Origin of the sequence: Longivirga aurantiaca, assembly GCF_042660085.1 — a bacterium.
GTDB classification, from domain to species: Bacteria; Actinomycetota; Actinomycetes; order S36-B12; family CAIYMF01; genus Longivirga; species Longivirga aurantiaca.
Map to the genome: position 1 here is coordinate 2,025,604 of NZ_JBHSTI010000008.1, position 338,939 is coordinate 2,364,542.

General features: G+C 72.3%; 312 protein-coding genes, 10 tRNA genes, 1 other RNA gene and 3 pseudogenes. 131 read left to right on the forward strand and 195 right to left on the reverse strand.

The window, feature by feature from the left end:
* Positions 1-23 precede the first annotated feature (23 nt).
* Positions 24-737: a hypothetical protein gene (locus ACFQGU_RS13650; RefSeq protein WP_386767557.1), complete on the reverse strand. Its 714-nt coding sequence runs from the start codon at positions 735-737 to the stop codon at positions 24-26.
* 491 nt (positions 738-1,228) lie between these two features.
* Positions 1,229-1,858 carry an LPXTG cell wall anchor domain-containing protein gene (locus ACFQGU_RS13655; protein WP_386767559.1) on the reverse strand — a complete coding sequence of 210 codons (630 nt, stop codon included), beginning with the start codon at positions 1,856-1,858 and terminating at the stop codon, positions 1,229-1,231.
* 392 nt (positions 1,859-2,250) lie between these two features.
* Between ACFQGU_RS13655 and ACFQGU_RS13660 the strand changes: the two genes are divergently transcribed.
* Entirely contained in the window at positions 2,251-2,451 is a 201-nt protein-coding gene (locus ACFQGU_RS13660) for a hypothetical protein (protein ID WP_386767561.1), read from the forward strand.
* Positions 2,452-2,533: 82 nt separating this feature from the next.
* Here the strand turns inward: ACFQGU_RS13660 and ACFQGU_RS13665 are convergent, their stop codons facing one another.
* The 3 genes from ACFQGU_RS13665 to ACFQGU_RS13675 all read right to left on the reverse strand — a co-directional run bounded on the left by ACFQGU_RS13665 (position 2,534) and on the right by ACFQGU_RS13675 (position 4,678).
* The gene (locus ACFQGU_RS13665) at positions 2,534-2,704 is read right to left on the reverse strand and encodes a hypothetical protein (RefSeq protein ID WP_386767563.1); all 171 of its coding nucleotides are present in this window, start codon (positions 2,702-2,704) and stop codon (positions 2,534-2,536) included.
* 97 nt (positions 2,705-2,801) lie between these two features.
* Positions 2,802-3,187, reverse strand: an RNA gene (gene rnpB / locus ACFQGU_RS13670) — RNase P RNA component class A.
* A gap of 15 nt (positions 3,188-3,202) precedes the next feature.
* A complete protein-coding gene (locus ACFQGU_RS13675; protein ID WP_386767565.1) occupies positions 3,203-4,678 on the reverse strand; it encodes a ribonuclease catalytic domain-containing protein in 1,476 nt (491 codons plus the stop codon).
* A 135-nt stretch (positions 4,679-4,813) separates the two neighbouring features.
* Here ACFQGU_RS13675 and yaaA point away from each other — a divergent pair, with 135 nt between their 5' ends.
* From yaaA to ACFQGU_RS13690, 3 genes and pseudogenes are all read left to right on the forward strand, one after another.
* A complete protein-coding gene (gene yaaA / locus ACFQGU_RS13680; protein WP_386767567.1) occupies positions 4,814-5,602 on the forward strand; it encodes a peroxide stress protein YaaA in 789 nt (262 codons plus the stop codon).
* A gap of 71 nt (positions 5,603-5,673) precedes the next feature.
* Positions 5,674-5,898: pseudogene (locus ACFQGU_RS13685) on the forward strand (SAM-dependent methyltransferase); the annotation flags it as partial.
* Between the two features lie 129 nt (positions 5,899-6,027).
* Positions 6,028-6,786, forward strand: a complete 759-nt coding sequence (locus tag ACFQGU_RS13690) for an SIR2 family NAD-dependent protein deacylase (RefSeq protein ID WP_386767569.1) — start codon at positions 6,028-6,030, stop codon at positions 6,784-6,786.
* Positions 6,787-6,839: 53 nt separating this feature from the next.
* Here ACFQGU_RS13690 and ACFQGU_RS13695 read toward each other — a convergent pair whose 3' ends face one another.
* The 3 genes from ACFQGU_RS13695 to ACFQGU_RS13705 are packed head-to-tail and all read right to left on the reverse strand — an operon-like array spanning position 6,840 to position 9,623.
* A complete protein-coding gene (locus ACFQGU_RS13695; protein ID WP_386767571.1) occupies positions 6,840-8,012 on the reverse strand; it encodes a bifunctional RNase H/acid phosphatase in 1,173 nt (390 codons plus the stop codon).
* Complete coding sequence (locus ACFQGU_RS13700; RefSeq protein ID WP_386767573.1) at positions 8,009-8,752, reverse strand: zinc ribbon domain-containing protein; 744 nt, start codon at positions 8,750-8,752, stop codon at positions 8,009-8,011. Before ACFQGU_RS13700 ends, ACFQGU_RS13695 begins: the two co-directional genes overlap by 4 nt.
* Before the next feature lie 55 nt (positions 8,753-8,807).
* Positions 8,808-9,623, reverse strand: coding sequence for a Nif3-like dinuclear metal center hexameric protein (locus tag ACFQGU_RS13705; RefSeq protein WP_386767575.1), 816 nt, complete (start codon positions 9,621-9,623; stop codon positions 8,808-8,810).
* Positions 9,624-9,761: 138 nt separating this feature from the next.
* Between ACFQGU_RS13705 and trxA the strand changes: the two genes are divergently transcribed.
* Positions 9,762-10,139, forward strand: a complete 378-nt coding sequence (gene trxA / locus ACFQGU_RS13710; RefSeq protein ID WP_386767577.1) for a thioredoxin — start codon at positions 9,762-9,764, stop codon at positions 10,137-10,139.
* 60 nt (positions 10,140-10,199) lie between these two features.
* Here the strand turns inward: trxA and ACFQGU_RS13715 are convergent, their stop codons facing one another.
* Positions 10,200-11,768 (reverse strand): DEAD/DEAH box helicase, encoded by a 1,569-nt coding sequence (locus ACFQGU_RS13715; RefSeq protein WP_386767579.1) that lies wholly within the window; start codon positions 11,766-11,768, stop codon positions 10,200-10,202.
* A 357-nt stretch (positions 11,769-12,125) separates the two neighbouring features.
* Here ACFQGU_RS13715 and ACFQGU_RS13720 point away from each other — a divergent pair, with 357 nt between their 5' ends.
* On the forward strand, positions 12,126-12,965 hold the full coding sequence (locus tag ACFQGU_RS13720) for an HD-GYP domain-containing protein (protein WP_386767581.1): 840 nt from the start codon (positions 12,126-12,128) through the stop codon (positions 12,963-12,965).
* Positions 12,966-13,306: 341 nt separating this feature from the next.
* Here the strand turns inward: ACFQGU_RS13720 and ACFQGU_RS13725 are convergent.
* Positions 13,307-13,380, reverse strand: a tRNA-Val gene (locus tag ACFQGU_RS13725).
* Between the two features lie 454 nt (positions 13,381-13,834).
* On the opposite strand from ACFQGU_RS13725, the gene ACFQGU_RS13730 reads away from it, so the two are divergent.
* Positions 13,835-16,366: a PxKF domain-containing protein gene (locus ACFQGU_RS13730; protein WP_386767582.1), complete on the forward strand. Its 2,532-nt coding sequence runs from the start codon at positions 13,835-13,837 to the stop codon at positions 16,364-16,366.
* Positions 16,367-16,595: 229 nt separating this feature from the next.
* Here the strand turns inward: ACFQGU_RS13730 and ACFQGU_RS13735 are convergent, their stop codons facing one another.
* Entirely contained in the window at positions 16,596-16,928 is a 333-nt protein-coding gene (locus ACFQGU_RS13735) for a hypothetical protein (protein WP_386767584.1), read from the reverse strand.
* 37 nt (positions 16,929-16,965) lie between these two features.
* On the reverse strand, positions 16,966-17,430 hold the full coding sequence (locus ACFQGU_RS13740; protein WP_386767586.1) for a peroxiredoxin: 465 nt from the start codon (positions 17,428-17,430) through the stop codon (positions 16,966-16,968).
* Positions 17,431-17,489: 59 nt separating this feature from the next.
* On the opposite strand from ACFQGU_RS13740, the gene ACFQGU_RS13745 reads away from it, so the two are divergent.
* A complete protein-coding gene (locus ACFQGU_RS13745; RefSeq protein ID WP_386767588.1) occupies positions 17,490-18,419 on the forward strand; it encodes a hypothetical protein in 930 nt (309 codons plus the stop codon).
* A gap of 7 nt (positions 18,420-18,426) precedes the next feature.
* Here the strand turns inward: ACFQGU_RS13745 and ACFQGU_RS13750 are convergent, their stop codons facing one another.
* Positions 18,427-18,858: a DUF3052 domain-containing protein gene (locus ACFQGU_RS13750; RefSeq protein ID WP_386767589.1), complete on the reverse strand. Its 432-nt coding sequence runs from the start codon at positions 18,856-18,858 to the stop codon at positions 18,427-18,429.
* Positions 18,859-19,162: 304 nt separating this feature from the next.
* Here ACFQGU_RS13750 and aceE point away from each other — a divergent pair, with 304 nt between their 5' ends.
* Positions 19,163-21,910, forward strand: coding sequence for a pyruvate dehydrogenase (acetyl-transferring), homodimeric type (gene aceE / locus ACFQGU_RS13755; protein WP_386767591.1), 2,748 nt, complete (start codon positions 19,163-19,165; stop codon positions 21,908-21,910).
* A gap of 62 nt (positions 21,911-21,972) precedes the next feature.
* Here the strand turns inward: aceE and ACFQGU_RS13760 are convergent, their stop codons facing one another.
* Positions 21,973-22,752 carry a pirin family protein gene (locus ACFQGU_RS13760; protein ID WP_386767593.1) on the reverse strand — a complete coding sequence of 260 codons (780 nt, stop codon included), beginning with the start codon at positions 22,750-22,752 and terminating at the stop codon, positions 21,973-21,975.
* Between the two features lie 103 nt (positions 22,753-22,855).
* On the opposite strand from ACFQGU_RS13760, the gene ACFQGU_RS13765 reads away from it, so the two are divergent.
* From ACFQGU_RS13765 to ACFQGU_RS13790, 6 genes are all read left to right on the forward strand, one after another.
* Complete coding sequence (locus tag ACFQGU_RS13765; protein WP_386767595.1) at positions 22,856-24,031, forward strand: PucR family transcriptional regulator; 1,176 nt, start codon at positions 22,856-22,858, stop codon at positions 24,029-24,031.
* Between the two features lie 88 nt (positions 24,032-24,119).
* The gene (locus ACFQGU_RS13770; RefSeq protein WP_386767597.1) at positions 24,120-25,307 is read left to right on the forward strand and encodes an acyltransferase domain-containing protein; all 1,188 of its coding nucleotides are present in this window, start codon (positions 24,120-24,122) and stop codon (positions 25,305-25,307) included.
* Positions 25,304-26,308: a beta-ketoacyl-ACP synthase III gene (locus ACFQGU_RS13775; RefSeq protein WP_386767599.1), complete on the forward strand. Its 1,005-nt coding sequence runs from the start codon at positions 25,304-25,306 to the stop codon at positions 26,306-26,308. The genes ACFQGU_RS13770 and ACFQGU_RS13775 overlap by 4 nt, the downstream gene beginning before the upstream one ends.
* Before the next feature lie 101 nt (positions 26,309-26,409).
* Entirely contained in the window at positions 26,410-26,646 is a 237-nt protein-coding gene (locus tag ACFQGU_RS13780; protein WP_386767601.1) for an acyl carrier protein, read from the forward strand.
* A gap of 96 nt (positions 26,647-26,742) precedes the next feature.
* Positions 26,743-27,984, forward strand: a complete 1,242-nt coding sequence (gene fabF / locus ACFQGU_RS13785; protein WP_386767603.1) for a beta-ketoacyl-ACP synthase II — start codon at positions 26,743-26,745, stop codon at positions 27,982-27,984.
* Positions 27,984-29,411, forward strand: a complete 1,428-nt coding sequence (locus ACFQGU_RS13790) for an acyl-CoA carboxylase subunit beta (protein WP_386767605.1) — start codon at positions 27,984-27,986, stop codon at positions 29,409-29,411. Before fabF ends, ACFQGU_RS13790 begins: the two co-directional genes overlap by 1 nt.
* 139 nt (positions 29,412-29,550) lie before the next feature.
* Here ACFQGU_RS13790 and ACFQGU_RS13795 read toward each other — a convergent pair whose 3' ends face one another.
* Positions 29,551-30,093: a DUF3145 domain-containing protein gene (locus tag ACFQGU_RS13795; protein ID WP_386767607.1), complete on the reverse strand. Its 543-nt coding sequence runs from the start codon at positions 30,091-30,093 to the stop codon at positions 29,551-29,553.
* A gap of 328 nt (positions 30,094-30,421) precedes the next feature.
* On the opposite strand from ACFQGU_RS13795, the gene ACFQGU_RS13800 reads away from it, so the two are divergent.
* From ACFQGU_RS13800 to ACFQGU_RS13830, 7 genes are all read left to right on the forward strand, one after another.
* On the forward strand, positions 30,422-30,850 hold the full coding sequence (locus ACFQGU_RS13800) for a hypothetical protein (protein ID WP_386767608.1): 429 nt from the start codon (positions 30,422-30,424) through the stop codon (positions 30,848-30,850).
* A gap of 234 nt (positions 30,851-31,084) precedes the next feature.
* Positions 31,085-32,506, forward strand: a complete 1,422-nt coding sequence (locus tag ACFQGU_RS13805) for a ferredoxin reductase family protein (RefSeq protein ID WP_386767610.1) — start codon at positions 31,085-31,087, stop codon at positions 32,504-32,506.
* Positions 32,503-33,006, forward strand: coding sequence for an FMN-binding protein (locus tag ACFQGU_RS13810; protein ID WP_386767612.1), 504 nt, complete (start codon positions 32,503-32,505; stop codon positions 33,004-33,006). Before ACFQGU_RS13805 ends, ACFQGU_RS13810 begins: the two co-directional genes overlap by 4 nt.
* Positions 33,003-33,809, forward strand: a complete 807-nt coding sequence (locus ACFQGU_RS13815; RefSeq protein ID WP_386767613.1) for an FAD:protein FMN transferase — start codon at positions 33,003-33,005, stop codon at positions 33,807-33,809. The genes ACFQGU_RS13810 and ACFQGU_RS13815 overlap by 4 nt, the downstream gene beginning before the upstream one ends.
* Positions 33,810-33,811: 2 nt before the next feature.
* Positions 33,812-34,573 (forward strand): response regulator transcription factor, encoded by a 762-nt coding sequence (locus ACFQGU_RS13820; protein ID WP_386767615.1) that lies wholly within the window; start codon positions 33,812-33,814, stop codon positions 34,571-34,573.
* A gap of 110 nt (positions 34,574-34,683) precedes the next feature.
* On the forward strand, positions 34,684-36,174 hold the full coding sequence (locus tag ACFQGU_RS13825) for a sensor histidine kinase (protein WP_386767617.1): 1,491 nt from the start codon (positions 34,684-34,686) through the stop codon (positions 36,172-36,174).
* A 220-nt stretch (positions 36,175-36,394) separates the two neighbouring features.
* Positions 36,395-36,826 carry a hypothetical protein gene (locus ACFQGU_RS13830; RefSeq protein ID WP_386767619.1) on the forward strand — a complete coding sequence of 144 codons (432 nt, stop codon included), beginning with the start codon at positions 36,395-36,397 and terminating at the stop codon, positions 36,824-36,826.
* 52 nt (positions 36,827-36,878) lie between these two features.
* Here the strand turns inward: ACFQGU_RS13830 and ACFQGU_RS13835 are convergent, their stop codons facing one another.
* Positions 36,879-37,526: a fasciclin domain-containing protein gene (locus ACFQGU_RS13835; RefSeq protein WP_386767621.1), complete on the reverse strand. Its 648-nt coding sequence runs from the start codon at positions 37,524-37,526 to the stop codon at positions 36,879-36,881.
* 161 nt (positions 37,527-37,687) lie between these two features.
* On the opposite strand from ACFQGU_RS13835, the gene ACFQGU_RS13840 reads away from it, so the two are divergent.
* Together ACFQGU_RS13840 and ACFQGU_RS13845 are read left to right on the forward strand one after the other, a co-directional pair.
* Complete coding sequence (locus ACFQGU_RS13840; RefSeq protein ID WP_386767623.1) at positions 37,688-38,206, forward strand: DinB family protein; 519 nt, start codon at positions 37,688-37,690, stop codon at positions 38,204-38,206.
* Between the two features lie 21 nt (positions 38,207-38,227).
* The gene (locus ACFQGU_RS13845) at positions 38,228-39,199 is read left to right on the forward strand and encodes an enoyl-CoA hydratase/isomerase family protein (RefSeq protein WP_386767624.1); all 972 of its coding nucleotides are present in this window, start codon (positions 38,228-38,230) and stop codon (positions 39,197-39,199) included.
* Positions 39,200-39,204: 5 nt separating this feature from the next.
* Here ACFQGU_RS13845 and ACFQGU_RS13850 read toward each other — a convergent pair whose 3' ends face one another.
* Both ACFQGU_RS13850 and ACFQGU_RS13855 read right to left on the reverse strand, forming a co-directional pair.
* On the reverse strand, positions 39,205-40,734 hold the full coding sequence (locus ACFQGU_RS13850) for a GMC family oxidoreductase N-terminal domain-containing protein (protein WP_386767626.1): 1,530 nt from the start codon (positions 40,732-40,734) through the stop codon (positions 39,205-39,207).
* Positions 40,735-40,738: 4 nt separating this feature from the next.
* The gene (locus tag ACFQGU_RS13855; RefSeq protein ID WP_386767628.1) at positions 40,739-41,185 is read right to left on the reverse strand and encodes a PPOX class F420-dependent oxidoreductase; all 447 of its coding nucleotides are present in this window, start codon (positions 41,183-41,185) and stop codon (positions 40,739-40,741) included.
* Positions 41,186-41,290: 105 nt separating this feature from the next.
* Here ACFQGU_RS13855 and ACFQGU_RS13860 point away from each other — a divergent pair, with 105 nt between their 5' ends.
* Complete coding sequence (locus ACFQGU_RS13860) at positions 41,291-42,406, forward strand: lysylphosphatidylglycerol synthase transmembrane domain-containing protein (RefSeq protein ID WP_386767630.1); 1,116 nt, start codon at positions 41,291-41,293, stop codon at positions 42,404-42,406.
* Between the two features lie 21 nt (positions 42,407-42,427).
* Positions 42,428-43,156: a Pr6Pr family membrane protein gene (locus ACFQGU_RS13865; RefSeq protein WP_386767632.1), complete on the forward strand. Its 729-nt coding sequence runs from the start codon at positions 42,428-42,430 to the stop codon at positions 43,154-43,156.
* Positions 43,157-43,454: 298 nt separating this feature from the next.
* Here the strand turns inward: ACFQGU_RS13865 and metX are convergent, their stop codons facing one another.
* The 13 genes from metX to ACFQGU_RS13930 form a co-directional block, all read right to left on the reverse strand.
* Positions 43,455-44,609 carry a homoserine O-acetyltransferase MetX gene (gene metX / locus ACFQGU_RS13870; protein ID WP_386767634.1) on the reverse strand — a complete coding sequence of 385 codons (1,155 nt, stop codon included), beginning with the start codon at positions 44,607-44,609 and terminating at the stop codon, positions 43,455-43,457.
* A gap of 5 nt (positions 44,610-44,614) precedes the next feature.
* Positions 44,615-45,931: a bifunctional o-acetylhomoserine/o-acetylserine sulfhydrylase gene (locus ACFQGU_RS13875; RefSeq protein WP_386767636.1), complete on the reverse strand. Its 1,317-nt coding sequence runs from the start codon at positions 45,929-45,931 to the stop codon at positions 44,615-44,617.
* Positions 45,932-46,330: 399 nt separating this feature from the next.
* The gene (locus ACFQGU_RS13880; RefSeq protein ID WP_386767638.1) at positions 46,331-47,992 is read right to left on the reverse strand and encodes a sugar transferase; all 1,662 of its coding nucleotides are present in this window, start codon (positions 47,990-47,992) and stop codon (positions 46,331-46,333) included.
* 259 nt (positions 47,993-48,251) lie between these two features.
* Positions 48,252-49,760, reverse strand: coding sequence for a hypothetical protein (locus ACFQGU_RS13885; protein ID WP_386767639.1), 1,509 nt, complete (start codon positions 49,758-49,760; stop codon positions 48,252-48,254).
* Complete coding sequence (locus ACFQGU_RS13890) at positions 49,757-50,905, reverse strand: hypothetical protein (RefSeq protein WP_386767641.1); 1,149 nt, start codon at positions 50,903-50,905, stop codon at positions 49,757-49,759. Before ACFQGU_RS13890 ends, ACFQGU_RS13885 begins: the two co-directional genes overlap by 4 nt.
* On the reverse strand, positions 50,902-51,963 hold the full coding sequence (locus tag ACFQGU_RS13895) for a glycosyltransferase (protein WP_386767643.1): 1,062 nt from the start codon (positions 51,961-51,963) through the stop codon (positions 50,902-50,904). The genes ACFQGU_RS13890 and ACFQGU_RS13895 overlap by 4 nt, the downstream gene beginning before the upstream one ends.
* On the reverse strand, positions 51,960-52,916 hold the full coding sequence (locus tag ACFQGU_RS13900; RefSeq protein WP_386767645.1) for a glycosyltransferase: 957 nt from the start codon (positions 52,914-52,916) through the stop codon (positions 51,960-51,962). Before ACFQGU_RS13900 ends, ACFQGU_RS13895 begins: the two co-directional genes overlap by 4 nt.
* Entirely contained in the window at positions 52,913-53,941 is a 1,029-nt protein-coding gene (locus ACFQGU_RS13905; protein WP_386767647.1) for a hypothetical protein, read from the reverse strand. The genes ACFQGU_RS13900 and ACFQGU_RS13905 overlap by 4 nt, the downstream gene beginning before the upstream one ends.
* Before the next feature lie 210 nt (positions 53,942-54,151).
* Positions 54,152-55,759 carry a malectin domain-containing carbohydrate-binding protein gene (locus ACFQGU_RS13910; RefSeq protein ID WP_386767649.1) on the reverse strand — a complete coding sequence of 536 codons (1,608 nt, stop codon included), beginning with the start codon at positions 55,757-55,759 and terminating at the stop codon, positions 54,152-54,154.
* A gap of 427 nt (positions 55,760-56,186) precedes the next feature.
* Complete coding sequence (locus tag ACFQGU_RS13915) at positions 56,187-57,233, reverse strand: phosphotransferase (protein ID WP_386767650.1); 1,047 nt, start codon at positions 57,231-57,233, stop codon at positions 56,187-56,189.
* A complete protein-coding gene (locus ACFQGU_RS13920) occupies positions 57,230-59,344 on the reverse strand; it encodes an oligosaccharide flippase family protein (protein ID WP_386767652.1) in 2,115 nt (704 codons plus the stop codon). The genes ACFQGU_RS13915 and ACFQGU_RS13920 overlap by 4 nt, the downstream gene beginning before the upstream one ends.
* Entirely contained in the window at positions 59,341-60,597 is a 1,257-nt protein-coding gene (locus ACFQGU_RS13925; protein WP_386767654.1) for a hypothetical protein, read from the reverse strand. The genes ACFQGU_RS13920 and ACFQGU_RS13925 overlap by 4 nt, the downstream gene beginning before the upstream one ends.
* Positions 60,597-63,197, reverse strand: coding sequence for a PKD domain-containing protein (locus tag ACFQGU_RS13930; protein ID WP_386767656.1), 2,601 nt, complete (start codon positions 63,195-63,197; stop codon positions 60,597-60,599). The genes ACFQGU_RS13925 and ACFQGU_RS13930 overlap by 1 nt, the downstream gene beginning before the upstream one ends.
* Before the next feature lie 143 nt (positions 63,198-63,340).
* Here ACFQGU_RS13930 and ACFQGU_RS13935 point away from each other — a divergent pair, with 143 nt between their 5' ends.
* Entirely contained in the window at positions 63,341-64,294 is a 954-nt protein-coding gene (locus ACFQGU_RS13935; protein WP_386767657.1) for a glycosyltransferase family 2 protein, read from the forward strand.
* A 4-nt stretch (positions 64,295-64,298) separates the two neighbouring features.
* On the opposite strand, the gene ACFQGU_RS13940 is transcribed toward ACFQGU_RS13935, so the two are convergent.
* The 5 genes from ACFQGU_RS13940 to ACFQGU_RS13960 form a co-directional block, all read right to left on the reverse strand.
* Positions 64,299-66,485, reverse strand: a complete 2,187-nt coding sequence (locus tag ACFQGU_RS13940; RefSeq protein WP_386767659.1) for a PKD domain-containing protein — start codon at positions 66,483-66,485, stop codon at positions 64,299-64,301.
* 102 nt (positions 66,486-66,587) lie between these two features.
* Positions 66,588-68,936, reverse strand: a complete 2,349-nt coding sequence (locus ACFQGU_RS13945; RefSeq protein WP_386767661.1) for a PKD domain-containing protein — start codon at positions 68,934-68,936, stop codon at positions 66,588-66,590.
* A gap of 204 nt (positions 68,937-69,140) precedes the next feature.
* Positions 69,141-70,088: a hypothetical protein gene (locus tag ACFQGU_RS13950; protein ID WP_386767663.1), complete on the reverse strand. Its 948-nt coding sequence runs from the start codon at positions 70,086-70,088 to the stop codon at positions 69,141-69,143.
* A 264-nt stretch (positions 70,089-70,352) separates the two neighbouring features.
* Positions 70,353-70,562 carry a hypothetical protein gene (locus ACFQGU_RS13955; RefSeq protein ID WP_386767665.1) on the reverse strand — a complete coding sequence of 70 codons (210 nt, stop codon included), beginning with the start codon at positions 70,560-70,562 and terminating at the stop codon, positions 70,353-70,355.
* Between the two features lie 341 nt (positions 70,563-70,903).
* Positions 70,904-72,286, reverse strand: a complete 1,383-nt coding sequence (locus tag ACFQGU_RS13960; protein WP_386767667.1) for a helix-turn-helix domain-containing protein — start codon at positions 72,284-72,286, stop codon at positions 70,904-70,906.
* Between the two features lie 182 nt (positions 72,287-72,468).
* On the opposite strand from ACFQGU_RS13960, the gene ACFQGU_RS13965 reads away from it, so the two are divergent.
* A complete protein-coding gene (locus tag ACFQGU_RS13965; protein ID WP_386768319.1) occupies positions 72,469-72,606 on the forward strand; it encodes a hypothetical protein in 138 nt (45 codons plus the stop codon).
* A 39-nt stretch (positions 72,607-72,645) separates the two neighbouring features.
* Here ACFQGU_RS13965 and ACFQGU_RS13970 read toward each other — a convergent pair whose 3' ends face one another.
* From ACFQGU_RS13970 to ACFQGU_RS13980, 3 genes and pseudogenes are all read right to left on the reverse strand, one after another.
* Entirely contained in the window at positions 72,646-72,894 is a 249-nt protein-coding gene (locus ACFQGU_RS13970; protein WP_386768321.1) for a hypothetical protein, read from the reverse strand.
* Positions 72,895-72,932: 38 nt separating this feature from the next.
* Positions 72,933-73,181, reverse strand: a pseudogene (locus ACFQGU_RS13975) (PAS domain S-box protein); the annotation flags it as partial.
* 108 nt (positions 73,182-73,289) lie between these two features.
* Positions 73,290-73,535 (reverse strand): hypothetical protein, encoded by a 246-nt coding sequence (locus ACFQGU_RS13980; protein ID WP_386767669.1) that lies wholly within the window; start codon positions 73,533-73,535, stop codon positions 73,290-73,292.
* 177 nt (positions 73,536-73,712) lie between these two features.
* On the opposite strand from ACFQGU_RS13980, the gene ACFQGU_RS13985 reads away from it, so the two are divergent.
* Together ACFQGU_RS13985 and ACFQGU_RS13990 are read left to right on the forward strand one after the other, a co-directional pair.
* Complete coding sequence (locus ACFQGU_RS13985; RefSeq protein ID WP_386767671.1) at positions 73,713-75,167, forward strand: sugar porter family MFS transporter; 1,455 nt, start codon at positions 73,713-73,715, stop codon at positions 75,165-75,167.
* 102 nt (positions 75,168-75,269) lie between these two features.
* Positions 75,270-75,578 carry a hypothetical protein gene (locus tag ACFQGU_RS13990; protein WP_386767673.1) on the forward strand — a complete coding sequence of 103 codons (309 nt, stop codon included), beginning with the start codon at positions 75,270-75,272 and terminating at the stop codon, positions 75,576-75,578.
* Position 75,579: 1 nt separating this feature from the next.
* On the opposite strand, the gene ACFQGU_RS13995 is transcribed toward ACFQGU_RS13990, so the two are convergent.
* Positions 75,580-76,797, reverse strand: a complete 1,218-nt coding sequence (locus ACFQGU_RS13995; protein ID WP_386767675.1) for a phosphodiester glycosidase family protein — start codon at positions 76,795-76,797, stop codon at positions 75,580-75,582.
* 193 nt (positions 76,798-76,990) lie between these two features.
* On the opposite strand from ACFQGU_RS13995, the gene ACFQGU_RS14000 reads away from it, so the two are divergent.
* The 4 genes from ACFQGU_RS14000 (at position 76,991) to ACFQGU_RS14015 (ending at position 79,390) form a co-directional block, all read left to right on the forward strand.
* The gene (locus ACFQGU_RS14000) at positions 76,991-77,431 is read left to right on the forward strand and encodes a hypothetical protein (protein ID WP_386767677.1); all 441 of its coding nucleotides are present in this window, start codon (positions 76,991-76,993) and stop codon (positions 77,429-77,431) included.
* Positions 77,425-77,658 carry a helix-turn-helix transcriptional regulator gene (locus tag ACFQGU_RS14005; RefSeq protein ID WP_386767679.1) on the forward strand — a complete coding sequence of 78 codons (234 nt, stop codon included), beginning with the start codon at positions 77,425-77,427 and terminating at the stop codon, positions 77,656-77,658. Before ACFQGU_RS14000 ends, ACFQGU_RS14005 begins: the two co-directional genes overlap by 7 nt.
* Positions 77,655-78,695, forward strand: a complete 1,041-nt coding sequence (locus ACFQGU_RS14010; RefSeq protein ID WP_386767681.1) for an NAD(P)-dependent alcohol dehydrogenase — start codon at positions 77,655-77,657, stop codon at positions 78,693-78,695. The genes ACFQGU_RS14005 and ACFQGU_RS14010 overlap by 4 nt, the downstream gene beginning before the upstream one ends.
* 248 nt (positions 78,696-78,943) lie before the next feature.
* Entirely contained in the window at positions 78,944-79,390 is a 447-nt protein-coding gene (locus tag ACFQGU_RS14015) for a hypothetical protein (RefSeq protein WP_386767683.1), read from the forward strand.
* 264 nt (positions 79,391-79,654) lie between these two features.
* Here ACFQGU_RS14015 and ACFQGU_RS14020 read toward each other — a convergent pair whose 3' ends face one another.
* Both ACFQGU_RS14020 and ACFQGU_RS14025 read right to left on the reverse strand, forming a co-directional pair.
* A complete protein-coding gene (locus ACFQGU_RS14020; protein ID WP_386768299.1) occupies positions 79,655-81,013 on the reverse strand; it encodes an HNH endonuclease signature motif containing protein in 1,359 nt (452 codons plus the stop codon).
* Entirely contained in the window at positions 81,010-81,150 is a 141-nt protein-coding gene (locus ACFQGU_RS14025; RefSeq protein WP_386767685.1) for a hypothetical protein, read from the reverse strand. The genes ACFQGU_RS14020 and ACFQGU_RS14025 overlap by 4 nt, the downstream gene beginning before the upstream one ends.
* 257 nt (positions 81,151-81,407) lie before the next feature.
* Here ACFQGU_RS14025 and ACFQGU_RS14030 point away from each other — a divergent pair, with 257 nt between their 5' ends.
* The 4 genes from ACFQGU_RS14030 to ACFQGU_RS14045 all read left to right on the forward strand — a co-directional run bounded on the left by ACFQGU_RS14030 (position 81,408) and on the right by ACFQGU_RS14045 (position 85,053).
* Complete coding sequence (locus ACFQGU_RS14030; protein ID WP_386767687.1) at positions 81,408-81,836, forward strand: VOC family protein; 429 nt, start codon at positions 81,408-81,410, stop codon at positions 81,834-81,836.
* Between the two features lie 114 nt (positions 81,837-81,950).
* On the forward strand, positions 81,951-83,285 hold the full coding sequence (locus ACFQGU_RS14035; RefSeq protein WP_386767689.1) for a DUF6421 family protein: 1,335 nt from the start codon (positions 81,951-81,953) through the stop codon (positions 83,283-83,285).
* Positions 83,282-84,016, forward strand: coding sequence for an SDR family NAD(P)-dependent oxidoreductase (locus ACFQGU_RS14040; RefSeq protein ID WP_386767691.1), 735 nt, complete (start codon positions 83,282-83,284; stop codon positions 84,014-84,016). Before ACFQGU_RS14035 ends, ACFQGU_RS14040 begins: the two co-directional genes overlap by 4 nt.
* Positions 84,013-85,053, forward strand: coding sequence for a threonine aldolase family protein (locus ACFQGU_RS14045; protein WP_386767693.1), 1,041 nt, complete (start codon positions 84,013-84,015; stop codon positions 85,051-85,053). The genes ACFQGU_RS14040 and ACFQGU_RS14045 overlap by 4 nt, the downstream gene beginning before the upstream one ends.
* Before the next feature lie 4 nt (positions 85,054-85,057).
* Here ACFQGU_RS14045 and ACFQGU_RS14050 read toward each other — a convergent pair whose 3' ends face one another.
* Entirely contained in the window at positions 85,058-85,561 is a 504-nt protein-coding gene (locus tag ACFQGU_RS14050) for a MarR family winged helix-turn-helix transcriptional regulator (protein WP_386767695.1), read from the reverse strand.
* A gap of 97 nt (positions 85,562-85,658) precedes the next feature.
* Here ACFQGU_RS14050 and ACFQGU_RS14055 point away from each other — a divergent pair, with 97 nt between their 5' ends.
* A complete protein-coding gene (locus ACFQGU_RS14055; RefSeq protein WP_386767697.1) occupies positions 85,659-86,234 on the forward strand; it encodes an NADPH-dependent F420 reductase in 576 nt (191 codons plus the stop codon).
* An 83-nt stretch (positions 86,235-86,317) separates the two neighbouring features.
* Here the strand turns inward: ACFQGU_RS14055 and ACFQGU_RS14060 are convergent, their stop codons facing one another.
* Positions 86,318-88,723 carry an immune inhibitor A domain-containing protein gene (locus ACFQGU_RS14060; RefSeq protein ID WP_386767699.1) on the reverse strand — a complete coding sequence of 802 codons (2,406 nt, stop codon included), beginning with the start codon at positions 88,721-88,723 and terminating at the stop codon, positions 86,318-86,320.
* Positions 88,724-89,020: 297 nt separating this feature from the next.
* Here ACFQGU_RS14060 and ACFQGU_RS14065 point away from each other — a divergent pair, with 297 nt between their 5' ends.
* Complete coding sequence (locus ACFQGU_RS14065) at positions 89,021-89,218, forward strand: hypothetical protein (protein WP_386767701.1); 198 nt, start codon at positions 89,021-89,023, stop codon at positions 89,216-89,218.
* A 100-nt stretch (positions 89,219-89,318) separates the two neighbouring features.
* Here ACFQGU_RS14065 and ACFQGU_RS14070 read toward each other — a convergent pair.
* Positions 89,319-89,393 (reverse strand) — tRNA-Ile (locus tag ACFQGU_RS14070).
* Positions 89,394-89,485: 92 nt separating this feature from the next.
* Here ACFQGU_RS14070 and ACFQGU_RS14075 point away from each other — a divergent pair.
* Both ACFQGU_RS14075 and ACFQGU_RS14080 read left to right on the forward strand, forming a co-directional pair.
* Entirely contained in the window at positions 89,486-90,478 is a 993-nt protein-coding gene (locus tag ACFQGU_RS14075; protein WP_386767703.1) for a diguanylate cyclase domain-containing protein, read from the forward strand.
* Positions 90,376-90,606, forward strand: a complete 231-nt coding sequence (locus ACFQGU_RS14080) for an EAL domain-containing protein (RefSeq protein ID WP_386767705.1) — start codon at positions 90,376-90,378, stop codon at positions 90,604-90,606. Before ACFQGU_RS14075 ends, ACFQGU_RS14080 begins: the two co-directional genes overlap by 103 nt.
* Before the next feature lie 51 nt (positions 90,607-90,657).
* Here ACFQGU_RS14080 and ACFQGU_RS14085 read toward each other — a convergent pair.
* From ACFQGU_RS14085 to dnaG, 3 genes are all read right to left on the reverse strand, one after another.
* Positions 90,658-90,729, reverse strand: a tRNA-Asn gene (locus tag ACFQGU_RS14085).
* A gap of 92 nt (positions 90,730-90,821) precedes the next feature.
* Entirely contained in the window at positions 90,822-91,307 is a 486-nt protein-coding gene (locus ACFQGU_RS14090; RefSeq protein WP_386767707.1) for a hypothetical protein, read from the reverse strand.
* Positions 91,304-93,193, reverse strand: a complete 1,890-nt coding sequence (gene dnaG / locus ACFQGU_RS14095; RefSeq protein WP_386767709.1) for a DNA primase — start codon at positions 93,191-93,193, stop codon at positions 91,304-91,306. Before dnaG ends, ACFQGU_RS14090 begins: the two co-directional genes overlap by 4 nt.
* A 139-nt stretch (positions 93,194-93,332) precedes the next feature.
* Here dnaG and ACFQGU_RS14100 point away from each other — a divergent pair, with 139 nt between their 5' ends.
* Positions 93,333-94,526, forward strand: a complete 1,194-nt coding sequence (locus tag ACFQGU_RS14100; RefSeq protein WP_386767711.1) for an aminotransferase class V-fold PLP-dependent enzyme — start codon at positions 93,333-93,335, stop codon at positions 94,524-94,526.
* Positions 94,527-94,663: 137 nt separating this feature from the next.
* Positions 94,664-96,253: a peptide ligase PGM1-related protein gene (locus tag ACFQGU_RS14105; protein WP_386767713.1), complete on the forward strand. Its 1,590-nt coding sequence runs from the start codon at positions 94,664-94,666 to the stop codon at positions 96,251-96,253.
* A 58-nt stretch (positions 96,254-96,311) separates the two neighbouring features.
* Here the strand turns inward: ACFQGU_RS14105 and ACFQGU_RS14110 are convergent, their stop codons facing one another.
* The 6 genes from ACFQGU_RS14110 to ACFQGU_RS14135 all read right to left on the reverse strand — a co-directional run bounded on the left by ACFQGU_RS14110 (position 96,312) and on the right by ACFQGU_RS14135 (position 103,943).
* Entirely contained in the window at positions 96,312-97,571 is a 1,260-nt protein-coding gene (locus ACFQGU_RS14110; protein WP_386767715.1) for a deoxyguanosinetriphosphate triphosphohydrolase, read from the reverse strand.
* A gap of 31 nt (positions 97,572-97,602) precedes the next feature.
* The gene (locus tag ACFQGU_RS14115) at positions 97,603-98,265 is read right to left on the reverse strand and encodes a YdcF family protein (RefSeq protein ID WP_386767717.1); all 663 of its coding nucleotides are present in this window, start codon (positions 98,263-98,265) and stop codon (positions 97,603-97,605) included.
* Between the two features lie 48 nt (positions 98,266-98,313).
* Complete coding sequence (gene ppdK / locus ACFQGU_RS14120; protein WP_386767719.1) at positions 98,314-101,025, reverse strand: pyruvate, phosphate dikinase; 2,712 nt, start codon at positions 101,023-101,025, stop codon at positions 98,314-98,316.
* A 142-nt stretch (positions 101,026-101,167) separates the two neighbouring features.
* A complete protein-coding gene (gene dmpG / locus ACFQGU_RS14125) occupies positions 101,168-102,190 on the reverse strand; it encodes a 4-hydroxy-2-oxovalerate aldolase (RefSeq protein WP_386767720.1) in 1,023 nt (340 codons plus the stop codon).
* Positions 102,187-103,143, reverse strand: a complete 957-nt coding sequence (locus ACFQGU_RS14130) for an acetaldehyde dehydrogenase (acetylating) (protein WP_386767722.1) — start codon at positions 103,141-103,143, stop codon at positions 102,187-102,189. Before ACFQGU_RS14130 ends, dmpG begins: the two co-directional genes overlap by 4 nt.
* Positions 103,140-103,943 (reverse strand): 2-keto-4-pentenoate hydratase, encoded by an 804-nt coding sequence (locus tag ACFQGU_RS14135; RefSeq protein WP_386767724.1) that lies wholly within the window; start codon positions 103,941-103,943, stop codon positions 103,140-103,142. The genes ACFQGU_RS14130 and ACFQGU_RS14135 overlap by 4 nt, the downstream gene beginning before the upstream one ends.
* A gap of 133 nt (positions 103,944-104,076) precedes the next feature.
* Between ACFQGU_RS14135 and ACFQGU_RS14140 the strand changes: the two genes are divergently transcribed.
* From ACFQGU_RS14140 to ACFQGU_RS14160, 5 genes are all read left to right on the forward strand, one after another.
* Positions 104,077-104,793, forward strand: coding sequence for an IclR family transcriptional regulator (locus ACFQGU_RS14140; protein WP_386767726.1), 717 nt, complete (start codon positions 104,077-104,079; stop codon positions 104,791-104,793).
* 130 nt (positions 104,794-104,923) lie between these two features.
* On the forward strand, positions 104,924-105,331 hold the full coding sequence (locus ACFQGU_RS14145; RefSeq protein ID WP_386767728.1) for a GlcG/HbpS family heme-binding protein: 408 nt from the start codon (positions 104,924-104,926) through the stop codon (positions 105,329-105,331).
* Between the two features lie 48 nt (positions 105,332-105,379).
* Positions 105,380-106,714, forward strand: a complete 1,335-nt coding sequence (locus tag ACFQGU_RS14150; protein WP_386767730.1) for a TetR/AcrR family transcriptional regulator — start codon at positions 105,380-105,382, stop codon at positions 106,712-106,714.
* A gap of 97 nt (positions 106,715-106,811) precedes the next feature.
* Positions 106,812-107,465, forward strand: coding sequence for a DsbA family oxidoreductase (locus ACFQGU_RS14155; protein WP_386767732.1), 654 nt, complete (start codon positions 106,812-106,814; stop codon positions 107,463-107,465).
* On the forward strand, positions 107,462-107,605 hold the full coding sequence (locus ACFQGU_RS14160; RefSeq protein WP_386767734.1) for a hypothetical protein: 144 nt from the start codon (positions 107,462-107,464) through the stop codon (positions 107,603-107,605). Before ACFQGU_RS14155 ends, ACFQGU_RS14160 begins: the two co-directional genes overlap by 4 nt.
* Here ACFQGU_RS14160 and dusB read toward each other — a convergent pair.
* A complete protein-coding gene (gene dusB / locus ACFQGU_RS14165; protein WP_386767736.1) occupies positions 107,602-108,792 on the reverse strand; it encodes a tRNA dihydrouridine synthase DusB in 1,191 nt (396 codons plus the stop codon). The genes ACFQGU_RS14160 and dusB overlap by 4 nt on opposite strands.
* A gap of 96 nt (positions 108,793-108,888) precedes the next feature.
* On the opposite strand from dusB, the gene ACFQGU_RS14170 reads away from it, so the two are divergent.
* From ACFQGU_RS14170 to ACFQGU_RS14180, 3 genes are read left to right on the forward strand one after another with little or no spacing between them, the layout of a single operon-like run.
* Positions 108,889-109,854 carry an alpha/beta hydrolase gene (locus ACFQGU_RS14170; RefSeq protein ID WP_386767738.1) on the forward strand — a complete coding sequence of 322 codons (966 nt, stop codon included), beginning with the start codon at positions 108,889-108,891 and terminating at the stop codon, positions 109,852-109,854.
* Positions 109,855-109,878: 24 nt separating this feature from the next.
* Entirely contained in the window at positions 109,879-110,526 is a 648-nt protein-coding gene (locus ACFQGU_RS14175) for a VOC family protein (protein ID WP_386767740.1), read from the forward strand.
* On the forward strand, positions 110,523-111,290 hold the full coding sequence (locus ACFQGU_RS14180; protein ID WP_386767742.1) for a GNAT family N-acetyltransferase: 768 nt from the start codon (positions 110,523-110,525) through the stop codon (positions 111,288-111,290). Before ACFQGU_RS14175 ends, ACFQGU_RS14180 begins: the two co-directional genes overlap by 4 nt.
* On the opposite strand, the gene ACFQGU_RS14185 is transcribed toward ACFQGU_RS14180, so the two are convergent.
* The 3 genes from ACFQGU_RS14185 to ACFQGU_RS14195 all read right to left on the reverse strand — a co-directional run bounded on the left by ACFQGU_RS14185 (position 111,287) and on the right by ACFQGU_RS14195 (position 113,752).
* The gene (locus ACFQGU_RS14185) at positions 111,287-111,739 is read right to left on the reverse strand and encodes a GNAT family N-acetyltransferase (protein WP_386767744.1); all 453 of its coding nucleotides are present in this window, start codon (positions 111,737-111,739) and stop codon (positions 111,287-111,289) included. The two genes, ACFQGU_RS14180 and ACFQGU_RS14185, sit on opposite strands and share 4 nt — an antisense overlap.
* A gap of 117 nt (positions 111,740-111,856) precedes the next feature.
* Entirely contained in the window at positions 111,857-113,239 is a 1,383-nt protein-coding gene (locus ACFQGU_RS14190; RefSeq protein WP_386767746.1) for a glycine--tRNA ligase, read from the reverse strand.
* A 117-nt stretch (positions 113,240-113,356) separates the two neighbouring features.
* Entirely contained in the window at positions 113,357-113,752 is a 396-nt protein-coding gene (locus tag ACFQGU_RS14195; RefSeq protein ID WP_386767748.1) for an antibiotic biosynthesis monooxygenase family protein, read from the reverse strand.
* Positions 113,753-113,821: 69 nt separating this feature from the next.
* Here ACFQGU_RS14195 and ACFQGU_RS14200 point away from each other — a divergent pair, with 69 nt between their 5' ends.
* Genes ACFQGU_RS14200 through ACFQGU_RS14220 form a run of 5 tightly spaced genes read left to right on the forward strand, consistent with a single transcriptional unit; the run spans position 113,822 to position 117,279 of the window.
* A complete protein-coding gene (locus ACFQGU_RS14200) occupies positions 113,822-114,220 on the forward strand; it encodes a DUF6703 family protein (RefSeq protein WP_386767750.1) in 399 nt (132 codons plus the stop codon).
* Between the two features lie 52 nt (positions 114,221-114,272).
* A complete protein-coding gene (locus ACFQGU_RS14205) occupies positions 114,273-115,196 on the forward strand; it encodes a metal ABC transporter substrate-binding protein (protein WP_386767752.1) in 924 nt (307 codons plus the stop codon).
* The gene (locus ACFQGU_RS14210) at positions 115,193-115,996 is read left to right on the forward strand and encodes a metal ABC transporter ATP-binding protein (protein WP_386767754.1); all 804 of its coding nucleotides are present in this window, start codon (positions 115,193-115,195) and stop codon (positions 115,994-115,996) included. Before ACFQGU_RS14205 ends, ACFQGU_RS14210 begins: the two co-directional genes overlap by 4 nt.
* Positions 115,997-115,999: 3 nt before the next feature.
* Positions 116,000-116,869: a metal ABC transporter permease gene (locus tag ACFQGU_RS14215; protein ID WP_386767756.1), complete on the forward strand. Its 870-nt coding sequence runs from the start codon at positions 116,000-116,002 to the stop codon at positions 116,867-116,869.
* Complete coding sequence (locus tag ACFQGU_RS14220; RefSeq protein ID WP_386767758.1) at positions 116,866-117,279, forward strand: Fur family transcriptional regulator; 414 nt, start codon at positions 116,866-116,868, stop codon at positions 117,277-117,279. The genes ACFQGU_RS14215 and ACFQGU_RS14220 overlap by 4 nt, the downstream gene beginning before the upstream one ends.
* A 313-nt stretch (positions 117,280-117,592) precedes the next feature.
* Here the strand turns inward: ACFQGU_RS14220 and ACFQGU_RS14225 are convergent, their stop codons facing one another.
* The 3 genes from ACFQGU_RS14225 to recO form a co-directional block, all read right to left on the reverse strand.
* A complete protein-coding gene (locus tag ACFQGU_RS14225; RefSeq protein WP_386768301.1) occupies positions 117,593-118,408 on the reverse strand; it encodes an isoprenyl transferase in 816 nt (271 codons plus the stop codon).
* 87 nt (positions 118,409-118,495) lie between these two features.
* Positions 118,496-119,362: an alpha/beta fold hydrolase gene (locus ACFQGU_RS14230; RefSeq protein ID WP_386767760.1), complete on the reverse strand. Its 867-nt coding sequence runs from the start codon at positions 119,360-119,362 to the stop codon at positions 118,496-118,498.
* 113 nt (positions 119,363-119,475) lie between these two features.
* Positions 119,476-120,207 (reverse strand): DNA repair protein RecO, encoded by a 732-nt coding sequence (gene recO / locus ACFQGU_RS14235; protein ID WP_386767762.1) that lies wholly within the window; start codon positions 120,205-120,207, stop codon positions 119,476-119,478.
* Positions 120,208-120,321: 114 nt separating this feature from the next.
* On the opposite strand from recO, the gene ACFQGU_RS14240 reads away from it, so the two are divergent.
* Positions 120,322-121,569 carry an AI-2E family transporter gene (locus tag ACFQGU_RS14240; RefSeq protein WP_386767764.1) on the forward strand — a complete coding sequence of 416 codons (1,248 nt, stop codon included), beginning with the start codon at positions 120,322-120,324 and terminating at the stop codon, positions 121,567-121,569.
* A 139-nt stretch (positions 121,570-121,708) separates the two neighbouring features.
* Entirely contained in the window at positions 121,709-122,485 is a 777-nt protein-coding gene (locus ACFQGU_RS14245; protein ID WP_386767766.1) for a helix-turn-helix transcriptional regulator, read from the forward strand.
* On the opposite strand, the gene era is transcribed toward ACFQGU_RS14245, so the two are convergent.
* From era to ACFQGU_RS14290, 9 genes are all read right to left on the reverse strand, one after another.
* The gene (gene era / locus ACFQGU_RS14250; protein WP_386767768.1) at positions 122,486-123,412 is read right to left on the reverse strand and encodes a GTPase Era; all 927 of its coding nucleotides are present in this window, start codon (positions 123,410-123,412) and stop codon (positions 122,486-122,488) included.
* Positions 123,409-124,329: a DMT family transporter gene (locus ACFQGU_RS14255; RefSeq protein WP_386767770.1), complete on the reverse strand. Its 921-nt coding sequence runs from the start codon at positions 124,327-124,329 to the stop codon at positions 123,409-123,411. Before ACFQGU_RS14255 ends, era begins: the two co-directional genes overlap by 4 nt.
* 5 nt (positions 124,330-124,334) lie before the next feature.
* Positions 124,335-124,706 (reverse strand): cytidine deaminase, encoded by a 372-nt coding sequence (locus ACFQGU_RS14260; protein ID WP_386767772.1) that lies wholly within the window; start codon positions 124,704-124,706, stop codon positions 124,335-124,337.
* Positions 124,699-126,009 (reverse strand): hemolysin family protein, encoded by a 1,311-nt coding sequence (locus tag ACFQGU_RS14265; protein ID WP_386767774.1) that lies wholly within the window; start codon positions 126,007-126,009, stop codon positions 124,699-124,701. The genes ACFQGU_RS14260 and ACFQGU_RS14265 overlap by 8 nt, the downstream gene beginning before the upstream one ends.
* Positions 126,006-126,470, reverse strand: coding sequence for an rRNA maturation RNase YbeY (gene ybeY / locus ACFQGU_RS14270; RefSeq protein WP_386767776.1), 465 nt, complete (start codon positions 126,468-126,470; stop codon positions 126,006-126,008). The genes ACFQGU_RS14265 and ybeY overlap by 4 nt, the downstream gene beginning before the upstream one ends.
* Positions 126,471-126,479: 9 nt before the next feature.
* A complete protein-coding gene (locus tag ACFQGU_RS14275; protein WP_386767778.1) occupies positions 126,480-127,511 on the reverse strand; it encodes a PhoH family protein in 1,032 nt (343 codons plus the stop codon).
* 101 nt (positions 127,512-127,612) lie between these two features.
* Positions 127,613-127,954: a histidine triad nucleotide-binding protein gene (locus tag ACFQGU_RS14280; RefSeq protein WP_386767780.1), complete on the reverse strand. Its 342-nt coding sequence runs from the start codon at positions 127,952-127,954 to the stop codon at positions 127,613-127,615.
* A 27-nt stretch (positions 127,955-127,981) separates the two neighbouring features.
* Complete coding sequence (locus ACFQGU_RS14285) at positions 127,982-128,455, reverse strand: PaaI family thioesterase (RefSeq protein ID WP_386767782.1); 474 nt, start codon at positions 128,453-128,455, stop codon at positions 127,982-127,984.
* 65 nt (positions 128,456-128,520) lie between these two features.
* On the reverse strand, positions 128,521-129,735 hold the full coding sequence (locus ACFQGU_RS14290) for a calcium-binding protein (RefSeq protein ID WP_386767784.1): 1,215 nt from the start codon (positions 129,733-129,735) through the stop codon (positions 128,521-128,523).
* Positions 129,736-129,925: 190 nt separating this feature from the next.
* On the opposite strand from ACFQGU_RS14290, the gene ACFQGU_RS14295 reads away from it, so the two are divergent.
* Positions 129,926-130,102: a DUF1059 domain-containing protein gene (locus ACFQGU_RS14295; protein WP_386767786.1), complete on the forward strand. Its 177-nt coding sequence runs from the start codon at positions 129,926-129,928 to the stop codon at positions 130,100-130,102.
* Between the two features lie 124 nt (positions 130,103-130,226).
* Here the strand turns inward: ACFQGU_RS14295 and ACFQGU_RS14300 are convergent, their stop codons facing one another.
* The 5 genes from ACFQGU_RS14300 to hrcA form a co-directional block, all read right to left on the reverse strand.
* Positions 130,227-130,832 carry a nitroreductase family protein gene (locus ACFQGU_RS14300; protein ID WP_386767787.1) on the reverse strand — a complete coding sequence of 202 codons (606 nt, stop codon included), beginning with the start codon at positions 130,830-130,832 and terminating at the stop codon, positions 130,227-130,229.
* Positions 130,833-130,888: 56 nt separating this feature from the next.
* Positions 130,889-131,044, reverse strand: a complete 156-nt coding sequence (locus ACFQGU_RS14305; RefSeq protein WP_386767789.1) for a hypothetical protein — start codon at positions 131,042-131,044, stop codon at positions 130,889-130,891.
* A 150-nt stretch (positions 131,045-131,194) separates the two neighbouring features.
* Entirely contained in the window at positions 131,195-131,950 is a 756-nt protein-coding gene (locus tag ACFQGU_RS14310) for a 16S rRNA (uracil(1498)-N(3))-methyltransferase (RefSeq protein WP_386767791.1), read from the reverse strand.
* Positions 131,951-131,957: 7 nt separating this feature from the next.
* The gene (gene dnaJ / locus ACFQGU_RS14315; protein WP_386767793.1) at positions 131,958-133,085 is read right to left on the reverse strand and encodes a molecular chaperone DnaJ; all 1,128 of its coding nucleotides are present in this window, start codon (positions 133,083-133,085) and stop codon (positions 131,958-131,960) included.
* A 43-nt stretch (positions 133,086-133,128) separates the two neighbouring features.
* Positions 133,129-134,151 (reverse strand): heat-inducible transcriptional repressor HrcA, encoded by a 1,023-nt coding sequence (gene hrcA, locus ACFQGU_RS14320; RefSeq protein ID WP_386767795.1) that lies wholly within the window; start codon positions 134,149-134,151, stop codon positions 133,129-133,131.
* A gap of 226 nt (positions 134,152-134,377) precedes the next feature.
* Here hrcA and ACFQGU_RS14325 point away from each other — a divergent pair, with 226 nt between their 5' ends.
* From ACFQGU_RS14325 to ACFQGU_RS14340, 4 genes are all read left to right on the forward strand, one after another.
* On the forward strand, positions 134,378-135,280 hold the full coding sequence (locus tag ACFQGU_RS14325) for a PrsW family intramembrane metalloprotease (protein WP_386767797.1): 903 nt from the start codon (positions 134,378-134,380) through the stop codon (positions 135,278-135,280).
* Complete coding sequence (locus ACFQGU_RS14330; protein WP_386767799.1) at positions 135,277-136,134, forward strand: DUF3097 domain-containing protein; 858 nt, start codon at positions 135,277-135,279, stop codon at positions 136,132-136,134. The genes ACFQGU_RS14325 and ACFQGU_RS14330 overlap by 4 nt, the downstream gene beginning before the upstream one ends.
* A gap of 153 nt (positions 136,135-136,287) precedes the next feature.
* Positions 136,288-137,088, forward strand: a complete 801-nt coding sequence (locus tag ACFQGU_RS14335; RefSeq protein WP_386767801.1) for a hypothetical protein — start codon at positions 136,288-136,290, stop codon at positions 137,086-137,088.
* A gap of 34 nt (positions 137,089-137,122) precedes the next feature.
* A complete protein-coding gene (locus ACFQGU_RS14340; protein ID WP_386767803.1) occupies positions 137,123-137,536 on the forward strand; it encodes a DUF4870 domain-containing protein in 414 nt (137 codons plus the stop codon).
* A gap of 64 nt (positions 137,537-137,600) precedes the next feature.
* On the opposite strand, the gene hemW is transcribed toward ACFQGU_RS14340, so the two are convergent.
* From hemW to lepA, 3 genes are all read right to left on the reverse strand, one after another.
* Complete coding sequence (gene hemW, locus ACFQGU_RS14345; RefSeq protein ID WP_386767805.1) at positions 137,601-138,818, reverse strand: radical SAM family heme chaperone HemW; 1,218 nt, start codon at positions 138,816-138,818, stop codon at positions 137,601-137,603.
* Positions 138,819-138,899: 81 nt separating this feature from the next.
* The gene (locus ACFQGU_RS14350) at positions 138,900-140,714 is read right to left on the reverse strand and encodes an AMP-dependent synthetase/ligase (RefSeq protein ID WP_386768303.1); all 1,815 of its coding nucleotides are present in this window, start codon (positions 140,712-140,714) and stop codon (positions 138,900-138,902) included.
* 212 nt (positions 140,715-140,926) lie between these two features.
* Entirely contained in the window at positions 140,927-142,774 is a 1,848-nt protein-coding gene (gene lepA, locus ACFQGU_RS14355) for a translation elongation factor 4 (RefSeq protein ID WP_386767807.1), read from the reverse strand.
* Positions 142,775-143,148: 374 nt separating this feature from the next.
* Here lepA and rpsT point away from each other — a divergent pair, with 374 nt between their 5' ends.
* Positions 143,149-143,418, forward strand: a complete 270-nt coding sequence (gene rpsT / locus ACFQGU_RS14360) for a 30S ribosomal protein S20 (protein WP_386767809.1) — start codon at positions 143,149-143,151, stop codon at positions 143,416-143,418.
* An 82-nt stretch (positions 143,419-143,500) separates the two neighbouring features.
* On the opposite strand, the gene holA is transcribed toward rpsT, so the two are convergent.
* From holA to ACFQGU_RS14440, 16 genes are all read right to left on the reverse strand, one after another.
* Positions 143,501-144,559: a DNA polymerase III subunit delta gene (holA, locus tag ACFQGU_RS14365; protein ID WP_386767811.1), complete on the reverse strand. Its 1,059-nt coding sequence runs from the start codon at positions 144,557-144,559 to the stop codon at positions 143,501-143,503.
* Positions 144,560-144,605: 46 nt separating this feature from the next.
* Positions 144,606-146,990: a ComEC/Rec2 family competence protein gene (locus ACFQGU_RS14370; protein ID WP_386767813.1), complete on the reverse strand. Its 2,385-nt coding sequence runs from the start codon at positions 146,988-146,990 to the stop codon at positions 144,606-144,608.
* The gene (locus ACFQGU_RS14375; protein WP_386767815.1) at positions 146,987-147,574 is read right to left on the reverse strand and encodes a helix-hairpin-helix domain-containing protein; all 588 of its coding nucleotides are present in this window, start codon (positions 147,572-147,574) and stop codon (positions 146,987-146,989) included. The genes ACFQGU_RS14370 and ACFQGU_RS14375 overlap by 4 nt, the downstream gene beginning before the upstream one ends.
* Before the next feature lie 226 nt (positions 147,575-147,800).
* On the reverse strand, positions 147,801-149,990 hold the full coding sequence (locus ACFQGU_RS14380) for a hypothetical protein (RefSeq protein ID WP_386767817.1): 2,190 nt from the start codon (positions 149,988-149,990) through the stop codon (positions 147,801-147,803).
* A gap of 61 nt (positions 149,991-150,051) precedes the next feature.
* Positions 150,052-150,672, reverse strand: coding sequence for a glycerol-3-phosphate acyltransferase (locus ACFQGU_RS14385; RefSeq protein WP_386767819.1), 621 nt, complete (start codon positions 150,670-150,672; stop codon positions 150,052-150,054).
* On the reverse strand, positions 150,672-151,520 hold the full coding sequence (locus ACFQGU_RS14390) for a DegV family protein (RefSeq protein ID WP_386767821.1): 849 nt from the start codon (positions 151,518-151,520) through the stop codon (positions 150,672-150,674). Before ACFQGU_RS14390 ends, ACFQGU_RS14385 begins: the two co-directional genes overlap by 1 nt.
* A gap of 9 nt (positions 151,521-151,529) precedes the next feature.
* Positions 151,530-154,022, reverse strand: coding sequence for a leucine--tRNA ligase (leuS, locus tag ACFQGU_RS14395; protein WP_386767823.1), 2,493 nt, complete (start codon positions 154,020-154,022; stop codon positions 151,530-151,532).
* A 202-nt stretch (positions 154,023-154,224) separates the two neighbouring features.
* On the reverse strand, positions 154,225-154,833 hold the full coding sequence (locus tag ACFQGU_RS14400) for a class I SAM-dependent methyltransferase (RefSeq protein ID WP_386767825.1): 609 nt from the start codon (positions 154,831-154,833) through the stop codon (positions 154,225-154,227).
* 10 nt (positions 154,834-154,843) lie between these two features.
* Positions 154,844-156,112, reverse strand: coding sequence for an anaerobic sulfatase maturase (locus tag ACFQGU_RS14405; RefSeq protein ID WP_386767827.1), 1,269 nt, complete (start codon positions 156,110-156,112; stop codon positions 154,844-154,846).
* Positions 156,113-156,152: 40 nt separating this feature from the next.
* The gene (locus tag ACFQGU_RS14410) at positions 156,153-158,504 is read right to left on the reverse strand and encodes a sulfatase-like hydrolase/transferase (RefSeq protein WP_386767828.1); all 2,352 of its coding nucleotides are present in this window, start codon (positions 158,502-158,504) and stop codon (positions 156,153-156,155) included.
* A 133-nt stretch (positions 158,505-158,637) separates the two neighbouring features.
* Positions 158,638-159,369 (reverse strand): SGNH/GDSL hydrolase family protein, encoded by a 732-nt coding sequence (locus ACFQGU_RS14415; protein ID WP_386767830.1) that lies wholly within the window; start codon positions 159,367-159,369, stop codon positions 158,638-158,640.
* Between the two features lie 4 nt (positions 159,370-159,373).
* Entirely contained in the window at positions 159,374-160,732 is a 1,359-nt protein-coding gene (locus ACFQGU_RS14420) for an aspartate aminotransferase family protein (protein ID WP_386767832.1), read from the reverse strand.
* Complete coding sequence (locus ACFQGU_RS14425; RefSeq protein WP_386767834.1) at positions 160,729-161,775, reverse strand: phosphotransferase; 1,047 nt, start codon at positions 161,773-161,775, stop codon at positions 160,729-160,731. Before ACFQGU_RS14425 ends, ACFQGU_RS14420 begins: the two co-directional genes overlap by 4 nt.
* A 26-nt stretch (positions 161,776-161,801) precedes the next feature.
* The gene (locus ACFQGU_RS14430; protein WP_386767836.1) at positions 161,802-163,373 is read right to left on the reverse strand and encodes a potassium/proton antiporter; all 1,572 of its coding nucleotides are present in this window, start codon (positions 163,371-163,373) and stop codon (positions 161,802-161,804) included.
* 199 nt (positions 163,374-163,572) lie between these two features.
* Complete coding sequence (locus tag ACFQGU_RS14435) at positions 163,573-164,154, reverse strand: hypothetical protein (protein ID WP_386767838.1); 582 nt, start codon at positions 164,152-164,154, stop codon at positions 163,573-163,575.
* A 519-nt stretch (positions 164,155-164,673) separates the two neighbouring features.
* Positions 164,674-166,311 (reverse strand): SulP family inorganic anion transporter, encoded by a 1,638-nt coding sequence (locus ACFQGU_RS14440; protein ID WP_386767839.1) that lies wholly within the window; start codon positions 166,309-166,311, stop codon positions 164,674-164,676.
* A gap of 292 nt (positions 166,312-166,603) precedes the next feature.
* On the opposite strand from ACFQGU_RS14440, the gene ACFQGU_RS14445 reads away from it, so the two are divergent.
* The 6 genes from ACFQGU_RS14445 (at position 166,604) to ACFQGU_RS14470 (ending at position 173,023) form a co-directional block, all read left to right on the forward strand.
* Positions 166,604-167,158, forward strand: a complete 555-nt coding sequence (locus ACFQGU_RS14445; RefSeq protein WP_386767841.1) for a hypothetical protein — start codon at positions 166,604-166,606, stop codon at positions 167,156-167,158.
* Complete coding sequence (locus ACFQGU_RS14450) at positions 167,155-170,058, forward strand: arylsulfatase (protein ID WP_386767843.1); 2,904 nt, start codon at positions 167,155-167,157, stop codon at positions 170,056-170,058. The genes ACFQGU_RS14445 and ACFQGU_RS14450 overlap by 4 nt, the downstream gene beginning before the upstream one ends.
* Before the next feature lie 222 nt (positions 170,059-170,280).
* On the forward strand, positions 170,281-170,754 hold the full coding sequence (locus ACFQGU_RS14455) for a hypothetical protein (protein ID WP_386767845.1): 474 nt from the start codon (positions 170,281-170,283) through the stop codon (positions 170,752-170,754).
* Positions 170,755-170,814: 60 nt separating this feature from the next.
* Positions 170,815-171,009, forward strand: coding sequence for a DUF7144 family membrane protein (locus ACFQGU_RS14460; RefSeq protein ID WP_386767847.1), 195 nt, complete (start codon positions 170,815-170,817; stop codon positions 171,007-171,009).
* Positions 171,010-171,056: 47 nt separating this feature from the next.
* Positions 171,057-171,356 carry a hypothetical protein gene (locus ACFQGU_RS14465; protein ID WP_386767849.1) on the forward strand — a complete coding sequence of 100 codons (300 nt, stop codon included), beginning with the start codon at positions 171,057-171,059 and terminating at the stop codon, positions 171,354-171,356.
* Positions 171,353-173,023 (forward strand): SulP family inorganic anion transporter, encoded by a 1,671-nt coding sequence (locus ACFQGU_RS14470; protein ID WP_386767851.1) that lies wholly within the window; start codon positions 171,353-171,355, stop codon positions 173,021-173,023. Before ACFQGU_RS14465 ends, ACFQGU_RS14470 begins: the two co-directional genes overlap by 4 nt.
* A 181-nt stretch (positions 173,024-173,204) precedes the next feature.
* Here ACFQGU_RS14470 and ACFQGU_RS14475 read toward each other — a convergent pair.
* From ACFQGU_RS14475 to proB, 10 genes are all read right to left on the reverse strand, one after another.
* A tRNA-Ala gene (locus tag ACFQGU_RS14475) sits at positions 173,205-173,277 on the reverse strand.
* Between the two features lie 54 nt (positions 173,278-173,331).
* Complete coding sequence (locus ACFQGU_RS14480; protein WP_386767853.1) at positions 173,332-173,970, reverse strand: histidine phosphatase family protein; 639 nt, start codon at positions 173,968-173,970, stop codon at positions 173,332-173,334.
* On the reverse strand, positions 173,967-174,383 hold the full coding sequence (rsfS, locus tag ACFQGU_RS14485; RefSeq protein ID WP_386767854.1) for a ribosome silencing factor: 417 nt from the start codon (positions 174,381-174,383) through the stop codon (positions 173,967-173,969). Before rsfS ends, ACFQGU_RS14480 begins: the two co-directional genes overlap by 4 nt.
* 67 nt (positions 174,384-174,450) lie before the next feature.
* Positions 174,451-176,181, reverse strand: coding sequence for an LCP family protein (locus ACFQGU_RS14490; protein WP_386767856.1), 1,731 nt, complete (start codon positions 176,179-176,181; stop codon positions 174,451-174,453).
* Entirely contained in the window at positions 176,178-176,780 is a 603-nt protein-coding gene (gene nadD, locus ACFQGU_RS14495) for a nicotinate-nucleotide adenylyltransferase (RefSeq protein ID WP_386767858.1), read from the reverse strand. Before nadD ends, ACFQGU_RS14490 begins: the two co-directional genes overlap by 4 nt.
* 16 nt (positions 176,781-176,796) lie before the next feature.
* The gene (locus ACFQGU_RS14500) at positions 176,797-176,943 is read right to left on the reverse strand and encodes a hypothetical protein (RefSeq protein ID WP_386767860.1); all 147 of its coding nucleotides are present in this window, start codon (positions 176,941-176,943) and stop codon (positions 176,797-176,799) included.
* 133 nt (positions 176,944-177,076) lie between these two features.
* Positions 177,077-178,360: a glutamate-5-semialdehyde dehydrogenase gene (locus ACFQGU_RS14505; RefSeq protein WP_386767862.1), complete on the reverse strand. Its 1,284-nt coding sequence runs from the start codon at positions 178,358-178,360 to the stop codon at positions 177,077-177,079.
* Between the two features lie 36 nt (positions 178,361-178,396).
* Positions 178,397-179,689 carry a cation:proton antiporter gene (locus ACFQGU_RS14510; protein WP_386767864.1) on the reverse strand — a complete coding sequence of 431 codons (1,293 nt, stop codon included), beginning with the start codon at positions 179,687-179,689 and terminating at the stop codon, positions 178,397-178,399.
* A gap of 117 nt (positions 179,690-179,806) precedes the next feature.
* A complete protein-coding gene (locus tag ACFQGU_RS14515) occupies positions 179,807-180,142 on the reverse strand; it encodes a hypothetical protein (protein WP_386767866.1) in 336 nt (111 codons plus the stop codon).
* 28 nt (positions 180,143-180,170) lie between these two features.
* Positions 180,171-181,289, reverse strand: coding sequence for a glutamate 5-kinase (gene proB, locus ACFQGU_RS14520; protein ID WP_386767868.1), 1,119 nt, complete (start codon positions 181,287-181,289; stop codon positions 180,171-180,173).
* Positions 181,290-181,344: 55 nt separating this feature from the next.
* Here proB and ACFQGU_RS14525 point away from each other — a divergent pair, with 55 nt between their 5' ends.
* The gene (locus ACFQGU_RS14525; RefSeq protein ID WP_386767870.1) at positions 181,345-181,641 is read left to right on the forward strand and encodes a DUF1905 domain-containing protein; all 297 of its coding nucleotides are present in this window, start codon (positions 181,345-181,347) and stop codon (positions 181,639-181,641) included.
* 113 nt (positions 181,642-181,754) lie between these two features.
* Here the strand turns inward: ACFQGU_RS14525 and obgE are convergent, their stop codons facing one another.
* The 14 genes from obgE to ACFQGU_RS14595 all read right to left on the reverse strand — a co-directional run bounded on the left by obgE (position 181,755) and on the right by ACFQGU_RS14595 (position 198,805).
* Positions 181,755-183,131 carry a GTPase ObgE gene (obgE, locus tag ACFQGU_RS14530; RefSeq protein ID WP_386767871.1) on the reverse strand — a complete coding sequence of 459 codons (1,377 nt, stop codon included), beginning with the start codon at positions 183,129-183,131 and terminating at the stop codon, positions 181,755-181,757.
* Positions 183,132-183,267: 136 nt separating this feature from the next.
* Complete coding sequence (rpmA, locus tag ACFQGU_RS14535; protein ID WP_386767873.1) at positions 183,268-183,519, reverse strand: 50S ribosomal protein L27; 252 nt, start codon at positions 183,517-183,519, stop codon at positions 183,268-183,270.
* Between the two features lie 30 nt (positions 183,520-183,549).
* On the reverse strand, positions 183,550-183,861 hold the full coding sequence (gene rplU / locus ACFQGU_RS14540) for a 50S ribosomal protein L21 (protein WP_386767875.1): 312 nt from the start codon (positions 183,859-183,861) through the stop codon (positions 183,550-183,552).
* 195 nt (positions 183,862-184,056) lie between these two features.
* Positions 184,057-186,765, reverse strand: a complete 2,709-nt coding sequence (locus ACFQGU_RS14545; protein ID WP_386767877.1) for an Rne/Rng family ribonuclease — start codon at positions 186,763-186,765, stop codon at positions 184,057-184,059.
* 139 nt (positions 186,766-186,904) lie between these two features.
* Positions 186,905-187,681: a TIGR03936 family radical SAM-associated protein gene (locus tag ACFQGU_RS14550; protein WP_386767879.1), complete on the reverse strand. Its 777-nt coding sequence runs from the start codon at positions 187,679-187,681 to the stop codon at positions 186,905-186,907.
* A complete protein-coding gene (locus ACFQGU_RS14555; protein ID WP_386767881.1) occupies positions 187,682-189,643 on the reverse strand; it encodes a TIGR03960 family B12-binding radical SAM protein in 1,962 nt (653 codons plus the stop codon). It lies immediately after the preceding gene.
* 216 nt (positions 189,644-189,859) lie between these two features.
* On the reverse strand, positions 189,860-191,020 hold the full coding sequence (rodA, locus tag ACFQGU_RS14560; RefSeq protein ID WP_386767883.1) for a rod shape-determining protein RodA: 1,161 nt from the start codon (positions 191,018-191,020) through the stop codon (positions 189,860-189,862).
* The gene (gene mrdA / locus ACFQGU_RS14565; RefSeq protein WP_386767885.1) at positions 191,017-193,422 is read right to left on the reverse strand and encodes a penicillin-binding protein 2; all 2,406 of its coding nucleotides are present in this window, start codon (positions 193,420-193,422) and stop codon (positions 191,017-191,019) included. The genes rodA and mrdA overlap by 4 nt, the downstream gene beginning before the upstream one ends.
* 172 nt (positions 193,423-193,594) lie before the next feature.
* A complete protein-coding gene (gene mreD, locus ACFQGU_RS14570; RefSeq protein WP_386767887.1) occupies positions 193,595-194,119 on the reverse strand; it encodes a rod shape-determining protein MreD in 525 nt (174 codons plus the stop codon).
* A gap of 12 nt (positions 194,120-194,131) precedes the next feature.
* Positions 194,132-195,064, reverse strand: a complete 933-nt coding sequence (gene mreC, locus ACFQGU_RS14575; RefSeq protein ID WP_386767889.1) for a rod shape-determining protein MreC — start codon at positions 195,062-195,064, stop codon at positions 194,132-194,134.
* Positions 195,065-195,177: 113 nt separating this feature from the next.
* Positions 195,178-196,209, reverse strand: a complete 1,032-nt coding sequence (locus ACFQGU_RS14580; RefSeq protein WP_386767891.1) for a rod shape-determining protein — start codon at positions 196,207-196,209, stop codon at positions 195,178-195,180.
* A gap of 252 nt (positions 196,210-196,461) precedes the next feature.
* Positions 196,462-196,869, reverse strand: a complete 408-nt coding sequence (ndk, locus tag ACFQGU_RS14585) for a nucleoside-diphosphate kinase (protein WP_386767893.1) — start codon at positions 196,867-196,869, stop codon at positions 196,462-196,464.
* Between the two features lie 54 nt (positions 196,870-196,923).
* Complete coding sequence (locus tag ACFQGU_RS14590; RefSeq protein ID WP_386767895.1) at positions 196,924-197,355, reverse strand: DUF4233 domain-containing protein; 432 nt, start codon at positions 197,353-197,355, stop codon at positions 196,924-196,926.
* A gap of 10 nt (positions 197,356-197,365) precedes the next feature.
* Positions 197,366-198,805: a bifunctional folylpolyglutamate synthase/dihydrofolate synthase gene (locus tag ACFQGU_RS14595; protein WP_386768305.1), complete on the reverse strand. Its 1,440-nt coding sequence runs from the start codon at positions 198,803-198,805 to the stop codon at positions 197,366-197,368.
* A 268-nt stretch (positions 198,806-199,073) separates the two neighbouring features.
* Between ACFQGU_RS14595 and valS the strand changes: the two genes are divergently transcribed.
* Both valS and ACFQGU_RS14605 read left to right on the forward strand, forming a co-directional pair.
* Positions 199,074-201,641, forward strand: a complete 2,568-nt coding sequence (valS, locus tag ACFQGU_RS14600; protein WP_386767897.1) for a valine--tRNA ligase — start codon at positions 199,074-199,076, stop codon at positions 201,639-201,641.
* A 48-nt stretch (positions 201,642-201,689) separates the two neighbouring features.
* Positions 201,690-202,604, forward strand: a complete 915-nt coding sequence (locus ACFQGU_RS14605) for a hypothetical protein (RefSeq protein ID WP_386767899.1) — start codon at positions 201,690-201,692, stop codon at positions 202,602-202,604.
* A 5-nt stretch (positions 202,605-202,609) separates the two neighbouring features.
* On the opposite strand, the gene clpX is transcribed toward ACFQGU_RS14605, so the two are convergent.
* The 5 genes from clpX to ACFQGU_RS14630 all read right to left on the reverse strand — a co-directional run bounded on the left by clpX (position 202,610) and on the right by ACFQGU_RS14630 (position 207,064).
* Positions 202,610-203,896 (reverse strand): ATP-dependent Clp protease ATP-binding subunit ClpX, encoded by a 1,287-nt coding sequence (gene clpX, locus ACFQGU_RS14610; RefSeq protein WP_386767901.1) that lies wholly within the window; start codon positions 203,894-203,896, stop codon positions 202,610-202,612.
* A 209-nt stretch (positions 203,897-204,105) separates the two neighbouring features.
* The gene (locus tag ACFQGU_RS14615) at positions 204,106-204,753 is read right to left on the reverse strand and encodes an ATP-dependent Clp protease proteolytic subunit (RefSeq protein ID WP_386767903.1); all 648 of its coding nucleotides are present in this window, start codon (positions 204,751-204,753) and stop codon (positions 204,106-204,108) included.
* 31 nt (positions 204,754-204,784) lie between these two features.
* Complete coding sequence (locus ACFQGU_RS14620; protein ID WP_386767905.1) at positions 204,785-205,399, reverse strand: ATP-dependent Clp protease proteolytic subunit; 615 nt, start codon at positions 205,397-205,399, stop codon at positions 204,785-204,787.
* Positions 205,400-205,535: 136 nt separating this feature from the next.
* On the reverse strand, positions 205,536-206,855 hold the full coding sequence (tig, locus tag ACFQGU_RS14625) for a trigger factor (RefSeq protein ID WP_386767907.1): 1,320 nt from the start codon (positions 206,853-206,855) through the stop codon (positions 205,536-205,538).
* 133 nt (positions 206,856-206,988) lie between these two features.
* Positions 206,989-207,064, reverse strand: a tRNA-Pro gene (locus tag ACFQGU_RS14630).
* A gap of 134 nt (positions 207,065-207,198) precedes the next feature.
* On the opposite strand from ACFQGU_RS14630, the gene ACFQGU_RS14635 reads away from it, so the two are divergent.
* Together ACFQGU_RS14635 and ACFQGU_RS14640 are read left to right on the forward strand one after the other, a co-directional pair.
* Positions 207,199-207,269, forward strand: a tRNA-Gly gene (locus ACFQGU_RS14635).
* A gap of 324 nt (positions 207,270-207,593) precedes the next feature.
* Positions 207,594-208,202 carry a 4'-phosphopantetheinyl transferase family protein gene (locus ACFQGU_RS14640; RefSeq protein ID WP_386767909.1) on the forward strand — a complete coding sequence of 203 codons (609 nt, stop codon included), beginning with the start codon at positions 207,594-207,596 and terminating at the stop codon, positions 208,200-208,202.
* A gap of 2 nt (positions 208,203-208,204) precedes the next feature.
* Here ACFQGU_RS14640 and ACFQGU_RS14645 read toward each other — a convergent pair whose 3' ends face one another.
* Both ACFQGU_RS14645 and ACFQGU_RS14650 read right to left on the reverse strand, forming a co-directional pair.
* On the reverse strand, positions 208,205-209,506 hold the full coding sequence (locus tag ACFQGU_RS14645) for a M1 family metallopeptidase (RefSeq protein ID WP_386767911.1): 1,302 nt from the start codon (positions 209,504-209,506) through the stop codon (positions 208,205-208,207).
* Positions 209,503-213,357 (reverse strand): Pls/PosA family non-ribosomal peptide synthetase, encoded by a 3,855-nt coding sequence (locus ACFQGU_RS14650; protein ID WP_386767913.1) that lies wholly within the window; start codon positions 213,355-213,357, stop codon positions 209,503-209,505. Before ACFQGU_RS14650 ends, ACFQGU_RS14645 begins: the two co-directional genes overlap by 4 nt.
* A 112-nt stretch (positions 213,358-213,469) precedes the next feature.
* On the opposite strand from ACFQGU_RS14650, the gene ACFQGU_RS14655 reads away from it, so the two are divergent.
* The gene (locus tag ACFQGU_RS14655) at positions 213,470-214,840 is read left to right on the forward strand and encodes an ankyrin repeat domain-containing protein (RefSeq protein ID WP_386767915.1); all 1,371 of its coding nucleotides are present in this window, start codon (positions 213,470-213,472) and stop codon (positions 214,838-214,840) included.
* 316 nt (positions 214,841-215,156) lie between these two features.
* Complete coding sequence (locus ACFQGU_RS14660; protein WP_386767917.1) at positions 215,157-216,527, forward strand: hypothetical protein; 1,371 nt, start codon at positions 215,157-215,159, stop codon at positions 216,525-216,527.
* 93 nt (positions 216,528-216,620) lie between these two features.
* Here the strand turns inward: ACFQGU_RS14660 and ACFQGU_RS14665 are convergent, their stop codons facing one another.
* A complete protein-coding gene (locus ACFQGU_RS14665) occupies positions 216,621-220,379 on the reverse strand; it encodes an adenylate/guanylate cyclase domain-containing protein (protein ID WP_386767918.1) in 3,759 nt (1,252 codons plus the stop codon).
* Between the two features lie 105 nt (positions 220,380-220,484).
* On the reverse strand, positions 220,485-221,390 hold the full coding sequence (locus ACFQGU_RS14670; protein WP_386767920.1) for an Fpg/Nei family DNA glycosylase: 906 nt from the start codon (positions 221,388-221,390) through the stop codon (positions 220,485-220,487).
* Between the two features lie 35 nt (positions 221,391-221,425).
* Here ACFQGU_RS14670 and ACFQGU_RS14675 point away from each other — a divergent pair, with 35 nt between their 5' ends.
* Positions 221,426-221,626: a hypothetical protein gene (locus ACFQGU_RS14675; RefSeq protein WP_386767922.1), complete on the forward strand. Its 201-nt coding sequence runs from the start codon at positions 221,426-221,428 to the stop codon at positions 221,624-221,626.
* On the opposite strand, the gene ACFQGU_RS14680 is transcribed toward ACFQGU_RS14675, so the two are convergent.
* Positions 221,623-222,078: a ribose-5-phosphate isomerase gene (locus ACFQGU_RS14680; protein ID WP_386767924.1), complete on the reverse strand. Its 456-nt coding sequence runs from the start codon at positions 222,076-222,078 to the stop codon at positions 221,623-221,625. The genes ACFQGU_RS14675 and ACFQGU_RS14680 overlap by 4 nt on opposite strands.
* A 308-nt stretch (positions 222,079-222,386) precedes the next feature.
* Here ACFQGU_RS14680 and pepN point away from each other — a divergent pair, with 308 nt between their 5' ends.
* Positions 222,387-224,945 carry an aminopeptidase N gene (gene pepN, locus ACFQGU_RS14685; protein WP_386767926.1) on the forward strand — a complete coding sequence of 853 codons (2,559 nt, stop codon included), beginning with the start codon at positions 222,387-222,389 and terminating at the stop codon, positions 224,943-224,945.
* A 54-nt stretch (positions 224,946-224,999) separates the two neighbouring features.
* Here the strand turns inward: pepN and ACFQGU_RS14690 are convergent, their stop codons facing one another.
* From ACFQGU_RS14690 to ACFQGU_RS14715, 6 genes are all read right to left on the reverse strand, one after another.
* A complete protein-coding gene (locus tag ACFQGU_RS14690) occupies positions 225,000-225,479 on the reverse strand; it encodes a DUF5130 family protein (RefSeq protein ID WP_386767928.1) in 480 nt (159 codons plus the stop codon).
* Positions 225,376-225,753: a hypothetical protein gene (locus ACFQGU_RS14695; RefSeq protein WP_386767930.1), complete on the reverse strand. Its 378-nt coding sequence runs from the start codon at positions 225,751-225,753 to the stop codon at positions 225,376-225,378. Before ACFQGU_RS14695 ends, ACFQGU_RS14690 begins: the two co-directional genes overlap by 104 nt.
* Before the next feature lie 56 nt (positions 225,754-225,809).
* Positions 225,810-227,930, reverse strand: a complete 2,121-nt coding sequence (gene malQ / locus ACFQGU_RS14700) for a 4-alpha-glucanotransferase (RefSeq protein ID WP_386767931.1) — start codon at positions 227,928-227,930, stop codon at positions 225,810-225,812.
* A gap of 65 nt (positions 227,931-227,995) precedes the next feature.
* Positions 227,996-229,444, reverse strand: a complete 1,449-nt coding sequence (locus ACFQGU_RS14705; protein ID WP_386767933.1) for an amidase — start codon at positions 229,442-229,444, stop codon at positions 227,996-227,998.
* A 126-nt stretch (positions 229,445-229,570) separates the two neighbouring features.
* Entirely contained in the window at positions 229,571-229,888 is a 318-nt protein-coding gene (locus ACFQGU_RS14710; RefSeq protein ID WP_386767935.1) for a hypothetical protein, read from the reverse strand.
* Between the two features lie 60 nt (positions 229,889-229,948).
* Positions 229,949-230,107 carry a hypothetical protein gene (locus ACFQGU_RS14715; protein ID WP_386767937.1) on the reverse strand — a complete coding sequence of 53 codons (159 nt, stop codon included), beginning with the start codon at positions 230,105-230,107 and terminating at the stop codon, positions 229,949-229,951.
* A 179-nt stretch (positions 230,108-230,286) separates the two neighbouring features.
* Between ACFQGU_RS14715 and ACFQGU_RS14720 the strand changes: the two genes are divergently transcribed.
* The 6 genes from ACFQGU_RS14720 to ACFQGU_RS14745 all read left to right on the forward strand — a co-directional run bounded on the left by ACFQGU_RS14720 (position 230,287) and on the right by ACFQGU_RS14745 (position 238,524).
* Positions 230,287-232,380, forward strand: coding sequence for a prolyl oligopeptidase family serine peptidase (locus ACFQGU_RS14720; RefSeq protein ID WP_386767939.1), 2,094 nt, complete (start codon positions 230,287-230,289; stop codon positions 232,378-232,380).
* A 10-nt stretch (positions 232,381-232,390) separates the two neighbouring features.
* Entirely contained in the window at positions 232,391-233,368 is a 978-nt protein-coding gene (locus ACFQGU_RS14725) for a mechanosensitive ion channel family protein (RefSeq protein ID WP_386767941.1), read from the forward strand.
* A gap of 153 nt (positions 233,369-233,521) precedes the next feature.
* Positions 233,522-235,033 carry an SDR family oxidoreductase gene (locus tag ACFQGU_RS14730; RefSeq protein WP_386767943.1) on the forward strand — a complete coding sequence of 504 codons (1,512 nt, stop codon included), beginning with the start codon at positions 233,522-233,524 and terminating at the stop codon, positions 235,031-235,033.
* A gap of 85 nt (positions 235,034-235,118) precedes the next feature.
* Positions 235,119-235,535 carry a globin domain-containing protein gene (locus ACFQGU_RS14735; RefSeq protein ID WP_386768307.1) on the forward strand — a complete coding sequence of 139 codons (417 nt, stop codon included), beginning with the start codon at positions 235,119-235,121 and terminating at the stop codon, positions 235,533-235,535.
* The gene (locus ACFQGU_RS14740; RefSeq protein ID WP_386767945.1) at positions 235,532-237,205 is read left to right on the forward strand and encodes a glycoside hydrolase family 13 protein; all 1,674 of its coding nucleotides are present in this window, start codon (positions 235,532-235,534) and stop codon (positions 237,203-237,205) included. Before ACFQGU_RS14735 ends, ACFQGU_RS14740 begins: the two co-directional genes overlap by 4 nt.
* Before the next feature lie 5 nt (positions 237,206-237,210).
* On the forward strand, positions 237,211-238,524 hold the full coding sequence (locus tag ACFQGU_RS14745) for an MFS transporter (RefSeq protein ID WP_386767947.1): 1,314 nt from the start codon (positions 237,211-237,213) through the stop codon (positions 238,522-238,524).
* A 1-nt stretch (position 238,525) separates the two neighbouring features.
* Here ACFQGU_RS14745 and ACFQGU_RS14750 read toward each other — a convergent pair whose 3' ends face one another.
* The gene (locus ACFQGU_RS14750) at positions 238,526-239,173 is read right to left on the reverse strand and encodes a PQ-loop domain-containing transporter (RefSeq protein ID WP_386767949.1); all 648 of its coding nucleotides are present in this window, start codon (positions 239,171-239,173) and stop codon (positions 238,526-238,528) included.
* Positions 239,174-239,271: 98 nt separating this feature from the next.
* On the opposite strand from ACFQGU_RS14750, the gene ACFQGU_RS14755 reads away from it, so the two are divergent.
* Entirely contained in the window at positions 239,272-240,321 is a 1,050-nt protein-coding gene (locus ACFQGU_RS14755) for a LacI family DNA-binding transcriptional regulator (protein ID WP_386767951.1), read from the forward strand.
* Here the strand turns inward: ACFQGU_RS14755 and ACFQGU_RS14760 are convergent, their stop codons facing one another.
* The 5 genes from ACFQGU_RS14760 to ssb form a co-directional block, all read right to left on the reverse strand.
* Complete coding sequence (locus tag ACFQGU_RS14760; protein ID WP_386767953.1) at positions 240,322-240,672, reverse strand: hypothetical protein; 351 nt, start codon at positions 240,670-240,672, stop codon at positions 240,322-240,324. It abuts the gene before it with no gap.
* Positions 240,673-240,753: 81 nt separating this feature from the next.
* A complete protein-coding gene (locus tag ACFQGU_RS14765; RefSeq protein WP_386767955.1) occupies positions 240,754-241,410 on the reverse strand; it encodes a hypothetical protein in 657 nt (218 codons plus the stop codon).
* Positions 241,411-241,423: 13 nt separating this feature from the next.
* Entirely contained in the window at positions 241,424-241,840 is a 417-nt protein-coding gene (locus ACFQGU_RS14770; RefSeq protein WP_386767957.1) for an acyl-CoA thioesterase, read from the reverse strand.
* Between the two features lie 7 nt (positions 241,841-241,847).
* A complete protein-coding gene (ettA, locus tag ACFQGU_RS14775; RefSeq protein ID WP_386767958.1) occupies positions 241,848-243,545 on the reverse strand; it encodes an energy-dependent translational throttle protein EttA in 1,698 nt (565 codons plus the stop codon).
* A gap of 99 nt (positions 243,546-243,644) precedes the next feature.
* Positions 243,645-244,082, reverse strand: coding sequence for a single-stranded DNA-binding protein (gene ssb, locus ACFQGU_RS14780; protein ID WP_386767960.1), 438 nt, complete (start codon positions 244,080-244,082; stop codon positions 243,645-243,647).
* 180 nt (positions 244,083-244,262) lie between these two features.
* Between ssb and ACFQGU_RS14785 the strand changes: the two genes are divergently transcribed.
* A tRNA-Arg gene (locus ACFQGU_RS14785) sits at positions 244,263-244,335 on the forward strand.
* 62 nt (positions 244,336-244,397) lie between these two features.
* Here the strand turns inward: ACFQGU_RS14785 and ACFQGU_RS14790 are convergent.
* The 5 genes from ACFQGU_RS14790 to ACFQGU_RS14810 all read right to left on the reverse strand — a co-directional run bounded on the left by ACFQGU_RS14790 (position 244,398) and on the right by ACFQGU_RS14810 (position 250,500).
* Positions 244,398-245,363 carry an alpha/beta fold hydrolase gene (locus tag ACFQGU_RS14790; RefSeq protein ID WP_386767962.1) on the reverse strand — a complete coding sequence of 322 codons (966 nt, stop codon included), beginning with the start codon at positions 245,361-245,363 and terminating at the stop codon, positions 244,398-244,400.
* Positions 245,364-245,407: 44 nt separating this feature from the next.
* On the reverse strand, positions 245,408-247,468 hold the full coding sequence (locus ACFQGU_RS14795; RefSeq protein ID WP_386767964.1) for a dehydrogenase: 2,061 nt from the start codon (positions 247,466-247,468) through the stop codon (positions 245,408-245,410).
* A gap of 61 nt (positions 247,469-247,529) precedes the next feature.
* Entirely contained in the window at positions 247,530-248,621 is a 1,092-nt protein-coding gene (locus tag ACFQGU_RS14800; protein ID WP_386767966.1) for an SDR family oxidoreductase, read from the reverse strand.
* Between the two features lie 450 nt (positions 248,622-249,071).
* Positions 249,072-250,298, reverse strand: a complete 1,227-nt coding sequence (locus ACFQGU_RS14805) for an AGE family epimerase/isomerase (protein WP_386767968.1) — start codon at positions 250,296-250,298, stop codon at positions 249,072-249,074.
* Between the two features lie 67 nt (positions 250,299-250,365).
* Positions 250,366-250,500: a hypothetical protein gene (locus ACFQGU_RS14810; RefSeq protein ID WP_386767970.1), complete on the reverse strand. Its 135-nt coding sequence runs from the start codon at positions 250,498-250,500 to the stop codon at positions 250,366-250,368.
* 222 nt (positions 250,501-250,722) lie between these two features.
* On the opposite strand from ACFQGU_RS14810, the gene ACFQGU_RS14815 reads away from it, so the two are divergent.
* Complete coding sequence (locus ACFQGU_RS14815; RefSeq protein WP_386767972.1) at positions 250,723-251,883, forward strand: hypothetical protein; 1,161 nt, start codon at positions 250,723-250,725, stop codon at positions 251,881-251,883.
* Positions 251,884-251,904: 21 nt separating this feature from the next.
* Here the strand turns inward: ACFQGU_RS14815 and ACFQGU_RS14820 are convergent, their stop codons facing one another.
* Positions 251,905-252,672, reverse strand: coding sequence for a tyrosine-protein phosphatase (locus tag ACFQGU_RS14820; RefSeq protein WP_386767974.1), 768 nt, complete (start codon positions 252,670-252,672; stop codon positions 251,905-251,907).
* A 144-nt stretch (positions 252,673-252,816) separates the two neighbouring features.
* Complete coding sequence (locus ACFQGU_RS14825) at positions 252,817-255,045, reverse strand: S8 family serine peptidase (RefSeq protein ID WP_386767976.1); 2,229 nt, start codon at positions 255,043-255,045, stop codon at positions 252,817-252,819.
* 426 nt (positions 255,046-255,471) lie between these two features.
* Between ACFQGU_RS14825 and ACFQGU_RS14830 the strand changes: the two genes are divergently transcribed.
* The 3 genes from ACFQGU_RS14830 to ACFQGU_RS14840 are packed head-to-tail and all read left to right on the forward strand — an operon-like array spanning position 255,472 to position 259,174.
* Complete coding sequence (locus ACFQGU_RS14830) at positions 255,472-255,948, forward strand: (2Fe-2S)-binding protein (RefSeq protein WP_386767978.1); 477 nt, start codon at positions 255,472-255,474, stop codon at positions 255,946-255,948.
* A complete protein-coding gene (locus ACFQGU_RS14835) occupies positions 255,945-258,323 on the forward strand; it encodes a xanthine dehydrogenase family protein molybdopterin-binding subunit (RefSeq protein ID WP_386767980.1) in 2,379 nt (792 codons plus the stop codon). Before ACFQGU_RS14830 ends, ACFQGU_RS14835 begins: the two co-directional genes overlap by 4 nt.
* Complete coding sequence (locus ACFQGU_RS14840; protein ID WP_386767982.1) at positions 258,320-259,174, forward strand: FAD binding domain-containing protein; 855 nt, start codon at positions 258,320-258,322, stop codon at positions 259,172-259,174. Before ACFQGU_RS14835 ends, ACFQGU_RS14840 begins: the two co-directional genes overlap by 4 nt.
* A gap of 71 nt (positions 259,175-259,245) precedes the next feature.
* On the opposite strand, the gene ACFQGU_RS14845 is transcribed toward ACFQGU_RS14840, so the two are convergent.
* The 6 genes from ACFQGU_RS14845 to ACFQGU_RS14870 all read right to left on the reverse strand — a co-directional run bounded on the left by ACFQGU_RS14845 (position 259,246) and on the right by ACFQGU_RS14870 (position 264,059).
* Positions 259,246-260,307, reverse strand: a complete 1,062-nt coding sequence (locus tag ACFQGU_RS14845) for an ABC transporter ATP-binding protein (RefSeq protein WP_386767984.1) — start codon at positions 260,305-260,307, stop codon at positions 259,246-259,248.
* A complete protein-coding gene (locus ACFQGU_RS14850; RefSeq protein ID WP_386768309.1) occupies positions 260,304-261,173 on the reverse strand; it encodes an ABC transporter permease in 870 nt (289 codons plus the stop codon). The genes ACFQGU_RS14845 and ACFQGU_RS14850 overlap by 4 nt, the downstream gene beginning before the upstream one ends.
* Positions 261,113-261,889, reverse strand: a complete 777-nt coding sequence (gene modA / locus ACFQGU_RS14855) for a molybdate ABC transporter substrate-binding protein (RefSeq protein WP_386767986.1) — start codon at positions 261,887-261,889, stop codon at positions 261,113-261,115. The genes ACFQGU_RS14850 and modA overlap by 61 nt, the downstream gene beginning before the upstream one ends.
* A gap of 31 nt (positions 261,890-261,920) precedes the next feature.
* On the reverse strand, positions 261,921-262,328 hold the full coding sequence (locus ACFQGU_RS14860; RefSeq protein WP_386767988.1) for a TOBE domain-containing protein: 408 nt from the start codon (positions 262,326-262,328) through the stop codon (positions 261,921-261,923).
* A gap of 85 nt (positions 262,329-262,413) precedes the next feature.
* Positions 262,414-262,956: a nucleotidyltransferase family protein gene (locus ACFQGU_RS14865; protein WP_386767990.1), complete on the reverse strand. Its 543-nt coding sequence runs from the start codon at positions 262,954-262,956 to the stop codon at positions 262,414-262,416.
* Positions 262,953-264,059 (reverse strand): XdhC family protein, encoded by a 1,107-nt coding sequence (locus ACFQGU_RS14870; protein ID WP_386767992.1) that lies wholly within the window; start codon positions 264,057-264,059, stop codon positions 262,953-262,955. The genes ACFQGU_RS14865 and ACFQGU_RS14870 overlap by 4 nt, the downstream gene beginning before the upstream one ends.
* A gap of 91 nt (positions 264,060-264,150) precedes the next feature.
* On the opposite strand from ACFQGU_RS14870, the gene ACFQGU_RS14875 reads away from it, so the two are divergent.
* The 9 genes from ACFQGU_RS14875 to ACFQGU_RS14915 all read left to right on the forward strand — a co-directional run bounded on the left by ACFQGU_RS14875 (position 264,151) and on the right by ACFQGU_RS14915 (position 273,666).
* Positions 264,151-264,573, forward strand: a complete 423-nt coding sequence (locus ACFQGU_RS14875) for a molybdenum cofactor biosynthesis protein MoaE (protein WP_386767994.1) — start codon at positions 264,151-264,153, stop codon at positions 264,571-264,573.
* Positions 264,574-264,775: 202 nt separating this feature from the next.
* Positions 264,776-265,732, forward strand: a complete 957-nt coding sequence (locus ACFQGU_RS14880; RefSeq protein ID WP_386767996.1) for a patatin-like phospholipase family protein — start codon at positions 264,776-264,778, stop codon at positions 265,730-265,732.
* Positions 265,733-265,920: 188 nt separating this feature from the next.
* The gene (locus ACFQGU_RS14885) at positions 265,921-266,586 is read left to right on the forward strand and encodes an SRPBCC family protein (RefSeq protein ID WP_386767998.1); all 666 of its coding nucleotides are present in this window, start codon (positions 265,921-265,923) and stop codon (positions 266,584-266,586) included.
* Between the two features lie 122 nt (positions 266,587-266,708).
* Positions 266,709-267,578: an FAD binding domain-containing protein gene (locus tag ACFQGU_RS14890; RefSeq protein WP_386768000.1), complete on the forward strand. Its 870-nt coding sequence runs from the start codon at positions 266,709-266,711 to the stop codon at positions 267,576-267,578.
* Positions 267,579-267,580: 2 nt separating this feature from the next.
* On the forward strand, positions 267,581-268,066 hold the full coding sequence (locus tag ACFQGU_RS14895; protein ID WP_386768311.1) for a (2Fe-2S)-binding protein: 486 nt from the start codon (positions 267,581-267,583) through the stop codon (positions 268,064-268,066).
* The gene (locus tag ACFQGU_RS14900) at positions 268,063-270,462 is read left to right on the forward strand and encodes an aerobic carbon-monoxide dehydrogenase large subunit (protein ID WP_386768002.1); all 2,400 of its coding nucleotides are present in this window, start codon (positions 268,063-268,065) and stop codon (positions 270,460-270,462) included. Before ACFQGU_RS14895 ends, ACFQGU_RS14900 begins: the two co-directional genes overlap by 4 nt.
* A gap of 12 nt (positions 270,463-270,474) precedes the next feature.
* The gene (locus ACFQGU_RS14905; RefSeq protein WP_386768313.1) at positions 270,475-271,410 is read left to right on the forward strand and encodes an XdhC family protein; all 936 of its coding nucleotides are present in this window, start codon (positions 270,475-270,477) and stop codon (positions 271,408-271,410) included.
* Positions 271,407-272,342: an AAA family ATPase gene (locus ACFQGU_RS14910; RefSeq protein ID WP_386768004.1), complete on the forward strand. Its 936-nt coding sequence runs from the start codon at positions 271,407-271,409 to the stop codon at positions 272,340-272,342. Before ACFQGU_RS14905 ends, ACFQGU_RS14910 begins: the two co-directional genes overlap by 4 nt.
* 1 nt (position 272,343) lies before the next feature.
* Complete coding sequence (locus ACFQGU_RS14915; protein ID WP_386768006.1) at positions 272,344-273,666, forward strand: vWA domain-containing protein; 1,323 nt, start codon at positions 272,344-272,346, stop codon at positions 273,664-273,666.
* A 3-nt stretch (positions 273,667-273,669) separates the two neighbouring features.
* Here ACFQGU_RS14915 and ACFQGU_RS14920 read toward each other — a convergent pair whose 3' ends face one another.
* Both ACFQGU_RS14920 and ACFQGU_RS14925 read right to left on the reverse strand, forming a co-directional pair.
* Entirely contained in the window at positions 273,670-274,701 is a 1,032-nt protein-coding gene (locus tag ACFQGU_RS14920) for a threonine aldolase family protein (protein WP_386768008.1), read from the reverse strand.
* 63 nt (positions 274,702-274,764) lie between these two features.
* Positions 274,765-276,975 (reverse strand): zinc-dependent metalloprotease family protein, encoded by a 2,211-nt coding sequence (locus tag ACFQGU_RS14925; protein WP_386768010.1) that lies wholly within the window; start codon positions 276,973-276,975, stop codon positions 274,765-274,767.
* Positions 276,976-277,035: 60 nt separating this feature from the next.
* Here ACFQGU_RS14925 and orn point away from each other — a divergent pair, with 60 nt between their 5' ends.
* Entirely contained in the window at positions 277,036-277,695 is a 660-nt protein-coding gene (gene orn / locus ACFQGU_RS14930) for an oligoribonuclease (RefSeq protein WP_386768011.1), read from the forward strand.
* Positions 277,696-277,829: 134 nt separating this feature from the next.
* Positions 277,830-277,905: transfer RNA gene (locus tag ACFQGU_RS14935), tRNA-His, on the forward strand.
* Positions 277,906-278,357: 452 nt separating this feature from the next.
* Here the strand turns inward: ACFQGU_RS14935 and ACFQGU_RS14940 are convergent.
* Complete coding sequence (locus tag ACFQGU_RS14940) at positions 278,358-280,451, reverse strand: zinc-dependent metalloprotease family protein (protein ID WP_386768013.1); 2,094 nt, start codon at positions 280,449-280,451, stop codon at positions 278,358-278,360.
* Positions 280,452-280,673: 222 nt separating this feature from the next.
* Between ACFQGU_RS14940 and ACFQGU_RS14945 the strand changes: the two genes are divergently transcribed.
* Positions 280,674-281,222 (forward strand): hypothetical protein, encoded by a 549-nt coding sequence (locus tag ACFQGU_RS14945; RefSeq protein ID WP_386768015.1) that lies wholly within the window; start codon positions 280,674-280,676, stop codon positions 281,220-281,222.
* 63 nt (positions 281,223-281,285) lie between these two features.
* On the opposite strand, the gene ACFQGU_RS14950 is transcribed toward ACFQGU_RS14945, so the two are convergent.
* Positions 281,286-281,669: an SHOCT domain-containing protein gene (locus tag ACFQGU_RS14950; protein ID WP_386768017.1), complete on the reverse strand. Its 384-nt coding sequence runs from the start codon at positions 281,667-281,669 to the stop codon at positions 281,286-281,288.
* A 344-nt stretch (positions 281,670-282,013) separates the two neighbouring features.
* On the opposite strand from ACFQGU_RS14950, the gene ACFQGU_RS14955 reads away from it, so the two are divergent.
* The 5 genes from ACFQGU_RS14955 to ACFQGU_RS14975 all read left to right on the forward strand — a co-directional run bounded on the left by ACFQGU_RS14955 (position 282,014) and on the right by ACFQGU_RS14975 (position 288,331).
* Positions 282,014-283,504, forward strand: coding sequence for an APC family permease (locus tag ACFQGU_RS14955; protein WP_386768019.1), 1,491 nt, complete (start codon positions 282,014-282,016; stop codon positions 283,502-283,504).
* A complete protein-coding gene (locus ACFQGU_RS14960; protein ID WP_386768021.1) occupies positions 283,501-284,727 on the forward strand; it encodes an arginine deiminase in 1,227 nt (408 codons plus the stop codon). The genes ACFQGU_RS14955 and ACFQGU_RS14960 overlap by 4 nt, the downstream gene beginning before the upstream one ends.
* A gap of 46 nt (positions 284,728-284,773) precedes the next feature.
* Positions 284,774-285,781 (forward strand): ornithine carbamoyltransferase, encoded by a 1,008-nt coding sequence (gene argF / locus ACFQGU_RS14965; protein ID WP_386768023.1) that lies wholly within the window; start codon positions 284,774-284,776, stop codon positions 285,779-285,781.
* Positions 285,782-285,858: 77 nt separating this feature from the next.
* Positions 285,859-286,287 (forward strand): DUF1761 domain-containing protein, encoded by a 429-nt coding sequence (locus tag ACFQGU_RS14970; RefSeq protein WP_386768025.1) that lies wholly within the window; start codon positions 285,859-285,861, stop codon positions 286,285-286,287.
* A 244-nt stretch (positions 286,288-286,531) separates the two neighbouring features.
* Entirely contained in the window at positions 286,532-288,331 is a 1,800-nt protein-coding gene (locus ACFQGU_RS14975; protein WP_386768027.1) for an SLC13 family permease, read from the forward strand.
* A 126-nt stretch (positions 288,332-288,457) separates the two neighbouring features.
* On the opposite strand, the gene ACFQGU_RS14980 is transcribed toward ACFQGU_RS14975, so the two are convergent.
* Positions 288,458-288,994 carry a GreA/GreB family elongation factor gene (locus ACFQGU_RS14980; protein WP_386768029.1) on the reverse strand — a complete coding sequence of 179 codons (537 nt, stop codon included), beginning with the start codon at positions 288,992-288,994 and terminating at the stop codon, positions 288,458-288,460.
* 241 nt (positions 288,995-289,235) lie between these two features.
* Here ACFQGU_RS14980 and ACFQGU_RS14985 point away from each other — a divergent pair, with 241 nt between their 5' ends.
* The 6 genes from ACFQGU_RS14985 to ACFQGU_RS15010 all read left to right on the forward strand — a co-directional run bounded on the left by ACFQGU_RS14985 (position 289,236) and on the right by ACFQGU_RS15010 (position 292,585).
* The gene (locus ACFQGU_RS14985; RefSeq protein ID WP_386768031.1) at positions 289,236-289,781 is read left to right on the forward strand and encodes a cysteine hydrolase family protein; all 546 of its coding nucleotides are present in this window, start codon (positions 289,236-289,238) and stop codon (positions 289,779-289,781) included.
* Positions 289,778-290,584, forward strand: a complete 807-nt coding sequence (locus ACFQGU_RS14990; protein WP_386768033.1) for a LamB/YcsF family protein — start codon at positions 289,778-289,780, stop codon at positions 290,582-290,584. The genes ACFQGU_RS14985 and ACFQGU_RS14990 overlap by 4 nt, the downstream gene beginning before the upstream one ends.
* Entirely contained in the window at positions 290,581-291,195 is a 615-nt protein-coding gene (locus tag ACFQGU_RS14995) for a 5-oxoprolinase subunit B family protein (protein WP_386768035.1), read from the forward strand. The genes ACFQGU_RS14990 and ACFQGU_RS14995 overlap by 4 nt, the downstream gene beginning before the upstream one ends.
* A complete protein-coding gene (locus ACFQGU_RS15000) occupies positions 291,192-292,052 on the forward strand; it encodes a 5-oxoprolinase subunit C family protein (protein WP_386768037.1) in 861 nt (286 codons plus the stop codon). The genes ACFQGU_RS14995 and ACFQGU_RS15000 overlap by 4 nt, the downstream gene beginning before the upstream one ends.
* Positions 292,053-292,194: 142 nt before the next feature.
* Positions 292,195-292,362, forward strand: a complete 168-nt coding sequence (locus tag ACFQGU_RS15005; protein ID WP_386768039.1) for a hypothetical protein — start codon at positions 292,195-292,197, stop codon at positions 292,360-292,362.
* 150 nt (positions 292,363-292,512) lie between these two features.
* A tRNA-Lys gene (locus tag ACFQGU_RS15010) sits at positions 292,513-292,585 on the forward strand.
* 199 nt (positions 292,586-292,784) lie between these two features.
* Here ACFQGU_RS15010 and ACFQGU_RS15015 read toward each other — a convergent pair.
* Complete coding sequence (locus ACFQGU_RS15015; protein ID WP_386768041.1) at positions 292,785-293,210, reverse strand: PPOX class F420-dependent oxidoreductase; 426 nt, start codon at positions 293,208-293,210, stop codon at positions 292,785-292,787.
* Between the two features lie 222 nt (positions 293,211-293,432).
* Between ACFQGU_RS15015 and ACFQGU_RS15020 the strand changes: the two genes are divergently transcribed.
* Entirely contained in the window at positions 293,433-294,149 is a 717-nt protein-coding gene (locus tag ACFQGU_RS15020; protein ID WP_386768043.1) for a hypothetical protein, read from the forward strand.
* 60 nt (positions 294,150-294,209) lie between these two features.
* Here ACFQGU_RS15020 and ACFQGU_RS15025 read toward each other — a convergent pair whose 3' ends face one another.
* The 7 genes from ACFQGU_RS15025 to ACFQGU_RS15055 are packed head-to-tail and all read right to left on the reverse strand — an operon-like array spanning position 294,210 to position 299,007.
* The gene (locus ACFQGU_RS15025) at positions 294,210-294,614 is read right to left on the reverse strand and encodes a DoxX family protein (RefSeq protein WP_386768045.1); all 405 of its coding nucleotides are present in this window, start codon (positions 294,612-294,614) and stop codon (positions 294,210-294,212) included.
* Positions 294,599-295,369, reverse strand: a complete 771-nt coding sequence (locus ACFQGU_RS15030) for an SDR family NAD(P)-dependent oxidoreductase (RefSeq protein WP_386768047.1) — start codon at positions 295,367-295,369, stop codon at positions 294,599-294,601. Before ACFQGU_RS15030 ends, ACFQGU_RS15025 begins: the two co-directional genes overlap by 16 nt.
* A gap of 13 nt (positions 295,370-295,382) precedes the next feature.
* Positions 295,383-295,730 carry a GroES family chaperonin gene (locus ACFQGU_RS15035; protein WP_386768049.1) on the reverse strand — a complete coding sequence of 116 codons (348 nt, stop codon included), beginning with the start codon at positions 295,728-295,730 and terminating at the stop codon, positions 295,383-295,385.
* A 52-nt stretch (positions 295,731-295,782) separates the two neighbouring features.
* Positions 295,783-296,253 (reverse strand): DUF3618 domain-containing protein, encoded by a 471-nt coding sequence (locus ACFQGU_RS15040; protein WP_386768051.1) that lies wholly within the window; start codon positions 296,251-296,253, stop codon positions 295,783-295,785.
* A gap of 50 nt (positions 296,254-296,303) precedes the next feature.
* Positions 296,304-297,206 (reverse strand): metal ABC transporter permease, encoded by a 903-nt coding sequence (locus tag ACFQGU_RS15045; RefSeq protein ID WP_386768053.1) that lies wholly within the window; start codon positions 297,204-297,206, stop codon positions 296,304-296,306.
* Complete coding sequence (locus ACFQGU_RS15050; protein ID WP_386768055.1) at positions 297,203-297,994, reverse strand: metal ABC transporter ATP-binding protein; 792 nt, start codon at positions 297,992-297,994, stop codon at positions 297,203-297,205. Before ACFQGU_RS15050 ends, ACFQGU_RS15045 begins: the two co-directional genes overlap by 4 nt.
* Positions 297,991-299,007 carry a metal ABC transporter substrate-binding protein gene (locus ACFQGU_RS15055; protein ID WP_386768057.1) on the reverse strand — a complete coding sequence of 339 codons (1,017 nt, stop codon included), beginning with the start codon at positions 299,005-299,007 and terminating at the stop codon, positions 297,991-297,993. The genes ACFQGU_RS15050 and ACFQGU_RS15055 overlap by 4 nt, the downstream gene beginning before the upstream one ends.
* Before the next feature lie 192 nt (positions 299,008-299,199).
* Between ACFQGU_RS15055 and bcp the strand changes: the two genes are divergently transcribed.
* Positions 299,200-299,679 carry a thioredoxin-dependent thiol peroxidase gene (gene bcp, locus ACFQGU_RS15060; RefSeq protein WP_386768059.1) on the forward strand — a complete coding sequence of 160 codons (480 nt, stop codon included), beginning with the start codon at positions 299,200-299,202 and terminating at the stop codon, positions 299,677-299,679.
* Between the two features lie 12 nt (positions 299,680-299,691).
* Here bcp and ACFQGU_RS15065 read toward each other — a convergent pair whose 3' ends face one another.
* From ACFQGU_RS15065 to ACFQGU_RS15075, 3 genes are all read right to left on the reverse strand, one after another.
* Complete coding sequence (locus tag ACFQGU_RS15065) at positions 299,692-300,003, reverse strand: rhodanese-like domain-containing protein (RefSeq protein ID WP_386768061.1); 312 nt, start codon at positions 300,001-300,003, stop codon at positions 299,692-299,694.
* A gap of 74 nt (positions 300,004-300,077) precedes the next feature.
* The gene (locus tag ACFQGU_RS15070; RefSeq protein ID WP_386768063.1) at positions 300,078-300,374 is read right to left on the reverse strand and encodes a metal-sensitive transcriptional regulator; all 297 of its coding nucleotides are present in this window, start codon (positions 300,372-300,374) and stop codon (positions 300,078-300,080) included.
* A gap of 5 nt (positions 300,375-300,379) precedes the next feature.
* The gene (locus tag ACFQGU_RS15075) at positions 300,380-302,095 is read right to left on the reverse strand and encodes an FAD-dependent oxidoreductase (RefSeq protein WP_386768065.1); all 1,716 of its coding nucleotides are present in this window, start codon (positions 302,093-302,095) and stop codon (positions 300,380-300,382) included.
* 121 nt (positions 302,096-302,216) lie between these two features.
* Here ACFQGU_RS15075 and ACFQGU_RS15080 point away from each other — a divergent pair, with 121 nt between their 5' ends.
* Both ACFQGU_RS15080 and ACFQGU_RS15085 read left to right on the forward strand, forming a co-directional pair.
* A complete protein-coding gene (locus tag ACFQGU_RS15080) occupies positions 302,217-303,440 on the forward strand; it encodes an MFS transporter (protein WP_386768067.1) in 1,224 nt (407 codons plus the stop codon).
* Between the two features lie 12 nt (positions 303,441-303,452).
* Positions 303,453-303,537: transfer RNA gene (locus ACFQGU_RS15085), tRNA-Leu, on the forward strand.
* A gap of 60 nt (positions 303,538-303,597) precedes the next feature.
* On the opposite strand, the gene rdgB is transcribed toward ACFQGU_RS15085, so the two are convergent.
* The 4 genes from rdgB to murI form a co-directional block, all read right to left on the reverse strand.
* Positions 303,598-304,233, reverse strand: coding sequence for an RdgB/HAM1 family non-canonical purine NTP pyrophosphatase (gene rdgB, locus ACFQGU_RS15090; RefSeq protein ID WP_386768069.1), 636 nt, complete (start codon positions 304,231-304,233; stop codon positions 303,598-303,600).
* Positions 304,230-304,955, reverse strand: a complete 726-nt coding sequence (gene rph, locus ACFQGU_RS15095) for a ribonuclease PH (protein WP_386768070.1) — start codon at positions 304,953-304,955, stop codon at positions 304,230-304,232. Before rph ends, rdgB begins: the two co-directional genes overlap by 4 nt.
* Positions 304,956-305,036: 81 nt before the next feature.
* Complete coding sequence (locus tag ACFQGU_RS15100) at positions 305,037-305,783, reverse strand: MBL fold metallo-hydrolase (protein WP_386768072.1); 747 nt, start codon at positions 305,781-305,783, stop codon at positions 305,037-305,039.
* Entirely contained in the window at positions 305,783-306,589 is an 807-nt protein-coding gene (murI, locus tag ACFQGU_RS15105; RefSeq protein ID WP_386768074.1) for a glutamate racemase, read from the reverse strand. Before murI ends, ACFQGU_RS15100 begins: the two co-directional genes overlap by 1 nt.
* A 131-nt stretch (positions 306,590-306,720) precedes the next feature.
* On the opposite strand from murI, the gene ACFQGU_RS15110 reads away from it, so the two are divergent.
* Entirely contained in the window at positions 306,721-307,134 is a 414-nt protein-coding gene (locus ACFQGU_RS15110; RefSeq protein WP_386768076.1) for a hypothetical protein, read from the forward strand.
* A 31-nt stretch (positions 307,135-307,165) separates the two neighbouring features.
* On the opposite strand, the gene ACFQGU_RS15115 is transcribed toward ACFQGU_RS15110, so the two are convergent.
* From ACFQGU_RS15115 to ACFQGU_RS15125, 3 genes are all read right to left on the reverse strand, one after another.
* The gene (locus tag ACFQGU_RS15115) at positions 307,166-308,113 is read right to left on the reverse strand and encodes a PLP-dependent cysteine synthase family protein (RefSeq protein ID WP_386768077.1); all 948 of its coding nucleotides are present in this window, start codon (positions 308,111-308,113) and stop codon (positions 307,166-307,168) included.
* Positions 308,114-308,120: 7 nt separating this feature from the next.
* A complete protein-coding gene (locus ACFQGU_RS15120) occupies positions 308,121-308,393 on the reverse strand; it encodes a MoaD/ThiS family protein (protein ID WP_386768079.1) in 273 nt (90 codons plus the stop codon).
* 161 nt (positions 308,394-308,554) lie between these two features.
* Positions 308,555-308,971 (reverse strand): Mov34/MPN/PAD-1 family protein, encoded by a 417-nt coding sequence (locus ACFQGU_RS15125; protein WP_386768081.1) that lies wholly within the window; start codon positions 308,969-308,971, stop codon positions 308,555-308,557.
* 193 nt (positions 308,972-309,164) lie between these two features.
* On the opposite strand from ACFQGU_RS15125, the gene ACFQGU_RS15130 reads away from it, so the two are divergent.
* The 3 genes and pseudogenes from ACFQGU_RS15130 to ACFQGU_RS15140 all read left to right on the forward strand — a co-directional run.
* A complete protein-coding gene (locus tag ACFQGU_RS15130) occupies positions 309,165-309,992 on the forward strand; it encodes a bacteriorhodopsin-like (RefSeq protein ID WP_386768083.1) in 828 nt (275 codons plus the stop codon).
* A gap of 138 nt (positions 309,993-310,130) precedes the next feature.
* Complete coding sequence (locus ACFQGU_RS15135) at positions 310,131-310,394, forward strand: hypothetical protein (protein WP_386768085.1); 264 nt, start codon at positions 310,131-310,133, stop codon at positions 310,392-310,394.
* A gap of 12 nt (positions 310,395-310,406) precedes the next feature.
* A pseudogene (locus tag ACFQGU_RS15140) lies at positions 310,407-311,126 on the forward strand (beta-carotene 15,15'-dioxygenase, Brp/Blh family); the annotation flags it as partial.
* Here the strand turns inward: ACFQGU_RS15140 and ACFQGU_RS15145 are convergent.
* Together ACFQGU_RS15145 and clpS are read right to left on the reverse strand one after the other, a co-directional pair.
* Positions 311,086-311,679, reverse strand: coding sequence for a DUF2017 domain-containing protein (locus ACFQGU_RS15145; RefSeq protein WP_386768087.1), 594 nt, complete (start codon positions 311,677-311,679; stop codon positions 311,086-311,088). The pseudogene ACFQGU_RS15140 and the gene ACFQGU_RS15145 sit on opposite strands and share 41 nt — an antisense overlap.
* Position 311,680: 1 nt before the next feature.
* A complete protein-coding gene (gene clpS, locus ACFQGU_RS15150) occupies positions 311,681-311,971 on the reverse strand; it encodes an ATP-dependent Clp protease adapter ClpS (RefSeq protein WP_386768089.1) in 291 nt (96 codons plus the stop codon).
* A 167-nt stretch (positions 311,972-312,138) separates the two neighbouring features.
* On the opposite strand from clpS, the gene ACFQGU_RS15155 reads away from it, so the two are divergent.
* On the forward strand, positions 312,139-313,761 hold the full coding sequence (locus ACFQGU_RS15155; protein WP_386768315.1) for an aminotransferase class V-fold PLP-dependent enzyme: 1,623 nt from the start codon (positions 312,139-312,141) through the stop codon (positions 313,759-313,761).
* 18 nt (positions 313,762-313,779) lie between these two features.
* On the opposite strand, the gene ACFQGU_RS15160 is transcribed toward ACFQGU_RS15155, so the two are convergent.
* Positions 313,780-315,633 carry a glycosyl hydrolase family 18 protein gene (locus ACFQGU_RS15160; protein ID WP_386768091.1) on the reverse strand — a complete coding sequence of 618 codons (1,854 nt, stop codon included), beginning with the start codon at positions 315,631-315,633 and terminating at the stop codon, positions 313,780-313,782.
* 306 nt (positions 315,634-315,939) lie between these two features.
* Between ACFQGU_RS15160 and ACFQGU_RS15165 the strand changes: the two genes are divergently transcribed.
* Both ACFQGU_RS15165 and ACFQGU_RS15170 read left to right on the forward strand, forming a co-directional pair.
* Positions 315,940-316,743, forward strand: coding sequence for a hypothetical protein (locus tag ACFQGU_RS15165; protein WP_386768093.1), 804 nt, complete (start codon positions 315,940-315,942; stop codon positions 316,741-316,743).
* Between the two features lies 1 nt (position 316,744).
* On the forward strand, positions 316,745-317,332 hold the full coding sequence (locus ACFQGU_RS15170) for a GNAT family N-acetyltransferase (protein WP_386768095.1): 588 nt from the start codon (positions 316,745-316,747) through the stop codon (positions 317,330-317,332).
* Positions 317,333-317,335: 3 nt separating this feature from the next.
* Here the strand turns inward: ACFQGU_RS15170 and ACFQGU_RS15175 are convergent, their stop codons facing one another.
* From ACFQGU_RS15175 to ACFQGU_RS15185, 3 genes are all read right to left on the reverse strand, one after another.
* The gene (locus ACFQGU_RS15175) at positions 317,336-318,589 is read right to left on the reverse strand and encodes an MFS transporter (protein ID WP_386768097.1); all 1,254 of its coding nucleotides are present in this window, start codon (positions 318,587-318,589) and stop codon (positions 317,336-317,338) included.
* A complete protein-coding gene (locus ACFQGU_RS15180) occupies positions 318,586-319,980 on the reverse strand; it encodes a GH1 family beta-glucosidase (RefSeq protein ID WP_386768099.1) in 1,395 nt (464 codons plus the stop codon). Before ACFQGU_RS15180 ends, ACFQGU_RS15175 begins: the two co-directional genes overlap by 4 nt.
* 65 nt (positions 319,981-320,045) lie before the next feature.
* Positions 320,046-320,861 carry an RDD family protein gene (locus ACFQGU_RS15185; RefSeq protein ID WP_386768101.1) on the reverse strand — a complete coding sequence of 272 codons (816 nt, stop codon included), beginning with the start codon at positions 320,859-320,861 and terminating at the stop codon, positions 320,046-320,048.
* Between the two features lie 196 nt (positions 320,862-321,057).
* Between ACFQGU_RS15185 and ACFQGU_RS15190 the strand changes: the two genes are divergently transcribed.
* Together ACFQGU_RS15190 and ACFQGU_RS15195 are read left to right on the forward strand one after the other, a co-directional pair.
* The gene (locus ACFQGU_RS15190; RefSeq protein ID WP_386768103.1) at positions 321,058-321,558 is read left to right on the forward strand and encodes an Lrp/AsnC family transcriptional regulator; all 501 of its coding nucleotides are present in this window, start codon (positions 321,058-321,060) and stop codon (positions 321,556-321,558) included.
* 149 nt (positions 321,559-321,707) lie between these two features.
* A complete protein-coding gene (locus ACFQGU_RS15195) occupies positions 321,708-323,072 on the forward strand; it encodes a D-alanyl-D-alanine carboxypeptidase/D-alanyl-D-alanine-endopeptidase (protein WP_386768105.1) in 1,365 nt (454 codons plus the stop codon).
* Between the two features lie 57 nt (positions 323,073-323,129).
* Here the strand turns inward: ACFQGU_RS15195 and ACFQGU_RS15200 are convergent, their stop codons facing one another.
* The 9 genes from ACFQGU_RS15200 to ACFQGU_RS15240 all read right to left on the reverse strand — a co-directional run bounded on the left by ACFQGU_RS15200 (position 323,130) and on the right by ACFQGU_RS15240 (position 331,943).
* Positions 323,130-323,777, reverse strand: coding sequence for an IclR family transcriptional regulator (locus ACFQGU_RS15200; protein ID WP_386768107.1), 648 nt, complete (start codon positions 323,775-323,777; stop codon positions 323,130-323,132).
* Between the two features lie 294 nt (positions 323,778-324,071).
* The gene (locus tag ACFQGU_RS15205) at positions 324,072-324,632 is read right to left on the reverse strand and encodes an HdeD family acid-resistance protein (RefSeq protein WP_386768109.1); all 561 of its coding nucleotides are present in this window, start codon (positions 324,630-324,632) and stop codon (positions 324,072-324,074) included.
* Positions 324,633-324,793: 161 nt separating this feature from the next.
* Positions 324,794-325,555, reverse strand: coding sequence for an amino acid ABC transporter ATP-binding protein (locus tag ACFQGU_RS15210; RefSeq protein ID WP_386768111.1), 762 nt, complete (start codon positions 325,553-325,555; stop codon positions 324,794-324,796).
* Entirely contained in the window at positions 325,552-326,442 is an 891-nt protein-coding gene (locus ACFQGU_RS15215) for an amino acid ABC transporter permease (RefSeq protein WP_386768113.1), read from the reverse strand. Before ACFQGU_RS15215 ends, ACFQGU_RS15210 begins: the two co-directional genes overlap by 4 nt.
* Entirely contained in the window at positions 326,439-327,338 is a 900-nt protein-coding gene (locus tag ACFQGU_RS15220; RefSeq protein ID WP_386768115.1) for an ABC transporter substrate-binding protein, read from the reverse strand. The genes ACFQGU_RS15215 and ACFQGU_RS15220 overlap by 4 nt, the downstream gene beginning before the upstream one ends.
* A gap of 132 nt (positions 327,339-327,470) precedes the next feature.
* Positions 327,471-329,201 (reverse strand): DEAD/DEAH box helicase, encoded by a 1,731-nt coding sequence (locus tag ACFQGU_RS15225; protein ID WP_386768117.1) that lies wholly within the window; start codon positions 329,199-329,201, stop codon positions 327,471-327,473.
* Positions 329,202-329,301: 100 nt separating this feature from the next.
* A complete protein-coding gene (locus ACFQGU_RS15230; RefSeq protein WP_386768119.1) occupies positions 329,302-330,609 on the reverse strand; it encodes an MFS transporter in 1,308 nt (435 codons plus the stop codon).
* A 230-nt stretch (positions 330,610-330,839) separates the two neighbouring features.
* Positions 330,840-331,151 carry a DUF3039 domain-containing protein gene (locus ACFQGU_RS15235; RefSeq protein ID WP_386768121.1) on the reverse strand — a complete coding sequence of 104 codons (312 nt, stop codon included), beginning with the start codon at positions 331,149-331,151 and terminating at the stop codon, positions 330,840-330,842.
* Positions 331,152-331,352: 201 nt separating this feature from the next.
* Entirely contained in the window at positions 331,353-331,943 is a 591-nt protein-coding gene (locus tag ACFQGU_RS15240; protein WP_386768123.1) for a YqgE/AlgH family protein, read from the reverse strand.
* Positions 331,944-332,140: 197 nt separating this feature from the next.
* On the opposite strand from ACFQGU_RS15240, the gene ACFQGU_RS15245 reads away from it, so the two are divergent.
* Complete coding sequence (locus ACFQGU_RS15245; RefSeq protein WP_386768125.1) at positions 332,141-332,476, forward strand: WhiB family transcriptional regulator; 336 nt, start codon at positions 332,141-332,143, stop codon at positions 332,474-332,476.
* A 92-nt stretch (positions 332,477-332,568) separates the two neighbouring features.
* Here the strand turns inward: ACFQGU_RS15245 and ACFQGU_RS15250 are convergent, their stop codons facing one another.
* The 3 genes from ACFQGU_RS15250 to ACFQGU_RS15260 all read right to left on the reverse strand — a co-directional run bounded on the left by ACFQGU_RS15250 (position 332,569) and on the right by ACFQGU_RS15260 (position 337,158).
* On the reverse strand, positions 332,569-333,192 hold the full coding sequence (locus tag ACFQGU_RS15250) for a DUF559 domain-containing protein (protein ID WP_386768127.1): 624 nt from the start codon (positions 333,190-333,192) through the stop codon (positions 332,569-332,571).
* 234 nt (positions 333,193-333,426) lie between these two features.
* Entirely contained in the window at positions 333,427-335,241 is a 1,815-nt protein-coding gene (locus tag ACFQGU_RS15255; RefSeq protein ID WP_386768129.1) for a phosphoenolpyruvate carboxykinase (GTP), read from the reverse strand.
* A gap of 249 nt (positions 335,242-335,490) precedes the next feature.
* Complete coding sequence (locus ACFQGU_RS15260) at positions 335,491-337,158, reverse strand: alpha/beta hydrolase (RefSeq protein WP_386768131.1); 1,668 nt, start codon at positions 337,156-337,158, stop codon at positions 335,491-335,493.
* Positions 337,159-337,221: 63 nt separating this feature from the next.
* On the opposite strand from ACFQGU_RS15260, the gene ACFQGU_RS15265 reads away from it, so the two are divergent.
* Entirely contained in the window at positions 337,222-337,806 is a 585-nt protein-coding gene (locus ACFQGU_RS15265) for a hypothetical protein (protein WP_386768133.1), read from the forward strand.
* A gap of 95 nt (positions 337,807-337,901) precedes the next feature.
* Here ACFQGU_RS15265 and ACFQGU_RS15270 read toward each other — a convergent pair whose 3' ends face one another.
* Positions 337,902-338,105 (reverse strand): cold-shock protein, encoded by a 204-nt coding sequence (locus ACFQGU_RS15270; RefSeq protein ID WP_386768135.1) that lies wholly within the window; start codon positions 338,103-338,105, stop codon positions 337,902-337,904.
* Between the two features lie 364 nt (positions 338,106-338,469).
* Between ACFQGU_RS15270 and ACFQGU_RS15275 the strand changes: the two genes are divergently transcribed.
* Positions 338,470-338,796 (forward strand): DUF3467 domain-containing protein, encoded by a 327-nt coding sequence (locus ACFQGU_RS15275; protein WP_386768137.1) that lies wholly within the window; start codon positions 338,470-338,472, stop codon positions 338,794-338,796.
* The last annotated feature ends 143 nt before the right edge of the window (positions 338,797-338,939 follow it).

A 338,939-nucleotide genomic window follows, 5' to 3' on the forward strand; every position in this document is an offset into this window, starting at 1 on the left:
ACGTTGCGATCAGGTCCGGTCGGTCAGGAGTGCCTCCCCCGCGGCCGCGACAGCCCGTACGTCGCGATACCGAGGGCGATGAGCACGAGCCCGGTGAGGGTGAGCAGGCCTGACGGGGCGCCGGTGTCGGCCAGGGGCGGCCGAGTCGGGCCCGGCGTCGTGGACCGGGCCGGCGTGGTGCCGGGCTCGGTCGTGGTCGGCGGCACCGTGCCGGGCTCGGTCTCCGGCGGCGCGCTCGTGGTCGTGGCCGGCGGCGCGCTCGTGGTCGTGGCCGGCGGCGCGCTCGTGGTCGTGGCCGGCGGCGCGCTCGTGGTCGTGGCCGGCGGCGCGCTCGTGGTCGTGGCCGGCGGCGCGCTCGTGGTCGTGGGCGGCGGCGTCGACGGCGAGACACGGGCCTCGCACCACGCCTCGGTGACGCCGGCGTCCAGGCCCTCGATGTAGTCGCGCTTCAGGTCGCCGGCCGCGTGCGTGATGCCGTTCCACGTGCCGGCCGACTTCCAGTGCTTGTTGGGCTCGTCGCGGTGCATGAGATGACCGCGATAGCGCGTGGAATCGGCGTCGACGACGATCCACTCGTAGGGGTTCGAGTCGGACGACGTGGCGTGGCAGATACCGACGGCAGTGTGCCCGGGCTTGGCCGCGGCCGTGGAGGCCAGCGGGGCCAGGACGAGACCGGTGCCGAGGACGGTGAGCGCCCCGGCTACGACGACCCCGACACGTGCGCGCATCGTGTTCATGGCGAGTCCTCTTGTCACGTGGTGGTTCCCGGGCTCGCGCGCTGCAAGGCCGGTCTCACCAGTGGCTCGCCGTGACCGCTCCCTCGAGGGGATCGGTGACCGTCCGTCGGTCACGGGTCAACGCTTCCTCGCTGGTCCTCCGCGAGAGGCCCCAGGGCCGGGCCCGCTCGCGCGACCCCGACATCGCTGACGGTACTTCAGACTGCGCCATTCGAGGACCGGCGCGCCGTGTGCGCGGCACGGACGGACGATCTGTTCACCCGCCCGTCACTCGGAGTGGCCTGGAGTTCACCCGAACGTGCGGAGCCCTCCCTCCGAGCAGCTGCTCGGAGGGAGGGCCACGTGCCTCGCGTCGTCCCGATCGGTCGACTGCGACGGCGTCCGCTCTCCCATCCACCGTTGATGGAGAACGGAGGTCGGGCGGTCTGGCTGCGATCCGTCCGATCGGGAGCGACGGCTCGCGGTGGGTTCCTCCGCCAGGAGGGTCTGGCTCAGGCGTTCTCGGACTTGCGGCCGGCGACCAGGAACACCGCGCCGGTGGCGAGCAGGACACCACCGAGACCGAGCAGGACGCCCGTGCTCGACCCGGTGTGCGCGAGCTGAGGCTGGCCGCCGGTCGAGGGGATGGTGCCGGGAGCGTCGGTGCTTGTGCCGACCGCGTCGGTCGGGGTGGCGGTGGGCTCGTCCGTCGGGTCGATCACAGGCTCGTCGGTCGGGGTGCCGGTCGGCTCGTCGGTCGGGGTGTCGGTCGGGGTGCCGGTCGGCTCGTCGACCGGGACGACGTCGGCCTCGCACCACGCCTCGGAGATGCCGAGGTCGAGGCCCTCGATGAAGTCGGGCTTCTCGTCGCCGGCGGCGTGCTCGACACCGTTCCACGAGCCCGCTGACCTCCAGGTCTTGTTCGGCTCGGTCGTGTGCATGAGGTGGCCGCGGTACGTGGCCGAGTCCTGGTCGACCACGATCCACACGTAGGGGTTCGTGTCGGACGACGTGGCGTGGCAGATGCCGACGGGGGTGTGGCCCGGGGCGGCCGTGGCGCCGGCCGCGAACGGCAGGGCGATGAGGCCGAGGCCGAGGGTGGCGGCTGCGATGCCGGCGATGCGCGTCGTGGTGCTCGTCATGATGTGACCTCGCTGATCGGGGAACGGGTGGATGGTGCGTTCCTCGAGGCCGGTCTCACCACTGGCTCTCCGCGACGCCTCCCCGTGAGGGGATCGGTGACCGTCTGGACGGTCGCGGGTCACTGCCTCCTCGATCACGGATCCGGTGGAGATCCGCTGCGGTGCCGGTGGAGCGCCGCAGGAGGAGAGTGACCGATCCCAGGACCTGTCGGTCATGCTCAGTAACGCCCGATACGCCAGACGGGGCAACGGATCCCGGGATCTAGACCGCGGCGACACCAGCCCTTGAGCGCGACTTGAGACTGGACGTCACCGTGCGTGCCCTGTGGCACGGCACACACGTGAGACCCCGCCGTCACCGGCCCGAAACCGGGGCGGGGGACGATGGCCGCATGCTCACGATCTGCACCCGGTGCCGCACCCCGTACGACCGCCGTCAGGCCGACCCGGCGGCGCCGGCCGTCCTCTCGGCCCTCTGCAGCGCCTGCGCCACCGGCGCGGTGCGCGAGGCCGAGCCCGTCCTGGCCGCCGTGGCCTGGATCGACACCGAGCGCACGGTGCTGCCGCGCAGCGTCCTTCCCGTCGCCTCCTGAGTCGATCCGCGGCGTGCACGCCGCCACAGGCGCGAGGAGCCGCACCCACTGGGGGGTGCGGCTCCTCGTCGTTCGTGCAGCGTCAGGCGTGCGTGCCCCGCGGCCGTCCGAGCACCATCGCGCCGATGCCGACCAGCACGAGCAGGATGCCCCCGACCATCGGGAGCAGCGGCTTCGAGCCGGTCTGGGCGGGGCGGGCGACCGTCGTACGGCCGCGGGTCGGCATCTCCTCGCGCACGGCGTCGCCCTGCATCCTCGAGGGTGCGGCGGGTCCCCACCCCACGCAAGCACGGACGACCACGGGGTAGACCGGTGCGCCCCTCACGGGTGAGCCCCGGGACCGGTGGGTGCAGACGAGCCGGTCTGTAAGCCGGATTCTGTCCCGGTCGCACGCGACCGGGGGCGACCATCCATCTGGGGCCGTCGTCTCCGACGACCTCGGTGCGGTCTACCCGCAGGCTCGGGCGGGCAGCCCTCGAACGCCTGCGCAGGAGGCCGGAGCCTCCCTTGTGACCTTGCTCCGGGTGGGGTTTGCCGAGCCACGACCGTCACCGGCCGTGCTGGTGGTCTCTTACACCACCGTTTCACCCTTGCCGGTGCCGAAGCACCGGCGGTCTGTTCTCTGTGGCACTGTCCCGCGGGTCACCCCGGGTGGCCGTTAGCCACCACCCTGCCCTTCGGAGTCCGGACTTTCCTCGGCCCCCTTGCGGGGCACCGCGGCCGCCCGACCGACTCGTCTGCGTCGCTCAGGCTACCCCGTCGCGGCGTCGGGCTCCGCCGGGACGAAGCGGACCTGACGACGGGAGGTGTCGACGGAGGCCAGCCGCAGGCGTACCCGGCGCCCGAGCCCGAGCCCGCCGCCGGCCACGTGCGTGCGGACGGCGGGCCAGTGCAGCTGCACGACGTCGTACTCCCTGCGCTCGTCGACGACGACGGCCTGGTACTCCTCGCCCACGTGCTGCTCGAGGATCACGGCCTCGACGAGGTCGACGCAGGCGCGGTCGAGGGCGCGGGCGCGCTGGTCGGCCAGGCGCATCTCGTCCGGCAGCGCCGGCAGGCCGTCGAGCACCCACTGCGGAACCTCGCGGCCGGCTGCGACGGCCAGGCAGCACTCGGCGCCGTAGCGGTCGACGAGGCGGCGCAGCGGTGCCGTCACGTGGGCGTACGGCGCGGCCACGGCGGCGTGCCGCAGCACGTCGGGCGCGTCGTCGTCGGCCTCGCGGTCGACCACCGTGTACCCGGCCGAGCGCAGCAGGATCGTGACGAGGTTGAGGAACGCCGCGTGCGCGGGCGGGCGCGGGTCGAGGTGGCGGACGAGCTCGGCGTACGACACGTCGCGCGGCCAGTCGATGCCGAGGCCCTCCGCCGTACGTCGCAGGCGCTCGTAGTCGTCGGGCGGGGGCGGAGGCATCGTGCGGACGATGCCGACACCGGCGTCGAGCATGATGCGGGCGGCGCTCATCCCGGTGAGCAGCGAGATCTGCGCGTTCCACCCCTCGACAGGGTGGGGGGCGCGCATCGCTAGGCGGAAGCCCGGGCCGTCGGCCTCGATCTCCTGGTCGGGCACGCGCACGTCGATGCCGCCGCGCTCGACCTCGAGCCCCTGCCGGAGCCTGCCCACCTCGCGCAGCAGCACGAGCGACTCGTCCGCCTCGCCCGTGTCGAGGCCCTTCTGCACCTCGGCGTAGGCGAGCTTCGCGCGGCTGCGCACCAGGGCGCGCTCGACGTCGACCTCGACGGGCAGCCCGGCCGAGTCGAGGTCGATGCGCCACAGGACCGCTGCGCGGTCGACTCCGGGCAGCAGGCTCGCCGCCCCCTCGGACAGCACGGGCGGGTGCAGCGACGTACGCAGGTCGGGGCTGTAGAAGGTGACGCCGCGGGCATGCGCCTCGCGATCGATCGCGCCGCCCGGCCGCACGAACGACGCGACGTCGGCGATCGCGTAGTGCACCCGGTAGCCGCTCCCCCGTCGTTCGATCCACACGGCCTGGTCGAGGTCGGTGGAGCCGGCGGGGTCGATGGTGACGAACGGGATCCCGGTGGCGTCACGGCGCTGATCACCCTCGGGCGGCTGCGGTGGCTGGGGCGCGGCGGCCACCGCCTGCGCCTCGGCGAGCACGTCGTCCGGGAAGGAGGCGGGCACGCCCTGCTCCTCGCGGACTGCGGCGAAGCCGGCGCGCAGCACGTCACCCTGCCGGGTCTGCGCGCGCAGCCAGCGTCGGGTCACCAGAGCACCGTACGTGCCGCACGCCCACCCGGCACCCGGGTTCGCCCTCAGCTCGCACTGATCAATCCGTTGCCTCCCGGCCCCCCTGAGGCGACGGGTTGATCAGTCTCACGGATGGGGTGGAAGGATCGGCGGGTGCTCGTGCTGCTGCCGCCCTCGGAGGGCAAGTCCCCCGCGCGGCGCGGTGCCGCCCTCGACCTCGAGGGCCTGTCGTTCCCCGGGCTCACCGCCACCCGCGAGCGGGTGCTCGACGCCCTCGTCGATCTCGCCCGCACGCGCCCGGACCGGGCCCGCGAGGTGCTGGGCCTTTCCGAGCGCCAGATGGACGAGGTGGTGCGCGACGCCGGGCTCCTCACCGAGCCGACCGCGCCCGCCGGCCGCGTCTACACCGGCGTGGTCTACGAGTCGCTCGACCTCGCCTCGCTCGACGCCGCGGCCAAGCGACGCGCGACGCGCAGCATCGTGGTCCAGAGCGCGCTGTTCGGCGCCGTGCGGCTGACCGACCGCATCCCGGCGTACCGGCTGTCGGGCGACTCGGTGATCCCGTCGCTCGGATCGCTCGCCGCGGTGTGGCGCGACCCGCTGGCGACGGCGATGACCGAGGCCGCCGGTCGCGGCCTCGTCATCGACCTCCGCTCGGGCGTGTACGCCAACCTGTGGAAGCCGACCGGGGCCGTCGCCGACCGCACGGTGGCCGTGCGGGTGCTGCAGGAGATGCCGGACGGCAGCCGCAAGGTGGTGAGCCACTTCAACAAGGCGACCAAGGGCCGGCTGCTGCGGCAGTGGCTGGTCGACGGTGCCGACCCGCGCAGCCTCGACGAGCTCGCCGACGCATGCGAGAAGGCCGGTGTCGTCGCCGAGCCGGGGCCGCGGCCGAAGCCCGGCAGGCCCATGACGCTCGACGTCGTCGTCTCGGACCTCTAGCGGCAGGCCCGAATCCGCTCGCCGCACGGCTCGTCATCGGCGACATGGCCGGCACGCGCGTGCCCGGAGAGTTCGACCTCGTGACTCAGCAGAGCCAGTCGCACCACTGCACGCGGACGGCCGACGGCACGGCGCGCTACGACGTCGGCAGCTTCCGCTACGTGTGGCCGGCGGAGCTCGACCTCATGGCGCAGCTCGCCGGCCTGGAGCTCGAACGCCGCACCGAGGACTGGGCAGGGACGCCGTTCACGTCCGAGAGCGAGAAGCACGTGTCGGTGTGGCGCAAGCCGGCCTAGCGGCCGCCTCACGTACCGATGTGCCAGAAACCGGCGCGGTTCTCTGGCACATCGGTGCGTGAGGCCGGTCAGGAGGCGACGGCGGGTGCACCGCGCCTACGCTCGGGTGCCAGCCGACGGAGGGAAGGCATGAGCGGGACGAGGCTCTACCGCGACGACGCCGACATCGCGTGGCTGCGCGAGCACCTGCGCAGCGCGCAGCGGGTGCTGATCCTCACCGGGGCCGGCGTCAGCCGCGGGTCCGGGCTCCCCACGTACCGCGGCAAGGGCGGCATCTACGAGGACTCCGAGATCGAGGCCCTGCACCATGCCGACGGGCTTCCGGGGTCGCTGCCCGAGCTCTGGTCGTTCTGGGGCCCAAAGCGCCGGTCGATCCTGGACGCCCAGCCCAACGACGCGCATCGCGCGATCGCCGAGTACCAGTGGGACGCGCGCACCGGCACCCGCTCGGTAACCCTCGCGACGCAGAACATCGACGACCTGCACGAGCGCGGCGGCAGCCCGCAGGTCGCGCACCTGCACGGCACGCTCTTCGCGACGCACTGCTACGCGCGCTGCGGGTACGCCGTGCCGCACGACATCACTCCGTACGGCGACACCCCCGTGTGCCCGCGGTGCGGCGGCTGGCTCCGGCCGTCCGTGGTGCTGTTCGGCGAGCAGCTCGACGTCGACGCCCAGATGGCTGCGCGCCACGCGGTGCGCGAGTGCGACCTGCTCCTCGCGGTCGGCACGTCCGGCGAGGTGAGCACCGCCGCAAACCTGATCCGTTACGCCTCCGACGTCGGGGCGCTGCTCGTCTCGGTCGACCCGGCACCGAGCGTGCCGCCGATCTTCGACGTGCAGGTGCAGCTGCCCGCCGAGGACGCGCTCCCCCGCATCCTGCTGTAGCCGCCGTACGCCGTGAGCAGGTGGCGAGCACCTGGCCCGGGGCCGACGCTTCCCTACGGGGTCCAGCCGGACACGAGGCCCTCGAGGTGGCTCGACTCGGCGAACGACCGCATCGAGGCGTTGCCGTCGGCGTACCACGTGAGCGTGGTGATCGAGGCGGGTGCGAGCTCCATGCGGTTCATCGACTGCAGGGGCGCACCGAGGGCCCGCGCGGTGAGCGCGCGGATCGACCCGACGTGCGCCGCCGCCACGATGCGCGCGCCGCGGTACTCCTCGAGCACGCCCGCGAGCGCCGCACCCACGCGGTCGTAGACCTGCTGCAGGGACTCTCCCCCGGGCGGCGCGACCTGCGGCGACTCGAGCCATGCCGTCATCTCCGACGGCCACCGCGCCATCACCTCGGCGAAGGTGAGGCCGTCCCACTCGCCGAAGCGCGCCTCCTCGAGACCGGGTACGGCGACGGCCTCGGCACCGATGCGCCGGCCGATCACCGCCGCGGTCTGCCGGGTGCGCTGCATCGGCGAGCACAGCAGCACATCGGCGCCGCCGCGACGCTCGACCTCGAGGGCGGCAGCCTCGGCCTGCGCCACGCCCTGGTCGACCAGCGCCGGGTCGAACGGGCCGCCGCTGCCGGAGAAGCGGCGCTCGACCGAGTGCTGGGTGACGCCGTGCCGCACGATCAGCGTGACGGTCGGGGCACCGATGTCCGGTCCCCAGCCGACGATCGCGGGGCGCGGACCCGGCGGCACCGGATCGGCCTCGGCCTCGGTCTCGTACGCGTCCGCGACCAGGCGTCGGATCGTGCCGCTGCGCCCGCGCTCGACGGCGTCCATGGACTCGTTCGCGAGGGCGTCCGCGGCCTTGTTCTTCTCGCGCGGGACCCAGGTGAAGGTGACGCGGTCGCGCGGCATGACATCGCGCGCCTCGAGGGCGATGCGGCGCAGGGTCTCGTTCTTGATCGCCCAGCGGCCGCTCATCTGCTCGACGACGAGCTTGGAGTCCAGGCGCGCCTCGACGTGCGCCTCCGGGTCGACCTCCATCGCCGCGCGCAGGCCCTCGAGCAGCCCGGTGTACTCCGCGACGTTGTTGGTGGTGTGCCCGAGGTGGTCGGCCAGCTCGACCAGCACCTCGCCCGTGGCCGCCTCGCGCACCACGGCGCCGTACGCCGCGGGCCCGGGGTTGCCGCGCGACCCGCCGTCGGCCTCGACGACGAGACGGCGGTTCACAGACCGGACTCCGGCGTGCGCACGAGGATCCGGCGGCACTCCTCGCAGCGCAGCACCTCGTCGGGCGCCGCCTCGCGGATGCGGCCGATGTCGGTCGGCGTGAGCTCCATCCGGCAGCCCTCGCACCGGCGCTGGTGCAGCGCAGCAGCACCGACGCCGTTGTGGTCGGCGCGCAGCTTGTCGTAGAGGGCCAGCAGGTCGGCGGGGATATCGAGCAGCACCTTCGTGCGCTCGGAGCCGACCCACTCCTTGTCCCGGTCGCCCTCGGCCCACGCGGCGTCGCGCTCGGCCTTCAGCCGGTCGATCTCGGCCGTGATGCCGTCCCGCTCGGCGGTGACGGTGGCGAGGGCCGAACGGGCGTCCTCGAGCTTCTCCATCACCTCGAGCTCGGCGTCCTCGAGGTCGGACTGCCGACGGGAGAGCGACTCGACCTCGCGCTGAAGGTTCTCGAGCTCCTTCGCCGACCCCACGCGGCCCGAGAGCAGCAGCTCCTGGTCCTTGGCGGCGCGCTGGCGCACCTGCTCGACATCGGTCTCGGCCTTGGCCATCGCGCGCTCGAGGTCGCTGACCTCGGTCTCGCCCGCGACCACGCGGTCGCGGACACCGGCGTACCGCGCCTCGAGCTCCGCGATCCGGGCGAGCTGCGGGAGCGTGCGGCGACGGTGCTCGATCTGGTCCAGACGGGCGTCGAGCGCCTGCAGGTCGAGCAGGCGGAGCTGGACGGCGGGCTCGGCGTTCACCGGTCTCCTCGATGTTCTGGTGTCAGTGGTGCGGTCGCGCTGAAGCGGTGCGGTCCTACAGGCGTGCGGTCCACGGGTCGGTGACGATCTCCGACACGTGGGTGTCCACCGTAACGCCGACGGCCGCGAGGTCCGACACGAGCAGGGCGGCAGCGCGCGCCAGCCAGGGCCACTCCGAGGCCCAGTGGGCGACGTCGAGCAGCGCCGGACCTCCCGCGGCCAGGTGGTCGAGCGCCACGTGGTGCTTGAGGTCGGCGGTCAGGTACACATCGACGCCGGCTGCGGCGGCCGCCGCGAGGGCGTCGGAGCCCGAGCCGCCGCAGACGGCGACGCGGTGGACCGGCTGCGCCGGGTCTCCCGCCACACGGACGCCGTGCACGGTCGAGGGCAGCGCACCGAGCACGGTCGAGGCGAGACCGCCCAGCGTGGTGCCGCCGGGCACCGCGCCGATGCGGCCGAGCCCCGTCCGGCCGTCGGCCGCTGGCACCAGCGGCACGAGGTCGACGAGCCCGATGGTCACGGCGAGGGCGTCCGAGACGCCGTCGAGCGCGACGTCGGCGTTGGTGTGCGCCGCCAGGAGGGCGCAGCCCCCGCTGATCAGCCGGTGGACGACGCGGCCGGCGGGGTCGGTCGCCGCGACCGACGACACGGGGCGCAGCAGGAGCGGGTGGTGCGTGACGAGCAGGTCGGCGCCCGCAGCGAGTGCCTCGTGCACGACCGCCTCGGTGGGGTCCACCGCGAAGTGGACGCGACGCACGGGCGCTGCCGGGTCGCCGCACACGAGCCCGACCGCGTCCCACGCCTCGGCGCCGGCCGGGTCGTACCGCCGGTGCACGGCTGCGACGACGTCGGCGACGGTTGCGTGGTCCATGCCCGGAGCCTACGAGGCGCCGGAGCCTCGTGACGCGACCCACGTGCCTCCCAGGATCCGGCGTGGGAATGCGGACGCCGGGTGCTCGCGTTCTGGCAGGTGCGGCACCACCGCCGACACGGACCGAGGAGCAGTGCAGTGGCATCGATCGAGCTGACGGGTGAGGTCTTCGACGACACCGTCACGGGCAACGACATCGTGTTCGTCGACTTCTGGGCCGAGTGGTGCGGCCCGTGCCGCAACTTCGCCCCGGTCTTCGAGAAGGCCTCCGAGGCCCACCCCGACATCGTGTTCGGCAAGGTCGACACCGAGGCCGAGCAGGCGCTCGCAGGCGCCGCCGGCATCTCCTCGATCCCCACGCTCATGGCCTTCCGCGAGGGCGTGATGCTCTACTCGCAGCCCGGCGCCCTGCGCGACGAGCAGCTCGAGCAGCTGATCAGCGCCGTCAAGAACGTGGACATGACCGAGGTGCACGCGCAGATCGCAGCGCAGAAGGCCGCCGCCACCGAGGCCTGAGCAGCACGACGAAGGCCCCGGACGTCCTCGCGGACGTCCGGGGCCTTCGTGCTGATCAGGTCAGCGGCTGCGACGACCGGCGCCGGCCGAGAACTCCGAGACCGAGCGGCGGGGAGCCGCGCCGGCCGAGGAGCCGCCGCGCGAGCTGCGCTGGCCGCCCTGCCCCGACGACGACTTCGGCGCCGACGACGACCGCTGGCTGCGCTGCCCGCCGCCGTTGCCGCCGCCGTTGCGCGAGCGACCGCCCCCGCCGGTGCCGCCGCCGCTGCGCGAGCGGCCGCCGGACGACGGCTCCTCACGACGGGCGACGGGCTGGACGAACGCGGCACGCGGGCCGGTCAGCTCGAGCAGCTCGGGCGAGCCGGGCTGCACCGAGGACAGGTTCGGCCGGATGCCCGCCTTGCGCGTCATCTGCGTGACGTCGCCGCGCTGCGCCGAGGTCTGCAGGGTGACGACGACGCCGGAGGCGCCCGCGCGGGCGGTGCGGCCCGAGCGGTGGAGGTACGCCTTGTGCTCGGTCGGCGGGTCGACGTGCACCACGAGCGCGATGTCGTCGACGTGGATGCCGCGAGCGGCGACGTCGGTCGCGACGAGCACCTTGACCTCGCCGCTGCGGAACGCCTCGAGGTTCCGGGTGCGTGCGTTCTGCGCGAGGTTGCCGTGCAGGTCGACCGCAGGGACACCGGCGAGGGTGAGGTCGCGGGCGAGCTTCTTGGCGCCGTGCTTGGTGCGCATGAAGAGCACCGACCGGCTCTCGCCGGACGCGAGCTCGTGCACGACCGCGGGCTTGTCCCCGGCGGTCACGGTGAGCACGTGGTGCTCCATGTCGGGCTCGGTGCGCGCGTCGTCGTCGACCGAGTGCGTGACCGGGTTCGACAGGTAGCGGCGCACCAGCACGTCGACGCCGTTGTCGAGCGTGGCGGAGAACAGCAGCCGCTGGCCGTCGGACGGCGTGGTGTCCATGATCCGGCGTACGCCGGGGAGGAAGCCGAGGTCGGCCATGTGGTCGGCCTCGTCGAGCACGGTGACCGAGACGTCGTCGAGGGTGACGTGGCCCTGACGCATGAGGTCCTCGAGCCGGCCGGGGCACGCGACGACGATGTCGGCGCCGCGCTGCAGCGCCTTCACCTGGCCGCCCTGGCCCACGCCGCCGTAGATGGTCATGGTCGAGAGCCCAGCCGCCTCGGCCAGGGGCACGAGCGTGTCGTGGACCTGCGTGGCGAGCTCGCGGGTGGGGAGCAGGACGAGGGCGCGCGGGCGCCCACGGGTGGCGCGGCGACGCTCGGTCACGAGGCGCGCCACGAGCGGCAGCGCGAACGCGATGGTCTTGCCGCTGCCCGTACGGCCGCGGCCGAGGACGTCGCGGCCCGACAGCGAGTCGGGCAGCGTCGCGGACTGGATCGGGAACGCCGACTCGATGCCCTGCTTGGCGAGGACGTCGACGAGGTTCTGCGGCACGCCGAGCACGGCGAAGTCGGTGCTGGCGGCCGCGTGGGCGGCGGTCGGCTCGACGACGGGCGCTGCCTTGTTGGGCAGGCCGGTGCTCGGGTTGGTGCCCTTGGTGCCGTTGGTGCGGCGGCGCGGCCTGTCGCGGCGCGCGTCGTCGCGGGTGTTCGTGGTGATGGTCATGGGACCTTCCGGATCGTGGTGGTCACCCGCAAGACAGCGCGCAGCACGCTCGGGAGGAGCGAGGGCGCAAAGGGTTGCGTCGTCGGTGACCGTGGTGCGTTCCCGTGCGGGTGCACCGCAACCGGTCACTGGGCCGGAGGCTCGGGGCGCTGCGCTGTTGGAGCGCGTCCCCGTCGTGAGAAGGAATTCGCCGCGGGGTCAGTGCCACCCGGAGCTCGGCGAGATGTGACCAGGGTACCGGAGTTCCGAGGCGACCCCGACCACCGACGCGCGGCGAGGGTGACGTGATCGTCATGACCGCCCCATGACGGCACGGAGGGTTCATGATGTCCGCGGGGGACGAGGATGGGTGTGCCGATGAGGCCCAACCGGCCGACGCGGGCCGCCCTGCGGCTCGCCGCGGGCTACTTCGCGGTGTCCGTGGCGTGGATCCTGCTCTCCGACCGCTTCGCGCGCAGGCTCGCGTTCGGCAACGAGGACGCCGAGCGCTACCTGCAGTCGCTCAAGGGCCTCGGCTTCGTCGCGATCACGTCGATCGGGCTGTTCCTCGTCGCGCTCCGCTACCTGCGCCGGGTCGAGGACTCGACCGATCGCCTGCGATCGGCGTACGACGAGACCCTCGCCGGCTGGGCGTCCGCGCTCGACATCCGCGACCGCTCGACGGCGCAGCACACCGAGCGCGTCACGCGCCGCACGGTGGCGCTGGCACGGCAGTTCGGGTTCGAGGGCAGGGCGCTCGACGACGTGCGTCGAGGAGCGACGCTGCACGACATCGGGAAGATGGGCGTGCCCGACGACGTCCTCGGCAAGAAGGGCCCGCTCACCGACGACGAGTGGGTGCAGATGCGACGGCATCCCGAGCTCGCCGTCCAGATGCTCCAGGGCATCGAGTACCTCCGCCCTGCGCTGACGATCCCCCTGTGCCATCACGAGAAGTGGGACGGCAGCGGATACCCGGCGGGCCTCGTGCGCGAGCAGATCCCGCTCGAGGCGCGGCTGTTCGCCGTGGTCGACGTGTACGACGCCATCACCTCGGTGCGGCCGTACCGCCAGCCGATGCAGGCCGACGAGGCGCGGGCCACCATCGAGGCCGGCTCGGGCACCCACTTCGATCCGGACGTGGTCGTGGCCTTGCTCGCACTCGTCGACGCCGAGAACCGCGCGGAGGCAGGGCGAGGGCCCGCCACCCCCCAGTAGGTGACGGGCCCTCGAGCGGGTGACGAGCACCGCTCCGAGGAGCAGTCCGGCTCGCAGGTCACCCGAGCCTTGACCCGGCCTGCGATCGGCCGGGCAGAAGAACCATCTCCCGGCGATGTGAACAGTCCGTTTCGTCCCTGATGCGTCGAGGTCAACCTTTTCCGCCCCTGCGCGAAGGAGGGCGGACGAACCACGACGAGGTGGGCGCACAGGTCCCTGCTGCGCATCGCAGGCTCGTCCAGCCGAGCCAGCCCTGCGCTCAGATGCGCACCGGGGGCCCACAGCCCGTCTGCGCCAGACGTGCGTGGCCCGGACCCTGCGGGCCCGGGCCACGATCGACGTGGGCGCAAAGGGACTCGAACCCCTGACCCCCTCCTTGTAAGGGAGGTGCTCTAACCAGCTGAGCTATGCGCCCGGATGCCGGCGACGTGCGCCGATCCGACGGGCGAGGGTACCGAAACGGGCGGTCGGCCACGAAACCTGCGCACCTGGTCCGGACGTGGGACAACCGCGTCGGGGGGTTCTCGGGCCACCTCCGACGCGGCTGCCGGGACGATCCTGCGACCGATCGGGCCGACCCGCATCTCGAGCCCTCAGGCCTTGCCTCGCCGATGGGGGAGACGGACTTTCGTGCGGTTTCGGGCTGTTGGCCATACCGTGCTGGCTGCGCTGGGCGCGCGCGGTCCTGCACTCGGCATCACGCTCGCGCGCCTCACCGCGTTCGAGACCGGTGCCGCGCCCCCGGCTCACGGAGATCATCAAGCTCGCCGCGAGCGGGCTGTGGTGTCCAACAAGCGGATCGGCGATTCCGGCACCGGGCAACGGTCCAGGGCCTAACCTCCCCACGGGGGCTCGTCCGGGGAGGGACCATGCGCTGGACCACTGTGGTGGTGCGGGGGGCTGTCGCGGCGGTGGTTCTGGCCGCGGCCTGGCAGCCAGTCGCCGCACAGGCCGCGACGTTCACCATCAGTTGCCTGAGCAACCCGGTGCTGAGGAACATCGCGCTCATCGACGCGTTGGAGAAGGCCAACGACGAGGTGTCCTACCCCGGTGCGGACACTGTCGTGCTGCCCGCCGGCTGCCACTACCTGTTCGACCAGGATTACGGCGACTCCGGCGGCATCCTGCCGCCGATCACCGCGGCAGTGACCATCGACGGGAACGGGTCCACGATCGAGAGGCAGGATCCGGACACCGGCACCGGTGATGGGGGCCGGTTCCTCACGATCAAGTCGACCGGCGACCTGGTGGTCGGCGATCTGACGCTGCTCAACGGGGCAGGTAGCGACGGCGGGTTCATCGGCAACAGCGGACAGCTGATCGCCAGCGACCTTGTCCTTGAGGACTCGGCGTACGGGAACAACGACTCGGCGCTGCACAACTGGGGCACCGCCTACGTGCAGCGAACCACGTTCACCAACACCGACTTGTTCGGGATCGCCGCCCTCGGAGGCGGCGTCTACAACGAGGGTGGGGCGCACCTGACCGTCGTGGACTCCTTGTTCCAGTTCAACACCGCGGACGCCCCGACCGGCGTGCCGCAAGTGGGCGGGGCGCTGTTCAACGAGCCGCTCGGCTACGTGGAGATCTACGGCACGACGTTCGACCGCAACTACGCCGGAGGTACCGGCGGTGCGATCTACAACGCCGGGGACCTGCGCATCCACGGGAGCACGTTCACCGGGAACGGTTCCAACTTCGGCGCCGCGATCGACAACTCCGCGGATCTGACCGTCGATACCAGCTACTTCGGGCAGAACGCTGCAGGCATCCAGGGCGGTGCCATCAACAGCACCGGGCTGGGCACGCTGATGAACGTCACCAACAGCACCTTCTACCGGAACAGCGCGAACAGCGGGAACGGCAAGGGCGGCGCGATCGCGAACGGGTTCTCCTTCGTTGGCGAGGCGCTCACCTTCGACGGGAACAAGGGCGTCGGTGCGTCGGTGTGGACAGGGGAGAACGCCGTCTCGAGGCTGGAGTCCTCCATCTTGGGCGGGACCGTCACGCAGTGCGCCGGTGACGGCACGACCAACGACTTCGGGGGGAACCTGGTCCAGAGCAGCGCCTACGGCTGCCCGGACACGTTCCTGGTCGGCGACCCTGTGCTGAGCTCGCCGGCGGCGCATGGCAGCACCGCGCCGCTGACCGTGGCGCTGGGTGCCGGCAGCGCCGCCGTGGACCGCATCTCTAGCGGCTGCACGAGCACCGACCAGCGGGGCAAGCCACGCCCAGCCGACGCGTGCGACATCGGCGCCTACGAGAACCAGGCTCCGTCCGCGCCGGGCACGCCGCTCGTCACGCCGTCCACCAACCCGACCCGGACCGGCGCGTTCCAGCTGTCCTGGTCGGCCGCCAGCGACCCGGACGGCACGGCTCCGTGCTACAGCGTGCAGCGCAAGGACACCGACGACTCCGCCTTCACGCAGATCGCCTCGACCTGCGCGCTGTCGACCGGGTTCAGCGCCATCACCGCGCAAGCTGAGGGCCGGGTGCAGTACCGGATCAGCGCCACCGACGGCCTGACCACCGCGACGGGGTCCACCTCCAGCGTCCTCGTCATCGACCGCACCGCGCCGTCCGACCCGACACTGACGCCCGACAGGGTTGCCGAGTACTCGCCGGCAGCCGGTGACGCGTGGTGGGCTGACACGCTGACCGTGACCGCGGCAGGCTCGTCCGACCCGGCCCTGGCCGACGGCAGCGCCGGCACCGGCATCGCCGGTTACACCGACCCCCAGACGCTCACCGCGACCGGCGCCACCGTGGTGTCCGGCACGGCCACCGACGGCGCCGGCAACACCAGCACCAGCCAGGCCGCGTTCCGCGTCGACGCGTCTGCGCCGGTTGTCGCCTACGGCGCGTGCCCCGCGACCCGGCTGAAGGGCCAGGCTCTGACCCTGGCGTGGTCCGCAACCGACGCCGGCGCGGGGCTCGCCACGTCGAGCACCGGCACGCAGGTCGTGGACGTCGATGTCGTCGGTGAGAAGACCTACCAGGCCAGCGCCACCGACCTGGTAGGGCACACAACCGTCGCCACCTGCACCGTCCGCGTCGTCTACGACTACAAGGGCCCGTTCTCCCCGCTGTCGGCCACCGGGTACGCCACGGTCACGGCCGGACGAGTCGTCCCGGTGCAGTTCAGCCTCGCCGGCAACCAGGGCCTCGGCGTGCTCACCGGCGGCAACGCGCAGTCCGCGCCCGTCACGTGCGGCACGACTCCAGCTCTGACCAGCGGCACGGCAACGTCTCCCACCAAGGCCGGGCTCACGTACGACACCAAGACGGGGCTGTACACGTACAGCTGGAAGACCGCCAGCGCCTGGGCCGGGAGCTGCCGCGTGCTGATCCTGCCGCTCAACGACGGCACGATGCACCGCTCCTACGTCCAGTTCAAGTGAGGCGGACGGCGGGGGCAAGCGGGGACCCCTGCTGACAGGCCGGCTGCGGCGGCTGGCTCAGCCGCGCGCTCGAGTATCGCGCGGCACCGGAATAGGCACACCCCCCTCCGCGTCGGCTGGGCGTCCGGAGGCCAGCGTCAGGACCGCGCGCGCCCAGCGCAGCCAGCACGGTATGGCCGACAGCCCGAAACCGCATGAAAGTCCGTCTCCCCCATCGGCGAGGCAAGCCTCAGGCGGTGGGGTCCGCCCGCAGCACGCGGTCGAGGGCGGCTGCGACGTCGGCCGCGAGGGCCTCCCGGGGCGACCCCTCCCGCTCGACGTTCGCGCCGGGAGCGGCCACCGAGGCTCCGACGTGACCGCAGCCCCGGCACACGACCTCGCCGAGCCGCTTCACGAGCACGGTCGACCCGCACTGCGCGCACCGGTCGAGCCCGTCGGTCCAGCCGTCGGTCTGGCAGTCGGGGCAGACGAGCACCTGCTCGCCCACCACGACGGCACGACGCCAGGTCGACGGACCGGAGTCCGGGTCGACCTGGCGTCGACCGCACACGACGCACCCCATGGCACCGATGGTGCCAGCAGGACGCCGGGATGCGGGATCAGGCAGTGATCGCGAGCAGGGCGTCGCGGTAGTCCTGGGTGCGCCGGGCGTCGCCCGGGCCGTTCACGACCGACCAGCGCACGACGCCGTCCTTGTCGATGATGAACGTCGCACGGAGCGGGAAGCCGCCGGGCTCGAAGAAGACGCCGTACTCCTGGGTCACGGCGCCGTGCGGCCAGAAGTCGCTGAGGAGCTGGAACTCGTAGCCCTCCTGCTCGGCGAACACCTTGAGCGTGGCCGTCGTGTCGCACGAGATGCCGAGGACGACGGTGTCGTCGTTCTCGAACACCGACCGCTCGTCGCGGATCTCGCACAGCTCGCCGGTGCAGGTGGCCGTGAACGCCTTCGGGTAGAAGACGACCACGACCGTCTTCTCGCCGCGGAACGACGAGAGACGCACCGGGGTGCCGAACTGGTTCCTGAGCTCGAAGTCGGGGGCTTCCTGGCCCACCTCGACCGGCATGCGCGTGCCCTTCCTGGCCCTGGGCCGCGGAAGCGTCCCCACCACGGCAGGATTCGATCGTGGCACAGCTTCCCTCCGTCCTCCTCCCGAGCCCTGGCGACCGCGGGCTCGCGACGACCGACCGCGACCGGCTCGCGGCGTCGGTCGACCGGGCGTGGGCGCTGTTCGCCGAGATGGTCGAGCCGCTCGACCTCGCAGCCGTCACGCGCGCCAAGGGTCTGACGGTGCGCGAGGTGGTGACGCCGCTGGGTGCCTGGCCGGACAACCGGCCGCTGGCGCAGCTGCTCGAGGAGGCGCGCAGCGGAGTGGTCGGCGACCACGACCAGGGAGCCCTCGTGGACGCCGTGCGCGCCGCGCACGCCGACGAGCCGCGCGACGCCGTGCTGGCCGCGGTCCGGGCGCAGGGCGGCCAGATGGCGGCGTGGCTTGCGTCGGAGGAGTCCGACGTCGACGGTCTGCTGCCCGTGGCGTCGATGCTCGGCACGATCCCGCTGCTCACGTTCCTGCACGCCTCGACGTACCCGCTGGCGACCTCGGCGCTGGACCTCGAGCAGGCCGGCGCCGTCGTGCCGGACGAGCTGCTCGCGCTCGGGCTCGTCGGGGTGCTCGACACCATCGGCGCCCTGGCCGCCCGGCAGGGGCTCACCGCATCGCTCGTCGCCGTGACGCCGACGCTGTGCGCCGGGGTCGCGTCGGTGCCCGGGGCATGGCGCACGGCCGACCTCGACGGGCTCGACGCCGCCGACCTCGGGCCGCGTGTGGAGGGCACCGTGCGGATGCTTCTCGACGTGACGGCGAGCCGGGCCGACGTGCCGCGGGCCATGGCAGCGAAGACCCTGGCGCTGCACGACGTCCCGGGGCTGCTCGCGCTGGCGCCGCTCGTCGATCAGGTGCCGGGGATCCCAGGCGGCGCGGCGCTGTCCGCGAGCATGCGCGCGGTGTCCGCCGTGGGGTCGCTGCTGCGCCGCCTGCCGTTCACGCGAGGCTGAGCCAGGGTCAGCGGCGGGAGGCCTTGGGGGCGACGAGGCGGGTGCCCTGCCACTCGCGGGAGGCCGACAGGGTGCTCGTGGCCTGCAGGCCCGCGGTGGGGGCGGCGTCGGCGATGTCGCTGGCCTCGACGTGGCCGTCGCGGCCGGGCTTGGGCGTGAGCAGCCAGACGACGCCCTGGTCGGCGAGGATCGCGATGGCGTCCATGAGGGCGTCGACGAGGTCGCCGTCGTCCTCGCGCCACCACAGCAGCACGACGTCCACGACGTCGTCGTAGTCCTCGTCCACGAGCTCGGCGCCCGTGGCTGCGGCGATCGCGGAGCGGAGCTCTGCGTCGACGTCGTCGTCGTAGCCGATCTCCTGCACGACCTGCCCGGAGACGATCCCGAACCGAGCCGCCAGGCTCTTCTGGGCCTCCGCGCCGTCCGCCGTCGCGGTCACGACGTCCTCCGCTTCCTCACGCCGACGGCACTGCGCCACCGGGTGGGGCTAGTCCACCGGACCGCGAGCCGCGCACGCAAGCACCACGGCCTCGTTGCTGCGCGCGTCGCCCCAGGTGGGAACCCTCCGAACGCACCCTGACCCGGTTCGCGGCCGCCACGATGCGGTGACCCGCGAGTAACCGGCAGGATGGTCCCTGCGTCTCCCCGCGACCCGGGGACCCCGGCGCGGACCGGCACACGCACCAGCCTGGCAACCCGAGGGCAACGGCGCCCCCGCACGCACTTCCTTGCGACCCGAGGAGATGGACAGACCCGTGGCACCTGGACGCGACCGCGAGCCCCTGCTCGCCGGAGGGCTCCCCACCCAGTACGTCGACGTCGACCCCGACGAGACCGGCGAGTGGATCGACTCGTTCGACTCCCTCGTCGCGAACGCCGGCCCCTACCGCGCGCGCTACATCATGCTGTCGCTGCTGCGCCGGGCGGCCGAGCAGAACGTCGGGGTCCCGAGCCTGCGCTCGACCGACTACATCAACACCATCCCGCCGGAGCGCGAGCCGTGGTTCCCCGGCGACGAGGAGATCGAGCACCGCGTCCGCCAGTACGCGCGCTGGAACGCCGCGATCATGGTGCACCGCGCCCAGCGCCCCGGTGTCGGCGTCGGCGGCCACATCTCGACGTACGCCTCGACCGCGTCGATGTACGAGGTGGGCTTCAACCACTTCTTCCGCGGCAAGGACCACCCCGGCGGCGGCGACCAGATCTTCTTCCAGGGCCACGGCTCGCCGGGCATGTACGCACGCGCGTTCCTCGAGGGGCGCCTGTCGACCGACCAGCTCGACGGCTTCCGCCAGGAGCTCTCGCACCCGTCGGGCTCGCTGTCGTCGTACCCGCACCCGCGCCTCATGCCGCAGTTCTGGGAGTTCCCGACCGTGTCGATGGGTCTCGGCCCGCTCAACGCGATCTACCAGGCGCGCTTCAACAAGTACCTCCACGGCCGCGGCATCAAGGACACCAGCGACCAGCGCGTGTGGGCGTTCCTCGGCGACGGCGAGATGGACGAGCCCGAGAGCCGCGGCGCCCTGCAGATCGCGGCGCAGGAGGAGCTCGACAACCTGACCTTCGTCGTGAACTGCAACCTGCAGCGCCTCGACGGCCCGGTGCGCGGCAACGGGAAGATCATCCAGGAGCTCGAGTCGTTCTTCCGGGGTGCTGGCTGGAACGTCATCAAGGTCATCTGGGGCCGGCGCTGGGACGAGCTGCTCGCCGCCGACCGCGACGGCGCGCTCGTCAACCTGATGAACCGCACGCCCGACGGCGACTTCCAGACCTACAAGGCCGAGAACGGCGCGTTCGTGCGCGAGAACTTCTTCGGCCGCGACCCGCGCACCCGCAAGCTGGTCGAGGACTGGACCGACGAGGAGATCTGGTCGCTGCGCCGCGGCGGCCACGACTACCGCAAGATGTACGCCGCCTACCGTGCCGCGACCGAGCACAAGGGCCAGCCGACCGTCATCCTCGCCAAGACCATCAAGGGCTGGACCCTCGGCAACCATTTCGAGGGGCGCAACGCGACCCACCAGATGAAGAAGCTGACCCTCGAGGACCTCAAGGGCTTCCGCGACACGCTGCAGATCCCCATCGCGGACGACCAGCTCGACGCCTACCTGCCGCCGTACTACCACCCGGGCCAGGACCACGAGCACATCCAGTACATGCTCGAGCGCCGTCGTGCGCTCGGCGGCGGCGTGCCCGAGCGCCGTGTCGTCAGCAAGCCGCTCGTGCTCCCGGGCGACAAGGTCTACGACGCCGTCAACCGCGGCTCTGGCAAGCAGGCCATCGCCACGACGATGGCGTTCGTCCGCCTGCTCAAGGACCTCATGCGCGACCCGGAGATCGGGCACCGCATCGTGCCGATCATCCCGGACGAGGCGCGCACGTTCGGCATGGACTCGATGTTCCCGACGGCGAAGATCTACTCCCCGCACGGCCAGACCTACACCTCGGTCGACCGAGACCTGGTGCTGGCGTACAAGGAGTCGACGTCCGGCCAGATTCTGCACGAGGGGATCAACGAGGCCGGCTCGGTCGCGTCCTTCACCGCCGCGGGGTCGTCGTACAGCACGCACGGCGAGCCGATGATCCCGATCTACATCTTCTACTCGATGTTCGGCTTCCAGCGCACGGGCGACGCCTTCTGGGCCGCGATGGACCAGATGGCTCGCGGCTTCGTGCTCGGCGCGACGGCGGGCCGCACCACGCTGAACGGCGAGGGCCTCCAGCACGAGGACGGCCATTCGCACGTGCTCGCGGCCACCAACCCGGCGGTCGTCGCGTACGACCCGGCGTACGGCTACGAGCTCGGCCACATCGTCAAGGACGGCCTGCGCCGGATGTACGGCGAGAGCCCGGAGGACGTCTTCTACTACCTCACGGTCTACAACGAGCCCTACGTGCAGCCGGCCGAGCCCGAGGCGGTCGACGCCGAGGGGATCGTGCGCGGCCTGCACCTGCTCTCTCCTGCCGGCGACGGCGACGGCCCGCGCGCGCAGGTGCTCGCGTCCGGCGTCGCGGTTCCGTGGGCGCTCGAGGCGCAGCGCATGCTGCACGACGACTGGGGCGTGCACGCCGACGTCTGGTCGGTCACGTCGTGGACCGAGCTGCGCCGCGACGGCCTCGCCGTCGACCGGCACAACTTCCTCAACCCGACCGGCGAGCGGCGCACGCCGTACGTCACCCAGCGGCTCGCCGGCCGTCCGGGCCCGGTCGTCGGCGTCTCGGACTACATGCGCGAGCTGCAGGACATGATCCGCAGCTGGGTGCCGTCCGACTACGCCACGCTCGGCACCGACGGCTGGGGCATGTCCGACACCCGCGGTGCGCTGCGTCGCCACTTCCTCGTGGACGCCGAGAGCATCACGGTGCGCACCCTCGCGTCCCTCGCCGAGCGCGGCGAGTTCTCGCACGAGGGCGTAGCGCACGCGATCGAGCGCTACAACCTGACCGACCCGAGCAAGGCCGACGCCGGCAACACCGAGGGCGCCGGCTAGCCAATCCCGCGATTTGGTAGTGGAAAGTCGCGCTCTGCTGCGACTTTCCACTACCGAATCGGTCAGCCCAGGGTGGCATGCATCTCCCAGACCAGGACCTCGGCGTCGCCGCCGACGGCGGTAACCCTCTGGCCCTCGGACACCGTGATGCGGGCGGCGTCGCCAGTCTCCAGAGTCCCTGCGCCCTCGAGCTCGACCGCGCCGCGCGCGACGAACAGGTGGACGAACGGCGCCGCGGGAAGCTCGACGCTGCCGCCGTCGGCAAGCCGCGCGGCGAGCAGGCCGGCGTACTGGTTCTGGATGCGGATCGCGCGGTCGTCGGCGTGCTTGGCCATGCCGGACGCAACGGTGACGAGCCCGCCCGCCTGCAGCTCGGCGGTGATGTCGAGCTGCTCGTAGCCGGGCGCGAGGCGCTGCGTGTCGGGCACGACCCACATCTGGATGAAGTGCACCGGGTCGGTGTGGGTGTCGCCGCCGGTGAGGCGCCAGGAGTCGTTCTTCTCCGAGTGCAGGATCCCGGTGCCGGCGCTCATGCGCTGGGCGAGCCCCGGCTGGATGACGCCGCTGTGCCCCTCGGAGTCCTGGTGGACGAGGCCGCCGTCGAGCACCCAGGTGACGATCTCCATGTCGCGGTGCGGGTGCGTCTCGAAGCCGGTGCCGGGCGCGACGACGTCGTCGTTGGAGACCAGCAGCAGGCCGAAGTGGGTGTTGGCCGGGTCGCGGTGGTGCCCGAACGAGAACGAGTGCGAGCTGTCGAGCCAGCCGAGGTCGGTCGCGAACCGGTCGGCGGAGCGGCGCAGGTCGACCGAGGGCGTGAGCGAGGCGGTCGATGAGGTGGTCACGGGTCCTCCAGCGGTTGTGGTTGATCGTTCAACCACATGACCTGTTGTCGTATTCCGACAGTCGCGGGGCCTGGCAGGCCTCGCTGAACCCTAGGCTTCGCCCGTGCCCACCGCGAGCGAGCGCCACCGCGCCACCACCGTGCGCCGCCTCGAGCGCGCGACCGGCAGCCTCGCCACCGCCGCCTCGGCCCGGATGGAGTCCGAGCTCCCCTGGTACGCCGCGATGTCCGCCGAGGACCGCTCCTGGGTCAACCTCGTGGCGCAGGCCGGCATCGCGGCCTTCGTCCGCTGGTTCCGCGACCCGGAGGGCGCCTCGGCCATCACCGCCGACGTCTTCGGCACCGCGCCGCAGGAGCTCGTGCGCGCGGTCTCCCTGCAGCAGACGGTCGACCTCGTCCGCACGACGATCGCCGTGGTCGAGGAGCACGTCCAGGAGCTGGCCAGCCCCGAGGACCTCCCCTGGGTGCGCGAGGGCATGCTCCTCTACTCCCGCGAGATCGCCTTCGCCGCGGCGCAGGTCTACGCGCGTGCGGCCGAGGCCCGCGGCGCGTGGGACGCCCGGCTCGAGTCGCTCGTGCTCGACGCCCTGCTGCGTGACGACCTCGCCGACGACGTCGTCTCCCGCGGCGCCGCGCTCGGGTGGGGCGCGGTCACGGGAGTGTGCGTGGTCACAGGCCATGCGCCGGACGGCGACCCCGAGACCGTCGCCGAGGGCGTGAAGCGGGCGGCGCGCCACCACCGGTACGACGCGCTCACCGGCGTCCAGTCCCAGCGCCTCGTCGTGGTGCTCGGCAACGTCACCGACGCCGCGACCGCGGCCCGGGCCGTCCTCGCCCACTTCGCACCCGGCCCGGTCGTGGTCGGGCCCGTCGTCCCCCGCCTCGCCGACGCCGGCCGCAGCGCCAAGGAGTCGCTCACCGCCCTCCGGGCGGCGGTGGCCTGGCCGGACGCGCCGAGGCCCGTGCTCGCCGAGGACCTGCTGCCCGAGCGCGCCCTCGACGGCGACGACGACGCCGTCGCGCGGCTCGTGACCGAGGTGTACGACCGGCTGCTGGCGGAGGACCCGGCGCTGGTCGAGACGCTGTCGGCGTACCTCGAGCGGACGGGCAGCCTCGAGGGCACCGCGCGCGAGCTGTTCGTCCACCCCAACACCGTGCGCTACCGTCTGCGGCGCGTCGCCGACGTCACCGGCCTCACGCCCACGATGCCCCGCGACGCCTGGTCGCTGCGGATGGCGCTGGCCCTCGGGCGCCTCGGCGAGGACCGAACCTCCACCTGATACGTTGTAGGAAACCTACAAAGTTCGCGGGTCGGGTTTGGCCGGGCCGTGATCTCCGCGTGACCTTCTCTCCCGGAAGGCTGAACCCGTGCTCGTCGTCGTCGCGCCCGGACAGGGCTCTCAGACCCCCGGTTTCCTCACGCCCTGGCTGGAGGTGCCCGGCTTCGCGGACCGCCTCCGCTGGCTCTCCACCGTCGCCGGGATCGACCTCGTGCAGCACGGCACCGAGAGCGACGCCGACACCATCCGCGACACCGCCGTGGCGCAGCCGCTGCTGGTGGGGGCGGGCCTGGTCACGCTGGTGAGCCTGTTCCCGCACCCGGCCGAGGCGTACGGCAAGGTCGGCGCGGGGGCCGGGCACAGCGTCGGCGAGATCACCGCCGCCGTCGGCGCCGGTGTCATGACGGCCGAGCAGGCCATGGTGTTCGTGCGCGAGCGCGGCCGCGCGATGGCCGCCGCCGCAGCCGTCACCCCCACCGGGATGACGGCGGTGCTCGGCGGCGACCGCGACGAGGTCGTCGCCGCCGCCGAGAAGCACGGACTCACCGCCGCCAACGAGAACGGCGCCGGGCAGATCGTGGTGGCCGGCACCCTCGAGCAGCTCGAGGCGTTCGCCGCCGAGCCGCCGGCCAGGGCCCGGCTGCGCCCCCTGCAGGTGGCAGGCGCGTTCCACACCCGCCACATGGGCCCCGCCGTCGCCGAGCTCGCGGCCCTGGCCCGCAGCATCTACGTGCACGACACGCGCCTGCGCCTCATCAGCAACGCCGACGGCCAGGTCGTGCACAGCGGCCGCGACGTCCTTACGCGTCTCGTCACCCAGGTGAGCAACCCCGTCCGCTGGGACCTCTGCATGCAGACGATGGGCGAGATCGGCGTCACGGCGCTGCTCGAGCTCACGCCGGGCGGCACGCTCACCGGCCTCGCCAAGCGCGGGCTCCCCGGCGTCGAGGCCCTGGCCCTCAACACCCCCGACGACCTGCCGGCCGCCTGGGACCTCATCGAGCGTCACGCCACGGTCGCACCGACCTCGCAGTCGCCCACCTGGCGCCTGCTCGTCGCCCCTGCCAAGGGCACCTTCCGCCTCGGCGTCACCTCCGAGAGCGGCGACAGCCTCGTGGCCGGCGCCGCGATCGGATCGATCGTCAACCTGCGCGACGAGCAGCCCGTGCTCGCACCGCACGGCGGCACCGTCGTCGAGTGGCTCGTCGAGGACGGCGACCCCGTGAGCCCCGGCCAGCCGCTCGTGCGCCTGCACCCCGAGGCCGGTCGCGCGTGACCGCCCGCATCGCGACGACGCCCGTCCGCGCCGGCAGTCGCATCGTCTCCACCGGCTCCTACCGGCCGGCGCGCGTGATCGACAACGCCGAGGTCTGCACGTGGATCGAGTCCTCGGACGAGTGGATCCGCGAGCGGTCGGGCATCGTCGAGCGGCGCTGGGCGGCACCGGACGAGAGCGTGACCGACATGGGCCTCGCCGCGGCCGAGAAGGCGCTGGCGGCGTCCGGGCTGTCAGCCACCGATCTGTCGATGGTGCTCGTCGCCACCGTGTCGCACCCGTACCAGACGCCCTCGGCCGCAGCCGAGATCGCCGACCGCATCGGCGCCCCGCAGGCCGCGGCGCTCGACGTCGCCGCCGCGTGCGCCGGCTTCTGCTACGCCCTCGGCCTCGCCGACAACCTCATCCGGTCCGGCCAGTCCGAGCACATCCTCGTGATCGGCGTCGAGAAGCTCTCGGACTTCGTGCGCCAGGACGACCGCGGCTCGTCGTTCATCTTCGCCGACGGCGCGGGCGCGGTCGTGGTGAGCCCGAGCGACCACGCCGGCATCGGACCGACCGTCTGGGGCGCCGACGGCGCGCAGAAGGACGCCATCACGATGACGCAGTCGTGGACCGAGTTCCGCGACGACCCGAGCCACGGCTTCCCGGCGCTCGTCATGCAGGGCCAGCAGGTGTTCCGCTGGGCCGTGGGCGAGATGGCCAAGGTCTCGCAGGAGGCCCTCGCTGCCGCCGGCGTCACCGTGGACGACCTCGCCGCGTTCGTGCCGCACCAGGCGAACAACCGGATCACCGACGCCATCGTGCGCCAGCTCGCCCTGCCCGACCACGTGGTCGTCGCCCGCGACATCATCACCACGGGCAACACCTCGGCCGCCTCGGTGCCGCTCGCGCTCGACCGCATGCTCGAGAGCGGCGAGGTGGGCCACGGCGGCCTCGCCCTGCTCGTCGGGTTCGGCGCGGGCCTCGCCTACGCCGCCCAGGTGGTGGAGATCCCCTAGTCCCCCGCTGCCCTCGGCACCGGGAGCACGACCCGCACGACCGCTCGTCGCACCACCAGGAAGCACCACACCGTCCAGCACCGATCTGCAGGAGAAGCAACGTGTCTCAGACCCTCGAGGGCCTCGCCGCCATCGTCAACGAGGTCGCCGGTACCCCCATCGCCGACATCACCCCCGAGAAGTCCTTCGTGGACGACCTGGACATCGACTCGCTGTCGATGGTCGAGGTCGTCATGGCCTGCGAGGACAAGTTCGGCGTCAGCATCCCCGACGGCGAGGTCAAGAACCTCAAGACCGTCGGCGACGCCGTCGCCTTCATCGACGCCAACGCCGGCTGACCAAGCCGCACCGCCGTCGTCGCGGCGGCGCCCCCACCGGGGCGCCGCCCGCACGACCTCTCGTCCCTCCCCGCTACGAGCCCAGGAGCTTCGTCCATGACCACGGAACCCCGCCGCGTCGTCGTCACCGGTCTCGGTGCCACGACTCCCGTCGGCGGCGACGTCCCCTCCACCTGGGAGGGCCTGCTCGCCGGCCGCTCGGGCGTCCGCACCCTCGAGGACGACCGGTTCGCCGACCTCCCGGTGCGCTTCGCGGGGCAGGTCGCCGTCGATCCCAGCGAGGTCATGGAGCGCCCCGAGGCGCGCAAGCTCGACCGTTCGCAGCAGCTCGCCCTCATCGCCTCGCGCGAGGCCTGGAAGGACGCCGGCTCCCCGGAGATCGACCCGCTGCGCCTCGGCGTCGCGGTCGCCACGGGCATCGGCGGCATCGTGAGCCTGCTCGACAACTACGACATCCTCAACACCCGCGGCTGGACGCGCGTCTCGCCGATGTCGGTGCCGCAGCTGATGCCGAACGGCTCGGCCGCCTGGATCGGCCTCGACCTCGGCGCGCAGGCCGGCATCCACACCCCGGTCTCCGCCTGCGCGTCCGGCGCCGAGGCTGTCGGCACGGGGCTGGAGATGATCCGCAGCGGCCGTGCCGACATCGTGATGACGGGCGGCACCGAGGCGTGCATCCACCCGATCACGATCGCCGCGTTCGCCGCGATGCGTGCGCTGTCGACCCGCAACGACGACCCCGCCGGTGCGAGCCGGCCGTACGACCTCAACCGCGACGGCTTCGTCATGGGCGAGGGCGCCGGCATGCTCGTGCTCGAGGACTACGACCACGCGGTCGCGCGCGGCGCCACCATCTACGCCGAGGTCGCGGGCGTGGGCCTGTCGGCCGACGGCCACCACATCGCGCAGCCCGAGCCCGAGGGCCGCGGGGCAACCCGCGCGATCCGCTCGGCGCTCGAGGCGTCCGGGCTCGCGGCGTCGGACATCATCCACGTGAACGCGCACGCCACCTCGACCCCGCAGGGCGACGGCGCCGAGGCGCTCGCCATCCGGGCTGCGCTCGGCAGCGCGGCCGACGGCATCGCCGTCAGCGGCACCAAGTCGATGACGGGCCACCTGCTCGGCGGCGCCGGCGCGGTCGAGTCGGTCGCCGCGATCCTCGCGCTGCGCAACCGCGTCGCCCCGGTCACCGCCAACCTCGAGGACCGCGACGACTCGATCGACCTCGACGTCGTCTTCGGCAGCCCGCGCGCCCTGCGCGCAGGGGACGCCGCGGTGCTCAACAACTCGTTCGGGTTCGGCGGCCACAACGTCGCCCTCATCTTCCGGAGCATCTGATGACCGCAGTGGCCGGCTCCGACATCCAGGTCACCGACCTCGACCCGCGGCACCCCCTGGTGCGCCTCGATGCGTTCCTCGACGACGGCACGATGGAGCTCATCTCCGCCGTCGACGACTGCGGCGTCATCGCCGCCACCGGCGTCGCGCACGGCACCCCTGTCGTCGTCTTCTGCACAGACCCCACGGTGCAGGGCGGCGCGATGGGCATCGGCGGCTGCAAGGTCATCGTCGAGGCGTACGAGCGCGCGAGCGCGGACGGCGTCCCGATCGTGGGCCTGTGGCACTCCGGCGGCGCACGCCTGCGCGAGGGCGTCGAGAGCCTGCAGGCCGTCGGCCTCGTCTTCGCGATCATGACGCGGGTCTCCGGCCGCATCCCGCAGATCTCGGTCGTGCTCGGCCCGGCTGCCGGCGGTGCGGCGTACGGCCCGGCGCTGACCGACGTCGTCGTGCTCGGCCCCGAGGGCCGCGTGTTCGTCACCGGCCCCGACGTCGTCCGCTCGGTCACCGGCGAGGACGTCGACATGCTGCGCCTCGGCGGCCCCGAGCCGCACGGCCGCCGGTCCGGTGTCGTGCACGTGGTGTCGGCGACCGAGCGCCAGGCGCTCGACGACGGCGCCCGCCTCGCCTCGCTGCTCGGCACCCACGGCACGCTCAACGTCACCGCCGTGGCCGACGTCGACCTCGCCGCGCTCATGCCCGAGAACATCAAGCGCGCGTACGACGTCCACCCCGTCGTCGATGCTCTGCTCGACGAGGGAAGCTCGCTCGAGCTCCACCCCCGCTGGGCGCCGAACATCGTGACGACGCTCGGCCGCATGGGCGGTCGCGCCGTCGGCGTCATCGCCAACAACCCGCTGCGCCTCGGCGGCTGCCTCGACGCCACCAGCGCCGAGAAGGCCGCGCGGTTCGTGCGCATGTGCGACGCGTTCGGCCTGCCGCTCGTCGTCGTCGTCGACGTGCCCGGCTACCTCCCCGGCGTCGGGCAGGAGTGGGACGGCGTCGTGCGCCGCGGCGCGAAGCTGCTGCACGCGTTCGCGGAGGCCGAGGTGCCGCGCGTGACCGTCGTGACGCGCAAGGCCTTCGGCGGCGCCTACATCGCGATGAACGCCCGTGCCCTCGGTGCCACCAAGGTGTTCGCGTGGCCCGACGCGCAGGTGGCCGTCATGGGCGCCGTCGCAGCCGTGCGGATCCTGCACCGCCGCAAGCTGGCCGAGGTGCCCGCCGACGCCCGCACCCAGGTCGAGAACGAGCTGGCCGAGGAGCACACCCGCATCGCGGGCGGCGTCGAGAAGGCCGTGGCGATCGGCGTCGTCGACGAGGTCGTCACGCCGCAGACCACGCGCAGCGCCCTCGCCCGCGCGCTGGCCGACGCGCTCGCCGCCGATCCGGACATCCGCGGGCACCACGGCAACATCCCGCTGTAGCCCCGCAGCCCCGGCTCCGGGGGCGCGACGCTTCGGTGCTGGACCGTCGCGCCCCCGGCCAGCACGGCAGAGACCCCCCGACCGCGAGGTCCGGGGGGTCTCCGCTTCTTCCCTCAGGGAGGAGGGATGTCGGGGGCGGTCACACCACCTGGTGCAGCCAGCGGACGGGCGTGCCCTCCCCGGCGGTGCGGAAGGGCTCGAGCTCGGTGTCCCACGGACCGCCGAGCAGGATCTCGATCTCGTCCTGCACCGGCTCGCCGATCTCGAGGGCGCGCGCGATGGCGGCGCGGACGCGATTCTCGCTCAGCATCACGTCGCCCGTCGGGCCGATGGCCGAGCGGTGGACGCCGAGCACAGGGGTTCCGGAGTACCGCTCGCCCTCGGAGGTCGCGGTCGGCTCCTCGGTGACCTCGAAGCGCAGCTTGCGCCAGCCCTGCAGCACCGATGCGATACGGGCGGCCGTGCCCACGGGACCGGTCCAGCTGATGTCGGCGCGGACGGTGCCCGCCTGCACGGGCTGCGCCGACCAGTCGAGGTCGACCCGGGATCCCAGGATGTCCGCGAGGGCCCACTCGACATGGGTCGCCACGGCGCGGGGGCAGGAATGCACGAAGACGACGCCACGGGTGACCCGTGCGCCGCGGGGCTCGCGGGAGCCCGAGGTGCCACTGCGTTCGGTCATCGCCAGCTCTCTCTCGTGTCAGGGACGCCTTCCCCAGCGGCCTCACGAGAACCACGAGCACGATCACGAACGCAGGATCACGATAGCCGCTCGCGCCACGCCCGCACCACCCGCATCGCCGGTACTTCGCAGAACGTGACCGAGCGGGTACATTCGGTGAAGACCGGGTGACCCCCGAACGGGTGTCACCCGTATGGCGCAACTCGGCACGACGGCTTGAGTCCACCTCCCTGCCGTGCCGAGACCATGAATGGACGGCACCGCTCCCGCGGGGCCGCGGGAGAGTGCCGGCGCACGCCGGGACCGTGCACGAGGGGAGGACGTCGTCATGTCGGAGGACAGCGAGATCTTCATGACCGAGATGTACGACGAGGGCGTCGTCACCGAGGTGATCCGCCCGGCCGCGATCGTGCCCGAGGAGTCGGCGCGGGCCATCCTCGTGGAGCTCGCGCTCCAGGACGTGCAGTACGGCGGCCTCTGGCTGTCGGACCCGTCGCGCTGGGCGCTCTACGACACCCCCTGGGCTGCGGCCGGCCAGCCCGGCGCCTCGCAGCTCATCGGGTCGATCCAGGTCGCCTACGGCACCCCGACCCGGTACGAGATCACCATCTACCGGGCCACGGTCACGCGCCGCGGCACCGAGCTGGGCTGGTCGGTCTCCTCGCTCTGCGACAAGGCCCTCGGCTACGGCTCGCTCGACCTCGCCACCTGCCCCCGGGCCTCGCTCACCGCTCCCCCGAAGCCGTTCCACTTCTAGGCGTCAGAACCAGGTCGCCCCGAGGAAGACGGCACCGAGCATCGAGCCGACGACCAGCACGGACACGCCCACGACGACCCACCGGGCTCCCACGCGACTGATCACGCCACGACCCTAGGCGACCGGTCGGCCCGCGCCACCCGGGGCACCCTGCGGGCCCTTCGCCGCCCCTCATACGCGCGGCAGCGGGCGGCTCACACGTTCTTCACAGGATCGGGCACGAGAGTTCCTGTCATGAGCAGCGCCACGGTCTCCCGCCCGAAGGCCCCGGCACCCCAGCCCGGGGCGCGCCGGACCCGCCGCACCCGCCGCGCCGGCGACGTCTTCGTCGCCCTCGCGGGCGTCGGCCTCGGGCTCGTGGTCGGCATCCAGGTCGCGACCAGCACCGGCGTGGGCGGCCCCGGCGGCCTGCTCATCGAGCTCTCCCGCTGGGCCGGCCTCGTCGGCACCTACCTCGCCCTGCTCGTCATCTTCCTCGTCGCCCGCGTGCCCGTCGTCGAGCGGGCCGTGGGCCTCGACCGGATGATCTCCTGGCACCGCAAGCTGGGGCCGCTGTCGCTGGTGCTGATCGCCGCTCACGTCGTGCTCGTCACCGCGGGCTACGGCGCCTCCGCCGCGACGTCGTACCTCGGGCAGACCTGGATCTTCCTGTCGGAGTACCCGTGGGTGCTCCCGGCCCTCGCCGGCTTCGTGCTCATGCTCGTCGCCGGCATCACCTCGTGGCGCGTGGCGCGTCGTCGGATGAAGTACGAGACCTGGTGGGTCACCCATCTGTACTTCTACCTCGCGATCGCGCTCGCCTACCTGCACCAGATCACCCTCGGCCAGCCGTTCGCCACGCACACCTGGGCGCGGTGGGCCTGGATCGCCCTCTACCTGGTCACGTTCGTGCCGCTCGTGGTCTTCCGCGTCGCGCTGCCCGTCTGGAGCTCGCTGCGGCACAACCTGAAGGTGCACGCGGTCGTCCGCGAGAGCGCCGACACGATCAGCGTCTGGGTGAGCGGCCGCAACCTCGCGGCGCTGGACGTGAAGGGCGGCCAGTTCTTCGGCTGGCGCTTCCTCACCCGCGACCGCTGGTGGCAGTCGCACCCCTACTCGATCTCGATCGGTCCCGACGCCCGCTACCTGCGCATCACGGTGAAGGACCTCGGCGACCACAGCCGTGGCCTCGCGACCGTGAAGCCCGGCACCCGTGTGGTGGCGGAGGGCCCGTACGGACTGTTCACCGCCGACGAGCGCCGTACAGACCGCGTGCTGCTCATCGCCGGCGGCGTGGGCATCGCACCGGTCCGGTCGATCCTCGACGACCTGCCCCCGCACGTGCCGGTCGACATCCTGTTCCGCGCCCGCCGTCCCGAGGGCCTCGTCCTGCGCGACGAGCTCGAGTCGATCGCGCGGTCGCGCCCCGGCGTCCGGCTGCGCTACCTCGTCGGCAGCCGCCGCGAGTACCCCGTCAACGCCCGCACGCTGCTGCACCTCGTCCCCGACGTCCGCAGCCGTGACATCTACACCTGCGGCCCCGACGCGCTCGTCGAGTCGGTGCGCCACGCCGCCGAGGTGCTGACGATGCCGTCCGACCAGGTCCACGACGACTCGTTCTCGTTCCACTCCCCCGACCACTACTCGTTCACCACCGCGAAGGAGTCCGTGCGATGAAGCGCGCGATGCTCGTCGGCGGAGGCACCCTCGCAGGTGTCGCGGCCGTCCTCGCCCTCAACCCCGACGCCACCGGCACCGCGACGGCGTCCTCGGCCCACTCCTCGGTCTCGGCGGGCACGACGTCCGGCTCCACCGGCACCGGCACCTCGGGCTCGTCGTCGTCGCGCTCGTCGTCCTCGGGCTCGTCGTCGTCGGGTTCCACGACGGCCGCCGACGGCACCTACACCGGCGACGTCGTCGACGTCGGGCAGGGCTACGGCAACGTGCAGGTCGAGATCACCGTCGCCGGCGGCCGCATCGTCGACGTGACGGCGCTCGAGACGCCGCAGAACGACCGGCGCAGCTCCCAGATCAGCAGCGTCGCGATCCCCTACCTCGTCGACCAGGCCCTCACCGCCCAGAGCGCGGACGTGGCCGGCGTGAGCGGCGCGACGTACACCTCCGGGGGCTTCGCGTCGTCGTTGAAGTCGGCCCTCGTCGCGGCAGGCCTCGCATGACCACGGCACTGATCCCCGGCACGGTGCGCACGCGCCTCGAGCACGTGTGGAGCACGGTCGTCACGCTCGACGTCCGCGACGAGCACGCGACCGACACCGGCGTCGACGCGGCGTGGCGGTCCGTCGTCGCCGAGCTGCACCGGATCGACCGTGTGTTCTCGACCTTCCGCGACGACAGCGTCATCTCGCGGCTGCGCCGCGGCGGCAAGCAGGTCGTGGCCGACGACGTCGCCGAGGTGATCGACCGCTGCCTCGAGGCCCGCCGTCTCACCGACGGCGCCTTCGACCCGTGGGCCGCACCCGGCGGCTTCGACCCGAGCGGCCTCGTCAAGGGCTGGGCCGCCGACCGCTGCGCCGACATCGTGCGCCAGCACGGCTTCCCCTCGTTCACCCTCGATGCCGCAGGCGACCTCGCCTGCCGCGGCAGCATCCCCGGCTCGACCGAGCACCTCGGGTGGCCGATCGGGATCACGCATCCGGACGACCCGCTGGCCGTCGCGGCCGTGGTCGACGTGCGCGACTCCGCGATCGCGACCTCGGGCGTGAGCCAGCGCGGCGAGCACGTGCTCGACCCGCGCACCGGCGAGGCCGCACGCGGCGCCCGGCAGGCGACCGTGGTCGGCACCGACGCCGCCCTCGCCGATGCGCTCGCCACCGCGCTGCTCGTCGAGGGCCGGGATGGCGCGCGCTGGTTCTCCGCACTGCCAGGATGGTCCGCGTACGTCGTCGACGGCGGCACCACGACCGCGTGGGGACCTGCCTTCACGACGTCCATCCCCAGCCCGGGGGGCGAGGAGCGATGACGATGACCGGCACGATCCGCAGCGACGACGCCGACCTGCCGCAGAGCTATCTGCGCGCGGCCGACGGCGTGCCGCCCGTGCGCGTGCTCGTGGTGGACGACGAGCCCGATCTCGCCGACCTCGTCTCGACCGCGCTGCGCTTCGACGGCTGCCGCACCGCGACCGCGGGCGACGCCGACGAGGCGATGCGCGTGGCGCGCGACCTGCGCCCGGACATCGCCGTCCTCGACATGATGCTTCCCGGTGACGACGGCGTGACCCTGCTGGGCCGCCTGCGCGCAGAGCACCCCGATCTGCCCGCGGTGTTCCTGACCGCACGCGGCGACACCCGCGACCGCATCGCCGGCCTCCGCGCCGGCGCCGACGACTACATCGCCAAGCCGTTCAGCCTCGAGGAGCTCCTCGCACGGCTGCAGGCCGTGCTCCGACGCACCGGCCGGCTCGACGAGCGCGGCGCGGTCCTCACCGTCGCCGACCTCACCCTGGACGAGCTGACCCGCGAGGTCCGTCGGGCAGGCGAGCTGGTCGACCTGACGCCGACCGAGTTCGACCTGCTGCGCTTCCTCATGCAGAACGCGCGCACCGTCGTCAGCAAGTCGCAGATCCTCGACCGCGTGTGGCACTACGACTTCGCCGGTCGCAGCAACATCGTCGAGCAGTACGTCGGCTACCTGCGCAAGAAGGTCGACTCCGACCGCGAGCCGCTGATCCACACCGTGCGCGGCGTCGGCTACGTCCTGCGCGCACCACGGGCGGGCGACTGACCATGTCCCCCACGCCCGACGTCGACCTGCCCGGCACCGAGGTGCCAGCCGCTCAGGCGGAGCCGGCGTCCGCCGTGCCCACACGGGCACGGCCGACCCGATGGGCATCCATGACGCTGTCACGGCGCCTCGTGATCGGCCTCGTGGCGGTGACCGCGGTGACGCTCGTGGTCGTGGCGGCTGCGACCTTCCTCGCCCTGCGGTCGTGGACCGTGCAGCAGCTCGACAACGCGCTCATGCAGCCCAAGCTCGCCGCCACGGTCGACGGCGACCGCGACGGACGCGGAGGGAACGCACGAGACCTCATCCGCGCATGGGACATCAACGGCGCCACCGTCGTGCTCCTCGCCGGGGGCACCGCCACCCCGCTGCAGGGTGGGATCCCCGGCGGCGCGCAGCCCGAGCCGTGGTCGGCGGCCGACGCCGCCGTGCTCGCCACCGTGCCCACCGACCTCGGCGCCACTCCCGTCACCGTCGACCTCGAGGCGCTCGGCGACAGCCGGGCCGTCGCGGTCCCGGGCACCATCAACGGCACAGCCGTCACCTTCGTGGCCGTCACGCCGCTGTCGCGGGCGCAGGGCGTGGCCAACCGCCTCCTGCTCGTCGAGGTCATCGCCGTGACGTTCGCCGTCCTCCTCGTCGCCTTCGCCGGCACGTGGTTCGTGCGCCGCGAGCTGCGGCCGCTGCGTCGCGTGGCCGAGACGGCGAGCGAGGTCGCCTCCCTCCCCCTCGGCCGCGGCGACGTCGTGATCCCGGGGCGTGTCGAGGACGCCACGTCCACGACCGAGGTCGGCCAGGTCGGCCTGGCGGTCAACGCGATGCTCGACCACGTCGAGACCTCGCTGCGCACGCGCGCCGAGACCGAGGACCGTCTGCGCCGCTTCGTCTCCGATGCCGGTCACGAGCTGCGCACGCCGCTCGCGTCGGTCCGCGGGTACGCCGAGCTCATGCGCCGCGGCGCGGCCACCGACCCCGAGGCGGCGGCCCAGGCCGCGGCGCGCATCGAGGCCGCCGCGTCCCGCATGGGCCTGCTCGTCGAGGACCTGCTGCTGCTCGCGTCGCTGGACGAGGAGCGCCCGCTCTCGCAGGACCGCCTCGAGCTCGGGCCGCTCGTGGCCGACGCCGTCGCCGAGGTCAGCGCCACCGCGCTCGACCACGTGTGGGCCGCCGACGTCCCCGAGGAGCTCGTGCCGGTCGCGGTCATCGGGGACGCCTCTCGCCTGCACCAGGCCGTCGCGAACCTGCTCGCCAACGCCCGCGCACACACACCGGCCGGCACGCACGTGACCGCGGTGGTCGGCCGCGACAGCGCGACCGCCTGGGTCGAGGTCCGCGACGACGGCCCCGGCTTCCCGGAGGACCTCATCCCGCGGGCCACCGAGCGGTTCGCGCGCGGCGACTACAGCCGCTCACGCGCCACCGGCGGAAGCGGACTCGGCCTCGCGATCGTCAAGGCCGTCGCGGAGGCCCACGGCGGCACGCTCACGGTCGGCAACGCGGCCGAGGGCTCAGGGGCCGTCGTACGGCTCACCCTGCCGCTGGCGCCGGGCGGCACCATCGAGGTCGTGCCGCCGCTCACCGACACCCCCGCCACCGTCTGACCCGTCCTGCGAAGGGTTCGCAGCGGCGGTCTCGGAGTGCGGACCGGGGTGGCACGGGTGGCCGCGACCTCCGTACCCTCGGCGCGTGATCTCCTCGGCGACCTCCACCGCGCACGCGCTGCGCGGCGTCGCCTGTTGTCGCTGTCTCGGCTGACGCCGCCCGGCCTCGGGTACGGCGTCCCCTCGACGCCCTGACCGCCCGACACCGGAAGACACGACCATGACCACGCTGCAGCACCACATCCTCGACCACCTCCGCGGCACCGACGACGCCCGCACCGTCGTCCGGGTGGTCGCCGACCACCGCGACCTCTGGGCCGCCCACGTCCGCTTCGACCCGGCGGCGCCGCACCACGCGACCGTCTGGGCCGACGACCGCTGGGAGGTGAGCGTCGGCGCCTGGCTGCCCGGCCAGCGCAGCGGGAGCCACCACCACGTCGGACGCCCGGGCGCGCTGCTGGTGCTGCAGGGCGCCCTGCGCGAGACCACCTGGCACGTGGCCACCGACGGGCCGGCCCCCGGACGTCGGACCGCCGTCGCCCGCGTGCACAGCACCGGTGGTCTGCGCACCCACGGCACCGTGCACGTGCACGACGTCGCCGCAGAGGGCTCGGACCCCGTCGTCGCGCTGCAGGTCCACGCGCGCCCCTGACACGCGACGACGCCCCCGGCCGAGGGCCGGGGGCGTCGTGGTGCGGGCGCGGTCAGTGCGCCAGCGGCGGGAGGTCGATCGGACGCAGCACGCGGTCGATGCCGTGCGCGACCTGCTTGTTGAACTTGTTGATGTCGACCTGCGACAGGATCACGCGGGCGTTGCGCGAGTTCTTGTCCTTGTCCCAGAGCGAGATCTCGGGGCCGGCGTACACCGCGACGGCGAGCGTGCCGCCCTGCGCGGTCTTCAGCACGGCGCCGTTGGCCTTCACCGCGGCCGACGAGTAGATCGTGGCGCCGGGGACGACGTGGTACAGCAGCACGGCCTCGACGGTGGGGATGCCCAGCTTCGCGACCGCGTTGAAGATCTGCTTCTCCGAGATCGGCGCGATACCGGTGAGGTCCTTCACCAGCAGACGGAACGCCTGGTCGTTCGGGATGAACGCGGTGAGGGCGACCGTGCCGTCGGTGAGGACCTTGACCTTGCTGTTCGGCTTCGCCGCGAGCACCGCGAGGACCGCCTGGGTGACGATGTCGTAGTCCTTGGCGTTGGAGTCGAACGTGCCGCCACCGTTGGCGGTGAGCACCGCGGCGAGCGAGCGCTGGCCCTGGGCCTGCGCCGCGGGGGCGGTGAGCGCGATGCCGGAGACGCCGAGGGCGGCGGCCGCGGCAACAGCCGCGACGCGGGTACGGAGCTTCATGTCTCTCCCGGATGTGAGGTCCGGCGATCCGGACGACTGCCCCTACTTCCGCCCGCGGCCCCCGCCTGGATGCAGCCCCGGCGAGGAATCTTGCGACGGGTGTCGGAGGGGGCGGCCAGGATGGCCGGAGCACCGCCCTCCCCGCACTGTCAGGAGCAGCCATGAGCTGGACCGCGCCGCAGATCGAGCGCACCGAGCCGCCGTACGTCTGCGACGAGCGCACCGCGCTCGAAGCCTGGTTGCGGTTCCACCGCGAGACGCTGCTCTGGAAGTGCCAGGGCCTCAGCCACGAGCAGCTCTCGACGCGCGCCGTGCCGCCGTCGGGCATGTCCCTGCTCGGCCTCGTCCGGCACATGACCGACGTCGAACGGTGGTGGTTCCGCACCCACCTGCGCGGCGAGCAGGTCGAAGGGCCGTTCGGTCCGACGGCCAACCCCAGCGGCGACTTCGACGACCTCGACTCGATGCCGGCCGAGGAGGTGTGGCAGGCGTACCAGGCCGAGTGCGCCGCAGCCGACGCTGCCACGGCCGGCCTGTCGCTCGACACGACCTTCACGCACCGGCGCCACGGCGCCATCGACCTGCGCTGGCTCTACGTCCACATGATCGAGGAGTACGCCCGGCACAACGGGCACGCCGACCTCCTGCGCGAACTCGTGGACGGCGCCACGGGCGACTGACGGGCAGGGCAGGATCGGGTCGTGACCCCCCACGACGCAGAGCCGATCTGGACCGACCTCGCCACGCTGCGCTGCACGCTGGCGCCCGACCCCGTGCCCACGGACGGTGGCGGCAGCACCCGGATCCTGGTGGTCCGCCTCGACAACCCGGCGGGCGACCTCGTCGACACCGCGGTCTTCGCCGAGCTCGACGTGCTCGGACGCCGCCTCGCCACGTCCACGGCCATCGGCGGTGTCGTCATCACCGGTCGGGAGCCCGGGATCTTCGCGCCGCACTTCCGGCTCGGCGAGATCGCCGAGGGGGCCGAGGCGCTGGGCCGCCCGGTGCCGTACGGCCTCGCGCGCCTGGCGTTCACCGGCGTCGCGGCGCTCAGCCGCAGCCGGCGCGTGCGCGACGCCCTCCTGGCCTCGCCCGCCGCCGGGATCGCCGAGCTCGCCCGCACGCACGCGGCGCTCGACCGGCTCGGCACCCTCCCCCAGGTGGTCGTCGCGGCCATCGACGGCGACGCGCTCGCCGGCGGCTGCGAGCTCGCCCTCGCCTGCGACCTGCGCGTGATGGCCCGAGGCGAGGGCCGCATCGGTCTCGTCGAGATCACCGCCGCGATCCCCCCGGGGGCCGGCGGCACCCAGCGCCTCGCCCGCGCTGTCGGCCACGCGCAGGCCCGCTCGATGATGCTGCGCGCAACCACCTACGACGCGGACGAGGCCAGGGCCGCGGGCCTGGTCGACGAGGTGACGGCGCCGGACGACGTCCTTGCCACCGCGATCGCCGTGGCGACCGAGGTCGCCCGGCGCAGCCCGGATGCCGTCGCCGCGGTGAAGCGGTCGCTCGCGGGCGGCCGGGCGTGGCGGTCCGGCGTCGCGGACGAGGCCGCATCCTTCGTGAGCACGGCGTCGCGCACCCGCGCCATCGCGAGGCTCAAGGACTTCGCCGCGCTGTCCGACCAGCGGGGCACGCGCACCCCGTGGCGCAACCGCACCTGGATCTCCTGACCCTGTCAGCGCAGGGACATCGCGCGTTCGGCCAGAGCTGTGATCGTCAGCGACGGGTTCACGCCGATGTTGGCGGGCACGGCGCTGCCGTCGAGCACGCGCAGGTCCTCGTGCACGTCGCCGTCGGCCGTCGCGAACACGCGGTGGTGCGGGTCGATCACGCCGTCGGCAGGCGAGCTCGCGATCACGGCGCCCCCGAGGATGTGCGCCGTCGCCCCGATGCCCAGCACCGGATCGAGCAGCGTGCCGTACGCCGTTCCCCCGCTCGCGGCGGCCACCGCGCGGGCCGACGCGTTCGCCTGCGGGAGGTACGTCGGGATCGGTGCCGCGCCGGGCGCCAGCCGGGACCTCAGCCCCCAGCCGAGCGGGCCGCGGCGGAGCTCGAGCGCGATCTCGTTGTCGTCGTGCTGCATCACGGTCAGCACCGTGACGCGCCGGTTCCAGTCGCGGGCACGGAGGTTGGCCGTCGCGGCGCGCGGGTCCCGGATCATCGCGGTCAGGATCCCGCGCGCGCGGGCGCCGCGGCTCTCGGCGTCGACGAGCGGCGCGAGGTACCAGCGCATGAAGCCGTACGACGCCGGGAAGCGGTTGTTCGTGACGTGCGTCGAGGCGTCGGGGTGGAAGTCGCTGCTGATCGTCGCGCCGTCGGTGCTGACGTCCGTGGAGCCGTCGGGCTGCAGCACCGCCGTGAACGCCTCGGAGTTGGTGCGCACGTGCCGCCCGAGCGCCGGCGAAGCCCACGGCAGCGAGAGCCACCGGTCGCGCGAGGCGAGCAGCAGCTCGGTCGTGCCGAGCACCCCCGCGGCCAGCACCACCTCGCGCGCGTCGAGCGTGCGCACCGGCGAGCGACGGTCGAGCGGGTCCACCACGTCGAGCCGCCAGCCCCCGCCCCGCAGGCGCTCGAGACGGCGCACCCTCGACCTCGGTGTGACGGTCGCGCCGAGCGCCTCCGCCTGCGCGAGATAGGTGCGGTCCACGCTGTTCTTCGCGCCGTGCACGCACCCGGTGAGGCACGCCCCGCACCGGACGCAGTCGGCGAACGAGATGCCCTGCGGAGTCGGCGCGTACGTCGACCCCGCGCCGAGCGAGTTCGCGGCGGTGGACAACCAGCGGTCCTGGGCGCCGACGTACGGATTGGTCTCGACGCCGAGCATCGACGCCGCGGTCGCGTAGTGCCGGTCGAGCTCGGAGGCCCAGTCGAGGCCGGTGGCGGTCCAGCCCGCGGCCTCCCAGGCGTGCGGCGTGGGACGCAGCAGGACCGCGGCGTACACGACCGACCCGCCGCCCACCCCCACGCCGTGCACCACGACGACGTGCCGCAGGAGCGTCTGGCGGAAGTACCCCGAGAGCCCTGCCTCGGGCGCCCAGAGCAGCGCGCGCGTGCTGCGCGCACCCGCCTCGAGGTCGTCGCGGGTGAGCCTGCGGCCCTGCTCGAGCACCGCCACCGAGCGACCCGCCTGGGCATGGCGCAGCGCCGCGACGCCACCGCCGAAGCCGGACCCGACCACGGCGACGTCCACGTCGAAGCTGCTCACACCGTCATCCTGGCGGCACGTCCACCACGGGCGGGTCGATGTGCACGAGATCGACCTCGGGCGTCAACTGCACCACGACCCATACGCGCTTCTTGCCGACGAGACGCAAGGGCCACCGGGCCGGCCACATGAGCGAGAAGTGCCGTCCGTACTTCGCGCGGTGCGCGCGCACGCCGTCCCTGAACTCGCTGCGGTCGAGCACCTCCGCCCGGCCGGCGACGTACGACGCATCGGGCAGCAGCCGGCCGTAGCCGTCGCAGGCGGCGACAGCCACGAGCGGCTCGCGGCGGGCCCGCGCCACCTTGTACGAGTCGCCGAACGTCGAGACGAACAGCCGCGAGCCGTCTCCGCTCACCCACACGGGCGTGTGCGCCGGCGACCCGTCCGCACGGAAGGTCACGAGGTCGACGAACCGCTCGTCGCCGAGCGTGCGCGCGAGATCGTCGGCCATGGCACGACTGTGCCATGGCCGCCCGGGATTCCGATGAAACCGTGACGCCGCGGCAGAACCGCGAGCCGAGACGCCGACTGGCGTGCACTCCCCTACGCTCACCGCATGAGCGACGACGCGACCATCCCCGCCGCCGACGATGCAGCCGTGCAGGCCGCCGGCCCGCGGCCCGCGCTCGACAAGAAGAAGTCGATCATCTTCGGCCTCATCGGCCTCGCGGTCCTCGTGATCATCTTCGTCAAGGTGATCCCGCAGATCGGCAGCTACTCCGACGCGGTCGAGTCCCTGAAGCGCATGAACGTGAGCGACATCGTCCTCATCGCGCTCATGGTGCTCATCTACCTCGCGTTCTACCCGCTGCCGTTCATGGCCGCGACCCCCGGCCTGCCCTACGGCCGCGCCTTCCAGATCAACCAGGGCGCGTTCGCGATCAGCAACGGCATCCCCGCCGGAGGCGCCTTCGGGCTCGGCGTGCAGTACGCGATGCTCGCGTCCTGGCGGGTGCCGCCCACGGTCGCGACGGCGGCGATCGGAGCGGTCGGCGTGTGGAGCGTCTTCGTCACGCTCGGCCTGCCCGTGTTCGGCGTGTTCGCCCTGTGGGCCTCCGGACTCGTCGACGTGAGCTCGTACGTGAAGTACGCACTGATCGGGCTCGGCGTCCTCACCGCGATGATCGTCGTCTTCGCGCTCATCATGCGCAGCGAGGCGCTCGCCGTGAAGATCGGCGAGCTCGGCAACAAGCTGGTCAACCCGGTCCTCACGAGGTTCAAGCGCGACGCCATCGACCTCGTCGGCTCGGTGCTCAGCTTCCGCAACGACACGGTGGACCTCGTCAAGAAGCGCTGGCACGTGATCACGGGCGCGCAGCTCGGCGTCTCGATCACCCAGGGCCTGATCCTGCTGGCCGCGCTCTGGGGCGTGCAGGGCGACGGCAACCACACGCCCGCCCTCGCCGTGCTCGGGGCCTACGCCGTGGCCCAGATCGGCATCATGATCCCGCTGACGCCCGGCGGTCTCGGCACGGTCGACGCCCTGATGCTCGGCATCCTGACCGCCGCCGGCGTCAGCACCGGCGACGCCACCGCCGCCACTCTCGTGTGGCGGGCGGCAAGCTTCGTGCCCCAGATCATCGTCGGGATCCTCAGCCTCGTGGTCTGGAGCCGCACGGCCGCCAAGGCGCTCGCCGCAGCCACGGACAGCACGGAGTCGCAGCCGGCCTGACCCGGGGCTACGGTCCTCCGCATGACCTCGGCGACGACTGACCGGACCGCACCTCCCCGCACCGCCCGCGCTCAGCGGTGGTTCCTCGCCAACGCCGCCACGGCGTGGGTCGGCCTCGCGATCCAGCTGACCATCAGCGCCACCGGCATGTACCCGAGCACGGCGACGAAGGCGAGCCAGTACGGCTACGGCAACGCCCCCGGCATCGAGGGGCTCGTCGGCCGGCTCGTGGACCTCTTCTCGTACTTCACCATCTGGAGCAACATCACGGTCGCCGTGGTGATGACGCTGCTGGCCCTCGACGCCCGACGCGACTCCCCGGTCCTGCGCGCGGTCCGGCTCTCGGGCCTGCTGATGATCTCGATCACCGGGCTCGTGTACGGCGTGATCCTCTCGGGCGTCTCCACCCTGCGCGGGTGGGAGGTGCTCGCGAACCTCTTCATCCACCAGCTCGTGCCGCTGCTCACCCTGGTGGTGTTCGTCGTCGCCGGACCGCGCGGCTGGATCGACCTTCGCGTGCTGCTCGGCTCGTTCGTGCTCCCTATCGTGTGGCTGGTCTACGTGCTCGTCCGCGGAGCCGTGATCGGGGCCTACCCCTACTTCTTCATGGACGTCGTCACGCTCGGGTACGGCACGGTGCTCCTCAACCTCGGAGGCGTGCTGCTCCTCGGGCTCGTCATCGCCCTCGTGCTCTGGGCCCTCGACCGCTGGCTCGCCCGACGCGCGGGCACCGGATCACCGACCAGGTAGCCCTGGACCCGGTCGACCGCAAGCGCGCCGAGCCGCTCGAAGACCAGCGAGGTCTCGACCCCTTCGGCCGTCACGGCCGGGACCGAGCTGGTGCCCGAGCGAGACGGCGTTCTCGACGATGATCGCGTCGTCGAGGTTGTGCATCGGGTCGGCCGAGACGGGCTCGCGGTCGATCGTCACCGTGGTGAACCGGTACCAGAGCACTGGGTGCGCGCCTCGGTGACCGACACCGCGAGCGGCACCGTGGTGGTGCGCTCCCCTGTGGTGGCGGCCGCTGCCTGCACCTCGCTCCAGCGGCTCACGCGTTCGCTAGCGCGAGGTCGAGCGTCTCGGCGACGAGCGCGAACACCCGCTCGCGCTCGACGAGGAAGCCGTCGTGCCCGTACGGCGACGGGATCACCCGCAGACCGCCCACGGCGCTCGGAACGCCGTCGGCGACGAACGCCTGCGTGTGCAGCGGGTAGAGCCGGTCGCTGTCGATGCCCGCCACCACCAGCGGGACACCGACGCGCGCCAGCGCCGCCTCGGCGCCCCCGCGGCCGCGTCCGACGTCCCAGGTGTTCATCGCGTCGGTCAGCGCCACGTAGGTGCCCGCGTCGAAGCGGTGGACCAGCTTGGTCGCCTGGTGGTCGAGGTACGACTGCACGGCGTACCGCCCGCCCGCGAGCGGGTCCTCACCGTCCTGCGGCGCGCTCGCGAACCGGGTCTGCAGCTCGAGCTCGCTGCGGTACGTCAGGTGCGCGATCCTGCGGGCGATGCCGAGGCCCGCCGACGGGCCGTCCCCCGGGACGGCGTCGTGGTAGTCGCCGCCGCGCCAGCGCGGGTCCGAGGTGATCGCCAGGATCTGCGCGGTCTGCGTCCCGATCTGGTCCGCGGTGGCGACCGCGCCGGAGGCCAGGAAGAGGGCGGACGCGATCCGGTCGCCGTGCCCGACCGCCCACTCCAGCGCGCGCATCCCGCCCATCGAGCCGCCGATCACCGACGCCCAGCGGGTGATCCCGAGGACGTCGGAGAGCGCCGCCTCGACGCGCACCTGGTCGCGCACGGTGATCCGCGGGAAGCGGGAGCCGTACGGGCGGCCGTCGGGGGCGAGCGACGCGGGGCCCGTGCTGCCCTGGCACCCGCCGAGGATGTTCGGTGCGACGACGAACCAGCGGTCCGTGTCGAGCGGCGCGCCGGGGCCGACGAGACCGTCCCACCAGCCGGGCGTGGGGTGCCCCGGCCCGGCCGCTCCCGCGACGTGCGAGTCGCCGGTGAGCGCGTGCAGGACGAGCACGGCGTTGGACCCGTCGGCGTCGAGCTCGCCCCAGGTCTCGTAGGCGACCGTCACCGACGGCAGGCTGCCGCCCAGCTCGAGGTCGACCCCGCCCAGGTGCGCGAAGAGGCGGTCGCCCACGTGCTCACCCTCCCGCCAGGCACCGCTGGCGGGAGGGAGGGCCGGGGCGTCGCTCATTCCGGTCAGGCGCCCTTCGCGGCGCGGAACCCGGCATCGAGGTCGGCCAGGATGTCCTCGATGTTCTCGAGGCCGACCGACAGCCGCACGAGGCCCGGGGTCACGCCGGTGGTGGCCTGCTCCTCGGCCGTGAGCTGCGAGTGGGTCGTGGACGCCGGGTGGATCACGAGCGAGCGCACGTCGCCGATGTTGGCCACGTGGCTGTGCAGCTCGAGGCCCTCGACGAAGCGCTTGCCCGCCTCGACACCGCCCTCGATCTCGAAGGCGAGGACGCCGCCGGTCCCCTTCGGCGCGTACTTCTGGCCGCGCTCGTGCCACGGCGAGCTGGGCAGCCCGGCGTAGTTCACCGCGAGCACCTCGTCGCGCGCCTCGAGCCACTCGGCCACGCGCTGGGCGTTCTGCACGTGCCGCTCCACGCGGAGCGACAGCGTCTCGATGCCCTGGGCGATGAGGAAGGCGTTGAACGGCGAGACCGCCGAGCCGAGGTCGCGCAGCAGCTGCACCCGCGCCTTGAGGATGAACGCGAGGTTCGCGCCGAGCGCCGACCCCACGCCGAGGTCCCGCGCGTACACGAGGCCGTGGTAGCTCGGGTCGGGCTGGTTGTAGTTCGGGTAGCGCTCCGGGTCGGCGGCGAAGTCGAAGCGGCCGCTGTCGACGATGACGCCCGCGATCGACGACCCGTGCCCGCCGAGGTACTTCGTGGCCGAGTGCACGACGATGTCGGCGCCCCACTCGAACGGACGGATGAGGTAGGGCGTGGCGACCGTGTTGTCGACGATCAGCGGCACGCCGACCTCGTGCGCGACCGTGGCCACGCCCTCGATGTCGAGGATGTCGTTCTTGGGGTTGGAGATGGTCTCGCCGAAGAACGCCTTGGTGTTCGGTCGCGCCGCGGACCTCCACTGCTCGAGGTCGTCGGGGTCCTCGACGAACGAGACCTCGATGCCGAGCTTCGGGAAGGTGTAGTGCAGGAGGTTGTACGTGCCGCCGTAGAGCGACGGGCTGGCCACGATGTGGTCGCCGGCCTCGGCGACGTTGAGCAGGGCGATCGTCTCGGCCGCCTGACCGCTCGACACGAGGAGGGCCGCGAGGCCGCCCTCGAGCGCGGCGACGCGATCCTCGACCGCCGCCTGGGTCGGGTTCATGATGCGGGTGTAGATGTTGCCGAACTCCTTGAGCCCGAACAGGTTGGCCGCGTGCTCGGTGGAGTCGAACGTGAACGACGTGGTCTGGTAGATCGGGAGGGCGCGGGCGTTCGTCTGGCTGTCGGGCGTCTGGCCCGCGTGGATCTGCTTGGTCTCGAAGCTCCAGTCGGCGCTCATGGCGTGAGATCTCTCTTCTGTGCGTCCCGTGTCGGGGGGGTGGGTGAGGGTCGTGCGCCGCGTCAGGCGGCTGAGTGCGGGGGCGGCCACGAGGGCCGGGACGCGCGCCCGGGGAGGGCGGTGGGTGCGACCGCGGGACGACGAAGGCCGGAGAGTCTCTCTCCGGCCTCGGGCGCGAGTCTGTCGGGTCCCGCTAGGGACGGTCGCACGGCCGCATGCCGGGCATTCGACACATCTGCGACGACACGCGACCGAGGTCCACGTGACGGCGTGAGGTGAGGGCCGGGCGGCGATGCATGGACAGGACCGTAGCAACGGGCACGGAGGTGCGACAACGCGGGGTCGCGGAACACCCCTTGTTGCAAGGACTTTGCAGGACTCGGCGGAGCCCCGGCAGGCTCAGTAGGCGCCGCGGGACGCGAGCACTGCGCGCACCGTGCGCACAAGGATCGCGATGTCGAGCAGGAAGCTCCAGTTCTCGACGTAGTACAGGTCGAGGCGGACCGAGTCCTCCCAGCTGAGGTCGGCGCGGCCGCTGACCTGCCAGAGACCGGTCAGGCCCGGCTTGACGAGCAGGCGTCGCTGCACGTGGTTCTCGTACTGCGCGACCTCGCGCGGCAGCGGCGGGCGCGGGCCGACGAGCGACATCTGGCCGAGCAGCACGTTGACCAGCTGCGGAAGCTCGTCGAGCGAGGTGCGGCGGAGGAACCTGCCGACGCGGGTGACGCGCGGGTCGTTGACGACCTTGAGCATCGGGCCGTCGTCCCCGTGCACGTTGTCGGCCTTGATGTCCTCGAGCCGGTCCTCGGCGTCGACCGACATCGATCGGAACTTCAGCATCGTGAACGTGCGGCCGGCACGGCCCACCCGCTCCTGGCGGAAGAAGGCCGGGCCCTTGGAGTCGGCGCGCACCGCGATCGCGAGCATGAGGAACAGCGGCGACAGCAGCACGAGGGAGACGAAGGCGACTCCGCGGTCGAACAGGCCCTTGAACATGCGGCGGAAACCGGTGAACTCCGGCTTCTCGACGTGCAGCAGCGGGAGGCCGGCCACCGGCCGCACCGAGATGCGCGGGCCGGAGACGTCGGTGAGGTTCGGCGTCACGAGGATGTCGACGTGGGTGCCCTCGAGCTCCCACGACAGGCGGCGGAGCTCGGCCTGCGAGAGCGTCGACCACGCGCCGAAGGCGATGGTGTCGGCGCCGCACCGGATGAGCGCATCCGCGGCGTCTCGGGACGTGCCCACGACCTGCACACCCTCGACGGTGTCGCCCTGCGCGGAGTCGACGAGCGCACCCACGACCAGGAACGGGTGGTCGTCGTGGCGACGGAGCCGGCGGATGAGCTCGGCGGTCGAGCGCTCGGTGCCGATGACGAGCACGCGGCGCGAGGCCGTGCCCTCCTTCTCGGCGTTGCGCTCCACGCGGCGCCCGATCGCGCGGACGATGAGGCTGAGCACCGTGGCGAGCGGGATCGCGACGATGGCGTAGCCGCGCGCGAAGTCCCAGTTGAGCAGGTACGACGACAGCGCGAGCAGCGCCAGGAAGCGCACCGCGGAGTCGAGCACCCGCCGGAACTCGTCGGTGCCGTCGCCGATGAAGCGCGCCTCGTAGGCGCGACCCAGGGCGAGCACCCCCGTCCATGCGAGCGGGAAGAGCAGCGTGATGGGGAGGTACAGCGCGTTCGGCCCGTAGCCGACGTCGACGCCGAAGCGGATGACGAGGGCGATGGAGGCTGCGAAGAACGCGGCGAGGGCGTCGGCGAGGATCAGGCCCCGGATGTACCGCTGGACCCAGCGCACCCTGCGCAGCGAGATCGCCTCCAGGTCGGGTCGCCGGTCCTCCGGCGTGAGGTCGGCCTTGAAGACCCGACGTGCGGCCTGGTCCGGAACGGCGGACAGGCGGGGCGCATCGCCCTGCCGGGGCTCCGCCACGGGGGCGAGCAGCACGGCATCCGTGTCGAGGGCAGGAGCTGCGGTCCGAAGGGCGTCGTCGGCGTCGCGCGCGACGCCCGCACCACTGGCCCGCTGCCGCTCCACCGCCACCGCTTCCTCGTCGAGCACCGTTCCCCCTGACTGACCTGCCGTCCACCGGGTACGCCCGGCGGGACCTGACTCCTAGTGTCCTGCACTCCTCCGACTGAATCGGTGGCTCATGAACGCACCTTGAGAATCAGGCGGTTCTTCGGCCCCCGAACGGGTGGAGCATCCGTCACTGCATGGATACTCCAGCACCGTTTCCATCACGTTGCTTCCACCGAACGGCTGAACGTCGGACGCCACGCGGTGAGACGTCACCCGTATGGGTGAACGACGGCGACGGTCAGTGAGTTACAGGCGCCGGGGCGTACCGACGGTCGCCCGCGCTGCGGGCTCCGACCGCCGCCGCGAGCAGGCCCCAGACCACCCACATCGGCTGCGGCATCCCGCTGGCGGTGAAGTAGGGGAAGAAGAAGTTGATCACCGGGGCGATGGCCGCGATACCCATCACCGAGGCTGCCAGCGCGATCTCCGCAGCCGAGTCGGCGGTGCGCAGGAACGCCTTGGCCGCGCGCCAGGACAGGTAGACGACGGCGGCCCCGGCCACGAGCAGCGGGATCCCGCCGCGCAGCAGAAGGGTGATGTAGCCGGACTCGGTGTGGTCCCAGCTGATCCCCGGCGGGTCGGCCGGGCCGTAGCCCGTGACCCACATGCCCTGGAGCGCCGGGAGGTACTGGTCGCTCCAGACGATCCATCGGTAGAGGATCGTCTGCGGCACGAGAGAGTCGCCGGCGGTCGGCGTCGCCCTGGTCGCCTGCCCCTGCTCCGCCAGCCGCTCGCCGATGATCGGGAAGAACACGATCAGACCCACCGCTCCCCCGACCACGAGCCAGGCGAGGACGAGCCTCAGGCGCTTGATGGCCCAGCCGACGACGAGCACGCCGAGGACGAGGCCTCCGAGGATCGTGAAGGTCAGTGTGAACACCAGCGAGACGCAGGCGATCCCCAGCGTGCCCACGAGCCACCACGTGCCGAGCACCGTCGTGTCGCGCTTGAGCAGGAGGGCGACCATGAGCAGCGACACGACCACGAGGTAGCCGCCGAGCGGGTGCCACATCGGGAACACGCTCGTCGCGCGCATGACGGGGTCGTAGCCGGGCGTGATGAAGATGCCCGTGCCGGACAGGCTCACGGCGAGGTTCTGGAAGAACGCCGGGCCCACCATCTGCGCGATCGCGAGGAGGCTCACCGGGATGCTGGCGAGGATGAGCGCCCGCATCGCCAGCACGCGCAGGGCCGTGGTCGGGAAGGCGGCGGCCACGGTGCGGTAGAGCAGCAGGAACTGGATCGGACCGAGCATCGTGTTGATGTCGTCGCCGGTGATCATGGTCTGCTGCAGCGCCGAGTTGAGGATGCCGAAGGCCGCGGTGCCGAGGCAGTAGACGAGGGCCGCCCAGTCCCAGGCGCGCCACCGTGGTCCGGGCAGGGCCTTGGCCGCGAAGCCGAGCACCACGAGGGCACCGAAGACGACCAGCACCTCGGAGACCTTGAGACCCGGGATGCCGAGGCCGCGGCGCAGCCCCGACGTGATGGGCACCAGGGCGACGACCACGAGCGCGAGCAGCACGGGGCGCTGCGCCAGCGCGAGGCCGAGCGCGACCGCCACGATCACGGCCACCCCGAGCACCGGCGACTGCACGGCCAGTGCTCCGGCGACCGCGGTGGCGCCGAGAGCGCCCAGGATGATCGCCCACGCGGGCAGGGGGACGACGTCCAGAACCCGCAGCTCGCGGGCCGCTGCCCGGGCCACAGGGGCCCGGGGCGCGGACGGCAGCTGCGGGGCGAGGGTCACGCGCGCGGCTCGAGCCGGTCGGAGAGGTTGACGGTGCTCGCGCCGGCGGCGGAGGCGAGGTGCTTCGGGGCGAGCAGGCCCCAGACCACGGCCACGCCGTACTCCCCGAGCCGGACGAGGTTGTCGCGGACGACGGCGACACGGGTGCCCTCGCGGACGACCATGACCACCAGGTCGCTCATCTGGGCGCGCAGCTCGGCGCCCTCGCCGCTTCCCGGTGCTCCGACCGCGACGACTCCGATGTCGCCGGAGTCCTCCGCGGCGCGGCCGCGGACGAGGTCCTGGCCCGTCGAGGTCGAGGACGACGTCGCGGCGACGGCCGGCACGGGGGTGTCGCCCGGGGAGTCGGGGCCGAGGCTCGCCAGCAGCGCCTTGACGTCGTCGCGCGACATCGGCGCGGTGGCCACGACCGCGACCTCCGGTGCGGGGACGCCGGAGAGCGCCCGCCACCGGTAGGCGAGGGCGCGGGCCTCGGCCGGCGTGACCGTGGCCCAGGCAGTGGCCGGGGTGCCGAGGAGGTCGGCGAGGTCGTCCACCGAGTCGATCCGGCGGTCCGAGCGCTCGAGCGCGAAGGCCGCCAGCAGGCCCACGAGGAGGCCGAGAAGCCCGCCGATGAGCAGGGAGGACGAGCTGGACTCGCCCATCCGCGCGGCCTCGGAGGGGACGGTCACGAGCTTCAGGCTGCCGCGGGCGATCTGCCCCGGCGGGATCGCGCGCGTCACCGTGGCCGCGACGGCGGTGGCCGAGTCGACCGCCACGATCGCCTGCCGGGACACCACGTCGATCCGGATGAGCGCGGTGCCGGGGTCGCTGGCGACGGTGAGGCTGTCGCGCAGGTCCTCGGTGCTGACGTCCGCCACGGTCGCGGCGGCCGACATGACGGCGTCGTCGAGCGGGATCAGCGTGGCGTAGTTGGTCGCGAGCTTCGCCGCGGCATCCGGCGACCCGGGGGGCGTCTGTCCTGCACCGACGGCGGGCACGATGACCACGGCCTCCGCGAGGTACTGCGGCGGCGTGCGCGAGGACACGAGGAAGGACACGAGGATCCCGAGCAGGAAGCAGGTGAGCACGATGTACCACCGCCGCTGGACGGGCTTCTTCCATCGGCGGAGCGACCGGCGGATGCTGCCGGCGGGCTTGGTCATGGGAGTCGTGCCTCCGTTGCTGGCTCGGCGTCGGACGCCGGGTCGTCGTGCAGGTCGGTGGAGCCGCTGGGGTCCGGGAGGGCCAGCATCTCCAGCAGCTCCTGCCGCTGAGTGTCCCAGCGTCGCTGCTGGCGTGCGCGCACGGTGTCGAGGTCGCGCACGAGGCGGTCGTGGTCGCGCACCGCGAGGGCGAGCCCCGCGGCGATGCTGTCGCGGTCGTCCCCGCAGGTGACGGCCTCGGGGAAGAGCTCGCGCATGGTGCGAGTGTCGCTCATGACCAGCACCCGACGCGCGTAGCCCGCCTCGTACGCGGCACGCATCACCGAGGTCGGCTCGGTCGTGAGCGCGAGCAGGATGTCGCAGCCGTCCACCTCGGCGGCGTACGCAGCCTGGTCGAGCCAGCCGGTCAGCCGGACGTTGGCGGGCAGGTCGTCGAGGATCCCGGCAGGGGCTCGACGCGGGTCGCCGGTGACGAGCACGTCGAGCTCGGGCAGCGAGCGGGCCGCGGCGACGACCTCGGCCACCGGCTCGTCGGAGGCGAAGACGCAGGAGAACAGCACCTGCGGCCGACGGCCGTCGAGCGGCCGGGCGGGCGAGGTGGTCCAGTGCGGCGGCGCTTCGTGCAGCACCAGCGGGCGACCGCCCCACGACCGCACGACCTGCGCCCACGACTCGGTGGTGACGAGCACGCCGTCGGCCTTGCGCGCGAGCCTCGCCGTGATGCGCAGCATCTTCTGCGCCTGCGCGTTGTCCTTGGCACCGAACGACGCCGGGTGGCTGTCGAGAACGAACCGCGCCCGGGCGAGGCGGGCGTACGCGAGCGCGATGACTCCGGGGTAGACGGGCGGGTTCTGCACGACGACCGCGCGGGGACGCGACCGGGCGAGCCGTCCGACGGTGACCAGCGAGCTGACGGCGTAGCGCAGCGGCGTGGCCTTCCGGGCGGTGAGCCGCTTCGGGTAGATCGTGACGGCCTCGCCGTCGAGATCGGCGGCCAGGTCGCGGGCGCGGCCGGCGGTCGGAGCCCAGGCGAGGAACTGCACGCGCGCGCGGCTCATGACCCGCCGTCCCGCAGGAGCTGGAAGACGGGCGGGTCCGGCACGACCTCGACCGTGCGCGCCATGGCGCGGCGGAGGACCTCGGCGTCGAGCGCGTCCACCTCGCACGCGATCGCCACGCCGCGACGGTCGAGCTCGGCCGCGATCTGGACCTGGTGGTCGTCGACGTGCTCGCCGTGCACGAGCCGGCGCGGCAGCAGCACCGCGCACTTGCCCTCAGCCATCGCGAGCAGGCCGGAGCCGGTGCCCGAGTGCCCGACCACGAGGTCGGCCTCGCGCGCCGCGGCCGACAGGTCGGCGGACGGGATGCTGTGCTTGCCGTCGACGGGCAGGCCGGAGAGGTCGGTCTCGCCGGTCTGCCACAGGACCTCGGCGTCCGCCGGGAGCACCTCGAGCAGCTTCTCGACGGCGCGGCGGAATCCGTACGGCGCGATGGTGCCGAGCGTCACGACGACCTTCCTCGGGACGGCTGGTGCGTCGGGCAGGTCGGGGCCCGGACGGAAGCCGTCGAGGATCGACCCCGAGTAGTGCCAGCGGCCGCCGGCCCAGGCCGGGTACTGGCTGTAGGTGTTGACGCCGGGGATGCGCGACACCAGCTTCCCCGACAGCGACGGGCCGTCGGCGCGCGCGGCGCTCTCGACGTAGTGGCAGGTGATGCCGCGCGCCCGGGCCGGGACCATGAACGACACTGCGACGCTCGCGCCGGTCGAGACGACGCGGTCGTACTTCCCCGTGCGCAGCAGGTCGTTGGCGGTGCGGCCGATCCTGACCGCGACGGCGAGGTCGCGCGGTGCGGCGTACGGGACGTAGACGACGTCCTCGCCCGCGAGCAGCGAGCGCGACTGCGGGGTGTCGAAGGTGACGAAGGTGACGTCGCCGATCGGCAGACGCGGACGCAGGGTCCACATCTGCTGGAGGTGGCCGCCTCCCGAGCAGACGAGCAGGGTGGTCACGACGTGCCTTCCTGGTAGCCGGGCGAGACGTACGAGGCGCCCGGCGTCCCCGCGGGGAGCGCGGCCCCGGCCGCCGTCGTGCGCAGCTCGACGGCGTCGGCCCAGACCGACGGCGGGCGGAGCATCCCCTCGAGGTCGCTGCGCTGGTCGACGAGCACGATGTCCCGTGCGCTGAGCCACGGGACGACGTCGTCGGTCCAGAGCAGGTACGCCGCACCGCCGTTCGCGCCGTCGGGCTCGCCGGTGATCACGATGCGCCGCAGGTCGAACTCCTCCGGCGGGGTGTCGACGAACTGCTGCGGCAGCAGGAAGAGGCCCTGGTACTCGGTGGATCCCGTGAGGCCGTCGACGCGCAGGCGCGCCGGACCGGCCCAGGTCTGCAGGACGTCGGCGTGGTGGCCGTCGCGCGACCCGTGGACGGTCTCGACGTGGATGTTCTGCAGGACCACGGTGGCGCCCTCGGACTGGTCGAGGTTGATCCCCTCGGCGAGGTCCTGGCCGCTGATGCGCAGGCCCTCGACGTGGATCGTGCCCGTCTGGTTCTTCAGCAGCAGGCCGGTGCGCTTGCGCGAGTCCGACGCCTCGGACTTCGGCGGCACCACGATCTCGCCGCCGAGCAGGACGACGTTGCGGCCGCCCTCGATGCGCAGGCCGCCGCTGAGCAGGAGCGGCGTCGCCGGCAGCTTGACGATGTAGTCGCGGTCGGACCGGAGCTCGATCTTGGGGGTGGTGGCGGTGACCGTGACGAGGGTGGGGCTCGTGAGCTTCGGGGGTGCCCACGAGAGCCGGTCGGCCGTCTCGGCCGCCACCGACGGAGCGGGGAGGGTGGGCTCGGGCCCGGCCGCCGACTCCCCCCGCTGGGTCAGGGCGAGCGCCACCACCAGGGCGGCGAGGGCCAGCACGCAGATGCCCACGAGGAGGAGCAGACGGTTCGAGCGCGGGGGTGCGGAGTCGTCGGACGGCCGGGGACGCTCGTGCACGGACGTCGTGCGCACCGTCACCCCCTGGTCGTCGAGCATGAGCATGGTCGGGAGAAGCCTAGGCGAGCGGTGACGGATAGTCGCGATCGCGCGGCCGGATCTACCTGTTCGGCCTACCCCGGACGCACGCGCGTCGAGCGGGGTGAGCGCGCCCGGTCACGCAGAGCGACGAACGGTGGTGTCCCGAGGTTCCCGGAACGACACGGCCCCTCCTGCGGAGCAGGAGGGGCCGGTGCGAGGAGCACGGTGCGAGGGTCAGCCCGCGTATCCCGGGCTGGTGTAGCCGGCACCCGCGGAGGCCGCGAAGTCGACCGGTGCGCGGCCCTTGGTGACGTTCGGCCAGTCGCTGGAGGAGTTCCAGTTGCCGAGCCCGCCGGAGGTGAAGACGTTGTAGGTCGCGATGCCCTGCGGAGGACGGACGCGCCAGAGGATGTACTTCGCCTGGGCGTTGCCCACGATCTCGACGTTCTTCAGGACCCAGTTCTCGGTGACCGCGGAGGCCGTCGAGGTGTCGTGCGGGTTGAGGAACATGCCCTGGTAGCCGGTGGTGGCGGTGAAGCCGTCGACCAGGAGGGTGGTCGGGCCGTTCCAGCACTGGAGCGCGTCGGCGTGGTTGGTGGCCTGGGTCCCGGTGAGGACGGTGTCGATGGACACGTTCTGGACCTGCACCTTGGCCAGCGGGGCGCTGATGTTGATGCCCTCCGACAGGTTGCCCGACGAGGAGATGAACCTGACGCCCTCGAGGTGGATCGTGCCGGTCTGGCTGAGGAAGTACGCGGCCCGCTTGACCATGCCGTCGGCGGGGACGCCGGGGCCGGTGCCGGAGCTGTACCAGCCGCCCGCCACGTCGACGGTTCCGCCGATGATGACGATGTTGCGGCCGCCCACGATCTCGAGGCCATGGGTGTTCCTGTACACCGCGTCGGTCGGGAGCCTGAGGATGTAGTCGGTGCCGGCCGAGAGGTTGATCCTGCCGTCGGGCTTGCTGGCGAGATCGATCGTCACCGGGTTGGTGAGCGCCGGCGGGGCCCAGGAGAGCTCGGTGCCGCTCGGAGCCGGCATGGTGGCCACGGGCGCGGGGCTCGTGGTGACCGGCGCGGGAGAGCTGGTCACGGGCGCGGGGCTCGTGGTGACCGGCGCGGGCGAGGTGGTCACGGGCGCGGGGCTCGTGGTGACCGGCGCGGGCGAGCTGGTCGCGGGCGCGGGCGAGCTGGTCACGGGCGCGGGGGTCGTGCTCTCGGGTGCCGCAGCGACGTCGACGGGGTCGACGCGCAGGCCGGACACGATGGCGTAGTCCCTGCGCGCCTTGAACGCCAGCGACAGTGCGCCGTCCTTGACCGTCACCGTCGCGGAGCGGGTGAGCTCGACGTCGTGGCCGACGACCTTGTAGACGTCCAGGTTGGAGAAGACGGTGACGCCCTCGGCAGTCGCGCTGAAGACGCGCTTGCCCGAGGCCTTCCAGTACGGCTCGGCCATCACCAGCGTGACCTTGTAGGTGCCGTTCGCGACGGGGACCTTGTAGGCGCTCATCCCGAAGCGGTAGTTGCGCAGGACGCTGCCGTCCTCGGTGCCGGTGATCGGATCGGCGGTCTTGCCGAGCTTGCCACCGGTGAAGCCCGAGTCCGCGGTCCACACGGTGCCGTCGCTCGCGGTGAGGCCGGGGCCGCCCGCGTCGATGTTCAGGGACGGGATCGCTGCGTCTCCGGCGGAGGCGCCGAAGACCGAGGTGAGGCCGGCGACCACGAGGGCGGAGGCGACCCCGACGGCGGTGGCCGAGCGGCGGGACGAGGCGGCGGTGCGACCGGTGCCGGCGACGGTGCGTCGCGGCATCTCCGTGTGGCGCCCGGATGACGTGGTAGCCATGATGTTGTGCTCCTCAGTCGGCACTGACGGCTGTGAAGGGCCGCCTTGCGGAAGTGCGCGAACACATGGGGTTTCGGGACAGCGAGGGGCTGGCTTGACCCCTCTGGGCGCGGATGGGCCATGTGGGTTACGTGCCCAAAGACACATCTGCGACGGTCCCCGTCACGCGTCAGGAGGGCCGTCCCTGGCCCGTCCGGAGGAGGTGCTCCTCACCCCGCTGCGGTGCCGCCAGCGGTCCGTCCGTGTCGACTCCGTCACGCGGGGCGACGCCACTCACCCGATCGGCTCAGGGAGCGACGACCCGAGGGGGTCGGGTCGCCGATATCCGGCCAGTGGCGTGATGTGACGTCGCCGACGTCGCTCTCCAGCCGCTCTCGCTCCGGCCGTGGTGCCGCGCCCGTCGCCGCGGATCGCGGCGTGGTCGGGTTCACCCGCGAGGAGCAGCCGCCTCTTGCCAGAGCGCCACGTTCCGGCTCACCTCGACCTCGGCCATGAGCGCATCGGTCCCCTCGTCGGCCGACAGCACGATCCGGTCGAGGATCCGAAGGCCCGCGCGGGCCCAGGCGAGGACGAACAGCGCGGGCTCGAGGTCGGCGTCCGCCCTCCGCGCGACGTGCTCGGCGAACACCCGCCGCGCGCCACCGTCCGGGCGCACGAGGTCGCGCACGAACACGTCCCGCTCGGCCGCCACGCCGTGCACGGCGGCGTCGGAGAAGGCCAGGAACGCGAGCAGCTGGGCGAGGTCGTGACCGACCACGCCGCGCTCGAGCCCGAGCTCCCAGTCGACGAGCCCGACCCTCGTGGTGCTGCCGCCGTCGAGGACGAGGATGTTGGGGTGCGCGGGGTCGCCGTGCTCGAAGACCGTCGGCAGCGTGCGTCCGCGGAGGGGCGACACGGCGTCGCGGGTGGCTGCGATCGTGCCGTGCAGCGCGTGACCGTCGGGCAGCAGCGCGGCGAGCCGCTCGAGCCGCGGCTCGAGCAGGGTGTCGAGCAGGTCCGTGCCGGAGCGCTCCCCCGTCACGGGCAGCCCGTCGATCCAGGCGAGGGCGCTGGCCCGGGCACCGGCGTCGGACCGCGCACGGGCGTGGGTCAGCGGCTGGCCCACGAGGGGCGTCTCGAGGAGCACGCGCCGCGACCCCACCATCGCGCAGGCCACGACCGACGGCGTGGCCCCGAGCAGGCCGGGGGCGGCCTCGGACAACCGGCGCAGGACCGTCGCCTCGTGCACCACCGCGTGGTCGTCACGGACCGAGCGGGGCACCTTGAGGACGCTGCGGAGCCGGCCCTTGCGGTCCAGGACGAGGCCGACGACGTGCCGGGACTCCACGAAACCCGGTGTCACGAGAAGGATCCGGGCCCCCTCCGGCAGCGCGTCGGACACTGCGGCCGAGGGCGCCGACCAGTCCAGGGGGTCGTCCGTCGCCGGCATGCCTGCCCGGAGGGCGTCCGCCACCACGTCGAGGTAGGTGCTCACGGCTCGTCCGTCCGTCCTGTCGCGATACGGTCGCGCGCCACCCACGCCACGAGCCCCACCGAGACCAGCACGCGCGCCGCGAAGGAGAGCACCCTGCCCCGTCGGCTGCCCTCGTGCCGGTGGAGCGCGGCGAGCACCACCGGCCGGGCGTCGAGGGGGACGAGCATCGTGCGGGCGCTGCGGCGCGGCGCCTCCCAGTGGAGCGACACGTCGCGCAGGCCGGCTGCCTCGAGGGCGCGCGTGGTCGAGCGCAGCGAGCGCCGGGTGGCCGCCACCTCGATCACGACCCAGGTGCCCGACGGGACGTCGCGCAGGGCGTCGGAGAACTCCGAGGGGTGGAGGCGCCCGAGACGGACGCCCGCGCCGACCTCGGGCAGCAGGAACAGCGGGTCGTCGACACGGGGGTCGAGCGCCGCGAGCGCACGCGCCGTGGCGCCCTGCTCCCCCTCCGCTGCCGGAGCGCTGCCCGAGCCGCCGGCGCTGGAGGCCACGCGGTAGGGGTTGCGGGTGCTCCGGGCCCCGCGGGACGAACCCCTGCGGAGCAGCGGACCCGCGACCGGGATCTTCAGCAGCTCGGGGAACGTGTGCGCGACGTCGAGGTACGGCAGCGTCACGAACAGGACTCCGAGGGTGGCCGCACCCGTCAGGAGCACGGACAGGATGAACCCGGCCCCGACCCAGTACTGCAGCAGCGACGTCAGCACGACGCCGAGGAGCATGGCGGTGTACGGCGCCGCCATCCACGGCTCGACGACACCGGACGGGAGCCCGCGCAGGCCGAGCTGGCGCACCACGTTCCCGAGGACGAGCGACAGCGCCATGCCGACAGCGGCGCCCCACGCGCCGAGCGGCGGGATGAGGGCGAAGGCGAGCACCGTGCCCAGCACGAGCACCGCCATGTTGGAGAAGAAGATGAAGCGCAGCCGACCGGCGGTGGCCATGAGGATCGCGCTGAAGCCCGACGCCGCCTGGAACCAGAAGCCGAACCCGAGGATCGCGAGCAGCGGGGCGCTGTCGGCGTACTGCGAGCCGAGCAGCGTCACCGTGACGGGCTCGGCGAACGAGACGCTGAGGACCAGCGCCGGGTACGACACGAGGGCGACCCACAGCGCGGTGCGCCAGTAGGTGAGGCGCACCCCCTCCATGTCGCCGCGCTGCCAGAGCCGCGTCACCATCGGCGGGAACAGCACCCAGAAGGCGCCCGCGGCGGCCATCGAGAGCTGCGCGATGGGCATGACCGCCCGCAGCGACGCGACGTCGGCCGCGGTGCCGACCGCGCCGAGGACGAACGTCGGCAGCGCCATGACCACGACGTAGACCAGCGAGGAGGTCAGGAGGGGGAAGCCCTCGCGGAGCATGGGGCGCACCGGCATCGTCACGCGGCCGTGCAGCTCGGCGAAGAAGCCGAGCCGCGAGAGCAGACGCAGCACCATGACGACGTAGATCGACACGCCGAGGAGCGAGGCGAGGACGTACCCGACGGTCAGGCCGTAGACGCCGGCGCCGAGGAAGAACACCGTGACGATCGCGGTGAGGCGAAGGCCCGGCTCGAGCAGGTAGCGCCGTACGAAGACGGCACGCGCGCTCGCGAACGTCGCGAACGTGTTGACCACCATCGCGTCGAGCGCGGCGAGAGGCGCGAGCAGCACCATGAGCACCAGCAGGTTCGCCGCCGTCTCGGACGGCGCGATGCCCGGCGACAGGCGTCCGTGCCAGAGCAGCACGAGCAGGAAGACGATCGAGCCGAGGGAGATCACCACGAGCGCCTCGGTCACGAGGACGCCGACGACCTTGCGGTCGTCCCCCTCCTCGTCGTACTTCGCGAGGAAGCGGGAGTCGACCCGGTCGAGACCGAGAGGGATCAACGACTGCACGAGCGTGACGATCGAGAGCGCCCAGGCGAACGCGCCGTAGTCGTCCTTGGTGAGCACGCGGACGAGCAGCAGCTGGATGACCAGCCCGAGACCCATGCCGAGCAGGCGACCGACGAGCAGCAGCGCGGAGCCGCGCATCTGCGACTTCGACGACGCCTTGCCCCGCGGGGCGCGCACCGGAGCAGCCTCGCCGTCCCCGGGCACCGCGTTGCTGTCGAGCGCCTCCTCGGCGCTCACCGCACGCCCGACCACGTGCGCCAGACGAGTGACTCGACCTCGCGGCGCACGGTCTCGGCATCGTTCGTCGCATCCACGACGACGACATTGTCATACCGGTCGCGCAGGTCGAGGTAGCGCTGGCGCCGCTCCTCGAGGATCTCCGGCGTGTGCTCACCCTTCCGGTCGAACATGAGCTGCCCCGGGGCGTCGAGCACGACGAAGACGTCGGGTGCCGGGCAGCTGTGCAGGAGCAGCGAGTAGCTGACGCGGGCGCGGAAGGTCGGCTTGCCCGGGCGCAGCAGGGCGTCGACGACGTGCCGGTCGTAGAGCACGACCCGGCCGCGGCGCTGGTCGACCGCGGCCTTGGTCGAGCGCCAGCGCAGCTTCGCGAGCTTGAGGCCGAGACCCACCCCCGGGACGCGCTGCCAGGCGGGCTCGTGCGGGTCCACTCGGAAGACCCCGAGGTAGCGCACCGAGACGGCGAGCGGGATCGCGTCGCGCAGACCCTCGACGAGGGTCGTCTTGCCGGCGCCGTCGGGGCCGAGCACCGCGAGGGCGACACCGGGGCTGCCCGGCGACCTCCAGGAGAGCGCGTCGCGCAGCCGCCGGGCCTGGCGGGCGGCACGACCGGGTCGACGCTTGAGCACCGGCTCCCACCGGGCGATCAGCTCACGGAGCTGGGAGTCGTCGCCGCCCAGCGCGGCGGCCGCGGCGGCAGCCCCGGCTGCGGCCTGGCCGGCACCGAGCAGGGCGTCCACCGCACCGGGCAACGGGCCGCCCGGGTGCGGTACGCCGGTGAGCGAGGCAGTCCCGCGGTGCACGGCGCGTACGAGGGCGAGCCAGTCGCGGTCCTCGGCGGCGACCCGGCGCACGCCGTCGTCACCGAGCTCGGCGCGCGCGAGCAGGTCGTCGAGCACCGGCAGCACGGCGCTCCTCGGCCCGGCCGCCTCGACGACGGGGAGGAGGTCGAGCACGAGCCAGCCGTCGTCGGTGGAGGACCGGCGCACGAGCAGCCGGTGCGGCAGGTGCTCGGGCGCACGCCGGAGCACGAAGCCGGTGGCGACGAGCGCGGGCAGCACCCGCGGCAGGTCTGCCTCGCGCACCAGGACGTCGACGTCGCCGCCGGGACGGTCGAGCGCGCCGCGCAGCACGGCCCAGGCGGCGCCGGTGGAGTCGAGCGCGCTGAACGCGGCCACGAGGTCGGGGTGGACGTCGGCAGCACGGTCGGGGCTGGCGACGGGGCCCGCCTCGTCCGACGGCGGAGTGAGCACTACGACAGGACCTCGATCGCGTTGACCTGAGGGTTGTCGAGCCCGGGGACGCGACCGAACGAGATCACGACGGGGCCGGACGTGGTCACCGTGAACTCGCGGACGACGCCGCGCCTGGCACCGCCGGCCGCCGCGAAGATGTCGAACCGCGTCAGCACCTTCGTGCCGTTGATGCTCACGTCGAACGCGCGCTTGCCCGCAGCAGTCCAGTAGTTCTCCGAGAAGTAGAGGCGCACCGTGTAGGTGCCGGCCTGCGGCACGGGCATGGTCCACACCATGTCCTTGCCGCCCGACACGTCGTACCGGTACGTCTGGAAGAGCGCGGCCGGCGTGCCCGCGGGCACGGACGGGTCGGAGACGTTGATGGCCGACGTCGTCGACCCCGTCTTGAGCTTGGCCGCGGCGGTGTTCGCCCAGGACGAGGGCGACGACGAGGTGTCGGCCAGCCAGCCGCCGGACAGCGCCGCGCCACCGGCGTTCACGCGGTCGATGGGCGTGCCGCTCGTGAGCGGCGGGCTCACGACGACCGTGCGCGAGGCGGAGGTCGAGCCTCCGGAGTTGGTCGCCGTGAGCGTGACCACGTACGAACCGGCCGCGGTGAAGGTGTACGAGGGGTTGCGGCTCGTGCTGGTGCCGCCGTCGCCGAAGTCCCATGCCCACGAGGTCGGGGCGCCCGTGGACGTGTCGGTGAACGAGACCGTCACCGGAGCAGTGCCCGACGTGGTCGAGGCCGTGAACGACGCGGTCGGCGGCGTCACGACGGGCTCGGACACCACGATGGTCGCGGACGCCGACGTCGAGCCGCCCGCGTTGGTCGCTGTGAGCGTGACGGTGTACGTGCCCGGCGTGGAGTAGGTGTGCGCCGGGCTTGCGACGGTGCTGGTGCCGCCGTCGCCGAAGTCCCACGCCCACGACGTGGGCGCACCGGCGGAGGTGTCGGTGAAGGACACCGTGACCGGCGCGGTGCCCGAGGTGGTGGACGACGTGAACGACGCCGTGGGCGCGGTGACCGAGGCGGTCGTGACGACGACGGTCGTGGACGCCGACGTGGAGCCGCCGTCGTTGGTCGCGGTCAGCGTGACGGTGTACGTGCCGGGATCGGCGAAGAGGTGCGACGGGTTCTGCGCGGTGCTGGTGCCGCCGTCCCCGAACGACCACGACCACGACGTGGGACCGCCCGTGGACGTGTCGGTGAACGAGACACCGAGCGGCGCCGCACCCGTGGTGGCCGACGGCGTGAACGACGCGGTCGGAGCGGTCGGGGCGGCGGAGCCGGAGTCGGCGTACCAGTAGCGCGGCGAGATCTCCGTCGCAGCGAGCACAACGACCCCCGAGGTCGCCGTCGCCGGCTGCTTGCTCGAGGTCGCGTTGTTCATCGTCGCGTTCGCGACGTCGCGCAGCACCGGCGTGCCCGCCGACGGGAAGGTGAGCGTGGAGAGCGACGCCGTCTTCTCGTAGACCGTGCCCTCGTACGCCACGACGCCTGCGGTCGAGGGGGCGGTGTAGAAGACGTGCACGAGGTCGGTGCCAGGCTCGACGACCACCATCGGCCGGGTCGCGGACTCGGCGACCGTGGCCACCGTCGCGGTCGCCCAGGTGCCGGTGGCCGGCGTGTAGACCGCAGCGAGCAGGAGCGGGTCGGTCTGGATCGGCACGGACGAGTCGTTGCGACTGGTCTTCAGCACCACGACCACGCGCCCTGCGGCGTCGCCCGGGAGCGCCCGCAGGCTGAGGTGGTCGTCGGACATGAGCGGGCCGGAGGCGACGAGCGCCGCGGTCCACGTGCTGCCGGCGTCGGTGCGGCGGGCCGACCACGTCTGCCCCGTGACCTGGTTGCTCCACGCCAGGGTCGTGACGCCGTCCGCCGACACGATGGTCGAGATGTCGTCCGAGCTGAGGGTGGTCGCGGCCGTGGACTCGGTGGCCGTCAGGTTGCTCATCGCGGGGATGAAGCTGGTGTTGAACGCGACCGACGGCGCGTCGGCCGAGCCGGAGGTCTGCGCGAGGTAGACGCGCTTGTTGAGCGTCCACGTGGCCCAGATGCGGCCGGAGTCGGTCTGCGCGATCGTCAGCGACTCCGACGAGCGCCCTGAGATGACCACCGGGAAGCCGGCGTCAGGGGTCCACGCCGTGCCGTCCCACGAGTACCGGAACAGCCGCGCGGGCTCGAGGGCGGACGTCGTGGTCGAGCTGGACGAGACCGGGTGCGAGGCCACGAACAGGTGGGTGCCGTTCCACAGCACGTCGGACTGGGTCGCACCGCGGGGATCGAGGTCGACGCCGGTGTCGACCCAGGTGCGCGACGCCCGGTCGAGCCGGTGGATGCGGTAGCCGCCGGTGGCGGTGGACGCCATCGACGCCCACCACGAGCCGTGGGCGAACCACAGCTTGCTCTCGGGCTTGGTGGCGGTCGGGGTGGACGACGCGAAGCCGACGAAGGACTGCGCCGCCGTGCCGTAGTCGCCGGGTGCGGCGCTCGCGGGGGCGGGGAGCGCGACCGAGACCACGACGAGGAGCGTCGTGGTCAGCGAGCCGACGACGAGTCCCACGGTCGCGCGCAGACGCGCCGCGGTCCTGGTGGTCGTCCGTCTCCCGTTCATGCCGATGACAGACTACGGGGGAAGCCGACCGATTCCTGTGGTCCGAAGGGACGATAAGCACGGTGAGTCATGACGATGTCAGCCATTCGGACTACTCGACGGACCCGGTCGAATCCGATCGTGTGACGCCTGGGTTGCGCTCTGTGAGCGTGGTGATTCCGACCCGCAACCGACGCGCCCGGATCTCCGCGCTGCTCGACCGCCTCCTCGCCGACCCGGGCGACCACGAGATCGTCGTGGTAGACGACGGCAGCGCCGACGGCACGCCCGAGATGCTGGCCGAGTACGCGCGCCGCACCGGTCGCGTCGTGCCCGTCGTCGGCCCGTCCGCGGGCAGCTCCGGCGCGCGTCGCGCCGGTGTCGAGCGCGCCTCGGGCGAGATCCTCGTGCTGCTCGACGACGACGTCATGCCCGAGCCGGGCCTCGTGGCCGCGCACGCCGCGCACCACGTCGGCACCGACGACCTGCTGGTGCTCGGCTACATGCCGACCACCGTGCCCGACCCCCTCCCCCGCGGTGCCTTCGCGACCCTGCTGTACGCCCAGGAGTACGAGAAGAGCTGCCTCGGCTACGCCAGCGACCCCGACCTCGTGCTGACCGCGCTCTGGATGGGCAACGTGTCGATGTCGCGCCGTCGCTTCCTCGAGGCCTTCGAGTCCGGCCGCATGCCGAGGTTCACCTTCCGGCACGAGGACCGGATCTTCGGACTGGTGCTGCGCGACCTCGGCGTCGGCGGCATCTTCGACCGGTCGATCGTCGCCCGGCACGTGCACAGCCGGCCGCTCGAGGCCTTCCTGCGCGACTGCTACGAGAACGGCCGCGGGCGCGAGGCGATCCACCGGCTGTACCCCGAGGTGCTCCCTCAGAGCTCCGAGGACGCCTACCTCGACGGTCTTCCCGGCCCGGCCCGCTCGCTCGTCGCGACGACCCGGCGCGAGCCGGTGCGCCGCGCAGTCGTCGGAGCCCTCAAGGGCGGCATCGTGGCCGCAGGAGCCGTGGGCTCGCGAGCCGGCGAGATCCAGCTCGCGCGGATCGTGCGCAAGGTCGAGCAGCTCCACGGCGCGCGCGACCTCGACGCCGCGGGGTTCGAGGCCTGAGGCCTCAGGCGCGCGCGGTGAAGGCCGCGCTCGCCGGTGACGCGACGCTCCAGCCCGCCCCGTTGTGCGCACGGACCACGCAGCTGTAGCGCGCGCCGGCGACGAGGGAGCCCACCGTCCGCGTGCGGGGCTGCCCGAAGCCGAGAGTCGGGTCCGAGACGGCGACGTACGCCGTGCGCGTGCTGCCCGGTGCCCTGCAGACCACCTGGTAGGTGTTGATCGGGAGCCCGCGCGGGTCCGGGACCATCCAGGTGAGCAGCACCTTCCGCCCGGACGGCACGCTGCGCGTGGGCCGGGCGATGCGCACGGGCGTCGCGGTCACCACGGCGTCGTACGGGCCGGCGGCCGTCGACGGATGGTCCACGACGTCCGTGCCCGCGCCGTTGCTGGCGGTCAGCGTCACGCGGTACGTGCCGGCCACGGCGTACTCGTGCACGACCGCCCCTCCCGGCGCGGCGCCCTCGAGCGTCGTGCCGTCGCCGAAGTCCCACGTGATCGAGTCCGGCTCCCCCGTCGAGGTGTCGGTGAGCTCGAGGGCGAGCACGGACCTGCTCGGCTGCGTCATGGTGAAGCTGGCCACGGGCGGCACGCCCACCGCGATGCTGCGCGTGACGGTGGACGCCGGGCCGTTGGCGTTGTCGACCGTGAGGCGCACGACCACCGTGCCCGCCCGCGCGTAGGTGTGCGTGGGGTTGCGCTGGGTCGACGTCGTACCGTCGCCGAAGTCCCAGCGCCACGACGTCGGGCTGCCCGCGGACCGGTCGGTGAAGGCGAGCTGCCGCGTGCTGCCGCCCAGGACGGTCGCGCTGGTGAACGCGGCGAGCGCCGGTGCAGCGCTCGAACCGCCGAAGACCCTGTGCCAGTAGCGCGCAGACACCTCGGTGGCCGCGAGGATCACGACGCCCGACGTCGACGTCGCGGTCTGCCGCGTCGAGGTCACGTTGTTCATCGTCGCGTTCGTGACGTCGCGCAGCACCGGCGTGCCGGCAGCCGGGAAGACCAGGCCGGAGATCGTGGAGTCCTTCTCGTAGATCGTCCCCTCGAACCCGGCCCCACCAGCGGTGGACGGCGCGGAGTAGAACACCCGCAGCTCGTCGCTGCCGGGGCCGATCTCGACGATGGGCCGCGTCGCGGCCTCCGCCACGGTGGCGATGGTCGATGTCGTCCACGCGCCGTCGGCCGGCGTGTAGACCGCCGCCACCAGCAGCGGACCGTCCGGGAGCGGGAGCGGGGAGTCGTTCAGGCTCGTCTTCACGACCGCCACGACGCGCCGCGCCGGGTCGCCGGGGATCGCCCTCAGGTTGAGGTGGTCGTCGGACAGGAGCGGCCCCGAGATCACGGGCGTGGCCGTCCAGGTGGCGGCCGCGTCGTCGCGCCGCGCCGACCACGTGGTGCCGGTGACCTGGTTGCTCCACAGCAGCGTCGTCACGCCGTCGGCCGAGACCACGGTCGAGATGTCGTCGCCGTGCAGGGTCGTGGCTGAGGCCGACTCCGTCGCCGTGAGGTTGGCCATCGTGGGGATGAACGGCGCACCGAACGAGACCGCGCCCGCGTCGGCCGACCCGGTGGTCTGGGCGAGGAAGAGGCGGCGGCCCTGCGTCCAGGTGGCCCACATGCGCCCGGCACTCGTCTGCGCGATGGTGAGCGACTCTGCGGACGACGGCGTGATCGTGACGGGGAAGCCCTCATCGGGGGTCCAGGTGGCGCCGTCCCACGAGTAGCGGAACAGCCGGGCCGGCTGGGCGGTCGAGGTGGCCGTCGAGCTCGACGCGACGGCGTGCGAGGCGACGAACAGGTGCGAGCCGTTCCACAGGACGTCGGCCCGCGTCGCACCACGGGGGTCGAGGTCGACGCCGGTGTCGACCCACGTGCCCGACGCCCGGTCGAGCCGGTTGATGCGGTAGCCGCCGGTGGTCGCGGACGCCATCGACGCCCACCACCAGCCGGCCGCGAACCACAGCTTGCTCTGCGGCTTGGCGGCGGTCGGGATCGTGTTGGCGAAGCCCGCCACCGACGCCCCGCGGGTGCCCAGGTCGCCGGTCGCGGCCCGAGCCGACGACGGGGCGGCGACGAGCGCCGCGGCGGCCAGGGTGACTGCGAGGAGCGCAGCCATCACCCCGCGCGCACGGGCGTGGATAGAGGTCGGACGATCCGCCAGCACCCACGGCACGGTGGGCGATCCGCCGTCCATAGAGGAGACGGTACGTCAGCGACGCCTCGGCGGGGTGGCATCGCCCGACACAGCGACGGGCGCCCTCCCGCAGGAGGACGCCCGTCGTGCTGGTGCGTTCGGTCAGGCGCGGGCGGTGAACGCCGTCGACGGGGCCGACGGGATGTTCCAGCCCTTGGCGTTGTACGCCTTCACGGTGCAGGTGTACGACTTGCCGGCCGTGAGCGACACGACCGTGGCCGTACGGACCCGGCCGATCTGGGCAATGCCGTCCTTGGCCGTGACCACGGTCGACTTGATGCTCGAGCCCGAGCGGCAGAGCGCCTGGTACTTGGTGATGACCAGGCCGCGCGGGTTCGGCGCCTTCCACGCCACGACGACCTTCTTGCCGGCGAGGGCCGTGCGGGTCGGCTTGGCGATCTTGGCCGCGGTCGCGTTCACGGTGAAGTAGTAGACCGAGACGGGCTTGGTCGTCGGGTGGGCCACCCAGTTCGAGCCCACCCCGTTGGTCACCGTGAGCTTGATGCGGTACTTGCCGGCCTTGGCGTAGGCGTGCCGGACCACCGTGGACCCGACCGGGTAGGTCACCGTGCGGCTCGTGCCGTCGCCGAAGTCCCAGACCGCGGTCTGCGGGGCGCCGGTGGAGACGTCGGTGAGCTCGAGGAGCAGCCGATGCCGGTCCGGGAACCTGTACGTGAAGCGTGCTGCCGGAGCCTGGCCGACGACGACCGTCTTGGTGACCGAGTCGGTCGCGAAGCCGTTGTCGACCTCGAGGGTGATCGTCTTGGTGCCCGCCGTGGCGAACGTGTGCGACGGGTTCTCCGCGGTGCTCGTGCCCTCACCGGGACCGAAGTTCCAGGTCCAGCTGGTCGGCTTGCCGAGCGAGGTGTCGGTGAAGTCGACCGTGAGGCCGTCCGCGTTGCCGACCTCGTCCGGGATGGTCGAGGTGAACGCCGCCACCGGGGCGCGGAACAGATCGTTGAACCAGTAGCGGCGGGTGATGCTCAGCGGGTTCGCGTTGAGGTTGGCCACCGTGGTGTCGGTCGCCAGCACCATCGTGCCGTAGGTCCGGTTCACGATCTGCGCCGAGACGGTCGGGTCGGACAGGCCGTCCGGCTTGCTCGTCGTGGCGCCGGCGGTGTTGGCCGAGTTGGCCATCACGACGTCGGCGGCCGAGGCCTCGAACGCGCCGGAGAGCGGCACGCTCACGTGCTCGATCACGCCGATCACGTTGGTGTTGAGCGACGGGTCGTCCGGCACCGAGTAGAAGACGTCGACCTTGCGACGGCTGTTGTCGAGCGAGATGACCGGGCGGGTGCCCGCCTGGCCGACGGTGGTGACCGTGGTGTCGGCTGCGAGGTCGACGTAGCCGGCGTTCTGGTCGGTGAGCGCGGTGCCGCCCGAGCGCGGCTGCAGCTTGAAGACCTGCAACAGCGGGTCGTTGGGGTCCACCACCCGCGGCGTCACGCCGTCCGGCTCGACGGTGTCGTCGAGCGAGGTCTTCACGACCGCGTACACCGGCGAGGTCAGGCCCGAGGTCGGGTCGGTGACCAGCGCGAGGTGGTTGTCGGCGCTGTCGGCGCCCGAGGTGAGCCGGGTGCCGAAGAAGTTGCCGGTGCCGAAGCTGTCGCCCACGCGGTGGCGCGCGACGTAGAAGCCCTCGTTGCCCACGCTCTGGTTGCTGAACATGATGGTGACGAAGCCGTCGGCGGCGGTGATGGCCGAGACGTCGTCGCTGGTCAGCGTGGTGGAGCCCAGGACGTCCGGCGCGAGCAGCGTGTTCTTGGTCCACTGCACGACGAACGGGGTGACGAAGGTCGGCGGGGTGACGCCGTTGGCCGTGCCCCTGGTGTTGGTGGCGTACGGGCGACGGTTGTAGGTGTAGGTCGCCATGACCTTGCCGTCGGTCAGCTGCGCGATGGCGAGCGCGGACAGCCCGCGGCCGACGATGGTGACGGGGAAGTTCTCGTCGAGCACCCAGGTGCCGTCGACGAGCGAGTAGCGCATGAGCTTGGCGTCGTTGTCGGCGCCGGCGGTGGTCGGGAGGCTCGTGGTGTTGCGCTCGGTCACGACGTGCGTCGCCACGAAGAGCTTGTTGACAGCCCCGTTGTAGAGCGAGTCGGACGACGTGCCGTTGCGGGAGTCGATGACGACGTTGGTGTCGGTCCACGTCGGCGTGCCGGTCTCGCGGCCGTCGAGCCGGTGGATGCTCGTGCCCGTGCTGCCCTGGTTCTGCATCGCGGCCCACCACGTGCCGCCGGCGTACCAGACCTTGTGCTGGTTCTTGGCCGCGGTGGGGGGGGTCGGCAGGGACGACAGCGTGCCGTTGACCTGCAGCTGCACCTGGCCGCTGTAGCCGACACTGGCGACCGCCTGCGCGACGGTGGGGACGGCGACGACGAGACTGACAGCAAGTGCGGCGGTGACGCCCAGTGCTGCCAGCGCGCGCCCGCGCCTCAGGACAGTCTTCATGCGGGGTTCCTCCGTGGTGTGACTCGCCCGCTCGACCACGGACGTCCCGACGATGGTAAGCGCCAGGTTCACCCGCTGTTTACCCCGTCACCCGTTCGACGCAGCACACCGGCCGAACGGACCTCACGCTCCGACAGGTGGGGGCGCAGGGCGAGGGCCCCGCTGCGCGACGTGAGCGGAGCGGGGCCCTGACGATGCCGGCGGCTACAGGTAGCCGGGCGAGGTGTAGGCGAAGCCGCCCGACGAGCCGTACTTCGTGGTCGGCTTGGTCGTCTTCACGTAGGGCCAGGCGGTGCGGCTGGGCCACAGGCCCGACGACTGCCGGGTCGAACCGGTCACGTGCACGAGGCTCGTGCGGATCGGCCAGTCGGCGCCGTCGCGCCAGAGCAGGTAGGCGGCGTCGCGCCCGTCGATCCAGACGCGGCGCAGGTCCCACGTGCCGAGGGTCACCGAGGCGTGCTGGGTCGGGGTGAGGAACAGGCCCTGGTACTGCGTCGAGGCGAAGAGGCCGTCGACCAGCAGGGAGCGCGGACCGCCCCAGGCCTGCACCACGTCGGCGTGGTTGGTGCTCTGCGACCCGGAGAGCAGCGAGCTCATCCAGACGTTGAACAGGCGCAGGTATCCGTCGGGCATCGAGACGTTGATGCCCTCGGTGAGCTTCTGGGTCGAGCTCGACATGAAGCGGACGCCCTCGACGTGCAGGATGCCGGTGGTGTCGCGGAAGTACGCCGCGCGCTTGACGACGTCGCCGCTGCTGTCGCGCCAGCCGTAGCCGACGTCGACGGTTCCGCCGATGACCACGACGTTGTGACCGCCGGTGATCCAGAGGCCGCGCGCGTTCTTCCAGGCGCGGGTCTTGGGCAGCACGATCCGGTAGTCGCGGGAGGTGCTCAGCTTGAGCTCGCCCATCTGGTCCTTCACCACGATGGTGATCGGGTTCGACAGGGTCGGGGGGCGGCGCGGCAGCTTGGGGCTGGTGATGGCGACCGGGGTCAGCGTGGTGGCAGTGGCGGTGGCGGTGGCAGTGGCCGTCGCGGTGGCTGCGGAGGCCGTCGGCGTGCCGGGCGTCCCGGGCCCGACGGCGACGGCGCCTGCGGCGAGCAGCGCGAGGGTCCCGGTGATCGCGCCGATGCGCGTGGTCGTCCTGGTCATGCTCCTCCTCCAACGGGGTGCTGCGCGTCGTGCGGGTCGCACCCTTCCTGGATCGGCACGACCGTCGTGCGGGCTGGTGTGCGGAGCCCGGGTCGTTACCGTTCCGTGATCGGGGGTGAGCCCATCACGGACCCCGGAAGCACGTCTACGACCCGTCCGGTGAGCGAGACGCAGGCCTCTGACCTGCGACGACCGGTCCGCCTCGGGCCCGGTGAACGGTCCGACGGTCACCGGGAGACCCCTCACCCGTTCGGCCCAGCCGTATCAGCCGTCCCACCGACCCCAGCGGCCCCGGCAGCCCTCGGCTCCCGACCGCCGTCGGAGGAGCGGGCGGATCAGGAGCACCCGCACGACGCCGAGCACGAGGATCGCGAGCGGCACGGCGACGAGCACGACACGCGTCGAGTCGGTCGCGGAGATGTCCGCCTCGGCCAGGAGCTCCTCGGCGCGGGTCGCGTCGCGGTCCGCCGCCACCTGCTCGGGAACGACGTACGACGGCAGGATGATCGCGGTCCACGGGCTCGGGCGCCTCGAGGTCTTCCCCCATGACCACGTCGACGACCTCGCCGAGGCCGTCGAGGATCCCGGAGTCCTCCTCGGAGGGTCCGGTTCTGCGCTGCCCGGGTTCTGCGCTGCCCGGGTTCTGCGCTGCACGGGTTCTGCGCTGCCCCGATCTGCGTCCCTCGGGCCTGCGCTGCCCGGGTTCTGCGTCCCTCGGGCCTGCGCTGCTCGTACCGCTCATCCCGCTCCGCGTCGCGTCGTTCGCCCGCGCGGCAGCGGGTCGCGCCCGGGGCCGGGGCGCGGTCGTTCTCGGGTCAGACGCGGGTACGGCGACGGGCAGCAGGTCTCGGCCCGTCGACCGCGACGGGCAGCACTCGCGGAGCGGCGAGCCCGACGAGGTCGAGCGCCCGCTGCATGGCCTCGAGCGCGCGCGCCGGGTCGCCGATCCGCTGGTAGACCTCGGCGAGCTGCCGCCACGCCTGTGCGGCGTACCGCGAGGCGTCGGACGACTCGAGCGAGGCCGCGGCGTCCTCGAGCATGCTGACTCCTGCCGCCTCCTCCCCCAGCGCCACCGACGCGGCTCCGAGGAGCACCAGCGAGTGCGCCCGCTCGAGCCGCTGGTCGACGTCGAGGCGCTCGAGCGAGGCGGCCGCGTGGCGGCGCGCCACCTCGGGCCGGCCGAGCAGCAGCTCGGCGCGGGCGAGCTCGGACAGCACGGGGCCGAGGAGCATCGACCCGGCGTGCTGGCGGACCTCGGGCAGCAGCGACCGCAGCTCGGCGCGCGCCTCGGTGGCGCGCGGCGGGTCCTGCTGCAGCAGGATCCAGGCCCTCGTGTAGCGCAGGCGCGTGCGGACCATGAGATCGCTGCCGACGGCCGCCAGGGCCGAGGCCTCCTCCACCAGCCGCATGCCCTCGCCGCCGAAGCCGCGCTCGGTGGCGTTGATCGCGGCGTTCCAGAGCGCCTTGGCGCGGTCGTCCGGGGATGAGTCGGCACCGAGCCGCTCGATCAGGTCGTCGAGGATCACCTGCGCGCGCACGAGGTCCCCCCGCTCGGCGTACACCCCTGCAACCGTCGAGACCAGTGCCGCGAACCCCGGTGCGTGGTCGATCCGGAGGTCGGCACCGCGACGAAGCGCCGCCTCGCCGAGGTCGACCGCGCGGGCCATGTCGCCCTGCTCGCGGTAGAGGCGCAGCAGCGAGACGCTCACGCCGACCCAGGGCAGTCGGGCGGGTGCGGACTCGGCGGCGGTACGCATCGTCTCGAGCAGCCGCAGCGCCTCGAGCAGGTGGCCCTGCCGCTCGAGCGCGGCTGCCCGCACCTCGGCGGCATGGAAGAGCTCGGGTTCGGCGACGAGGGCAGCGGCGTCGGAGAGCCGCGGCTCCCACGGCGCGAGCAGCGCCAGCGCCTCCGCCGGGTTGCCGAGCCCGAGCGCGGCCTGCGCGAGCAGGAGGTCGTGCCGAGGCCCTGCAGCGGCGTCCGGCGCGAGCGCGGTCGGGGCGACGCCGAGGCGCCCGGCGAGCAGGGCGACGACCGCGGGCGTCGGGTCGCGGCGCCCGGACTCGAGGTGGCTGACGTAGCTGGGCGAGAGGTCGTCGCCGGCGAGGGCCGTCTGCGAGAGACCTGCGGCGAGCCGGGCACGGCGCAGCCGGGAGCCGAAGGTCTCGACTCCCGCGTCGCGATCGGCTCCTCGAGCCACGTCGACCCCTCTCGCCCACTCGGTCGAGCGGCGGCGACATCCAACCACCGTCACGCGCGCCCACCCCCGTGGGGCGCGCGTGACGGTGGCCCTATCGAACTATGACCAGTTTATGACTCACTTGTCACGTTGTGTGTCATGACTCGCCCGGTCGGGCGAGTCCGTCCTTCGTGGAGGTCCTCATGAACGTCACCCGCCGCACGCACGTCCTGCTCGCCGCCGCGCTCGCGGTCGCGGCCGCCCTCGGCCTCGTGACCGCCGGCCCGCCGGCCGCCCCCGAGCCGACCCTCGTGGCCGGCGGGTCGGGGCACTGCTGCTGAGCGGCCCTCGCGGCACGGGCCTCGCGGCAGGCGGCGGGGTCACGGGATCGGGACGACCCGGCCCCGGCCCTGCTGCGTGCCGCCGTACAGCGCGGCGTCGGCCCGCGCGGTGCCGCCGCCCTGGCAGAGCATGCGCATGCGGACCGCCCTCGGCGAGCCGTCGTGCATCGCGGCGAGGTTCGACATCGCCCAGGCGAGGTCGCGGGGATCGATGAAGTCCGTGCCCGGCCGGTCGACGACCTCGGAGGCTCCCAGCCGAGGATGTCGAGCACCCCCGCGGACGTCCACAGGACCGTGCCGTCGGCGAACTGGGCGAAGGCCTCCTGCGCGGCCACGAGGTCGCGGGCGTCGGTGAAGCCGAAGCCGCTGCGCCCGATCACCTCGGCGGCGGTCCATCCGAGGAAGCGCTCGCTGCCGTCCGAGATCCAGTCGACGACGCCGTCCGGGGTGATGCGGAAGACGACGTCCGTCGCGTTCTCGGCCAGGACGCGGTACCGCTCCTCGCTGGCGAGAAGGCCGTCGGACCCGTCCGCGCAGGCCTCCGGCTGCCCGCCGCAGATCGGGCACACCTGCACGCCCGGCCTCCCGGAGGAGCTCCCACCTCGGAGTGGGGGCGGAGCCCATCACGCGCCGATTCTCGACCGGCCCGACCTCCGGATGCGTGCCGAGCCGGAGGCCGAAGCTCAGGCGGGGCTGCCGGGATCCGCGTCCGTCGCGGCGGCCTCGGCGGCACGCGGCAGCCCGTCCGTCAGGTCGATCACGGCCGGCTCGCGCAGGTCGACGACGTCGCGGTGGACCGGCACGGCCCGTCGGTAGATGTGGGCGTACTCGGCCGCGTGCGCATCGCACGCGGTGTCGACGCTGTTGTGGGAGTCGCGGTCCGAGAGCAGGTACGTCGTGGCCTCGGCACCGCACCAGCTGCAGTGCATGTCGCCTCCAGTCCGACCGGGGACGCGGGCACCCGACGAGCGGCGGGCGTCCTGATACCAGTGCAGCACCTCGCGGCCCTGGACGCACGCACCACGCGGGATCGTGCCGCGACCGAGGCCGGGCGAGTGCGCCGGTTTCCTGGGAACGGCGCGCCGCGCCGGTCCATGATCGTCGCCATGTCGAGCGCAGCCCCTGCTCAGTCCACCGCCGGCAGCAGCCACCGGGTCGTCTCGGTCGCAGCGGTCGCCGCGCTGGGTGGCTTCCTGTTCGGCTTCGACTCGTCGGTGATCAACGCCGCGGTGCCGGGGATCGTCGCGCAGTACGGCACGTCTCCGACGCAGACCGGCTTCGTCGTCTCGATCGCCCTCATCGGCTGCGCCGTGGGCGCCTGGTACGCGGGCCGCGTGGCCAACCGGCTGGGCCGGCCCCGCACGATGCAGGTCGCAGCGGTCGTGTTCATCGTCTCGGCCATCGGTTCGGCGTTCCCCGGAGGCGTGACCGGCCTCATGCTCTGGCGCTTCGTCGGCGGCCTCGCGATCGGCGCGGCGTCGGTGATCGCACCGGCGTACATCGCCGAGATCGCGCCGCCCGCGCTGCGTGGCCGCCTCGGCTCGCTGCAGCAGCTCGCGATCGTCACCGGCATCTTCGTGGCCCTGCTGTCCGGATGGGCGATCGCGACGGCCGCCGGTGGGGCGAGCCAGGACTGGCTCCTCGGGTTCGAGGCGTGGCGCTGGATGTTCCTCGTCGAGGTCGTCCCGGCCGTCGTCTACCTGCTCGCAGCACGCACCATCCCCGAGAGTCCGCGCTACCTGGTGGCCACCGGACGGTCGGACGAGGCGCGCGCGGTGATGGCGAGCATGGGGCAGGAGATCACCGACGACGACCTCGCGACGATGCAGCGCCAGCTCGAGGGTGAGTCGGCGCAGAAGCTGAGCGACCTGAAGGGGCCGAAGTTCGGCCTGCTGCCCGTGGTCTGGGTCGCGATCATCCTGTCGTCACTGCAGCAGCTCGTCGGGATCAACGTGATCTTCTACTACAGCAGCATGCTGTGGCAGGCCGTCGGCTTCGCCGAGGACGACTCGCTCAAGATCTCGGTGATCTCCGGCGGCATCAACATCGTCGCCACCCTCATCGCGATCGCGTGCATCGACCGGTTCGGACGCCGCCCGCTGCTGCTGCTCGGCTCGGCGGGCATGTCGGTGTCGCTGGTGCTGCTCGCCTACCTCTTCGGCACTGCGCCCGTCATCGAGGTGGCGGCGACGTCGACCTGCGCGGACCCCTGCATGCAGCCGACGCTCACCGGCGCGTCCGCCACCCTCGCGCTGATCGCTGCGAACGGCTTCGTCATCTTCTTCGGCTTCTCGTGGGGCCCGGTGGTGTGGGTGCTGCTGGGCGAGATGTTCCCCAACCGCATCCGCGCCGTGGCGCTGTCGGTGGCGGCCGCCGCCCAGTGGATGGCGAACTTCCTCGTCTCGACCACCTTCCCGCCGCTCGCGGCGACCGGGCTCGGGCTCGCGTACGGCATCTACGCCTTCTTCGCGGTCGTCTCGCTTCTGTTCGTCTGGCGGGTCGTGCACGAGACCAAGGGCCGGTCGCTGGAGTCGATGGACGCGGAGTACTCGTCCGCCTGACCGGTCAGACGTGCCGGAAGCGCTCAGTTCCTGGCCGGATGCGCATGCACCCGGCCCCTGCCCCCCTGCGACCGTGGCGGCGGGGAAAGGGAGGGGATCCAGATGCCCATGCCCCGTGTCATCGCCGACGAGCCGTTCACCGTCGAGCTGCCGGCCTCGACCGGGGGCGCCATCTACGTGCGGGCCTCGTTCGGCGAGATCGAGCACATCACCGCCGTCCACCCCCTGGTGGAGAAGACCGGTCGCACGCTGCTGCTCGTCTCGAACCACGCCGGGTTCAGCGAGCAGGTGGAGTTCTTCCGCGACACGCTCGGCGACTCCGCCGGCATCGACGGCGAGCTCGAGGCGGCGGTCACCGACGTGCTGTGCCGCGCCCTGCTCGACAGCACCGCTGCGATCGGCGAGGCCTGACTCAGATCGCGCGGAACGCGACCGCGTCGACGACCTCGCGCTCGTAGTCGTCACTGCGTCGGTCGAGCCGCACGAGCGGTCCGCCGATCGTCTTGCGCACCCACAGCGTCGTCGAGGTGCCGCTGTCGAGGCGGATCGCGGTGACGGCTCCGAGCTGCTTGAGGAGCCCGGCGAACTGGTGCACCGAGACGCCGCCCCACGAGCTGCCGAACTGCTTGCCCGCGATCGCGACGACGAGCATGTTGCCCTGCGCGTCCCAGGCGATCGCCGAGCGCGGGCGCGGCTGCTCGTCGCGCGAGCTGCACGGCGCGTCGACCGCGCCGTCGCGCACGATCGCACCGCCGCTGCCCGTCGCGCCGCTCGGCTTGCTGAACGCGGTGGCCGGGTAGCCGGCGTACCGCGTGGTGCCGTTCGCGCCGTACCAGAGCGTGGCCGGGTCGCCGACCTTGACCTTGGCGAGGAGCGAGGCGGCGCCGCTGCCGGTGCGCGCGGTGAGGAACTTCTCCCACGTCGCCGGGCGCCGAGATGCTGCCGTGCCCGTGAGGATCTTGGTGACCTTGGTGCCCGCGACGACCACGACGCGCGAGCCCGCCGGGTGGGCGCGGGTTCCCCAGGCGTTCGTGTAGACCGCGACGCCCTGGCTCGGCAGCATCTGCCAGTTCACCGAGCCCACCATCGCGCTGCCCGCGCGCGTGCTGAAGCTGCCGGCCAGGTCGAAGGCTCCACCGGTGATCGTCTTGTTGACCGAGTCGACCGCGATGCCGCCGTACAGGCCGCCGGAGTACGCCTGGCGCACCAGCTTGCGCAAGACGCCCTTCGAGATCTGCACGCGGTCCGGGATGCCGGGCACGCTCGGGTCGAACGTGCCGCCGTTGAGGACGACGACGGCGTTGGGGTCGCCCGCGACCATCGTGGAGACCCGGGCGGCGCGCGCGACGGTCGGCGAGGTCACGACCGTCGGGGTGAGCGACGCCTTCGGGATGCGCACGACGGCGAGGCGGCGGTCGCCCTCGGTGAACGAGCGCGTGTTGGTGTCCCAGATGCGCACGGTGGCGCCGCCGGGCAGGGAGTACGACGAGACCGGTGCCGAGGCGAGGATCGCCGGCGTCGGCTTGCAGACCACGGCGGCGGCCGGGTTGGCGGGCGTGGCCGACAGCAGCGTGACGGACAGCGCGGCGACGCCGAGGGCGGCAGCGGCGGTGCGGGTGCGCGAGCGCATCGAGGTCCTTCTCGTCGTGACGTGCGGCTGCCCCGGCAGGCGGCCCACCGGCGTTATCGACCCTGGGCGCGGAGGTCTGAAGCGACCGCCACCCGTTCGCCGACCACGCCCATGTCAAGAACCTTTGACATCACGTACAGCATGCTTTACCTTCTGCGTGTCAAGCATTCTTGACATCGACGAAGGAGGAGCCGTGGGCTTCGAGGAGCGGAACACCTGGTCGTTCCTGGTGATCAGCGTGGTGTCCTACGCGACGTACGTCGTGCTCGTGCTGCGGTCCGCCGCCGGCGGTCCGCTCGTGGACGCGCCGTACCAGCGCTACCTGCTCGGCACGATCGGCTTCGCGATCCTCGCGGCGATCATCTCCAGCATCGCCATCCGGATCGCCATGGCGGTGCGGACCGGCAAGGAGGACCAGGGCGCCGACCAGCGCGACCGAGAGATCTCGGCGTTCGGCTCGCGCATGGGCCAGTCGTTCATGGTGATCGGCGGCCTCGCCGCGATGCTCATGGCCCTCGCCGAGTGGGACTGGTTCTGGATCGCCAACGTGATCTACCTCTGCTTCGCGCTCTCGGGCCTCACCGAGTCCATCGCCCGCATCGCCGCCTACCGCGGAGGGCTCCCCCAGTGGTGAGGCCCACGCGGGTCACCAACCGCATCCGCGCGCTGCGCTTCGAGCACGGCGAGATGACCCAGGCCGAGCTCGCGAAGAGCATCGGTGCCACCCGCCAGACCGTCATCGCCATCGAGCAGGGCAAGTACTCCCCCACCCTGGAGATGGCCTTCCAGATCGCAGCCGTCTTCGGCGTACCTCTCGACGACGTGTTCCAGTACCCCACCAGCTTGGAGAGCACCCCATGAAGGCCTTGACCCAGTCCGCGTACGGCTCGCCCGACACCTTCGTCGTCCGCGAGCTCCCCGCCCCCAGCGCCGCCGCCGACGAGGTGGTCGTGCGCGTCGAGGCCGTCGGCCTCAACGCCGCCGACTGGCACCTGTTCCGCGGCAAGCCGTACGCCGCCCGCGCCGCCTTCGGCCTGCGCCGTCCGAAGAATCCCGTCATGGGCTCGGACGTCTCGGGCGTCGTCGTGCAGGTCGGGTCCGACGTCACGACGTTCGCCGTCGGCGACGAGGTGATGGTCGAGGCTCAGCGCGGCGGCCTCGCCGAGCTCGTCGCGGTGAAGGCGACGCACGTGGCGCGCAAGCCGGCGTCGTTCACCTTCCTCGAGGCGGCCACGCTGCCGCTCGCCGGCGGCACCGCGCTGCAGGCGCTGCGCGACCACGGCAAGGTCCGGGCCGGAGAGAGCGTTCTCGTGATCGGCGCGTCCGGCGGCGTCGGCACCTGGGCGGTGCAGATCGCGGTCGCGCTCGGCGCCGAGGTGACCGGTGTGTGCAGCACCCGCAACGTCGACCTCGTCCGCTCGCTCGGTGCCGCGCACGTCGTGGACTACACCGCGACCGACGTGCTCGCGGCGGGCACGACGTACGACGTGGTGATCGACATGATCGGCGACGTCCCCCTGCGCGAGTGCCGCCGCCTGCTCTCCCCCGGCGGCCGCTACGTGATGGTCGGCGGTGGCGAGGGCGGCCGGATCCTCGGCCCGGTGTTCGGTCCGATGGGCCGCACGTTCGGCACGTTCGTGCTCGGCCGGGGCGGCGAGAAGCGCTCGCTCAACGCGGCGATCGCCAAGCGCGACGGTGCCGACGTCGAGGTGCTGCGCGAGATGGCCGACGCCGGATCGCTGAAGCCCTCGATCGAGAAGGTGTACGCGTTCGACGACGCCCGCGAGGCGCTCGCGCAGATCGAGACCGGCCGCGTCGCCGGCAAGCTCGCGATCGCCGTGGGGTCGTACGCCGCCGAGCAGCACGCCACTGCCGGCGACGAGGCGTCCACCACCTGACCTCGTCGACCTGCCCGGCGCTCCAGGTCGCACATGCGCCACCGCGAGCAGGGCAGCCCCTCACTGCGGCGGGACACGCGGCAGGCAGAGGTGGACCATGGAACCGTGCGGGCCTCGACCCGTCGGGGCTGGCGTGTCTGCGCGCCGGACGGCCTTCCCACCGTCCACGACGGCAGGTGCGCCGTCGCACCGTCGACCGGACCGACGGCCGCAGGCACACGGCGGGCGAGGAGAGAGGTGGGTGCGCCATGACGACGATCTCCGAATCCACGCAGCTGCTTCCCACCGGGGAGACACGGCGGCAGGTCGCGCGCGAGTACGGGCTTCGCGTGCTGCTCCCCGGCCTCGGCGCCCTGCTGCTGGTCCCCATGTTCGGCCCGGTCAGCGTGGTGCTCGACTGGATCGTGTACTCGATCCTGTGGGACACCTACGGGCTGGCGAAGACGGTCTCGAACTGGGTCATGCTCGCCGACCTCGTCGTCGGCGGCGCCCTCGCGATATACGCGCTCGTCAGCACGGTCCGGCTCGGACGAGTGCATCGCGGCGACCGGCTTCATCACGCGGACAACCGCGCTGGCGCCTGGCACGTCGGATCCGTCGTGCTGCTCGTGGTGCTGATGCTTGTCCCGGTCGCGCTCGTGCTGCTCGCCTTCGCACTCGCGATGACGTTCAGCATGATGAACTCAGGCCTGTGAAGCCGCGGCTGCGAGCGCCGCGCGTCGGTTCCCGTCGGTCTTGCTGAAGGCGAGCGCGAACGGCACGTCAGAGCGCGATTTGGTAGTGGAAAGTCGGGGCAGAGCGCGAGATTCCACTACCAAATCGGCCATCCGCGGCGACGCCGACTGCCGGTTGCTTCTCGCGGTGTCGCCCGTGCCCGGACATGGCACAGGGACCGCTCCCTGTCGGGTGGTGCGGTCTGCCTGCGGTGCTGATCGATCCCGAGTGCGGCCTGCCCTTCCTCAGGGCCGGGTTCGGACGGGGACGGGGTCGGGTGGGTCGACGGTGAGCCAGGTCGGGCATCCCGGGTCGATGCCGGGGTTCTTCACGATGGTCCAGCCGCCCTCGTGCACCGCGTGGTGGTGCTTCGCGCACAGGAGCGTGAGGTTGTCGAGGTCGGTCGCGCCGCCGTGCTCCCACTCGGTGATGTGGTGGGCCTCGCACCACCCGACCGCGATCCGGCAGCCCGGGAACGCGCAGTGCCGGTCCCGCAGGTCCAGCGCCCGACGCAGGCGGGGTGGGACGGTGCGGTAGCGGCGGCCCTCGTCCCAGACGTGGTGCCGACGGCGCAGCAGCCGCGCCGAGCCGGGGTGCAGCTCGCAGCCGGCGATCGGGTGCAGCAGCCCGAGCCCGTGCTGGGCCTGGGTGTGCGCCGACCGATACGCAGCGCCGTGGCAGGGGATGCCGTCGTGGTGGTGGGCGTGCCGGTCGGGGACGGACCCGATGACGCCGATCTCGGTCACCGACGCGTCGCACAGCATCCGCTTCACCGTCTCGGCGTTGACCAGCACCGGGGACGACATCCCGGGGACGGTCATCTCGCCGGGGAACCCGGCGTCGAGGTCGTCGACCGTGGTCGCGATGGTGACGTGGGGTCGGACGCCGTGGGCGCGGCCGACCATGCCGTTGGTCAGCCACAGCTGCACGAGGTGGTTCAGCGACAGGGCGTCCTGGTGCGCGGCGGCGATCCGGCGCCGCCGCTCGTCGACCGCGGCGTCGCCGGTGGGCTGCTCGTCCGGGGTGAGGGATCCCGATCGGTACTTCGCGTCGCGCATCCGATCGAGCAGCACCTTGAGCGCCGCGCCGTCCTCCAGGGTGAGGGCGCCCTTGATCACGAACTGGTCCCCGACCTGGGTGACGGTGAGGAACTGGCCGGCCATGGCTTCTTCCTCGCGGCGGGCCGCGGCCTCCGGGTCCAGGATCTCCTTGAGCACGGCGGCGGCGCCCGCGACCTCCTCCACCGAGCCCTGCTCGGCGATGGGGAGGAGGTAGTCCTCGCAGAACGCCCGCCACTGCACCCGGTCGTCGGCGGTCCTGTCCGCGATCGCCGCCTCGCTGCCGCGCACCAGGGCAGCCGCCAGGTCGGGGGTGACCCGGCCCGCGACCAGCGCGACCCGGGTCGCGGCATAGGACCGCAGCGTGCGGGCGCCGGAGACCACGCTGCTGGCCCTGCCCGGGGCCATGCCGGTGCGCTGGGTCAGGAACGCCGTCGTCGACCCGAACCCCGCCGACGCCAGCACCCCCGACGCGTCCAGGCGATCGACCGCGACGGTCCCCAGGGCGTGGGCGGCGTCCCGGACCGCGAACAGCTCCGCCGTCAGCTGGGCAGACCCGCCAGCTGCACCTCAGACACGGCACCCGAACCGGCCAGCACCGACGCCTCGGCAAGCAGGCCCCGCGCACCCGCGACCAGGCGCGCGAACTCCACCGCCGGATCGACGAAGGTGGCCTGGGACATGACCCCATCATGCCGACCACCTCCGACAATGCACCGACCACCGACAGGCGATATCCACAGCAACCACAGGCGAATCCGGCCGCACCCCGACTTGGTAGTGGGAACTCGCGCCCTGCCGCGACTTCCCACTACCAAGTCGGCGGGGCCATGCCTCAGCACTCGCCCTTGATGACGAAGTAGCTGCCGCGGATCGTGCCGGCGAGCTTGGACTTCCGATCGGCACGAACGACGACGCCCTCGACGTCTAGCGTGGCGGGATGGCAGCCCGCACCCCGTCGCCCTCGCCCTCGCTCGATCTCGTGACCCTGCTCGTCGACGACTACGACCGGGCGATCGCATGGTTCACCGACGTCCTCGGCTTCGAGCTGGCGGAGGACTCGCCGTCGCTCACGAACGACGGCCGCCCCAAGCGTTGGGTGGTCGTCCGCCCCTCCCCGGAGGCCACCGGGTTCCTTCTCGCCGTCGCCGATACCGAGCAGAAGCGCACGGCGCTCGGAAACCAGACCGGCGGCCGCGTCGGCTTCTTCCTGCGCGTACCTGCCTTCGAGGCCTCCCTCGCGCGGCTGCGTGCGGCGGGTACGCCGGTCCTCGGCGAACCGCGCCGTGAGGAGTACGGCCAGGTGGTGGTCGTCGTCGACCCGTTCGGCAACCGGTGGGACCTCGTGGGGCCGCGCAGCAACCGCTGACCGGACAGCAGACGGCGGGTTTGGCGGAACAGGGTTGGCTAACCTATTCTTGCGGTCTGCTCGCGCTCAGACGGATGTTCTTCCTGTCTGAGCGCCTGATGACCGGAGGATCTGTTGACCACGACGTACGCCGCCCCCGCCTCGGCCCTGGCCACGAGCGCTGCCTGGCTCTCGCTGAAGGCTGCGGTGGAGGACCTCCGCGCGAAGCAGGCCGCCGACGGCTCGATCCCCGATGCCGGCGCGCACGCGTGCGCCGCGCACCTGGTCGAGGCGGTCGTGGCCGGCGTCGAGACGCTCTCCCCCGAGCTGCCGCACGACAAGGCGTACCACGTGGCGCTCGTCGACGACCTCCGTCGCTGGGCCGCCGAGGGCTTCGGCACGCCGGACTTCCTCGACTCGCTGGTCGCGTTCGACTCGATGGCCCAGCGCGCCGACGGCCTCGAGCACCTCGTGCTCTTCCCGATGCTCACCCAGAACGGCAGCACCGAGCGCAAGCTCGAGGCCGTGCTGCTCAGCGTCTTCTGGCCCGAGTGGGTCGCGCGCATCGAGGCCGAGCAGTACCGCAACGACAAGTTCGTCCCCGTGACGTTCACCGACTTCACGGCTGGCTACGACACCCACAGCGCCGTGCTCTTCCCCGAGACGGTCGCCGTCCGCGAGGTGCCGTCGTTCGAGTGGGGCGCGATCTTCTGCGACCGCGAGGCCGCCCGCTTCCGCCGCGTCATCGGTGCCGCCGTCGAGACGCTGCGTATCGAGCTGCCCGCCGACGCCGCTCCCCTGTTCACCGACCAGCGCGTCGCGCAGGAGACCTTCGTCCTCTGGGACCTCGTGCACGACCGCGCCCACATGCGCGGCGACCTGCCGTTCGACCCGTTCCTGGTCAAGCAGCGCCTCCCCTACTGGCTGTATGCGATCGAGGAGCTGCGCTGCGACCTCACCGCCTTCCGCGCTGCGGTCGCGCTCGAGAAGCAGGGCGTCGAGGGTGCGCGGCGCGTGCAGTACGCCGTGATCCTCGACCGCTGCCTGCGCTTCCCCGTGAGCGGCACGCGCAACCGCAACTACGACAGCGTCGGCGGCCAGCTGCTCTTCGCGGCACTGCGCCGCGAGGGTGCGCTCTCGTGGTCCGACGCCACGCTCACCATCGACTGGGACCGCGTCGCGGTCGTCGCCGAGGCGCTGCTCGCGCGCATCGAGGACCTCTACCGCACGAGCATCGACCGCAACAAGGCGAGCCACTGGCAGGCGACGTACGACCTCGTCAGCGAGTACGTCGAGCCGCACGTCGCCTCCACCTGGCAGCACGGGCTTGCCGCGATGGGCCCGCAGGCGACCACGAAGGAGTACAACGACTCCGTGCTCCCCGACGAGTTCCCCCTCAGCATGTTCTTCGAGATCCTCGCCAAGAAGGTCTCCCCCGTGGTCGAGTCCGCACGCGGGATCCGCGCATGAGCGCCCTGGGCGCGGGCTCGCTCGTCGTCGTCACCGGCGCGGGCGGCCCCGCGGGTACGGCGATGGTGCGGGCACTGATCGAGACCGGAGCCCACGTGGCAGCGGCCGACCGCACGCAGAGCAAGCTCGACGCCCTCGGTGCCTCGCTCGGCGACGGCGCCGCACGCTTCCGCGGCACGGCCGTCGACCTCCTCGACTCCGCTGCCGTGCGGGCCTGGGCCGACGCGGCAGCGGCCTCGCACCCGAGCGGCGCGCCGCGCGTCGACGGCGTCATCCACCTCGTGGGCGGATGGCGCGGCGGCAAGGGCTTCCTCGACAACACCGTCGCCGACTCCGAGCTCATGCTCGACCTGCTCGTGCGCACGCTGCAGCACGTGTCGCTGGCCTACCACGACCACCTCGTCGCCTCGCCCCGCAGCGAGTTCGTGATCGTGTCGGCCGCCGCAGCCGAGAAGCCCACCGCGGGCAACGCCGCCTACGCCGCCGCGAAGTCGGCAGCCGAGGCATGGACCGCCGCGCTCGCCGACTCGTTCGGGAAGCTCGCGCCCGAGAGCGCCGCCGCGACCACGCTGGTGGTCAAGGCCCTCGTGCACGACGAGATGCGTGCCGCCGACCCCAGCAAGACGTTCCCCGGCTACACCGACGTGGCCGACCTCGCCGCCGAGACGGTGGCGCTCTGGTCCCTGCCCGCGGCAGAGGCCAACGGACTCCGGAAGGTGCTCGTCCCGTGACCAGCTTCGCCAGCGACAACTACAGCGGCGTCCACCCCGCCGTCCTCGACGCGATCGCCGCGGCCAACGTCGGACGCGAGCCCGCCTACGGCCGCGATGCGAGCACCGTGCGCCTGCAGGAGACCTTCCGCCGCCACTTCGGCGAGCAGGCCGAGGCGTTCCCCGTCTTCAACGGCACCGGTGCCAACGTCGTCGCGCTCGCCGCGATGACCACGCGCTACGGCTCGGTCGTGTGCACGTCCACCGCGCACATCCATGTCGACGAGTGCGGCGCCCCGGAGAAGGTCGGCGGCGTCAAGCTGCTCACCATCCCGACGTACGACGGCAAGCTCACGCCCGAGCTCATCGACCTCGAGGCGCGCGGCATGGACGACGTGCACCGCGCGCAGCCGCAGGTCGTGAGCATCACGCAGACCACCGAGCTCGGCACGGCGTACACGGTCGAGGAGATCCGCACGATCTGCGACCACGCGCACTCGCTGGGCCTCTCCGTGCACCTCGACGGCGCGCGGATCGCGAACGCGGCTGCGCACCTCGGCGTGCCGCTGCGCGCGTTCACCACCGATGCCGGCGTCGACGTCGTGTCGTTCGGCGGCACGAAGAACGGCCTCATGCTCGGCGAGGCCGTCGTCGTCCTGAACCCCTCTGCCGCACCGAACCTCGACTACATCCGCAAGTCGAGCACGCAGCTCGCGTCGAAGATGCGCTTCGTCTCCGCGCAGCTCGACGCGCTGCTCGGCACCGACCTCTGGATCGAGAACGCCTCGCACGCCAACGCGATGGCGCAGCGCCTCGCCGCCGGCCTCGAGGGCCTCGTCGAGATGCCGCGGCCCGTGCAGGCCAATGCCGTGTTCGTGCGGCTGCCGCAGGCAGTCATCGACGACCTGCGCACGACGTACGAGTTCTACGACTGGGACGAGACGGTCGGCGAGGTGCGCTGGATGACCGCGTGGGACCACACGGCCGACGAGGTCGACGCCTTCGTGCGTGATGTGCGTGCCGCGCTCGCCCGGGCCGGGGCGCCCGTCCCCGCCTGACGGCTCAGGACCCGGCGGTCATCGGGCCGGTGATGCGCTGGCTCGGATCGACGTTCTCGAGGATCGAGTCCGCGATCGCGGCCAGCTGGGCCAGCTGCTCGCGGGTCAGCCCGTCGATCACGTAGTGCCGCACGGCGTCGAGGTGGCCCGGGGCGGTGTCGACGACCTTCTCCCAGCCGTCGGCCGTGAGACGCGCGTTGGTGGCCCGCTTGTCCTGCGGGCAGGGGAACCGCTCGACGAGGCCGCGCGCCTCGAGCCGCGACACGACGTGCGAGAGCCGCGAGAGCGACGCGTTGGTGCGCTCGGCCAGGGCCGTCATGCGCAGCGTGCGGTCCTGCGCCTCGGACAGCATCGACAGCACCCAGTACTCGAAGTGGGTCAGGTCGGCGTCGCGGCGCAGCTGCGCGTCGAGCGCCGCGGGCAGCAGCTCGACCACCGCCGCGGTGCGGATCCACGCCGCCATCTCCTCGCGGTCGAGCCATCGGGGCTGGGGCGCGCGGCTGCTCATGGGCACATCGTAGCCATTACTTGACGGAACAACCATTCCCCTCTACGGTGTTACTTGAAGCGACAAGCAAAGCCACTCACCTCTCAGGGAGCACCTCATGGCCAGCATCACCATCATCGGCAAGGGCAACATCGGCTCGGCCGTCGCCACGATCGCCGCCAAGGGCGGGCACGACGTCCAGGTCCTCGACACCGACACCCCCGACACCGCCATCACCGGCGATGTCGTCGTCCTCGCGGTCCCGCACCCGGCCGTCGCCGAGATCATCGGCGCGCGCGGCGAGCAGCTCGCCGGCAAGATCGTCGTCGACCCGACCAACCCCGTGAACTTCGAGACCTTCGACGGCCTCGTCGTGCCGGCCGACTCGTCCAAGGCCGCCGAGATCGCCGCCGCGCTGCCCGACTCGAAGGTCGTCAAGGCGTTCAACACCAACTTCGCGGCCACGCTCGTCTCCGGCACGGTCGGCACAGACCCCACCACCGTGCTGCTCGCTGGCGACGACGCCGACGCGAAGGCCGCGGTCGCGGCGATCGTCGCCGACGGCGGCCTCGCGGTCATCGACGCCGGGTCGCTCAAGCGCGCCCGTGAGCTCGAGGCCGTCGGCTTCCTGCAGATCACCCTGGCCGCAGCCGAGAAGACCAGCTGGGTCGGCGGCTTCGCCGTCGTCGCCTGACGCAGCACCGCACGCACGAAGGGCGGGCCAGGACCTCACGGTCCTGGCCCGCCCTTCGTGCTAGAGGCGTGCTCCCCTCGACGTCACTTCGTCGAGGTGAGCTTCACCCACATCGACGTCTTGTTCTGGTTGATCACACGGATCCTGACGCCGGCGTTGGGCACCTTCACGCCCGCACCCGGAGCCTCCGCGTACCAGTAGGTGCGGCTGTCGTCGAAGACTGGCTGCGCCTTCTGGCTCTTGATCTTGTTGAGCTCGCTGTTCAGGTGCAGGTAGAGCGCGTCCGTGCGCTGCACCGAGAACGGGGCGTCGTACACCTGCACGCGACCACGCCACGGCGTGCCGTCGTTGCGGAGCAGGGGCACGGGGTGCGAGTCGATCGGGAGGATCAGGCCCTCGCCGGGGTGCTCGCTCTTGTTGTTGTCGTTGAACGAGGTGTCCCAGTACGAGATGAGCAGGCCGTCCTGGTACGGGAAGTGCTCGACCTTGTTGGTGTTCACGTCGTTGAACCCGAAGTTGTACGGACCCGTCTTCAGGTAGACGTCGTACGACGTGTACGCGCGGTACGAGGCGATGTAGTAGTGGTTGTACGGCGCGGTCGAGGAGGCACCGACGGCCGCGAAGCCGTCCGAGGTCCAGCCGTTGTCGCCGCTCTCGGCACCGTCCGAGAACACCGTGTTCGCACCGGCGGTGACGGCGATGTCGTCGGCGAAGAAGCCGATCCCACCGACGGCGCCGTCGGTCGCGTAGCGGAAGCGCAGGTCGACCGTCTTGCCGGCGTACGCCGACAGGTCCACCGTCGCCGGCACCCAGGCTCCGTTCGAGGAGCCGTCGATGCCGTTGTTCTCCGCAGGCTGGGTGACGCCGGCAGCGGGCAGCGACTTGAAGCCGGTGCCGTCGTCGACCTCGATGTACGCGTAGTCGCACGGGGTGTCGCCGCAGTCCTCGACGTCCCAGTTGGCCTGGAACGTGAGGGTCGCCGCCGGGCTGGCGGGCACCGCGACCGAGCGGGTGAGCGTGTTGTTCAGGTCGTCACCCGATCCCGACCACCAGGAGCTCGCACCCGACTTCGGCGGCACGAGATCGATCGTGACGTCCTTCGGCGGGAGCACCACGATGAGCGACTGCGGCAGCGCGGTGTTGTACTCATGCGGGCCGAGCTTCAGGGTCGTGGTGTCGCCTGCGAAGGCGACCCGGTAGTCGAGCCACCCCAGCTGGAGCTTGTCCCAGGCCGAGAGGTCGGCAGAGCGGGTGCCGATGCCCTGGTCGCCCGGCTTCCACACACGGCTCTGGGCCATGAGGGTCCACCAGTCGACGCCGTTGTCGCCGCCGCCCGCCGTGTCGTAGTGGTCCGGCAGACCGAGGTCGTGGCCGTACTCGTGCGTGAAGACCGACAGGCCGCCGTTCTCGGGCTGGATGGTGTAGTCGCCGATCCAGACGCCGGTCTCGCCGATCTGGGTGCCGCCGAGCGGCGCGGCCGCGGGGCCGTCACCCTCGGAGCCGTCGAAGAAGGCGTACCAGCGGTGGCTCCAGATGGCGTCCTCACCCTGGTACGGGTCGCCATCGGCCTCGTCGCCACCGGCGTGCACGATCTGGAAGTGGTCGATGTAGCCGTCGGCCTCGTTGAAGTTGCCGTCGCCGTCCGCGTCGTAGCGGTCCCACTGGTCGAAGGTCGCGAGCTCGGCGGCGATGTCCGCGTCGCTGCGGCCGGCGGCCTTCTGGTCAGCGACCCACTGGTCGGCGGCGTCGCGGATGAGGGCCCAGGTGTTCGTGCAGACGATGTCGCCGCAGTCGTTGCGACCGTAGCGGGCCTCGTTGTACTTCACCTTCACCCAGTTGCTGACGGTGCCGTCGACGCTGTAGCGGCCCGAGCTCTGGCGCTGGTAGTAGGTCTTGAGCGACTCGACCCCGTACCCGGTGCCGAAGTACATCTTCTGGAAGAACGCCTGGTTGGAGTCCGCCTGCCAGACCGTGGAGTTGTCGGACGTCGCCGGCTTGGGGATCTGGTTGTGCAGCGGGCCGTCGAAGACGGTCGGCCCGGGGGTGTCGGGGTCGGAGTCGACGTCGGGGTACGCCGGGTCACGGTCGTTGCCGAACTCGGCGAGGATCACGAAGATCTTGTCCGTCGTCTCGCGCGCGAGCTCGACGTAGTTGTGGGTCCTGTTGACGCTGTACCCGGACGACGCGCGCCGCGACGACGCGTTCGCCGCGGTGGCCGACGCTCCTGGGCCGAGGTCGACGACGGTGCTGCCGCCCCGCTGCACCGGAGTCGCCGTGCCGTCCAGGACCGCCTGCAGAGCGGCCTGGCGCTCGGCGCGACGCTTGTCCTCGAGCGGGTTCGGCAGATCATGGTTCTGGCCCTTGGCCGTGGACACCGCGGACGGTGCCTTGGCCCCGTCGGTCGATACGGCACTCGCTGCTGCTCCACCGGTGGCGATGCTTCCGCACACCAGGGCGAGCCCCAGGAGCCCCACTACGGGTCGACGCACTCTTCCCTCCCCAATTTCGGCCGGGCCGCGATGCGCCCCGGCGCAAACATGGCCACGGAGATCGTCCGTGGTCCACGCGGCAACCTAGGTGCCGGTGATGACCGCTGCCAGCACTTCGGGTCACGTTTTCGCGGCGGTGGCCGCGTGTGACCGTAGATCCTCCGGCCAGGTGACCATGGACCACCGAGAATTGCGGAACTGCCCTTCGGGTCACGGACGGCGACCGTCCGGCCAGCGGTGATCGTCGCCCCGACAGGGCTGAGGACCGTGTTCATCTTCGGGGGCTAGCGTCGAGTCATGGCGAAGTTGAGCAAGTCCGAGGCACTGGCGGAGTGGCGTGAGGCCGAGGACCGGTACCGCGCCGTCCTCGAGGTCTACCTGACCGACGGCGGCGACAAGGCGCGCATCGACAAGGACGCGGCGGTCAGGATCGCGAAGGCCCGGGCGAAGGCCGACAAGCGGCTCGACGCCTGCCTGCACCGCCTCCTCGACTGAGCCCGCCGCATCGTCGACCGCGTCGGTGTCGGGTTGGTGCCAGGGTCGGGGTCGCGCCCGGACGAGTCGCAGCAGAAGTCGTGTGTCACAACGACTTCCGTGGGGCGGGTGGGGCTCGAACCCACGACCTGACGGATTATGAGTCCGCTGCTCTGACCAGCTGAGCTACCGCCCCGGCCGGAGCAGCCTAGTAAGGACCAGGCACCAGCTGGGTGACGTGCGCCGTTGACCTCGCAACCAGGCGCCCTCCGCACCTAGCCTCGGGGCGTGCACGAGGGGGATCGCCGCCGCGCCGGGCGCGCCGCACGCACGCCTGACGTGCGCGGCGAGCTCGTGCGCCGCTCCGCCCTCGCGTCCCGGTCGATCCTCCTCATCGGTCCGCCCGCTGCGCTCACGCTGGCGTTGCTCACACCGGACGTCGACCTCACCCGGGCCGTGCTGTTCGTGGTTCTGGAGACCGCCACGATCGCGCTCGCGATCCTCGCTCTCACGGCCCTGCTCCGCGCGCTCGTCCGCGAGCCCCGCAGCGCGACCACCGTGCCCTCCGTGGTGGCGCTGCTGCTGTCGGCGGCCATGTGGCCCGCGTCCTTCCTTCTCCTGCAGCCGTCGGACCCCCAGGGGGCCTACCTCGGCATCACCTTCTGCATCGCCGCGGCCGCGACGTCGTTGACCGCGACGTCGGCGTACCGGCCGTTCTTCCTCGCGCTCACCCTGGGCAACCTCGTCCCGATGACGACCATGGTGCTGATCGGCAAGGTGCCCGGTGTGTCCCCCGCGCTGGCCGTGATCGGGGTCATCTTCATCGGCGCGCTGTTCGTGAGCTTCGAGCAGTCGCACCGCACCATCCTCGAGGCCGTCGGCGCCCGCGTGGTCGAGGAGGGGCTGTCCGAGCAGCTGTACGAGGCCAACGCACGGCTCGTCCACCGCGCCACCCACGACGACCTCACCGGCCTCGCCAACCGGGCGCTGTTCCGCGACGTCCTCGAGCGCCGCATCCAGGCCGTGCACGTCGGATCCCGTGAGCTTGCGCTGCTCTATCTCGACCTCGACCGGTTCAAGGTCATCAACGACTCGCTCGGCCACGCCGAGGGCGACGCGCTCCTGCGCGCAGCCTCCGAGCGGCTGCGCAGCGTCGTACGCGGCGACGACTCGCAGTGGTGGCATCGGTCGCCGCGCTCGGCCGGCGCCTGGGGCTGCACGTCACCGCCGAGGGGGTCGAGACCCAGGCGGAGCTCGACGCCGTGGTCGCCGAGGGTGTGAGCACCATCCAGGGCTACCTGTTCTCCCCGCCGGTCAGCGGCGAGGTGCTGCTCGGCTGGCTGCGCGACGGGCCGCCCTGGCTCACCGTCGACCCCGTTGGGACCGCGCTCCGTCGCCGCCACGACTGACCCTGGGCAGCGCGAAGGCGCCACCCCGGAGGATGGCGCCTTCGTCGTCTGCTCCCGCGTCTGGATTCGAACCAGAAACCGCCCGATTAACAGTCGGGAGCTCTGCCGTTGAGCTACGCGGGATGGTGCACGGCTCGCCCGATCCCTCGGTGGAGCAGCCCGAGGAGGATAGCAAGACCGGAGGGCCCGACCGAAATCGAGTGCAGCCGGGCGGGTCACACGCCGAGCGAGGCCCGCAGCTCGGCCAGGGCGGCGTCCGCCCGGGCGCGGAGCTCGGGGTCGCGGCGGTCGAGGCCGGCGTCGAACACCACCGACCAGCGGAGGTCGGCGGAGCCGGGCACCCGGCGCGCGACGACCCGTGCGCCCTGCGTGCCCGACAGCGTCACGTGGTCCTGCACGACGATGCTGGCGTTGACCCGCTCGCGCACCACCCCGGCGAGCACGTCGGGAGCCCCGGTGAACGGCACCTGCACCAGCTTCGGTCGACCGCCCGGCCCGTCCTGCGCCGTGAGGTCGAGGACGCCCTCGGCCCACTGGGCGCGCAGCACGAGGTCCCACGGCACCCGCACCGGGTCGCTGCCCTCGGGCAGGACGAGCGCCAGCTCGGTGGCGACGACGCTGGAGGCCCCGCTCGGGAGCCACGCCAGCACGCGGTCTCCCCCGGCCCGGGCCTTCACCTCCGGCGGCGTACGGAACCTCACGAGCCGCCTCCGGCGACCTGCTCGCGGAGGCCGCGCCGGTACTGCTCGAGGGCGAGGACGTCGGCGAAGAGCGCCTGGTAGGTGTCGGGCTCGCTCGCCGGCTCGATCCGCTGCAGGCGGGCCTTGAGGTCGGTGATCCGGCGCGACGCGTCGATCTCGAGCAGGCGGGCCACCACCGACTGCGCGTAGCGCGTGTCCATCTCGTCGATCGGTGACGGCTCCACCGCGAGCTCGTGCACCACGGCGCGGACTGCGTCGTCGGGGCACGCGGCGAGCACGGCGTCGAGCCAGGCGCGGTCCTCGAGCCCGGCCGCCGCTCCCCCGGCCGCGACGATCGCACGGTGCACGGCGATGTACGCCGGCGAGCGGAAGCCCTCGGTCTCGAGCGCGTCGACCCACGTGCCGGCGAGCTGCGGGGCCTGCAGGGCAACCTTCAGCGCCTCCCGCTCGACCGATGCGACCTTGTCGCGCGGGTCCGGGCGCGGCAGCCTCGGGGGCCCGGCGGGCGCGTCCGGGGCCGTCGGCTGCTCGTACGTGCGGCGGCTGGCGGGCGGCTGGGCCTTGCCCGCGGCCTGCACCGCGCGACGCACCTCGTCGTCCGGGATGGCGAGCCAGCCCGACAGCAGCCGGATGTACTCCGGCCGCAGCGCCTCGTCGCGGATGCGGGCCACCACGGGCGCGGCCGCGCGCAGACCGGCCACGCGCCCTTCTGCGCGATCGAGGTCGTGGCCCTTCAGCTCGGTACGGATCGCGAACTCGAACAACGGCACCTTGCGCTCGACGAGCTCGCGCACGGCGTCCGGGCCCTGGGCGATGCGCAGGTCGCACGGGTCCATGCCGCTCGGCTCGACGGCGACGAAGGTCTGGGCGGTGAAGCGCTGGTCCTCGGAGAAGGCCCGCTGCGCGGCCTTCTGGCCCGCGGCGTCGCCGTCGAAGGTGAACACGACCTCGCCGGTGAAGACGCCGTCGTCCATCAGGAGACGGCGCAGCACGCTGATGTGGTCGGCGCCGAACGACGTGCCGCAGGTGGCGACGGCGGTCTCGACGCCGGACAGGTGCGCGGCCATGACGTCGGTGTAGCCCTCGACGATCACGGCCTGCTTGCGCTTGGCGATCTCCTTGCGCGCGAGGTCGATTCCGTAGAGCACCTGGCTCTTCTTGTAGAGCGGGGTCTCCGGGGTGTTGAGGTACTTCGGTCCCTCGTCGTCGTCGTACAGCTTGCGGGCGCCGAAGCCGACGACGTCGCCGGAGGTGTCGCGGATCGGCCACACCAGGCGGCCGCGGAACCGGTCGTAGATGCCGCGCTGGCCGCCGCGGGCGACGAGCCCCACCTCGACGAGCTGGTCGTCGGTGAACCCCTTGCTCCGCAGGTGGCCGAGCAGGACGTCCCAGCCCTTGGGCGCGTAGCCGACGCCGAAGGTCTTCGCGGCCTCGGAGTCGAACCCGCGCTCGGTGAGGAAGCGGCGCCCGGTCTCGGCCTCGGGGCTCGCGAGCCGCTCGACGAAGAAGGCTGCGGCGGTCTTGTTGGCCTCGACGAGGCGGCTGCGGTTGCCGGCCTGCCGCCCGGGCGCGGCCGAGCCCTCGGTGTAGCGGAGGGTGACGCCGTACCGCCCGGCGAGCTTCTCGACCGCCTCGGTGAACGAGAGGTGGTCGATCTTGCGGAGGAACCCGATGACGTCGCCGCCCTCGCCGCACCCGAAGCAGTACCAGGCGCCCTTGGCGGGGCTGATCGAGAAGGACGGGCTCCGCTCGTCGTGGAACGGGCAGAGGCCCTTGAGGCTGCCCCCGCCGGCTGACTTCAGGGTGACGTAGTCGCGCACGACCTCGTCGATCCGGGCCTTCTCGCGCACGAGGACGACGTCCTCGTCACGGATACGGCCAGCCACGTCGTGATCCTACGGACCCCGTCCAACTGGGGCGGCCGGCCCTTCCCCAGGTGTTCTCAGGTGGGCTGGGAGCGGAACCCTGCGCGAGGCGGCAGTTTCCCGGCGGCACGGCGTAGTCCGGCTGTGGTGGGATCGCCGCGTGACCGACTCAGCGCTCCTCGCCCGCCTCCGCGCCGACACCCCGGGGTGCCTCACCCAGGTGCACCTCAACAACGCGGGTGCCGCGCTCGCTCCGTCCGTGGTGCTGGACGCCGTCAGCGCGCACCTGCACCGCGAGGCGGAGATCGGCGGTTACGAGGCCGCGGCCGAGGCCGGCGACCGGCTGCAGGCGGTCTACGCCTCGCTCGGCCGGCTGGTGGGCGCTCCGGCGTCGTCCATCGCCCTCACCTCCAGCGCCACCGACTCGTTCCTGCGTGCGTTCCTCTCGATCCCGTTCGAGGCCGGCGACCGCGTGCTCGTGGCGCAGGCGGAGTACGCCAGCAACGTCATCCCGGTGCTCCAGGCGACGCGCCGACTCGGCATCACCGTCGAGGCGGTTCCCGACGGCGCCGACGGAGCGCTCGACCCCGAGGCCCTGCGCGCGATGCTCGACGAGCGCGTGAAGCTGGTCTCGATCGTGCACGCGCCGAGCCACAACGGCCTGCTCAACCCCGCCGAGGCCGTGGGCCAGGTGCTGCGCGAGAGCGGCAGCGAGGCCTGGTACCTGCTCGACGCCTGCCAGTCGGTCGGGCAGATGCCGCTCGACCTCGCCGCGATCGGCGCCGACTTCCTGAGCGCCACCGGCCGCAAGTTCCTGCGCGGCCCGCGCGGCACCGGGTTCCTCGCACTGTCGGACCGCGCGCTGTCGCTCGAGCCGGCGCTCCTCGACCTGCACTCGGCCGAATGGGTCGACGACGACGAGTTCACGGTGATCGACGGCGGCGGCCGCTACGAGCAGTGGGAGCGCAGCCCTGCCCTGCTCCTCGGCCTCGGTGCCGCCGCCGACTACGCGCTCGGGCTCGGCCTCGACACCACCCGGAGCCTGATCATGACCGCGGCCGATCGCATCCGTGCGGGCCTTGCGGAGATCCCGGGTGTCGTCGTGCGCGACCGTGGCAGCGTGCGAACCGGCATCGTGGTGTTCACGGTCGAGGGTCGGGCAGCTGCCGACGTGCACCGGGCCGTGAAGGCGTCCGGTGTCAACGTGAGCCTGTCGCCGCCCGACTACGCGCTGCGCGACTTCCGCGCGCAGGGCATCGAGGGCCAGGTGCGCGTGAGCCCGCACGTGTACACCGACGACGGCGACATCGAGGCACTTCTCCGCGCGGTGCGCGGGGCCGTCGTCGCCCCCTGAGGGCGGATAGGCAACCCTTACAACCCCGCGTGGCACAACACCTTTCGGGCGATAGTGGCTGCGAGCACCTGGTCCCGCGCCCCACACTGGGCGAGGGACGGGCCCGAGCCGGGCCCGGGTGACCGGTGGGAGCACCGATGCCCGACCAGGTGCGGATCGACCTGACCGTCGACGCCGGGGCACGTGCGCTCGACCGGCTGTCGGTGGAGGGCGCCGCGCCCTCGCTGCGCGCGACCGACGACCTCGAGGACTTCGACGACGCCGCCTTCCGCGCCCTGCAGATGCGCCTGGCGGACATGTGGCCCGGGATGACCCTCCGCACCGTCGAGTCGATGGACCGCGCGATCCTCGTCGTCTCCTCGATCACCGCCGACATCCCGGCCCTCGAGCAGGTGCTCGCGGCGTACGAGGAGCGCTACCTCTTCCTGGTGCTGGCACTGGCCCGCAGCCCCCGTACGCATGTCGTCTACGTGACGTCGGTGCCGATGCTGCGCAGGCTGGTGGACTACTACCTCTCCATGCAGCCGGGCGACCACAGCGACCTCTACAAGCGGCTCACCGTCATCAGCATCGGCGACCACTCGCACCTGCCGCTCACCAACAAGATCCTCGAGCGGCCGCGGGTGATGGCCCGCATGCGGCAGATCGCGCACGAGCACGAGCACGCGCTGCTGCTGCCGTTCATGACCACGCGCAACGAGGCCGAGCTCGCCCTGGCCCTCGACGTCCCCCTCTACGGCACCCACCCCGCTCTCGTGCACCTCGGCACCAAGACGGGCAGCCGGTCGGTGTTCGCCGCAGCGGGCGTGCCCTTCGCACCCGGGGTCGACGGCGTGCGCACGGCGCAGGAGGTCGCCGACGCGATCACCGCGCTCCGGCACGACCATCCCGGCACGCGCCGGTTCGTGGTCAAGATCGACGACGGTGTGGGCGGCCTCGGCAACGCGCTGGTCGAGCCCGGGCTCCTCTCGCCCATCACCGCGGACGACGTCGTACGGCTGCTGCACCCGGAGGACCAGGGCTTCTCCCCTGCCGACTTCCTCGCCTCGCTCGCCGTGACCGGCGGCGTGGTCGAGGTGTGGCTCGACGGTCTCGAGGTGCAGAGCCCGAGCGTGCAGCTGCGGGCGAGCCCGCTGCGCCAGGTCGAGGTGCTCTCGACGCACGACCAGCTGCTCGGCGGCCCGAACGGCCAGACCTTCCTCGGCTGCGAGTTCCCTGCTCGCGACGAGTTCATCGGCGTCCTCACCCGGCACGGCCGCGCGATCGGGCGCGAGCTCGCCCGGCGCGGCGTCGTCGGCCGCTTCGCCGTCGACTTCGTGATGGTGCGCCGCGACGACGGCTGGCACGCCTACGCGATCGAGATCAACCTCCGCAACGGCGGCACGACCCATCCCGCGCTCACGCTGCTCGGCCTCACCGACGGCAAGTACGACGAGGACTCGGGCCTCTTCCTCGCGGACGACGGCCCGCGCTACTACGTCGCGAGCGACCACGTCGAGCACCCGGAGTACCGCCAGCTCACGCCCGACGATGTCCTCGACCTGATCCGCGACTCGGACATCGCCTGGGACCCGGTCACGCAGGTCGGCGTCGCGCTGCACATGGTGTCGGCGGTCGCCGTCGCCGGCCGCGTGGGCGCGACCGCCATCGGGCGCACGCGCGAGGAGGCCCGCGACCTCTTCGACCGCACCGCCCACATGCTCGACACCGCCGTCGGCCTCGCCTGACCCGATGTGGTAGTGGTAAGTCGCGGTATACCGCGACTTACCACTACCAAATCGGGGGTTAGGAGCAGAGGTCGGCGTACCAGGCGAGCACGCTGCGGTCGGTGAGACTGGCGACCTGGTCGACCACCACACGCAGCCGCGCTGCGTCGTCGCCGGCCGCGTCCCAGGCTGCACGGAAGACGGGGTCGAGCACCTCGGGCGCGCGCAGCCGGATCGCGGCGACGAGCTCGTGGATCACCTCGCGCTGGCGCGAGTACACGTCCTCGGCGCCCTCGCGCTGCATCACCCAGAGGTTCGCGACCGCCTTCAGCACCGCCACCTCGAGCCGCTGCTCGCGCGGCACCTCCAGGGTCGCGGCGTAGCGGGTGAGGTGTCCGTCGCCCCACTGCGCGCGGGTCGCGCGCTCGGCGGCCGAGGCGAACCGCCCGATCAGCTGCGAGGTCAGGTTCTTCAGAGTCGCGAGATCGCGCAGCGATCCGTCGTACGCCGAGGGCCAGAACGACAGCGCCGTGAGCCGGTCCAGGGCCGCGCCGAGCTCCGCGACGTCGGAGTCGGGCGCGTACGCCGCAGCCACGGCGAGCAGCCCCGCGCGGTCGACCGAGCCGCCGATCGCGCGGATGTCGAGATGGCCGGCCACCACGGCGTCCTCCACGTCGTGCACGCAGTAGGCGACGTCGTCCGCCCAGTCCATCACCTGCGCCTCGAAGCAGGTACGGCCGTCGGGGGCGCCGTGGCGCAGCCAGGTGAAGACGTCGAGGTCGTCGTCGTACACGCCGAACTTGCGCCTGCCCTCCTCGCGCTGCCACGGGTACTTCGTGGCGGCGTCGAGCGCGGCCCGCGTGAGGTTGAGGCCCACCGGGAGGCCGGGACGCGGGCCGCCCTCGCTGCCGAACGTCTTGGCCTCGAGCCGGGTGAGGATGCGGAGCGACTGCGCGTTGCCCTCGAAGCCGCCGACGGCCGACGCCGCCTCGGCGAGCGCGTCCTCGCCGTTGTGGCCGAACGGCGGGTGGCCGAGGTCGTGCGACAGGCACGCGACCTCGACGAGGTCGGGGTCGCAGCCGAGCGCGAGGCCGAGCTCGCGGCCGACCTGCGCGCACTCGAGCGAGTGCGTGAGCCGCGTGCGCAGGAAGTCGCTCTCCCCGGCCGCGAGCACCTGGGTCTTGGCCGCCAGGCGACGCAGCGCGGCCGAGTGCAGCACGCGGGCGCGGTCGCGCGCGAACGCCGTACGACCGGCGCGCTTGGGCGGCTCGACCACCCAGCGGGCCTCGTCGTGGGACGCGTAGCCCTCGGAGAGGCGGTCGTCGTCGGGGTGAGTCATCACCCGCGACCCTAGCGACCCGCGGGCCGGCTCACAGTCCGACGACCTGCTCGACCGACCAGCGCTCGACCGTCCAGAACCGCAGCAGGCCGGCGGTCTCGCGGGCGATGTAGTCGAGCGTGAGGCTCGAGCCGGCTCCGCTCTGGGTCGGCGACCCGTGCGCGTCGATGCCGAGCGCCCTGGCCATCGCGAGGCTCCGGGCCTCGTGCGCCGGGTCGGTCACGATGGTGGCCGAGGTCCAGCCCTTCGCGGCCATCTTCTCCGCGACGGCGGTGAGGCTCGTGAGCGTGTCGCTCCCGGTCGGCACCGGGGTGATCCACGCGCGCGGCACACCCGCGTCCACGAGCCAGTCGCGACCGGCCTGCGCCTCGGTCGTGATGTCGCCGGGCTGCTTGCCGCCGACGGTGATGATGCGCGGGGCGACGTCGTCGGCGTGCAGGGCGGCGGCGTGCTCGAGCCTGGCCTCGAGCACCGGGCTGGGCTTCCCCCAGAACTGTGCAGCACCGAGCACGACGATGGCGTCCGTCGGGGTCCGGTCGTCGTTGCGGGCCGTCAGGACGACGACCGTGGCTCCGACCAGAGGCAGCAGCACACCGGCCACGAGCACCAGCGCCACGAGGAGGCCGAGGAAGGCATGCACGGGCGACCGTCGGCGCGCATGCACCACCGGGTCGGCCTGGGTCCGCACCGCCATGGGTCCAGTGTCACCGATGACGGCGCACCCGCAGAACCGGGCGGCCCGTCAGCGGGTGTCGGACCCAGCGCCGGCGATGGCGGCGCGTCCGGCCTCGAGGCGGGCGACGGGCACGCGGAACGGCGAGCACGACACGTAGTCGAGCCCGGCGGAGTGGAAGAAGTGGATCGACTCCGGGTCGCCGCCGTGCTCGCCGCAGACTCCGAGCTTGAGGTCGGGCCGGGTCTTGCGCCCCTCCTCGGCCGCGATCCGCACCAGGCGCCCGACGCCGTCGGCGTCGAGGGTCTCGAACGGCGACACCGTGAAGACGCCCTTGTCGAGATAGGTCGCGAAGAACTCGGCCTCGACGTCGTCGCGGCTGAAGCCCCACGTGGTCTGGGTCAGGTCGTTGGTGCCGAAGGAGAAGAACTCCGCGACGTCGGCGATGCGGTGCGCGGTGAGCGCCGCACGCGGCAGCTCGATCATCGTGCCGATCGGGATGTGCAGGTCGACACCCTCGCGGGCGGCGATCTCGTGCACGATGCCGTCGGTCTCGTCGGCCACCAGGTGCAGCTCCATCACCGACCCGACCAGCGGCACCATGATCTCGACCTTCGGGTCGCCGCCTGCCTTCTTGCGCGCGACCGCGGCCTCCGCGATGGCCCGCACCTGCAGACCGAACAGGCCCGGCACGACGAGCCCCAGACGTACGCCGCGCAGGCCGAGCATCGGGTTCGACTCGTGCAGGCGCTGCACCGCCGCGAGCAGCTTGAGGTCGGCGGCCTCGGAGTAGCCGTTGGCCTCCGCCACCGCGACCCGCACCGAGAGCTCGGTGAGGTTGGGCAGGAACTCGTGCAGCGGCGGGTCGAGCAGGCGGATCGTGACGGGAAGGCCGTCCATCTGCTCGAGCAGCTCGATGAAGTCCTGCCGCTGGAGCGGGAGCAGCGCGTCCAGAGCGGCCTGGCGGTCCTCGTCGTCGGAGAGGATCACGCGCTCGATGAGCACGCGCCGGTCGCCCAGGAACATGTGCTCGGTCCGTGTGAGGCCGATCCCCTCCGCACCCATGTAGCGGGCGCGGGCGGCATCCTCGGCGGTGTCCGCGTTGGCGCGGACGCGCAGGTGGCGGATCTCGTCGGCGTAGCCGAGCACGCGGTCGACGCTCGTCACGAGCGCAGCTGTGTCCTCGTCGGCGTCGACGAGCGCGGCTTCGAGGCCGTTCTCGAGGTACATCACCACGGGCGACGGACGCACGGGCACAGCGCCGATGAAGACCTCACCGGTGGAGCCGTCGATCGACAGGACGTCGCCCTCGACGATCGTGATGTCGCCGCACCGCGCGGTGCGCAGGTGCACGTCGATGTCGAGGTCCTCGGCGCCGGACACGCAGGTCTTGCCCATGCCACGGGCCACGACGGCCGCGTGCGAGGTCTTCCCGCCGCGCGCGGTGAGGATGCCGACGGCGGCGATCATGCCCTCGAGGTCGTCCGGGTTGGTCTCGCGGCGCAGCAGCAGCACGTCCTCGCCGCGCTCCTTCGCGGCGACCGCGGCTGCGGAGTCGAAGACGACCTTGCCGACCGCCGCACCCGGTGACGCTGCGCCGGCCTTGCACAGCAGCTGCCTCTCGGCGGACGAGTCGAACTGCGGGAACATCAGCTGCGCGAGCTGCGCGCCCGTGACCCGGTCGAGCGCTTCGTCCTCGTGGATGAGGTGCTCGTCGACGAGCTGGGTCGCGATGCGGAACGCCGCTGCCGCGGTGCGCTTGCCCACGCGGGTCTGCAGCATCCAGAGCTTGCCGCGCTCGATCGTGAACTCGATGTCGCACAGGTCGCGGTAGTGCGTCTCGAGGCGGCGCATCACGGTCATGAGCTCGGCGTGCGCCTCGGGCAGAAGGCCCTTGAGATCGTCGAGGGACAGGGTGTTGCGGATTCCGGCGACGACGTCCTCGCCCTGCGCGTTCTCGAGGTAGTCGCCGTACGAGCCGGGCGCACCCGTGGACGGGTCGCGGGTGAACGCGACGCCCGTGCCCGAGCCCTCGCCCAGGTTGCCGAACACCATCGTGCACACGTTGACCGCGGTGCCCAGGTCGTGCGGGATCCGCTCACGGCGGCGGTAGAGACGCGCGCGGTCGGTGTTCCACGAGTCGAACACCGCGCGGATCGCGAGGTCGAGCTGCTCGCGCGGGTGCTGCGGGAAGTCGCGGCCCGACTCCTCGCGCACGATGTCCTTGAACAGCTGCACGAGCGCCTGCAGGTCCTCGACGCCGAGCTCGGTGTCGAGCGCGACGCCCTTGGCCTTCTTCGCGTCGTCGAGCGCGTCGGCGAACCGGTCGCCCTCGATGCCGAGCACCGTCTTGCCGAACATCTGCACCAGGCGGCGGTAGGAGTCCCACGCGAACCGCTCGTTGCCGCTCGCCTCGGCCAGGCCGATGACGCTGGCGTCGTTCAGGCCGATGTTCAGGACCGTCTCCATCATGCCGGGCATGGAGAACTTCGCCCCCGACCGCACGCTGACCAGCAGCGGGTCGTGCCGGTCGCCCAGGCGCCGGTCGAGCGAGTCCTCGAGGTGCCGCAGCGCCATCGTGACCTGCACGCGCAGCTCGCCCGGCTCCTTGCCCTTGGCCAGGTAGGAGCGGCACGCCTCGGTCGTGATCGTGAACCCCGGCGGCACCGGCAGCCCGAGGTTCGTCATCTCGGCGAGGTTCGCACCCTTGCCGCCGAGCAGGTCCTTCTGGTCCTTCGACCCCTGCGTGAAGTCGAAGACGTACGCCGATGCTCCTGGCATGACCTGATCCCTCCGAGCCTGCTGACCCTCGGTCGCTCGATCCGTGCCGGATCTGCCGACCCCGTTGGCGACGCTATCCCCCGAGGTTCCGCGAGGGCTGGTCGAACCTTGTGTAAACGCAGTCACATCGACGAGGACTGCGTCACACCGCGACCCCGTCGCGCGCGGCGACGAGGTCGAGGGCGACGTCGACGATCATGTCCTCCTGGCCGCCGACGAGCTTGCGGCGCCCGACCTCGACGAGGATCGCGCGGGTGTCGAGGCCGTACGTGTCGGCCGCCCGCTCGGCGTGCCGCAGGAAGCTGCCGTAGACACCGGCGTACCCGAGGGTGAGGGTCTCCCGGTCGACGCGCACCGGGCGGTCCTGCGTCGGGCGCACGAGGTCGTCGGCGGCGTCCATGAGCGCCATCACGTCCGAGCCGTGCTGCCAGCCGGTGAGGTCGGCGACGGCGATGAACGCCTCGATAGGGCAGTTGCCCGCACCTGCACCCTGGCCCGCGAGCGAGGCGTCGACGCGGTACGCGCCCTCCTCCACCGCGACGACGCTGTTGGCGACCCCGAGGCCGAGGTTGTGGTGGGCGTGGATGCCGACCTGCGTCTCCGGCTCCAGGTTGTCGCGGAAGGCGCGGACGCGGTCGCGGACGCCGGTCATCGTGAGACGGCCGCCCGAGTCGACGACGTACAGGCACCCGGCCCCGGCGTCCTCCATGATCCTCGCCTGCTGCACGAGCACGTCGGGCTCGGCCATGTGGCTCATCATGAGGAAGCCCGACACGTCCATCCCGAGCTCGCACGCCTTGCCGATGTGCTGGATCGCGACGTCGGCCTCGGTGCAGTGCGTGGCGACGCGGACCGACTGCACGCCGAGGTCGTGCGCGTGCTCGAGGTCCTCGATCCGGCCGATGCCGGGAAGCAGCAGCGTGGTGAGCTTGGCCGTCTTCACGACCTCGGCTGCGGCGGCGATCCACTCCCAGTCGGTGTGGCGTCCGGGGCCGTAGTTGAGGCTCGATCCGCCGAGGCCGTCGCCGTGGGTCACCTCGATGGCGTCGACGCCGGCGGCGTCGAGGGCCGCGGCGATGTCGCGGACCTGGTCGAGCGTGTACTGGTGGCGGACGGAGTGCATGCCGTCCCGGAGGGTGACGTCCTGGATGTAGAGCTGCGTCATGACGGGACGACCTCCAGCGTGGGGTTGGCGTGCGTGGCGACGACGCGCTCGGCCACCTGCAGGGCTGCCGAGGTCATGATGTCGAGGTTGCCGGCGTACGCCGGGAGGTAGTGGCCGGCGCCCTCGACCTCGAGGAACACCGAGACCACGAGGCGGTCGGCCGGCTCGCGGTCGGGCACGAGCACCCGCTCGGGCGTGTCCTTCCCGACCTTGCGGAACTGCACCTTCTGCTTGAGGCGGTAGCCCGGCACGTACGACGAGACCCGCTCGACCATCCGCTCGACCGAGTCGACGACGGCCTGCTCGTCGCACTCGTCGACGATCGCGAGCACTGTGTCGCGCATGATCAGCGGCGGCTCGGCCGGGTTGAGGATGATGATCGCCTTGCCGCGCGCGGCACCCCCGACCTTCTCGATCGCGAGCGAGGTGGTCTCGGTGAACTCGTCGATGTTGGCGCGCGTGCCGGGGCCGGCCGACTTCGACGCGATCGACGCCACGATCTCGGCGTAGTGCACGGGCGCCACCTGCGAGATCGCCGCGACCATCGGGATGGTCGCCTGGCCGCCGCAGGTCACCATGTTCACGTTGCGCTGGGTGAGGTGCTCGTCGAGGTTCACCGCGGGCACGACGTAGGGGCCGATCGCGGCCGGCGTGAGGTCGACCATCGTGACGCCGGTGCCCGCGAGCCGGCTGTCGTTGTAGACGTGCGCACCTGCCGAGGTCGCGTCGAAGACGATGCCGATCTCGTCGAGGTGCGGCAGCTGGAGCAGCCCGTCGACACCGGTCGCGACCGTCGGCACACCCATGCGCGCCGCGCGGGCGAGGCCGTCCGACGCCGGGTCGATGCCGACCATCGCGCCCATCTCGAGCGTCTGCGACAGGCGCAGCACCTTGATCATGAGGTCGGTGCCGATGTTGCCGGATCCGATGATCGCGACCTTGTTGCGGGTCATGCCGTCTCCTCCTGCGCGAACGTGACCGAGATCTGGCCGAGGCCGGAGATGTCCGCCTCGACGACGTCGCCCGGGCGGACGACGGCCATGGGACCGAGCGCGCCCGACAGCACGACCTCGCCCGCGCGCAGCGGGTCGCCCAGGTCCCGGACCGTGCGGGCGAGCCAGAGCAGCGCGAGGAGCGGGTCGTCGAGGCAGGCCGAGCCCTGCCCCTCGGACGCCTTCTCGCCGTTGACCGTCATCGTCATCACGACGTCGACCGGCTCGACCTCGGTCAGCGGCACGACGGCGGCGGACACCACGTAGAGGGCGCTCGACGCGTTGTCGGCGACGGTGTCGGCGTACGAGATGTCCCAGTCGGCGATGCGGCTGTCGACGATCTCGATCGCTGCCATCGCGCCGGCGACGGCCGCGCGGACCTCCGCGACGTCCTCGAGCGCGCCGTCGAGGTCCGCGGCGAGCAGGAACGCGACCTCGGCCTCGACCTTCGGCTGCAGCAGGGCGCCAGCGGGCACGGTGCCCCCGGCGGGCACGGCCATGTCGTCGAGCAGCGAGCCGAAGTCGGGGGTTCCGACGCCGAGCTGCTTCTGCACCGCGGCCGAGGTGAGCCCGATCTTGCGGCCGACCCGCGTCGCACCGGCCTCGAGCCGGCGGGCGACGTTGACCGAGGCGACGGCGTACGCCGACTCGACGTCGTCCGCTGCCATGAGGTCGCGCACGGGAGGGCACGGCGTGCGCGTCTGGGCGGCCGCCCAGAGGCGGTCGGCCGCGGCCTGCCGCGGATCGGTGGAGGGGGTCATGGGCCCAGCATGGACGGGTGACGATCGGTACGTCACACTTCGTTCCATGTCACGGAACACTCAACCTGCTGCCGGATCGACGGTGTCAGAGCGGCCGGATCGCAGTGCAGCACTCGCTGAATCTCGCGACACGATGCTCGAGCGCGGTGTCCATATCCTGCAGTCGTTCCGTCCTACGGGACAGCCGCAATCGCTCTCGGCGATCGCGCGACGGACCGATCTCCCCAAGTCCACGACGCACCGCATCGTCGAGGTGCTGGCCGGTCAAGGGCTGCTCGAGCGCACGGGCGAGGGATGGGTCCTCGGCCGGGCGCTCTTCGAGCTCGGCGAGCTCGTGCCCATCAAGCGCCGCCTGCGCGAGACCGCGCTGCCGTTCATGGAGGACCTCTACGAGGCCACCCACGAGACCGTGCACCTCGCCGTCCGCGACGACCTCGACGTGCTGTACGCCGAGAAGATCCGGGGGCACTCCGGCGTCGACATGCCGTCACGCGTGGGCGGGCGTCTCCCGCTCTCGAGCACGGGGGTCGGCAAGACCCTGCTCGCCTTCTCCCCTGCGTCGCTCGTCGAGGAGGTCGTGTCGCGCCCGCTGCGCAGGCTCACCGAGCACTCCATCTCCGACCCCGCGGTGCTGCAGGACGAGCTGGCCACGATCCGGGCCGCGGGTGTCGGCTACGACCGGGAGGAGGCCGCGCTCGGAGTGAGCTGCGTCGCTGCGCCGGTGCTCGTGCGGGGCGAGCCGGTGGCTGCCCTCTCGGTGAGCGTGCCGTCCGGCCAGCTGCAGCCTGCCCGCCTCGCGCCGGCCGTGCGCACGGCCGCACTGGCCCTCAGCCGGGCGCTGTCGCGCTAGGGCGTCACGAAGGCGACTCGCCCGGACTCGGTTTCGTCCGTTCGCCCATCGCTCTAATGTTCGTGACTCATCGGGCCCTCGGACATCAAGATCTCGGTCCGTCGGGCCGTCAGCAACCAGGAGGCGTGCAGTGGATCTGCCCCAGGCTCAGGCCGCGCTCGCCGCGGTCGTGGCACATGCGACGACCATCGGCGCCTCGGTGTCGTGCAGCGTGGTGGACGGCGCGGGCAACGAGGTGCTGACCGCGCGCATGCCGGGTGCACCGTCGTTCACGCCGCACATCGCGCGCACCAAGGCGCGCACAGCCGTCGCCCTGAGGATGGACAGCGCCGATGTTGCCGGGCTGGCGCAGACCTACCCCGACCTGATCCCCGTCATCGACGAGCAGATGCCGTTCACCGTGACGACCCTCGCGGGCGGCGTGCTCGTCCGCGCGGGCAAAGCGGTCCTCGGAGCGGTCGGCGTCAGCGGGGCGACCCCGGACGAGGACGCCGAGTGCGCACGTGCCGGCGCGTCCGCGACCGGTCTGACGGAGTAGCCGCCGACCCGGCGCCCGCGCCGCACCGTCCGGCACAAGAATGTCCCCGTGCCGCCCCGGACAGCCCGACGCCACCGCCAGGGTGAGGAGTCGCGGGCGCTGATCCTCGACGCCGCGCTGGAGATCGCCGCGGAGCGCGGCTACTCCGGCACCACCATGTCGCTGGTCACCGAGCGCACCGGACTGCCGTCGTCGTCGATCTACTGGCACTTCCGCAACAAGGACCACCTTCTCGCCGAGGCGCTCGACCACAGCTGGTCCCGCTGGCTCGAGGCGGAGCCCCGGACCGACCCCGACGTCGGCGACGACCTCGAGTCGCGGGTGGCGCAGCGCATGGAGCGGCTGCGCACCACGATCGCCACGGCACCGGAGTTCTGGCGGCTCGGTCTCATGCTCGGACTGCTGCGCACCACGGACGAGATCGCGGCCCGGGACCGCTTCCTCGCCTTGCGGCGGGCGACGATCGAGTCGACGGAGCGCTGGTGGGCCGATGAGCTTCCCGTCGGCGCGGACGGTGGCGCCCCGCGTGTGCTCGCCCGCCTTCAGCTCGCGGCTGCGGACGGACTCCTCCTCGCCTCGGAGACCGACCGGGTGTGGAGCTATCCGCGCCTGACGCACGCGTTGGGGCGCGCGCTGCCACCGGTAGCGCTGCGGCTCGCCGGTTCGCCGACGCGCCCAACGGCATCCGCCGCTCGCCCGGGCCGGCCGGTGCCGCTGAGTGCCCTGCCGGAGGACTCGAGAACTCGCCTGCTGCGCGCCGCCGCTGAGGTGTCGGCCGAGCGCGGGTACGTCGGCACGAGCATCAGCCGCATCTGCGAACGGTCAGGGCTCCCTCCGAGCTCGCTGTACTGGTTCTTCGCCGACAAGGGCGCGCTCCTGGCCGAGGTGCTCGAGCGCAGCTTCGACGAATGGCTCGACCGCCAGCCCACCTGGACGCTCGCGACGACGCCTGAGCAACGGGTCGCGACCCTCAAGGTCGTCCTGCGCAGCACGATCGGCAGCTTCCACGAGGCGCCCGACTTCCTGCTGGTCGGGCACCTCATCGCCCTCGAGACTCGGGACGAGGGCACGACGGCTCGAGCCCGGTTCCTCGCCATCCGACGGCAGGCGGAGAAGACGCTGACCGCCTGGTTCGCCGGCACCTTGGCCCGAGGCCCGGCGGCGGCTGACCGCGACCTGCACCGCACCTTGGCACGCCTCACGATGGCGGTCACCGACGGGCTCTTCCTCGGCGAGCAGATGGACGAGTGGGAGACCGACCCGGACGACGTCGCCGACGCACTCGTGGCGCTGCTGGAGGAGATCGTCGGCCAGCGGGAGTCCGAGCTGGCCCCGGGCCCGTCAGCGCGACGGCGCGATCGGCGCGGTTCCGCGAGCGGGTGACGAGCGGCCGAGAGGCCGAGCGGCCGCGGAATGGCGCGGCCCGACATGGTGTTGGCCAGAAAGGTGCCCGCGCGTGCGGCACGACGAGAGGCTGGACATGACGGACGTGCTCAAGGTCGACGTGTGGTCCGACGTCGCCTGCCCCTGGTGCTACATCGGCAAGCGTCGCTTCGCCGAGGGCGTGCGCCGCTACACCGAGGCCGGTGGCGACCGCGTCGTCGAGGTTGAGTACCACTCGTTCGAGCTCTCCCCCGACACCCCCGTCGACTTCGAGGGCGACGAGATCGACTTCCTGGCCAAGCACAAGCGGATGCCGGTCGAGCAGGTCCGTCAGCTGATCGCATACGTGAAGCAGGTCGCGGCGGGCGAAGGCATCGACTACGACTTCGAGGCGCTGCACCACACCAAGACGCTCAAGGCGCACGAGCTGCTGCACCTCGCCAAGGCGCACGGCAAGCAGGAGGAGATGAAGGAGCGGCTGCTGGCCGCCTACTTCGTGGAGGGCCGCCACGTGGGACGGATCGAGGAGCTCGCCTCGCTCGCCGCCGACGTCGGCCTCGATCCCGTCGAGGTCACCACCGCTCTCGAGGCCGGGACCTACGCCGACGCCGTGGCCGCCGACATCGCCCAGGGTCTCGCCTACGGCATCAACGGCGTGCCGTTCTACGTGATCGACGGCCGGTACGGCGTGAGCGGCGCGCAGAGCCCCGAGATGTTCGCCGAGGCCCTTGCTCAGGCGGCGGCGGAGTGACCGGCCCGACGCCGTTCACCGTGCTGCCGGGCGCGGACGACGTGGCCTGCGTGGACGGCGTGTGCGCCGTGCCCGCGCCGTCCGACGTCGCCCCGCAGCCGGACTCGACCAACGCGACGGACGCGACAGACGCGGACTAGCCGCCCGAGACCGACAGCTCGGCCGCGCTGATGTCGGCGAGGAACCCGTCGAGGTCGTCGGGGTCGTCGAGCCAGCCGTCCGGCAGCGCGACCCGCTTACCGGGCTGCGTGCGTCCGCGGGGCCCTTCGCTGACCTCGCCCGGCCACGGCTGGTCGAGGTCCATCTGCGCGATGTAGCCGTCGATCTCCTCGAGCGTGTCCGCGAGCGCGAGCCCCTGGCGGAGCTCGCGGCGTACGACGAAACCCTTGAGGTACCAGGCGATGTGCTTGCGGAAGTCGCGCGGGCCCTTGTCCTCCCCGAGCACCTCGCTGAGCAGCTGCGCGTGGTGGCGCATCACCGCCGAGACCTCGCGCAGGCCCGGGTCGGCCGGCACGTCGCGGCCGGTGAAGCTCGCCGCGAGCTGCCCGAACAGCCACGGTCGGCCGAGGCACCCGCGTCCGACGACGATGCCGGCGGCGCCGGTCTGCTCGACCATCCGCTGCGCGTCGGCGTACGTCCAGATGTCGCCGTTGCCGAGCACGGGGATGCCGAAGGGCTCGAGCTCCTCGACGAGGCGCGCGATCGCCGACCAGTCCGCGGTGCCGCCGTACAGCTGGCTCGCGGTGCGGCCGTGCAGCGCCACCCAGGCGGCGCCCTCCTCGGCGGCGGCGCGGCCGGCCTCGAGGTAGGTGAGGTGGTCGTCGTCGACGCCCTTCCTCATCTTGACCGTGACGGGGACGGGCTCGCGGCCGACGGCGCGGGCGGCGTCGTCGGACGCTGCGACGGCCTCGCGCACGATCGCGCGGAAGAGCCCGCGCTTCCAGGGCAGCGCGCTGCCGCCACCCTTGCGGGTGACCTTGGGCACAGGGCACCCGAAGTTGAGGTCGACGTGGTCGGCGCGGTCCTCGGCCACGAGCATCCGGACGGCCGCCGCGACCGTGGCCGGGTCGACGCCGTACAGCTGCACGCTGCGCGGCTGCTCGTCGGCGTCGGTCGCGATCATCTTCATGGTCTCGTCGTTGCGCTCGACGAGCGCACGGCTCGTGATCATCTCGGTGACGTAGATGCCGGTCGCGGCGCCGTCGGTCGCCGCCCGGGCCTGCTCGCGGGCGAGGCGGCGGAACGCGCGGTTGGTGATGCCCGCCATCGGCGCGAGCACGACGGGCACGCCACCGCGCGCCAGCAGCTCGTACCCCGGATGCGTCACACCCCCATCATCACCGACGCACCGCGCCCCCCAGAAATCCGTGCGGAACGCGGCGTCCGGGAGCGGTGTTGGCGATGGCTGCGTACGGTGTGCGGTGTGACGGAGACGGCGAGCCGGGCCTGGACGCGCGATGTGCTCGACGGCTTCGAGCAGACCACCCTCGTGCTGCCCGACTCGTGGGACGGCCCGGTCGAGGCAGTCGTCGTACGGCGCGTCACCGGGCTCACGAGCGGGGGCGCCGTCCTCTACGTGCACGGCTTCGGCGACTACTTCTTCCAGAGCCACCTCGCCGACTACTTCGAGAAGCAGGGGCTGCGCTTCTACGCCGTCGACCTGCGCCGGCACGGCCGCGCCCTCCGCGAGCACCAGCGCCCCAACACCTGCCGGAGCATCGACGAGTACGTCGAGGACATCGACGCCGCGGTGCAGCTGCTCGTCCGCGAGGAGGGCGTCACCTGGCTCCTGCTCAACGGCCACTCCACCGGCGGTCTCGCGGGCGCGATCCAGGCGCACCGGGGCGAGCAGAGGCGCTCGATCGCGGCGGTCTACCTCAACAGCCCGTTCCTCGACATGAACCTCCCCGCCTGGCAGGAGGCGCTCGTCGAGCCCTTCCTGTCCGCAGTCGGCGGGGTGCTCCCGAACCTCGACATCCCCGGCCTGTCCGCCCTGTACGGCGACAGCATCCACGAGTCGCGCAACGGATCCTGGGCCTTCGATCTCACCTGGAAGCCGCTCGCGGGATTCCCCGCCAAGGCGGGCTGGATCCGCGCGATCCATCTCGCCCAGCGCGAGGTCGAGGACGGGCTCTCCATCCAGGCGCCCGTGCTCGTGCTGCACGCAGAGCGCAGCCTGCGCCCGAAGAAGTGGTCGGACGACCTGCTCCGTGCCGACATCGTGCTCGACGTCGACGACATCGCGCGCCTCGCCCCCATGCTCGGGCCGAACGTCGAGGTCGACGCCGTGCCCGACGGCATCCACGACCTCGCCCTCGCCGCCGACGGCCCGCGCGAGACCGCGTTCCGCATGGTCACCGACTGGCTCGCCCGCGTCCGCCAGGACTAGCTCCGCGGCTGCGATCCTGGGTCCATGACGCGCGCCCCCGAGGTCGATCACGTGGTGCTGGGCGTCGCCGACCTCGACGACGCCGCGGCCCGGCTCGCGGAGCAGGGGATCACGGCGCTCCCCGGCGGCACGCACCCGCACTGGGGCACGGCGAACCGCATCGTGCCGCTCGGGTCGGCGTACCTCGAGCTCGTCGCCGTCGTCGATGCCGACGTCGCGGCCACCAGCGCGTTCGGCTCGTGGGTCGCGGCCCAGGCGCGCGGCGACGCCGCCTGGGGCTGGGCCGTGCGCTCGCAGGACATCGCCGCCACCGCAGAGCGGCTCGGGCTCGACCTGGTGGCTGGCAGCAGGGTGCGGCCCGACGGCGTCACGCTGTCGTGGCAGCTCGCGGGCGTCCCCGACGAGGGCTCGGACCGGTCGCTGCCGTTCTTCATCGCGTGGGGCGACGGCGTGCCGATGCCCGGCGGGTCGGCCGTCACCCATGACGCCGGCACCGTGCTGCTGCGCGGGCTCACCGTCGGGGGCGACGACGATGCCCTCCGCGGATGGCTCGACGGCGAGGTCGACGGCGTCGTCGTCACGCCTGGCCGCCCCGGCGTGCTCGCCGTGGTGCTGACGACTCCGTCGGCCGAGATCACGCTGCGGCCGCCGCTCGTGGACCCTCGGCCATGACCGCCCTGACGTCGCAGCAGGCCGAGTGGCGTGCCCGCGCCTGGACGGCGTACCCGCCGATCCTCACGCTGTCCGGCGCCGGCAGGGACGCCGACGTCGTGTTCCGCTCGCCGACGGTCTGCGGTGCCGACATGGTCGTGCCGCATGCGTGGGGCATCCGGATCTGCGCCGGCGACTCGACGCCCGATCCGGCGGATGCCGCAGCCGCCATCGCCTGGTGCCGGCACCGGGACGCCGGCCACGGCTGGTTCGTCAGCGGACCGGCCGCACGCGCCGACGACTGGCCGGGCCTCGAGGTCGGCGACGGCAGCGGCGTGTTCGCCACCGACGCTACGGTCGCCGCAGCCTTCCCGCTGGTCGTGCCCGACGGCGTCACGCTCGAGCACGCACCCTCGCTGGGCGACGTCCGGGCCGCGTACGGCGGATGGATGGACGACCACCCGCTGGCAGACCTGCTCGTCACAGCCGACGACCTGGCGCATCCCGATCGCGCGTTCGTCGTGGCGCACGTCGACGGCGAGCCGGTCGGGTGCGCGTTCGTGTGGTGGGGCGAGGGCACGGCGTACCTCTCGGGGATCGGGGTCGTCGAGCGGCTGCGCGGACGCGGGATCGGCAACGCGCTCACGACTGCTGCGGCGCAGGTGGGTGCCACGAGGCCCGGCACGGATGTGGTGTGGATGTTCGCGACGCCCGAGGGCGCTGCGCTCTACGACCGCATGGGCTTCGTGCTCGTCGACCGCGAGGTGCTGCTGCGACCGCGCTAGGCGTCGAGGCGGAACAGCAAGTAGCCGTCGTCCGCGATCCCGTCAGGCACGAAGCCGGCCTTCGCCAGCACCCGCTGGGATGCGACGTTGTGAGGCACGACCCCCGCCTGCAGCGGGCGGATCGGGTCCTCGGCCACCAGCAGCTCGAGCGCTCGGGAGGCGATGCCGCGACCCCAGTGGGCACGGTCGATCCAGTAGCCCACCTCGCGCCCGCCGTGGGCGTAGAAGCTGCCGATGTTGCCGACGACGACGCCGTCAGCCTCGATCACGCGGTAGTGCACCTCGGGATCGGCGCGGATCCGACCCAGGTGCTCGAGGAAGGCCGTGCGGTCGCGCGACGGGAAGTCGGCCATCGCCGCAGCCTCGGCATCGGCCTGGTGCCAGAAGAGCTCGTCGACATCGCCGTCACGCACCTCGCGCAGCGTCACGGTCGCCGGGTGCGGCTGCATGCGCACATCCTGCCCGGCACCGCCGAGGGCGGCGCGGGGCTTTCCGTTGGGAGACCCCGGGCGCCTGGTAGGCACCCGGGGGCACCTTCATCCTGAAGAGTTCGGTGTGGTGGGTCCTCAGCAGCCGGGGAGGCGGGCGGCGAGCCAGCCGCCGATCGCGTCGAGGCCGATGCGCTCCTGCGTCATGGTGTCGCGGTCGCGCACCGTCACGGCCTGGTCCTCGAGGGTGTCGAAGTCGACCGTCACGCAGTACGGCGTGCCGATCTCGTCCTGGCGGCGGTAGCGGCGGCCGATGGCGCCGGCGTCGTCGAACTCGACGTTCCACGACGTCCGCAGCTCGGCCGCGAGGTCCTTCGCCTTGGGCGTGAGGTCGGCGTTGCGCGAGAGCGGGAGCACCGCGACCTTGACGGGCGCGAGGCGCTTGTCGAAGCGCATCACGGTGCGCTTGTCGACGCCGCCCTTGGCGTTGGGAGCCTCGTCCTCGTCGTACGCCTCGAGCATGAACGCCAGCATCGCGCGGGTGAGGCCGGCTGCCGGCTCGATGACGAACGGGAACCAGCGCTCGTCGGTCTCCTGGTCGAAGTACGACAGGTCGACGCCGGACGCCGCGGAGTGCGCCTTGAGGTCGAAGTCGGTGCGGTTGGCGATGCCCTCGAGCTCGGCGAAGTCGGAGCCGCCGAAGTTGAACTTGTACTCGATGTCGACCGTGCGCTTGGAGTAGTGCGACAGCTTGTCCTTCGGGTGCTCGAAGAGGCGGAGGTTGTCCGCCGAGAGCCCGAGGTCGAGGTACCACGCCCAGCGCGTGTCGATCCAGTACTGGTGCCACTCCTCGTCGGTGCCGGGCTTGACGAAGAACTCCATCTCCATCTGCTCGAACTCGCGGGTGCGGAAGATGAAGTTGCCGGGCGTGATCTCGTTGCGGAACGACTTGCCGACCTGGCCGATGCCGAACGGCGGCTTCTTGCGCGCGGTGCCGGCGACGTTGGCGTAGTTGACGAAGATGCCCTGCGCGGTCTCGGGGCGCAGGTAGTGGATCGACGACTCGTCCTGCACCGGGCCGAGCGAGGTCGACAGCATGCCGCTGAAGTTGCGGGGCTCGGTGAACTGGCCCTTGTTGCCGCAGTTCGGGCAGTTGATGCCGGCGAGGCCGCCCTCGGGCGCCTTGCCGTGCTTGTGCTCGTACGCCTCGACGAGCTGGTCCTCGCGGAACCGCTTGTGGCACGAGAGGCACTCGGTGAGCGGGTCGGTGAACGTGTCGAGATGGCCGGACGCGGCCCACACCTGCGGCGCGAGGATCACGGCCGAGTCGAGGCCGACGACGTCCTCGCGGCTCTGCACCATCGCGCGCCACCACTGGCGGCGGACGTTCTCCTTGAGCTCGACGCCCAGCGGGCCGTAGTCCCAGGCGGAGCGCGTACCGCCGTAGATCTCGCTGGAGGGGTACACGAACCCTCGGCGCTTGGAGAGGTTGACGACGGCGTCTACGCGATCGAGGGCCATGACTGGGTGGGCTCCATCCGGCTGGAATGTCGGCGAGGGTGTCCGCACGCGTTCGGTGCGGGGCTTCAGGCTACGCGAACGTGCCGTGGTGCTCGTGCGGGGTTCGGCACCGCGGGGTCAGCCGAACTCCCCGCGGCTCACGTGCGGTGCGGCAGCTTCGCCGAGGCCCACGACGTCGGCGTCCGCCCCGCGTGCTGACGGCTGCTCGACGACCGAGTCCGGCGTCCGCGCGACGAGCACCTCGAACGCCGTGGCCTCGTCCACCGCCGTCTGCAGGAACGGCCACCGCAGCTTCACCTCGTACGCCGACAGCGCGCGACGGTAGGAGCCGACGTCCTCCCACTCGGTCGCGAGCACCAGGAGGTCGGGCTCGTCGACGGCCCGGGCGATCCACCCGCGGACGTACCCCGGGAGGCCGGCGAGCACCGCGAGCAGGTCGCGGGCGGCGCCGAGGGCGTCGGTGGTCGACGCGAACCCCGCGAGCGGGAGGCGGTGGCGGGTGACGACGAGCACTCCCCCACCGTAGGCCGATCCCGGAGGATGCGACGATGGGGTCCTCCCCCGACCCGAGGACCACGAGCCGTGCCCCAGAGCAAGCGCCACCCCGCCCGGCGCCCCGAGAAGCGACCGGCCAAGCCGAAGCACTCGCCGCGCACGCAGACCCCGAGCCGCAGGCCTGCGCCCTCGTCCACCTCCTCGCCGGCGCGCCGCAGGCTCGAGATCGCCAGCGCTGGGCCGCTCATGCTGCTCAGCCGCCTGCCCAAGTGGGTCGTCCCCGCGCTCCTCGCGCTCCTGCTCGTCGGCGGGCTCGCGATCCCGAGCCCGTGGTCGGCGCTGTTCCTCGTCCCCGTCGCACTGTTCCTCGCCTGGCTGCTCGCCCTCGCCTGGCCCGTGCTCTCGACCCGCGGCCGGCTCATGCGCCTGGTCGTGGTGCTGCTGGTCGTCGCAGCGGCGATCGCCCGCTTCGTCTCGCTGATCTGACCCGATGAACATGGTTTTGACAATCATGTTCATTTAGCGCGAGACTGGACGCATGACGCGCCGCCCCCTCCGTGCCCTCGCGCTCCTGCCCGTCGTCGCCCTGCTCGCCGCCTGCGGCTCGTCGGGCGCTGCCTCGAACGGCGCAGCCGACCCGACGGTGTCGGTGGTCGCCGGCTTCTACCCCCTGCAGTGGGCGGCCGAGGTCGTCGGGGGCGACCGCGTCTCGGTCACGTCGCTCACCTCGCCCGGCGCGGAGCCGCACGACCTCGAGCTGACCCCGCAGCAGGTCGCGGCCGTCACCGACGCGGGCCTCGTGCTCTACGTGGCCGAGTTCCAGCCCGCCCTCGACGACGCGATCGCGCAGAGCCCGGAGGCGGCGGTCGACGTCGCAGCGGGCCTCGAGACGCTCGCGCCGGAGGAGCACGCCGGCGAGGACCACGAGGGCGAGAAGGAGGCGAGCTACGACCCGCACGTGTGGCTCGACCCCACGAACATGGCGGCGATCGTCGCGACGGTCGCCCAGCGGCTCTCGTCGCTCGACCCGGCCGGCGCCTCGACGTACGCCGCCAACGCCGCGGCCCTCGAGGACCGGCTCACCGCCCTCGACGAGCAGTGGCGCACCGGCACGGCGACGTGCACCAGCCGCGACCTCGTCGTCTCGCACGAGGCGTTCGGCTACCTCGCCAAGCGCTACGGCTTCGAGCAGGTCGGCATCTCGGGCCTCGCTCCGGACACCGAGCCCAGCCCTGCCAAGATCGCCGAGGTGGCCGACTTCGTGCGCGCCAACGAGGTGCGCACGGTCTACTACGAGACGCTGGTCGACCCGAAGGTCGCCCAGACCGTGGCCGACGAGACCGGCGCGAAGACCGCGGTGCTGGACCCGCTCGAGGGTCTCGCGGAAGGATCGACCGACGACTACATCAGCGTGATGGAGAAGAACCTCCAGACGGTGAAGGACGGACAGCCCTGCTCGTGACCCATGACCATGCGCACGCGCACACCGACCCCGGGGCGGTGTTCTCCGCCGCGCGCGCATGTGTGACCTTCGACGGCGACTGCGTCGTCGACGAGGTCGACCTCACGATCACCCATGGCGAGTTCGTCGCCGTCCTCGGAGAGAACGGCGCCGGCAAGACCACGCTCGTGCGCGCCCTGCTCGGGCTCACGCCCCTCTCGCACGGCTCGGTCCGCCTCTTCGGCACGCCGCTCGAGTCGTTCACGGACTGGGGCCGCATCGGCTACGTGCCCCAGCGCCTCCTGTCCGCCGGCGCCGTGCCGACGTCGGTGCGCGAGGTCGTGGCGTCCGCGCTGTGGGGCCCGAAGGGCCGCTTCCGCCGCTCGCTGCGCGCAGACTCCGTGGAGCAGGCGCTGCGCTCGGTCGATCTCTGGGACCGCCGCGACGACCGGCTCGACACGCTGTCCGGCGGGCAGCAGCGCCGGGTCCTCATCGCCCGCGCGCTCGCCGGCGGCGCCGACACGTTCGTCCTCGACGAGCCGACTGCGGGCATCGACAGCGTGAGCCAGGCTCGACTGGCGGAGACGCTGGGCTCGCTCAAGGATTCGGGCTCCACCGTCGTCGTGGTCACCCACGAGGTCGGGGCGCTCGCCGATCTCGTCACCCGGGCGCTCGTCCTCGGTCGCAGCAGCCACGGGTCGGTGCTGTACGACGGCCCGCCGCGGCGCGAGGAGCTCGCCCACCACCACGCGTGGCACCACAGCGAGGAGCTCGCACCCGTCGAGGTCCCCGTCGCGCCCGTCACGCTCCTGGAGGGCTGATCCGTGCCCCTTCTCGAGTACGACTTCCTCCAGCGGGCGCTGGTCGCCGCCGCCATCGTGGGTCTGGTCGCTCCGCTCATCGGCGTCTTCCTCGTCCAGCGCCGGCTCGCCCTGCTCGGCGACGGCATGGGGCATGTGGCCCTCGCCGGCGTCGGCATCGCGTTCCTCTTCGGCACGGCGCCCGTGCCCACCGCTCTCGTCGCGGCCGCGGCCGGCGCGGTCGTCATCGAGCTGATCCGCGCGAAGTCGCGCACCGCAGGCGATCTCGCCCTCGCGCTCATCTTCTACGGCGGCATCGCGGGCGGTGTCCTGTTCACCTACCTGGCGGGCGGCAAGTCCTCCGCCGCCCTCAACCAGTACCTGTTCGGGTCGCTGTCGACCGTGTCCGCGAGCGACCTCGTGTGGCTGGCCGTCGTGGCCCTGCTCGTGATCGTGGTGCTCGCGACGTTCGGCCGCGAGATCTTCGTGATGGCGCTCGACCCCGACCTCGCCCGCACCCAGGGCATCCGCGTCACCGCGATGAGCATGCTCCTCACCGTGCTGGCGGCGCTCACCGTCGTGATCGGCATGCGCACCGTCGGGCTCCTGCTCGTGAGCGCGATCATGATCGTGCCGGTCGCTGCGGCCCAGCAGCTCACGCGGTCGTTCCGCACGACGGCGATGATCGGCGTGGTGGTCGGTGAGCTGGCCGCGGTCCTCGGCCTGTTCTCGAGCTACTCCCTCGACGTGCCGCCCGGGCCCGCGATCGTCATGGTGGCCCTGCTGCTGTTCGGCCTCTGCGCCGCGCTCGCCGTGCCCGTACGCCGCCGTCGCTCCCGTGGGGTGGCGGCTGCCGCAGCCGCTGCCGCCGAGCCGATCGGAGCGCACGCATGACCACGCGACGGACCACCAGCGTCCCCGGGGTGCGCTCCACGAGGCAGCGCACGGCGGTGTCGGGCGTGCTCGACGAGCTCGACGGCTTCCGCAGCGCGCAGCAGATCCACGCCGAGCTCGCCGGGCGCGGCGACGCCGTCGGGCTCACCACCGTCTACCGCACCCTCGCCGCCCTCGCGGAGGCCGGCGAGGTCGACTCGTTGCTCAACGACGAGGGCGAGACGGTCTACCGCCGGTGCGAGGGCGGGTCGCACCACCACCACCTCGTGTGCCGCCAGTGCGGAGCGACGGTGGAGATCGACGGCCCCGCCGTCGAGACCTGGGCCGACCGCATGGCCGCCGAGCACGGCTACGACGAGGTCAGCCACACCCTCGAGATCTTCGGCCGCTGCGCCGCCTGTCGCGCCTGAGACGTCCGCGAGTTACTGCCCAAAGTGGGGTTGTGGAGGGGTCCAACACCCCACTTTGGGCAGTTACTCGGAGACCTGGACGGCGCGGTCAGGGTCGGACCGCGCAGCTGGGTAGCCAGTGTGCGCTCTGCGACGGAATCGCCGCTCAGCTAGGCAGTGCCTCCTTACCCGGGTAGCCAGCGTGCGCTCTGCGACGGAATCGCCGCTCAGCTAGGCAGTGCCTCCTTACCCGGGTAGCCAGCGTGCGCTCTGCGACGGAATCGCCGCTCAGCTAGGCAGTGCCTCCTTACCCGGGTAGCCAGCGTGCGCCCTGTCAAGCCTCGGTCGAGCGCTCGGCGAAGAGCTCCTCGTTGGGGACCGCACCGCCGTAGCGGCGGTCGCGTCCGGCGTACTGCTCGCAGGCCCACCAGAGGTGTCGGCGGTCGAAGTCGGGCCACAGCGTCGGCACGAACACCATCTCGGCGTACGCCGACTGCCACAGCAGGAAGTTGCTCGTGCGCTGCTCCCCCGACGACCGCACGAAGAGGTCGACGTCGGGCATGTCCGGCTCGTCGAGGTAGCGACCGATCATGCGCTCGTCGACCTTGCCGGGGTCGATGCGGCCGGCGGCCACCTCGCGCGCGATCGCTTGTGCCGCATCGGCGATCTCGGCCCGGCCGCCGTAGTTGACGCACATGGTGAGGGTGAGGGTCGAGTTGCCGGCGGTCATCCGCTCGGCCTCCTCGAGCTCGTCCACGACCGACTTCCAGAGGCGCGGCCGCCGCCCGGCCCAGCGCACACGGACGCCGAGGTCGTGCATCTCGTCGCGCCGACGCCGGATCACGTCGCGGTTGAAGCCCATGAGGAAGCGCACCTCGTCCGGCGACCGCTTCCAGTTCTCGGTGGAGAAGGCGTACGCCGAGATCCATCCGACGCCCAGCTCGACCGCGCCGTGGACGACGTCGAGCAGGCTCGCCTCCCCCGCCTCGTGCCCGGCGGTGCGCGGCAGCCCGCGGTCCTTGGCCCAGCGCCCGTTGCCGTCCATCACGATCGCGACGTGCTTCGGCACGAGGTCGGCCGGGATGTCCGGTGCGGTCGCGCCGCTCGGGTGCGGGCGCGGCGCCGACACGGGGGTGCTGCGCGGGGTCACGCGCTCGCTGTCGCGTCCACGGGTACGTCGTACGGCCACGGGGCCATCGTGGCACCCGCGGCGGTCGAAGCAGGTGCGCGACCCGGATCAGGCCGACGCGGCGACGCGCTCGCGGGTGTGGACGAGCAGCTCGTCCACTACGAGCTGCGGCGCGTGGGTGTGCGGGTGGTGGCTGGCCCCCTCGACGACGACGAAGCGGCTGCCGGGCAGCAGGGCGTGCGCGTCGAGCCCGTGCTGCATCGGCAGCATCGGGTCGCGGTCGCCCCAGATGATGAGCACGCGGTGCGGATCGAGGCCCGACATCTTCGCGAGCGCCGAGACCCGCTGGCCGTCGGGGCCGACGACGCTGCGGACGGTCGAGAGGAACGCGGCGAGCCGTCGCGCGTCGCGCATGTCCTCGAGCTTGGCGAGGGCCTTGGGGCTCAGGGCCTCGGGCTCGATGCCGCGAGCGCCCAGCTTCCTCGCCGCCCAGCGCGCCGTGCGCACCGAGCGCTCGCTGCTCGCGAGGCGCAGGACGAGCTCGGAGCCGGGCAGGCTGGCCGCACGCAGGCTCATGCCCACGTCGGTGCCGAGGCCGCCGCTGGAGATGAGGGTGAGCGTCTCGATGCGCGCCGGGAACTGGTAGGCGAGCTGCAGGCTCACTCCCCCGCCGAGCGAGTGCCCCACGAGGTGGACGCGCTCGTGGCCGAGGTGGTCGAGCAGGTCGCGGATGGCGCTGGCGTTCGCGCCGAGGCTGAAGTCGCCGTTGCCGACGTCGGAGCTGCCGTGGCCGAGCAGATCGACGGCGACCACCGCGCGACCGGCGGCGGCGAGGCGCTGGGGGATGTCGCCCCAGGTGTCGATCGAGGAGCCGACCCCGTGCACGAGCAGGATCGGCAGGCCGCGGCCCGGGATCTCGACGTACGCGATCTCGTGGCCGGGCAGTGCCGCGGTGCGGCGTCGGAGCGGGTTCATGGGACCTCCGTCGTAACCTACGCTGCCGTAAGTATACCGATGAGTAACCTACGGTCAAGTAACCACGAATCGTGCTCGAACAGTCCAGCCGACGGAGTCGGCGACCCCGCGGATCAGGTGCGGTCGAGGAGGGGGAGGCTGCGCAGGCCTCGTTCGAGCTGCCAGGAGAGGTAGGCGGCCACGAGGGAGGACGCCTCGGTGCGGGCGCGGGGCGAGCTGGAGTCCGCCACCGACCAGTCCCCGGACAGCAGGGCGCCGAGCAGCGCGAACGTCTCCTCGGCCGGCGAGGCCGACCCGGGCTGGCGGTCGTCGCTGCAGAGCGCTCCCCCGGCCGCGACGTGGAACGACCGGTGCGGGCCCGGGATGCCGCACTTCGCGCAGGCGTCGAAGCTGGGGGCCCACCCGGCCACGGCGAGCGAGCGCACGAGGTAGGCGTCGAGGATGAGGCCGGCGTCGTGGTCGCCCGAGACGAGCGCGCGCAGCCCGCCGACCAGCAGGAGGTACTGCTGCACCGCCGGCTCGCGCTCCTCGGCGGTCATCCGCTCGGCCGTCTCGAGCATCACCTGGCCGGTGGTGTAGCGGGAGTAGTCCTGGACGAGCTGGGCGCCGTACGAGCCGATGGTCTCCACCTGGGTGACGCCGTCGAGGCTGCGGCCCTCGTAGAACTGGACGTCGACGTGGCTGAACGGCTCGAGCCGGGCACCGATGCGCGAGGTGGTCTTGCGGACTCCCTTGGCGACCGCGCGGATGCGGCCGTGGTCGCGCGTGAGCAGCGTGACGATGCGGTCGGCCTCCCCCAGCTTCTGGGCGCGCAGGACGACGCCTTCGTCGCGGTAGAGGCTCACTGCGGCATTCTCTCCCGCGCCACCCGCTGCCACCTCGTGTGACACGGGTGCGGCGGACCCCGGAGCAGCCGGTGCCGGGGTAGCGTCGTCCGACAGGACGAGCGAGGAGGCACGGTGGCCGACGACGACCTCACCGCCAGGATCGCCCGGCGCGGCGACCCCGAGGCGGTCCCGGTGCGCTTCGACAACAAGGCGCTGCGCCGCTCGGTCCTATCGGTGCTGCTCGTGTTCCTCGCCTTCACGGTCGCGGTGTGGCTCTTCGGCCAGCTGAGCCACTTCCTGCTGGTGCTGCTGCTCGCCTGGCTGCTCTCGATCGCGATGGAGCCCGGCGTCGCCTGGCTGTCGAACCACGGCTGGCGCCGAGGTGCCGCCACGGGACTCGTCCTGCTCACCATCGTGCTCGTCACGCTGGGGTTCCTCGGACTGTTCGGCGGGCTGTTCTTCACCCAGCTCGCCGACCTCGTGCAGCAGCTGCCGGCGGTCGTCACCGACATCATCGAGTGGCTCAACACCACGTTCGACCTGAAGCTCGACCCGAACAACGTGCTCGAGCTGCTGCAGATCTCGCCGTCCCAGATCACCTTGCTGGCCACCAACCTCGCCGGAGGCGTGCTCGGGGTCTTCGGCCTGCTGTTCGGCACGCTGTTCGACGCGCTCACCATGCTGGTGTTCGCCTTCTACTTCTCCGCCGACGGCCCGCGCCTGCGCCGCGCGGTCGGATCGTGGTTGCCGCTGGAGTCGCAGAGGGTGTTCGTCGCCGTCTGGGACATCGCCGTCACCAAGACCGGCGGCTTCGTGGTCTCCAAGGTCATCCTGGCCACGCTGTCGTCGCTCGCGCACTCGATCGCGTTCTTCGTGATCGGGGTGCCGTACTGGCTCCCGATGGGTGTGTTCGCCGGCGTCGTGAGCCAGTTCATCCCGACCATCGGCACCTACATCGGCATCATCGTGCCGGCCGCTTTCGCGGCGTTCGAGCAGCCGCTCGACGTCGTCTGGATCGTCGCCTTCGCGACGCTCTACCAGCAGCTCGAGAACTACGTCTTCACCCCGCGCGTGAGCCGCGTGACGATGGACATCCATCCCGCTCTGGCACTGGGGTCGGTGTTCCTCGGAGTGGCGCTGTTCGGTCCCATCGGCGCGATCATCGGCATCCCGCTGGCAGCGGCGGCCCTCGCGGTGATGGACACGTACGGCAAGCGGCGCGAGCTCATCCCCGAGCTGCAGGTGCGCACGAAGGGCGAGAAGCCTGCCAGGCACGGCGACGCCTTCGCCGGCGACCCCGACGTCGTCACCCCTGCCGGGCTCCCGCTCTCGGACGCGCCTGCGGAGGCCGCAGCACCCGATCGGGTCAACGAGACCTGACCCGCGCGCCAGACCTGCTCACGGTCCGCTCAAGGCCCCGTGCGCACGTCTGACCGGTCACCGGACCTCGGTCACCCTGGGAGCGACGCGCACGAGCGCGCCCCGGCGCACCCGCCGGTCCCCAGACCCGGAGCCACCCGTGACCAGCACCGCGAGCGCATGGACCCGTGACGACGCCGCGTCGGACGCCGACGCGCGCCAGGAGATCCGCGACCTCGTGACCCGGCTCGCGGCCACGATCGGGTCCTGTCCCGACGACGACCGCCTCCTGCGCTCGGTCCTGCTCGACCTGCCGACCCGCCTCCAGGCGTCGGCCGCACTCCTGGCACGCGTCCGGAAGGACGGTGCGCTCGCCGTGGTCAGCCGCTTCGGCCGGGTCCACCTCGGCGAGGACGTGCTCGTGATCGGCGCCGACGAGGACTGCCCTGCCACCCGCGCGCTGGGTCAGGCGGAGCCGCTCATCGTCGTCGCGACCGATGACGCCACGGCGCCGTCCACGTCCCTGCCCGAGGGCGGGGCACCCCTGGCCGCCGTCCGGGTCCTGTCCCGCGACGTCCCCGCCGCGGTGCTCGTCGTCTTCTTCGACGCCGTGGCCGACGGCGTCGCCGACCATCTCGCCGTGGTGCGCGACCTGCTCGCCCTGCACGCCCAGGTGATGTGGCCGTCGCCGCTGCTCGCGCCTGGGGAGCGGCACCTGCACGGGCTTCCGGCCCCCGAGGACGACGGGCTCACCCCGCGCCGGCTCACCGTCCTGCGCTACATGTCGGCGGGCCTGTCCAACCGGGCCATCGCGGACAGGATCGGCTTCAGCGAGTCGACCGTCCGGCACGAGACGATGGCCATCTACCGGGCGTTCGGCGTCGGTGACCGGCGTACGGCAGCGCTCGTCGCGCGCACGCGAGGCCTGCTCGACTAGTCAGAAACCGAGCTTGCGCAGCTGCTTGGGGTCGCGCTGCCAGTCGGCCGCGACCTTGACGCGCAGGTCGAGATGCACCTTCGTGCCGAGCAGGGCCTCGATCTGCTTGCGCGAGGTCATGCCCACGTCGCGCAGCCGAGAACCCTTGTGCCCGATGATGATCCCCTTCTGGCTGTCGCGCTCGACGTAGAGCGACGCGTGCACGTCCAGCAGCGGGTTGTCGGCCGAGCGACCCTCCCGCGGCACCATCTCGTCGACGACGACGGCGATCGAGTGCGGCAGCTCGTCGTGCACGCCCTCGAGCGCGGCCTCGCGGATGAGCTCGGCCACCATGATGAGCTCGGGCTCGTCGGTGAGCTCGCCCTCGGGGTAGAGCGGCGGGCCGTCGGGCAGCAGGCCCACGAGGAGGTCGGCGAGCAGCTGCACCTGGTCTCCCGCGACTGCGGACACCGGCACGATCTCGGCCCACTCGAAGCCGAGGCTCTCCGCCAGCTTGGCGACCTCGAGCAGACGCTTGCCGACGGTCTCGTGCTCGACGAGGTCGGTCTTGGTGACGATCGCGACCTTCGGCGTGCGCTTCGCGGTGGCGAGCTGGGTGGCGATCCAGCGGTCGCCCGGGCCGACCGGCTCGTCGGCCGGCACGCAGAAGCCGATCACGTCGACCTCGGCCCAGGTCTCCTGGACGAGCGCGTTGAGCCGCTCGCCGAGGAGCGTGCGCGGCTTGTGCACCCCGGGCGTGTCGACGAGCACGAGCTGCGCGTCGTCGCGGTGGACGATGCCGCGGATCGTGTGCCGCGTCGTCTGCGGCTTGCTCGAGGTGATGGCGACCTTGTCGCCCACGATCGCGTTGGTGAGCGTGGACTTGCCCGCATTGGGTCGACCGACGAAGCAGGCGAAGCCGGAGCGGTGCTCGGAGGTGTCGGTCACGGGAGTGATTGTCCCTCACCGAGACGGGACGCCGCGCCCTGCAGCGCCAGCCCGGCCAGGACGCACCCCACGCCGACCCATCCGAGCAGCGGGATCGTCTCGCCCAGCACGAGGACGCCGAGCAGCGTGGCGACCACCGGCTCGGCCAGCACGAGCGTGGTGACGGGGCCGGCCGGAAGGTGCGTCAGGCCGCGACCGAACAGGACGTACGCCAGCGTGGTCGTCACCAGCCCCAGCCAGAGCGCCATCGCGATCCCGCTCGGCGTCCCGAGCCAGGCGAGCGGCTGCGTCAGGAGCACGGGCACGAGCAGAAGCCCGCCGAGGCCGAACGCCGCGGCCATCACCTCGTCGCTGCGGTGCCCCTCGTTCATCAGCCGCTTGGAGGCCACGGTGTAGAAGGCGTACCCGAGGCCGGAGGTCAGGGCCAGCAGGTAGCCGAGCGCGTCGGCCTCGCCGGCCGAGGACCCGCTGCCGATCAGCAGCACGAGCCCGACCACGCATACCGAGGTGGCGACCACCCACGAGAGGCGCGGCCGCTCGCGCAGGAACACCCACGACAGCAGCCCCGTGAAGACCGGCCCGCTCCCGATGGTGACGAGCGTGCCGACGGCGACGCCGGCGCGCAGGACCCCGCCGAAGAAGCAGACCTGGTAGAGCGCGGTCGTCAGGCCGGCGAGGATCCCCCAGCGCGTGCGCCAGAGCGCGAGCGCGTCCCGCCGGCTGCCGCCGATCCACGGGAGGACGGCGAACAGGCCGGCGCCGCCGATCGCGATGCGGACCGCGCCGACGCCGAGCGGCGTGGTGCCCGAGGGCCCGAGCGCCTGGCTCGTGCCCGTGGTGCCGAAGAGCGTCGCGGCGCCCAGCACCGACAGCACGGCGCGGCCACGGCCGCTCTGCACGGCCCGGTCGGTGCTCACGCGCGTCAGGTCGTGACGACGGCGAGGACGACGGCGTCCGTGCCGACGACGACGACGGGCACGCCCGGTCCGCCGAGGTCGCGCACTGCCTCGACGTCGAGCGCGTCGAGGTCGGCGTCCCGGCGTACGACGACGGCCGCCTCGAGGCCGCGCGCGCCGGACGCCGCAGCCTGCGCGACGGCGAGCCGCAAGGCCGAGAGCGCAAGCGAGCCGAGGGCGACGGTGGCGCCCGAGTAGGTGCGGCCGGTCTCGTCGCGGACCGCAGCACCTTCCGCCGCACCGACGCGTCCGCGCGCGCCGCGCGCGAGGGTCGCGAGCTTGGCGTCCTCGGCCGGCAGGTCGGCGGCCGGCGTGCCCGCCGCGATCTGGTCAGCCATCGGAGCCCTCGTCCTCGTCGTCGTCCTCCACCGGCACCACCGGCTCCGCGAGCACGGTACCGATCCGGTTGCGCCGGCCCGCGGCAGACTCCGCCGTGAGGTCCCAGCCGTCGACCGTGATGCGGGCACCCGGGATCGGCACGCGGCCGAGCCGCAGGGCGAGCAGGCCGCCGACGGTGTCGACACCCTCCTCCTCGCCGTCGATGTCGATGCCGACGAGGTCGGCGAAGTCGTCGACGTGCATGCGCGCGTGCACGCGGTAGGAGCCGTGCGCGAGCTTCTCGACCTCGGGCACCTCGGTGTCGTACTCGTCGGCGATCTCCCCGACGATCTCCTCGACGACGTCCTCGATCGTGACGATGCCGGCGGTGCCGCCGTACTCGTCGACGAGGACCGCCAGGTGCGTGCGGGCGGCCTGCATGTCCCTCAGCAGGTCGTCGGCGCGCTTGCTGTCAGGCACCATGAACACCGATCGCATCAGGCTCGCGACCCGCTCGCTGTTCTCCGCCTCGTGGTGCTCGAAGGTCCGACGTACGAGGTCCTTGAGGTAGACCACGCCGACGATGTCGTCGACGTTCTCGCCGACGACGGGGATGCGCGAGAAGCCGCTGCGCAGCGCGAGCGAGATCGCCTGGCGCAGGGTCTTGGTGGTCTCGACGAACACCATCTCGGTGCGGGGCACCATCAGCTCGCGGGCCGTGGTGTCGCCGAGCTCGAAGACCGAGTGGATCATCTGGCGCTCGTCGTCCTCGATGAGGTCGCTCGCGCCGGCGAGGTCGACGAGCTCGCGCAGCTCGGCCTGCGACGCGAACGGCCCGCGCTTGAAGCCGCGGCCCGGCGTGAGCGCGTTGCCGACGAGGATGAGCAGGCTGGTGATCGGGCCGAGGAGGACGGCGAGGGCGCGTGCCAGACCGGCCGTGCGCAGCGCGATGCGGTCGGCGTGCTGGACGCCGAGGGTGCGCGGCGCGACGCCGAGCGCGACGAACCCGAGCACCACCATGACGAGCGCCGACGCGACGAGCCGCCACCACACGTCGCCGGGCACGAGCTCGAGGAAGGCGCGGGTGACGAGCACCGTCGCCGAGACGAACAGCAGCGTGTGCAGGAACAGCAGCACGTTGACGTAGCGGGCACGGTCGTCGAGCAGCACGCGCAGGCGCACGGCGCCCGCCTCGCCCTCGCGCTGGAGCTCGTCGACCCGGGCGATCGAGACGCGGCCGAACGCGGTCTCGCCCGCGACGAGGAAGGCCGCGAGCACGACAAGCACGGCCGCGACGAAGAGCGACCAGCCCTCGGCCGTCATCGGTCTCCGGCGGCGAGGGCCACCCACTCCGCCAGCAGCCGGGCCTGCAGCCCGAACATCTCGGCGTGCTCCTCGGGCTCGGCGTGGTCGTAGCCGAGCAGGTGCAGGATCCCGTGGGTCAGCAGCAGCGCGACCTCGTCCTCGAGGCGGTGGCCCGCGGCCTCGGCCTGCTTCGCAGCCACCTGCGGGCAGATGACGACGTCGCCGAGCAGGCCCTCCTCGGGCTCCTCGTCGTCCTTGGTCGGACGCAGCTCGTCCATCGGGAACGACATGACGTCGGTGGGGCCCGGCTCGTCCATCCACTTCACGTGCAGGTCGGTCATGGCCGCCTCGTCGATCAGCACGACCGACAGATCCGCCTGCGGGTGGATGCGCAGCCGGCCGAGGGTGAAGCGGGCCTGCGCCTCGAGGGAGTCGACGTCGATCGCGACGTCGGTCTCGTTGACGACCTCGATGCTCATGCCGCGCCCCTAGATCCGGCGCGTCCGGCGCGCGGGGCGCTCGGCCTTCTGCGCGGTCTCGTGCTGCTCGGCGTCGTGCCGGGCGTAGGCATCGACGATCTTGCCGACGAGCTTGTGGCGCACGACGTCCTGGCTGTGCAGGCGGCAGAAGGCGACGTCGTCGATGCCCTCGAGGATCGACTCGACCACCTTGAGGCCGGACGCAGTGCCGCTCGGGAGATCGACCTGCGTGGTGTCGCCGGTGACGACCATCGTGGAGTTGAACCCAAGGCGGGTGAGGAACATCTTCATCTGCTCGGCCGAGGTGTTCTGCGCCTCGTCGAGGATGATGAACGCGTCGTTGAGCGTGCGTCCGCGCATGTACGCGAGGGGCGCCACCTCGATCGTGCCGCTGGTCATGAGCCGCGGGATGAGGTCGGGGTCGATCATGTCGTGCAGCGCGTCGTACAGCGGGCGGAGGTAGGGATCGATCTTCTCGCTCAGCGTGCCCGGCAGGAAGCCGAGCCGCTCGCCCGCCTCGACCGCCGGGCGCGTGAGGATGATCCGGGTGATGGCCTTGGTGTTCAGCGCCTGCACGGCCTTGGCGACCGCGAGGTAGGTCTTGCCCGTTCCGGCCGGGCCGATGCCGAACGTGATCGTGTGCTCGTCGATGGCATCGACGTACTTCTTCTGGTTCAGCGTCTTCGGCCGGATCGTGCGGCCGCGGTTCGAGAGGATGTTGGCGGTGAGGATGTCTGCGGGGCGCGGGGCGTCGCTCTCGCGCAGCATCGTGATGAGGCGCTCGACCTGGTCGGCGGTGAGCCCCTGGCCGGTGCGGACGATCGCGAGCATCTCGCCGACGACACGGTCGACCAGCGCCACCTCGGCGGCGGCGCCGGTGAGCGTGAACTGGTTGCCGCGCACGTGCAGGTCGACCTCGGGGAAGCCCCGCTCGACCGTGCGCACGAGCTCGTCGCCCGACCCCAGGATGCTGACCATGTCGAGGGACGCCGGGATCACGATCGTCGTCGTGATGTCGGTGGCGGTGGTGATAGGGGTCATGGGTCGGCCTCTCGGGCCGTGACTGCCCTTCGTCGTCGTGGTCGTTGGAGGTCCCATCGTACGGCGGGGCGGCGTACGCGGCGCCCCGGTTCCCCCTCGGTCTAGCCGGGCGGCCAGGACATCGGACGGCCGCCGAGCACGTGCAGGTGCAGGTGGAAGACGGTCTGGCCGGCGTGCGCCCCTGTGTTGAACACCAGCCGGAAGCCCTCGCCGAGGCCCTCCTGCGCGGCGACGGCAGCACCCGCTGCGAGCAGGCGCCCGGCGAGGTCGGGGTCGGTCGCGGTGAGGGCCACGACGTCCACGTGGTGCTCCTTCGGCACGACGACGACGTGCGTCGGCGCGGCCGGGGCGATGTCGCGGAACGCGAGCACCTCGTCGGTCTCGAGCACCACGGTCGAGGGGATCTCGCCGGCCACGATGCGGCAGAACAGGCAGTCGCTCATGCGACCGACGCTAGCCGACCGGCGCGCTCACGTGCGCGGCCGCCAGCGCTTCCACACCGCGGTCGCCGTGGCGCGCACCTTGTCGTCGTGGATCAGCTCGACCTCAGCGGTCATCTGGTCCTCCCCCGCCTCGACCACGACCCCGCGCAGCAGGACCGGCTCGCGCAGCGGCGCCGGACGCAGGTAGCGCACGTCGAGCCCTGCCGTGACGTACGACAGAGCCGCGCCCGGAAGCGGGGGCCAGCCCTGCCGCTCGGCCTCGAGCATCACGGCCGCTGCGCTGTGGCAGTCGAGGACCGTGCCGATGATGCCGCCGTTGAGGAAGCCGAGGCCGTTGTCGTGCTCGGGCCAGGGTGTGAACGACGCGACGGCACCGCTGCCGTCGTCCGCCGGGTAGCTCGCGAGGCGCAGCCCCTTGTCGTTGGAGGGCCCGCAGCCGAAGCAGGGCAGGTCCGCGAAGAGCCGCTGCTGGATGCTCGGGCCGCGCTCGTCGGAGGTCATGGCGACAGTCTTGCGTCTGCCTGCCCGACAGCGCGATGACGCGCCCGTACGCCGGGTCGGCTGACTCAGGCGACCGGCTCGCACATCCAGAGGCGGTCCAGAGGATCGCCCTGGCACCAGTCGCGGCCGGGGCCGCCCAGCAGCACGTCAGCCCCGGAGCCGCCACGGAGGACGTCGTCGCCGGCCCCACCGAGGAGGGAGTCGTCGCCGCCCATCCCCCAGAGCACGTTGCGGCTCGCCGAGCCGACGAGGACGTCGTCGCCGCCCCCGCCCATCACGTTCTCGACCGTCGACCGCACGAGGTCCAGCTCCCCCGCGACCCCGTCGTCGCGCATCTCGTCCACACTGACTCGGACCGCGGACGGGCTCCACGTGTAGTAGACCCAGTCGCGACCCGTTCCCCCGTCGAAGGTGTCGCTGCCCACGCCGCCGTGCAGCTTGTCCTGGCCGGGCCCGCCGAGCAGCCGGTCGTCGCCGTCGTGGCCGATCAGCACGTCGTCGCCGTCATCGCCGAAGATCCTGTCGGCACCGTCGCCCCCGTCGAGCCGGTCCGCAGCCGCCATGCCGTGCAGGGAATCGTCCCCCGCCCCGCCGTACAGGCTGTCGTCGCCGCCGTCGCCCACGAGCCGGTCGTTCCCTGCATCGCCGTACATCACATCAGGACCGTCCTTGTGGGTGTACGCGATGATCGCGTCGCCCTGAAGCCGGTCGTCGCCGTCGCCGCCCCTGAGGAGGTCCGGGCCCTCGGTGCCGTTGAGGATGTCGTTCCCGGGGCCGCCGTAGAGACGGTCGTACCCGGTGTCGGTCGGCGTGCACATGACGACCATGCCGTCGCCCCAGCAGAAGTCCTCGGTGTAGCCGCCGACGAGGTAGTCCCGGCCGTCGTTCCCGTAGAGCGTGTCGTCGCCCTGCTGCCCCTCGAGGACGTCGTCGCCGGGGCCGGCCAGCAGGACGTCGTCGCCGAACCCGCCGTACAGGTACCCGCCCGAGCCCGCCGTCGCGTCGACGATGTCGTCGCCGGCTCCGGCCAGGACCACGTCCTGGCCGCCGAGGGCGCAGATCACGTCGTCGCCCTCGGTTCCCTCGATCCGCTCGGATGCGGCGTCGGTGCCCACGATCGTGCAGACGTCGCCGGTGACCGCACGCACCACGTCGGCATGGGCGGGAGCCGTGGCGACGAGCCCCAGGGCGATCAGAGCCGTCACCGAGACGCAGCAGGTACGGCGGAACCAGACGGACCGTTGGGCGTGGAGCGCGCTGTGGGTCGGCTCGCGCGTCATGGCGAACCCCCTCCCGGAGGCAACGGCTCCAGGCTAGCCACCCGCCCGTGTGGACTCCCGTCGAGAGCAGCCGCAACGTGAAGGCGGACGGGGTCCTTCTGGCGGCTCGCCGTTCGTCCTTGAGGTGTCAGGGGCCCGACGGCGACGAGGGACGCAGGCGGGCCACCACCGTCCAGCAAGGGAGCACACCATGGGTTACTCGTTCGCCTGCGCCGACGCCGGCGCCCCCTGCCCCGGATCGTTCGCCACCGAGACCAAGGACGAGCTGCTGCAGCACCTGCAGATGCACACCGCCACCGCGCACCCCGACCTGCCGAACACCCCCGAGGCCGCCGCCCAGGTCGGCGCCCTCATCAAGCAGTTCTGATCCCTGACGATGAGGGGAGGGCCCCCGCTGGGCGAGGATGGCCGAAGGCCTCGCCCAGTAGGGGCCTTCGCTGCTCGGAGCGCAACGACGTCGGCCTTCACGGCCGAGCTGAAGGCCCCCTTCGTCACCAGCCGTTGCGGTGCGTGAGCTCGTCGGTCGTACGCCGACGGCGCGTGCGGGCCGACGAGCCGACCGACAGCGGGTCGGTCTCGGCCGCGTACCCGAGGGCGATCGCGCCGGCCGGACGGAACTGCGGCGGCACCCCGAAGTGCTCGAGCACGGCCGCCTCGCCCTCGGAGAACCCGAAGAACCAGGCGCCGAGGCCTTCGTCGACGGCGGCCAGGAGGATGCACATCGAGGCCATCCCCGCATCGACGTACCAGAAGGGCACCGGCCACTTCTCCTCGTCCGACAGGCCGAACTCCTGCTTGTCGGGCGCGGAGTAGCGCGCGAGGTACGCCGCCTTGTGCGCCAGCGGGATCACGACGACCGGCGCGAGCAGCGCGGTGTCGTCAGCGGTGCGTGCGTTGGTCGGGTCGTCGATCGTCGCCCAGAACCACGCGATCTCGGCGGGGTCGGAGATGACCAGGAACTCGTTCCCCTGCGTGAAGCCGGCCGACGGCGCGCGCAGCACGGAGTCGAGCACCCGCTCGAGGACGTCGGAGGGCACCGGCTCCTGCGAGTACGACCTGACCGACGTGCGGCGCCTCAGCGCCTCCCACAGCTCCATGCCCCGCATCCTGCACCCACCAGGTGCGGTGCCGGCAGTCCGTGGGCGGCGGCGTCCTACATCGGGCCGCCGCCGCGCCGCGGGCCGTGCTTGCCGAGCTGGTCGGTCTCGACCTCGTACGCCGTGTCCAGGCCGGTCCGCGGGCTGCGGCTGGCCTTCATCCACAGCCAGACGAAGACCGCGACAACAACTCCCAGGATGACCCAACCCATGACTGCTCCCCCTGTCCCCCTGATCAGCGTGGCTGCCTCGCACCATCGTGGCTCACGGCCCGGGGATCTGCCCCCGGATCGGTCGTGAAGACACGACCGAACGCCTCGGGAAGCGACGGAACCGGGGGCAGATCGCCGAGACGAGCCGGGTCAGTCCCAGCGGCCGCAGCTGGCGAGGACGACGGCTGCGGCCACCGCGCCGGCAGTCGAGGTACGCAGCACCGACGGGCCGAGCCGGGCCGACAGCGCGCCGGCCGCCTCGAACGCCGCCTTCTCGTCGTCGGAGATGCCGCCCTCGGGCCCGACGACCAGCACGACGTCGCCCGTGCTCCGGAGCCTGATCGACGACATCCGCAGCGAGGCTGCCTCGTGCAGCACCAGCGCCGTCCCGCCCGACCCGACCGCCGCCGACACCAGCGCGACGACCTCCGCCGTGGTCGCGAGCGGGTCGATCTCGGGCACGAACGGTTGGCGCGACTGCTTGGCCGCCTCGCGGGCGGTCGTGCGCCACTTCTCCACGCCGCGCTGGGCCTTCTCGCCCTTCCAAACCGCGACCGACCGCGACGCGGACCACGGCACGACGACGTCGGCCCCGACCTCGGTGAGCAGCTCGACCGAGAGGTCGCCACGCTCGCCCTTGGGCAGGGCCTGGACGACGATGACGCGCGGCGACGGCGGCTCGTGCACGACCACGGAGACGACGCGTGCCTCGAGCCGGTCGCGTCCGACCACGCCGATCGCCTCGGCCTCGACGACCGTGCCGAAGCCGTCGCCGACGAGCACCGTCTCGCCCACGGTGATGCGGCGCACCGAGACCGCGTGCCGCCCCTCCGCGCCCTCGAGCACCACGACTGCGCCCTCCTGGCGCGGCACACCGGCGTCGGAGAGGAAGAACGGCGCGGTCATCGCGCGCTCAGCGGCCGTTGAACGCGTCGCGCAGGCGCGAGAAGAGGCCGCTCTGCTCGACGCGCCCGGCCTGCACGGTCGTGGTGGCTGCGGACTCGCCACGCAACGTCGCGAGCTGACGGATCAGCTCCTCCTGCTGGGCGTCGAGCTTGGTCGGCGTCGCGACGTCGACGTGCACGTGCAGGTCGCCGCGGCCGGATCCGCGCAGGTGCGCGACACCCTTCTGCCGCAGCGTCACGGTCTGGCCGGACTGCGTCCCGGGCTTGACCTCGATGCGCTCGAGCCCGTCGAGGGTCTCGAGGTCGACGGCTGTGCCGAGGGCCGCCGAGGTCATCGGCAGCGTCACGGTGCAGTGCAGGTCGTCGCCCTGGCGCGAGAAGATCTCGTGCGGCGTCTCGACCACCTCGAGGAAGAGGTCGCCCGGGGTACCGCCGCCCGGGCCCACCTCGCCCTCGCCCGACAGCTGGATGCGCGTGCCGGTGTCGACGCCCGGCGGCACCTTCACGGTGATCGTGCGGCGCGTGCGCACGCGGCCGTCGCCGGAGCACTCGGGGCACGGGTGCGGGATGAGCGTGCCGAAGCCCTGGCACTGCGGGCACGGGCGGGAGGTCATGACCTGCCCGAGGAACGAGCGCTGCACCGACTGCACCTCGCCGCGCCCCTGGCACATCGTGCAGGTGACAACCTGGGTGTCCGGGGCCGTGCCCGCGCCGGAGCACGAGCCGCAGACCACGGCGGTGTCGACGGTGAGCTCGCGCGTGACGCCGAAGGTCGCCTCGGCGAGATCCACCTGCAGGCGGATGAGCGCGTCCTTGCCGCGGCTGCGGCGCGAGCGCGGGCCGCGCGCCTGGGTGCCGAAGAACGCGTCCATGATGTCGCCGAAGCCGAAGCCCTGGCCGCCGCCGAAGCCGGCCGCCCCGCCGCGCGGGTCGCCGCCGAGGTCGTACATCTGGCGCTTGTCGGCGTCCGACAGCACCTCGTACGCCGCGGTGACCTCCTTGAACCGGTCCTGGGTCGCAGGGTCCGGGTTCACGTCCGGGTGGAGCTCGCGCGCCAGCTTGCGGTAGGCGCGCTTGATCTCCTCGGGGGTCGCGTCGTGCGCGACGCCCAGGACGGCGTACAGGTCGGTGGCCACGGTCTCGCGTTCTCTCGTCGGGGTCAGGCTCGTGCGGAGGGAGTCACTGCTGCTCGGTCAGGATGCGCCCGACGTACCGCGCGACCGCGCGGACCGAGCCCATCGTGCCGGGGTAGTCCATGCGGGTGGGGCCGACGACGCCGAGCTGCGCGACGACGTCGTCGCCCAGGCCGTACCCGACCGTCACCACCGATGTGGCGGACAGGCCCTCGACCTCGTTCTCGTGGCCGATGCGCACGCTGAGGACGTCGGTGGTGCGGCTCTCGCCGAGCAGGCGCAGCAGCACCATCTGCTCCTCGAGCGCCTCGAGCACCGGACGCACGGTGCCGGTGAAGTCCTCCCCGAACTTGGCGAGGTTGGCGGTGCCCGCCAGCATCACGCGCTCCTCGTGGCGCTCGACCACCGTCTCGAGCAGCGACGCGACCACCGCGGTGACGGCGGGGCGCTCGTCGGAGGCGAACTGCTCGGGCAGGTCGGACACGCGGTCGGCGACGTCGACCAGGCGCTGGCCGGTGACACGCTCGAGGATCCGGCCGCGCAGACGCCCGAGGAGGTCGTCGGTCATCGCGACGCCGGTCTCCACCACGCGCTGCTCGACGCGGCCGGTGTCGGCGATGAGCACGAGCAGCACGCGCGACGGCCCGAGGCCGACGAGCTCGATGTGCCGCACGTGCGAGCGCGTGAGCGAGGGGTACTGGATGAGCGCGACCTGGCGGGTCAGCTGCGCGAGCAGGCGCACCGAGCGCTGCATGACGTCGTCGAGGTCGACGGCGCCGTCGAGGAACGAGCCGATCGCCCGGCGCTCGGCGGCCGACATCGGCTTGACCTGGCTCAGGCGGTCGACGAAGACGCGGTAGCCCTGGTCGGTGGGCACGCGGCCGGCGCTCGTGTGGGGCTGCGCGATGAGCCCCTCCTCCTCGAGCGCCGCCATGTCGTTGCGGATCGTGGCGGGGCTGACGCCGAGCGAGTGGCGCTCGACCAGGGAGCGCGATCCCACGGGCTCGTGGGTGGCGACGTAGTCCTCGACGATGGCGCGCAGCACCGCGAGACGGCGATCCTCGACCACTGCTCACCTCCGCTGGCACTCCCGCTGGACGAGTGCCAAGTCTACGTCGAAGCCGCCCGCGGCACGCCCCGAGCGCGCCGGGTCGGCGGCGGGTCCGGGGATCACGGCGCCGCGGAGCCTAGGCTCGACGGCGATCGGGGCCCGGCCGTGAAGGCCGGAATTGTTGCGCTCTGAGCGACGAAGGCCCCCTTCATCGCGAACCAGATCGTGCGACGGAGGAGCGGGAGTGAGCGAGGGGACGACGACGCGGGTGCGGCGGGCGGCGTGGCGGAGCTGGTTCGTCGTCGGCCTCGCGCTGTGGGTGGCGTCGGCGGTCGTCACGTACTGGACCGAGAACCCGACCCTGCTCCCGACGGTGATCCTGCTCGGCAGCTTCCTCGTGCCCACCACGTTCGTGCTCTGGGCGTTCGAGACGCGCGCCGGCAGCTCCCTCTCCCCGACACTGGTGCTCAAGGCATTCGTGGTCGGCGGCGTCCTCGGGGTGCTGCTCGCCTCGGTGATCGAGACCGCGCTGCTGACCGGCGGCCGACCCCTGCTCATGTACGCCGGCGTCGGACTCATCGAGGAGGCGGCCAAGCTCGCCGCGCTCTGGTGGGTCGCGCGCGAGATGACCCGGCACACGCGGCGCGACGGCATGATCCTCGGCGCGGCGGTGGGCTTCGGCTTCGCGGCCTTCGAGACCGCGGGCTACGCCTTCAACGCCCTCGTCAGCCTCGACGGCTACGACCTGCGCGCACTGCTCGAGATCGAGGTGCTGCGCAGCGTGCTCTCCCCCGTCGGCCACGGGCTCTGGACCGCCGTCCTCGGCGGCGCGCTCTTCGCCTCGGCGCAGGCGACGGGCCGCTTCCGCCTCAGCCGCGAGCTCGTCCTCACCTACCTCGCGATGTCCGGCCTGCACGCGCTCTGGGACATGGCCGGGGGCCTCGCGGCGGTCTTCACGTGGGTGTTCACGGCGTCCGAGTGGCAGACCTCGCTCCTGCAGTCCGGGCGCCTCCCTGCCCCGACCCAGCAGCAGGTCCATCTCAGCGGCGTCCTCACCTGGCTCATCCTCACCGGCGTCGCCGTGTGGGGCGTGTGGGTGCTCGGCCGCCGGTGGCAGGCCGCGAAGGACGAGGACGTGCCCGCATGACGCCCAGCCCGAACGACCGCTACGGCCGCGACGTGCTGTCGTCCGACCCGCACGCCCCGCGCAGGAAGGTCGTGCGCGAGGTCGGGGCCGAGACCGACCTCGTCGTCGAGTGCGCCATCAGCGGCTTCTGCGGCGCGGTGGTCGGGTTCGACAAGGGCCCCACCGGCATCGCGGTGGTGCTCGAGGACCGCAAGGGGCTGCGCCGCCCGTTCCTGCTGCGTCCGGCCGGCTTCCTCCTCGACGGCGAGACCGTCACCCTGGTCCGGCCGGCCGTCGCGGCCCCGAGCGGCCCCACGCGCACGGCGTCCGGCTCGATCGCCGTCGCCGGCGCACGGGCGCGCGTGGCCCGTGAGTCGCGCATCTGGGTCGAGGGCCTCCACGACGCCGAGCTCGTCGAGAAGGTGTGGGGCCACGACCTGCGCGTCGAGGGTGTCGTGGTCGAGCCGCTGCACGGCGCCGACGACCTCCTCGCCACGGTCACCGCCTTCCGCCCGAGCAAGGACCGTCGCATCGGTGTGCTGCTCGACCACCTCGTGCCCGGGTCGAAGGAGACGCGTATCGCCGACGAGGTGCGCCGGCTGCACAGCCCGCACGTCGTCGTCCTCGGCCACCCGTACGTCGACGTCTGGCAGGCGATCCGTCCGCAGGTCCTCGGCATCGACGCGTGGCCGGTCGTGCCGAAGGGGCAGCCGTGGAAGGAGGGCGTGCTCGCAGCGCTCGGACGACCGCACTCCACCCCGGCGGACGTCGCCGACGGGTGGCGCTGGCTGCTGGGCCACGTGCGCTCGTACGCCGACCTCGAGCCGACCTTGCTCGCCCGCGTGGAGGAGCTCATCGACGTCGTCACTGCGTGATTGCACAGTCACGCAGCGCTGAACTTCCGTGCGCTGACCGGGCGACACCGTACGAACGTCCGATCCCGCGTCCCCCTCTGCGTCACGCAGGGCCGCTACGGTCGTGGCGAGCCGAACGTGGCCGCTCGCGATCGACCGCCCGAGGAGGGCCCTATGTCCGACCAGAACCCCACTCCCCCGGGGGACGACCCGATCTTCGGAGAGCAGCCCGCAGCCTCGAACGACCCGGTCTTCGGCGGCGGCACCCCGCCGCCTCCGCCCCCGCCGCCCATGCCCCCGGCTCCGCCCGCAGGGCCGGGCGCCGGTGACACCGTGGGCTCGGCGTTCAGCTGGGCGGTCGCGAAGTTCCAGGAGAACATCGGCATCTGGATCAGCCTGGCGGCCATCGTCTTCGCGCTCAACGCGGCCCAGACGATCATCAGCCGGGTCATCAACAACAACAGCGGCACCACGACCGGTGGCGTGTTCGCCGGCCTCGGCCTCACCCTCGTGCTCGGCGTGGTCTTCGGCGTCCTCGCCTGGCTCGCCTCGATCGGCGTCTACCGTGCTGCGCTGCGTCGCTCGCAGGGCACGCAGCCGTCGTTCGACATGCTCACGACCGGCGAGAACCTCGTGCCCTACATCGTCGTCGCGATCGTCTACGGCATCGCCACCGTCGTCGGGCTCGCGCTCTGCATCCTGCCCGGCGTCGCAGTGATCTTCCTGTTCCTCTTCGCGCCGTTCTTCGCGCTCGACAAGGGTCAGGGCGTGGGTGAGGCGCTCCGCAACAGCTACCGCCTCGTCACCCAGAACTTCGGCGCCGTCGTGCTCGTGGCCATCGTCAACATCCTGGCCTCGATCCTCGGCAGCCTGCCCTTCACCTTCGGGCTCCTCACCCTGGTGACGCTGCCGTTCTCGGCGCTGTTCACCGTCCACGCCTACCGCACGCTCCAGAACGAGACCGTCGCCCCCTGACCGGGCGATGCCCACCGACCACCAAGGAGACACCGTGTCCGACCAGACCCCGCCGCCCCCCGGCGACGTTCCTCCCCCGCCCCCGCCCCCCGCGGCACCGCTGCCGCCGGCCGGCGACCAGCCGCTGTCGCCCAGCGACGAGCGCACGTTCGCGATGCTCGCCCACCTCGGCGGCATCCTCATCGGCTTCCTGTCCGGCCTGATCGCGATGCTCGTGTGGGGCAAGCGCTCCGCGTTCGTCGACGACCAGTCGAAGGAGGCGCTCAACTTCCAGATCACGCTGATCATCGGCTACGTCATCGCTGGCGTTCTCTCGATCGTCGGCATCGGGATCCTGCTGTGGGCGGCCCTCGGCATCGTCAACATCGTCTTCTGCATCCTCGGCGGCCTCGCGGCCAACAAGGGTGAGACCTACCGCTACCCCCTCGCCCTGCGCCTGGTGAAGTAGTCCTCACGCACCTCGTCGAGGCCCGTTCCGCATCCGCGGGGCGGGCCTCGACCCGTTGTGCGCGCTATCGGAGGAGGTCGCGCACCAGCGCGTCCGCGAGCAGGCGCCCGCGCAGCGTCAGCACGAGGCGACCCGCACCGAGGGAGCCGGCGTCGGCGAGACCGTCGCTCGCCGCACGCACCGCGACGGCGCGACCGGCACGGTCGAGCAGGTCGAGGGGCAGGCCCTCGGCGAGCCGGACGCGGAGCAGCACCTGCTCCACACGCACGTCGTCCGCGCTGAGCTGCTCGCGCGCCTCGGCCGGGCTCTCGCCGGCGGTGATGCGACCGGCGTACGCCGCGGGGTGGCGGACGTTCCACCACCGCACGCCGCCGACGTGCGCATGGGCGCCGGGACCGACGCCCCACCAGTCGTCGCCGCGCCAGTAGCCGAGGTTGTGCCGGCACTCGCCGCCCGGTCTCGCCCAGTTGCTCACCTCGTACCAGCCGAACCCGGCAGCGGTCAGGGCAGCGTCGGCCTGCTGGTATCGGTCGGCCGCGACGTCGTCGTCGACGCCGGCGATCTCGCCCCGCCGCACACGAGCGGCGAGGCGGGTGCCGTCCTCGACGATCAGCGAGTAGGCCGAGACATGGTCTGCGCCGGAGCCGATCGCGGCGTCGAGCGACGAGGCGAAGTCGGCCTCGGTCTCCCCGGGCGTGGCGTAGATGAGGTCGACGTTGACGTTCTCGAACCCGGCCGCGCGCGCCTCGCCCACCGCCGCCACCGACCGGCCAGGAGTGTGGGTGCGCTCGAGCACCTGCAGCACGTGCTGCGCGGTGCTCTGCAGGCCGAAGCTCATGCGGGTGAAGCCGTCGGCGCGCAGCTGCGCGAGCGACTCGGGCGTCACGGAATCGGGATTGGCCTCGGTGCTCACCTCCGCGCCGGGCGCGAGCCCGAACTCGTCGCGGATCGCTCCCAGGATGCGGCCGAGGTCGCCGGCCGGCAGCAGCGTCGGGGTGCCGCCGCCGACGAACACCGTCTCCACGGGCAGGTCGACGTCGCCGAGCACGCGCCGGGCGAGCCGGACCTCGGCCACCGCCTGGTCGGCGTACGTCGACCGGCTCACGCCGGGGCCGAGCTCCTCGGCCGTGTAGGTGTTGAAGTCGCAGTAGCCGCAGCGCGTCGCGCAGAACGGCACGTGCACGTAGAAGCCGAACGGCCGCGAGCCGATCCCGGCGAGCGCCGACGCCGGCAGGTGGCCGTCGAGCGGCGCGGGATCACCCTCGGGCGGCAGTGACGGCACGCGCCGACCCTACGTCGTGCGCGCATACCCCGGACGCGCGGAGGCCCCGGTCGGATCGACCGGGGCCTCGTCGTCGCGGGACTACTTGTTCGGGTACATCGACTCCAGGACGTCGGCGAACGACGTCTCGACGACCTTGCGCTTGATCTTCAGGGACGGGGTCAGCTCGCCGTCCTCGATCGAGAGGTCGCGCGGCAGGATGCGCACGTCCTTGACCGTCTCCCACCGGTTGAGGCCCTTGTTGAGCTCCGCCATGGCGTCGCGGACCTCCTTCTCGACGGCCGGGTCCTTGGCCCACTCGGCCGGACCGCCCGCGATGCCGTGGGCCTCGGCGTAGCCCGCCGTGATGTCGGGGTCGAGGGTGACGAGCGCCGTGGCGTAGTTGCGGTTGTTGGCGTGCACGATGACGTTGCCCAGCAGCGGGCACAGCGCCTTGAACCGCGCCTCGATGAGACCGGGGGCGATGTACTTGCCGCCCGAGGTCTTGATGAGGTCCTTCTTGCGGTCGGTGATGCGCACGTAGCCGTCGTCGTCGATCTCGCCGATGTCGCCGGTTGCGAGCCAGCCGTCGCCGATCAGCATCTCGGACGTCGCCTCGGGCAGGTTGTAGTAGCCGCGCATGACGCCGCCGCCCTTGACCAGGATCTCGCCGTCGTCGGCGATCTTCACCGTGGTGCCGGGGAACGGCAGGCCGACGGTGCCGACGCGGTTCTTGCCGGGGCGCCCGACCACCGAGCCTGCGGAGGTCTCGGTGAGGCCGTAGCCCTCGAGCAGCTCGAGGCCGACGGCCTCGAACCAGGAGCCGACGTCCTTGGACAGCGCGGCCGAGCCCGACACCAGGTACTCGATGTTGCCGCCGAGGCGGGCACGCACCTTGGAGAAGACGAGCTTGTCGGCGATGGCGTGCTGCGCGCCGAGGATCGGCGACACGCTGCCCTTGCGCTTGGCCTCGGCGTACTGGTGGCCGACGCCGATCGCCCAGTTGAAGATCTTCTCCTTGGCGCCGCCCTCGGCCGCCTGCATCGACACGACGCGGGCGTAGACCTTCTCGTAGATGCGCGGGGCGCCGGCCATGAAGTTGGGCTTGAGGAGTGCGAGGTTGTCCACGATCTTCTCGACGCGGCCGTCGACGGCGCTCGTGAAGCCGATCTGCAGCTGCGCCGAGAGCAGCACCTTGCCGAACGAGTGCGAGAGCGGCAGCCACAGGAACTGCAGCTGGTCGGGGCGCAGGAGGCCGAGGCCCTCGATCGAGGCCGCCTCGTACGTCCAGTTGCTCTGGGTCAGCTCGACGCCCTTGGGGCGCCCGGTGGTGCCCGAGGTGTAGATGAGCGTGGCGAGGCTCTCGGGGCGGACCGCGTCGGTCGCGCGGGTCACGGCGTCCGCGTCGGAGTCGAGCAGGGCACGACCGCGGCCGGCGAGGTCGTCGGAGGTGATGACCCAGTCGTCCCCGCGCGAGGAGAGGTCGACGCCGGTCGTGTCGATGAGCACGACCTTCTCGACGGCCGGGATCGAACCGCGCTGGTCGTTGAGCTTGCCGAGCTGCTTGGCGTCCTCGGCGATGACGATCCGCGAGCCTGAGTCGCTGAGGATGAAGGCGACGTCGTCGGCGTTTGTGCTCGGGTAGACCGTGGTGGTCGCGCCGCCCGCCGCCATGATCGCGAGGTCGAAGAAGATCCACTCGAGGCGGGTGTTGCTGGCGATGGCCACCCGGTCCTCGGGCTGCAGGCCGAGCGAGAGCAGGCCTGCGGCGAGCTCGGTGACCCGCTCGCCGCTGCGGCCCCAGCTCCAGGACTCCCAGCCGCCGGCGGCGGTGGGGGCGCGGAAGGCCTCGCGGGCCGGGTCGGCGGCGACCCGGTCGAAGAACAGCCGGCCGAGCGAGGCGGCGGGCTCGGGCATGGGCTCGGGGCCGGTGGTGGTGCGGCCGGCGCTCGGGGCGAGGGGCTCGGTGGTCTCGGACACTCTGGGGGTCCCTCCGGTTGGTCGGCGAGGGCTCCCCTAGCAGGGGCTCCCGTCGGCCTGGCGTGTTGTGGGACCCACTCTGCCGTGCCGACCGGCGCGAGGCCAGACTTTGTTACCGGCGAGTTAAGGAGACCTGACCGGACGGTGCCCTACTTGGGCTTGACGGCCGACTCGTCGGTCGAGAGCGCGGCGATGAACGCCTCCTGGGGCACCTCCACGCGGCCGACCATCTTCATGCGCTTCTTGCCCTCCTTCTGCTTCTCGAGGAGCTTGCGCTTGCGGGTGATGTCGCCGCCGTAGCACTTGGCGAGCACGTCCTTGCGGATGGCGCGGATCGACTCGCGGGCGATGATCCGGGCGCCGATGGCGGCCTGGATCGGCACCTCGAACTGCTGCCGCGGGATGAGGTCCTTCAGACGCGAGGCCATCGAGACGCCGTACGCGTAGGCCTTGTCCTTGTGCACGATCGAGGAGAACGCGTCGACCGGCTCGCCGTGCAGGAGGATGTCGACCTTGACGAGGTCGGCGTCCTGCTCGCCCGTGGTCTCGTAGTCGAGCGAGGCGTAGCCGCGGGTCTTGGACTTCAGGGCGTCGAAGAAGTCGAAGATGATCTCGGCCAGCGGCATGGTGTAGCGGAGCTCGACGCGGTCGGCGGACAGGTAGTCCATCCCCAGCATCGTGCCGCGGCGCGACTGGCACAGCTCCATGATCGCGCCGATGTACTCGCTCGGAGCCAGCACCGTGGCCCGGACAACCGGCTCGTGGACCTCTGCGATCTTGCCCGAGGGGAACTCGCTCGGGTTGGTGACGACGATCTCCTTGCCGTCGTCCATCACCACCCGGTAGACGACATTGGGCGCGGTGGAGATCAGATCGAGGTTGAACTCGCGCTCGAGCCGCTCGCGCACGATCTCGAGGTGCAGCAGGCCGAGGAACCCGACGCGGAAGCCGAAGCCCAGCGCCACGGACGTCTCGGGCTCGTAGACCAGCGCCGCGTCGTTGAGCTTCAGCTTGTCGAGGGCGTCGCGCAGGATCGGGTAGTCGGAGCCGTCGATCGGGTAGAGGCCCGAGAACACCATCGGCTTGGGGTCGCGGTAGCCGCCGAGGGCCTCGGTGGCTCCCCTGTGCTGCGAGGTGACGGTGTCGCCGACACGGGACTGGCGCACGTCCTTCACGCCGGTGATGAGGTAGCCGACCTCACCCACGCCGAGCCCGTCGCTGGGCACCGGCTCCGGGCTGATGACGCCGACCTCGAGCATCTCGTGAACAGCGCCGGTGCTCATCATCTGGATGCGCTCGCGGGTCGAGAGGCGCCCGTCGATCACGCGGACGTAGGTGACGACGCCGCGGTAGGTGTCGTAGACCGAGTCGAAGATCATCGCGCGGGCCGGCGCCTTGGGGTCGCCGACCGGTGCGGGCACGCGGCGTACGACCTCGTCGAGCAGCTCGGTCACGCCCTGCCCGGTCTTGGCGCTGACCTTGAGCACGGTGTCGGGGTCGCAGCCGATGATGTGCGCGAGCTCGGCCGCGAACTTCTCGGGCTGAGCGGCCGGCAGGTCGATCTTGTTGAGCACCGGGATGATCTCGAGGTTGTTCTCGAGGGCCAGGTAGAGGTTGGCGAGGGTCTGCGCCTCGATGCCCTGGGCGGCGTCGACGAGCAGCACGGCGCCCTCGCACGCGGCGAGGCTGCGGGAGACCTCGTAGGTGAAGTCGACGTGGCCCGGGGTGTCGATCAGGTTGAGCGTGGTGCGCGTGCCGTCGGACGCCGTGTAGGGCAGGCGGACGGCCTGGCTCTTGATGGTGATGCCGCGCTCGCGCTCGATGTCCATGCGGTCGAGGTACTGGGCGCGCATGTGGCGGGCGTCGACCACGCCGGTGACCTGCAGCATGCGGTCGGCCAGGGTCGACTTGCCGTGGTCGATGTGGGCGATGATGCAGAAGTTCCGGATGGACTCGGAGTCGGTCCATCCGGGCTTCGCAGGGTCGGTCTGGGCCACGGTGCTCTGGTCGTCCTCGGGTCGGGTTCGGGGGCGCCCTCCGGCCGCCTGGGGCGGCGCACGAGGCGCGGGCACCATCGTCCCACGTCCGCGGGGCTGCGCCCGCCGCACGCCCGTGCTGGCACGTCCGGCGCCGCGGGCCGGCGTGCAGGGTCGGCGTACGCCGCTGACCTGCGGTTTCGGTGCCGTCGGGCGGGGCTCGGAGGGGCGGGTCGCCGTCCGGACCGGATTTGGCCCCGGGACCCGCTGCCGGGTACTCTGGCGTGTCGTTTGTGCGCGCTGTCCGCACGCGCGCCGACGCACCAACCAGACCTGGCTCCACCTCAGGATCGCCCACCGGCGTCCTGACGACACCGACGAAGGCGATAGGCACCGTGGCGAACATCAAGTCGCAGATCAAGCGCAACCGCACCAACGAGGCTGCGCGCCTGCGCAACAAGTCGACCAAGTCGGCCCTCAAGACTGCCGTGCGCAAGTTCCACGCCGCCGCCGACGCCGGCGACGCCGCCCAGGTCGAGGAGCTCGCCCGTCAGGCGACCCGCGCCCTGGACAAGGCCGCGAGCAAGGGTGTCATCCACAAGAACCAGGCCGCCAACCGCAAGTCGGCGATCTCCAGCCGCGCCGCCGCGGTCGCCAACGCCTGACGCGCGCACCACGTCCGAGAGGGCGCCACCCCGCTGGGGTGGCGCCCTCTCGCGTTGCTCGGCGGTGCCGGGACGTACGACCTCAGCGCGAGCGGTTGCGGACCGCGCGCAGCAGGGTGCTCTCGAGCACGTAGGTGCCCTGGTCGCGGTCGAGGCCCTCGTCGCTCATGCTGCGGCCGGTGACCGAGCGCCCCTTGACGGCGGCGTCGGCCTTGGCGATCTCGACCAGCGCCGCGGCGAGCGCTGCGGGGTGCCAGCGACCGGCCTGCTCGCGCAGGGTGCGCACCTTGAACGGCGGCACCCCGGCCTCGCGGGCGACGTCGGCCTCGGACGCGCCGCGCGGCGCGGAGGCGACCCGGGCGAGGCCGCGCACTCCCCCGGCCACCGCGGCCGACAGGGCCGGGCCGGCGCCGGCGTCGTTGGCCAGGGCCCAGCGGGTACGGCGGAGCACCTCGACCGCACGGCCGCCGAGCACGGCGTCGGACACGAGGTAGCCCGGCACGTCGGCAACGCCGTCGTAGTAGACCGCCACGGACTCGGGCGTGAGCGGGTCGTCCTGAACGTCGCTGACGAGCTGGGCGCAGGCGGCGGACAGCGACCGGAGGTCGTCGCCGATCGCGACGCGCAGCGCCTCGACCGCCTCGGGGGTGGCCTTGCGCTTGGCGGCGTGCAGCTCGCGGGCGACAAAGTCGTCGACCGCGCGGCCCTTGGCCTTCTCGCACGGGGCCACGACGAACCCGCCCGCGGCGAGCAGATCGACGATCTTGCGCCCCTTCACCCCGCCGGGGTGCAGCACCACGACGCGCACCTCGCCCGTCTCGGCAGCCTCGAGCAGTGCGGCCACCATGCGGTCGTCGGCGCTCTCGGCGCCCCGGGCCACCACCACGGCTGCGTCGCCGAAGAGGTTGGGCGAGCACGCCTCGACGAGGTCGCCGAGGCCGGACTCCGAGGCCAGATCCACATCGCGCCGCTCGATCGTGGGGTCGTCGGCGCGGGCCGCGGCCAGGACGGCGGTCACGACGCGCTCGGCCAGGAAGTCCTCCGCGCCCACGGCGACGACGGCCCGGTGGCGCGCGGCGTCGATCTCGGGCGTGGTGGTGGCCGCGGCCTTGGGGGCGGCGGACTTCTTGGCGGGCGGCATCTCGGCGTCAGCCTCTCACGTCGGCCCGACACCGCAGCGCTCCTGGTCACGTGCCGCGGCGCAGGAGGGCGAGGGCGCCGGTGTCGTCCAGGACGACGGCGAGGTCGCCGTCGAGGTCGGTGCGACCGACCACCGCGCCCACCGCCTGGTAGGCCGCCACGGTGTCCGGGGCCGGATGGCCGTAGTCGTTGTCGACGCCGACACCGATGAGCGCGATCCGAGGCCGGAAGGCGCTCGCCCAAGCCGGCGACTGGTAGCGCGAGCCGTGGTGCGGAACCTTCACGACGTCGACGGGAATCACGGGCGTCTCCGCGAGCACGGCGTCCTGCGCCGCCTCCTCGAGGTCGCCGCCGAGCGCGAACGTGATGCCGTCGACCTCGGCGAGCACGGTGACGCTGGCGTTGTTGGCGTCCGACCCCTGGCCCCGGATGAACCGCGTCGGCCAGACGACCCGCAGGTGCACGGAACCGACCTGCCACTCGTCACCGGGCGCCGCGACCCGCAGGGAGGCTCCCGAGCCCCCGAGCCAGCGCCGTACCCGCCGATCCTCCCCCGGCGGGTCGTCCAGGGGCGAGGTGACGACCACGCCGGCGGCCCGCCCGCGGAGCACGCCTGGAAGGCCCTCGACGTGGTCGGCGTGGAAGTGCGTGAGCAGCACGAGCGGCACACGGACCACGCCGAGCCGGCGCAGGCACCGGTCGACCAGCGACGGGTCCGGCCCGGTGTCGACCACGACGGCCTCACCGGCCCCGACCCTGAGGACGAGCGCGTCTCCCTGACCGACGGCGCACATGACCGCGCGCCAGCCGCTCGGCGGCCACGACAGGGCACCCGGCACCACGACCGGCACGGGGGCCACGGCGACCACCACCGCGACGGCCGCGCCCACGGCCAGCGCAGCCCGCAGCCCCGGGCCGCCGTGCCGGCGCGCCAGCCACGCGCCCACGACGGCGAGCCCGATGACCGCGGAGATCGACGCCGCGCCCGCCCAGCCCGACGGCCACGGCAGGCTCCCGGCCACGAACGAGGTCTGGCGGGCCACGATCGCGATCCACGAGACCGCCCAGCCGGCGGGGACGGCGAGCACCGACGCCGCGGCTGGTGACACCAGGCCGACCACGGCCGCGATCAGCCCGAGCGCGGTCGCTGGCGCCACGGCCGGCTCGGCGAGCAGGTTGGCGACGACCCCGCCGACCGGCACCCCACCGCCGATGCCCACGACGAGCGGCGCGACCGCCAGCTGGGCGGCGGCGCTCACCACGACCAGAGCGCCGACCGCGCGCGCGGCACGGCTCCACCACGGACCGGCCCGCAGCGCCGGGGCGGCACGGGCAGCGATGACGATGAGCGCGGCGGTCGCCGCCACCGACATCGCGAAGCCGACGGACACGGCGAGGAACGGGTCGAGCAGCACGAGCCCCACCACCGCAGCGGCCAGCACGTCGACGGGGCGCACCCGAAGGTCGAGCAGCAGCGCCACCAGGACCACCGCGGCCATCGCGGCAGCCCGGAGCACCGACGGCTGCGGCCGCGCGACGACGACGTACGCCGCCACCGCGAGCGCGACCACGACCAGCCGCACGCCGCCGCGGCGCAGGCCGACGAGCCGGCCGAGCACCACGACCACGGCCACGACCACCGCGACGTTGCCGCCGCTCACGGCCGTGAGGTGGGCGAGGCCGGAGTCGCGCATGGCCTGCTCGAGCTCCGGGCCCTGCGCCGCGGTGTCGCCGACGACGAGACCCGGGAGCAGGCCGCGGACGTCGGCCGACCGGGCGGAGACCGACTGCCGCAACGACTCGCGGACGGCGCCGGCCGCGACCTGCACGGGCGGCGGTCCGCGCACGACTGTGACCTGCTCGGCCACGATCGTGGCCGCCCTGCCCCGGCGGGCATCGGCGGGCAGGACCCGGCCGGTGAGCTCGACCGTCGTCCCCGGCAGGAGACCTGCGACGGCCGCCGAGGCCGCGTCGCCACCCGTGATGATCTGGACAGGCAGATCGAGCACCCGCCCCTGCCCCGCGATCGTCGCCGTCACGAGCGCGGCGTCCACCACCCACGCGTCGTCGGTACGCCGGGAGCCCGACGTGCGGCCGTCGCGCACGCGCGGGTCTCCGGTGGTGACCGCCTCCGCGCGGACGAACGACCTCTCGGCCGCCGCGATGGCGAGCGGGCCGTCGAGCAGCGGACCGACCCGCCAGGCGGCGACTCCTGCCGACAGCAGGACCAGGGCGAGCACGACCACGAGGTCGGACGCCTCCACGAGGCCGTACCACCACGCCAGCAGACCGGTCGCCGCCGCTGCCGACCCGATGACGGCAACCAGCGCTGGTGCCGGCAGCGGTCCGGACGGTGCGGAGGCGGCGACGAGGGCGGCCGAGGCCCAGACCGCCGCCGCGGCGACGACCGGCCGCGTGACCCACGGCGTCACACGGTCACCAGCGGGGAGAGCCGCTCGAAGGTGCGCTCGCCGATGCCCGAGACCTCGCGCAGCTGGTCGACCGAGGCGAATCGGCCGTGCTGGGTGCGCCAGTCGAGGATGCGCCCGGCCATCACCGGCCCCACGCCCGGAAGGGTGTCGAGGTCGTCGATCGTGGCGGTGTTGAGGTTCACCGGCCCGGCCGGCACGCCACCGCCCGAGCTTCCTGCGCCCGGCGGTGCGGTGGCGGAGTCGTGGGCGACGTCGACCTGCTCGCCGTCCACGAGCACGCGCGCGAGGTTGAGGCCGCCCGAGCTGCCGCCCTTGCGCAACCCGCCCGCAGCCTCGATCGCATCGGACACCCGGGATCCCGGCGGCAGCCGCACGAGGCCCGGCTTCTTCACCTCGCCGACCACATGGACGACGAGGTCGGCCTGCGGGGTCGGCGAGGTCGAGGGGGCGACGGACCCGGACGCGACGGGCACCGGCGTGCCCGGCACCAGTGCCACGGGGGTGGGCGCACCGCCGGTGACCGTGCGCAGGAGCAGCCACGCGGCCAGTGCCGTCGCGCCGATCGTGAGGAGCACAGGCTTCACCGCGGGGGGCATCAGCCAGCGCGGCGCCCGTGGGGAGCCAGGATCGGTCGGCGCTGCCCCGCCCGCGGCGAGCGCTCGGAGCCGCTCACGGACTGCGTCCGGGTCGGGGCGGGGTCGCGGGCGGGGCAGCACGCCGCATGCTCGGCCGCTCCCACCCGCGCCTGGCCGTCGTCATCGCGCCCGGCTGTGGACGACACGGCCCGTGACCGCCCTGGGGACAGCGGGTCTACGGCCGCACCACGTAGTCGCGGGACTCGATCGCGACGATGGTGCGGTGGCTGTGCAGAGTCAGGCGGGGCGTGTCGCAGTCCACGTTCACGGTGAGCTCCCGCGTGGGCAGGGCCCACATCGTCATCGTGCCCGTGGTTCCCGTCGTCCTCGCCCCGAGGAAGGGGGTCTGCGTGCCCAGTCCGAGGAGCCCTGGCATCAGGTCCCCCTCCACCCTCGAGGACGCCGTCGACACGAGGCAGCCCGGCACGGGGTCGCCGAGCCGGTCGAGGACGGTGACGGCGACCGACACCTGTTCGGGTCGCAGCGTCCACACCACGTCCGACCCCTCCGGCGGGTTCGTGGCATCGTCCACGCCCAGCGGGACGCTACGGACGGAGAACACCCCGGGCAGGTGGGCCCACGTGCCCGGAAGGACGCCGTCGCGGCGGACTGTGAGCCGCAGCGGCCAGAACGACGGCGTGGCCGTGTACAGGGACGTCGGAACGCCGACGAGCCGGTAGCTGCCGTCGGAGGCCGTCACCGACGTGCTGAGGTATGTCGGGTCCTGGTCGTTGGTCAGGGCGAGCGTCACGCCCGCGACGGGCCCATCGGTCCTGGTGAGGAGCTTCCCGGTGATCACGACGGCCTTCTCGACGGGGACGTCCATCTGCAGCTCGCAGCCCGAGGGCGCCTCCCCGGCGTCAGGCTTGTCGCACAGGTCGAGGTCTGCCCCGCCCACGACCACGTCCGTCCCCTCGGCCCCCGAGATCCGGTCACGCCCGGCGCCGCCGAGGAGCCGATCGTCACCGCCCATGCCGAGCAGCACATCGGCCCTGCCGCTGCCGACCAGGGTGTCCCCCGCCGAGCCACCCACAAGGACCTCGATCGTCGTCGAGATCTTGTCGCGCTCACCGGGCTCGCCGTCGTCGGAGTCGCCGGCCAGGTCGGCCGTTACCGGGCTCGTCCGCTCGGAGTACGTCGCGGTGTCGCGGCCGGGGCCGCCGATCAGGATGTCCGCGCCGGGTCCGCCGCGGAGCTCGTCGTCGCCGCTGCCGCCCGAGAGGCGGTCGGCCGCAGATCCACCGGTCACGGTCTCGACGTCCGTCCCGATCAGGTCAAGCTCGCCGGCCGCGCCGTCGTTGCGCACCCCGTCGAGGCTCGCCACGATCGCGACCCCCCGGTGGACGTACGTGACCTCGTCGAGGCCCTTGCCGCCGACGAAGGTGTCGCTGCCGGGGCCGCCGTCCAGCACGTCGTCGCCCCTGCCGCCCTCCAGCCTCTGAGCGCCGGCACCGCCGACGATGAGGTCACCGGCGTCGCTCCCGATCAGCACCTCGACGTCGGAGGGCACGCTGTCGCCCTCGCCGGCACGGCCGTCGTCGGCGACGGCGTCCTGCGTGATCGTGACGGGATAGTCGCGGCCTGCGTAGGACACGGTGTCGACGCCGGTACCGCCCGACACGACATCGGCGCCGTAGCCGCCGAGCAGAAGGTCGGCGCCGGGGCCGCCCACGAGCACGTCGTCGCCGATGTCGCCCATCAGCCGGTCGTCGCCGGGTCCGCCGTCCAGGTTGTCGTCGCCCCCGCGGCCCCACAGGCGGTCGTTCCCCGCGCCTCCCGAGATGAGATCGGGACCGTCCTGCTCGTCGCTGAAGAGACCTCCGTGCAGCTCGTCCGCTCCGGTCGAGCCGACGAGCCGGTCGGCGCCTTGTTCGCCGTCGAGGAAGGATCCGGCCGGGCTCGCGTAGAGGGTGTCGTCGCCGGGGCCACCGAGGACCAAGCCGGTCGACGCGCGCTGCCGCAGCACGTCAGCGCCGGCCTCGCCCCTCAAGGTGGCATGGGCGCCCGTGCCCACGAGCACGTCGTCGCCGTCGCCGCCGTAGACCGTGGCGGCCCGAACCCCGCCGTACAGGCGGTCGTTGCCGGCGCCGCCGTAGGCAAGACCGTCCGAGCGGACGAGGTCGATGACGTCGTCCCCCGCCCCGCCGCGCACGTTGTCCCTACCGCCTCGGCCGCAGATGACGTCCGGGCCGTCGGTACCGATGAGGACGTCGTCGCCGGGTGTGCCGATGATCGTGCACGCGTCGCCCGTGACGGCGGTGAGGCCCCATGCCGGCGTCGCCATGGGCAGCTGGAGGCCACCGACAGCGAGAGCAGCCGCCCCCAGCAGGGACGTACGACGGACAACCGCTGAAGCCCGACTCATGTCGCACCCCTTACAGCCGTCTCCAGCCTGGCACCGCCCGTTGGCGCGTGTCCTGCCGTACTCAGGAGCGGGTGACGGCAGCCTGGAGGTTCTTCCGGTGCCGGACGACGACGAGGATCGTGAGGAGCGCGGCGAAGACGACGTCGCTCGTCGGGTCATCGAACCACAGCGCCGCCGGCACGAGCATCAGGCAGCCGGCGACCGAGGCGAGGCCGATGCGCCGCGTGATCGCCCACGCGATGCCGAACACCACGAGCACCGGGACCGCCCAGATCGGCTGCACGGCGAGGATCGCGCCGAACGACGTCGCGACCCCCTTGCCGCCCTTGCCGCGCAGCAGCGGCGACGTCACGTGCCCGAGGACGGCGGCGAGCCCGGCGACGAGCGCCGGCACGTGCAGCCCGAACGCCTCGAACCCAACGACCACGACGTACCCCTTGAGGATGTCGAGGACGCCGACGACGACACCGACCTTCCAGCCGAAGGCGCGGCCCGCGTTGGTGGCACCCGGGTTCCCCGAGCCCACCGCGGAGAGGTCGGTGCCGCGCAGGCGGGCGATGCCCGTGGCCGGGTTCAGCATCCCGACGCAGTAGCCGATCACCGCGGCGAGGAGCACGAGCAGCACCTGCACCATCGTGCTGCTCGACTCCCAGATGGCGGCGAGTCCGTCGTACGTCGGCATCACGCCACGGGCCGCGGCGACACCGCGACGGCGACCATGCCCGGGCCGACGTGCGCGCCCACGACGGCGCCGACCTCGCTCACGAGGACGACCGAGTCGTCGAGGCGCGCGTGCAGCTTGGCTGCGAGGGCGCTCGCACGCTCCGCGGCGTCGAGGTGGTGGACGGCGATGTCGCACGGACGGCCGTCCGCGCGCTCGACCACGATCTCCTCGAGCCGCGCGAGGGCGCGGGACGACGTGCGCACCTTCTCCAGCGGGGCGACGCGACCGTCGATCAGCTCGAGGATCGGCTTGACCGCGAGCGCCTGGCCGAGCAGCGCCTGGGCGGCGCCGATGCGGCCGCCGCGGCGCAGGTAGTCGAGGGTGTCGACGTAGAACAGCGCGGACGACGCTCCAACCCGCGCGCGGACGACGTCGGCCACCTCCTGCAGCGAGCCGCCCGCCCCGGCTGCGCGCGCGCCGTCGAGCACGCCGAAGCCCATCGCCATCGCGACCGTGCGCGAGTCGACGACCTCGACCGGCACAGGGGCGTCGCGGGCGGCGAGCGTCGCCGAGTCGACCGTGCCGCTCATGTCCCCGGACAGGTGCACCGACACGATGCCGTCGGCACCGGCTGCCGCAGCAGCGGCGTACGCCTGGGCGAACCGCTCGGGCGAGGGCCGAGACGTGGTCACCACGCCCCAGCGCCGCAGCGCCGCGGCCACCTCGGTCGGCGTGATCTCCGTGCCCTCGTCGTACGCCGTGCCGTCGACGACGACCTGCACCGGCACGACCGTGATGCCGTGCGACGCGACGAGGTCGGCGGGCAGGTAGGCGGTCGAGTCGGTGACGACCGCGACCCTGCCCATGCGCCGACCCTACGCCGGGACGATGTTCACGAGCTTGGGGGCGCGCACGATCACCGTGCGGATGCCGGCACCGCCGAGCGAGGCGACCACCGCGGGCGAGGCCAGCGCCAGCTCGCGCAGCTCGTCCTCGCCGATCGACGGCGGCACCTCGAGCCGGTCGCGGACCTTGCCCGCCACCTGCACGACGCAGGTCACGGTGTCCTCGACGAGCAGCGCGGGATCGACCGACGGCCAGCCGACCAGCGCCACCGTCGGCTCGTGACCGAGCCGCTCCCACATCTCCTCGGCGGTGTACGGCGCCACCAGCGACAGCATGATCGCGACGGCCTCGGCCGCCTCGCGCACCGCGGGGTCGCCGCCGCCGACGCCGGAGTCGATCGCCTTGCGGGCGGCGTTGACCAGCTCCATCGTCTTGGCCACGGCGACGTTGAAGCGGAACGACTCCACGGCCTTGGTCGCCTCGTCGACCGCCTTGGCGGTGGCACGGCGCAGCGCGAGGTCGCCGGTGGTCACGTCGACCCCGACAGGGCTCGTGACGTCACCCGACAGGCGCCAGGCGCGCGACAGGAACTTCTTCGAGCCGCTGGGCGAGACGTCGGCCCAGTCGATGTCGTCCTCCGGCGGGCCGGCGAACACCATCGTGAGGCGGACGGCGTCGACGCCGTTGGTCTCCAGCTCGTCGGACAGCCGCACGAGGTTGCCGCGCGACTTGCTCATGGTGGCGCCGTTCATGCCGACCATGCCCTGGTTGAGCAGGCGCGTGAAGGGCTCCTCGAAGTCGACCAGGCCCATGTCGTGCAGCACCTTGGTGAAGAAGCGCGCGTACAGCAAGTGCAGGATCGCGTGCGTGACGCCGCCGGTGTACTGGTCGACGGGCGCCCACTCGCGCGCCTGCGCCGGGTCGAAGGCGACGTCGGTGCGCGACGGGTCGAGGAAGCGCAGGAAGTACCACGACGAGTCGACGAACGTGTCCATCGTGTCGCTGTCGCGACGGGAAGCACCACCGCAGCGCGGGCACGGGACGTTGACCCAGTCCTCGGCCGCGGCCAACGGCGACTGGCCCTTGGGCGACAGATCGAGACCGTCGGTGGGGGGCAGCACGACGGGCAGCTGGTCCTCCGGCACGGGGACCTCGCCGCAGGACGGGCAGTGGATGATCGGGATGGGCGTGCCCCAGTAGCGCTGACGCGAGATCAGCCAGTCGCGCAGGCGGTAGTTGATCGCGCCCGTGCCGAGGTCCTTCTCCTCCAGCCACGCCACCATGCGCTCGATGGCGTCGGCCTTGCGCAGGCCGTCGAGGAAGCCCGAGTTCACGGCCGGACCGTCGCCGGCGTACGCCGCCGCGCTGTCGTCGAAGTCGTCCGGCGACTGCACGACCTGCACGATCGGCAGGCCGTACGCCGTGGCGAACTCCCAGTCGCGCTGGTCGTGCGCCGGCACGGCCATGATCGCGCCGGTGCCGTAGTCGGCCAGCACGTAGTCCGCGGCGTACACGGGGATGCGCTCGCCGTTGACCGGGTTGATCGCATAGCGCTGCAGGAAGACACCGGTCTTGACCCGCTCGGACGACAGGCGGTCGATCTCGCTGACCTGCTTCACCGTCTCGAGGTACGCCTCGAAGTCGGCCTGCGCGTCCGTGCCCGCGGCCAGCTCGGCGGCGAGGTCGGAGTCGGCTGCCACCACGAAGAAGGTCGCGCCGAACAGCGTGTCGGGGCGCGTCGTGTAGACGGTGACCGGCTCGTCGCGCCCCTCGATCGCGAAGTGCACGTGCGCACCGGTCGACCGGCCGATCCAGTTGCGCTGCATGAGCAGCACCTTCTCCGGCCACGCGCCCTCGAGCTGCGACATGTCGTCGAGCAGGCGGTCGGCGTAGTCGGTGATGCGCATGTACCACTGCGTGAGCTTCTTCTTGGTGACGACGGCGTCGCACCGCTCGCAGCGACCCTGCACGACCTGCTCGTTGGCCAGCACGGTCTGGTCGTTGGGGCACCAGTTGACGTTGCTGTCCTTGCGGTAGGCCAGGCCCCGCTCGAACATCTGCAGGAAGATCCACTGGTTCCAGTGGTAGTAGCCGGGGTCGCTCGTGTGCAGCACGCGGTCCCAGTCGAACGAGCAGGCGTAGCGGCGCATCGACGAGCGCTGCTGCTCGATGTTCTCCGCCGTCCACTTGACCGGGTCGGCGCCGCGCTTGATGGCGGCGTTCTCCGCGGGCAGGCCGAAGGAGTCCCAGCCGATCGGGTGCATGACGTTGAAGCCCTGCTGCACCCAGTAGCGCGCGATGACGTCGCCGAGCGCGTACGCCTCGGCGTGGCCCATGTGGAGGTCGCCGGACGGGTACGGGAACATGTCGAGCACGTACTTCTTCGGGCGCGCGTCGTCGGGCCGACCGCTGCGGAAGGGCGCGATCTCGTCCCAGACCGGCAGCCACTTCTCCTGCACGGCGTGGACGTCGTACCCGGCCTCGCGGCCGTCGAACTCGGCGGTGGTGTCGCTCTGGCTCATCGATGTCTCTCGTCAGCTCGTCATGGCCCCGGACAAGGAAAGACCCCTCACGCAGGAGGGGTCAGCCGCACCGGTGCCGCCGGCGGGGATGCCTAGCGGCTGTCGTTCCGGTGCGGCCCCGTAAGCAGGAGGCCGTTTCGCACCCGCTCAGGATAGCCGAGCCGGGCGTGCCTCCTCGCGCAGGATGGCCGCCGTGGCCAGGTCAGGACCTCGACCTACGGCGGAGCACGGCGACCACGAAGTCGGCGTCGTCGCGCCAGGGCCGCAGGTCCCACGTGGAGAACAGGTGCTCGACGTCGAACCCGGCGGTCGCAGCATCGTCCGCGAGGTGATCGGGCTCGTAGCCGCGACCGGTGGCGAAGCCGAGCACCGCGGGGCCGTCGTCGACCAGGTGCGCGGCGAGGCGCTCGAGCACGGCGCCCTCGGTGCCGGGTGCGACGAACACCATGACGTTGCCGGCCACGACCGCGCCGTGGAACGGCTCGGTGTGGCCCTCGGCCGCGAGGTCGAGCTCGGTCAGGTCGGCCACGTGCCACGCGGGCCCGGCGTGGTCCTCGCGGGCGGCGGCGACGAGCACGGGGTCGGCGTCCACCCCGACGACCTCGTGGCCGCGGCGATGCAGCTCGGCGCCCACGCGCCCGGTGCCGCAGCCGGCGTCGAGCACCCGCGACCCCGGCGGCACGAGCGCGTCCAGGAGCCTCGCCTCGCCCGAGATATCGCGCCCCTCGGCGGCGTACGCGCGGAACGTGGCGACGTACTGCGCTGAGTGCTCGTCCGGTGTCTCGGTCGCCCAGCGGGTCGGCTCAGCCATGCGCTGCACGCTACCCGCGGGCGTCCCGGGCGGCGTACCAGCCGCGAAGACCCGTGGCGTCCTGCCCGTTGCGCAGCAGCGCGGCCATGACCTGCATGGGCTCGTCGACGTGCCGGAAGAACCGCTGGTAGCCCTCGCACAGGTAGTGCAGGCCCGGCTCGCCGTCCGGCGTCGTGAGGAACCGGTCCTTCGGGCAGCCGCCGTTGCAGGCGAACCGCACGTCGCAGGAGCGGCAGTACGCCGGCAGCGTGTCGAGCTTGGCGCGGCCGAACGCCTTCTGCTGCGGCGAGTCGACCATCTGCAGAAGCGTCCTGCCCTCGGCGATGTTGCCGAGCTTGTGCGCGGGCTCGACGTAGTGGTCGCAGGAGTAGAGGTCGCCGTTGTGCTCGAGCGCGAGCGCCTCGCCGCAGACCTGCGCGTGCACGCAGGCGCCGGTCTGGTGCATGCCGAGCCAGTGCGCGAGCGCGGTGTCGAAGACGGGCACGAAGACGTCGCCGACGTCCTTGCGCGCCCACTCGTCGAAGACCTCGACGAGGAACTGGCCGTACTGCGCGGCGCCGACCGACCGGGTCGTGACGAGGTCGCCCTCCTGCTTGTACAGCGGCCGGTCGCGCGCCCGCGAGCCCCAGCCCGCCTCCGCCAGGGGCAGCAGCTCCGGCGTCACCCGCTCGACGATGGGGATGAGCTGGATGTACTGCGCGCCCAGCTCGTCGCGCAGGAAGCGGTAGACCTCGAGCCCGTGGTCGGCGTTCGCGGCGTTGATGGTCGTGAGCGCGTTCCACTCGACGCCGTGCTTCTGCAGGGTGCGTAGCCCCGCGATCACCCGGTCGTACGTCGGCTTCCCGCCCTTGTCGACGCGGTAGGCGTCGTGCATCTCGCGCGGTCCGTCGATCGACACCCCGACGAGGAACCCCTGCTCGGCGAAGAACGCGGCCATCTCGTCGTCGACGAGGGTGGCGTTGGTCTGCACCGTGTTGAGCACGTGCTGGCCCGGCACGGCGTACCGGCGCTCGAGCTCGACGACCCGACGGAAGAAGTCGGTGCCCATGAGCGTGGGCTCGCCGCCCTGGAACGCGACCACGACCTCGTCAGCACCCCGGTGCGCGGCGAGCAGCTGCGTGACGTAGGCCTCGAGCACCTCGTCGGGCATCCGGAACTCGCTTCCGGGGTACAGCGACTCCTTGGACAGGAAGAAGCAGTAGTCGCAGTCGAGGTTGCAGATCGCGCCCGTCGGCTTGCTCATCACGTGGAAGACACGCGGAGCCTGCGGACCGGTCATCGACCCCCCTCCCCTGCGGGCAGCGCCCGGCGTCCGTCGCTCAGTCGAGCATGAACCACCCTCTCACCTCGGCCTCGTGGTCTCGGTACGGCGTACCGCTGAGGTCGATGACCACGCGGTCGATCGTGCCGCCGGTGAACCGGAACGGTGCGACGTACGCGCGGGTCACCGGGGATCCGTCGTCGCGGCCGACGCAGTGCCCGTCCCCCGTCGCGTTGAAGAAGCCCGGCTGTGTCACGAGCGGTGACGTGCCGACCTCCTCGCCGTCGACGTACAGCCGCAGCGTCCCGGCCGCGCCGGGGCGCGGTGGGGCGCTCTTGCCCTCGGCACTGAACTCGGCGGTGAAGACGTGCGCCCCCGGCGTGATCGCGCGATCGGCCACCACCGTGGTCGTCTCTATGTCCAGCCAGTTGTAGGCGTAGGCCAGGCGGCCGCCCTGCACGTAGAGGCTGTGGCCCCCGGACACCCCGCCGTGGGCGTAGAGCACGCCCTCGGCGTCCGCGGATTCGAGCGTCACGCCGGCAGACACCGTGTACGAACGGCCGGGCAACCGGGGACCCGACAGCTCGGGCACCGGCGCCGTGTCCGGGTAGAACACGTAGCGGTCGCGCGGGGGCGCGCCCGACGGCCGCGGCGACAGCGTCTGCTCGAGCGCGTTGCGGTCGTCGAGGGGCAGGCCGTGGTACTGGTCGGCGAGCTCGAACCACCGTGCGACGAGCTCCTGAACCTTCTCCGGGTGCTCGGCCGCGACGTTGCGGGCCTGCGCCCGGTCCTCCGCGACGTGGTAGAGCTCCCACTCGTCTTCCTCGAACTTGCCCCAGCCCGACAGCGGCGGGTGCAGGGTGCACGCCAGCCAGCCGTCCTCGTAGACCGAGCGCTGGCCGAGCATGGCGTAGAACTGCGTCGACTTCGCCGGCGCTGCCGGGTCGGTGAGCGCTGCGGCGAAGCTCTCGCCCTCGAGGGGCGACTGCGTGTACCCGGCCACCTCCGCCGGCGGCTCGAGCCCGATGAGGTCGTAGATCGTGGGGACGACGTCGACCGCGTGGACGTACTGCTGGCGCGGCACGGAGTCGGCGGGGATCCGCGCGGGCCAGGACACGATGCACATGTCGGCGATGCCGCCCTCGTACCCCGCCCACCGCTTCCAGTAGGGGAACGGGGTGTCGAAGGCCCAGGCCCATCCGGTGTTGTAGTGGTTGTGCGTCTCCGGGCCGCCGAGCTCGTCGATGTGCTGCAGCGACAGCTCGGTCGGCGTGGCGACGCCGTTGAAGAACTGCCACTCGTTGTACGTCCCGTTGGGGCCGCCCTCGCCGCTGGCGCCGTTGTCGCTGACCACGACGACGATCGTGTTGTCGAGCTGCCCGCTCTCCTCGAGGAAGTCCAGCAGACGGCCGACCTGGCTGTCGGTGTACTCGACGTAGCCCGCGAAGACCTCGGCCATGCGGACGAAGAGGCGCTTCTCGTCGTCGCTCAGGGTCGCCCACGGGCGGACGGTGTCGAGGAGCGGCCAGGGCTGCCCGTCGGGGCCGGTCCGCATCGGCTCGCCGTGCGGGTTGATGGGCGAGAGCTCGGTGCCCTCAGGAAGGAGCCCCAGCTCGACCTGGCGGGCGAGGATCCCCTCGCGGATGGCCTCGTAGCCCTCGTCGAAGACGCCCTTGTAGCGGTCCGCCCACTCCGGCCACACGTGGTGCGGGGCGTGCGCCGCGTCCAGCGAGAAGTACAGGAACCAGGGCTTGTCCGGGTCGATGGTGGTGGAGTCCTTGATGAACTCGATCGACCTGTCGGTGAGGTCCCAGGCGATGTGATAGCCCTCGGCCGGCGTCGACGGCGGCTCGACCGGGTGGTTGTCGTGCACGAGGTCGGGGAACCAGCTGCTCGCCTCACCGCCGAGGAAGCCGTAGAAGCGCTCGAACCCGCGGCCCAGGGGCCAGCGGCGCTTCCACGCGCTCATACCCGTCTCCTCGCCGGGGGTCAGGTGCCACTTGCCCACGCAGTACGTGTTGTAGCCCTGCTCGACGAGCACCTCGGAGATGAGCCCGTTCTCGAACGGGATGCGTGTGGAGATGCCGGGGAATCCGGAGCTGAACTCGGCGATGGTCGCCATGCCGTTGCTCGTGGCGTTGCGGCCCGTGAGCAGGGAGGCTCGCGTCGGCGAGCACAGGGCGGTCGTGTGGAAGTTGGCGAGCTTCACGCCCCGCTCTGCGATGCGGGTCATCGCCGGGGTGCGCACGGGGCCGCCGAAGGACTCCATCGTCCCGTAGCCCACGTCGTCCCAGCAGATGACCAGGACGTTGGGCGAACCCTTCGGCGCCTGCGGCGCCAGGAACGGGGCCCAGTCCGGCTCGGCGTCCCTGATGTCGAGAGCGACCTTCCCCTTCCACTCCACGGCCATCGTGCATCCCCTTCCAGGTCCCCGGCGCGGAATCGCCCTGCCGCGCACCACCGCCTCGCCGAAGGCGCGCAGATAGCCCGAACCTAGCCACCGCCCGGCAGCGAAGGGCCGTCAACGGGAAGATCCGCGGCGATCAGGCCCAGCGCGCGGCGAGCTCCGCCGCGAGCGCGCGGCCGATGGCGTCGTGGACCTCCCAGCCCCAGTGCATGCCGTCAGGGTTGCCGGTGCCCGCTGCCAGGGACGGCGCCACGATCGCGTCGAGCTCGACGAGGCCGGTGCCGTGGGCGGCCGACCACCGACGGGCGGCCGAGACCGCCGGGTCGTGCTGGCGGTGCGAGGGGTACGACGGCGCCGCGTGCGGCGACGGCCCGAGCAGCACGACCGGGATGTCGGGCCGGTAGTGGTGCACGCCGTCGACGATGCGCCCGAGGTAGTGGTCGGTCGCGGCCTGCGGCAGCTGCCGAAGGCGTCCGTCGGTCGCGCGGATCACCCACGGCGCCGCCGCGTTGTACGCCGTACGCACCCGCCGGCGCAGCGATCCCGGGCGCACGAACGGGATGCCCTCGCGGAGGTACGTCGGCAGCGCCGCCGGGAGGTGGTCCATCTGCCCGACGCCGAGCACGAGCGCGTCGGCGCGTGGCATGAGCTCGCCCCAGGTGTTCGGGTCCTTGGTCAGCGACCACCACGCGTCGCGCGCCGTCCAGCCCAGGCGGGCCACGAGATCGGCGCGCACGTCCTCGCGGAGAGCCTCGGTGAGCGCAGCTGCCATCACCTGCGGGTACAGCCGCGGGTCGCTCGGCCGGTGCGCCTGGTCGGGGCCGTGGAACGCCAGCGAGTCGCCGAACACCAGGACGTGCCGCATCATCGGCTCACTGGCCCAGCTCGGTGAGCACGGCGTCGAGCTCGGTCACGAAGCGGTCGGCGTCCTCGATCGAGAAGCAGAGCGGCGGCCGGATCTTCAACGCGTCGTTGTAGATGCCGGCGGTGCCGACGAGCACGTGGTGCTCCTTCAGCCCGTTGACGACGGCGAGCGTGAGATCCTCGGCCGCAGCGTACGACTCGAGGCCGAACTCGAGCGCGACGAACAGTCCGGCACCGCGGACGTCGCTGATGGCGAGGTGCTGCGACTGCAGCGCGCGCAAGGACTCCTGCAGGTGCGCGCCGACGACGCGCGCGTTGTCCTGCAGCCCCTCGTCGCGCACGATGTCGAGCACCGCCTGCGCGGCGGCGATGGCGACGGCGTTGCCGCCGAAGGTGTTGAAGTAGCGCATGTCACGGCCGAACTCGGCGACGACCTCGGGGGTCAGCACGGTGGCCGCGACCGGGAACCCGTTCCCCATCGGCTTGCCGATCGTCATGACGTCCGGCACGAACGGCGAGGCGGCGGTCCCGTGCCGCTCGAAGCCCCACATCGCATCGCCCGTGCGGCCGAACCCCGGCTGCACCTCGTCGGCGAGGTAGACGCCGCCCGCGGCCGCGACGACGGCGCGCGCCGGCGCGAGGAAGCCGACGGGGTCGGCGAGCACGCCGTCCGAGGCGAAGATCGAGTCGGCGACGAACGCGGCGAACCGCACCCCGTTCGCCGCGAGGTCGTCGATTCCCGCCTGCACCTGCGCGGCGAACCACTCCCCCAGTGACGCGTAGCCCGACCAGTCGACGCGGCGCGGGTCCGGCGCCGGCACCCACCGCACCCAGTCCGGCAGCGCATCGACCCCCACGAGCGACGGCGAGATCGACGCGATCTCGGTCGAGACGCCGTGGTACGCGTTGCGCGTCACGATCACGCCCGTGCCGCCCGTGTGCTTCTTGGCGATCCGCAGGGCGAGGTCGTTCGCCTCGGAGCCGGTGCACGTGAAGACCACGTGCCCGAGCTCGTCGGGCAGCGTCGAGAGCAGGTCCTCGGCGTAGCGCACGATCGACTCGTGGAGGTAGCGCGTGTGGGTGCTCAGCACGGCGGCCTGCTCGGCGATCGCAGCAGTCACCCGCGGATGCGCGTGCCCGACCGAGGGCACGTTGTTGTACGTGTCGAGGTACTCCACGCCGTCGACGTCGTACAGCTTCGTGCCCGAGCCGCGCACGATGTGCAGCGGCCGGCGGTAGAAGAGCCGGTACGACGGGCCGAGCGCGTCGATGCGGCGGCGCACGAGATCACCGGTGACCGGGTCGAGCCGGTCGACGTCCTTCGGATCGAAGTAGGACGAGGGGCCGATCGTCCTGGGCTCGCTCATGACTCCCCCTGACCCGGGTTCGGCGGCTCGGCAGCGACGAGACGGCGCAGTGCTGCGATCGCGTGGCCGTTGGCACGCAGCGTGTGGTGGGCGTTGTCGGGGTTGGTCGCGGCGAGCCATGAGTTCACGAGCATCCGCTGCGCCATCCGCGCCCGCACCAGGTGCGGCAGCAGGTCGATCTCGTCGGCGGTCAGCGGGCGGGTGCTCACGTAGCCGTCCGCGAGGTCGTACGCCGGACGCCACGGGTCGACAGCCGGATCCGCGAGGGCCTCCACCGAGGGGACGGCGTAGGCCATGGCGACGGCGAGGTCGGCCACCACCGCGGTGCTCACCATGTCGCCGAAGTCGAGGATGCCGCTGACCCAGCCCTCGTCGTCGACGACGACGTTGTCCATGTTGGCGTCGTTGTGCACCACCTGGTGCCGCACGCGCGCGAGTCCAGGCTCCGTCACGGTGGCGTACCGGTCGAGCTCGGCCTCGACATCAGCGCGGGCCTCGGCGTCGTCGATGTGCGCCAGGTGCGGTCGCAGGGTCGCGAGCCTCTGCAGGTCCCACGCCAGCACCCGGTCGGCGCCGGGGTGCGAGAACCGCTCGAGCGCCTGCGACAGCCGGCCGATGGCGGCGCCGACTGCGCGACGCTGCTCGGGCGTCGTCCGGTCGTAGTCGAGCGTGCGGCCCGGCAGGAACGACAGCACGCGCACGAGCCGGGGCTCGCCGTCGGCGCCGTCGATCCAGGACGACGCCGAGCCGTCGCGGTCGAGCACCACCCGGGGCACGGGGAAGCCGGGGTCCACGGCCGCGACGTGCTGGAGCGCCGCGAGCTGCATCGCGATGACATCGAGGTCGTCGGCGGGGTTCGCGATCTTCAGCACGTACCGCTGCTCACCGACCGAGACGCGGAACGTGTCGTCGCGCTCGGTGTCGAACCGACGGATACCCGTGACCTGCAGGCCGTAGCGCTCGATCGCCAGGTCGGCGGCGCGCTCGACGCCGAGAGGCGTGAACGTCGCGGTGATCGCGTCGTCGGTGCGCAGCTCGTCCACGCGCCGCACGCTATCCGACGCCCGGATCAGTCCGCGGGGTCGGTGCGGGTACGCCGGAACCGGGCGCGCAGCACCTCGATGTCGGTCTGCACTACATCCGGGTCGGGATCGCCCTTCTCGCCGTACCAGCCCGCGAGCCGGCCGGCGCGGCTGACCGCGCGCAGCCGTCGCTCGACCTGGCTGCGCACCGCGCGCGGAACCACGATGAGGATCTGGTCGCCGCTGCGCAGCCGCATCTCGCGCGCAGGCACCAGCGGCTCACGGTCACGCGCGATCAGGCTGACGACCGCTCCCTTGGGCAGCCGCAGCTCGCCGATCGTGACCCCTTGCAGCTTGGACTCGAGCGGCACCTCGAACTGCAGCACGTCGGCCGAGATGTCCTCGAGCGGCGCGGCCTCCACCTCGATCTCGGCCGTGTGCTCGCGATCCACCACGCCCAGCCGGCGGGCCAGGTAGGGCAGCGGCGGCGCCTGGATCAGGGTGAAGACCACGACGAGCAGGAAGACCACGTCGAAGATCTCCTGCGCCACCGGCAGCCCCTGGCTGAGCGGGATCGTCGCGAGCACGACCGGCACCGCGCCCCGCAGCCCGGCCCAGGACAGGAACGCCTGCTCGCGCACGCCGACCCGGAAGAGGAACGTCGACAGCACCACCGACGCCGGCCGCGCGATCACGAGCAGCACGGTGCCGAGCACCAGCGCGGTGGGCAGCGCGTCGAGGAGGCGGTCCGGGCTCGCGAGCAGGCCGAGCAGCACGAACAGCCCGATCTGCGCGATCCAGCCCAGGGCCTCGACAAATCCGACGGTCGTCGAGCGGTGCGGCAGCTGGGCGTTCCCGAGCCAGAGCGCGGCGACGTAGATGGCGGCGAAGCCCGACGCCTCCACCGCTCCGGCGGCGGCGAAGGCCAGCATCGCCAGCGCGACGGTCGCGACCGGGTAGAGGCCCGACGACGGCAGTGCGACGCGGCGCAGCATCTCCTGGCCGAGCCGCGCGATCGCCAGGCCGATGAGCACTCCCCCGACGAGCTCGTAGACGACCAGGGCTGCGGTCGACCAGGGGTTCAGCGCGTCCCAGCCGTCGGAGGAGAGCAGCGTCACGAGCAGGATGGCCAGCGGGTCGTTGAGCCCCGACTCGGCCTCGAGCGTTGACGACACACGTCGCTTGATCGGCAGCCGGCGCAGCACCGAGAAGACCGCGGCAGCATCGGTCGACGACACGACCGCGCCGAACAGCAGGGCCGTGCGCAGGTCGAGGCCGAGCAGGAAGTGCAGGAACCCCGCGGTGACGGCGACGCTCACGGCGACGCCGACCGTCGCGAGCATCAGCGAACGGCCAAGCACGGGTCGGATCGCGTCCCATCGGGTCGTGAAGCCGCCCTCGGCCAGGATGATCGCCAGCGCGACGAAGCCGAGCACGCGGGTCAGCGCCGCGTCCTCGTACTCGATGCCGAACCCCGCCTCGCCGAGGACGAGGCCGAAGCCGAGGTAGATCAGCAGGGTCGGGAGGCCTGCCCAGCGCGAGAAGCGCACCGAGACGACGGCGAGCAGCAGCACCCCGGTGCCGACGAGCAGCACCAGGTAGAGGTCGTGCGTGCTCATGGCGCGGCAGCGCAGGTCGTGGTCACGACTGCCCTGCAGGTCACGCGCCCTCCGTCCGCCGTGGCTCGTTCCTCAGCCTACTGAGACGGTGTCACGCCGAGGTTTCCGCCCGTTGCGGCCGGACACCCCAGCGGCCGGCTCCGAGGGTGTGGGAGCCGGCCGCCGGGGTGTCCGGGGTGGTCGTGCGGAGCGCGGACGGTCAGGGGCGCTGGCCAGCGTCGGACGGCTTGCCTGCGTGGGCGGGCTTGCCGTGACCCGCCTTCTTGTCGGCAGCCTTGGCCTTGCCGTTCGCGCCGGGCTCGGTGGCCGGTGCGTCGGTGCCGTCGTCGGTGGCCTCCGGCGTGCCCTTCTTGTCGAGGTAGACCTGGGCGCAGTAGTCCTCGACCGTGCCCTCGCCGGCAGCGGCGACGAGCGCAGCAGCAGCGGGGTTGCCCGCGTCGGCCTTGTCCTGGGTCAGGCCGCCGTGCGCCCACGCGGTGCACAGGCCGTAGGCGGCCGGTCCGGTGGCGTCCGGGCCGGTGGTCGCCGACTCCTCGGCGGCGGGGCTCGTCGCGTCGTCCGCGACCTCGTCGGTGGTGTCGTCGGACGCCGTGGTCGGGTCATCGGCGGCCGTCTCGTCACCGGTCGACGCGCTAGTGGGGTCGGTGCTGGTGACCGTGGGCTCGTCCGAGCCTGCGAGCGCGACGGGCAGGGCAACCGTTGCGGCGGCACCGCCGGCGAGAAGGACGGCGCTCACGGCCGCGGCGGCAGCCTTGGAGGTGAGCAGGGCGGTGAGCAGCATGTGGATTCCTCACGTCGGCCGGGCGGTGTGCCCGTCTGGGCGAGGAACGACGCTCCACTGCGACCCGTTACCGCCGGAACGCCATCTGCGACGAAACTGCGCCGGATGGGTGACGATCCGTGGGCTGCGCGGGTGAACGCCCCGCTGACCGGACGACCACGACCGCGGCGGAGGCCGAACGGACCGACGAGACCTCCGTCAGCGCCCGGGCCTGCGGTGCGACGAACCCGGTCCCTGCACCCACGTCGACGCACCTGCCGCGCCGTTCACGGCGCCCTGCTCTCCGTCGCCGTGACGCCGTGATGCCGGGGCGGCTCCGGCGGCTGGCGGGCAGTCCGGGACGGCCTGTTGCGGCTGCGGCGGCTGGAGCCCTCGGCGATCGTAGGTAGCCATCGCGGCGGTGTGTCCCGCTCGTTGGCACCTCGCGTGGAACGGCGACCGCCATGAGATCGGGCAGAGCGCGCCCTACCTCTGCGCGGTCGCTGCGAGGCCGCTGACGACGCGGCTCGCCCAGATCGTTCAGTCGGCGGGAATCGCCTCGACATCGACTCCGGACATCGCCAGGACGGCTGCCCGCACGGTGGGGAAGCGGGACGTGTCCGGAAGCAGGTCGGTGAGGCCGAGCGCCTCCAGATGCTGATCGAAGGCGCGACGGGAACGTGCGATCACGAACTGGATCCCCTTGTCGCGCAGCTGCTCGATCATCTTCCGCAGCCCCTCGGCGCCCGAAGCGTCGAGGCTCACCACGGCCTCCGCGTCGAGCACTACCGCACGCACCTCGTGCGGGGCGCCGTCCACCGCCTCTCGGACGCGGCCGGCGAAGTAGCGGCTGTTGGCGAAGAACAGCCGGTCGTCAAGACGGTAGACGACGACTCCGGGCACGACCCTCGCCTTCGGCCGTCGCTGGACGTCGACGAAGCGGCGCGCCACCGGGTCCCAGCCCAGCACTGCGTCGCGGGGCTGTGCGCTCGTACGCACGACGTCGATGATGGACAGAAGGACGGCGAGGATCAGCGAAGGCAGCAGGCCGATCGTGATCATCCCCAGGACCAGGACTCCAGCGATCGCGAACTCGGGCCGTGAGCCCCGCCAGAGCGCTCTCCAGGCCTGGAGGTCGATGAGGCCGAGGGCGGCGAAGATGATGACTGCTGCCAGCGTGGCCTTCGGCAGGAGGGCGAGCACGCCTGTCAGGAACAGCAGGACCACCGCGGCCACGGCCACCTGGACGAGCCCGACCACCTGCGTACGTCCGCCCACCCGGACGTTGATCGCGGTACGGGATCCACTCGATCCGAGCGGGAAGGACTGCGACAGCCCGGCGGCGAGGTTGACGCCGGCGAGCGCCATCAGCTCCTGGTTCGCGTCGACGGGACGGCCGCCGTCGAGGGCGAAGCTGCGTGCAGCGAGGATGGCGTCGGCGAAGCCCACCAGAGCGACCGCGATCGCGATCGGGACGAGCTGGAGCACCTGCACTGCTCCGACGCCGGGCCAGTCCAAGGCCGGCAGCCCGGCAGGGATGTCCCCCACCAGCGTGACGCCCAGGCCGTCGAAGTCCCAAGCCCACGATAGGGCGATCGCGATGACGGTCACCGCGAGCAGTGCCGGGAAGCGGGGAAGCCAGCGTGCTCCGACCATGAGCGCCGCCAACGACAGGCCCCCGACCAGGAGCTCGAGCTGGTCCACCTGCCCCACGAACCCGGTCAGGAACGACGCGTACTCCTGCAGCGGGGTGTCGCCCTCGACCGCGACCCCCGTGAACTCGTCGAGCTGGCCCGCGAGGAGGGTGAGCGCAAGACCCGTGAGGAAGCCCAGCAGGACCGACGTCGAGAAGTAGTCGGCGACCCAGCCGAGGCGGAACACGCGTGCGAGGACGAAGGCCGCCGCCACCAGGAGCGCCATCATCGCGGCCAGCACCGGGTAGTCGGCCGGGTCCGAGCTGATCGCGACCAGCGCCGGCCCCACCATGAGCGCCGTGGTCGCGGTCGGTCCCGTCATCAGGTTGCGTGAGGAACCGAGCAGCGCGTACACAGCCAACGGCAGCAGCAGTCCGTAGAGCCCCGAGACGACCGGCAGCCCCGCCGTCTGCGCATAGGCCATCGATTGGGGGATCGCGATCGCGGCGAGAGCCACGCCGGCGACGAGATCCGCGCGCAACACGCGCGGGGAGTATGAGCGCAGGTCCCCGACGAGGGGGGCAAGCGATTCCAGGACCGGGGGTCGGCTCGAGGCGGATGCACCTCGGTCGGGTCACCCGCCTGCTGCTGGTCCGCCGGCTCAGGGCGTCGCGACTCGTCCATCGCGCACATTGCATCGCACATGCCCCGACCGATGCAGCAGATGCGCCCGAGAGATTCCGCATTCGCGGTGCATCCCGGGTCGCCACAAGGCCATGCTGTCGCTCGTGATGGGGGTGGACGCGTGGACCGCGGTGCCGCGGCCGTTCCATGCCATGTCTGCACCCACGGGCGCCATCTGCAACCTCGGCTGCGAGTACTGCTTCTACCTGGCCGATGAGTCCCTCTACCCCGGCGGCTCCTCCCGGATGCCCGAGGATGTCCTCGAGGGCTACGTGGTCGGGCTCCTCGAGGCGCAGGCAGGTCTGGCGGAGGTGGTCATCGCCTTCGAGGGCGGTGGGCCCACCCGGGTCGGGAGCCTGGCCGACGCCCGGACACTGCTTCAGATGGTCGACTCCCCGAAGCAGACGGCGTTCGGCACCGCGACACGCGACAGCCTGCCTCAGTGCTTCCGGCGGTGCGATGTCGGCTTCGCCTGCGGCGGCTGCTGTCCGAAGGACCGTCTGATCGACGCTCCTGGTGGCGAGGCAGGGCTCAACTGGTTCTGCTCGGGCCACCGGTCGTTCTTCCGGCACATCGACGCACCGATGCGGACGATGGCCGATGTCGTCCCGACCGGCAGCGGCGCCGCCGATGTCATGGGCTGGTATGCGCAGCACCAGCCTGATCCGCACTCGGCTGCGCCGGCACCCAGTGGAGGAGCACCATGAGCAAGACGCAGATGCTGATCGTCGCGGGCTACTCAGACGCCGACGTCGCAGAAGCCGAGTTCCGGACGCTGGCCGACATGGTGGCGGCGAAGAAGCTGAGCAGCCAGGGGATCATCCTCGTCGGCAAGGGGCCGGACGGCGAGCCGCGGCTCATGGACACGGGCAACCACCTCGGCCGTCGCGGCGCTGCGTGGGGCGGTGGCGCCGGGGTCCTGGTGGGCCTGTTCGCGCCGCCCATGCTCGGTGCCGTCGCCGTGGGCGCCGCCGCCGGCGCCGTGGTGGGTCACTTCGCCGGCAACAAGCTGACGGCAGTGGTCCAGGAACAGATCGGAGCGGCCCTGAAGGCAGGCACCGCCGTCATCATCGGCGTTTTCCCGGCCGAGGACCGTCTTGTCGTCGAGCGCGCCCTGCCGGGAGCACCGCTCAAGTCCGTCGTGGAGAGCGACGAGGGCGGCATCGACGAGCTGAAGGCCAAGCTGGCCGAGGCGATGGGCAAGTTCCAGCCCGACCGGACGGTGCTGCCCGTCCCGGACAAGCCATTCAGCGGGGTGGCCGGGCGCACCATCGACGAGTCCGTGGGCGACTGGTCCATCGTCGCGGCCACGAAGGCTCCCGAGGACGCCCCCAACGTGCTCGTGGTGCTCATCGACGACGCCGGCTTCGGAGGGCCGGACACGTTCGGGGGCGGGATCCGGACGCCGAACCTCAGCCGCGTGCAGCAGCAGGGACTCACCTACAACCGGTTCCACGTCACGGCCGTCTGCTCGCCCACCCGCGCCGCGCTGCTGACCGGTCGCAACCACCACCGCGTGGGCATGGGGGGTATCGCAGAGTTCCCTGGCCCCTTCCCTGGCTACACGGGAATCCGACCCAGGGCGACGACCGCCCTGCCGCGGATCCTCAAGGAGAACGGGTACATCACCGGTGGCTTCGGCAAGTGGCACATGACTCCCGGCCATGACATGGGCGCGGCCGGGTCGTTCGACCACTGGCCGACCGGGTGGGGCTTCGACCACTGGTGGGGCTTCCTGACCGGTGCAGCCGGCCAGTACGACCCCATCATCACCCTGGACAACTCGACCCTGGGCGTGCCCGAGGGCGACGACGGCAAGCTCTACTACTTCCCGGACGACATCACCGACAAGACCGTCGAGTGGCTGCACGCGGTGCGCGCGCAGGATGCCGACAAGCCCTGGTTCGTCTACTACTCGACCGGAGCGACGCACGCTCCGCACCACGTCGCCAAGGAGTGGGCCGACAAGTACAAGGGCCAGTTCGATGACGGATGGGACGTCTACCGCGAGCGCACGCTCGAGCGCCAGAAGGCACTCGGCATCGTCCCGCCCGACACCGAGCTCACCGAGCGGCCCGACATCTTCCCCGCATGGGACAGCCTCTCCGAAGCGGAGCGGAAGCTCTACGCGCGGCAGATGGAGGTCTTCGCCGGGTTCTCCGAGAACGCCGACTGGAACGTCGGACGGCTGCTCGATGCAGTGGAGGAGATGGGCGAGCTCGACAACACCCTCGTGATCTACATCTGGGGCGACAACGGCGCGTCCATGGAGGGCACCGTCACCGGTTCGTTCAACGAGACGACGTTCTTCAACGGGCTGGTCCTCGACGCCGAGGAGCAGTTCGCGCTGATCGACAAGTACGGCGGCATCGCCGAGCTCGGCGGCTTCCACACCGCACCCCACTTCGCGGCTGCGTGGGCGCACGCGAACAACACGCCGTTCCAGTGGGGGAAGCAGATGGCCAGCCACCTCGGAGGCACTCGCGACCCCATGGTGGTGTCGTGGCCGAAGCGGATCCCCGCAGGCGGAAGCCTGCGCACGCAGTTCACCCACTGCATCGACGTCGTCCCCACGATCCTCGAGGTCGTCGGGCTGCCCGTGCCGACGAGCGTGGACGGCGTGGCGCAGGAGCCGATGGACGGAACCAGCTTCGCCTACACCTTCGACAGCCCTGACGCCGAGGAGCAGCACACCACCCAGTACTTCGAGATGTACGGGAGCCGTGCGATCTACAAGGACGGCTGGTGGGCCTGCACCAAGCTCGACAAGCTGCCGTGGGACTTCGGGCCGGCGACGCTCGCTCGGTTCGGTCCGGGCAGCGGATGGGACCCGAACGCGGACGTGTGGGAGCTGTACCACCTCGCCGACGACTTCTCGCAGGCCCGGAACGTCGCGGCCGAGCTCCCTGACAAGGTCGCCGAGCTGGTCGAGCTCTTCTGGTCGGAGGCCGAACGCAACCGCGTGCTGCCGCTGCTCGGAGGGTTCGCTGCCTTCTTCGGCATCCTCCCGCCCATGCCCACGCAGACCCGGTTCACCTTCGCCGGTGACGTCCAGAACATCCAGACGACCATGATCCCGAGGATCTACGGACGCTCGTACGCCATCGAGGCCGACGTGCACGTCCCGGAAGGAGGCGCGCAGGGTGTGCTCGTGGCGTTCGCCGACTTCATCGGCGGCTTCGCGCTGTGGGTCGACGAGAACGGCCTGCTCAACCACACCTACCAGTACTTGGGCGTCGACACCTACCGCCAGACGTCGAAGGAGCCGATCCCGACCGGCGATGTCACGTTGAAGATGCTGTTCCAGGCCGACGAGACCAGACCGGGCACCGGGGGCCGCGTGTCCTTGTGGGCGGACGATCGACAGATCGGCGAGGGCGATCTGCCGCGCACGATCTCGCTGATCTTCAGCACCTACGCCGGCATGGACATCAGCCGGGACAACGGCGGTGTCGTCGACCTCGACTACGAGGACCGGGCGCCGTATGCGTTCACGGGGACGGTGCGCAACGTCGTCTTCGACCTCGCGCCGCGCGCTCTGGACGATGAGCTGGCCCTGCACGAAGCCGCATCACGGGCCGCACTCGCTCACGGCGCCGCGGGATAGCCGCCTCGACGCGCCGCCAGCAGGTGGCGCGTCGAGGCGGGAGCCGCGCGAGGGGGCGATCCGTACCAGGACGGCTCCCTCTCCGCCCCTCTCCGCGGCCAAGCGGGCACGAAGGGACGGCGCGCGAGAGGGCGCCACCTCGATCGGTGCACCGGATCATCTGCCGGGCGTCGCGCCCAGGCACCGACGTACTGTGACAGCCACTGAAGGGATGCGGGACTGATGAGGACTCGATTCGCAGGGATCGTCGTCGCTGCGTCGCTGCTGGCGCTGACAGGCTGCTCGCAGCAGTCGGAGGCCGATGCGGTTGCGTCGTTGGACGCGCGGCTGGCCACGGTGGAGGACCGGCTCGCGGGCGTCGAGGCGGTCGTGGGCGAGGCGCTCATAGCCGAGCCGGCGAAGCAGCTCCAGGCGGAGCTCGACCAGCTCGTGCTCGATGTCGCCGGTGCGGAGGTGCCGGCGGACGTCCAGGCCGACCTGGACGCGGCGAAGGACGCCGTGGCCGACGCCCAGGCGGCGGCCGAGGCGGCCATCGCCGCCGAGGAGGCGGAGGACGCCGCCACGGCGGAGGCCGTGGCGGCTGCTCAGAAGGCGATCGCCGATGCGCGCGCCAAGCTGGAGGCGGTCAAGGAGGCCTTGGCCGGGTTCCTCGCCACGGCACGGCCGACACCGAGCGCCTCGCCCTCTCCCAGCTGACGTGGCGGCTCGCGGCAGCACCGCCGTTGTAGCACTGCTCGTACCACGGGAGGACATCGCATGAGCAGCACCCCTGCGCCCGAGGACCTGCAGTGGGCCGCCAGCGCGGTCTTCGTCGCCGGCCTCAGCGCCGTCGGCAACTTCATGTTCCTGCCGTACCAGCCGCCGTGGGCGATCCTCATCATGGCCCTCGACGTCCTCATCATCTGGGCGCTCGCCACTCGTCGCGAGGCGATCCACCTGCTCGACAGCTGACCGCGGGCCCGACGCCGCACACAACCCTCGCCGGAAGGACCACGCGCATGTCGCTCCTCGGCTGGGGCAAGGCCAGCTGGATCATCAGCCTGCTGTTCATCCCGTTCCTCACCCCGCTGATCAACGTCGTCACGCAGGGCCCGACGACGGCCCAGCGCGACGCGCAGCGGTACACCGCGATGCGCGCCCAGCAGGACGACTACGGCCGCAACCTCGCGGCCCGCGCCGATCCCACCGCGCAGATCAAGCTGGCGCACGACCCGCTGCCGTCCGGCACCATCGCCCAGGCCGAGTTCGACGCCATCACGTCCAAGGCGCTCGCCTGGCCGGAGGGATTCCGCCCATGACGAAGGTGCGCTGGGGGCGCGAGACCACGGCCGGCCTCGCGGGGGCCATCGGGTCCGTGCCCGACGGGATGGCCACGGCCGTCCTCGCGGGGGCGAACCCGATGGCAGGCCTGTACGCATCCTTCGCCGGGCCGACGGCAGGCGGACTGCTCCAGTCGACCACCGTCATGGTGGTGGCGACCACCTCAGCTGCGGCGGTGACAACGGCCGAGGTGATGACCGCCGGTCCCGCCGACCCGCTGAGGACGCTGGCGACCCTGACCGTCCTGGCCGGCGTCTTCATGCTGCTGGCAACCCGGCTGGGGTTCGCCAAGCTGATGCGGTTCGTCTCCGCATCGGTCATGGGCGGGTTCATGTTCGGGGTGGGGCTCATCCTGATCCTGGGCCAGCTCGCCGACGCCACCGGCGTGACCACCAGCGGAGGCTCCACGCTGGAGAAGGCGCTGAACACGCTGCGCCAATGGCAATCCTTCGACCTGGCCTCGATGCTCACCGCCGGCGCCGCCATCGCCCTCAGCATCGCCTTCGGCCGCGGAAAGCTGGTGGCGCTCGCCCCACTGATCGCCATCGCGATCCCCACCCTCGTCCTGGCGGCGACCGATGGCGAGGTGGCCACGGTGGAGTCGACGTCCGGAGCCATCGCGGTCGGGCTTCCCCCGCTGGTCCTGCCCGACCCGGGCCTGATCTCGCCCACACTGGTCGCGGCGGCGGCGGCCCTCACGATCGTCGTGCTGGTCCAGGCCGCCGGCGTCGGCGTGGCCTACCCCAACACCGACGGCACGGCCAACGACGTGACCCGCGACTTCTACGCCCAGGGCGGGTCGAACATCGCTTCAGGCCTCGTCGGCGGCGTACCGGTCGGAGGCAGCGTCGGCCAGACCGAGTTCAACGTCATGGCTGGGGGGCGGACGCGGTGGGCGGTGATCATCAGCGGCCTCTGGATGCTGGTCTTCGTCGTCGCCCTCGGGCCGGTGCTGTCGGCTGTGCCCATCCCAGCCCTGGCAGGGCTGCTGATCCTGGCCGGCTTCGGCTCCCTGAAGCCGCGGACGCTGGCCCGCTCCTGGCGCACCGGCAAGGCCTCCGCAGCTGCTGCGCTGATCACCATGGGCGCCACCTTGCTGGTCCCGATCCACATCGCCGTCCTGGTCGGCGTGGTCCTGTCGCTGCTCCTGTCGGCGATCACCGGGGCGTCGGCGACCCATATCGTCGCCCTGGAACCCGCGGGACCGGGCCACTGGCGTCGCGCCGCGGTCCCCACCGAACTGGCACCTGGGCAGGTCACCGCCCTCGACATCGAGGGGGCGGGGGGCTTCGTCTCCGTTCCCGCCCTGTTCGCGCAGTTGCCCGCCGTTCCCGGCGACGGCGGCCGGGAAGGTGAACGGCTCTTCGCCGTCGTCCTGCGGCTGCGCGGCCACCTCCGGACCAACCTAACCTTCACCAAGGCTCTCGAGGCCTACGGCGAGCAGCTCGCCGCGTCCGGCGGCCACCTGAGCGTATGCGGCCTGCAACCCGGCACCATCGCCCAGCTGCGAGCCGCAGGACTGCCGGAGACCATCGCGCTCATCGCCCAGGGCGAGGAGACGGACGGGTCGCTGGCAGTCGCCTACGCCCGGGCCGGCGACTGGCTGACGGAGTCGGGGGCGCAGCCTCCCTCAGACGCGGTCTGAGCCGGCGCCCGGGAGCAGGCGCCTTCAGCGGCCCCACTTCTCCGCGCCGCGGGTGCCGTTCCAGCAGCGGGTGAGACCTTCGTCGGGCGGCCCGCAGCGGGGGCTAAGGTCCCCGTCCATCGAACGCCAGAACGGATGATGCTCCGACCCGAAGAGCGTGGGTCGGAGCATCTTCCATAGGTGGAGCTGAGGGGACTCGAACCCCTGACCCCCTGCATGCCATGCAGGTGCGCTACCAGCTGCGCCACAGCCCCGTGCAGTCGTGCCGGGAAAGCATAAGGGAGAGCGCTGCCCGAGGTGAAATCGGGCTAGGACTCGTCGCCGAACACGTCCTCGGGCAGCGAACGGGCGTTGTGCTCGGTCAGGCGCCAGCGGCCGTCGGCCAGCTCCTCGAGCACCGACCAGGCGCAGTTCACGAGGCCGCCGAGCGCCGTCCAGTGCTCCTGCGGCAGGTGCAGCAGGGTGCCGATGCCCGCGCGGATCGCACCGCCGTGGCTCGCCACCACGAGGGTCCCGCCCGGCGGCAGAAGATCGGCGTGCCGGAGCACGGCGGCGCTCACGCGCACCGAGACGTCGGTGCGCGTCTCGCCGTCGCCGGCGGGGACGTCGTCGCCGGAGAGCCAGCGGCGGAAGTGGACGCCGTCGGTCGCGATGATCTCGTCGCGCACGAGGCCCTGCCAGCGGCCGGCGTACGTCTCGCGCAGGTCCGGGTCGGTCTCCACCGGCAGCCCGACGATCTCGCCCAGCTTCTCGGCCGTCACCCGGGCGCGCGCCAGGTCGCTCGCGACGATGCGCGCCGGGGCGAGGGTGGCGAGGTCGCGCGCAGCGCGCTCGGCCTGGGCGATGCCGACCTCGTCGAGGGGGACGTCGGTCGATCCCTGGAAGCGCGACTCCGCGTTCCAGGCGGTGCGGCCGTGCCGCCAGAGGACGACGCGGCGCGCGGTCACGCGTCGCTCGCTGCGTCGCCGTCCCGCTCGGCGTGGACGTCGCGCGGCTTCCCGACGGACTCGGGCAGCGGGATCCGCGTGCCGTCCTTCCACAGCCGCTCGAGGCCGTAGTAGTGCCGCTCCTCGTCGTGCTGCACGTGCACGACGATGTCGATGTAGTCGAGGAGCACCCAGCGGCCGTCGCGCTCGCCCTCGCGGCGCACGGGGTCGACGTCGATCTTGTCGAGCGCCTCCTCGATGCCGTCGACGATGGCCTTGACCTGGCGGTCGTTGGCGGCCGAGCAGAGCAGGAAGACGTCGGTGATGACGAGGGTCTCGGACACGTCGAGCGCGACGATGTCCTCCGCGAGCTTCTCGGCGGCTGCCTCGGCAGCGATCGCAGTCAGCTCCAGCGCACGGGCGGAGGCGGTCACGGACGGTCCTTTCGACGGGGAACGTCCGATTCTCTCACGCGGGCGAGCGACCGCCGAACCGTCGAGGTCAGGGCGCCGTGGGTGTGAAGTCCTCGCCCAGCACGACGATCACGTCGGCCACGCTCTGCCCGTCCTCGGCCACCCTCACCGCGGAGTCGGGCAGGTCGAGCGCCGTCACGATGTCGGCGCCCCAGGCGAGGGACTCCTTCGAGGTGTCCGGCAGGATCACGTTGGTCCGGGCCTGGCCGAACGCCGCGGCGTTCCCGCCGTTGACGAAGGTGAAGCCGGCCTCGACGAGCAGGGTGCGCGCTGCCGCGTTCAGGCCGGGCGAGCCCACGCCGTTCTGCACCAGCACGCGGACCTTGGAGTTGGGGCCGGGCTTGCGGAGGGCCTCGGGCAGCAGGTCGTTGACGAGCTCGGCCGCCGCCTCGGTGTCGACCCGGTAGGCCGCAGGGCCGCCGGTGTCGATGCCCTGCACCGGCAGGTTCTTGTAGGCGACGTCGTCCGCGTTCACGTCGGCGTTGAGGCGCAGGAAGAAGTCGGCCAGCTCGGAGAAGGGCACGGTGGCACGGGCCGACGCCCCGAGCTGGGTGAGGATGGTCTCGATCTTGGTCACGTCGGCGGGCAGCTTTGCGACGGTGAGGCGCAGCACCTGCACGAAGCGCGCCATCCGCGCCTCCTCGGTCTCCCCCTCCTCGAGGAACGTCGCGAACGCCTCCGCCTCGTTGCCCTGCAGCACCTGACCAGGACCTGCCGGGACGATGATCAGCGTGGTGCCGTCGGCCCGCTCCTCGGTGACGTCGACGTCGACGTCGGCGGTGATGCCGCCCACGGCGTCCACGAGCCCGGAGAGGGCGCCCGGGTCGAGCGCGAGCGCGCCGTTGACGTCGACGCCGATCGCGTCCGAGAGGGCACCCGCAGATCCGTTGGGATCGGGCAGCCGGTTGATCTGGCCGTACGGCAGCGTGCCGCCGGTGGCGACGTCCATGAGGGTGTTCTGCGGGATGGAGATGACGTTGGCGCGGCCGAGCGGCCCACCGACCGACAGCAGCGCGTTCGAGACGGCGACGCCCTCGTCGTCGACCACCTGCAGCAGCAGCGTCGGCTGCGTGGGGGCGGTCGAGGTCGGCGACGCCGTGGGCTGCGGCTCGGGTGCGGGCGCCTGGCGGCTGAGCCACGTGTAGGCGAGGCCGGCCAGCGCCAGCACGACCACGGCCGCGACCCCCAGCACGACGAGCCGCCCGTGGGCCCGGTGCGACTGCTCGCGGGAGGCCTCCTCGGCCGCGCGGCGGCGTGCGGCACGGCCGCCCGCGCCCTGGGCCTCGCTCCAGTCGACCGGGATCCCTCCGACCGCGTCGCCCGGGTCGCCGTCGTCGCCCTCGTCCTCGTCCTCGTCCTCGTCCTCGTCGTCCTCCGCGTCCGCCTCGGCGGCCCGGCGGCGCGCGGCCCGGCCCCCCACGACCGGCACGGCCGCGGTGCCCGCAGCCTCCTCGGCCAGCGTCAGGTCGTCCTGCGCCGGCAGGTCGGCTGCCTCGGCCGCCTCGGCTGCCACGGCGTCGTCCGCACCTTCGGAGAGGACGTCGACCTGCGGCGCCTCGAGATCGGGCGGCACCACCGGCACGGGGGCGGTCGGGTCGGTGTCCGTGCCGCTCTCGCCAACGGGGGCGCCGACGGTGGTGCCGGGGTCGGTGGGCTCGACGGTCGGCGGCTCCTGACCGGGATAGGGCTCGAGCGACGGGACCGGGAGCTCCCAGGGGTCGCGCACCGGTCCGTCGCCGGGGTGCTGGTCGTCGCTCATGCGCCCGCCTCCCGGTAGAGGCCGTGGTCGGCGATGTACTGCGCGACGCCGTCGGGCACGAGGTAGCGGAGGGGGGCGCCGGCGGCGACGCGGGCACGGCAGTCGGACGACGAGATGTCCAGCGCCGGGATCTCGACGTACGTGACCGCGTCGGCAGCAAGACCCAGACGGCCGGGGGCCTCGAGGTCGTGCCCCGGGCGCGTCACGCCGACGAGGTGCGCCAGCGCCGGGATCTCCTCGGCTCGGTGCCAGGTGGCGAGGCCGGCCAGTGCGTCTGCGCCGGTGATGAGGAAGAGCTCGACGTCCGGGCCGAGCTCGGCCCGGAGGTCGGCGAGCGTGTCCACCGTGAACGTCGGACCGTCACGATCGACGTCGACCCGGGACGCCGCGAGGCGCGGGTCGGGGTCGGTCGCGATGACGGTCATGGCGTAACGGTCCTCGGCTGGGCTGATGTCCGGACGGGTCTTCTGCCACTGCTGCCCCGCGGGCACGAGCAGCACCTGGTCGAGGCCGAGACGGAAGGCGACCTCGCTGGCCGCGACGAGATGCCCGTGGTGGATCGGGTCGAACGTTCCGCCCAGCACCCCCACGCGACGCACGGCCGGACGGCGCCCGTCAGCGGTCGATGTTGACGCGGGTGACCACGAAGAGCAGCGCGAGGAGCACGACGAGCGTGAACGCCCCGAAGGCCCACTTCGACGGCAGGTCGGAGTGCTCGTTGGCGACCATCGTGGCCTCGGCCAGGAAAGCTGCGGCGTTCATCGCGCGTACCCCTCGCTCCTCGTCGCACGGCGCGACGCACATGCCCGTGTCCGGGTAGGGGCGAGAATAGCAACGGGCAGGGCCGGAGGCCCTGACCGGCCCGCGGACGCGTCCCGATCGTGACCCGGGCGGGTCAGCCGCGCACGTGCCCGTCGCCGGTGACGACGTACGTCGTGCTCGTCAGCTCCGCGAGGCCCATGGGGCCGCGGGCGTGCAGCTTCTGGGTGGAGATGCCGATCTCCGCACCGAAGCCGAACTCGGCGCCGTCGGTGAAGCGGGTTGACGCGTTGACCATGACCGCTGCGGAGTCGACGCCGGTGATGAAGGCCTGGATGGCCGACGCCGAGTCGCTCACGATCGCCTCGGTGTGCCCGGACGACCAGCGGCGGATGTGGGTGAGCGCGGCGTCGAGGTCCTCGACGACGCCGGCGGCGATGTCGAGCGAGTAGTACTCCGCCGCCCAGTCCTCGTCGGTGACGGGCGCGAACGCGATCCCTGCGGCCTCGGCGTACGGCGCCATCCGGGCGTCGCCGTGGATCGTGACGCCCTTGTCGCGCAGGGCCGACAGCGCGCGCGGCAGGAAGGCGTCGGCCACGTCGGCGTGCACCAGGAAGGTCTCCGCGGTGTTGCACACGCTCACGCGCTGCGTCTTGGCGTTGACGAGGATCGCGACGGCCTTGTCGAGGTCGGCCGCGGCGTCGACGTAGACGTGGCAGTTGCCCACCCCCGTCTCGATCACCGGCACGGTGGACTCCTCGACGACGCTGCGGATCAGCCCCGCTCCCCCGCGCGGGATCAGCACGTCGACCAGGCCGCGCGCGGTCATGAGGTGCTTCACCGACTCGTGCGTGGTGCCGGGCACGAGCGCGATCGCGTCGGCGGGCAGGCCTGCGGCCACCAGCGCCTCGCGCATCACCTCGACCAGGACCACGTTCGTGCCGTACGCCGACGAGCTGCCGCGCAGCAGGGAGGCGTTGCCGCTCTTCAGGCACAGCACCGCGGCGTCGACGGTGACGTTCGGGCGCGCCTCGTAGATCATCCCGACGACGCCGAGGGGCACGCGCACCTGCCGCACGTCGAGGCCGTTCGGGAGCGCGTAGCCGCGGACGACCTCGCCGACGGGGTCGGGCAGGGCTGCGACGTCGCGCGCGGCGTCCGCGATCGCGTGCAGGCGGTCCGGCGTCAGGGTGAGCCGGTCGACGATCGCGGGGTCGGTGCCGTTCTCGACCGCTCGCGCGACGTCGACCGCGTTGGCCGCCACCACGCGGTCGGTGGCGGCGTCGAGGGCATCGGCGATCGCGAGCACCGCGGCGTCCTTCTGGCTGCGGCGCAGCGCGCGCAGCGTGACGGCTGCCTCGCGGGCCGCGCGGGCGACCTCGTGGACGGCGTCGCGGTCGCTGCTGGTGTTCTCGCTCACGGGGTCGAGGGTACCGGCGACGCTCCGCCCACCTGCTCAGACCGGCGTCTCCTCGACCTCGGCGCCGCGCCGGGCGGCCTCGCGCCGCCGTCGCGAGTCGAGGAGCAGCATCACCGGCGTCGCCGTGATCCCATGGACGACGATCGAGCCCACGACCACGAGAGCGGTGACGGACCAGATGTAGTCGCCCGCGGGGAAGTCGCCCTCGCTGAGCGCGAAGGCGACGTAGAAGAACGAGCCCACGCCCCGGACGCCGAAGAAGGCGATGACTGCTCGCTCCCGTGGACCGGTCTTGCCCGGCGTGAGCCCGATCCACCCGGCGAGCGGGCGGACGACGAGCAGCACCGCCGCGGCCACCACGATCTCGCTCCACCCGATGCCCACGAGCAGCCCGCGACCGACGGCGCCGCCGAGCAGCACGATCACGACGACGGTGAGGATGCGTTCGATCTGCTCGACGAAGGTGTGCAGCACCACGTGGTACCCGTGCTGCCGCTCGGCTGCGCGGAGGGTGCAGGCGCAGACGAACACCGCGATGAAGCCGTAGCCGTGGATCGCCTCCGCAACGCCGTAGGCCATGAAGGTGGCTGCGATCGCCACGAACCCCTCGGACTTCTCGGCGAGGTGGAAGCGCTCGGCGAGGGTCGAGAAGAACAGGTGACCGAGCAGCCACCCCACGGCCAGACCGGTCGCGATGCCGGCCCCCAGCCTCCAGAGCACGTCCACCAGCACCCACTGTCCGAGCCACGCCGCGGGCGCGACACCCACGAGGCTGATGGCCACGGCGGCGTAGGTGAACGGGAACGCGAGCCCGTCGTTGAGCCCGGCCTCGGACGTCAGGGCGAACCGCGCCTCGTCGTCGGCGGCGTCCTCCTCGGTGACCGGCTCGCTGACCTGCACCTCGGTCGCGAGCACCGGGTCGGTGGGCGCGAGCACCGCGGCGAGCAGCACGGCGCTCGCCGCTCCGAGGCCGAGCACGGCCCATCCGAGGATGCCGACCGCGAGGATCGACACCGGCATCGTGATCGCGAGCAGCCGCCAGGTGGAGGACCAGGTGCCCCAGCCCACCGGTCGGTTGAGCGCGAGGCCCGCACCCATGAGCGAGACGAGGACGCAGACCTCGGTCAGGTGCAGGGCGACGTCGCTGCCCGCGACCGGATCGGGATCGGGGAGGGCCGGGAAGAGCGCGAACGCCAGGATCCCCGCGCCGAGGAACACCATGGGCATCGACACCGGCACCCGGCCGAGGAGCTTGGGAAGGAGCGCGGCCGCCAGCGTCGCAAACCCCGCGACGGCGTAGAGCACGCCCGAGCCCTCGATCTCCACCATCTGGCCACCGTAGGCGCGCAGAGCGCACAGCGGTGCTGACGAGCCGACGAGTTCGTGGAGCAGCGCCGCATCAGCGGGCGGCGTGCGGACCGCCGCGGCCGCCGGGCTCGCCCACGGTCAGAACGGGGCTACGCCGACCAGGCTCATCGGCACGGCAGGCATCCGGCCGCGCCGGTGGAACATGTCGCGGTCGACCACCTCGACGCCGACGACCTGCCAGTCCGGGAGGCCGCAGCGCTCCTTGTGCTCGGCCCAGAGGCTGAGGGCGAGGGCGACGACCGACTGGGCGTCGGCCGCCTCCTCCCAGTAGCGCACCTCGGCGCGGTCGGCGCCGTACCGGCCCGAGAGCAGGAACGGATGGTCGTGGCTGAGGTGCTCCAGCGCGACGCGGATCTCGGGCTCGGCGACGGGGTCGCCGGCGACGGTGAGCGTGACGTGCCAGAACGGGAACACGGCTCCTGGCACCTCCTCGCGACCGCGCCTACGGGCGTAGGACGACCAGGTCGTCGCGGTGGACGACCTCCCGCTCGTACGCCGGCCCCAGCTCCCGGGCCAGGTCGCGGGTGGAACGCCCGAGCAGGCCTGGAAGCTCTGTCGAGTCAAAGTTGACCAGCCCGCGGGCCACGGTGTTGCCGTTTTCGTCGAGCAGGTCCACCGGATCACCCGCGACGAACACGCCGGTGACCGACGTGATGCCGGCAGGCAGCAGCGAGAGCCGCCGGCGTACGACGGCGTCGACGGCCCCGGGGTCGAGCGTGAGCCCGCCGCGTCCCGCCGTTGCGTGGCGCAGCCAGAGCAGCCGGGTGCCGCTGCGCTCCCCGGTCGCGTGGAAGAGCGTGCCGACCGCGGCGCCCGAGAGCGCGGACGCCGCATTGTCCGCGCTCGTCAGCACCACCGGGATCCCGGCGGAGGTCGCGATGCGCGCGGCCTCGACCTTGGTGACCATGCCGCCGAGGCCCACTCCTGATCCGGTGCCGCCGACCTCGACCCCGGCGAGGTCGGACTCCCCGCGCACGTCGGTGATGAGCGAGGACCCGTCGCGGCTCGGCGGGCCGTCGTACAGCCCGTCGACGTCCGACAGCAGCACGAGGAGGTCGGCCTGCACGAGGTGGGCGACGAGGGCCGCGAGCCTGTCGTTGTCGCCGAAGCGGATCTCGTCCGTTGCGACGGTGTCGTTCTCGTTGACGATCGGGACGACGCCGAGCTCAAGCAGCCGGTAGAGGGTGCGCTGCGCGTTGCGGTAGTGGCTGCGGCGGATCACGTCCTCGGCGGTGAGCAGCACCTGGCCGACCGTGCGGCCGTGGCGGGCGAACGCGCCGGTGTAGTGGGCGAGCAGGATCCCCTGACCCACGCTCGCTGCCGCCTGCTGGGTGGCGAGGTCGCGCGGACGGCGGCTGATCTTCAGCGTAGGAAGGCCGGTCGCGATCGCGCCGGAGCTGACCAGCACCAGCTCGACGCCGGCGCCGAGCCGGTCGCCGAGAGCGTCGACCAATGCGTCCACGCGCACGGCGTCGAGCCCGCCGCCGCGGTTGGTCAGGGACGACGACCCGACCTTCACCACGACGCGCGAGGCCCTGGTGACGACCTGCCGCTTGCCCACGAGCGCACATCCTGCCAGGGCGGTCGACGTCGGCCCCGGGTGGTATCAACGGCGCATGAGCATCGAGGCGGCCTTCGCCGCGCCGCTGTGGCGCTGGAGCGGCGAGAGCGCGTGGCACTTCCTCACCGTGCCCGAGGCCGTGAGCGACGACATCCGCTCGTGCGTCGAGCCCGGCCCCGGCTTCGGCTCGGTGCGCGTGACTGTCACCGTCGGCGCGAGCACCTGGGAGACCTCGGTGTTCCCGGACGCGAAGTCGGGCCGCTACCTGCTGCCCGTGAAGGCCGGCGTACGCCGGAAGGAGCGGATCGAGGACGGCGACGAGGTCGACGTGCACCTCGTGGTGCACGTCTGACCCCGCTCGGCGCGTGAATCTGCCCCCGGTTTGGTCGTGACTTCACGACCAAACCGCTGCAGAAGCAGCCAATCCGGGGGCAAATCGCCGTGACTGCGCGGGAGGGTGCAGGGTCAGTGGCCGAGCAGGCGGTCGTCGCTGCCGCGGGGGCCGCCGAGCGGCGTGCCGGCGGCGATGGTCGGCTCGAAGTCGAAGACCACGGCGTTGTCCTCCGGGCCGATGACGACCGTGGCACCGGGAACCGCGCCGAGCTCGAGGAGCTTGTCCTCGACGCCGAGGCGCGCGAGGCGGTCGGCGAGATAGCCCACGGCCTCGTCGTTGGAGAAGTCCGTCTGGCGCACCCATCGCTGCGGGCGCTCGCCGCGCACGAGGTAGCGGACGCCCTCGGCGTCCTCCTCGCGCGTGACGGTGAAGCCGGTGTCGTCGACGGCCTTCGGCGTGAGCACGACGCGGGGCGCCACCTCGACGATCACGCTATCGCGGCGCTCCTTCACGAGCTTCGCCATGGCGAAGCCGAGCTCGCGCAGGCCATCGTGAGCGACGGCGCTGACCTCGACCACGGTGAGGCCGCGCGCCTCCAGCTCGGGCTTCACGAGGTCGGCGAGCTCGCGCGCCTCGGGCACGTCCACCTTGTTGAGGACGACGAGGCGCGGCCGGTCGGCGAGGTCGCCCTCGGTGCCGCCGTACGCCGCGAGCTCGGCCTCGATCACGTCGAGGTCGGTCAGCGGGTCACGGCCCGGGTCGAGCGTCGCGCAGTCGAGCACGTGCACGAGCACGTGGCAGCGCTCGACGTGGCGCAGGAACTCCAGGCCGAGGCCCTTGCCCTCGCTCGCGCCCGGGATGAGGCCGGGGACGTCGGCGACGGTGAAGACGGTGTCGCCCGCGGTGACGACGCCGAGGTTGGGCACCAGCGTCGTGAACGGGTAGTCGGCGATCTTCGGACGGGCCGCGGACATCGCGGCGATGAGCGAGGACTTGCCGGCGCTCGGGAAGCCGACGAGCGCGACGTCGGCGACGGACTTCAGCTCGAACACGACGTCGAGCGCCTCGCCCGGCTCACCGAGCAGCGCGAAGCCCGGGGCCTTGCGGCGCGTGCTCGCGAGCGCCGCGTTGCCGAGGCCGCCGTGGCCGCCCCGGGCGATCACGGCCTCCATGCCGCCGGCCACGAGGTCGGCCAGGACGTTGCCGCGGTTGTCGAGCACGACCGTGCCCGGCGGGACGCGCAGGACGATGTCGGCACCCTGGCCGCCGTTGCGGTGGCCGCCCTCGCCCGGGCGGCCGTTGCCGGCGCGGCGGTGCGGGCCGTGGTGGAACTCAAGCAGCGAGGTGACGTTGGGGTCGACCACCAGGCGCACGTCGCCGCCGTGGCCGCCGTTGCCGCCGTCCGGGCCGCCGAGGGGCTTGAACTTCTCGCGGTAGACCGAGGCGCAGCCGTGGCCGCCGTCCCCGCCCGCGACGTGCAGGACGACGCGGTCGACGAAGGTGGTCATGTGTCTGCTCTCGGTTCTGCTGCGGTGCGGCGATCGGTGCGGGTGGCTCAGGGGGTGGTGCGCAGGGCGGGCATGCGTGAGGGGGCGAGCCGAACGGCTCGCCCCCTCACGACAGGGTCATGCGTGGGTCGTGCGGTCACTCACCGACGACGTTGACGACGCGGCGACCGCGACGGGTGCCGAACTCGACCGCGCCGGCGGCGAGGGCGAACAGCGTGTCGTCCTTGCCGCGGCCGACGTTCTCACCCGGGTGGAAGTGGGTGCCGCGCTGGCGGACGATGATCTCGCCGGCGTTGACCTGCTGACCACCGAAGCGCTTCACGCCGAGGCGCTGGGCGTTGGAGTCGCGGCCGTTCCTGGTGCTGGAAGCACCCTTCTTGTGAGCCATGTGTCGTCAGTCCTCGGTCGTCTCAGGCGCTCAGGAGGTCTCGATGCCGGTCACGCGCACCTTGGTGAGCTTCGCGCGGAAGCCCTGGCGGCGCTTGTAGCCGGTCTTGTTCTTGTACTTCTGGATACGGATCTTCGGGCCCTTGGTGTGCTCGACGACCTCGGCGGTGACGGTGACGCCTGCGAGCGCCTTCGCGTCGCTGGTGACGGTCTCACCGTCCACGAGAAGCAGCGCGGGCAGGGTCATGGTCGACCCGGCGTCGTTGCCCTGACGGTCCAGCTCGATGACGTCGCCGACAGCGACCTTCTCCTGCCGGCCGCCGGCCTTGACGATGGCGTACACCGCGGATCTCCATTCACAAACGTTCTCGGGACGACGCCCACGGCAGCGACCTCGGAAGGAGGTTGAACCGAATCCAGAGGCCTGGAGGCGTCACGGGTGCCTGGGCACCGAGGGTCAAGGGTACGAACCGGGCCGTGTGCGGGTCAAACCGGCCCCCCGGCCGACCCGCCCACGGCTCGCTCCGCGTGAGCAGGCTCACCCGGCCGAGGCCGGGCCTGCCTTGCGGGTGGCCTTGCGCGGACCCCGCTTGCGCGGGGCGGGCTTGCTCTCCGGCGCCTCGGAGGCCGCGGGGGCCTCCTGGGACGCACGGGGGGTCTCCGGGGCCGTGGCGGTGCCCTCACGGGGCTCCTCGGGCTGCTCGGCGTGGTGGGCCTGGTCCTCGGCGACCGCGGCGGAGGCCTCGGCAGCCGCGGCGGCGGCGGCGTCGGCGGCCCGCTTGGCGGCCGCGGCGTGGACCTTCTCCATCGCCTCGGTCACCTTCGGGTCGATCGCGCGCGGCTCGACCTCGGGAGCGGCTGCGGCGGACTTGCGGCCCTTGCGGCCGCCGCCCTCGGGCTCCGCGCCCTTGCGCTTGCGGCTGCGGCCGCCCGCGCCGCCGGCGTCGGGCTCGCCCTCACCGGCGGTCGCCTTGGCGGCGACCGGCTCGCTGTGGACGTGGTAGCCGCGTCCCTGGCAGGCCTCGCAGGTCTCGCTGAAGACCTCGAGCAGGCCCTGGCCGATGCGCTTGCGCGTCATCTGCACGAGCCCGAGCGAGGTGACCTCGGCGACCTGGTGCTTGGTGCGGTCGCGGCCGAGGCACTCGACCAGGCGGCGCAGGACGAGGTCGCGGTTGCTCTCGAGCACCATGTCGATGAAGTCGACGACGATGATGCCGCCGATGTCGCGCAGCCGGAGCTGGCGGACGATCTCCTCCGCGGCCTCGAGGTTGTTGCGGGTGACCGTCTCCTCGAGGTTGCCGCCCTGACCGGTGAACTTGCCGGTGTTGACGTCGACGACGGTCATCGCCTCGGTGCGATCGATCACGAGCGAGCCGCCCGAGGGCAGCCACACCTTGCGGTCGAGCGCCTTGGCGAGCTGCTCGTCGATGCGCATCTCGCGGAACAGGTCGCCGGGGCCGACCCACGGCCGGACGCGCTCGGCGAGGTCGGGTGCCACGCCGGCGACGTACTCCGTCAGCGTCTCGGCGATCTCCGAGCCCTCGACGAGGAGCTGGGTGAAGTCCTCGTTGAAGATGTCGCGGACGACCTTGATCGCGAGGTCGGGCTCGCCGTGCAGGAGCGCGGGGCCGCCGTTGGCGGCCGAGATCTTCTCCTGGATCTGGGTCCACTGGTCGGCGAGGCGCTCGACGTCGCGACGCAGCTCCTCCTCCGCAGCGCCCTCGGCCGCCGTGCGCACGATGACGCCGGCGTCCTCGGGCACGACCTGGCGCAGGATCGCCTTGAGGCGGGAGCGCTCGGCGTCCGGCAGCTTGCGGCTGATGCCCGTCATCTGGCCCTCGGGCACGTAGACGACGAAGCGGCCGGGCAGCGAGATCTGCGCCGTGAGGCGCGCGCCCTTGTGGCCGAGCGGGTCCTTGCTGACCTGCACGAGCACGGGGTCACCGGGCTTGAGCGCGGCCTCGATGCGCTTGGGCTGGCCCTCGAGGCCGGCGGCGTCCCAGTTGACCTCGCCGGCGTAGAGGACGGCGTTGCGGCCGCGACCGATGTCGACGAATGCGGCCTCCATGCTCGGCAGCACGTTCTGGACCTTGCCCAGGTAGACGTTGCCGATCATCGAGGCGCCGTTGTTGCGGTTGACGTAGTGCTCGACGAGCACGCCGTCCTCGAGCACGGCGATCTGGGTGCGGTCGTCGCGCTGGCGCACGACCATCACGCGCTCGACGGCCTCGCGGCGGGCGAGGAACTCGGCCTCGGTGAGGATCGACGGACGGCGACGTCCGGCCTCGCGGCCCTCGCGACGGCGCTGCTTCTTGGCCTCGAGGCGGGTCGAGCCCTTGACGGAGGTGACCTCGGACGACGCGGAGCGCTGACGCGGCTCACGCACGCGCACTACGGTGTTCGGCGGGTCGTCCTGATCGGCACCGTCGCCCGAGGCGCCCCGGCGACGACGGCGGCGACGACGGCTGCTGCCCTCGGAACGGTCGCCGTCCTCGGAGTCGTCGGACTCCTCGGCGGTCTCTGCGGCCTCGGTCGGCTCGACGTCGTCGTTGTCGGACTCGTCCGAGCCGTCGGCGTCCTCGCCGGTCCGGCGACGACGGCCGCGGCCGCCCCGACGGCGACGGCGACGGGCGGCGGTGCTGCCGCCCTCGTCCTCCGCGTCGATGGCCTCGGCGTCGACCTCGACCTCGGTCTCGGCGTCCGCGTCGGCCTCGAGCTCCTCGTCCTCGACGACGGGCTCCTCCACCACGGGGGCGGCGGCCTTCTTGGCGGGGCGCTTGCGGGCGGGCGGGGCGTCGGCGCTCGGCGCCTGGAACATGAGCATGCCTGCGGCCGGAGCGGCGGACGGCTCGGGGGCGACGGTGCCGTCGACGACGGCGGAGAACGCCGGCACCTCGATGGCCTTGCGGCTACGGGTGCGCTTGGCGGGCTTGTCGGTGGGTGCAGCGTCCGTGGGCGCAGCGTCGGCCGGGGCCTCGGCGGGCTCGGGCTCGGCGCTCGGCGCGGACTTCTTGGCCGCGGTCTTCTTGGCCGCCGGCTTCTTGGCAGGCGCCTTCTTGGCGGCCGACTTCTTGGCGGGTGCCGCGGCGGCGGGCGCCTCGTCCGCGGCGGGTGCCTCGGGCGTGCTCTCGCCCGCAGGGGCGACGACGGGCGGGCCGGCCGGTCGCCCGGCCGCGCGGCGGCGGGGGCGGCGTGCGGCGGGGCCGTCGGTCGCGTCGGTGGTGGTGGTGGGGGTCTCGTCGCTCACGCGAACTACTCCTGTCCGACCTCCGGGTTCCGGGGAACCGCGCGGAGGTCACGTCGCCCGGCACCGAGGCACCGGACGAAAGCCAGTGGGATGCATCGGTACGCGCCCGGAGAGGCGTGGACCGGTGCCGACGCCGGCCTCAGGCGCGGTCAGCCGCGAGCGGATCGGACACCGTGAGGATCACGGGTCCGGTGCTCGCGTCCGCAGCGAGCGGCCCCTGCGCCAGCCGGGTCACCCGAGGGGGGACCGGCGGCACCAGGTCGGCCACAAGCCGCAGAGCGGCGAGGACGTCGTCGGGTCGCACGGACGGGGTTACGTGCCTTACGACCAGGGCGAGTATCGCACAGGGCTCGCCCGAGTCTCCCCCGGCAGCCTCCGGCTGCGCGTGGCGCGCCTCGAGCCGGACCACCGGGCCGCGCGCGTCGAACGTCCGCATGCCGGACTTCGTGAGGCGCTGGACCTCGACCACGTCCGCCGCGAGGAACGCCGCGGCGGCTGCCTCGACCTGCTCGATCGGCAGGCCGGGGAGCTCGAGGGTCCACACGCTCGCCTGGAGGCGGTCGGCCAGGTCGGGCGTGCGCACCTGCACCACCTCGAGCACGTCGATGCCCGGCGGCAGGGCCTCGTCGAGCGCCTCGCGCACCTTGTCGGGGTCGAGCACGGCGGTCACCGCGATCTCGACGTACTCGGCCTCGCTGGCCGTGCCCGTGGGCGCGGCGTTCGCGTAGGAGATGCGCGGGTGCGGGTTGAAGCCCTGGCTGTAGGCCATGGGGACGCCCGTGCGGCGCAGCGCGCGCTCGAAGGCGCGCTGGAAGTCGCGGGTGCTCGTGAACCGGAGCCGGCCGCGCTTGGCGTAGCGCAGCCGCAGCCGCTGGACGGTCGGCGCGACGTCGCGGACCGGTGCCTGGCGTGCCATCTAGACCGCCGGCTCGGGCGTGAGGCCCTCGCCGCGCACGGGAAGCGCCGGCATGCCGAGGAGGGTGACCCCGGTGGGGCCGACCTGGATCTCGGTGCCCATCTGGTCGCAGACGCCGCAGTCGAAGCACGGGGTCCAGCGGCAGTCCTCGACCGGAACCTCGGACAGCGCGTCCTGCCAGTCCTCCCAGAGCCAGTCCTTGTCGAGGCCGCTGTCGAGGTGGTCCCAGGGGAGCACCTCGGTGTACTCGCGCTCACGGGTGGTGTACCAGGCGACGTCGACGGGCAGGTCGGCCAGGGCGACGTCGGCCGCACCCATCCAGCGGTCGAACGAGAAGTGCTCGCTCCAGCCGTCGAAGCGGGCGCCGTCGCGCCAGGCCTGCTCGATGACGGCGCCGATGCGGCGGTCTCCACGGCTGAGCAGTCCTTCGACGATGCCGGGCCGGCCGTCGTGATAGCGGTAGCCGATCGCCTTGCCGTACTGACGGTCGGCGCGGATCGCGTCGCGCAGCTTGTGCAGGCGGGCGTCGGTGGTCTCGTGGTCGAGCTGCGCGGCCCACTGGAACGGCGTGTGCGGCTTGGGGACGAAGCCCCCGATGCTGACGGTGCAGCGGATGTCGCGGGTGCCGCTGGCCTTGCGGCCCGCCTCGATCACGCGGCGCGCGACCTCGGCGATCTGCAGCACGTCCTCGTCGGTCTCGGTGGGGAGGCCGCACATGAAGTAGAGCTTGACGTTGCGCCAGCCGTTGCCGTACGCCGTGGTGACGGTGCGGATGAGGTCTTCCTCGGTCACCATCTTGTTGATCACGCGGCGCATGCGCTCGCTGCCGCCCTCGGGCGCGAAGGTGAGCCCGCTGCGGCGGCCGTTGCGGGTGAGCTCGTTGGCGAGGTCGATGTTGAACGCGTCGACGCGCGTGCTCGGCAGGCTGAGGCCGGTCTCGGTGCCCTCGTACCGGTCTGCCAGGCCCTTGGCGAGCGCGGCGATCTCGCTGTGGTCGGCGCTCGAGAGGCTGAGCAGGCCGACCTCCTCGTAGCCGGTCTTCTCGAGGCCGTTGTCGACCATCTCGGCGATGCTGCGCGCGCTGCGCTCGCGGACCGGGCGCGTGATCATGCCTGCCTGGCAGAAGCGGCACCCGCGGGTGCAGCCGCGGAAGATCTCGACGCTCATGCGCTCGTGCACGCTCTCGGCGAGCGGCACGAGCGGAGCCTTCGGGTAGGGCCACTCGTCGAGGTCCATCACCGTGTGCTTGCTGACGCGCCACGGCACGCCGGGGCGGTTGGGCGCCACGCGCTGGATACGGCCGTCGGGGAGGTAGTCGACGTCGTAGAAGGCCGGCACGTAGACGTTGCCGGTGCGCGCGAGGCGGAGCAGCAGCTCCTCGCGGCCGCCGGGGCGGCCCTCGGCCTTCCAGTCGCGCACGATGTCGGTGATCGCGAGCACCGCCTGCTCGCCGTCGCCGAGCACGGCGGCGTCGACGAAGTCGGCGATGGTCTCGGGGTTGAAGGCCGCGTGGCCGCCGGCGATGACGACCGGGTGCGTCTCGTCGCGGTCGCGCGCGTGCAGCGGGATGCCCGCGAGGTCAATCGCGGTGAGCATGTTGGTGTAGCCGAGCTCGGTGGAGAAGCTGAGGCCGAACAGGTCGAACGCGCCGACCGGGCGGTGCTGGTCGACGGTGAACTGCGGGACGGCGTTCTCCCGCATCAGCTTCTCGAGGTCGGGCCAGACGGCGTACGTGCGCTCGGCGAGGGCGTCGGGGCGCTCGTTGATGACCTCGTACAGGATCTGCACGCCCTGGTTGGGCACGCCGACCTCGTACGCGTCCGGGTACATGAGCACCCAGCGGACGGCGACGGAGTCCCACTCCTTGGTGACGGCGTTGAGCTCGCCGCCGACGTACTGGACCGGCTTGGACACCAGCGGCAGGAGCGCCTCGAGCTGGGGGAACACAGACTCGACGGGCACGGGGCGGCCTTTCCAGGAGGAGCAGGGGAACGAAGGCGATCCTAACGAACCCCGCGGCCCCAGCATCCCGGCTCGTTCCGTATGAAGGCTGGGCACCCGCTGGGCGACGATGGCCGACGGCCTCGCCGAGCAGGGGACACCATCCAAAGACCCGGCGATGATGGCCGGAATTGTTCGGCTCTATTGGATGAAGGTCGCCTTCATCGCAAACGGGCTCTACTTCTCCTTGGTCTTCATGTGGACGTTGAGGAGGAGGCCGATGGCGATCCAGTTGGCGAACATGCTGGTGCCGCCGTAGGAGACGAACGGGAGCGGTACGCCGGTGACGGGCATGATGCCGAGGTTCATGCCGATGTTCTCGAAGGCCTGGAAGCCGATCCAGACCGCGATGCCCGACGCGACGAGGCGGCCGAAGAGGTCCGAGGCGCGGATCGCGATGCGCACCGCGCGCCAGAGCAGGACGCCGAGCAGCACGATGATGGCCGCGGCGCCGGCGAAGCCGAGCTCCTCCCCCGCCACCGAGTAGACGAAGTCGGTCTGGTTGTAGGGCACGAACCGGCCCTGCGTCTGCGGGCCCTCGAACAGCCCCTGGCCGAACCAGCCGCCGGAGCCGATCGCGATACGCGCCTGCTGGGTGTTGTAGCCGATGCCGCGCGGGTCGTTGGCCGGGTCGGCGAATGCCGTCAGGCGGTCGACCTGGTACTGCTTCAGGATCCCCACCTGCAGCGCCACGAACGACCCGATCGCGGCGGTGGCGAGGATCCCGACGAGCCAGCGCGTCTTGGCCCCGGACACCGCGATGATCCCGAACACCGCGCACGCCGTGACCATGACCGTGCCGAGGTCGGGCTGCAGCATCACGAGGCCGATGGGCACCGCGGCCACGAGCAGTGCGTAGAAGACGTCGATGTCGCGCGGCTCGTCCTCGGCGTCGCGCTTCTCCGAGAGCAGCATCGACATCCCGAGGATGATCGCGATCTTCGCGAACTCCGACGGCTGGATCGTGAAGCCCGCAGGCAGGGAGATCCACGCCTGCGCGCCGTTGATCTCCGTGCCGATCGGCGAGAGCACCACGACGAGGCCGATGACCGAGACCACCCACAGGATCGGGGTGTACGCGCGCAGCAGCCGGTAGTCGAACCGCGACACCAGCACCGCGAGGGCCACGCCGATGACGAGGTTGATCAGGTGCTTCTTGAGGTACGCCTGCGGGTCGTTGTCGTACGTCGACAGCTTCCCCGATGTCGCCGACCACACGAGCAGCGCACCGAGCACCGAGAGCGCGAGCGCGACCAGGACGAGGGTCCAGTCGACGCGGCGCAGGGCCGACTCGCGCTTGCGCGGCGGCGCCGTCGGGCTCTTGTACGCCAGCGTCATGACGCCCACCTCGATCCGAGGGCCTGCGCCGTGACGGTCGAGCCGTGCCGTCGTCGCCGGGCGCGGTTCAGCAGCCCCGCGACCACGAGCGGCGGCATCGCCACGAGCCCGGCCGCCGTGCCGCCGGAGTCCGGGACCGCGCCGTCGTCGACCGACGAGGTCGCCGAGGGGGTGGCGCTGGCCCCGGGGGTCGTCGAGGCGGCCGGCGCGGGGCCCGACGACTTCACCGTCTTCGGCATGCCCGGGTAGACAGGGGTGCCGTCGGACTTCACCTTGGGCAGCTTGGTCGAGGGCTTCGACCCGACCAGCACCGACTTCGACGGGTCGACCGTGCTGCCCGTGATGCCGTAGATGGCCTCGTAGATGCGGCGCACGCTCGGGGCGCTGGTGCTGGCACCGGTGCCACCCTGCGACACCATCATCACGACGGCGTACTTCGGGGCGTTGGACGGCGCGAAGGTCGCGAACCACGAGGTCGACTGGTCGCCGGCGGTCGCAGCCTGGCCGGTACCGGTCTTGGCCGCCACGGGGATCCGGTCGAGCGGGAAGCCGCGGAACGGGTTGTAGCCGGTGCCGTACGGCTCGGTGGTCACCTCGGTGAAGGCGCGGCGCAGGAACGCAAGATCGCTCTGGGAGACCGGGAGCGTGCCCATCTTCTTGGGCTCGACCTTGTCCACGACCTTGCCGCTCGAGGAGATGAAGCCCTTGGCGATCTGCGGCTGCCAGATCGTGCCGCCGTTGGCGAGCGCGGCGTACGCCTGCGCGATCTGCAGCGGCGTCACGACCATGTCGCCCTGGCCGATCGAGAGGTTGACGGCGTCACCGGCGCGGAACTTGTCGCCGTCGGCGCAGTTCTCCTTGGCCAGGGCCTTGAGGAAGATCGCCCGGTTGGGGTCGGTCTTGGCCACCTCGGGGTAGCCGTCGACGGCGCGCTTGCACCAGGCGTCCGAGAGCTGGTCGTACAGCAGCTTGCGGAACTCGCGGCCACCGACGCGGCCGCGCGACTCGCTCGGGAGGTCGATGCCCGTGCGCTTGCCGAAGCCGTAGGCCTTGGCCATCGTCTCGATCGGGTCCTTGGGGTTCGTCTTCGGCGTGAGGCCGCCGTCCTGCAGCCACCAGCGGTAGGAGACCTCGTACCACATGGTGTCGCAGGAGACCGCGAGGCCGCGGGACAGCGAGAGGCGGCCGAACTGCTCGCCCTCGAAGTTGCGGAAGATCTGGGTGCCGACCTCGTACTGCGACGGGCAGTCGAAGATCGAGCTCTGTCCGTAGCCGTTCGCGAGGGCCGCCGACGCCGACACGATCTTGAACGTCGACGCCGGGACGAACTGGCCCTGGATGGCGCGCGAGATCAGCGGGTAGTTCGACGACTTCGCCGTGAGCGCCTTGTACTCCTTGGACGAGATGCCGCCGACCCACACGGTGGGGTCGTACGTCGGATAGCTCGCCATCGCGAGCACGTGGCCGTTCGTCACGTCCATGACGACGGCAGCGCCCGAGTCGGCCTTGTAGTTGCGCGACTTGTCGGTGCGGTCAGGGGTGTTGCGCGCCTTGGTGATGGCGGCGAGCAGCTCCTTCTCGACCACGGCCTGGAGCTTGGAGTCGATGTTCGTCACCAGGTAGTTGCCCGGCACCGAGTCGGTCTCGCTCACGGTGCCGACGACGTTCGCGGCCTGGTCGACGGCGAGCTTCTTGATGCCCGGCTCGCCGCGCAGCTGGGCGTCGTACTCCGCCTCGAGGCCCGATCGGCCGACGAGGTCGGTGCGGCGCAGCAGCGACTCGTCCGCGGGGATCGTGCCGGCGTCGCGCGCGGCCTTCTGCGCCGCGAGCTCGGTGTCGCTCACCGGGCCGAGGTAGCCGAGGATGTGCGCCGCGTTGGCCTTGTCGGGCGTGGGGTACTCGCGCACCGCCTCGAGGCCCGCGGTGACACCCGGGTAGTCGGAGCGCTTCTCCATGATCGTGAGCGCGAGGTCCTGGGTGATGTCCTTCGCCACGGGGATCGGCTGGAAGGGCGAGCCGTTCCAACAGATGGGCGGCTTCTCGTGGGCCTCGGGGCCGCAGAGCTCGAGCTTGTACGACAGCGCGGTGTAGGTGGTGTCGAGCGCCTTGGCGAGGCGCGTGAGCACGGCCTTGCCGTCGTCCTTCTGCTTGGCGAGCTCGGTGCGGTCGACGCTGACGACCAGGGACGTGCGGTTGGAGACGAGAGGACGGCCGAGCTGGTCGAGGATCAGGCCGCGGGTGGCCGGCGTGACGACCTCGCGGGTGCCGTTGGCGTCGGCCTTCGCGGTGTAGACGTCGGCGGAGACGACCTGCAGGAAGAACAGCCGGCTCACGAGGGTGATGAGGAGCGAGAACAGCAGCACACCGAGCACCGCGAGGCGCAACGACGACCGGTCGCTCACGAGTCAGGGCTCCAGGGGTGGGTGCGGGCGGGTCCAGGCGGGCGCGATCGGTCCGAAGGTTCCGACGACGGCGGCGGATCGGGGGTTCCCCGGGGTGACGCAGGACTCAGACCGACAAGGACAAGGGTAAGCCCGCCGGGAAGGGGCTCGTGCCCGTCCGTACAGCGCGCTCTCAGGCCCGGCCGACGTCGTACCGGGGCGGGGGCGGGTCGACCTTGCGCCAGAGCCAGGTGACGAGGGCGAGCACGAAGGGTGCGAGCACGACGGCGTACGCCACCTGCGTGAGCAGCAGCCCCGGCACCCGCTCCCACGACACGCGGGGGTCGGCGACGACTCCGCCGACCAGCGCGAAGCCGAGCACGATGCCGCCCGTGAGCAAGCCCGTGAGGCCCACGGCGGCCAGCGGGGAGCGCTCGGTCTGGCCGAGCAGCCCGGCGAGGTAGCCCACGACGACGAGCACGACGGCCGAGAGGCCGAGCAGGCCGTCCGCCGGAGGCAGCAGGTCGAGCAGGAGCCCTGCCGAGAAGCCGGCGACGGTGCCCCGCACCGGCCCGCCCACGAACCCGAGGCCGATGACCGTCACGGCCACGATGTCCGGGGTCGCCCCTGGGAGCCCGAACAGCGGCAGCACGGTGAGCTGCAGGAGGACGGCGGTGAGCAGCAGGACGGCCATGAGGCCCGCACGCAACCAGGACATGTCGGCGCCGCCTCAGGAGGCCGACGGCGAGGCGCCCGGCGACGCGGTCGACGAGCCGCTCGGGGTCGCGGACGGCGTGGCGCTCGGGGAGGCCGTGGGCTTCGGCGGCAGCACGGAGTCGCGGGGGTCGGTGCGCGGCGGCTGGACGATGACGCCCACGAGGTCGAGCCTCGTGACGTCGACGAACGGCACGACGGTCGCGATGCGGGTGAGCTGACCCGGCGTGCCCCGGACCTCGGTGATCGTGCCCAGGGGGATGCCGGCGACGTACACGCCGCCCTCGAAGCCGAACGACACGAGGCGGTCGCCCTTCTGCACGGGGGCGAACGGGTCGAGCAGCTGCAGCTCGAGCGAGCGGGGGTCGCCCGTGCCGTTGAGGAAGCCCTTCTCGAGCGAGGCCTCGACCCGGGCGCCGACGGTGGAGGTGGCGTCGACGAGCAGCGCCACGACCGACGTCGTCTCGTTGACGCGGATGACGCGCCCGACGAGGCCCTGGCCGTTCACGACGTTCTGGTCGATCGTGACGCCGTCCCTGCGACCCGCGTCGATCGTGACGGTCCAGCCGAATCCCTGGGCCGGGCCGCTCGCCACGACCTGGGCCGGCACCGTCTCGTACTGGCCGCGGCCGGCGAGGCCGAGGAGCTCGTCGAGCTCGCGCGCGCGGTTGCGGTCGAACTCGGTGGTGTTGACCTGCTGCTCGAGCTCGTCGATGCGTGCCTGCAGGTCGGCGATCTGCTGGTCCTTGGAGCCGAGGCTGCCGACCGAGCCGAAGAAGTCGGTCACCGGCCGGACGACCGCGCTCACTGCCGACTGGACGGGGCCGAAGAAGCCGCCTGCGCTGTCGCGGGCGCCGTCACCGCTGCCGCGAAGGTTGAGGATGACGAGGGTCAGCGACGTCAGCAGGAGCAGACCGAGGATGGTCCGCGTCCTTCTGTTGTCCCGCATGGACTAGCCGCTCCTGTCGCCTGTCACGCATTGCGCCCGCGACGATTCGACGTCGCGGGCGCAAGCCTAGGTTCCTGCCAGGCGCTGCGACGCAGGTCGCAGCGCTCGGCGCGTCAGTTCCGGGGCTCGGAGATGAGCACCTGCTGAAGCGCCTCGAACTCCTCGACGCACTTGCCCGACCCGAGGGCCACGCAGTCGAGCGGGTCCTCGGCGATCACGATCGGCATGCCGGTCTCGTGACGGAGGCGCTCGTCGAGGCCCGCGAGGAGCGCGCCGCCGCCGGTGAGGACGATGCCGCGGTCCATGATGTCGCCGGAGAGCTCCGGCGGCGTGCGGTCGAGCGTGGTCTTGACGGCGTCGACGATCGCGTTGACGGGCTCGTCGATGGCGCGGCGGATCTCCTCCGCCGTGACGACGACCGTGCGCGGGAGACCGGTGACGAGGTCGCGGCCGCGGATCTCCGCGTGCGGCTCGTCCGGGCTCGGGAACGCCGAGCCGATCGCCATCTTGATCTCCTCGGCGGTGCGCTCGCCGAGCATGAGGGAGTACTCCTTCTTCACGTAGTTGATGATCGAGCTGTCCAGCTCGTCACCGCCCACGCGGATGGAGAGGCTGGTCACGATGCCGCCGAGGGAGATGACCGCGACCTCGGTGGTGCCACCGCCGATGTCGACGACCATGTTGCCGGTCGGCTCGTGCACGGGGAGCCCGGCGCCGATGGCGGCGGCCATGGGCTCCTCGATGATGTAGACCTTGCGGGCGCCCGCGGCGTACCCGGCGTCCTTCACCGCACGCTGCTCGACGCCGGTGATGCCCGAGGGCACGCAGACGACGAGGCGCGGCTTGGCCAGGTGGCGCCGCTTGTGCACCTTCTGGATGAAGTAGCGGAGCATGCGCTCGGTGGTGTCGAAGTCGGCGATGACGCCGTCCTTCAGCGGGCGGATGGCGACGATGTTGCCCGGCGTGCGGCCGATCATCTTCTTCGCCTCGGCGCCCACGGCGAGGATGCCGCCGGTGTTGTTGTTGATCGCGACGACGCTGGGCTCGTTGAGCACGATGCCGCGACCACGCACGTAGACGAGCGTGTTCGCCGTACCCAGGTCGACGGCCATGTCACGGCCGATGAACGACAGGTTGTTGGCCATAGGGCGGGGAAGCCTTCCGGGTGGTTCTGGGCGTGCCGAGCGTCAGTGCGCAGCGCGATCGAGACCTCAGGGTAACGGCCAGACGGCGTCCCCCGGAAATGTCGGTCGGACGGCCCCGGGCCTGTTCGTGCGGGATCCGGTCACCGCGCGTGACCGACGCCACGCCGTTCCCCCGCGGCTCGGTTCTCCCATCACGGGCAGAAACGGCCCTTCGCGGGCGGATTCCGTCCTTATCGGGAGAACCGGACCGGGTCAGAGGTGGGGGAAGAAGAGGGCGATCTCGCGGGCGGCGGACTCGGGCGAGTCCGAGCCGTGCGAGACGTTCTCGCTCATCACGGTGGCGAGGTCGCCGCGGATGGTGCCCGGGGCGGCCTTGGCCGGGTCGGTGGCGCCCATCATCGTGCGCCACGAGGAGATGGCCTCGCGGCCCTCGATCACGGCGGCGAGCAGCGGGCCGGAGGTGATGAAGTCGACGAGCTCGCCGAAGAACGGCTTCTCGGCGTGCTCGCCGTAGTGCGACTCGGCGGTGGCGCGGTCGAGGGTGCGGAGCTCGAGGGCGACCAGGGTGAAGCCCTTGCGCTCGATCCGCGAGAGCACCTCTCCGACCAGGCCGCGGGCGACGCCGTCGGGCTTGACGAGGACGAGGGTGCGCTCGGACACGGGGAGCTCCAGATCACGAAGGGGTGCCGGCTCGGTGCGAGCGGCCCACGGATCCTAACCGGCGGAGCCGGGCGCCCGATCCTCGGCCGAGCCCGGCTCGACGACGTCGGACGCCGCGGCCTCGGCTGCCTTGGCCGCCTGCTCGGCCTGCCAGGCGGCCTCGGCAGCCCGGTTCTGGGCCGCGAGCACGTCGCCCTTGGCCCCGTAGATCACGCCGAGCACCCAGACGCCGAGGAAGAGGAGGCCGAGCACCGCGAGGGCGGGAACCAGCAGCCCGGAGAGCACGACGAGGGCCTGGAGCACCCAGCCCACCGCCACGCCCCGGGGGCGGCGTACCGCGCCCGAGCCGAGCGCGAGCAGGATCGCCAGCACGCCCAGCACGATGGCCGAGGTGGGCCCGCGGTCGTCGACGGCGAGCGCCACGGGGATGGCGAGGGCGACGACGATCGCCTCGAGCAGCAGGATCGCGGGCAGCACGACCTTCATCGCGACCGCCTCACGCCTCGACCCGGCCGAGCAGCGCGCGCGCCTCGGCAGCCGTGACGACGGACCCGGTGACGAGCACGCCCGCTCCCCCGCCGAGCTCGGCCGCTGCCTCGTCGGCCAGCTCGACGGCGACGTCGATCGCCTCCGACAGCCGGGCCGCCACGTGCACCCGCTCCTGCCCGAACACCTCGACCGCCAGGGCCGCGAGCTCGTCGGGGTCGACCGCACGGGGCGACGTCGACCGCGTGACGACCACCTCGGCGAGGATCGGCTCGAGCGCGATCAGCAGCCCGCGCGCGTCCTTGTCGGTGAGCACCGCCACGACGCCGATCAGGCGCGTGAACTCGAAGCCGTCGGCGATCGCGGAGGCGAGAGCCCGTGCGCCGTGCGGGTTGTGGGCCGCATCGACGACGACGGTCGGCCCGCGCCGCACCACCTCGAGCCGGCCGGGCGAGCTCACCGAGGCGAAGCCTGCGCGCACGAGCTCGGGGTCGAGGCTCTGCGCACCACCGCCGAGGAACGCCTCGACCGCGGCCAGCGCCACGGCGGCGTTCGACGCCTGGTGCTCGCCGAACAGCGGAAGGAAGATGTCGTCGTACAGCGCGCCCGGGCCCTGCAGCGCGAGCACCTGGCCGCCCACCGCCGGTGCACGGCTCACGACGCCGAACTCCACTCCCTCGCGCGCGACGGTGGCCCCGGCCTCGACGGTGCGGCGCAGCAGCACCTCCGCGGCCTCGAGGCCCTGGCGAGCGAGCACCACGGCCGCCTGGTCCTTGATGATCCCGGCCTTCTCGCCCGCGATCGTGGCGATGTCGGGGCCCAGGTACTCCTGGTGGTCGAGATCGATCGGCGTGATCACGGCGACCGAGCCGTCGGCCACGTTGGTGGCGTCCCAGGTGCCGCCCATGCCGGTCTCGATCACGGCGACGTCGACGGGCGCGTCGGCGAAGGTCGCGAACGCCATCACCGTGAGCATCTCGAAGTACGACAGGCGCGGGCCGCCCAGCTCGACCGTGCGACGGTCGACGGCGTCGACGTACGGCGCGATGTCGTCGTGCACGGCCACGAAGCGCTCGAGGTCGACCGCCTCGCCGTCGAGCCGGATCCGCTCGCGGACCGAGTGCAGGTGCGGGCTCGTGGTGAGGCCGGTGCGCAGGCCGAAGGACCGCAGCAGCGACTCGATCATCCGCGCCGTCGACGTCTTGCCGTTGGTACCGGCCACGTGGATGACGGGATAGGCCTTCTGCGGGTCGCCGAGGATGTCGACGACGGCGCGCACCCGGTCGAGGCTCGGCTCGAGCTTCGACTCCGGCCAGCGGGTGGCGAGCTCTCGCTCGACCTCGACGTACCGGGCGAGCAGCCCCGCGTGCGCGTCGTCGCCGAGCGGGGCGGCCGGGGCGTGCTCGTCGACCTCGCGCGCACCCCAGAGGTCGAGCTCGTCCTCGTCGATCGCGGCACCGAGGCCGGAGTCGTCCTCGTCGTCGACCACGATCGGGCCGCGCAGCTCGTCGCGCAGGCGCACCAGCTCGCGGTCGACGTCCTCCTCGGTCTCCTCGGGGAGGTCGTCGTCCTGGTCCGCGGCGTCGGCGAAGTACGGGTCGTCGTCGTTCTCGTCACGGGGTGCCACGAGCCGAGAGCCTACGGCCCGCCGGACCCCTCGGCCGCCGGGCGGGAACGCGGTCGGAGACACCCCCGGACGTTCCCTAGGATTACCGGCCATGAGCACCCCTGCGCACGACACGCGCGTCCCGGAGAAGCCGACCGTTGACGGCCTCGAGGACCGCTGGGCGGGCGTATGGGACGAGCGGGGCACCTACCGCTTCGACCGCAGCAAGGTCCGCGAGCAGATCTACTCGATCGACACCCCGCCGCCCACGGTCAGCGGGTCGCTGCATGTCGGTCACGTGTTCTCGTACACGCACACCGACTGCATCGCGCGCTACCAGCGCATGCGGGGCCTCGAGGTCTTCTACCCGATGGGCTGGGACGACAACGGCCTCCCGACCGAGCGCCGGGTGCAGAACTACTTCGGCGTGCGCTGCGACCCGTCGCTCCCGTACGTCGACGGCTACGAGCCGCCGGAGAAGCCCGGCAAGGACCAGGTGCCGATCTCGCGCCGCAACTTCGTCGAGCTGTGCGAGCGCCTGACGATCGAGGACGAGAAGGTGTTCGAGGAGCTCTGGCGCCGGCTCGGCCTGTCGGTCGACTGGGACCAGAAGTACCAGACCATCGACCGCAACGCGCAGAGCACGAGCCAGCGCGCCTTCCTGCGCAACCTCGCCCGCGGCGAGGCCTACCAGGCCGAGGCACCGACGCTCTGGGACGTCACCTTCCGCACCGCGGTGGCCCAGGCCGAGCTCGAGGACCGCGAGCGCGAGGGCAAGTACTACCGCGTGGGCTTCCCCGCGGCCGGCGGCAGCCGCGTGTTCATCGAGACGACGCGGCCCGAGCTCCTCGCCGCATGCGTGGCGCTCGTGGCGCACCCGGACGACGAGCGCTACCAGCCGCTGTTCGGCAGCTCGGTCACGACGCCGATCTTCGGCGTCGAGGTGCCGGTGCTGGCGCACCACCTGGCCGACCCCGAGAAGGGGTCCGGCATCGCGATGATCTGCACCTTCGGCGACACCACCGACGTCACGTGGTGGCGCGAGCTGCAGCTGTCGACCCGCCCGATCATCGGCTGGGACGGCCGGATCCTGCCCGAGACGCCGGAGTGGATCACGACCGACGCCGGCCGCGAGCTGTACGCCGCCATCGCCGGCGCCACGTCGTTCACGGCGAAGGAGCGGATGGTCGAGGCGCTCGACGCCGCCGGCTTCACCGAGGGCGAGCCGCGCCCGACGGTGCAGCAGGTGAAGTTCTTCGAGAAGGGCGACAAGCCGCTCGAGATCGTCACCACGCGCCAGTGGTACATCCGCAACGGCGGCCGCGAGGCCGACCTGCGCCAGCGCCTCGTCGAGCGCGGCTCCGAGCTGCAGTGGCACCCGCCGTACATGCAGGCCCGCTACACCTCGTGGGTCGAGGGCCTCAACGGCGACTGGCTCATCTCGCGCCAGCGCTTCTTCGGCGTGCCCGTGCCCGTCTGGTACCGCCTCGACGAGCACGGCCTGCCGGACTACGGCCAGCTGCTGCTGCCGCGCGAGGACCAGCTGCCGGTCGACCCGTCGTCGCAGGCCCCCGACGGCTTCGACGAGGGCCAGCGCGGCGAGCCGGGCGGCTTCATGGGCGACCCCGACATCATGGACACCTGGGCCACCTCGTCCCTCTCGCCGCAGATCGCCGGCGGCTGGGCCTACGACGAGGACCTCTGGCCGCGCCTCTGGCCGTTCGACCTCCGCCCGCAGGCGCACGAGATCATCCGCACCTGGCTGTTCTCCTCGGTCGTGCGCGCCCACCTCGAGGACGACGTGCTCCCCTGGAAGCACGCGGCGATCAGCGGCTGGATCCTCGACCCCGACCGCAAGAAGATGGCGAAGTCCAAGGGCAACGTCGTGACCCCGGGGCACCTCCTCGACCAGCACGGCGCGGACGCAGTGCGCTACTGGGCGGCCTCGGGCCGGCCCGGCACCGACACCGCGTTCGACGAGGGCCAGATGAAGATCGGCCGCCGTCTCGCCATCAAGATCCTCAACGTCTCCAAGTTCGTGCTCGGGCTCGGCGCCGCGCTCCCGACCGAGGCGTCGGTGATCACCGACCCGCTCGACCGCGCGATGCTCGCCCAGCTGGCGGACGTCGTCCGCGATGCGACGGCGGCGTACGACGACTACAACTACGCGCGCGCCCTCGAGCTCGCCGAGCAGTTCTTCTGGTCGTTCTGCGACGACCACGTCGAGCTCGTGAAGGACCGTGCGTACGGCGGCCGCGGCCACGAGGGTGCCGCGTCGGCGAAGGCCGCGCTCGCCCTCGCGCTGTCGGTGCAGCTGCGCCTGTTCGCGCCCGTGCTGCCGTTCGTGACCGAGGAGGTGTGGTCGTGGTGGCTGGACGGCAGCGTCCACCGCGCCGCCTGGCCCACCCTCGACGAGCTCGCGGGCACCACCGGCGACTCCGCGATGGTGGCCGACGTCGCCCAGGCCCTCTCGGGAATCCGCAAGGCCAAGAGCGAGGCGAAGGCGTCGATGCGCGCCGACGTCGAGCGCGCGACCGTGTCCGCGCCGGCGGGTGCCGCCGACAGGCTCCGGCTCGCGGCGGGAGACCTCGCGGCGGCCGGCCGGGTCGCGGCGTTCGACGTGGTGGAGGCCGACGGACCGATCGGCGTCGAGGTCGTCCTCGCCCCGGTGGCGGAGTAGGGGCGGCACGCCGGCCCGCCGCGAGCGCCCCGGCGCTACCGTGACGGCGTGACGTTCCCCGAGCAGGACGAGCCGTTTCAGCACGGATCCACGGTGCTGCCCGGTGTCCCGCTGCCCGCGAGCGCGCACCCGCACGCTCCGGTCGCGCCTCCCCCGCCGTCGTCCGCGCCCCGCGTCGACCTCGCTCCGCCCGTGGACGAGCCCCGCGTCGACCTGCCTTCGCCCGTGGCCGAGCCCCCGACGCCGACGACCGACCCCGCTCCCCCGTCCGCCGGTCCCGCCGCGGGAGACATCGAGCCCGCTGCCCTGCCGCCTCGCGGCCGGCACGCGGCACCGGCGCCGCCCGCCACGCCCGCTCGCGGCGGTTCGCGCCTGCTGGTGCTCGCCGTGATCGGGCTCCTCGTGGTGCTCGTGGCGGTCGCTGCGTTCGTGTGGCCCGGGTTCCTGACCGCTTCCGACGACGGCGAGGCCGCCGGCTCCCCCACGGCGTCACCGTCCGTCAGCGCCCTGGCGGTGTCGCTCTCCACACCCGACCGGATCGACGGGATGCGCCGGTTCGCCGGTGCCGCCGACAAGGCGCTCGACGCCTCGGTGGCGAAGGCCTCGGTCGCAGGCCTCACCGACCCGGTCAGCGCCGTCTACGGCAGGGGGACGGCGCCGCTCGTGCAGGTGATCGCGTGGAAGGCCGTCTCGCCGCCGGCCGAGGACACCGTGACCGCTGCCTTCACCGGCTTCGAGGGATCGACCGGCGCCAAGGTCACAGCCGTGCGCGAGGTCGCGGTGCCGGACCGGGGTGGGCACATGGAGTGCGGGCTCGCGACGGTCGAGAAGGCAAGGACGCTGCAGTGCTTCTGGGCCGACGACGCGTCGTTCGGCGCGGTCACGGTGCTGTCGGCGTCGGACCGTCAGAAGGCGACGTCGACGGCGGTCGCCGTACGGACCGCGGTGGAGCAGACCGGCTAGGTCGGCTACGCGGACTTGTCGCGGCGCTCGCGCCGACCGGGGGTCGCGTCGCGCGGCACGAGGGTCGGCAGCACGTTGTCGAGGACGACCTCGCGGTTGACGACCACACGCGCGACGTCGTCGCGGCTCGGCACGTCGTACATCACCGAGAGGAGCACTTCCTCCATGATCGCGCGGAGGCCGCGGGCACCGGTGCCCCGCAGGATCGCCTGGTCGGCGACGGCCTCGAGGGCGTCGACCGTGAACTCGAGCTCGACGTTGTCGAGCTCGAAGAGCCGCTGGTACTGACGCACGAGCGCGTTGCGCGGCTCGGTCAGCACCTTCACGAGCGCGTCGCGGTCGAGCGCGACGACGGAGGTGAAGACGGGCAGGCGGCCGATGAACTCGGGGATCATGCCGAACTTCAGCATGTCCTCCGGCATCACCCGGCCGAAGACGTTGCCCGGGTTGGTGTCGACCGCGGCGTCGAGCGAGGCGGTGAATCCGAGCGCCTTGCGGCCGATGCGCTGCTCGATGATCTTGTCCAGGCCCGCGAACGCGCCGCCGACGATGAACAGCACGTTGGTGGTGTCGATCTGGATGAACTCCTGGTGCGGGTGCTTGCGCCCGCCCTGCGGGGGGACCGACGCGGTCGTGCCCTCGAGGATCTTCAGCAGCGCCTGCTGCACTCCCTCGCCGGAGACGTCGCGCGTGATCGACGGGTTCTCGCTCTTGCGGGCGACCTTGTCGATCTCGTCGATGTAGATGATCCCCGTCTCGGCCTTCTTGACGTCGTAGTCGGCCGCCTGGATCAGCTTGAGCAGGATGTTCTCGACGTCCTCGCCGACGTAGCCGGCCTCGGTGAGCGCGGTGGCGTCGGCGATGGCGAACGGCACGTTGAGCATGCGCGCGAGCGTCTGGGCCAGCAGCGTCTTGCCCGAGCCGGTGGGACCGAGCAGCAGGATGTTGGACTTCGCGAGCTCGACGGCGTCCTCGCCGCGGCGCTCGGTGCCCGAGCCGGCCTGCACCCGCTTGTAGTGGTTGTAGACGGCCACCGAGAGGGTCTTCTTCGCCTCGTCCTGGCCGATGACGTACTTGTCGAGGAACTCGTAGATCTCGCGCGGCTTGGGCAGCTCGTCGAACTGCAGGTCGCTGGACTCGCTGAGCTCTTCCTCGATGATCTCGTTGCAGAGGTCGATGCACTCGTCGCAGATGTACACGCCGGGACCGGCGATGAGCTTCTTGACCTGCTTCTGCGACTTCCCGCAGAAGGAGCACTTGAGCAGGTCGCCACCGTCGCCGACGCGTGCCACGTGTCCTCCTCGGGTTCGTGCGGGAAGAGCGGGTGCGCACCTCGCGCCCCTTCGGTGCCGACGGTACCCCGTCGCGTCCCCCGACACGTGCCCGGAGACACGCGCGGCGGACCCTTTATGCCGACAGCGCAACGCCCGCCCGACGGGGGGTCGGGCGGGCGTCGTCGCTGGTCAGGGCCCTGCAGGACCTGGTGGAGCGGGTCGACGGGTCAGACGACAGCGGCCTTGCGGCTCGGGATCACCGAGTCGACGATGCCGTACTCCACGGCCTCGTCGGCCGTGAGGATCTTGTCGCGCTCGATGTCCTTCTTGACCTGCTCCGGGTCGCGCCCGGTGTGCTTGGCGAGGATCGCCTCCATCGCCGTACGCATGCGCAGGAGCTCGTTGGCCTGGATCTCGATGTCCGTGCCCTGCCCGCCGCCCTCGGTGTAGGGCTGGTGGATGAGGACGCGGGAGTTCGGCAGTGCGTAGCGCTTGCCCGGGGTGCCGGCGCCGAGCAGCACGGCCGCGGCCGAGGCGGCCTGGCCGAGGCACACGGTGGTGATCTGCGGCTTGACGAACTGCATCGTGTCGTAGATCGCCGTCATGGCGGTGTACGAGCCGCCGGGCGAGTTGATGTAGATGCTGATGTCGCGGTCGGGGTCCATCGACTCGAGGCACAGCAGCTGCGCCATGACGTCGTCGGCGCTCGCGTCGTCGATCTGCACGCCGAGGAAGACGATCCGCTCCTCGAAGAGCTTGGAGTACGGGTCGTAGCGCTTGTAGCCCTGGGGCGAGCGCTCCTCGAACTGCGGCAGGACGTAGCGCGCCTGCGGGCCGGGGGCCGTGATGCCCGACGGGGTGAACAACTGGCTCATGTCGTAAGTCTCCGTATCCGTCGGTCGCTGATCAGGCCGTGCCGCCGCCGCCGGAGACGTCCTGTGCGGACGTCACGACGTGGTCGACGATGCCGTAGTCCTTGGCCTCGTCCGCGGAGAACCACTTCTCCCACTCGGAGTCCTCGATGATGCGGTCGACGGGCTGTCCGGAGTGGTGCGCGATGAGCTCGGCCATCTGGCGCTTGATGAGCAGCATCTGCTCGGCCTGCTTCTGCACGAGGCTCTGGACGCCGCCGAGGCCGCCGAGCGGCTGGTGCATCATCACGCGGGCGTGCTTGAGGGCGTAGCGCTTGCCGGGGGCGCCGGCGGTGAGCAGGAACTGCCCCATCGACGCGCACATGCCGAGGCCCACGGTGGCGACGTCGTTCTGGACGAACTGCATCGTGTCGTAGATCGCCATGCCCGCCGAGACGCTGCCGCCGGGCGAGTTCACGTAGAGGTAGATGTCCTTCTCCGGGTCCTCGGCGGACAGGAGCAGGAGCTGGCGGACGATGTCGTTGGCCATCTCGTCGCGGACCTCGCCCTCGAGGAAGAGGATCCGCTCACGGAGCAGGCGCTCCTTGATCGAGTCGCCGTAGCCGGTCACGCCAGCGCCAGGGCCTCGATCGGTCCAGGTACCGCTCACGGTGGTCCTCCCAGGTAAGTCCGCGTCGTACGTCGTCGCGTGCTCGACCCTAACGACGAAACACCCCCGTGCCATCCCAGGCACGGGGGTGTTCGCCGTAGGCGTGACGCGGGCCGCTCAGGGTGACCCGGGCGGGTCAGTGGTGGTGACCCTCGTGGTCGTCGTGGTCGTGGATCTCGGGGACGCCGGCCGTGCCGAGGTCGTTGAGGGCCGAGAGGTCGATGACCGTTCCCTCGGTGTCGACGATGCGCGCGTGCTCGAGCACGTGGGCGAGCGCCTTGCTGCGGCGCACCTCGGCCACGGCCGCGGGCACCTGGCCGGCGTTGACGAGCTCCTGGGCGAACTGGTCGGGAGTCATGCCGTAGCGGGGCGCCTGCTGCACGAGCCAGGACGAGAGCTCGGCCTCGGAGACCGCGAGCTCCTCCTGCTCGGCGATCTTGTCCAGGATGAGCTGGCTCTTGAGGCCGTCGCGGGTCTGGGTCTCGACCTCGGTGCGGTGGTCGTCGTCGCCGTGCCCGTCGACGAAGTGCTCCGCGACCTGCTGCGTGACGGCGCCCTCGGGCACCGGCACCTCGGTCGCGGCCAGGAGGGCTGCGGCGACCTTCTCGCGGGCGGCGTAGCCCTGCTCGAGGAGCTTGACGCGGCCGAGGCGCTCGCGGAGGTCGTCCTTGAGCTCGTCGATGGTGTCGAACTCCGACGCGAGCTGGGCGAAGTCGTCGTCCGCCGCCGGGAGCTCGCGCTCGCGGACGGTCGTGATCGTGACGGTGACGCTGATGTCCTTGCCCTCGAACTCGCCGCCCTCGGGGGTGAACGAGAACGTGCGCTCGTCGCCGGCGCTCGCGCCCTCGACGGCCTCGTCGAAGCCGGGGAGCATCCCGCCGGTGCCGACCTCGTACGACATGGCGCTCGCGTCGAGGTCCTCGACCGACTCGCCGTCGAGCTGGCCGGCGAGGTCGAACAGGATCACGTCGCCGGTCGTCGCGGCGCGCTCGACGGTCTTGAGCGAGCCGAAGCGGCTGCGCAGGCCCGTGAGCTGGGAGTCGATGTCCTCCTCGGAGACGACGGCCGGGTCGACGACGACCTCGATGCTGTCGTACGCCGGCAGGTCGAACTCCGGGACGACGTCCATCTCGGCCGTGTACGAGAGCGGGGCGGCGTCCTCGAACGTCTGGACGTCGACCTCGGGGCGACCGAGCAGCTTGATGTCGTTCTCGCGGAGCGCGGCGTCGAGGCTCTCGTTGATCGCGTCGTTGACCGCCTCGTCGAGGACGGCGGCACGGCCGACGCGCTGGTCGATGACGCGGTTCGGGACCTTGCCCTTGCGGAACCCTGGCACCGAGATCTGCGCGGCGATGCGCTTGTACGCGGCGTCGAGCGAGGGCTTGAGCTCCTCGAACGGCACCTCGACGGTGAGCTTCACCCGGGTGGGCGACAGGGTCTCGACGGCGCTCTTCACGTGGATCGGTGCTCCTGGGTCGGTACGTGCCGGACCGCGTCGTGCGGCCCGCCGGGGATCGTGCGGGAGGGTGGTGCGGGGCTGGTGCGGGGCTGGTGCGGGTCTGTCTCAGCGTGCGGGCCGGGGCCCTGGCTGGTCGGGGCGGGGAGACTCGAACTCCCGATCTCCTGCCCCCAAAGCAGGCGCGCTAGCCACTACGCTACGCCCCGCGTGGCGGCCTCGATCCTACGGGACGGCGAGGCACGGTCCGACCGCCCCGCCCGCGGCTCGGGCAAGGCGCGCGGCGCGCACGGATCGGGCCGGTCCGCTCCTGTGGAATCATGGTCACCGCGGTCCGCCGCACGCGGGTGTAGCTCAATGGCAGAGCCCCAGCCTTCCAAGCTGGCCATGCCGGTTCGATCCCGGTCACCCGCTCCGCTCGATGGCCCTGTCCCCGCCGGCGAAGCCGGCCAGGACGGGGCCATCGTCGCTCCGCGGGTGGACGGGATCGGGAGGAACCCGACGCACCACCCACGACCCACCGCGCCGAAGGCGCCCCCTGGTCGTCCCCTGTGCCCCACCGAGACGGACCCGGTCACCCGCCCCAGGAACCACGTGCGACCGTTCCCGGCACCGCGAGCGCGCCCACCCACCGCGACCCAGAACCGCGTGCCACCGTTCCCGGCACCCGTGAAGGGTGGAGAAGTCCACCAAGTAGCAGCGAAGGCCCCCTCCATCGCGATCCAGCAGACTGGGCGGGTGCCGGACCAGACGCCTCGAGCTCGCGCTCGGCTCGTGGTGGCGTACGGCGTGCGGCCGGCGCACGAGCTGCTGCGCGAGGCGGCCGGGCGGTTCCACGGGGTCCCGCCGACCACGATCGTGCTCGGCCACGAGTGCCCGCGGTGCGGCAGCGACGAGCACGGCCGCCCGCTCCTGCTGCCCACGGCCGCCGTCCGCGCTCCGGCGCACGTGAGCCTCGCCCGCGCCGGCGACCTGTCGGTCGTCGCCCTCACCGATGTCGGCCCCGTCGGCGTCGACATCGAGGCCGTGGGCGCCGCCGCCTTCCCGGGCTTCGACGACGTCGCCCGCCACCCCGACGAGCGCGGCACGGACGCGACGGCCTCCTGGGTGCGCACGGAGGCCCTGCTCAAGGCGCACGGCTTCGGGCTCGCCGTCGACCCGCGAGACATCTCCATCGACGCAGACGGTTCGGTCACGTGGGACTCGCCGCACGAGGCGCCCGGGCCGGCGTGGCTGCGCGACCTCGAGGTGCCAGGCCACGTGGTCGCCGTCGTCGCACTCCCGGAGCAGGACGTCACGGGGATGTCCGTCGTCGTGGAGCCGGCGTCGGACAGCCCGTCGGCCTGAGATCAGCCGGAAGCCGGTGGGAGCGCCGGCAGGGCGCGCTGGCGGAGCCAGCCGTCGAACAGGTCGGAGAGCGGAACGCCCGCCACCCGCACCGCGAGCGACTCGAACATCTCGCTGCTGACCGAGCCGTAGCGGTGCCGCTCGACCCACGTGCGCAGGAGCGTGAAGAACGTGTCGTCGCCGATCGTCAGCCGCAGCGAGTGCAGCAGGAGGGCACCTCGCTTGTAGACGCGGTCGTCGAACATGAGGTCGGGCCCCGGGTCGCCGAGCAGGAGGTCCTGCGGCTTCGCAGCCAGCCTGGCCCAGTGGTCGCGGGCTCGCCCATCGGCGGAGCGACCTCCCGACTCCTCGGACCACAGCCACTCGCAGTAGCAGGCGAATCCCTCGTGCAGCCAGATGTCGCGCCAGGACGACGCGGTGACGGCGTTGCCGAACCACTGGTGCGACAGCTCGTGCGCCACGAGGCGGACGTTGTCCCAGTCGTCGGTCAGGAAGTTCGACCCGAAGGTCGACATCCCTTGCGCCTCCAGCGGTATGTCCAGCTCGTCCTCGGTGATCACCACGGTGTAGCCGGCGAACGGGTACGGGCCGAACGTGCGGGCGTAGAAGTCGAGCATGGCCGGCTGGTCGCCGAAGGCGGAGTCGTACTGGCGCAGGAGCCGCTGCGGGAGCACGGCCGTCATCGGGACGGACGAGCCCTCCACCCGGTGGGCCACGTAGCGGCCGATCTGCACCGTCGCGAGGTACGTCGCCATCGGCTCGTGCTGCTCGTAGACCCACCTGGTCGTGCTGGCCGAGCGCCACCGGCTGGTGCACATTCCGTTGGCGACCACGTGGTATGCGTTGGGCGCCGTCAGCTCGATGCGGTAGGTCGCCTTGTCGTCCGGGCGGTCGTTGCACGGGAACCACGAGGGCGCGCCGTTGGTCTGGCCCGCGACGAGGACTCCGTCGGCGAGCTCCTCCCAGCCGCACTCGTCGTCGCCGTCGGGCACGGGCTTCGGCTGTCCGCCGTAGCTCACGACGACGCGGAACCCCTCCGCCGCCTTGATCGGGCGCCGCGGCACCACGACCAGGTGGTCGGCGCGGGCGGTGTACCGGGCAGCGCCGCCGTCGACCGTCACCTTCGTGACGCGGAGCCCGGAGAGGTCGAGCCGCAGCTGACGCAGGTCCACGACCGCCTCGGCCGTCAGCGCCGCCTTGCCGCGGAGGTGGTTGGTGTCGACGTCGTACGACAGCGTGAGGTCGTAGTGCGACACCGCGTACGAACGGTCCCCACGATGCGGGAAGTACTCCGGCGCCTTCACTCGTCTCCTCGGACGTCGACCTGCTGCCACGGACCGATCGGGTTGCCGATCCACCGCGTCTTGTCGGGCACGAACTCCCCGCGCATCACCAGCGACACCGGCCCGACCGTGGCATGCCGCCCGAGCGTGGCCGCGGGAAGGATGACGCTGTTGGGGCCGAGGGTCGAGCCGGTCCGCAGCGTGACCGTGTCCATGCTGAGCACGCGGTCGTGGAACAGGTGCGTCTGCACCACGCAGCCCTGGTTGACGGTGGCTCCTGCCTGGAGGTTGATGAGGTCTGCCTCGGGGAGCCAATAGGTCTCGCACCACACCCCTCGTCCGATCCTCGCACCCAGCGAGCGCAGCCAGAGGTTGAGGACCGGCGTACCCGTCGCGGGCCGGGCGAACCACGGTGCAGCCACGGCCTCGACGAAGGTGTCCGCCAGCTCGTTGCGCCACACGAACGAGCTCCAGAGAGGGTGGTCGCCGACACGGAGCCGACCGACGAGGACCCACTTGGCCAGCGTCGTCACCGAGGCAGCAGCCGTCGCGGCCGCGATGACGACGAGCCCGCTCAGCAGCGCCGCCGTCCACCAGCCGTACGCCGAGGCGAGCGCGATCTGGGCGACCACGACGCCGAGCCCGACCGCGACTCCGACCATCACGGGGACGAGCCGGCACAGCTCGACCAGGACGCGCGCGACCTTCAGGCGCGACGGCGGGTCGTAGGTGCGGCTCCGGTCGGCCTTCTGCTCGACCCTGCGCAGCTTGGTCGGGGGGCTGCCGAGCCACGAGGTGCCGCTCTTGGCCTTCGTCCGGCGTGGCGCCGCGGACAGCACGGCGACGAGCCCGCGCTTGGGCACCTTGCGGCCGGGGGCTGCCATCCCGGAGTTGCCCACGAACGCGTGCTTCCCGATCTCGACGTGCTCCACCCGCAGCCAGCCGCCGCCGAGCTCGTACCCGCCGAGGAGCGTGTCGTCGGCGAGGAAGGCCCCCTCGCGCACCGCGGTCAGCTTGGGGATGAGAAGGACGGTCGAAGCCTCGACGCCCGGCCCGACGCTCGCACCCAACGAGCGCAGCCAGGCCGGCGTGAGCGAGCTCGAGTAGAGCGGGAACAGCCACGTCCGCGCCTCGTCGAGCGCACGCAGGGTCGCCCACGCCTGCCAGGCCCTCAGCCCGTGCACCGGATGCGCCCCCGGCACGAGCCCGACCCCGAGCAGCCGCACGACGAGCCAGATGAGCAGGGCCAGGACCAGGAGGGCGACGACCGTCGCGACCGGCAGCCAGAGCATCGCGCGCAGCGCGGCCGCCCCCACCGATCCGGCACCGGTCAGCTGCGGTGCGACGACGGCGAGGGCAGCGACGGTGGCGACGCCGGGGAGCGCAGCGATGACGACCGCGATCCCGGTGTAGGCGACCACCCACACCGGGCGGTTGCGCGGGCGCTCGTCCCACGGGCCGCGTGCCGCCTTGCGCAGCCGCGCAGGCGCGCCGGCCCACATCTCCCCCGCCGGCACGACGTCGAAGACCGCCGACCCCGGCGCGATCTCCGCGCCGGCGCCGATGACCGCACCGGGAGCGAGCGTGCTGCGCATGCCGATCCGCGCGTCGGGCCCGATCTCGATGGCGCCGACACGCAGCAGGTCGCCGTCGAGCCAGTGGCCCGAGAGGTCGACCTCGGGCTCGACCGAGCACCCGTCGCCGAGCACGAGGTGGCCGGTGACGGGCGGGATCGAGTGGAGGTCGACGTGCCGACCGACGCGCACCCCGAGCAGCCGCGCGTAGAGCCGCATGAGCGTTGCTCCGGCGAGGTTCGCTGCACCGAGCTCCTCCGCCAGCCGCTCGGCGAACCACACCCGCAGGTGCACGGGACCACCGCGCGGATAGGTGCCCGGGCCGATGCCTGCGAGCACCAGCCGCGCACCGGCAGCGGTCAGCAGCATGCGGCCGGGAGCCGACACCAGCAGGAGCCAGGCGACGACGATGACGGGCCACGGCGCCGTGGGCAGCCAGCCGACGCCGAGCCACTGCGACGCAGCCGTGGTGCCGAACGCGACCCACGTGAGCCAGCGCAGACCGGTGATCGCGCGGAGCGGAAGGGTGAGCAGGACCTGCACGATCTGCGATCCACGGGACACCGGGTGCACCGTGCGGTCGACGTACGCCGCCGGGGTGGCCAGCTCGTCGAGCGCCAGGGCGAGGTCGCCGATCCGAGGGTGGTCGTAGACCTCGGCGACCGTGACCTCGGGGTACGTCGCGCGCAGCCGCGAGACGAGCTGCGCGGCCGCGAGGCTGCCGCCCCCGAGGTCGAAGAAGTCGTCCTCGGTGCTGGTCACCGTCGCCCCGAGGATGTCGGCCCAGATGTCCTGCAGCTGCCCGGCGGTGCCCTCGAGGCGCGTCGTCTCGGTCGTGTCGACGCTCGCGAGCGGCCACGGAAGCGCGTCGCGGTCGATCTTGCCGGAGGTGCGCGTCGGCAGCGTCTCGACCTGCGCGAGCCGAGGGACGAGCGCTGCCGGCATCGTGGCGCGCAGCGTGGCCAGGGAGGCCGCGGCGTCGAACTCCTCGGTGGTCGCGAGGTAGCCCACGAGCAGCGCGTTGCCCGAGCCGGTACGCCGTACTGCCGCCGCCGCACCCGTGACTCCCGGGAGCGCCAGCAGCGCGCTGTCGATCTCTCCGAGCTCGATCCGCCGACCGCCGACCTTCACCTGGTCGTCGGCTCGTCCGAGGAAGAGCAGCCCCTCCTCCTCGTAGCGGACGAGATCCCCGCTGCGGTAGGCGCGCTCCCAGCCGAGGGTCGGCATGGGGGCGTACTTCTCCGCGTCCTTCTCGGGATCGAGGTACCGCGCCAGGCCGACGCCGCCGATGATCAGCTCGCCCGTGCCACCCGGCTCGACCTGGACGCCTGCCTCGTCGACCACGGCGAGGTCCCAGCCGTCGAGCGGCAGCCCGATCCGCACCGGCGGCTCACCGGTGAGGCGGGCGCCGCAGGCCACGACCGTCGCCTCGGTGGGCCCGTACGTGTTCCAGACCTCGCGGTCGTCCTCGACGAGCCGGGCGGCCAGCTCGGGAGGGCAGGCTTCGCCGCCGAGGATCAGCAGCCGCACCGCGGCGAGCGCGTCGGGCGGCCACAGCGCCACCAGCGTGGGCACCGTCGACACCACGGTGACGTCGTTGGCGACCAGCCACGGCCCGAGCTCCATGCCGCTGCGCACGAGCGACCGCGGCGCCGGCACGAGGCACGCGCCGTACGCCCACGCGAGCCACATCTCCTCGCACGACGCGTCGAACGCCACCGAGAGGCCCGCCATCACGCGGTCGCCGGGCCCGAGCGGCTCCTCCTGCAGGAACAGCCTCGACTCGGCGTCGACGAACGCCGCTGCGCTGCGGTGCGACACCGCCACGCCCTTCGGCGCACCCGTCGAGCCCGACGTGAAGATCACCCAGGCGTCGTCCGCCGTGGTCGGCGCCGTGCCCTCGGCGCGCGGCGGCTTGGTACGGCGCACGGTCAGCTCGAGATCGTCGGTCAGCACGGCGGCGACGTCCGCCTCGCCGAACACGGTGCGTGCACGCTCGTCGGGATCGTCGGCATCTACCGGGACGTACGCCGCTCCGGCCAGCAGCGTGCCCGCGATGGCGACGTAGAGGTCGGTCGTGCCCGAGCGGATCCGGACGCCCACCTTGTCGCCCGGCCCCACGCCGGCGGCGTGCAGCCCGGCTGCCACCTCCTCGGCGGCGTCGACGAACTCCTCGTAGGTCAGCACCTGGGCGCCGTTGTCGATGGCCGGCTCGTCGGGGTAGTCCGCCGCCGTCCGCCTCAGCACATCGACGAGGGTCCGCGGCGCGGCCGCCAGCGGTCCCCGCAGCAGAGTCATACGGGCAGTCTCGCGGATGGCGCAGCGCGGCACGACGACGACTCACCCGTCGACCGTCCGAGGACGCATCGCTCCGCGGGCACGTGCAGGACGCCTCGGACGTCGTACGTCTGTGCGCGCCCCCTTCCTCCCCCTCGCCCTGGCGGCGGCAGCCGTGCTGCTCGCAGGCTGCTCCGGCACCGACCCGGTCGATGGTGCGAGCACCCCGGCGTCGTCGGCTCTGCCGAGCAGCAGCGACCCCGCCGGCACCACGTCGGCGTCGCCCTCCCCCTCGTCGCCGCGGCCCACGAGCGCCGGGGCTGACGCGGCGCTCCTCGAGGCAGCGCGATCAGGTGACGTCGCCGGCATCCGCAGCGCGCTCGCCGACGGCGCAGACGTCGAGGCGGAGGACGACCTCGGCCGCACCGCGCTGGTGCGCGCGGCGTACGGCAACCACGTCGAGGCCGCCCGCGTGCTCGTGCGCGCGGACGCGGATGCCAACCACCTCGACGCGAGCACCCAGAGCCCGTACCTCATCGCCACGAGCGAGGTCGGTGACGACCCCCGCCTGCTCGATCTCCTCCTCGCGCACGGCGCCGACGTGCGCGCCAAGGACAGCTACAACGGCACGGGCCTGATCCGCGCAGCGGACCGCGGCTTCCCCGTGATCGTCGGCCGACTCCTCGACGCCGGTGTCGAGATCGACCACGTCAACCGGCTGGGGTGGACGGCGCTGCACGAGGCGGTGGTCCTCGGCGACGGGTCGCGCCGCTACCAGCAGGTGGTGCAGCTGCTCGTCGACGCCGGCGCCGATCCGCTGCTGCCCACCCAGCGCGATGGAATCCGCCCGCGCGCCCACGCGCAGCAGCGCGGATACACGAGGATCGACGCGATCCTCAAGGAGGCCTCGGTGGGACTCACTGCGAACGACCGCCTGCTGCAGCATGCGGGCGCCGGCAGCGTCGTGGCTGCCGAGGCCGCCCTCGCCGACGGCGCCGACCTCGAGGCCCGCGACTCGAAGGGGCGCACCGCGCTGCTCCTCGCCGCGACGGAGGACCGCGTCCCGATGGCGGAGATGCTGGTCGCCCGCGGCGCCGACGTCGACGCCCTCGACGGCCGGCACGACACCCCGTTCCTCGTCACCGGCGTCACGGGGAGCGTCGCGATGCTGAAGGCGCTGCTGCCGGGCCGCCCCGACACCACGATCCGCAACCGCTACGGCGGTGTCGCGGTGATCCCGGCGTCGGAGCGAGGCCACGTGGAGTACGTCGAGGCGGTGCTCGCCCTCACCGACATCGACGTGGACCACGTCAACGACCTGGGCTGGACCGCGCTGCTGGAGGCGGTGATCCTCGGGGACGGCGGGCCGCGCCATCAGGCGGTGGTGCGCGCGCTCCTGGCCGCCGGTGCCGACCGGTCGATCGCCGACCGCGACGGCGTCACCGCGCTCGAGCACGCCGAGCGGCGCGGCCAGGATGCGGTCGCGGCCCTGCTCCAGGGGTGAGCACCGACCCGAGTCACCGGCCGGTGCGTCGTACGCCGACACCCGGATGACCCCTTCACCCCGTCCCGCACGTGATAACCGGGCGGTTCATCTGGCGTTAACAGAGCGTGGCCACGATTCACTCGTTCGGGCGGACAATCTCGTCGTCCCCCTCACGCTCCGCGCACATTGCCAGGTACGGTGACCCTCACGTGCGTTGCGGACACGACGCGTCTCTCGGCCGCGGGGGCGGTAGCCGGGGACAGTTCGGCTCGTCGTGGACGGAGGCCGGCCCAGTGGGGGCCGGCTGATCGGGGACACAAAGGGGAACCGCTTCATGAAGACTCGAGCATGGGTCGCCGGCCTGACCGGTGCAACCCTCGTCGCCACCCTCGGAGTCGTCACGTTGGGGAGCCTGCCGGCCGCCAACGCGACGGGCGAGGTCGAGGGCGGCACCATCACGCTCTCGACCGTGTACGGAAACCCCGGCAGCGGCACCGCTGTGTTCACCGCGCCGAGCGGCAGCACCGCGACGCCCAAGACCGAGACGCTCGGTCGCGGCAGCCGCTGCGCGCTCACGCAGTCCGGCTCGGACGTCATCAACTTCGCCTCGTCGCCGTCGGGTGCCGACGGCACGCCCGGCTTCGGCTACGGCGCCGTGGGCGTCAGCTCGCTCAACAAGCGCTCGGGCAACGCGTGCACGCAGGTCAACTCCGACGTCGACAACTCCGGCACCGACGAGTCCCTGACCGTCCTCCTGAACGGCACCGCCACCAAGTCGGTCTTCGGCCCGGGCAAGGCGTACAACGCCCAGCTCGACCTCGAGATCAAGGGCAACGCCACCCTCGTCATCACCACCGCCAACGCCGGCACGCCAGGCCGCACCTACACGGTGTACTCGGGCACGGCCGCCACCGGCATCACGCCGTCGGCGACCGAGATCGTCTGCAACAGCGGCACGTCCGACACCGGCCCCGACTCGACCTCCGGCGACAACTGCCAGGTCCGGTTCGGCGCCGCCTCGGTCGCGGCCACGGTCCCGGCCGACTTCTTCACCAGCCTCACCATTGAGGCCCTGGCCGGCTCGTTCTCGCTCGAGGGCGGCAGCGACTGGGGCACCGCCGCGGCGGCCAACCGCACCGTGTTCAAGCTCGCCGCGGTGCCGGACGGTCTCATCAACTGCCCGCTCGACAACCACGCCGAGAAGCTCGACTCGTCGTACGCCAACTGGGGCATCGAGGTCGACCGGATGGTCAACGGGGACGGGACCCCCTGCATCGCCCTCCCGTACGCACTCGTCACGGACGGCACGTCGGCGACGTTCCTCAAGCCGATCGACCAGCAGCTGACGGCGCAGTTCGCGCTCACGCTCAAGCACCTGGTGACCACCACCAACCCGCTCCCGATCGTGCAGTACGACTGGGAGGACGGCAACGGCCCGAGGGACCTGGCCAAGTGCGGCCCGGCCTACTACAACGGCGTCCAGGGCGGCAACGGCAGCGAGACCGACCTTGCGCTCATCACGGCCGGCAACCCGCCGCTGATCGACTACAACGCGCTCAAGGCGAACGTGGCCGATGCCAGCACGGTGACCGGCTACCAGCACGCCTGCGTCTACGCGCAGACCTCGGTGACGTTCGACGACGGCCGGATCCTGGCCATCGACTACGTCTACCTCACGGGCGACATCAAGTTCACGACCCGCTAGACCGCTCGACGAGGGGGCGGAGTCGGCTTCGGTCGGCTCCGCCCTCTCGCTGTCTGCGCGGGCGCCGGCGGAGGGCACGCCCAGCGGAGCGGCTCAGGCGTCGAGGACGCCGAGCTGCTGGAGCACGGCGGCAGCATCCGCGCCTGCTGCTCGCGCGGCCTCGGGATCCCCGGATTGCGCCAGCACGTCAGCCTGCAGGCGCAGCAGCTGCGCGCGCTCGAACGGCAGCGAGTACTGGTCGGCCAGTGCGACACCGGCGGCCGCCTCGGCGAGGGCGTCGTCGTACCGGCCCTGGGCGCTGTGCGCGCGGGCGCGCTCGAGGTTGATGCGAGGCTGCAGCGCCACACCCTCGCCCGTCGCCGAGCCCGCGTTCGACTCCAGCAGCGTCAGCGCGTCCTCGGTGCGGCCCTGGCGCGTGAGCGCCTCGACCCGCACCAGCGCCGCCTCGAGGGCGCTCACCTTCTGGCCGAGGGCCACGAGCTCGAGCTCGGCGTCCTGCGCGTGCCTCTCGGCGCCCTCGACGTCACCGCGACCGAGCAGGACCCGGGCCCGGTGCACCTCGCCGTACGCCGCGAAGGCGGGGACGCCCGACACCCGCAGCACCCGGACCGCGTCGGTGAGGACGAAGTCGGCCTCGTCGAAGCGGCGCTGGCTGGCCAGCACCTCGCCGAGGCTGAGGGCGACGATCGCCGCCCCGACGACGTCGCCCACCTCCTGGGCCGCGGCACGGCCGGCGGCGAAGGACTCGACCGCCTCGTCCCACCTGCCTGCGTAGTAGGCGAAGCCGCCGAGGTTCCCATGCGCGGCGAAGGCCCGGAGGCTGTTGCCGCGCGCGTCCATGACCGTGAGCGCCTCGCGGGTGCGTTCGCCGACCGAGGTGTCGCCGAGCTGGAACGCCGCGACGTCCATCGTGAGCAGCGCCTGCTCGAGCGCCTCGAACTCCCCGGTCTCGCGGGCCTCGTCGAGCAGCGTCTCGGCGATGGCCAGCGCGTCCTGCAGCCGCTCCTGCTCGAGGCGGATGCCCGCGCGCACGGACCGCAGCCGCACTCGGGCGCGCCGGGCGTCGAGGGCGGTCTCGCCGTCGAGCAGCTTCTCGGCCTTGCTCAGCTCGGCCAGTGCCGGGCCGAACGCCCCCGACCGCTGACGCACCTGCGCCCGCTGGCGCAGCAGCGTGGCGCTCATCAACGGGTCGGACTGCGACAGGCGCAGCGCGAGGCGGAACGCGTCGAGCGACTGCTCGTACATCCCGGCGAGGTCGCGCACCTCGCCGAGCCGGCGGTAGAGGTCGCGCTTGTCGAGGTCGGGCACCTCGGCGACCCGCCGGCCGGCGTCCAGCGCCCGCTCGTAGAGGACGGCCGCGTCGGCGTTGGCGTACGCGCGTGCCGCGCGGTCGCCCGCGAGGCGCGAGTAGCGCCAGGTGGCGGCGTCGTCGCCACCGCGCCAGAAGTGCAGCGAGAGAGTGTCGGAGTCGGCCTCGAGATCCTCGGACAGCTTCTCCACAGCGCGACCGGCGGCCGCGTGCAGCTTCGCGCGCAGCCGGTAGGCGAGCCCCTCGTACGCGGCGTCGCGGATCATGCCGTTGCGGAAGCGCAGCCGCCCGCTGCCGTCGGGCTCAAGGAAGCTCTCGAGCCGCGACAGCGTCGCGGCGTCGACCACGAGCTCGTCGCTGCGGATCGTCTCGTTCAGGACCTCGGTGCGGAACGAGCGGCCGAGGACCGACGCGTAGCGCAGGATCCGGCGCGAGTGCGGGTCGAGGGCGTCGATCTGCGCGTCGAGCGCCGAGTGGAGGTTCTCGGGGACGGAGTCGAGCGACCCGACCTCCTGGAACACACGAGTGATCTCCTCGACGAAGAGCGGGTTGCCACCCGCCCGCCGCACGACCTCGTCGATCTCGTGCGGGCGCATGGGGGTCGCCGCGGTGGCCGCGATGACGAGGCGTCGGATCACGTCGTCGTCGAGAGGCTCGAGGTCGACGCGCTCGCCGGCCGGGTCGAAGCCGCCCTCGTCGCGCCGGGTGACGAGCAGCGCCCAGGGGCGGCGCGGCGCCTCTGCGGCGAACCGCGCGAGCACGTGCGCCGACGCGGCGTCCGCCCAGTGCCCCTCCTCGACCCGCAGCAGCAGCGGCCCGGGGAAGGTCGTCTCGACGAGGCGCAGGATGAGGTCGGCGATGCGGTCGGGGCGGAACCGCGGCTCGATCGCCCGCACCTCGGGCGTCTCGGGCATCGAGACCGTCACGACGTCGCCGAGGAGCGGCGCGAACGACAGCAGCTCCGGCGCGAGCCGGCGCACACCCGCGCGGACGGCGTCGGCCATCTCGTCGTGCGTGCCGCGCTCGACGTCGAGCAGCGCGCGCACCGGGTCGCGCAGGACGCGGTACGGCGCGGTGGCGCCGTACGGCTCGGCGCGGACGGTGATCGTGCGGACGTCGAACCCGGCCAGCGCCTCGGCCACGACACGGGTCTTGCCCGTGCCCGTGCCGCCGCTCACGACCACCACCCCGCCGTCGCCCATGAGCATGCGCCCGACGTTCGACCGGATCGCATCGAGCTCGGCGTCGCGACCGAGGAGCGGCAGGGAGGTGCCCGCACCCGTGCCGCGTGTGCCGGTCTCCTCGCCGACCGAGTGCACGGGGACGGGGACCGTCTTGCCCTTCATGGGGAACGGACCGGCCGGAGTGGTGGCGAAGAGGGTGCGCGACCGCTCGAGGACCGTGGGGTGCGCGAAGAGGACGCCGTGCGGCGCCTTGCCCATGATGCGCGCCGCGGTGTTGGTGGTGTCGCCCATCGCGGAGTACGCCGCCCGGTCGACCGTCCCCACCTCGGCCGCGAAGACGTGCCCGCGGTTGACGCCGATCTGCAGCGGGAGCGGCGTTCCTACGTCGAGCACCCGGCGCATCGCACGCAGCATCCGGCCCTCGTCGTCCTCGCTGGAGTAGGGCACGCCGGATCCCATGAAGAGCTTGCCGCCGTCGCTGTCGAGGTCGGTCGCGAGCAGCGTGACGCCCTCGTCGTTCATCGCCCGCATGAACACCGACACCGTGCCGTCGAGCGCCTCGGCCACGGCCTCGGGGCCCGGGCCGGACAGCAGCGCGTCGGTGCCGCTGAACCGGGCGAACGCGATGGTGGCGATCTTGTGCTCGGGGTCGGGCACGCGCTCGCCGAGGTAGTCGCCGAGGGCCTGCGGGAAGAGGGCGCGGAGACGGTCGCCGTCGACGGTCGGGACCGGGTCGGGGGCGCGGAGCGGCGGCGCGACCGAGCGCCAGCGCAGCAGCAGCGCGCCGTCGTCACGCGGCCGGGTCGCGCCCCGTGGCAGCCGGGCGGCGGTGTCCGGCGTCACCACGATCTCGCCGGCGTTCGCGAGCTTCTCGGCGTCCGCGGTGGCGGTGGCGGCGGGGCCGAGGATGAGCAGCTCGCGGGTGGGCGCACCGACGAGGAAGAAGTCGACCGGGCCGGAGTGGATGCCCACCGACATGCGCAGCTTCAGCCGGCCGACCGAGGTCGGGATCGACGACGCGTCACGCAGCGCGATCCGCATGTCGACGGCAGCGGCGCAGGCGCGAACCGCGTGGTCGTCGCCCCGGAAGGTGAACAGCAGCGCGTCGCCGCCGAACTTCAGCAGCTCGCCGCCACGTGCCCCGGCCTGGGTGAGCATGCCGCCGAAGACGCGGTTGAGGGTCTCGATCAGCTCCTCGGCGCCGATGCGACCACGACGGGCGAGGCGCTCGGTGAGGGCGGTGAACCCGGAGATGTCGGCGAAGACGAGGGTGGCGTCGACGTTCTGCCAGGAAGCACCGGGCGCCGCGTCGTCCCACTCGAGGGCGATCCGGGGCACGTGGCGTCGCAGGTCGGTCACGACCTATCCCTCCTCCCGCCCGGCGCGCCATGTGCGTCTGACCGCCGCCCCGCGGTCCCGCACGCTCACCGTAGGGGGTGAGGTGGGCCCGTGAGACGCGTTGTCTCAGGTCGTGGACCTCTTCGGGCGCGGACGGCGCTGCCCCGGGAGCCGCTGGCAGCCGGGGCACCAGTACAGGCGGCGGCCCTGCACGTCCTGCGCGGCGACGGGCACTCCGCAGCGCAGGCACGCGCGGCCCTGCCGGCGGTACACGTACACGCCGGTGCTGCGCCGCAGCCGCCGGATCTGCGGGGAGTCCTCGCCGCCGTCGAGCTCTGGGTCGTCGGCCGCCGGCCGGTCGGCGTCGAGCTCGGCCATCGCGTCCATGTCGCCGGGGTCGAGCGTGACGATGCGCCCACGGCGTACGCCGTCGTTCATGAGCAGGACGAGGTCGGCCCACATCGCGTCGAGCACGGCCGGCCGCAGCAGGCGTCCCTCGAGGAACGGCGAGACGCCGTGCCGGTAGAGCAGCTCGGCGCGGTAGATGTTGCCGACGCCCGAGAGCACCGCCTGGTCCATCAGCAACGTGCCGACGGTCGCCCGGCTGCCCAGGATCCGTGCCTTGGCGCGCTCGGGTTCCGCGTCGGCGCGGAGCGGGTCGGGCCCGAGACGCGCGACGATCGCCTCCCGCCCGAGGGGCCCGACGAGGTCGCAGGCCGTCGGTCCGCGCAGGTCGGCGTACCAGGTGGGGCTCTCGAGCCGCCAGCGGACGGCGCCGCGCGGCTCGGGCGCGGGCGACTTCGCCTTCTGCATCGTGCCGTAGAGGCCGAGGTGCACGTGCACGACCTCGCCGCCCTCGAAGCTCACGAAGAGGTGCTTGCCGTACGCCTCGGCCTCCTCGAGGACGCGGCCGGTGAGGATCTGCGCCCCGGAGTCGAACCGCCCCTGCGGGCTGGAGGACGCGACGACGTCACCGGCGAACGTCCGGTGCAGGCCACGGGCGAGCCGGTGGAGGCTGTGGCCCTCGGGCACCGGCGTCGCACCTCGTCTCGCGTTACGGTCGTGGCATGGGCAAGGAGAAGCGTGCACCGTCGCGCGGCGACGAGCATCCCGACGACCGGGCGCTCGACCGCCTCGCCGACCGCGGACCGTCGCGGGTCGGGGTGGACGGTGCGCTGCGCGCGCGGGACGTCTCGCGCCCGAGCCGGGCTCAGGTGGCCGCGGCCCAGAAGACGGTGAAGCCCCGGACGGGCCCGCCCATCACCTAGAACGAGCCGGTGGCCTCGTACGTCGCGAGCAGGTCGATGCGGCGCTGGTGGCGCGCGTCGCCGCTGAACGGGGTGGCGAGGAACGCGTCCACGATGGCGAGCGCGGCCGCCTCCTCGTGCTGGCGGGCGCCGATGCCCATGACGTTGGCGTCGTTGTGCTGGCGCGCGAGCTCGGCGATCTCGACCGACCAGACCAGCGCCGCGCGCACGCCCGCCACCTTGTTGGCCGCGATCTGCTCGCCGTTGCCCGACCCGCCGATCACGATGCCGAGGCTGCCCGGGTCGTCGACGACGGCCTGGGCCGCCGCGACGCAGAACGGCGGGTAGTCGTCGAGGGCGTCGTACGCGTGGGCACCGTGGTCGACCACGTCGTGGCCCGCGGACCGCAGGTGGTCGGCGAGGACGGCCTTGAGCTCGAATCCGGCATGGTCGGCACCCAGGTGTACGCGCATGAGCCGATCGTGCCAGCCCGCCGACGTCAGTCGAGGACCGGCCCCTGGTCGCGGCTGCGTGTGATCCCGGAGATCGCGGGTGCGCCGGCGCCCTGGCGCGACCGCAGGATCCGGACAGATCGGGCGTCCCGACCGGCGAACCTGCGGCGTAGGGGCGGGGTCGGCAGGAGGTGCACGGGTGCAGCGGCCCACCCGTGCGAGGATGTCCCGATCGACGGCGAGGCCGCCGTGCCCCGGGGGCGCCGGCAGCCTCGTCGTCCGCGCGACGGGTGACCGTCGCTCTGGGGCAGGTGCGGAAGGACGGTCCGGTGACGGCCACGAACATCACGCGCGCTGAGGCGGCCGAGCGGTCGACGCTCGTCGCGGTGCAGGGGTACGACGTCGTGCTCGATCTCGCCTCGGCGACGACCAGCGCGGGCACGTTCACGAGCAGCACCACCGTGCGCTTCACGGCCACGCCGGGCGCCTCGACCTGGATCGACATCATCGCGCCGACCGTGCGCCGAGCCGTCCTCAACGGGGTCGACCTCGACGTCGCCGCGTTCACGGGCACCCGCCTCCCGCTCACCGGCCTGGCCGCCGACAACCTCCTCGTCGTCGACGCCGACTGCGCCTACATGCGCACCGGCGAGGGGCTGCACCGGTTCGTCGACCCGGTCGACGGAGGCGTCTACCTCTACTCCCAGTTCGAGGTGGCCGACGCGCGCCGGATGTACGCCTGCTTCGACCAGCCCGATCTCAAGGGCACGTTCTCGCTCACGGTCACCGCCCCGTCGGAGTGGCAGGTCGTCTCCAACTCCCCCACGCCTCTGCCTGTCGACGTCGGTGGCGGCCTCGCCCGCTGGGCGTTCGGCGCGACGCCGCGGATCTCGCCGTACATCACGGCGCTGGTCGCGGGGCCGTACCACGTGGTGCGCGACGAGTACGTCGGGCCGCACGGCACCTACCCGCTCGGTGTGTTCTGCCGCGCGAGCCTCGCCGAGCACCTCGACGCCGACGTCGTCCTGCTCGAGACCAAGCAGGGCTTCGAGTTCTTCGAGTCGCAGTTCCAGACGCCGTACCCCTTCGAGAAGTACGACCAGCTCTTCGTGCCGGAGTTCAACGCGGGCGCGATGGAGAACGCGGGCTGCGTGACGATCCTGGAGGACTACGTCTTCCGCTCGCGCGTCACCGACTACTACTTCGAGCAGCGCGCCAACACGATCCTGCACGAGCTCGCGCACATGTGGTTCGGCGACCTCGTGACGATGACGTGGTGGGACGACCTCTGGCTCAACGAGTCGTTCGCCGAGTGGGCGGCTCACTGGGCGAACGTCAACGCCACCCGCTATCGCGACGCGTGGACGACGTTCCTGATCCAGCGCAAGGGCTGGGCGTACCGCCAGGCGCAGCTGTCCTCGACGCACCCGATCGCGGCCGACATGGTCGACCTCGAGGCGGTCGAGGTGAACTTCGACGGCATCACCTACGCCCAGGGCGCGGCCTCGCTGCGCCAGCTCGTCGCGTGGGTCGGCGAGAAGGAGTTCCTCGAGGGGCTCACGTCGTACTTCACCAAGCACGCGTGGGGCAACACCCGGCTCGCCGACCTGCTGACCGAGCTCGAGGCATCGAGCGGGCGAGACCTCTCCGGCTGGACGACGGCGTGGCTCGAGACCGCCGGCGTCAACCTGCTGCGCCCCGAGGTGGTCGTGGCCGAGGACGGCACGTACGCGTCGGTCGCCGTCCTGCAGGAGCCGCCGTCGAGCCCGCCCGGCCTGCACCCCGTGCTGCGCCCCCACCGCATCGCCGTCGGCCTCTACGAGCGGACCCCCGACGGCCTGCAGCGCCTGAAGCGCCTCGAGATCGACGTCGTCGGCGAGCGCACCGAGGTGGAGGAGCTGCGCGGCGTCGCGCAGCCCGACCTGCTGCTGCTCAACGACGACGACCTGACCTTCGCCAAGATCCGGCTCGACGACCACTCGCTGCGGACCGCCGTCGAGTCGTTCGACCAGCTGCGCGAGCCGATGCCCCGCGCCCTGGTGTGGGCCGCGGCGTGGGACATGCTCCGCGATGCCGAGATGCCGATGCGCGACTGGCTGGCGCTGCTGGAGTCGGGCCTGCCGACAGAGCGCGACATGAGCATCACGCACACGCTGCTCTCGCAGACCAAGGCCGCCATCGAGCAGTTCTCCGAGCCGAGCCGCCGCGAGCAGTACCGCGACCGCTGGGCGGCCCTGACGCTGCGGCTGCTCGACGAGTCCGCCGATGGGTCCGACCTTCAGCTGGCGTACGCCCGCGCCTTCGCCGCGACGGCGCGCACCGCCGAGCACATCGCGCTGCTGCGCGGCTGGCTCAGCGAGGGCTCGGCGCCGTCCGGACTCGCGATCGACACCGACCTCCGGTGGACGCTGCTCCAGCGCCTGCTCGCCCTCGGCGCGGCCGACCCGGCGGAGATCGACGCCGAGCTGACGCGCGACAACACCGCGAGCGGGCACCGGCAGGCCGCGACCGCCCGGGCGCTGGTGCCGACCATGGCGGCCAAGGAGGAGGCGTTCCGCGCAGCCGTCGAGAGCGACGAGCTGCCCAACGCGCTGCTCACCGCGACCGTCATGGGCTTCGCCTCGGCGGATGCCCGCGAGCTGCACCGGGCGTTCCTCGACCGCTACTTCGACGCGATCCCCACTGTGTGGGCCGACCGCACGAACGAGACCGCGCAGACGATCGTCATGGGCTTCTACCCCGCGCAGATCGTCGAGCAGGAGACGCTCGACCTGACCGACCGCTTCCTCGCGCGGGACGATGTCCCCGCCGGTGCGCGCAGGCTCGTCCGCGAGGGCCGCGACGGCATCGAGCGCTCCCTGCGCTGCCAGGCCCGCGACGCCTCCTGAACCCCTGACTACACCCGCCGAGGACAGAAGTCCGCCCCTGAGGGGGCGCGAGGGTTAGACGGTGTCGAGGTGCGGCAGGTGCGGTGCTCGCGCGTGCGCGCTGAGGAGCTGCAGACCGGCGCGCAGCCCGCCGACGAGGTCGCCGGCCGCGAATGACGAGGTCATAGTGAGCGAGGCGAGGCCGCAGGTGCGGTCGCTGACCGACGTCGCAGCGCGCGAGCCGGTGACGATCTCGAGCGTCCTGGTGGTGGGATCGACGGCCACGAGGACGGTCTCGGATGCGGCCGCACCGCTCTCGGCGAGGATCCGCTCCGCGGACGCCCGCCCCTCGGGCATGGAGCCGACGTGGACCCGGAACATCAGCCCGCACGTGGTCTCAGCGGCGTGGACAGCCTGCTCGATCGCGAGCCGCTGCGACGGGCTGACGGGATCACCAACGGGCACTGGTGCCCCCGGTGCCCTCGGTCTGGTCCGACCCCGCGTCGAGCGCGACCGGCTCGCCCGCGGACGGTGCACCGACGGCCAGCGGGTCACCCGTCCAGGCGTCGGTCTCGTTGGCCCGGCCCGAACGCGTCCAGCCGGGAGCCTTGACGAGCAGCCACACGAGCGCGGCCACGACCAGCGGGATGCCCACGAACACGAGGAACGCCGTCCCGACAGACATCGTCGTCCCGCGCTGCTCGCCGTCGTCGAAGGTCAGGTCACGACCCGGAAGGGCTGCGGCGGGGCCGGCTGCCACGGCGGTGAGCGCGACGGCGGTGACGACGACTGCTGCGGCCCGGGAACGGGCGCGGAGGGTGGAGGCCATGGTCGGATCCTATTCCCGTCCGGCCGCACCCGGTGCCGCCAGCAGCAGCAGGCCGGTCACCCGGCGATGGTCGCGACCATCCGGCGCAGCAGCGCATTGCCCGGCAGGTCGTCCACGAGCACGGGGTTGCCAGCGCCGTCGGTCAGGGGCACCCGCCAGTTGGGGTACTCCTGGTCGGTGCCGGGCTGGTTCTGGGCGCGCTTGTCACCGACGGCGTCGGCGAGCGAGATGCACAGCAGCCGCGCGGGCGTCTGGGCGATCAGCCGGTGCAGCGCCTCGACCACCTCGTCGGCTCCCGCGCCCGGCCTCAGCAGACCACGACCCTGGAGCAGCCCGACCCAGGCGGCCAGGTCGCGCCGCGCCGCCTCGAGCTCCTCCTCGTACGACGTCGCCAGGAGGCCCAGCTCGTGCCGCAGCCGGACGTGCTCGCCCTCGATGAACGCCCACGTGGGCGGGAGGTCGTGGGTGGTCACGCTCGTGAGGGCCAGCTCGCGCCAGTGCTCGGGGTGCAGCGGGGCGCCCTGCTGGTCGGCCTCGAACCACAGGATCGAGGTGCCGAGGATGCCGCGCTCGCGCAGGACGTCCTGCACCCATGCCTCGACGGTGCCGAGGTCCTCGCCGATGACGACGGCGCCGGCGCGCTGCGCCTCGAGCGCGAGGATCCCGACGAGCGCCTCGTGGTCGTAGCGGACGTAGGTGCCGAGGTTGGCCGGCATGCCGCGCGGGATCCACCAGAGACGGAACAGGCCGAGCACGTGGTCGATGCGGATGCCGCCCGCGTGCCGCAGCACCGTGCGCAGCATGTCGCGGTACGGGATGAACGCGGCCTCGGCCAGGGCGTCCGGACGCCACGGCGGCTGCGACCAGTCCTGCCCCATCTGGTTGTACATGTCCGGCGGTGCGCCGACGGCGACGTCCTTCGCGAGCACGTCGCGCAGGGCCCAGGCGTCGGCGCCCTCGGGGTGCACACCGACCGCGAGGTCGTGCATGACGCCGATGGCCATGCCGGAGTCGATCGCGGCCTCCTGCGCCGCCGCGAGCTGCTCGTCGAGCACCCACTGCAGCCAGGTGTGGAACTCCACGAGGTCGGCGAGCTCGGCGCGGGCCTTCTCGGTCGCCGGGCCCTTCGGGTCGGCGAGCTCCTCGGGCCAGTCGGCCGGCTGACCGTAGGTGTCGCCGAGGGCGCACCAGAGGGCGAAGTCGTCGAGGCCCGCGCCCTCGCGCTCGCGGAAGGCGGCGTAGCGCGCCCTGCGTCCCGGCGACAGCGGCACGGCATGCACGAACTCCAGCGCCGACCGCTTGGCCGCCCAGACGGGGTCGCGCTCGAGGAGGTCGGCCGTGACGTTGGTGGCCTTCACGGGCGCCGACAGCATCGTCATCGCCTTGTGCCCCGCCTCGGAGAGGTAGGCGTACTCCGGCACGTCCTCGACCCGGATGTAGATCGGGTTGGCGAAGCGGCGGGTCACGGGGAGGTACGGCGAGGGCGCCATCGGCGGCACGGGCGACGCCGCGTGCAGCGGGTTGATGAGCACGAAGTCGGCCCCGAGGTCGTGGCCGCTCCACGCCACGAGGTCGGAGAGGTCGCCGAGGTCGCCGAGGCCCCAGGAGCGGGAGGAGCGGACCGAGTACAGCTGGGCGCCGAAGCCCCAGCCACGACGGCCGCGGAGCCGCTCGGGCAGCTCGAGCCGGCGAGGGGTCACGACCAGCGTGGTGCCGATGGGACGGGTGCCGCCGTCGGCACTGCGCAGCTCGCCGTGCAACCGGTGCCAGCCCGTCGGCAGGTCGGTCGGGAAGGCGAACGTGGCCTCGCCGACCAGCGAGCCGTCGACGTCGACCGGCTCGACCCACCGGTCGACCTGCACGACGTCGCTGCGGCTTCCGCCGTCCTCGAGCTCGATCCAGAGGCGCGCGCTGTCGCCGTGCGGGAGGTGGACCCAGGTGGTCGCCGGCTCGCCCTGACGGACCACGAACACCGGCGGCAACGCCTTGCGCCAGTCGCGCATCCGGCGCTCGTGCAGCGCCGAGGCGATCCCGCCCGGGCTGGTGGCGTCGACACCGAGGGCGGCGAGGACGGCGACCACGGTCTCGGTCGGCACCGCCTGGTGCTGGCCGGCCTGGTCCCAGAACTCCGTCGCTACGCCGTAGGCCGCCGCGAGGGCAGCAAGGTCAGTGTCCACGACCCCATCCTGCCCACTTCACGGGCCGGTATTCCAGACCGGGGGGCCTCCGGATGAAAACGCTGTCACACCGCCGACCACAGCGGCGGGCGTCGGTGCGCCCACGGCGCGGCCTCCTCGAGCTGGGCCGCGAGCATGACGAGGGTGGCCTCGTCGTAGGGCCGGCCGACCAGCTGGACGCCCACGGGCAGCGTGACCCCGTCGACCTCGGGCCACGCGATCGGCACCGAGACCGCCGGGAGCCCCGTGATGTTGTAGGGCGCGGTGAACGGCGTGAACCGCTTCTGCGCCTCGAAGTCGGCGGCCGGGTCGTCGTCGTCGCGCAGGCCGCCGGGCCCGACCAGCGAGGGCAGCTGAGCGAGCGTGGGCGTGAGGATCGCGTCGTACGCCGAGGTCGCGTTGATCACCATGCGCGTGAGCAGCCGCATGGTGGAGACCGAGCCGGCCAGCTGGATGCCGCTCACCTGCCGGCCGCGCTCGCGCAGCCAGCGCGTCAGGGGCTGCAGGCGCTGCTCGTCCTCAGGGAGCACCGGGGTGAGCAGCGCGAGCACCGACCACACCGACTCGAAGGCGGGCACCGACTCCGGGCCGAACGGCGGCGGCACGTCCTCGACGGTGTGCCCGAGTCCCTCGAGCAGCCGCGAGGCCTCGTCCCACGCGGCCAGGCAGTGCGGGTCGACGTCCGCCTCGGCGATGACGGGCGTCGCGTAGCGCCCGATCCGCAGCCGACCGGGATCGCGGCCCGCTGCGGCGAGGAACGTCTCGCCGGCCGCCATGGGCCGCGCCGGGAACGGGTCGTCGGGGAACGGCCCGGCGAGCACGTCGAGGAGAGCGGCGGCGTCGGCCACCGTGCGCGCGAGGACCCCCTGGGTGGGCAGCTCGCCGACCGGATCGCGCAACGGGCCGTTGGAGATCCGGCCGCGCGCGGGCTTGATGCCGACGAGACCGGTGACGCTCGCAGGGATGCGGATCGAGCCGCCGCCGTCCGAGCCGTGGCCCGCGCTCGCGAGCCCGGCCGCGACCGCGGCGGCCGCTCCCCCGCTGCTCCCGCCGGCGGAGCGCGAGAGGTCCCACGGCGTCCGAGCCGGTGGCGCCACGGCCGTCTCGGTGTAGCAGGGCAGGCCGAACTCGGGCGTGTTCGTCTTGCCCGTGATGACGAGCCCGCCCTGGCGCATGCGCGTCACCACGTTGTCGTCGCCGTACGGCGTCATGTCGTACGCCACCGAGCCCAGGGTGCACCGCACGCCGGCCACGAAGACCAGGTCCTTCGCGGGGACGACGGTGCCGAACAGCGCGCCGAGCGGCTCGCCGGCATCGGCAGCCGCGATGCGCGCATCGGCGGCCCGCGCCGCGTCGCGGGCGAGGTCGTCGGTGCGCGTGATGAACGCGCCCACCGTCTCGTCGAGCCGGTCGGTCCGTGCGATGTAGTGCTCGGTCAGCTCGAGCGAGCTGACCTCGCCGCTGCGGATCGCCGCCGCCTGTTCGAGCGCCGTGAGGTCGTGGAGGTCAGCCATGGCGCCATGATCGCGTCGAACCCGCGACTTGTTCGGAGAACCCGGCCGTCGACCCCATCCGCTCACCCTGGTCAATCCGTCGCGACCCGGCCCGGAAGCGACGGATGGATCAGTATCAGCGGGGGGTCAGCCGAGGAGCCGGCCGATGAGGAAGCCCACGAGCACGATGACGACCAGCGCCGTGAGGATCGCGACGAAGCACCCGAGGTAGCCGAGCAGCCGGGTCCGCGGTGCACCGCGCCACAGCGCCTCGGACTCCGACCGGGCGACCGCCACGGGGCGCACGCGGTCGATCCAGGCGTCGAGGTGGGCAGGGGTGCAGAAGGCGAGGTCGGCGTCCACCTCGTGCCCGTCGGCGTCGACGTACAGCGCCGCCAGGGGCACGCCGCCATCGGCCATGGGCTCGCCGCACTCGGCGCACGGCAGGTCGACGGGCGTGCTCACGGGGAACAGCGTGGCAGCCCCGACGGCGTTTGGAACAGGGTCGGAGCGCAGTGCGTCCGGTCAGCCGTGGGTGTGCTGGTCCCACCCGAGCCTGATGGCGACGTTGGCGTCCGGGATCTCCTGCTTGCCGCAGCGCAGGCAGACGATGGCCCGGATCCGGTCCTCGAGCGTGACGGCGTGCCAGGCGTGGAACCCGATGATGCAGGTCAGCGGCCTCATGAGCTCTCCCCGTGGTCGGATCTCCCGATGCCACCACCGTCCTCCTCGCCGACCGCCGACGTGGGCGGATGCAGCAGCGCGTGACGGCGGCGGCACCGGGAGTGTCCGCGCGACGGGACGGCGCGCCGGAAGGGGCAGGGCGGGAGGCGGGGCGCACCTGCGCTCTTAGGGTGTGCGACGTGCCGCTGTACCCCGATGCCCCGCGCCTCGACGTCGTCGACGACCTCCACGGTCGACCCGTCCCCGACCCCTACCGCTGGCTCGAGAGCGGAGAAGCCGGCGACGATGCGCCGCGCGCAGCCTGGTCGGCGCAGCAGGCGGAGCTGTACGACGCCGAGGCCGCCACCTGGACGACCACCGAGCACTGGCGCGCACGGGTCGGCGCCCTGCTCAAGGCCGGCGGCGTCGGCCCGCCCGCGCACCGCGGCGACCGCGCGTTCTTCATGCGCCGCGAGCCCGACGGCGACATGGCCGTGCTCTGGACCATCGACCCCGACGGCACCGAGCGGGTGCTCATCGACCCGATGCAGCTCGACCCCGAGGGCCACACCACGCTCGACGCGTTCCAGCCGAGCAAGGAGGGGCACCTCCTCGCCTACCAGCTCTCCGTGGGAGGCACGGAGGAGCCCGACCTCTTCGTCATGGACGTCGCGACCGGTGAGCAGCTCGAGGGTCCGATCGGCCGCGTGCGCTTCTCGCCGATCGCCTGGCTGCCGGGAGCAGAGGCGTACTACTACGTGCGCCGCCTCGACCCGTCGCTGGTGCCCGAGAACGAGCGGCCCTTCCACCGACGCGTCTACCTGCACCGCCTCGGCGCCGACCCGGGCACCGACGTCGAGATCTTCGGCGCCGACCGCACGATCACCAACTACTACGGCGTCTCGGTCAGCATCGACGGCCGCTGGCTGCAGGTGTCATCGCAGGAGGGCACCGAGCCGCGCAACGACCTCTGGATCGCCGACCTCACGACGTCCTCCCTCGAGGCCCCCGAGCTCGTGCCGGTGCAGGTCGACGTCGACGCCCAGACCGGCATCTCGTTCGGCCGCGACGGCCGCTTCTACGTCCACACCGATCGCGATGCGCCGATGGGCCGCCTCGCCGTGGTCGACCCCGCGACGCCGACGGCCGAGAACTGGGTGGACCTCCTGCCGGAGGACCCGACCGCCGTGCTCGAGGACTTCGCCGTCCTCGACGGCGACGACATGCCCGAGCCGCGGCTGCTCGCGACCTGGTCGAGGCACGGCGTCGGCGAGATGACGCTGCACGACCTCGCCACCGGCGCGAAGCTCGACGACGTCGCGCTCCCCGGCATCGGCACCCTCGGCGGGATCGTCGAGCGGCCGGACGGCGGCCCGGTCGTGTGGTTCGTCTACACCGACTACACGACGCCGTCGAACGTCTACACGTACGACGGGCGCACGGGCGCGGTCACGCTGTACGCGTCGCCGCCCGGGCACGTCGACGTGCCCACCGTCTTCAGCCGCCAGGAGACCTTCACGTCGAAGGACGGCACGACCGTCCGCATGTTCGTGCTGTCCCCGTCCGACGGCCCCGACCGTCCGCGTCCCACGCTGCTCTCCGGCTACGGCGGCTTCGGCATCGCGATGCAGCCGGCGTACTCGTCGACGTCGCTCGCCTGGGTCGAGGCCGGGGGCGTGTACGCCGTCGCCTGCATCCGCGGCGGTGGCGACGAGGGCGAGGAGTGGCATCGCGACGGCATGCTGGCCAACAAGCAGAACGTGTTCGACGACTTCCACGCCGCGCAGGAGCACCTGATCGCGACCGGCCGCACCACTCCGGAGCAGCTCGCGGTGATCGGCGGCAGCAACGGCGGCCTGCTCATGGGAGCGGTCGTCACGCAGCGACCGGATCTCGCGCGCACCGTCGTCTGCCAGGCGCCGCTGCTCGACATGGTGCGCTACACGACCTCGCAGCTCGGGCAGAGCTGGACGGTCGAGTACGGCGACCCCACGGTGCCGGAGGAGCTCGACTGGCTGCTGTCGTACTCGCCGTACCACAACGTGCCCGAGGGCACCGACTTCCCGGCCCTGCTCATGATGGTGTTCGACAACGACAGCCGCACCGACCCCATGCACGGGCGCAAGTTCGTCGCAGCCGTGCAGCACGCGTCGAAGGGCGACCGGCCGATCGTGCTGCGCACCGAGGCCAACGTCGGCCACGGCGCCCGCTCGGTGGCGAAGTCGGTGGACGAGATGGCCGAGACGCTCGCCTTCGTCGCGCACTGGACGGGGCTCGAGCCGGGCGCCGGTTAGGCTCGTCCACGTGACCGGATCCCTGCTCGCGAGCACCGCCAAGGACACCAAGGCGGGCAATGCGGCCGTCGACGTCCTCACGAGCGTCTGGAACTGGTTCCTCGACTACGCCCTGACGATCGGGCTCACCATCGCGTTCTCCCTGCTGATCTGGTGGATCTGCATCCGGATCATCCGCCGGGTCACCGAGCAGGCGAAGAAGCGGCTGCGGCAGGACCGACCAGGTCAGGCCCGCGCGGCCGAGCACACGCAGGAGCTGACCGCCGTCCTCATGACCGCACGGCGCGAGCAGCGCGCCGAGGCGCTCGGGCAGCTCATGCGCAGCATCGTGACCTTCACGATCTTCGGGCTCGGGATCCTCGTCGTGCTGGCCCAGGCCGGGGTCAACCTCACGCCGATCCTCGCCAGCGCCGGCGTCGTCGGCGTCGCGCTCGGCTTCGGCGCGCAGACGCTCGTCAAGGACTTCCTGTCCGGCATCTTCCTCGTGCTGGAGGACCAGTTCGGCGTCGGCGACGTCGTCGACCTCGGCCCTGCGATCGGCACGGTGGAGGAGGTCACGCTGCGCATCACGCGCGTCCGCGACCTGTCCGGCATCGTCTGGTACGTGCGCAACGGCGAGATCCTGCGCGTCGGCAACCGGTCGCAGGGCTGGACCACCGCCGTGGTCGACGTGCCCGTCGCGTTCAACGAGGACCTCGACCGCGTCCGCCGCATCGTCGACAAGGTCGGCACGATGATGGACGGCGACCCGGCGTACGACGGGATCCTGTTCGGGATGCCCACCTATGCCGGCGTCGAGAGCGTGAGCGGTGACGCGATGTTCGTGCGGGTCATCGCCAAGGCCGCGCCCGACCAGCAGATGACCGCCGCGCGGGCGATCCGCGAGCAGATCAAGCTCGGCTTCGACGAGGCCGGCATCAAGGTGCCCGTGCTGGTGCGCCAGAACCTGCCGGGCAGCACTCCCCCCGCGACGCCGCCTCCCGCCTAGCTGAGTGCCGATCACGTCGCAGAGCGCACCCTGGTTACCCAGCCTGACCCTCTGTACCTAGCTGAGTGCCGATCACGTCGCAGAGCGCACCCTGGTTACCCAGCCAGCGGCGCTCGCGCTGCGCCTCGCCGCCATCCCCGACAGACTGCAGGCATGCTGTGCCTCGTCACCGGTGCCACCGGCTACATCGGCGGCCGACTCGTCCCCGAGCTGCTCGCCGCCGGGCACGAGGTGCGCGTGCTGGCCCGCCACCCCGAGCGGCTCGTCGACCGCACCTGGGTCAACGACGTCCAGGTGGTCAGCGGCGATGCCGGTGATCCCGACGCCGTGCGAGCGGCGCTGCGCGGAGTCGACGTCGCCTACTACCTCATGCACTCGCTCATGGCCGGCGACGGGTTCCACGACGTCGAGGTGCTGCTCGCCCGGATCTTCGGGACGACAGCGCGCGACGAGAAGGTGAAGCGCGTCGTCTACCTCGGCGGGCTGCACCCCGAGAACGCGCCCGGCAGCCTCTCGGACCACATGGCGAGCAGGCGCCAGGTCGGCGAGATCCTGCGCGGGTCGGGCGTGCCGACGGCCGAGCTGCGCGCCGCCGTCATCATCGGCAGCGGCAGCGCGAGCTTCGAGATGATCCGCTACCTCACCGAGCGACTGCCGTTCATGATCACCCCGAGGTGGCTGCGGATGCCGACGCAGCCGATCGCGGTCCGCGACGTCCTCTACTACCTCGTGCAGGCAGCCGCCTTGCCGCCGGAGGTCAACCGCACGTTCGACATCGGCGGCCCCGACGTGACGACGTACGAGGGGATGATCCAGGGCTACGCGAGGGCTGCGGGGCTGCGCAAGCGCACGATCATCGGAGCCCCGATCCTCACACCGCGGCTGTCGAGCCGGTGGGTCGGGCTCATGACGCCGGTCCCCAGCACGATGGCCCGACCGCTCGTCGAGAGCCTGTCGGCGCCCTCGGTCTGCTCCGAGCACGACATCGCGCGCTACATCCCCGACCCCGTCGACGGCCTGGTGCCGTACCAGCGCGCCGTCCAGCTGGCGCTCATGAAGCTGCAGTACGCCGACGTCCGCACCTCCTGGTCGAGCTCGAGCCTGCCCGGAGCGCCGAGCGACCCGCTGCCCAGCGACCCCGACTGGGCAGGAGGCGCGCTGTACGTCGACGCGCGCGAGACCGTGGTCGACGCGACGCCCGCCTCGCTCTGGCGCGTGATCGAGGGCCTCGGCGGCGACCGCGGCTACTACTCCTTCCCGCTCGCGTGGGAGGTGCGCGGCTGGCTCGACCGAGCGGTCGGAGGCGTCGGGCTCGCCCGCGGACGACGCCACCCGGAGACCCTGCGCATCGGCGACCCCCTCGACTTCTGGCGGGTCGAGGAGCGCACGCCGCTGAGGCTCCTGCGGCTGCGCGGCGAGTTCCGGATGCCCGGGCTGGCCTGGCTCGAGCTCGGCATCCGCGAGGACCACGACGCCGACGGCCACCCGATCACCGTCTACACGCAGAAGGCCAGCTTCCACCCCCGGGGGATGCCGGGCGAGGCGTACTGGAAGGCGATGCTCCCCTTCCACGGCATCATCTTCGGCTCGATGCTGAAGAACATCCGCGAGAACGCCGAGACCCTCGAGCGCACGGGCACCCTGCCCACGATCGACGCCGCCTGAACGGCCGGGCGAGGTCGGGCGGCCGTCGGCGAACGGGCATGATGGGCACGTGACGCAAGGACCTCCCCCGACCCCGTACGAGGCCATGGGCGGATCCCCGTTCTTCGCCACCCTCGTGCACCGCTTCTACGAGGGCGTGTCCGACGATCCGCTGCTGCGGCCGATGTACCCGCCGGGCGACCTCGAGCCCGCGGAGCGGCGGCTGCGGATGTTCCTCGAGCAGTACTGGGGCGGCCCCGGCACCTACTCCGAGGAGCGCGGCCACCCGCGCCTGCGCATGCGCCACAACCCCTACGTGATCGACGACGCCGCCCGCGACGCCTGGCTGTCGCACATGCGCCGCGCCCTCGACCTCGCGATGGACGAGCACGGCCTCGACCCGTCGTGGGAGCAGGAGCTCTGGCGCTACCTCGTGGGTGCCGCCATCGCGATGGTCAACCACGTGCCCGACGAGCAGCCCGGCATCCCGGTGGCCGACGACATCCAGGAGAAACCCCGATGACCACCACCGACCTGCCCGAGCGCGAGGGCAACGCCGGTCTCCCCAGCCGCATCGAGCGCCCGTGGTGGCGCGACGCCGTCGTCTACCAGATCTACCCCCGCTCGTTCGCCGACAGCGACGGCGACGGCCTGGGCGACATCCCGGGCATCCGCCAGCGGCTGGCGCACGTCGTCGACCTCGGGGTCGATGCGATCTGGCTGTCGCCGTTCTACCCGTCGCCGCTGCTCGACGGCGGGTACGACGTGGCCGATCCTCGCGACGTCGACCCGCGCCTCGGCACGGTCGAGGATCTGCGCGGCCTGGTGCAGGACTGCCATGCGAACGGACTCAAGATCTTCGTCGACGTCGTGCCCAACCACTTCTCGTGGGCGCACCGCTGGTTCCGCGAGACGGCCGGCGCAGCGATCGACTCGCCGGAGTGGGCGCGCTTCCATGCGGTGCGCGGCCGCGGCGAGAACGGTGAGATCGAGCCCAACGACTGGAGGAGCGCGTTCGGCGGCCCGGCGTGGACGCCCGTCGACGGGCACGCCGGCTGGTGGTACCTCCACCTCTTCGACTCCTCGCAGCCCGACGTGAACTGGGACAACCCCGAGGTCCACGCCGACTTCGTGCAGACGCTCCGCTTCTGGTTCGACATCGGGGTCGACGGCTTCCGCATCGACGTCGCCCACGGGCTCGTGAAGGCGCCCGGCTATCCCGACGAGGACAAGCCTGAGGACGGCCACGCGCAGGTGCTCGCCGGGGCCATCGCCGACTCCCCGCACTGGGACCAGCCCGGGGTGCACGACATCTGGCGCGAGTGGCGCCGCGTGGCCGACGAGTACTCGCCCGACCGCGCGTTCGTCGGTGAGGCCTGGGTCGCGACGCCCGAGGCCCAGGCGGCGTACACCCGCCCGGGCGAGCTGCACACGACGTTCAACTTCCACTTCCTCAAGACCTGGTGGGAGGCCGACAAGCTGCGCGAGGTCATCGGCCTCTCGCTGCTGTCGTCCGCGGCGGTCGGCGCCCCGTGCACCTGGGTGCTGTCGAACCACGACGTGTGGCGACCGGTCACGCGCCTCGCCCCCTGGCTCGACGCGACGACGATCGACCTCGAGACGGGCAAGCGCCGCGCGCTCGCGATGAGCCTCGTGTCGCTGGCGCTCCCGGGGTCGGCGTACCTCTACCAGGGCGAGGAGCTCGGCCTGCCCGAGGTGCTCGACATCCCCGACGAGCAGCGCCAGGACCCGACGTTCTTCCGCACCCACGGCGAGGTGAAGGGCCGCGACGGCTGCCGCGTGCCGCTGCCGTGGTCGGGTGACGCGTCGCCGTACGGCTTCTCGACGGGCACGCCGCACCTCCCCCAGCCCGACGGGTGGGGGCCGTTCACGGCCGAGGCGCAGAAGGCCGACCCGGGGTCGACCTTCTCGCTCTACAAGCGGGCCCTCGCCGTCCGGAAGGGCCTCGAGAGCCTGGGCGACGGCGAGATGCGGTGGATCGACGCCGGCCACTCCGACATCGTGGCGTTCGAGCGCCCCGGCGACCGGCCGGTGACTGTGTTCCTCGCGATGGGCGGCAGCGACCGCATCGTTGCGGTGGACGGCGAGATCCTGGTGGAGTCGGGCGGGGTCACGCGCCAGGCTGACGGCATGCTGCACCTGCCGCCCGCCTCCGCCGTCTGGCTGGCGTAGCCGACGTGGCCGACGTGCTCCGTGGCCCGATCGGCTGGAAGCACCGGGCCTGGGCCGTCGCGGGGGTCACCTTCGTCGCCCTCGTGGCCGCGGCTGCGTTTCGCTCGAGCACCGGCGTCCTGATCCAGCCCGTGTCCGACGAGTTCGGCTGGTCGATCGCGACCGTGTCGGTCGCGGTCACGATCAACCTCATGCTCTACGGCCTCGTGGCGCCGTTCGCTGCGGCGCTCATGGAGAAGTGGGGCATCCGACGGGTCGTCGCGGCTGCCCTCTGCATGCTCGCGGCCGGCATGGCGCTGTCGACCCTCGTCACGGCGCCGTGGCAGCTCATGCTCACCTGGGGCCTGATGATGGGCCTCGGCGCCGGGTCGATGGCCCTGGTGTTCGGCGCCGTGGTCGCTCAGCGCTGGTTCGTGGCCCGCCGCGGGCTCGTGACCGGCATCTTCTCCGCAGCGTCGGCGACCGGGCAGCTCCTGTTCCTCCCCACCATCGCGCAGCTCTCGACGAACCAGGGCTGGCGCGCGGCGTCGTTCCTGCTCGCGGGGATCGCGCTGCTCGCCGTGCCGGTCGTGCTGCTCGTCCTCCGGGACCGGCCCTCCGACGTCGGGCTCCTCCCGTACGGCGCTCCCACGGGCTGGACCGAGGACGTCGTCGACAACGGCGGACGCGGGGCGGCGGCGATCGCCGTGCTCCGGCTGCGCGAGGCCTCGAGGACCCGCGCCTTCTGGCTGCTCGCCTTCGCGTTCTTCGTGTGCGGCTGGTCGACCAACGGCCTGGTCGGCACCCACTTCGTGCCGGCGGCGCACGACCACGGGATGCCCGCGACGACCGCGGCAGGGCTGCTCGCCCTCATCGGGGTCTTCGACCTCGTCGGCACGATCGGGTCGGGCTGGCTCACCGACCGGTACGACCCCCGCAAGCTCCTGCTCGTCTACTACGCGGGCCGCGGGCTCTCGCTGCTGATCGTGCACCTGCTCTGGGCGCCGACCGTGCAGCCGCCGATGTTCTTCTTCGTCGTCCTCTATGGCCTCGACTGGGTCGCGACCGTGCCGCCGACCGTGGCGCTGTGCCGCGAGTGCTTCGGCGGTGCGCGGGCGGGAGTCGTCTTCGGCTGGGTGTTCGCCTGGCACATGGTCGGCGCAGGGATCTCCGCCGTGGTGTCCGGCGTGATCCGGGAGGCCACCGGCTCCTACGACTGGGCCTGGTGGTCGGCCGGCGCGCTCTGCCTGATGGCGGCGTGGGCGTCGTACGCCGTGCCTCGCGGCGACGTTCTGCGCGTGCCCGACCCGGCCCCCGCGCCGCAGCTCACCCCGCGCTGACTCAGGCCTCGGCGCCGACGAGCTCGCGCGTCCGCGTCGGCTCGGGCCGCGCGTCGGCTCCGCGACGGCGGGCCATCTCGACGCCGGTGATCACGAAGTTGGTGCTGAGCGTCATGATCGCGGCGACGAGCACCGGAACGTCGAGGGTGAGGACGGCGAACGCCAGCCAGCACAGCTGCGACACGACCTTGAGCAGCTGCGAGGTCAGCGAGATCGCCGACGGACCCATGCCGCGGCGCAGCCACACCGTCTCGAACACCTGCGGCCACATACCGGTGAGGCCGATGGCGAGGGCGAAGAAGCCGGCCACCTCGGGCTCGAGCAGCGTCGACACGAGCACCATCGCTACGGTCGTGAGGGCGAGTCCGACCGCGCGCACCGCACGGCTCCAGGCCGCCGGCACGAGCAGCACGATCGCGACCGCGCCGCTCACGAGCAGGATGTTGCCCGGGATCTGCGGCATCGAGCCCGTGCGCACGCCGTACGCGATCCAGGTCGTGCAGGACACGACCGTGATCGCCCAGGTCCACGGGGACACACCGCCCATGTGCGGGTGGCGCACGATCCGGAGGATCTGCGGGATGACCATGGCGACGCCGATGGCGGAGCCGAGGTAGGCGAGGGCGGTGCCGAGGTCTGCGGGGCTCACGTGGGGACTTCCTGCTTCTGTATGGATACAGTCTGGAACGATACAGGACGAACAAGGGATCGGTCGATCCGTATTCCCGGTCGAGAGGAGAGCGTGAGGTGGCAGCCGAGCGGCCCACGCTGGACACCGTCGCGCAGGCGGCCGGTGTCTCGCGGATGACCGTGTCGAACGCCTACAACCGGCCCGACCAGCTCTCGGCCGCCACCCGGGCGCGCGTGCTCGCCGTCGCCGCCGAGCTCGGGTACGGCGGCCCCGATCCTGCCGGCCGCTCCTTGCGCCGCGGCAGCACGGGCACGATCGGCATCGTCCTCACCGAGAGCCTGTCGTACGCCTTCACCGACCCGGGCCTGGTCGCCTTCCTCCGCGGCATCGCCGACGTCCTGTCCCCCGCAGGAAGGGCGATGCTGCTCGTGCCCACGCACGCCGGCGGCGCGGAGGACCTCGTCCGCTCCGCCCTGGTCGACGCGTTCGTCGTCTGCTCGCTCGGCGACGACGACCCGGTCGTCGCGGCCGTGCGCAGCCGCGGGCTGCCCCTCGTCACCATGGGCTCGCCACGGCTCAAGGGCGTGCCGTTCCTCGGCATCGACAACGCGGCAGCCTCAGGGCTCGCCGCCGACCACCTCGTCGCGCTCGGGCACCGGCGGCTCGCCGTCGTCGGCGTGCCCACCACCATGACGCTCGACCCCGACGGTCCGGCGGTCCCGTCGCGCGGTGGCTTCCGCCGACGCGTCGAGGGGTTCGTGGCGGCCGCGTCGAGGCACGGCGTCGACCCGGCATCGATCACGGTGGTCGAGGCGCGCAACAACTCCACCGACGCCGGGCGAGAGGCCGCGGCCGCGCTCATGACCGGGCGGCGGCGCCCCACCGGGATCTTCGCGGTGAGCGATGCGCTCGCCCTCGGGGTGCTGGGTGCCGCTGCGGACGCCGACCTGCACGTGCCGGGCGACGTCTCGGTCGTCGGGTTCGATGGGATCGACGAGGCCGGCTACAGCCGGCCGCCGCTCACGACCGTCGCGCAGGATCTGCGCGCCCAGGGGCGCCTCGCGGGCACCGCCGCGCTCACCCTGCTCGAGGGCAGTCCGGTACAGATTCCGAGGACCGTGCCCGAGCTCGTGGTGCGGGCGAGCACCGCTCCCCCGCGTCGCTGATCAGCCCTGCAGCAGCTCGGGGTCGGACAGCCCGTCGTCCTCGCGTGCGGGCTGGGCCCGGAGTGCGGCGGAGCGGTCGAGCACGCCGTCGGCGACGAACGAGGCCACGACTCCCGCGCCGCACAGGATGCACAGCGCGATGGAGATGACCCCCAGCACCGGGGTCCCGGCGAGGAGCACATCGGTGATCGCGCTGCGCGAGCTCCGGATGATCTCGCCCGTCTCCGGGTCGATGTCCGGGATGTCGGAGATCGCGTTGAAGGTCGTCGCCGAGAGCACGGCGAAGGCGAGGATCCCGAGGAGGCCGAACACCACGGCTGCGAGGACGAGACGACGACGAAGACCTGACATGTGGCACCCCCCGGTGCCGGCGGTCCCTCCGCCGACGCCCCGACCGTAGTGCAGGTGGGGTGCCGGATGCCTCAGCGACGCTCAGCGGCTGGTGGGCACGACCGAGAGGCGCACAGGGCCGGCGCTGTTGCGCACGAAGACCTGCCCCGCGGGGGTCACGAGGCGCTTCCACCCCGTGGTGGTGCCGGTCTCGATGCGGGCACCGGGATGGGTGAGGAAGCCGAGCAGCCGCGCGGCATGCAGAGCGCGCATCGGCACGCCGCCCCAGCCTGCGGCGTCCCACGCGGCCTCGGCCACGAGCTCGGCGTGGAACGAGCCGTTGCTCGGCACCGCGGCGCGGAACGCGGCGACCGCGGCGTCCACCTTGGGCGTCACGTCGCCGGCCATGCCGCGCTCGCCCGGGCTCCACGGCGTACGCGGTGGCAGCACCGCGAGCGACGCCGATCCGGTGACGGGGTCGGGGATGACGACGTCGGTCTCCGGCGCCAGCCGGGCGACGTCGCCGATCACGTCGCGCAGACGTCCGGCCGACACCGTGGTGTCGATCGAGTCCTCGACCGGGTGCACCAGGGGCAGCGCGACGAGGACGAGCACGTCCATCGGGCTCGGGCCGTAGACGCCGACGACGCCCCCGCGCGCCTGCAGCCGGACGGCTGAGCGCTCGTCCCACGAGACGAGACGGCCGAGGTACGCCGCGAGGTACGCGACCTCGTCCTTGGCCAGCCTGAGCGTCGTCACGGGGGCAACCCTGTCAGGAAGCCGGACCGTCCGCGAACTGTGCGAGGTAGCCGCGCAACGAGTCGTCGAGCGGGGCGGGCCGCATGCTCCCGTTGTCGACCTGCACGAGCACGGACCGCCCGACGGCGTAGACCGTGTCGCCCTCGGGCTCGCGGATCTCGTGGACGAACGTGTACGACGTCGTGCCGATGCGCTCGACCCAGGTGTCGACGGCGATCGGCTCGTCCCGGTGGTTGAGCACCGCGCGGTAGTCGAGCTCGAGCCGGGCCACCACGGTGTCCTGCTGCGGATGCCGGAGCCCGCCCCGCCACCGCAGGATGATCTCCATGCGGGCCTCCTGCAGGTACGTCGCGTAGACGACGTTGTTCACATGGCCGAGCCAGTCGAGGTCGGCCGTGCGGGTCTGCAGCAGGTAGCGGTGGCGGGCCACGGGCGCGTCAGTCGCGGGTGAGCTTGCGGTACGTCGCACGGTGCGGGCGGGCCGCCTCGGCGCCGAGCCGCTCGATCTTGTTCTTCTCGTAGGAGTCGAAGTTGCCCTCGAACCAGAACCACTGCGAGTCGCCCTCGTAGGCGAGGATGTGCGTCGCCACGCGGTCGAGGAACCAGCGGTCGTGGGAGGTGATCACGGCGCAGCCGGGGAACTCGAGCAGCGCGTTCTCCAGCGAGCCGAGGGTCTCGACGTCGAGGTCGTTGGTGGGCTCGTCGAGCAGGATCAGGTTGCCGCCGATCTTCAGCGTGAGCGCGAGGTTGAGCCGGTTGCGCTCGCCGCCCGACAGCACGCCGGCCTTCTTCTGCTGGTCCTGGCCCTTGAAGCCGAACGCCGAGATGTAGGCGCGGCTCGGCATCTCGACCTGGCCGACCTTCATCCAGTCGAGGCCGTCGGACACGACCTCCCACACGTTCTTCTGCGGGTCGATGCCCCCGCGGTTCTGGTCGACGTACGAGAGCTTGACGGTCTCGCCGATGCGCAGGTCGCCGGAGTCGGGCAGCACGGACTTGTCGTCGCTGCCGCCCTCGGCCTCCGCCACGATCATCTTGAACAGGGTCGTCTTGCCGACGCCGTTCGGGCCGATGACGCCGACGATGCCGTTGCGCGGCAGCGTGAACGACAGGTCGTCGATGAGGAGCTTGTCGTCGAAGCCCTTGGTGAGGCCCTTGGCCTCGACCACGATGCTGCCGAGGCGCGGGCCCGGCGGGATCTGGATCTCGTCGAAGTCGAGCTTGCGGGTCTTGTCGGCCTCGGCCGCCATCTCCTCGTACCGCTCGAGGCGGCTGCGGCTCTTGGTCTGGCGGGCCTTGGCGTTGGAGCGCACCCACTCGAGCTCGTCGGAGAGGCGCTTCTTCAGCTTCGCGTCCTTGGCGCCCTCGACCTTGAGGCGCTCCTGCTTCTTCTCGAGGTACGTCGAGTAGTTGCCCTCGTAGGGGAAGGCACGACCGCGGTCGAGCTCGAGGATCCACTGCGCCACGTTGTCGAGGAAGTACCGGTCGTGCGTGATCGCGACGATGGTGCCGGGGTACTTCTCGAGGTGCTGCTCGAGCCACTGCACCGACTCGGCGTCGAGGTGGTTGGTGGGCTCGTCGAGGAGCAGGAGGTCGGGCTGCTGCAGCAGCAGCTTGCAGAGGGCGACGCGCCGCTTCTCACCGCCGGAGAGCACCGAGACGTCGGCGTCCGGCGGCGGGCAGCGCAGGGCGTCCATCGCCTGCTCGAGCTGGGAGTCGAGGTCCCACGCGTTGAGGTGGTCGATCTCCTCCTGCAGGGTGCCCATCTCGGCGAGGAGCTTGTCGTAGTCGGCGTCGGGGTCGCCCAGCTCGACCGAGATCTCGTTGAACCGGTCGACCTTCGCCTTGGTCTCGGCGACGCCGTCCAGGACGTTGTCCCAGACGTTCTTGGTCTCGTCGAGTCCGGGCTCCTGCGCGAGCATGCCCACGGTGTAGCCGGGGCTGAGGATCGCGTCGCCGTTCGACGTGTGGTCGACGCCGGCCATGATCTTGAGGAGCGAGGACTTGCCGGCGCCGTTCGGGCCGACGACGCCGATCTTGGCGCCGGGCAGGAACGAGAGGGTGACGTCGTCGAGGACGACCTTGTCGCCGTGCGCCTTGCGAGCCTTGCGCAGGGTGTAGATGAACTCAGCCATGGGCCGACAGCCTACGGGAGCGGGAGGCCATGGCCTCGCCAGCCCACCTGGGCCGGAGGCCCGGTGGAGGCACCTCGTCCCCGCCGGGCCTCCGCCCGGTCAGGCGGCGGCGCCTGAGTGCTCGACCACGACGGTCTCGGGCTCGGCTACGCCGGACGTACCGGCGACGTCCGCCGTCTGCGGGCCGCGTGGCGCCCGCTCGAACCGGGCTCGCCCCCACGACAGGTCGTGCCCGATGGCATCGGCCTCGACCTCGACCACGGTGTGGCTCTGCCCGTCCTTCTCGTACTCCCGCTGGCGGAGCCGGCCGACCACGAGCACGGGCTGGCCGAGCGCCAGCGAGTCGGCCACGTGCTCGGCGAGCCGTCGCCACGCCGAGACCTGGAGGTAGACCGTGCGGCTGCGCCACTGCCCCGACTTCTTGTCGAACCAGTCGTCGTTCACTGCCATCCGGAAGTTGGCCACGGCGCCGCCCGCGGTCGCCCGCAGGGTGACGTTGCTCGTGAGGTTGCCGGCCAGGGTGAGGGTGGAGCGCACGGTGACCTCCGTGTGCCGGGGCCGCCCGCTGCGACCCGCCTGCGGCCGACGATGGCCCCGCTCCTCCCCCGCCGCCGGCCGCGGGCGCGAGCGCCTGTGGACGACGCACCGCGCGGCCGTGCCTGGGGAACGACGACGTGTCCCGGGCACGGCACAATGTGTGCGGGCCGCAGGGCCCAGGCGCCCGTAGCTCAATGGATAGAGCAGCCGGTTTCTACCCGGCTGGTTGGGGGTTCGAGTCCCTCCGGGCGCGCCGGCCACCGGTCAGCTGCCCTCACCGAGTGCTGACCCTCGGCGCTGCGCCCACCGCTCGGCCTAGACGGCGTCCGGGTGGGAGCTGGCCGGGTCCAGCCGCACCGCGCCTGCGCCGTGCCCGAGGCGTTCGCGAAGCACCGCGCGATCGCCGGTGGCCGGCTCGGTGGTCGCGAGGAAGTCGAGCAGGGCGCGGGCGAAGCGCTCCGGCTCGTCCTGGTGGGGGAAGTGCCCGGACTGCTCGAACAGCTCGAGCCGGCTGCCGGCGATCCACTCGTGCGCGGCGTACGCGTGCGACACCGGGATGAGGCCGTCCTTCGCGCCCCAGACGATCAGCGTCGGCCGCCCGGTGCTCAGGTAGAGGCGGTCACTGGCGCTGATCCGCTGGCCGCCCGGGTCGATGACGCTGCGCACGGTGTGGACGAACGCCGTGCGGGCCGGAAGGTCGGCGAGGGACGCGTAGCCGCGCGCCGCCTCGAGCACGGACGGCGACGGCCGCACGGGGGACCATCGGAGCAGGCGTCCGACCGACGCGGCGGCGACGGCGATCCGATGGTGCGCGATCACGGGGAGCACGAGCTCCGCGCCCGGGAGCGACGCCGCGCGCAGCACCCAGCTGACCTCGCGCCCGAGCCCGCCGCTGGCGACGAGGCCGAGGCGCTCGGTGTACTCGGGGAACTGGTAGGCGAACTGCATCGCCACGCCGCCCCCCAGCGAGTGGCCGACGACCGTCGCACTCGAGTGCCCGAGCTTCTCGAGCAGATCTCGCAGCCCTGCGGCGAAGGCACCGAGCGAGTAGTCGCCCCGCGGCTTGTCAGACTCCCCGTGCCCCAGGAGATCCGGGGCGATCACGTGCGCCTCGCGCGACAGCGCGGACATGACGGGATCCCACGTCGCGCTGCTGCTCGTGAGGCCGTGCACGAGGACCAGCACCGGAAGGTCCGGGTCGCCCGCGACCCTGTAGGCGGTGCGATGACCGTGCAGCAGGGTCTCGGTGCGCCGCACCTCGGAGCCACCGACGTCAGCCATGCCCCCACCCTGCCACCCCGGGATCGTCGATGAGACCCGGGCGGTCACACCGCTGCGGGCACTCCCTCACGCGCCCGCAGCGCGCGCTCGCGCACCCGGGCGATGTCGGCGTCGGTGTAGGCGCCGTTCACACCGGAGATCACGGCGAGCTGCATGCCGTGCTTGAGGCCGAGCTTGTAGATCTCCTTGACCTTCTCCCACTCGATCTCGCGCCCGACGGTGAAGGTCTCGTAGCGGCCCTCGAGCGCCAGTACGACGGTCTCGGCCAGGCAGGCGTACGCGACCCCCGGGGGCAGTCCGATGCTGCGCATCCGGACGTCGCCGGGCAGCTCGATCTCGCCGGACTCGATCACGAGCACGTCGGGTCGCTTCGCGACGTCCTCGGCCGACAGGTCGAGCGGGCGTGCGACGTCGGTGATCACGCAGCCGGGCTTGACCTTCATGATGTCGAGCACCCGCTTGCCCGCCCCCGAGGTCGCCGTGACCACGAGATCGACATCCGGCAGGTGCCTCTCGGCGGTCGCGGCGATGTGGATGGTCGCGCGGTGGTCGGAGCGCTCGATGTCGTGCTTGAGCGCCAGGAGCTTGGCCGACTCCGGCGAGACCAGCCACAGCTCATCGCACGACAGCGCGAGCAGTCGGGCGCAGACCGAGCCGATCGAGCCGGTCGCCCCCACCACCATGGCGTGTGCGAGGAGTCGACCGTCGGCGTCCCGCTCCACGAGGCCGAGCCGCACCACTGCGTCGTGCGCGGCCCACAGCGCGCCCGCCGCGCTGTAGCTGTTGCCCGTCGTGACCGGCAGGGGTGCCTGTCGAGCGACGGTGACTCCGGCGTCGCCCACCACCTTGGTGAACGCGCCGAGACCCATCACCTGCGCCCCGTGCTTGCGGGCGGTCTCGGCGGCTGCGAGCAGCCGCCCGTAGGTGAACTCCGGGCTGTGGGCCATCAGCTCCCTCGGCGTGCCGCCGACCGAGATGAGCCAGCCCTCCGCCTCAGCCCCCGTGGGTGACTTGATCCCCGTGACGTGGCCGTAGGTGAACGGTGGGAGGTACGCCACCGCCTTCTCCACCACGTCGAGCACCACCGGCGGCGCATGCCGGACGACGGTCGCCAGCGGCTCGACGTTGCGGAAGAAGTCCTGGGACAGCGGATGGATCACGAAGGCGAAGCGACTCTTGCGACGAGGGCCGTTGGGTGAGAGAACCCGTGGCGCCAGGCCGGCGGCCACGATCCGGTCGAGCAGGTCATCCTCGCTCAGGCTGCCCTCCGCCGTCGACGTGGCGATCATCAGCGCCTCGAGGACGGCAGCCGTCACGGTGAACGAGAAGGGCTGCGGTGTCGAGTCGATGACCATGTCGACGTCGCGGGCCGCGAGGTCGGCCAGCCGGTGGTCGGACACGGCCGAGGTCACGACGGTCTTGCCCGCGAGGTCGGCGAGGCGGACGGCGGCCAGCTCGTCGAAGGTCGCCACGATGACATCGCAGCTGCGAGCGCTCCGGCGCGCCGCGTCGGTGCTCAAGTACTGCCCCGGCGCGAGCGCGCGGGACGCCAGGCCCTCGGGAACGGACCCGCCCAGGACGGCGAGCAGCGACGCCGCCGGCGCCAGGAGCGGCGTCGCCCTCAGGCGGCCGTCGACGTCGAGCCGGCGCAGCAGGTCGGCGTAGACGATGTTGGACGTGTGCTCGCGCAGGACCTGCACCGCGCGCTCGTGATTCGCCCCGCCGAGCACCACGGTGCGGGCATTGGTGAAGTACCCGGGCATCTCGGCTTGGACATGACGCACCGCCCAGTCCTGCAGTACGCCGTGCAGCTGCCGGCCGTCCGTCACGGGCACGCCGCCCGCTGCACCGCGCAGGCGCTCCACGACCTCGGGTGCGCCGTCACGCCGTCCGCCGCCCCGGCCCTCCCAGATGCCGGTCACCGCGATGGCGGCCGCCTCCGGCGCCCACTTGGCGACCAGCGACTCGGCGGCCGCCTCGTCGCCGTCCGTGCCCAGGCGGACGATCCGGAACGCGCGATCCAGGAAGCGCACGTGCTGGTCGTAGTCCTCGTCGGACCCGGCGAGGCTCACCACCAGCACCAGCTGGACGGCCGGCTCGGTCATCGTTGCGGCTCCTCGCTGCTCGGGGGTCGGTGCGGTGGACGGCGACGTCGAGGCTGGGCGCTCACACCATCGCCGCCGAGCCCACCTCGGGATGGTCCGCCATGAAGTCCAGGAGCGTGTCCGCATAGTCGGCGAACGCCGGGCACCGCACGCCCGTCCCCTGGAGGTCGCGCTCCGTGGCTGTGGTGGAGTACGTCGTACTCGAGGCGAAGTAGTCCAGGCCCTCGGCGGGGATCCCCAGGAGCCGCTCGAGACCGGGAATGCCGCCCAGCAGGGTGCGGGCGAGCCTCAGAGGCAGCGGCACCCAGACCACGCGCTTGCCCAGGTGGTGGGCGAACGTGTCGACGAGCGTGCGCACCGTGGGTGGGTGTGGGTCGGTCAACGCGTACGTGCGCCCCAGCGAGCAGTCCAGGACCGACAGCTCGTCCATCGCTCGGATCACGAAGTCGCGCGGCACCAGGGAGATGCGCACCCTGTCGGCGTCGCCGACTGCCGGCACCACAGCGATCGGACCCTGCCGCCGCAGGAAGGACGCCAGGAAGTAAGGACCGTCGTACTTCTGGGTCGCGCCCGAGACGGAGTCGCCCACGACGATGCCCGGTCGGTAGATCGTGGCGGGGAGGCCTCCTGCCATCGCCTTGCGCACGAGCATCTCGGCGTCGAACTTGGTCGCCTCGTAGTGATTGAGGAACGACTGGCCCTCATCGAGGGAGTCCTCGGCGAACACCCCGTCGTACCGGCCGCTCACGTAGCACGTGCTGACGTACTGGAGACGTGACAGACCGCGGAGCGCGGCGCAGACCTCGAGCACGCGGGCGGTGCCCTCCACGTTGACCCTGCGTGCCAGCTGCTCCCCGACGGTCAGGTCGTAGACGGCGGCCAGGTGCCATACCTCGCTGACGTCAGCGAGGCCTGCTCGGTCGTCCGCCCGGAGCCCGAGCCACGGCTCGGTGATGTCGCCCTCGACGACGACGACCCGGCCGGCCAGGTCCGGCTCGGACGCGACGAGCTCATCCACCCGGTGGCGGGCCGTGGTCAGATGCTGGGCCTGGACGACGCAGAGGGCGCGAGCGCCGTCGCGTCGCGCGAGCAGCCGCGGGAGCAGGGCGGAGGCCAGGAATCCCGGGAAACCGGTCACGAGGATGTCGGACATGCTCATCGCCTTCTCACGGGCGCGGTCCCCCACCGAGAGCGGCAGGCCGGACCGTGGCCCGGCCTTCATTCTCACGCGGGTTCGACGCGGTGTCGCGCGTCCTGCCGACGGTGAGACCGACGACACCCGGCGATCAGCCATCTGCCTCCCCCCGACGTCGATGGCCCCGCTACGCACGGCTTCGCCCCGGCACCCGTCCCGTGCGGTTGCGGCGACCGGCCGGCTCTGGATACGGCGGAGAGCCTGCACTCGGCGCGGCACGGTGGCCCTTCCTGCCGAGGCGGTTCGCCTCGGAGCGCCGGGCCGGGTCGCGTCCCACCCCGTGGTCCGTGATTCCTCCTCGACCGGGGGCCCGCAGCCGCAGGCATCCGGGTGGAACCCGGCCCCCGTACGGCCGCACCCAGGTGTCGCGAATCGATCGCGTCGACCCTGACGGAGCGGATCGAGGGGTCAGCCGACGACGCGGTCGCGGACGGCGACGGCGAGGCCGGGGGCGAGCGGCAGCGGCGGCAGGAGCGCGATCTGCAGGGCGTGGTAGACGTCCGGACGGCCGGTCCAGGTGAGCGCCAGCGGCTCGTTGGCGGGCGACACCTCGTGCCGCCAGCCCCCGCCGCCCGCGAGGTCGGCGAAGTGCTCGACCGCGAAGTCCCAGACCTCGGCGTACCACTGCTCCCAGCGGGGGTCGCCGGTGGCGCGGTGCAGCGCCCACGCCGCGCCGATCGCCTCGCAGGCCACCCAGTGGAAGCGCTCGCGCACCACAGGGACACCGTCCTGGTCGGTCGTGTAGACGAAGCCGCCGCGCTCGACGTCCCAGGCGTCGGCCCGCGCCGTCTCCACCAGACCCACGGCCGCGTCGTCCAGCCAGGCCGGCGCCTCCGGGTCCGCAGCACGCAGGGCCAGGAGGAGGCGCGCCCACTCGAACGCGTGGCCCGGCGTCGCGCCGTACGGGCGGAAGGGGTGGCGCGGCTGGTCGAGGTTGTAGTCGGGCAGCGGTTGCCACGCGGTGTCGAAGTGCTCCGGGATGCGCCAGGAGCTCTCCCGCGCTGCCGTCATCATCCGCACGCACACGTCGGTCGCGCGCCGGCGCCACTGCGGGTCGCCGGTCGCGTCGGACGCGGCGAGGAACACCTCCACCAGGTGCATCGAGGCGTTGCCGCCGCGGTACTCCTCGCGGTCGCCCCAGGCGACGTCGTACGACTCGTACGGCATGCGCATCTCGTCGTCCCAGAAGTGCTCGAGCACCACTGCGAGCGCCTCGTCGAGCAGCTCGCGCGCTCCGGGACGGCCCGCGACGAGCGCGCTCGAGGCGGCCAGGACGACGAACGCGTGGCCGTACGCCTCCTTGCGCCCCTGGCCCCGGGCATCCGCGTCGGCGAACCATCCGCCGTGCACCTCGTCGCGGTACGTCGTGCGCAGCGCCTCGAGACCGCGGTCGACGGCCTCGGCGCACCCGGCGCGACCCCGAAGCGCGCCGAGGGCGAGGCAGTGGATCATCCGGCAGCCGATCCACAGCGGTCGCCCCTTTGCGGGGTCGAGGCTGCCGTCGTCGGCACGCCACCCGAACCCGCCGTCGGACCGTTCGGATCCGAGCGCCCAGTCGAGCAGGCGGTCGGCCTCACGGTCGAGCCAGGCGACGTGCTCGGCACCCTCCGGCGTCGCGACGTCGAACAGGCTCATGCGGACCTCCGGCGCAGTGCGCCGGCCGGTCCGACGCGATCCGGGCCATCCTGCCCGAGCAGGACCGTCAGGGCGTGGCGCTCATCGTGGTCGGTGGCGGCGGATCGGGCACCGAGCCCATCGGCTCCAGGAGCAGCGCGACGACGCATGCCGCGAGGATCGGTGGCACGACCACGCGCGCCAGATCACGATCGACATTCATGTGAGCAACCCCCGTTGGCGGCCGTGGGAGGATGGCCTCTCACCGTCATCATCGGCAGATGGCGCGCGGCCCTGTTGCCGTGCACGGTCGGTATCTGGTCCAGAACGCCGGTTCAGGATCTGCTGCGACTCCCGACGTTCATCCCGACGTCAGCCCGGGTACACCTGCGTCGGGCCAGATGGGTCAGCCGGGCGACGCCGCGTCGCACGTGAGGGAGTGACGATGCAGGCGAGCGCTGCCACCGACCGCCCACGGGTGGTGATCGTCGACGTGCACGCGTCCGACTCGTTCCGCGAGTTCGCCGCAGCGCTGCGACGCCGTGGCGTCGACGTCATGCACGTCCGCCCCGCCTACCAGGGGCGGGGACGGTCGGTGAAGCGCGCGATCGACCGCCTCGCCGGGCCGATCGTCCCGCTGCACGGGCCGATCACCGGGGACGACCCGGCGACCGTCGCCCTGCGCCGGGAGATGCTGTCGGCGCCGACCGTGGACCTGCACGCGATCGAACCCGTCCTCGCAGACCTGGCGACGACTCCCGAGTGGCAGGCCAACCACGCTCTCCGCAGGCTGCGCCCCGGCGTCGAGCTCGGCGACGTCCTCGACAAGTGGGAGGTCGGACAGCTGGCCGTGGCCGCAGGCGTGCGGATCCCCGAGGCGAGCACCGACCTGACGACCGACCGGTTCCCCGTGGTCGTGAAGGGCCGCCTGGGCGCCGGCGGGATCTGGGTCCGGGTCGTGAACGACGCGGACGAGCTGCGGGCTGCCGTCGCCGACCTCGGAGGCGACGCGGCCGGCCTCTACCTCGAGCGCTACCACCACACCGAGACCGGCCTCGGAACCGCCGGCGTGGCCCGCGACGGCGAGGTGCTGGTCTGCGGGGCGTTCGAGCGGCAGCCCAGCCCCGACGAGCCGCTCGCGCCCGCGGTCGCGATCAGGGCCTACCGCCACACTGCGGCGATCGAGGCGAGCGAGCGGCTCATTGGCGCTCTCGGCTACACGGGCATCTTCTGCCTCAACTTCGTCCCCGACGACGACGGCAGCCCGCTGCTGATCGACGTCAACCTGCGGGCGTTCGGGGCCTGGGTGACGCTCGACGAGCTGGGAGTCCCGATCCTCGACACCTACCTCGAGCTGATCGGTGCCGGCGCCGCTGCGCCCCCGATGAGGCTCGACGAGCAGCGCTGGGCACCCGTCGCGCGGATCGGCACCGGGGCGAACGGAACGCTGGGCACGGTGTGGAGGGTGACCCGCGGCACCGGTGCGCTCGTGTGGCGCCGCCGACGCACGCTCGGATGGGGCTGGATGACCGGTACCGAGGTGCGCGTCGTGCAGACCGGGCTGACGGGCGCCGTCGGCGTCCTGCGAGGTCGGCGCCGTCGCTGACCGCGAACGGGCCGGGACGCGTCAGCCGACGCGGCGAGCGCCCATCGCGTCGCCCGCGAGGCGGGCGACGAGCAGCCGCAGCGTCTCGGAGTCGACTCCGCGGTCGAGCAGCCAGTGCGCAGCGCCCCCGCGCGAGCGCAGGTGCGCCAGGAAGATCCGCATCGCCTCCTCGTTCGGCTGCTGCGCGGGCCAGTCGGGAGTCGCGAGGTGGGCGTACGCCGGGCGCGATCCGAGCCGCATCAGCACGGGCACGAGCCTCTGCTCGGTCAGGAGGTAGTCCTGCACCACCGCGTCGTCGTCCGCCCCGGCCAGCTTCAGCAGCAGGGCGCTCACGACGCCGGTGCGGTCCTTGCCCACGGCGCAGTGGACGTAGAGCGCGGAGCGAGACCAGGCGGTGCGGGCCAGGGCGTCCGCGAGACGGAAGCCGCCGTTGTCGAGGTAGGCGGCGTAGCGCGCCGCGATCGGCTCCGCGTCGTGCACCCGGCCGATGGGGTCGGCGGCCACCTGCGCCCGCGCCAGGGGGACGGCCTCGTGCAGGACGTCGCTGCGCTGGTAGGCGCCGGCGAGCAGGCCGTCGCCGTCGAGCTCGCGCTCGTCCGGCTCGCGCAGGTCGAGCACGTGCCGAACGCCGAGGGACCGCAGCTGCTCGATGCCGTCCGCCGTCAGGTGCACGACCGTCTCGCCGCGCAGGACCACGCCGAAGGAGGTCGCGCCCCCGTCCTTGAGCGGCACACCGCCCAGGTCGCGTGCGTTGTGCAGCCCGTCGACGTCCACCCATCGGTTCGTCATGCCCCCACGGTCGCCCTCGCGCCTCTGCCGCCGCGGACGTGCGTGCGAACGGGAGGCGAACGTCCGGCGTACTCCTGGGTGACACGCCGAGGGCCGGCACCGGGAGCGGATCCGGTGCCGGCCCTCGGGCCGATCAGGTGCTGACTACTTGGTGACCGTGAGGAGCACCGCGTGGGCGACCTCGGTGCCGCCGACCTTGACCCGCAGGAAGCCCTGCTTGAAGCCGGCCGGCGCCGCCTTCGCGGCGGTCGCCGTGACGGTGAACGTCGCCGACGCGCCTGCAGCCAGGGTGACCGACGAGGCGCTGACCGCGTAGGTGACGCCCGCAGGCTGGTCCGAGACCGACAGCGCGAAGGTCTTCGACGAACCGGTCGTGTTGGTGATCGTCATCGTCGTGGACCGTGCCTGGCCGCTGCCGGCGGGGATCCCGCCGAACGCGGCGCTGACCGGCCCGAGGACGGCCGGAGCGTCGACCGCGGCATCGAGGTTCTCGAGGCCCGCGCCCACGACGAGCACGTCGTTGGTGACGGTCGCGGTCTTGTAGTCCTTCAGGACGCCCTGCGTCGCCGTGTTCACGATGGCGGAGCGGACCTGCTCGGCCGACCAGGTCGGGTGCTGACCGCGGACGACCGCCGCCGAGCCCGCCAGGTGCGGCGACGCCATCGAGGTGCCGCTGAAGAACGCGAAGCAACCCGTGGCGTCCTCGCAGTCGGCCATGGGGATCGACGACAGGACGTTGACGCCCGGGGCGACGACGTCGGGCTTGGCGCGCAGGCTCACGTCGACCGGGCCCTGGCTGGAGAAGCCCGCCATGACGTTCGCGTTCGACGTCAGCTGGTAGCCCAGCTGGGCACCGATCGTGGCGGCCTTGCCGTCGAGCGCCAGGAGCGCGGCGCCGTACGAGCCGCCCACCATGTACGCCGGGATGGTCGGCTCCGGCGTCGTGCCGTCCGCGGCCATGGCGGTCGGGTCGCCCGCGACGTTGTTGACGACGATCACCGCGACGGCACCGGCGTTCTGCGCGCTCCGGACCTTGGTGGTGAAGGTGCATGCACCTCGCGACACGACGGCGATCTTGCCGGTGAGGCTGCCCGCGGGCAGTGCGGCGCAGGCGTCGCTGAAGCCGTTGGTGGTGCCCGTGACCACACCGAGCGGAGCGCCGAGATCAGCCGCAACCGTCGGGAAGTCGCCTGCAGCGACGAGGAACGGCTGCGCCGCGGTGGCGACCGTCAGGGTCGCGCCGACGAAGTGCGGGACGGCGCTCGCGCCTGCAGTGAGCGCGCGCTCGGCGGAGCCGGGCGAGCCCAGGGTGAACGGGCCGGGGCCCTCGTTGCCCGCCGACACCGCGACCACCATGTTCGCGCGGTCGAGGTTGTCGACGGCGATGGTGAGGAGGTCCTGGATGCCGTGGGCGTCGCCGCCGAGGCTCATGTTCGCGACGTCCATGCCGTCGGCGTAGGCGGCCTCGAGCGCGTTGAGGATGTCCTCCGAGCGCGCGCTCTCGACGTCGCCGGGGAAGACGTTGTAGTTGCCGAGGAGCGCCGCCGGGGCGACGCCCGACATCTTGTACGGCACCGCGACGCCGTCGACCGTGACCGGCGTCTGGTAGTTGCAGGCAACCGTGCCGGCGACGTGGGTGCCGTGGTCGCCGACGCCCTGCGCGTCGAAGCCGTTCTGGTTGAGCTTCATGTTGAAGACGCGAGCGACGATGACCTTGTTGTTCGTGTACTTCTTGTCGCCGAGCTGGGTCTGGCCCGGGTAGCCGGCGTCGCTGAAGCACGGGTGGGTCTGGTCGATGCCGGAGTCGACGATGGCGACCTTGACGTTGCGACCCGCCCCGGCCGCCCCGTTGGTGCCCCAGCCCGCCGTCGCGTTGATGAGCGCGAGGTCCGGGTCGGCGATCGACGCCGCGGTCGGGTAGTAGACACCCTCGTACTGAGCCTGCGCGACCATCGACGTCGCCGAGATCTGCTTGAGGCTCGCGCCGTTGAGCTTGACGGCCACGGCGTTGAGGGCGATGTCGAACTCACCCGTGACCGAGGCGCCGGGGACGTTGGTGCGCAGCCAGGCCTTGTAGTCGTTGCGCGCCTTGGACAGCAGGGCGCGGTACGCCTTCGTCGTCGAGTTGTTGAAGTCGATCTTCTTGCCCTTGGCCGGCTTGGTCTTGGCCGCCGTGGCCAGCGGGGCCATGGTCAGCTGGACGATCGCGCGGCTGGTGTCCACCGTCGTCTTCGACGCGGTGGCGTCGTTCAACGGTGTCGCCCCGGCCGGCAGCGTGGCCGCCAGCGGAGCGACAGTCAGCGCGACGACGAGCGCGGACGCTGCGGTGGCAGCGGCGGCGGCACGTCGTGCGGTGGTGGTCGTACGGAGCATCGAGATCTCCTCGTCGACAGGTGAGAACGGTGCGGGCCGGGAGGGCATCCGCCTCGTGGTGACGCGCAGACCATATGTGCAGGAATCGTCGCCACGCGCTTCCGTGACCGGAACTTCTCCTGCGGTAACCCGGTCGAGGGAACGAGGGCACGCATCGTGCGACGTCGGTCACTCCTCGTGTCTGGATGCACGCGGTGCGAGGGCGCCTCGCCTCCCATCGCCCGGCCCTCCCAGGTGGAGGGATCCGCATATGCGGGGAGAACGTGGGTCGTCTGTCCGCGATTTCGTCCTACGCCTCAGCATCCGGTCAGAGGTGCGGCGAACCCGCCCTACGCCCCCGTTGACGGGGGTACTTTCCGCGGCACGGGGCGACGGCTGTCCGGGACGTCGCGCGCCCTCGCCACTCCAACCCCAGGGAGATCATCGATGACCCACATCGGAGTCACCGTGGACGGGATCCTGCGGCACGGTGACGTGGAGCCTCGACGGCTCCTCGTGCACTGGCTGCGCGAGGACCTCGGCCTCGTCGGCACACCGGTCGGATGCGACACCTCGAACTGCGGTGCCTGCACCGTCCTGATCGACGGACGCAGCGCCAAGTCGTGCAGCGTGCTCGCCGTCCAGGTGGACGGCCAGAGCGTCACCACGATCCAGGGCCTCGCCGACGGCGACGAGTGGCACCCGGTGCAGAAGGCGTTCAAGGAGTGCCACGCCCTCCAGTGCGGCTTCTGCACCCCCGGCATGGTCCTGGCCTCGGTCGACCTGCTCTCGGAGAACCCGGACCCGAGCGAGGACGAGATCCGGGCCGGCCTCGAGGGCAACCTCTGCCGCTGCACCGGCTATCACAACATCGTGAAGGCGGTCGCGACCGCTGCGGCCGAGATGAAGGGGGCGTCGGCATGACCGAGACCGTCGAGCGCACGGACGGCCCTGCGATCGGTCGTTCCGACCGGCGCAAGGAGGACGCCCGGCTCCTGACCGGCCGCACCAACTGGACCGACAACATCCAGCTGCCCGGCACGCTGCACATGGCCACGCTGCGCAGCTCGGTCGCGCACGCGAGGATCACCCGGATCGACACCAGCGCCGCCACGGCGGCAGAGGGCGTCTTCGCCGTCTACACGGGCGCGGACTTCCCCGACCTCCTCGGCACCACCTGCGTGTGGCCGGTCACCGACGACATCAACACCGCGACGATGCCGGCGATCTGCTCGGACACGGTCAACTTCGCGGGCGACGTCGTCGCCGTCGTCCTCGCCACCGAGCAGTCGCTCGCGGTCGACGCGCTCGACCTCATCGACGTCGACTACGAGCCGCTGCCGGCAGTGGTCGACATGGAGAGCGCCCTCGCGTCCGGCTCCCCGAACGTCCACGAGGACTTCGGCACGAACCAGTGCTTCACCATGAACGTGCCCTGGGGCGACTACGCCGCGGCGAAGGCCAAGGCCGACGTCGTCGTCAGCCGCCGGTTCATCAACCAGCGCCTCATCCCGAACCCGATGGAGCCTCGCTCGGTCGTCGCTGCGCCGATGGGGATGAGCGACGAGATCACCATCTGGTCCTCGACCCAGATCCCCCACGTGCTTCGGGTCCTGCTGGCGCTGCTGACGGGCATCCCGGAGAACAACATCCGCGTCGTCGCACCCGACGTCGGCGGCGGCTTCGGCGCCAAGCTGCAGATCAACCGCGAGGAGGTGCTGTCGATCGTCCTGGCCAAGAAGCTGGGTCGCCCGGTCAAGTGGACCGAAGGTCGCAGCGAGCACTTCGTGTCGACGCACCACGGCCGCGACCAGATCCAGGACATCGAGATCGCCGCGACCAGCGACGGCACCATCCTGGGGCTGAAGGTCGACCTCAAGGCCGACATGGGCGCCTACCTGCAGATCATCACGCCCGGCACGCCGCTCCTCGGCATGTTCATGTACTCGGGCATCTACAAGATGGACGCGCTCGACTTCACCTGCACCGGCGTCTACACCAACAAGACGCCGACCGACGCCTACCGCGGCGCCGGACGCCCGGAGGCGACGTACGCCATCGAGCGCATCGTCGACGAGCTCGCGAACGAGCTCGGCATGGAGCCGCTCGAGCTGCGCAAGAAGAACTGGATCAAGCACGAGGAGTTCCCCTACACGCAGATCGCGGGCCTCACGTACGACACGGGCAACTACGAGGCCGCGACCGCGCGCGCGGTGGAGCTCTTCGGGTACGACGAGCTCCGCGCCGAGCAGGCCGCACGCCGCGCGAGCGGCGACAAGGTTCAGCTCGGCATCGGCATCTCGACGTTCACCGAGATGTGCGGCCTCGCGCCGTCCCGCACCCTGGGCGCGCTCAAGTACGCCGCAGGCGGATGGGAGCACTGCACGATCCGTGTGACGCCGACCGGCAAGGTGGAGCTCGTCACCGGCACGTCGCCGCACGGGCAGGGCCACGAGACTGCGTGGAGCCAGATCGCCAGCGACATCATCGGCATCCCTGTCGAGGACATCGAGGTCGTGCACGGCGACACCGGCAGGGCGCCGTACGGCATGGACACGTACGGCTCGCGCTCGCTGGCCGTCGGTGGCCAGGCCATCAAGGCGGCTGGCGAGAGGGTCGTGGAGAAGGCACGGGTCATGGCCGCGCACCAGCTCGAGGTGAGCCCGGACGACATCGAGTTCAGCAACGGCACGTTCTCGGTGAAGGGCGACCCTGAGAAGAGCACGACCATCCAGGCCGTCGCGTGGGCCGCGTTCGCGGCGCACAACATCCCCGACGGCATGGAGCCGATGCTGTCCGGCGAGTCGACCGTCGACCCGCAGGACTTCTCCTACCCCCACGGCACGCACCTCGCGGCCATGGAGGTCGACACGGAGACCGGCATGGTCACGCTGCGCAAGTACGTCGCCGTCGACGACTGCGGCGTGCAGATCAACCCGCTCATCGTCGAGGGCCAGGTGCACGGCGGACTCGCCCAGGGCATCGCCCAGGCGATGTACGAGGGTGCCCTCTACGACGCTGACGGCAACCTGCTGACCGGGTCGATGGGCGACTACCTCCTTCCGAGCGCGGCCGACCTGCCGTCGTTCATCACCGATCGGACGATCACTCCGTCCACGACACATCCCTTGGGGACCAAGGGGATCGGCGAGGCCGGCGCGATCGCGTCGACCCCGGCGATCATCAACGGCGTGGTCGACGCGCTGCGCCCCCTCGGCGTCAACGACGTCTTCATGCCCGCCAGCCCGCAGAACGTGTGGCGCGCCATCCAGGCGGCGCAGAACGGAGGTGCCGCATGATCCCCTCGGCGTTCGACTACGTGAAGGCGTCCACGGTCGACGAGGCCGTCGCGGCTCTCGCCGAGGCAGGCGAGGACGCGAAGGTGCTCGGCGGCGGCCAGTCGCTGCTGCCGGTGCTGCGCCTGCGTCTCAACGCACCGACCGTGCTCGTCGATGTCAGCGGCGTCGGCGAGATGCGGAGCATCTCGGACGAGGGCGGCTCGCTGCTCATCGGTGCGGCGGTCACGACGTACGAGGTCCTGCACGACGCGGCGGTCAACGCCTCGGTGCCCCTGCTGTCGCAGACCGCGGGGCTCGTGGCCGACCCGGCCATCCGTCACCGCGGGACCTTCGGCGGCTCGTGCACCCACGCCGACCCGGCAGGCGACCTGCCCACGGTGGCGCGGGCGCTCGACGCCGAGTTCGTGATCGCGGGGCCGGGCGGCCGTCGCACGGTGGCGGCGGCGGACTTCTTCGTCGACTACTTCACCACGGCCGTGGGACCGGACGAGGTCCTCGTGGCCGTCCGCGTGCCGAAGCTCGACGGGTGGGGCAGCCACTACGAGAAGTTCCACCGCACCGCGCAGGCGTGGGCCATCGTCGGTGTCGCAGCGGCGGTGAAGGTCGAGGGCGGCAGCATCACCGGCGCCCGCGTCGCGCTCACCAACGTCGGACCGACGCCGGTGCGCGCTGCCTCGGTCGAGGCGGCCCTCATCGGAGGCCCTGCCACCGTCGAGGCGATCACTGCCGCCGCGCAGAGCGCGGCCGACGGCACGTCGCCCACCAGCGACACCCACGCCGCGGCCGACTTCCGCACCCACCTGGCGAAGGTCCTCACGGGCCGAGCCGTCGCCAAGGCCGCGGGCCTCTAGCGCTCCACCAGCCCCAGCAGAACGGCCCCCGTCGCACGACGGGGGCCGTTCTGCTGTTCCTCGAGGGTCGGTCAGGCGGGGTAGACGTCGAGCTCGGTGGCCTTGGCCGAGAGCCACAGCTCGGTGCCGCGCGTGAGCCGGAGGTCGGCCACCGCCCCCGGTGTGACGTCGACGATGACCGTCGGGGCGCCGCTGACGGTGACGCGGACGCGGTCGCCGATGGGCTCGACGCCGTCGACGACACCGCGCCACACGTTGCGCGCGCTGCCCTCCGGCTCGGCGGCGTGCAGGCTGATCGCGCTGGGTCGTACGGCGACCAGCACGTGGCCGTGGTGATCGGCGTCGTCCGCCACGTGCAGCGCGCCGCCGCCGTCCAGGGCGACCTCCCCGCCCGCGGCCGTGCCGGGCAGCAGGTTGATGCCGAGCAGCCGTGCGACGTAGCGCGTCGCCGGGCGCCTGGCCACCTCCCACGGCTCCCCCTGCTGCGTGACCGAGCCGCCCTCCAGCACCACGATCCGGTCCGCCAGGACGAGGGCGTCGAGCGGGTCGTGCGTGACCAGCAGCGTGGGACCCCCGACGTCGGTCAGGTGCTCGCGCAACCAGGAGCGGACGTCGAGCCGCGTGCCGGCGTCGAGCGCCGCGAGCGGTTCGTCGAGCAGCATCGCCACCGGGTCGGCCGCGAGCGCACGACCGAGCGCCACCCGCTGTGCCTGCCCGCCCGACAGCGTCGCCGGCTTGCGGTGCGCGAGGTCGTCGAGCCCGAGCCTCGTCACCCACACCCCCGCGCGCCGCCGGGATTCGGCCTTGGACACGCCGGACGAGCGCAGCCCGAAGGCGAGGTTGTCGAGCACCGAGAGGTGAGGGAAGAGCCGATAATCCTGGAACACCAGGCCGATCCGGCGCTCCCCCGGTGCGACGAGCACGTCGGCCGCGGGATGGTCCACGACCACGGTGCCGAGCGACAGCCGCCCGCCGGTCATCGGCGTGAGCCCGGCGACCGCGCGCAGCAGGGTCGACTTCCCGGCACCGTTCGGGCCGAGCACCGCCACCACCTCGCCGGCAGCCACCTCGATCTCGACGTCGAGGCGGAAGGCCCCCTGCTCGACGACGACCTGGCCCGACAGCCCGCTCATGCCGATGCCCCGGTCCCCAGCCACCGGTCGCGGAGCCCCACGAGCACGAGCACCGAGACCGCGAGCAGCACGAGGCTCAGCACGACCGCCTCGGAAGGGTCGCCCTCGAGACCGGTGTAGACGGCGAGCGGCAGCGTCTGCGTCACGCCCTCGAGGTTGCCGGCGAAGGTGATGGTCGCTCCGAACTCGCCCAGTGCGCGGGCGAAGGTCAGCACCGCACCCGCGACGAGCGACGGCGCCACGAGCGGCACGGTGACCCGGCGGAACACCTCGACGCGGCTCGCGCCCAGGGTGACCGCAGCCTCCTCGAGCTTCCCGTCCAGGCCGCGCAGCGCCCCCTCGACCGTGATGACGAGGAACGGCATGGCCACGAACACCTGCGCAACGACCACCCCCGGCGTGGTGAACGGCAGCGTGATCCCGGTGAGTGCTTCGAGCGGCTGACCGACGATGCCCCGGCGCCCGAACGCCAGGAGCAGTGCGATGCCGCCCACGACGGGCGGGAGCACGAGCGGCACCGTGACGAGCGCGCGCAGGAAGCGGCGGCCCGGGACTGTCGAGCGCGCGAGCAGCCAGGCCAGCGGTACGCCGAGCAGCACGGCCACGACGGTCGAGGCCAGCCCGGTCACGAGCGAGAGCCGCAGCGCCGCCAGCGACGTCGGCGAGGTGAGCACCTCCCAGAACCGGCTCCAGGGCGCGCGGACGAGCAGCCCGAGCAGGGGCAGCGCGAGGAACAGGATGGCGAGCCCGGCGGGCACGAGGACGGGCCAGGGGGGTGCGGTCGCCGACCGCCCGCGGCGGGCGGTCACGGGGCGCCGAACCCGGCGTCGGCGAGCACCTTCTGCGCCTCGGGGCCCAGCAGGTATGCCGCGAACGCCTGTGCTGTCACGGGATTCGCGCTGCCCGACATCGCGGCGATCGGGTAGCTCGTCGTCACGTTCTGGTCGACGGGGATGTCGATGCCGACGACGGCGCTGCCCGCGGCCTTCACGTCGGTCACGTAGACGATGCCTGCGTCGACCTCGCCGAGCTGCACCTTGGAGAGCACCGACTTCACGTCGACCTCGCGCGTCACGGGCGTCACCGTGAGGTTGTTCTGCTCGAAGAGCTTGTCGGCCGCGATGCCGCACGGCACGTCGGCCGCGCACACGGCGACCTTCACCGCGGGGTCGGCGAGGTCCGCCAGCGAGGTGACTGTCGTGATCGGGTCGGCCGGGGCAGCGATGGCCATCGTGTTGACGGCGAACACCGTCGAGCCGGGCGCGAGCCCGGCGTCGACCACGGTGTCCATCGTCTTCTGGCTCGCGCTGGCGAACACGTCGGCAGGCGCCTTCTCGGCGATCTGGGTCGCGAGTCCGCTGCTCGGCCCGAAGCTGAACGTGATCGTCGTTCCCGGGTTCGCCGCCTCGAACTGCTCGCCGATCGTCACGAACGCCTCCTTCAGCGAGGCTGCGGCGAACACGGTGATCGGTCCTGTCACGCCGGTCGCCGAGCCGGACGGCGCTTCTCCAGCAGCGGTCGAGCCGCATCCGGCCACAGCGAGCGTCGCGGCTGCGAGGGCTACGAGCAGGCGCGTGCGCACGGTGCGCCCTTCGTCGTCCGCGGGGTGCGCATCAGCGGTGGTCGGGGATCTCGATGCCGACGTTGGTGGACTTCACGGTGGCGACCGCGAGGACTCCGGGCTCGAGACCGAGCTCGTCGGCGGCCTCGCGGCTCATGAGCGACACCATCCGGTGCGGGCCCACCTGCAGCTCGACCTGCGCCATCACCGTGTCGCGCACGACGCGGGTGACGATGCCCGTCAGCCGGTTGCGGGCCGAGGCGCTCACCACCGGGCTCTCGAGCGCGGGATCGTCGACCGCCCGCTCGGCCATGAACCGCGCCACCTCGGTGCCGTCCACCACGGCACGTCCGACGTCGTCGGTCGCCGTGGCGAGGCGCCCCGAGTCGGCCCAGCGCCGCACCGTGTCGTCGCTGACGTGCAGGAGGCTCGCCACTTCGCTGATCCGCAGCTTCGTCATGCGGGCGAGGGTACGGCTCAGATGCGGATCACGCATCCATTTCTGGTCCGCACGTGCGGATTGTGACCCGTCATGCTTCCGCAGGTCACGCAGGCCGCTCGTCGAGGTCCTCGCCCGACGCGACGTCGCCCACCTCCACGAGGGCGACGTCGTGCGCCGCGAGGTAGGCCCGTGCACCGCGGTCGCCGTCGGCCGCGTCGCGCACGCCCGGCCAGTGCCCCCGCCCGAGCAGCACCGGGTGCCCCCGCTCGCCGGCGTACGCCGCCTGGGCGAGATCGGAGCCGCTGTCGACGAGCCGTCGCACGGCCTCGGGGCTGAGCCCCGGGAGGTCGACGAGGGTGACCACGACCCGATCGGCCTCGGTGCCCACCAGCGTGTCCAGGCCGAGCCGCAGCGACGAGCCCATGCCGCTCGCCCAGTCGGCGTTCACGACCGTGATGTCGGCGTCGTCCACGCGGCCCACCCAGGCACCGAGCACGACGACGACGGGCTCGCACTCGGCGTCGCGCAGCAGATGCACCGCACGGTCGACCAGCCGCTCGCCGTCCAGCACGTACGGCGCCTTCGGACCGCCGAAGCGCCGTCCCTCACCGGCAGCGAGCACGAGCCCCGCGGTGCTCCCGCTCAACGCGGAGCGCCGGCGTGGATCGGCCCGTCGGACTGCGCCAGATTCTTGCCTGAGCCGCCCCAGCGGTGCTGCACGATCTCGGCGGCGATCGAGATCGCTGTCTCCTCAGGGGTTCTCGCGCCGAGGTCCAGGCCGATCGGCGACTGGATCCGGGCGATCTCAGCGTCGGTGAGCCCGGCCTCCTTCAACCGGATCGTGCGGTCCTCGTGGGTGCGGCGCGACCCCATCGCCCCGATGTAGGCGGCGCGGGTGGCGACGGCCTCCTTCAGCGCCGGCACGTCGAACTTCGGGTCGTGCGTCAGCACGCAGATCACCGCGCGGGAGTCGACCTGCTGCGAGGCCAGCCAGCGGTGCGGCCAGTCCACGACGACCTCGTCGGCGTCCGGGAACCGCTTCCTGGTCGCGAACACCTCGCGCGCGTCGACGATCGTGACGTGGAAGCCCAGCAGCTTGCCCGCCCTGCTCAGTGCCGCGGAGAAGTCGACCGCGCCGAAGATCGCCATCCGCGGCGCCGGCGCGAACGACGCCACGAACACCTCCAGGCCCTCGCCGAGCCGCTCGCCCTCGGGGCCGTACCTCAGGAACCCCGTCGAGCCGGACTCGAGCATCCCGAGCACGTCGGATCCCACGGTGTCGTCCAGGCGCGAGGTGCCGAGCGATCCTTCGATCCCGTTCTCCCGCACCACGATGTGGCGCCCCACGTGATCGGGACCCTTCACCACCGTGGCGACCGCGACGTGCTCGCCCGCGTCGATCGACGCCGCGATACCGGGCAGCTCCGGCCAGGTCTGCTCGTCGACCTTCTCGACGAACACCTCCAGGATCCCGCCGCAGGTGAGCCCGACCGTGAACGCGTCACCGTCGCTGATGCCATACGTCTCGTAGCGCGCGACGCCGTCCTCGAGCACCTCGGTGCCCAGGGTGTAGAGCGCGCCCTCGACGCAGCCGCCGCTCACCGAGCCGACCGCCTCGCCTGCGGCGGTCACGAGCATCGACGCACCGGCAGGACGCGGCGCCGAACGCCACGTGCGGACCACGGTGGCCATCGCCACCGGCTCGCCGCGATCGACGGCGGCCATCAGTGCGGGCAGGACCTCGCGCACGGCATCTCCTCGGGGTGTCCCACTGGGGTGAGGGCACGACGGACCCGGCCGGACGCAGCGCGCGTGCCCGTCGTCGTCCATGATGACCCGCATGGCAAGAGTCCTGCTCGCCGACGTCGTGACCGAGCCCATCCACGTGCGCGACGTGGCCGCCCTCGTGGCCGGGCCCGAGGCCGGCGCCGTCGTCACCTTCTCCGGCGACGTCCGCGACCACGACCACGGCAGGTCGGTCGCGACGCTCACCTACGAGGGCCACCCGACCGCCGCCTCGGTGCTCGCCGAGTGCGCCGCCGAGATCGCCGCCAGGCACCCCGTGGTCGCCGTCGCGGCCCTGCACCGCGTCGGGCCCATCGCCATCGGTGAGGCGGCGCTGGTCGCCGCGGTCAGCAGCGCCCATCGCGCCGAGGCGTTCGCCGCCTGCGCCGAGCTCGTCGACGTCATCAAGGAGCGCCTGCCCGTGTGGAAGCACCAGGTCTTCACCGACGGCACCGACGAATGGGTCAACTGCGCCTGATCCCCCCGACCCGGTCGGGAGGCGGCGGCCCGCCATCCCCCGCCATGAAGGCCGGCGTCGTTGAGCTCTGAGCAACGAAGCCCCCCATCGTCAACCTGGCGAGGTGACGGTGGGGCTGGTTTCGTCAGGTTCCGAACGACACTCCCCGGAGTGATGCATCCAGGGCGCCGCACGCCTACCGTCGAGGTGGGAGGTGAGGGCGATGGCGCTCGGACCGTTGGGGTCGCTCGCTGCCTCGGCGCGCGCCACGCTCGCGCGGCACGACGCGCCGCACCCGACCCCGACCCACCCCCGGACCGTCTTCGTGCTGTCCGGCGGAGCCGCGCTCGGTGCGGCCCAGGCGGGCATGGCCCGCGTGCTGCTCGACGCCGGCGTGGTGCCGGACGCCATCGTCGGCGTCTCCGCGGGCGCCATCAACGGCGCGCACATCGCGTTCCACCCGCACTCGGACGGCGGGGAGCGCCTGGAAGACCTCTGGCGGGCCCTCTCCACGACCGGTGTCATCGGCGGCCGCCGCAGCTGGGCCTGGAACGTCGTGCGCGGACGGTCCGGCGCGTTCCCGGCCGAGGGGCTGCGCGCCGCCCTCGAGGAGGCTGTCGGCGACCGCACCGACATCGGGGGCTCCGACATCGAGCTCTACATCGGCACCACGCACCTCGCGACGGGCCACCCGGTGTTCCACCGCCGGGGGCCGCTCGTCGACGTCCTGCTCGCGTCGTCCGCGCTGCCCGGGCTGTTCCCCGCCGTGCACCTCGACGACCCGGACGGCGAGCATGCCGGCCTGCACGTGGACGGCGCGGTCACGGCGATGCTGCCGCTGCAGTACGCGCTCGAGCTCGATCCGGGGCACGTGTGGGTGCTCGATGTGTCCGGCGCCGTCCGCGCCACCGCGGCATACCACCCGGGCAGTCTCGACCTCGTGTCGACCGGCTTCGCCCTCGCCCTCGGCCGGCAGGTGGGCCTCGGCGACTCCGGCCACGACCCGCGCGTGAGCACGATCAGCCTCCGGATGCGCCCCGCGGAGAAGCTCCGCAGCGTCCTGGACTTCGACCACACCGAGGCCCTCATCGAGGCCGGGCGGCACGAGGCCGAGGAGTCGCTCGCGCACGCGTTCGCCCGGCGTCCCGACCTCATCCCGGGCCGACCCGAGTCCGCCTGACGTTCCGCCCGCAGATCCGCACCTGCGGGTCCTCGTGGGAGATGCAGCCGCTTCTGCCCCAGTCAGGTCTGGGCAACCTCAGGACCTGCACCGTCAGGGTGCGGGGATGCCGACCCCGTCCTACCCTCAGCCCACCGCGTGACCGCCGTCACAGACCCGTGCTCGTCAGCGCCTTCCCAGGAGTGTTCGTGGAGCTTCAGAACTCGTTCGTCGTACCCGCCGATATGGACACCGCCTGGAAGACGCTGCAGGACGTCGAGTTCCTCGCCCCCTGCGTCCCCGGCGCGACGCTCACCAAGAGCGACGGCGAGAACTTCGAGGGCAACGTCAAGGTCAAGCTCGGCCCGGTCTCGATGACGTACGGCGGCACCGCGCGGTTCGTCAGCCGCGACGAGGCGACCCACACCGCCGTGATCGAGGGCACGGGCAAGGAGACCAAGGGCACCGGCACCGCCAAGGGGCTCGTCACCGCCGTGCTCGTCGCCGAGGCGCCGGACCGCACCCGCTGCGACGTCGTCAGCGAGCTGACCATCACCGGCAAGGCCGCGCAGTTCGGCCGCGGCGTCATGCAGGACGTCGCCGGCCGCATCATCGACCAGTTCTCGGCCAACCTCGCCGCGCAGATGACCGCTGCCGGCGCCGGTGCCGTCGCGGCGGCTGCCGCTGCGGACGGCGGCGGCACCGAGGCGGCCGCTGCTGCCCCGCGCGCAACCACTCCTCCCCCGCGTCCTGCCTCGGAGGAGGCCATCGACCTGCTCGGCACTGCGGGCGCGCCGGTGCTCAAGCGGGCCATCCCCATCGTGATCGGCGCCGTTGTGGTCATCGGCCTGATCATCTGGCTCGTCAAGAAGTAGCGTGCGCCGAAGGCCGGCCTCCCCTTGCCCGAGGCTGCCCTCCCGTACGTGACGAACGGCTCGGCCAACGTCAGGAATCGCAGCACGAACCCATCCGGCACGACCCCCAGTGAGGTGGCGGAATGCAGACCCCAGCCCCCGTCGACTACGCGAAGGCCACCTCGGTGGCCCATGCGATCGAGCTGCTCGAGCAGTTCGGTGAGGACGCCCGGCCGGTAGCAGGCGGACACAGCCTGCTGCCGATGATGAAGCTGCGGCTCGCAGCGCCGGAGGCACTCGTCGACCTCAACGACATCCCGGAGCTCACGGGCATCCGGATCGAGGGTGACGAGATCGTGGTGGGGGCCATGACCCGGCACCGCGACATCCTCGCCTCGGCGATCCTCGCCGAGCACTACCCGATCTTCCGCGAGGCCGAGCACCTCATCGCCGACCCGGTCGTGCGCAACCGCGGCACCATCGGCGGCTCCGCGTGCCAGGCCGACCCGGCCGCGGACCTGTCGGCCGTCGGCTCGGCGCTGCGCGGCACCGCCGTCGTGCAGGGCTCCGGCGGCCGGCGCACCGTGCCGCTGCGCGAGTTCCACGAGGGCCCGTACGACACCGTCATCCAGCCTGGCGAGGTGCTCGTCGAGCTCCGCTACCCGATCCGTCCGGGCGCGGGCAGCGCGTACGAGAAGGTCGAGCGCCGCGCAGGCGACTGGGGCGTCGCCACCGCGGGCGTGTTCGTCGTCGTACGCGACGGCGTCGTGACCGACTGCGGCATCGGCAACGCGGCCGTGGGCGCCGAGCACTACTGCTCGCCCGCCGCCGAGGCTGCGCTCATCGGTCAGCCGGCCACGGAGGAGAGCTTCGCCGCCGCCGCCAAGGTCGTCGGCGAGACCTGCGAGCCGTACGCCGACCAGCGGGGACCGGTCGACTACAAGCGCCACCTCGCCACCGAGCTGACCCTCCGCGCGCTGCGCCGCGCCGCCCGAGCCTCCCAGGGAGCATGACCATGCAGGTGACGATCACCGTCAACGGCGTCGAGCAGACGCGTGACATCGAGCCGCGCATGCTGCTCGTGCACTTCATCCGCGACGAGCTGCAGATGCGCGGCACCCACTGGGGCTGCGACACCTCCAACTGCGGCGCCTGCACCCTGTGGATCGACGACGAGCCCGTCAAGAGCTGCACGCAGCTCGCGGTGATGGCCGACGGCAAGTCGATCACCACGGTCGAGGGCCTCGCCAAGGGCGGCGAGCTCGACCCGATCCAGAAGGGCTTCATGGAGTGCCACGGCCTCCAGTGCGGCTACTGCACCCCCGGGATGATGATGGTCGGGCGCGCGCTGCTCGACGAGAACCCGCACCCGACCGAGGCCGAGATCCGCGAGGGCATCAGCGGCAACATCTGCCGCTGCACCGGCTACAAGAACATCGTCGCGGCGATCCAGTGGGCCGCCGAGAACCCCGCCACGACCGACGCCGAGGTGACCGCATGACCGCGCTCGAGGACGCCCCCGTCCCCCTGTCCGCCGCCGGCAACCCCATCGGCTTCGGCCGCATGCACCGCAAGGAGGACGTCCGCTTCCTCCGCGGCGAGGGCAACTACGTCGACGACGTGCAGCTGCCCGGGATGCTCTACGGCGCGATCCTGCGCAGCCCCTACGCGCACGCGAGGATCAACGGCATCGACACCTCGGCCGCCGAGGCGCTGCCGGGCGTGAAGGCCGTCATCACCGGCGCGGTGCTCGAGACCCTCGGTCTCGCGTGGATGCCGACGCTGTCGTACGACACCCAGGCCGTGCTGGCCACCGACAAGGTGCGCTTCCAGGGCCAGGAGGTCGCGTTCGTCGTCGCGGAGTCGAAGTACATCGCCCGCGACGCCCTCGAGCTCATCGACGTCGACTACGAGCCGCTGCCCGCGGTCGCCGACGCCAAGAAGGCCCTCGACGCGGATGCCCCCGTCATCCGCGACGACAAGGAGGGCAAGACCGACAACCACATCTACGACTGGGAGGCGGGCAACAAGGAGGAGACCGACGCCGCCTTCGCCAACGCGGAGGTCGTCGTCACCGAGGACATCCTCTACCCGCGTGTGCACCCGGCCCCGATGGAGACGTGCGGCTCGGTCGCGCACATGGACCCGACCACGGGCAAGCTCAAGCTCTGGACGACGACGCAGGCGCCGCACGCGCACCGCACGGTCTACGCGCTCGTCGCCGGCCTTCCTGAGCAGAACATCCAGGTGATCAGCCCCGACATCGGCGGCGGCTTCGGCAACAAGGTGCCGATCTACCCCGGCTACGTGTGCTCGATCGTGGGCTCCATCGTCACCGGCAAGCCGGTGAAGTGGATGGAGGACCGCGCCGAGAACCTCATGTCGACCGGTTTCGCCCGCGACTACCACATGAAGGTGTCGATCGCCTCGACCCGCGAGGGCAAGATCCAGGCCGTCAAGGTCGACGTCCTCGCCGACCACGGCGCGTTCAACGGCGTGGCCCAGCCCACGAAGTACCCCGCCGGCTTCTTCCACATCTTCACCGGCTCGTACGACTACCCCGCCGCCTACTGCAACGTGACGGCGGTCTACACCAACAAGGCGCCGGGCGGCGTCGCCTACGCCTGCTCGTTCCGCATCACCGAGGCCGTCTACGCGATCGAGCGCATCGTCGACTGCCTCGCGGCCGAGCTGAAGATGGACTCGGCCGAGCTGCGCCTGAAGAACCTGCTGCGCCCCGAGCAGTTCCCCTACACCACGCCCACGGGCTGGGAGTACGACTCGGGCGACTACGAGAAGACCATGCGCGTCGCGATGGACATGGCCGGCTACGACCAGCTCCGCGCGGAGCAGGCCGAGAAGCGCGCCCGCGGCGAGTACATGGGCATCGGCATCTCGTTCTTCACCGAGGGTGTCGGCGCGGGCCCGCGCAAGCACATGGACATCCTCGGCCTGGGCATGGCGGACGGCTGCGACCTGCGGGTGCACCCGACCGGCAAGGCCCAGGTGCGCCTGTCGGTGCAGTCGCAGGGCCAGGGCCACGAGACGACGTTCGCGCAGATCGTCGCCCACGAGCTCGGCATCCCGCCGGAGGACATCGAGGTCATCCACGGCGACACCGACAACACGCCGTTCGGGCTCGGCACGTACGGGTCCCGTTCGACGCCGGTGTCGGGTGCGGCCGCCGCCCTCGTCGCGCGCAAGGTGCGCGACAAGGCGCGCCTCATCGCCGCCGCGGCGCTCGAGTGCGCGCCCGACGACCTCGAGTGGGAGCTCGGCCGCTGGTACGTGAAGGGCGACCCCGAGCGCGGCCGGACGATCCAGGAGATCGCGATGGACGCCCACGGGGCGCTCGAGCTGCCCGAGGGCGTCGAGGGGCACCTCGACGCGCAGGTGGTCTACAACCCGCCGAACCTCACCTACCCGTACGGCTGCTACATCTGCGTCGTCGACGTGGACCCGGGCACCGGCCAGGTCAAGGTGCGCCGGTTCATCGCGGTCGACGACTGCGGCCCTCGCATCAACCCGATGATCGTCGAGGGGCAGGTGCACGGCGGTCTCGCCGACGGCATCGGCATGGCCCTGATGGAGCTCATCGCGTTCGACGACGACGGCAACAACCTCGGTGGCTCGTTCATGGACTACCTGCTCCCGACCGCGATGGAGTGCCCGGACTGGGAGCTCGGCGAGACCGTGACCCCGTCCCCGCACCACCCCATCGGCGCGAAGGGCGTGGGCGAGTCCGCCACCGTCGGCTCGCCCGCCGCGGTCGTCAACGCCGTCATCGACGCCATCTCGCCGTTCGGCGTGCGCCACGCGGACATGCCGCTGACGCCCGCGAACGTCTGGCGCGCGATCCAGGGCAGCCCTGTCCGTACCGACATGGCTGTCGACTAGGAGCACCACGTGATGACCACGCGGGCACTGGACGAGAGGGCCGAGTCCCTGCGCGCCCACAGGGTGCCGTTCGTCCATGCCCGCGTGGTCCTCGCCGAACGACCCACCTCGGCGAAGCCCGGCGACGAGGCGGTGATCACCCCTGACGGCGTCATCGAGGGTTTCGTCGGCGGTCAGTGCGCCGAAGGGACGGTGCGCACGCAGGCCCTGTCGCTGCTGTCGTCGGGCGACTCCATGCTGCTGCGCATCACGCCCAACCCCGAGGGCGAGCAGTCGGGCAAGACCGTGGTGCACAACGCCTGCCTGTCGGGAGGCACGCTCGAGATCTTCCTCGAGCCCGTCCTGCCGCTGCCGCTCGTCGCCGTGCTCGGCGACAGCCCGATCGCCCGTGCGATGACCGGGGTCGCCGAGGCGCTCGGCTACGAGGTCTCGACGTACGACGACGCCGACCTCTCGGCCACCGACGCCGTGGTCGTCGCCACCCACGGCAAGCGCGAGGAGAAGACGCTGCAGGACGCCGTGCTCGCGGGCGTTCCGTACGTCGGGCTCGTCGCGAGCCCCAAGCGCGGCGCCGCGGTCGTCGAGTCGCTCGAGCTCACCGACGAGCAGCGCGCACGCATCCACTACCCCGCCGGGCTCGACATCGGCGCGCGCACACCCCAGGAGATCGCGCTCTCGGTCTTCGCCCAGATGGTCTCCGAGCGTCCGCGCGTGCCGCGCACCGCACATGCCGGCACCCACCCGCCGGTCACGGAGCCGCCCGTGACGCGGCTCGGCGTGATCTCGCTGGAGACCGAGACCGCGATCGACCCGGTCTGCGACATGACGGTGACGATCTCGCCGGACGCCCTGCACGCCGATCTCCCGGACGGCGAGCGCGTGTGGTTCTGCTGCCCCGGGTGCCGTCGCGAGTTCCTGAAGCACCCCGAGAAGTACCCTCGATCGTGACCGTCGACGACCTCGTCCCCGACATCGGGACGCTGACCGCGCGCCTCGCCGACGCGGGCTACCTCTCCGACCCCAGCCTCGCGGCCGCGCTCTTCTGCGCCGTACGGCTCCCCCAGCCGCTGCTGCTCGAGGGCGAGGCCGGCGTCGGCAAGACCCAGGCTGCGAAGTCGCTCGCCGAGCTGCTCGACACCCCGCTGCTGCGGCTGCAGTGCTTCGAGGGCATCGATGCCGCCGAGGCGCTCTACGAGTGGAACTACCCGCGGCAGCTCCTCGGCATCCGCCTCGCGGAGGCGCAGGGCGCGGACCTCGTCGAGGAGACGCTGTTCGGCGAGAAGTACCTCGTCCGCCGTCCCCTCATGCAGGCGCTCGAGCACCCCGGTCCCCGTCCGGCCGTCCTGCTGATCGACGAGGTCGACCGCGCCGACGAGGAGTTCGAGGCGTTCCTGTTCGAGCTGCTCGCGGAGTCGACCGTGACGATCCCCGAGCTCGGCACGATCCGCGCGACCCATCCGCCGATCGTGATCCTCACCTCGAACCGCACCCGCGACCTGCACGACGCCCTCAAGCGCCGCTGCCTGTACCACTGGATCGAGTACCCCCCGCTGGCGCAGGCGATCGCCATCGTGCGGGCGCGGGTGCCGGAGGCCAGCGAGATGCTCGCGACGCAGGTGGCCGGTGCGGTCCAGCGGCTGAGGAGCCTGGACGTGCAGAAGCCGCCAGGCGTCGCCGAGGCGATCGACTGGGTCCACGCCGCCCAGCTGCTCGGCATCGAGGAGCTGGACGAGGCGGCCGTGGAGCTCACGCTCGGCTCGGTGCTCAAGTACCGCGAGGACCACGACGTCGCCCGCGCGGCGAGCCTGCGCTGGATAGCCGACCCGGTGCGCGCGGCGAAGCAGTCGGTCGACGACCTGCGCGCCGCCGCGGAGGGGTGAGATGGCCACGGCCGACCTCCCCGCGGTGATCGCGGCCTTCGGCCACCTGCTCCACCAGGCGGGCGTGCCCGTCACCCCCGAGCGCAGCGCCCGCTTCACCCGTGCCGTGCTGCTCGCCGACCCCGCTACCGTCAAGGAGCTGTCGGCCCTGGGCAAGGCGACCCTGCTGTCGCACCACGACCAGGAGGAGGTCTTCGACCGCGTCTTCGGACAGGTCTTCCGCGGCCTCGTCGACTTCGCCGAGTTCCGCGGCGACTCCGCTCCCCCCACGCCGGTGTCGACGCTGCCGAAGGACGACGCCCCGAAGTCCGACTCGTCCCGCGAGGGCGAGGGCGAAGGGAGCCCGACCGGCTCGGAAGGCCTCCCGGGCGAGGGCGAGGCGCAGCCCGAGGACGACGAGCCCAGCCTCCTGGCCGCCGTCAGCAGCGAAGAACGCCTGGGCGCCAAGAACTTCGCCGAGTGCACCGACGACGAGCTCGCGCTGCTGCAGGCACTGGTCTCGCAGCTGCCGCTGCTCCCCCCGATGCGGCGCGCGCGCCGACAGCGCCGGCACGCGGCCGGCGACCGCCTCGACGTGCGCGCCACGCTGCGCGCGTCGCACAAGACCTCCGGCGACCCGGTACGCCGGGTGCACAAGCGGGCGACGCAGCGCGCCCGCCGGGTGGTGCTGATCGCCGACGTGTCGGGATCGATGGAGCCGTACGCCCGCGTCTACCTGCACCTGATGCGCGGCGCGGTCCAGGCGCTCGGCTCCGAGGCGTTCGTCTTCGCGACCCGGCTCACACGGCTCACCCGCGTGCTGCACCACACGAATCCCGACGTCGCCTACCGGCGGGCGGCGGCCGCGGCGCCCGACTGGTCGGGCGGGACCCGCATCGGCAACGCGCTCAAGGCGTTCATCGACGAGCACGGCCGACGCGGCATCGCCCGCGGGTCCGTCGTCGTCATCGTGTCGGACGGGTGGGAGCTCGGCGACCCCGAGCTCGTCGGCCGGATGATGGAGCAGCTCTCGCGCCTGGCGTTCCACATCATCTGGGTCAACCCGCGCAAGGCCGCGGCCGGCTACAAGCCGCTCGTCGGCGGCATGGCCGCGGCACTGCCGCACGTCGACACATTCGTCAGCGGACACTCGCTGCGGGCCCTCGAGGACGTGCTCACGGCCATCCGCGACGCCGCCGTCGTGGGTCGGCGAGTGCACCGCGTGCGGCCGCTGCCGGTCGCGGCCGACGTCGAGCCCGAGGCCGCGCCGCCTGCATCGCCCACCCCGGGCGTCGACCGATTCCCCACCGGCCGCCTCGTCTCCGGGGCCGTGAACGGCTCCTAGCGATCACACGCTGACGGTGGCGCGGACGTCGGCGGCGAAGGCGTCGACGTCCGCCTCGGTGGTCGACCACGCGGTCATCCAGCGCACCTGGTCGGCGTTCTCGTCCCAGACGTAGAACGTGTGCCGCGACTGCAGCGACTCGATGTGCTCCCGGGCGAGCACGGCGAACACGGCGTTCACCTGGACGGGGTGGCTGATCCGTACGCCGTCGAGGCCGTCCAGCGCCGCGGAGAGTCGGGTGGCCATCGCGTTGGCGTGGGTCGCGTTGCGCAGCCAGAGGTCGCCCTCGAGCAGCGCGACCAGCTGGGCGGAGACGAAGCGCATCTTCGACGCGAGCTGCATCGACTGCTTGCGCAGGAACGGCAGCACGTCCGCGAGACCGGGCTTCAGGACGACGACGGCCTCGGCGCCCAGGGCGCCGTTCTTCGTCGCGCCGAACGACAGCACGTCGATGTCGGCGTCACCGGCGAGGTCGCCCAGGGACACGCCGAGCGACGCAGCGGCGTTGGCGAACCTCGCGCCGTCGACGTGCACGAGGAGCCCGCGCCCGTGCGCCCAGTCGGCCAGCGCGCGGAGCTCGGCGACGGTGTAGACGGTGCCGAGCTCGGTCGACTCGGTGAGCGAGACGACCCTGGCCTGCACGTGGTGCTGGTCGCCGATCCCCCACACCGCGCGGTCGACGGCTTCGACCGTGAGCTTGCCCGCCACCGACGGCACGTCGATCAGCTTGGAGCCGAGCAGCTTCTCCGGGGCGCCGCACTCGTCGACGTTGATGTGCGCGCCCTCGGAGCAGACGACGGCCTCGAACGAGCGCGTCATCGCCTGCAGGCTCACGACGTTCGCGCCGGTGCCGTTGAACACCGGGAACATCTGCGCCTGCTCGCCGAAGTGCCTGCGGAACAGCCGCTCGGCCTCATGCGTCACCGGGTCGTCGCCGTACCCCGGCACCCAGCCGGTGTTGGCCTCGGTGATGGCTGCCAGCACGTCGGGGTGCGCGCCTGCGTGGTTGTCGCTGCCGAAGCTCGCGCCGGTCATGGTCCTCCTCCAGGTCCGGCACATCCTCCCGCGCGGCGCGAGGGTGCGGCGACCCGGGTGCGGCTAGGAGAGGGTGACGACGCCGTCGAAGCCCATGCGCCCGTATGTGCCGCCGGACGCGTTCATCACGGTCACGCGGTGCAGGCCCGGCGAGCCGAAGTTCACCACGTACGCCATCCGCGTGGCCGTGCCGCTGCCCTTCATGTTCACGCCGCCGACCTTGACGCCGTCGACGTACACAGCCACCCAGCCGTTGCGACCCCCGCGCTGCAGCAGGATGCCGACGCTGCTGCCGCGCACCAGGGCGGTCGCGAAGGCGCCCTTCCGGGTGGTCTTGTGGATCGCCTTGCCCAGCGAGCTGCTCGGGAACGACATCGTCCACGAGCCGCCGTACTTCATCGTCGGGTTCGAGGCGTCGCTGCGGTAGGTCGCGGTCGTCGCGCCACGAGCGCTCACCACCGTGCCGTCGAGCGCCGTCGCCGTCGCGGTGAAGACCCGCACGGAGCCGGTGCGGCTCGCGAGCCCGGTCTTCTGCGACCATTTGACCGCGACGCTCGCCGCGGCAGCCGGATCGGTCGCAGGCGTCGTGACCTTCCAGCTCCAGCGCATCGGGACGACAGGCCCGTACGGCGAGACGGTCACGCCGCCGGCACGCAGCCAGGGCTGCGGCACGGTCAGCTCGGGCCGGGGCGGCGGCACGTAGCGCGGGTCGGAGTCCGCGAGGCCGTTGCGGTACTCGACCACGGCGCCGTCGGCATCCTGCGACACGACGCGCACACCGAGGTAGCCGTCGGCGAGGTCGATCCACACGCCCACGGGCAGCGCGGCGTCGAGCTGGCCGAACGAGGAGTCGGGGGTGGCGGGCCTGCCGTCGAGCAGGAAGGACTCGCGGTCGGAGAACGTCGAACCCGAGGGCAGCGACGCCGGGTCGAACTCCTTGCGCACGGTGACGCCGAGCGATCCCCAGCCGGGCAGGCCCGTCATCCACGCGTCGCGGCCGACGGCGGCGCGGTACTCCAGCACGTAGCGGGAGCCGCCGCGCGTCAGCGTGAGCGCCCGCGTCCCCGTGCCCAGAGCGATGGGCGCGAGCGTCACCTGGCCGTCGTCCGACGGCTCGGGGTTCGAGGCGGCGTCGAGGATGCCGAGGTCGCGCAGGTGCGAGGCGTTGAGGTGCCCCTGGTTCTGCCACGACACGGCCATGATGTCGTTGGTGTCGCTGTACGACCGCTCGGTGCACGCAGACGCCAAGGCGTCGAGGACGCGGACCCCGCCGTCGCTGCAGTCGAGCAGCTGCGAGTGGCCGAGGCCCAGGTTGTGGCCGAGCTCGTGCCCGATCACGCCGGTGGTGTTGTAGCCGTTGGACCACACCAGGCCGCCGCTGGTGCTGTCGCCGCCGATCGTGCCGAGGCCCGCGATGCCGCCACAGGCGGGCAGGGCCTTGAAGTACACGAGCAGGTGCTTGCCCGCGCCCTCGGTGAAGCCGGTCTTGGCCTTCACCTCGTTCCAGAAGGTGAACGACGTGCCCACGCTGCCGCTCGAGCACGGGGTCGTGGTGGTCGTGACGACGCTGGGGTACGCCGTCGCCACGAAGCCGACTGCCCCGTCCGTCACGTCTGACCAGTAGGCGTCGACCGAGCCGTTGACGGTGGCGGCGACGTCCGCAGCGCTCACCGACGAGGCTGATCCGCCGGACGGCGTCGCGACGACGACCAGCACCTGGTGCGGCGAGTCCGCCGCCGAGGTGGCGGCTGCGGCGACGGCGACACCTGCCCCGGTGTCGGTCACGTTCGCCGCGGGCTCGGCGAGCACCTGGACGGCGGTCACGTCGGCCCCGGCCTCGGCGTCGGCCGACTCCGCGGTGACGACGGCGTCGTCCGGTGCCACGGCGTCGACGCCGTTCTCGGAGACCTCGACCGTCGGGGAGTCGGCAAGACCCACGCGGACCGTGGCGCCGTCCTCGACATGCTCGAGCGCGGACGCGGGCACCTGCACCGCGCCCTCGGCCGTGTTCACGAAGGTGACGGCATCGGCGTGGGCTTCCGGCGCCTCGAACGCATCGATCTCGAACCGCTCGACCGTGCCGACCACGACCAGCTCCGCGCCCGGAGTCCCCCCGGCCAGCGCGTCGGCCGGCGGCAGGGCCAGCGAGAGGGTCGCCGCCACGGCGACGGCCGTGAGGACCGCTCTGCGCGCGCCACGGCGTCCGGGCATGGCTCGGCCCGGAGCCGCGACGAGCCAGGGACGCACTGCCATACCCATGTCTTCGCCCGACATGGGCCCCGCCTCGTTGCTCCGAACGGGTGATCGCCCGGACGGAGTCATAGGGTTGGCGCCATGGCGAGCTCCGAGAACGGCCGCGGCCTCGACCGCATCGTGTGGGTCGACTGCGAGATGACCGGTCTCGACCTGGGCTCCGACGCCCTCGTCGAGGTGGCCTGCGTCGTCACCGACGGCGAGCTCACCGAGCTCGACGCCGGCGTCGCCGTGGTCATCCGCCCGCCGGACGAGCCCTTCGCGAACATGCCCGACGTCGTCCGCGAGATGCACACGGCGTCCGGCCTCATCACCGAGATCCCCGAGGGCACGACGCTCGCCGCCGCCGAGGCCCTCGTGCTCGACTACATCAAGAGCCACGTGCCCGAGGCCCGCAAGGCCCCGCTCGCGGGCTCGAGCGTGTACGTCGACCGCGGCTTCCTCGCCCGCGACATGCCCGAGCTCGACGCGTGGCTGCACTACCGCCTCGTCGACGTCTCCTCGATCAAGGAGCTCGTCCGCCGCTGGTACCCCCGCGTCTACTTCAGCGCCCCGGCCAAGCGCGGAAACCACCGTGCCCTGGCGGACGCCCGCGAGTCGATCGCCGAGCTGCGCTACTACCGCGAGACCGTGCTCGTACCCCAGCCGGGCCCGGACACCAACGGGGCCCGGGAGGTCGCGAGCCGCCACCTGCTCGAGCCGTTCGTGCCCGCCGAGGCCTCCGAGGGCCCGCCGGCCTGACGCCCGTACCTGGCCGCCGGGCCTGCCTCACGGTCGGTGTCGACGACCGCCCGTTCGGAGCACGGCCTCCGGGCCGGTATGCTTCCTACCCGGCCCCGCCGCCCGGTCCTGCACCGGGTACGCGACGGCTGATGGTGGGTGTAGCTCAGCTGGTAGAGCACCTGGTTGTGGTCCAGGTGGCCGCGGGTTCAAGTCCCGTCACTCACCCCACACAGCACGCAGCGGGCCCCAGTTCTTCCGGGGCCCGCTTCGTGCTGTCAGGCGTGAGTCCCTCTCCGTCGAGTGCGGGAGCGCAGCGAGGCGGTCGACGGACCCGTCACTCACGCCCAGGAACAGTGGACGGCGGCTCACCGAGCCACGCGACGAACGCGCCACCAACCCGCCGAAGCGAGCCCGAGCGCGAGCCCGAGCGCGGGCCCGACCGATTCGGTAGTGCGAAATCGGCGCAGAGCGCGAGTTTCCACTACCGAATCGGCTCAGGTGAGGCGGCCGCCGACGAGATGCAGGACGACGTCGGCGGCGTCCGGACGCTCGCGAGCCGCGGGAGGAGCGTGTCCCTGCCGGAGCAGGACCCCTCCGGGGAGCACGACCAGATCACCGCCCTCGGCCGCAGGGATGGCGTCGTCGAGCCCAGGGGGCGGGCCGACCAGGTGGGCTGAGGGTCAGGCGAGGATCGCGACGCCGTCGAAGCCCAGGGCGCCGGTGGCGCCGCCGGTCATGTTGACGACCTTCACGGTGTGGGTGCTGGTCGAGCCGAAGGACTTCACGACGGCGACGCGGACGCTGCTGGCGGTCGCGCTCATGTCCACCGTGGCGACCTTCACGCCGTCCACGAGCACCGCGACCGTTCCGTGGTGCGATCCGCGCTGCAGCAGCACCGCGATGCTCGACGCCGTCACGGTCGTGGTGGCCGAGGCGTACTTCGTCGAGGTCCGGTGGAGGCTGCCGCCGTTGGCCGACGACGTCGTGCTCAGGGTCCAGGGTCCGACGTACGTCGTCGCGACCCGGTCGCTGCGGTAGTTGGCCTTCGTGGCACCGGTCGCCGTCCAGATCGTGCCCTCGCCGTCGGTCACCGTCGTCGTACGGCGCAGCATGTTCCACGCGCTAGACGCGAGCCCCGTGGTGAGCGTTCGCGCGGTGGTGGTGCCGGCCTCGGTGGTCACGCCCCACGACCAGGTGACGGGGACGACCGGGCCGCTCGACGTACGGGTCATGGTGCCTGTGCGCAGCGAGGCGACGGGGTCGGTCATGCCGAGGACGGCGACCGCGAGCTGCGTGACTGCCGGAACTCCGCCGATCTCGTAGTCGACGACGGCCGCGGAGGACGAGGTCGAGACGAGGCGCACGCGGAGCCTGCCGTCGGCCAGCTCGACCCAGGAGTTGCGCGGGAGCGCTGCGTCGAGCGCGCCGAGCGACGCGTCAGCGGTCGAGGGGTCGCCGTCGAGCAGGAGCGACTCGCGCAGCGGGAACGACGTGCTGCCCGCGGTCTCCCGGCGCACGGTCACACCGGTGGAGCCCCACCCGGGGGCGCCGGCCATCCAGGCGTCCTGCCCCGTCGCGGCGCGGAACTCGAGCACGTACGACGTGGTGCCGTCCGCCAGCGTGAGCAGCCGCAGTCCGGCGCCGCTCTCGAGCGGGGCGAGCACGGCGCGACCGGACCGGGTTGGCCGGGCCTGGGCGGACGACGACGTGAGCAGGCCGAGGTAGCGCAGGTGCGACCCGTTGAGGAAGCCCTGGTTCTGCCACGAGACGCCCATGATGTCGTTGGTGTCGAGGTACGACTTCTTCACGCAGGCGGCGCCTGCGGCGTCGGTGACGCGAGTCCCGCCGCTCGTGCAGGCGAGGGTCGAGGAGTGGCCGAGGCTGAGGTTGTGACCGAGCTCGTGGCCGAGGACGCCGGTCGTGTTGTAGCCGTTGCTCCAGAGCATGCCGCCCGAGGCCCGGTCCGATCCGACCGTGCCGAGCCCGGCGATGCCGCCGCAGGAGGTCAACGTGCGGAAGTAGACGACGAGGTGCTTGCCCGGTCCCTCGCTCCACCCGGTCGTGGCCTTGATCTCGTTCCAGAACTCGAACGACGTCGACGCGTCGCCGCTGGCGGCGCACGGGGTGGACGCGGTCTTCACGACCGACGGGTACGCCGTGGCGTCGAACGTGACCGAGCCGCCCGTCATCCTCGACCAGTAGCTGCTGACCGAGCCGCGGACGGTGGCGGCGACGTCGGCTGCCGACACGCTCGAGGCCGTCCCGTTCGACGGCGTGGCGACCACGACGAGCACGTGGTGGCTCGCGCTGCTGGTGGCCTGCACCGTGACCGCAGCGGGAGCCGCACCTGTGCCGGTGTCGGTGAGCCCGGCCGCGGGCTGCGCGACGACGGCGAGCCCGGTGACGGCCGCCCCGGCCTCGGTGTCGGTGCCGTCGGTCACGAAGGGCTCGACACCGGACGCCGACACCTCGGCGGTTGCCGAGTCGGCCAGCGAGACACGGACCGTGGCCCCGTCCGCCACCTGTGCGAGCGCCGAGGCCGGCACCTGTACGGCGGCGTCGCCGGTGTTCACGAACGTGAGCGATGCGTCGTCCTCGCCGGCCTCGTGGCTGGCGAAGTCGTCGACGAGGAACCGCTCGACAGTGCCCGTCACGACCAGCTCGGAATCGGGACCGGACGCCGCGGCCGACGCCGCGGGGGCGAAGCCGACCACCAGGCCGACGGCGACGGCACAGGCCGTCGCTGCCAGGACCGGGGCATGGCGTCGCGTCATGCCCACTGCTTCGGCGACCCGCTCCCCCGGTCTTTCGGCCCACTGCTCCGTTCGGGTCGCCGGGTTGTGTGACGCGGCCGACATCCCCGCGATGACCGGTCATCGACGGTCACGCACCGTGCGCGACCACGCCGTACGACCTCCCGCCGCCCCGGCGTTCCGACCGCGCAACGTGACGGCACCCGGTCGTCCGCCTGCCGCCGGCGCTGGCAGACTCGAGCCGTGACCGCACCGCCGCCCGAGAACCCGGCCACCGCACCCGTCCCCGCGACCGAGCACGAGGACGAGGGCAGGTACGACGCCGGCGACCCGCACCGCCGGCGGTCGGCGCATCTGCTCGGCCTCATCGTGAGCGGCGCCGTGCTCGCCACCGCCCCGGACGACTACCGGCTCGCCCGCGTCTGCGCCGCGCTGGTCGCGACGCTCGCCGTCTACTGGATCGCCGAGACGTACGTGCACTGGATCGCCACCCGCACCATCCACAGGCGCGACCTCACCGGCCCCGAGCGCATGCGGATCGTGAAGGACGGCTGGCCGCTCATGGCGGCGAGCATCGTCCCGGTCGTCGTGCTGCTCGTGGAGGCGCTGCTGCAGATCGAGACGGCGACGGCGGTCAAGGTGGCCCTGGTGGTCAACACCCTGCTCCTCGGCCTGGTCGGCTGGAACATGGGCCGCGCCGGCGGCCTGCGCGGCGCCCGGCTCCTCGCGTCGTCGTGCCTCACCGCGCTGTTCGGCGTCGTCATGATCGTCCTCAAGTCCAGCCTGCACTGACCCGGACGTGCGAGAGCCCCGCAGCGCTAGGCGCTGCGGGGCTCTCGACCGTGGATCGGTGCGTCAGGACGCGAGCGCCTTGGCCTTGATCGCGTCGAACTCCTCCTGGGAGATCGCACCCGAGCTGAGCAGGTCGTGCGCGTTCTTGATCTGCGCGGTCGGGTCGGCCGCGGGGGCCGCCACCGAGCGGATGTAGTCGGCCTGGGCGGCCTCGGCGGCCCTGTACTGCGCCATGTCGCGCTCGGTCATGCCCTTGCCGCGGGCGATGACGTAGATCAGCGCCGCGAGGAGGGTGAGCGCGAACAGGAAGATCAGCCAGCCGGCCTTCGCCCAGCCGCTGAGGTCATCGCTGCGGAAGATGTCCACGATGATGCGGAACAGCAGGATGAAGTACATGACCATGAAGAAGAAGACGAGGAGCGTCCAGAGCCAGTCGACGAGGTTCATCGCTGAGCCTTTCCTTTAGTGAAGTGGCCCGTGGCCGGGCCGCGGTCCGGCCGGGATTGGCGGCCGGTGCGGTTCGCACCGCCGTGACGCACAGGGTGCCTCCCGGCCCCCTCGAACGTCCCAGCAGACATCCTGGCCCATCCGACTCTCCGGGGTCGGACAGACACAGAAAGTCGGTCGGTTCGTGACCATCGGCCCGGGGCCCGGACGAGCGGCGACACACCGCTCGCACAGGTCTAGGTTGGATCTGCGGGACACCCACGCGGGCCTGCACCAGGACGCGGGGCACGGTCCCGTACCGCGCGGCCTGCTCGGCCGCTCGGTCGGCGGGAGGGGTCCTCCGTATGAGCACCACGAGAACACCATCAGCAGCACCGCTGGCGCCGCAGAAGCCCGGACGGGCGCTGGGCCTGCCCCAGGCCACCGCGCTCATCGTCGGCAGCATCATCGGGGTCGGGATCTTCAACCTGCCCGGCTCCCTCGCCTCGTACGGCCCCATCAGCATCTGGGCCATGGTCCTCACCACCGTGGGCGCCCTCGCCCTCGCCCTGATGTTCGCCAGCATGTCCCGGCGGCTTCCCGCCGACGGCGGACCGTACGCCTACGCGCGTACGGCGTTCGGCAACGGGACGGGTTTCGCCAACGCGTGGTCCTACTGGATCACCGCATGGGCGGGCAACGCCGCGATCGTGGTCGGCTGGGTGTTCTACGTCCAGTACGTCATCGGCGGCTGGCTCGACGCCCAGGGCCTCGACACCGGCTGGCTGGGCACGACGGTGCCGATCCTCGGCCAGGACCTCGCCGTCTGGCCGGTCCTGTTCGCGGTCGTCGGGCTCTGGCTGCCCGCCGGCGTCAACCTGCTCGGCGTGAAGAACATGGGCGCGGTCCAGCTCTGGACGTCGGTCATCAAGTTCGTGCCGCTGGCGCTGATGTCGACGGTCGGCCTGTTCGCCATCTCGACCGACAACTTCAGCCCGATGAACCTCTCCGGCGACAGCGACGCGCAGGCGATCCTGGGCGCGATGGCGCTGTGCCTGTTCTCCTACCTCGGCGTCGAGACGGCGTCGGTCGCCGCGGCCAAGGTGCGCAACCCCGACGTGAACGTCCCCCGCTCCACCATCTTCGGCACGCTCGCGACCGCAGCGGTCTACCTGCTGTCGCTGATCGCGGTCTTCGGCTCGGTCCCGAGCACGGTGCTCGGCGAGAGCTCCGCGCCGTACTCCACGGCGGCCGACGCGATGACCGGTGGCACCTGGGCCGGCTGGGTCGTCGCCGCCTGCGTCATCATCTCCGGCTTCGGAGCGCTCAACGGCTGGACCATGATCTGCGCCGAGATGCCGCTCGCCGCAGCCAACGACGGCCTCTTCCCCACGCGCTTCGGGCGCATGTCCGCGCGCGGCGTCCCCGCGTTCGGGATCATCGCCTCCACAGTGCTCGCCACGGTGGCGGTGGTGTTCGCCAACTGGGGCAGCAGCGGCTACACGGTGTTCAACACCCTGGTCTACATGTCCGGCATCACCGCGGCGATCCCGTACATCTTCTCCGGGCTGGCGCAGCTGAAGTGGCGCATCACCGACTCGAGGAAGGTCCACACCCCGAGGCTCGTCCGCGACCTGGTCGTCGCCGTGGTCGCGATCGTGTTCTCCGTGCTCTTCATCGTCTACTCGCGGAACACCGGTGACGAGAACACCCTCATCCAGGAGTACGCACCGTTCATCATGGCTGGTGCCGCCTTCGTCATCGGGATCCCGGTCTACCTGTCCCAGCGCAAGCGGATGACCGAGCCCGAGCCCGTCCCCGACTACCCGACAACGCGCACGGAGGTGGCCTCATGACGTTCCACGTCGACTCGGAGGTGGGAGTCCTCAAGCAGGCGATCCTGCACCGGCCCGGCCTCGAGCTCTCACGCCTGACGCCGCAGAACGTCGAGGACCTGCTGTTCGACGACGTCATGTGGGCCGAACGGGCGCGCGAGGAGCACGACGCGTTCGCCGCCAGCCTGCGCGACAAGGGCGTCACGGTGCACCTGTTCCACGAGCTCCTCGTCACCGCGCTCGACCAACCCGGGGCGCGGGACTTCATCGCCGACGAGCTCACCACCGCCAACCGCTTCGGCCCCGCGCTCGAGGCACAGCTCGACGAGCTCGTGCTCCGGGCGCCGGCCGAGACGCTCGCCGAGGTGCTCATCGGCGGCGTGCTGCGCAAGGACATCGATCTCGACGAGGGCGCCAGCCTGCTGTGGGCCTATCTCGAGCCGATGGACTTCCTGCTCCGCCCGCTGCCGAACCACCTCTTCCAGCGCGACAACTCCGCCTTCGTGTACGACGGGCTGTCGGTTAACCCGATGTCGAAGCCCGCCCGCAAGCGGGAGACGATCAACTCCCGCGCGGTGTGGAACTTCCACCCGATGTTCCGCGACGCCGGGCTGCACTTCTACTACGGCAACGACAACGAGTACCACGACCCCGCGAACGTCGAGGGCGGCGACATCCTCGTGATCGGCAACGGCGCGGTCATGGTCGGCATGGGAGAGCGGACGACCCCGCAGGGCGTGGAGTTCCTCGCCCGGCAGTGGTTCGCCCACGGCAAGGTCACCCGCGTGATCGTCGTCGAGCTGCCCAAGGAGCGGGCGTTCATGCACCTCGACACCGCCATGACGATGATCGACCGGGACGCCTTCAGCGTGTACCCGTTCCTGTCCGGGAACCTGCGCTGCTTCACCCTCGAGCCCATCGGGTCCGGTGAAGGCGACTACAAGGTGGCCGAGCACGACGAGCTCTTCCCCGTCGTGGCCGAGTCGCTCGGGCTCGACCGGCTGCGGGTGCTCAAGACGCCGATCGACGAGCACGGCGCCGCGCGCGAGCAGTGGGACGACGGCAACAACTTCCTTGCCGTCGCACCGGGAGTCATCTTCGGGTACGAGCGCAACACCACCACCAACACGTTCCTGCGCCGCAACGGGATCGAGGTCGTCACCATCGCCGGCTCGGAGCTCGGACGCGGCCGCGGCGGCCCGCGCTGCATGACCTGCCCCATCGAGCGCGAGCCCGTGGGCTGAGGCCCTCTAGGCTCGGAAGACACGTGAGAGACGGAGACAAGACGAGATGTCGTTCAACCTGCGCAACCGCGACTTCCTGAAGGAGGTCGACTTCACCACCCAGGAGCTGCAGTTCCTGCTCGACCTCGCGCGCGACCTCAAGCGCGCGAAGTACTCGGGCACCGAGGTGCAGCGCATGCGCGGCAAGAACGTGGCGCTGATCTTCGAGAAGACCTCGACGCGCACGCGCTGCGCGTTCGAGGTCGGCGCCTACGACCAGGGCGCGAACGTGACCTACCTCGACCCGTCCGGGTCCCAGATGGGGCACAAGGAGTCGACCGCCGACACCGCGCGCGTGCTGTCGCGCATGTTCGACGCGATCGAGTTCCGCGGCTCGGCGCAGTCCACCGTCGAGGAGCTCGCGGCGTACTCCGACGTGCCGGTCTACAACGGCCTCACCGACGAGTGGCACCCGACCCAGATGCTCGCCGACTTCCTCACGATGTCGGAGCACTCGGGCGGCAAGCAGATCTCGGACATCGCCTACTGCTACCTCGGGGACGCCCGCTCCAACATGGGCAACTCGCTTCTGGTCATGGGCGCCATCATGGGCTCGGACGTGCGCATCGCGGCCCCGAAGGAGCTGTGGCCGTCCGACGAGGTCCAGGAGATCGCCCGCCAGCGCGCAGAGCAGTCGGGCGCGCGCATCACGCTGACCGAGGATCCCGCCGAGGGCCTCGCCGGCGTCGATCACGTGCACACGGACGTCTGGGTCTCCATGGGCGAGCCCAAGGAGGTCTGGGACCAGCGGGTGCACCTGCTCGCGCCGTACCAGGTCAACGCCGCCGCGATGAAGGCAACCGGCAACCCGCACGCGAAGTTCCTGCACTGCCTCCCCGCGTTCCACGACACCAACACGGTCGTGGGCCGCGACATCGCGGCGAAGACCGGCATGACCGAGGGCCTCGAGGTCACGCACGACGTGTTCGAGTCCCCCGCGTCGGTCGTGTTCGACCAGGCCGAGAACCGCCTGCACACGATCAAGGCGATCATGGTCGCCACGATCGGCGACTGAACCCGCCGCGTCAGTCAGCACGAACGGAGAAGCCCGGGTCCTGGCCCGGGCTTCTCCGCGGGTCTACCGTCGCCCGCATGACGGTCACCATCCCCTGGCTCGGGGTCCTCGTCGCGTTCGTCGTCGCGTTCGTCGCGAACTTCCTGTGGTTCGGCCCCAGGACGATGTTCCCGATCTGGTGGCGTGCGCTCGGCCACACGGACGGCGAGCAGCTCGAGAACGGCGACGGCATGGCCAAGGTCTTCGGCCTCACCGTGGTCGGCCTGCTCGTGCAGGTGCTCACGATGTCGTGGATCCTGCAGGCCTGCGCCGCGCTCTACGACCAGGAGGTCACGGTCGGCACGGGGCTCCTCGTCGGTGCGCTGGTGGGAGCGGGCATCGCGGCCGCGGCCTCGCTCGGCCACCGGCTCTTCTCCGGCCAGGGCCTCAAGGTCTGGGCCATCGAGGTCGGCGGCGACATCCTCGGGCTCACCCTCATCGGCGGCGTGCTCAGCTTCTGGCTCTGATCCTCGCCGCGCCACGCGCTCCTCGGCGTCGGCCACCGGTGACGGGCGCACCGGTTCCTGGCGCCCCTGCCGTGGCGGAAACCGGCGTGCTCGAGTCGTCCCTGCTGAGCCGGGCCTCGGTCTCCTCGCGCTCGCTGGGCAGATCCTGGGGCAGCGCACTCGACCCCCGGCCTCCCTGCGGGAACCTCTGCCGGATGCCGCCGCCGGGCCTAGGGTCGGGCCTGCCGAACGAGGAGGAGGACGCATGGATCCGGCCACCACCAGCCTGCTGGTGCTCGCCGCCGTCGTCGTCCTGTTCATCTGGAACCGGCTGCCCGTCGCCGCGGTCGCCGTCCTCACGGCCCTCACGCTGTGGGCGACCGGGCTGCTCGACTACGACCAGGTGCTCGCGGGGTTCGGCGACCCGGTCGTGGTGTTCATCGCCTCGCTGTTCGTCGTGTCCGAGGCCATCGACTCGGCGGGCGTGACGAACTGGGCGGGCCAGACCCTGCTCGCGCGCATCGGCGACCGGCCGAGGGCCGCACTCGTCGCGGTGATGGCTCTCGCCGCCGTGATGAGCGCCCTCATCACCCTCAACGGCGCCGCCGCGGCCCTGCTGCCGATGGTCGTGGTGATCGCGATGCGCCTCAAGGTGGCGCCCGCGCACATGCTGCTGCCCATGGCCTTCGCGGGGAGCTCCGGCTCGCTGCTCATCCTCACGGCCAGCCCCATCAACGTGCTCGTGTCCGACGCGTCGTCCGACGCCGGAGCGGGCGGCTTCGGCTTCTTCGAGTTCGCCGTGGTCGGCATCCCGCTGGTGCTCGGCACCCTTGCGATCTGCGCGCTGATCGCCGAGAAGGTGCTGCCCGTCCGCGAGTCCCTCATGCTGCCGCCCGACCTCAGCCGCTACGCCAGCACCGTGCAGGACCACTACGACCTCACCGACGGGTTCCACCGCCTGCACGTCCGCGAGCACTCCCCGCTCGTGGGTACGTCCGCGGACCGGCTCGACCTCGCGCCGTACGCCGGTGTCACCGTGACGGCCGTGCAGGCCAGCGATGGCACGGTGAGCAGGGGCGCGCTCGAGGCGGGCGACGTCCTCGTCGTCACTGGGCCGTCGGACGTCGTGTCGCGCCTCGCCATGGACCTGGTGCTCACGGTGGCGATGCGTCCGGTCACCGACTCGACCGGCGTGCTCATCACCGACGAGATGGGCGTCGCCGAGCTCGTGGTGCCCCCGCGGTCGCCGCTCGTCGGCGAGTCCGTGTTCGCCGGGCAGCTGCGCAGCTCTGACGTCGTGATCCTCGCGATCCGGCGTCGGGGCAAGGATCTCGGCGCCGGCCCGGTCGACCTCGTCGAGGGCGACCTCCTGCTCGTGCACGGCGCCTGGTCGGCCGTGGACTCGCTCGTCGACCACCGCGACGTCGTCGTCGTGAACAGCCCGGACCTGGTCCGCCGTCAGGCCGCCCCGCTCGGCAGCCGTGCCTGGCGAGCAGTCGCCGTCCTCGCCGTGATGATCCTGCTGCTCGCGCTCGGGCTGGTGCCGGCGTCCATCGCGGGGCTCGGAGCCGCCGTCGCCATGGTCCTGCTGCGCGTGATCTCCGGGCCGCAGGCGCTGCGCTCGATCTCCTGGCAGACGGTCGTCCTCATCGGCGGCCTCATCCCGCTGTCGACCGCGATCCGCACGAGCGGCGCGGCTGACCTGCTCGCCTCGTGGCTGCTCGCCGTCGTCGGCGACGCCGGCCCGATCGTGCTGCTGCTCGCGCTCTTCGTGATGACCGCGACGCTCGGCCAGTTCATCAGCAACACCGCGACGGTGCTGATCCTGCTCCCCGTCGCGGTGGCCGCCGCGACGGAGTTCGGGGTGTCCGTGCAGCCGGTGCTCATGACGCTCGCCATCGCCGGCGCGTGCAGCTTCCTCACGCCCGTGGCGACCCCGGCCAACATGATGGTCATGGGGCCGGGCGGCTACCGCTTCAACGACTACTGGCGGCTCGGCCTGCCCCTCCTCCTCTGGTGGCTCGTCGTCGCCCTCGTCGTCGTCCCGCTCGTCTGGCACTTCTGAGCCCCGCGAGTTACTGCCCCATTGGCCGTTGAGCGGCCGTCTTCAACGACGTTCTGGGCAGTAACTCGCGGACTCCGAGGCGCGGGGTCGGCGGCGCGGGACGGGCGGCGGGGCGGGCCGGCAGCCTCAGGCGACGAGGTGCAGCGTCTCGGGGTCGCGCGGTGCGATCTCGAGGATGGTGCACTCCCACGGACCGGCGGGACCGTCCACGACCACGGTGTCGCCCGCGCGCGCGCCGAGCAGCGCGGCCCCGAGCGGCGACGAGGCGCTGACGCGGTGGTCGTCGAGCATGGCCTCGATCGCCGGCACCGGCCGCACCCAGGTGCCCTCGCCGTCGACGAGGCTGATCCGGACGTAGCTGCCGAGCTCGACGACGTCGCCCGAGGGCGCCGGCAGGGTCACCGCGCGGGCGAGCAGCCGCTCGAGCCAGACCGCCTCGACGCACAGCCGCTCGAGCCGTGTCACGTCGCGCGGGTCGCGCCGCCGCTTGTCGAGCCCCGTCCGCGCCTCGGGGATGGCGACCTCGAGCAGGTGCTGCGCGCGCAGCTGCATGAGGAAGCGGCCGTCGGCCGTGAGCAGGGGGCGCTCCGCGGATCGCCGGGGGCCGGCGGACGGGCGGACGCGCGCCCCCTGGATCGGGCGGGGGCGGGTCGTGGGGTTCATGGTTCCTCCTGGCAGGGCTCGGTCGGATGGCAGCCGTGGCTGCTCCGCCGGTGGTCTCCCGCCGCCGCGGCTGGTGCCGCGACCCCTCGACCCGGGCCCTGGGGCCGTGCTGACGAGTCGAAGGTGATGGGGTACTCCCCGCCGATCAGATGCGGACAGTTTCCGGAAATCTAAATCCTCTGTCAAGCCCGGCCGCGCAGGTCCCGCATGCGGTGCGGCCCTCCGCTGGCAGGCTGTGCCCGTGACCAGCGCCCTCGTCGTCATCGACGTCCAGAACGAGTACGTGACCGGTGCCCTGCCGATCGTCCACCCCCCGGTCGACGAGGCGCTCATCCGCATCGGCGAGGCGATCGACGCCGCCATCGCGGCCGGCCTCCCCGTGGTCGCGGTGCGGCACACCGAGCCCGACCCGAGCGGCGGCATCTTCGTGGCGGGCACGCCGGCGTGGGAGCTGCACGACGTCGTCGCCTCGCGGCACCACGACATGGTGATCGACAAGCAGCTTCCCGGCTCGTTCACCGGCACCCCGTTGCAGGAGTGGCTGTCCGAGCGCGGGATCGACCATGTCGTCATCGCCGGGTGGATGACGCACATGTGCGTCGACTCGACCACCCGCCAGGCGATGCATCGCGGGTTCGACGTCACCGTGCTCGTCGACGCGACCGGCACGATCGACATCGCCGACGACCTTCCCGCAGCGCTGGTCCACCGGGTCGAGCTCGGCGTGCTGGGCGACGGCTTCGCCCAGCTGCGCTCGACCGCCGACTGGGTGGCCGACCTGGCATGACCGACCGCACCTCGGTCGCCCGCACCCTCGACCTCAACGCCGACCTGGGCGAGGGCGTCGCGACATCCGCCCTCGACGCGACCCAGGTCGATGACGCCCTCCTCGCTGTCGTCACCAGCGCCAACGTCGCATGCGGCGGCCACGCCGGCGACGCGTCGTCGATGGCTCGTGTGTGCGCCGTCGCGGTCGAGCGAGGTGTGGCGATCGGCGCCCAGGTGTCGTACGTCGACCGCGCAGGATTCGGCCGCCGGCGGCTCGACGTCGATGCACGCACGCTGCAGGCCCAGCTGCTCGAGCAGCTCGGCGAGCTGCGCACCCACGCCCGCGCCGCGGGCGGACGCGTGGCGTACGTGAAGCCGCACGGCGCCCTCTACAACACCGCTGCGGACGACCCCGAGGTGGCGGACGCCGTCGTCTCGACCGTGCTGGCCGACGCCGACAGCCACCGGCAGCTGCCGGTCCTCACCCTCCCCGGAAGCGCCCTGGCCCTGCGGGCGCGGGCGGCCGGGATCGAGGTGGTGGCCGAGGCCTTCGCCGACCGCGCCTACACCCGTGCCGGTCGGCTCGTCCCGAGGTCGCACGACGGTGCGGTGATCACGGACCCCGACGCGGTCGTCGCCCGCGTCCTGCGGCTCGAGAGCGACGGCCTGCTGGAGTCGGCCGATGGCCACGACATCGCCATCGACGCGCGGTCGGTGTGCCTGCACTCCGACACCGACGGCGCGGTCGACCTCGCCCGCAGCGTGCGCCAGGCGCTGTGGGCGGCGGGCGTGGTGCTGGTGCCGTTCTCCGGCGTCCGATGACAGCCGTCACGCGCGTCGCCCCCTGCGGCGACCTCGCGCTGCTCGCGGACTGCCAGGATCCCGCCGGGGTCGCCGCCGCCGTGCGCGCCGCAGAACTCCCCGGGGTGGTGGAGGCCGTCCCGGGCGCCGCCACGGTGCTCGTGCGCCACACCGCCGCGGCGGACCGCCCCGCCCTCGCCCGCCGCATCGCCGCGCTCGAGCCGGCTCCGCGGTCGGACGGCGCCTCGGCCGTCGTCGTGGTGCTCGTGCGGTACGACGGAGCCGACCTCGACGACATGGCCGACCTCGTCGGGCTCAGCCGCGAGGAGGTCGTGGCCCGGCACCAGGCGTCGGAGTTCGAGGTGGCGTTCTGCGGGTTCTCCCCCGGCTTCGCGTACCTGTCCGGCCTCGACCCGCGGCTCGTCGTCCCGCGCCTGGCGACGCCGCGCACGTCGGTGCCGGCGGGCGCCGTCGCGGTGGCCGACGTGTGGTCGGCGATCTACCCGCGCGAGTCGCCCGGCGGGTGGCGCCTGCTCGGCACCACCGACGCCCCGCTCTGGGACGAGACCCGCACCCCGCCCGCCCTGCTCGCGCCCGGGACGCCGGTCCGTTTCCGCCAGGTCTCGCCATGATCGAGGTGGTGGCACCCGGGCCGCGCGCCCTGGTGGAGGATCTCGGCCGCCCGGGATGGGCGCAGTACGGCGTCGGCCCGTCCGGTGCGTACGACCGGGGGGCCCTTCGCCTCGCCAACCGGCTCGTCGGCAACCGCGAGGAGGCCGCCGCCGTCGAGGCGCTCGGCGGCGGCCTCGCTCTCCGCGCCCTGGTGCCCGTGGTCGTCGCGGTGACCGGGGCCGACGGCCCGGTGACCGTCACCGCGTCCGACGGAGGGGCCTACGAGGTCGGGAGGCGGGCCCCCGTGCACCTCGCGACAGGGGCGACCCTCGCCCTCGGGCAGCCCAGCCAGGGCCTGCGCAGCTACGTCGCCGTCCGCGGGGGGCTCGCCGTACGCCGGACCTTCGCCAGCGCGTCGACCGACACCCTGGCGGGCCTGGGCCCGGCACCGCTGGCCGCTCGCGACCGCCTCCCGCTGGGGTCGGACGGCGTGCGCCACCCGCACGTCGACCACGCCCCGCACCGGCCCTCCGGCGGGCCGCTGCGCGTCGTCCCCGGACCCCGCGACGACTGGTTCGCCGAGGGCGCGCTCGGCCTGCTGCTGGCCGCCTCGTGGACCGTGACGCCGCAGAGCGACCGCGTCGGAGTGCGCCTCGACGGCCCGCTGCTCGTGCGCCGGCCCGAGCGCGGCGAGCTGCCCAGCGAGCCCGTCGTGACGGGCGCTCTGCAGGTGCCTCCGGACGGCCGTCCGGTGCTCCTCGGCCCCGACCGTCCGACAACCGGTGGGTATCCGGTGATCGGTGTGGTCGTCGACGCCGACCTCGACCGGGCCGCACAGCTGCGTCCTGGTGACCAGCTGCGATTTCGCTTGGCCTGACTGGGATTTCCAAGATCTGTCCAAGGTCTGTCCAAGGCACGCAGAGTGACCTCGGTCGCGACACGCCCCCGGTCGGAGCAATGCCCGAGCGTCACCACCCGAACGGGTCACCATGAATCCACCCGCACTGACGAGACTGCATATGACCGAGGAGGTGATGACCATGACGACGCTCGAACGCACAGCAGGTGCAAGCGACGTGATGGAGCTGTTGCGTCAGGGAGTGCCCCTGACGTTGCTGCTGGACCTCGCCGATCCCCGCGGTCCCCGATCCCTGGAGCTCCTGCTCCTGGAGAGGGACGCCGCCTAGCGAGGTCACCACTCCGTCCGTCCCCCACGCCGCGGGCACGGGCACCGAGGCCCGACGGCCGTGAACCGTCGGACCGGCCCCTGGAAGAGGGCCTCCCATAACTCAATTTCATCCCCGGCTCACACCCGGTGTATCCTTTCCCCGCACCTTGCGCCGCTAGCTCAACTGGCAGAGCAGCGGACTCTTAATCCGCGGGTTGTAGGTTCAAGTCCTACGCGGCGTACTGGTGGAGAGGCCCGGTCTTCGGACCGGGCCTCTTCCTTGTGACCTGCGGCTTCACCCGCGTGCGACGCCGATCGCGGCCATCGCAGGAGCCGATCGCGGATCGGCCGCTCAACGGCCGTGGTGCCCGTGCGGTTGCACAGGGCAGCGCCGACGTCGTCTGCGCCGCCCGCTGCGGCCTGGCTGGACACCGCCTGACCTCAGCCCGGCAGCATCCCGTAGGCGTACGTCGGGCGCACGGACAGCACGAGCCGGCGGTCGGCCACCATCGCACGGCGGTAGTCGTCCCAGTCGGAGTGCTCGCCGGACAGCGCGCGGTAGTAGTCCACGAGCGTGTCGACGGTGGCGTCGGCCGGGTCGGCGGCCACGGGCGAGAGCTCGGCCTCGCCCTCGAGCACGACGTACGACCAGAAGTCGTCGGCTGGCACGTGCAGGGAGACGCGCGGGTCGCGGGCGAGGTTCTTGGTCTTGGCCCGGTCGGCGGTGAGCGACACGCGCATCACGCCGTCGGCGTCGGTCCACTGCGAGACGTGCGAGCTCTGCGGGCGGCCGTCCTTCTTCAGCGTGATAAGCACGCAGCGCCGGTGGCCGCGGGCGTAGTCGAGCGCAGTGGCGAGATCGGTCATGGGAGGGCCTCCGACGGTGATGGTCCCGCCACCGTACGGCGAGAGGCCTCCTGGCGCTGCCGGGTCGGCACGACGGCGCACGTCCCCCCACGAGTGGAGGCCACCGCACGCTCAGCGTCCGGAGTGCCGGCTCTCAGCATCCTCATACGTTCGCCCGCCACCCTGGGCGGCGTAACGTGCGCCAGTTCCGTGCCGCGGCACGCTCGGACCGAGGAGACCACCATGGACCAGGACCGCCCCGGCCTCACTCCCCCGCCGGCCGGCAGCACCCCCGGCGACCTCCCGGCAGCGCAGCCCGAGACCGGCACGACCGAGGTGCTGGCGTCCGCGCAGCGCGGCCGACGGATCGGCACCGGCGTGCTCGTCGCGGCCGTGGGCATCGCCGCGCTCGGCGTCGCCGGTGCGACGTACGCCGCAGCGTCCGACCCGTCGCCCTCGGCGTCGGGCAGGGGCTCGTCCGAGGGCCCGCCGGCGGCCCCGGGCGACGGCGACGGCGACAGGGACGGCGACGGCGGCCACAGGGGCGACGGCCAGGGTGGCCCCGATCGTGGCGGCCATGGCCCCCGCGGCGGCTTCCCGGGCGCCGTGCACGGCACGTTCGTGGTGCCGAACCAGGACGGCACCGGCTACCAGACCATGCAGATGCAGCACGGCACCGTCACGGCAGTCTCCGCGACCTCGATCTCGGTGACGAGCGCGGACGGCTTCACCGCCACGTACGTCGTGGACGCCGGCACGAAGATCAACCGCGACGGCGCGATCGCCGACATCACGGCCGACGCCGACGTCATGGTGATGGGCATCGTGGACGGCAGCACGGTCACCGCCGAGCGCGTCGTCGACACCGCGGCCTTCGGCGCGGGGGGCGAGCGCGACCACGGCGGCACAGGCCCGGGCGGCCTGAAGTCGGGAGAAGCCACCCCGAGCGCCGCCGCCTGAGGCATCCTCTAGCCGAGACCCCCGCGTCGCCCCCGTCGCGGGGGTCTCGCCTGTCCGGGGTCAGTCGACGGGCTCGGGATCGTCCATCGGGTCGAGCACGGCCCAGATCATCGGGATCTGCAGCGGCATCCGGGCCCAGGCGATCAGCGCCGTGGTCGAGGTGATCCCGTCATCGGCCGTGGCGCCGAGCGCGAACTGCAGGTTGGACGGCCACACCGCGAGCAGGACGACCGCGCTGGCGGGCCCGGCCCAGCGGCGGCGGGTCATCAGCCCGTAGGCGCACACGAGCTCCACGGCGCCCGCGGCCAGGTTCACCGCCACCGGGGCCGGCACCCACGGCGGCATGAAGTCGTCGAAGGCCGAGGGCCGCACCACGTGCAGCACCCCGGACGCCGCGAACAGCCCCGCCACTGTCAGGCGCACCCCGCGGCGCACGCGCTCGACGCGGCTCACGGTGCCGGCCACGTCTCGGGGATCCCGTGGCCGCCGTCGGCCACGAGGGTCGCACCCGTGACGAACGACGCCGACTCGTGCGCGAGGAAGAGCACGGCGGCCGCGACCTCGTCCGGAGTGCCGCTGCGTCCGAACGGCCCGTGGCGCGCGGCGTCCGCCTCGAAGTCGAGCTGCGACGAGGTGGCGACGTACCCCGGGGCGACGACGTTCACCGTGATGCCGTCGGCCACGACCTCGAGGGCGAGGCTGCGCGAGAGCCCGACGAGGGCGGCCTTGGACGCGGCGTACGACGCCTGCCGCGGCATGCCGTTCACCGGGCCGGTGGTGGACGAGACCGTGACGATGCGGCCGTAGCCGGCGGCGCGCATCGTGGGGACCACAGCCCTGCTCGCGAGGAACGCCGTGGAGAGGTTGCGCGAGATCGCGGCGTCCCAGGCGGGCAGCGGCAGGTCGGCGACCTCGCCGTCGACGTCCCAGCCGGAGACGACCGAGGTCATGCCCGCGTTGTTCACGAGGATGTCGAGGCGGCCCCAGCGGCTGACGGCGGCGGCGACCAGCAGGTCGGCGGCGCCGTCGACGGTGAGGTCGGCGACCACGCCGACCGCGGACGGGCCGAGCTCGGCCGCGCGCTCGTGCACGCGCTCGCTGGTGGCGCCGAGCACCACGGCGGCTCCCTCGGCCGCGAACGCCCGCGCGCAGGCGAAGCCGATCCCGTCGGGCGAGCCTGCACCCGTCACGATCGCGACCCGTCCGTCGAACCTGCCCATGCGGACCGCCGTCCTAGAGGTAGAGACCGGGTGCGCCGTCGCCGCTGACGCGGTGGGCCGCGAGCGCATGAATGTCGCGCTCGCGCAGCAGGACGTACTCGGCGGCCTGGATCTCGACCTCGGGGTGGCTCTCGGGGTCGAACAGCACCTGGTCGCCGACCTCGATCGTGCGCACGTTGGGGCCGGTGGCCACCACGCGCGCCCAGCTGAGCCGGCGGCCGACCTGCGCGGTGGCCGGGATGAGGATGCCGCCTCCGGAGCGGCGCTCGCCGTCGTCGTCGACCTTCACGAGCACGCGGTCGTGCAGCAGCTTGATCGGCACGGAGCCGTCGGGCAGCGGGGAGGTGTCGGGCGCGCTCACGCGTCGGAGCGTACGTGCTCGGGCCGGGCGGAGGTCCGCCGGGCTGCGTGCGTCAGGAGGAGCGGCGACGGCGCGAGACGCCGAGGACGACCACGAGGCCGACGACGACGCCGGCCGCGATGAGCACGCGGTCGGGCTTGATCCCGCCGAACTCGTCCACGAACACGCCCTTGACCTTGTCGACCTGGCGGTTCATGACGTTCCTCGGGGTGACGTACTCCTGCAGGTCGTCGATGCGCCCGGCGAGACGGTCGCGGGTGGCGTCGAGCTCCGCCTGGATCTCCGAGACGCTGCGCTGCGGAGGCTTGGGCTTCTCGCCCTTGGCCTTGGCCTTGGCGTCGTCCGCCTTCGCCGCAGGCGCGTCGGCGGCGGAGGCGGCCTTCTTCTCGACGGTGGCGGCCTTCTTCTCGACCGTGGCGGCGGCGTCCTTCACGTCGTCCTTCGCGGACGACGCGGCGTCCTTGACGGAGTCGGCGGCCTTGTCTGCGGAGTCGCGCACAGCGGCGGTGGTGGAGTCGCTCACGTCGTCGAGCCTACGCCGATCCGCGCCGTCTGCGGCACCCGACCTGCGGATCAGGCGCGGGTGGGTGCTGACGCCGTGACGAGGCCGGTGGCCGAGGCATCGGTGTGGTCGTCGAGGCCGGCCGTGCGCCCGAGACCCTTCGCGCCCTTCAGGAGCAGGACCACGAGGAAGACCGCGGCGTTGACGAGCACGATGGTCGTGCCCGACGGGATCTCGAGCTGGTACGAGAGGTACATGCCGACCGCGCCGGCCGCGGTGCCGAGCGCGGTGGCGATCCAGAGCATGCGCCCGAACGAGTCGGTCAGCATGCGGGCGACGACCGGCGGGATCACCAGGGTGGCCGCGACGAGGGTGACGCCGATGATCGAGAGCGTCGCGAGGATCGACATCGACAGCACGACCATGAGGATCGTGTCCATGAGGCCGACGTTGACGCCGGACACCTTGGCCACCTCGGGGTCGAAGGTCGAGAACAGCAGCTGGCGGTAGAGGACGGTGAAGATGGCGATGGTGCCGAGGAAGACGCCGCCGAGCAGCAGGAGGTCGCCGATCGAGACGCCGTTGATGCTGCCGAACAGGAGGCTGTCGAACGCCGGGCCCTTGTTGCCGAACTTCGTCAGCAGCGCCACACCGAGCGCGAACGAGGCGGTCGTGACGACGCCGATCGCGGCGTCGGCGCCGATGCGGTGCCGACGCGTGACGGCGTTGATCGCGAGGGCCGAGGCGAGCCCCCAGAGCCCGGCGCCCAGGACGATCGGGATGCCGAGCAGGGGCGCCGCGGCGTACCCGCCGAAGATCGCGTGCGAGAGGCCGTGGCCGATGTAGCTCATGCCGCGCAGGGTGATGAAGACGCCGATCAGCCCGCAGAGGCCGCCCGCGAGCAGGGCGGCGACCAGGCCCTTGATGAAGAACTGGTACTGGAACGGGTCGAGCAGCGTCTCGAGGAAGGTCATGACGCGGCCGGCTTCATCGTGACGTCGTCCATCGAGTCGACGACCACCGGGATGCCGAGGTGCTGCAGGATCTCCATCCGTGCGCCGAAGACCTCCTCGACCACCGCAGGCACGATGACCTCCGACGGCGGGCCGCTCGCGATCACGCGCGTGCGCAGGGCGAGCAGGTGCGGCAGGTGCGCGGCCATGCCGTTGAGGTCGTGCGTGGTGAGCACGATCGCGAGGCCCTCACGGTTGAGGTCGTCGAGCAGGTGCAGCACCTCGTGCCGCGTCTGCACGTCGACACCGCTGGTGGGCTCGTCGAGCAGGAGCATCTGCGGACGGCGTACGAGGGCGCGGGCGAGGAACATCCGCTGCTGCTGGCCGCCGGAGAGCTCGCGGATGTGGCGCGCGCCCAGGTCGGCGATGCCCAGCCGCTCGAGGACGTCGGCGACCTCGGCGCGCTCGGCCTTGCTGGCGCGAGGGATCGGACGACGGGCCGGCCGCGACATGAGCACGCAGTCGTTGACCGTGACGGGGAAGTTCCAGTTGACCGTCTCGAGCTGCGGCACGTAGCTCACGGACACGCCGGCCGCCCGGGTGACCGAGCCGCGCTGCGGCTTCTCGGTGCCGAGCAGCAGCTTGAGCAGCGTCGTCTTGCCCGAGCCCGACGGTCCGACGATGCCGGTGAACTGCCCGGGCATCACGGCGTACGAGACGTCGCTGAGCACGGCGTGGTGGCCGTAGCCGAAGCTCGCGTGCGAGACGTCGACCAGGGGGGTCGTGGCGGAGATCGGAGACTGGGTCACTGGGGGTAGTCCGCCTTGTCGGGTGCGACATCGGAGACGTCGAGCGCGTCGAGCGCGTCGGTCGTGCCGCCGAGCCCCTGGATCATCGTCACGTAGTCGTAGCGCATGAGGCCGAGCCACGAGTGCTCGGCGTCCCCGGGTGCGCCCGGCAGGTCGTCGTCGCGCAGTGTGTCCTCGTAGCGGGCGCCGGTCTCGGCTGCGATCTGCTCGAGCACCTTGGACGGGAAGACCTCGGAGCCGAAGATGACGGGCACGTTCTCGGCCTTGATCTGGTCGACCAGGCGGGCGATCTCCTTGGGCTGCGGGTCCTCGAAGTTCGAGGGCTGCACGGCGCCGATCACCTTCCAGCCGTACGTCTTGGCGAAGTACGCGTAGGCGTCGTGGTAGGTCAGCAGCTCGAGGCCGCCCTCGGGCACGGTGGTCTGGTCCTTCTTCAGCGCGTCCGACAGCGCGGTGGCCTTGGCCACGAACGCCTCGTAGTTGGTCGTGTAGTAGTCGGCGTTGGCCGGGTCCTTGGCCGCGACCGTGTCCTTGATGACCGCGGCGTACTTGATCGCGTACGTCGGGTCGGTCCACAGGTGCGGGTTGGGCTTGCCGTCCTCCTTCGGGAAGGAGAAGTCGTAGATGTACTCCGACTCCGGCAGCACGGTGTCGCCGATCTTCACGATCGTGGCGTTGCTGGCGTTCTCCTCGGCGAGCTGGAACGTCGGCTCCTCGAGCTGCAGGCCGTTGACGAAGACGATGTCGGCCTTCTCCATCGTGGCCGCGACCTGCGGCGGGGGGTCGAAGGTGTGGCTGTTGGTCCCCTCGGGCACGATCCCGACCACCTGGGCGCGGTCGCCCACGATGTTCGCGGCGATGCTCGTGATCGGGGCCACCGTGGTGACGATCACCATCCCTGTGCCGCCGCCGGGCGACTCCGCGTCCGAGGCGTTGGAGCCGCAGGCTGCGAGGAGGAGGGCGCTGCCGAGGCCGAGGACTGCGAGCAGCGGGCGGGAGGAGCGGGAGATCACCGGGGAAGCCTAACGTCGTCGAGGCCTTATTGCGAACTGTTTGCAACTGGCAGCGATGTGCATCCCCGCCAGGTGCCACTCTCAGACACTTCGGAGCCCGCCGCATCCTGGATTGGCTGACGATCCGGTGACGTCGGGACGTCGTTAGGCTCGGCGCACCCCGATCAGGCCCGTCGAACCGCAGGAGCTCCCGTGACCGTCCGACTCGAGCCCGGCGACGCCGCTCCCCCGCTCGGCCTGCCCGACGACACCGGCGTGGTGCACGACTGGAAGGACCACAGGGGCGAGCGCGTGGTCCTCTACGTCTACCCCGCGGCGATGACCCCCGGCTGCACGAAGCAGGCCTGCGACTTCCGCGACTCGCTCGACTCCCTGGCCGCCGCCGGCATCACCGTGCTCGGCCTCTCGCCGGACAAGCCCGAGAAGCTCGCGCAGTTCCGCGAGCGCGACAGCCTCACGTTCCCGCTGCTGTCGGACCCGTCGAAGGACGTGCTCACGGCGTACGGCGCGTTCGGCGAGAAGAAGCTCTACGGCAAGACGGTCGTCGGCGTGATCCGGTCGACCTTCGTCGTGACGGTGGACGGCCGGGGCAAGGCCGTGATCGAGCATGCGTTCTACAACGTCAAGGCCACCGGCCACGTCGCCAAGCTGCGCAAGGACCTGGGCGTCTGACCCTGCCGGGCGTCAGGACTCGAGGGGGTAGCCCGACATGAACCACGCCTGGGTGCCGCCGAGCACGTTGACGACGTCGTACCCCTGCGGCTCGAGCCACGCGGCCACCTGGCCCGACCGGCCTCCGACCGCGCACACGAGGTAGACCGTCCGATCCTTCGGGATGTCCTGCAGGCGCACGGGGACGGTGTGCATCGGCACGAGGACGGCGCCGGGCACGCGGCCCGCGGCGTACTCGTCGGGGTTGCGGACGTCGACCACCGGGGTGGTCGGGTCGGCCTCGAGGATCGCGGCGAGCTCGGCCACGGAGACGTCGGCGGGCACAGGGAACTCCAGGGGCGTCGGGGCGGTGCGAGCAGCCTAGGACAGCCCCGGTCGTCGGCCGGACAAGATACGGGTCAGGCCAGCGACAGGAAGAGCTTCTCGAGGCGCGCCCGGTCGAGAGCGGGCGTCTCGCCCTTGCTCTCGGCCTCGAGGCACATCTCGAGGCCGCAGGCGACGACGCTGAACGCCGCGCGGTCGACGGCCTTGGAGGCTGCGGACAGCTGGGTGACGATGTCGGAGCAGTCGCGGTCGGCCTCGATCATGGCGATGACGCCGTCGAGCTGTCCGCGGGCCCGCTTGAGGCGGGCGATGACGGCCTTGGCCGCCTCGGGGTGCATCGACGCGCTCGCTCCGGTGGGCGTAGGACTCATGGCGGTCACGATGCCATCACCGGCGCCTTCTGGCCCGGCATCCGCGCAGCGCCACGCTGGAGGACGAGGCCGGGCCGCTGCGCGCGGAGCGTCATCAGCCCTCCGTCCAGGCTCGCGGAGTCGAAGCCGTTCTGGGCCAGAACGCGGTGCGCGAGGTACGACCGGAAGCCGCTGGCGCACAGGACGCGCACGGGTCGACCGGCCGCGGCCTGGCGCACGTCGTCGAGGTGGTCGCGCAGCTCGGTGTGCGGCACGTTGTACGAGCCGGGCAGGTGCCCGCCCTCCACCTCGACCTCCGACCGGACGTCGAGGAGCAGGACGTCGTCCCCGAAGCCGTCGAGGTCGTCCGGGCCCCAGGCCCGGAGCGTGCCGTCGAGGATGTTCTGGGCCATGAAGCCGGCCATGTTGACCGGGTCCTTCGCGCTGCCGAACGGCGGCGCATAGGCGAGCTCGAGCTCGGCGAGGTCGTCGACGGTCATGCCCGCGCGCAGCGCGGTGGCGATGACGTCGATGCGCTTGTCGACGCCGTCCTTGCCCACCGCCTGAGCGCCGAGCACGCGACCCTCCGGCGTGAACAGCAGCACGAGGTGCACCGGCTTGGCCCCGGGGTAGTAGCCGGCATGGCTTCCGGGGTGCAGGTGGACGACGTGGTGCTCGACACCGGCCGCCGTGAGCCGGCGCGACGTCGGACCGGTGACAGCCGCAGTGAGGCCGAAGACCTTCACGACGGCGGTGCCGAGCACAGGCTGGGAGGTGCGCGCCCGACCGAGGATCGAGTCGGCGGCGGTGCGGCCCTGGCGGTTGGCCGGGCCGGCGAGCGGCACGACGCCGGGCACGCCGGTGACGGCGTCGATCACCTGGATCGCGTCACCGACGGCCCAGATGCTCGGGTCGCTCGTGCGCTGGTCAGCGGTGACCACGACGGCGCCGCGGTCGGACAGCTCGAGGCCGGCGTCGCGGGCGAGGGCGGTCGACGGCTTCACGCCGACGCCGAGCAGCACGACGTCGGCCGCGAGCCGGGAGCCGTCGGCGAGGACGACGTCGACCGGGTGGTCGGTGGTCGAGTCCTCGACGGCTGCGAAGCCGGTGCCGACGCGGACGTCGACGTGGTGCAGGCGGAGCTCGGCCTCGACGAGCGCCGCCATCTCGGCATCGATCGCGGGCAGCACCTGCGGCGCCATCTCGACGAGGGTGACGTCGAGGCCGCGGCGGCGGAACGCCTCCACGGTCTCGAGGCCGATGAAGCCCGCGCCGATGACGACAGCCTTCTGCGCGCCGGCCGCGAGCATCGCGCGCAGGACGTCGGCGTCCGGCACGGTGCGCAGCGTGCGCACCTGCGGGCGGTCGAGCCCGGGCAGCGGGGGGACGATCGGGTCGGCGCCTGTGGCGAGCACGAGCGCGTCGTACGGCAGCACGACGTCGACGTCGTGGACGAGATCGCGAGCAGTGACCGTCCTGCCCTCGCGGTCGATCGAGCGCACGTCGTGGTGCACGCGGACGTCGAGGTCGAGGGACGATTCGAGGCTGTCGGGGGTGTGCAGCAGCAGGGCGTCCCGGTGCGGGATCTCGCCGCCCACGTGGTACGGCAGGCCGCAGTTGGCGAAGGAGACCTCGCCTCCGCGCTCGAGCACGACGATCTGGGCGCTCTCGTCGAGCCGGCGCAGCCGTGCCGCCGCGCTCATCCCGCCGGCGACCCCGCCGACCACCACCACACGTCGCATCGCGCTGCTCCTCGGTCTCGCGGTCCGTACACGCGCCACGTTATACCCCCTGGGGTATAACGGGCAGTCGCCCGGCCCTGGTGAGACACCGCTCACACCCGGAGCGTGGCAGGCTCGCACCGTGCGACGCACCTGGCTCACCCGCAACCTCGTGGTGCTGACCCTGGTGTCGCTCACCCAGGACGCCGCGAGCGAGCTGCTCTACCCGCTGCTCCCCCTGCTCGTCACCGGCGTGCTCGCTGCTCCGCCCGTCGTCCTCGGCATCGTCGAGGGTGCGGCCGAGGCCGCCGCCGGCATCTCGAAGTACGTCGCGGGGCGGTGGTCGGACGGCCGTCGGCGGCGCCCCTTCGTGACCACGGGCTACGCGCTCGCGGCGGCCGGCAAGATCCTGGTGGCCGCCGCGGCGGTCTGGCCGATGGTGCTCGTCGGGCGCGTGGTCGACCGGCTCGGCAAGGGCGTGCGATCGGCCCCGCGCGACGCGCTCATCGCGGCGTCGGTGCCGCGCGAGCACCTCGGCCGCGCGTTCGGCTTCCACCGCACCGGCGACACCCTGGGCGCGGTGATCGGTCCGCTCATCGCGCTCGCCGGCCTCACCCTGCTCGACGGCGACGTGCGCGCAGTGCTGTGGTGGGCCGTCGTGCCGGCCGTGCTCTCGGTGCTGCTCACCTTCCTGGTCCGCGAGAAGCGGCGTACGCCGGCACCCGAGGCCGAGGTCGAGGTCGAGGCCCAGGTCTCGGCGCCGAGCGAGCCGTCGCCGATCCCGCGCAGCCCGCTCCCCCGCAGCTTCTGGCGGGTGGTCGGGGTGCTCGTGGCGATCGCGGTGGTCAACTTCCCCGACGCCCTGCTGCTGCTGCGGATCTCCGACCTGGGCTACTCGACCACCGAGGTCGTGCTGGCCTATGTCGTCTTCAACGTCGTCTACACGCTCGGGTCGTACCCCGCGGGCGCGCTGTCGGACCGGCTTCCGCGACCGGTGGTGTACGGCGTCGGGCTGCTGGCCTTCGGCGTCGCCTACGGCGGCCTCGCCCTCGTCGAGCGCGGCCCGTGGGTGTGGGTGCTCATCTGCGTGTACGGACTCTTCCCCGCGCTGACCGACGGCGTGGGCAAGGCGTGGATCTCCACCCTCGTGGGCGACGAGCACCGCGGCCGCGCGCAGGGCGTGTTCCAGTCGCTGTCGAACGCGGCGGTGTTCCTCGCCGGCCTCTGGGCGGGGCTGCTCTGGGCGGTCGGGCCGGGCGACGGCGTGCTGCCGCTGCTCGTGTCGGGTGCGGTCGGCCTCGCGGCCGGCGCGGTGCTCGTGATCGGCCGCCATCGCGTCACCGGCGTACCGCAGCCGCTCGCCTAGGCTGGCCCCCACGCGGACGTGGTGGAATTGGCAGACACGCAGGATTTAGGTTCCTGTGCTCTCGAGCATGCGGGTTCGACCCCCGCCGTCCGCACCAGCGCCCCTTCGCTGAGCCTGATCGTTCCGTCGTTCCCCGGGCCGGGGAACGACGGAACGATCAGTGCGAGCTGGGGGGCAGCAGGTCGCGCAGGACGGGGACGAGGGCGCGCAACGCGTTGCCGCGGTGGCTGATCGCGTCCTTCTCCTCGTTGCTCAGCTCGGCGCTCGTCCGCGTCTCGCCGTCCGGCACGAAGATCGGGTCGTAGCCGAAGCCGTTGCTGCCGCGGGGCTCGCGCACGAGGTGCCCGCGCATCTCGCCGTCGACCGTGGCCTCGCGCCCGTCGGGCAGCACGAGGGCGACGGCGCAGCGGAACTGCGCGCCGAGCCGGTCGTCAGGGGTGTCGCCGAGCTGGGCGAGCACGAGCTCGAGGTTGCCGACGTCGGTGCTGCGCCCGGGCACGAGGCCGCCGCTCCAGCGGGCCGACAGGATCCCGGGCAGGCCGTTCAGGGCGTCGACGCAGAGGCCGCTGTCGTCGGCGACGGCAGGTGCGCCGGTGGCCTCGCACACCGCGCGCGCCTTGAGCAGCGCGTTGCCCTCGAAGGTCGACTCGGTCTCGGGCACCTCGGGCACCGAGCCGTCCGGGAACGCGTCGATGCCGACGACCTCCACGTGCAGGCCTGCCTCGTCGAGGATCCGGGCCATCTCCTCGATCTTGTGCGCGTTGCGGGACGCGAGCACCACGCGCGAGGTCATGACGCGAGCGCGGCCTTCTGCAGCTCGGTGAGGTCGGCGCAGCCCTGCGCTGCGAGCGCGAGCAGCTGGTCGAGCAGCGCGCGGTCGAACGGCTCGCCCTCCGCGGTCCCCTGCACCTCGACGTACCGTCCGTCGCCGGTCATCACCACGTTCATGTCGGTGTCCGCGGCGACGTCGTCGTCGTAGTGCAGGTCGAGGCGGGCCTCGCCGTCGACGATGCCCACCGACACCGCCGCGATCGAGTTGACGATGGGCTTCGCGGTGGCCTTCACGTGCCCCTGGCCGCGCGCCCACTCGATCGCGTCGACCAGGGCGACGTACGCGCCGGTGATGGCCGCGGTACGCGTGCCGCCGTCGGCCTGCAGCACGTCGCAGTCGATCATGATCGAGTTCTCGCCGAGCGCCGACAGGTCGATCGCCGCGCGCAGCGACCGGCCGACGAGGCGCGAGATCTCGTGCGTGCGCCCGCCGACCTTGCCCCGCACCGACTCTCGGTCGTTACGCGTGTTGGTCGCGCGCGGGAGCATGGAGTACTCCCCCGTGATCCAGCCGAGGCCGGAGTCCTTGCGCCACCGCGGCACGCCCGCGGTGAAGGACGCGGCCACGAGCACACGGGTGCGCCCGAACGACACGAGGCACGAGCCCTCGGCGTGGTCGAGCCACCCGCGCTCGAACGAGACGGGACGGAGCTGGTCGGCGGCGCGGCCGTCGGAACGGGTCATGGCGCGACCCTAACGCCCAGCCCCGATCCGCCCTGGATGCCCCAGAGGCACCTCGAGGGGACTGTCCGGCATCCAGATCGGTCAGAGGTCGACGACGAGGCCCTGGGTGGCGAGGGCGAGGTCGCCCTCGAACACCGGCGCCGCCTCGGCGAGCGTCTCGTCGCTCGGCGTCCACGGCACGAGGTGCGTCAGCACGAGCCGGCCGACACCCGCACGGTTGGCGTGCTCGGCGGCCTGGGTGGCGGTCATGTGCAGGTTGGGCGGCAGGTTCTCGTACCGGCTGAGGAACGACGCCTCGTACAGAGCCAGGTCGGCGCCGCGCGACAGCTCGACGAGGGCGTCGCTCTCGCCGGTGTCGCCGCTGAAGACCAGCGAGCGGCCACCGGCCTCGACCCGCGAGGCGTAGCAGGGCACGGGGTGGTTCATGAGCGCCGTCGTGATGCGGAACGGCCCGATCTCGGTGACCTCGACGTGGTCGCGGAACTCGAACTCGCCGTGCATGCCCTCCTCCGGCGGGAGGTCGTACGCACGGGCGAGCCGGTCGGCGGAGCCCGTGGGCCCGATCACCGGGATCACCGGCGCGTGGCCGTCCGGGTGGTACCTGCGGAAGACGTAGTACGACGTGAGGTCGATGCAGTGGTCGGCGTGCAGGTGCGACAGCACGACCGCGTCGACGTCGTAGACGTCCGTGTGCTTCTGCAGCGCGCCGAACGCGCCGTTGCCGAGGTCGAGCACGATCGAGTGCCCGTCGTGCTCGACGAGGTAGCAGGAGGCCGGGGAGTCCGGCCCGGGGTACGACCCCGAGCATCCGACGATCGTCAGGCGCATCAGGACACGACCTCCACAGCGTGCTCGACGGCGACGACCTCGGGACCGAGGAATCGCTTGGCCAGTGCGGTGAACGGGGCGGGGTCGCCCGTGGCGAGGAACCGGTGCACGGGCGCCGGCAGGGCGGGGTCGCGCTCGAGCCCGTGCGCCACGAGCGTGCGGTAGACGTCCTTCGCGGTCTCGTCCGCGCTGCTGACGAGCGTGACATCGTCGCCGACGACGTACGAGATGACGCCGGCCAGCAGCGGGTAGTGCGTGCACCCGAGGACGAGGGTGTCGACGCCGGCCTCGACGACCGGGTCGAGGTACTCGTGCGCGACGGACTGCAGCTCGGCCCCACCCGTGACGCCGGCCTCGACGAACTCGACGAAGCGCGGGCAGGCCTGCTGCACCAGCGTGATGTCGGGCGCTGCGGCGAAGGCGTCGGCGTACGCACCGCTCGTGACGGTGGCCCGGGTGCCGATGACGCCGACGCGGCCCGTGCGGGTGACGCGCACGGCACGGCGTACGGCGGGCTGGATGACCTCGACGACGGGGACGGCGTACCGCTCGCGGGCGTCGCGCAGCACCGCAGCGCTGGCGGAGTTGCACGCGATGACGAGCATCTTCACGCCCTGGTCGACCAGGTGGTCCATGACGTCGAGGGCGAAGGAGCGCACCTCGGGGATGGGCCGCGGGCCGTAGGGGCCGCGGGCCGTGTCGCCGATGTAGAGGACCGGCTCGTGCGGCAGCTGGTCGAGGACGGCGCGCGCGACGGTGAGCCCTCCGACCCCGGAGTCGAAGATGCCGATGGGCGCGTCCGTCACGAGAGCCGAGACTAGGCCCCCGACACGCCTTCTGCGGCCGGTCCCAGCGTCCTCTGTGTCGCACTGCACGTCTGCCATCCTCGGACTGCCGGGAGGCCTCCCGGCGCAGGCGTGCCCCGAGGAGCCAGACCATGTCCAGCGATGTCCAGACCAAGCGCCCCGGCGGCGTCACCTTCGTCATCGTGCTCATCTGGGTCGCGGCCCTGTTCAACGCCCTCATCGGCGTCTGGATGATGCTGGCGCCGTTCGGCCAGAACCCGACGATCACCGACATCCAGGGCAACACTGTCGAGCTGCCCGGCTTCTGGCTCTTCATGAACGGCGCGCTCTCGCTGCTGCTGGCGTTCATGTACGTCTGGCTCGCGCGGATGGCCTCGATCGGCGCGGCCTCGGCCCAGGTGATCATCCAGGCGCTCGCCGTCATCAACATCATCTTCGGCCTGTTCCGCCTGCCCTACGGCTGGCTCGGCCTCGTGCTCAACATCCTGATCCTGGTCATCGCGAGCGGCGCCTCGGCCAAGGCCTGGTTCAGCCGCCCGATCTGATCGACGCCCCGCAAGGAACCCGACCCGTGCGTCAGGCCCAGAGCTGGCCGTCGAGGGCATCTTCCGCGTCGTCGAGGGTGCCCTCGTAGGCGCCGGTGGAGAGGTACTTCCAGCCGCCGTCGCAGACGATGAAGGCGATGTCGGCCTCGCGGCCGTCCTTCACGGCCTTGGCGGCGATCCCGAGCGCGGCGTGCAGGATCGCGCCGGTCGAGATGCCCGCGAAGATGCCCTCCTCCTCGAGGAGCTGGCGGGTACGGCGCACCGCGTCGCGGGGGCCGACCGAGAAGCGCGTGGTGAGCACGCTGGCGTCGTACAGCTCGGGGACGAAGCCCTCGTCGAGGTTGCGCAGCCCGTAGACGAGCTCGCCGTAGCGCGGCTCGGCGGCGACGATCTCGATGCCCGGCACCCTCTCGCGGAGGAAGCGGCCGGTGCCCATGAGCGTGCCCGTGGTGCCGAGGCCCGCGACGAAGTGGGTGATCGAGGGAAGGTCGGCCAGGATCTCGGGGCCGGTGCCGGTGTAGTGCGCGTGCGCGTTGGCCGGGTTGCCGTACTGGTAGAGCATCACCCAGTCGGGGTGCTCCTCGGCCATCAGCTTGGCCACGCGGACGGCCTCGTTCGAGCCGCCGGCGGCGGGCGACGACACGATCTCGGCACCCCACATGCGCAGCAGCTGCTTGCGCTCGACCGAGGTGTTCTCGGGCATCACGCAGACGAGGCGGTAGCCCTTGAGCCGCGCGGCCATCGCGAGCGAGATGCCGGTGTTGCCGCTCGTCGGCTCGAGGATCGTGCAGCCGGGGCGCAGCTGGCCGCTCTTCTCGGCCTCCTCGACCATGGCGAGCGCGGCGCGGTCCTTGATCGAGCCCGTCGGGTTGCGGTCCTCGAGCTTGGCCCACACCCGGACGTCCGGGGACGGCGACAGGCGCGGGAGCCCGACCAGCGGAGTGTTCCCGACCGAGGCCAGCAGCGAGTCGTACCGCACGGGCTGATCAGCCGCCGGCGACGGCGGGCAGAACGGTGACGGTGTCGCCGTCGGAGACCGCGGTCTCGATGCCGTCGAGGAAGCGGACGTCCTCGTCGTTCAGGTAGACGTTCACGAAGCGGCGCAGACCGGCCTCGTCGACGATCCGCTCCTGGATCCCCGGGTGACGCGTCTCGAGGTCGGCGAGCACCGCGCGGAGGGTGTCGCCGGACCCCTCGACCGCCCGGGCGCCGTCGGTGTACGGGCGCAGGATGGTCGGGATGCGGACCTCGATGGCCATGGCGGGCTTTCTCCACTCGTCGTGCGTGCTGGGGTGCTGCCGGAGGGCAGCCGACCGCGTCCCCGCGGCCCGTGATCAACAAGGGTGAGCCTAGGGCCACCTATTCCCGTCGACGACTGGAAGCAGGGCCTCGTACGGCGTCGCCGCAGGTCAGAGGCCGCTCAGACGACGGTGACCGGTTCCTCGGTGACGACGCCGTCCACGATGCGGTACGACCGCAGCTCGTACGGCCCGTCCTCGCTGCCGGTCTCCCGCGTCGAGACCAGCACGTAGTGGGCCTCCGGCTCGGACGCGTAGCTGATGTCGGTGCGCGACGGGTAGGCCTCGGTCGCGGTGTGCGAGTGGTAGACGACCACCGGCACCTCGTCGTTGTCGTCCATGTCGCGGTAGAGCCGCAGCAGGTCGAGCGAGTCGAACTCGTAGAAGGTCGGAGACCGCGCGGCGTTGACCATCGGGATGAACCGCTCGGGGCGGTCGCTGCCGGCCGGGCCGGCGATCACCCCGCACGCCTCGTCGGGGTGGTCCTGGCGCGCGTGGGCCACCATCGAGTCGACCAGGTCCTGTCGGATCGTGAGCACGCGCCCAGAGTACGAGGCCTGCGTGCGGGGCCCGAGGTCGCGTGACGTGCGTCGCATAAACCGCGCCATAGGTTGTTCAACTTGCGCGGTGTGCGTCCCGGGACCACCCTGGGCGAGGCCGCGACCCAGTGCGCGGCTCCGCCGTTCCGGGAGACGACGGCATTCCTCGGCTCATGCCTGTGGAGGCTTGTCCATGTCGTCCGCCGTAGAGACGCTCTCGAACGGACAGTTCCAGACCGTCTACAACGTCTTCTCCTTCGCCCTCGCGTCGATGCTCTTCACCGCGCTGTTCCTGCTGGTGTCCCAGGGCCGCGTGCTCCCCCGCTACCGCCAGGCGCTCGTGGTCTCCGCGACCGTCTGCGGCATCGCGGCCTACCACTACTTCCGCATCATCAACTCGTTCAACGAGGGCTTCGCCCCGACGGCGATCGGCGGCGACTACACGCTGACGCCGTTCGGCTTCAACGAGGCCTACCGCTACGTCGACTGGCTCCTCACGGTGCCGCTCCTGCTGCTCGAGACCATCGCGGTCCTTGCGCTCCCCCGCGCCACCCGCGCGTCCCTGCTCACCAAGCTGATCCCGGCGTCGGTCCTGATGATCGCGCTCGGATACCCGGGCGAGGTCGCCATCGACACCCTGCCCAAGATGCTGTGGGGCGCGGCCTCGACGATCCCGTTCCTCTACATCCTCTACGTGCTGTTCGTCGAGCTCACCAAGTCGCTCGGCCGTCAGCCCGCCGAGGTGGCTGCCAGCGTGAAGCGCCTGCGCATCCTGCTGATCGCCACCTGGGGCGTCTACCCGATCTCCTACCTGTTCCCGGTCTTCGGGCTCGACGGCGCGGACGCGTTCGTCCTGCGCCAGGTCGGCTACTCGGTGGCCGACGTCCTGGCCAAGTGCCTCTACGGCCTCGTGATCTACAAGATCGCGCGCATGAAGAGCGCAGCCGACGACCCGGTCTTCGCCGAGCAGGAGTTCGAGGAGGCGCCGTCGTCCGAGGCTCGGGCCACGGCTGCTGCCTGACCGGCACGACGCACCACTCTCCGCACCTGCGTCTCCCGGCACGGGTGCGGTCAGGGCGGGTCCGTCGGTCGACAGACCGACGGACCCGCCCACCCCTCCTTCCACGCCGCACCGGCCATCCCGCAGCGAGGAGCAGCCATGGCCACGGTCGTGACGACCCGCCCGCGGGAACTGGCCGCACCGCCCCTCGTCGCCGTCGTGCTCGCCGCCGGACCGGTGGCGGTCGCCCTCGCCGTGGCGTCCTCGGGCGCGTTCGCGAGCTCGGACCCCGCGGTCCCCGGCTGGGCGCCGGTCGTCGCCCTCGCGGCCCTCGTGGCCGGGGTGCCGCACGGCGCCGTCGACCACCTCGCCCTCGTCCGGTCGCCGTCAGGACGGCGGCGCCTCGAGCTGGCCGCCGTCTAACTCGCCCTCGCCGCGACGGCTGCGGCTGCCGTCGTCCTCGCCCCGGCGCCGGCGTTCATCGTCGTGCTGGCGATGTCGGTGTGGCACTTCGGCACGGGTGACGTCGCTCTCGCGGACGAGCTGGCGGGCTCGCCCCGGCGCGGCCGCGGGACGCGACTGGTCCACGTGCTCGCCGCCGGGTCGGTGCCGGTGCTGCTGCCGCTGACCTCGCCCGCCGCGACCGCCACCCTGGTGGGGCTGGAGCCCCGGCTCTCGGCCGTCACGGCGCCGGGCCTGCTGCTCGGCGTACGCGTGGCCGTGCTCGTCCTGGCCGCCACCGCGGTCGCCGTACTGCTGCGGGGGCGCCGAGTCGCCCCGGCAGGCGAGGTAGCGCTGCTCGTGCTGCTGGCTCTCACCGTGACGCCGCTGCTCGCCTTCGCGGTCTACTTCTCGGCCTGGCACGCCGCCCGGCACACGCTGCGGCTGGCGCTGGACGACCGGTCGCGGATCGACAGGGTGCGCCTGCGCACCGTCCTCCGCGACGGCCTGCCATCGCTCGTGGGCACGCTGGCGGTGGTCGGGGCCGCGGTCGGCTCCGGGGCGACGACGTCCACCCGGGTCCTGTGGTTCGCGCTCGCCGCGGTCTGGGGGCTCACCGTGCCGCACATGGTGGTGGTCGGCGCCTTCGACCGGCGACGACGCAGCGCAGGCGTCAGTCCTGCTCGTCCCAGCCCGGCGGAGGCTCGGACGTGAGGCCCGTGACGGCCTGGACGAGCGTCTCCTGCAGGAACGTCAGCCAGTCGTAGACGTGCACGTGCACGAACCCGGGGTCGTCCTCGTCGAGGTCGTAGAAGCCCTCGTGGTTGTCCTCGGTGAGCCCGAGCCGTGCGCCGAGGGCGAGGCGCAGGTCGTTGAGCGCACCCATCCAGGACGCGATCTCGTCGTCCGGCACGACGACCTTGCGGTCGGCCTCGGCCAGAGCACGCAGCACCGTCGCGGCATGGTTCATCTTGGTCTCGCGCAGCGACCGCTCGGTGAAGCGTCGGAACTCCGAGCTGGCCTCGTCGTCGTCGGCGTAGGCGTCGGGCAGAAGCCGCGCGAGGGCGGGGTCGTCGGGGCGCTCGGCGTCGGGGTCGATGCCGACCATCCGGGCGAGCGGGTCGGCGTCGGCGCCCCAGGGGTCGTCCTCGGGCGAGACGAGCTCGAGGACCTGGCTGACGAGCGTGGCCAGGAGCCCGCGCTCGACGTCGTCGACCTTCAGGACCAGCTTGCCCGTGGCAGTACGCCGGAAGCCGTGCACGGCCACGTCAGTCGTCCTTCTGCAGGGTGGCCCAGAGCCCGTAGGAGTGCATCGCCGCGACGTCGATCTCCATCTCCTCGCGGGTGCCGTTCGAGACCACCGCGCGGCCCTCGTGGTGCACGTCCCACATGAGCTTCTGCGCCTTCTCCTTGGAGTAGCCGAAGTACTCCATGAACACGTACGTCACGTACGACATGAGGTTGACCGGGTCGTTCCAGACGAGCGTGATCCACGGCCGGTCCGGAGCGGTGATGCTCTCGGACTCCGGCCGATCGAGCTCGACCGGTGCGACTCCCACGGCGTCATCGTCGCACGGGCACGCGGCGGCGGGTGTGCGCGGCACCACGCGCGTACGCTCGCCCCGTGACCGGACAGCCGCTCCCCGTCCCCCCGCGGGACCCGTCCCTCCCCGAGCCGCCGCTCCTGGCGCGCATCCGCCAGGGCGTCATCGGCGACGACACCGTGATGCAGGGGCCGTTCGGTCCGCGCCGTGTCACGTACGCCGACTACACGGCGTCCGGCCGCGCCCTGGACTTCCTCGAGGACTTCATCCGCTGCGAGGTGCTCCCCCGCTACGCCAACACGCACACCGAGAGCAGCGGCACGGGTCTGCAGACCACCCGGCTGCGCGAGGACGCCCGCGCGATCGTGCACGACGCGCTCGGCTGCGGCGACGACGCCGTCGTCATCTTCACGGGCTCGGGCACGACCGGGGCGATCGACAAGCTGGTCGGCATCCTCAACCTGCGCATCCCCGCCGACCTCGACCGCGAGCACGGCTTCTCGGCGCAGATCCCGCGCGACGAGCGTCCGGTCGTGTTCATCGGCCCGTTCGAGCACCACAGCAACGAGCTCCCGTGGCGCGAGTCGATCGCCGACGTCGTCACGATCCCCGAGGACGCCGACGGCCACATCGACGTCGAGCGGCTGCGCGCCGAGCTCGCGGCGTACGCCGACCGCCCGCTGAAGATCGGCTCGTTCAGCGCGGCGTCGAACGTCACCGGGATCATGACCGACGTCGACGGCATCGCCCGACTGCTGCACGAGCACGGGGCGCTGTCGTTCTGGGACTACGCCGCCGCCGGGCCGTACCTCGACATCGACATGCAGGGCGACCACGTCGACCCGCTCACGCGCAAGGACGCCATCGTCCTGTCGCCGCACAAGTTCGTGGGCGGCCCCGGCACCCCCGGTGTCCTCGCGATCCGGCGCGACCTGCTCACCAACTCGGTCCCCGTAGTCGTCGGCGGCGGCACCGTGGCGTACGTGAACCCGGCCGAGCACGTGTACCTGGCGGACGCCGTGCACCGGGAGGAGGCCGGAACGCCGGCGATCGTCGAGTCGATCCGTGCCGGCCTGGTCTTCGACCTCAAGCGCAACGTGGGCACCGACATCATCCGGGCGCACGAGGACGACTTCCTGCGCCGCGCCGTGGCCGCATGGAGCGCGCACCCGACCATCGACATCCTCGGCAACCTCGACGCAGAGCGGCTCTCGATCGTGTCGTTCACCGTGCGCCGCCCCGGCGGCCGCTACCTCCACCACAACTTCGTCGTGGCGCTGCTCAACGACCTGTTCGGCATCCAGAGCCGCGGCGGCTGCTCGTGCGCCGGGCCGTACGGCCACCGGCTGCTCGGGATCGACCTCGAGAAGAGCCACGAGTTCGAGCGCGAGATCACCCACGGGTGCGAGGGCATCAAGCCCGGCTGGGTGCGGGTGAACTTCAACTACTTCGTGAGCGACGAGGTGTTCCAGTACGTCGTGCAGGCGGTCGCGATGGTGGCCGACCACGGCTGGAAGCTCGTGCCGCAGTACCGCTTCGACGTCGCGTCCGGTCGCTGGCGGCACAAGGACGGCACCGTCGAGCCGCCGTTGCGCCTCTCGCAGCTCGCCTACGTCGACGGCGAGCTGACCTACCCGCGGCACGACGACCGCGCTCCCGAGTCGGACCTGCGCCGCTACCTCGCCGAGGCGCACGACCTCATGGAGTCGCTTCCCGAGCCGGGCGAGGACGTCGACGTCACGCGCGTGAGCCCGGACTTCGAGCACCTCCGCTGGTTCGAGCTCCCCGCCGAGTGCCTCACCTGACCTGGCGGATCCCGGCGGTCAGCCGACCTTGATGGCGAAGTACGCGTAGGCGCCGCGCACCGATCCGCTGCCGACGGCGTAGATGCGGTACTGGTAGGTCTTGCCCTTCGTGGTCGGCGCCCAGCGGAACGTCGCCTTGCCGTAGCGGTCGGCCGCGGCGGTGGCGACCGTCGTCCAGGTCGAACCGACGAGCACCTGGCGCTTGACCGTCTGGCCCTTGATCCACGGCTTCAGCGCGACGTTCGCCGTCACGGTCTTCCCGGACTGCACCCCGAGCGCGCTGAGGTCGAGGGTGATGGCGGTGCGCACGCTCGTGGAGTCCGACGCCGTCCCCGTGTTGCGGTCCCAGGCGCCGGCGACGTTGACCTTGTACTGCGTGGACGCCGTCACCTTGTGCTGCAGCGCGACGCGGCCGTCGGACCCTGTGGTCGCGGACGTCACGAGGCTCCAGGTCGACGTGCCGGCCGTGCGGGCGTAGAGCACGGCCCGCGCGCCCTGCACGGCGACACCGTCAGAGGTCGCCCGCGCCGCGACCGTGGCCGTCGTGCCGTACGTCGTCGTGGACGGCACGTACACCCCGACCTTCGTGGCCGAAGGCGCGAGGGTGCGCGCGTAGTCCCGCAGCGACGACCACTGCGCGGGAGCGGCGCCGTCGAGGTTCCACTGCGCGATCCCGCGCAGGCGGTACTTCTCGACGAGCTTCGCGCGGGCGAGCGCGGACGCCGCGTTGTCGTACCACCCGGTGCGGTAGACCAGGCAGCTCGTGGCGGCGCCGCCGGAGGTCGTGCCCTTGTAGCGGACCTGGTAGGTGAACTGCCACTCGGCGTTGGTCTCGCTCCAGGTGCGCACGGCCGCGGACCGGTTGATCGTGTCCGAGATGTAGTCCGCGCTCGGGATCGCGGTGCCGGCGGCTGCCGCGGTGAACGACAGCGTGTCCCGGTAGTTCGCCGGCGTGTTGGTCGGGCAGGTGCCCACGACCTTCGAGACGCCGTTCACCTTCACCGTCGCGTTGCGCCCGTACGCCGGGACGCCGATCTGCACCTTGCCCGACGGCACGACGGAGACGGCATGCTGCACGATCCGCTCGACCCACGGCAGCGGCGCGATCGGACCACCGGACACCGAGTAGTCGTACGCCATGATGCGCAGGCGGTCGACCTTGTCGGCGATGCCGGCCCAGTCGTAGACCCAGTAGCCGTCGTTCCATTTCGTGCCCGAGGTCTGGGTGCGGTTGTCGGTGTAGATCGGCGGCGTGGTGACCGAGAGCAGCTTGCCGCGCGCATGCAGCGCTGCGGAGAGCTGACCGATGAACGTGACCCAGTCGGGGCGCGTGGTGTCCCAGGTCGTCACCGCGTCGTAGAACGCGAAGCCCTCGAAGTCGAGGTCGATGCCGTCGTAGTCGTTGGCCTGGACGAGCGCCACGATGCTCGAGACGAGGGCGGCGCGGCGGGTGGGGTCGTCGAGCACCTGGGCCATCTGCAGGGGTGTGGTCTTCGTCGTCATGCCGTCGGTGATGCTGGGCAGCACCTTCACGCCGGCGTCGCGCAACGCCGTCAGGACAGCGGCCTTGTTGGCGGCGTACGGCGAGCAGGCCGGGCAGGGCCTGGCCTCGTTGACGGTGGGCGACACCAGGTCCTGCGCGACGTACCAGAACGGCGACACCTCGGGCATCAGGTCGGCGTTGGCGACGGCCGCGCGGGTGCTGGCGCTCGTGGCGGAGCCGAAGTAGCCCCAGCCGGTCACGATCGGGCGCGGCGGCGCATCGGCGGCGGTCGCGGTGGTGGCGGGCACGGCGAGGCCGAGGAGGCCCACCCCGAGGGCGGACGCGAGCAGGGTCGCGAGGCGGCGGGTGCCGGTGCTGCGACGGCGCATGTGGTGGTCTCCCTGGTCGTGGTGCGGCGAGGTCCGCGACGTGCTGCCTACTGAGTCCATCGTCGCCACCTGCTGGCGACTTGACGTCCTGGGCCGCTCAGGTGCCCGGAATGACCCTAAGAGTCCCGATTCTCAGGCGTCACGCACCCGTCCGCGTTCCGGCTCCACCCTCGCCGCCCCTGTCGTGCCGGCCCACCCGGGTGTCCGCTACCCGGAATCATCGGGCCGGCGCCGTCCGACGGTGCCCGGCGCGCTCCCCGGGTACGCGTGCGCCAGCGAGGGGCGGCGGCGACTAGCGTGCCGCGCATGACGACGACTCCCGCCCTCGACCCGGGCCGTGCCGCGGCCCTCGTGGACGGCCTCGTGGCCGACCTCGCGGGCGCCGACGTGCCCGCCTCGGTCTCGGCGCATCGCACCCTGCACCGGTCGCGCCGCGCGGCCGCCCTCGGCCCGCTCGTGGTGCCGGTCAGCCGTATGGCGGGGCTGCTCGACGCCCTCGACGCCGACCGCGCGTCCGAGCCGGTCGACCTCGTCCTGGTGGCCGATCGGGGCCTCGTCGAGGCGGCCGAGGCGCGCGCCGTTCTGCTCGACGACGACCGCGTCGCGCTCCTCGGTCTGCACCTCACGCTCCCCACCGACGGCCCGCTCGGCGACTCCGCCCGGCTCACCCTCGACTCGCTCGACTTCGCCCTGCCGGCCGCCGTCGGCGTGCCGGCCGCCCCCGGGTGGGAGCAGGCGCTCGACGTGCTCGCCGAGGACGGCGCCGAGCAGGCGCTGCTCGCCCTCACCTCGCGCGGTCCGAGCGCCGAGCACGTCGCGGAGTTCGTCGTGGCGTGCGTCCGCCGCGGGGTGTCGTTCGCCGTGGTGGGCGCGGCCGCCTCGGCGTTCCCCGGGCTGCTGGCAGCGACCGCCGCAGCACTCGACGGGCGTGAGCCGGCGCATGTCGCCGCGGTGCTGCTCGCCGACGACCCCGCAGTCGCCCTGGCGGTGCTCGCGGACGCCGACCCCCGCGCGGTCCGACGTCGCCTCACGTCGATCGGCAGCAGCGACGCGGGCGGCACCCTCGCGCACCTCGTGTCGCTCGGGCTGCTCGCCGAGGCGGAGGCCTGAGATGACCGAGCCCGATCTCACCGACGCCGTCGCGCCGGTCCCCCTCCAGGTGGGGCCGTACCGCCTCGACGTGCCGGCGGCGTCCGACACCGCGGACGTGGTCGCGGCGTTCCACGACCCCGACGTCGCCACCTGGAACCCGGCCGGCGGCGGCGAGATCACGGCCGAGGAGCGCGCGCCGCTGTGGATCGCGGACCGCGCCACCTGGACGTCGCAGCACGCGTCCTGGGTCGTGCGCGACCACGACGGCACGGTGATCGGCCAGGTCTCGCTGCACCACCTCGACCACGAAAGCGGCACGGGCGAGGTCGGCTACTGGCTGACGCCGCGCGGACGCGGGCGCGGGATCGGCACGGCCGTCCTCGACGCGGCGACGACGTACGCCCTGGACACGCTCGGTCTCTTCCGCATCGAGCTCTTCCATGCTGTCGAGAACGAGGCGTCGTGCCGGATGGCGCTGCGCTGCGGCTACGCGCTCGAGGGCACGACGAGGCAGAGCTACCGGTACGGCGACGGCCTGCGGCACGACGAGCACCTGCACGCGATCCTCGCCACCGACCCGCGCCCCGAGGTGCGGCCGCCGGCCTGACGCCTACGGCACCGACTTGATGCGGGTGACGAGCACGGCCGAGAGCAGCGTGACGACGGCGGTGAGCACGTAGAGGCCGGTGTAGCCGAGCCCGCTCGTCACGATCGGCGCCGCGATCACGGGGGCCACGACCTGCGGTGCTGCGTTGGCGATGTTGATGACGCCGAGGTCGCGGCCGCGGTCGACGGCGGCCGGCAGCACCTGCGTGACGAGCGCCTGGTCGACCGCGAGGTACATGCCGTAGCCGAGGCCCAGGATCAGCGCCGCGACCATCGCGACGTTGAACACCGGGAAGAACGCGAGCAGCACGGCGGAGACGGCCATCACCATCGTGGCGAGGATGACGTAGATCTTGCGCCTGCCGTCGCGGTCGCTGATCCGGCCGGCGATCACGGCGGTGACGATCGTCCCGAGCGCGTACAGCCCGATGAGGATGGTCTGGCTCGCGGCGGCGTCGTCGACCTTCACCTCGTCCTGCAGCCAGAACAGCAGGTAGAGCGTGGCCATGGCGTTGCCGAGCATCATGAGGAAGCGGGTGATCCACGCCCAGGCGAAGTCGGGGTACTCGCGGGGGCTCACCCAGAAGCCGCGCAGGAACGGGCCGAGCTCGAACGGCGGACGCTCGTGCGGCTGCAGCGGGGTGTCCTTGATGCGCAGCACGAACGGCAGCACGAGGATCACGAGGAGACCGGCCGTCAGGAAGATCCCGGCGTCCAGTCCCGTCACGATGAACGACACGAGCGCGACGCCGAGGACGATGCCCACGGTCTGCGCCAGACCGACCCAGCCCGACACGAGCCCGCGCTGCCGCACCGGCACCTGGTCGGGGATCGTCGCGGTGAGCCCGGCGTAGGCCGAGTTGATCGTCGCCTGGCACACGCCCCACACGACGGCCAGCCCGATCACGGTCGACTGGAAGGCGAGCGCACAGATGGCGAGCGCGCCCAGCACCGAGCCCCAGAGCACCCAGGTCCTGCGCCGCCCGAAGCGCGACAGCGTGCGGTCCGAGAGCGCGCCCGCCGCCGGGTTGGCGACGATCGACATGAACGCGCCGACGCCGGCGATCCAGGCGAACGCGTTCTCCTTGCCACCCGATCCCGCCACCTCCTCCGCGAGACGGGGCAGCAGGTTCTGGATCGGCGTGTAGAACGCCAGCATGATGCCGAGGTTCGCGAGCACGACGGGCAGCACGTAGCGCGTGCCGATCTGCCGCGTCGGCTCCGCGAGCGCCGACGGCGCCTTGTCCTCCACGCTCACGAACGACCTCCCAGGAACGACTGGAACCAGGTGTACGACGTCTTCGGCACCCGCCGCTGCGTCGCGTAGTCGGTGTACACGAGACCGAACCTCGGGCGATAGCCCTCGGCCCACTCGAAGTTGTCGAGGAAGGACCACACGAAGTAGCCCTGCACGTCCACGCCCTCGTCGGCCGCCCGCCCGACCGCGGCGATGTGCTCGCGGAGGTACTGCACCCGGCGCGGGTCGTCCACCCGCGGGACGTCGCCGTCCTCGAGCGTGTCGGGGTAGGCGACGCCGTTCTCGGTCACCATCACCGGCGGCAGCGCGTCGCCGTACCGCTCCTGCTGCTGCACGAGCACCTCGCGCAGGCCGTCGGGGACGACCGGCCAGCCCATGTCGGTGACGTCCTCGGACGGGAACTGCTTGAGCTCGAACGGCAGCGGGTTGCCCTCGGCGGGTGCCGAGACGAGCGTGGGGTTGTAGTAGTTGATGCCGAGGACGTCGATCGGCTCGGCGATGACCGCGAGATCGCCGTGCGAGACGCACGAGCGGTCGACCGGGATGCCGACGACCTCCGGATCGGGGTACTCCCCCAGCAGCACGGAGTCCATGTAGATCCGGTTCTGGATCGCGTCGAGCGACGCCGCAGCGGCGCGGTCGGCGTCCGAGTCGGTCTCAGGGTGGACCGGCGACAGGTTGTGCGTGATGCCGATGCGGAGATCGCCGTCTGCGGCAGCCCGCATCGCCTGCACGGCGAGGCCGTGACCGAGCAGCAGGTGGTGCGTGGCCGTGAACGAGTCGAACATCAGCACCTTGCCGGGCGCGTGGGTGCCGAACCCGTAGCCGAAGGTCGAGGCCACCACGGGCTCGTTCAGCGTGATCCACGTGTGCACGCGATCGCCGAGGTTCTCCACCATCCACTCCGCGTGGTCGGCGAAGCGCTGAGCGGTGTCGCGCTCGAGCCAGCCGCCGAGGTCCTCGGCCCACTGCGGCAGGTCCCAGTGGTACAGCGTCACGACGGGCGCGATGCCGTGCGCCAGCAGCTCGTCGACGAGCCGGTCGTAGAACGCGACGCCGCGCATCTCGACCGCACCGTCCTCGGGCTCGATGCGCGGCCAGGAGATCGAGAAGCGGTACGCGTTGACGCCGAGACCGGCCATGAGCGCGACGTCGTCGGGCATGCGCCGGTAGTGGTCGCAGGCGACGTCGCCGGTGCTGCCGTCGAGGATCTTGCCCGGCGTGTGCGCGAACGTGTCCCAGATCGACGGGCCCTTGCCGTCCGCGTCCGGTGACCCCTCGATCTGGTACGACGCCGTCGCCGTCCCCCAGAGGAAGCCGGCTCCGAAACGGTCGCGGGTCCGGCCGTCCGACAGCGTGCCGGGCTCGCCCGGCGACCACAGCGTCGTCATGGCGGCACCCTGCCACGCCGGCCGCGCGGATGCGGGCTCTACGGCGAGGTGTCAGCCGATGCCGTTCACGGCTGCCGACGGTGCGGCACGACCGTGGTCCTGGCGGCCTTGTCGTGGATGGTCTGCCGCCACGGCTTGTCCCAGAGCGGCCACAGGTAGTCGATGATCGTGAAGAAGCCGCCGACGAGCGCCGCGCCGCCGCTCTCCACGGCCCAGCGGATGCTCGCCGTGCCCCAGGTGAGGCCGACGCTGTCGAGGTCGCGCGGGCGGACGCGGATGCCGAGCGCCCTCTTGCCGAGCGTCCGCCCCCAGCGCACGTTCTGCGGCACCTCGTAGACGAACGTCACGAGCAGGGTGACCACGTTCAGGACCAGCGAGACCCCGGCGACGTCGGTGACCCACTGCTGCACGGCCTCGGCGGTGGGCATGCCGTCGGCGCCCACCGCATCGAGGTAGCGGGTGAGCGCCGGCCAGAGGAGCCAGAGCGCCACGGGCACGAGCACGATGCCCTCGATGAACGAGTCGATGATCTTCGCCATGACGCGCGAGCCGTACGACGCGATCTCGTACGGCGCCTCCGCGGGTGCGCCGTAGCGACCCGGTGCGGGAGCACCGTACGGCGGGGCGGGCGGAGGGGCCCAGCCCGCGGGCGGGGGCGGGTAGCCGCCCGGCGGCGGGACCGGTGCGGGGGGTGCCGCCTGCTGCCGCGGGGCGGCAGCCGGGGCCGAGCCCGGCGGCGGCAGCGCGACGGGCTGGCCCGGCACCGGCGGGGGCGTGCCCTCGGGCAGCAGCACCGAGGCGCCCCAGCGGGCGCCGTCCCACCAGCGCACGTAGCCGGCGCTCGAGAAGGGGTCGGGGTACCAGCCCGGCGTCATCGCCATGGCGTGAGCGTAGGCGCTGCCCGAGCACGGCCGGCGCACCGGACCGCCCGGCCGAGTTCGGTGAGCCTGGCCTTCCGTGACGGCGTTCACACCGGCAGCCTCGTCCAGCCGCGCGTCACAACCTGTTCTGCGCGGCTACCGTGAGCAGCGCTCCGGTGGTCAGATCGTCCAGCGCGCACGGCAGGGGGTGGTCGCAATGCCCGAGACCGCGGTCGACAGGATCGACGCCGCGATCCTCGCGCTCTTCGCCGCGGAGCCGCGGGTGGGGGTGCTCGAGGCCAGCAGGCGGCTGCGCATCGCCCGCGGCACGGTGCAGGCCCGGCTCGACAAGCTCGCCTCGCGGGGCGTCGTCACCGGCTGGGGGCCCGACCTCGACGCCGCCGCGCTCGGCTTCCCCGTCACCGCCTTCGTCACGCTCGAGATCGCCCAGACCGGCCACGACGAGATCGGCGCGCGTCTCGCCGCGATCCCCGAGGTGATCGAGGTGCACACGATCACCGGCGGCGGCGACCTCCTCGCCCGGGTCGTCGCCCGGTCGAACGCCGACCTCCAGCGCGTGATCGACCAGGTCGTGGCCACCGACGGGATCGGCCGCACGTCGACCGCCATCGCGCTCGCCACCCAGGTGCCGCACCGCGTCCTGCCCCTGCTGCTCGCAGCCGCGGGCGACGAGCACGCCGGAGCTGTCGACCGCTGACCGCGTCCGGAACGGGGGGCGACCGCACCCCGTCTCCCGGCTGAGCGGACGACGATGGGCCGGTCGGGCCTGTCGTGCGCCGTCGGCGTGCTGCACCCTCGTACGGTGGTCGCCGTACCGCCGCCGTCCCGCACCGAGGAGCCCCGCCCGTGACCCGTCGACTCGTCGCCCCGGTCGCGGTGAGCGCTGCGGCACTCGCGGCCCTCCTCCTCGGAGCGCTCCCCGCCAACGCCGAGGTGCCGCCGGACTCCGGCGCCACGACCCCCCCGACGTCGTCGGTGCCGCTCGACGGGTACGACGCCTACGTCGCGGCGCAGACCCGCATGGCCGCCCTGCTCCCGGCCAGGGTCGCGGCGGCGCGGGCGCTCGGGCCCGCTCCCGGCATCCTCGTGAGCGACGCCGGCACCGGAGAGGTCGCGTACGCCGCGCACTCCACCACCCCGATGCGCGGCGCCTCCACCACCAAGCTGCTGACCGCCGTCACCTCGCTCGCGACCCTCGGCACGACCACCCGCTTCCCCACGACCGTGCTCGACGGACGACGCGCCACCGAGGTCGTGCTGCAGGGCGGCGGCGACCCGATGCTCACCAGCGCGCAGGTGTCCGCCCTCGCCCGCAGCACGGCGAGGGCACTGGTGCCGCGCGCGCCGGCGGCCGGCTCGGCGACGACGTTCCGGGTCACGGTCAAGGTCGACGACACGCTCTACCCCGTGCCCACCCCCGCGGTCGGCTGGCCCTCGCACTACCTCCCGTACGTCGTCGCCCCGGTGCGGCCGCTGATCCGCGACCTGCGCAACAGCTGGGACTCGGCCAAGGACGTCGGCACGTACTTCGCCGCGCGGCTCGCGGTGGAGCTGAAGGCCGCGCTGGCCGCGCGCCCCGATCTCGCCGTGTCGGCGGCGTACTCGGGGAAGATGGCGGCGGCCGACGGCGCGCCCGTGATCGCCCGGTTCGCCGGCAACACCAGCGCCTCCGCGCTGAGGCTCATGCTGCTCGTGTCCGACAACGACGTCGCCGAGATGATGCTGCGCAACAGCGCCGTGGCGGCGACCGGAGCCGGCTCGTGGACGGCGGCCCGCTCGACCGCGCGCTCGACGCTGAACGGTCTCGGGATCGACACCACCGGCTGGGTGTTCGACGACGGCAGCGGGGTCTCCCGCACCGACCGGCTCACCGCGCGCGGCCTCGTGCAGCTGCTGCGGGTGGCGCAGTCCCCCGTGCACCCCGAGCTCGCCCCGCTGCGGGGCTGGCTGCCCGTCGGCGGCGTCAGCGGCACGCTCAAGGCGGCGAACGGCCGCTTCACGACGTCGCCGACGAGCTGCGCGCGCGGCGACGTGTTCGCCAAGACGGGGACGCTGTTCGACACGATCGGCCTCGCCGGCTACGCGCGGGGCAGCGACGGCAGGTTGAAGACGTTCGCCGTGCTGGTGCACCGTTCCGGGGAGACGTATCCCAAGCTCACCGTGCGGCAGAGCGTCGACCGCGTCGCGGCGACCGCGACCGGCTGCTACTGATCCCGGACTGGGTGCCGGAGAGGCACCTCGCGGTCCCTCTCCGGCACCCCGAGCGGGTCAGCGCAGCGCGCGCGCGACCTCGCCGGCGGCGCGCAGCACCTTGGGGCCGACGTCGTCGAGCACGAGGTCTCCGAGCGCGAGCACGCCGACCGACGCCTCGATGCCGGCGACGCCGAGCAGCGGGGCCGCCACACCGACGGCGCCCGGCTGGAGCTCGCCGGTGGACACGACCCAGCCGGGCTCGAACGGGCGACCACCGGTCGCCCGTGCGGCGAGCACGGCCTTCCCGCCGGCACCGCGGTCGAGCGCATGGCGCGCACCGACGCGGTAGGCGACGTGGAAGTCCGAGCGGGTGGGCTCCACGACCGCCACGGCGAGCGCGTCGGACCCGTCGACCACCGTGAGGTGCGCGGTGGCACCCACGGAGTCCGACAGCCGGCGCAGCGCCGGGAGGGCGGCCTCCCGCAGGACGGGCTGCACCTGCCGCGCGAGCGCCAGCACGGCCATGCCGAGCCGGCAGCGGCCGTCGGTGCCGCGCCGCAGCAGCGCGTGCTGCTCGAGCGTGACCACCAGGCGGTAGACGACGGTGCGCGAGACGCCGAGCCGTGCGGCGATCTCGGTGACGGTGAGGCCGTCCGACGCGTCGGACAGCAGTTCCAGGACTGACAGCCCTCGATCGAGGGTCTGGCTGGTCTCTGCGACCACGCGATCCACCTCGGTCCCTCTGCTCGTGGTCCCTCGTGAGGACCCGTGTGCTCGGTGCCGGAAGGCGCGTGGCGCACCCTCCTCGGCAGTCCGGCCGGGCGACCGGTCTGTTGACCACTCTGCCCCAGGTCGGGCCGGTTCGGTCAATTCCCGGCGTCCGATCTGCGACTCCTGCCACAACGAGGAGCGGTCGTGCGGGAGTTCCGCGGCGCACGTGGCGAACCTCACGGACCCCGGCGTGGCGGGGGTCCGTGAGGCCCGGTGGTCGTGCTGAGAGCTGTGCTGCGGTGCAGGTCAGACGCCTGCGGCCTTCTTCACCTGGAAGGCGCCGACGATCTCGCTGACGCCGAGGACGATCAGCATGATTCCGGTGATCCACACGATCACGCCGATCGTGGCCGGCCACACGAAGATGACGATCGCGCCGAGGATCCCGAGGATGCCGCCGGTGATCATCCAGCCGCGCCCCTCCATGCCCTTGCTCTGCAGACCGACGATCAGCTCGGTGATGCCGCGGAAGAGCCAGGCGATACCGATGAAGATCGCGAGCAGCGTCACCGAGTTGAGGAAGCTCTTGAACGCGAAGATCGCGAGGACGATCGACAGGATGCCGGAGATCGCGAGCAGCGCCCGGTGGTCCTTCTGCGAGAACGACTGCACGATCTGGAAGATGCCGCTGATCAGCAGGTAGACGCCGAACAGCACGGCGAGGACGACGAGGCTCTGCTTGGTGAAGATCACCATGCCGAGCCCGAGCAGCAGCGTGAGGACGCCGAGGAACAGCAGGAGCCCCCAGCTCCGGCCGAGCGCGGCGAGGATGTCCTTGTCGTCGTAGGTCTCGGTGGTCGCGGACATGCCGCCTCCTTGTGGTGCCCGGTGCTGTGCACGGTGGGTGCGCACGACCGGCGGGCCGTACGTCGCGTCCACAGTACGGGCGCGCGCCGGCCCGATCACGCACCCACGGAGGTCCGTGGCCCACCGTGTCGTGCCTCGCCTCGGGCTGCGAGCCCCTGCGGCTACAGGCGTCCGGCCTCGTGCACCCGGCGCAGGAACTCCTGGGTGTCCGGCTCCTGCGGCGCGTGGATGACCTGGTCCGGCGTGCCGCGCTCGAGGATCTCGCCGCCGCGCAGGAAGCAGACCTCGTCGGCCACCTGCGTGGCGAAGCCCATCTCGTGGGTGGCGATGACCATCGTCATGCCCTCGGCGCGCAGGTCGCGCACCACGGAGAGCACCTCGTTGACGAGCACGGGGTCGAGCGCCGAGGTGACCTCGTCGAACAGCATGAGGCGCGGCTTCACCGCGAGCGCGCGCACGATCGCCACCCGCTGCTGCTGACCGCCCGAGAGACGGTCGGGATACTGCGATGCCTTGTCGCCCAACGAGAACCGGTCGAGCAGGTCGCGCGCCTGCTGCTCGGCCTCGTCGCGCGCCACACCGTGCACCTTGCGCAGAGCGAGGGTGATGTTGTCGAGCACGGTCATGTGCGGGAACAGGTTGAACGCCTGGAACACGATGCCGATGCGCGTGCGGACGTCGTCGTGGTCGACCCGCGGGTCGCAGATGTCCTCGCCGTCGAACAGCACGAGGCCGTCGTCGACGCGCTCGAGCTGGTTGACGCAGCGCAGCAGCGTGGACTTTCCCGAGCCGGACGCGCCGATGAGGACGGTGACCGAGTGCTCCGGGACGGTGAGGGAGACGTCGCGCAGGACCAGTTCGTCGCCGAAGCTCTTGCGCACGTTGACCAGCTGGAGGACCGGCGTGCTGCTCTGCCCGCTCATGCCGTGCCGCTCGCGTTCTGCCGGGCGATCGACTTCTCCAGCACGCGGTCGGTGAGACGGGTGAGCGGGATCGTCACGAGCAGGAACAGGATCGAGGCCACGATGTAGGGCGTGTAGTTGAAGGTCGTCGACGTCTCGATCTGCGCGTTGCGGATCGCGTCGCGCGCTCCGAGGATCGAGACGAGGCCGATGTCCTTGAGCAGCGCGACGAGGTCGTTGAGCAGCGGCGGCACGACCCGGCGGATCGCCTGCGGCAGCACGACGTGGCGCATGGTCTGCGCCTGCGAGAGGCCGAGGCTGCGGGCGGCGGCGCGCTGGCTGGGATGCACCGAGAGGATGCCGGACCGGATCACCTCGGCGACGTACGCGGAGTAGGTGAGCACCACCGCCGCGGTGCCGAGCACGTTGACGCTGGGCGGGGTGTCGGTGAGCTGCAGGGCCGGGACGCCGAAGCCGATGAGCAGCAGCACCAGCAGGAGCGGGATGCCGCGGAACAGGTCGACGTAGACCGTGGCGAGGATGCGCAGCGGCGCCAGGGCCGGCGCGGTCGAGGTGCGCACCAGCGCGATGACCATGGACAGCACCGCGATGCACACCACGGCGATCGCGGCGAGCCTCAGGTTGAGCAGGAAGCCGTCCCAGATGTCCGGGAGCACCTCGAGGCCGTAGGAGAGGTCGAAGAACGTCTCCTGGACGACCGGCCACCCCTTGGAGGTGCCCACGACGACCATGAGCCCGCCGATGACGACGACGGAGGACAGGACCGCGACGAGCGTGCGGCGGCGGTCCTGCGCCCGGCGGACGGCCCGGCGCGCGAGCTCGTGCTCGCTGGGCGCCCAGACGGGCCCGGCCGTGCCGGCCGGGCCCGTCTGCTGGTCGTGCGTCACGGAGCCAGGACAGGGGCGCCCTGGTCGGCGAGCCACTCCTTCTCGAGCGCTGCCAGGGTGCCGTCCTCGCGCAGGGCGTCGACGGCGCCCGACACGCACTGCGTGATCGGGCTGTCCTTGGCGAGCAGGAGACCGAGCTGCTCGTTCGCAGCGGCGGAGTCGGGCAGCTGACCGACGATGACGCCCTTGTCGATCTCGACGAAGGCCAGGTAGAAGGCCGTCGGGAGGTCGACGACGATGCCATCGATCTGCTTGTTCTTCAGCGCCGTGACCGCAGCCGCGTTGTCGTTGAAGACCTGCGCCTTCTCGGTCGGCTGGATCTGCTCCTCGATCGCCTTGAGCGACGTGGTGCCGATCGCCGCGCCGAGGCGGGCACCCTTGAGCTCGGCCACGGTCGTGGCCTTGGCGATCGGGCTCGACTCGTTGGAGATGACGACCTGCGAGAGGGCGTAGTAGCCGGACGAGAAGTCGACGACCTTCTTGCGCTCGTCGGTGATGGAGTACTGCTGGATGTTGAAGTCGAACGTCTTCGGGCCGGGGGCGATGGCCGAGTCGAACGTGGTGCGCACCCACGTGACGTCGGCGTTGTCGTAGCCGAGCTGCTTGGCGACGGCGTAGGCAACGGCGGACTCGAAGCCCTTGCCGCTGGTGGGGTCGTCGTCGAGCATCCACGGCGGGAACACGGGCTCGCCCGTGGCGATCGTGAGCTTGCCGGCGTTCAGGGTCTCGAGCGACTCCGGTGAGCAGGTCGCAGACGGCGAGGCGGACTCGGAGGCGGACTCCGAGGCCGTGGCCGCTGCGGACGAGCTCGTGGTGCCGCCCGAGGACGAGCTGCCGCAGGCCGAGAGCAGCAGGGCTGCAGCGACCGGGACGAGCACGAGACGGGTACGACGCACGGTGAGACCTCCGCGGGGGTGCCGAAGGGCGGTCCCTCGGCCTGGCGGGCATTGTGCCAAACGGGGGAAGGGCTGCCGACCGCAGGACCTGCCTGGACGGCCCGCGACCGCAGACCGAGACAGAACCGATACCTAGCGCCTGCCGACGGCCCAGGCCCGGATGCGGTCGAGCCGGGCCTGGAGCTCGGCCGCGCTCGCCCGGGGCACCTCGGGCCCGCCGCACATCCGGCGCAGGTCGGCGTGCACCGAGGCCTGCGAGGTGCCGGTCTGCCGGGCGTAGGCGCTCACGCAGGAGGCGAGCTCCTTCTTGAGCGCCTTGACGTCGACGGGGGCGGCCGCCTTCGGCTCGTCCTTGGCCGGCTTCTTCGTGCCGCGGGCGGAGCGGAGCAGGTCGTGCACCTGGTCGGCGTCGAGCAGGCCGGGGATCCCGAGGAACTCCTCCTCCTCGGCTGTGCCCGGCGTGACGCCGGTGCCGAACTCGCCGCCGTCGAACAGGACGCGGTCGAAAGTGGCCTCGCTCTCGAGGGCCTCGAAGCTCAGCTGGTCGTCGACGAGGAGGTCGGCGGTGCTCCGCTCGGCGAGGGCCTGGGCGACGAGGATGTCCTCCTCGCTCCAGGTGCCGTCGAGGCGCTTGCCGAGGGCGTGGTCGCGCTCCTCCTCGAGCTCTCCGGCGAGGCGCAGCAGCAGCGGCACGCTCGGCAGGAAGACGCTCGCGGTCTCCCCCCGCTTGCGGGCCCGCACGAACCGGCCGACCGCCTGCGCGAAGAACAGCGGAGTGGAGGTGGACGTCGCGTAGACGCCCACCATGAGGCGCGGGACGTCGACGCCCTCGCTGACCATGCGGACGGCGACCATCCACCGGTCGTTGCTCTCGCCGAAGGCCGTGATCTTCTCGCCGGCCTTCGGGTCGTCCGACAGCACGACGGTCGGCTTGTGACCGGTGATGCCGTGCAGCAGCTTGGAGTACGCGCGGGCCTTGGTCTGGTCGCTGGCGATCACGAGGCCGCCGGCGTCGGGCACGTGCTTGCGCACCTCGGTGAGGCGTCGGTCGGCGGCGCGCAGCACCTGCGGGATCCACTCGCCCTGCGGGTCGAGGGCGGTGCGCCAGGCCTGCTGGGTGACGTCCTTGGCCTGGTCTGCGCCGAGGACCGCGGCGACCTCGTCGCCAGCCTTCGTGCGCCAGCGCATGCGGCCGCTGTACGCCAGGAACATGACCGGGCGCACGACGTGGTCGCGCAGCGCGTCGCCGTACCCGTAGGTGGTGTCGGCGAAGCTGCGCGAGATGCCGTCGCGGCCGGGGGCGTAGGTGACGAACGGGATCGGGTTGACGTCGCTGCGGAACGGCGTGCCCGTGAGCGCGAGGCGGCGTGCCGCCGGCTCGAACGCCTCGCGGACCGACTCGCCCCACGACATCGAGTCGCCGGCGTGGTGCACCTCGTCGAGGATCACGAGGGTCTTGCGGTCCTCGACGCGACGTCGGTAGAGCAGCGTGTTGGCCGCGACGCCGGCGTACGTGACCGCGATCCCGAGGAAGTCGCTGCTCGTGGTGCCGCGCGCGCCGGAGAACTCGGGGTCGAGCGGGATGCCGACCTTCTTCGCCGCCTCCGCCCACTGCGTCTTCAGGTGCTCGGTGGGGGCGACCACGACGATGCGCTCGACCACGCGCCGGTCGAGCAGCTCCGAGGCGAGGCGCAGGGCGTACGTCGTCTTCCCGGCACCGGGGGTCGCGACGGTGAGGAAGTCGCGCGGCTGGCGCGCGAGGTACTCGTCGACCGCGGCCTGCTGCCACGCGCGCAGCTTCTCGGCCGCGCCTCGCGGGGCACGCGCCGGGTAGGCCGGGGAGAGGTTCGACGCGAGGGGCATAGGGCGGTGAGCCTAGGCGAGTCCGGCGCCCGACATGCCGCCCCGGGTGGTGGGCGTGTCACCCCCGCGACGTGCTAACGGACCCCGCGCGAGTCGGCCGTCAGCCGCCCGCGGGCGCCAGCGTGGGGCGGCCGATCCGGGTCGCCAGGACCGCGCCGACCGCCGCGACGCCACCCATGAGCAGCCAGATCTCGGCGAAGGTCCACCCGGTGACCGCGTCGGCGGCCACGGCCGCGGCGTAGATGGCACCGGCCGCTCCGATGAGCATGACGGAGCCGACCGAGTCGCACACCTGCAGGGCCGCGGAGTTGACGCCCTGGTCCTGCGGCTCGGACAGCTCGAGGGTGAGGGTGGCGATCGCGCCGAAGCACAGGCCCATGCCCGAGGCGCCGACGAGCCAGGAGATGCCGCCCACCCACCACGGCACCGACTCCACCATCGACAGCGGCATCGACAGCATGCAGAGCGCGACGAGCACCGCCCCGGCCTGCACGAGGGCCGAGCGCGGCACGCGGCCGTAGAGCCGGCCCTGCGCCTGCGAGCCGAGCGCCCAGCCGATCGCGCCGACCGTGAGCACGAGGCCGGCCTGGGCCGTCGAGACGCCGCGCACCGTCTGCAGCGCGAGCGGGACGAACGCCTCACCCGCGAAGAAGGTGCCGGCGAGCAGGCCGCGCATCATGACCACGGTCGGGAGACCGCGCGCGAACCGGAGGGCGCCGCGCGGCAGGAGGCGGTCGAGGGCGGGGAGCACCAGGGCGAGCCCGACCACGGCGAGCACCAGGCCGGCGACGCCGAGGCGGGTGCCGGCCTCCTGGAGCATCGCGAGGCCGGCGGCTGCGACGAGCGCGAGCCGCAGCCGTCCGCGGCGCGGCGGCGCACCGCTCTCACCGAGCGAGCCGCCCAGCCGGCCGAGCCGCGGGGCCATCACCAGCATGGGCGGCAGCACGAGCACCGGGACGACGAGGAACACCGCGCGCCACGACACCTGGTCGGTGAGGAAGCCGGCGATGACCGGCCCGATGATCGCCGGCAGCACCCAGGCGGCAGCGAGCAGCGCGAACGCCTTGGGGCGCAGGTCGTCCGGGTACTGGCGCCCGATGACGACGTACACCGCCACGATGGCCATGCCGCCGCCGAGGCCCTGCACGAGCCGTCCGGCCACGAGCACGGGCATCGCCCAGGCCAGGCCCGCGACGACCGCGCCGAGGCCGAAGAGGGAGACGCCGATCAGCAGCGCGGGGCGCGGGCCCGACCGGTCGCACCACTCCCCCGCCGCCACCATCGCGACGAGGCTGGCCACGACGTACCCGTTGAACGCCCACGAGTAGGCGCCGAGCCCGTCGAGCGCTCGCGCGACGACAGGCATGGCCGTGGCGACGCCGATGCCCTCGAACGCGAACATCGTCATCACGGTGACGATGCCGACGGTGAAGGCCCGGTGCTGGGCGCTGAACAGCCCGTCGCTCGCGGTCGCTGGGGCGTCTGCCGGCTGCTCCGGCTCAGGCAGGGGCGCGGCGTGGCTCGGACGAGGTGCGTGCGCAGGGGCGTGCGGCGGCTCGTACGGCGTCGAGGTGGCCGAGACGTCCTCGACGTACTCGCCCGGGGTGTCGCGGTCGGCGTCGTCCCCCCGGACGGAGGTCAGGACCCGTCCTTGCCGTCGCCCTTGTCCTTCTTCTTGTCAGGGATGCCCTCGTAGATGCGCTTGCAGTCGGGGCAGACGGGGAACTTGTTCGGGTCGCGGCCCGGCACCCAGACCTTGCCGCACAGTGCGATCACGGGTGCGCCGGTGACGGCGGACTCGACGATCTTGTCCTTCTTCACGTAGTGCGCGAAGCGCTCGTGGTCGCCGTCGCTGAACTGCGTGTCGGGCCGGTCCTCGACGAGCGTGCCGAGACCGGTGTCGGGCTCGGCGAGAGGCAGGGGCTCGAGGTCCGGAGGCATCGTCGACATGCCGGTCATCGTACGACCGCCGCACCGCGCCCGTCCCCGCCGATCCCCCGCCTGCATTCACCGGCCTGCATTCACCGGCCTGCATTCACCCGCAGAGGACAGGATCCGCCCTTCACGGGCGTGTTCTGTCCGTTCTCGCCGCATCTGGTCGGGCGCCGCTGACGCGCGGCGCGGTACGCCGGCGCGATCGGCGTACGACGGTCAGTTCAGCGACGGGTCGACCGAGGGCGTGGCGAGGAAGGCGAGATCGCCGGGCTGGCGGCGCAGCACACGGTGCCAGAGGTCGGCAGTATCGCTGGCGAAGACGTCGTCCGAGCCGCCGTCCACGACGTACCAGTCGCCGCGCGCGATCTCGTCGGCGAGCTGGCCCTCGGCCCACCCGGCGTACCCCGCGAAGATGCGGACGGCCGAGAGCGTGGACGCCGCGCCGTCCGGGTCGATGTCGAGGTCGACGAGCCCGTAGGGCCCCGCGACGCGGCGGAAGCCGTCCGGCTCCGGGCCGTCGACCGGGCCGGGCAGGAGCGCGAGGCCGAGGGCGCTGTCCTCGGCGACCGGTCCGCCGTCGAAGACGACGTCGGCCCCGGTGGTGCGTCCGTCCCAGCTCGGCAGCACCGCGCCGACGGGCACATGCGAGGGGCGGTTGAGCACGACGCCGAGGGTGCCGTCCTCGTCGTGGTCGAGCAGGAACACGACGGTGCGCGCGAAGTTGGGGTCGGTCATCGCCGGGGCGGCGACGAGCAGGCGGCCCGCGTGGGGCAGCGCCGGGGGCACGTCCAGGGGCTCGAGCGTCACCCGCCCAGCATGCCAAACGTCCCGCCTCCGGGTGACCGGTGATACACGTCACTGTCTCAGTTCTCGAACGGAGGCTCGCGGCGCAGAGAGAGGCGTAGCCTGACTGTGCGTGAGGGATTTAGCACAAGTAGTGAGGGTGGTTCGGCCGCCCGGGTGAAGTGTTCATCCCGGTCGGTGAGTGCAAGGAGGCGGATCCCATGCCCCAGCAGCCGCTGGCCCAGGTCCCTGTCGACGCCACGTGGGAGTGGCAGGAGCACGGCGCCTGCCGCGAGGCCGACACCGCGCTGTTCTTCCATCCGCAGAACGAGCGAGGGCTGTCCCGCATCCGTCGCGACCGGGCCGCCAAGTCGGTCTGCGCCCGCTGCGAGGTGCGCCTCGAGTGCGCCGACTACGCGATCCGCGCCCGGGAGCCGTACGGCGTCTGGGGCGGCCTGACCGAGGAGGAGCGCGAGCGCATCTACGTGAAGGCCGCGCTCACGACCTACGGCCGCGAGAAGGGCGCCGGCCTCCGCGCCGCCGTCGACCTCCTCTAGCCCCACTTCTCGCCCTGAGGGTCGATCACGGCAGTTCGACTGCACCATCTGACCCGTGCTCGTGCTCGTGTACGGCGATGTCGATGTGCGTCTCAGGCTGCAGCGCGCAGCGCAGCCCTGATCTCGGCCACGACATGCTGCGGCCGATGGACGACGTCGTCCCACGTGAACCTCAGGGGGATGTACCCCGCCAGGATCAGGCGGTTCTGCCGGGTGCGGTCCCGCTGGAACGCGACGTCATCGGAACGGAACGCCCGGCCGTCGAACTCGACGACCACCCGGGACCCCTCGAGGAGCAGGTCGGCGACCGTGCGGACGAGATCCGTCGCAACCACTCCTCCCACGCGAACGAGCTCCCGGTCACGCACCTCGATGCGATGCGCGCGCAGCCCGGGGATACGAACGCGACGGTTGCGCTCGACGATGACGTGCAGCCCCGGATCAGCGGGAACGCGCAGCTGGTGGAAGCTCCCCGCGGTCGTATGGCTGACGATCACACCGAGGCCTCCAGCAAGACGCGCCGCGTGGGCCAACGAGGTCGGCGTCAGCCTCGACGCTGTCTCGACGTACACGGATCCGAGCACGACGCTCCAGCGCCGCTGCGCGAGGAGATGGCGGATGCGGAAGTTCGTGTACCCGGCCTCGACCGCCCGCGCCCGGGTGAAGACCCCTGCTTGCTCAGCCGCGACGGCCGGCGACGTACTGATGCCTCGCATGGTGGGACGGTGACCGGTCCGCCGACAGCACGGTGCGACACGGAAGCGGCACCTGTGGATGCCCGGGCCGCGACCGTTGCCTGTGGATCGCGACCAGCACGCGACGCTCGCGACCAAGATCACGAGTAGGGGTCAACTAGTTCAGTTCACCTGCCGTGATCGACCCTCAGGGCACACACAGCGAGCCCGCCCCGGGGTGCGGGGCGGGCTCGGCTGCTGGTGGAGCGGGTGGGATCAGGCCTGCTGGAGCCTGGTCTTGAGGGTGGCGAGCTGGGCGTGGAGCTCGGCGGGGACCTTGTCGCCGAACTTGGTGAAGTACTCCGCGGTCAGGTCGGCCTCGGCCAGCCAGGACGCCGGGTCGACGTGGAAGAGCTCGGCCATCGTCTCCTCGGAGATGTCCAGGCCCGTGACGTCGAGCTCGCCCGCGAGCGGGAAGCGACCGATCGCGGTCTCCTCGGCGCCGACGAGGCCCTCGAGGCGGTCCACGATCCACGCGAGCACGCGGCTGTTCTCGCCGTAGCCGGGCCACATGTAGCCGCCGTCGGCGTCCTTGCGGAACCAGTTGACCGAGTAGATCTTCGGCAGCTTGTCGACGTCGGTTGCCGCACCGACCGAGAGCCAGTGGCCCCAGTAGTCGGCCATGTTGTAGCCGCAGAACGGCAGCATCGCGAACGGGTCGCGGCGCAGCTCGCCGACAGTGCCCTCAGCAGCGGCGGTCTTCTCCGACGCGATGGTCGCGCCCATGAAGACACCGTGCTCCCACGACAGCGCCTCGTTGACCAGCGGCACGTTCGTCGCGCGGCGACCGCCGAACAGGATCGCCGAGATCGGCACGCCGGCCGGGTCCTCCCAGTTGGGGGCGATCGACGGGCACTGGCCCGCCGGCGCGGTGAAGCGCGCGTTCGGGTGGGCGGCAGCGGCGCCGGACTCGGGGGTCCAGTCGTTGCCCTTCCAATCGACGAGGTGCGCGGGCGCGTCGGACAGGCCCTCCCACCAGACGTCGCCGTCGTCGGTCAGCGCGACATTGGTGTAGATGCAGTTCGCGTCGAGCGAGCGGATCGCGTTGGCGTTGGTCTCGAGCGAGGTGCCCGGGGCGACGCCGAAGAAGCCGGCCTCGGGGTTGATCGCGTAGAGGCGGCCGTCCTCGCCGAAGCGCATCCAGCAGATGTCGTCGCCGACGGTCTCGACCTTCCAGCCCGGCAGCGACGGCTCGAGCATCGCGAGGTTGGTCTTGCCGCACATCGACGGGAACGCCGCGGACACGTACTTCACGTCGCCGTTCGGGTGCGTGAGCTTGAGGATCAGCATGTGCTCGGCGAGCCAGCCCTCGTCGCGCGCCATCACCGAGGCGATGCGCAGTGCGAAGCACTTCTTGCCGAGGAGCGCGTTGCCGCCGTAACCCGAGCCGTACGACCAGATCTCGCGGGTCTCGGGGAAGTGGACGATGTACTTGTCGTCGTTGCAGGGCCACGCGACGTCGGCCTCGCCCTCGGCGAGCGGGTGCCCGACCGAGTGCAGCGCCGGGACGAAGTCGCCGTCGTCACCGATGAGGTCGAGGGCGGCCTGGCCCATGCGCGTCATGATCCGCATGTTGACCACGACGTACGGCGAGTCCGTGAGCTCGACGCCGATCTGCGAGATGCGCGAGCCGAGCGGGCCCATCGAGAACGGCACGACGTACATCGTGCGGCCCTTCATCGAGCCGGCGAACTTGCCCTTCAGCGTCTCGCGCATCGCGACGGGATCGGCCCAGTTGTTCGTGGGGCCGGCGTCCTCCTCGTGCAGCGAGCAGATGAAGGTGCGGTCCTCGACGCGGGCGACGTCGCTCGGGTTGGATCGGGCGAGGAAGGAGTTGGGGCGCTTGGCCTCGTTGAGGCGCATGAACGTGCCGCCATCGACGAGCAGCTGGGTGAGTCGGTCCCACTCCTCCTGCGAGCCGTCGGACCACTCGATGCGGTCGGGCTGCGTGAGCTCGGCGACCTGCTCGACCCACTCGAGCAGCTTCTTGTTGCGGGTCGGCGCGTTCTGGAGGCCGGGGATGGTCGACATGACTTCGTTGTCCTATCGCAGAGGGGCGGATCGTCGTTCCATCTCAGGGTGCCCTAAGCGTGTACCGGTGCGAAGAGGAACCCCGTGTGAAGTACGCCGTACTCGCGGGTTGTGACCGGCGGCACAGGGTGCCGTGACCGTTCCGTGAACCGCGATTCCGTTGTGCCCCACGTAAGTAAGCGTTGTCATGAACGAACGCGAGCGCAGCCGAACGGGTGCGGTGTCACCGACCTCACACGTCGCGCAGGGCTACGACACGAGCGGGAACGTCGTCGTCACGAGGTACGCGAGCGGCACACCCTGCACCACCGCGACGGACCACGGCAGACGCGCCCGACGCGTCACGGTCTGGCCGTACACGAGCAGCAGCCCGAGCACGATCGCCATGAGCGGCACGAGCAGCGTCAGGAACCCTGGCGCGCCGAGCACCACCACCGACGCGAGCAGGACGACGACGGCGACCACGCGCGTCACCAGGGCGAGCCACCACCGCGCACCCACGAGCCGGTCGTCGGCCCAGAACCACGCGATGAACGCGAGCTCGACCACGAGCAGCCACGACCGCCTGTCGCCCGCGAGGTCGAACGCCGACCACGTCATGCGGCCGACGAGCCCGAGCGCCACCACGCCGTACGCCGTCAGCGCCATCACCGCGAGCACCTCGCGCAGCACGTACCCGGACGGCGCGACGACGTCGGCGTCGACCGCGCGCGCGGGAGGCAGCCAGGACGCACGACGGCGCACGAGCGTGGTCAGGAGCGCCACCACCGCGCCGGCGCAGACGAACCACACGATGACGTAGCCGCCGACGGCGAGCGGCACGCGTGCGGCCACCCCGGCGAGCGCCGCCGCGGCGAGCGAGCCGACGGCCGAGGCCACCACCGCGACGCCGAGGGCGACGAGCGCGCGCGGGCGGGGCGCCTCCGCCGGCCCGCCCTCTCCTGGGGTCCGCGCGGGGAGCAGCAGCCGCGCCAACGGCACGAACCCCACGGCCGCACCGACCATGAGCAGCAGCAGCCACAGGATGCGCGAGCCTCCGGCGTCGTGACCGGACGACGGCGCGCCCACGGTGGTGTCGAGCCAGTCGAGCGTCTGCTGGCGCGTGTCCGCCGAGAACAGGATCGTGATGTGGTCCGCACGCGGCACGACGTCGGCCGCGCGCGCCGTGCCGTCGACCGGCGAGCCGTACCCCGGGCCGACGACCCCGTCCGGGTACGCCGCCCGCAGCCCCTCGAGCGCAGCATCGACGAACCGCTGCTGCTCGTTGCCGCCGTACAGCAGCAGGAGGTTGCGCGGCACCAGCGCGGAACCTGCAGGCAGGTCGTCGGCCGAGGGCAGCGACAGGGCCACCGTGGCGCCGAGCGGCACCTGGCCCTCGCCCTGCGACGCCGCGACGGCGTACCGCGTGACGGCCCCCGCACCCATGGAGTGGCCGACGAGCGCGATCGGTCGCGACGGCTCGGCGAACGGCTGCTGCGACGCCCACCGTGCGACGGCGGCAAGATCCGCGTCGATCGCGTCGGTCGCGACCACGCCGTCGCTCACGGGCAGCGGCACCGGGTTGCGTCCGTGCCCGGTGAGATCGGGCAGGACGACGGCGTACCCGGCCCGGGCGAGGGAGACACCGAGGTCGTCCATGAGCTGTGCCGAGCCGGCGAAGCCGTGCACCACGACGACCACCGGATGCGGCGCGTCGCCGTCCTCTACGAGCGTCGTCACCGGCACAGCGGTGTCCGGCACCCCGGCGTCGGCGAAGCCGGGGGCGACCGAGCGCTGCACGAGCGCGGTACCGCGCTCGAGCCCGGCGCTCTGGCCCGCGAGCACGAGAGTGGCGGGCAGCGTCAGCAGGAGGGCGACGAGCCCGAGCACCCACGAGGAGAGCCGCCGCGTTCCGGTCGCCGACCGAGGGGTGCTCATGGCGTCGGACGCTACCGCCGACGACGCGATCGCGCGCCCGCGCGGGCACCGCACCGCGTCACGGTGAAGCCGCGTGAGGTGGACGCGTCCGGCCGGGCGACCTGCGACGCGCGCGACCGCGTCAAACCCGCGAGATGCGCGAACGGCGCGGCCAGCGTTCCCGCATGCTTCGGCGCGCTGCGCTGCGCGATCGACAACCTCAACGGCGACAACGTCGAGCGGATCGGCTTCCCGCAGGGCAGCCGGCACGTCTTCTGCTACTACAACGCAGTGACGCCGCCGCCGGACGCCGGCACGATCGTGGTGCGCAAGCAGCTGGCGGCCGGGTCCGCGGGGACGACGGCCCTGCCCGACACGGTGGCGCTGCGCGACCCGACCACCTGCACGGTGGCCGAGACCGCGAGCGGCGTACGCAGCGAGGCCCCCGCGGTGACCACCACGATGTCGGTGAACGATGCGGACGGCGTCCGCACGACCAGCGCGTCGGTCGCGGTCGGCAGCGGTGAGCTCTCGAGCGTCGACGTCCTCAACGCGTACGACGCCCTCGCGCCCAGCGGTGCCTCGTCGGCGACGCCGGCGTACGCGCTGGCCGGCCTGGTCCTGCTGCTGCTCGGCGCCGCGGCGTACGCCGTGGGTTCGAGGGCCTGAGCGCGTCGCACGCCTGAGCCCGTTCCCGGGCCCGGCCCGGGAACGACCGAGCCCCCCTCGCCCGAAGGCGAGGGGGGCTCGGTGCGAGCGTGGTCTCAGACCGCGCGGACGTTCTCGGCCTGCGGGCCCTTCTGGCCCGTACCGATCTCGAACTCCACGCGCTGGTTCTCCTCGAGGGAGCGGTAGCCGCTGCCCACGATCGCCGAGAAGTGAACGAACACGTCGGTGTCCGAGCCGTCCGGCGAGATGAAGCCGAAGCCCTTCTCCGCGTTGAACCACTTGACAGTGCCCTGCGCCATTACATGTCTCCTCATGGGGACGGTTCAGGCCGCACCTTGTGCGCGGACCCGGGTTGCTTCCGCCGTTGTGTCAGACCTGCCCAAGGGGACGTGTCTTGCGAGGCACCGATTCCGGCGAGCCGGAGGGTTCCCAGGACGAACGAAGTGCTGCAACCGCCGGAAGCATACCCAGATCCCCGCGCACGACACCATGCCTGCGCCGCTCGGGGGATGTGTCGTGACCTCACGGTGACCGGGCGCCCTGAGCACGCTGGGCCCGGATTCGTGCTCAGCACGGCGCCCCGTGGGCCCCACGGGCCGCTCGGGCCCTGCGTTCCGACTAACGGACGCGGCGGGCACCGGGCCTGGCAGGTAGCGTCGCGGCATGAGCGAGAGCCCCGAGAGCCTTCCCCGCCGCCACCAGATCGAGGTGCCGACCGAGCTCGTCGTGGGCGTGCCCGCGGACTTCGCCTCGGTGTGGCACACCCCCGAGTCGTTCGTCATCGACTTCCTGTCCGCGCGCGGCCCGGCGCAGATCGTCGACGACCAGGGCGGCCCGGTCCTGAGCCAGGACCTCGTGGTGAGCGCGCGCGTGCGCATGCCCCCGACCCATGTCATCGAGCTCATGAAGGCGCTCGAGCGCCAGCTCTCCACGTGGGAGACCCAGACCGGCCAGCGCAGCCCGGTCGAGCCCCCGCACCCCGACCTGTAGGCGCGCCCAGGATTGAGCGGCACGGCAGCCGCGCTTGAGCGTGGTGAGAGCCCCGAGGCCGATGATCACTCCACAACTTCATGCGTGCGGCCCCACCCGGCAGCCTCGATCACCCCCCCCCCCCGGTCGAGCCTGCTACCCCC

What these genes read in the sequence shown, in the direction of transcription:
- obgE (WP_386767871.1), bottom strand. Translation starts at nt 183,131, where the DNA reads ATGACCACCTTCGTCGACCGCGTCGTCCTGCACGTCGCGGGCGGGGAC.
- ACFQGU_RS14980 (WP_386768029.1), bottom strand. Translation starts at nt 288,994, where the DNA reads ATGAACCCCACGACCCGCCCCCGCCCGATCCAGGGGGCGCGCGTCCGC.
- ACFQGU_RS13825 (WP_386767617.1), top strand. Translation starts at nt 34,684, where the DNA reads ATGACGCTGTCACGGCGCCTCGTGATCGGCCTCGTGGCGGTGACCGCG.
- ACFQGU_RS13995 (WP_386767675.1), bottom strand. Translation starts at nt 76,797, where the DNA reads ATGCGCTCGCGCACCCGCACCGCCGCTGCCGCCCTCGGCGTCGCCGCG.
- ppdK (WP_386767719.1), bottom strand. Translation starts at nt 101,025, where the DNA reads ATGCCAGGAGCATCGGCGTACGTCTTCGACTTCACGCAGGGGTCGAAG.
- ACFQGU_RS14015 (WP_386767683.1), top strand. Translation starts at nt 78,944, where the DNA reads ATGACGACGATCTCCGAATCCACGCAGCTGCTTCCCACCGGGGAGACA.
- ACFQGU_RS14415 (WP_386767830.1), bottom strand. Translation starts at nt 159,369, where the DNA reads ATGATGCGGCACGTCCTGGTGTTCGGCGACTCGCTGGCGTTCCACGGC.
- ACFQGU_RS15180 (WP_386768099.1), bottom strand. Translation starts at nt 319,980, where the DNA reads ATGACGACGCTGTGGTCGCCGGGCGAGCCCGGCACGCTGTCGGACGGC.
- ACFQGU_RS14385 (WP_386767819.1), bottom strand. Translation starts at nt 150,672, where the DNA reads ATGCCGACGTACGACGGACTCGCCGCCATCTGGGAGTCGAGCAGCACG.
- ACFQGU_RS15120 (WP_386768079.1), bottom strand. Translation starts at nt 308,393, where the DNA reads ATGGCCATCGAGGTCCGCATCCCGACCATCCTGCGCCCGTACACCGAC.
- valS (WP_386767897.1), top strand. Translation starts at nt 199,074, where the DNA reads ATGAGCACCCCTGCGCACGACACGCGCGTCCCGGAGAAGCCGACCGTT.
- holA (WP_386767811.1), bottom strand. Translation starts at nt 144,559, where the DNA reads ATGCCGCCCGCCAAGAAGTCCGCCGCCCCCAAGGCCGCGGCCACCACC.
- ACFQGU_RS13660 (WP_386767561.1), top strand. Translation starts at nt 2,251, where the DNA reads ATGCTCACGATCTGCACCCGGTGCCGCACCCCGTACGACCGCCGTCAG.
- ACFQGU_RS14265 (WP_386767774.1), bottom strand. Translation starts at nt 126,009, where the DNA reads ATGACGGCCGAGGGCTGGTCGCTCTTCGTCGCGGCCGTGCTTGTCGTG.
- ACFQGU_RS14820 (WP_386767974.1), bottom strand. Translation starts at nt 252,672, where the DNA reads ATGACGAACCGATGGGTGGACGTCGACGGGCTGCACAACGCACGCGAC.
- ACFQGU_RS13790 (WP_386767605.1), top strand. Translation starts at nt 27,984, where the DNA reads ATGACCGCAGTGGCCGGCTCCGACATCCAGGTCACCGACCTCGACCCG.
- ACFQGU_RS15015 (WP_386768041.1), bottom strand. Translation starts at nt 293,210, where the DNA reads ATGACCGATCTCGCCACTGCGCTCGACTACGCCCGCGGCCACCGGCGC.
- ACFQGU_RS14135 (WP_386767724.1), bottom strand. Translation starts at nt 103,943, where the DNA reads ATGACCCCCTCCACCGATCCGCGGCAGGCCGCGGCCGACCGCCTCTGG.
- ACFQGU_RS14105 (WP_386767713.1), top strand. Translation starts at nt 94,664, where the DNA reads ATGCCCGACCAGGTGCGGATCGACCTGACCGTCGACGCCGGGGCACGT.
- ACFQGU_RS15230 (WP_386768119.1), bottom strand. Translation starts at nt 330,609, where the DNA reads ATGACGATGTTCGCGTTCGAGGGCATCGGCGTCGCCACGGCCATGCCT.
- ACFQGU_RS14445 (WP_386767841.1), top strand. Translation starts at nt 166,604, where the DNA reads ATGTCTGCACCCACGGGCGCCATCTGCAACCTCGGCTGCGAGTACTGC.
- ACFQGU_RS15210 (WP_386768111.1), bottom strand. Translation starts at nt 325,555, where the DNA reads ATGAGCGGGCAGAGCAGCACGCCGGTCCTCCAGCTGGTCAACGTGCGC.
- ACFQGU_RS13855 (WP_386767628.1), bottom strand. Translation starts at nt 41,185, where the DNA reads ATGGCCGACGATCTCGCGCGCACGCTCGGCGACGAGCGGTTCGTCGAC.
- ACFQGU_RS15165 (WP_386768093.1), top strand. Translation starts at nt 315,940, where the DNA reads ATGACGACGACTCCCGCCCTCGACCCGGGCCGTGCCGCGGCCCTCGTG.
- ACFQGU_RS14330 (WP_386767799.1), top strand. Translation starts at nt 135,277, where the DNA reads ATGACGCCCAGCCCGAACGACCGCTACGGCCGCGACGTGCTGTCGTCC.
- ACFQGU_RS13735 (WP_386767584.1), bottom strand. Translation starts at nt 16,928, where the DNA reads ATGGGGTGCGTCGTGTGCGGTCGACGCCAGGTCGACCCGGACTCCGGT.
- ACFQGU_RS14295 (WP_386767786.1), top strand. Translation starts at nt 129,926, where the DNA reads ATGGGTTACTCGTTCGCCTGCGCCGACGCCGGCGCCCCCTGCCCCGGA.
- ACFQGU_RS14335 (WP_386767801.1), top strand. Translation starts at nt 136,288, where the DNA reads ATGTCCGACCAGAACCCCACTCCCCCGGGGGACGACCCGATCTTCGGA.
- ACFQGU_RS14790 (WP_386767962.1), bottom strand. Translation starts at nt 245,363, where the DNA reads ATGGCTGACGTCGGTGGCTCCGAGGTGCGGCGCACCGAGACCCTGCTG.
- rodA (WP_386767883.1), bottom strand. Translation starts at nt 191,020, where the DNA reads ATGACGCTGGCGTACAAGAGCCCGACGGCGCCGCCGCGCAAGCGCGAG.
- ACFQGU_RS14955 (WP_386768019.1), top strand. Translation starts at nt 282,014, where the DNA reads ATGAGCACCACGAGAACACCATCAGCAGCACCGCTGGCGCCGCAGAAG.
- ACFQGU_RS13810 (WP_386767612.1), top strand. Translation starts at nt 32,503, where the DNA reads ATGAAGCGCGCGATGCTCGTCGGCGGAGGCACCCTCGCAGGTGTCGCG.
- ACFQGU_RS14180 (WP_386767742.1), top strand. Translation starts at nt 110,523, where the DNA reads ATGACCGCCCTGACGTCGCAGCAGGCCGAGTGGCGTGCCCGCGCCTGG.
- mreC (WP_386767889.1), bottom strand. Translation starts at nt 195,064, where the DNA reads ATGCGGGACAACAGAAGGACGCGGACCATCCTCGGTCTGCTCCTGCTG.
- ACFQGU_RS14380 (WP_386767817.1), bottom strand. Translation starts at nt 149,990, where the DNA reads ATGAGTCGGGCTTCAGCGGTTGTCCGTCGTACGTCCCTGCTGGGGGCG.
- ACFQGU_RS13800 (WP_386767608.1), top strand. Translation starts at nt 30,422, where the DNA reads ATGTCGGAGGACAGCGAGATCTTCATGACCGAGATGTACGACGAGGGC.
- metX (WP_386767634.1), bottom strand. Translation starts at nt 44,609, where the DNA reads ATGAGCGACGCCCCGGCCCTCCCTCCCGCCAGCGGTGCCTGGCGGGAG.
- ACFQGU_RS13905 (WP_386767647.1), bottom strand. Translation starts at nt 53,941, where the DNA reads ATGCTCATGCTCGACGACCAGGGGGTGACGGTGCGCACGACGTCCGTG.
- ACFQGU_RS14175 (WP_386767740.1), top strand. Translation starts at nt 109,879, where the DNA reads ATGACGCGCGCCCCCGAGGTCGATCACGTGGTGCTGGGCGTCGCCGAC.
- ybeY (WP_386767776.1), bottom strand. Translation starts at nt 126,470, where the DNA reads ATGAGCATCGAGGTCGTCAACGAGACCGACGTCGCGATCGACGTCGAC.
- ACFQGU_RS15270 (WP_386768135.1), bottom strand. Translation starts at nt 338,105, where the DNA reads ATGGCGCAGGGCACTGTCAAGTGGTTCAACGCGGAGAAGGGCTTCGGC.
- ACFQGU_RS14890 (WP_386768000.1), top strand. Translation starts at nt 266,709, where the DNA reads ATGCAGACCCCAGCCCCCGTCGACTACGCGAAGGCCACCTCGGTGGCC.
- argF (WP_386768023.1), top strand. Translation starts at nt 284,774, where the DNA reads ATGTCGTTCAACCTGCGCAACCGCGACTTCCTGAAGGAGGTCGACTTC.
- ACFQGU_RS15250 (WP_386768127.1), bottom strand. Translation starts at nt 333,192, where the DNA reads ATGCGAGGCATCAGTACGTCGCCGGCCGTCGCGGCTGAGCAAGCAGGG.
- ACFQGU_RS13950 (WP_386767663.1), bottom strand. Translation starts at nt 70,088, where the DNA reads ATGACCAGGACGACCACGCGCATCGGCGCGATCACCGGGACCCTCGCG.
- rdgB (WP_386768069.1), bottom strand. Translation starts at nt 304,233, where the DNA reads ATGACCTCGCGCGTGGTGCTCGCGTCCCGCAACGCGCACAAGATCGAG.
- aceE (WP_386767591.1), top strand. Translation starts at nt 19,163, where the DNA reads ATGGACAGACCCGTGGCACCTGGACGCGACCGCGAGCCCCTGCTCGCC.
- ACFQGU_RS14190 (WP_386767746.1), bottom strand. Translation starts at nt 113,239, where the DNA reads ATGGCCCTCGATCGCGTAGACGCCGTCGTCAACCTCTCCAAGCGCCGA.
- ACFQGU_RS15245 (WP_386768125.1), top strand. Translation starts at nt 332,141, where the DNA reads ATGCCCCAGCAGCCGCTGGCCCAGGTCCCTGTCGACGCCACGTGGGAG.
- ACFQGU_RS13990 (WP_386767673.1), top strand. Translation starts at nt 75,270, where the DNA reads ATGCCCATGCCCCGTGTCATCGCCGACGAGCCGTTCACCGTCGAGCTG.
- ACFQGU_RS14410 (WP_386767828.1), bottom strand. Translation starts at nt 158,504, where the DNA reads ATGGCCGTGGAGTGGAAGGGGAAGGTCGCTCTCGACATCAGGGACGCC.
- ACFQGU_RS14895 (WP_386768311.1), top strand. Translation starts at nt 267,581, where the DNA reads ATGCAGGTGACGATCACCGTCAACGGCGTCGAGCAGACGCGTGACATC.
- ACFQGU_RS15185 (WP_386768101.1), bottom strand. Translation starts at nt 320,861, where the DNA reads ATGGCGATGACGCCGGGCTGGTACCCCGACCCCTTCTCGAGCGCCGGC.
- ACFQGU_RS13965 (WP_386768319.1), top strand. Translation starts at nt 72,469, where the DNA reads ATGAACGTCACCCGCCGCACGCACGTCCTGCTCGCCGCCGCGCTCGCG.
- ACFQGU_RS13835 (WP_386767621.1), bottom strand. Translation starts at nt 37,526, where the DNA reads ATGAAGCTCCGTACCCGCGTCGCGGCTGTTGCCGCGGCCGCCGCCCTC.
- ACFQGU_RS15045 (WP_386768053.1), bottom strand. Translation starts at nt 297,206, where the DNA reads ATGACCTTCCTCGAGACGCTGCTCGACCCGTTCCAGTACCAGTTCTTC.
- ACFQGU_RS15135 (WP_386768085.1), top strand. Translation starts at nt 310,131, where the DNA reads ATGGCCACGGTCGTGACGACCCGCCCGCGGGAACTGGCCGCACCGCCC.
- ACFQGU_RS14220 (WP_386767758.1), top strand. Translation starts at nt 116,866, where the DNA reads ATGACCACGCGACGGACCACCAGCGTCCCCGGGGTGCGCTCCACGAGG.
- ACFQGU_RS14435 (WP_386767838.1), bottom strand. Translation starts at nt 164,154, where the DNA reads ATGCTGCTCACCGCCCTGCTCACCTCCAAGGCTGCCGCCGCGGCCGTG.
- ACFQGU_RS14900 (WP_386768002.1), top strand. Translation starts at nt 268,063, where the DNA reads ATGACCGCGCTCGAGGACGCCCCCGTCCCCCTGTCCGCCGCCGGCAAC.
- ACFQGU_RS13815 (WP_386767613.1), top strand. Translation starts at nt 33,003, where the DNA reads ATGACCACGGCACTGATCCCCGGCACGGTGCGCACGCGCCTCGAGCAC.
- ACFQGU_RS15235 (WP_386768121.1), bottom strand. Translation starts at nt 331,151, where the DNA reads ATGTCGACGATGCCTCCGGACCTCGAGCCCCTGCCTCTCGCCGAGCCC.
- ACFQGU_RS14975 (WP_386768027.1), top strand. Translation starts at nt 286,532, where the DNA reads ATGGATCCGGCCACCACCAGCCTGCTGGTGCTCGCCGCCGTCGTCGTC.
- ACFQGU_RS14040 (WP_386767691.1), top strand. Translation starts at nt 83,282, where the DNA reads ATGAGCGCCCTGGGCGCGGGCTCGCTCGTCGTCGTCACCGGCGCGGGC.
- ACFQGU_RS14835 (WP_386767980.1), top strand. Translation starts at nt 255,945, where the DNA reads ATGACCGAGACCGTCGAGCGCACGGACGGCCCTGCGATCGGTCGTTCC.
- ACFQGU_RS14050 (WP_386767695.1), bottom strand. Translation starts at nt 85,561, where the DNA reads ATGAGCAGCCGCGCGCCCCAGCCCCGATGGCTCGACCGCGAGGAGATG.
- ACFQGU_RS13820 (WP_386767615.1), top strand. Translation starts at nt 33,812, where the DNA reads ATGACCGGCACGATCCGCAGCGACGACGCCGACCTGCCGCAGAGCTAT.
- ACFQGU_RS14825 (WP_386767976.1), bottom strand. Translation starts at nt 255,045, where the DNA reads ATGCTCCGTACGACCACCACCGCACGACGTGCCGCCGCCGCTGCCACC.
- ACFQGU_RS14845 (WP_386767984.1), bottom strand. Translation starts at nt 260,307, where the DNA reads ATGAGCGGGCTGTCGGGCCAGGTCGTCGTCGAGCAGGGGGCCTTCCGC.
- fabF (WP_386767603.1), top strand. Translation starts at nt 26,743, where the DNA reads ATGACCACGGAACCCCGCCGCGTCGTCGTCACCGGTCTCGGTGCCACG.
- ACFQGU_RS15130 (WP_386768083.1), top strand. Translation starts at nt 309,165, where the DNA reads ATGTCGTCCGCCGTAGAGACGCTCTCGAACGGACAGTTCCAGACCGTC.
- ACFQGU_RS15110 (WP_386768076.1), top strand. Translation starts at nt 306,721, where the DNA reads ATGTCCAGCGATGTCCAGACCAAGCGCCCCGGCGGCGTCACCTTCGTC.
- ACFQGU_RS13940 (WP_386767659.1), bottom strand. Translation starts at nt 66,485, where the DNA reads ATGGACGGCGGATCGCCCACCGTGCCGTGGGTGCTGGCGGATCGTCCG.
- ACFQGU_RS14650 (WP_386767913.1), bottom strand. Translation starts at nt 213,357, where the DNA reads ATGACTCTGCTGCGGGGACCGCTGGCGGCCGCGCCGCGGACCCTCGTC.
- ACFQGU_RS14285 (WP_386767782.1), bottom strand. Translation starts at nt 128,455, where the DNA reads ATGACCTCCGACGAGCGCGGCCCGAGCATCCAGCAGCGGCTCTTCGCG.
- ACFQGU_RS13730 (WP_386767582.1), top strand. Translation starts at nt 13,835, where the DNA reads ATGCGCTGGACCACTGTGGTGGTGCGGGGGGCTGTCGCGGCGGTGGTT.
- ACFQGU_RS14470 (WP_386767851.1), top strand. Translation starts at nt 171,353, where the DNA reads ATGACGAAGGTGCGCTGGGGGCGCGAGACCACGGCCGGCCTCGCGGGG.
- ACFQGU_RS13690 (WP_386767569.1), top strand. Translation starts at nt 6,028, where the DNA reads ATGAGCGGGACGAGGCTCTACCGCGACGACGCCGACATCGCGTGGCTG.
- ACFQGU_RS13805 (WP_386767610.1), top strand. Translation starts at nt 31,085, where the DNA reads ATGAGCAGCGCCACGGTCTCCCGCCCGAAGGCCCCGGCACCCCAGCCC.
- ACFQGU_RS13715 (WP_386767579.1), bottom strand. Translation starts at nt 11,768, where the DNA reads ATGACCATCACCACGAACACCCGCGACGACGCGCGCCGCGACAGGCCG.
- ACFQGU_RS14950 (WP_386768017.1), bottom strand. Translation starts at nt 281,669, where the DNA reads ATGAACCTCGTCGACTGGCTCTGGACGCTCCTCGTCTTCTTCTTCATG.
- orn (WP_386768011.1), top strand. Translation starts at nt 277,036, where the DNA reads ATGGCGAGCTCCGAGAACGGCCGCGGCCTCGACCGCATCGTGTGGGTC.
- ACFQGU_RS14130 (WP_386767722.1), bottom strand. Translation starts at nt 103,143, where the DNA reads ATGACCCGCAACAAGGTCGCGATCATCGGATCCGGCAACATCGGCACC.
- ACFQGU_RS14300 (WP_386767787.1), bottom strand. Translation starts at nt 130,832, where the DNA reads ATGGAGCTGTGGGAGGCGCTGAGGCGCCGCACGTCGGTCAGGTCGTAC.
- ACFQGU_RS15000 (WP_386768037.1), top strand. Translation starts at nt 291,192, where the DNA reads ATGATCGAGGTGGTGGCACCCGGGCCGCGCGCCCTGGTGGAGGATCTC.
- ACFQGU_RS14705 (WP_386767933.1), bottom strand. Translation starts at nt 229,444, where the DNA reads ATGGCTGACCTCCACGACCTCACGGCGCTCGAACAGGCGGCGGCGATC.
- ACFQGU_RS14740 (WP_386767945.1), top strand. Translation starts at nt 235,532, where the DNA reads ATGACCACCACCGACCTGCCCGAGCGCGAGGGCAACGCCGGTCTCCCC.
- ACFQGU_RS14860 (WP_386767988.1), bottom strand. Translation starts at nt 262,328, where the DNA reads ATGACGAAGCTGCGGATCAGCGAAGTGGCGAGCCTCCTGCACGTCAGC.
- ACFQGU_RS14185 (WP_386767744.1), bottom strand. Translation starts at nt 111,739, where the DNA reads ATGCAGCCGCACCCGGCGACCGTGACGCTGCGCGAGGTGCGTGACGGC.
- ACFQGU_RS14920 (WP_386768008.1), bottom strand. Translation starts at nt 274,701, where the DNA reads ATGACCGGCGCGAGCTTCGGCAGCGACAACCACGCAGGCGCGCACCCC.
- ACFQGU_RS15205 (WP_386768109.1), bottom strand. Translation starts at nt 324,632, where the DNA reads ATGTCCGCGACCACCGAGACCTACGACGACAAGGACATCCTCGCCGCG.
- ACFQGU_RS13860 (WP_386767630.1), top strand. Translation starts at nt 41,291, where the DNA reads ATGAGCGACGACGCGACCATCCCCGCCGCCGACGATGCAGCCGTGCAG.
- ACFQGU_RS13720 (WP_386767581.1), top strand. Translation starts at nt 12,126, where the DNA reads ATGAGGCCCAACCGGCCGACGCGGGCCGCCCTGCGGCTCGCCGCGGGC.
- ACFQGU_RS14405 (WP_386767827.1), bottom strand. Translation starts at nt 156,112, where the DNA reads ATGACCGGTCCGCAGGCTCCGCGTGTCTTCCACGTGATGAGCAAGCCG.
- ACFQGU_RS14290 (WP_386767784.1), bottom strand. Translation starts at nt 129,735, where the DNA reads ATGACGCGCGAGCCGACCCACAGCGCGCTCCACGCCCAACGGTCCGTC.
- ACFQGU_RS13890 (WP_386767641.1), bottom strand. Translation starts at nt 50,905, where the DNA reads ATGACCAAGCCCGCCGGCAGCATCCGCCGGTCGCTCCGCCGATGGAAG.
- ACFQGU_RS15260 (WP_386768131.1), bottom strand. Translation starts at nt 337,158, where the DNA reads ATGAGCACCCCTCGGTCGGCGACCGGAACGCGGCGGCTCTCCTCGTGG.
- ACFQGU_RS15160 (WP_386768091.1), bottom strand. Translation starts at nt 315,633, where the DNA reads ATGCGCCGTCGCAGCACCGGCACCCGCCGCCTCGCGACCCTGCTCGCG.
- ACFQGU_RS14055 (WP_386767697.1), top strand. Translation starts at nt 85,659, where the DNA reads ATGGCCAGCATCACCATCATCGGCAAGGGCAACATCGGCTCGGCCGTC.
- ACFQGU_RS13865 (WP_386767632.1), top strand. Translation starts at nt 42,428, where the DNA reads ATGACCTCGGCGACGACTGACCGGACCGCACCTCCCCGCACCGCCCGC.
- ACFQGU_RS14280 (WP_386767780.1), bottom strand. Translation starts at nt 127,954, where the DNA reads ATGAGCGACTGCCTGTTCTGCCGCATCGTGGCCGGCGAGATCCCCTCG.
- ACFQGU_RS14465 (WP_386767849.1), top strand. Translation starts at nt 171,057, where the DNA reads ATGTCGCTCCTCGGCTGGGGCAAGGCCAGCTGGATCATCAGCCTGCTG.
- ACFQGU_RS15020 (WP_386768043.1), top strand. Translation starts at nt 293,433, where the DNA reads ATGGACCAGGACCGCCCCGGCCTCACTCCCCCGCCGGCCGGCAGCACC.
- ACFQGU_RS14205 (WP_386767752.1), top strand. Translation starts at nt 114,273, where the DNA reads ATGACGCGCCGCCCCCTCCGTGCCCTCGCGCTCCTGCCCGTCGTCGCC.
- ACFQGU_RS15255 (WP_386768129.1), bottom strand. Translation starts at nt 335,241, where the DNA reads ATGTCGACCATCCCCGGCCTCCAGAACGCGCCGACCCGCAACAAGAAG.
- ACFQGU_RS14960 (WP_386768021.1), top strand. Translation starts at nt 283,501, where the DNA reads ATGACGTTCCACGTCGACTCGGAGGTGGGAGTCCTCAAGCAGGCGATC.
- ACFQGU_RS14460 (WP_386767847.1), top strand. Translation starts at nt 170,815, where the DNA reads ATGAGCAGCACCCCTGCGCCCGAGGACCTGCAGTGGGCCGCCAGCGCG.
- ACFQGU_RS14305 (WP_386767789.1), bottom strand. Translation starts at nt 131,044, where the DNA reads ATGGGTTGGGTCATCCTGGGAGTTGTTGTCGCGGTCTTCGTCTGGCTG.
- rpmA (WP_386767873.1), bottom strand. Translation starts at nt 183,519, where the DNA reads ATGGCTCACAAGAAGGGTGCTTCCAGCACCAGGAACGGCCGCGACTCC.
- ACFQGU_RS14525 (WP_386767870.1), top strand. Translation starts at nt 181,345, where the DNA reads ATGAGCATCGAGGCGGCCTTCGCCGCGCCGCTGTGGCGCTGGAGCGGC.
- ACFQGU_RS14590 (WP_386767895.1), bottom strand. Translation starts at nt 197,355, where the DNA reads ATGAAGGTCGTGCTGCCCGCGATCCTGCTGCTCGAGGCGATCGTCGTC.
- ACFQGU_RS14915 (WP_386768006.1), top strand. Translation starts at nt 272,344, where the DNA reads ATGGCCACGGCCGACCTCCCCGCGGTGATCGCGGCCTTCGGCCACCTG.
- ACFQGU_RS15030 (WP_386768047.1), bottom strand. Translation starts at nt 295,369, where the DNA reads ATGGGCAGGTTCGACGGACGGGTCGCGATCGTGACGGGTGCAGGCTCG.
- ACFQGU_RS14580 (WP_386767891.1), bottom strand. Translation starts at nt 196,209, where the DNA reads ATGGCCAACAACCTGTCGTTCATCGGCCGTGACATGGCCGTCGACCTG.
- ACFQGU_RS14615 (WP_386767903.1), bottom strand. Translation starts at nt 204,753, where the DNA reads ATGAGCCAGTTGTTCACCCCGTCGGGCATCACGGCCCCCGGCCCGCAG.
- ACFQGU_RS14420 (WP_386767832.1), bottom strand. Translation starts at nt 160,732, where the DNA reads ATGAGCGAGCCCAGGACGATCGGCCCCTCGTCCTACTTCGATCCGAAG.
- ACFQGU_RS14140 (WP_386767726.1), top strand. Translation starts at nt 104,077, where the DNA reads ATGCTCGAGCGCGGTGTCCATATCCTGCAGTCGTTCCGTCCTACGGGA.
- ACFQGU_RS14155 (WP_386767732.1), top strand. Translation starts at nt 106,812, where the DNA reads ATGACGGACGTGCTCAAGGTCGACGTGTGGTCCGACGTCGCCTGCCCC.
- leuS (WP_386767823.1), bottom strand. Translation starts at nt 154,022, where the DNA reads ATGAGCCAGAGCGACACCACCGCCGAGTTCGACGGCCGCGAGGCCGGG.
- ACFQGU_RS14805 (WP_386767968.1), bottom strand. Translation starts at nt 250,298, where the DNA reads ATGAGCCTGTTCGACGTCGCGACGCCGGAGGGTGCCGAGCACGTCGCC.
- ACFQGU_RS14810 (WP_386767970.1), bottom strand. Translation starts at nt 250,500, where the DNA reads ATGAATGTCGATCGTGATCTGGCGCGCGTGGTCGTGCCACCGATCCTC.
- ACFQGU_RS14970 (WP_386768025.1), top strand. Translation starts at nt 285,859, where the DNA reads ATGACGGTCACCATCCCCTGGCTCGGGGTCCTCGTCGCGTTCGTCGTC.
- ACFQGU_RS14715 (WP_386767937.1), bottom strand. Translation starts at nt 230,107, where the DNA reads ATGAGGCCGCTGACCTGCATCATCGGGTTCCACGCCTGGCACGCCGTC.
- ACFQGU_RS14735 (WP_386768307.1), top strand. Translation starts at nt 235,119, where the DNA reads ATGGGCGGATCCCCGTTCTTCGCCACCCTCGTGCACCGCTTCTACGAG.
- ACFQGU_RS14030 (WP_386767687.1), top strand. Translation starts at nt 81,408, where the DNA reads ATGGCAGCCCGCACCCCGTCGCCCTCGCCCTCGCTCGATCTCGTGACC.
- ACFQGU_RS15275 (WP_386768137.1), top strand. Translation starts at nt 338,470, where the DNA reads ATGAGCGAGAGCCCCGAGAGCCTTCCCCGCCGCCACCAGATCGAGGTG.
- ACFQGU_RS14430 (WP_386767836.1), bottom strand. Translation starts at nt 163,373, where the DNA reads ATGAGCACGCACGACCTCTACCTGGTGCTGCTCGTCGGCACCGGGGTG.
- ACFQGU_RS13655 (WP_386767559.1), bottom strand. Translation starts at nt 1,858, where the DNA reads ATGACGAGCACCACGACGCGCATCGCCGGCATCGCAGCCGCCACCCTC.
- mreD (WP_386767887.1), bottom strand. Translation starts at nt 194,119, where the DNA reads ATGTCCTGGTTGCGTGCGGGCCTCATGGCCGTCCTGCTGCTCACCGCC.
- ACFQGU_RS14695 (WP_386767930.1), bottom strand. Translation starts at nt 225,753, where the DNA reads ATGGCCTCCACCCTCCGCGCCCGTTCCCGGGCCGCAGCAGTCGTCGTC.
- ACFQGU_RS13945 (WP_386767661.1), bottom strand. Translation starts at nt 68,936, where the DNA reads ATGAAGACTGTCCTGAGGCGCGGGCGCGCGCTGGCAGCACTGGGCGTC.
- ACFQGU_RS15170 (WP_386768095.1), top strand. Translation starts at nt 316,745, where the DNA reads ATGACCGAGCCCGATCTCACCGACGCCGTCGCGCCGGTCCCCCTCCAG.
- ACFQGU_RS14350 (WP_386768303.1), bottom strand. Translation starts at nt 140,714, where the DNA reads ATGCCCGAGCCCGCCGCCTCGCTCGGCCGGCTGTTCTTCGACCGGGTC.
- ACFQGU_RS13930 (WP_386767656.1), bottom strand. Translation starts at nt 63,197, where the DNA reads ATGAACGGGAGACGGACGACCACCAGGACCGCGGCGCGTCTGCGCGCG.
- ACFQGU_RS13985 (WP_386767671.1), top strand. Translation starts at nt 73,713, where the DNA reads ATGTCGAGCGCAGCCCCTGCTCAGTCCACCGCCGGCAGCAGCCACCGG.
- ACFQGU_RS14800 (WP_386767966.1), bottom strand. Translation starts at nt 248,621, where the DNA reads ATGTCCGACATCCTCGTGACCGGTTTCCCGGGATTCCTGGCCTCCGCC.
- ACFQGU_RS15075 (WP_386768065.1), bottom strand. Translation starts at nt 302,095, where the DNA reads ATGCGACGTGTGGTGGTGGTCGGCGGGGTCGCCGGCGGGATGAGCGCG.
- ACFQGU_RS15155 (WP_386768315.1), top strand. Translation starts at nt 312,139, where the DNA reads ATGCAGGGGCCGTTCGGTCCGCGCCGTGTCACGTACGCCGACTACACG.
- ACFQGU_RS14390 (WP_386767821.1), bottom strand. Translation starts at nt 151,520, where the DNA reads ATGGGCAGGGTCGCGGTCGTCACCGACTCGACCGCCTACCTGCCCGCC.
- ACFQGU_RS14025 (WP_386767685.1), bottom strand. Translation starts at nt 81,150, where the DNA reads ATGTCCCAGGCCACCTTCGTCGATCCGGCGGTGGAGTTCGCGCGCCTG.
- ACFQGU_RS14260 (WP_386767772.1), bottom strand. Translation starts at nt 124,706, where the DNA reads ATGGCTGACCAGATCGCGGCGGGCACGCCGGCCGCCGACCTGCCGGCC.
- ACFQGU_RS14310 (WP_386767791.1), bottom strand. Translation starts at nt 131,950, where the DNA reads ATGACCGCGCCGTTCTTCCTCTCCGACGCCGGTGTGCCGCGCCAGGAG.
- ACFQGU_RS13740 (WP_386767586.1), bottom strand. Translation starts at nt 17,430, where the DNA reads ATGCCGGTCGAGGTGGGCCAGGAAGCCCCCGACTTCGAGCTCAGGAAC.
- ACFQGU_RS14815 (WP_386767972.1), top strand. Translation starts at nt 250,723, where the DNA reads ATGCAGGCGAGCGCTGCCACCGACCGCCCACGGGTGGTGATCGTCGAC.
- ACFQGU_RS14905 (WP_386768313.1), top strand. Translation starts at nt 270,475, where the DNA reads ATGACCACGCGGGCACTGGACGAGAGGGCCGAGTCCCTGCGCGCCCAC.
- ACFQGU_RS14880 (WP_386767996.1), top strand. Translation starts at nt 264,776, where the DNA reads ATGGCGCTCGGACCGTTGGGGTCGCTCGCTGCCTCGGCGCGCGCCACG.
- ACFQGU_RS14680 (WP_386767924.1), bottom strand. Translation starts at nt 222,078, where the DNA reads ATGCGCGTACACCTGGGTGCCGACCATGCCGGATTCGAGCTCAAGGCC.
- ACFQGU_RS14230 (WP_386767760.1), bottom strand. Translation starts at nt 119,362, where the DNA reads ATGAACCCGCTCCGACGCCGCACCGCGGCACTGCCCGGCCACGAGATC.
- ACFQGU_RS14940 (WP_386768013.1), bottom strand. Translation starts at nt 280,451, where the DNA reads ATGACGCGACGCCATGCCCCGGTCCTGGCAGCGACGGCCTGTGCCGTC.
- ACFQGU_RS13840 (WP_386767623.1), top strand. Translation starts at nt 37,688, where the DNA reads ATGAGCTGGACCGCGCCGCAGATCGAGCGCACCGAGCCGCCGTACGTC.
- ACFQGU_RS14990 (WP_386768033.1), top strand. Translation starts at nt 289,778, where the DNA reads ATGACCGACCGCACCTCGGTCGCCCGCACCCTCGACCTCAACGCCGAC.
- ACFQGU_RS14275 (WP_386767778.1), bottom strand. Translation starts at nt 127,511, where the DNA reads ATGACCCCTATCACCACCGCCACCGACATCACGACGACGATCGTGATC.
- ACFQGU_RS14760 (WP_386767953.1), bottom strand. Translation starts at nt 240,672, where the DNA reads ATGTCAGGTCTTCGTCGTCGTCTCGTCCTCGCAGCCGTGGTGTTCGGC.
- ACFQGU_RS15100 (WP_386768072.1), bottom strand. Translation starts at nt 305,783, where the DNA reads ATGCGCCTGACGATCGTCGGATGCTCGGGGTCGTACCCCGGGCCGGAC.
- ACFQGU_RS14660 (WP_386767917.1), top strand. Translation starts at nt 215,157, where the DNA reads ATGAAGACTCGAGCATGGGTCGCCGGCCTGACCGGTGCAACCCTCGTC.
- ACFQGU_RS14730 (WP_386767943.1), top strand. Translation starts at nt 233,522, where the DNA reads ATGCTGTGCCTCGTCACCGGTGCCACCGGCTACATCGGCGGCCGACTC.
- ACFQGU_RS15225 (WP_386768117.1), bottom strand. Translation starts at nt 329,201, where the DNA reads ATGCCCCTCGCGTCGAACCTCTCCCCGGCCTACCCGGCGCGTGCCCCG.
- ACFQGU_RS14995 (WP_386768035.1), top strand. Translation starts at nt 290,581, where the DNA reads ATGACAGCCGTCACGCGCGTCGCCCCCTGCGGCGACCTCGCGCTGCTC.
- ACFQGU_RS14400 (WP_386767825.1), bottom strand. Translation starts at nt 154,833, where the DNA reads ATGGCTGAGCCGACCCGCTGGGCGACCGAGACACCGGACGAGCACTCA.
- ACFQGU_RS14110 (WP_386767715.1), bottom strand. Translation starts at nt 97,571, where the DNA reads ATGACTCACCCCGACGACGACCGCCTCTCCGAGGGCTACGCGTCCCAC.
- ACFQGU_RS13795 (WP_386767607.1), bottom strand. Translation starts at nt 30,093, where the DNA reads ATGACCGAACGCAGTGGCACCTCGGGCTCCCGCGAGCCCCGCGGCGCA.
- ACFQGU_RS13650 (WP_386767557.1), bottom strand. Translation starts at nt 737, where the DNA reads ATGAACACGATGCGCGCACGTGTCGGGGTCGTCGTAGCCGGGGCGCTC.
- ACFQGU_RS14115 (WP_386767717.1), bottom strand. Translation starts at nt 98,265, where the DNA reads ATGGCGGTGCGGACCCAGGCCGACCCGGTGGTGCATGCGCGCCGACGG.
- dmpG (WP_386767720.1), bottom strand. Translation starts at nt 102,190, where the DNA reads ATGACGCAGCTCTACATCCAGGACGTCACCCTCCGGGACGGCATGCAC.
- ACFQGU_RS13980 (WP_386767669.1), bottom strand. Translation starts at nt 73,535, where the DNA reads ATGCACTGCAGCTGGTGCGGTGCCGAGGCCACGACGTACCTGCTCTCG.
- ACFQGU_RS15070 (WP_386768063.1), bottom strand. Translation starts at nt 300,374, where the DNA reads ATGAGTCCTACGCCCACCGGAGCGAGCGCGTCGATGCACCCCGAGGCG.
- ACFQGU_RS13705 (WP_386767575.1), bottom strand. Translation starts at nt 9,623, where the DNA reads ATGGACCACGCAACCGTCGCCGACGTCGTCGCAGCCGTGCACCGGCGG.
- rph (WP_386768070.1), bottom strand. Translation starts at nt 304,955, where the DNA reads ATGACCCGTTCCGACGGCCGCGCCGCCGACCAGCTCCGTCCCGTCTCG.
- ACFQGU_RS13875 (WP_386767636.1), bottom strand. Translation starts at nt 45,931, where the DNA reads ATGAGCGCCGACTGGAGCTTCGAGACCAAGCAGATCCACGCGGGCCAG.
- ACFQGU_RS14795 (WP_386767964.1), bottom strand. Translation starts at nt 247,468, where the DNA reads ATGACCGAGCCGGCCGTCCAGCTGGTGCTGGTGGTGAGCCTCGCCGGG.
- ACFQGU_RS14675 (WP_386767922.1), top strand. Translation starts at nt 221,426, where the DNA reads ATGGGCAAGGAGAAGCGTGCACCGTCGCGCGGCGACGAGCATCCCGAC.
- ACFQGU_RS14550 (WP_386767879.1), bottom strand. Translation starts at nt 187,681, where the DNA reads ATGGCACGCCAGGCACCGGTCCGCGACGTCGCGCCGACCGTCCAGCGG.
- ettA (WP_386767958.1), bottom strand. Translation starts at nt 243,545, where the DNA reads ATGGCTGAGTTCATCTACACCCTGCGCAAGGCTCGCAAGGCGCACGGC.
- ACFQGU_RS14830 (WP_386767978.1), top strand. Translation starts at nt 255,472, where the DNA reads ATGACCCACATCGGAGTCACCGTGGACGGGATCCTGCGGCACGGTGAC.
- ACFQGU_RS14875 (WP_386767994.1), top strand. Translation starts at nt 264,151, where the DNA reads ATGGCAAGAGTCCTGCTCGCCGACGTCGTGACCGAGCCCATCCACGTG.
- ACFQGU_RS14500 (WP_386767860.1), bottom strand. Translation starts at nt 176,943, where the DNA reads ATGAACGCCGCAGCTTTCCTGGCCGAGGCCACGATGGTCGCCAACGAG.
- ACFQGU_RS14840 (WP_386767982.1), top strand. Translation starts at nt 258,320, where the DNA reads ATGATCCCCTCGGCGTTCGACTACGTGAAGGCGTCCACGGTCGACGAG.
- ACFQGU_RS14925 (WP_386768010.1), bottom strand. Translation starts at nt 276,975, where the DNA reads ATGTCGGGCGAAGACATGGGTATGGCAGTGCGTCCCTGGCTCGTCGCG.
- ACFQGU_RS13910 (WP_386767649.1), bottom strand. Translation starts at nt 55,759, where the DNA reads ATGGCTACCACGTCATCCGGGCGCCACACGGAGATGCCGCGACGCACC.
- ACFQGU_RS13665 (WP_386767563.1), bottom strand. Translation starts at nt 2,704, where the DNA reads ATGCAGGGCGACGCCGTGCGCGAGGAGATGCCGACCCGCGGCCGTACG.
- ACFQGU_RS14010 (WP_386767681.1), top strand. Translation starts at nt 77,655, where the DNA reads ATGAAGGCCTTGACCCAGTCCGCGTACGGCTCGCCCGACACCTTCGTC.
- ACFQGU_RS14065 (WP_386767701.1), top strand. Translation starts at nt 89,021, where the DNA reads ATGGCGAAGTTGAGCAAGTCCGAGGCACTGGCGGAGTGGCGTGAGGCC.
- ACFQGU_RS14455 (WP_386767845.1), top strand. Translation starts at nt 170,281, where the DNA reads ATGAGGACTCGATTCGCAGGGATCGTCGTCGCTGCGTCGCTGCTGGCG.
- ACFQGU_RS14490 (WP_386767856.1), bottom strand. Translation starts at nt 176,181, where the DNA reads ATGAGCGACGACCAGCACCCCGGCGACGGACCGGTGCGCGACCCCTGG.
- ACFQGU_RS15005 (WP_386768039.1), top strand. Translation starts at nt 292,195, where the DNA reads ATGACCGAGGAGGTGATGACCATGACGACGCTCGAACGCACAGCAGGT.
- ACFQGU_RS14450 (WP_386767843.1), top strand. Translation starts at nt 167,155, where the DNA reads ATGAGCAAGACGCAGATGCTGATCGTCGCGGGCTACTCAGACGCCGAC.
- ACFQGU_RS14510 (WP_386767864.1), bottom strand. Translation starts at nt 179,689, where the DNA reads ATGGTGGAGATCGAGGGCTCGGGCGTGCTCTACGCCGTCGCGGGGTTT.
- ACFQGU_RS13895 (WP_386767643.1), bottom strand. Translation starts at nt 51,963, where the DNA reads ATGAGCCGCGCGCGCGTGCAGTTCCTCGCCTGGGCTCCGACCGCCGGC.
- ACFQGU_RS13830 (WP_386767619.1), top strand. Translation starts at nt 36,395, where the DNA reads ATGACCACGCTGCAGCACCACATCCTCGACCACCTCCGCGGCACCGAC.
- ACFQGU_RS15190 (WP_386768103.1), top strand. Translation starts at nt 321,058, where the DNA reads ATGCCCGAGACCGCGGTCGACAGGATCGACGCCGCGATCCTCGCGCTC.